403 protein-coding genes, 5 tRNA genes, 2 other RNA genes and 4 pseudogenes (2 of these 414 running past the window's edge) are annotated in these 460,382 nt (G+C 67.8%); 177 read left to right on the top strand and 237 right to left on the bottom strand.

Going from position 1 to position 460,382, the window contains the following annotated elements; translation table 11 throughout:
• The 10 genes in view from LZK98_RS11610 to LZK98_RS11565 are tightly spaced (at most 26 nt apart) and all read right to left on the bottom strand, a layout consistent with a single transcriptional unit that may run on beyond the window.
• On the bottom strand, positions 1-64 hold the beginning of the coding sequence (locus tag LZK98_RS11610) for a lysozyme (protein ID WP_233782518.1). Its footprint begins 518 nt before the window's first position; only the first 64 of its 582 coding nucleotides appear in the window; it begins with the start codon at positions 62-64; its stop codon lies beyond the left edge, outside the window.
• 26 nt (positions 65-90) lie between these two features.
• Positions 91-516 (bottom strand): hypothetical protein, encoded by a 426-nt coding sequence (locus LZK98_RS11605; protein WP_233782517.1) that lies wholly within the window; start codon positions 514-516, stop codon positions 91-93.
• A complete protein-coding gene (locus tag LZK98_RS11600) occupies positions 513-833 on the bottom strand; it encodes a hypothetical protein (protein ID WP_233782516.1) in 321 nt (106 codons plus the stop codon). The genes LZK98_RS11605 and LZK98_RS11600 overlap by 4 nt, the downstream gene beginning before the upstream one ends.
• A complete protein-coding gene (locus LZK98_RS11595; protein ID WP_233782515.1) occupies positions 826-2,148 on the bottom strand; it encodes a hypothetical protein in 1,323 nt (440 codons plus the stop codon). Before LZK98_RS11595 ends, LZK98_RS11600 begins: the two co-directional genes overlap by 8 nt.
• Positions 2,148-2,567, bottom strand: coding sequence for a hypothetical protein (locus tag LZK98_RS11590; protein WP_233782514.1), 420 nt, complete (start codon positions 2,565-2,567; stop codon positions 2,148-2,150). The genes LZK98_RS11595 and LZK98_RS11590 overlap by 1 nt, the downstream gene beginning before the upstream one ends.
• A gap of 3 nt (positions 2,568-2,570) precedes the next feature.
• On the bottom strand, positions 2,571-6,164 hold the full coding sequence (locus LZK98_RS11585) for a phage tail protein (protein ID WP_233782513.1): 3,594 nt from the start codon (positions 6,162-6,164) through the stop codon (positions 2,571-2,573).
• Positions 6,161-6,592: a DUF6950 family protein gene (locus LZK98_RS11580; RefSeq protein WP_233782511.1), complete on the bottom strand. Its 432-nt coding sequence runs from the start codon at positions 6,590-6,592 to the stop codon at positions 6,161-6,163. Before LZK98_RS11580 ends, LZK98_RS11585 begins: the two co-directional genes overlap by 4 nt.
• Before the next feature lie 9 nt (positions 6,593-6,601).
• On the bottom strand, positions 6,602-7,216 hold the full coding sequence (locus tag LZK98_RS11575; protein WP_233782510.1) for a hypothetical protein: 615 nt from the start codon (positions 7,214-7,216) through the stop codon (positions 6,602-6,604).
• A gap of 8 nt (positions 7,217-7,224) precedes the next feature.
• Positions 7,225-7,818 carry a hypothetical protein gene (locus LZK98_RS11570; protein WP_233782508.1) on the bottom strand — a complete coding sequence of 198 codons (594 nt, stop codon included), beginning with the start codon at positions 7,816-7,818 and terminating at the stop codon, positions 7,225-7,227.
• Positions 7,808-10,150, bottom strand: coding sequence for a hypothetical protein (locus LZK98_RS11565; protein ID WP_233782506.1), 2,343 nt, complete (start codon positions 10,148-10,150; stop codon positions 7,808-7,810). The genes LZK98_RS11570 and LZK98_RS11565 overlap by 11 nt, the downstream gene beginning before the upstream one ends.
• 66 nt (positions 10,151-10,216) lie before the next feature.
• On the opposite strand from LZK98_RS11565, the gene LZK98_RS11560 reads away from it, so the two are divergent.
• Entirely contained in the window at positions 10,217-10,681 is a 465-nt protein-coding gene (locus LZK98_RS11560) for a zinc ribbon domain-containing protein (protein WP_233782505.1), read from the top strand.
• Here the strand turns inward: LZK98_RS11560 and LZK98_RS11555 are convergent.
• From LZK98_RS11555 to LZK98_RS11430, 26 genes are all read right to left on the bottom strand, one after another.
• Entirely contained in the window at positions 10,678-10,887 is a 210-nt protein-coding gene (locus tag LZK98_RS11555; protein ID WP_233782504.1) for a hypothetical protein, read from the bottom strand. The two genes, LZK98_RS11560 and LZK98_RS11555, sit on opposite strands and share 4 nt — an antisense overlap.
• Before the next feature lie 80 nt (positions 10,888-10,967).
• Positions 10,968-11,330, bottom strand: coding sequence for a hypothetical protein (locus LZK98_RS11550; protein ID WP_233782503.1), 363 nt, complete (start codon positions 11,328-11,330; stop codon positions 10,968-10,970).
• Positions 11,330-11,791 (bottom strand): phage tail tube protein, encoded by a 462-nt coding sequence (locus LZK98_RS11545; protein ID WP_233782502.1) that lies wholly within the window; start codon positions 11,789-11,791, stop codon positions 11,330-11,332. The genes LZK98_RS11550 and LZK98_RS11545 overlap by 1 nt, the downstream gene beginning before the upstream one ends.
• Before the next feature lie 11 nt (positions 11,792-11,802).
• Positions 11,803-12,192, bottom strand: a complete 390-nt coding sequence (gp17, locus tag LZK98_RS11540; protein ID WP_233782501.1) for a tail completion protein gp17 — start codon at positions 12,190-12,192, stop codon at positions 11,803-11,805.
• Between the two features lie 3 nt (positions 12,193-12,195).
• A complete protein-coding gene (locus tag LZK98_RS11535) occupies positions 12,196-12,708 on the bottom strand; it encodes an HK97 gp10 family phage protein (RefSeq protein ID WP_233782500.1) in 513 nt (170 codons plus the stop codon).
• Positions 12,708-13,055, bottom strand: coding sequence for a phage head closure protein (locus LZK98_RS11530; protein WP_233782498.1), 348 nt, complete (start codon positions 13,053-13,055; stop codon positions 12,708-12,710). The genes LZK98_RS11535 and LZK98_RS11530 overlap by 1 nt, the downstream gene beginning before the upstream one ends.
• Complete coding sequence (locus tag LZK98_RS11525) at positions 13,055-13,618, bottom strand: head-tail connector protein (RefSeq protein ID WP_233782496.1); 564 nt, start codon at positions 13,616-13,618, stop codon at positions 13,055-13,057. Before LZK98_RS11525 ends, LZK98_RS11530 begins: the two co-directional genes overlap by 1 nt.
• A 2-nt stretch (positions 13,619-13,620) precedes the next feature.
• Positions 13,621-13,887: a hypothetical protein gene (locus LZK98_RS11520; RefSeq protein WP_233782495.1), complete on the bottom strand. Its 267-nt coding sequence runs from the start codon at positions 13,885-13,887 to the stop codon at positions 13,621-13,623.
• An 84-nt stretch (positions 13,888-13,971) separates the two neighbouring features.
• Positions 13,972-15,237: a phage major capsid protein gene (locus LZK98_RS11515; RefSeq protein WP_233782493.1), complete on the bottom strand. Its 1,266-nt coding sequence runs from the start codon at positions 15,235-15,237 to the stop codon at positions 13,972-13,974.
• A gap of 10 nt (positions 15,238-15,247) precedes the next feature.
• Positions 15,248-15,946 carry an HK97 family phage prohead protease gene (locus LZK98_RS11510; protein WP_233782492.1) on the bottom strand — a complete coding sequence of 233 codons (699 nt, stop codon included), beginning with the start codon at positions 15,944-15,946 and terminating at the stop codon, positions 15,248-15,250.
• Entirely contained in the window at positions 15,946-17,253 is a 1,308-nt protein-coding gene (locus tag LZK98_RS11505) for a phage portal protein (RefSeq protein ID WP_233782490.1), read from the bottom strand. The genes LZK98_RS11510 and LZK98_RS11505 overlap by 1 nt, the downstream gene beginning before the upstream one ends.
• Complete coding sequence (locus LZK98_RS11500; RefSeq protein ID WP_233782488.1) at positions 17,250-18,773, bottom strand: terminase large subunit; 1,524 nt, start codon at positions 18,771-18,773, stop codon at positions 17,250-17,252. The genes LZK98_RS11505 and LZK98_RS11500 overlap by 4 nt, the downstream gene beginning before the upstream one ends.
• Before the next feature lie 238 nt (positions 18,774-19,011).
• Positions 19,012-19,401: a hypothetical protein gene (locus tag LZK98_RS11495; protein ID WP_233782487.1), complete on the bottom strand. Its 390-nt coding sequence runs from the start codon at positions 19,399-19,401 to the stop codon at positions 19,012-19,014.
• 169 nt (positions 19,402-19,570) lie between these two features.
• Positions 19,571-19,774 (bottom strand): HNH endonuclease, encoded by a 204-nt coding sequence (locus tag LZK98_RS11490; RefSeq protein WP_233782486.1) that lies wholly within the window; start codon positions 19,772-19,774, stop codon positions 19,571-19,573.
• 378 nt (positions 19,775-20,152) lie between these two features.
• On the bottom strand, positions 20,153-20,740 hold the full coding sequence (locus LZK98_RS11485) for a hypothetical protein (protein WP_233782485.1): 588 nt from the start codon (positions 20,738-20,740) through the stop codon (positions 20,153-20,155).
• A 41-nt stretch (positions 20,741-20,781) separates the two neighbouring features.
• Positions 20,782-21,357 (bottom strand): hypothetical protein, encoded by a 576-nt coding sequence (locus LZK98_RS11480; RefSeq protein ID WP_233782484.1) that lies wholly within the window; start codon positions 21,355-21,357, stop codon positions 20,782-20,784.
• Entirely contained in the window at positions 21,350-22,060 is a 711-nt protein-coding gene (locus LZK98_RS11475) for a DUF5312 domain-containing protein (RefSeq protein WP_233782483.1), read from the bottom strand. The genes LZK98_RS11480 and LZK98_RS11475 overlap by 8 nt, the downstream gene beginning before the upstream one ends.
• Entirely contained in the window at positions 22,057-22,416 is a 360-nt protein-coding gene (locus LZK98_RS11470; RefSeq protein ID WP_233782482.1) for a DUF1064 domain-containing protein, read from the bottom strand. The genes LZK98_RS11475 and LZK98_RS11470 overlap by 4 nt, the downstream gene beginning before the upstream one ends.
• The gene (locus tag LZK98_RS11465) at positions 22,413-24,704 is read right to left on the bottom strand and encodes a DNA cytosine methyltransferase (RefSeq protein WP_233782481.1); all 2,292 of its coding nucleotides are present in this window, start codon (positions 24,702-24,704) and stop codon (positions 22,413-22,415) included. Before LZK98_RS11465 ends, LZK98_RS11470 begins: the two co-directional genes overlap by 4 nt.
• 271 nt (positions 24,705-24,975) lie before the next feature.
• A complete protein-coding gene (gene dnaN / locus LZK98_RS11460) occupies positions 24,976-26,082 on the bottom strand; it encodes a DNA polymerase III subunit beta (RefSeq protein WP_233782479.1) in 1,107 nt (368 codons plus the stop codon).
• A complete protein-coding gene (locus LZK98_RS11455) occupies positions 26,082-26,321 on the bottom strand; it encodes a DUF2312 domain-containing protein (RefSeq protein WP_233782478.1) in 240 nt (79 codons plus the stop codon). Before LZK98_RS11455 ends, dnaN begins: the two co-directional genes overlap by 1 nt.
• Before the next feature lie 2 nt (positions 26,322-26,323).
• Positions 26,324-26,851 carry a hypothetical protein gene (locus tag LZK98_RS11450; protein ID WP_233782476.1) on the bottom strand — a complete coding sequence of 176 codons (528 nt, stop codon included), beginning with the start codon at positions 26,849-26,851 and terminating at the stop codon, positions 26,324-26,326.
• Positions 26,852-26,991: 140 nt separating this feature from the next.
• Positions 26,992-29,568 (bottom strand): DNA methyltransferase, encoded by a 2,577-nt coding sequence (locus LZK98_RS11445; protein WP_233782474.1) that lies wholly within the window; start codon positions 29,566-29,568, stop codon positions 26,992-26,994.
• Complete coding sequence (locus tag LZK98_RS11440; protein WP_233782473.1) at positions 29,568-30,386, bottom strand: GP88 family protein; 819 nt, start codon at positions 30,384-30,386, stop codon at positions 29,568-29,570. Before LZK98_RS11440 ends, LZK98_RS11445 begins: the two co-directional genes overlap by 1 nt.
• Positions 30,387-30,428: 42 nt before the next feature.
• Positions 30,429-30,905 carry a hypothetical protein gene (locus LZK98_RS11435; protein ID WP_233782472.1) on the bottom strand — a complete coding sequence of 159 codons (477 nt, stop codon included), beginning with the start codon at positions 30,903-30,905 and terminating at the stop codon, positions 30,429-30,431.
• Positions 30,902-31,429 (bottom strand): HNH endonuclease signature motif containing protein, encoded by a 528-nt coding sequence (locus LZK98_RS11430; protein WP_233782470.1) that lies wholly within the window; start codon positions 31,427-31,429, stop codon positions 30,902-30,904. Before LZK98_RS11430 ends, LZK98_RS11435 begins: the two co-directional genes overlap by 4 nt.
• Positions 31,430-31,593: 164 nt before the next feature.
• Between LZK98_RS11430 and LZK98_RS11425 the strand changes: the two genes are divergently transcribed.
• The 8 genes from LZK98_RS11425 to LZK98_RS11390 all read left to right on the top strand — a co-directional run bounded on the left by LZK98_RS11425 (position 31,594) and on the right by LZK98_RS11390 (position 35,923).
• Complete coding sequence (locus tag LZK98_RS11425) at positions 31,594-31,845, top strand: hypothetical protein (RefSeq protein WP_233782468.1); 252 nt, start codon at positions 31,594-31,596, stop codon at positions 31,843-31,845.
• Positions 31,846-31,965: 120 nt separating this feature from the next.
• On the top strand, positions 31,966-32,763 hold the full coding sequence (locus LZK98_RS11420; protein WP_233782466.1) for a LexA family protein: 798 nt from the start codon (positions 31,966-31,968) through the stop codon (positions 32,761-32,763).
• 414 nt (positions 32,764-33,177) lie between these two features.
• Positions 33,178-33,441 carry a hypothetical protein gene (locus LZK98_RS11415; RefSeq protein ID WP_233782465.1) on the top strand — a complete coding sequence of 88 codons (264 nt, stop codon included), beginning with the start codon at positions 33,178-33,180 and terminating at the stop codon, positions 33,439-33,441.
• Positions 33,438-34,475 carry a hypothetical protein gene (locus LZK98_RS11410; RefSeq protein WP_233782464.1) on the top strand — a complete coding sequence of 346 codons (1,038 nt, stop codon included), beginning with the start codon at positions 33,438-33,440 and terminating at the stop codon, positions 34,473-34,475. Before LZK98_RS11415 ends, LZK98_RS11410 begins: the two co-directional genes overlap by 4 nt.
• Positions 34,472-34,651 (top strand): hypothetical protein, encoded by a 180-nt coding sequence (locus LZK98_RS11405; RefSeq protein ID WP_233782463.1) that lies wholly within the window; start codon positions 34,472-34,474, stop codon positions 34,649-34,651. Before LZK98_RS11410 ends, LZK98_RS11405 begins: the two co-directional genes overlap by 4 nt.
• Positions 34,651-35,085, top strand: a complete 435-nt coding sequence (locus LZK98_RS11400; RefSeq protein WP_233782462.1) for a hypothetical protein — start codon at positions 34,651-34,653, stop codon at positions 35,083-35,085. Before LZK98_RS11405 ends, LZK98_RS11400 begins: the two co-directional genes overlap by 1 nt.
• A complete protein-coding gene (locus LZK98_RS11395; protein WP_233782461.1) occupies positions 35,082-35,714 on the top strand; it encodes a hypothetical protein in 633 nt (210 codons plus the stop codon). Before LZK98_RS11400 ends, LZK98_RS11395 begins: the two co-directional genes overlap by 4 nt.
• Positions 35,711-35,923 carry a helix-turn-helix transcriptional regulator gene (locus LZK98_RS11390; RefSeq protein ID WP_233782460.1) on the top strand — a complete coding sequence of 71 codons (213 nt, stop codon included), beginning with the start codon at positions 35,711-35,713 and terminating at the stop codon, positions 35,921-35,923. The genes LZK98_RS11395 and LZK98_RS11390 overlap by 4 nt, the downstream gene beginning before the upstream one ends.
• Before the next feature lie 189 nt (positions 35,924-36,112).
• On the opposite strand, the gene LZK98_RS11385 is transcribed toward LZK98_RS11390, so the two are convergent.
• The 4 genes from LZK98_RS11385 to LZK98_RS11370 all read right to left on the bottom strand — a co-directional run bounded on the left by LZK98_RS11385 (position 36,113) and on the right by LZK98_RS11370 (position 40,431).
• Positions 36,113-37,405: a tyrosine-type recombinase/integrase gene (locus tag LZK98_RS11385; RefSeq protein ID WP_233782458.1), complete on the bottom strand. Its 1,293-nt coding sequence runs from the start codon at positions 37,403-37,405 to the stop codon at positions 36,113-36,115.
• Positions 37,406-37,561: 156 nt separating this feature from the next.
• A tRNA-Ile gene (locus LZK98_RS11380) sits at positions 37,562-37,637 on the bottom strand.
• 29 nt (positions 37,638-37,666) lie between these two features.
• Complete coding sequence (locus tag LZK98_RS11375) at positions 37,667-38,683, bottom strand: polysaccharide deacetylase family protein (protein ID WP_233782457.1); 1,017 nt, start codon at positions 38,681-38,683, stop codon at positions 37,667-37,669.
• Positions 38,684-38,685: 2 nt separating this feature from the next.
• Positions 38,686-40,431, bottom strand: coding sequence for a sensor histidine kinase (locus LZK98_RS11370; RefSeq protein ID WP_233782456.1), 1,746 nt, complete (start codon positions 40,429-40,431; stop codon positions 38,686-38,688).
• Between the two features lie 244 nt (positions 40,432-40,675).
• On the opposite strand from LZK98_RS11370, the gene LZK98_RS11365 reads away from it, so the two are divergent.
• Positions 40,676-41,137: an Lrp/AsnC family transcriptional regulator gene (locus LZK98_RS11365; protein ID WP_233782455.1), complete on the top strand. Its 462-nt coding sequence runs from the start codon at positions 40,676-40,678 to the stop codon at positions 41,135-41,137.
• A 36-nt stretch (positions 41,138-41,173) separates the two neighbouring features.
• Here the strand turns inward: LZK98_RS11365 and LZK98_RS11360 are convergent, their stop codons facing one another.
• The gene (locus LZK98_RS11360; RefSeq protein WP_233782454.1) at positions 41,174-42,457 is read right to left on the bottom strand and encodes a hypothetical protein; all 1,284 of its coding nucleotides are present in this window, start codon (positions 42,455-42,457) and stop codon (positions 41,174-41,176) included.
• A 229-nt stretch (positions 42,458-42,686) separates the two neighbouring features.
• Between LZK98_RS11360 and gyrA the strand changes: the two genes are divergently transcribed.
• From gyrA to LZK98_RS11345, 3 genes are read left to right on the top strand one after another with little or no spacing between them, the layout of a single operon-like run.
• Positions 42,687-45,437, top strand: a complete 2,751-nt coding sequence (gene gyrA / locus LZK98_RS11355; protein ID WP_233782453.1) for a DNA gyrase subunit A — start codon at positions 42,687-42,689, stop codon at positions 45,435-45,437.
• 38 nt (positions 45,438-45,475) lie between these two features.
• Positions 45,476-45,781, top strand: coding sequence for a DUF952 domain-containing protein (locus tag LZK98_RS11350; protein ID WP_233786568.1), 306 nt, complete (start codon positions 45,476-45,478; stop codon positions 45,779-45,781).
• Positions 45,747-46,481 (top strand): SGNH/GDSL hydrolase family protein, encoded by a 735-nt coding sequence (locus LZK98_RS11345; RefSeq protein WP_233782452.1) that lies wholly within the window; start codon positions 45,747-45,749, stop codon positions 46,479-46,481. Before LZK98_RS11350 ends, LZK98_RS11345 begins: the two co-directional genes overlap by 35 nt.
• Here the strand turns inward: LZK98_RS11345 and LZK98_RS11340 are convergent.
• Both LZK98_RS11340 and LZK98_RS11335 read right to left on the bottom strand, forming a co-directional pair.
• Complete coding sequence (locus LZK98_RS11340; protein WP_233782451.1) at positions 46,478-46,909, bottom strand: DUF488 domain-containing protein; 432 nt, start codon at positions 46,907-46,909, stop codon at positions 46,478-46,480. The genes LZK98_RS11345 and LZK98_RS11340 overlap by 4 nt on opposite strands.
• Positions 46,884-47,288, bottom strand: a complete 405-nt coding sequence (locus LZK98_RS11335) for a VOC family protein (RefSeq protein ID WP_233782450.1) — start codon at positions 47,286-47,288, stop codon at positions 46,884-46,886. The genes LZK98_RS11340 and LZK98_RS11335 overlap by 26 nt, the downstream gene beginning before the upstream one ends.
• 126 nt (positions 47,289-47,414) lie before the next feature.
• Here LZK98_RS11335 and LZK98_RS11330 point away from each other — a divergent pair, with 126 nt between their 5' ends.
• From LZK98_RS11330 to LZK98_RS11320, 3 genes are all read left to right on the top strand, one after another.
• On the top strand, positions 47,415-47,957 hold the full coding sequence (locus tag LZK98_RS11330) for a GbsR/MarR family transcriptional regulator (RefSeq protein ID WP_233782448.1): 543 nt from the start codon (positions 47,415-47,417) through the stop codon (positions 47,955-47,957).
• A 91-nt stretch (positions 47,958-48,048) separates the two neighbouring features.
• The gene (locus tag LZK98_RS11325) at positions 48,049-48,426 is read left to right on the top strand and encodes a hypothetical protein (RefSeq protein ID WP_233782446.1); all 378 of its coding nucleotides are present in this window, start codon (positions 48,049-48,051) and stop codon (positions 48,424-48,426) included.
• Between the two features lie 51 nt (positions 48,427-48,477).
• A complete protein-coding gene (locus tag LZK98_RS11320; RefSeq protein ID WP_233782444.1) occupies positions 48,478-48,924 on the top strand; it encodes a hypothetical protein in 447 nt (148 codons plus the stop codon).
• On the opposite strand, the gene LZK98_RS11315 is transcribed toward LZK98_RS11320, so the two are convergent.
• Entirely contained in the window at positions 48,858-49,508 is a 651-nt protein-coding gene (locus LZK98_RS11315; RefSeq protein WP_233782442.1) for a lysoplasmalogenase family protein, read from the bottom strand. The genes LZK98_RS11320 and LZK98_RS11315 overlap by 67 nt on opposite strands.
• 42 nt (positions 49,509-49,550) lie before the next feature.
• Between LZK98_RS11315 and trmFO the strand changes: the two genes are divergently transcribed.
• On the top strand, positions 49,551-50,918 hold the full coding sequence (gene trmFO / locus LZK98_RS11310) for a methylenetetrahydrofolate--tRNA-(uracil(54)-C(5))-methyltransferase (FADH(2)-oxidizing) TrmFO (RefSeq protein ID WP_233782439.1): 1,368 nt from the start codon (positions 49,551-49,553) through the stop codon (positions 50,916-50,918).
• Here trmFO and LZK98_RS11305 read toward each other — a convergent pair.
• Together LZK98_RS11305 and LZK98_RS11300 are read right to left on the bottom strand one after the other, a co-directional pair.
• On the bottom strand, positions 50,857-51,321 hold the full coding sequence (locus tag LZK98_RS11305) for an EF-hand domain-containing protein (protein WP_233782438.1): 465 nt from the start codon (positions 51,319-51,321) through the stop codon (positions 50,857-50,859). The two genes, trmFO and LZK98_RS11305, sit on opposite strands and share 62 nt — an antisense overlap.
• 51 nt (positions 51,322-51,372) lie before the next feature.
• The gene (locus tag LZK98_RS11300) at positions 51,373-52,020 is read right to left on the bottom strand and encodes a squalene/phytoene synthase family protein (protein WP_233782437.1); all 648 of its coding nucleotides are present in this window, start codon (positions 52,018-52,020) and stop codon (positions 51,373-51,375) included.
• 41 nt (positions 52,021-52,061) lie between these two features.
• Between LZK98_RS11300 and LZK98_RS11295 the strand changes: the two genes are divergently transcribed.
• The 3 genes from LZK98_RS11295 to LZK98_RS11285 are packed head-to-tail and all read left to right on the top strand — an operon-like array spanning position 52,062 to position 54,510.
• Positions 52,062-52,655 (top strand): TadE/TadG family type IV pilus assembly protein, encoded by a 594-nt coding sequence (locus LZK98_RS11295; RefSeq protein ID WP_233782436.1) that lies wholly within the window; start codon positions 52,062-52,064, stop codon positions 52,653-52,655.
• Positions 52,652-53,173 carry a TadE/TadG family type IV pilus assembly protein gene (locus LZK98_RS11290; protein ID WP_233782435.1) on the top strand — a complete coding sequence of 174 codons (522 nt, stop codon included), beginning with the start codon at positions 52,652-52,654 and terminating at the stop codon, positions 53,171-53,173. The genes LZK98_RS11295 and LZK98_RS11290 overlap by 4 nt, the downstream gene beginning before the upstream one ends.
• Complete coding sequence (locus tag LZK98_RS11285; protein WP_233782433.1) at positions 53,170-54,510, top strand: TadE/TadG family type IV pilus assembly protein; 1,341 nt, start codon at positions 53,170-53,172, stop codon at positions 54,508-54,510. Before LZK98_RS11290 ends, LZK98_RS11285 begins: the two co-directional genes overlap by 4 nt.
• Positions 54,511-54,556: 46 nt before the next feature.
• Here LZK98_RS11285 and LZK98_RS11280 read toward each other — a convergent pair whose 3' ends face one another.
• The 4 genes from LZK98_RS11280 to eno all read right to left on the bottom strand — a co-directional run bounded on the left by LZK98_RS11280 (position 54,557) and on the right by eno (position 58,917).
• A complete protein-coding gene (locus LZK98_RS11280; RefSeq protein ID WP_233782432.1) occupies positions 54,557-55,954 on the bottom strand; it encodes a pyruvate dehydrogenase complex E1 component subunit beta in 1,398 nt (465 codons plus the stop codon).
• Positions 55,954-57,006 (bottom strand): pyruvate dehydrogenase (acetyl-transferring) E1 component subunit alpha, encoded by a 1,053-nt coding sequence (gene pdhA, locus LZK98_RS11275; protein ID WP_233782431.1) that lies wholly within the window; start codon positions 57,004-57,006, stop codon positions 55,954-55,956. Before pdhA ends, LZK98_RS11280 begins: the two co-directional genes overlap by 1 nt.
• Before the next feature lie 114 nt (positions 57,007-57,120).
• Entirely contained in the window at positions 57,121-57,462 is a 342-nt protein-coding gene (locus LZK98_RS11270; RefSeq protein WP_233782430.1) for an FtsB family cell division protein, read from the bottom strand.
• Between the two features lie 177 nt (positions 57,463-57,639).
• Entirely contained in the window at positions 57,640-58,917 is a 1,278-nt protein-coding gene (gene eno / locus LZK98_RS11265; protein ID WP_233782429.1) for a phosphopyruvate hydratase, read from the bottom strand.
• A gap of 130 nt (positions 58,918-59,047) precedes the next feature.
• On the opposite strand from eno, the gene LZK98_RS11260 reads away from it, so the two are divergent.
• The 5 genes from LZK98_RS11260 (at position 59,048) to LZK98_RS11240 (ending at position 60,881) form a co-directional block, all read left to right on the top strand.
• Positions 59,048-59,551, top strand: a complete 504-nt coding sequence (locus LZK98_RS11260) for a hypothetical protein (protein ID WP_233782428.1) — start codon at positions 59,048-59,050, stop codon at positions 59,549-59,551.
• Between the two features lie 21 nt (positions 59,552-59,572).
• On the top strand, positions 59,573-59,917 hold the full coding sequence (locus tag LZK98_RS11255; RefSeq protein WP_233782427.1) for a phage holin family protein: 345 nt from the start codon (positions 59,573-59,575) through the stop codon (positions 59,915-59,917).
• The gene (locus tag LZK98_RS11250; protein WP_233782425.1) at positions 59,914-60,180 is read left to right on the top strand and encodes a hypothetical protein; all 267 of its coding nucleotides are present in this window, start codon (positions 59,914-59,916) and stop codon (positions 60,178-60,180) included. The genes LZK98_RS11255 and LZK98_RS11250 overlap by 4 nt, the downstream gene beginning before the upstream one ends.
• Positions 60,181-60,248: 68 nt before the next feature.
• The gene (locus tag LZK98_RS11245; protein WP_233782415.1) at positions 60,249-60,617 is read left to right on the top strand and encodes a hypothetical protein; all 369 of its coding nucleotides are present in this window, start codon (positions 60,249-60,251) and stop codon (positions 60,615-60,617) included.
• Positions 60,618-60,656: 39 nt separating this feature from the next.
• Positions 60,657-60,881 carry a DUF4170 domain-containing protein gene (locus LZK98_RS11240; RefSeq protein WP_233782413.1) on the top strand — a complete coding sequence of 75 codons (225 nt, stop codon included), beginning with the start codon at positions 60,657-60,659 and terminating at the stop codon, positions 60,879-60,881.
• A gap of 117 nt (positions 60,882-60,998) precedes the next feature.
• Here the strand turns inward: LZK98_RS11240 and aspS are convergent, their stop codons facing one another.
• Positions 60,999-62,825, bottom strand: a complete 1,827-nt coding sequence (aspS, locus tag LZK98_RS11235; protein WP_233782411.1) for an aspartate--tRNA ligase — start codon at positions 62,823-62,825, stop codon at positions 60,999-61,001.
• 176 nt (positions 62,826-63,001) lie between these two features.
• Here aspS and rnd point away from each other — a divergent pair, with 176 nt between their 5' ends.
• A complete protein-coding gene (rnd, locus tag LZK98_RS11230) occupies positions 63,002-64,177 on the top strand; it encodes a ribonuclease D (protein ID WP_233782410.1) in 1,176 nt (391 codons plus the stop codon).
• On the top strand, positions 64,177-64,458 hold the full coding sequence (locus LZK98_RS11225; protein ID WP_233782409.1) for an I78 family peptidase inhibitor: 282 nt from the start codon (positions 64,177-64,179) through the stop codon (positions 64,456-64,458). The genes rnd and LZK98_RS11225 overlap by 1 nt, the downstream gene beginning before the upstream one ends.
• 7 nt (positions 64,459-64,465) lie before the next feature.
• On the opposite strand, the gene LZK98_RS11220 is transcribed toward LZK98_RS11225, so the two are convergent.
• From LZK98_RS11220 to LZK98_RS11205, 4 genes are read right to left on the bottom strand one after another with little or no spacing between them, the layout of a single operon-like run.
• Positions 64,466-65,965, bottom strand: coding sequence for a Ppx/GppA phosphatase family protein (locus LZK98_RS11220; RefSeq protein WP_406694200.1), 1,500 nt, complete (start codon positions 65,963-65,965; stop codon positions 64,466-64,468).
• A gap of 11 nt (positions 65,966-65,976) precedes the next feature.
• The gene (locus LZK98_RS11215; RefSeq protein ID WP_233782407.1) at positions 65,977-68,169 is read right to left on the bottom strand and encodes an RNA degradosome polyphosphate kinase; all 2,193 of its coding nucleotides are present in this window, start codon (positions 68,167-68,169) and stop codon (positions 65,977-65,979) included.
• On the bottom strand, positions 68,166-68,810 hold the full coding sequence (locus LZK98_RS11210) for a P-loop NTPase family protein (RefSeq protein ID WP_233782401.1): 645 nt from the start codon (positions 68,808-68,810) through the stop codon (positions 68,166-68,168). The genes LZK98_RS11215 and LZK98_RS11210 overlap by 4 nt, the downstream gene beginning before the upstream one ends.
• Positions 68,807-70,093 (bottom strand): heavy-metal-associated domain-containing protein, encoded by a 1,287-nt coding sequence (locus tag LZK98_RS11205; protein WP_233782400.1) that lies wholly within the window; start codon positions 70,091-70,093, stop codon positions 68,807-68,809. The genes LZK98_RS11210 and LZK98_RS11205 overlap by 4 nt, the downstream gene beginning before the upstream one ends.
• Before the next feature lie 62 nt (positions 70,094-70,155).
• On the opposite strand from LZK98_RS11205, the gene purM reads away from it, so the two are divergent.
• The 4 genes from purM to LZK98_RS11185 are packed head-to-tail and all read left to right on the top strand — an operon-like array spanning position 70,156 to position 72,797.
• Complete coding sequence (gene purM, locus LZK98_RS11200; protein ID WP_233782398.1) at positions 70,156-71,241, top strand: phosphoribosylformylglycinamidine cyclo-ligase; 1,086 nt, start codon at positions 70,156-70,158, stop codon at positions 71,239-71,241.
• Positions 71,234-71,794 (top strand): phosphoribosylglycinamide formyltransferase, encoded by a 561-nt coding sequence (gene purN, locus LZK98_RS11195; RefSeq protein WP_233782397.1) that lies wholly within the window; start codon positions 71,234-71,236, stop codon positions 71,792-71,794. Before purM ends, purN begins: the two co-directional genes overlap by 8 nt.
• Complete coding sequence (locus tag LZK98_RS11190; protein WP_233782395.1) at positions 71,791-72,168, top strand: MmcQ/YjbR family DNA-binding protein; 378 nt, start codon at positions 71,791-71,793, stop codon at positions 72,166-72,168. The genes purN and LZK98_RS11190 overlap by 4 nt, the downstream gene beginning before the upstream one ends.
• Complete coding sequence (locus LZK98_RS11185) at positions 72,165-72,797, top strand: hypothetical protein (protein WP_233782394.1); 633 nt, start codon at positions 72,165-72,167, stop codon at positions 72,795-72,797. The genes LZK98_RS11190 and LZK98_RS11185 overlap by 4 nt, the downstream gene beginning before the upstream one ends.
• A gap of 89 nt (positions 72,798-72,886) precedes the next feature.
• Here the strand turns inward: LZK98_RS11185 and ndk are convergent, their stop codons facing one another.
• From ndk to LZK98_RS11170, 3 genes are all read right to left on the bottom strand, one after another.
• Positions 72,887-73,309, bottom strand: coding sequence for a nucleoside-diphosphate kinase (gene ndk, locus LZK98_RS11180; RefSeq protein ID WP_233782393.1), 423 nt, complete (start codon positions 73,307-73,309; stop codon positions 72,887-72,889).
• A gap of 214 nt (positions 73,310-73,523) precedes the next feature.
• A complete protein-coding gene (locus LZK98_RS11175) occupies positions 73,524-73,964 on the bottom strand; it encodes a DNA polymerase III subunit chi (RefSeq protein ID WP_233782391.1) in 441 nt (146 codons plus the stop codon).
• Positions 73,964-75,445, bottom strand: coding sequence for a leucyl aminopeptidase (locus LZK98_RS11170; protein ID WP_233782389.1), 1,482 nt, complete (start codon positions 75,443-75,445; stop codon positions 73,964-73,966). Before LZK98_RS11170 ends, LZK98_RS11175 begins: the two co-directional genes overlap by 1 nt.
• Positions 75,446-75,610: 165 nt before the next feature.
• Here LZK98_RS11170 and LZK98_RS11165 point away from each other — a divergent pair, with 165 nt between their 5' ends.
• The 4 genes from LZK98_RS11165 to rsmA are packed head-to-tail and all read left to right on the top strand — an operon-like array spanning position 75,611 to position 81,112.
• Positions 75,611-77,851: an LPS-assembly protein LptD gene (locus tag LZK98_RS11165; protein WP_233782385.1), complete on the top strand. Its 2,241-nt coding sequence runs from the start codon at positions 75,611-75,613 to the stop codon at positions 77,849-77,851.
• Positions 77,852-77,901: 50 nt separating this feature from the next.
• The gene (locus tag LZK98_RS11160; RefSeq protein WP_406693340.1) at positions 77,902-79,272 is read left to right on the top strand and encodes a peptidylprolyl isomerase; all 1,371 of its coding nucleotides are present in this window, start codon (positions 77,902-77,904) and stop codon (positions 79,270-79,272) included.
• 23 nt (positions 79,273-79,295) lie between these two features.
• Positions 79,296-80,300, top strand: coding sequence for a 4-hydroxythreonine-4-phosphate dehydrogenase PdxA (pdxA, locus tag LZK98_RS11155; protein ID WP_233782381.1), 1,005 nt, complete (start codon positions 79,296-79,298; stop codon positions 80,298-80,300).
• The gene (gene rsmA, locus LZK98_RS11150) at positions 80,297-81,112 is read left to right on the top strand and encodes a 16S rRNA (adenine(1518)-N(6)/adenine(1519)-N(6))-dimethyltransferase RsmA (RefSeq protein ID WP_233782380.1); all 816 of its coding nucleotides are present in this window, start codon (positions 80,297-80,299) and stop codon (positions 81,110-81,112) included. The genes pdxA and rsmA overlap by 4 nt, the downstream gene beginning before the upstream one ends.
• A 45-nt stretch (positions 81,113-81,157) precedes the next feature.
• Here the strand turns inward: rsmA and LZK98_RS11145 are convergent, their stop codons facing one another.
• The 4 genes from LZK98_RS11145 to LZK98_RS11130 all read right to left on the bottom strand — a co-directional run bounded on the left by LZK98_RS11145 (position 81,158) and on the right by LZK98_RS11130 (position 85,322).
• On the bottom strand, positions 81,158-81,667 hold the full coding sequence (locus LZK98_RS11145) for a tetratricopeptide repeat protein (protein WP_233782378.1): 510 nt from the start codon (positions 81,665-81,667) through the stop codon (positions 81,158-81,160).
• 32 nt (positions 81,668-81,699) lie between these two features.
• Positions 81,700-82,860, bottom strand: coding sequence for an RsmB/NOP family class I SAM-dependent RNA methyltransferase (locus LZK98_RS11140; RefSeq protein WP_233782377.1), 1,161 nt, complete (start codon positions 82,858-82,860; stop codon positions 81,700-81,702).
• 120 nt (positions 82,861-82,980) lie between these two features.
• On the bottom strand, positions 82,981-84,438 hold the full coding sequence (guaB, locus tag LZK98_RS11135; protein WP_233782373.1) for an IMP dehydrogenase: 1,458 nt from the start codon (positions 84,436-84,438) through the stop codon (positions 82,981-82,983).
• Positions 84,439-84,512: 74 nt separating this feature from the next.
• On the bottom strand, positions 84,513-85,322 hold the full coding sequence (locus tag LZK98_RS11130) for an HpcH/HpaI aldolase/citrate lyase family protein (protein ID WP_233782369.1): 810 nt from the start codon (positions 85,320-85,322) through the stop codon (positions 84,513-84,515).
• A gap of 70 nt (positions 85,323-85,392) precedes the next feature.
• On the opposite strand from LZK98_RS11130, the gene LZK98_RS11125 reads away from it, so the two are divergent.
• Positions 85,393-86,364 (top strand): SPFH domain-containing protein, encoded by a 972-nt coding sequence (locus LZK98_RS11125; RefSeq protein ID WP_233782366.1) that lies wholly within the window; start codon positions 85,393-85,395, stop codon positions 86,362-86,364.
• Between the two features lie 2 nt (positions 86,365-86,366).
• Entirely contained in the window at positions 86,367-86,834 is a 468-nt protein-coding gene (locus LZK98_RS11120; RefSeq protein WP_233782365.1) for an NfeD family protein, read from the top strand.
• 30 nt (positions 86,835-86,864) lie between these two features.
• On the opposite strand, the gene LZK98_RS11115 is transcribed toward LZK98_RS11120, so the two are convergent.
• Positions 86,865-87,272: a hypothetical protein gene (locus tag LZK98_RS11115; protein WP_233782364.1), complete on the bottom strand. Its 408-nt coding sequence runs from the start codon at positions 87,270-87,272 to the stop codon at positions 86,865-86,867.
• Between the two features lie 143 nt (positions 87,273-87,415).
• Here LZK98_RS11115 and LZK98_RS11110 point away from each other — a divergent pair, with 143 nt between their 5' ends.
• Positions 87,416-87,808 (top strand): DUF3597 domain-containing protein, encoded by a 393-nt coding sequence (locus LZK98_RS11110; RefSeq protein ID WP_233782363.1) that lies wholly within the window; start codon positions 87,416-87,418, stop codon positions 87,806-87,808.
• On the opposite strand, the gene LZK98_RS11105 is transcribed toward LZK98_RS11110, so the two are convergent.
• Positions 87,805-88,248, bottom strand: coding sequence for a hypothetical protein (locus tag LZK98_RS11105; RefSeq protein WP_233782362.1), 444 nt, complete (start codon positions 88,246-88,248; stop codon positions 87,805-87,807). The genes LZK98_RS11110 and LZK98_RS11105 overlap by 4 nt on opposite strands.
• Before the next feature lie 49 nt (positions 88,249-88,297).
• Positions 88,298-89,914: a phosphoenolpyruvate carboxykinase gene (locus tag LZK98_RS11100; RefSeq protein WP_233782361.1), complete on the bottom strand. Its 1,617-nt coding sequence runs from the start codon at positions 89,912-89,914 to the stop codon at positions 88,298-88,300.
• A 140-nt stretch (positions 89,915-90,054) separates the two neighbouring features.
• On the opposite strand from LZK98_RS11100, the gene LZK98_RS11095 reads away from it, so the two are divergent.
• The 8 genes from LZK98_RS11095 (at position 90,055) to LZK98_RS11060 (ending at position 96,136) form a co-directional block, all read left to right on the top strand.
• A complete protein-coding gene (locus LZK98_RS11095; RefSeq protein WP_233782360.1) occupies positions 90,055-90,762 on the top strand; it encodes a response regulator transcription factor in 708 nt (235 codons plus the stop codon).
• Positions 90,762-92,339 (top strand): sensor histidine kinase, encoded by a 1,578-nt coding sequence (locus LZK98_RS11090; RefSeq protein ID WP_233782359.1) that lies wholly within the window; start codon positions 90,762-90,764, stop codon positions 92,337-92,339. Before LZK98_RS11095 ends, LZK98_RS11090 begins: the two co-directional genes overlap by 1 nt.
• Entirely contained in the window at positions 92,336-92,773 is a 438-nt protein-coding gene (locus tag LZK98_RS11085; protein WP_233786567.1) for an HPr kinase/phosphorylase, read from the top strand. The genes LZK98_RS11090 and LZK98_RS11085 overlap by 4 nt, the downstream gene beginning before the upstream one ends.
• The gene (rapZ, locus tag LZK98_RS11080) at positions 92,770-93,684 is read left to right on the top strand and encodes an RNase adapter RapZ (protein ID WP_233782358.1); all 915 of its coding nucleotides are present in this window, start codon (positions 92,770-92,772) and stop codon (positions 93,682-93,684) included. Before LZK98_RS11085 ends, rapZ begins: the two co-directional genes overlap by 4 nt.
• A gap of 23 nt (positions 93,685-93,707) precedes the next feature.
• On the top strand, positions 93,708-94,115 hold the full coding sequence (locus tag LZK98_RS11075; RefSeq protein WP_233782357.1) for a PTS sugar transporter subunit IIA: 408 nt from the start codon (positions 93,708-93,710) through the stop codon (positions 94,113-94,115).
• Positions 94,112-94,381, top strand: a complete 270-nt coding sequence (locus LZK98_RS11070) for an HPr family phosphocarrier protein (protein WP_233782356.1) — start codon at positions 94,112-94,114, stop codon at positions 94,379-94,381. The genes LZK98_RS11075 and LZK98_RS11070 overlap by 4 nt, the downstream gene beginning before the upstream one ends.
• A 108-nt stretch (positions 94,382-94,489) precedes the next feature.
• The gene (locus LZK98_RS11065; RefSeq protein WP_233782355.1) at positions 94,490-95,284 is read left to right on the top strand and encodes a TrmH family RNA methyltransferase; all 795 of its coding nucleotides are present in this window, start codon (positions 94,490-94,492) and stop codon (positions 95,282-95,284) included.
• 168 nt (positions 95,285-95,452) lie between these two features.
• Entirely contained in the window at positions 95,453-96,136 is a 684-nt protein-coding gene (locus LZK98_RS11060) for an META domain-containing protein (RefSeq protein WP_233782354.1), read from the top strand.
• Here LZK98_RS11060 and rmuC read toward each other — a convergent pair.
• Positions 96,114-97,532 carry a DNA recombination protein RmuC gene (gene rmuC / locus LZK98_RS11055; protein WP_233782353.1) on the bottom strand — a complete coding sequence of 473 codons (1,419 nt, stop codon included), beginning with the start codon at positions 97,530-97,532 and terminating at the stop codon, positions 96,114-96,116. The genes LZK98_RS11060 and rmuC overlap by 23 nt on opposite strands.
• Positions 97,533-97,627: 95 nt before the next feature.
• Here rmuC and LZK98_RS11050 point away from each other — a divergent pair, with 95 nt between their 5' ends.
• On the top strand, positions 97,628-98,110 hold the full coding sequence (locus LZK98_RS11050) for a hypothetical protein (RefSeq protein ID WP_233782352.1): 483 nt from the start codon (positions 97,628-97,630) through the stop codon (positions 98,108-98,110).
• Positions 98,111-98,215: 105 nt separating this feature from the next.
• On the opposite strand, the gene def is transcribed toward LZK98_RS11050, so the two are convergent.
• Positions 98,216-98,743 carry a peptide deformylase gene (gene def / locus LZK98_RS11045; RefSeq protein WP_233782351.1) on the bottom strand — a complete coding sequence of 176 codons (528 nt, stop codon included), beginning with the start codon at positions 98,741-98,743 and terminating at the stop codon, positions 98,216-98,218.
• Between the two features lie 55 nt (positions 98,744-98,798).
• The gene (recR, locus tag LZK98_RS11040; RefSeq protein WP_233782350.1) at positions 98,799-99,395 is read right to left on the bottom strand and encodes a recombination mediator RecR; all 597 of its coding nucleotides are present in this window, start codon (positions 99,393-99,395) and stop codon (positions 98,799-98,801) included.
• A 53-nt stretch (positions 99,396-99,448) separates the two neighbouring features.
• Between recR and fmt the strand changes: the two genes are divergently transcribed.
• Both fmt and truA read left to right on the top strand, forming a co-directional pair.
• Positions 99,449-100,354, top strand: coding sequence for a methionyl-tRNA formyltransferase (gene fmt, locus LZK98_RS11035; RefSeq protein ID WP_233782349.1), 906 nt, complete (start codon positions 99,449-99,451; stop codon positions 100,352-100,354).
• On the top strand, positions 100,351-101,091 hold the full coding sequence (gene truA, locus LZK98_RS11030; RefSeq protein WP_233782348.1) for a tRNA pseudouridine(38-40) synthase TruA: 741 nt from the start codon (positions 100,351-100,353) through the stop codon (positions 101,089-101,091). Before fmt ends, truA begins: the two co-directional genes overlap by 4 nt.
• On the opposite strand, the gene LZK98_RS11025 is transcribed toward truA, so the two are convergent.
• The 9 genes from LZK98_RS11025 to LZK98_RS10985 form a co-directional block, all read right to left on the bottom strand.
• Positions 101,082-102,278, bottom strand: a complete 1,197-nt coding sequence (locus LZK98_RS11025; RefSeq protein ID WP_406693338.1) for a class I SAM-dependent RNA methyltransferase — start codon at positions 102,276-102,278, stop codon at positions 101,082-101,084. The genes truA and LZK98_RS11025 overlap by 10 nt on opposite strands.
• A complete protein-coding gene (locus LZK98_RS11020; RefSeq protein ID WP_233782346.1) occupies positions 102,269-103,618 on the bottom strand; it encodes an NAD(P)H-hydrate epimerase in 1,350 nt (449 codons plus the stop codon). The genes LZK98_RS11025 and LZK98_RS11020 overlap by 10 nt, the downstream gene beginning before the upstream one ends.
• A complete protein-coding gene (locus LZK98_RS11015) occupies positions 103,615-103,983 on the bottom strand; it encodes a hypothetical protein (RefSeq protein WP_233782345.1) in 369 nt (122 codons plus the stop codon). Before LZK98_RS11015 ends, LZK98_RS11020 begins: the two co-directional genes overlap by 4 nt.
• Positions 103,964-105,685, bottom strand: coding sequence for a dihydroxy-acid dehydratase (gene ilvD, locus LZK98_RS11010; RefSeq protein ID WP_233782344.1), 1,722 nt, complete (start codon positions 105,683-105,685; stop codon positions 103,964-103,966). Before ilvD ends, LZK98_RS11015 begins: the two co-directional genes overlap by 20 nt.
• Before the next feature lie 10 nt (positions 105,686-105,695).
• Positions 105,696-106,424 carry an N-formylglutamate amidohydrolase gene (locus LZK98_RS11005; protein WP_233782343.1) on the bottom strand — a complete coding sequence of 243 codons (729 nt, stop codon included), beginning with the start codon at positions 106,422-106,424 and terminating at the stop codon, positions 105,696-105,698.
• Positions 106,421-107,149: an enoyl-CoA hydratase/isomerase family protein gene (locus LZK98_RS11000; RefSeq protein WP_233782342.1), complete on the bottom strand. Its 729-nt coding sequence runs from the start codon at positions 107,147-107,149 to the stop codon at positions 106,421-106,423. The genes LZK98_RS11005 and LZK98_RS11000 overlap by 4 nt, the downstream gene beginning before the upstream one ends.
• A gap of 178 nt (positions 107,150-107,327) precedes the next feature.
• Positions 107,328-108,152: a 4-(cytidine 5'-diphospho)-2-C-methyl-D-erythritol kinase gene (locus LZK98_RS10995; protein ID WP_233786566.1), complete on the bottom strand. Its 825-nt coding sequence runs from the start codon at positions 108,150-108,152 to the stop codon at positions 107,328-107,330.
• Positions 108,153-108,157: 5 nt separating this feature from the next.
• Positions 108,158-109,705, bottom strand: coding sequence for a tetratricopeptide repeat protein (locus LZK98_RS10990; RefSeq protein ID WP_233782341.1), 1,548 nt, complete (start codon positions 109,703-109,705; stop codon positions 108,158-108,160).
• 37 nt (positions 109,706-109,742) lie between these two features.
• The gene (locus tag LZK98_RS10985) at positions 109,743-111,404 is read right to left on the bottom strand and encodes an electron transfer flavoprotein-ubiquinone oxidoreductase (protein ID WP_233782340.1); all 1,662 of its coding nucleotides are present in this window, start codon (positions 111,402-111,404) and stop codon (positions 109,743-109,745) included.
• A 112-nt stretch (positions 111,405-111,516) separates the two neighbouring features.
• On the opposite strand from LZK98_RS10985, the gene LZK98_RS10980 reads away from it, so the two are divergent.
• The 4 genes from LZK98_RS10980 to LZK98_RS10965 all read left to right on the top strand — a co-directional run bounded on the left by LZK98_RS10980 (position 111,517) and on the right by LZK98_RS10965 (position 115,891).
• Positions 111,517-112,239 (top strand): uracil-DNA glycosylase family protein, encoded by a 723-nt coding sequence (locus LZK98_RS10980; RefSeq protein ID WP_319937486.1) that lies wholly within the window; start codon positions 111,517-111,519, stop codon positions 112,237-112,239.
• Entirely contained in the window at positions 112,239-114,125 is a 1,887-nt protein-coding gene (locus tag LZK98_RS10975; protein WP_233782339.1) for a lytic transglycosylase domain-containing protein, read from the top strand. Before LZK98_RS10980 ends, LZK98_RS10975 begins: the two co-directional genes overlap by 1 nt.
• Entirely contained in the window at positions 114,121-114,657 is a 537-nt protein-coding gene (moaB, locus tag LZK98_RS10970) for a molybdenum cofactor biosynthesis protein B (protein ID WP_233786564.1), read from the top strand. The genes LZK98_RS10975 and moaB overlap by 5 nt, the downstream gene beginning before the upstream one ends.
• Positions 114,658-114,874: 217 nt before the next feature.
• A complete protein-coding gene (locus tag LZK98_RS10965) occupies positions 114,875-115,891 on the top strand; it encodes an LLM class flavin-dependent oxidoreductase (RefSeq protein WP_233782338.1) in 1,017 nt (338 codons plus the stop codon).
• Positions 115,892-116,022: 131 nt separating this feature from the next.
• Here LZK98_RS10965 and LZK98_RS10960 read toward each other — a convergent pair whose 3' ends face one another.
• Entirely contained in the window at positions 116,023-116,523 is a 501-nt protein-coding gene (locus LZK98_RS10960) for a YbjN domain-containing protein (protein WP_233782337.1), read from the bottom strand.
• Positions 116,524-116,698: 175 nt separating this feature from the next.
• Complete coding sequence (locus LZK98_RS10955) at positions 116,699-117,037, bottom strand: VOC family protein (protein WP_233782336.1); 339 nt, start codon at positions 117,035-117,037, stop codon at positions 116,699-116,701.
• A gap of 52 nt (positions 117,038-117,089) precedes the next feature.
• Here LZK98_RS10955 and LZK98_RS10950 point away from each other — a divergent pair, with 52 nt between their 5' ends.
• Both LZK98_RS10950 and LZK98_RS10945 read left to right on the top strand, forming a co-directional pair.
• A complete protein-coding gene (locus LZK98_RS10950; RefSeq protein WP_233782335.1) occupies positions 117,090-118,163 on the top strand; it encodes a PA0069 family radical SAM protein in 1,074 nt (357 codons plus the stop codon).
• A 40-nt stretch (positions 118,164-118,203) separates the two neighbouring features.
• Positions 118,204-119,055 carry an endonuclease/exonuclease/phosphatase family protein gene (locus LZK98_RS10945; RefSeq protein ID WP_233782334.1) on the top strand — a complete coding sequence of 284 codons (852 nt, stop codon included), beginning with the start codon at positions 118,204-118,206 and terminating at the stop codon, positions 119,053-119,055.
• Between the two features lie 130 nt (positions 119,056-119,185).
• Here LZK98_RS10945 and LZK98_RS10940 read toward each other — a convergent pair whose 3' ends face one another.
• Both LZK98_RS10940 and dnaE read right to left on the bottom strand, forming a co-directional pair.
• Positions 119,186-120,778 carry a long-chain fatty acid--CoA ligase gene (locus tag LZK98_RS10940; protein WP_233782333.1) on the bottom strand — a complete coding sequence of 531 codons (1,593 nt, stop codon included), beginning with the start codon at positions 120,776-120,778 and terminating at the stop codon, positions 119,186-119,188.
• Positions 120,779-120,884: 106 nt separating this feature from the next.
• On the bottom strand, positions 120,885-124,352 hold the full coding sequence (gene dnaE / locus LZK98_RS10935; protein ID WP_233786563.1) for a DNA polymerase III subunit alpha: 3,468 nt from the start codon (positions 124,350-124,352) through the stop codon (positions 120,885-120,887).
• Positions 124,353-124,497: 145 nt separating this feature from the next.
• On the opposite strand from dnaE, the gene LZK98_RS10930 reads away from it, so the two are divergent.
• Positions 124,498-125,058, top strand: a complete 561-nt coding sequence (locus LZK98_RS10930; RefSeq protein WP_233782332.1) for an HdeD family acid-resistance protein — start codon at positions 124,498-124,500, stop codon at positions 125,056-125,058.
• On the opposite strand, the gene LZK98_RS10925 is transcribed toward LZK98_RS10930, so the two are convergent.
• The 5 genes from LZK98_RS10925 to LZK98_RS10905 form a co-directional block, all read right to left on the bottom strand.
• Positions 125,055-125,534, bottom strand: a complete 480-nt coding sequence (locus LZK98_RS10925) for a glutathione peroxidase (protein ID WP_233782331.1) — start codon at positions 125,532-125,534, stop codon at positions 125,055-125,057. The genes LZK98_RS10930 and LZK98_RS10925 overlap by 4 nt on opposite strands.
• Positions 125,531-126,136, bottom strand: a complete 606-nt coding sequence (locus LZK98_RS10920) for a GNAT family N-acetyltransferase (protein ID WP_233782330.1) — start codon at positions 126,134-126,136, stop codon at positions 125,531-125,533. Before LZK98_RS10920 ends, LZK98_RS10925 begins: the two co-directional genes overlap by 4 nt.
• Positions 126,133-126,807, bottom strand: coding sequence for an ABC transporter ATP-binding protein (locus LZK98_RS10915; RefSeq protein WP_233782329.1), 675 nt, complete (start codon positions 126,805-126,807; stop codon positions 126,133-126,135). Before LZK98_RS10915 ends, LZK98_RS10920 begins: the two co-directional genes overlap by 4 nt.
• On the bottom strand, positions 126,800-128,050 hold the full coding sequence (locus LZK98_RS10910) for a lipoprotein-releasing ABC transporter permease subunit (protein WP_233782328.1): 1,251 nt from the start codon (positions 128,048-128,050) through the stop codon (positions 126,800-126,802). The genes LZK98_RS10915 and LZK98_RS10910 overlap by 8 nt, the downstream gene beginning before the upstream one ends.
• Before the next feature lie 571 nt (positions 128,051-128,621).
• Complete coding sequence (locus LZK98_RS10905; protein WP_233782327.1) at positions 128,622-131,045, bottom strand: TonB-dependent receptor; 2,424 nt, start codon at positions 131,043-131,045, stop codon at positions 128,622-128,624.
• A gap of 249 nt (positions 131,046-131,294) precedes the next feature.
• Here LZK98_RS10905 and LZK98_RS10900 point away from each other — a divergent pair, with 249 nt between their 5' ends.
• A complete protein-coding gene (locus LZK98_RS10900) occupies positions 131,295-131,771 on the top strand; it encodes an Hsp20 family protein (RefSeq protein ID WP_233782326.1) in 477 nt (158 codons plus the stop codon).
• 208 nt (positions 131,772-131,979) lie between these two features.
• Here the strand turns inward: LZK98_RS10900 and LZK98_RS10895 are convergent, their stop codons facing one another.
• Positions 131,980-133,614 carry a CTP synthase gene (locus tag LZK98_RS10895; protein WP_233782325.1) on the bottom strand — a complete coding sequence of 545 codons (1,635 nt, stop codon included), beginning with the start codon at positions 133,612-133,614 and terminating at the stop codon, positions 131,980-131,982.
• Between the two features lie 87 nt (positions 133,615-133,701).
• On the bottom strand, positions 133,702-134,103 hold the full coding sequence (secG, locus tag LZK98_RS10890; protein WP_233786562.1) for a preprotein translocase subunit SecG: 402 nt from the start codon (positions 134,101-134,103) through the stop codon (positions 133,702-133,704).
• A 216-nt stretch (positions 134,104-134,319) separates the two neighbouring features.
• Here secG and LZK98_RS10885 point away from each other — a divergent pair, with 216 nt between their 5' ends.
• From LZK98_RS10885 to eda, 8 genes are all read left to right on the top strand, one after another.
• Positions 134,320-134,658, top strand: a complete 339-nt coding sequence (locus tag LZK98_RS10885; protein WP_233786561.1) for a MarR family transcriptional regulator — start codon at positions 134,320-134,322, stop codon at positions 134,656-134,658.
• Positions 134,576-135,400: a C40 family peptidase gene (locus tag LZK98_RS10880; RefSeq protein ID WP_233782324.1), complete on the top strand. Its 825-nt coding sequence runs from the start codon at positions 134,576-134,578 to the stop codon at positions 135,398-135,400. The genes LZK98_RS10885 and LZK98_RS10880 overlap by 83 nt, the downstream gene beginning before the upstream one ends.
• Positions 135,397-136,326, top strand: a complete 930-nt coding sequence (argC, locus tag LZK98_RS10875) for an N-acetyl-gamma-glutamyl-phosphate reductase (RefSeq protein ID WP_233782323.1) — start codon at positions 135,397-135,399, stop codon at positions 136,324-136,326. The genes LZK98_RS10880 and argC overlap by 4 nt, the downstream gene beginning before the upstream one ends.
• 66 nt (positions 136,327-136,392) lie before the next feature.
• Positions 136,393-137,850 (top strand): glucose-6-phosphate dehydrogenase, encoded by a 1,458-nt coding sequence (zwf, locus tag LZK98_RS10870; RefSeq protein WP_233782322.1) that lies wholly within the window; start codon positions 136,393-136,395, stop codon positions 137,848-137,850.
• A gap of 70 nt (positions 137,851-137,920) precedes the next feature.
• Positions 137,921-138,631 (top strand): 6-phosphogluconolactonase, encoded by a 711-nt coding sequence (pgl, locus tag LZK98_RS10865; RefSeq protein WP_233782321.1) that lies wholly within the window; start codon positions 137,921-137,923, stop codon positions 138,629-138,631.
• Positions 138,628-140,445: a phosphogluconate dehydratase gene (gene edd, locus LZK98_RS10860; protein ID WP_233782320.1), complete on the top strand. Its 1,818-nt coding sequence runs from the start codon at positions 138,628-138,630 to the stop codon at positions 140,443-140,445. Before pgl ends, edd begins: the two co-directional genes overlap by 4 nt.
• 110 nt (positions 140,446-140,555) lie before the next feature.
• Positions 140,556-141,533 (top strand): glucokinase, encoded by a 978-nt coding sequence (gene glk / locus LZK98_RS10855; protein WP_233782319.1) that lies wholly within the window; start codon positions 140,556-140,558, stop codon positions 141,531-141,533.
• A 17-nt stretch (positions 141,534-141,550) separates the two neighbouring features.
• Complete coding sequence (eda, locus tag LZK98_RS10850; protein ID WP_233786560.1) at positions 141,551-142,135, top strand: bifunctional 4-hydroxy-2-oxoglutarate aldolase/2-dehydro-3-deoxy-phosphogluconate aldolase; 585 nt, start codon at positions 141,551-141,553, stop codon at positions 142,133-142,135.
• A 110-nt stretch (positions 142,136-142,245) separates the two neighbouring features.
• Here eda and LZK98_RS10845 read toward each other — a convergent pair whose 3' ends face one another.
• From LZK98_RS10845 to fabD, 7 genes are all read right to left on the bottom strand, one after another.
• A complete protein-coding gene (locus LZK98_RS10845; protein ID WP_233782318.1) occupies positions 142,246-142,569 on the bottom strand; it encodes a hypothetical protein in 324 nt (107 codons plus the stop codon).
• Between the two features lie 2 nt (positions 142,570-142,571).
• Positions 142,572-143,540 carry an endolytic transglycosylase MltG gene (gene mltG / locus LZK98_RS10840; RefSeq protein WP_233782317.1) on the bottom strand — a complete coding sequence of 323 codons (969 nt, stop codon included), beginning with the start codon at positions 143,538-143,540 and terminating at the stop codon, positions 142,572-142,574.
• Positions 143,541-143,546: 6 nt separating this feature from the next.
• Entirely contained in the window at positions 143,547-144,806 is a 1,260-nt protein-coding gene (gene fabF / locus LZK98_RS10835) for a beta-ketoacyl-ACP synthase II (RefSeq protein ID WP_233782316.1), read from the bottom strand.
• 119 nt (positions 144,807-144,925) lie between these two features.
• On the bottom strand, positions 144,926-145,162 hold the full coding sequence (locus tag LZK98_RS10830; RefSeq protein ID WP_233782315.1) for an acyl carrier protein: 237 nt from the start codon (positions 145,160-145,162) through the stop codon (positions 144,926-144,928).
• Positions 145,163-145,246: 84 nt separating this feature from the next.
• Positions 145,247-145,987 carry a 3-oxoacyl-[acyl-carrier-protein] reductase gene (fabG, locus tag LZK98_RS10825; protein WP_233782314.1) on the bottom strand — a complete coding sequence of 247 codons (741 nt, stop codon included), beginning with the start codon at positions 145,985-145,987 and terminating at the stop codon, positions 145,247-145,249.
• 2 nt (positions 145,988-145,989) lie between these two features.
• Complete coding sequence (locus LZK98_RS10820) at positions 145,990-146,418, bottom strand: GxxExxY protein (protein WP_233782313.1); 429 nt, start codon at positions 146,416-146,418, stop codon at positions 145,990-145,992.
• Between the two features lie 45 nt (positions 146,419-146,463).
• Positions 146,464-147,399 carry an ACP S-malonyltransferase gene (fabD, locus tag LZK98_RS10815; protein WP_233782312.1) on the bottom strand — a complete coding sequence of 312 codons (936 nt, stop codon included), beginning with the start codon at positions 147,397-147,399 and terminating at the stop codon, positions 146,464-146,466.
• Positions 147,400-147,600: 201 nt separating this feature from the next.
• Between fabD and LZK98_RS10810 the strand changes: the two genes are divergently transcribed.
• The 4 genes from LZK98_RS10810 (at position 147,601) to rplI (ending at position 149,375) form a co-directional block, all read left to right on the top strand.
• Entirely contained in the window at positions 147,601-147,954 is a 354-nt protein-coding gene (locus LZK98_RS10810) for an RcnB family protein (RefSeq protein ID WP_233782311.1), read from the top strand.
• Between the two features lie 159 nt (positions 147,955-148,113).
• A complete protein-coding gene (rpsF, locus tag LZK98_RS10805; protein ID WP_233782310.1) occupies positions 148,114-148,536 on the top strand; it encodes a 30S ribosomal protein S6 in 423 nt (140 codons plus the stop codon).
• Complete coding sequence (gene rpsR / locus LZK98_RS10800; protein ID WP_233782309.1) at positions 148,536-148,760, top strand: 30S ribosomal protein S18; 225 nt, start codon at positions 148,536-148,538, stop codon at positions 148,758-148,760. Before rpsF ends, rpsR begins: the two co-directional genes overlap by 1 nt.
• Positions 148,761-148,772: 12 nt before the next feature.
• Positions 148,773-149,375 (top strand): 50S ribosomal protein L9, encoded by a 603-nt coding sequence (gene rplI / locus LZK98_RS10795; protein ID WP_233782308.1) that lies wholly within the window; start codon positions 148,773-148,775, stop codon positions 149,373-149,375.
• Between the two features lie 219 nt (positions 149,376-149,594).
• Here the strand turns inward: rplI and rnpB are convergent.
• The 10 genes from rnpB to LZK98_RS10745 all read right to left on the bottom strand — a co-directional run bounded on the left by rnpB (position 149,595) and on the right by LZK98_RS10745 (position 157,577).
• An RNA gene (rnpB, locus tag LZK98_RS10790) (RNase P RNA component class A) lies at positions 149,595-149,955 on the bottom strand.
• Between the two features lie 46 nt (positions 149,956-150,001).
• On the bottom strand, positions 150,002-150,352 hold the full coding sequence (locus LZK98_RS10785; RefSeq protein ID WP_233786559.1) for a DUF3147 family protein: 351 nt from the start codon (positions 150,350-150,352) through the stop codon (positions 150,002-150,004).
• Positions 150,353-150,356: 4 nt separating this feature from the next.
• The gene (locus LZK98_RS10780; protein ID WP_233782307.1) at positions 150,357-151,046 is read right to left on the bottom strand and encodes an N-acetylmuramoyl-L-alanine amidase; all 690 of its coding nucleotides are present in this window, start codon (positions 151,044-151,046) and stop codon (positions 150,357-150,359) included.
• 39 nt (positions 151,047-151,085) lie between these two features.
• The gene (locus tag LZK98_RS10775) at positions 151,086-151,916 is read right to left on the bottom strand and encodes a CheR family methyltransferase (protein WP_233782306.1); all 831 of its coding nucleotides are present in this window, start codon (positions 151,914-151,916) and stop codon (positions 151,086-151,088) included.
• Positions 151,916-152,884, bottom strand: a complete 969-nt coding sequence (locus LZK98_RS10770) for a chemotaxis protein CheB (protein WP_406694196.1) — start codon at positions 152,882-152,884, stop codon at positions 151,916-151,918. Before LZK98_RS10770 ends, LZK98_RS10775 begins: the two co-directional genes overlap by 1 nt.
• A gap of 118 nt (positions 152,885-153,002) precedes the next feature.
• Complete coding sequence (locus LZK98_RS10765; protein ID WP_233782304.1) at positions 153,003-153,368, bottom strand: response regulator; 366 nt, start codon at positions 153,366-153,368, stop codon at positions 153,003-153,005.
• Positions 153,369-153,468: 100 nt separating this feature from the next.
• Positions 153,469-153,885: a chemotaxis protein CheW gene (locus LZK98_RS10760; protein WP_233782303.1), complete on the bottom strand. Its 417-nt coding sequence runs from the start codon at positions 153,883-153,885 to the stop codon at positions 153,469-153,471.
• Positions 153,882-156,188 carry a chemotaxis protein CheA gene (locus tag LZK98_RS10755; RefSeq protein WP_233782302.1) on the bottom strand — a complete coding sequence of 769 codons (2,307 nt, stop codon included), beginning with the start codon at positions 156,186-156,188 and terminating at the stop codon, positions 153,882-153,884. Before LZK98_RS10755 ends, LZK98_RS10760 begins: the two co-directional genes overlap by 4 nt.
• A gap of 295 nt (positions 156,189-156,483) precedes the next feature.
• A complete protein-coding gene (locus tag LZK98_RS10750) occupies positions 156,484-157,134 on the bottom strand; it encodes a histidine phosphotransferase family protein (protein WP_233782301.1) in 651 nt (216 codons plus the stop codon).
• Between the two features lie 41 nt (positions 157,135-157,175).
• Positions 157,176-157,577, bottom strand: a complete 402-nt coding sequence (locus LZK98_RS10745) for a M67 family metallopeptidase (RefSeq protein WP_233782300.1) — start codon at positions 157,575-157,577, stop codon at positions 157,176-157,178.
• Between the two features lie 19 nt (positions 157,578-157,596).
• Between LZK98_RS10745 and LZK98_RS10740 the strand changes: the two genes are divergently transcribed.
• The 3 genes from LZK98_RS10740 to mtgA all read left to right on the top strand — a co-directional run bounded on the left by LZK98_RS10740 (position 157,597) and on the right by mtgA (position 160,414).
• Entirely contained in the window at positions 157,597-158,547 is a 951-nt protein-coding gene (locus tag LZK98_RS10740) for an RluA family pseudouridine synthase (protein ID WP_233782299.1), read from the top strand.
• Between the two features lie 61 nt (positions 158,548-158,608).
• Positions 158,609-159,511, top strand: a complete 903-nt coding sequence (gene rpoH, locus LZK98_RS10735; protein WP_233782298.1) for an RNA polymerase sigma factor RpoH — start codon at positions 158,609-158,611, stop codon at positions 159,509-159,511.
• Between the two features lie 165 nt (positions 159,512-159,676).
• On the top strand, positions 159,677-160,414 hold the full coding sequence (gene mtgA / locus LZK98_RS10730; RefSeq protein WP_233782297.1) for a monofunctional biosynthetic peptidoglycan transglycosylase: 738 nt from the start codon (positions 159,677-159,679) through the stop codon (positions 160,412-160,414).
• Between the two features lie 9 nt (positions 160,415-160,423).
• Here mtgA and LZK98_RS10725 read toward each other — a convergent pair whose 3' ends face one another.
• The 3 genes from LZK98_RS10725 to LZK98_RS10715 form a co-directional block, all read right to left on the bottom strand.
• On the bottom strand, positions 160,424-160,696 hold the full coding sequence (locus LZK98_RS10725) for a hypothetical protein (protein WP_233782296.1): 273 nt from the start codon (positions 160,694-160,696) through the stop codon (positions 160,424-160,426).
• A gap of 72 nt (positions 160,697-160,768) precedes the next feature.
• Positions 160,769-161,092, bottom strand: a complete 324-nt coding sequence (locus tag LZK98_RS10720; RefSeq protein ID WP_233782295.1) for a YbaB/EbfC family nucleoid-associated protein — start codon at positions 161,090-161,092, stop codon at positions 160,769-160,771.
• Positions 161,089-162,714: a DNA polymerase III subunit gamma/tau gene (locus LZK98_RS10715; protein ID WP_233782294.1), complete on the bottom strand. Its 1,626-nt coding sequence runs from the start codon at positions 162,712-162,714 to the stop codon at positions 161,089-161,091. Before LZK98_RS10715 ends, LZK98_RS10720 begins: the two co-directional genes overlap by 4 nt.
• 64 nt (positions 162,715-162,778) lie before the next feature.
• Here LZK98_RS10715 and LZK98_RS10710 point away from each other — a divergent pair, with 64 nt between their 5' ends.
• The gene (locus LZK98_RS10710) at positions 162,779-163,177 is read left to right on the top strand and encodes an NIPSNAP family protein (RefSeq protein WP_233786558.1); all 399 of its coding nucleotides are present in this window, start codon (positions 162,779-162,781) and stop codon (positions 163,175-163,177) included.
• Between the two features lie 4 nt (positions 163,178-163,181).
• Here LZK98_RS10710 and LZK98_RS10705 read toward each other — a convergent pair whose 3' ends face one another.
• The 7 genes from LZK98_RS10705 to LZK98_RS10675 all read right to left on the bottom strand — a co-directional run bounded on the left by LZK98_RS10705 (position 163,182) and on the right by LZK98_RS10675 (position 168,095).
• The gene (locus LZK98_RS10705; RefSeq protein WP_233782293.1) at positions 163,182-164,054 is read right to left on the bottom strand and encodes a sigma-70 family RNA polymerase sigma factor; all 873 of its coding nucleotides are present in this window, start codon (positions 164,052-164,054) and stop codon (positions 163,182-163,184) included.
• Positions 164,051-164,521 carry a carboxymuconolactone decarboxylase family protein gene (locus tag LZK98_RS10700; protein ID WP_233782292.1) on the bottom strand — a complete coding sequence of 157 codons (471 nt, stop codon included), beginning with the start codon at positions 164,519-164,521 and terminating at the stop codon, positions 164,051-164,053. The genes LZK98_RS10705 and LZK98_RS10700 overlap by 4 nt, the downstream gene beginning before the upstream one ends.
• Positions 164,522-164,713: 192 nt before the next feature.
• Positions 164,714-164,812: signal recognition particle sRNA small type (ffs, locus tag LZK98_RS10695), an RNA gene on the bottom strand.
• Positions 164,813-164,855: 43 nt separating this feature from the next.
• Positions 164,856-165,152 (bottom strand): hypothetical protein, encoded by a 297-nt coding sequence (locus LZK98_RS10690; protein ID WP_233782291.1) that lies wholly within the window; start codon positions 165,150-165,152, stop codon positions 164,856-164,858.
• 422 nt (positions 165,153-165,574) lie between these two features.
• A complete protein-coding gene (locus tag LZK98_RS10685; protein WP_233782290.1) occupies positions 165,575-165,910 on the bottom strand; it encodes a 2Fe-2S iron-sulfur cluster-binding protein in 336 nt (111 codons plus the stop codon).
• A complete protein-coding gene (locus LZK98_RS10680; protein ID WP_233782289.1) occupies positions 165,907-166,995 on the bottom strand; it encodes a cysteine desulfurase family protein in 1,089 nt (362 codons plus the stop codon). Before LZK98_RS10680 ends, LZK98_RS10685 begins: the two co-directional genes overlap by 4 nt.
• Positions 166,992-168,095, bottom strand: coding sequence for a cysteine desulfurase family protein (locus tag LZK98_RS10675; RefSeq protein WP_233782288.1), 1,104 nt, complete (start codon positions 168,093-168,095; stop codon positions 166,992-166,994). Before LZK98_RS10675 ends, LZK98_RS10680 begins: the two co-directional genes overlap by 4 nt.
• Positions 168,096-168,198: 103 nt before the next feature.
• On the opposite strand from LZK98_RS10675, the gene LZK98_RS10670 reads away from it, so the two are divergent.
• Positions 168,199-168,855 carry an alpha/beta hydrolase gene (locus LZK98_RS10670; protein WP_233782287.1) on the top strand — a complete coding sequence of 219 codons (657 nt, stop codon included), beginning with the start codon at positions 168,199-168,201 and terminating at the stop codon, positions 168,853-168,855.
• Between the two features lie 31 nt (positions 168,856-168,886).
• Here the strand turns inward: LZK98_RS10670 and LZK98_RS10665 are convergent, their stop codons facing one another.
• Complete coding sequence (locus LZK98_RS10665) at positions 168,887-169,045, bottom strand: hypothetical protein (RefSeq protein ID WP_233782286.1); 159 nt, start codon at positions 169,043-169,045, stop codon at positions 168,887-168,889.
• Between the two features lie 116 nt (positions 169,046-169,161).
• Between LZK98_RS10665 and LZK98_RS10660 the strand changes: the two genes are divergently transcribed.
• Together LZK98_RS10660 and LZK98_RS10655 are read left to right on the top strand one after the other, a co-directional pair.
• A complete protein-coding gene (locus LZK98_RS10660; protein WP_233782285.1) occupies positions 169,162-169,620 on the top strand; it encodes a hypothetical protein in 459 nt (152 codons plus the stop codon).
• Complete coding sequence (locus tag LZK98_RS10655; protein WP_233782284.1) at positions 169,613-170,428, top strand: ferredoxin--NADP reductase; 816 nt, start codon at positions 169,613-169,615, stop codon at positions 170,426-170,428. The genes LZK98_RS10660 and LZK98_RS10655 overlap by 8 nt, the downstream gene beginning before the upstream one ends.
• A gap of 140 nt (positions 170,429-170,568) precedes the next feature.
• Here the strand turns inward: LZK98_RS10655 and LZK98_RS10650 are convergent, their stop codons facing one another.
• The gene (locus LZK98_RS10650) at positions 170,569-171,579 is read right to left on the bottom strand and encodes a threonine ammonia-lyase (protein WP_233782283.1); all 1,011 of its coding nucleotides are present in this window, start codon (positions 171,577-171,579) and stop codon (positions 170,569-170,571) included.
• Between the two features lie 140 nt (positions 171,580-171,719).
• Between LZK98_RS10650 and LZK98_RS10645 the strand changes: the two genes are divergently transcribed.
• The 3 genes from LZK98_RS10645 (at position 171,720) to LZK98_RS10635 (ending at position 174,582) form a co-directional block, all read left to right on the top strand.
• A complete protein-coding gene (locus LZK98_RS10645) occupies positions 171,720-172,904 on the top strand; it encodes a type III PLP-dependent enzyme (protein ID WP_233782282.1) in 1,185 nt (394 codons plus the stop codon).
• Between the two features lie 110 nt (positions 172,905-173,014).
• The gene (locus LZK98_RS10640) at positions 173,015-174,094 is read left to right on the top strand and encodes a 1,9-bis(guanidino)-5-aza-nonane synthase (protein WP_233782281.1); all 1,080 of its coding nucleotides are present in this window, start codon (positions 173,015-173,017) and stop codon (positions 174,092-174,094) included.
• A 62-nt stretch (positions 174,095-174,156) separates the two neighbouring features.
• Positions 174,157-174,582 (top strand): MAPEG family protein, encoded by a 426-nt coding sequence (locus LZK98_RS10635; RefSeq protein ID WP_233782280.1) that lies wholly within the window; start codon positions 174,157-174,159, stop codon positions 174,580-174,582.
• Between the two features lie 191 nt (positions 174,583-174,773).
• On the opposite strand, the gene LZK98_RS10630 is transcribed toward LZK98_RS10635, so the two are convergent.
• The 12 genes and pseudogenes from LZK98_RS10630 to LZK98_RS10575 form a co-directional block, all read right to left on the bottom strand.
• Entirely contained in the window at positions 174,774-176,657 is a 1,884-nt protein-coding gene (locus LZK98_RS10630; protein ID WP_233782279.1) for an XrtA/PEP-CTERM system amidotransferase, read from the bottom strand.
• 3 nt (positions 176,658-176,660) lie between these two features.
• A complete protein-coding gene (gene xrtA / locus LZK98_RS10625; protein ID WP_319937485.1) occupies positions 176,661-178,187 on the bottom strand; it encodes an exosortase A in 1,527 nt (508 codons plus the stop codon).
• Positions 178,184-179,398, bottom strand: coding sequence for a TIGR03087 family PEP-CTERM/XrtA system glycosyltransferase (locus LZK98_RS10620; RefSeq protein WP_233782278.1), 1,215 nt, complete (start codon positions 179,396-179,398; stop codon positions 178,184-178,186). Before LZK98_RS10620 ends, xrtA begins: the two co-directional genes overlap by 4 nt.
• A gap of 1 nt (position 179,399) precedes the next feature.
• Complete coding sequence (locus tag LZK98_RS10615; protein ID WP_233782277.1) at positions 179,400-180,473, bottom strand: FemAB family XrtA/PEP-CTERM system-associated protein; 1,074 nt, start codon at positions 180,471-180,473, stop codon at positions 179,400-179,402.
• The gene (locus LZK98_RS10610) at positions 180,470-181,312 is read right to left on the bottom strand and encodes an XrtA system polysaccharide deacetylase (protein ID WP_233782276.1); all 843 of its coding nucleotides are present in this window, start codon (positions 181,310-181,312) and stop codon (positions 180,470-180,472) included. Before LZK98_RS10610 ends, LZK98_RS10615 begins: the two co-directional genes overlap by 4 nt.
• A 7-nt stretch (positions 181,313-181,319) precedes the next feature.
• Positions 181,320-182,357, bottom strand: coding sequence for an XrtA/PEP-CTERM system-associated ATPase (locus LZK98_RS10605; protein WP_233782275.1), 1,038 nt, complete (start codon positions 182,355-182,357; stop codon positions 181,320-181,322).
• 35 nt (positions 182,358-182,392) lie between these two features.
• Complete coding sequence (locus LZK98_RS10600; RefSeq protein WP_233782274.1) at positions 182,393-184,003, bottom strand: porin family protein; 1,611 nt, start codon at positions 184,001-184,003, stop codon at positions 182,393-182,395.
• Entirely contained in the window at positions 184,000-184,917 is a 918-nt protein-coding gene (locus tag LZK98_RS10595; protein WP_233782273.1) for an AAA family ATPase, read from the bottom strand. Before LZK98_RS10595 ends, LZK98_RS10600 begins: the two co-directional genes overlap by 4 nt.
• Complete coding sequence (locus tag LZK98_RS10590; protein ID WP_233782272.1) at positions 184,917-186,449, bottom strand: XrtA system polysaccharide chain length determinant; 1,533 nt, start codon at positions 186,447-186,449, stop codon at positions 184,917-184,919. The genes LZK98_RS10595 and LZK98_RS10590 overlap by 1 nt, the downstream gene beginning before the upstream one ends.
• Positions 186,450-186,452: 3 nt before the next feature.
• Positions 186,453-187,097 (bottom strand): XrtA/PEP-CTERM system exopolysaccharide export protein, encoded by a 645-nt coding sequence (locus LZK98_RS10585; protein ID WP_233782271.1) that lies wholly within the window; start codon positions 187,095-187,097, stop codon positions 186,453-186,455.
• Positions 187,098-187,198: 101 nt separating this feature from the next.
• Positions 187,199-188,461, bottom strand: coding sequence for a pyridoxal-dependent decarboxylase, exosortase A system-associated (locus tag LZK98_RS10580; RefSeq protein ID WP_406694193.1), 1,263 nt, complete (start codon positions 188,459-188,461; stop codon positions 187,199-187,201).
• Between the two features lie 63 nt (positions 188,462-188,524).
• Positions 188,525-190,009, bottom strand: a pseudogene (locus tag LZK98_RS10575) (acyl-CoA ligase (AMP-forming), exosortase A system-associated); the annotation flags it as partial.
• Positions 190,010-190,094: 85 nt separating this feature from the next.
• Between LZK98_RS10575 and LZK98_RS10570 the strand changes: the two are divergent.
• Genes LZK98_RS10570 through LZK98_RS10560 form a run of 3 tightly spaced genes read left to right on the top strand, consistent with a single transcriptional unit; the run spans position 190,095 to position 191,772 of the window.
• Positions 190,095-190,367, top strand: a complete 273-nt coding sequence (locus LZK98_RS10570; protein WP_233782270.1) for an acyl carrier protein — start codon at positions 190,095-190,097, stop codon at positions 190,365-190,367.
• Positions 190,364-190,993 carry an alpha/beta hydrolase family protein gene (locus LZK98_RS10565; protein ID WP_233782269.1) on the top strand — a complete coding sequence of 210 codons (630 nt, stop codon included), beginning with the start codon at positions 190,364-190,366 and terminating at the stop codon, positions 190,991-190,993. Before LZK98_RS10570 ends, LZK98_RS10565 begins: the two co-directional genes overlap by 4 nt.
• On the top strand, positions 190,981-191,772 hold the full coding sequence (locus tag LZK98_RS10560; protein WP_233782268.1) for a hydrolase 1, exosortase A system-associated: 792 nt from the start codon (positions 190,981-190,983) through the stop codon (positions 191,770-191,772). Before LZK98_RS10565 ends, LZK98_RS10560 begins: the two co-directional genes overlap by 13 nt.
• Here the strand turns inward: LZK98_RS10560 and trxB are convergent.
• From trxB to LZK98_RS10545, 3 genes are all read right to left on the bottom strand, one after another.
• A complete protein-coding gene (gene trxB, locus LZK98_RS10555; RefSeq protein WP_233782267.1) occupies positions 191,757-192,722 on the bottom strand; it encodes a thioredoxin-disulfide reductase in 966 nt (321 codons plus the stop codon). The genes LZK98_RS10560 and trxB overlap by 16 nt on opposite strands.
• A gap of 22 nt (positions 192,723-192,744) precedes the next feature.
• Positions 192,745-193,527 carry an enoyl-CoA hydratase-related protein gene (locus LZK98_RS10550; RefSeq protein ID WP_233782266.1) on the bottom strand — a complete coding sequence of 261 codons (783 nt, stop codon included), beginning with the start codon at positions 193,525-193,527 and terminating at the stop codon, positions 192,745-192,747.
• An 81-nt stretch (positions 193,528-193,608) separates the two neighbouring features.
• Positions 193,609-194,991 carry a leucyl aminopeptidase family protein gene (locus LZK98_RS10545; protein ID WP_233782265.1) on the bottom strand — a complete coding sequence of 461 codons (1,383 nt, stop codon included), beginning with the start codon at positions 194,989-194,991 and terminating at the stop codon, positions 193,609-193,611.
• Between the two features lie 902 nt (positions 194,992-195,893).
• Here LZK98_RS10545 and LZK98_RS10540 point away from each other — a divergent pair.
• Together LZK98_RS10540 and lexA are read left to right on the top strand one after the other, a co-directional pair.
• A complete protein-coding gene (locus LZK98_RS10540) occupies positions 195,894-197,075 on the top strand; it encodes a molybdopterin molybdotransferase MoeA (RefSeq protein ID WP_233786555.1) in 1,182 nt (393 codons plus the stop codon).
• 55 nt (positions 197,076-197,130) lie between these two features.
• The gene (gene lexA / locus LZK98_RS10535; RefSeq protein WP_233782264.1) at positions 197,131-197,796 is read left to right on the top strand and encodes a transcriptional repressor LexA; all 666 of its coding nucleotides are present in this window, start codon (positions 197,131-197,133) and stop codon (positions 197,794-197,796) included.
• On the opposite strand, the gene LZK98_RS10530 is transcribed toward lexA, so the two are convergent.
• The gene (locus LZK98_RS10530) at positions 197,790-199,961 is read right to left on the bottom strand and encodes a ComEC/Rec2 family competence protein (protein ID WP_233782263.1); all 2,172 of its coding nucleotides are present in this window, start codon (positions 199,959-199,961) and stop codon (positions 197,790-197,792) included. The two genes, lexA and LZK98_RS10530, sit on opposite strands and share 7 nt — an antisense overlap.
• A gap of 28 nt (positions 199,962-199,989) precedes the next feature.
• Here LZK98_RS10530 and gltX point away from each other — a divergent pair, with 28 nt between their 5' ends.
• Both gltX and LZK98_RS10520 read left to right on the top strand, forming a co-directional pair.
• The gene (gltX, locus tag LZK98_RS10525) at positions 199,990-201,417 is read left to right on the top strand and encodes a glutamate--tRNA ligase (protein ID WP_233782262.1); all 1,428 of its coding nucleotides are present in this window, start codon (positions 199,990-199,992) and stop codon (positions 201,415-201,417) included.
• 34 nt (positions 201,418-201,451) lie between these two features.
• A complete protein-coding gene (locus tag LZK98_RS10520; RefSeq protein WP_233782261.1) occupies positions 201,452-202,738 on the top strand; it encodes a citrate synthase in 1,287 nt (428 codons plus the stop codon).
• Between the two features lie 150 nt (positions 202,739-202,888).
• Here the strand turns inward: LZK98_RS10520 and LZK98_RS10515 are convergent, their stop codons facing one another.
• The 6 genes from LZK98_RS10515 to LZK98_RS10490 all read right to left on the bottom strand — a co-directional run bounded on the left by LZK98_RS10515 (position 202,889) and on the right by LZK98_RS10490 (position 209,272).
• Complete coding sequence (locus LZK98_RS10515; RefSeq protein ID WP_319937484.1) at positions 202,889-204,253, bottom strand: sensor histidine kinase; 1,365 nt, start codon at positions 204,251-204,253, stop codon at positions 202,889-202,891.
• Positions 204,250-205,362: a DUF2336 domain-containing protein gene (locus tag LZK98_RS10510; protein WP_233782260.1), complete on the bottom strand. Its 1,113-nt coding sequence runs from the start codon at positions 205,360-205,362 to the stop codon at positions 204,250-204,252. Before LZK98_RS10510 ends, LZK98_RS10515 begins: the two co-directional genes overlap by 4 nt.
• Positions 205,363-205,397: 35 nt before the next feature.
• A complete protein-coding gene (locus LZK98_RS10505; protein ID WP_233782259.1) occupies positions 205,398-206,576 on the bottom strand; it encodes a hypothetical protein in 1,179 nt (392 codons plus the stop codon).
• 46 nt (positions 206,577-206,622) lie between these two features.
• Complete coding sequence (locus LZK98_RS10500) at positions 206,623-207,819, bottom strand: exo-beta-N-acetylmuramidase NamZ family protein (protein ID WP_233782258.1); 1,197 nt, start codon at positions 207,817-207,819, stop codon at positions 206,623-206,625.
• Positions 207,816-208,328: a DOMON-like domain-containing protein gene (locus LZK98_RS10495; protein ID WP_233782257.1), complete on the bottom strand. Its 513-nt coding sequence runs from the start codon at positions 208,326-208,328 to the stop codon at positions 207,816-207,818. The genes LZK98_RS10500 and LZK98_RS10495 overlap by 4 nt, the downstream gene beginning before the upstream one ends.
• A 197-nt stretch (positions 208,329-208,525) precedes the next feature.
• A complete protein-coding gene (locus LZK98_RS10490) occupies positions 208,526-209,272 on the bottom strand; it encodes a glucose 1-dehydrogenase (RefSeq protein WP_233782256.1) in 747 nt (248 codons plus the stop codon).
• Positions 209,273-209,378: 106 nt separating this feature from the next.
• On the opposite strand from LZK98_RS10490, the gene LZK98_RS10485 reads away from it, so the two are divergent.
• The 3 genes from LZK98_RS10485 to LZK98_RS10475 all read left to right on the top strand — a co-directional run bounded on the left by LZK98_RS10485 (position 209,379) and on the right by LZK98_RS10475 (position 211,426).
• The gene (locus LZK98_RS10485) at positions 209,379-209,741 is read left to right on the top strand and encodes an ArsR/SmtB family transcription factor (protein ID WP_233782255.1); all 363 of its coding nucleotides are present in this window, start codon (positions 209,379-209,381) and stop codon (positions 209,739-209,741) included.
• A gap of 34 nt (positions 209,742-209,775) precedes the next feature.
• Positions 209,776-211,020 (top strand): tyrosine--tRNA ligase, encoded by a 1,245-nt coding sequence (tyrS, locus tag LZK98_RS10480; RefSeq protein ID WP_233782254.1) that lies wholly within the window; start codon positions 209,776-209,778, stop codon positions 211,018-211,020.
• Between the two features lie 88 nt (positions 211,021-211,108).
• Positions 211,109-211,426 (top strand): PilZ domain-containing protein, encoded by a 318-nt coding sequence (locus LZK98_RS10475; RefSeq protein WP_233782253.1) that lies wholly within the window; start codon positions 211,109-211,111, stop codon positions 211,424-211,426.
• 142 nt (positions 211,427-211,568) lie between these two features.
• Here the strand turns inward: LZK98_RS10475 and recG are convergent, their stop codons facing one another.
• Complete coding sequence (recG, locus tag LZK98_RS10470; RefSeq protein ID WP_233782252.1) at positions 211,569-213,635, bottom strand: ATP-dependent DNA helicase RecG; 2,067 nt, start codon at positions 213,633-213,635, stop codon at positions 211,569-211,571.
• A gap of 72 nt (positions 213,636-213,707) precedes the next feature.
• On the opposite strand from recG, the gene LZK98_RS10465 reads away from it, so the two are divergent.
• A complete protein-coding gene (locus LZK98_RS10465; protein WP_233782251.1) occupies positions 213,708-213,974 on the top strand; it encodes an FAD assembly factor SdhE in 267 nt (88 codons plus the stop codon).
• 116 nt (positions 213,975-214,090) lie between these two features.
• Complete coding sequence (gene mfd / locus LZK98_RS10460; RefSeq protein ID WP_233782250.1) at positions 214,091-217,546, top strand: transcription-repair coupling factor; 3,456 nt, start codon at positions 214,091-214,093, stop codon at positions 217,544-217,546.
• Positions 217,547-218,308: 762 nt separating this feature from the next.
• Here the strand turns inward: mfd and LZK98_RS10455 are convergent.
• A complete protein-coding gene (locus LZK98_RS10455) occupies positions 218,309-219,817 on the bottom strand; it encodes an EAL domain-containing protein (protein WP_233782249.1) in 1,509 nt (502 codons plus the stop codon).
• 132 nt (positions 219,818-219,949) lie between these two features.
• On the opposite strand from LZK98_RS10455, the gene moaA reads away from it, so the two are divergent.
• The 3 genes from moaA to LZK98_RS10440 all read left to right on the top strand — a co-directional run bounded on the left by moaA (position 219,950) and on the right by LZK98_RS10440 (position 221,857).
• The gene (gene moaA / locus LZK98_RS10450; RefSeq protein WP_233782248.1) at positions 219,950-220,945 is read left to right on the top strand and encodes a GTP 3',8-cyclase MoaA; all 996 of its coding nucleotides are present in this window, start codon (positions 219,950-219,952) and stop codon (positions 220,943-220,945) included.
• Complete coding sequence (locus LZK98_RS10445; RefSeq protein WP_233782247.1) at positions 220,942-221,715, top strand: NAD kinase; 774 nt, start codon at positions 220,942-220,944, stop codon at positions 221,713-221,715. Before moaA ends, LZK98_RS10445 begins: the two co-directional genes overlap by 4 nt.
• A gap of 67 nt (positions 221,716-221,782) precedes the next feature.
• Positions 221,783-221,857 (top strand) — tRNA-Asn (locus tag LZK98_RS10440).
• Positions 221,858-221,911: 54 nt separating this feature from the next.
• On the opposite strand, the gene LZK98_RS10435 is transcribed toward LZK98_RS10440, so the two are convergent.
• Positions 221,912-222,874, bottom strand: a complete 963-nt coding sequence (locus LZK98_RS10435) for a patatin-like phospholipase family protein (RefSeq protein WP_233782246.1) — start codon at positions 222,872-222,874, stop codon at positions 221,912-221,914.
• Between the two features lie 32 nt (positions 222,875-222,906).
• Here LZK98_RS10435 and LZK98_RS10430 point away from each other — a divergent pair, with 32 nt between their 5' ends.
• The 4 genes from LZK98_RS10430 to LZK98_RS10415 all read left to right on the top strand — a co-directional run bounded on the left by LZK98_RS10430 (position 222,907) and on the right by LZK98_RS10415 (position 229,115).
• Positions 222,907-223,536 carry an RNA polymerase sigma factor gene (locus LZK98_RS10430; RefSeq protein WP_233782245.1) on the top strand — a complete coding sequence of 210 codons (630 nt, stop codon included), beginning with the start codon at positions 222,907-222,909 and terminating at the stop codon, positions 223,534-223,536.
• The gene (locus tag LZK98_RS10425; protein WP_233782244.1) at positions 223,520-224,461 is read left to right on the top strand and encodes a FecR family protein; all 942 of its coding nucleotides are present in this window, start codon (positions 223,520-223,522) and stop codon (positions 224,459-224,461) included. Before LZK98_RS10430 ends, LZK98_RS10425 begins: the two co-directional genes overlap by 17 nt.
• A 77-nt stretch (positions 224,462-224,538) precedes the next feature.
• Entirely contained in the window at positions 224,539-227,493 is a 2,955-nt protein-coding gene (locus LZK98_RS10420; protein WP_233782243.1) for a TonB-dependent receptor, read from the top strand.
• Positions 227,493-229,115 (top strand): FAD-dependent oxidoreductase, encoded by a 1,623-nt coding sequence (locus tag LZK98_RS10415; RefSeq protein ID WP_233782242.1) that lies wholly within the window; start codon positions 227,493-227,495, stop codon positions 229,113-229,115. Before LZK98_RS10420 ends, LZK98_RS10415 begins: the two co-directional genes overlap by 1 nt.
• A 10-nt stretch (positions 229,116-229,125) precedes the next feature.
• On the opposite strand, the gene LZK98_RS10410 is transcribed toward LZK98_RS10415, so the two are convergent.
• From LZK98_RS10410 to LZK98_RS10340, 16 genes and pseudogenes are all read right to left on the bottom strand, one after another.
• The gene (locus tag LZK98_RS10410) at positions 229,126-232,326 is read right to left on the bottom strand and encodes an efflux RND transporter permease subunit (protein ID WP_233782241.1); all 3,201 of its coding nucleotides are present in this window, start codon (positions 232,324-232,326) and stop codon (positions 229,126-229,128) included.
• A gap of 3 nt (positions 232,327-232,329) precedes the next feature.
• A complete protein-coding gene (locus tag LZK98_RS10405) occupies positions 232,330-233,478 on the bottom strand; it encodes an efflux RND transporter periplasmic adaptor subunit (protein ID WP_233782240.1) in 1,149 nt (382 codons plus the stop codon).
• Complete coding sequence (locus tag LZK98_RS10400) at positions 233,475-234,746, bottom strand: TolC family protein (RefSeq protein WP_233782239.1); 1,272 nt, start codon at positions 234,744-234,746, stop codon at positions 233,475-233,477. Before LZK98_RS10400 ends, LZK98_RS10405 begins: the two co-directional genes overlap by 4 nt.
• Positions 234,747-234,802: 56 nt before the next feature.
• On the bottom strand, positions 234,803-235,135 hold the full coding sequence (locus LZK98_RS10395) for a hypothetical protein (RefSeq protein ID WP_233782238.1): 333 nt from the start codon (positions 235,133-235,135) through the stop codon (positions 234,803-234,805).
• Between the two features lie 237 nt (positions 235,136-235,372).
• Complete coding sequence (locus LZK98_RS10390; RefSeq protein WP_233782237.1) at positions 235,373-236,116, bottom strand: SGNH/GDSL hydrolase family protein; 744 nt, start codon at positions 236,114-236,116, stop codon at positions 235,373-235,375.
• Positions 236,117-236,234: 118 nt separating this feature from the next.
• Positions 236,235-237,743, bottom strand: a complete 1,509-nt coding sequence (locus tag LZK98_RS10385; protein WP_233782236.1) for a tryptophan halogenase family protein — start codon at positions 237,741-237,743, stop codon at positions 236,235-236,237.
• A gap of 87 nt (positions 237,744-237,830) precedes the next feature.
• Positions 237,831-240,914: a TonB-dependent receptor gene (locus LZK98_RS10380; protein WP_233782235.1), complete on the bottom strand. Its 3,084-nt coding sequence runs from the start codon at positions 240,912-240,914 to the stop codon at positions 237,831-237,833.
• Positions 240,915-241,256: 342 nt separating this feature from the next.
• A pseudogene (locus LZK98_RS20705) lies at positions 241,257-241,535 on the bottom strand (hypothetical protein); the annotation flags it as partial.
• Positions 241,477-242,940: an amidohydrolase family protein gene (locus LZK98_RS10375; protein WP_233782234.1), complete on the bottom strand. Its 1,464-nt coding sequence runs from the start codon at positions 242,938-242,940 to the stop codon at positions 241,477-241,479. The pseudogene LZK98_RS20705 and the gene LZK98_RS10375, both read right to left, overlap by 59 nt.
• 41 nt (positions 242,941-242,981) lie before the next feature.
• Entirely contained in the window at positions 242,982-245,492 is a 2,511-nt protein-coding gene (locus tag LZK98_RS10370; protein WP_233782233.1) for a TonB-dependent receptor domain-containing protein, read from the bottom strand.
• A 75-nt stretch (positions 245,493-245,567) separates the two neighbouring features.
• Positions 245,568-246,551, bottom strand: coding sequence for a FecR family protein (locus LZK98_RS10365; RefSeq protein ID WP_233782232.1), 984 nt, complete (start codon positions 246,549-246,551; stop codon positions 245,568-245,570).
• A complete protein-coding gene (locus LZK98_RS10360) occupies positions 246,548-247,117 on the bottom strand; it encodes an RNA polymerase sigma factor (RefSeq protein ID WP_233782231.1) in 570 nt (189 codons plus the stop codon). The genes LZK98_RS10365 and LZK98_RS10360 overlap by 4 nt, the downstream gene beginning before the upstream one ends.
• A gap of 283 nt (positions 247,118-247,400) precedes the next feature.
• Positions 247,401-247,745, bottom strand: coding sequence for a hypothetical protein (locus LZK98_RS10355; protein WP_233782230.1), 345 nt, complete (start codon positions 247,743-247,745; stop codon positions 247,401-247,403).
• An 85-nt stretch (positions 247,746-247,830) separates the two neighbouring features.
• Complete coding sequence (locus tag LZK98_RS10350; RefSeq protein WP_406693335.1) at positions 247,831-249,486, bottom strand: DUF5597 domain-containing protein; 1,656 nt, start codon at positions 249,484-249,486, stop codon at positions 247,831-247,833.
• Positions 249,487-249,531: 45 nt separating this feature from the next.
• Positions 249,532-252,063 (bottom strand): glycosyl hydrolase 115 family protein, encoded by a 2,532-nt coding sequence (locus LZK98_RS10345; RefSeq protein WP_233782228.1) that lies wholly within the window; start codon positions 252,061-252,063, stop codon positions 249,532-249,534.
• A 13-nt stretch (positions 252,064-252,076) separates the two neighbouring features.
• Complete coding sequence (locus tag LZK98_RS10340) at positions 252,077-254,794, bottom strand: TonB-dependent receptor (RefSeq protein WP_233786472.1); 2,718 nt, start codon at positions 254,792-254,794, stop codon at positions 252,077-252,079.
• Positions 254,795-254,935: 141 nt separating this feature from the next.
• On the opposite strand from LZK98_RS10340, the gene LZK98_RS10335 reads away from it, so the two are divergent.
• Positions 254,936-255,682: a FadR/GntR family transcriptional regulator gene (locus tag LZK98_RS10335; protein ID WP_233786471.1), complete on the top strand. Its 747-nt coding sequence runs from the start codon at positions 254,936-254,938 to the stop codon at positions 255,680-255,682.
• A 112-nt stretch (positions 255,683-255,794) separates the two neighbouring features.
• Here LZK98_RS10335 and LZK98_RS10330 read toward each other — a convergent pair whose 3' ends face one another.
• The 6 genes from LZK98_RS10330 to LZK98_RS10305 all read right to left on the bottom strand — a co-directional run bounded on the left by LZK98_RS10330 (position 255,795) and on the right by LZK98_RS10305 (position 267,298).
• Positions 255,795-256,757, bottom strand: coding sequence for an alpha/beta fold hydrolase (locus tag LZK98_RS10330; protein WP_233786470.1), 963 nt, complete (start codon positions 256,755-256,757; stop codon positions 255,795-255,797).
• A 39-nt stretch (positions 256,758-256,796) separates the two neighbouring features.
• On the bottom strand, positions 256,797-258,431 hold the full coding sequence (locus LZK98_RS10325) for a DUF5597 domain-containing protein (RefSeq protein WP_233786469.1): 1,635 nt from the start codon (positions 258,429-258,431) through the stop codon (positions 256,797-256,799).
• Positions 258,428-259,969, bottom strand: coding sequence for a tryptophan halogenase family protein (locus LZK98_RS10320; protein ID WP_233786468.1), 1,542 nt, complete (start codon positions 259,967-259,969; stop codon positions 258,428-258,430). The genes LZK98_RS10325 and LZK98_RS10320 overlap by 4 nt, the downstream gene beginning before the upstream one ends.
• Positions 259,966-261,519 (bottom strand): tryptophan halogenase family protein, encoded by a 1,554-nt coding sequence (locus LZK98_RS10315; protein ID WP_233786467.1) that lies wholly within the window; start codon positions 261,517-261,519, stop codon positions 259,966-259,968. Before LZK98_RS10315 ends, LZK98_RS10320 begins: the two co-directional genes overlap by 4 nt.
• A 66-nt stretch (positions 261,520-261,585) precedes the next feature.
• Positions 261,586-264,729 carry a TonB-dependent receptor gene (locus tag LZK98_RS10310; protein WP_233786466.1) on the bottom strand — a complete coding sequence of 1,048 codons (3,144 nt, stop codon included), beginning with the start codon at positions 264,727-264,729 and terminating at the stop codon, positions 261,586-261,588.
• 238 nt (positions 264,730-264,967) lie between these two features.
• On the bottom strand, positions 264,968-267,298 hold the full coding sequence (locus LZK98_RS10305) for a glycoside hydrolase family 31 protein (protein WP_233786465.1): 2,331 nt from the start codon (positions 267,296-267,298) through the stop codon (positions 264,968-264,970).
• A gap of 132 nt (positions 267,299-267,430) precedes the next feature.
• Between LZK98_RS10305 and LZK98_RS10300 the strand changes: the two genes are divergently transcribed.
• The 3 genes from LZK98_RS10300 to LZK98_RS10290 all read left to right on the top strand — a co-directional run bounded on the left by LZK98_RS10300 (position 267,431) and on the right by LZK98_RS10290 (position 272,581).
• Positions 267,431-269,668 carry a beta propeller repeat protein gene (locus LZK98_RS10300; protein WP_233786464.1) on the top strand — a complete coding sequence of 746 codons (2,238 nt, stop codon included), beginning with the start codon at positions 267,431-267,433 and terminating at the stop codon, positions 269,666-269,668.
• The gene (locus LZK98_RS10295; protein WP_233786463.1) at positions 269,665-271,299 is read left to right on the top strand and encodes a DUF5597 domain-containing protein; all 1,635 of its coding nucleotides are present in this window, start codon (positions 269,665-269,667) and stop codon (positions 271,297-271,299) included. The genes LZK98_RS10300 and LZK98_RS10295 overlap by 4 nt, the downstream gene beginning before the upstream one ends.
• A 118-nt stretch (positions 271,300-271,417) precedes the next feature.
• A complete protein-coding gene (locus LZK98_RS10290; protein WP_233786462.1) occupies positions 271,418-272,581 on the top strand; it encodes a serine hydrolase domain-containing protein in 1,164 nt (387 codons plus the stop codon).
• Here LZK98_RS10290 and LZK98_RS10285 read toward each other — a convergent pair whose 3' ends face one another.
• Both LZK98_RS10285 and LZK98_RS10280 read right to left on the bottom strand, forming a co-directional pair.
• A complete protein-coding gene (locus LZK98_RS10285; RefSeq protein WP_233786461.1) occupies positions 272,582-274,120 on the bottom strand; it encodes an N-acyl-D-amino-acid deacylase family protein in 1,539 nt (512 codons plus the stop codon).
• 25 nt (positions 274,121-274,145) lie between these two features.
• On the bottom strand, positions 274,146-276,542 hold the full coding sequence (locus LZK98_RS10280) for a penicillin acylase family protein (protein ID WP_233786460.1): 2,397 nt from the start codon (positions 276,540-276,542) through the stop codon (positions 274,146-274,148).
• Between the two features lie 475 nt (positions 276,543-277,017).
• Here LZK98_RS10280 and LZK98_RS10275 point away from each other — a divergent pair, with 475 nt between their 5' ends.
• The gene (locus tag LZK98_RS10275; RefSeq protein WP_233786459.1) at positions 277,018-280,041 is read left to right on the top strand and encodes a TonB-dependent receptor plug domain-containing protein; all 3,024 of its coding nucleotides are present in this window, start codon (positions 277,018-277,020) and stop codon (positions 280,039-280,041) included.
• A gap of 108 nt (positions 280,042-280,149) precedes the next feature.
• Positions 280,150-281,034: a LysR family transcriptional regulator gene (locus LZK98_RS10270; RefSeq protein ID WP_233786458.1), complete on the top strand. Its 885-nt coding sequence runs from the start codon at positions 280,150-280,152 to the stop codon at positions 281,032-281,034.
• Between the two features lie 7 nt (positions 281,035-281,041).
• Here LZK98_RS10270 and dgcA read toward each other — a convergent pair whose 3' ends face one another.
• The 3 genes from dgcA to LZK98_RS10255 all read right to left on the bottom strand — a co-directional run bounded on the left by dgcA (position 281,042) and on the right by LZK98_RS10255 (position 283,785).
• Positions 281,042-282,031, bottom strand: coding sequence for an N-acetyl-D-Glu racemase DgcA (gene dgcA, locus LZK98_RS10265; RefSeq protein ID WP_233786457.1), 990 nt, complete (start codon positions 282,029-282,031; stop codon positions 281,042-281,044).
• Positions 281,989-283,026, bottom strand: a complete 1,038-nt coding sequence (gene dgcN, locus LZK98_RS10260; RefSeq protein ID WP_233786456.1) for an N-acetyltransferase DgcN — start codon at positions 283,024-283,026, stop codon at positions 281,989-281,991. Before dgcN ends, dgcA begins: the two co-directional genes overlap by 43 nt.
• A 327-nt stretch (positions 283,027-283,353) precedes the next feature.
• Complete coding sequence (locus LZK98_RS10255) at positions 283,354-283,785, bottom strand: response regulator (protein WP_233786455.1); 432 nt, start codon at positions 283,783-283,785, stop codon at positions 283,354-283,356.
• Between the two features lie 89 nt (positions 283,786-283,874).
• Between LZK98_RS10255 and LZK98_RS10250 the strand changes: the two genes are divergently transcribed.
• Positions 283,875-284,939, top strand: a complete 1,065-nt coding sequence (locus LZK98_RS10250) for a pseudouridine synthase (protein WP_233786454.1) — start codon at positions 283,875-283,877, stop codon at positions 284,937-284,939.
• On the top strand, positions 284,936-285,481 hold the full coding sequence (gene rsmD, locus LZK98_RS10245) for a 16S rRNA (guanine(966)-N(2))-methyltransferase RsmD (RefSeq protein ID WP_233786453.1): 546 nt from the start codon (positions 284,936-284,938) through the stop codon (positions 285,479-285,481). The genes LZK98_RS10250 and rsmD overlap by 4 nt, the downstream gene beginning before the upstream one ends.
• A gap of 178 nt (positions 285,482-285,659) precedes the next feature.
• On the opposite strand, the gene LZK98_RS10240 is transcribed toward rsmD, so the two are convergent.
• Positions 285,660-286,949, bottom strand: a complete 1,290-nt coding sequence (locus LZK98_RS10240) for an MFS transporter (RefSeq protein ID WP_233786452.1) — start codon at positions 286,947-286,949, stop codon at positions 285,660-285,662.
• A gap of 105 nt (positions 286,950-287,054) precedes the next feature.
• Between LZK98_RS10240 and LZK98_RS10235 the strand changes: the two genes are divergently transcribed.
• Positions 287,055-287,264: a hypothetical protein gene (locus tag LZK98_RS10235; protein WP_233786450.1), complete on the top strand. Its 210-nt coding sequence runs from the start codon at positions 287,055-287,057 to the stop codon at positions 287,262-287,264.
• Here the strand turns inward: LZK98_RS10235 and LZK98_RS10230 are convergent.
• Positions 287,222-288,871: an inorganic phosphate transporter gene (locus tag LZK98_RS10230; protein WP_233786448.1), complete on the bottom strand. Its 1,650-nt coding sequence runs from the start codon at positions 288,869-288,871 to the stop codon at positions 287,222-287,224. The genes LZK98_RS10235 and LZK98_RS10230 overlap by 43 nt on opposite strands.
• 245 nt (positions 288,872-289,116) lie before the next feature.
• On the opposite strand from LZK98_RS10230, the gene LZK98_RS10225 reads away from it, so the two are divergent.
• Entirely contained in the window at positions 289,117-291,426 is a 2,310-nt protein-coding gene (locus LZK98_RS10225; protein ID WP_233786447.1) for an ATP-dependent helicase, read from the top strand.
• Positions 291,427-291,704: 278 nt separating this feature from the next.
• Here LZK98_RS10225 and LZK98_RS10220 read toward each other — a convergent pair whose 3' ends face one another.
• The gene (locus tag LZK98_RS10220) at positions 291,705-291,950 is read right to left on the bottom strand and encodes a hypothetical protein (protein ID WP_233786446.1); all 246 of its coding nucleotides are present in this window, start codon (positions 291,948-291,950) and stop codon (positions 291,705-291,707) included.
• A 173-nt stretch (positions 291,951-292,123) separates the two neighbouring features.
• Positions 292,124-292,549: a WYL domain-containing protein gene (locus LZK98_RS10215; RefSeq protein WP_319937556.1), complete on the bottom strand. Its 426-nt coding sequence runs from the start codon at positions 292,547-292,549 to the stop codon at positions 292,124-292,126.
• A 139-nt stretch (positions 292,550-292,688) separates the two neighbouring features.
• Here LZK98_RS10215 and LZK98_RS10210 point away from each other — a divergent pair, with 139 nt between their 5' ends.
• Complete coding sequence (locus LZK98_RS10210) at positions 292,689-293,213, top strand: glycine zipper 2TM domain-containing protein (protein ID WP_233786552.1); 525 nt, start codon at positions 292,689-292,691, stop codon at positions 293,211-293,213.
• A 162-nt stretch (positions 293,214-293,375) separates the two neighbouring features.
• On the opposite strand, the gene LZK98_RS10205 is transcribed toward LZK98_RS10210, so the two are convergent.
• A complete protein-coding gene (locus LZK98_RS10205; protein ID WP_233786445.1) occupies positions 293,376-294,050 on the bottom strand; it encodes a hypothetical protein in 675 nt (224 codons plus the stop codon).
• A 159-nt stretch (positions 294,051-294,209) separates the two neighbouring features.
• On the opposite strand from LZK98_RS10205, the gene LZK98_RS10200 reads away from it, so the two are divergent.
• The 4 genes from LZK98_RS10200 to LZK98_RS10185 all read left to right on the top strand — a co-directional run bounded on the left by LZK98_RS10200 (position 294,210) and on the right by LZK98_RS10185 (position 299,770).
• A complete protein-coding gene (locus LZK98_RS10200; RefSeq protein WP_233786443.1) occupies positions 294,210-295,031 on the top strand; it encodes an alpha/beta fold hydrolase in 822 nt (273 codons plus the stop codon).
• Positions 295,032-295,112: 81 nt separating this feature from the next.
• Positions 295,113-297,665, top strand: a complete 2,553-nt coding sequence (locus LZK98_RS10195; protein ID WP_233786442.1) for a TonB-dependent receptor — start codon at positions 295,113-295,115, stop codon at positions 297,663-297,665.
• A 186-nt stretch (positions 297,666-297,851) separates the two neighbouring features.
• Positions 297,852-298,283: a cupin domain-containing protein gene (locus LZK98_RS10190; protein WP_233786441.1), complete on the top strand. Its 432-nt coding sequence runs from the start codon at positions 297,852-297,854 to the stop codon at positions 298,281-298,283.
• A gap of 131 nt (positions 298,284-298,414) precedes the next feature.
• Positions 298,415-299,770, top strand: coding sequence for an MFS transporter (locus tag LZK98_RS10185; RefSeq protein WP_233786551.1), 1,356 nt, complete (start codon positions 298,415-298,417; stop codon positions 299,768-299,770).
• Here the strand turns inward: LZK98_RS10185 and LZK98_RS10180 are convergent.
• Positions 299,767-301,497, bottom strand: coding sequence for a DUF885 domain-containing protein (locus LZK98_RS10180; protein WP_406694148.1), 1,731 nt, complete (start codon positions 301,495-301,497; stop codon positions 299,767-299,769). The two genes, LZK98_RS10185 and LZK98_RS10180, sit on opposite strands and share 4 nt — an antisense overlap.
• A 72-nt stretch (positions 301,498-301,569) precedes the next feature.
• Between LZK98_RS10180 and LZK98_RS10175 the strand changes: the two genes are divergently transcribed.
• The 4 genes from LZK98_RS10175 (at position 301,570) to LZK98_RS10160 (ending at position 305,859) form a co-directional block, all read left to right on the top strand.
• A complete protein-coding gene (locus LZK98_RS10175) occupies positions 301,570-302,862 on the top strand; it encodes an MFS transporter (protein ID WP_233786440.1) in 1,293 nt (430 codons plus the stop codon).
• Positions 302,859-303,779, top strand: a complete 921-nt coding sequence (gene cysK / locus LZK98_RS10170) for a cysteine synthase A (protein ID WP_233786439.1) — start codon at positions 302,859-302,861, stop codon at positions 303,777-303,779. Before LZK98_RS10175 ends, cysK begins: the two co-directional genes overlap by 4 nt.
• 76 nt (positions 303,780-303,855) lie before the next feature.
• Positions 303,856-304,182, top strand: coding sequence for a hypothetical protein (locus tag LZK98_RS10165; RefSeq protein ID WP_233786438.1), 327 nt, complete (start codon positions 303,856-303,858; stop codon positions 304,180-304,182).
• Positions 304,183-304,455: 273 nt separating this feature from the next.
• Entirely contained in the window at positions 304,456-305,859 is a 1,404-nt protein-coding gene (locus LZK98_RS10160; protein WP_233786437.1) for a cell wall hydrolase, read from the top strand.
• A 142-nt stretch (positions 305,860-306,001) separates the two neighbouring features.
• Here the strand turns inward: LZK98_RS10160 and LZK98_RS10155 are convergent, their stop codons facing one another.
• From LZK98_RS10155 to hisI, 4 genes are read right to left on the bottom strand one after another with little or no spacing between them, the layout of a single operon-like run.
• Entirely contained in the window at positions 306,002-307,804 is a 1,803-nt protein-coding gene (locus LZK98_RS10155; protein WP_233786435.1) for an acyl-CoA dehydrogenase C-terminal domain-containing protein, read from the bottom strand.
• Between the two features lie 9 nt (positions 307,805-307,813).
• Positions 307,814-308,218 carry a MerR family transcriptional regulator gene (locus tag LZK98_RS10150; RefSeq protein ID WP_233786433.1) on the bottom strand — a complete coding sequence of 135 codons (405 nt, stop codon included), beginning with the start codon at positions 308,216-308,218 and terminating at the stop codon, positions 307,814-307,816.
• A gap of 31 nt (positions 308,219-308,249) precedes the next feature.
• Positions 308,250-308,753 carry a hypothetical protein gene (locus LZK98_RS10145; RefSeq protein ID WP_233786431.1) on the bottom strand — a complete coding sequence of 168 codons (504 nt, stop codon included), beginning with the start codon at positions 308,751-308,753 and terminating at the stop codon, positions 308,250-308,252.
• Positions 308,750-309,112 carry a phosphoribosyl-AMP cyclohydrolase gene (hisI, locus tag LZK98_RS10140; protein ID WP_233786429.1) on the bottom strand — a complete coding sequence of 121 codons (363 nt, stop codon included), beginning with the start codon at positions 309,110-309,112 and terminating at the stop codon, positions 308,750-308,752. The genes LZK98_RS10145 and hisI overlap by 4 nt, the downstream gene beginning before the upstream one ends.
• 89 nt (positions 309,113-309,201) lie before the next feature.
• On the opposite strand from hisI, the gene LZK98_RS10135 reads away from it, so the two are divergent.
• A complete protein-coding gene (locus LZK98_RS10135) occupies positions 309,202-310,506 on the top strand; it encodes an MFS transporter (protein ID WP_233786428.1) in 1,305 nt (434 codons plus the stop codon).
• Between the two features lie 84 nt (positions 310,507-310,590).
• Here the strand turns inward: LZK98_RS10135 and LZK98_RS10130 are convergent, their stop codons facing one another.
• A complete protein-coding gene (locus tag LZK98_RS10130; protein ID WP_233786427.1) occupies positions 310,591-310,842 on the bottom strand; it encodes a DUF7218 family protein in 252 nt (83 codons plus the stop codon).
• A gap of 130 nt (positions 310,843-310,972) precedes the next feature.
• On the opposite strand from LZK98_RS10130, the gene purF reads away from it, so the two are divergent.
• On the top strand, positions 310,973-312,430 hold the full coding sequence (gene purF / locus LZK98_RS10125) for an amidophosphoribosyltransferase (protein ID WP_233786426.1): 1,458 nt from the start codon (positions 310,973-310,975) through the stop codon (positions 312,428-312,430).
• 15 nt (positions 312,431-312,445) lie between these two features.
• Entirely contained in the window at positions 312,446-313,156 is a 711-nt protein-coding gene (locus LZK98_RS10120) for an SDR family NAD(P)-dependent oxidoreductase (protein ID WP_233786425.1), read from the top strand.
• 69 nt (positions 313,157-313,225) lie between these two features.
• Here LZK98_RS10120 and LZK98_RS10115 read toward each other — a convergent pair whose 3' ends face one another.
• From LZK98_RS10115 to LZK98_RS10095, 6 genes are all read right to left on the bottom strand, one after another.
• Positions 313,226-314,404 (bottom strand): serine hydrolase domain-containing protein, encoded by a 1,179-nt coding sequence (locus LZK98_RS10115; protein ID WP_233786424.1) that lies wholly within the window; start codon positions 314,402-314,404, stop codon positions 313,226-313,228.
• Entirely contained in the window at positions 314,404-315,666 is a 1,263-nt protein-coding gene (locus LZK98_RS10110; protein WP_233786422.1) for an SAM-dependent methyltransferase, read from the bottom strand. Before LZK98_RS10110 ends, LZK98_RS10115 begins: the two co-directional genes overlap by 1 nt.
• Before the next feature lie 41 nt (positions 315,667-315,707).
• The gene (locus LZK98_RS10105) at positions 315,708-316,736 is read right to left on the bottom strand and encodes a 2-oxoacid:ferredoxin oxidoreductase subunit beta (RefSeq protein ID WP_233786420.1); all 1,029 of its coding nucleotides are present in this window, start codon (positions 316,734-316,736) and stop codon (positions 315,708-315,710) included.
• On the bottom strand, positions 316,733-316,930 hold the full coding sequence (locus LZK98_RS20700) for a CPCC family cysteine-rich protein (RefSeq protein ID WP_406694141.1): 198 nt from the start codon (positions 316,928-316,930) through the stop codon (positions 316,733-316,735). The genes LZK98_RS10105 and LZK98_RS20700 overlap by 4 nt, the downstream gene beginning before the upstream one ends.
• Positions 316,914-318,782, bottom strand: a complete 1,869-nt coding sequence (locus LZK98_RS10100) for a 2-oxoacid:acceptor oxidoreductase subunit alpha (protein WP_233786418.1) — start codon at positions 318,780-318,782, stop codon at positions 316,914-316,916. The genes LZK98_RS20700 and LZK98_RS10100 overlap by 17 nt, the downstream gene beginning before the upstream one ends.
• A 118-nt stretch (positions 318,783-318,900) precedes the next feature.
• Positions 318,901-319,956: a histone deacetylase family protein gene (locus LZK98_RS10095; RefSeq protein ID WP_233786417.1), complete on the bottom strand. Its 1,056-nt coding sequence runs from the start codon at positions 319,954-319,956 to the stop codon at positions 318,901-318,903.
• A 49-nt stretch (positions 319,957-320,005) separates the two neighbouring features.
• On the opposite strand from LZK98_RS10095, the gene LZK98_RS10090 reads away from it, so the two are divergent.
• From LZK98_RS10090 to LZK98_RS10035, 12 genes are all read left to right on the top strand, one after another.
• Entirely contained in the window at positions 320,006-320,977 is a 972-nt protein-coding gene (locus LZK98_RS10090; RefSeq protein WP_233786416.1) for an alpha/beta hydrolase, read from the top strand.
• Between the two features lie 173 nt (positions 320,978-321,150).
• Positions 321,151-321,687: an RNA pyrophosphohydrolase gene (locus LZK98_RS10085; protein ID WP_233786415.1), complete on the top strand. Its 537-nt coding sequence runs from the start codon at positions 321,151-321,153 to the stop codon at positions 321,685-321,687.
• Between the two features lie 16 nt (positions 321,688-321,703).
• Positions 321,704-322,624 carry a DUF481 domain-containing protein gene (locus LZK98_RS10080; RefSeq protein ID WP_233786414.1) on the top strand — a complete coding sequence of 307 codons (921 nt, stop codon included), beginning with the start codon at positions 321,704-321,706 and terminating at the stop codon, positions 322,622-322,624.
• The gene (locus tag LZK98_RS10075; protein WP_264757872.1) at positions 322,621-323,826 is read left to right on the top strand and encodes a hydrolase; all 1,206 of its coding nucleotides are present in this window, start codon (positions 322,621-322,623) and stop codon (positions 323,824-323,826) included. The genes LZK98_RS10080 and LZK98_RS10075 overlap by 4 nt, the downstream gene beginning before the upstream one ends.
• The gene (locus tag LZK98_RS10070) at positions 323,823-324,824 is read left to right on the top strand and encodes an arginine N-succinyltransferase (RefSeq protein WP_233786413.1); all 1,002 of its coding nucleotides are present in this window, start codon (positions 323,823-323,825) and stop codon (positions 324,822-324,824) included. Before LZK98_RS10075 ends, LZK98_RS10070 begins: the two co-directional genes overlap by 4 nt.
• Positions 324,825-324,938: 114 nt before the next feature.
• A complete protein-coding gene (locus LZK98_RS10065) occupies positions 324,939-326,183 on the top strand; it encodes an N-succinylarginine dihydrolase (protein ID WP_233786412.1) in 1,245 nt (414 codons plus the stop codon).
• 41 nt (positions 326,184-326,224) lie between these two features.
• Complete coding sequence (locus tag LZK98_RS10060) at positions 326,225-326,851, top strand: hypothetical protein (RefSeq protein ID WP_233786411.1); 627 nt, start codon at positions 326,225-326,227, stop codon at positions 326,849-326,851.
• A gap of 108 nt (positions 326,852-326,959) precedes the next feature.
• Entirely contained in the window at positions 326,960-327,175 is a 216-nt protein-coding gene (locus LZK98_RS10055) for a hypothetical protein (RefSeq protein ID WP_233786410.1), read from the top strand.
• A 39-nt stretch (positions 327,176-327,214) separates the two neighbouring features.
• On the top strand, positions 327,215-327,484 hold the full coding sequence (locus LZK98_RS10050; protein ID WP_233786409.1) for a DUF6356 family protein: 270 nt from the start codon (positions 327,215-327,217) through the stop codon (positions 327,482-327,484).
• Between the two features lie 15 nt (positions 327,485-327,499).
• Positions 327,500-328,852 carry an FAD/NAD(P)-binding protein gene (locus LZK98_RS10045; protein ID WP_233786408.1) on the top strand — a complete coding sequence of 451 codons (1,353 nt, stop codon included), beginning with the start codon at positions 327,500-327,502 and terminating at the stop codon, positions 328,850-328,852.
• 61 nt (positions 328,853-328,913) lie between these two features.
• Positions 328,914-328,990 (top strand) — tRNA-Arg (locus LZK98_RS10040).
• A 31-nt stretch (positions 328,991-329,021) separates the two neighbouring features.
• Entirely contained in the window at positions 329,022-329,510 is a 489-nt protein-coding gene (locus tag LZK98_RS10035) for a hypothetical protein (protein WP_233786407.1), read from the top strand.
• Positions 329,511-329,604: 94 nt separating this feature from the next.
• Here the strand turns inward: LZK98_RS10035 and LZK98_RS10030 are convergent, their stop codons facing one another.
• From LZK98_RS10030 to LZK98_RS09975, 12 genes are all read right to left on the bottom strand, one after another.
• Positions 329,605-331,848: a spermidine synthase gene (locus tag LZK98_RS10030; protein ID WP_233786406.1), complete on the bottom strand. Its 2,244-nt coding sequence runs from the start codon at positions 331,846-331,848 to the stop codon at positions 329,605-329,607.
• Positions 331,845-332,378 (bottom strand): GNAT family N-acetyltransferase, encoded by a 534-nt coding sequence (locus tag LZK98_RS10025; protein WP_233786405.1) that lies wholly within the window; start codon positions 332,376-332,378, stop codon positions 331,845-331,847. The genes LZK98_RS10030 and LZK98_RS10025 overlap by 4 nt, the downstream gene beginning before the upstream one ends.
• A 90-nt stretch (positions 332,379-332,468) precedes the next feature.
• Positions 332,469-333,455 carry a porphobilinogen synthase gene (hemB, locus tag LZK98_RS10020; RefSeq protein ID WP_233786404.1) on the bottom strand — a complete coding sequence of 329 codons (987 nt, stop codon included), beginning with the start codon at positions 333,453-333,455 and terminating at the stop codon, positions 332,469-332,471.
• A gap of 18 nt (positions 333,456-333,473) precedes the next feature.
• Positions 333,474-334,916: an MATE family efflux transporter gene (locus tag LZK98_RS10015; protein ID WP_233786402.1), complete on the bottom strand. Its 1,443-nt coding sequence runs from the start codon at positions 334,914-334,916 to the stop codon at positions 333,474-333,476.
• Between the two features lie 116 nt (positions 334,917-335,032).
• Complete coding sequence (locus LZK98_RS10010; protein ID WP_233786401.1) at positions 335,033-337,828, bottom strand: valine--tRNA ligase; 2,796 nt, start codon at positions 337,826-337,828, stop codon at positions 335,033-335,035.
• A 47-nt stretch (positions 337,829-337,875) separates the two neighbouring features.
• Positions 337,876-338,811, bottom strand: coding sequence for a D-2-hydroxyacid dehydrogenase (locus LZK98_RS10005; protein WP_233786400.1), 936 nt, complete (start codon positions 338,809-338,811; stop codon positions 337,876-337,878).
• Between the two features lie 148 nt (positions 338,812-338,959).
• Positions 338,960-340,387 carry a cysteine--tRNA ligase gene (gene cysS, locus LZK98_RS10000; RefSeq protein WP_233786399.1) on the bottom strand — a complete coding sequence of 476 codons (1,428 nt, stop codon included), beginning with the start codon at positions 340,385-340,387 and terminating at the stop codon, positions 338,960-338,962.
• Between the two features lie 34 nt (positions 340,388-340,421).
• Entirely contained in the window at positions 340,422-340,721 is a 300-nt protein-coding gene (locus LZK98_RS09995; RefSeq protein ID WP_233786398.1) for a hypothetical protein, read from the bottom strand.
• 50 nt (positions 340,722-340,771) lie between these two features.
• On the bottom strand, positions 340,772-342,382 hold the full coding sequence (locus LZK98_RS09990; RefSeq protein ID WP_233786397.1) for a phytoene desaturase family protein: 1,611 nt from the start codon (positions 342,380-342,382) through the stop codon (positions 340,772-340,774).
• A 13-nt stretch (positions 342,383-342,395) separates the two neighbouring features.
• On the bottom strand, positions 342,396-342,671 hold the full coding sequence (locus tag LZK98_RS09985; protein ID WP_233786396.1) for a PqqD family protein: 276 nt from the start codon (positions 342,669-342,671) through the stop codon (positions 342,396-342,398).
• A 29-nt stretch (positions 342,672-342,700) separates the two neighbouring features.
• Positions 342,701-343,240 carry a hypothetical protein gene (locus LZK98_RS09980; protein WP_233786394.1) on the bottom strand — a complete coding sequence of 180 codons (540 nt, stop codon included), beginning with the start codon at positions 343,238-343,240 and terminating at the stop codon, positions 342,701-342,703.
• Positions 343,207-343,280, bottom strand: a tRNA-Cys gene (locus LZK98_RS09975). The genes LZK98_RS09980 and LZK98_RS09975 overlap by 34 nt, the downstream gene beginning before the upstream one ends.
• A 322-nt stretch (positions 343,281-343,602) precedes the next feature.
• Here LZK98_RS09975 and LZK98_RS09970 point away from each other — a divergent pair.
• From LZK98_RS09970 to purQ, 7 genes are all read left to right on the top strand, one after another.
• Positions 343,603-344,265 (top strand): protein-L-isoaspartate O-methyltransferase family protein, encoded by a 663-nt coding sequence (locus LZK98_RS09970; RefSeq protein ID WP_233786393.1) that lies wholly within the window; start codon positions 343,603-343,605, stop codon positions 344,263-344,265.
• A gap of 2 nt (positions 344,266-344,267) precedes the next feature.
• Positions 344,268-345,779 carry a TolC family outer membrane protein gene (locus LZK98_RS09965; RefSeq protein ID WP_406694134.1) on the top strand — a complete coding sequence of 504 codons (1,512 nt, stop codon included), beginning with the start codon at positions 344,268-344,270 and terminating at the stop codon, positions 345,777-345,779.
• Positions 345,780-345,813: 34 nt separating this feature from the next.
• Complete coding sequence (locus LZK98_RS09960; protein ID WP_233786391.1) at positions 345,814-346,245, top strand: DUF2497 domain-containing protein; 432 nt, start codon at positions 345,814-345,816, stop codon at positions 346,243-346,245.
• Between the two features lie 949 nt (positions 346,246-347,194).
• Entirely contained in the window at positions 347,195-347,974 is a 780-nt protein-coding gene (gene purC / locus LZK98_RS09955) for a phosphoribosylaminoimidazolesuccinocarboxamide synthase (protein ID WP_233786390.1), read from the top strand.
• A 102-nt stretch (positions 347,975-348,076) separates the two neighbouring features.
• A complete protein-coding gene (locus tag LZK98_RS09950) occupies positions 348,077-349,408 on the top strand; it encodes a surface lipoprotein assembly modifier (protein ID WP_233786388.1) in 1,332 nt (443 codons plus the stop codon).
• Positions 349,409-349,591: 183 nt separating this feature from the next.
• Positions 349,592-349,825, top strand: a complete 234-nt coding sequence (purS, locus tag LZK98_RS09945) for a phosphoribosylformylglycinamidine synthase subunit PurS (RefSeq protein ID WP_233786386.1) — start codon at positions 349,592-349,594, stop codon at positions 349,823-349,825.
• The gene (gene purQ, locus LZK98_RS09940; protein ID WP_233786384.1) at positions 349,822-350,487 is read left to right on the top strand and encodes a phosphoribosylformylglycinamidine synthase subunit PurQ; all 666 of its coding nucleotides are present in this window, start codon (positions 349,822-349,824) and stop codon (positions 350,485-350,487) included. The genes purS and purQ overlap by 4 nt, the downstream gene beginning before the upstream one ends.
• A gap of 5 nt (positions 350,488-350,492) precedes the next feature.
• On the opposite strand, the gene LZK98_RS09935 is transcribed toward purQ, so the two are convergent.
• Entirely contained in the window at positions 350,493-350,819 is a 327-nt protein-coding gene (locus LZK98_RS09935; RefSeq protein WP_233786382.1) for a hypothetical protein, read from the bottom strand.
• Positions 350,816-351,538 carry a queuosine precursor transporter gene (locus LZK98_RS09930; protein ID WP_233786380.1) on the bottom strand — a complete coding sequence of 241 codons (723 nt, stop codon included), beginning with the start codon at positions 351,536-351,538 and terminating at the stop codon, positions 350,816-350,818. The genes LZK98_RS09935 and LZK98_RS09930 overlap by 4 nt, the downstream gene beginning before the upstream one ends.
• Positions 351,539-351,597: 59 nt before the next feature.
• On the opposite strand from LZK98_RS09930, the gene LZK98_RS09925 reads away from it, so the two are divergent.
• Positions 351,598-351,674: transfer RNA gene (locus LZK98_RS09925), tRNA-Arg, on the top strand.
• Here the strand turns inward: LZK98_RS09925 and LZK98_RS09920 are convergent.
• The 4 genes from LZK98_RS09920 to LZK98_RS09905 all read right to left on the bottom strand — a co-directional run bounded on the left by LZK98_RS09920 (position 351,633) and on the right by LZK98_RS09905 (position 354,347).
• A complete protein-coding gene (locus tag LZK98_RS09920; protein WP_233786548.1) occupies positions 351,633-353,330 on the bottom strand; it encodes a recombinase family protein in 1,698 nt (565 codons plus the stop codon). The two genes, LZK98_RS09925 and LZK98_RS09920, sit on opposite strands and share 42 nt — an antisense overlap.
• Positions 353,331-353,351: 21 nt before the next feature.
• Positions 353,352-353,597: a hypothetical protein gene (locus LZK98_RS09915; RefSeq protein WP_233786378.1), complete on the bottom strand. Its 246-nt coding sequence runs from the start codon at positions 353,595-353,597 to the stop codon at positions 353,352-353,354.
• A gap of 82 nt (positions 353,598-353,679) precedes the next feature.
• A complete protein-coding gene (locus LZK98_RS09910) occupies positions 353,680-354,102 on the bottom strand; it encodes a type II toxin-antitoxin system VapC family toxin (RefSeq protein ID WP_233786376.1) in 423 nt (140 codons plus the stop codon).
• Positions 354,099-354,347 (bottom strand): FitA-like ribbon-helix-helix domain-containing protein, encoded by a 249-nt coding sequence (locus tag LZK98_RS09905; protein ID WP_233786375.1) that lies wholly within the window; start codon positions 354,345-354,347, stop codon positions 354,099-354,101. Before LZK98_RS09905 ends, LZK98_RS09910 begins: the two co-directional genes overlap by 4 nt.
• A 388-nt stretch (positions 354,348-354,735) precedes the next feature.
• On the opposite strand from LZK98_RS09905, the pseudogene LZK98_RS09900 reads away from it, so the two are divergent.
• The 3 genes and pseudogenes from LZK98_RS09900 to LZK98_RS09890 all read left to right on the top strand — a co-directional run.
• A pseudogene (locus LZK98_RS09900) lies at positions 354,736-355,206 on the top strand (TrbG/VirB9 family P-type conjugative transfer protein); the annotation flags it as partial.
• Positions 355,203-356,417 (top strand): TrbI/VirB10 family protein, encoded by a 1,215-nt coding sequence (locus LZK98_RS09895; protein ID WP_233786373.1) that lies wholly within the window; start codon positions 355,203-355,205, stop codon positions 356,415-356,417. The pseudogene LZK98_RS09900 and the gene LZK98_RS09895, both read left to right, overlap by 4 nt.
• Positions 356,414-356,638 carry a DUF2274 domain-containing protein gene (locus LZK98_RS09890; RefSeq protein WP_233786372.1) on the top strand — a complete coding sequence of 75 codons (225 nt, stop codon included), beginning with the start codon at positions 356,414-356,416 and terminating at the stop codon, positions 356,636-356,638. The genes LZK98_RS09895 and LZK98_RS09890 overlap by 4 nt, the downstream gene beginning before the upstream one ends.
• A gap of 13 nt (positions 356,639-356,651) precedes the next feature.
• Here the strand turns inward: LZK98_RS09890 and LZK98_RS09885 are convergent, their stop codons facing one another.
• Both LZK98_RS09885 and LZK98_RS09880 read right to left on the bottom strand, forming a co-directional pair.
• Entirely contained in the window at positions 356,652-356,960 is a 309-nt protein-coding gene (locus LZK98_RS09885; protein ID WP_233786371.1) for a hypothetical protein, read from the bottom strand.
• Positions 356,961-356,990: 30 nt separating this feature from the next.
• Positions 356,991-357,629: a LysR family substrate-binding domain-containing protein gene (locus tag LZK98_RS09880; RefSeq protein ID WP_233786370.1), complete on the bottom strand. Its 639-nt coding sequence runs from the start codon at positions 357,627-357,629 to the stop codon at positions 356,991-356,993.
• Between the two features lie 62 nt (positions 357,630-357,691).
• Between LZK98_RS09880 and LZK98_RS09875 the strand changes: the two genes are divergently transcribed.
• The 4 genes from LZK98_RS09875 to LZK98_RS09860 all read left to right on the top strand — a co-directional run bounded on the left by LZK98_RS09875 (position 357,692) and on the right by LZK98_RS09860 (position 360,628).
• Complete coding sequence (locus LZK98_RS09875; RefSeq protein WP_233786369.1) at positions 357,692-359,011, top strand: TonB-dependent receptor domain-containing protein; 1,320 nt, start codon at positions 357,692-357,694, stop codon at positions 359,009-359,011.
• A gap of 178 nt (positions 359,012-359,189) precedes the next feature.
• Positions 359,190-359,387, top strand: a complete 198-nt coding sequence (locus LZK98_RS09870) for a hypothetical protein (protein WP_233786368.1) — start codon at positions 359,190-359,192, stop codon at positions 359,385-359,387.
• 276 nt (positions 359,388-359,663) lie between these two features.
• Positions 359,664-360,140, top strand: a complete 477-nt coding sequence (locus LZK98_RS09865; RefSeq protein WP_233786366.1) for an aminoacyl-tRNA deacylase — start codon at positions 359,664-359,666, stop codon at positions 360,138-360,140.
• A 122-nt stretch (positions 360,141-360,262) separates the two neighbouring features.
• Positions 360,263-360,628, top strand: coding sequence for an EF-hand domain-containing protein (locus LZK98_RS09860; RefSeq protein ID WP_233786365.1), 366 nt, complete (start codon positions 360,263-360,265; stop codon positions 360,626-360,628).
• A gap of 257 nt (positions 360,629-360,885) precedes the next feature.
• Here LZK98_RS09860 and kduI read toward each other — a convergent pair whose 3' ends face one another.
• The 4 genes from kduI to LZK98_RS09840 all read right to left on the bottom strand — a co-directional run bounded on the left by kduI (position 360,886) and on the right by LZK98_RS09840 (position 366,873).
• Complete coding sequence (gene kduI, locus LZK98_RS09855; protein WP_233786363.1) at positions 360,886-361,722, bottom strand: 5-dehydro-4-deoxy-D-glucuronate isomerase; 837 nt, start codon at positions 361,720-361,722, stop codon at positions 360,886-360,888.
• Positions 361,723-361,737: 15 nt separating this feature from the next.
• Positions 361,738-362,886 carry a glycoside hydrolase family 88/105 protein gene (locus LZK98_RS09850; RefSeq protein ID WP_233786362.1) on the bottom strand — a complete coding sequence of 383 codons (1,149 nt, stop codon included), beginning with the start codon at positions 362,884-362,886 and terminating at the stop codon, positions 361,738-361,740.
• Positions 362,887-362,946: 60 nt separating this feature from the next.
• Entirely contained in the window at positions 362,947-365,874 is a 2,928-nt protein-coding gene (locus tag LZK98_RS09845) for a TonB-dependent receptor (protein ID WP_233786361.1), read from the bottom strand.
• Positions 365,875-366,081: 207 nt separating this feature from the next.
• Entirely contained in the window at positions 366,082-366,873 is a 792-nt protein-coding gene (locus LZK98_RS09840) for a FadR/GntR family transcriptional regulator (RefSeq protein WP_233786360.1), read from the bottom strand.
• An 81-nt stretch (positions 366,874-366,954) separates the two neighbouring features.
• On the opposite strand from LZK98_RS09840, the gene LZK98_RS09835 reads away from it, so the two are divergent.
• Genes LZK98_RS09835 through LZK98_RS09825 form a run of 3 tightly spaced genes read left to right on the top strand, consistent with a single transcriptional unit; the run spans position 366,955 to position 372,379 of the window.
• Positions 366,955-370,185, top strand: a complete 3,231-nt coding sequence (locus tag LZK98_RS09835; RefSeq protein ID WP_233786359.1) for a glycoside hydrolase family 2 TIM barrel-domain containing protein — start codon at positions 366,955-366,957, stop codon at positions 370,183-370,185.
• Positions 370,182-371,108, top strand: coding sequence for a DUF4861 family protein (locus LZK98_RS09830; RefSeq protein ID WP_233786358.1), 927 nt, complete (start codon positions 370,182-370,184; stop codon positions 371,106-371,108). The genes LZK98_RS09835 and LZK98_RS09830 overlap by 4 nt, the downstream gene beginning before the upstream one ends.
• A gap of 14 nt (positions 371,109-371,122) precedes the next feature.
• Complete coding sequence (locus tag LZK98_RS09825; RefSeq protein WP_233786357.1) at positions 371,123-372,379, top strand: DUF2264 domain-containing protein; 1,257 nt, start codon at positions 371,123-371,125, stop codon at positions 372,377-372,379.
• 40 nt (positions 372,380-372,419) lie between these two features.
• Here LZK98_RS09825 and LZK98_RS09820 read toward each other — a convergent pair whose 3' ends face one another.
• From LZK98_RS09820 to LZK98_RS09805, 4 genes are all read right to left on the bottom strand, one after another.
• Positions 372,420-375,218, bottom strand: coding sequence for a TonB-dependent receptor (locus tag LZK98_RS09820; RefSeq protein ID WP_233786356.1), 2,799 nt, complete (start codon positions 375,216-375,218; stop codon positions 372,420-372,422).
• Positions 375,219-375,700: 482 nt separating this feature from the next.
• Positions 375,701-378,733, bottom strand: coding sequence for a glycosyl hydrolase family 28-related protein (locus LZK98_RS09815; RefSeq protein WP_233786355.1), 3,033 nt, complete (start codon positions 378,731-378,733; stop codon positions 375,701-375,703).
• An 85-nt stretch (positions 378,734-378,818) separates the two neighbouring features.
• Entirely contained in the window at positions 378,819-381,830 is a 3,012-nt protein-coding gene (locus LZK98_RS09810) for a TonB-dependent receptor plug domain-containing protein (protein WP_233786354.1), read from the bottom strand.
• A gap of 40 nt (positions 381,831-381,870) precedes the next feature.
• Positions 381,871-384,903: a glycosyl hydrolase family 28-related protein gene (locus LZK98_RS09805; protein ID WP_233786353.1), complete on the bottom strand. Its 3,033-nt coding sequence runs from the start codon at positions 384,901-384,903 to the stop codon at positions 381,871-381,873.
• Between the two features lie 205 nt (positions 384,904-385,108).
• Here LZK98_RS09805 and LZK98_RS09800 point away from each other — a divergent pair, with 205 nt between their 5' ends.
• Entirely contained in the window at positions 385,109-385,630 is a 522-nt protein-coding gene (locus LZK98_RS09800; RefSeq protein ID WP_233786352.1) for a gluconokinase, read from the top strand.
• Positions 385,631-385,832: 202 nt separating this feature from the next.
• On the opposite strand, the gene LZK98_RS09795 is transcribed toward LZK98_RS09800, so the two are convergent.
• Both LZK98_RS09795 and LZK98_RS09790 read right to left on the bottom strand, forming a co-directional pair.
• A complete protein-coding gene (locus tag LZK98_RS09795) occupies positions 385,833-386,510 on the bottom strand; it encodes a FadR/GntR family transcriptional regulator (protein ID WP_233786351.1) in 678 nt (225 codons plus the stop codon).
• 10 nt (positions 386,511-386,520) lie between these two features.
• Complete coding sequence (locus tag LZK98_RS09790; RefSeq protein ID WP_233786350.1) at positions 386,521-387,867, bottom strand: GntT/GntP/DsdX family permease; 1,347 nt, start codon at positions 387,865-387,867, stop codon at positions 386,521-386,523.
• A gap of 287 nt (positions 387,868-388,154) precedes the next feature.
• Here LZK98_RS09790 and LZK98_RS09785 point away from each other — a divergent pair, with 287 nt between their 5' ends.
• Complete coding sequence (locus LZK98_RS09785) at positions 388,155-388,433, top strand: helix-turn-helix domain-containing protein (protein ID WP_233786349.1); 279 nt, start codon at positions 388,155-388,157, stop codon at positions 388,431-388,433.
• A 195-nt stretch (positions 388,434-388,628) separates the two neighbouring features.
• On the opposite strand, the gene LZK98_RS09780 is transcribed toward LZK98_RS09785, so the two are convergent.
• The 6 genes from LZK98_RS09780 to LZK98_RS09755 form a co-directional block, all read right to left on the bottom strand.
• Positions 388,629-389,396 (bottom strand): FadR/GntR family transcriptional regulator, encoded by a 768-nt coding sequence (locus LZK98_RS09780; RefSeq protein ID WP_233786348.1) that lies wholly within the window; start codon positions 389,394-389,396, stop codon positions 388,629-388,631.
• 129 nt (positions 389,397-389,525) lie between these two features.
• Complete coding sequence (locus LZK98_RS09775) at positions 389,526-392,588, bottom strand: TonB-dependent receptor (protein WP_233786347.1); 3,063 nt, start codon at positions 392,586-392,588, stop codon at positions 389,526-389,528.
• A gap of 1,116 nt (positions 392,589-393,704) precedes the next feature.
• Entirely contained in the window at positions 393,705-394,880 is a 1,176-nt protein-coding gene (locus LZK98_RS09770; RefSeq protein WP_233786346.1) for an endo-1,4-beta-xylanase, read from the bottom strand.
• Positions 394,877-397,252, bottom strand: coding sequence for a glycosyl hydrolase 115 family protein (locus LZK98_RS09765; RefSeq protein WP_233786345.1), 2,376 nt, complete (start codon positions 397,250-397,252; stop codon positions 394,877-394,879). Before LZK98_RS09765 ends, LZK98_RS09770 begins: the two co-directional genes overlap by 4 nt.
• A gap of 448 nt (positions 397,253-397,700) precedes the next feature.
• On the bottom strand, positions 397,701-398,876 hold the full coding sequence (locus tag LZK98_RS09760) for a glycoside hydrolase family 88 protein (RefSeq protein ID WP_233786344.1): 1,176 nt from the start codon (positions 398,874-398,876) through the stop codon (positions 397,701-397,703).
• Positions 398,873-400,165 carry an oligosaccharide MFS transporter gene (locus tag LZK98_RS09755; protein WP_233786343.1) on the bottom strand — a complete coding sequence of 431 codons (1,293 nt, stop codon included), beginning with the start codon at positions 400,163-400,165 and terminating at the stop codon, positions 398,873-398,875. The genes LZK98_RS09760 and LZK98_RS09755 overlap by 4 nt, the downstream gene beginning before the upstream one ends.
• A 220-nt stretch (positions 400,166-400,385) precedes the next feature.
• Between LZK98_RS09755 and LZK98_RS09750 the strand changes: the two genes are divergently transcribed.
• On the top strand, positions 400,386-401,402 hold the full coding sequence (locus LZK98_RS09750; RefSeq protein WP_233786342.1) for a LacI family DNA-binding transcriptional regulator: 1,017 nt from the start codon (positions 400,386-400,388) through the stop codon (positions 401,400-401,402).
• Here the strand turns inward: LZK98_RS09750 and LZK98_RS09745 are convergent.
• Entirely contained in the window at positions 401,399-403,324 is a 1,926-nt protein-coding gene (locus LZK98_RS09745; RefSeq protein WP_233786341.1) for a glycoside hydrolase family 97 protein, read from the bottom strand. The genes LZK98_RS09750 and LZK98_RS09745 overlap by 4 nt on opposite strands.
• A 139-nt stretch (positions 403,325-403,463) precedes the next feature.
• Between LZK98_RS09745 and LZK98_RS09740 the strand changes: the two genes are divergently transcribed.
• From LZK98_RS09740 to LZK98_RS09715, 6 genes are all read left to right on the top strand, one after another.
• Positions 403,464-405,212 carry a glycoside hydrolase family 43 protein gene (locus LZK98_RS09740; protein ID WP_233786340.1) on the top strand — a complete coding sequence of 583 codons (1,749 nt, stop codon included), beginning with the start codon at positions 403,464-403,466 and terminating at the stop codon, positions 405,210-405,212.
• The gene (locus LZK98_RS09735; protein ID WP_233786339.1) at positions 405,209-406,603 is read left to right on the top strand and encodes a glycosyl hydrolase family 28 protein; all 1,395 of its coding nucleotides are present in this window, start codon (positions 405,209-405,211) and stop codon (positions 406,601-406,603) included. The genes LZK98_RS09740 and LZK98_RS09735 overlap by 4 nt, the downstream gene beginning before the upstream one ends.
• Positions 406,604-406,822: 219 nt before the next feature.
• Positions 406,823-409,744: a TonB-dependent receptor gene (locus LZK98_RS09730; RefSeq protein WP_233786338.1), complete on the top strand. Its 2,922-nt coding sequence runs from the start codon at positions 406,823-406,825 to the stop codon at positions 409,742-409,744.
• Between the two features lie 162 nt (positions 409,745-409,906).
• Positions 409,907-410,845 carry a 5-dehydro-4-deoxyglucarate dehydratase gene (gene kdgD, locus LZK98_RS09725; RefSeq protein ID WP_233786337.1) on the top strand — a complete coding sequence of 313 codons (939 nt, stop codon included), beginning with the start codon at positions 409,907-409,909 and terminating at the stop codon, positions 410,843-410,845.
• Between the two features lie 18 nt (positions 410,846-410,863).
• On the top strand, positions 410,864-411,751 hold the full coding sequence (locus tag LZK98_RS09720; RefSeq protein WP_233786336.1) for a LysR substrate-binding domain-containing protein: 888 nt from the start codon (positions 410,864-410,866) through the stop codon (positions 411,749-411,751).
• Positions 411,748-413,292: a carboxylesterase/lipase family protein gene (locus LZK98_RS09715; protein WP_233786335.1), complete on the top strand. Its 1,545-nt coding sequence runs from the start codon at positions 411,748-411,750 to the stop codon at positions 413,290-413,292. Before LZK98_RS09720 ends, LZK98_RS09715 begins: the two co-directional genes overlap by 4 nt.
• A 3-nt stretch (positions 413,293-413,295) precedes the next feature.
• Here LZK98_RS09715 and LZK98_RS09710 read toward each other — a convergent pair whose 3' ends face one another.
• Together LZK98_RS09710 and LZK98_RS09705 are read right to left on the bottom strand one after the other, a co-directional pair.
• Positions 413,296-415,125, bottom strand: a complete 1,830-nt coding sequence (locus LZK98_RS09710) for a hypothetical protein (RefSeq protein WP_233786334.1) — start codon at positions 415,123-415,125, stop codon at positions 413,296-413,298.
• Positions 415,125-416,465: an MFS transporter gene (locus tag LZK98_RS09705; protein WP_319937554.1), complete on the bottom strand. Its 1,341-nt coding sequence runs from the start codon at positions 416,463-416,465 to the stop codon at positions 415,125-415,127. Before LZK98_RS09705 ends, LZK98_RS09710 begins: the two co-directional genes overlap by 1 nt.
• A 293-nt stretch (positions 416,466-416,758) precedes the next feature.
• On the opposite strand from LZK98_RS09705, the gene LZK98_RS09700 reads away from it, so the two are divergent.
• Entirely contained in the window at positions 416,759-419,542 is a 2,784-nt protein-coding gene (locus tag LZK98_RS09700) for a TonB-dependent receptor (protein ID WP_233786333.1), read from the top strand.
• Positions 419,543-419,702: 160 nt separating this feature from the next.
• On the opposite strand, the gene LZK98_RS09695 is transcribed toward LZK98_RS09700, so the two are convergent.
• Together LZK98_RS09695 and LZK98_RS09690 are read right to left on the bottom strand one after the other, a co-directional pair.
• On the bottom strand, positions 419,703-421,499 hold the full coding sequence (locus LZK98_RS09695; RefSeq protein ID WP_233786332.1) for an IlvD/Edd family dehydratase: 1,797 nt from the start codon (positions 421,497-421,499) through the stop codon (positions 419,703-419,705).
• A gap of 24 nt (positions 421,500-421,523) precedes the next feature.
• Entirely contained in the window at positions 421,524-422,681 is a 1,158-nt protein-coding gene (locus LZK98_RS09690) for an aldose epimerase family protein (RefSeq protein ID WP_233786331.1), read from the bottom strand.
• Between the two features lie 100 nt (positions 422,682-422,781).
• Between LZK98_RS09690 and LZK98_RS09685 the strand changes: the two genes are divergently transcribed.
• Complete coding sequence (locus LZK98_RS09685; protein WP_233786330.1) at positions 422,782-424,104, top strand: sugar MFS transporter; 1,323 nt, start codon at positions 422,782-422,784, stop codon at positions 424,102-424,104.
• Between the two features lie 31 nt (positions 424,105-424,135).
• Positions 424,136-425,116 carry an AraD1 family protein gene (gene araD1 / locus LZK98_RS09680; protein WP_233786329.1) on the top strand — a complete coding sequence of 327 codons (981 nt, stop codon included), beginning with the start codon at positions 424,136-424,138 and terminating at the stop codon, positions 425,114-425,116.
• A 196-nt stretch (positions 425,117-425,312) separates the two neighbouring features.
• On the opposite strand, the gene LZK98_RS09675 is transcribed toward araD1, so the two are convergent.
• Entirely contained in the window at positions 425,313-426,074 is a 762-nt protein-coding gene (locus LZK98_RS09675) for a FadR/GntR family transcriptional regulator (protein ID WP_233786328.1), read from the bottom strand.
• A 141-nt stretch (positions 426,075-426,215) separates the two neighbouring features.
• On the opposite strand from LZK98_RS09675, the gene LZK98_RS09670 reads away from it, so the two are divergent.
• From LZK98_RS09670 to LZK98_RS09650, 5 genes and pseudogenes are all read left to right on the top strand, one after another.
• The gene (locus LZK98_RS09670; protein ID WP_233786327.1) at positions 426,216-427,766 is read left to right on the top strand and encodes an alpha-N-arabinofuranosidase; all 1,551 of its coding nucleotides are present in this window, start codon (positions 426,216-426,218) and stop codon (positions 427,764-427,766) included.
• A 19-nt stretch (positions 427,767-427,785) separates the two neighbouring features.
• Positions 427,786-428,802, top strand: coding sequence for an arabinan endo-1,5-alpha-L-arabinosidase (locus tag LZK98_RS09665; RefSeq protein WP_406694118.1), 1,017 nt, complete (start codon positions 427,786-427,788; stop codon positions 428,800-428,802).
• A 5-nt stretch (positions 428,803-428,807) separates the two neighbouring features.
• Positions 428,808-429,839 (top strand): annotated as a pseudogene (locus tag LZK98_RS09660) (glycoside hydrolase family 43 protein); the annotation flags it as partial.
• A 339-nt stretch (positions 429,840-430,178) separates the two neighbouring features.
• Entirely contained in the window at positions 430,179-433,049 is a 2,871-nt protein-coding gene (locus LZK98_RS09655) for a TonB-dependent receptor (RefSeq protein ID WP_233786326.1), read from the top strand.
• A 97-nt stretch (positions 433,050-433,146) separates the two neighbouring features.
• Positions 433,147-435,153, top strand: a complete 2,007-nt coding sequence (locus LZK98_RS09650; RefSeq protein WP_233786325.1) for an MGH1-like glycoside hydrolase domain-containing protein — start codon at positions 433,147-433,149, stop codon at positions 435,151-435,153.
• A gap of 216 nt (positions 435,154-435,369) precedes the next feature.
• Here LZK98_RS09650 and LZK98_RS09645 read toward each other — a convergent pair whose 3' ends face one another.
• Positions 435,370-436,236: a FadR/GntR family transcriptional regulator gene (locus LZK98_RS09645; protein ID WP_233786324.1), complete on the bottom strand. Its 867-nt coding sequence runs from the start codon at positions 436,234-436,236 to the stop codon at positions 435,370-435,372.
• A gap of 239 nt (positions 436,237-436,475) precedes the next feature.
• Here LZK98_RS09645 and LZK98_RS09640 point away from each other — a divergent pair, with 239 nt between their 5' ends.
• On the top strand, positions 436,476-438,788 hold the full coding sequence (locus LZK98_RS09640) for a TonB-dependent siderophore receptor (protein WP_233786323.1): 2,313 nt from the start codon (positions 436,476-436,478) through the stop codon (positions 438,786-438,788).
• Here LZK98_RS09640 and LZK98_RS09635 read toward each other — a convergent pair.
• Entirely contained in the window at positions 438,732-439,679 is a 948-nt protein-coding gene (locus tag LZK98_RS09635) for a LysR family transcriptional regulator (protein WP_233786322.1), read from the bottom strand. The genes LZK98_RS09640 and LZK98_RS09635 overlap by 57 nt on opposite strands.
• Positions 439,680-439,859: 180 nt before the next feature.
• On the opposite strand from LZK98_RS09635, the gene LZK98_RS09630 reads away from it, so the two are divergent.
• The 3 genes from LZK98_RS09630 to LZK98_RS09620 are packed head-to-tail and all read left to right on the top strand — an operon-like array spanning position 439,860 to position 445,606.
• Complete coding sequence (locus LZK98_RS09630; protein ID WP_233786321.1) at positions 439,860-443,054, top strand: efflux RND transporter permease subunit; 3,195 nt, start codon at positions 439,860-439,862, stop codon at positions 443,052-443,054.
• Entirely contained in the window at positions 443,047-444,210 is a 1,164-nt protein-coding gene (locus LZK98_RS09625) for an efflux RND transporter periplasmic adaptor subunit (RefSeq protein ID WP_233786320.1), read from the top strand. Before LZK98_RS09630 ends, LZK98_RS09625 begins: the two co-directional genes overlap by 8 nt.
• Complete coding sequence (locus LZK98_RS09620) at positions 444,197-445,606, top strand: efflux transporter outer membrane subunit (protein WP_233786319.1); 1,410 nt, start codon at positions 444,197-444,199, stop codon at positions 445,604-445,606. The genes LZK98_RS09625 and LZK98_RS09620 overlap by 14 nt, the downstream gene beginning before the upstream one ends.
• Before the next feature lie 345 nt (positions 445,607-445,951).
• Here LZK98_RS09620 and dacB read toward each other — a convergent pair whose 3' ends face one another.
• From dacB to LZK98_RS09595, 5 genes are all read right to left on the bottom strand, one after another.
• Positions 445,952-447,400, bottom strand: a complete 1,449-nt coding sequence (gene dacB / locus LZK98_RS09615; protein WP_233786318.1) for a D-alanyl-D-alanine carboxypeptidase/D-alanyl-D-alanine endopeptidase — start codon at positions 447,398-447,400, stop codon at positions 445,952-445,954.
• Positions 447,381-448,640 carry a dicarboxylate/amino acid:cation symporter gene (locus tag LZK98_RS09610; protein ID WP_319937553.1) on the bottom strand — a complete coding sequence of 420 codons (1,260 nt, stop codon included), beginning with the start codon at positions 448,638-448,640 and terminating at the stop codon, positions 447,381-447,383. Before LZK98_RS09610 ends, dacB begins: the two co-directional genes overlap by 20 nt.
• 109 nt (positions 448,641-448,749) lie before the next feature.
• The gene (locus LZK98_RS09605) at positions 448,750-450,336 is read right to left on the bottom strand and encodes an N-acyl-D-amino-acid deacylase family protein (protein WP_233786317.1); all 1,587 of its coding nucleotides are present in this window, start codon (positions 450,334-450,336) and stop codon (positions 448,750-448,752) included.
• Between the two features lie 50 nt (positions 450,337-450,386).
• A complete protein-coding gene (locus tag LZK98_RS09600; RefSeq protein ID WP_233786316.1) occupies positions 450,387-452,558 on the bottom strand; it encodes a penicillin acylase family protein in 2,172 nt (723 codons plus the stop codon).
• A complete protein-coding gene (locus LZK98_RS09595) occupies positions 452,555-453,718 on the bottom strand; it encodes an aminotransferase (RefSeq protein ID WP_233786315.1) in 1,164 nt (387 codons plus the stop codon). Before LZK98_RS09595 ends, LZK98_RS09600 begins: the two co-directional genes overlap by 4 nt.
• Positions 453,719-453,804: 86 nt before the next feature.
• On the opposite strand from LZK98_RS09595, the gene mtnB reads away from it, so the two are divergent.
• From mtnB to LZK98_RS09570, 5 genes are all read left to right on the top strand, one after another.
• A complete protein-coding gene (gene mtnB, locus LZK98_RS09590) occupies positions 453,805-454,455 on the top strand; it encodes a methylthioribulose 1-phosphate dehydratase (protein ID WP_233786314.1) in 651 nt (216 codons plus the stop codon).
• 3 nt (positions 454,456-454,458) lie between these two features.
• A complete protein-coding gene (locus LZK98_RS09585) occupies positions 454,459-455,010 on the top strand; it encodes a 1,2-dihydroxy-3-keto-5-methylthiopentene dioxygenase (RefSeq protein ID WP_233786313.1) in 552 nt (183 codons plus the stop codon).
• Positions 455,007-455,654, top strand: a complete 648-nt coding sequence (mtnC, locus tag LZK98_RS09580; protein ID WP_233786312.1) for an acireductone synthase — start codon at positions 455,007-455,009, stop codon at positions 455,652-455,654. Before LZK98_RS09585 ends, mtnC begins: the two co-directional genes overlap by 4 nt.
• A complete protein-coding gene (gene mtnA / locus LZK98_RS09575) occupies positions 455,651-456,700 on the top strand; it encodes an S-methyl-5-thioribose-1-phosphate isomerase (RefSeq protein ID WP_233786311.1) in 1,050 nt (349 codons plus the stop codon). The genes mtnC and mtnA overlap by 4 nt, the downstream gene beginning before the upstream one ends.
• A 297-nt stretch (positions 456,701-456,997) precedes the next feature.
• On the top strand, positions 456,998-457,834 hold the full coding sequence (locus LZK98_RS09570; RefSeq protein ID WP_233786310.1) for an MlaA family lipoprotein: 837 nt from the start codon (positions 456,998-457,000) through the stop codon (positions 457,832-457,834).
• Here the strand turns inward: LZK98_RS09570 and LZK98_RS09565 are convergent.
• Positions 457,820-458,710 (bottom strand): N-acetylmuramic acid 6-phosphate etherase, encoded by an 891-nt coding sequence (locus LZK98_RS09565; protein ID WP_233786309.1) that lies wholly within the window; start codon positions 458,708-458,710, stop codon positions 457,820-457,822. The genes LZK98_RS09570 and LZK98_RS09565 overlap by 15 nt on opposite strands.
• Positions 458,711-458,757: 47 nt before the next feature.
• On the opposite strand from LZK98_RS09565, the gene nagA reads away from it, so the two are divergent.
• Positions 458,758-459,921, top strand: a complete 1,164-nt coding sequence (nagA, locus tag LZK98_RS09560) for an N-acetylglucosamine-6-phosphate deacetylase (protein ID WP_233786308.1) — start codon at positions 458,758-458,760, stop codon at positions 459,919-459,921.
• Positions 459,922-459,942: 21 nt separating this feature from the next.
• Here nagA and LZK98_RS09555 read toward each other — a convergent pair whose 3' ends face one another.
• Positions 459,943-460,382 carry the 3' portion of a BadF/BadG/BcrA/BcrD ATPase family protein gene (locus tag LZK98_RS09555; protein ID WP_233786307.1) on the bottom strand. The gene runs 424 nt beyond the window's last position, so the window shows 440 of its 864 coding nt (coding positions 425-864); its start codon lies off the right edge, out of view; its stop codon occupies positions 459,943-459,945.

Raw genomic sequence — 460,382 nt, 5'->3', positions numbered from 1 at the left:
GGCCGGCGATCTCCAGCGCGACGGGCACGGTGATCCGGCCCGCCGCGGCGAGGTGATTGGTCATGGTCGATGTCTCCGATTGTGCGGCGGCTATTCCGCCGGCTTGGCCGCCGCGGCGCGGTCCAGCGCCAGGTCGGCACGCTCCGCCAGCGTGCGCAGGTCGAGCGGGAACGCCACCGACAGGATCTGGTCGGCGATCGTGAGCGCGGGATGGTTCGGATCGGCCGCGACTAGCGCTTTGGCAACATGGTGGAACGCCAGACGATACGCCTCGCTTTCACGCGTCACCTTGTCGACTTGCGCCTCCAGCTTCTCGATCCGGCCTTCCAGGGCCTCGCGGATCGCCTGCCATTCGCGGTCGACTTTCTCCTCCTGGGCCTGGACAAGCGCCTCACGACGATCGACACGACCCGTCAGCCAGTTCAAGGCCCATCGGATTGCATAAAGGGTCAGTGCAAAGCTTCCGCCGCCGGCAGCCGCCTGTACGCCGAGGTCGAGGAGCTTGGGCTCGTTCACGAATGAAACCTTCCGTGGAAGCAGTGCGCGTCTTCATGGCCGCGGTGCTCGGGCGCCCAAGTCACCATGGGGTCCATGACGTGCATCTCGCAGGTGCCGTCGGCCTTGAGGATCGAGAAGCCGAACAGGGTGTCGCGGCCCGGCGTCCCCGGCGGCGCCGCGGCGCGCAGTTCCCTGAGCGACTTGTGCTCGACCAGGGTGATCGTCACCGTCTTTCGGTCAAATTCCTTCCGCTCGAAAGAATAGCCGTCGGCGCCGACCTGATCGCAGCCGAGGAGCGCCAGCAGGGCGCCGACTAGGACAAGCCGCTTACCCATGCTGCACGTCCACCCAGGGCCGGCCGTCGCGGATCGCCCAGACCTTGCCGATCCGGCGCATGTAGAGCGGCAGCGTCATGTCAGCCTCGGCGACGGCGATCGCCTTGATCCCGCCGCCGTTCGCCGCGGCGATCAGATAGACACCGGTGCCGGCCGCTAGCGCTGCCTCGCAGGCGGCGAGCGTATCGGCGTCGACGTTGACTGGCACCTGACCGGAGAAGGCGATGCGGTCGACCCGCTGGCGCGCCGCTTCGAGCGCCGTTTCCCAGTCGGCGAGGTCAGTCTCGTATTGCGCTTGCGCGGTATCGAACGCAGCCTTTGCCTCGACCCAGGCGGTGTGCGCCGCGGGGTAAGCGGCCACCTGCTGCTGATAGGCCGACAGCGCCTGCCAATAGGCGGTCACCTGAGCGCCCCAGGCAGCGACCCGCTGCTGGTAGGTCTCAGAGGCCTCGCCATCCTCGGCTAGCGGCATATCCCCGGGCGCCGGCGGCGGAAAATCCGGCAGCACCGGCTCCTCGCCAATCGGCGCCGGCGCCTCGGGGCGCGTTCCAATTTGCTGAGCCCAGCTGTCTCCGCCGACATAGGCGGGATCGGTCGATTTCACGACGAAGCCGATTGCCTCCGACCAGGTACGGGTCAGCAGGCCCTCTGCCGTGACGCCGCAGACGTCGCCGGGCGCGATAGTGCCGCACCCTTCGGCCTTCGTCATATATTCGGCGTAGTCGGCGCCATTGACGTTGATCGTGCCGCCCGTGCTGATGGATCGACCGGTCACCCCATCCGTCCCGATCTTAACCGCCGCATTCGCGCTCGATCCCTGCCCGCCGGTGATCGCATAGAAGGTGGCGGTCAAGGCGCCTTCTCCCATGACGTTCAGGATTGCGGCGCCCGCATTGCTCGCAACCAGTTTGCGAATACGGTGCTCGGTTCCATTCGCGATGCCAACGAGCAGGTTCCCCCCGGACGGATTGAGGGATAGCGGCCCGCCGACGCCGCCAGTCACAACATTGATGACACCGGTCCATGTGCCCGATTGAAAGACGAGACCCTGACGAATACCATAGTCCGGATTGTCCGTGTCCTCGCCGATCTCGAAAGGTAATCTCCCAACCGGGTCGACCGGGGCGCTGGGCGGCTTCACCGTAAGTTTGGTACGCGGAGAGGGGCTACCGATCCCAATATTGCCGGAGGCGGCAATCACCGGAAGTTGGCCGGTGAAACGGCAATAGATCGCCCCTCGCTTGAGGAGGATCTGGTCGGTCGCCGCCAAAGTATCGGTCGGCGTCAGGCTGTCAAAAGGCGTCGGATCGGCCATCACATGCTCCTTGCGGCGCGTTTCGCGCAAATCCTGATCACCTCGGCGGAAGCGCCCTCGTCCGCTTTGGCGATGATCGTCCTCACCAGGTCGGCGAGATCCTGTCCGGTTTCCCGAGCCTCGCGCGCGACCAGGCCATCGATTGGCACCCCGGCCGTGATCAGCAGCGCTTCGATGAGCTTGCGACTGTGCGCCCGAGCGATCCGATCGCGGCCGTGCTCGAGGTCGATTGCCGCCAGAACTCCGTCGAGATGCGGCACGATCTCGCCTCGCTCCCAATCCCAGCGTTCGGTCGCGAAATCGATCCGACGTGGCAGCTCGGCCGAGCGGACGCCGTTCGGCGTGCCGCGTGTCCCGGGCGCGTCGAGGCTCTGCAGGAGGTCGCCGCCCTCCAGCTCGATGATCCACCATCTGTCCATGGGTCAGCTCGTGACTACGGCGCCGCTGCCGCTTTCGATGAAGAGTGAAGCGTTGCCGGTCGTGGCGTTGATTGACGCGACGACCCTGAAATCGAAGGCCCCTGTCCCCATCGCGTAGGTGCCAGGGACCGAGATCGATCCGATCGTCGAGTCTCCGGTCGAGTTGTTGTAGGTCGCGTTCGATCCGTCGACAGCAGCGGTGACATCGGTCCAGTTGTTCGCCGCAGCGGGGCTGACCTGCCATTTGGCGATCATCCGCCGAACGACATTCGCCGTACCGCCAACGGTATATGACGCATTGAAGCTCAGGTTAGCCTGCGTCTGCCCTGCTGCCTTGGTGATGGCGGGTATGCGCCCGATCTCGAACATCGTGGTCGATCCGACGCCAAGGCCGGTCGGATCGAACGACCCATTGTTCGAATAGCCCTCGGTGCCGGAGCCCCCACCCGTCGGCGGCGCGGCCAGGACCTTCGTGACGATTACCTTGATCGGTGGCGCCGCCTGATTACCGCGATAGGACACGACGATCTCGTATGAGCCGGTGGCATTGAACCCAGTCCCGATCTGCTGGCGACCCTTCGTCCCCGACCCTGCGGTATTGTCGACTGAGACATTTCCGTCGCAACCGCCGGTCGCGTTCTGGATCACATAAGTCGTCTCGTTCGCGGTGGTGACGTCGATATCGCCGCGCATGACCTTGATCTGGTTGTATTTCGGCAGCACGCCGGCGGCGATGGTGCCCTGGTAGTCCGCCGGGACCTCCATTGTCTGTCCCAGCGTCACGGTGATCTGGTTGGCCGCGGTCTCGTCCGCGAAGTCGGTCACGCCGATCGGCACCACCTTGTAAGGTGTCGACCAGCCCGCGCTGATGCGGTTGCCGTCCCGGAAGTCCGCGCTCGACTGCCACAGCGCGGTTACGCCATCATCCGCCGGCGGCGCGTCGCTCCATCCCGCCGGCGGGGTTGTCGTGCTCGTCGGCGTCGCGGGTTGGGTCGCCGCCCGACGGAACACGATGCTCGTGTATTGCCCGTTGGTGCCGCTGGCACCTTCCTCGCCGACCACGCGAATCGCCGGCCCCCAGCTCGCGCCATTGTCGGCGGACTGACGCTGGTAGACATCGCTCGCCGGATTGAACGTGTCGTGCCAGTTGACCCCGTCAGCCGACCATTGGACGATCAGCGTCTGCGCCGTGATCGCGACGTCGAGTACGGCATAAGCCTCATAGAAGTTCGCCCACAGTGATTGCAGCGCCGCCCCGTTGATCGGGCTGTCCTGCGAGGTGTCGTTGTAGGCCGGGCTGATCGACGCGATGGCTGATGCCAGCGCATTCTTCGCGGACGTCAGGTTGGCGCGCGCGGCGGCGACATTGCCGAAGCTGGCGGCCTTGGCGTCGAGGTTGGCGTAACGCGATTGCGCCTCGCCCCATTCCCGGACGAACTGCGGCTTCTCCCCGCGCGACAGGATGTTGTCGCTGCCGATCGCGGCGAGCTGCTCCAGCGCTTCCAGCGTCCGTTCATCTTCGATCGACGCCCATGGCGCGATCAACAGGGGCGCGTCACCGAGAAGCAACTGGCTCGCGCCAAGCCCGAGCGTGCCGTCACCGGCGAGCCGGATGTACGGCTTGTTCCCGTCGTCGGTGTCGATCCAGTAGTCATTCTCCTTGCTCTCGGCCGCCGTCGGCGGCGTCGGCTGAGGGAAGATCGTCGACTTGCCGTTCGCCAGCGTCTGCGCGAACAGCGCGAGTTCGGTGGCGCCGTCGATCCCGGTGACGCACGGACCGAGCACCAGGCGGTCACCGATGACGCCCGTCACCTTGTAGCGGATGCCGACGTCGTAACTCGTCTCGGGGAGAACGCCCGTGATGACCTTGCGCGTCGTATCGGCGCTCTCGATCGACGCGCCGGTCCAAGCATCATCGCCGCTACCGGTCAGCCGATAGTCGAACACGACGCCATCGGCCGCCGAGTTCGCGACGGCGCCGGTGATGATCAGCGCCGGCGTCTCGAAATCACCATCCGCGACGGTGCCGCCCAAGGCGTCCCAATCCGCTGCATCCGGCGCCGGCACGTCGAGCGGATCGTAATGCAGCGTGGGCGTCGGCGGCGGCGTACCGGTCTGGCCGAGCGCGGCGGCGTGCTTGCCCGCGGTCTCCGTCGCGAGCTTGAGCGTGACGACGCCGGTCGCCGGATCGATGCTGCGACCGCGGATGATGCAATCCTGCTCCTCAAGCAGGAGTTCGGGGACGTCGACGGTGACGCAGTCGCCGATCCGGTAGCCGATGAAGCGCGGCCCGACGTCAAGCTGGATGGGCATCAGCTCCCGGCTGTCGAACACCTCATAGGCTGCAAGGCTGGCCGCCTGATCCGGGTTTTGTACCAGGTCATAGTCGCCGCTGCCGGTGACCTCGCGCCCGTCCTCGGCGACATACTGCGGCACCTGGACAATATCGATCGGGACCATCTCCCAACCGTGCGGCTCGCTGCGAAAGCGCGCGCGAAAGCCGTTGATGCGCTCCCGTCGCGGCCGCGTGCCCGGGATGGCCATGCTGTCGCCGATGACGTCCTTGGTCTCGATCCGCCCGATCGATACCCGCGGCATCTTCTGCAGCGTCGACATCATTGCGCCATTGGCGATCGGTTCGGCGCCGCCCGCCTGCTCGATCATCTTCAACGCGTCCCAGCGGTCCATGCCGCTGTTGAGTTCGCCGCCCGCCTTCCAGCCGTTGGTCTCCTGCACGTTGGCGGCTTCGACGATGCGTGGAAGGTCGATCAGGTCGACGGGCGCGCCGACGCCCATGATCCGCTTGCCGTTATGGAAGATGCCGAGGCGCCACTTCAGCGCATGGAGCGCCGGCGTCTCGCTCCACACCCATGTCGAAGGCTGGTCGATACGGCACGGTCCCGATCCGCCGGGATAGGTGCTGTCGAGCCGGGGGTCATAGACGAACGGGCCTTGGACGATCCAGCCGGGCAGAGGTTCGCCGTTGGCGTAGCGGCGCGCCTTGGTGTCGAACAGCATTGTGATCGATGCCGCCGTATAGCCGGACAACTTGTAGGCCGTGCCCCAACCTGGCACCGTCGCTGGAATGCTGCCGAAGGGCGGATTGACCACACCGTGGCCAAGCGCGCGCGCCTCAGGCGTGGCGCCGAGCTGCCGGTCCTGCCAAAGCCAGCGGGCGTAATAGCCTTGGGCGGACGTGCCGCTGAACGGCACCACCGCGCGATCGGCCGTAAACGCTTCGATTGCCCGCGACGGACCCCCGCCCGACAACACGGCGAAATAGGTGTTATAGTGATTGTCGGTGCCGTAGGTTTCGTGGTGGACGATCGTTCCGCCCACAGCCGTTCGCCCGACGACATAGGGGATCGGCGCGCCGGGATCGATCTTGAAGTTGAGTTGGAGCCCTTGCCGCTCGTTTGACGGACGCTTCGCCGTGAGCTGCGCGCCGATGCCGGCCGCGGCGGCGGTCGCGCCGGCGATCGCGGCGACCTGCGCAGCCTTGAGCCCGAGCGCGATCGGCTGCGCGCCCGGCACGAACATCAGAACGACCGATGCGACGCTCGCAATGGCGCCGACGGCACGGAACACCCCGCTCATGCGCGCCAGGCCCTGATCGCACTGAAATCGGCGATGCGGATCGCCTGCAGTCCGGACGCCATCGCTTCCTCGGAAAACCCGAGCATCGCCCCGTTGCCGGCATAGATGCAGATCGCTTCGAGATCGTCGGTCCCCGCCGAGGTCATCAGGTCGCCGGGAAGTGCCGCTGCAGGCGCGATCTCGACGAGCCCATTGGCCTGGATCGCGTCGACCAGACTGGAGAAGCCCGCGCGCGTCAGCGCCCGGCGCGCGCCTTTGGCGGTCTTGTAGGACCCGGCCTTCGCCAGCCCCGTCACCTTCCGCCCCATCTTGCGCAAGTGCCAGGCCGCCACGCGCACGCAGTCGACGGAACCATAGGCGTGCGGCCTCCCCGCGAAACGCGCCTGCGTGGCGCGCGTCACGGCGACGCGCCGTTCGATCTCGGTCATCGTCCCTCGCTAGAAATAGAGCTGCACGCCACGCCGCGGGATTTGCGGCACCTGCGTCGCTGCGGGCGGCTTGTCTCCCGGCCCCCACAGCTTGTTGATCGGCGTGCCGGTCATCCGCGACATGCCAAGTTCTCCGGGCCAGACCCATTGATGGAAGCTGTCGGAGAGCCGGGCGCCCTCCTCCGGCTCCATCAGCCGTTCGAACACGCTCGCGCAGCGAAAGGTCACCCGACGCGTGCCGCGCTCGACCTCGAGCACCGGCTGATCGACCTCACCGGCGAACAACAGCTCAGGATCGGGAATGACGGTGCCGAGGACCGGATCGATGACTGCGAGCCAGACGCGCACCGGAGCACCCTGCATCGCGGGGCTGACCAGATCCTGAGCCGCAGAGAGGGCCGGCGGCAGCATCGAGATATCGAGGCCTGGCATGACGTCGCCGACCTCTTCGTTGATCATTTCGACCTCGCCGATCGTGCCATAGACGCTGTCTTTGCCGGCGAACACGTCCGCCCCCCATTGGATGGCAGCCGATCCGTCGCACAAGCGCAGCGTGTGGTTCGGCAGCTCGATCCGGACCAGACCGGCCAGTAGCTTGCGCGGTGCGTCCAGCGCCGCGGTCATTTGCGGCGTCATGCGTCCTCCGTAATAGTGAAGCTGAACGAGGTGTGCCGGTTGTCGTCGATCACGCCACCGATATCAGGGGAGATCGATCCCTCCAGCTTGGGGGCGGCAAGCTCGACTGTTTCCCCGCCCGCGAGTGGCACGCGAAGCAGGTTGCGCAGCGTCACGGTCGCCGTGCCGCCGGCGGAAGCAGTAACCTGCTCCTCGACCTTGTCTGCATATCGTTGACCGTTGACGATGAGCGACAGCCACTTGCCCTCCGGGATCACGAAACCCGCCGTCAAACCAGAAATCGCGAGCAGCCGCCCGGCAGCTATATTGGTGGCGACGACGGGCGCGCCCGGATTACCGATGACCAGGTCTGGCTCGGGGATCAGGATGAGTCCCGTTGTCTTCTGGGCCTTATGCAGCCGCGCGCGCCAAATGCGGCCGTCCGGCTCCTCGTGCATCGTTGGCGTAACGATCTGCCACGACCAGCGCGAACCGACCCGGTCGATATGCTGGACCGGGCCGCCGAGCGCCGGCGTCAGCGTCCCGCCGAAGTCGACCGGAACGGGTTGCGAGCCGCCTCCGATCTTCAGCCCGGTGAGATCAACGGCCAATGCGACGCCTCCCGATGTTGGACTGAGCCTTGCCGACCTTGTCCAGATGCCGCACCGAAACGTCGCTGCTGATCGCCTCGACGCGCGGCACGAACATCGCGCCTTCGTCCGCGTAGACCTTCAATTCGATCGGTCCGCGGCCGAGATTGTCGTTGGATATGATCGAGCCCGAGCTGGCCGGAGAGAACAGCTCCGGCCCACGTTCGCCGACCATGTAGGTCTTTCCGACGCTGACCGAGCCTCCCCCAGCACGGAACCCGCCGAAGCTCTTGAACGGATCGAACTCGATCAGGCCGCCCAGGTCGAGGCCGCCGTCGAATAGGCTCGACGGTGCCGAGCCGCCTAGCAGACCGGAGAGCGAGCCCCCTCCGCCACCGCCGCCAAACAGGCCACCGAGCGCATTGCCGAGCGCACCGGTAATCGCCTTCTGGAGCGCGATGCGCGCCAGGTCGGCGATGATCTGCTGACTGACATTCTTGAACACGTCACCAAGGGAGCGCGTGCCAGCAGCCGCCTCAGCGAGCCCGTCGATCAGCCCCCTGATGCCGTCCGTCCGGACACCTTCCAATGCCTCGTTGATCTCGTCGGCGGTGCGGGGGATGCTATCGAGATACTGCCCCAGCGGGCCTTGGTTCTGACGCTCAACGGACGCGGCGGCGAGCCCCTGAAGCTGAGCGAGCGTCTTTTTTCGCTCTTTGGCGATCTCAATCTCGACGGCGCTGGAATCCCGCGAGTTGATGATGCGGTCCTGCTCCGCGTTCAGCTGCTGAAACTGAAGGTCGAGCATTTTCAGTTCGAGGTCTCGCCGCTCCTTTGCCGTGCGCGCCAGCTCCGCTCGAGCTCGCAGGAGATCCTGCTCATTCGCGTTCTGCGCGGAGGCGATCTCATATGCCTGCCGAGCGAGCTCCTCGTTCTCGCGCCGATTGATCAGGTCGTCGCGTAGCGCCTGTGTTTCGTTCTCGATCGCGGTCAGCCGCGCCTTCTGCGCCTGCGTCAGGTCCTTGTCGGTATCGATCGACTGGAGGCGCTGCTGGTGCTCCTTCCAACTGATCTCGCGCTCCAGCGCTGCGCGCTCGACCTGATCGACGGTGAGGTCCTGCTGCGCCTGCAGATAGCCCACCTGCGAGCGAGACAACTCCTCCTGATATTGCCGTTCCCGCCGCGCGGCCTCCTCCGCCTGCCGCTCGCGTTCGCGTTGCGCCTGCGCCGCTTTGCGCGAGGCGGCAGCAGCCTCGGCATCAGATGTGCCGGCCCCGGCTCCACCACGCGCCGCCGGCGCGGCAGGCGATGGGTCGAACCCGAGAGCCCGGATTTGATCGTCCGTGGCGCCCCATCTCTTCAACGCGCCGAGCCGCTGGTTGGCCGGGAGCGTGTCCAGTCGATCCCGGATCCTGTTCGTGGCGAGGGTGATCCGCGCCTGCGCGTTGGCGGATCGCGCTTCGATCTTCTTCTGGTTCGGAGCAAAGGGGCTGAACTGTGCTCCGATCGTCTCCGCTTGCACGAGACGCGCCCGAAAATTCTCAAGTGCTCGAATCGCCGCCGGAACCTTCGCTATGAGGGCGGTTAGAGAATCGACGAACTCGTAGATCGAGTTCACGTTGTTCGCGACGGCGCCGGCGATGTTCGCCTCTAACACCATCTTCAGCTCGGTGAGCTTGTCGGCGGTACGGTCGGCGTTCGCGATTTGCTCCTCGCTGAGGACGATTCCGAGGTCCTGTGCCGCATCTCGCAGCTGATTGATGGACGCCGAGCCGCCGGCCAGCAGGGTGTCGAGGCGCTGCCCCGTGCGGCCGAACAGCTCCATTTCCAGTCGAGCACGCTTTGAGGGGTCTTCGACCTTGGCGAGAGCGTCTGCGATCAGCGGGATCGCATCACCAGCCGTCTGCGCGCTGCGGAGGATGTCGCGGCCGAGGATTCCGCTCAGTTCGGTGAACGCCTGCTTGGGACCTTGGGCTCCATCCCGCGCCTTGCCCATCGTCAGCGTCAGTTTCGAAAGCGCCTTGTCCATCTCCTCTTGCGAGATGCCGGCTTGGCTTGCCGCATACCGGTACTCCTGAAGGTCCTTTGTCGTGACGCCTAGCTGTTGCGCCACCTCGCCGAGGGACGAGGCGTAATCGAGCGCCTTCTGAGCGGCGGCGACAATCGCGCCGCCACCAAGAGCTACCAGTGCTCCGCGAAGGGAGACGGCCGCATCAATCGGCGCACGCAGGGACCGGCCGATCCGGTATCCGATTTGCTCCGCCCGTTTCTCGGCGCGAGATGCGCCCGCCTCGAACTGGGCGGAGTCTAGACCGAGGGTGACGCGCAGAGCGCCGATGATCGACGATGGCATCCGTCACCTCCGAATGGACTTGCGTTGTGGTGCTGGCTACCCTCCCCCGTCTTGGGGAGGTGGCCGATGAAGAAGTGCCCGCAGTGTGCCGAGCAGGTTCAGGACGACGCGCAGGTGTGCCGACATTGCGGCTACCGCTTCGGTTTCCCTTGGTCGAAACTCGTTGGTGCCGCCGTGATCGGGGCGATCGCGCTATGGCTCGTCAATGGGATAGGCTCCGGTCCCAACGGGTCGACCGCACGAGTGGTCGAGCCCTATTCGCGGGAGCGCGTTGTGGAATGCCAGCGCTTGATCGAGCAGGCGCAGAATGCGCGCCTGATCCGGTCAATCAGCTCAGACAACACGCGCATGGACGTGGACGAGCGCCTGTGGGCTGATATACCCGCCGATGGCAAGCGAGGCGTGCTCCTGGCGCTCTCTTGCTCCAGCCTCCGCCGACCTTTGCAGACGACGGAGCACGTCAGCGCCTATGGATACCGCAGTGGCAAGAGATTGGCATTAGCCTCCTCTGTGGGCGTTCAGTTCGACTAAGCGGCAAATTTCACGTTCACCGCGGCGGCCCATGCGCGCATCGCGGCGTCGATCTGTTCTCCGGTCATCGGCTTCGGCTTGTTCCCCAGCATCTTGTCGATGCTCGGCTGTTTGCGCGGATCGGCCTGTGCGAGGACGCCGATCCACTGCGCCTGCCATGCCGACTGACGATAGGCCCGGCGTTGGAGCTCGACGGCGCCGCGCATGATCGACTGATGGGTTCGCGGCGTCTGCTGCCAGAACTCGGAAGGGGGAAAGCCTTGCGCGACCCACCCCTTCAGTGCCCTCAGCCAGCGGTCGCCGCCTTCCGAGGGTTTTCTCGCTCCCCTTTCCCCTCCCCGTCATCGTCAGCTTCATCATCTGCGAGTGCCGCGCGAAACGCCTCGGTGGCGGCAGCGACGGCCCGCTTGACGCCAAGCGCGTCGATCACCTCGCCTGCATGGGCGAGCGTCATCTCCTTCTCGCCGAGGCCGGCCCAGAACAGCGCCCGCAGGGTTTTCATGCTCACGCCGCGATCGAGCTCCATGCCGATCCTCATGATGTCGGTGTCGAGATGGTCCTCGAGCACGCACATCCGGTTGATCGTGAACTGGAGCTCGTAGGCTTTGCCGCCGGTTTCGAACGCTACCCTGCCGTCAGGCGTCGCCATTACGGGGCCTCCTCGATTTGCGTCGGATCGGCGAAGGCGGCGACCTCGACAACCGCTCCGGCAATCCCGAGCGTCATCTCACAGGTCATCTTGTCGTCGATCGGAATGGCGGGTGCCTTCCCTGTCACGATGACGGGGTAGGTATATTGCCGGCCACCGGGCGGCACGACCCTGAAGAGGCGGCGCTTGCCATCCGCCTTCGCCGCGCTGAGAAGCGTGTCCGTCGGCTTTCCGGGCACCCAGTTAATCGTCATCGGGGCGTCGCCGGGATCGATCAAGCCAGAGATGTATTCATGCGTCTCCTCGGGGCTCATGTAGTGGGTGGCCTGAACTTTTGCTCGCTGCTCGTTAGGTAGGCCGACGTTTGTCACCTCTCCGAGTTCGGTAAGAACCGTGGCCTCGGGCGTTGCCTGCATGAAGACCCGAGTGCCATAGCCGATCATGGCCTGTGTTTCCGGCATGGCTATTCTCCTCAGTTGGCCGGTGAGTGCCAGACGAGCCCGTCCAGCGAAGAAACGAAGGTTCGAGAGCCGTCGGGGGCGAGGCCCCAGGTGTGGCGCGGGCCCTCGAAGAAGATGCGGTGAAACCTGACGTTGCCGATCGTGACCGCCCCCTCGGCCGTGTTGATCACCTGCTCGGCGAGAGCGTCGGCGTCGCCGCGGGTACTGCCCATGCAGTCGAACTGGACACGCGTTTCCCGCAGATCCTGTCGGCCGTCGTATGTGCTCGGCCGTGGATCGCTGACCACGAACAACACCAATGCCGGCAGCGGCGAACTCTGGAGGCGCTCGTCACGATATACGCGCCCTTCCGCAAGGCCGGCCGAGATGAGCCGATCGCGCAGCGCCGCAGTCATGGACATGGATCAGCCTTTCCGCGCCGCCTTGCGCGCCAGGCGCTTCGCCGCCTTGTCGATCTCGGCACCGAGCCCGTACTTCACGTTCTCAAGCACTTGCCCGCTGGTTTCATCCCATGCCGGACGCCCATGTGGGTGCGGGTCGACATTGCCAGTCTCGCGTCCCGTCGATTTCTGCTCGCGCTCGCCGGTGCCGTATTCGAGTAGAATGCCAAGCGGATCGTCGGTGCCGGCATAGACCTCGACGAAGGATTTGCCCTCTTTGCGCGCCTGCCGCGCCTGGTTCTTGTTCAGCCGAGTGCCGGTGTGCCAGCTGTCACGATACTTTCCGGCCGGCCTGTCCGGCGTCGCGCTCGGCTCGTCCACAGGTGCCAGCCGCTTCACTGCGTCGACGAAGGGCACCAGCGCGGCCAATCCGGTGCGGCGAAGAACATTGCGCGCGGTCGCCTTTGGAAGCTCGCCGAGGGAGGCATCCAGATCCTTGAGGCCATCCACGCGCACGCTGATGATCGGCCGGGCCATCAATCCGCGCTCGCCACCGCCATGATCCGCAACCCGTCGCGCCGGCCAATCTCCTCGACACGCTGGATGTCGTAGGCTCGTCCTTGATCGGTGGACGGGTAGCGGATGCGGTCCTTCGCGTTCAGGTCCGCCACCCTTGACGACCAGCGAATGACGAACACCGCCGGTGCCGTTGCCGTCACCTGAGCATCTGCAAGGCGCTCCGATCCCTGACCCGGGATGACCTGTGCCGAGACCGACGCGAGGGTGGAGAATCCCTCCACCCAGTCGCCATATTCGTTCTTCACCAGCCCAAACCGCTCGATCCGGATGCGCCGGTCGAGCGTCCCTGCATCGAGGCCGGCCATCAGCGCCACACCCGGAACGGCGCGAGCAGGTTGCGAACCGTCGGCGACATATCGACCTTCGACGACCCCGCGCCGATCACCGCCTCACCGCGGTTGCGGTAAAGGTCGCCGACCATCAGGAGGATAGCGGCGCGGATCGGCGCGGGCAGCTGATCGTAGCCGGCGACGAAGCGGATCGTGACCGCCTCCTCCTCAGAACGCGTCTCCGGCCACGCGCCGCCGAATACAGGCACCAGGCGATCCCCAAGCAGGCGATATGCCGAGCTGTCGAGCGTCTGCTCAAGCCCATTGGTGTCGATGTAGCTGACGGTCGTTACGGAAGAGATCGGCGGGAACGGAAGGATGATCCCGCCGGCATCGAAACGGTCGAGACTGACCTCCAATGTCTGGATGCCCAGGGAGCGGCCAAGCCAACCATCCGGACCGTCGATATGCTGCGTCGCCGCCGCGATCATCGCCTCGACCTCGGCCTGCTGCTCGGTATCGCCGTCAAGCTTCAGATGAGCGTCGGCATCTGCCCAGGTGACGACCGGGTCCGGTGGCACGACGACGACCACGCGCATGATCAAGCCTTCGCAGCCTTGGGCTTGGCGACCGCCTTGTTCTGGTGCGTCGGGGCGGCCTTGTTGGCGATCGGCTGCATGGCCTTCTCGCCTTCCTTCGCCTCGGCGTCGTCGGGATGCTCGTCGTCGCCGACGGCCTCGACCAAGCCGACCGCCAGAAGCTCGGCGGCACGCGCGCGGGTGACGACGTGCTCCGAACCGGCGAGGACGTTCTTGTCAACGTCAGTGCCTTCCTGACCGCTATAGTCGCGGAGAACCTTGATTTTCATCGCTCATCTCCTTTCTGGACCGTCGCGGACGGCGGTCGAGAAAGGAGGGCGGCCGAAACCGCCCTCCGAAGGTCCGAGATGACGTCAGGCGACGTTGCCGAAGTCGCCGTAGATCAGCGCCTCGGGGCGGAACACCGCCAGCGCGATGCGCTCCTCGGCGCGGATCGTGACCAGGTTCTTGATGAAGTTGTCACGGTCCTCGGTGCTCAGCTCGACCGTGGCGTCCTCGCGATCGAACACCTGAGCGGCGAGCTTGAACGCGCCGGTCAGGAACTTGTCGACCGTCATCGCCGGGGTCTCGACCACCGGCAGACGCCACAGGCGCGGCGCTGCGCCATCGGCGGCGTTGCCGATGATGTATTCGCCGATGTCGTTCTTGAGCGTCTCGATCCGCGCCCAATCGATCGGATTGAGCACGTGGCCGGTTGCCGGATATTCGGCCAGCACCGCCTGCAGCATGGCATAGCGAAGCTGGTCGATCATCGTCTCGGCGACCAGCCCGCCGGGCGCGGCATAGGGCGTCGCCTGCGGGATCAGCCCGAGCAGGTTGGCGCCGGTGCCGTCCCCCTTGAGCAGCTGGAGCTCCTCGGCGTAGGCGAGACCGTAGCGCAGGCGCCCGTCGATGTAGGACTGGAGCATCGGCGCATCCGACAGGATCTGCTTCGACGCCTGGACCCAGTGCGCGATCGTCGCGACCGGCAGGGTCTTGAGGTCGAACTTCAGGTCCGACTGCGGCTTCTGCGCCGTCTCGGCGGTCGGCGCGGCGGCATTGGTGAAGCCGGTCTCCTGCACGAACTGGATCGAGTTCGAGCTGGTGCGGCCCGGCGTGATCAGGTCGCGCACCGTCATGCGCCGCTCGGGCGGAGCGACGATACCGGCGAGGCGGTCGGGGACGATCAGGTCGCCGGCCGAACCATCGGCATCGGTCGTGGCCGAGGTGATGATCGCCTTCATGGAGAGGCTGACCGCGCCCTTGGACGGCGCACGCTCCATGAACGCCTTCACGTTCTCGTCGGCAAGGAACATGGCGCCGATCGACTTGCGATCCTCGCCGCCTCCTTCGCCGCCGCGGCGAGCGAGCTTCTGCTCGACCTCGGTCATGGTGGCGGAGAGCTCATTGAACTTGACGAGCGCCTGGTCGGCCTTTTCCTTGGCCTCGGTCGACAGCTGCTCGCCCTTCTCGAAGCGCTCCTTCGCCTCCTTGGCGAACTCCTTCACTTCGTCGGTCGCCGCCTTCAGGTCGCGCGAAAGCTGCTTGATGTCCGGATCCGCGCCGCCGTCCTTGCGGCCGAACTCGGGCGAAGCGAGGGTGCCCGCCGCGGCAGCGGCGATCATGGCATTGGTCTTCATGGTACTGCTCCTAGAGCTTGGGCAGGCGGAAGCCTGCGAGGGTGTCGGAGATGGATTTGAGATCGCCGGCGCTCTCGGACTCGCTCCGGAGCAGGTAATCCAGGCCGTGGCTGGCGATCGCCGCGGCCTGAGACTTCGAGAAGGGAAAAGCCTCGCGCAGTGCCTTCTCGAACTCGGGTTTCGTGGGAAGCTGGCCGCGCTCGAGCTTGAACTTCACGGCTTCGACGCGGGCGTCATCCTTCGCGGGGAAGGTGACGAGACTGACCTCGACCAGGTCCAGCTTGATCAGCGTCCGGATGCCGGTCTTCTCGTCGTAGCTCGCCTGCCGCACCCAATAGCCGATCGACAGGCCGGTGACGGCGCCGGCCTTGAGCAGGGCATATGCCTCGCGCGCCTGCGCGACGTCGTCGATCAGAAGCCGGCCGGTGACCTTGAGCCCGTGCTCGTCCTCCTCGATCGAGGTATATACACCGATCGGCTCGGCCGCGCGGTGCTGCCACAGGACCGGGACGATCCGCCCCTTGGCGAGCAACTCCTGCAGGCTCTCGGTGAAAGCGCCCTTGGCGACGACCTCGCCATAACTGTCCGGATCGCCACCGAACACCGAACCGTAGCCGGTAAACGTGCCGTCCTCGGCGATGTCCGCGGCCTTGATCGACAGCGTGAAGTCGCGAACCTTCAGCTGACCGTGCTTGAAGTGCATCAGCATCACGCATCTTCCTTTTCGTAGAGCGCCGACTTCGCCGGCATCCCTTCCGGGAACAGCCAGTCGATGATCGAGCGCCGGGCGGCTTCGCTGCCGGTGCTGGTGATCTCGCCGAGCTTGGACACGGGAATCATGTTCGACTGGATCGTCAGGTCGTCGCCGCCCTCGATCGGCGGCAGGTTTTCGAGGCGACGGACCTCGTTGCGCGTCATGATGCCGTTCTGGACCATCGCGGAATAGAAGGCTGCGCGACCTGCGCTGTCGGCCCGCAGCAGGCCCTCGAAGTTGAACTCGACGGTCACCGTCAGCCGCTCGGCCGCGGTGAGCAGCTGCTTCATCACCGCCTGCTCGATGCGCTTGAGACGCTCGCGGAGGCCGAACACCATCCATCCCAGCGTCTGCTGCTCGATGCTGCTGCCCAGCCGGGTGTTGCCGGCGGTGTGGCCAACCATATGCGGCGGCACGCCGAACCAGCGGCAGCAGTCCTCGACCGAGAACTGCCGGCTCTGGATCATCTGCGCGTCGTCGGCGCTGATCGAAATCGACTGCCAGCTGAGCCCGGCTTCGAGCACCAGCGGCTTGCCGCTGTTGTCCCCTGCGAACGGCTCGACGACATATTTGTAGATGTCCGCACGCTGGTCCGGCTTGAGAGTCTGATTGTCGTTGGTCTTGAGGACGCCGCTCGGACGCAGGCCGTTCTTATAGACGTGGGCCGCCGCCTCGTCGGTGGACATCGCCAGGCCGAACGAGTTGCGACCGAACGACAGCGTCGACAACCCGCCAAGCGGCGCACCGCCGAAGCCGCGGATATGGAACATCTCGTCTTGGCCGACGGTGTGGGCCTTCCCCTGGTCGACATAGGTATACTGGATCGAGCCGTCGGTCAGACGGCGGACCTGCATCACATCCGGCCGGATCGGCGTCAGCGCCACGATGCGCCGGCCCGCGCCACGTTCGATCCGCGCGAAGGCGTTGCCCCAAAGCTCCAGCGAGACGCAGATGAACTGCCAGAAATCGAGCGCACTCTGGTCCGCGTTCGGGCTATCGTGCAGCAGCGCGTAAAGCGGATGATCCTTGGCAACCTTGCGGCTGTCGCCAGCGCCGTCACGATAGACCATCAGCGGCAGCGACGAGATGGTGCCGGCGACGAGACGGGTGCATGCCCACACCGTCGAAATCGTCATCGCGTCGGTGGCGGTGACCGTTTTGCCCGAGGTGCTGACGCCGGTGAAGACGCCTCTCCAGCTCGCCGGATCGAGGAGGGTAAGCGTCCGCCGGATGATCGCTGCGGCCTTCTGCCGGAAGGTCATGCCGCGGCCCGTGCTCGCAGCGCGGCGAGATAATCATCCATGCCGGGGCTCTCGTCTTCCGGAAGAAGGAGTGGAGCAGTCGCGTTGATCATGGCGTCCACTCCGTCGATCTTGTTCTGACTGTTCGGGGTCTCCTTCTTGGGAAGGAGACTGCCGTCGACGCGGCGATCCACGACTGCGTTGCTGACGTGCCAGGTCAGCACCGGATTTCCGTCATGCCGCAATCGTGCGGGTCCCGCCCTGACGCGCGCTTCGATCGCCCTCGCCGGGTCTGTCGCATTCTTCGCGTTCTTCGCCATCTGGACGGCGAAGGGCTCGTCCGGATCGCCGAAGTCCTCGTTAAGACGGGATGCCATGGCGAGGCCGCTGTTCCACTGGTCGAACGTCGCCTTGCGCGCGGCCAGCCTCTCCTTAAGAGAGCGGATTTGCGCCTCGATCACCCGGTGATCGATGAAGTCCCCTTCGGTCGCGGTGAGGTGCCCCTGATCCACCCATCGTTTGTAGAGGTCAGTCACCTGCTTGATCGCATTGTCCTGGCTCTCGAGCCGCGCCTGCGGGACAAAGAACCAGGGCTTCACCAGCAACTGGCCGTTCCTGTCCGCGGCCAACACGATCGCCGACATGTCGTCGACGTTCGACAGATCGGCGCCGATGTAGCAATCCAGCCCCGCGAAATCGTCCAGCGACAGGGACGGATCGCCGCACTTCACCCACTGGGCAACGTTGAGCCATGCGGACAGCGCGCCAGACCAGATGTTCAGGCGCTTGGTCTTGAAGTCGCCTTCCGCCGCCGGGTTTTGCTGGGCCTCCAGTGCCGCTTCGCGCAACCCCTTGAGATCGACCGCCTTTCCAAGCAGCGGATTCGCCTTGATCCAGAAGCGCTGGTCGAAAGGATCATCGCCGTCCTTCCGATCGTCCCCGTACATCTCAGCAGTATCTAGAGTGAAGATGATCCCGAAATAGTGATCAGCCTCGATCGACCGCTCCAGCACCTTGGTGATGAAGGTCCGCTCCTCGTAACAGGGGCCGTGAATATTCGGGCCGGCCGTGGTGATGATCCACATCAGCGGCTGCTTGCGCGCGCCGAACGCCGACCGCATCACGTCGAATAGGCCGCGGTCAGCGTGGGCGTGGAACTCGTCCAGCGTCACGAGATGCGGGTTGTGACCATCCTGCGATTTCGACTTGGCATGCAGGGGCTGCATGTAGCCGCCGTTGTCGTCGCAGGTGATCGACTTCGCCCACGGCGTCAGCCCGAACGCCTCCTGCAATTCGGGGGTCTTCTCCACCATCCGCTTGGCCGGATGGAACACCTTCTTCGCCTGGTCGAAGGTCGTCGCCACCGTCAGGATCTGCGGCCCGACCTCCCCCTCGCAGCACAGGCAGTAGAGCGATATCCCCGCAGTCAGGGTCGACTTCGCGTTCTTGCGAGCCATCTCCTGATAGACCATCGTGAACCGGCGCAGCCCGGTGTCGCGCCGCCGCCATCCGAATACGACGGTCAGGATGAAAATCTGCACCGGCTCCAGGACGATCGTCGGCTTGTCCCAGACGCCTTCGATGTGCGGCAGCTTCTCGATGAAGTCGCAGACATCGTTGGCGTGCCAAGGGTCGAAGTAATATCCCCACCCCCTCCCCTTCGCCCGCTTCAGGTCGTCGAGGTGGCGCTGCGCCGCGAGGCGAACCCATTTGCAGTGCTTGAGCTGCTTCTTGTCGGCCGCCGCGCGCTTCGCATAGTCGAGCGCGACGGCGACATAGTCACGAGCGTGACCGGTGTCCGTTGCGGGCAAACCTATTGCGGCTCTTGCTCGGGTCATCGGTCACCTTGCCGACCCGGCTCTTTCGCCCTGCGATCCCGAGCAGCTCGGCATACTGTCGCAGCACGGTCAGGTATGCGGCGGGCGGCGGATCGCCGTCGGCATCCTTGAACGCGGCGCGGACCAGGGCCTCCGTCGAGCAGTAGCGGGCGAACAGGTCGCTATCGATTTCGGACGTGCCGGCCGCCATCACGCGGCCGATATTCTCCTGCCAGACTTCGATCGCTTCGGGCGTCAGATAGTCCGGCATGATCGGCGGATCGCCGGGAACGATTATCTCTGTTTTGCCCGCGTCCCGCACCGGCTGGATGGTGCCGCGCGCATCCTTCACGCCGGGCGGCTCCGGCTTCCGACCTCGCTGCATTGATCCCTCGCAACATTCGTGCGCGGCGCTGCGCGAAAGTTTTATCGCCCCGAAAGTTTAATTCGCACGCGCGATTTTTTACCCCCACGCGCGGTTCCCAAGGCGAGCGGCCCCAACTTTCGACCCGCCCCTCCCCTCATCGCCGTCTCCTCGCCCGCGCGCTCTCGCGCGCCGTCTTCGCCACATGACAGGGCCGGCAGAGGCCCTGATAGTTGCTGCGCTCGTCGCCACCGCCTTCAGCCTTGGGGATGATGTGGTCAGCGATGGTGGTTGGGGAGATGCGCCCAGCCTCAAGACACAGGCGGCACAGTGGCTCCTCGATCAGGATGCGCGCTCTCATCAGGTCGTGCGCCCTCCCGTAGCCGCGCTCCTGCTTGGTCTTCCGACGGCTCCAATTGCTCTGCTTCTTCGGCGCACGCGCTCGCTGGCGGAGGTGCGGTGGTCTGTTCGGCATTCGGTCGCTTTCCGGCCTATCGTGGCCGCTGTCCGCCACCGGGTTGCGCTGAGAGCGAGCGACCGCTTCGCACCCGCTGCCGATGTCGGGTGTCAAAGGAGGCGGACAGGGAGGCTGTGATTACGACTATCGGGATCCGGGCAGGCTTCGCACTATGGCTAACGCGCCATCGCGCATCAGCCACCTAACGCAGCGGCCGTTCCCACATGGGCGATGCCCCAGGTACTAACCCCGCCAGCCCGCCGATCCCGTCGGCGATCGCGCCTATTCCACTGCGGAACCAAGCGCGACTTGCACCACCCCATTTGCCATATCTTCTCGCAGCACGAAAGTATCTATCTGGATCTCCATCCAGCCGCCGAAGCCGACCAGAGTGTAGCGGCCATCGCTTTTGCGAACGACGCCGCTTATGCCTGCGAATCCCCCTTCCATCATGCGCAACCGCTGCCCCTCCTCGAGGGGGGCTGCCGACCGGTGGCGGGCCTTTGGCTTAGGAGCCAAGCGTCGCTCCACCTCCCGCAACCGTTCGATCTCAGTATCAGCGAGCAATGGAGCGCGGCCATTGTAGCGGAACACCGAGAACGGGGGATGGTCCCTAGTCGGATCGGACATTGCACTGATGATCGCAGGCAGGTGGCGAGCCCGCGCGAACACGAAAGTAGGAAGGATGGGCGCAGGCCGCTCTACAAATTCATTGCCGCGCTGGCGCTTCGTCCGCCTGATCTCGATCGGGGTCCACACCTCCAATCCCGCCCGCTCCAACGAGGAGGCGACTGACAGCGTGCGCGGGCCCGCCATCCGCAACACGCACCACCGATCGCCGTACTCTCCGCCATTCTCGCCCTTGATCACAGTCCCGCTCCATGCCCTTCCCCTCTCAAAGTCATACCGCATCACGCCGCGGCGCAGCCCTCGTCCTCGAACTGTTCGGCCATCGCCCGGTCGACCTCGTCCTGCGTGAAGGCGCCGACCCTCACGCCGATCGCGCGGAACTCCTTCGACAGCCGCCTGATCGCTGCCGGCGAATAGCGGCGTTCCGGCACCTGCGACGGATCGGGCAGCGCTATAGGCGGATTGGCGATGGCCGCCTGCAATGACCGTAAGCGGCTAAGCGCGGTATGGTGCCGAGCCGCGACCAGCACCGCCTGTTCGCGCACAACCCCTTCGACCTGGCTGATGAACTCCATCGGCCGGTGCAAAGCCTGCCGCGCAGCCTCGATCGCAACGCGGCCGGGCAGGTCGGACAGGGCCGCGACCATAACCTTCACCCAAGCGTCCGCCTGCCCCTCGCTCATCGTCGGCGCAATTTTGGTCGCCAACAGCGCGAGCTCGTCACCGAGGCGGGTGGACATCGCGCCGAACTTATCAGGATCCCGACGCGATCGCCCGTTCGGCTCGATCTGCGTGAGCGGCATCGCCGCCACCTCCTCTCGCTCGACGAGCTTTTGGAGGTCGACACCGTCAGCCATACGCGTCGCCACATCCATCGTCCACGTCGTGGAGCGCGCGAAGTCTGCGACGGCTTTCGATCGGGCCGGAAGGTCGGCCATATCCGCCCGTCGCGCCTCCGATACCGCCAATTCGCGTCCTTGTCCCACCATCTCGCCTATCCTGCTCGATCACCCAATTCGCCCACGTCGCCTGCCAATCCCGCTTTCGGGCGTTGGGGCCGTTCGCGCTCCGCCAGTGGTTCCGGAAGCTCTCGAAGGCGCGCCGCGCCCATTCCTGACCACGCTGCTCGATGATCTCGCCCGACACCGTCTCGCCGCCGAGCCGCTCCGGTTGCCAGTCCTCCGGCAAGCGCGTCGCCTCGCGTGCGCGCCCGTTGCCCGTCCGGGGGGTGAGATTAATTTCTTTCAGGGGGGTGTGGGGGGCGCTTTCTTTATCAAGAGCGGGGGGTGAAAGCGTTACCTCACGCTCGTCACGCGTTACTTCCACGGTGTCACGCGTTACGCGCGTTACACCGTGTGACGTAGCGTTACGGGCCCGGAACTCGCGCTGGCGCCGGGCATTGCCTTCGCGCTTGCGCTCCCGGCGCTCCTCATCGGCGGCATTCAGATCGTCAAGCGCCTCACGGTCGGATGCTGCGCGCGCGGCCAGCATCGCTACCTCAGCGACGAGCTCGGCAGGCGTGCCGACCGCGATCAGGCGGGCGATCAGATGGGCACTCACGATTCCACCACTTCGATGTCAGGATAGCAGGCACGGAACAGCGCCTTGCGCAGCGGCCAGTCTCGCACGCGCATTCCCTTGCTGTCCTCGACCACCAGACGGCCGTCGGCGCAGCGGCGGTAGCGGAAGTCCGGCGTGTAGACGGCTCGCCGGCCGTTATCGTGGATCAGCTGCCGGCCGTTGACCTCGAAGAAATACCGAGGCTCCCGCTCCAGGTCGGCGATCTCGCCGGCCCGCTGGAGCAGGTGCAGTTCGTGGCACCGCTTCGCCTCTCGCGCGGAAGCGTGCATGTGGCCGTGCCCGCAATCCGTCGTGCGAGCGCCGTACTTCTGGCGCGGCTTTCGGCCCCAGCTCATGCGCGCGCCGCCTCCCACTGGAACGCAGCCTGATCGGTGTTGACCGCCAGAGCGATGCGAGCCGGTGACACCCAAACGGCGCGCGGGGATAGCGTGAAGGTCTCGCCAAGATCGGCGAGCAGGATCGCTTCCCCAACCACGCCGGCAACTCCCTCCGCGCTCTCCGGCGGCACAAGATTTCCGATCCACTCGCGCTTCTCGGCATCGCTGGTGCTGTCCAGGTCGAACGGCATCCGCGCCTGCCAAGCGCCGGCATCGTCCTGATAGAACACCTCCTCCGGGTCGACGATCGACTGGAGTGCGGCGAGGTCCATCGTCGTGAACGGACGATGCCAGGTGCCGTCGGTGGCGATGATGCGGGCTACCAGCCGGTCGTCGGGCTGCGGAAGTTCGATCGAGAAATTTGCGTCCTGTGCAAATTGCTCGCGCGGGTCAGCCACCGACCAGTTGCCACGATCGTACTTCGCGAAGGCCGGAACTGCGCCGCTATGCTCCTCCCAGCCGACGACGCCGTAGTGACCCTGTGTCGCGTAGCCAGTCCGATGGTCGCCGTTCAGAGCTACCGGCCGCGGATCGGCAACGGCTGACGCGCCGTTCTCTCGGCCGCCTATGACGGCGCGGCTGGGCTTGCCGGCCCACTCCTCGACATGGTGCTTGCCGTGCAGCTTGGAAGCGTCGGGGCCGCCTCGAGGATCGGCAACAGCGAATGCGCCATCGCCCGTCGTCGACGCGCCGATGACCGTTCGGCACTGCCCGTCCCACGGGGTGATCTTGTATTTCGTCGTGGTGTAGTCGCGGTCGCCCATGCGCGGATCGGCGACCGCGGCGCCGCCGCCAGGACCGCCCGGGCCAGCGACGGCCGGAGCGGCGCTGTCGAACGGGACGACACGGAACACATTGTTGAAACGCGGCTTGCCGGTCACGCGGGGATCGCTGACGGCATAAGGGCCGGTGCCGACGCTCACGTCACCTTTGACGCAGGCGGCGGGCTGATCCCATGCTCTGACACCGAGCTGGACCGACTTCGGATGACCGTCGATGCGAGGGTCCGCGACGGAGAATGAGCCGGTCGATGGCTTGGGCGACGCGCTGACGGTCGGCGCCGTGTCGTCCCAGCTGTTGACGCCAAGGACATGCCGATGCGTCGCCTCTCCATATCCGGGCCGCGGATCGGCAACGCTATGCGCACCGTTATGCGGTCGGCTCGCGCCAGCGACGACGCGGGCGGTGTCATCCCAGCTGCGCACTCCGAGCGCTTCGTTGTGCCAATCGCCGCCGCGCGGGTCGGCGACGCTATGCCGGCCGTGCAGCGGCGAACGCTGGTTACCGATGATCGTACCGGCCGTCTCGTCCCAGCCCATTACGCCCAGGACACCGTCCCGCAGCTGCTGGTCGGGCACGATGCCGTAATCACGCAGCACCCCATCGACCACGGCGAGCTCATTGAGCGCGCGCCAGTCGCGGCCGGCCGGCACCAGCGCCAGGCGCATCCACGTCTTCCACTGGAGCATGGGAACGCGGTGCATCGGGCCCGCGACCGGATCGCCGGGCAGCGGCAGTTTGCCGATGACCTCGCCGACGCCGCGCAGCCGGCGCTGCTCCGGCTCATAGACGAAGTTGGGGATGATCTCGAACTGGCGCGCGATCAGCAGGAAGCGCTTGCGGCTCTGTGCAAGCCCCTTCCGGGCGATCTTGCCGCAATCGTGCACGGTCTCCGCGACGTTGTAGCTGTAGCCGCGGAGGATCGCGCAAATCTGGTCGAGGAAGCCGCGCCCGCGCGTCTGGATCCTGGGCACGTTCTCGAACAGGATGATCGGGATCGGCCCGTCCTTGAACGCTTCGCATATCAGCCAGACGCCGCGGAGCGTCAGCGCGTTGAGCGCCTGGTACTTGTCCGTCAGCGATTGCTTCGAGCTGAGCAGCCCCGAGAAGCCCTTGCACGGCGCCGACAGGAAAATGACGTCCGGCCGGATGCCATCGGGCCCGCACAGCGCGCGGCGGGTGTCCGCCGGCGTAGCCTCCCGCCAGCCGCGCGGCGGCTCCTTCCCGTGGAAGGCGATGTATTGCTCCCGCGAGAACAGGTCCATGACGGTGCCGGGCGTGCCGGTGAGCCGCTCGAAATTGCGGATCGCGCCGGCATCTACGTCGATACCGCCCGTGCAGACGAACTTCGCGACGACGTTGCCGACGCGCGCCTTGGCCATGTTGAAGCCCTTGGCGGCGCCACCGATGCCGCAGAAGACATGGGCGTGACGGATGACGCGGGTGACGGTGGGCGACGCGAGCATCAGGCCAACGCCTCTGCGTCCTGCACAATGCGCGGGTCGCCCATCGTGGAACCGACACGGTGCCCCGGCACCGGAAGCGGGAACGGTGCTATGTCAGGAAGGCGAGCTGGCGGATTTGCCAATCGACGGGCATCGACGATTATCCACGACCACCGGCCGCTCAGCGAGAGCTCGGCTAGGGCGGCACGCGCGGCATCCAGGTCACCTGCCAGCACGGCCGCGGCCATCCGGCATTCGGTCTGACGATCACTATGAGCCATTGTCACCTCCTTCAGACGCGCGTGGTCGACAGCGCGAGCGCGGCGTCCGCGCGCATCGGGCTGGTGAGGTTGATCAGCTTGTGGTGGTCGAGAATGCCGAACTCGACGGTGTCGGTGCCGAGCGCGCGGATCGACGCGCTGAGGTTGGCGCCGTTCAGTTCTAACGACACCGGCTCGCCGCGCAGTTCGCAGGGCACCTCCTCCACGAGCTCGTCGGCGGAGGCGATGCTGCTGATCGTCAGCTTTTCCGCCTCGAACGCGAACCGCGCGCGCCGCGACTTGAGCGTGGTGACGAGCATGACCCGCTGCACCGCCCCTTCCAGGGCGTCACGATCGACCAGCACGGAGATGGGCGGGTCGCGGACAAGCGCGACCTGGTAGTTCGGGAACTGTCCCTCGATCTCGCGCCCGATGACCGTCAGGGCGCCGACGGCGCCGCGGACCTTGGACGACGCGAAATCGATCACGGCCGTCGTCTCGTCGGATGCCGACGACGCTGTGAGCGTTGTCAGAAACGGCAGCGTCACGATCGCGCCGCCGAAAGTCTCCAGCCCGGCCGGTGCCGGCACCTGGACGCGCGACAGCATGTCGCCGTCGGTGGTGACGAACGTCAGCATGCCGTCGACGACATGCACATAGACGCCGGTGAGCCAGTATCGCGCCTCGTTGTCGGAGATGCTGTGCTTCACCGTCGCCACCGCCTTGCGCAGCGTGGCGATGTCGATCTCGAACCGAGCCTCCGGCGTCGCGTATGGCATCGGCGGGAAATCCGTCGCCGGCATCGTGCCGATGCTGAACCGCGCCCGGCCGGCCCTGATCTTGGCGGACGATCCGTCGACCTCGAGCGACAGCTGACTGCCGGGCTCGATCGATCCGACGATCTGCGCCAGGCGGTGAGCGGAGACGGTGATCGCACCGGGCGCCGCCAGGTCGACCTCGATAGCGCGGGTCGCCATCAGGTCGGTGTTGTTGGCGGTGAGGCGCAGGATGCCGTCGTCACCTTCGAGCAGGATGTTGCCGGTAATCGGGAGGGTCGGCGCGCGCGGCGCGATGCTGACGATCTCCCGGAGCGCCGCGGCGAGCCGCGCCCCTTCGGCGATGAAGGACAGGCCCGCCATCACGCCAGCCCCAGCGCGGCTTTGCAGGTCTCGAGGATCGCCTCCGCCTCGTCGCGGGCGTGCTTCTCCATCTTGCGCAGCTTCATCACTGCGCGCATCGCCTTCGGATCGAACCCGCGAGATTTGGCCTCGGCGAAGACGCCCTTGATGTCGTCGTTGATGCCGGCCTTCTCCTCCTCCAGGCGCTCGGCGCGCTCAATTAGAAGGCGCAGTTCATCGGCAGCGACTGCATCGCTCATGGTCATAGTCCTTTCGTGGTGGTGAGGGGTGCGGCGCTCGGCTCCGATGCCAGGCGCTTCCAGTCGTCAGGGTCGAAGCCCAACCGTCTCGCTCGCTGGATTACGTCGTCGTCGGTGAGAACATGGCCACCGCGGTTCCAGAACCGGCCGGCGAAGTCGGGCTCGCCATCTTCACGGCAGCGGTAAACAGGGCCGTACCGGCGCAGGTGATCGACGGCGCGACCTGCCAGCGTTTCGTCGCGACGGCCGCGGGTCAGTGCGGTCGACAGACCTGGCCCGCGGAAATGAACCGCGCTGGTCACCGGGAACCGGGGCAGGCCAGCGGCACGCCGCCACCTGGTGACGGTGTCGGCCGACACGGCGTAGTGCTTCGCCAGGTCGCCGCGTGTCTTGTAGTTGGCGAGTCGCGCGAAGTCCTCCGGCAGGGCGCGGACGACCGGGCCCATCCGAACAATGCCGGTCAGCTTGCGCCAACGGGTGATGGTGTTCTCTCCGACGCCGTAGTGGGCCTTGAGCTGGGGCACGGTCATCTTCGCCCCGTGTTCCGCGAAATCGTCCGGCACCGGACGGCGCGGCCCGCACGGATGATACTCGCGAGACGCGCAGGGGCGGCAAAGGCCGGTCTTCGAATATGGCCCGACCGGGCTACCGCACTTGCAGACCCGGCCGCTCATGCCGCCTGCTCCAGTTGCAGGAGCGCGGACAGGCTGGGCACGCCGGCGGAGCGCTCGGCATCGCCTAGATAGGCGCGAGTCGCCTCGAAATAGGTCGGGTTCAGTTCCGATCCTCGACCGCGCCGGCCCATCTCGATCGCGCGCAGCGGCACGGTGCCGAGACCGGCGAAGGGATCGAACACCAACTCACCCTTCATGCTGAACCGGTTGATCAGCCGGTCCACGATATCGAACTGGAGCGGGCAGACGTGCTTCTCCGCCCCCTTGCGCACCTGCTCGGCGTTGAGCGTGCGCATGCGGACGACGTCGTCCCACGTATCCGGCCGATGCGCGCCGGGCGCGAGGCTCATGAACGTGCGCGGCAGGTGCCCGCGGCCGTCGGCATCGCCGCGCGCCTCGATCATCTCGCCGATCGCGACATGCGCCTCATAGTCGTAGATCAGGTCGCGGGTCTGGACTGTGAACGCCTTGACCAGCGGCCCTACCGGCATCGCCGCGAACCGCTCGACGGCATCGCGCAATTCATCGGGGCGCAGCAGCCGGTCGCCGGAACTCCGCCAAAAGCTGTGAGCATCGATCTGCCAGCGGGCGAGGCTGTAGTCGGCAGCGTCTTTCACCACCGGCCGGTCGGCATACCCCCGGGTCTGATCGCTCTGCGGCTTGCGCATCAGCAGGACATATTCGGGCGAGCCGACGCCCATCTTCGTCCCGTCCTTCAGCATCTCGCTGTAGGAGAGCCGGTAGGTCTGGTTATTCTCGCGGACCACGTCGGTGTTGACGTGGATCATCCCGAGGTACTGGAACCCGTGCGCCAGGTAGTGGAACAACGCCTTGGCGTGGAACGGATTGACGGTGGGAACCCCCTCCCCCGTCACCGAGCCGAACAGGATCCTGTCCTTGACGTGGATGCACGCCAGCCGGCCGGGCGCGAGAGCGCGCAGCAGCTTCGGCGTCAGATGGTCCATCTGCGCGAAGAAATGCGCGTCGTCGTCGGTGTGGCCGAAGTCGTCGTAGCTCGGCGTATATTCGTAGTGATTGCTGAACGGGATCGACGTGACGATGAGGTCGACCGACCCCTCCGCTAGCCGTTCCGTCTCGTCGACGCAGTCGTTGAGCGCGATCGTCCAGCCTTCGCCGGAGGCTTCGCGGCGCTCGATCCCGATCGACCGCTTCATCTGGTCGAGCGCGAGTTCGTGATGCAGCCCGTACTTGCGGATCAGCTCGGCCATGCGGGCGCGGAGCTCGTCGTGCTCGACCCACTTGCGCTGAAGCTCGCGCACCACCGGGTGCTCCGCCTCTGCGTGGATGATGTCGATCTCGACGGGCTTCGCCTGGCCGAACCGCTGGATGCGGTGGATCGCCTGGATGAAATCGCGGAACTTGAAGCCGACGCCGGCGAAGATCGCGCGATGGCAGTGATGCTGCAGGTTGACGCCGCCGCCGAGCATTACAGGCTTCGCCGCGATCAGGCGCAGCTGACCTTCGGCGAAGCGCTCCGTGATGTTCTCGCGACGGTCGAGGTCCTGCGTCCCGTAGACGGCCTCGCATCCGGGCAGCGCGGCCTCAAGCGCGCGGCGTTCGTCATCGAGGTCGTGCCAGAGCACGAAATGATCCGCCGGCGCCGCCTCGACGATCTCCGCCGCCTTCGCGATCCGGACGCCAAGCGTCTCGCGCTTCACCCGCGCCGCCTCCGTGACGCCGAGCGCGGCATCGGCGATCAGCTTGCCGTCGGTCGGAGCGCCGGTGCCCGCCACGGGGTGCCAGCGCACGGTGATCGGCGGCAGGTCATATCCCTCGTCGCTGAAGCCGAGATCGCTCGGGCGCTGAAGGAACACCGCCCAGCTGTTGAGCCAGAGCCAGAACTCCTCCTCCTTGTGCGGATAGAGGGTGAGGTCGTTGGCCTTCTGCGGGTTGCGCTGGAAGAAGCGGGTCAGCGCCTGCCCGGTATCCATGATCCCGAGGAAGCCGGCGTAGTGGATCAGCTCCTTGTAGCGGTTCGGCGATGGCGTGGCGGTCGCGACGAACCGGTACGGCACGCTCTCGAACAGCGGCAGGAACGTCTGGAACGTCTTCGACCCGTAGGACCGGAGCACGTCCGCCTCGTCCAGGCTGACGACCCCGAACGGGGTCAGGTCGAGCTTGCCCTCGCGGATCGTCTCGTAGTTCGTCAGGTAGATCGGCGGCGTCGATCCGGGCACGCGCGCCGCCTCCGCCGCCTCGAACTCCGCGGTGGACTGCACGAATGCTGTTTCGATGCCGAGCAGGGCGGCGTCCTTGCGGAACTCGCGCCGCACGGCGAGCGGATGCACGATCAGCGCGTGGACGCCATCCGCCTTCTCGGCGATCAGGCGGCATATTTCGAGCTGCGTCATGGTCTTGTGCAGCCCGAAGTCGGCGAACACCGCGCGCCGACCGCCGCGCACCGCCCACGCGACGATCGCGCGGACGTGCGGCGCCATCGGCCGGCCGTCCGTCAGGAACGCCGCGACCTCGTCCTCCGTGCAGGGAAAGCCGTCAGCCTGCGCGACCGGCATCTTCGCCTCGAGGAAGGCGCGATATTCCAGCGCCCCCATCAGTGCCTCCAGAACGCGATGGTGCGGCGCGACTGCCAGCATAGGCCGCAGGTCGCGCAGCAGTCGGTGCCGCCGGTCTGCGCCGGGCAGACGATGTGCGCCGTGTCCTCGCCGCGCTCGATGACGACGCTGCCGCCCTCCGGGTCGGCGACGCCGCTGAACCTGATGCAGAAGCGATCGGGGAGCCGCTGGACGACCGCGGCGATAGCGTCCCCCTCGGCGGTGCCGTGCTGGCGGGCCGTGTAACCGAAGACGTTGAGCGCCGGGAACGCGTCGAGCGCGTTCTCCCACAGCTCGATATAGTCGGTGGAATAGAAGTCGCCGAGGATGTGGAGGCGGACGACGAAGCCGCGCGGATGTGCAGCCTGCTTTTCCGCCAGCTCCTTCCAGAGGACGCGCTCCAGTTCCGGCCCATGCGCGATGCGCCGGGCGAATGGCATGTTGGCGCCGTAGCAGGTCGCCCATTCGGTGCAGGTGCGTGGACAGGTCGCGCGCTCCTCCAGCGTCAGCGTGAAGATGGGGAAGCCGCGCCAGCGGCCCTTGGTCACGACGCGGCCGATCTTGCGGCTGTTGACACCGGAGATCAGCAGGCGCGGCACCTGGTGCGGCTCGAACACGCGTGCTGGCATGATGGTGCGGCCCTCGACCAGCGCGGGGTGTGTGTCCGCGAGGCGCAGGCGGCTTCCGCGAGCCTCGATGCTCTCGAACCGCCGTTGCGAGCCGCCATGGCCGTAGCCCTTGCGAGGACCCGGCGCAGACAAGCCGATACCGTCCGCGGAAACGGCCCTCGCCGCCTCCACGCTCTTCAGCGCGACCATGAAATTCAACCCTCCCCGCCGGCTCCGGCCGGCGATCCGTCGTTAATCCAGGCGTCCGTGGCTGCTCAGCGGCAGCACCGTCGCGATGATATGGTCAGCAGCGTCCCGGCACTTCGGGCGCTCGATATGGTCGATACGGCCGTCCGCCGCGGCGCTCGCGATCACGGCGAACTCCGCGAGGCCGTCGGCGACGATCCGCGCCGGCTCCAGGTCATCGGGCTCATCGACCGGACGGGCGACGTATCCGATGAGCGAGAGGACCGCGCTGACCGCCCGTTCCCCAAGCACGGACGCGATCGACAGCGCATCGGCGAGCGCGACGCGACGCTGCTTGGCCGGATCGCGCGAGAGGATCGCGTCTATCGTGTAGACGTTGACGCCGCTTTCCAGCGCGAGCTGGGCGCGGGTGAAGGTGCGCTCGATGTTGATGGCGCGGTCCAGCTCGCGACGAAGCGCGTCACGTACTTTCGTGTCCGAAACGATCGGCTCACTTTGGACAGAATTTTCGCGCGGCGTCATACAGAAGCCTTCTCATGAAGAGGGAAATCCAGATCGGTCGCCGGGCCCGAGGGGTGAGACCCGGCGACCGACTTCGCCGCCGGCAGCGGACGAAGCTCAACTTTCTGACGAGCTGCCGCACGCGCCGCAGAGCGGGCGGCGGTCCTGGCAGTTTGGCAAAGCCGGCAGTGGCGGCTCCCATTGCGCACGACCGTGTTCTCCGGCGAGTAGGCGTGCCCTTGCGGGCAGCGTGTCTTGGTGCCGTTGCGTCGACCGATGAGATCCGGGAGAGCGCCGCGACGGACGTTTTCCCCATTGGTGACCGGCTCGAGGTGGTCCGGGTTCACGCAGCTGGTGTTCCGGCAGAGATGATCGACGACCGCCCCATCGGGAATTGTCTTGCCAAACAGGACGAGCGCGATGCGGTGCGCGAACCTCACTGCGCCGCGATATCCGAAGCGGCCATATCCTTCGCGTTGGCGAGCACCTGTCCATTCCCAGCAACCCGACGGCGACATCCGAACGAACCGGAGAAAGCGCTCCATGATAAGCGCGCAGTCGTGATGAGGACACACCCGAGCAGCCGGATCGCGGCTGCTCAATCCGCAGCGCGAGCACAGTCCGGTCACGCGGCACCTCCGCCGAGGGCGCTTGCCGCGCCCCCGGCATCGGCTACTGTCGTGGTGCGAGCATCGACAGGAGGAAGTCTATGGGTGCGGGTCCGGACGCCATCCCACAGGAGTGCTACCAGTGCGGCTTCCCCACCCTCCCGCTCGTCTTCACAGACGACACAACCAAAAGCGGTTGGTTCAGCTGCGACAACTGCGGGGAGCACATCATATCGGTATCCGACGTGGCCGCGCTCGCTCGCGACGATCAGGAACGGGCCATCCGCGACAAACTCGGGGTTGAGGAGTTCCTTAATTCGCGCCGGATCAACAATCGCGTCGCGGACGAGTAGTTTCGAGGCCATCTATGCGGCCTCCTGCGGGACCGGCGATGGTCTATCGATTGGAACGATCTGCGCGCTGAGCGCCTCGACATCCACTTCCGGCCTGCGCTCCTTGGCGGCGAGCTTGAGATGATCGAGACGAGAGGACGTAATCCCGTTCTTCCGCCAACTATGGACGGTGGACGGTGGCGACTTGGTCATCGCCGAGACGGCGGTGGTGCCCCCAAGAGCGTCGATCAGGTTGCAGACTTGGATGTCCATGCGGAGAACTATGCGATTATCGCACCAATCGCGCAAGCGGAAATTTGCGATAATCGCGATTGCGCTAATCTGAGCACACCGCTTCATGGCAAAATGGACCTGGATCAGATTAGGGCGTGGGCCGACGCAAAGCGTGGGCGGCGGCAGCAAATCGCCGACGCTCTTGGGATCACTCACGACAAGGTGTCGAAGTCGCTCTCGCCTAGCGGTCCCCGCAGGTTCACCGCGCAAGAGATGGACGTGGTTAGAGCGCTGGTCAGCGCAGACCTTGGCCTCGACGGCGAGGCGGTCGCGTCGATCCCGCTTCTCGGCTCGGTTCCGGCCGGCAATTGGCGCGAAGCAGTGCGACGCTCAACTGGAAGAATACCAGTGCCTGACGCAACCACCCCGCCGAATGCGTTCGCCCTCACAATAGAGGGCGACTCGATGGATCTTTTGGCCCCTGACGGTTCAACGATCGTTCTCGATCCTGACGATCTCGACCTATTTCCAGGTCGTTATTACGTCGTCCGGAACAGCTCCGGTGAGACCACCTTCAAGCAGTTCAAGACCGACCCCGCGCGCCTCGTCCCCTGCTCAACCAACAAGTCGCACGCCGAAATCTTTCCAGGGCGAGAGCAGTTCGAGATCGTCGCTAGAGTGATCGCGGTATACAGCAGACTGTAGCTCAAGCGGCCCTTTGCCGCATCCTCTCCGCTGCGACTTCGATCAGGCGCTGCGGTAGCTGGAGGCGCTGGATAGCGCCCGGGACGATGCTGAAATATTGGCCAAATTCATCGTACTCACCCAGCCCCGCCTCGATCGCATCTCTGCGCGCCTGCTCCCGATCGATTCTCCATGGACCCTTCGGTTGCCCAAAGGAGACCACCCTATAGAAGGACACCGTTGCAAACATTTTTCCTCCGCCACAACGGAGCAAGGCTGGAACAATACGGGAACACAGGTCAAGTGATTCGCTAAATGGTGCGATTATCGCACACTTTTGGCTTGACGCGCTTGTTGCGATAATCGCATATTTATCCCGCCACCTGATCAGCGCGCCATCCCGGCCGCTCGCAAGACGGTGGCGGGAGACCTGTCTTGGGCTTCGACCCAACACCGAGGGAATGGGCGCGCGAGAGCGAGGTAGCCGATGGCACCGAGCTCATCGCCGATGCTGGCTTCACCTGCATCACTCCAGGCGCCATCGTCGCGGTTCGCGTCGACGATGAGGGCGGCTGCTGGGTGCCGTGCAGCCACGGCCGCCACTACCTCGACGGTCAGCTGAGCACCGCAGGCCGCTTTATCGGCTTCATGCTCGCCAACCGGGCTCCCGAAGCATCAGCCGAAGGAGCCATTGCATGACCGTATATTCCGGCGTCGTCCGCCACCCCGTCTACCTGACCGATCACGACACGATCGAGCCGGGCACGGCCTTCGCGTCGTCGGTCGCGGTCAGGAACTGCTCCGCGTTCACCGGCTTCCCCGAGGGCACGGCCTTCGCGTCGTGGGTCGAGGTCAGGAACTGCTCCGCGTTCACCGGCTTCCCCGAGGGCACGGCCTTCGCGTCGTGGGTCGAGGTCAGCGACTGCTCCGCGTTCACCGGCTTCCCCGAGGGCACGGCCTTCGCGTCGTGGGTCGCGGTCAGCGACTGCTCCGCGTTCACCGGCTTCCCCGAGGGCACGGCCTTCGCGTCGTCGGTCGCGGTCAGGAACTGCTCCGCGTTCACCGGCTTCCCCGAGGGCACGGCCTTCGCGTCGTGGGTCGAGGTCAGCGACTGCTCCGCGTTCACCGGCTTCCCCGAGGGCACGGCCTTCGCGTCGTGGGTCGCGGTCAGCGACTGCTCCGCGTTCACCGGCTTCCCCGAGGGCACGGCCTTCGCGTCGTGGGTCGAGGTCAGGAACTGCTCCGCGTTCACCGGCTTCCCCGAGGGCACGGCCTTCGCGTCGTCGGTCGCGGTCAGCGACTGCTCCGCGTTCACCGGCTTCCCCGAGGGCACGGCCTTCGCGTCGTCGGTCGCGGTCAGGAACTGCTCCGCGTTCACCGGCTCGCCAGGCTGTACGCTGCTGGGTCACCCCATCGCCTACGGTGACGAAGCGGAGGGTCGCGTCCGCGAAATCGCCAAGATCGTGCTCGCCGATCCCGACAAGCTCGATATGTCTACCTGGCACCGGGAAGGCTGCAACACCGTCCATTGTGTCGCCGGCTGGGGAGTCCACAAGCAGGGCGCCGACGGATACGCGCTCGAGCGCGAGCTTTCAGAGCATTTCGGAGACAACAGCGCGGGCTCGCGAGCCGCCGGCACGATCCTGCTCGGGATGGAGGCGGCCGGCCACTTCTACGACACGCATGATATCGCGCTCGCCTGGCTCAAGTCGAAAGTGGAGGCGGCGCAATGACCGCCAATCGCGATTGGTTCGCCCAGCCGCGCCAGAGCGATCGGCTCTCGCGCGACTACGGCCGCACCGTGCTCGACCACAGCGATGATCGGCTTGAGGTCCGCCGCATTTGGATCGCGGCCGCCCTAGTGGGGCTGATGGTCTACGTCGCGATCGTTGCGATGGCGGCGATCTGATGCCGCTACCCTACGCGACGCCAGAGGAGCTCGCCGGCTGGGCCCGATACGAGATGTCGCGCAATCCGGATTTCGTGGTCGGCCCTGCCGACAACCCCTACCTGCGGCGCTGGTGGATCGTGCCACGAAACGCGTCCGCGAACGTCTATCTGCACGAGATCCTGCGCAGCGACGACGATCGCGCGCTCCACGATCATCCGTGGCCGAACACGTCGATCGTGATCGAGGGCCGCTACGTCGAGCACACGCCGGAGGGCCGCTTCATGCGCGGACCCGGCGATGTCGTCAGCCGCGATGCCACAGACGCGCACCGCCTCGAAATCCTCCCCGGCGAGCGGGCGATCTCGCTTTTCCTGTTTTGCCTCGGCTCTACCTACGCGATGCAGCTTTGCCGCCGTTTTGGTTTCAATCCCGACGAACAGGTGCTCCCATGACCAACCAGCAAGCACCCGAACAGCCCGCAGCGGTGGATGGGGAGATCGTCGAGACGATTTACCGCACGCTCCGCAACTGGAGGCTTTCGACAATCGCGCAGGAGGACGAGCCAAGCGAGGGCTATCCTCTCGTCGATGCCGTTTCGGAAATGGGTGGCACGATCTCCAGCGGAGAGGGGGAACTTGGGGAGATTGCAGCGGAAATCGCTCGCGCCCTCTCCCGCCTCTCCCCACCACAGGGGACCGAACAGGGGAAATGGGATCACCGCTTCCGCCGCCTGGACCAGGGCGAGATCATCGCGGCAACCGATGAGTGCCAGCGCGATGACGGATCGTGGGCGCCAGCTGTATGCGTCGGCGAGCCAGCGCCCGACCCGAACTACACGTCGCATCGGGTGTATCGCCGGGCAGTAGACGCCGCCCGCCCGTCACCCGCTGCCGGCGTAGGGCGGGAGGCTAGTAACTTTGTGTGTCCGCACGGTTGCCCGGGGTTCTGGCTTACTGCGTGGGAACGCGACGAACATGTCCGCGACCAGCATCGGCGGCGGTTTACGCCCGCTCAGATGGAAATCGCGGTCAGGCACGTCATCGCCCTCCTCCACCCAACCGAAGGGAGCGTAGAGGGATGACGGATCGCAGCCGCGACAGCCTGCTGCGCATCGCCGCCGTGCGCGGCCGCACCGGCCTGTCGACCGCCACAATCTATCGGCGGGAAGCCGAGGGCACGTTTCCGCGGCGCGTGAAGCTTGGTCCGCGCTGCGTCGCCTGGTACGATTCGGACGTGAGCGCCTTCGTTGCCGATCCGATGGGGTATCGCGCGCCGCCGGCCGGCGCATGACGGAGCTCGGGCCCAGCCTGGACAAGCTGCGACGCGACTGGCGCGATGCCGGCGACGTCGAGACGCCGGACGGTATGATTTCGCGACGTGTGCTCGCGGCCATGGTGCGGCGTCTCAAGATTGGCGATGCGCTCACCGTCGAGCGAGTGGGGCCGAACCGTATCAGGATCCGTCGCCAGACAGCTGCCCCTACCGAACCTGCCCCTTGAGCAGCGCCATCGGCTCGTCGAGCCCCTCCATGATCATGTCGGCCCACACCTGCGCGAGCTCGCGGCGCCGATCGGAGAACAGCGCCCGATTGTAGGCGAACTCCGACGACGACATGCCCTTTGGCTTGTGCGCAAGCATCAGGTCGATCACCAGGCGATCGTGGTCCCGGCCGTGCTTCGCCGCCCATTCGTTCATTATGGTCGAGAAGGCGGTGCGCCAGCCATGGGGCACATGCTTCCCCCGGTAGCCCAGCTCAAGGTAGAGCGAGCTGATCGCGGAATCCGTCATCGGCTTCGCGGTGGTGCGGCTGTTCGGGAACGGATAGCGGCAGCGCCCGGTCAAAAGCCTGAGCGCGCGGAGCGTCGCGACCGCCTGCGGCACCAGCGGCGCCCGGTGATCATAGGCGGTATCACCCTTCTCCTCGACCTCCAGCTTCATCCGCTCCGCCGACACATACCATTCCGGCTCGGGCGCATCGTTGGCGGGCTCCTCCCAATCGATGCCGAGAAACTCCGGCCATTCGGCCGCGCGGAGCACGCCGATACGAACGACCGTGAGGGCGAGGAGGCGATTCGCGAGCTTCGTCGCCGGGCCCGAGGTCGATCGGTCGACGCGGTCGATCAGCTTGCGCAGTTCGCTCAGCTTCGTCAGCGCCGGCTGCTTGCTCCCTTTCGGGGTCGGGAGCAGCGCGTCGCCAAGGTCCAGGGCCGGATTGACCTTGATCAGGTGCTCCGACTTCGCGCGCTGGAATATGCGGTAGATGTAGCCGTTCACGCGCTTGGCCGTCTCGATCGCGCCGCGGCGCTCGATCTTGCGCAGCACCGCCAGGACCTCCGTCGGCTCGATCTCCGACACGGGGCGCTTGCCGAGGGCGGGGTACACATCGCGCTTCAGCGCGCTGTAGACGCGGGCGGCGTTGCCGGGGGACCAGCCGGGTTTCTCGGCTGCATGCCAGGCGTCGCCGACCGCCTTGAATTGCGCGCCGGCCGCCGCGACCGCCGCTTGGCGCTGGCGCTCCGCCTCCGCCATCGGGTCCTTGCCGAGACGCAGCAGCGCCCGCGAAGCGTCGCGCTGGTCGCGCGCCTCCTTCAATCCGACCTCGGGAAACAGGCCGTAGCTGGCGAGCTTCTCCCTGCCGGCGAACCGATACTTGTGACGCCAAGCCTTGGTGCCGTTCGGCCGGACGAGCAGATAGAGCCCCTTCTCGTCGCGGAGCTTGTAGTCCTTCTCACCAGGCGCGGCGTTGCGCGCTTCGACGACCGTCAGCGGCACGATACCCCCACTTGCTCAACCGATACCCCCACTCATACCCCCGAACCGGCCGCGCTGAAGCGCCAAGCCATGAGAACGTATGAGAAACAAGTGGCGGTATCCACCCCGCCGTTCTAAGGTGGGGTGAGAACAAATGGAAGACATGAGATTTTGCGCTGGTGGGCCCGGCAGGACTCGAACCCGCAACCTAGCCGTTATGAGCGGCCAGCTCTAACCATTGAGCTACAGGCCCGCCAGCGAGACGCTGCGATAAGGGCCGCGTCAGGCGCGCGCAAGCGCTGCCGCATCGGCCGCGGCAACGATCTCGTCGAGACTGGCGGAGGCGATCCCCAGTCGGTCGAGCAGCGTCAGCATCGCATCCCACCAGCGCCAGAACGCAGCCAGGTCCTGCGCATCACGGACATAGGGCGTGTGCCCCGGTTCCAGCGACGGCGAGTGAAAGCTGAAGTTGAGCAGCGTCACCCCCTCCCCAGCCGCAACCCGCACGGCCTCGAGGGCGTCCGAAAGCGGCATGCCTTCGGGCGTCAACGCCACCCGCGCCAGCAGACCGGTTCGCGCGAGCAAGCCGCGTCCCTTGGGGACGACTCCGGCGATGCGGTATAGCGCCGCTCCGCCTCTGCGGGCCCGGCCGGTATAGACGGTGGTGAGCGGCAGTTCGATCACACCTTCCGGCGTACGAAAGGCATGATTGCCGTGATCGAGAAAAATAGGGCCGCCCTCGCCCGAATAGTCATAGCCGGGACGGATCGAGCTGTCGAAACGATAGCCCCGCTCCGCCAGCAGGGCGAGTGTCGCAGGACCGATCCCGTAGCGACCGGCTCGATAGACTTTGGGTTGCCCGAACGCGTCCGTGATCGCGTCGGTCAGCAGGTCGAGCTTGGCCGCCTCCAGCGCTCGCGGCAGGTTGCCGGCGAAGCTGTTCCGCGGGTTGATCGCCTCGTCGAACGGCGGATTGACCCAGGGGTGGAGCTGGGTGCCCACCGCATGGGCACCTTCAGCGAGCGCAGTCCGTAGATGTTCGATCGATGCCGGATCGGTCACGATCGGATGATCGACGAGGAAGGTCAATGCCGCCCCCGTCTCCGAAAAACGTCGCGCTGCGGCCGGGATCGCCCCCGTGGCACGCACCGAGCACGCATCGCGGGCGAGCGGCGCGCTCCAGTCGAATTCTTCCTCGGTATCGACGAAAATGGTGAAACGCTGCCCGAAATCGGCGGGCCACCGGACGCGATCGCCCAGCGCGGGCAGCGGCGGGTGATGGGTGTCCCCCGCGTCCACCGTCAGCTCTGCCGCACCTGCTCCATCGTCTGGCGTCCTGCCGCAGGCAGGCGCAGAGTCAAGGCATCACCCTCGACCACTAGTCCACCACCCAGCTGGCGGGCGAGATTGCGCACCAGCCGCAGCGCAAAGCCGCTGCCGAGGAGCGACGCCGGATTGTCCTCGTCGTCGATCGAGAACAGCGCATCGCCCTCGAACACCGCCAGCGCGCGCGGCCGCGAGATCGACAGCAAGCCGGGCTCCTCGGCACGAACGACCACGCTCTCGCCGGGCTCGGTGACGCCGAGCAGCGTCGCCAGCAGACGCTCCAGCAGGCGCCGCAGTGCATAGATGTCACCGAACGCCTCGCCGGGCTTGCCGTCGATCACGATCCGGGCGGCGCGCACCTGGGCGAGCGGGGCGAGGTCGGCGATGATCTGGATCAGCAGCGGTTCGAGCGCCACCGTCTCGGGTCGGAGGTCGAGCGCGCCCGACTGGATGCGCGCCGCGGTGTCGAGGTCGTCGATCGCCGCGAGCAGATCCTGCGCATCCGAGCGGATCGTCTCGGCATGGTGCCGATAGGGCTCGGGGACCGGGCCCAGCATGGCGTGCTCGATCATCTCGGAAAAGCCGACGATCGCATTGGTCGGCGTGCGCAGCTCGTGGACGAGCTGGCGCATCGCGTCCGGCCGGGGCGCCCGGCCCGGCCGTTGATCGGTGCGGGGGCGGCGCGCTTCGCCGCGATAGCCGGTGAAGCGGCCCGTGCGCCCGTCGAAGGACGGCGTGCCGGAGATGCGCCACTCGCCCGATGCGTCGGTCTCGCCGCCAACGTGCAGATGCGCGTCGACGAAACGCGTGCGGCGTCGAAATGCACCTGCGGCCACGCCATCGACGCCTGCGGCTCGCGGCAAGGCCGGAACGGCGAGCGACAGCCCGACGAGCGGCCCGCGCGCCACACCCTCGACCCAGCGGATCGCACCGGTCTCGTCGGTTTCGAACACGAAGCGATCGGCGAGCGCGACGTGCTCGGCGGCGGGCACGATGGTTTCGTGATCGCGCTGATAAGCTTCGATCCGTGCGACGACGTCGGCGATGCGGAAGGTTTCGCCGGGCTCGTCGTGCTCCTGCTGCCGTGCCTTCGCAACGACCGGCAGATCCTGCGCGACCTCGCCGACCGAACGAAATGGGTCGGATGCTGGAGGGGCAACGGTCTCCGGCGCATCGATCCCGGATCGGGATTCACTGCCGGGCGCGTCGCCGGGAATATCGAGGATCGGCCCGTCCCCGTCAGGCCCTTTGGTTTGCGTTTCAAAACGGAACGCCGATTCCGACGGCGTTCCCGCCGACGGCAGCACGAAATCGGTCGGTCCGAAGCTCTCCAGTGCACGCACCACCTTGGGATCGAGATCGCGGCGATGGCGCAGCACCGCACGCCCCTGCGGCGACAGTTCAGGCAGCAGTGCGATCCACGACTCGGGGGGCAGAGTCGCGAAACGGAGCACGGGCGCCGATACCGCGATCTCGTCGAGCGCTAGCAGGCGGACCAGCGCTGCGGGCGGACGGGCACCGGCTGTCGCTCGCGCGCTCGCCGCCCGCACCGTCAACGGCACTTGATCCTTCAACTCCATCAACGCCGTCATAGCACGCGCATCCGCCGCAATCCGTCCCCGCGCGACCAGGTCGACGAGCTGGCGCCATCCTGCCTGCGCCGCGGTCGGCGTATCAAGCCCTGCTGCCAGCACCGTGTCGAGAGTATCGTCGAAGCGCACTCGGTCCCCTGCGCACGCCGGTTGGTGAAGCGTGCGTCGTCACGAATCCTTAACGAGCGGCGGGGGAGGTCGAAACGGCGCATTTTGGGACGTCGCAATGTGGCACAGACTGGCCGTTCGGCAATCTTCGACAAGTCGCAGACGTTAAGTTGTGTATCGTCAGAGTCGAACAATTGCGTTCGCGTGAAATTTTCTTATTGCTGGTCGCGCCGATTCGGCAACAATCATCGGGGGATAATCGCGAATGGCGTTCGACCGGATCGACCGGCAGATCATGTCGCTGCTCCAGGAGGACGGGCGGATGACCAATGTGGAGCTCGCCGAACGGGTCGGCCTCACCGCCCCGCCGTGCCTCCGCCGCGTCCGCGCACTCGAGGAGGAGGGCGCGATCCGCGGCTATCACGCCGCCCTGGACCCCGCCAGTCTGGGCTATACCATCACGGTCTTCGCGATGGTGAGCCTCAAGAGCCAGGCCGAGGCCGATCTCGCGGCGTTCGAGGCGCATGTCGCCCAGATTCCCGAAGTCAGGGAATGCCACATGCTGAACGGCGAGATCGACTTCATCCTGAAGATCGTCGCCACCGATCTTCGCGCCTTCCAGGAGCTGCTGACGACGCAGCTCACGCCCGCGCCCAACGTCAGCCACGTAAAGACGTCGCTGACGATTCGCACCTCGAAGGCTCAGCCGGGAATCCCGGTGCTGTAAATCACGGGGCGGCCGCGCCGGCCGCCCCGTCAGCGATCAGGCGCCGGTCGCCGTGGCGGTCGGCGACATATCCATCCAGTTGGTCCAGAAACCGGCGATCTCGCTGCGCGGCGCCGTTGTCACACCCTGGAACGCGGTGCGCGCGCCGGCCTTGTCGCCCGCTTGCGTCAGCGCCTGGCCCAGGCGAAGGTTGGCTTCCGACGTGTCGACGCCGCCCTTCGACAGCGCGAGCCTGTAGAACTCCGCCGCCTTGGCATAATTGCCCAATGCCAGGTTGACGTCGCCGGCGCCCATCGCGGCCTTGCCGCTGGTGCTCGCCTGCTTCTCGATCGTGGCGAGCGGAGCATCCGACTTAATCGCGGCCTGCGAGTCCCGGAGGAGCTGAGTGGCTGTGGCGTTGGTGGCCGGGATCTTGCCGGTCGCCTTGCCTTCGTCGAGCACTGCCTTGGTCTCATAGGGTAGACCCGCCTGATAGGCGAGGTTGGCATATTCCAGATAGTCGCTCTGGTCGGCGAGCGCCTTGGTCGCGCGCATCAGGCGGAACAGGTCGAGCCGCTGGTTGCGGTCGAGCGGCTGACCGCCCTTGGCCTCACGTCCGTCGCGATAGACCAGGATCACCTTCCGCCAGTTCTCCGCAGTCGGATAGGCCTTGACCGAACGCTGCAGCCAAGCCGCGGTCTCTGCCTTCTGGCCAGAGGCGAAGAGCTTGGCGATCGCATAATTGTACCAATCCTGCGGCGCCTTGCGGCCGGCGGCCTCCTCGGCCTTGATCGCCTTGTCGATCTCGGCAACGCCGCCCTGGACGTTGCCGGTCTCGATCATCGATTGCGCGACCTGCAGCGCGAGGTTCTGGTCCTGATAGCCGAGGTCGCGCGCCTTGGTGAGGTACGGCAGCGCATCGGCGTACTTCTTGTTCTGGAAGGGGATCGCGCCGCGGAAGTAGTTGTAGCGCGGTAGATCGGTCTGCGGCGTCTTGGGGTTGCTGATCAGCGCGTCGAGCACCGGCAGCAACGCGTTCTGGTCCTGCCCCTGCGCGACGATCGGCAGTTTGAGCGCATTGACGACATAGCGGTCGTCGTCGGTCTTGGCGATGGCCTCGGCCTCCGCGATCTTGGCCATCGCAGTCGTATTATCCTTGGCGGCGATCGCAGCCTGCGCCTCGGACACCGGCTTACGGATCGCCTCGGACAGATTGAGCTGCGGCGCGCCGGCGTCCTTGTCCTTCTTCTTCTGCGCGACGGCGGGCGTGGCCACCGCCGTCACCGTCACGCCGGCGGCAAGGACCGCAACCAGCGCGGCGTGCGAAATCAGCTTCATCATCAGGTCTCCTCTGCGGGCCTCTGTCGGGAAAAATCGTCCCGCTCTAGGCAAGGCCCCCGCGCCGTTCAAGCATTTGACCGACCGGACTTGCCCCGCGCGCGCTGAACCGCTTTTGAACGGATTCGGTTCCTCGCGCGCACGCGCGTACATACGCGCGCGGGGGTTGCTGGCGCCTTCGCGGGCCGCTAGAGCCGACACGACATTGCAACATTCCTGAAAGCATCAGAACTTGACCGACGAGACGCTGCTCGCCGACCCCTCCGACATTACCCCCATCTCGATCGTCGACGAGATGAAGTCGAGCTATCTCGACTATGCCATGTCCGTGATCGTCGCGCGCGCGCTGCCCGACGTGCGCGACGGGCTGAAGCCGGTCCACCGCCGCATCCTGTGGTCGTGCCAGGAAAGCGGCTACGTCTGGAACCGTTCCTATCGCAAGTGCGCCCGCATCACCGGCGACACGATGGGTAAGTACCACCCGCACGGCAACCAGGCGATCTACGACGCGCTCGCGCGTCTCGCCCAGGACTGGGCGATGCGGGTGCCGCTGATCGACGGCCAGGGCAATTTCGGGTCGATGGACCCTGATCCGCCCGCGGCCGAGCGTTACACCGAAGCGCGTCTGGCCAAGGTCGCGGGTTCGCTGCTCGAGGACATCGAAAAGGACACGGTCGACTTCGTCCCCAATTACGACGGGTCGGAACGCGAGCCTTCGGTCCTCCCTGCGCGCTTCCCCAATCTCCTCGTCAACGGCGCCGGCGGCATCGCGGTCGGCATGGCGACCAACATCCCGCCGCACAATCTGGGCGAGGTGATCGACGCGTGCCTTGCGTACATGGACAACGGCGCGATCACGACCGAAGAACTGATGGAGATCGTACCGGGACCGGACTTCCCGACCGGCGCGCTGATCCTCGGCCGTTCGGGCTGCCGCGCGGCCTATGAGGGCGGGCGCGGCTCGATCATCGTGCGCTCGCGCCACAGCTTCGAGCAGCGCGGCGACCGCCGCTCGATCGTGCTCACCGAAATCCCCTACCAGCAGGGCAAGAACGCGCTGGTCGAGAAGATCGCCGAGGCTGCCAAGGACAAGCGCGTCGAAGGCGTCAGCGACATCCGGGACGAATCGAACCGCGAGGGCGTGCGCATCGTCATCGACCTGCGCCGCGACGCGACGCCCGAGGTGGTGCTGAACCAGCTGTGGCGCCACACGCCGGCGCAGGGCAGCTTCCCGGCCAACATGCTCGCGATCCGCGGCGGCCGGCCCGAGCTGCTCAACCTGCGCGACATCATCGAGGCGTTCGTCCGCTTCCGCGAGGAGGTGATCACCCGCCGCTCGAAGTTCGAGCTCGCCAAGGCCCGCGAGCGCGCTCACCTGTTGCTCGGCCTCGTCATCGCGGTCACCAACCTCGACGAGGTGGTGCGCATCATCCGCGGATCGCCGAATCCGGCGACGGCGCGTGAGACCCTGCTCGCCCGCGAATGGCCGGTCGCCGAGATCGCGCCCTATATCCGCCTGGTCGAGGCGGTCGAGGCCGAGGTGGAAGGCGACAGCTACCGCCTGTCCGAGCTCCAGGTCCGCGCGATCCTCGACCTGCGCCTCCACCGCCTGACCGCGCTCGGCCGCGACGAGATCGGCGACGAGCTGGCGGAGCTGGCCAGCTCGATCGCCGAATTCCTCGAGATCCTCGCCAACCGCGCCAAGCTCTACGAGATCATGCGCGCCGAGCTGATCGAGGTGCGCGACCAGTTCGCCACGCCGCGCCGGACCGAGATCGCCGCCGCCGCCGACGGCATCGAGGACGAGGACCTGATCGAGCGCGAGGACATGGTCGTCACCGTGACCATGGAAGGCTATATCAAGCGCACCCCGCTCGACACCTTCCGCGCCCAGAACCGCGGCGGCAAGGGCCGCGCCGGCATGGCGACCAAGGACGAGGACGTCGTCACCGAGCTGTTCGTGACCTCCACGCACACGCCGGTGCTGTTCTTCTCCACGCTCGGCCGCGTCTATCGCATGAAGGTGTGGCGCCTGCCGGAAGGCGGCGCCAACACGCGCGGGCGGCCGATGATCAACCTGCTGCCGCTCGCCAATGGCGAGACGATCTCGACCGTGCTGCCGCTGCCCGAGGACGAGAACGAGTGGGGCAAGCTCCACGTCATGTTCGCGACCGCCAGGGGCTCGGTGCGCCGCAACTCGATGGACGCGTTCACCAACGTGCCGTCGAACGGTAAGATCGCGATGAAGTTCGAGGGCGAGGATGAGGACGACCGACTGATCGGCGTCGCGCTGCTCGACGAGAACGACGACGTCCTGCTGGCGACGCGCCAGGGCAAGGCGATCCGCTTCCCCGGCAGCGACGTGCGCGAGTTCCAGAGCCGCAACTCGACCGGCGTTCGCGGCATGACGCTGAAGGATGGCGACGAGGTGATCTCGCTGTCGATCCTCCATCGTTCGGGCGCGACCTCGGAGGAGCGCGAGGACTATCTCCGCTACGCGCCGTGGAAGGCGGAACGCGACGGCGAGCCCAGCATGCCGCTCGACCGGTTCGAGCATCTGCGCGCGCACGAGCAGTTCATCCTGACCATCTGCGCCAACGGCTATGGCAAGCTGTCCTCCGCCTATGAGTATCGCCGCACCGGCCGCGGCGGCCAGGGCATCACCAACATCGACAACATCGCCCGCAACGGCCCCGTCGTCGCTAGCTTTCCGGCGACCAAGGCGCAGCAGCTCATGCTGGTCACCGACCAGGCCAAGCTGATCCGCATCCCGCTCGGCGATCTCCGCGTCATCGGCAGGGGCTCGGCGGGCGTGCGGCTGTTCAACGTCGCCGACGACGAGCATGTCGTCTCCGCCGCGCGCATCGAGGAGAGCGAGGAGGCCGCCGAAGCGAACCTCGGCGACGGTCCGAGCGTTGGGGCACCGACACCCGATGCCGAACCGGGCGAGGACCTGGCGGCAGGTCCGGAGGACGGCGAGTGAAGGCAACGACCGCCTACAAGGTCCTGACCGCCGAGCAGATGGCGGCACTGGAGCATGACGGCAGCTTTGCCGGCGCGCCGGTCGATCTCGCCGACGGATATATCCACCTTTCGACCTCCGGGCAGCTCACCGAGACCGTCGACAAGCATTTCGCGGGACAGGAGCACCTCCACGTCGTCGCGGTCGACCTCGAGGCACTGGGCGACGCGATCCGCTGGGAGGAATCGCGCGGCGGTCAGCTCTTCCCGCATCTCTATGGGTCTTTGCCGCTCGACGCGGTGATCGCCTACTCTCCGCTGGAGCGTGACGATGACGGTTCGGTTCGCCTTCCTGTTACCGGCTAGCGCCGCGCTGCTTTCCCTCCAGGCCGCCGCGCCTGCGCAGACGGCGGCGGCGACCTGCCCGGCCGACGGCAAATGGTCGCGTGAGGCCGACTTCGGCTGGCTCTGCCGCTATCGTGCGGACAACCAGGCACTGTCTGCCGCCAGGACCAAGGTCCGCATCGTTTTCATGGGCGATTCGATCACCGAAGGCTGGATCAGGACCGATCCCGGTTTCTTCAGGTCGGACCGGGTCGACCGCGGCATCAGCGGCCAGACCACGCCGCAGATGAGCCTGCGCTTCGCCCAGGACGTGGTCGCGCTCAAGCCGGCGGTCGTCCATATCATGGCCGGCACCAACGATATCGCCGGCAACACCGGACCGATGACCCAGGCCGACACCGAACGCGAGATCCGCAAGATGGTGCGGCAGGCGCGCGCGGCCGGCATTCGCGTCGTGATCGGCTCGGTGCTTCCGGCCGGCGCGTTCCGCTGGCGGCCGGGCATCCAGCCAGCGCAGCGGATCATCGCGCTCAACCGCTGGCTGCGCAGCTATGCCCGCGCCAACGGCCTCGTCTATGCCGATTATCATTCGGCGATGGCCGCTCCGGACGGATCGATGAAGCCGGGCCTGGCCGCGGACGGGGTCCATCCCAATGCTGACGGCTATGCCATCATGCGTCCCATCGCCGAGGCCGCGATCGCCAAGGCGCTGAAGCGCTAGGCGAACAGATCGACGACCTCCATCCCCCGTCCCTCCGCGGCGAGGAGCAGGGTGCGGTGGCACACCGCCGGATCACGCTCGAAGCAGAGCAAGGCGGAAGGTTTCTCCGCCGCCAGCGCGCGCATCCGCGCCGCCTCCGCCTGCGCCTCGGGCAGTTCGAGCTGGCCAGCGTAGACCGCCTCCAGCGTCGCACGGTCGCCCTTCTTCGCGGCGTCGCGGCCCGGCTTGGGCGTGCCGAGTGCCTTCAGATGAACATAGCCGATGCCGTGTTCGGCCAAGCCGGCGGCGAGCGTCGATTTGGAGAAGCCGGGCCGGCGCGACAGCGGCAGCGCGCGGATGTCGATCACCTGCTCGACCCCTGCCCGCTCCAACGCAGCGACGACCTCGTCGAAGGTCGCCCCTTCATAGCCGATGGTGTAGATCGTCACCGGTCTGCTCCAGATGGCATACCGCCTCGATGTTCATTCCGTCGGGGTCGAGAGCAAAGGCGGCATAGTAGCGACCTTCATACTGCGGACGGATGCCGGGCGCACCATTATCGCGTCCGCCAGCGGCGAGCGCGGCCTTGTGAAAATTATCGACTTCCTCGATCGTCTCGGCCCGGAAGGCGACGTGCAGGGCATCGCTGACCGTCTCCCCGTCGGCGATCACGAAGAATATCTCGTCGTCGCCCATCAGCACGGCATTGTTGCCGAGCGTGTTGGTCTCCGTACGGATCGTCCGGATCCCGAGCGGGGCCAGAGCCGCCTCGTAGAAGGCACGCGAGCGCTCGATGTCGCTGACGGCAAGGCCGATGTGATCGAGCATGACCGGTCCCTCCTCTCTCCGCGCCCAACGCGCCGGGCCGAAGAAGGTTACACCGGATCGCGCCCACGAACGAGGTTGACGACAGACTCGCCTTCGGTTATTTCTGTTTTTACAGAAAGAGACGATATGACCCTGCTCGATCACCCCGATGCCCGCGCTTTCATCCTCCATTGGGGGGAGATGGGCACGCATTGGGGCGTCAACCGCTCGGTGAGCCAGGTCCATGCGATGCTCTATCTCGCCGACCGCCCGCTCACCGCCGATGCCTTGGTCGAAGGACTGACGCTCGCCCGATCCAACGTCTCGACCGCGCTCAAGGAACTGCAGGGCTATGGCATCATCCGGCGCGTCCATGTCGAAGGCGACCGCCGCGACCATTTCGTCGCCGAGACCGACCTGTGGGAGATGCTGACCCGCATCGTCGCCGAGCGCAAGCGGCGTGAGATCGATCCCACCATCGCCCATCTCGCCGCGCTCGCCGAGCGGCTCAAGGCCGACGCGAATGCCCCGCCGGTGCTGCGCGAGCGGATCACGCGGATGCACGAGTTCACGAGCACGCTCAGCACCTGGTACGATCAAGTGCGCGTGCTGCCCAAGCCCACCCTCGTCGCGCTGATGAAGCTCGGCGGCAAGGTGGCGCGATTCATTCCCGGCCGGAAAGCCGTCTGAGGGGAGATCGGCCATGCCCTACCCGCCCTGACGTTTACCTTAAAATTTCAGAAATTACAGAAGATACGAAATACCATGAAGGAGACCTTCCATGGTCGAGACCGTCTATGCCCTGTACCTCGCGATCACCATCGCCATCACCATCTGGGTCGCGCATACGCTGAGCCGCAACGGCATCGTCTTCCTGATCCAGTGCTTCGGGCAGAACATTGAACTGGCGCGGTCGACCAATCATTTGCTGGTGGTCGGCTTCTATCTGATCAACATCGGCTTCATCACCCTGACGCTGAGCCTCGGCAAGGAGCCGGCGACAATCACCGACGCGATCCGCTTCCTGAGCAGCAAGGTCGGACTCGCGGTGGTGGTGCTCGGCGCGATGCACTTCTTCAACATGGGCGCGATCGCCCAGTTTGGACGCAAGGTGAACGGCTGGCTCGCCGAAAGCGGGAAAGCCGAAGCGGTCGCGTGAACTGGTCGGGCGGGCACCGTTGCCCGCCCTTCCATATCAAGGAGCTCGATCATGGCTTTCCGAAACTTCACGGGATGCGCCATCGCCACCATCGCGGCAGGTCCGGTGTTCGTTGCCAGCGTGGGTGTGGCGGTGTTGGCCCTGTCACCCGGACCGATCGCAATCACTTCCGAGCTGACATTCGCTTTGATGATCCTTCTGCCGGCCATCGTGATCGGAGCGATCATTGCTGCCATCCCGGTCACTGTCGGTGCGATGGCCATGGGATGGCTCGGGGACCGCAACCCTGCATTCCAGCTGCCCATCATGTGGGCGCTCGCGGGAGCCGCCACGGCTGGCGGCTGGACCCCGTTCGTATCGCTCGGCCCGGACGAGGAACCTTTCAAACTCGCCCTCGCCATGACCGGCGCGATCTCGGCATTGATCTGCCGTCACTGGCTAGTATGGGCACCCTCGCCTGCGAGGAAGCCGATCAGGCCACCAGTAATCATCGCCTGACCCGCGAAATAGAGCGGCCAGATGAGCAGCCCCGGCAGCGGTGATCCGGCGAGCGCCCCCGTCTCCGCGAAGATCAGCCAGTCGGAGAGGACAAACAGCATCGCCCCGATGCCGACGATGCGCGGGAAACGGCCGATCAGCGCAGCACCCGCCATCGCGCCGAGCCCGGTCGCGTAGAGCGCGATTCCGGCATCGGGCGTAGGTGCGATCACGACCGCAACCAGAGGCACCAGCACCACCGCGGGCAGCATCATCCACCACGAGCGCGCCCGGTTGCGGAAATAGAGCATGGCGGCGACGACATGCCCGGCTAGGAATGCCAGCGCTCCTACCGTAAGCCCCGCCGCCGCCAGCAGCACGTCGCCGAGCGCGCCCAGCGCCAGCACCGCCGCGATCAGCCAGCCGTCGCGGCTCCGCGCGTTGAGCGCCGCCCATAGCGCGAGCAGCCCGACACCGGCGCCTTTCCAGGCGATCAGCGCCGCGCCGTCGACGCCGGTCCGGGTCACCGCGAAATAGCTCGCTCCCGCCACCAGCGCAGCGGCGAAGATCCAGCGGAATCGGGTCTGTCCTGCGCCGATGCTCATGCCTATGGTGTCCGGCTTCCTCTCCACAACGTATCAGGTAACGTGTTCGAGCATCAGGTCCATATCATCGGCGGCGGCCTCGCTGGGTCGGAAGCGGCGTGGCAGCTCGCTCAGGCGGGCGTGCGGGTACGCCTCAGCGAGATGCGCGGCGGCGGCGGAATGACGCCGGCCCATCAAGGCGCGGGTCTGGCCGAACTGGTCTGCTCAAATAGCTTCCGTTCCGATGATGCCGAGAACAATGCGGTCGGCCTGCTGCATCAGGAGATGCGGACGCTGGGCTCGCTGATCATGGCCGAGGGCGACCGGCACCGCGTCCCCGCCGGATCGGCGCTCGCAGTCGATCGCGACGGCTTTTCGGAGGGCGTCACTGCGGCGCTCGCGGCACATCCCAATATCGAGGTTGTCCGCGAGAAGGTCGAGCGCCTGCCTGATACGGGCCCGACCATCGTCGCCACCGGGCCGCTTACCGATCCCGCGCTCGCGGAGAGCATCGCCGGCGCGACCGGCAGCGATGCCCTCGCCTTCTTCGACGCGATTGCGCCGATCGTGCACCGCGATTCGATCGACATGGGCCTCGCCTGGTTTCAATCGCGCTGGAACAAGGGGGACGGGACCGACTACATCAACTGCCCGCTGACCAAGGACGAGTACCTCGCCTTCCACGCCGCGCTGCTCGCCGCCGAGAAGACCGAGTTCCGCGAATGGGAGGGCGTGCCCTATTTCGAAGGCTGCATGCCGATCGAGGTGATGGCCGAGCGCGGTGTCGACACGCTGCGCTACGGCCCGATGAAGGGCGTCGGGCTCGACGATCCGCGCACCGGCCGCTGGCCCTATGCCGTGGTCCAGCTCCGGCAGGACAACGCATCGGGTACGCTGTGGAACATGGTCGGCTTCCAGACCAAGCTGCGCCATGCCGAGCAGGTGCGCGTGTTCCGTACCATTCCAGGCCTGGAGAATGCCGAGTTCGCCCGGCTGGGCGGCCTGCATCGCAATACCTTCATCCGCTCGCCCGAGCTGCTCGATCCGACCCTCAGGCTCAAGGCGCGCCCGCATATCCGCTTCGCCGGGCAGATCACCGGATGCGAGGGCTATGTCGAGAGCGCCGCGATCGGCTTGCTGGCGGGACGCTTCGCCGCCGCGGAGATACTCGGCCGACCACTCGCTCCGCCGCCGCCCGAGACCGCGCTCGGCGCGTTGCTCAGCCACATCACCGGGGCGGCGGTGGCCGAGACCTATCAGCCGATGAACGTCAATTTCGGCCTGTTCCCGCCGATCGAAGGTCGCGCACGGAAGGCCGATCGCAAGCGGCTCTATACCGATCGTGCCCGTGCGGCGCTGGCGGAGTGGCTCAATCCGCTTCGTCCCGCGATTGAGGCGGACAGGGCACGCGCCGCTGCGGCGAACGCTTGACGGCGGTGGACGCGAACTCGGCGGGCGTAAGTGCCCCCGATCCGTCCTTGTCCGCCTTGGCGAACTTGTCGGTGGTCTTCGCCGCCCATTCGTCGAACGAGAGCCGGCCGTCGCCGTCGCGGTCGAGCTTGGCGAAGGCCTTGCGCCGCGATGCGAGATATTCCTCGCGCGCGACCTGGCCGTTCCTGTCCTTGTCGTAACGCGCGAACCGCTTCTCCTCGCGCGTCTTGGCGGAGGCGGCGGGCAGTTCGACGTCATCGGCGGAATCATCCTGTGCGGCCGTGCTGGCGACCAGCGCTCGCGGGACCGGCGGCGCCTCCGGGCTGGCATTCGACCGGAACAGGAATACTCCCGCCCCCACCAGCAACAACGCCGAGACCACGCCTGCCAGATATCTGAGCATCGCCCTCTCCCCCTCGAAGGACCAATAGGGCAAGGCTATCGAAGTTGGGAGTTACAAGCCAGTCATGCGATGCCAAAGCGCGCGGCCCACTCGCCGCGGTGGTGCGGCGTCATGCAAACGCGCGAGGTGCGCCAGCGCCCCCCAGCCACGGTTCGCGCGGTTCCAACGCGCCGCAAGCGCCTTTTCGAAATAGGGGGCGGCGAGCGTTCCAGCGCGCTGGGCGAGCTCGACGTCACGCGCATGGCGGGCAAGGTCGACAAGCGCCCAACCCGTTCCGGCGGCCTGGAGCGGATCGTCCGCCCCCGCGCCGCCTGCGACAAACAACGTGCCGCCCCGCAGCCGGGCGAAAGCCTCCAACGCCGTGTCGGATAGTGGATCGGCTTCCAGCAGTTCCTCCCACCCCTCGACCATCGCCGCAAGCGTCCCGCCGGTCACACCCAGCGGCAGCACATCGCGCGCGAGCCCTTGCAACACCGGCTCGGCCGGCGGGGGCGCGCCGTCGAGGTTGGTCAGCGCATCATGCCACCAGGTCAGCCGCATCTGCCCTACCATTGGCTCACGGGTGGTCCTCAGCACCGATGCGAGCGCGTCGTCGAGCGTGAACAGCGCCGCCATCGCTGCTCGTTGGTTCGGAGGGGCATAGGCCAAGGCAAGCCGCCGCTCCGCTTCGTCCTGAGAGGTGACCGTTTCCTGCGTCATTCGCCGTCTCCGGCCTCCTTGGGAATTTCTTAAGCAAGCCCATGCGATATCGCCGTGCGATGGGCAAACCGGGGCAGCAGGCGATTACCTTCCGGCAAAGGCTGCGCATGGGTCGCGCGGCCGACACGATTGCGCACGACCGCCGCGGCGCGGGTACGATCGAGTTCGCGCTGGTCGCCGCCCCCTTTGCCGCGCTGATCGTCGCCACACTGCAGATCAGCCTCACCTTCTTCGCCCAGCAGACGCTGGAAACCACGGCGGAAAAGACGGTTCGCCAGATGGTCACCGGCGAGGTGCAGCGCAGCAACCAGACTGCGGCGCAATTCAAGACCAATGTCTGCGCCAAGCTCCCGTCCTTCATGGAATGCGGGAAGCTGATGATCGACGTGCGGCAGGCGCTCACTTTCGACAGCGTCGACACATCGTCACCGACGATCGCCTACAATCCCGACGGGACGGTCAAGAACAGCTGGGAGTTCAAGCCGGGCGGACCGGGCACGATCAACGTGGTCAAGATCATGTACCTCTGGCCGGAGGTCACCGCGCCGCTGGGCTTCAACCTGGCAAACACCGCAAACGGAAAGCGGCTGCTGGTCGCGGTCTCCGTGTTCAAGACGGAGCCTTACGTCCAATGATCCGGCTCGCCAAAGATCGCCGCGGCGTCGCGTTGACCGAATTCGCGCTCGCGCTGCCGTTTCTCATCCTGCTGCTCGTCGGTGCCTATCAGTTCAGCGATGCCGTGTCCGCCTATCGCAAGGTGACCACCACGACCAAGACCGTGGCCGACCTCACCAGCCAGTTCACCTCGGTGAGCCAGAGCGACGTCAACACGATCCTCAACGCCAGCGCCCAGGTGCTGACACCCTACAGCGCCGCGGCCAGCAAGATCACCGTCTCCCAGATCCACATCGACGACAAGCTCGTCGCCACGGTCGACTGGAGCCAGGGCAAGAACATCATCGGCCTGACGAAGGGCGCCGCGTTTGAGCTGCCCGCCGAGGTCAAGCAGCCGGACACCTATGTGATCGTCGCCGCCGTCGACTACCGCTACGACCCGATCGTGGCGGCGAACCTGATCGGCACGATCAACATGCACGACCAGATCATCATGGGGCCGCGCGCCTCCAATCTCGTGAAGATGAGAACATCATGACCCGCACGCGCTTCTCCGCGATCGCCGCGCTGTGGCGGCGGCTGCTGTCCGATCGCCGCGGCAACGTGCTGATGATCATGGGCTTCGCGACGATCCCGCTGGCCCTGTCGACGGGCATGGTCGTGGACTATTCGCGCGCCGCCAGGCTCCAGACCAAGATGAACGCCGCCGCCGACGCCGCCGCGCTGATGGCCGTCAGCAAGCCGATGATGGAAAAGACCAACGAGGACATCAAGGTCATCGCCAAATCCTTCTTCACCTCGCAGGTCTCGGGTTTACCGGGGCTGACCTATGATCCGGCCAACGTCACAGTGACGATCACCGGCACGGTCGGCGCCAGCAATACCCGCACCGCGGTGGTGTCCTATACCGCGCAGTCGCAGAACGCCTTCGGTGGGCTGCTCAAGATGGCGACGACCCCGATCGGCGGCACGTCGAGCGCCAATTCATCACAGGCGCCGAACATCGACTTCTACCTGTTGCTGGACGTATCGCAATCAATGCTGCTGCCGGCGACGACTGCCGGTTACAATCTGATGACGAGCAAAGCGCCTAAGAGTTGCGCCTTCGCTTGTCACATTACTGGCGCCACTAATGACAATTATGCTATCGCGCGAGCGAACAATATTACGCTTCGTACCGACCTGGTGAACAAAGCGGTGAGTGACGTGACTGCAGTTGCTAAGAGCACTGCCGCCGAAAACGGCGCAAAGTACCGGATGGGTATCTCAAGCTTCTTTGATCAGTACCAGCGAGTCTATCCGACCACTCCGATCGCCGGAAGCTACGTCGTTTCGGACCTGGACAGCATCAAGGCGCATGCATCTGACGCAGTCGTTCCGTCCTATTGCAAGCAGAGCGAACGAATTTGTGGCCAGAATGACAACGACACAAACACGAGCTTTACGAACGCGTTCAATGGGGCGCTGTCTACCATGCCGCTCTCGCCCGGCGATGGCACCAACGTGCAGGGTGACACGCCTCAAGCAATCCTGTTCCTGATCACGGACGGAATGCGTGATGAAGCGTTCAACGGCAACGTCAACAATCGCAAGATTGGGCCGCTACCGACGGAGCTGTGCGATTCGGTGAAGGCGCGGGGCATCCGGATCGCGGTGCTCTATACCGAGTATCTGCCGGGTGCCCTCGACAAGGATCCGTGGTCGGTCACTAATGTTCGTGACCCGCTCCTGAAGCCGGTCGATAAAATCAGTCCTCCGCTTATCGCCTGTGCCTCGCCAGGGCTCTATTACGAAGTCACCACCGACAGCGACATCTCGGCTGCGCTCGCTGCGCTGTTCCAGAAGGCGGTCGCGACCGCGCATCTCACCCAGTAGCCGTAAGGAGGCCCGCGCCGCTCAACAGCGCGGGCCTTGATCCGCGTCAGCCTTTGTACGTCACCTTCTTCACCGCCGCGACCACCTTGTCGGCGGTGATCAGCGCCAGCTTCTCGAGGTTGGCGGCATAGGGCAGCGGCACGTCCTCGTTGGTGACGCGCAGCACCGGGGCGTCAAGGTCATCGAAGCCCTCCTCCATCGCGATCGCCATGATCTCCGACGAGATCGAGCAGGTCGGCCAGCCCTCCTCGACCACCACCAGGCGGTTGGTCTTGGCGAGCGACTTCAGCACCGTCGCCTTGTCGAGCGGGCGCAGCGTCCTGAGGTCGACCACCTCGGCCTCGATGCCTTCCTTCTCCAGCATCTCGGCGGCTTCCAGGCTCACGCCCACCCCGATCGAGTAGCTGACGATGGTGACGTCCTTGCCCGGCCGCATGATGCGCGCCTTGCCGATCGGCAGCACCCAGTCGTCGAGCTTCGGCACCTCGAAGGTGCGGCCGTAGAGCAGCTCGTTCTCGAGGAACACGACGGGGTCGTCGGTCTGGATCGCGGCGCGCAGCAGGCCCTTGGCGTCCGCCGCGTCATAGGGCGCGATCACGATCAGGCCGGGGACGCTGGCGTACCAGGGCCCGTAGTTCTGCGAGTGCTGCGCGGCGACGCGGCTGGCGGCGCCATTGGGGCCGCGGAACACGATCGGGCAGCGCATCTGGCCGCCGGACATGTAGTTGGTCTTGGCCGCCGAGTTCACGATGTGGTCGATCGCCTGCATCGCGAAGTTGAAGGTCATGAACTCGACGATCGGCTTCAACCCGCCCATCGCCGCGCCGGTGCCGAGGCCGGCGAAGCCGTACTCGGTGATCGGCGTGTCGATCACGCGCTTCGGCCCGAACTCGTCGAGCAGCCCCTGGGTGACCTTGTAGGCGCCCTGATACTCGGCGACCTCCTCGCCCATCACGAACACGCGCGGATCCGCACGCATCTCTTCGGCCATGGCGTCGCGCAGAGCCTCGCGGATGGTCTGCTTGACCATCTCGGTGCCCTCGGGGACCTCGGGGTCGCTGGCCGCGTCGCGCTTCGCCGCCTCGAACATGGCGCGGGCGCCGGTCTCGACCGGCTTCTGCTCGCCGCCCTCGGGCGCCGGCACCGGCGCTGCCTTCTCGGCCGGAGCCGGAGTCGGCGCGGGGGTCGCAGAGGCATCCTCGCCCTCGCCCGCGATCGTCGCGATCACGGTGCCGACCTTCACCCCATCGGTGCCCTCAGGCACGAGAATCTTGGCGACGGTGCCTTCGTCGACCGCCTCGAACTCCATCGTCGCCTTGTCGGTCTCGATCTCGGCGAGAATGTCGCCCGACTTCACCGTGTCGCCTTCCTTCACCAGCCATTTGGCGATGGTGCCCTCCTCCATCGTCGGGGAGAGCGCCGGCATCTTGAGCTCGATCGCCATCAGTAGCTCTCCACCAGGACGTCGGTGTAGAGCTCGGCGGGCTCCGGCTCGGGCGTGCTTTCGGCGAAATCGGCCGCTTCGTTGATCACCTTGCGAATATCCTGTTCGACCTTCTTGAGCTCGTCCTCGCTGACGCCCATCGTCTCGAGCTCGCGCTTGGCATGCTCGATCGGATCGGACTTGTCGCGGACCGACTGGACCTCCTCGCGGCTGCGGTACTTGGCCGGATCCGACATCGAGTGGCCGCGATAGCGGTAGGTCTTCATCTCCAGGATCAGCGGCCCCTTGCCGGCGCGCACCCACTGGAGCGCCTCCTCGATCGCGCCGCGGCAGGCGAGCACGTCCATGCCGTCGACCTGGATGCCGGGGATGCGGAAGCTCTCGCCGCGGCGATAGAGCTGGTCCTCCGCCGACGAGCGGTTGACCGAGGTACCCATGGCGTACTGGTTGTTCTCGATCACGTAGATGACCGGGAGCTTCCACAGCTCGGCCATGTTGAAAGCCTCGTAGACCTGGCCCTGGTTGGCCGCGCCGTCGCCGAAATAGGCGAGGCAGACGCCGCCGTCCTCATTGTACTTGTGGCTGAAGGCGAGCCCGGTGCCGAGCGGCACCTGCGCGCCGACGATGCCGTGGCCGCCGTAGAACTTATGCTCGACGCTGAACATGTGCATCGAGCCGCCCTTGCCCTTCGAGATGCCGGCGGCGCGGCCGGTGAGCTCGGCCATCACGTCCTTGGGCGGGATCCCGCACAGCAGCATATGGCCGTGGTCGCGATAGCCGGTGATCACCGAATCCTTATCGCTGAGTCCCGACTGCAGGCCGACCGCGACCGCTTCCTGGCCGATGTAGAGGTGGCAGAAGCCGCCGATCAGGCCGAGGCCGTAGAGCTGGCCCGCCTTCTCCTCGAAGCGGCGGATAAGGAGCATGTCCTTGTAGAACTTGAGCATTTCCTCCTTGGAAGCTTCATATCGCTTCGGCTCGGCGGGACGCTCGCGATTGGGAATCGGCGGAGAGGAGGGAGCGGCGGATTTGCGCGCAGGGGCTTTGGCCACGGTCGGGAAACCTCGTTTCCGGTTGGGGAGGATGGCGGGCGTATAGGCGCGTTCGCGCGCCTCCTGCAACGGTTGCGGGCTACGAATGTTGCGCGCCCGCGATCGTTACTTTCGTTACTTCTTGTCGAGCGGGATGATGATCTCGTCCGGATGGACGACGTTGAGCTCCTTGCGCACCATCTCGTCGACCATGTCGGGGTTGGCTCGCTTGGGATCGAGCTGTCGGACGCGATTCTTGAGCTCGGCGCGCTGCTTGTCGAGCGCGGCATATTCCTGCTGCCGCTTCTCGAGCTGACGAGAATATTCCGGATAGGACAAGACGCCGTTGGGGCCGAGCACCGCATAATAGGCGAACAGCCCCATCACGATCAGCGCCGCCGCCGGCAGCCCCGCCCGCCTGAGCAGGGCGTTGACCGGCGATTTGGTGCGCGGGCGATGACGAACGGCAACGGGCATGGTTAATTCTCACCTAATCAACGTGCCGAATCAAGCATTTCCGGCGGGAGTCGTGCGGGGATTCACACTTAAGCCCTTCCCCTTCAGGGGAGGGGTTGGGGTGGGGCCTATCCACGAGCGCCACACCTGCCGCACTGCCCCACCCCCGACCCCTCCCGTGAAGGAGAGGACTTAGGTTTAGGCGCGAATCACGCTGCGGCCCGCATAACGGGCGACGTCGCCCAGCTCCTCCTCGATGCGGATGAGCTGGTTGTACTTGGCGAGCCGGTCCGAGCGGGCCAGGGAGCCGGTCTTGATTTGCCCGCAGTTGGTGGCGACGGCGAGGTCGGCGATCGTGGCGTCCTCGGTCTCGCCCGAACGGTGCGACATCACCGCGGTGTAGGACGAGCGCTGCGCCAGGCTCACCGCCTCCAGCGTCTCCGTCAGAGTACCGATCTGGTTGACTTTGACCAGCAGCGAGTTGGCGAGGCCGCGCTGAATACCGTCGGCGAGACGCTTCGGATTGGTCACGAACAGGTCGTCGCCGACGAGTTGGGTCTTGCCGCCGATCGCGTCGGTGAGTGCCTTCCACCCCTCGAAATCGTCCTCGGCCATGCCGTCCTCGATCGAGAAGATCGGATAGCGGGCGGTAAGGTCGGAGAGGTAGCCAGCCATCTCCGCCGGCGACAGCACCTTGCCCTCACCCGAGATGTGATAGGCGCCGTCCTTGAAGAACTCGGTCGCCGCGCAGTCGAGCGCGAGCATCACGTCGCCGCCGGGGGTGTAGCCGGCCGCCTCGATGCTGGCGACGATGAAGTCGAGCGCCTCGCTGGTCGAGGCGATGTTCGGCGCGAAGCCGCCCTCGTCGCCGACGCCGGTCGCGAGCCCCTTGTCGTGGAGCTTCTTCTTGAGCGTGTGGAAAATCTCTGACCCGCAACGTACCGCCTCGACGATGCTGTCGGCGCCGACGGGGACGATCATGAACTCCTGGAAATCGATCGGGTTGTCGGCATGCTCGCCGCCGTTGATGATGTTCATCATCGGCACCGGCAGCACATGCGCATTGACCCCGCCGATGTAGCGATAGAGCGGCAGCCCGCGCGCGTCCGCGGCGGCCTTGGCGGCGGCGAGGCTGACGCCCAGGATCGCGTTGGCGCCGAGACGGCCCTTGTTCTCCGTACCGTCCAGTTCGATCATCGCCTGGTCGAGCTCGGCCTGGTCCTCGGCCTCGAGGCCCAGCACTTCCTCCGCGATCTCGCCGTTGACCGCGGCGACCGCCTTGTCGACCCCCTTGCCCAGCCAGCGCGCCTTGTCGCCGTCGCGCAGCTCGACCGCCTCGTGCGCGCCGGTCGAGGCGCCCGAGGGAACCGCGGCGCGGCCGAAGCTGCCGTCCTCCAGCATCACGTCGACCTCGACGGTAGGATTGCCGCGGCTGTCGAGGATGGCGCGGGCATGGATGTCGATGATTGCGGTCACGTAACGAGCTCCCTACATGGACGGCTGTGGTGCGTGCGGGCGCCTCTATCGGCTCTTCCCGCCCGCAGCAATGGAACCGGCTCGCGGCACTGCTTGTTCTCGCTCTGAAACGACGAAAGGGTCCGAAACCATGGCTGAAGACACCGGCGCCAAGGGTACTCCCGGCGGCAACGGCGAGCGTGACATCGAGTTCGAGGCCGATCCCGCGGTGCAGGCGCGGATCGACGCGGCCGACCGCGCCAAGGGCACTAAGCGCGGAGCTACCCAGGCGATTCGCGACGAGGCGGGCAAGATCAGCGGCCAGGCGGGCGAGAAGCTCAAGACCCTCGCCGGCGAGGGCAAGGCGCGCGCCACCGACGCGCTCGACGAGTTTGCCAAGCTGCTCGACAAGGCGGCCGGCGACGTCGACGAGAAGCTGGGCGAGCAGTTCGGCGGCTATGCGCGGCAGGCGTCCGGCGCCGTCTCCAAATTCTCCGAGCAGGTGCGCGAGCGCGACGTCGACGACATCTTCGACGATATCAGTGCGTTTGTGCGCAAGTCGCCCGGCGTCGCGATCGGCACGGCCGCCGCGCTCGGCTTCGTCGTCGCGCGCGTGCTCCAGGCCAGCCTCGACGCCGGCCGCGACAAGGCCTGACCTGCGAACGGGGGCACCGGCATGGACGAGGAGGAGCGCGGCGGAAACGAGCCGATCGGCACGGTGTTCGCCGAGCTCACGGAGGATGCCAAGGCCTATGCGGCGGCCGAGCTCGGTTATTTCCGGGAGCTCGCCTTGGCGAAGGCCAAGGAGGTGCGCGACATCGCCCTGCTCGGTTCCTTCGCGATGCTGTTCGCCTTCACCGCACTGATCGCGATCGCGGTGGGCGCGGTGATGATGCTGGCGCCGGAGATCGGTGCGCTGGCCGCGACGGCGATTGTCGGCGTGGTGACGCTGGGGCTCGCCGGCGTTCTCGGCTGGCTCGCCTGGACGCGGCTCACCGCGCTGCTGGAGCCGGATTCGTGAAGGAGGCGAAGCCCTCCCCGCGCCTTTTGCTCGCCGAGGCGAAGCGGACGGAAGCACGCGAGCGGCTGCTCGGCCGGGCCGACGAGCTGAAGACGCGGCTCTCGCCCGGCGCGTTGGCGGACGAGATGATGAATGGCCTGGCCGACCGCGCGACCGAGCTCGCCGGGAAGCGCCCGATGACCTTCCTCGCCGCAGCGGGCGCGCTGGGGCTGGTGGTATTGCGGCGGCCGGTGGCACGCTGGCTGTCGCGCCGCCGCAGGTGATGCAACCGCCGGCGCGGACACGAGTTGAGATCGAGCATGGGCGCGAGCCCGCAACGAAGGACCTGACGATGGCCAAGACGACGACCGAGACCAAAGCCGGTTCCACCCGCCGTTCGGCGACATCACGCCTCAGCGACAGCGCGCGCGGAGCGGTCGAGGCGATCGAGGCGAATCCGGTCGCGGCGGTCGCCGGCGGGCTGGCGATCGGCCTCGTCATCGGCGCGCTGATCCCGCGCGGCACGCGCGAGAAGGAGGCGCTGCGGCCTGTCGGTAAACGCATCGCCGAGGGCGCCAAGGCCGCCGTCGCCGCGGCGCGCGAGACCGGCAAGGAGCAGCTCGACACCGCGACGGCGAGCCGCGACGCCGCCAAGGAAGGCATCCGCAAGGTGCTGGAGAGCGCCGTGGGCGCGGCGCGCGGACGCAAGGAAAACGTCTGAGCGGTTGCATGGCGGGCACGGCTCGCTAAGGAGCCCGCCATGAGCAAGCTTCACCTCGTCTTCGGCGGGCGGGTCAAGGATCCGCAGACGCTCGAGTTCGCCGATCTCAATGCGATCGATGTCGTCGGCATCTTCCCCGACTATGCCAGCGCCGAGAAAGCCTGGCGCGCCGCTGCACAACGCACGGTGGACGACGCCGAGATGAAATACGTGCTGGTGCACCTGCACCGGCTGCTGGAGCCGGAGCTGCCGAAGGAAGGCTGACCCCGCCTCCTCCACCACGTCACCCCGGCCTTGTGCCGGGGTCCACTTCTCCCCAAGCGATACCGCCTGCGGCCCCGTGGATGCCGGAACAAATCCGGCATCACGAATGATCAGAGGCTACTCCGGCCGCACCAGCTCTGCCGTGGTCGCCGCCTTCGCGCCCGGCTGTTCGACCACGCGGATGTTGAGTTCGCGCAGCTGCTTCGCAGTGACGAAGCTCGGCGCGCCCATCATCAAATCCTCGGCCTTCTGGGTCATCGGGAAGACGATGACCTCGCGGATGTTGGGCTCGTCGGCAAGCAGCATGACGATGCGATCGATGCCCGGCGCCGATCCGCCGTGCGGCGGCGCGCCGTATTTGAACGCGTTGATCATGCCCGCGAAGTTGGTGTCGACGTCCTCGCGGGTGTAGCCGGCGATCTCGAACGCCTTGTACATGATCTCCGGCCGGTGGTTCCGGATCGCGCCCGACGACAGCTCCACGCCGTTGCAGACGATGTCGTACTGGTACGCCAGGATATCGAGCGGGTCCTTGGTCTCCAGCGCCTCCAGCTCGCCCTGCGGCATCGAGAAGGGGTTGTGGCTGAAGTCGACCTTCTTCGCGTCCTCGTCATATTCGAACATCGGGAAGTCGACGATCCAGCAGAACTCGAAGCGGCTCTGGTCGATCAGTTCGAGTTGCTCGCCGACGCGCGTGCGGGCGAGGCCGGCGAGCTTGGCGGCCTGCGCTTCCTTGCCGGCAGCGAAGAAGATGCCGTCGTTGGGACCGAGCCCGAGCGCCTCGGCGATCGCCTTCATGCCTTCCTGGCCGTGGTTGTTGGCGATCGGGCCGCCGAACACACCGTCCTTCTGCGTGGCGTAGCCGAGGCCGGGGAAGCCTTCGGACTGCGCCCAGGCATTCATGTCGTCGAAGAACTTGCGGCTCTTTTCCGCGGTGTTCGGCGCGGGGATGGCGCGAACGACGTCGCCCGCCTCGACCATCGAGGCGAAGCGGCTGAAGCCTGAGCCCTTGAAGAACGCCGAGACGTCGGTGATCAGGATCGGGTTGCGGAGGTCCGGCTTGTCGTTGCCGTACTTCAGCATCGATTCGCGGTACGGAATCCGCCGGAACGGCAGCGGCGAGACGGTGCGGCCCCTGCCCTGCCAGTCGGCGAACTCCTCGAACACGCCGTGCAGCACCGGTTCGATCGCGGCGAACACGTCGTCCTGCGTCACGTAGCTCATCTCGAAGTCGAGCTGGTAGAACTCGCCCGGGCTGCGGTCGGCGCGGGCATCCTCGTCGCGGAAGCAGGGCGCGATCTGGAAATAGCGGTCGAAGCCCGCGACCATCAGCAGCTGCTTGAACATCTGCGGCGCCTGCGGGAGCGCGTAGAACTTGCCCGGATGGACCCGGCTCGGAACGAGATAGTCGCGCGCGCCCTCGGGGCTCGACGCGGTCAGGATCGGCGTCTGGAACTCGGTGAAGCCCTGCTCGATCATGCGGCGGCGGATCGACGCGATCACCGCCGAACGCAGCATGATGTTGGCGTGCAGCCGCTCGCGGCGCAGGTCAAGGAAGCGATAGCGGAGGCGGATATCCTCGGGATACTCCTGATCGCCCGCCACCGGCATCGGCAGCTCATGGGCGAATGACTGAACGACCGCCTCGGCCGCCCGCACCTCGACCGTTCCGGTCGGCAGGTTCGGATTCACCACCTCAGGCGCCCGCGCGGTCACCTTGCCGGTGATCGTCACCACCGATTCGCTCCTGAGCGATTCGATCACTTGGAACGCGGGACCATCCACCTCGGTGACGATCTGCGTGATGCCGTAATGATCTCGCAGGTCGACGAAGACGAGATCGCCGTGATCGCGCTTCTTGTGGACCCAGCCCGAAAGGCGGACCTCCTGTCCCACATGGCTCTCGCGGAGTTCGCCGCAGGTGTGCGTGCGGTAGGCGTGCATGGCTTCTCTCTATCGTCATCCCGGCACAGGCCGGGATCTCCCAGTTGTTTGACGGCACCCTTGCGGCACGAGATCCCGGCTATCGCCGGGATGACGGACGGAGGGCGAAACAGGCGCCCGCGCTTTCCCGTCCCTCCCCTCTTTGTCAACCCGCGCGGAGGGTCTATGGGCCGGCGATGCACATTCACGGCCTGATTACCGACTCGGCTACCCTCGCCAATCTCTGCACCCGCCTCGCGCAAAAGCCGTTCATCACGGTCGACACCGAGTTCATGCGCGAGAACAGCTATTGGCCCGAACTCTGCCTCATCCAGATCGCCGACACCGAGGAAGCCGCCGCGATCGATCCCAAGGCGCCTGGCCTCGACCTCAAGCCCCTGCTCGACCTGCTGGTCGACAACGAGGATGTGCTCAAGGTCTTCCATGCCGGCGGACAGGACCTGGAGATCGTCTACAACCTCACCGGCAAAACCCCGCATCCGCTGTTCGACACCCAGATCGCGGCGATGGCGCTGGGGCAAGGCGAGCAGATCGGCTATTCGAACCTCGTCGACAGCTACCTCGGCATCACCATCGACAAGGGCGCGCGCTTTACCGACTGGAGCCGCCGCCCGCTCGACACGCGGCAGATCGACTATGCCATCGCCGACGTGACCCATCTCTCGCGCATCTTCCCCAAGATGCTGGAACGGCTGAGGAAGACCGGCCGCGGCGGCTGGCTCGACGAGGAGATGGAGCGGCTCGCCGACCCCGAGAACTACCGCAACGACCCCGACAAGGCCTGGCAGCGCGTCCGCATCTCCAGCCGCAAGGCCGAGGTGCTGGGGCGGCTGAAGGCGATCGCGCGCTGGCGCGAGCTCGAGGCACAGGGCAAGAACCTGCCCCGCGGCCGCATCGCCAAGGATGAGACGATCGCCGACCTCGCCTCCAACCCGCCGAAGAAGCAGGCCGATCTCGCTAAGGTGCGCGGGCTCTCGGGCTCCTGGGCGACCAACGACATCGGCGGCCGCCTGATGGACGCCATCGCCGCCGCCGAGCCGATGAGCGCCGCCGAGCTGCCGCCGCGCGACGAGCGCGGGCCGGCGCTGGGCAAGGAAGGCGCATTGGTCGCCGATCTCCTCAAGCTGCTGCTCAAGATCCGCGCCCGCGACATCAACGTCGCCGCCCGCCTGCTCGCCCGCACCGACGACCTCGAGGCGCTCGCGGCCGGCCAGCGTGACAAGCTCCCCATCCTCGAAGGATGGCGCTATGACCAGTTCGGGCATGACGCGCTCGATCTGGTCGAGGGCCGGCTCGGCTTCACCGTCCGAAACGGGAAGCTCAAGATGACGCGAACGGAGGAGGAGGCATGATGCGCAAGGTGGGAATGGTTGCGGTCGCGCTGCTGGCGTCGGGGTGCATGGAGCATATGCCGGGGCCGGTCCGCCCGCAGGAGTGCCGGGGCGGCGCGGTTCAGAACTTCGTCGGACGACAGATGACTCCGCGGGTCCAGTCGCGGTTGCGCCAGCGCAGCGGCGCGGCGACGGTGCGCGTCGTGCGGCCGGGCCAGGCGGTGACGATGGACTTCCGCCAGGACCGGCTAACCGTCGACATCGATCAGCGGGGCGTGATCAGGTCGCTGCGCTGCGGCTGACCCGAGCCTATTCGACCACCAGCAGCTCGGGCCGGTCGAACGCCGCGGCGAGCGCCTTGTGTCGGCGCTCGACCGCTTCGCCGTAGACGCCACCGTCTCGCTCGCGGATGAGCAAGCGGACGGCGTCGTCCGACAGCGCCAGCCGGGTACGCTCCAGCGGCGCGGCGACGCCGCCCGACAGCCGCTGGCCGAGCCGCATCGCCAGGCCCCAACGCACCGCCAGCGCCAGCTCGTCGTGCGGCGCGAGGCGGCCGATCGGATCGGGCGATTCGGTGCCGCCGCCGAGGCAGGTGAATAGCGCCTGCGCCACCATCGCCCGCCCGCGCGCGTCGATCGCGACCCAGTTGCCATGCAGCGCCACCTCGACACCGCGCTCGGCGCGGAATTCCGGGTTCGCCCGCCAACCGACGTCGGCGAGCAGGCAGGCCATATGGCGCAGCCGGGCGAGCTCGGCATCCTCGTCCGCAAACAGCGGCGCGATCCAGGCGTCGAGCAGGTCGCCATGCTCGGCGAACCGGCCCAGCCGCCGTCCCTCGTCGCGCGCCGCGGCGATCAGCGGATCCTCGCGCCGTACCGATTGCGGCAGGCGCGCGAACAATAGGCCCTCACGTAGTCCGAACGCCGAAGCGACGGTGGTTGCAGAGCCGAGCTGGCGGAGCAGCGTCGCCAGCAACGCGGCGGCGTCGCCCAGCGTCGGTATGCGCGCGCTGGACAGATTGGTGATCGCCTTGAGCTTGCCCTTCTCGATGTGGCTCAAGGTGCGAGTGAGCCGGGCGATCTCCTCGACGGTCATCGTATAGCCGTGGATCACCGGCAGCGAATAGCCGGTCAAGTGCATGTCGAGTCGGGTCAGCGCCCGCCACGAACCGCCGACGAGGTAGAGCGGCAGGTCCTTGCCCCTGCCCTTCCACCCCGCTTCGCGCACCAGCTTCTCGACACGACGTTCCAGCGCGCCCTTACCCTTGGCGCGGATCGCCGACAGCCGCAGCACGCCGAGCGGGAAGGACACGCGATCGGTAATCGCCCCCGCCACCACGCGGACCAGCTCCAGGCTGCCGCCGCCAAGGTCGCCGACGATGCCGTCCGCATCGGGAAAGGCCGAGAGCACTCCCATGCCCGAGGCGAAGGCTTCCTCCTCCCCCGACAGCAATTCGACGGTGAGCCCAAGCGCCTCCGCCTCCTCGACCAGATCGGGGCCGTTGGAGGCATCGCGGACCGCAGCGGTCGCGACGGTGCGCAGCTCCGTCACCTCCATCTCGCGCGCCAGCCAGGCGAAGCGCTTGAGCGCGAGGCGGGCAGCGGCGAGTGCCTCCGCGTCGATGGTGCCGGTCTCCGACAGCGAGCGGCCGAGGCCCGCCATCACCTTCTCGTTGAACAGCACGGCCGGCAGCCGCTGCGGCCCCTCGTAGACGACGAGACGGATCGAGTTCGAACCGATGTCGATGATTCCAGTTCGCACGGCCCGGGATGCGACCGCCTCCCTCTCCGCGCGGCCGCGGCGGAACATCAGCGTCGCCATCAGGCGCCGGCCACCGGCTCCGGCGCGCGCTCGGGGTGCGTCCGGCGGCGGCGCAGCGACAATTTGGGCACGGCATCCGAATCGAGCGCCGCGCCACGGCCCGAAAGCGAGGGATTGGTCATGAAATAGCGGTGGAGGTTGAACGGCCGGCTGTGACCATGATGGACGCGGATATAGCGGCCATCGGGCTGGAGCTCCCAGCTCTGCTCGTTGTCGATCAGGTTGGCGACCATCACCTGGTCGAGGATCTGGTCGTGCACCGTCGGGTTGAGGATCGGCAGCATGAACTCGACCCGGCGGTCGAAGTTGCGCGGCATCCAGTCCGCAGAGGAAATGAACAGCTTCGCCCCATCGTTCGGCAGCGCCTTGCCGTTGCCAAACGCCCAGATGCGGCTGTGCTCGAGGAAGCGGCCGACCACCGACTTGACGCGGATGTTCTCGGACATGCCTGGCACGCCCGGCTTGAGGCAGCAGATGCCACGCACCACCAGGTCGATCTCGACCCCGGCATTCGACGCTTCGTAGAGCTTCTCGATCACCGCGGGATCGACCACCGAGTTCATCTTCGCCCAGATCGCGGCGGGCTTGCCGACATGGGCATTGGCGATCTCGCCGTCGATCAGCTCCACCAGCCGGTTGCGCAGGTCGCGCGGCGAGTTGGCGAGCAACTCCAGATGCGTCGGCTCGACGTAACCGGTGACGTAGTTGAAGATTGCAGCAGCATCGCGTCCGATGCGAGCATCGGCGGTGAAGAAGCTGAGATCCGTGTAGATTCGCGCGGTGATCGGATGATAGTTGCCGGTGCCGAAGTGGCAGTAGGTCCGGAAGCCCCCGCCTTCCCTCCGCACGACCATCGAGATCTTGGCGTGCGTCTTCCAATCGATGAAGCCGTAGACGACCTGCACGCCGGCTCGCTCCAGCGCCGAGGCCCAGAGCAGGTTCTGCTCCTCGTCGAAGCGCGCCTTCAGCTCGACCACGGCCGTTACCGACTTGCCCGCCTCGGCCGCCGCGATCAGCGCGTTGATGACAGCGGACTGCTTGCCGGCCCGGTAGAGCGTCTGCTTGATCGCCACCACGTCCGGGTCCGACGCCGCCTGGCGCAGGAAGGACAGCACCACGTCGAAGGTCTCGTACGGGTGGTGGACGACAATATCCTTGGCCTTGATCGCCGCGAAGCAGTCGCCGCCATATTCGCGGATGCGCTCAGGGAAGCGCGGGCTGAACGGCGGAAACTTGAGTTCGGGCCGGTCCTCGTCGACCAGCATCGCGAGATCGCCGATGCCCAGGAAGCCACCGGTTTCGGTCAGGATCGCGTCGCTGCCGCCGAGCTCGTCCTTGAGCACGCTTTCCAGCTCCGCGCTGACTCCCGTCTCCATCTCGAGCCGGATCACGCGGCCACGGCGGCGGCGCTTGATGGCGCTACGGAAGTAGAGGACGAGGTCCTCGGCCTCCTCCTCCAGCTCGATGTCGCTGTCGCGCAGGATGCGGAATGACGCGGCGCCTTTGACTTCATAGCCTGGAAAAAGTTGATCAGAGAAACGCTTGAGCAGTGTTTCTACAGTCACGTAGCAGGCCCGCTCGCCGGGCAGGCGCACGAAGCGCGGCGTGCTCGCCGGCAGCAGCACCAGCTCGCGGATCGGTTCGCCGTCCGACAGGCGGACAAGGTCGAACACCACGCTCGACCCCTTGTTGGGGATGAACGGGAACGGGTGTGCCGGATCGAGCGCCTGCGGAGTCAGGATCGGGAACACCTGCTCGCGGAAATGCGCCTCCAGCCATTCGCCGGTCTTGCCGTCGATCTCCTCGGCATCGAGCACGTCGATGCCGGCCTCTTCGAGCTCGCGCTGTAGGTCACGCCACACCGCCTGCTGGCTGTCGACCAGCGCATCCGCCTCGGCAACGATCGCGGCGAGCTGCTGGCCAGGGGTGAGGCCGTCGGGCGAGCGCTGCTCGACGTTCTGGAGCTGCTGGCCCTTGAGGCCGGCGACGCGAACCATGAAGAACTCGTCGAGGTTCGAGCCCGAGATCGACAGGAAGCGCAGCCGCTCCAGCAGCGGATGTGCCGGATTGGTCGCCTCCTCGAGCACGCGGCGGTTGAAGGCGAGCCAGGACAGCTCGCGGTTGAAGTACCGGCTGCCGTCGCCGGCAAGACTGTCCTCGATCTCGTGAATGGTGGCGGCGGCGTGAGTCACAGAAGCTCCGTCGGCTGCGAGGCGGCCTTCTCTGGCACAAGTCCGGCCTCAGACAAGGCGGCACGTACCATCGGAATCGATAATTTTCGCGTACGTCGATGATCGGCCGTTTCCTCGATGCGGTCGACAACGCGCAGGACGGCGAGGTGGCTGCGCTCGACGCGTCTCACCAGCCAGGCGATCAGGTCCGGCCGCGCGTCGAGCTCGCGGCGATCGAACAGATAACGGAGCAACTCCGGCATCAGATCATCGTCGGGCGGCCCGAGCCGCAGCACCGGACTGGCCGCGAGTCGCGACCTGAGATCGGGCAACCGCACCGCCCATTCGGGCGGCGCCGCGTCGGCGACGATCAGCAGCGGCCGGCGCTCGGCCTGGGCACGGTTCCAGGCGTGGAAGATCTCGGTCTCGCTAACCCGCTCGGCATCGTCGATCATCGTGCCGCCGGTCTTGGCGACGAACATGCGTGCGAGCAGGCTGCGGCCCGACTTGCGCGGGCCGACCAGCAGCGCCGCCATCACCGGCCAGGTACCCCAATGCTCGATCGCATGGACCGCGCGTGCGTTCGATTCGCTGACCAGAAACTCGTCCTCGCGGTTGACCGCGGGCTTGGGGAGCGGGAGGTCGAACTGGTCCGGCGTCATCCGCCGCGAGGACTTGAGGTTGCGGTAGGCGTCGGGGTGGGCGCAGGCGTGGAAGTCGGCGACGCGGGCGCCGCCGCGCCCCGGCGGATGCGCAGCGTCGCGCCCGATCCCTGCACGCTCCAGCCGCGGCTCTCGAGCGAGGTCCGGAGCACGGCGACGTCGCCGCTATAGGTCACGCGCATCACCGAGACACCGCCGAGCGCCAGGCTGATCGTCGTCGCGGAGCTGACGCCCGGCACGCTGCGGATCGCCGCTTCGCCGGAGGTGACGGAGGCGGCCGACGGCGTGTCGAACTGGATCGCGACCGCGGTGCCGCCACTGGCGTCGGTGGCGGACGCGACCGGCAGGTCCTCGATCGGCATCGCCGGCTCGACGGTCGGCGTCGCTTCGGGCGTCGGCGGCGGCGACAGCAGCGCGTCGGTACGCAACAACCCGCCCTGGAGGGCATCCTGATAGGCGCGGTCAAGCCGCGCCACGCCCTCATCGAGCAGCGCCGGCAGGCCATCGCTGTTCTCGACGCGCAGCGTGAAGCTGGTCAGCAGCTGCCGATCGGGCCCGTGATAGGCGAAGAACGCCGCCTGGATCGGCCCGTTCGGCCACAGGCGGTTGAGTCGGACCTCCGGCATCAGTACGTCATTGGCGCCGTACTGGTTGAGGATCGTCCGCCACCAGCCGCGCCCGCGCCGTTCGGTCTGGCCGACGTTGAGCAGCAGCGGATCGGCGCCGGTGCCGACCGGACGCACGTAATCGATCAGACTGTTGCCGGTGCGATAGCGCGCCCATGCCTGCTGCCACGGCGTCGCGCGCTCGAATACCTGGCCAGCGCCGCCCGACCACATCACCGGAATCACCAGCATCGGCGCCGACCGGGTGAACTGGGTCGCGACGCCCAGAATCTCGCCGGCCCGCGCACGGTTGAACAGCACGCCGAGCTTGGCGATGTAGCGGGTCGGGCCGATCTGTTCGTTCTCGATGACCACGCCGGTCACGATCGAATCGAGCGTGCCGTCGGCGAGCTGGCTCGGCCGGCCGGTCAGCCGCTGCGACAGCAGCGTCCAGCCTTTGCGCTGGGCGAGGCGCCAGCCGTTGATTCGCGCGGTGTCGGCGTCCTTGGCGGCGACGTCGACGCTGATGCCGCCGACCTCGAAATCTCCCGAGCTGTCGACCGGCGCTGCACCCCGGTCTCCACCCTCGATCTGCGCATAAAGCGCTGCGCCGCCCGCCAGCAGCGCCATCGCAAGGATCAGTCCGGACGTGCGAAGGGAAGGGATACGCGCTGCCATGCGCCGCCCTTTTGGCGAAGCGGGCGTGGAAATCCAAGCGGCTTGTCGATAGGGCGCACGATATGACGAGCTATACCTATGCCGATGCCGGCGTTTCGATCGCCGCCGGAAACGCGCTGGTGCGGGCGATCGCCCCGCTGGCCAAGGCCACCCGCCGCCCCGGCGCCGACGCCGAGCTGGGCGGATTCGGCGGCGTATTCGATCCGAAGGCAGCCGGCTTCAAGGATCCGCTGCTGGTCGCCGCCAACGATGGAGTCGGCACCAAGCTCAAGCTCGCGATCGAGCATGACGCACACGACGGCGTCGGCGTCGACCTGGTCGCGATGTGCGCCAACGACCTGATCGTGCAGGGTGCCGAGCCCCTGTTCTTCCTCGACTATTACGCCAGCGGAAAGCTCGACGCCGCCGTTGCCGAGCGGGTGATCGCCGGGATTGCCGAGGGCTGCCGCCAGGCCGGCTGCGCGCTGATCGGCGGCGAGACCGCGGAGATGCCGGGCATGTACGCCGACGGCGACTATGACCTCGCCGGCTTCTGCGTCGGCGCGGTCGAGCGCGACGCGCTGCTGACCGGCGACAAGGTCGTGGCCGGTGACGTGATCCTCGGCCTCGCCTCCTCGGGCGTCCATTCCAACGGCTTCTCGCTGGTGCGCCGGCTTGCCGCGGACAAGGGTTGGAAGCTCGACCGCCCTGCCTTGTTCGACCACGACGTCCGCCTGATCGACGCCCTGATGGCGCCGACGCGCATCTACGTCGCCAGCCTGCTCCCGCACCTGCGCGAGAAGCGCATCCACGGCCTCGCCCACATCACCGGCGGCGGCCTGCTCGAGAACATCCCGCGCGTGCTCCCCGCCGGCTGCCATGCCCGCATCGACGCCGATGCCTGGGAGCAGCCCCGGCTGATGGCCTTCCTCCAGGCGCAGGGCGCGATCGAGCCCGAGGAGATGGCACGCACCTTCAACTGCGGCATCGGCATGGCGGTAGTGGTGGCGCCGACCGAGGCCGATTCGATCCGGGCAGCGCTCGAAGCCGCCGGCGAAACCGTCTTCCCCATCGGTGCGGTCGAGGCGGGCGAGCGCGGCTGCACCGTCCGCGGCTCCGCCGGCACCTGGAGCGCCCGCGCCGACTGGTCCGCGACTCACCATGGCTAGACGCAAGGTCGGCGTCCTCATCTCCGGGCGCGGATCGAACATGCAGGCGCTGGCCGAGGCGTCCCGCGATCCCACCTGCCCCTATGAGGTCGCGCTGGTCGCCTCCGACAAGGCGGACGCGCCGGGCCTCGCCTGGGCGCACGCGCAGGGCATCGCCACGTTCGCCACCCCAAAGGGCAAGGCCGAGCGCGAGGCCGCGATCGATGCCGCACTCCGGTCCGCCGGCGTCGAAGCGATCGCGCTCGCCGGCTACATGCGCCTGTTGTCGGATGATTTCGTCGCACGCTGGCGCGGCCGGATCGTCAACATCCACCCCTCGCTGCTGCCGCTCTACAAGGGGCTCGACACCCACGCCCGCGCCATCGCCGCCGGGGACGCGGAGGCCGGCTGCTCGGTCCATATCGTCACCGAGGAACTCGACGGCGGCGAGGTGCTGGGCCAGGCGCGCGTGCCGATCCTGCCGGGCGACACGCCGGAATCGCTTGCGGAACGCGTGCTGAGGGAAGAACATCGGCTCTACCCCAAGGTGCTGGCCGAGTTCGTGATGCGATGAGCCCCGACTATCCCGCCGACCTGGAGCGCCTCCGCGCGATCGCGCTGGCGCTGCCCGAGACCGCCGAGCGGCTGTCGCACGGCTCGCCCGGCTTCCACATCATCGGCGGCAAGTTCTTCGCCTATATCTGGCACAATCACCACAACGACGGCGAGACCGCGGTGATGGTCAAGACCACCGGCCGCGACGAGCAGGCGATGCTGATCGAGGCTGCTCCCGATTTCTACTATACCCCGCCCTATCTCGGCCCCTCGGGCTGGGTGGCGATGCGGGTCGGGCGGCCCGACACCGACTGGGACCGGATCGGCGACCGCGTCGCGATCAGCTGGGAGCTGGTGGCGCCGCGCCGGCTGCTGGAGGCGGGCGGACGATGAACGAGACCAAGACCGCGGCCGAAAAGGCCGAGGACCGCGCGATCCGCCGCCGCTGGATCACCATTGGCGAGGGCGTGGCAGTCGCCGGCGTTCTGATCGCCGCCGGATCGCTGTATCTGAGCTGGTCGGAGAAGCGCGAGACCACGGCGGAACGCCAGGCGGAAAAGGCGGAGGAGGCGCGCAAGGCCACCACCGTCACCTTCGTCGGCAAGCCGGACGGCGACGACCTGACGCTCGCCGATCCCGCGCATCCGGGCGTCGCCAGCATCGACGTGAGCTTCCCGCGCGCGCTGGGCGTGCCGGTACAGACCGCGGTGCTGGAGCCGCGGATCGAAGCCGGATGGGTCCACAAGCCGCTGCTGGATGCGACCGACGGCGGCCCCGATCGGGTGCAGGGACGCCTGCCGGTGTTGATCGCGGCCACGGTGAGCGGCGATAACGGCCAGAGCGTCGACCGGGCGATCTATGATGTCGTGTTCGAGACCGAAGGGCGGACCTTCGGCGGCCGCGGCCTCAAGCTGAAGGGCGTGCTGCTGCGCCAGCATGTCGCGGCCGGCGACGCCACCGCTCGCCTCGATCAGCTCTGGGCGATCGAGGCGAGACGATTGGCAGGACTCAGGAAAAACTAGCCGTCATCCCGGCGAAAGCCGGGATCTCAGGCGGAAGGCGCGATACGGCACGAGATCCCGGCTTTCGCCGGGAGCTGGCTGACGACAGATCAGCCGACGATCTCTTCCGGCTTGAAGAAGAACGCGATCTCGATCGCCGCATTCTCGTCCGAATCCGAACCATGGACCGAGTTCGCCTCGATCGACTCGGCAAGCTCCTTGCGGATCGTGCCGGGCTCGGCGTTCGCCGGGTTGGTCGCACCCATGATGTCGCGGTTGCGCTGCACGGCGTTCTCGCCCTCGAGCACCTGCACCACCACCGGGCCGGAGGTCATGAAGGCGACGAGATCGTTGAAGAACGGCCGCTCCTTGTGGACCGCGTAGAAGCCCTCGGCTTGCTCCTTGGTCAGGCGCAGACGCTTGGACGCGACGACGCGCAGGCCTGCCTCCTCCAGCATCTTGGTGACCGCGCCAGTCAGGTTGCGGCGGGTGGCATCGGGCTTGATGATCGAGAACGTCCGGGTCGCGGCCATGGCCGTGCGGCTCCTGTTGTCTGGTGATGGTGGAAAACTGGCGTCGCCCCTAGTCGGGCGATGGGGCGAATGCAACCGTTAGCCCCGGTTTGCTTCCCCCCTAACCCATTCGCCCTGAGCTTGTCGAAGGGCCGTTCATTCTTCGTACCGCTGGCCTGTGGGCAGAGAAGAAGGACCGCGCTCCGACAAGCTCAGCACGAACGGGTGAGTAGCCTCACGCCGCCTGCTGCCAGCGGCCGTTCTCGTCCTGCTTCCAGTAGCGCCGCTCAACCCCTTCGCGGCCGGCAAGCTCCTTCCACGCCAGCCGCGCCGCCGCGACGCTGTCGGCATCGAAGAAATGGAAGGCGCGGTCGAAGCTGAGCGCCTCCTCGCGCCACACCCCGTCCGCCAGCGCGACGTTGCGCGCGCCGTTGCCGGCTTCCAGGCTGCCCGCGATCAGGATCGGCTGCGCACCGTCATCCCCGCTCCCGGCCTGAGCATGGGGCAGGAAGCTCTCTGGCGCGTAGGTCCACAGCAGCCGGTCGAGCCCGGCGCGCTGCGCCTCGCCGTCTGCCACGATCAGCAACCGCCCACCGCCCTCCACCACTCGCTCGGCGATGCGCGGGAGCACCCGCTCCAGCGGCGCGGCGGTCAGATGGTAGAAATCGACCTGCATCAGCCCTCGAAATTGTCGCGCACGAACCGGTCGAGCAGCCGGACGCCGAAGCCGGTCGCGCCCTTGTCGAAGGTGGTGCCGGCCTTGTCCGCCCACACCATGCCGGCGATGTCGAGATGCGCCCATTTGACGCCATCGTCGACGAAGCGCTGGATGAACTGCGCCGCGGTGATCGACCCGGCGCCGCGCGGGCCGACGTTCTTCATGTCGGCGATCGGGCTGTCGATCAGCTTGTTGTACGCCTCGCCCAGCGGGAAGCGCCACAACAGGTCGCCGCTCGCCTTGCCTGCGGCGAGCAGCTGGTCGGCCAGCGCATCGTCATTGGCGAACAGCCCGGCATGCTCGTTGCCCAGGCTGATGATCATCGCGCCGGTCAGCGTGGCGAGGTCGACGATCGTCTTGGGCTTGTGCACCTTCTGCACCCAGGTGATCACGTCGCACAACACCAGCCGCCCCTCGGCGTCGGTGTTGATCACCTCGATCGTCTGGCCCGACATCGAGGTGACGACGTCGCCCGGACGCTGGGCATTGCCGTCGGGCATGTTCTCGACCAGGCCGCACACGCCGATGACGTTGGCCTCGGCCTTGCGCAGCGCCAGCGCCTTCATCGTACCGACGACGGCGCCCGCGCCGCCCATGTCCCACTTCATGTCCTCCATGCCGGCGCCAGGCTTCAGCGAGATACCGCCGGTGTCGAAGGTCACGCCCTTGCCAACTAGCGCCAGCGCCGGATCGCCCGCGCCGGCGCCGCTCCACTTGAGCGCCAGCACCCGCGCCTCGCGCACCGATCCCTGGCTGACGCCGAGCAGCGCGCCCATGCCAAGCTCGGTCATCTCGGCCTCGCCGAGCACGCTGATCTCCAGCCCCAGCCCCTCGATCGAGGCGAGCACGCGGGCGACGAAGCTTTCGGGATAGACGATGTTGGCCGGCTCGGTGACCAGCGCGCGGGTCAGGGCGAGGCCCTCGGTCACGGCATCCTGCGCGGTCCAGGCGGCATCGGTGCCGTCGGGTGCGTGGACCAGCGCGACCTCGGTCAGCGTCGGGCGCTGCTTGTCGGAAAGTTTGGTGCGATAGACGTCGTGACGCCACCCGCGCTGCGCCGCCGCCGCCGCGAAACGAGCCGCGGCCTTGGCGCTCGGCGCCGATTCGAGGCTGGCGAAATCGACCGCGACCCGAGTGACGCCGCCGACCAGGAACCGCGCGGTGAGCGCGCCGCCCGCCTTCTCCCAGTCGGGCTCGTTGCCGGCGCCGATGCCGATCAGGGCGACACGGCGGACGCCGCCGCCGGTGTCGGGCACGAAGAACTCGCCGATCGCTCCCGCCTCGCCGTCGAAGCGCGCCGCGCCCGCCGCTTCGGTCACTAACCGGCGGGCTGCCTCGTCGAGCATGTCGAGCTTCGCCTGCCCCAGCCCGTCCTTGGCGACCGGCAGCGCCAGTACCGAAACGTCGACGGGCAGCGAATTGAGCAGGCGAATCTTCATTTGAGGTCCCATTGAGCAGCTGGAGCCATATACGGCGGGGAAAGCTTGTGCTCTCTTAGGCCGATGCGCCAAGAGGGCAAGCCGGACCGACGTTGCGATGGCCCACGGCCTGCGATAGGGCCGGCCGCCGGCCGTTTGCCGGCCGTTGTGGAGACGCCCCGTCACGTGAAGCGAACCGCCCTGTTGTTGTCCGGCGCTTTCGGCCTGTCGCTTCTCGCCTTGCCCGCGGCCGCGCAGGAGCTGCAGGATCGCGCCACGCAGCCGGCGCCTCCACCCGAGACGCCGGCGTCGACCGATCCCGAGCAGATCCAGTTCAGCGCCGACACGCTCGAATACGACAACAATACCGACACGGTGACGGCCACCGGCGACGTCCGCCTCTACCGCGAGGGCAACCGGCTGCGCGCGGACAAGGTGGTGTGGAACCGCAAGTCCGGCCAGGTCGTCGCCACCGGCAACATCGCCGCGACCAATCCCGAAGGCGACATCGCCTACGGTGACCATATCGAGCTGACCGACACGCTGAAGGACGGCGTGATCGAGAACATGCTCGTCGTGCTCGACCAGGGCGGCCGCATCGCCGCCCGCCACGGCGTGCGCAGCGATAACGGCGTCATCACCGTCGATCAGGCCGCCTACAGCCCCTGCGACGTCACCGCCTCCAACGGCTGCCCCAAGGAGCCGACGTGGAAGATCAGCGCGGTGCGCGTCGTCTATGACCCCGCGCTCGGCCGCATCAAATATAAGGGCGCCAAGCTCTCGATGTTCGGCCTGCCGGTGATACCGCTGCCGACCTTCTCGCATCCGATCGGCGGCAAGAGCGACGACGGCTTCCTGACGCCCGACATCCGGCTCGATCGGGTGAACGGGCTCGAGATCGCGATCCCCTATTATTTCAACTTCAGCGACAGCCGTGATCTCACGATCACGCCGCACATCTTCAGCGATGCGCTGCCGCTGATGCAGGCCGAATATCGCCAGCTCGATTCGCTCGGCGCCTTCCGCATCGGCGGCTATGCCACCTACAGCCGGCGCAGCGATGATCTCACCACGGGCAACACGACGCTCAGCAGCGAGAATGCCTTCCGCGGCTATATCGACAGCGCTGGCCGTTATCAGCTCTCGCCTGAGTGGAGCATCAGCGAATCGATCCGGCGCGCCACCGACCGCACTTTCCTCCGCCGTTACGACATCTCACGCGAGGATCGGCTGCGCAGCACCGTGCGGCTCGAGCGGATCGATGCGGACAGCTATTTCGCGATCACCGGCTGGTCGGTGCAGACGCTGCGGCTGACCGGCGACCAGGGAATGCAGCCGGTCGCGCTGCCGGAGATCGACTATCGCCGCCGCTTCGACGACGGCCTGATCGGCGGCCGCTTCGAGCTCCAGCTCAACAGCCTGGCGCTCACTCGCAGCGAGGGGCAGGACACCCAGCGCGCCTTCGCCTCGATGCGCTGGGACCTGAGACGCGTGACCGACTGGGGTCAACAGGTGACCTTCACCGCCTATGCCCGCGGCGATGTCTACAACACGCGCGACGTGCTTTCGACCGCGGTGGCGAGCTACCGCGGCGACGAGGGTTTCTCGACCCGCGCGATCGGCGCGCTGGCAATCGACGTGCAATGGCCGTTCATCGGAAGCGCGTTCGGGGGCACCCAGCGGATCGCGCCGCGCATCCAGATGGTGGTCGCGCCCAAGCTCGCCAACCTCTCGATCCCCAACGAGGATGCCCGCGCGGTCGACCTCGAGGATTCGAACCTGTTCGCACTGAACCGCTTCCCCGGCTACGACCGGTTCGAGGATTCGACGCGCTTCACCTATGGGCTCGACTACGCCCTCGACCTCCCCGGCTTCGCGCTGGAGGCCAATGTCGGCCAGAGCTACCGCCTGAGCCAGCGGCCCTCGATCCTGCCCGACGGCACCGGCCTGTCCGACCGTTTCTCCGACATCGTCGGCCGCACGACGATCCGCTATCGCGATTTCATCAGCTTCACCCACCGCTACCGTCTCGACAAGGACAGTTTCGCGGTGCGCCGCAACGAGATCGACGCGACGATCGGCAGCCGCAAGACCTATGTGCTGCTCGGTTACCTGCGTCTCAACCGCAACATCGACACGCTCGAGGACCTGCAGGATCGCGAGGAAGCGCGGGTCGGCGGCCGGGTGCAGTTCCAGAAATTCTGGTCGGTGTTCGGTTCGGCGACGATCGACCTGACCGACAAGGCCGAGGACCCGACATCTCTCTCCGACGGTTTCCAGCCGGTTCGCCACCGGCTCGGCTTCGCCTATGAGGACGATTGTCTCAAACTTGGCCTGACCTGGAAGCGCGATTATCAGAACACCGGCGACGCGCGCCGCGGCAACAGCTATCTGTTGACCCTATCGTTCAAGAACCTGGGCCGCTAAGCCTCGGTTCAGCCTCAATCTGATTTTAGGCAGCATCGCGACGTGCGCCTATGGGACTTACGGGAAAGCAGCAGTTGGTGAAGAGCATTGTTCTGAAGACGGCGGCGATCGCCGCGACCCTCGCCGTGGCGGGGGCGCTTGCGGCGCAGACGGTGCCGGACGACACTCAGGAGACGCCGAGCACCGGGCTCGACCTGCCGTCGAACCTCCAGATCTTCGGCAAGGTGGACCCGAACGTCCGCAAGCCGACCGCGATTGTCAACGATACGGTGATCACCGGCACCGACGTCGATCAGCGCGTGGCGATGATCCTGGCGCTCAACCAGTACAAGCCGAACCCTGAGGAACTCGACCGGCTGAAGCTCCAGGTGCTGCGCGGCCTCATCGACGAGACGCTCCAGATCCAGGAGGCCAAGACGCGCGAGATCACCGTCACGCCGGCCGAGATCGATCAGAGCTTTTCCCGCGTCGCGCGCAATTTCCAGAAGAGCCCGACCGAATTCTCGGCCTTCCTCAAGTCGGTCGGATCGTCGGACCGCTCGCTCCGACGCCAGATCGAGGGCGAGCTTGCCTGGAACCGCCTGCTGCGCAGCCGCGTCGCGCCGTTCATCAACGTCGGCGACGAGGAGGTGAAGTCGATCATCGACCGCCTCAAGGCCTCGCAGGGCGTCGAGGAATATCATCTCAAGGAAATCTACCTCTCCACCACGCCCGAGCGGCAGCAGGAGGTCTTCGCCAACGGGCAGAAGATGATCCAGCAGATGCGCCAGGGTGCGCCGTTCGAGTATTTCGCGGCCAATTTCTCGGAGGCCTCCACGCGCGCCAAGCAGGGCGATCTCGGCTGGATCCGGCTCGGGACGCTGCCGGATTCGCTGCAAGCGGCCGCTACTCAGCTCGAGATCGGCCAGATCGCCGGGCCGGTCGAGGTGCCGGGCGGCTTTTCGATCCTCTACCTCGTTGACAAGCGGAAGATCGGCATGCCCGACCCCCGCGATGCGCGGCTGAGTCTGCGTCAGCTGTCGATCAAGTTCCCGCCCGGTACGACCGAGGCGCAGGCGACCCAGCGCACCTCCGCCTTCGCCACCGCCATCCAGGGGATTCGCGGTTGCGGCGACGTTTCCAAGGTGGCGACCGACATCGGCGCCGAGGTGGTCGACAATGATTCGGTCACGATCCGCCAGCTTCCGCCGCAGCTCCAGGATATCATGCTGAAGCTTCAGGTCGGCCAGGCCACGCCAGCGTTCGGCTCGCCGCAGGAAGGCGTGCGCACGCTGGTACTGTGCGGCCGCGACGATCCGCAGACCGCCGCCATGCCCGACCCCGAGCAGGTTCAGGCGCAGCTCGAGGAGCAACGCGTCAACCTGCGCGCCCAGCGCATGCTGCGCGACCTGAGGCGCGACGCCGTCGTCGAGTATCGGTGACGGCGATGAACGCGGAGCCCCCGATGCACGTCGCTCCGCTCGCCGTCTCAATGGGCGATCCAGCCGGCGTCGGGCCGGAGATCATCGCCAAAGCCTGGGCTGCGCGCGAGCTGCATCGGCTGCCCCCCTTCTTTGCCGTCGGTGACGCGCGCGCGATCGAGGCGGTGTGGTCGGGACCGCTGCAGCGGATCGATTCGCCTGCCGACGCCGCCCGGGTGTTCGCCGAAGCCCTTCCCGTGATCTCGGTCGCCGACGCCGGCGAGATCACGCCGGGGCAGCCAGATGTCGAGGACGCCCGATGCGCGCTCGAATCGCTGGAGCTGGCGGTCGGCCTCACCCGTTCCGGCGCGGCGAGCGGACTGGTGACGGGGCCGGTCTCCAAGGCGCAGCTCTATCGCATCGGCTTCACCCATCCCGGCCAGACCGAATTCGTCGCCGAACGCTGCGGCATCGCCAAGCAGAATGCGGTGATGATGCTCGCCGGACCGACGCTGCGCGTTGTGCCGATCACCACCCACATCCCGCTCGCTGAGGTGGCGGACCATCTCTCGATCGAGCTGATCGTCGCCAAGGCGCAGGCGACCGCGCGCGGCCTCACCCGCAATTTCGGGATCGAACGCCCCCGCCTCGCCTTCGCCGGTTTCAATCCGCACGCGGGCGAAAGCGGCGCGATCGGCCGCGAGGAGATCGAGCTGATCGAGCCCGCGATCGCACGGCTGGTCGAGGAAGGGATCGACGCGGTCGGCCCGTTCGCCGCCGACAGCATGTTCCATGCCCGCGCGCGCGCCGGCTATGACGCGGCGATCTGCTGCTATCACGACCAGGCGCTGATCCCGCTGAAGGCGCTGCATTTCGACGAGGGCGTCAACATGACGCTGGGCCTGCCGATCGTGCGCACCTCGCCCGATCATGGCACCGCGTTCGGCATCGCCGGCCAGGACGTCGCCGAGCCGGGCGCGATGATCGCCGCGATCGCCCTCGCCGCCGAGGCCGCCGCCCGCCGCGCCGCCCAGCACCAGCCGGCTTGAGCGACCTCCCTCCCCTTCGCGAGGTCGTGGCGCGCTACGGCCTCAGCGCCAGCAAGGCGCTCGGACAGAATTTCCTGTTCGACGGTCAGCTCCTCGCGCGCATCGCCGCGGTGCCGGGCGACCTCGATGGACAGGAGGTGCTGGAGATCGGTCCCGGTCCGGGCGGCCTCACCCGGGCGCTGCTCGCCGCGGGCGCGCGCGTGACGGCCATCGAACGCGACCGCCGCTGCATCCCGGCACTCGCCGAGCTTTCCGAAGCCTATCCCGGCAAGCTTGAGGTGATCGAAGGCGACGCGCTGGAGATCGACGCGCCTACGCTATTCACGGACAAACCCCACATCGTCGCCAACCTGCCCTACAATGTCGGCACCGCGCTACTGGTCGATTGGTTGTCGGCCGACTGGCTGCCGTGGTGGCAGAGCTTGACGCTGATGTTCCAGAAGGAGGTCGCCGACCGCATCGTCGCCAAGGCCGGCGACGACGCCTACGGCCGGCTCGCTGTGCTTGCCCAGTGGCGCTCGGCCGCGCGGATCGCGATGCCGGTCCATCGCTCCGCCTTCACGCCGCCACCTAAGGTGATGTCGGCGGTCGTCCATATCGTGCCACGCGAGGCACCGGAGGCAGTTGCGCTCGGCAAGCTGGAAGCGCTCACCGGCGCCGCCTTCGGCCAGCGGCGCAAGATGCTCCGCCAGAGCCTGCGCGGCGTGCCGGGGGCGTTGGAAGCGCTGGAAAGGCTCGGCATCGATCCGACGCGGCGAGCCGAGACGGTCAGCGTCGACGAGTTCGTTTCACTGGCCCGTGCGCTGAGCTGACTCCGTTCGTCATCCCTGCGGAAGCCGGGATGACGGAATGGGGCGTCAGTTCTTCGCGACCGCGTCCGGCTTGACCGGCGTCGCCTGCGCTGCCGTCACGGGCGGGCCCTTGGCGATCGAGGCGGCCAGCGTCGTCGCATCCGGGCAAGCGCTCTTGGCGCACAGCTTGCGGATCTTGGCGAGGTTCTCCTTCGCCCGCTCGACCGCGCCCCGGGCGACCAGCGCCTCACCCTGGCCACGCAGCGCCGCGACATCGTTGGGCTCGAGCAGCAACGCCTCGCGGTAGAGGCGGATCGCCTTGCCGTCGAGCTTCTGCGCCCGCGCGATCTCGGCGAGAACGATGAAGCCCTGGCGGTTGCGCGGATCGACCGCGAGCGCGGTCTCGATCAGGTCGGTCGCGCCCTGCAGGTTGCCCGCCGCACGCGCCGCCTTGCCCTTTTCGAGCAGCGCCACCGAGCGCGGATCGATCTGATCGTCGGGCCGCTGGCCATGCAGCGCAGTCGAGACAGTGAGCAGGGTGAGGCCCAGCGCGGCCGCAACCGAGGTGTAACGCATGACGGACTCCCAGAGGGGCATTTGCCGAAAGGCTAGCACGGGCGAATCAGCCGCGCGACAAAAAAGCCGTCGGTTCCATCGTGGTGCGGGGTGAGTCGGAGACCGGCGCCGTGCTGCCGGCCGGCCGGAAGTGACGGCGGTTCTGCGGTCCAACCGGGATGGCGAGCGAGGAAGGCGTCGACTTGGCCTGCACCTTCTGCGTCGAGCAGCGAGCAGACGACATAGGTTAGCGCGCCGCCCGGCCGCACCAGCGCCGCACCGATATCGAGCACATGCGCCTGCGTTGTGGCGAACCGCTCGAGCCGGGCCGGAGACAGCCGCCAGCGCGCCTCCGGGTTGCGCCGCCACGTGCCCGTGCCCGAGCAGGGCGCATCCACCAGTACCACATCGGCGCCATCGACGAGATCGGCAAGTATCGCAACCTCCCGTCCTGGATCGAGCAGGCGGATCTCCGCGATGGTCACGCCGGCCCTCTCCGCCCGCGGCGGCAGCTTGGAGAGGCGCGCGCGATCGACGTCGCAGGCAACGATCCGCCCCTCGTTTCCCATTGCCGAAGCGAGCGCCAGCGTCTTGCCCCCGCCGCCTGCGCAAAGGTCCACCACGGTCATGCCGGGCTGGGCGTTCATGGCCAGCGTGACGAACTGACTACCGGCATCCTGGACCTCGATCCTGCCGGCGAAATCGTCCATGTTCGTACCCGCAGGCAGCCGGAGCCCATCGGGCAGCCCGGCAATGGCTTCACCGTCGGGAAGGTCGCCAGCGGGCCGCAGGCGATTGATCCGCACGTCGAGCGGCGCCCGCCCGACCTGCGCGGCTTGCTCTTCCTCGGCAATATCCGATGCTTCCAGCGCATCGCGTAGCCAAGCCGGTGCGATGCCGGCCTCCGCTAGCGGCTCGCCGGGCGTAATGGTCGGCGGGCCGTGCCTGGTTCCATCGAAGGTTGCAGCCACCTCCGGATCGCGGTCAGCCAGCAGCAGCATCGCCGCCCGCCCGCTCTCCGGCCGTTCGCCGCAGAGGCGGATCGCATTGTAGACGAGTGTCCGCACCGCGCGCCGATCCTTCGAGCCGGCATAGCGCCGCTCGGCGAAATAGCGCGCAATCAGCACGTCCGCCGCCGCCCCCGCGTCGCGCGCGGCGGCGATGATGAGGTCGAGCAGCTCGATCGCCGCCTGGGTGCGCGCGGCGGGAGTCATGCCGAAAAGCCCCTCCCCTTCAGGGGAGGGGTTGGGGTGGGGCTTATCCGCAGGCGACCCGGCTTGCCGCACTGCCCCACCCCCAACCCCTCCCCTGAAGGGGAGGGGCTTACGGATGCCTCAGCGCGTCGGATAATTGGGCGCCTCGCGCGTGATGGTGACATCGTGGACGTGGCTCTCGCGCAGGCCGGCGTTGGTGATGCGGACGAACTTCGCCCGCTGTTGCAGCTCAGCAATGGTCCGTGAGCCCGTGTAGCCCATCGCCGCCTTCACGCCGCCGACGAGCTGGTGGATGACATCACGTGCCGGGCCTTTGAACGGGACTTGGCCCTCGATACCCTCGGGCACGAGCTTGAGCTGGTCCTTGATGTCCTGCTGGAAATAACGGTCGGCCGATCCGCGCGCCATCGCACCGACCGAACCCATGCCGCGGTACGATTTATAGGCGCGACCCTGATAGAGGAAGGTCTCACCCGGCGCCTCCTCGGTGCCGGCGAGCAGCGATCCGATCATCACGCTGGACGCGCCCGCCGCCAGCGCCTTGGCGATGTCGCCCGAGGTGCGGATGCCGCCGTCGGCGATCACCGGAACGTCCGACTTGGCCGCTTCCTCGGCGGCGCTCATCACCGCCGTGAGCTGCGGCACACCCACGCCCGCGACCACGCGCGTCGTGCAGATCGAGCCCGGGCCGATGCCGACCTTCACCCCGTCCGCGCCCGCGTCGATCAGCGCGCGCGTCGCCTCGGCGGTGGCAACGTTGCCTGCCACCACCTGCACCCGGTTCGAGCGCGCCTTCACCCGCTCGACCGCGCGCGCGACGTCGCGGTTGTGGCCGTGCGCTGTGTCGATCACGATCAGGTCGACCTCGGCGTCGATCAGCGCCTCCGTGCGCTCGAAACCCTTGTCTCCGACCGTCGTCGCCGCAGCGACGCACAGGCGGCCGGCATCGTCCTTGGTCGCCTCGGGATAGAGCACCGCCTTCTCGATGTCCTTGACGGTGATCAGGCCGATACAGCGATAGTCGTCGTCGACCACCAGCAGCTTCTCGATGCGGCGCTGGTGGAGCAGGCGACGCGCCTCGTCCTGACTGACGCCCTCGCGCACCGTCGCAAGGTTGTCGCGCGTCATCAGCTCGCGCACCGGCTGGTTCCCGTCGCCGGCAAAGCGCACGTCGCGGTTGGTGAGGATGCCGACCAGCTTCCCGCCGGGTTCGGTCACCGGGATGCCGCTGATCCTGTGGCGCTCCATGATCGCCTGCGCTTCGCTGAGCGGCGCGTCGGGACGGATCGTGATCGGATTGACCACCATGCCGCTCTCGAACCGCTTGACCGCGGTCACGGCGGCGACCTGGTCCTCGATCGAGAGGTTGCGGTGGAGCACGCCGATACCGCCCAGCTGCGCCATCACGATCGCCATCGCGCCTTCGGTCACCGTGTCCATCGCCGAGGACAGGACCGGAATGTTGAGGCTCAGGTTGCGGCTGACGCGGGTGCGCGGGTCCGCCTGGCTCGGCAGCACCTCGGATTCGGCGGGCAGCAGCAGGACATCGTCGAAGGTGAGACCGAGGGGGATGTCCATAGGGCGCCAAATCCTGTCGAATCGAAGGTTGGCGGCCCATGTAAACGCAGCCACCCGGAAGCGCTAGGGGTGGGTCAGCGCTCCGCCCGCTCGATCAGCGCCCGCGCCTGTTCGACATGCATCGCCTCGATCATCCGGTCGCGGAAGCGTTCGGCTCCGCCGGTGGCCGCTTCGATCAGTGCACGAGCGTCGGCCAGCTCCTCGGCGGTGGGACCGAACGCCTCGACCGCGGTTGCGATCTGGTTAGGGTGGATCAGGCTCTTGCCGTCGAAGCCCATTGCCCTCCCCTCTCGGCATTCGGCGGCGAGCCCCTCAGGGTCGTCGAGCGCGTTGAACACGCCGTCGATCGCCCAGCCGGCGCTCGCCCGCGCGGCGAGGACGATGGTCTGGAGCGCCAGTGCAAGCCCCGCCCGCCCGCTCGGAATGCCGAGCGCGGCGCGCAGGTCGTTGACCCCGGCGATCAGCCCCGCCACGCCAGGCACCGCCGCGATCTCGGCGGCGGCGAGCACGCCGAGCGGCGTCTCGGTCATCGCCAGCAGCGGCTTGGCTGCGGCGGCGGCGATCCGGGCGGCGTCCTCCGCCGTCTCCACTTTGGGCGCCACCACGAAATCGGCGAGCGATCCTGCCACCGCCGCGAGATCGTCCTCATGCTCGGCCGTCTCGCCTCCGTTCACCCGAATAGCCGTGAGACGGGGGCCGAAACCCTCGGCCACCGCGGTAACGGCGGCCATGCGTGCGGCCGCCTTGTCCTCCGCCTTCACCGCGTCCTCGAGGTCGAGGATCACCATGTCGGCGGCGAGCCCGCGCGCCTTCGCGATCGCGCGCGGATTGGAGGCGGGCAGGAACAGCGCAGTGCGCGGCGCGAGGCGTCGGGATGTGCTCATGCCGGCGCTTATGCTACCGCTGGAGCGACGCCGCCAGCGGGAGTCGCCGGCGGCATGGGGGAGCGATCGCATGGAACTCACCGCCGCCGCCTTCATCCTGGCGCTGGTCGTCTTCTACCTCGCAGCGAGCATCAAGATCGTCCGGCAAGGCTATCAATACACGATCGAGCATTTCGGCCGCTTCACCAGCGTCGCGCCGCCGGGGTTCAACTTCTTCCCCGCCTTCTTCTACCGCGTCGGCCGCCGCGTGAACATGATGGAGCAGGTGATCGACATCCCGGGGCAGGAGATCATCACCAAGGACAATGCGATGATCTCGACCGACGGCGTCGTGTTTTTCCAGGTGCTCGACGCCGCCAAGGCCGCTTATGAGGTGTCGGACCTCTATGTCGCGCTGCTCCAGCTCACCACCACCAACCTGCGCACGGTGATGGGGTCGATGGACCTCGACGAGACGCTGTCGAAGCGCGACGAGATCAACGCTCGGCTGCTCTCGGTGGTCGATCACGCGACGACGCCGTGGGGCGTCAAGATCACCCGCGTTGAAATCAAGGACATCCGCCCACCCGCCGATATCGTCAACGCGATGGGCCGGCAGATGAAGGCCGAGCGCGAGAAGCGCGCCAACATCCTCGACGCCGAGGGCGCACGCGCTGCCGAAATCCTGCGCGCCGAGGGCCAGAAGCAGTCGCAGATCCTCGAGGCGGAGGGCCGCCGCGAGGCCGCGTTCCGCGACGCCGAAGCCCGCGAGCGCGCTGCCGAGGCCGAGGCCAAGGCTACCCAGCTCGTGTCCGAGGCGATCGAGGCGGGAAGCAGCCAGTCGCTCAACTATTTCATCGCGCAGAAATATGTCGAGGCGGTCAGCCAGTTCGCAACGTCGCCCAATGCCAAGACCATCTTGTTCCCGGTCGAGGCGACCCAGCTGATCGGCACGCTCGGCGGCATCGGCGAACTCGCCAAGGACGCGCTGGGCCAACTTCCCGCCAGGCCCCCCACCCCGCCCTCCTCGCGCAAGGGCCCGTTCGAGGAGCGGCAGGGCTGATCATGGCGGACTGGTTCGACCATCTCGGCGCCTGGTGGCTGATCCTGGCGGTGGTGCTCGGCATCGCGGAGATCGTCGCGCCGGGCGTGTTCCTGATCTTCTTCGCCGCCGCCGCGGCGATCATGGGCGTGCTCGCGATCATCTTTCCTGACATGCCGGTCGCAGTGCAGCTCGTCGGCTTCGCCGCCTGGGCATCGGTGGCGGTGCTGCTCGGGCGGCGCTTCTATCGCGAATACCCGGTCGAGACGGCCGATCCGCTGCTCAACGACCGCATGGCGCGGTTGATCGGCGAGACGGTGATCGTGACCGAGGCGATCGAGCATGGCCGCGGACGGGTGAGAGTCGCCGATGGCGAATGGCCCGCGCGGGGCCCTGATGCGCCGACCGGCACGCGCGTGCGCATCACCGGCGCCGACGGCACGTCATTGCGCGTCGAGCCGGTTCCCGCGATCGAAGGAAAGGCGGGATAGCGGCAGTCGCCGTCCCGCCCCTTTTCCGTCCTACTGCTTGTTGCCAAGCAGTCCGCCGAGCTGGCCCAGGATGTTGCCGATCCCGCCCTGCTCCTGCGCTTGCGCCGCCGCACCCTGCTCCCCCTCGCCCTGCTGGCCCAGGAGTCCGCCGAGCCCGCCGGCCAGCGAGCCGAGCACGCCGCTCTGCGTCAGGATGGTGGCATAATTGGCGAGTGATCCCTCGCCGCCGATATGGCCGATGATCTGGTTGAGGATGTCCGGCGACAGTCCGGTGGTGCCCTGCGCGACCTCGACGGTATCGCCCGGATCGGTATGCGCCTGCGCGAGCGCGCCAATCGCGGCGGCCGCGGCGTCCTGCGGAATGCCGACCTTCTGCGCCAGATCGGCGACATCGACATGCTGGCTGATTTGGGAAAGCAGTCCGTCAAGCATTGCCATTGCAGTCACTCCATGAACCCCCGGGATCATTACAATAGCATCATGACGCTTTGCGGACGAGCACCGGATGTCATCGATTCGTCGTGCAATCGAAATGAAATGCAGCCATCATTTTCCGTGCGCGGGGAAAACGGAGGAAGCTCATGGGCATTTTCTCGACAATCAAGAATGCGATCTGGGGACACAAGGCAGCGGCTCCCGCGCCGGCACCGCAGCCTCAGGCTGCACCGGCTGCCACCGCAGCAGCTCCGCAGCCCCAGCCAGCGCCCCAGCCAGTCGCAGTCGACATCGAGGCCGTGCTGACGCAGATGCAGGCCGAGAAAGGCACCCATTTCAACTGGCAGAGCTCGATCGTCGACCTGATGAAGCTGGTCGGCATGGATTCGAGCCTTGCCGAGCGCAAGGAGCTCGCGCAGGAGCTCGGCTACACCGGCGCGCTCGACGGCAGCGCCGAGATGAACATCTGGCTCCACAAGCGCGTGCTCAAGGAACTGGCCGCGAATGGCGGCAAAGTCCCTGCCGCGCTGCTCGACTAGGGCAGCGGCGCCAAGTCCGGCGCGACGAATCCGCGTCGCGCCGGCACCGAGAACAGCAGCTCGCGCGAATAGAAGCGGAGCGGCCAGTCGCGCCGCCCCATCGGGCTCGCCAGCAGCGCATTGACCCTGGCGGCGAGCGCCCGCTCGCCCGTCTCGCGCAAGAACAGCCGCACGCCCGCGACGAACGCGCGGGTGATGCTGTCGTGATAGCCCTGGCTGTCGTCGTTCACTCCGCCGACGCTTTCGTTGTAGCGGCGGATGACCCCCGCGATCTCGGCGTCGACGTCGATGTCGGGACGTTCGGTCAGCAGCCACAGGCAGGCGCCAAGATGCGCCTCGTGCGTCCACTCCCCACGCGGCAACTTACATGCCAGCAGCCCCTCGCCAACGTGGCGGACGGCAGCATCGTCGGCGAAGGGGCGGAAGGGAAGCTCGGTCATCGTCTCGGGTCTCTCTTGGCAGGGAGGCCCGATCGGATGACCGGGCCGGTCAGGCGGCGACGGCCGCCCGGCTGATTTGGGGCGCCGCTTGCAGCACCCCCTCGTCGACATGGTCCGCGAACTGGGCGAAGTTCTCGACGAACTGCTCGACCAGCCGCGCGGCGGTGGTATCGTAGTCGGCCTTGTCGGCCCAGGTCTCGCGCGGGTCGAGGATCGTCGGATCGACGCCCGGCACCGCCACCGGCACCGCAAAGCCGAAGTTCTGGTCCTGGCGGAATGCTGCGTCCTTGAGCGACCCATCCAGCGCGGCGTTGAGCAGCGCGCGCGTTACCTTGATCGGCATCCGCCGGCCAGTGCCATACTTGCCGCCGGTCCAGCCGGTGTTGACCAGCCAGCAATCGACCCCGCCCTTGGCGATCCGCTCCTTGAGGAGATTGCCGTAGACTGACGGATGCCGGGGCATGAACGGCGCACCGAAACAGGTCGAGAAGGTTGCCTCCGGCTCGGTCACCCCGATCTCGGTGCCGGCGACGCGTGCGGTGTAGCCCGACAGGAAGTGATACATCGCCTGGTCGGGCGTCAGCTTGGCGATCGGCGGCAGCACGCCATAGGCATCCGCGGTCAGGAACACGATGTTGCGCGGCACCGGTCCCAGGTTCTTCGCGCTGGCATTGGGGATGAAGTCGATCGGATAAGCGGCACGGCTATTCTCGGCGAGCGTGTTGTCGTCGAGGTCGAGCGCACGCGTCTCCGCGTCCATCACCACATTCTCGAGCACCGTGCCGAAGCGCCGGGTGGTCGCGTAGATTTCGGGTTCCGCCTCGGGCGAGAGGCGGATCATCTTGGCGTAGCAACCGCCTTCGAAGTTGAAGACCGCCTCGTCCGACCAGCCGTGCTCGTCATCGCCGATCAGCGTGCGCGAGGCGTCAGCCGACAGCGTGGTCTTGCCGGTGCCCGACAGGCCGAAGAACACCGCGGTATCGCCATCCGGCCCGATATTGGCCGAACAGTGCATCGGCATGACGCCCTGGGTCGGCAGCAGATAGTTGAGCAGCCCGAATACCGACTTCTTCATCTCGCCGGCATAGGCGGTGCCGCCGATCAGGATCAGCTTCTCGGTGAAGCTCACTGCAATCACCGTTTCGCTTCGGCAGCCATGCCGCGCGGGATCGGCGCGGAAGCTCGGCAGATCGATGATCGTGTATTCGGGCTCGAAGCTGGCGAGCTCCTCCGCCTCCGGCCGCACCAGCATCGTGCGGATGAACAGATTGTGCCAGGCGAGCTCGTTGATCACGCGGACGTGGACGCGATACCCGGGCTGCGAACCGCCGTAGAGATCCTGGACGAACAACGTGTCCTTGCCCTTCAGCACCGCGAAGAAATCCGCCTTCAGATTGGCGAATGCGGCCGGGTCCATCGGCTGGTTGGTCTTGCCCCACCAGATCGTGTCCTGGGTCATGGCGTCGCGGACGGTGAACTTGTCCCGCGCCGAGCGCCCGGTGTGGCGGCCGGTGGCGACCACCAGCGGGCCGTCCTTGGCGAGCCGGCCTTCGCCACGGCAGAGCGCGTGCTCGACGAGCGGAGCGGTGACGAGATTCCAATGGATGGTGGCGCCGGTCTCGATTCCAAGCCGATCGAGCCCGATACGCGGCGTGCGCTCGGTCAATTTCAGTCTCCTCAACGGCGCTTTCTCGCGGAAAGCGCCTTCCTGTGTTCTTTTATGTCTCGGCGCATATCGGGCACGCCGCGCCGGGTCAAACCGCTGCCGGTTGAGACGTGCACGACTTTGGACTAGCCCTGACGGCCATGACGGCAACCATCGCGCTGGTCGACGACGATCGCAACATCCTCACCTCGGTCTCGATTGCGCTTCAGGCCGAGGGCTTCCTCACCCGCGTCTATTCGGACGGCGAAACGGCGTTGAAAGCGCTGGTGGACAATCCCCCGGATCTCGCGGTGCTCGACATCAAGATGCCGCGGATGGACGGACTCGAGCTGCTGCGGCGCCTGCGCGAGAAGAGCGCGGTGCCGGTGATCTTCCTCACCAGCAAGGACGACGAGCTCGACGAAGCGCTCGGCCTGGCGATGGGCGCGGACGATTATATCGCCAAGCCGTTCAGCCAGCGGCTGCTCATCGCCCGCATCCGCGCGATCCTGCGTCGGACCGAGGCAGCCGGTGGTGGCGGGAGCGAGGGAGAGGCAGAGCTGCCGCCGGCGATCGAACGCGGGCGGCTGACGATGGACCCGGCGCGCCACCGCGTCCTTTGGGACGGCAAGCCCGTCACCCTCACCGTCACCGAGTTCATGATCCTGGAGACTCTGGCGCAGCGCCCCGGCATCGTGAAGACCCGTAACCAGCTGATGGATGCCGCCTATCACGACGACATCTACGTCGACGACCGCACCATCGACAGCCACATCAAACGCGTCCGCCGCAAGTTCCGTGAGGTCGATCCCGATTTCGACTCGATCGAGACGCTCTACGGCGCGGGCTATCGTTTCGCCGAGGAGTGATGGCGGCCGACAGGGCCCACTCCGGCGCCCATCCCGGTGAACGCGATCTCGCCCTGTCGTGGTCGGCGCGGGTCTCGCTCACGCCGCGCATCCTGGCGGTCAACATCTTCGCGCTGGCGCTGCTGGCAGGCGGGTTCTTCTACCTCGATTCCTACCGCAGCCGCATTCTCGACAGCCGCCTGGCCCAGGCGAGCCGCGAGGCGCGGCTGATGGCTGACGCGCTCGCCGCCGCTCCACCGCAGCATCGCGACAAGCTGGTGCTCACCTTCGCGCGCGACACCGGCACGCGGGTCCGCCTCTATGATTCGCGGGGCAAGGTCATCGCCGACACCCGCGAGATGGGATCGCGCAATGCCATCCTCGTCGATCCCGACAAGGAAGGATGGCAGCAGGACGCGGCCCGATTCCTCGATGCAGTGATCGACACCGTCGTCGGCGCCCAGCGCGCGCCCTTGTTCCGCGAGCGGCGGGGCGACCGTGGCCTCGAATGGCCCGACGTCCAGGCGGCACGCGATCCTGCGATCACCCACGCCAGCGTCTGGCGTGCGCCCGATCGCACGCCGGTGATCACCGCCGCGGCCAGCTATGGCGACGGCACCGTCTTCACCGTCAACAACGCCCGCGACGTGACGCAGACGGTCCGCGTCGAGCGATTCCGCCTCAGCGTCGTGCTGGCGATCGTCTCCGCGGTCTCGATCCTGCTTTCGCTGTTCCTCGCCCGTACGATCGTACGGCCTCTGCGCCGGCTCGCCCGCGCGGCGGTCCGCGTGCGGCTGGGACGCGCACGCGAGGTGGTGGTGCCCCGCCTTCCCTCCCGCCGTGACGAGATCGGCCTGCTCGCCCGCGCGCTGTCGGACATGAGCGGGGCGTTGCGCCATCGCATCGACGCCACCGAAGCCTTCGCCGCCGACGTGACCCACGAGCTCAAGAACCCGCTCGCCTCGCTGCGTTCGGCGGTCGACAGCATCGCCAACGTCCGCGATCCCGAGCTCCAGGGCCAGCTGATCGCGGTGATCCGCGACGACGTCCACCGTCTCGATCGCCTGATCACCGACATTTCCGAGGCCTCACGCCTCGATGCCCAGCTCAGCCGCGCCAAGTTCGAGCCGGTCGACGCCGGCACGATGATCGACGCCCTGCTGGTCCAGCGCCGCGAGCGCGGGGTCGAGCGGCGCGTGCGCATCCGCTTCGACCGGCCCTCGGCCGAGCCACTCCTTGTGCTCGGCGAGGGCTCGCGGCTGGAGCGGGTGTTCGAGAATCTGATCGACAACGCCCTGTCCTTCTCCCCCGACGGCGGCCTGATCACCATCGCCGCGCGCAAGGACGGCGGCGAGCTCGAGGTTCGCGTCGAAGACGAAGGGCCGGGCGTTCCCGAGAACGAGCGCGAATCGATCTTCCGTCGCTTCCATTCGGTCCGGCCGCATGACGAGGCGTTCGGCAAGCATTCCGGACTGGGCCTCGCGATTGCGCGGACCATCGTCGAAGGGCATGGAGGCCAGATCATGGTCGAATCGCGCGAGGATCGATTGAGCGGCGCCCGTTTCGTCGTCCGTCTGCCGCTGGCGGGCGAGGTCTGATGACCGAGCTTTCGTCGGAAACCATCCACGCGAGCTGCGTCGCGATCGGCGACGTCGCCGTGCTGATCGAAGGCAAGTCGGGCGCCGGCAAGTCCGACCTCGCGCTTCGCCTGATCGACCGCGGTGCGCGGCTGGTGAGTGATGACTATACGATCCTCGTGCGGCGGAGGGGCACGCTTTTCGCCCACCCTCCCGCCAATCTTGCCGGCAAGATGGAGGTACGGGGGATCGGCATCGTCGAGATGGATCATGTCGAGGACGTGCCGGTCAGCCTGATCGTCGCGATCGAGGAGGAGCCGCCGCGGATGCCGCCGGACGAACGCAAGCGCCGCTTCGCCGGCGTCGAGCTGCGCGAGATTGCCCTGCCCTCGCTCGAACCGTCCTCGGCAATCAAGGTCGAGCTGGCGCTGAAGCAACGGCTCGATCCGCGATGAACCATACGCCCAAGGCCATCCTGCTCGTCACCGGCATGTCCGGCGCCGGTAAGTCGACCGTGCTGCGCACGCTCGAGGATCTCGGCTGGGAAACGGTCGACAACCTGCCGCTGCGTCTGCTCGACAGGCTATTGGCCACCGCCCTGCCTGCCGGCGAGCACGACAACCGCCCGCTCGCGGTCGGCTTCGGCGCGCAGACGCGGGGATTCGACGGCGAGCGCATCGTCCAGAACATCAAACGGCTGCAGGATACCGGCGACTACGAGATCGGCACGCTGTTCCTCGATTGCGCAGGGGCCGAGCTCGAACGTCGCTACTCGGAAACGCGGCGCCGCCATCCGCTCGCGACCGATCGCCCGGCAAGCGACGGCATCGCCCGCGAGCGCGAGCTGCTCACGCCACTCCGCCGCTGGGCCAACCGCGTGATCGACACCACCAACGTCGGCACCAACGAGCTCCAGCAGATGATCCGCCGCGACTTCGGCGGCCGCGGTCTCGGCGAGCCGGTGCTGTCGGTAATGTCGTTCGGCTATGCCCGCGGGCTGCCGCGCAACGCCGACCTCGTCTTCGACATGCGCTTCCTGCGCAATCCGCACTGGGTTGAGGAGCTGCGCCCGGGCACCGGGCTCGATCAGGCGGTCGCGGATTATATCGCCGGCGATCCGGCCTATGCGGACGCCGTTCCGGCGATCGAGGACTTGCTGCTGCTCCTCCTCCCGCGCTATCGGGCCGAGGGGAAATCCTATGTCACCATCGGGATCGGCTGTACCGGGGGGAGACATCGCTCGGTCCATGTCGCCGAGCGGATCGCGGCAAGGTTGCGCGAGGCGGGTTTTTCGCCCACGGTGACCCACCGCGATCTCGGAACCGCGCCGCAGGACTCGCTTGAAGATCGACCCGTACCTAGATGACACCGAACGGAGACAATGACCGCATGATCGGCCTCGTTCTGGTGACTCACGGGCGACTCGCCGTGGAGTTCGTGACGGCGATGGAGCATGTCATCGGCAAGCAGGCGGCTGTCGCCTCGATCTGCATCGGGCCCGAGGACGACATGGAAGCGCGCCGCGCCGACATCGCCAAGGCGATCGCCAAGGTCGACGACGGCAGCGGCGTGATCGTGCTGACCGACCTGTTCGGCGGCACACCCTCCAACCTCGCTATCTCGCTGATGGTGCCGGGCCGGGTCGAGGTGATCGCCGGCATCAACCTGCCGATGCTGATCCGCCTGGGCGGCGCGCGCAAGGCGATGAAGGTGGCCGAGGCCGTCGCCGCCGCGCGGGATGCCGGGCGCAAATATATTTCCGTCGCATCGGAAGTGTTGGGAGAGGCCGCAGCTTGAAGGTCAGCCGGACCGTCCGCATCGTCAACCGCCGCGGCCTCCATGCGCGCGCCAGCGCCAAGTTCGTCACCCTAGCATCCTCGCAGCCGATCGAGATCCTGGTCCAGAAGGATGGATCGAGCGTCACCGGCACCTCGATTATGGGGCTGATGATGCTGGGCGCGGCGATGGGCGACGAGATCACCATCAGCGCCACCGGCGACAACGCCGAAGCCGCCGTCACCGCGCTCGCCGAGCTGGTGGAGCAGCGGTTCGGGGAGGATTGAGACGATACCGTCATCCCGGCGAAAGCCGGAATCTCCCGCCACATGCTGTTCGCTTACCGCACGAGACCCCGGCTTCCGCCGGGGTGACGGGTCGGCTAACGCTCGGCCATGCCCCGCGAGATCACCGCTTTCTCCAATCCCCTCGTCAAGCGCGTCCGCAACCTGCGCGACAAGCGGCATCGGCGCGAAGAAGGCCGTTTCCTCGCCGAGGGGCTGCGTATCCTCACCGAGGCGCGTGAGGCGGGGCGGCTGCCCGAGCATCTCTTCTTCGCCGACGACGGCCATTCGCTCGTCCAGGCACTGATCGCCGCCACCGAAGCCGCCGGCGGCGAGGCGATCGCGACCACGCCCGACATCCTCTCCAAGCTCTCGGGCAAGGACAATCCCGGCGCGGTGATCGGCGTCTATCCCGAATTCGCGACATCGCTCGATGCGCTCGACCGCACCGCCGCCCCGATCTGGCTGGTCGCCGAGCGGCTCCGCGATCCCGGCAATCTCGGTACGATCCTGCGCACCGGCGACGCGGTCGCGGCGGGCGGGCTGATCCTGCTCGACGAATGCGTCGATCCCTTCTCGGTCGAGGCGGTGCGCGCCAGCATGGGCGCGCTCTTCACGGTGCCCGTCGCCCGTGCCTCGTGGGACGAGTTCCGCGCCTGGCTCCGCTCGGGCCCCGGCCAGCTCGTCGGCCTGAGCCTCGACACCAGCAACGACTATCGCAGAGCGCGCTACCGGGCGCCGACCTTCCTCCTCACCGGCAACGAGGCGCAGGGCATGCCTGACCACATGGCGGCCGAGTGCGACCTGCTGGTCAAGATCCCGATGCTCGGCAAGGCCGACAGCCTTAACGCCGCGGTCGCGACCGCGGTGATGGCTTATGAGGTGCTGGCGCGGGTGCGCGGCTAGAAATTCTGTGCTCCTGCGAAAGCAGGCCGCCAGCGCGATACCCGTGGCCAGGGCTCCTGCCTTCGCAGGAGCACGAGATGGACGGTTTCGTGGCTGCCCGAGATGAACGAGGGAGCCAGCGCAGGTTCACGATCGTTACGCCAGCGAGACGGGTGAAGGAGCGACGCCATGAAGACCCTGCTGCTGCTTGCCGGAACCACGCTGTTCGTCACCCCCGCGCTCGCCGAAGATCGCGCCGCCGCCTATCGTGCGGCCGGCACCGAGCCGTTCTGGTCGCTGACCATCGACCGGACCACGATCACCTACCGACCGATCGAGGGCCGTCCCGTCACCGTCCGCAAACCGCGCCCGATCGTGGGCATCAACGGCGAACTCTACCGCACGCGCACGCTGACGGTCGACATCACCCATGTCCAATGCAGCGACGGCATGAGCGATCGGCGCTATGCCGACACGGTCCGCGTGACGATCGGCCGCCGCACGCTGAACGGCTGCGGCGGCGAGATCGTGAGCGAAAACAGCAACCTCGCCGGCACGCGCTGGTCGATCGCCGCGATCGACGGACGGCCGGTCCGGCTGGAGCCTCGCGTCAACCAGATCCGCTTCACCACCGACCGCATCGAAGGCCGCGCCGGCTGCAACAGCCTCGGCGGCACCTACCGCCTCACGCGCGACGGACTATTGAGACCCGGCCCGATCATGGCGACGCAGATGGCCTGCCCTAGCCCCGTGATGAAGGTCGAATCCCACGTCCTCGCGGTGCTGGCCTCGCCCGCGCGGCTGCGCTGGGGCCGCGACACGCTGACGCTCGCCAACAAGGCGGGCAGCGTCACTCTGCGGCGCGCACGCTAGGTTCCTCGTCCCCTTCCTCATCGGCGGCCGGCAACAGCGCGACGTCGCCGACGGTAGGCTTGGCGAGCGCGTCGACCGTCTCGACATTCTCGATCTCGCGCGCACCGGTGCCGACGCTGAGATCGCGGAAGCGCCGCGCCGAGACGAGCACGCGCCCCTCGAAGCTGGCGACGAACTTGTTGTAGTTGTCGACCGCCGAATTGAGCCCGCCGCCGACGCGCCTGAGGTGCGTCGCCGCCACCGCCAGCCGCTCGTGCAGCTCCTTGCCGAGCGCGTCGACCGCCCGCGCCTCCTCGACCAGCTTCTCCTGCCGCCAGATATTGGCGACGGTGCGCGCGATCGCGACGAGGTTGGTCGGCGTCGCCAGCAGCACCTTGCGCTCGATCGCCCATTCCCACAGCTGCGGGTCCTGCTCGAGCGCGGCGAACAGGAAATGCTCGCCGGGGATGTACATCACGACATAGTCGGCCGTGTCGCCGAACTTGTCCCAATAGCTTTTGGAGCCGAGCTGCTGGGCATGGTTGCGCACCGAGGCGGCATGAGCGCGGAGCGCCGCATTCCGCGTCTCGTCGTCGATCGCGTCGCTCGCGTCGAGGAAGGCGTTGAGCGAGCATTTGGCGTCGACCACCAGCCGCCGCCCGCCCGGCATCCGTACGACCACGTCGGGCCGGAGCACGCCGTCGTCGCTGTTGACCACCACTTCCTGCTCGAAATCGGCGAAGGGCGAGAGGCCCGCCTGCTCCAGTACGTTCCGCAGCGACTGCTCGCCCCAGCGGCCCCGCGCCTTGGGGCTGGTACGCAATGCATTGACGAGGCGCGCCGTTTCCTCACGCACCTGGCCCTGTCCCGCGCGCACTTGCTCCACCGCCTCGCGCAGGCCGGCATAGCTGTCGATCCGATCGCGTTCGACCTTGGCGAGCCCCTCCTCGTAACGCTTCAACGTGGTCTCAACAGGTGCCAGCAAAGCTTTGATCTTGGCCTCATTTGCTTCACCAGCCTGGCCAAACCGCTCGTCCGCGCGCTTGAGAAAGTTCGCCTGCGCCTCGCTCAACATCGTCTGCGCGGTCTCGCGGAACTGGCCGACCATCGCCTCGCGCGCCGCCTTGAACTCGGCGAGCCGGTCCTCGAAGGCGCTCGCCTTGGTCTTGAGCTCCATCAGCTCGAGCCGGGCGATGTCGCGCTCGCGCGTCGTGATCTCCAGCGCCTCGCGCAGCTCGGGCATCTCGCGCACCCGCTCGGAGGCGACAGCGAGGTCGGCGATCGCCGCCTTGAAGTCGGCTTCGCGCATGTCGCGCTCCGCCCGCGCCTGGGCGGCGCCGCGATTGCCGAGGAACCAACCGAGCGCCACGCCGACGGCCAGGGCAACCAGGATCAACAGGACGGCGGTGGTGCTCATCATATCTCGCGCAAATCGGAACAGAGGGCGAACCTATCCGCCCACCGCCGGATCGACAAGCGGAACGTCATGTCGCCGGCGGAGTTTGCGACGGCATGAGATCGGTCGTCGCCCTGCCGCTATCCTGCCTGGCCATCGCGTGTTCGCCTTCCGCAAGCGACAATGCGGCCGACGCAGCCACCAATGCGGTAGTCGCGACGGTGCCCCCTCTCTCGCCAGCAAGCCCGGCGCCACAATCCAACGCGACACCCGCTATTTCTCCGGCGAAACCCGGTACCAGCCTCCCGCCGGCGAGCACGGAGTTCCGCTATGTCGGAACCTGGGCGGCGAAGCCCGAGCTTTGCCGCTCGGGTGCATGGACATTCGCCCAGCGTCATCTCGCCACCGCAGGCGAGGTCTCCTGCGACTTCGACGACGTCGAAACCGTTCCCGGCGGCTACGACATCGCGGCGACCTGCTATGCCGAGGCACCGGCCGCCAAGGACCGGATCACGCTCCGCTTCGCCGAATCCGCCAAGGCGATGATGGTCGAAGCGAAAAGCTTCCAGCCGATCGGCCTGATCTACTGCGGCACCTGACCCGTCGAAAGGACCTGCTCCTGCGAAGGCAAGAGCGCCGGCCCCAAACGATGTAGCCATGATCCAAAGCTCCTGTCTCCGCAGGAGCTCAGGCGGGGACCGGCTCTACGCCGCCGCCTTGCGTGCCTTCGCCAACTTCTTGACGATCATGTCGCGCTTGAGCCGCGAGATGTGATCGATGAACAGCACGCCGTTCAGATGGTCGATCTCGTGCTGGATGCAGGTCGCCATCAACCCGTCGAACTCCTCCTCATGGGAGGCCCCGTCGCGATCGAGCCACTTCACCCTGCAACGCGCGGGACGCTCGACCTCGGCATATTGCTCGGGAATTGAAAGACAGCCTTCGTTGTAGGTCGCGGTTTCCTCGCTGGTCCAGGTGAGCTCCGGGTTCACGAACACCTTGGGATCGCGCACCGGCTCGCCCTCGGGCTCCTCCGGCTCCTGCAGGTCGATCACCACCACGCGCTGGAGCACGCCGACCTGCGTCGCGGCGAGGCCGATGCCGCGCGCGTCGTACATCGTCTCGAACATATCGTCGATCAGGGCGCGCGTCTCGTCGGTGATCGCCGCGACCGGCGCGGCCATTTCGCGCAGGCCCGGATGGGGAATCTCGAGGATCGTCATTACCGTCATGCGGCCGAGCTAAGCCTCCCGCCCATGAGCGTCAAGCGAGCGCCGAAAGACGTGGCTACGCCACCGGCCGGCGCGCGCGCAATGCCTGCGCCAGCGTGCCCTCGTCGAGATAGTCGAGCTCGCCGCCGACCGGCAGTCCGTGCGCGAGCTGGGTCACGCGCACCGGATAGGTCTCGATCCGCTCGGCGATGTAATGGGCGGTGGTCTGCCCCTCCAGCGTCGCGTTCATCGCCAGCACCACCTCGTCGATCCCGCCCGCGGCGATGCGGCGGATGAGGCTGTCGATCGCAAGGTCCTCCGGCCGCACGCCCTCCAGCGCCGACAGCCGCCCGCCGAGCACATGGAACCGCCCCGGGAACAGCCGCGAGCGCTCCAGCGCCCAGAGATCGGCGACCTCCTCGACCACGCAGAGCGACCGCGCGTCCCGGCGCGGATCGGCGCAGACGGCGCAGGGGTCGGTGGTGTCGACGTTGCCGCAGGTCGAACAGGTCGACAGCCGCTCGTTCACCGCGCTCAAGGCCGACAGCAGCGGCCCCAGCGCCGCCTCGCGCCGCTTGATGAGATGGAGCACCGCGCGCCGCGCCGAACGGGGGCCGAGCCCGGGCAGCTTGGCCAGCGCATTGGTCAGCGCCTCGATTTCGGGAGAAGCCATGTGGGAACAGATAGGGGGTTGCGCGCGCGGACGCCACGGTGTCCTGAGGCGCGATGCGGATCATCTTCATGGGAACGCCCGACTTCGCCGTGCCGACGCTCGATGCGCTGGTGGCGGCCGGGCATGACGTCATCGCCGTCTACAGCCAGCCTCCGCGCCCGGGCGGGCGCCGCGGCCAGGCACTGGTGCCCTCGCCGGTGCACGCGCGCGCCGAAGTGCTGGGCATCGGGGTACGGACGCCCACGAGTCTGCGCGATGCCGCGACGCAGGCCGATTTCGCGGCGCTGGAGGCGGACGTGGCAGTCGTCGCCGCCTACGGCCTGATCCTGCCGCGCCCCGTGCTGGATGCGCCGCGGCACGGCTGCCTCAACGTCCATGCCTCGTTGCTGCCGCGCTGGCGGGGGGCCGCGCCGATCCAGCGCGCGATCCTGGCGGGCGATGCCGAAACCGGCGTGGGGATCATGCAGATGGAAACCGGCCTCGACACCGGTCCGGTCCGCGCCGAGGCCCGCACGCCGATCGATGCCAAGACCGCCGGCGAGCTCACCGCCGAGCTCGCGGCAAAGGGCGCGGCGCTGATGGTCGAGGTGCTGGCCAGCCTCGACCGGTATCCGCCAGTGCCGCAGCCGGAGGACGGCGTCACCTACGCCGCCAAGATCGACAAGGCGGAGTGGCGGCTCGACTTCACCCAACCGGCCGAGGCGGTCGAGCGGCAGGTGCGCGCATTCAATCCGCCAGGCGCCTTCTTCGAGGTCAGGAGAGAGCGGGTCCGGGTGCTCGCTGCGGAGCTGGTGGAGGCGAGCGGGCCGGCAGCGACCGTGCTCGACGACAGGCTGACGATCGCCTGCGGAACGGGCGCGATCCGGCCGACATCGGTCCAGCGGGCCGGCCGCGGCGTCATGACGTCGGACGAGCTGCTCCGGGGCTTTGCCGTGCCGCAGGGGGCGAAGCTCGCATGACCCGTTTCGCGCTCACCATCGAATATGACGGCCGCCCCTTCATGGGCTGGCAGGTGCAGGATCATGGCCCCAGCGTACAGGAGGCGATCGAGCGGGCGGCCTATGAGGTCACCGGCGAGGAGGTGCTGGTCCAGGCCGCCGGCCGCACCGACACGGGCGTCCACGCGACGGGGATGCGCGCCCATTGCGACATCGCCAAGCCGCTTACGCCTTTCCGCCTGATGGAGGCACTCAACGCCCGCCTGCGCCCTGCCCCGATCGCGATCCTCGGCTGCGAGGTGGTGCCCGACGACTGGCACGCCCGCTTCTCCTGCATCGCGCGGCACTACGAGTACCGCATCGCCGTGCGCCGCGCGCCGCTCACCTTCGAGAAGGGGCTGGCCTGGCGTATTCACGCCCCGCTCGACGCCGCGGCGATGGCCGAGGGCGCCGCACATCTCGTCGGACGCCATGACTTCACCACCTTCCGCTCGGCGCACTGCCAGGCCGACAATCCGGTGCGCACGCTGGACCGGCTCGAGGTGGAGGCGAAGGGCGACCGCATCACCGTCCACGCCTCGGCACGCTCGTTCCTGCATCACCAGGTGCGCTCGATGGTCGGCTGCCTCGCGCTGGTCGGCCAAGGCAAGTGGCGGCCCGACGACATGCGCCGCGCGCTCGAGGCGCGCGACCGCGCCGCGCTCGGCCTCAACGCGCCGCCCGACGGGCTCTACTTCATCCGCGCCGATTATCCCTGACGGCTGAACGCCGCGGCCAGCTCGACATGGGTCGACCAGGTGAACTGGCCGACCGGCTGGACCCAGTCGAGGCGATAGCCGCCTTCGCATATGATCTTCGCATCACGCGCGAAGCTACTGGGATTACATGAAACATAGGCAATCCGTGCGGCTCGCGAGGCGGCGAGCTGCACCGCCTGCTCGCGCGCGCCGGCCCGCGGCGGATCGAGCACGATCGCGTCGAAGCGATCGAGCTCGGCCGGCACCAGCGGCCGCCTGAACAGGTCGCGGTGCTCGGCCAACACCGGTCGTCCCGCCCGCCCCGCGGCGGCCTTGAGCGCCAGCACCGCGTCACGCGCTGCCTCGGCCGCATAGAGTTTTCCAGAAAGGGCAAAGGTGAAGGTACCGAGCCCAGCGAACAGGTCGGCCGTGGCCATCGCGCCATCCACTGCTTCGCGCACCGCCGCGACCAGCGCCGCCTCGCCATGCACGGTCGCCTGGAGGAAGCTCGCCGGCGGGAACGGCACCGGCACGCCGCCGAGGGCGATCGTCACCGGCTCGGGCTCCCAGCGGACCTCCGGCCCCATCCCCTCGTCCACCGCGAACCGCGCCAGCCCGTTTCGACCGGCAAAGGCGATGATCTCCTCCGCGACCGTGAGGCTCTCGGTAATCCGCGCTTCGATCAGCACGTCCGGCCCGCGATCGGTCGACGCGAGATGCACGTTCGCCCGCCCGCGCTCCGGCATCAGCGCCGCGAGCAGCTTCCTGAGCGGTGCCAGCAGGGCGAACAACTCGGGCGCGAGCACCCAGCATTCGGCCATGTCGACGATGCGATGGCTGGCGCCCTCGGTGAAGCCGAGCAGCACCTGCCGCCCCCGCCGTTCGGCGTGAAGCGTCGCCCGGCGACGCGTGCGCGGCGGCGACAGCGCCGGCGGACGGATCGCGGCGCTCAGGCCCTGGGCCGTCAGCGCGCTCGCGATCCGGTCAAAAACGAAGGAGGAATAACTTTCTTCATCAAGATGTTGAAGCTGGCATCCGCCACACACTGGGAAATGCCGGCATGGCGGCGCCTGATGATGGGCGCCCGGCTCGACGCTGCCGTCCGGACGGATCACATCGCCGGGCGCCGCAAGCGCGACGTGGCGCCCGTCCGCGGTCACCCCGTCGCCGCGCGCTGCGACGCGCACGATCGTGTCCGTCACAGGCATTCCGCGATCGCCCGGGGAAGCGCGTCGATCAGCTCGTCCGCGATCAGCGCCGGGCCCACGATCTCGGCTGCCCGCGCGTGCAGCCACACCGCCTCCTCCGCCGATCCGCCGGCAGCGATCCGCCCGGCGACCAGCCCGGCGAGGACGTCACCCGTCCCCGCGCTCGCCAGCCATGACGGCGCGGCCGCCTCGACGACGACGCTCCCCCCGGGCGAGGCGATCACCGTGTCCGCGCCCTTGTGGACGATGGTGCAGCCGCTTGCCCCGGCCGCCGCGAGCGTACGCTCGATCTTGCCGCCCTCGCCTTCGCCGAACATGCGCGTGAACTCGCCCGAATGCGGGGTCAGCACGGTCGGCGCCTGCCGCGCCCGCAACCGGTCGACCGCGTCATTCCCGAGGATCGACAGCGCATCGCCATCCAGCACCAGCGCCCGGTCGCTCGCGATGGCCTTGTCGAGCAGGCCCGAGCCGCCGCCGCCCAGTCCCGGCCCGATGACCAGCGCGCCGATCCGCTCGTCGTCGAACAGATCTTCGACCTCGCGATGGACGAGCGCATCCGGCCCGCCCTCGGCGCCGGCGAGCACCACGTAACCCGCGCAGCGCATTGCCGCCCGCGCCGCCAGACGCGCGGCGCCCGGCATCGCGCCGGCGATCACGCCGACCATGCCGCGGCTGTATTTGTGCGCCCCCGGCTCCGGCGCGGCGAGCCTGGGGCGGGCGATCGTCCGCCAATCCGTCGCTACCGGCACGTCGATGTCGGCGAGCAGCACATGCCCGCTGCGGGCGATCCCCCGCCCCAGCACATGCTCCGGCTTCAGCGCGCCTAGCGCGACGGTGACATCGACATCGAGCCCATCCCCTTCCGTGGTGACGCCGGAGGGAATGTCGATCGCGACGACGAGCTCCGCCGCTCGCGTCAGCCGCGCCAGCGACGCTGCCACCTCGGGCACGAGGGGGCGGGTGATCCCGGTGCCGAACAGCCCGTCGACCAGCACCGGCCGGGCCGCCGCTTCGCCGAGCGGGGTCACCGCACCCGTCCACCGCGCTCGCATCCGTCCCGCCGAGCCTTCGCCCTTTCCGGGAAGCTCCGCCACGTTGACGTCATGGCCCCGCCCCGCCAGCCAGCGCGCCGCCACCCAGGCATCGCCGCCGTTGTTGCCGGGCCCGGCCAGCACCAGAATCCGCCGCCCGCCCGCCAGCCGCGCCACCTCAAGCGCGACCGACGCGCCGGCCCGCTCCATCAATTCGTCCTGCGAAACGCCGCGCGCGAAAGCCCCTTCCTCCGCAGCGCGCATCGCCGCGGCGGTGACGATCGGCGCGCCTTCCGGAATCCGCCTCATCGTTTCGGGATCGGCCCCACCGTCGCCGGCAGCCGATAGCGCGCTCCCCCGATCGCGATCTCGATCGTGCGGGGATCGACCACGCTCACCGCCGCCTGCTCCGCCCCGTCGGCCGCGACGACCCCGCGCCCGTCCCGGGTGGTGCGCAGCCGATGGAAGCCACCGCCGGGCTGATGCACCGTCAGGATCAGCCCGTCATCCGACCGCATGCGATCGATCGTGCACACGCGCGAAAATCCCTGCGCTCCCGGCGGGGCGCAATCGATGCGATCGCCCGCCGCCTGCTCGGCATTGCCGGTATCGGACGCCTGCCCGCACGCGGCGAGCAAGAGCAGGACGGCGAGGCTAGATATCCGCGTAGACATGGCGTTCGGCAGCGGCTCCCGGGTGCGTGACCGCGCCCTTGTACGCCGGACCGACCGTCTCCGAATAGCGCCACAATGCGCCCGACTGATAATCGTTGACCCGCGGCCGCCAGCGCGCCTTGCGCTCGGCGAGCACGGCCTCGTCGACCAGCAGGTCGATCGTGCCCGCCTCGGCATCGATACGGATCGGATCGCCGTCCTCGACCAGCGCGATCGGACCGCCCTCCGCCGCCTCCGGGCCGACATGGCCAATGCAGAAGCCCCGCGTCGCGCCCGAGAAGCGGCCGTCGGTGATCAGCGCGACGCTCTCGCCCATGCCGAGCCCGTAGAGCGCAGCGGTGGTCGCCAGCATCTCGCGCATCCCCGGGCCGCCCTTCGGCCCTTCGTAGCGGATCACGATCACGCAGCCCTCTGCGATGTCGCGCGCCTCGACCGCGGCAAAGGCATCCTCCTCGCAATCGAACACCCGCGCCGGCCCTTCGAACTGAAGGTGATGCAGCCCCGCGACCTTCACGATCGCGCCATCGGGCGCCAGCGAGCCGCGCAGGCCGACCACACCCCCGGTGGGCGTGATCGGGGTGCGGGCGTCGTAGATCACCTTCTGGTCGGGATTCCACGTCACCTGCTCGATATTCTCACCCAGCGTCCGGCCGGTGACGGTGATGCAGTCGCCGTGAAGCAGCCCCTCGGCAAGCAGCGTCTTCATCAGCATGTAGACCCCGCCAGCCTCGTACATATCCTTCGCGACATACTGCCCGCCCGGTTGCAGGTCTGCGCAGTAAGGCGTTGACTTGAATATCTCCGCCACGTCGAACAGGTCGAAATCGATCCCCGCCTCGTTCGCCATCGCCGGAAGGTGCAGTGCCCCGTTTGTCGAGCCGCCGGTCGCCGCGACGATACGCGCGGCATTCTCGAACGCCTCGCGCGTGCAGATGTCACGCGGACGGATGTTGGCGGCAAGCAGTTCCATCACTTGAACGCCCGCGGCATGGGCAACCTGCTCACGCGAGCTATAAGGTGCCGGCAACATATTACTGTTCGGCAAAGATAATCCGATCGCCTCACCGACGCAGGCCATCGTATTGGCGGTATATTGTCCGCCGCACGCGCCATGCCCCGGGCAGGCGACCTTCTCGAGCGCATGGACGTCCTCGATCGGGCAAGTGCCAGCGGCGTAGCGCCCTACCACCTCGAATACGTCCTTGACTGTGACGTCACGCCCCTCGAACCGGCCGGGCAGGATCGAGCCGCCATAGACGAAGATCGACGGCACATTGAGCCGCAGCATCGCCATCATCATGCCGGGCAGCGACTTGTCGCACCCCGCGAAGCCGACCAGCGCGTCGTAGCAATGGCCGCGCACGCTGAGTTCGATCGAATCGGCGATCACCTCGCGGCTGACGAGCGACGCCTTCATCCCCTGATGGCCCATCGCGATGCCGTCGGTGACGGTGATGGTGTTGAACCGGCGCGGCAGGCCCCCGCCAGCCTCCACCCCGCCGCGGCAGGCGTCCGCCTGCGGATCGAGCGCCGTATTGCACGGCGCGCTGTCGTTGCCGGCGCTGGCGATCGCGACGAACGGGCGCGCGATCTGCTCCTCGGTGAGCCCCATCGCATAATAATAGCTGCGGTGCGGAGCGCGTTCGGGCCCGACCGAGACGTGACGGCTGGGCAGGCGGGATTTGTCGAATTGATGAGCCATGACGCGGCGCCTATGTCGCGGGAAGGGCCTTCGACGCAAGGTCATTGCGCACCGCAGCGATCATTCGCGTCAAAATTTCCGTCCAGCGCGTCACGCCGGCCTCGTCGCGGATCAGGTCGTTGCGCACTTCGATGCCGACCGAAGGGGTGCCATGCCCCTCCGCATGGCGGTTGAGCGTCGCGTTGAGGATACGGCCCGAATAGGGTTCATTGTCCCCGACGATCAGCCCCTCGCTCTCCAGGAAGGCGATCGCCGGCGTGGCGGCGCGGCGGTCACGGTTGGAGAGGATGCCGATCTCCCAGCGCCGCTCGGGCGCATTGCCGCTCTCGAGCCTCGGCGTGAAGCTGTGGATGCCTAGGATCAGCCGCGGCCGCCTTGCCCGCACCTCGGCCGCGACGGCGCGGTGATAGGGCGCGTGGAAGCGGGCGATGCGCTCGAAACGGTCGACGGCGCCGTTGCCCAGGATGGCATGGCCGTCGCTGGCGGCCGGGATGAGGGTCGGATGATCGACTTCGCGATTGAGGTCGATCACCAGGCGCGAGACGGTGGCGAGTACCGCCGGGGCGCCGATGGCGGCCGCAAGCGCGCGTGTGAGCGGCCCCGCGCCGATGTCGATCGCGATGTGGCGGTCGAGCAGGTCGGACGCGACGCCGAGGTCGATGCCGGACGGAATGGCGTTGGAGGCATGGTCACAGAGCAGCAGCACGTCGCCGCTGCCGGGCAGGATCTCGGGGTTCATCGCTTGCGCTCACGAAAGGCGGTCAGCCGCTCGGCGAACTCGGCGCCGCCGAATGCGGCATCGAAATCGCGGGCAACTGCAGGGGAATGCGGATCGGCGAGCGTCCGCTTCAGCATCCGCACCGCATCGGGCGCGAGCGTCGCGATGCGCTCGGCGAAGGAGTCCGCGGCGATCAAAGCGTCGGGCGCGCGCAGCTCGGCCAGGCCGATACGATATGCTTCGTCGGCGTCGATCGGATCGGCGACGAGCAGCATCCGCGCCGCCTGCCCGCGCCCGACCCTGCCGATCAGCCGGGCGACGTCCTCGCCCGGATAGCCGATTCCCAGTTTGGCCGGCGTGGTCGCGAACACCGCGCCGTCCCCGGCGATCCTGAAGTCCGCGGCAAGCGCCAATGCGACCGCGGCGCCATAGCACCCGCCATCCACCGCCGCGACCACCGGCATCGGCAGCGCCGCCACCGCTTCGATCCCGGCGCGCATCGCTTCGCGGAAGGCGGTCCTGGCCGGCGGATCGGAGGCGAGCGCCCCCAGATCGGCAAGATCGGCACCGGCGGAAAAGCTCCCCGGCACTGCCGAGGAGAGGATCACGGCGCGGACGTCGGATCGACCGACCTCGGCGACGACATCGCGCAGCATCAGCCAGCCGGCAGTCGGAATCGCGTTACGCTGCGCCGGCCGATCGAGCGTGATCCGGGCAATGGCGCCGTCGCGCGACCAGGTGATCATGCGGCGCCCCGGAGGGCGGGAGATGGCGCGCGGACAGACCGTAGGCCATCGGCGGACGGCTCGCTCCCGGCGTCTGATCCGCTGTCGATGATTACAGCAAGCGCCATGCCAATCACCTCCGCCCTCTGCGGGAGGTCGATGAGCACGCCGATACGTACCGAAGAGAGACAGAGAAGTGTCACGAGAGGATCGTTTCGAGACACCACCAGCCCGGCCGCGCGGCCCGAATGGCGGCGGCGGCGTGGCTGCGCGCGGCGGCATCGGCGCACAGCGCAAAACAGGTCGCGCCAGAACCCGACATGCGGACGAGGAGCATCCCCGGCTGCGCGGCGAGCAGTTCCAGCACCTCGCCGATCGCGGGCGCCACCGCGCGGGCTGGCGACTCCAGGTCGTTGCGCCCCTCGCTCGCGATCACAGACGCATCGCCGACCGGCAGCGCCCCCCGGTCTACACCGTCCCAGCGCGCGAACACCTCGCGCGTCGCGACTGCCACACCGGGGTTGACCAGCAGCACCGGCGCGCCCTGCAGTCCGCCAACCGGCTCCAGCCGTTCGCCCCTGCCCCGTCCGATCGCGGTGCGGCCCAACAGGCAGGCAGGGACATCCGACCCCAGCTCGGCCGCAATATCCGCGAGCATCGCCGGATCGATGCCCGTCCGCTGCGCCAGCGCCCGCAGCATCGCGGCGGCATCGGCCGAGCCGCCGCCGAGTCCCGAGGCGACTGGCAGGCGCTTGACCAACTCGGTGCGAAGCGGCGGCAACGGCCCGAACGCAGCGGAGAAGGCCTCGGCGGCCCGCGTGACGAGGTTGTCGTCCTCCCGCGCCAACGCCTCGGCAAACGGCCCCGTGACGGTGAACGACGGCGCCTCGGCATCGCTCAGGCGCAGCTCGTCGCCAAATTCGGTGAAGGCGAACAGCGTCTCCAGTTCATGATAACCGTCCTCGCGCCGGGCGCGGACGTGGAGGGCGAGGTTGAGCTTGGCCCGCGCAGGCTCGACGATCATCGCCGTCACTTGAGTCCGGCAGAGAGCTTGCCCGACAGCCGCGCCGCATCCTCGCTCCCGGCGTGGACCGACGCTGCCCGCCACGCGTAGCGCGCCTCGTAGCGGCGGCCGAGCCGCCAATAGGCATCGCCGAGATGCTCCTGGATGGTGACGTCCGCCGGCTCGGCCCGCGCCGCACGTTCAAGCAGCGGCATCGCCCTGGTGAGATCGCCGGTCTGGACATAGGCCCAGCCGAGCGAATCGGCGATCGCGGCGTCGTTGGGCTCGAGCTTGACCGCGCGCTCCAGCATGGCGCGGGCGCCGGCGACATTCTCGCCCCGAACGAGCTGCGCATAACCCAGATAATTGAGCGCCACCGCCTGGTCGGGCGCCAGTGCCACCGCCTTCTCGAGCAACGGCCTGGCCTCGGCCCAACGGCCCGCCTGCTCCAGCGCGCCGCCGCGCTGGAGATAGAGAATCCAGCCGGGACTGCCTTCCACCCGCGTCATCGCCTGGGCATAGGCATCGGCGGCCTCGCCGTAACGCCCGGCTGCCACCAGCATGTCGCCGTAACGCTGCATGTCCTCGGCGTCGGCGCCTTTGGCATGCGCGACCGCAGCGGCGGTCTCCAGCGCCCGGCGGTCCTCGCCCGCGCGATCAAGCACCGTCACCTTGGCCGTCAGCGCTGGGGCGGCATAGATCGATTCGGGTCCCACCTCGTCGAGCAGGGTGATCGCCCGCCGCTCCGCACCGTCGGCGGAGAGGGCGTCGGCGAGGATCAGCCGGGCGCGATCATCCTGCGGATCGAGCAGCATCGCCGCGCGGCCCAGCACGATCGCCAGCGGCCGCGCCTCGCCCCGGACCAGATCGGCGGCGAGACGTGTGAAGAGCCGCGACACCCCGAACGCCGCGCTCGGCTCCACGCCGTCGCCCAGCCGCTCCCGCAGCGCCGTCAACACGCGATCGTCGCCGGCGATCACCGCCCGGGCCAGATCATCACGGCCGCCATGGGCGAGGAGCTCGGCGGCATTGACGCGAAGATCGAGGTTGCCAGCGCTGGCGCCGAGCAGGATACGCAGCTCGGTCACACCATCATCGATCTTGCCGCCCGCGATCAGCAGCAAGATGCGATTCTCGGCATTGAAGCGCCGGGCAAGGCCGCTGTCGCCCTTGTCCAGCAGCTTGGCGGCCCCGGCATCGCCGCGGTCGAACGCGACCCAGGCCTTGATCACCGGTCCCAGGAACTCGAGCGGTCCATTGGCCATCCGGTCGGCGGCGGCATTGGCCGCTTCCCAGTCGCGCGCGGCGACCGCGTCGGCGGCAGCGAGCACGGCGGTGTCGGCCGGCGCCACGCCCGCCGACTGCAGCACCGCGACCGCCTGCCGCGCCAGCGCCAGGTCGCCCGCCGCCAGCGCCTCGCGATAGGCGCGGATCGCCACCACCGGATTGCTGGGCGATCCCGCCAACGCCGCGCCATAGGCGGCCGAGGCGGCCTCCACCGCGCCGTCGGCGTCGGCGGCGCGCGCCTTGACGTAGGCCGCGAGCGACTGCGGCACGTCGGCATGGGCCGGCACCGCGATGAACGCCGCGGCGATACCGGAAAGAAGGACGCTACATGTTCGGATAATTCGGCCCTCCGCCGCCTTCGGGGACCACCCAGTTGATGTTCTGGGTCGGGTCCTTGATGTCACACGTCTTGCAGTGGACGCAGTTCTGCGCGTTGATCACGAACCGCGGCTCGCCCACGTCCTCGCCCACCACCTCGTAAACGCCTGCCGGGCAATAGCGCTGCGCCGGCTCGTCGAACAGCGGCAGATCATAGGCGATCGGAATATCCGGATCGCGCAGCGTCAGATGGACCGGCTGGTCCTCCTCGTGGTTGGTGTTCGACAGGAACACCGAGGAGAGCCGATCGAACGTCAGCACGCCGTCCGGCTTGGGATAGACGATCGGCTTGACCAGGTCCTTGCGCCACAGCGTCTCGTTGTCGGGATGGTGGTGCATCGTGAACGGCACCTTGATGCCCCAATGCTCCAGCCACATGGTGATGCCCGACAGGCCGGAGCCGATGAAGTCCCCGAACTTCTTGACCAGAGGCGCCACGTTGCGGACGACCGACAGCTCCTTCTTGACCCAGCTGGTCTCGAACGCCTCCGGATAGGCCATCAGCTCGTCGTGCGCCCGCCCCGCCTGGATCGCCGCAAAGGCCGCCTCCGCCGCCATCATCGCCGACTTGATCGCGGTATGGCTGCCCTTGATCCGCGGCACGTTGAGGAAGCCCGCGCTGTCGCCGATCAGCGCGCCGCCCGGGAACACCAGCTTCGGGATCGACTGCAGCCCCCCGTCGCTGATCGCCCGCGCGCCGTAGGAGACACGCTTGCCGCCCGCCAATATCTCCGCGATCGCCGGATGCGTCTTCCAGCGCTGCATCTCCTGGAACGGCGAGAGATAGGGATTGGTGTAGTTGAGCCAAGTGACGAACCCGAGCGCGACCTGCCCATTCGCCTGATGGTAGAGGAACCCGCCGCCGTTCGAGCCCTTGACCTCGCTGAGCGGCCAGCCCTGGGTGTGGATCACCCGCCCCGGCACGTGCTTGCCCGGATCGATGTCCCACAGCTCCTTGACGCCGAGGCCGTAGATCTGCGGGTCGCTGTCCTTCGCAAGGTCGAAGGTACGGATCAGCTCCTTGGTCAGATGCCCGCGGCACCCCTCGCCGAGGAACGTGTATTTGGCATGAAGCTCCAGCCCCGGCTGGTAATCCGGCTTGTGCGTGCCGTCGCGCGCGACGCCCATGTCGCCGGTGGCGACGCCCTTCACCGATCCGTCGTCGTTGAACAGCACCTCCGCGGCCGCGAAGCCGGGGAATATCTCGACGCCGAGCTCCCCCGCTTGTTCCGCCAGCCAGCGGCAGAGGTTGCCGAGGCTGCCGGTATAGGTCCCCTTGTTGTGCATGAACGGCGGCGTCAGCAGGTGCGGCAGCGCGAACTTGCCCTTCCTGCCAAGGATCCAGTGCTGGTTGTCCGTCACCGGTACCTCGGCGAGCGGGCAGCCCTTGTCGCGCCAGTCGGGGATCAGCTCGTCGAGCCCGCGCGGATCGACCACCGCGCCCGACAGGATGTGCGCACCGACCTCCGATCCCTTCTCCAGCACGCACACGCTGAGCTCGGCGCCGGCCTCGTTGGCGAGCTGCTTGAGCCGGATCGCCGCCGACAGCCCCGCCGGCCCGGCGCCGACGATCACCACGTCGTAAGGCATCGACTCGCGTTCAGCCATCATCGTCTCCCGCCGGGACTTGGGACGACCCCTGTCGTCGCGTCGCGGCAACGTCTTGTCCTCGCTCCGGTTTGGGCAGATTGACGGCTGCGTCAAGCTAGGATTCTAATGGATGGCGATGGGGGCGGACCAGCATCACGATTGGCAGGAGCTCGCGCAGAGCGCGCTCGATTGGTGGCGAGAGGCGGGCGTCGACACGCTCGTCGCCGACCAGCCGCGCGACTGGCGCGTCCAGGCGACGGCGATTGCCGCTACGGCCGCCGCGCCTCTGCCGGCGGAAGCGGAAGCGACGGCCGCGCCGCTTCCCGCTACGCTCGAAAGCTTCGTCGCCTGGCGCACCGGCCCCGATGCGCCCGAGGCCGGCTGGGGAATGCCCCTGCTCGCACCCGAAGGCGATCCGGCGGCCGATCTGATGATCGTCGTCGACTGCCCGGAGGGCGAAGCGCTGCTCGACGGCGCTCCCGGTCGCCTGTTCGACCGGATGCTCGCCGCGATCGGCCGCGACCGCGCGAGCATCCATCTCGCCGCGCTCGCCCTCGCCCGCCCGGTCGGCGGCCGCCTGCCGCCCGAGATGCTGCCCGAGCTCACGACGCTCCTGCGCCACCACATCGCCCTCGCCGCCCCGAAACGGCTGCTCGTGGCCGGTTCAGCGGCGAGCCGTGCCTTGATCGGGACGGACAGTGCGCGGGCCCGTGGAAGTTTAAGATCGGTTAACCTTGAAGTCGGCACGGTGGACGCGGTCGTGAGCTGGCACCCGCGTTTCCTCCTGGAGCGGCCAGCAGCCAAGGCGGAAGCCTGGAGGGACTTGCAGTTGCTTATGGGGGGATTGCGCTGATGCGCTCCGCGTTCCTGATTGCCATTGCCGCGATGACCCTGCCGGCGGTCGCCCATGCCGGCGCAGAGCCGGCGATCACTGCTGCCGGCGCAGAGCCGGCGGCCGCTTCCGATGCGGCGCCAGAGCAGCGCTACGCCACCACTTCCGCCGCGCCGCAGGGCGACGGCATTCCCGACCAGCTCGATGCCGGCCAGCGCTCCGCCTATCGCGCGGTGTTCGCCGCGATCCGCGAAAGCCGCTGGACCGACGCCCAGATTCAGCTCGACGCGATGAAGCCGGGCCCGCTCCACGCCTTCGCCCGTGCCCAGCTCTACACCGCCAAGGGCTCGCCCAAGGTCGACGTCTCGCAGCTCACCCAGCTCCTCGCCGACGCGCCCGAGCTGCCGCAGGCGCCGCAGATCGCGCGACTTGCCCAGGCCCGCGGCGCGATCGACCTGCCCGCGCTCCCGACTGCGCAGCAGCTCATCTGGTATGACGGCGCCCCCAATCGCCGGCGCGTGAAGTCGACTGCCCGTAGCGATGCCGCCGCCGCCGAGCTCGCCCGCACGATGCAGCCGCTGATCAAGGCCGATCGCGGCGCCGAGGCCGAAGCGCTGGTCGAGGCCAAGGCGAACGAGCTCACGCCCGAGGCGCTGACCGAGTGGCGTCAGAAGGTTGCCTGGATCTACTACGTCTCGAACGACGACGCGTCCGCTCGCCGGGTTGCCGCGCTCGCGCAGACGGGGAGCGGCGACTGGGCCGCGCCGGCCGACTGGGTCGCCGGCCTCGCCGCCTGGCGCAGCCGCGACTATCCTGCCGCCGCGATCGCCTTCGCCAGCGTCGCCCAGCGCGCCGCCGATACCGACCTGCGCGCCGCCGGCCTCTATTGGGCTTCGCGCGCCGACATGGCCTCGGGCCGTCCGGACCTCGTCCAGGGCCGACTCCAGAACGCCGCGCAATATGTCGAGACCTTCTACGGCCAGCTCGCCCGCGAATCGCTCGGCATCGACGCCCGCACCGCTGCGCCCGGCGAGAAGACCACCGCCGAGGACTGGCAGCTGCTCGAGCGCCGCCCCAACGTCCGCGTCGCCGCGGCACTGGCCGAGATCGGCGAGACGGACCTCGCCGACGACGTGATCCGCCAGCAGGCCCGTATCGGCAACCCGGCCGAATATGCCGCGCTGACCCGCCTCGCCGGCCGCCTCAACCTGCCCGCGACCCAGCTCTGGATGTCGCACAACGGTCCCGTCGGCGCGCATCCGGCGATCGCCGCCCGCTATCCGATGCCGAACTGGACGCCGGATGGCGGCTGGCGCGTCGACAAGGCGCTGGTCTACGCCCACACTCTCCAGGAATCGCGCTTCCGCATCGGCGTGGTGAGCCCTGCCGGCGCCTATGGCCTGATGCAGATCATGCCGGCGGCCGCGACCGACATTGCCCGCGCCAAGGGTCTCGCCGGGCTCGACCGCGCGTCGCTCACCCGGCCCTCGACCAACATGGAAGTGGGGCAGAGCTATCTCGAGCAGCTCCGCGACCAGCCCTGCACCCAGGGCCTGCTCCCTAAGGTGATCGCCGCCTACAACGCCGGCCCGCTGCCGGTCGCGATGTGGAACACGCAGATGCGCGACGGCGGCGATCCGCTGCTCTACATCGAATCGATCCCCTATTGGGAAACGCGCGGCTACGTGCTGACGGTGCTGCGCAACTACTGGATGTACGAAGCGCAGGCCGGCAAGCACTCCGCCAGCCGGGCGGCGCTGGCGCAGGGGCTGTGGCCCAAGTTCCCCGGCATGAGCGGCGCAAGCGCGGTGCGCGTGGCCGCGCGTCCAGGCGGCGTCCTGCCGGCGAAGCCCGTCGCGCCGGTCACCTATTCCGAGGCTATCTCCGCGCTCACCCGTGCCGATTGACGAGACGTCGATTGACGAGACGGGGGCGTTCCGGCCGGTCCGGATCGCGGTGCTCACCGTATCGGATACCCGTACGCCTGACACCGACCGCTCAGGCGACGCGCTGGTCGAACGGCTGACCGCTGCCGGCCACGAGCTCGCCGACCGCCTGATCGTGCCCGACGACGTCGCCGCGATCACCGCCAGGCTCGCCGCCTGGATCGACGACCCCGAGGTCGACTGCGTGATCACCACCGGCGGCACCGGCGTCACCGGCCGCGACGTCACGCCCGAAGCGCTGGAGCGGGTGCAGGACAAGCCGATCCCCGGCTTCGGCGAGCTGTTCCGCCTGCTGAGCTATCAGAAGATCGGCACCTCGACGGTACAGTCGCGCGCCTGCGCCTGCGTCGCGCGTGGCACCTACATCTTCGCCCTCCCCGGCTCGACCGGCGCTGTCCGCGACGGCTGGGACGGCATCCTCGCCAGCCAGCTCGACATCCGCCACAAGCCCTGCAATTTCGTCGAGCTGATGCCGCGGCTGAAGGAGCGGTAGAAGCGGCTGGATCGTGCTCCTGCGAAAGCAGGAGCCCTGGCCGCATCCATAACCGTAGTCATGCCGGGCCCGACCCAGCATGACGACGACTTCTGGGGCATCGAATCCGCCAATCTCAAGCATCAAATCATAAACGGTGACATTCCGAGGAATGGCTTGCGGCGGGAACGGGGCGACGCCAGCTCCCTTCCACGAAGTTCAGGCTCGGATGAATCGCATGAAGAAGATCGGCTTCCTCTCGTTCGGACACTGGTCCCCATCCCCTCAGTCGGCGACGCGGACCGCCGCCGACGTGCTGCTGCAGTCGATCGACCTCGCGGTGGCGGCGGAGGAATTGGGCGCGGACGGCGCTTACTTCCGGGTCCATCACTTCGCGCGGCAGCTCGCCTCGCCCTTCCCCCTGCTGGCGGCGATCGGCGCGCGCACCAGACGCATCGAGATCGGCACCGGCGTGATCGACATGCGCTACGAGAACCCCTTCTACATGGCGGAGGATGCCGGCGCGGCGGACCTGATCAGCGGCGGGCGGCTCCAGCTCGGCATCAGCCGCGGCTCGCCCGAGCAGGTGATCGATGGCTGGCGCCATTTCGGCTACGCGCCGGCGGAAGGGCAGAGCGACGCCGACATGGGCCGCCGCCATGCCGAGGTCTTCCTCGATCTGCTGAAGGGCGAAGGCTTCGCGCAGCCCAATCCGCGCCCGATGTTCCCCAATCCGCCAGGCCTGCTGCGCCTCGAGCCCCATTCGGAGGGATTGCGCGAGCGCATCTGGTGGGGTTCCGCATCCAACGCGACCGCGGTCTGGGCCGCCCAAATGGGCATGAACCTGCAGAGCTCGACGCTGAAGGCTGACGAGACCGGCGAGCCGTTCCACGTCCAGCAGGCGAAGCAGATCCGCGCCTATCGCGAGGCCTGGAAGGACGCCGGCCATGCCCGCGAGCCGCGCGTCTCCGTCTCACGGTCGATCTTCGCGCTCGTCGACGATCGCGACCGCGCCTATTTCGGACGCGACGACAGCAGCGACCAGATCGGCATCATCGACAACATGCGCGCCGTGTTCGGGCGATCCTACGCCGCCGAGCCCGACCGGCTGGTGGAGCAGCTGAAGGCGGACGAGGCGATCGCCGAGGCGGACACGCTGCTGCTCACCGTCCCCAACCAGCTCGGCGTCGAGTATAACGCCCACGTCATCGAGGCCATATTGAAGCACGTGGCGCCCGCTCTCGGATGGCGGTGATCCATCCCGTCGAGGGGGAATGGAATGTGAATCGTGCTCCTGCGAAAGCAGGAGCACTGGATTGACGCTGTCTCGCTTGCGGCCCGGGCTCCTGCTTTCGCAGGAGCACGATTCAACCGGTGCCGGAGGCTCTATGACGCCGGCTTCGCCGCCGCCGCGCGCTTCTCGCTCAGGAACTTGCTGAGATCGGCATCCATCACCGTATACCAGTCGAGCATGTCGGCGAACGCCTTCTGGCTGCTCTGCCCCACCGCGGTGAAATCCATGTACTGCGCGAGGTCGCCATCGCCATCGATCGCGATCTTCATGAAGCGCTTCTTCGCGTTCCACTCATTGACCAGCTCGAGCGTGTAGAACGGGTCCTTCTTGTACCAGCTGTAGAACTGGAAGGAGCCGCAGTTCTTCACGCCTTCGCAGCCGTAGAACTCGACGGTGAAATCGGAGCCGTTGGTCGAGCTGGAGATATAAGGCTCGCCCTTGCTGTTGGTCTTGAGCTCGGCCTTGTAGCCGGCGTCACGCACTGCCGCGGCGACCACCTCCGGGTTGGAGAGGTCGAGCATCTTGTCGGCCTTGTCCTCGGCCATAGCCGGTGCAGCGGTGAGCATCGCCGCCGCCAACATCCAAGATTTCATTCGCCATTTCCCCTTTTTTCTGAACGGCCCCATATCCCCAAACGTCATCCCGGCGAAAGCCGGGATCTCCCGCGAAGGCGCGAAACGGCATGAGATTCCGACATTGGCCTCGCCGCCCTTCGGGTCGCCGGAATGACGGTAAAGCTCGTTCGAGCTACAGCAGTTTGCCCCGCAGCTATTTGTCCGGCGCCATCGCCGCCAGCTCGTGCCCCTGCGGATCGCGAAAGTGAAAGCGCCGTCCGCCTGGGAAGGCGAAGATCGGCCGCGTCACCACGCCACCCGCCGCCCTCACCTTCGCCAGCGCATCCTCCAGATCCTCGACCTGGATCACCGGCAGCAGCTGCGCGGTCCATTCGCCCGAGTCGCCCTGCAGCCCCATGTCGACGTCACCGCTCACGGTCGCGGCATAGCTCGGCCCGAACTCGGCGAAGCGCCATCCGAACGCCGTTTCGTAAAAGTCTCTCACGCCGGCGATATCCCGCACCGGCAGCTCGACATAGTTCAACCTCGCCATATCCGCCTCCTTTGTTCTTGATATGTTCTAGATCACCGCCTAGTCTCGCGCAATGGCCAAGACGCGACCCGTCCGCGGTGCCACCGTCAACCGCGAGAGCACCCGCTTCAGCCTGCCCGAACGGCAGGCCGACGGCGACTGGCTCGACGATCGCGAAGGGATCGACGGCGCGCCGCCACCGCTGCGCACCACCGTCACCGTCGAGCGGCCGAAGACGATCATCACCCGCAACCAGTCGCCCGACGTGCCGTTCGACCGCTCGATCAACCCCTATCGCGGCTGCGAGCACGGCTGCATCTACTGTTTCGCGCGGCCGACCCATGCCTATCACGACCTGTCGCCCGGGCTCGACTTCGAATCGAAGCTGTTCGCCAAGCCTGAGGCCGCAACCTTGCTCCGCGCCGAGCTGGCGAAGCGCGGCTATGTCTGCCGTCCGATCGCGTTCGGCACCAACACCGATCCCTATCAACCGATCGAGAGCGACTGGCGCATCACGCGGAGCTGCATCGAGCTGCTCGCCGAGTGCAACCATCCGATCACCATCACCACCAAGTCCGACCGCGTGACGCGCGACCTCGACCTGCTGGCGCCGATGGCAGCGAAGGGGCTGGCCGCAGTGATGGTGTCGGTGACCTCGCTCAATCCCAAGGTAGCGCGTACCGTGGAACCGCGCGCGCCTCACCCGGAGCGCCGGCTGGCGGCGGTGGCGAAGCTCGCCGCGGCGGGCGTGCCGACCGTCGTCTCGATCGCGCCCGTCATCCCCGCGATCACCGACCATGAGATGGAGCATCTGATCGAACGCGCCGCCGAGGCGGGTGCCTATGGCGCCGGCTTCATCCCCGTGCGCCTGCCCTTCGAGGTCGCGCCGCTGTTCGAAGCCTGGCTCGATGCCCATTTTCCCGACCGCAAGGCCAAGGTGATGGCGACGATCGGCTCGCTTCGCGACGGCCGGCGCAACGATCCCGAGTTCTTCACGCGGATGCGCGGCAGCGGCCCCTGGGCCGAGCTGCTGCGCACCCGCTTCCAGATCGCCTGCCGCAAGCATGGCCTCAACCGCGAGCGCAGGCCGCTGCGCACCGATCTGTTCCGCCCGCCGCAAGGTCCGCAAGGGGAGCTGTTCGGATGACCGCCCCACGGCTAGAGCGCACCCGAGGAGGGATCTTCTTATGCGCATAAGCACGATCTTCATGAAATTCGTGATGTTCGCGGCCCTGCTGGCGTCGCAGACGGCTATGGCGAGGCCCGCGCCGGACACGCTCCGCGTGATGAGCTTCAACGTCCGCTACGGCACCGCCGACGACGGTCCGGACGATTGGGCCCATCGGCGCGACATCCTCGTCGAGACGGTCCGGAACGAGCATCCCGACGTGATCGGGACGCAGGAACTGCTCAAGGACCAGGCCGACTATATCGTCGCGCAGCTGCCGGGCTACACCTGGTTCGGCATCGACCGCCGCGGCGGCCATGGCGACGAGCATATGGGCGTCTTCTACCGCCGCGATCGGCTCAAGCTCGTCGAGCAGGGGAATTTCTGGCTGTCGGACACGCCGTCGGTGCCGGGCAGCATCAGCTGGGGCCACCCGCTGCCGCGCATGGTGACCTGGGGCGTGTTCGAGACCCCGAACGGCAAGCGCTTCCGCCTGCTCAACACCCATTTCCCTTATCGTGCCGAGGACGATCTCGCCCGCGAGAAGGCGGCGACGCTGATCGCCGATTATCTGCGGCAGCCGGACCACGCCGGGCCGGTGATCGTGACCGGCGACTTCAACACCGACATCAGCAGCAAGGCGCATGCGATCCTGACCAAGGCCGTGGCCGACGCCTGGCAGACGACGGCGCACACGGGGCCGGTCGGCACCTTCCACGGCTTCAAGGGCGTGCCCGGGGCGGACCGCATCGACTGGATCCTGTCGCGCGGCTTCACCGTCAAGCGGGTGGCGACGCTGACCGCCAACCGGGATGGACGCTATCCGTCCGACCATTTCCCGGTCGTGGCGGATATAAGCTTCGAACCCTGACAACCCACCGTCACCCCGGCGAAGGCCGGGGTCCACTGCGCCTCAAGTGTCGTCCCTTGAGCTTTCTTATTCTATGCTTGCCTCCCGGTGGACCCCGGCCATCGCCGGGGTGACGAGGACGAAGGCGAAGTTACGCCGCCGCCAGCTTGAAATCCTTGTACTGCGCCCGGATCGCCGTCTTAAGCAGCTTGCCGGTCGCAGTGTGAGGCAGCGCCTCCACGAAATGGATCTCGTCGGGAAGCCACCATTTCGCGACGCATTCGGCAAGGTGCGCCTGGATCTCCTCCGCCGTCACCGCGCTGCCGGGCTTGCGCACCACCAGCAGGATCGGGCGCTCGTCCCACTTGGGGTGGAACACGCCGATCGCCGCCGCCTCGGCCACGCCGGCGCAGCCGACCGCGGCATTCTCGAGCTCGACCGAACTGATCCACTCGCCGCCCGACTTGATCACGTCCTTGGCGCGGTCGGTGATCTGCATGACGTTGTCGGGATGGATCACCGCGACGTCGCCGGTGTCGAACCAGCCGTCCGCGGTCAGCGCGTCCTCGTCCGCGCCATAATAGCGCTGGATGATCCACGGCCCCCGCACCTGCAGCCGGCCGGAGCTCACCCCGTCGCGCGGCAGGATGTTGCCGTCATCGTCGACCACGCGCATCTCGACGCCGAACGGTACCTTGCCCTGCTTGCTGACCTGATCGACCTGCTGGTCGAAGCTGAGGTCGTCCCAATCCCACGACGGCGCCCCCATCGTCCCGATCGGCGAGGTCTCGGTCATGCCCCAGGCGTGATTGACGCGGATGCCCATCCGCATGATCCGCTCGACCATCGCCCGCGGCGCCGCCGATCCGCCGATGGTGACGATCTTGAGGTATCTGGGCACCTCCCCGGTCTCGTCGATGTGCTGGAACATCGCGAACCACACCGTCGGCACGCCGGCGGAATGCGTCACCTTCTCGCGGTTCATCAGCTCGCACAGCACCTTGGCCTCGTTGACCGCGGAGAAGACGAACTTGCCGCCGACCGCCGCCAGCGCGAACGGCAGGCCCCAGCCGACCGCATGGAACATCGGCACCACCGGCAGCGCCACCGCCTGGGTCGACAGGTCGAACTCGGCCGGCTGCAACTCGGTGATCGCATGGATCACGGTCGAGCGGTGCGAGTAGATCACGCCCTTGGGATGGCCGGTGGTCCCGCTCGTGTAGCACATCAGGCACGCCTCGCGCTCGTCCCCCTCGTGCCAGGCATACTCGCCGTCCTCGGCATCGAGCAGTGCACGGAAGCCCTCCGGCCCGTCGCCGTCCATCACCACATAATGCTCGATCGTCGTCCACTGCGGCTTCATCCGGTCGACGATCGGCTGGAAGGCGCGATCGTAGAGCAGCACCCGATCACCGGCATGAGTGGCGATATAGGCGAGCTGGTCGTCGAACAGCCGCGGATTGATCGTGTGAATCACTCCGCCCATGCCGATCACGCCGTACCAGGCGATCAGGTGGTGCGCGTGGTTCATCGCCATCGTCGCGATGCGGTCGCCAGGCTTCATCCCCAGCCGCTCGAGCGCCTGCGCCAGCCGCCGCGCGTCGTGCGCCACGCCGGACCAGTCGGTGCGCGTCTCGCTGCCGTCGGCCCAGCGCGTGACGATCTCGCGGCTCCCATGCTCGCGCGCGGCATGGTCGAGCAGGCGCATCACGCGCAGCTCGTAGTCCTGCATCTGTCCCAGCATTCCTCGCCCATTTCGTCTGTTCTGGTCGGGCGATTGTATCCGTACGCGGCCGCACGTCCAGAGGGACTAGCCTTCTGGAAACATACCAGACACACGAAACACGCGATCAGCCGGCGACGAGACGGAGTTCCGCACTTTCTAGCGCAGCCTGCGCGACGCCGGGGATCGACTGGATGCGCGCCACCAGCTCCTGATCGACGAGGAAGTCGCGACCGAGCCGCAGCTGCGCCTCCCCGCCGGGCGCATCGCACGTCAGCATCACCTCGCAGCGGCCGGCACGCACGCTGAGCAGATCGGCGAGCGGGGCCAGCGCCTCGGCGGTATCCACGCGCACCCGCAGGAGCATCCGCGCCTGTCCCGCAACAGCGTCGAACGGCCGGATCGACCGCACGGTGACCCGCGCGCTGTCCTCACCCGGCCGGCGGTCGAGCTCCACCCCGATCAACCCGCACCCGCCATCACGCGCGGTGTCCTCCAGCGCCTTGCTGACATCGTCGTCGAAGCAGGTCACCGGCACCTGGCCCGTGGCGTCCGAGATCGTCGCCATCAGATAGCGCCGCCCCCGCGCGGAGGTGCGCCAGCGCGCATCCTCGACCAGAGCGCCGACCGTGGCGCTGGTCCGCGCCCCTTCGGCGATCTCAATCTCGCCCAGCCCGACGATCGTCCGCGCGCCCTGCGCGGCGGCAAGATGCTGATAGCGATCGAGCGGATGCGCGGAAAAGAAGAAGCCGAACGCGTCCTTCTCGGCATTGATCCGCTCGGCCAGCGTCCAGCGCGCACTCAAGGGCAGCTGGATCGACGCCGATCCATGGTCCGCTTCGCCGAACAGTCCGCCTTGCCCGCTGGTCCGGCTCTCGTGCGTATGCGCAGCGACGGCGAGGATGGTCTCGGCCACCGCGAAGATGCCGGCCCGGTTCTCATCGATCGCATCGAACGCCCCCGCCGCCGCCAGCGTCTCGACCTGCCGCTTGTTGAGCAGCCGCGGATCGACGCGCCGGGCGAAATCGTCGAGCGAGGCGAAATCGCCGCGCCGCATCCGCTCCTCGACCAGCAGCTCCATCGCCCGCTCGCCCACGCCCTTGAGCGCGGCGAGGCCGTAGCGGACGGCAAGCCCCTCCCCTACTTCCTCGACGCTGAACTCGGCCTCGCTCGCATTCACGTCCGGCGGCCGGCGATCGATCCCCAGCCGCTTCATGTCGTCGACGAAGATCGCGAGCTTGTCGGTCTGCGCCATGTCGAAGCACATAGAGGCGGCGAAGAACTCGTGCGGATAATGCGCCTTGAGCCACGCGGTCTGATAGGCGAGCAGCGCATAGGCCGCCGCGTGGCTCTTGTTGAAGCCATAGCCGGCGAACTTGTCGATCAAGTCGAACAGCTCGTTCGCCTTGGCCTCGGGGATGGCATTCACCTTGGCGCAGCCCTCGACGAAGATCGCCCGCTGCGCGTCCATCTCCGCCTTGATCTTCTTGCCCATCGCGCGGCGCAGCATGTCCGCGCCGCCGAGCGTGTAGCCGGCGAGCACCTGCGCGGCCTGCATCACCTGCTCCTGATAGACGAAGATGCCGTAGGTCTCGGCGAGGATGCCCTCGAGCAGCGGGTGCGGATAGACGATCGGCTCGCGCCCGTTCTTGCGCGCGCCGAAGGTCGGGATGTTGTCCATCGGCCCCGGCCGATAGAGCGACACGAGCGCGATGATGTCGCCGAAGTTCGACGGCCGCACCGCCGCCAGCGTGCGCCGCATCCCCTCCGATTCCAGCTGGAACACGCCGACCGTGTCGCCGCGCTGTAGCAGCTCGTAGACGCCCGGATCGTCCCAACCGAGACCGTCGAGATCGACGACGATCCCGCGCGCTTTCAGAAGTTCGACCGCCTTCTTGAGCACCGACAGCGTCTTGAGGCCGAGGAAATCGAACTTCACCAGCCCCGCGCCTTCGACGTACTTCATGTCGAACTGCGTGACCGGCATGTCCGAGCGCGGATCGCGGTAGAGCGGCACCAGCTCGGCGAGCGGGCGGTCGCCGATCACCACGCCCGCGGCATGGGTCGACGAGTGGCGCGGCAGACCCTCCAGCTTCATCGCCAGGTCGAGCAGGTGGCGGACATCGCTGTGGTTCTTGTATTCGGCCGCAAGCTCGCTCACGCCGTTCAGCGCGCGATCCAACGTCCAGGGATCGGTCGGATGGTTGGGCACCAGCTTGGCGAGCCGGTCGACCTGGCCGTAGCTCATCTGCAGCACGCGGCCGGTGTCCTTCAGCACCGCGCGTGCCTTGAGCTTACCGAAGGTGATGATCTGCGCGACCTGATCGCGGCCGTATTTCTGCTGGACGTAGCGGATCACCTCGCCGCGCCGGGTTTCGCAGAAGTCGATGTCGAAGTCCGGCATCGACACGCGCTCGGGGTTGAGGAAGCGCTCGAACAGCAGCCCCAGCTTGATCGGATCGAGATCGGTGATGGTGAGCGCCCAGGCGACCGCCGAGCCGGCACCCGAACCGCGCCCCGGTCCCACCGGGATGTCGTGCGACTTCGCCCATTGGATGAAGTCGGCGACGATCAGAAAATAGCCGGCGAACCCCATCTGGATGATGACGTCGAGCTCGAACTCGAGCCGGTCGCGATAGGTCTTCACCGTCTCCTCGTCGGTGATCGACCATTGCCGGAGCCGCGCCTCGAGGCCCGCCAACGAACGCTCGCGCAGCATCGCCGCCTCGCCCTCGCGGTCGCCGGCCAGGCTCGGCAGGATCGGCTTGCGCTTGGGCGCCGCCACCGCGCAGCGCTGCGCCACCACCAGCGTGTTTGCCAGCGCCTCGGGCAGATCGGCGAACATCAGCTTCATCTCGCTCGCCGGTTTCATCCAGGCGTCGGGCGAGCTTTTCGGGCGGTCCTCGCTGGTGACGTAGCTCGAATTGGCGATGCACAGCATCGCGTCATGCGCTTCGTGGAACTCGGCCTCGGCGAAGCAGCAGGGGTTGGTCGCGACCAGCGGCAGGTCGCGCGCATAGGCGAGGTCGAGAAGGCCCGGCTCGGCGCGGGCTTCCTGGGCATCGAGCCGCCGGACGACCTCGACGTAGAGCCGGCCTGGGAACAGCGCCTCCAGTCGCGCGGCATAGGCATTGGCGGCATCCAGCTGCCCGTCGGCAAGCAGCCGGACCAGCGCCCCTTCCCCGCCGGCGGTCAGCGCGATCAGGCCGTCGGTCAGCCCTTCCAGCGCATCGAGCGACACATGCGCGTCGATCTCGATCGGCCGGTCGAGGTGCGCCATCGACACCAGCTTGCAGAGATTGTCGTAGCCGGTCTTGTCCTGCGCATAGAGCGCCAGCCAGTCGATCGGCGCCTCGATGCCGTCCGGCACCGGCCGTGCCACCGCCAGCAGCGTACCGATGATCGGCTGCACGCCCGCATCGCGGCACGCGTCGGAAAAGGCCATCGCCGCATAGAGGCCGTTGCGGTCGGTCAGCGCGACCGCGGGAAAGCCCAGCTCCTTCGCACGCTTGGCGATCGCCTTGGGCTCGATCGCCCCTTCCAGCATCGTGTACGACGAAAGGACGCGGAGCGGAACGAAACCCGAATGCGGCATGGCGGCACTATGCCAGTCGAGTGCCGCCAAGGGAACCGCCGGTCGGCCGGCGGAGGAATGTATCCACAGCTTTCGCCGCTCGGTCGGTCGGGAGCCGAATCCGCTCAGCCGCGTTTGTTCCGGTATCGCAACAGGAGAAGATGCGATGGCGGACAGCACAAGCGATATCGGAAGCGGCAAGGGCTGGGGCTGGATCCTCATCTACGGGATCGTGTCGCTGATCCTGGGCGTGCTGGCGTTCCTCTGGCCCTTCGGTGCGACGCTGGCCGCGACCTTCGTCGTCGCCTGCTTCCTGATCGCCGCCGGCATAACGGCCATCGCCGCCGGCGCCTTCGGTCGCGGCCATGAAGGGCGGCTCTATTCCATCCTGTTCGGCGTCCTGTCGCTGGCGGTGGGCGTGATGATGGCGTTCCGTCCGCTCGCCGGCGCCTTTTCGCTGACCTTGCTCGTTGCGGCTTGGCTGGTCGCGCGCGGCGTGATGGAGCTCGGCTTCGGCGCCCGCTACCGCCGCCATCGCGGGCTGATGATCGCGCTCGGCGTGATCGACGTGCTGCTCGGGCTCTACGTTGTCTTCATGCTGCCGCTGGCGGCACTGGCGGTGCCGGGCTTCATCCTCGGGCTCAGCTTCGCCTTCTCCGGCGTGGTCGCGATCATGCAGGCGCTGTCGCACCGCAAGGGCGCCGATGCCTTCGCGGCTCCCGGCTAGAGCAGCTTTTCGATATCGGCCGCGATGTCCGCCGGTTTGGTCGTCGGCGCATAGCGCTCAACCACTCTGCCCTCACGGTCGACGAGGAACTTGGTGAAGTTCCATTTGATCGCCTCGGACCCAAGGATGCCCGGCGCCGCCTTCTTGAGGTGGCGCCACAGCGGCGCGGCATCGTCACCGTTGACGTCGATCTTGCCGAACAGCGGAAAGGTCACCTCGTAGGTGAGCGAACAGAAGTTCGCGATCTCCTCGGCCGTTCCCGGCTCCTGCCCGCCGAACTGGTTGCAAGGAAACCCCAGCACCGCGAAGCCGCGGTCCCGATAGCGACGGTAAAGCGCCTCCAATCCCTCATATTGCGGCGTGAACCCGCATTTCGAGGCGACGTTGACGATCAGCAGCACCTGGCCCGCAAAAGGCTCGAGCGTCGCCGCACCGCCGTCCGCGATCGTAATGGGAATGCTGGTCGGGTCGCTCATCGCCGCTCCCGGTGGCGCGCCATCAGCAGATCGAGATTGCGGCGCACGCCGTCCCATTCACTGGCGATGATCGAATAGACCGCGCTGTCGCGACGGTGTCCGCTCGGCAGGATCAGGTGATTGCGCAGGACACCGTCGAGCTTCGCGCCGAGCCGCTCGATCGCCGTGCGGGAGGCGCGATTGAGCCAATCGGTCCTGATCTGGACCACCAGGCACCCGAGCGTCTCGAAGGCATATTCGAGCAGCATCCGCTTCGCCTCGGTATTGAGGCCGGTACGCTGGACGCTGGCGGCGTAGAGCGTGCCGCCGATCTCGACCCGGCGATGTGCCTCGCTCATCCGCATCAATCGCGTGGTTCCGACGACCCGTCCGCCAGCATCGAGCACGGTGAAGACCAGATTGCGCCCTGCCGCCTGCTCGCCCAGAATCTTGTCGAACCAGCCGTCGATCGTCGCCTCGGTCGGCACGGTCGTATGGAAGATCTCGATCAGATCGCCGTCGGCGAACGCCGCCAGCAGGTCGGACCGGTCCTCGCGTACCAGCGGCCGCAGCGTGACATGGCGTCCGGTCAGCGTCGGAACTTCCCGCCACGGGTTGCTCATTCGAGCACGCCCTCATGCAGCCGCACCACCCGGTCCATCCGCGCCGCCAGCCGCTCGTTGTGGGTGGCGACCAGTGCGGCGGAGCCCTGCCCCCGCACGAGCCGGAGGAATTCCTCCAGCACCACGTTGGCCGTCGCCTCGTCGAGGTTGCCGGTGGGCTCGTCCGCCAGCACCAGCGCCGGCCGGTTGGCCAGCGCGCGCGCCACCGCGACGCGCTGCTGCTCGCCGCCCGAGAGCTGGCTCGGCCGGTGGGTGAGCCGCCCCGCCAATCCGAGCGCGGTGAGCAGCTCGGTCGCGCGCGCCTCCGCCTCCGGGCGCGTGGCGCCGTGGATGAGCTGGGGCAGGATGACGTTCTCGACTGCGCTGAAATCGGGCAGCAGGTGATGGAACTGGTAGACGAAGCCGAGCCGGTCGCGCCGGGTGGCGGTGCGTTCCGGACTGGAGAGCTTCGCCGCCTCGGCACCGACGATGCGGATCGATCCCTCGAAACCGCCCTCGAGCAGTCCTACCGCCTGCAGCAGCGTCGACTTGCCCGAGCCCGACGGCCCCAGCAGCGCGACGATCTCGCCCGCGCCGACGGTCAGGTCGACGCCGCGCAACACCTCGATCACCTGCCCGCCCTGCTCGAAGCTGCGCTTGAGCCCGGTGGTCTGGAGGACTGCATCACTCATAGCGCAGCACCTGCACGGGATCGGTGCTCGCCGCCTTGTAGGCTGGGTAGAGCGTGGCGAGGAAGCTGAACAGCAGCGCCATCGCGGCGATGCCGAGCACCTCGAACGGGTCGGTCTTGGACGGCAGGTCGGTGAGGTAGCGCATCGACGGATCCCAGATCTGCCGCCCGGTGACGAACCCCAGGAAGCTCACGATGTCCTGCCGGAAGATCAGCGCGATGAAGCCGAGTATCAAGCCGGCGCCGATCCCGACTGCGCCGATCGCCGTGCCCACGGTCATGAAGATGCGCGTCAGCCCCATCCGCGTCGCGCCCATGGTGCGCAGGATCGCGATGTCGCGGGTCTTGGCACGGACCAGCATGATTAGCGACGACAGGATGTTGAACACAGCGACCAGGATCAGGATCGACAGCACGGTGAAGGTCACCAGCCGATCGACCGCCAGCGCCTCGAACAGCTGCGAGTTCATCTGCCGCCAGTCGGTGATCTGGCCCGACCGTCCGACCTTGTCGGCGAGCGGCGCCAGGATGCGCTCGACATGGTCGGGATCATTGGTGTCGAGCTCGACCATGCCGACGCTGTCGCCCATCAGCAGCAGCGTCTGCGCGTCCTCCATCGGCATCACCACGAAGGCCTTGTCATAATCGTAGACGCCGACCTCGAAGATCGCGCCGATGGTGTAGCTCACGATCCGCGGTACCGTACCGAAGGGCGAGGTCGGCCCCTGCGGGCTGATCAGCTGGATCTCGCTGCCCTCGGTCGCGCCGAGTGCGTCGGCGAGGCGGCTGCCGATCGCGATCCGCCCGCTGCCCGGCGTCAGGCTCTTGAGCGAGCCGACCACGACCTTTCCGTTGAGCGACGGGTTGTTAAGGATGTCGGGCACGTTCATGCCGCGCACCAGCACCGCTTCGACCCGGCCCGAATAGCCGGCCATCAGCGGCTGCTCGATCAGCGGGGTGGCGCTGACCACGCCGGGTGTCGCCTTGGCTTCGGCCACGACCTGCCGCCAATCGCGCAGCTGTCCATTATAGCCTTGGATCACGGCGTGACCGTTAAGCCCGACGATCTTGTCGAACAGCTCTGCGCGGAAGCCGTTCATCACGCTCATCACGATGACGAGCGCGGCGACGCCCAGCATCACCGCGACCAGGCTGATTCCGGCGACCAGCGCGATGAAGGCCTCACCCCGCCCGGGCAGCAGATAGCGGCGCGCGATCATCCGCTCGTAGCGCGAGAGCAACATTCAGTGTCCTCCCCCGCGGAAACGTGCGGGCTCGGCGCCGGTCCTAGGGAGAGTGGGCCTTGCGCGCAATCGCGCTGTTGCATGATTCCCACATCCCGCGCGCAATCGTGATGCTGCGGCGCGAAGGACAATGACAACGCCCGTCATCCGGCTTAGGCCAGACCTCACTGAAGCGCAGGCAACAACGGCCGTGGTTCGGGGAGGCTTTGGTCCCGCTCATCAGGGAGGATGAGCGCGCGGGCCGAAGCAAAAAGTCAAGGGGGCTGACGAGCTTTCGTCACGCGGACGCCCGGGCTGGAAACAGCCCGGGCGTTTGCGTTGAGGCGAAGGCGCCGTCACACGGCGCCGGTGCGCGCAGCGCATCGCCTCGACCGGACGGCGGGCGAAGCAGCCAAAGGTTCCGGCGATGCGCAGCATCGCTGGAAAGGCTGCGGAGGGCGGCAAAGCCGAACCTGACCGACGGCGGCTTTGCCGCCGGCGCTGCCCTAAATCACCCCTTCACCAATCCCGTAAACCGGAGCGGCACCGAAGAGCTTCCGAACCACCGGTGCCGCTCCGCCCCCTTTTACCTTCAGAACGACTTGCTGAGCGTCACGCCATACGTCCGCGGATCACCCGGCTGGCCGACGATCAGCCCGGTGCTGCCCGACTGCACGGACAGCATCTCGAAATAATCCTGGTCGAACGCATTGCGCACCCAGGCGAAAGCATTGAACCCGCCATCCGCGCGTATGCCCAGCCGGAAGTTCGACAGCGAATAGCCGCCGATCCAGGTGTAGGCCGAAGGCGACGGATTGGATGAGAAGTTGGAACGATAGCTGCCGTCGTAACCGAAATAGATCTGCGCCCCGTCGCCGAGGGACGGCACCGGCACATTGTATTCGGCGCCATAGGACAGCGACCATTTCGACACGCCCGGCAGCCGCTGGCCCGAGATGTCGCAGAAGGCCGGGCTCGGCCCGCCCGGCGTTCCTGGAGGCGCCGCAGGGTTGGCCGCGGTCGCCGCAGAGCCGCCCGAGAGCTCGGGCGGGCACGGAGCATCGGGGAAGCGTTCATATTTGGCGTCGGTGTAAGCGCCGCTGGCATAGGCGGTGAGGCGCTCGCTCGGGCGGAAGCTGGCGTCGAACTCGACGCCGCGCACCCGCACCTTCTCAGCATTGGCGAGATAGCCGCGGATCACGCCCAGCTGACCATTGGTCACGGTCGCCTGATAGTCGTCGATCTCGGTCCAGAAGCCGGCGAGGTTCAGGGTCACGCGCCGATTGGCGAACTGGGTCTTCAGGCCCACCTCATAATGGTTGACCTTCTCGGGCTTCACCGTCGCGACGCTCAGGATCGGATTGTTCGAGGCATCGAGCGGCAGGCCCGACAGGTTGATGCCGCCCGACTTGAAGCTGCGCGCATAGGTCGCATAGCCATGCACGTCCGGCGCGAAATCATAGGACAGGGTGACGTCGCCCGACAGGTTCCAATCGCTGAACCGCGGATCGTAGCTCTGCGGCGCGAGCACGCCGCGCTGGTCGGAGTTGAGGTTGGTGCTGCCGCTCCCGGTCGTCACCACCGAGACATAGGAACCGCTCTTCCGATCATAGTTGAGCCGCAGGCCCGGCTGGATGTGCAGCCCCGGCAGCACCTCCCAGTTGAGCTTGCCGAACACGGCGAAGCTGGTGTTCTTGAAGCCGATCTCGTTGGTGGAGGTCAGCCCGTCGAGCACAGCGGGGTTGTTCGCATTGGCGCTGCTCGGGTTGAGCAGCCAGCGGCTCGCCGCCGGACCCTGCACCTGCGATCCGTGGGTATCGATCGTCTGGCGGAAGAAGAAGGCGCCCAACGTATATTGCAGACGATTGTCGCCATTGGAGGCGATGCGCAGCTCCTGCGAGAACTGCTTCTGGTGCGACGGGTTCTGCGACACGGTGGTAATCGGCAGGCCGATGAAGTCGCGGTCGTTCGCCGGCTGCCAGTCCCAATAGCGCCAGGCGGTCACGGAGGTGATCGTCGCCGGCCCCACGTCCCAGTTGGCGACCAGCGAGGCACCGCCCACTTCCTGCCGCGAGTTGAGCTCGGCATCGAGATCGGTCACGCGGTCGAACGGATCGGTGCTCGGCGGCGCATAGCCGAAGGCGGCGGCGAGCGCGGCATATTGGCGGTTGACCGGCCGCTGGGTCGCGCCGACGCGGGCGTAATATTGCACGCAGCACATCGGGTTCTGCAGGCTGAAGTCGCCCATCAGCGTGATGTCGAGGTCCGGCGTCGCCTTCCATAAGAGCTGGCCGCGGAACCCGTAATTGTCGAGCCGATGCAGATACTCGTCTGTGCGTACATTGTAGATCGTGCCGCGCCGGCTGGTGATCGAGGTCGACACGCGCACTGCCAGCTTGTCATCGGCGATCGGCGCGGAGGCCGAGGCCTTGAGCTGGAAGTAATCGTAGTTGCCGTAGCTGACCTCCGCCCGCGCCTCGGGCGTGAAGCTCGGCGCGCGGGTGGTGACGTTGATCGCGCCGGCGGTGGTGTTCTTGCCGTAGAGCGTCCCCTGCGGCCCGCGCAGCACCTCGACGCGGTCGACATCGACGAAATCGAAGGTCGAGGCGCCGATGCGGCCGATATAGACCTGATCGATATAGAGCCCGACGCCCTGCTCGATGCCGTCGTTGGTCAGGCCGAACGGCGCACCGAGCCCGCGGATGTTGATCGCGGAATTGCGCGGATTGCTCGAATAGAATTGCAGCGCCGGCTGGAGCTGCTGGAGCCGGTTGACGTTGAACGCCCCCGTTGACGAAATCGTGTTCCCGCCGAGCACGGACATCGCGATCGGCACGTCCTGCACATTCTCCTCGCGGCGGCGCGCGGTGACAAGGATGTCGCCGCCCTGGCTCGCGGCGGGCTCGGCGGAAGGCTCGACCCGCTGCTGCGCCACCGGCTCGGCCGGCGGATCGTCGGGCAGCGCTGCGGATGGCCCCGCCTGAAGGGTCGCGAAGAGCGCAAGCGCAAGGGTCATCAACAACCTCCCTGATGTTTATACCCTAATCCGATCAATTTAGTAGATTATACGCCAGCAACTTGTAGTTGAGCGCGCGCAAGCGTCGCTTTTCCGCCAAGGATTTCCGCCACTTCCGCCTCTTGAAACCTCGCCGAGGCGTTCCGATTTCACGTCCGTGCGGTGCCGTCACGGGCCGCACCGACCGCCGGAGTGCCGTTTTCGGGCTCCGGGATCGACGTTCAAACTGCTCCTCAAGGAGGCTTTGACATGCGTCAGTTCGACTTTACCCCCTACCGCCGCTCGACGATCGGCTTCGACCGGCTGTTCGACCTGCTCGAGGCGAGCGCCCGCAGCAGCTCGGGCGACAATTACCCGCCCTTCAACCTCGAGCGCGTCGGTGAGGACCATTACAGGATCACCATCGCCGTCGCCGGCTTCAAGCCCGGCGAGATCGACATCACGGCACAGCAGAACCTGCTGCTCGTCACCGGCCGGAAGGGCGAGACCAGCAACGACAATCACGCCGCGCAGATGCTGCACCTCGGCATCGCCAACCGCGGCTTCGAGCGTCGTTTCGAGCTCGCCGACTTCGTCCGCGTCGAATCGGCCGACCTCGCCGACGGCCTGCTCACCATCGAGCTGGTCCGCGAGGTGCCCGAGGCGATGAAGCCCAAGAAGATCGCGATCGGCACCGCCACCGCGCAGGAGCCAGCGATCGAGCACAAGGCCGCCGATGCGGCCTGAGCCCTAGCGGCGCTTTGCTCCCTTTGGCGCCGCAGCAGAGGCGTCCGGACCACCGGTCCGGGCGCCTTTTGTTTTTTTAACTCCCTCTCCCTTTGGGAGAGGGAGGGAGCCGCGAAGCGGCGGAAGGGTGAGGGTGACTACGGCCAGCGAGGGCACCCTTCCCACGCCTTCGGCGCGGGCCCCTTCCCTCTCCCAACGGGAGAGGGAATCAGACCAGCCGGCTCTGCTTCACCGCCGCTTCGATGAAGCTGGCGAACAGCGGATGCGGGTCGAAGGGCTTGGACTTGAGTTCCGGGTGGAACTGCACGCCGACGAACCACGGATGGTCCGGCCGCTCGACGATCTCGGGCAGCTGACCGTCGGGCGACATGCCCGAGAATACCAGACCGCCCTGCTCCAGCGCCTCGCGATAGGTTGTGTTGACTTCGTAGCGGTGGCGGTGGCGCTCCGAAATCTCGGCGCTGCCGTAGATCGACGCGACCACGCTGTTGCCTGCGAGCTTCGCCGGATAGGCGCCGAGCCGCATCGTGCCACCGAGGTCGCCGCCCTCTTCGCGCTTCTCGAGCCCGCCTTCGCTCATCCATTCGGTAATGAGGCCGACCACCGGTTCGTCGGTCGGGCCGAATTCGGTCGACGACGCCTTATCGATACCGGCGAGGTTCCGCGCCCCCTCGATGCACGCCATCTGCATCCCGAAGCAGATGCCGAAATAGGGAATTTCCCGCTCGCGCGCGAAGCGGACCGACGCGATCTTGCCCTCCGCGCCGCGCTCGCCGAACGCGCCGGGGACGAGGATCGCATGGCAGGGCTCGAGATGCGCCGGAATCTCCGTCTCGTCGCCCTCGAACAGCTCGGCGTCGATCCAGCGGATGTTGACCTTGACCCGATTGGCGATGCCGCCATGGACCAGCGCCTCGTTCAGCGACTTATAGGCATCCTGCAGCCCGACATATTTGCCGACGACGCCGACCGTCACTTCCCCTTCCGGGTTGAGCTGGCGATCCATGATATCATGCCAGCGCCGAAGGTCCGGTTCGCCCTCGGACGGCAGGCCGAACGCGTCGAGCACCGCCCGGTCCAGCCCCTCGGCATGATATTGCAGCGGCACGCCATAGATCGACGGCGCGTCGAGCGCCGGGATGACCGCGCTCGGCGGCACGTTGCAGAACAGCGCGATCTTGGCGCGCTCGCTCTCCGGCAGCGGCCGCTCGCAGCGACACACCAGCACGTCGGGCTGGATGCCGAGCGCGGTCAGGTCGCGCACGCTGTGCTGCGTCGGCTTGGTCTTCAGTTCGCCGGCTGCAGCGATGTAGGGCACCAAGGTCAGGTGAACGAAGCAGGCGTTCTGCCGGCCGACATCGTTCCGCAGCTGGCGGATCGCCTCCATGAACGGCAGCGACTCGATGTCGCCGACGGTGCCGCCGATCTCGCACAGCACGAAATCGAGCCCGTCGGTATCAGCGCGCGCGAATTCCTTGATAGCGTCGGTGACGTGCGGGATCACCTGCACGGTGGCGCCGAGATAGTCGCCGCGCCGTTCCTTGGCGATGATCGTCTGATAGATGCGGCCCGAGGTGACGTTGTCGGACTGCCGCGCCGACACACCGGTGAAACGCTCGTAGTGGCCGAGGTCGAGATCGGTCTCGGCGCCGTCGTCGGTCACATAGACCTCGCCGTGCTGATACGGGCTCATCGTGCCCGGATCGACGTTGAGGTAGGGATCGAACTTGCGGATGCGGACCTTGTAGCCGCGCGCCTGCAGCAATGCTGCGAGGCTTGCCGCCATCAGACCCTTGCCAAGCGAGCTGACCACGCCGCCGGTGATAAAAATAAACCGCGCCATGGGAATCACCGCATAGGGGCGAACGCCGCAACGGGGCAAGCGCCCGAATCGGCGCTGCCCGATTTTTACGACGTCAATCGCCGATGGTTACTGGACGAGCGGAACCGCGCCGTTGCCGGCAGCCGCATTGGCCTGCGTCGCCGCGGCGGCGTTGGCGGCGGCACCGGCGAGCGCGTCGTCGCCGGCGGGCGTCTGGAGCGGCGCGGTGGCGGCGGGCGGGGTATTGCCCGCCTTGCGCGCCAAGCTCGTGTCGATCGTGCTCGACTGGCGGGTCGCCGCGATGAAGGCCAGCCCGATGCTGAGCAACACGAAGATCGTCGCCAGGACCGCGGTCGAGCGGGTCAGGAAGTCCGCCGCGCCACGCGCCGACATCAGGCCGGAGGGGCTGCCCGACGAGGTGAGCCCGCCGCCCTCCGACTTCTGCATCAGAATGACGGTGACGAGCAGCGCGGCGACAATCGCCTGGACGACGAGCAGAAAGGTGAACAGCATGAACCCGGCCAATGATTTCAAGAAAGTGCGGCGGACATAGGCGAGCAAGCCGTCCCGATCAACCGCACGGTCCGTCGCGCCCGACAAACATTTCGCGAACGCACTGAAACCAGGCGGCTCCAATAGCGTTAATCCTTGTTGAACCCGCTGCCCGAGAGTGAATTGGACACCAGTGCCGTGAATGCCGTGTCGGATCAGTCGCTGTTCACCTGGATGCATACGCTGGTCGATTACGTCCGCTCGGGCGAGCCGGATCTCACCAATCGGCAGATGGCGCTGCTGCTGCTTGTCTATCTCGATCCCGGCCCCCATACAGTGCGCGGATTGGCGCGCGCGCTGAACGTCTCGAAACCGGTCGTCACGCGCGCCTTGAATCGTCTGGGCGCGCTCGGCTATCTGCGCCGCCAACGCGACGATGCCGACAAGCGCAACATCTTCGTCGCGCGCACGACCAAGGGGGCAGACTTTCTTGCAGAATTCGGGCAATTCCTCGCCGGCGACGCCCCGGCCGACGCCCCACACCGACACGTTTCCGACCACGCCCACGCGTAAGCGTTTCGCGCTTGCCGGGCGCAGCCATGCCTTCGATCCGCGCGTCGATGCCGCCCGCGGCGACCTTGCCGATCTGCGCCTCGCCGACCGGCTGTTCGCGCCGCATTACGCCGCTGCGATGACGCGGGGCGTGACGCAGCGCACGCCGGTCTATGCAGTGATCGGCGGGGAGCAGCGCTCCGAGGTGCTGATGGGCGAGACCTTCGACGTGCTGGAGCTCTCCCGCGGCTATGCCTGGGGTGTCAGCCCTATCGACGGCGCCGTCGGCTTCGTCGCGATCGACGCGCTCGGCCCGGTCGTCGCGCCGAGCCACATCGTGATCGGCCAAGGCATTCCCGACCTGCCGATGGGCAGTCGCATCGTGGGCGACCAGAGCTTCACGGAAGCCGACGTCCGCCCGCTCGACGCGCCGGTGGAGGATTTCGTCCATATCGCCGAGCGGTTGGTCGGCGTGCCCTCGGTTCCCGGCGGACGGTCGGGCGCCGGCGTCGACGCCGGCGGCCTCGTCTTCCTCTCGCTCTCGCTGGCGGGCATCCGCGTGCCTCGATTCGTCGATCTCCAGGCGACAATCGGTCGTGCTATAGGTGAGGACGCACCGATGCTCCGCGGCGACCTTCTCTTCTTCGATGGCGAGGTGGCGATCGCCACCGACGAGACCCACGCGATTCGTGTCGCCGACCGGGTCGTACAGGTCCCGATCGCCGATCTCGGCGCCATTTCCGTGCGGCGGAGGCTCCCGTGAAGCACAGCGTGTTCATCGACGGCGCCGCCGGCACCACCGGCCTCGAAATCCGCGAACGGCTCGCCGGGCGCGACGAGATCGCACTGATCGCGCTCGACGACGCCCAGCGCAAGGACCCGGAAGCGCGGCGCCAGGCGCTCAACGACGCCGCCTTCGTCATCCTATGCCTGCCCGACGACGCCGCGCGCGAGAGCGTCGCGCTGATCGATAACCCGCGCACCCGCGTGATCGACGCCTCGACCGCGCATCGCGTGGCGGAGGGCTGGGCTTATGGCTTCGCTGAACTCGAACCAAGCCAGGCCGCTGCGATCGCCGAGGCTCCGCGGGTCACCAATCCAGGCTGCTACCCTACCGGTTTCCTTGCGCTCGTCCGCCCGCTGGTCCGCGCCGGGCTGATCCCGGCCGACTGGGCGCTCAGCGTCAACGCCGTCTCCGGCTATTCGGGCGGCGGCCGCTCGATGATCGAGGAGTTCGAGAAGGGCACGGAGCAGACCGCCTGGCGCGGCTACGGCCTCACCCTCGCCCACAAGCATGTGCCCGAGATGCAGCGCCACGCCCGGCTCGAGCATCCGCCGATCTTCATGCCCTCGGTCGCCAACACCTATCGCGGCATGGTGGTCGAGGTGCCGCTGCCGCTCCACGCCCTGCCGCGCCGCCCGAGCATCGAGGCGGTGACCGAGGTGCTGGAGGCGGCCTATCAGGCGAGCCCGATCGTCCGCGTCGCCACCGACGCCCCGCCACTGATCCGCATCGAGGAGGATGCGGGCACCGACCGGCTCACCCTGCGCGTATTCGGCAATGCCGAGCGCGGCCAGGCACGGCTCGTCGCGACGCTCGACAACCTCGGCAAGGGCGCGGCGGGCGCGGCGGTGCAGAACCTCAACATCATGGCGGGCCTCGATCCGACTGCGGGCCTCGTTCTCTAAAACCATACGTATCCGCCTTGCCCGAAAGGCGTGGATCGCTACATCGCGCCGGCAGGAGGGCCGTGAATGACCGAAGCCGTTGGCAAGCTGCTTTTGTTCGGCGCGACGGGCGATCTCGCCCAGCGCATGTTGCTGCCGTCGCTCTACGGCCTCCATGCCGACGGGCTGCTGCCCGAGAAGCTCACCATCACCGGCACCGCGCGGTCGGATCATGACGACGCCGGCTATCGCGATTTCGCCAGCAAGGCGCTCGACGAGTTCCTGCCCGCCGACCGCAAGGACAAGGCGGCGATCGCCTCCTTCCTCGACCGGCTTGGCTACCAGCCGCTCGACGCCTCGAAGCTGGACGGCTTCCCCGCCCTCGCCGAGAAGATCGGCGACGTCTCTGGGGGGCTCGCCATTTTCCTGTCGACAGCGCCTTTCCTGTTCGAGCCGACGATCAAGGGCCTCGATTCGGTCGGCCTCGCCGGCGAGACGGTGCGGATCGGCCTGGAGAAGCCGCTCGGCCACGATCTCGCCTCCAGCCGCGAGATCAACGATGCGGTCGCCCATGCCTTCCCCGAGGAGCGCACCTTCCGCATCGACCATTATCTCGGCAAGGAGACGGTGCAGAACATCCTGGCGCTGCGCTTCGGCAACTCGCTGTTCGAGCCGATCTGGAACGCGCGCGGGATCGACCATGTCCAGATCACCATCGCCGAGACGGTGGGGCTGGAGGATCGGGCCGGCTATTACGATACCGCCGGGGCGCTGCGCGACATGGTGCAGAACCACATGCTCCAGCTGCTCGCGTTGATCGCGATGGAGCCGCCTGCCCGCTTCGACGGCACCTCGATCCGTGACGAGAAGGTCAAGGTGCTGCGCTCGCTCCGCCGCATCGCGCCGGCCGAGGTCGGCCACCTCACCGTCACCGGCCAGTACGGCGCCGGCGCGGTCAAGGGCGAGATCGTCAAGGGCTATGACGAGGAGCTCGGGAAGGATTCGAGCACCGAGACCTTCGTCGCGATCAAGGCGCACGTCGACAATTGGCGCTGGCAGGGCGTGCCCTTCTACCTGCGCACCGGCAAGCGCCTGCCCCAGCGCCAGAGCGAGATCTCGATCCAGTTCAAGGGCGTGCCCCACTCGATCTTCGCCGAGCGCGGCGGGCAGCTCCAGCCCAACACGCTGGTGATCCGCCTCCAGCCCGAGGAATATGTCCGCCTGCTGGTGATGGCGAAGCAGCCCGGGCTCGACCGCGAGGGCATCAGGCTGCGCGAGGTGCCGCTCAACCTCAGCCTTGAGCACGAGTTCGCCGGCACCCGCCGCCGCATCGCCTATGAGCGGTTGCTGCTCGATCTGATCGAGGGCGACCCCACCCTCTTCGTCCGCCGCGACGAGGTGGAGGCGCAATGGCAGTGGATCGACGCGATCCGCGCCGGCTGGATCGCCAACGACATCAAGCCCAAGCCCTATCCCTCGGGAAGCTGGGGCCCGTCCGCCAGCATCGCGCTCACCGAACGGGACGGCGTGACGTGGACGGAGTAGTACGCCCCAATCCTTCGTCATTCCCGCCTTCGCGGGAATGACGGCGTAGAAGCAAAAAGAGAAAGCGCGCATGACCGACGAAATCGAATGGTGGGACTATGACGACGCGGCCGAGATGGCGGAGGCGGTCGCCGGTGACCTCGCCTTCGTGATCGAGAGTGCGATCGACGCGCGCGGGACGGCGGTGATCGCGCTCGCCGGCGGCAAGACCCCGCTTCCCATCTACGAGCGGCTCGCCGAGACCAAGCTCGACTGGTCGCGCGTCACCATCATCCCCGGCGACGAGCGCATCGTGCCGCTCGGCGACCCGCTGTCGAACGTGACCGCGATCGGCAAGGTCTTCATCCCCAAGCGCGCCCGCGTCATCCCGCTGCTCAGCGCCACCGCGCCCGACTACAAGGCGGCCGGCCGCGCCGCCGACGCGCTGCTCCAGGACCTCCACTGGCCGCTCGACCTCTGCCTGCTCGGCGTCGGCGGCGACGGGCATTGCGCCTCGATCTTCCCCGGTCCCGACTACGACGAGGCGCTGAACGGCCCCAAGGAGCGCCGCGCGCTCGGTGTGATGCCCGATCCGCTGCCGCCCGAAGCCCCCGTCCCGCGCGTCACGCTGAGCCGCGCCGCCATCGTCTCCGCCCGCGCGCTCACCATCGCCATCACCGGCGACGCCAAGCGCCAGGTGGTCGAGGATGCTGTGAAAGGCGGTGCCTCCTCCCCCTATCCGATCGGCCGCATCCTTGCCGACGTGGAACTGCCGGTCGACATCCACTGGAGCCCCGCATGACCCTCCACCCCGAAGTCGCCGCGGTCACCGACCGCATCATCGAACGCTCGAAGCCGGGCCGCGCCGCCTATCTCGGGCTGATGGAAGGCCAGCGTGCCACCGGCGTCGACCGGCCGATGCTCGGCTGCGCCAACCTCGCCCACGGCTATGCCGGTACCGACGAGGACCGCGACGCGATGCGGCCGGCCAACCGGATGAACATCGGGATTGTAACGGCTTACAACGACATGTTGTCAGCCCATGCGACCTATTACCGCTACCCGGAGCAGATGAAAATCTGGGCGCGCGAGGCCGGCGTCACCGCCCAGGTCGCCGGCGGCGTGCCGGCGATGTGCGACGGCGTGACGCAGGGCTATGCCGGCATGGAGCTGTCGCTGTTCAGCCGCGACACCATCGCCCTCTCCACCGCCATCGCGCTCAGCCACGGCATGTTCGAGGGTGCGGCGCTGCTCGGCATCTGCGACAAGATCGTGCCGGGCCTGCTGATCGGCGCGCTGCGCTTCGGCCATCTGCCGATGGTGCTGATCCCCGGCGGCCCGATGCGGTCCGGCCTCGCCAACAAGGACAAGGCCCGCATCCGCGAGCTCTACGCCGAGGGCAAGGCGAGCCGCGAGGAACTGCTCGACGCCGAGATCGCCGCCTATCATTCGAAGGGTACCTGCACCTTCTACGGCACCGCCAATTCCAACCAGATGATGATGGAGGCGATGGGCCTCCACATGCCCGGCGCCGCCTTCCCCAACCCCGGCACCAAGCTCCGCCAGGAATTGACCCGCGCCGCGGTGCACCGGCTGGCGAAGATCGGCTGGGACGGCAACGACTATCGCCCGCTCGCCGAATGCGTCGACGAGCGCGCGATCGTCAACGCGATGGTAGCGCTGCTCGCGACCGGCGGCTCGACCAATCATCTCATCCACCTGCCGGCGATCGCCCGCGCGGCGGGGATCACGATCGACTGGGAGGATTTCGACCGCCTGTCGAAGGTCGTTCCCCTCCTCACCCGCGTCTATCCCAACGGCAGCGCGGACGTGAACATGTTCGAGGACGCCGGCGGTCCGCCGCTGGTGATCCGCGAGCTGCTGAAGGGTGGCCTGCTCCACGACGACATCGTCACCATCGCCGGCGAAATGAAGGACTACGCCCGCAAACCTCATATCGAGAATGAGGAGCTGGTCTGGCGCGACCTGCCCGAGGAAAGCGGCGACGACAGCATCGTCCGGCTGATCGACAACCCCTTCCAGCCCGAGGGTGGCTTCCGCATCCTCGCCGGCAATCTCGGCCGCGCCTGCATCAAGGTATCGGCGGTCGATCCCGATCGCTGGACGATCGAGGCGCCCTGCCGCGTCTTCACCGACCAGTCGGAGGTCCAGGCCGCGTTCAAGGCGGGCGAGCTCGACCGAGACGTGGTGGTGGTGGTCCGCTTCCAGGGCCCGCAGGCGAACGGCATGCCCGAGCTCCACAAGCTCACCCCGCCGCTCGGCGTGCTCCAGAACCGCGGCTTCCGCGTCGCGCTGGTCACCGACGGCCGCATGTCGGGCGCGAGCGGCAAGGTGCCCTGCGCAATTCACGTCTCGCCCGAGGCGAAGGGCGGCGGCCCGATTGCCAAGCTGCGCGACGGCGACATCGTCCGCCTCGATAGCGAGGCCGGCGTGCTGACCGCGCTGGTCGACGAGGCCGAATGGGCCGCCCGCCCGCTCGCCGAGCCGCCCGCCCCCGCGCTCGGCACCGGCCGCGAGCTGTTCGCGCTGATGCGCCGCGGCGTCTCGACCGCCGAGGAAGGCGCCTCGGCGATGCTGGCGGAGATGGCAGCGTGATCTTGCTTGCCCGCCATGCTGGACTTGGTCCGGCATCCAGGGCCAAACGCGGAGTCGCCCGAAACTCTGGATGCCGGATCAGGTCCGGCATGGCGAATTTGGAGGCTTGATTGGAAGTCGTAGCAGTCGACATCGGCGGGACCCACGCCCGCTTCGCCATCGCCGAGGTCGAGGGCGGCCGCGTCGTCCGTCTCGGCGAGCCCGACACGCTCAAGACCGCCGAGCACGCGAGCCTGCAGACCGCCTGGCAGCATTTCGCCAAGGATTACGGCAAGCCCCTCCCCCGCGCCGCCGCGATCGCGGTCGCCTCGCCGGTGAACGACGAACTGATCAAACTCACCAACAATCCGTGGATCATCCGTCCGCGGCTCGTTCCGGAACGGCTCGACGTCGACGATTACGTCCTCATCAACGATTTCGGCGCGGTCGGCCACGCCGTCGCCCAGGTGCCGCACGACCAGTTCGTCCACATATGCGGTCCCGACACCGAGCTCCCCGAGCGCGGCTCGATCACCGTGTGCGGTCCCGGCACCGGGCTCGGCGTCGCCCAGGTATTCCGCGGCGCCGAGCGCTATCACGTGATCGAGACCGAGGGCGGCCACATGGACTTCGCCCCGCTCGACCGCATCGAGGACGCGATGCTCCAGCGGCTGCGCAGGACCTACACCCGCGTCTCCGCCGAGCGCATCGCCGCCGGCCCCGGCATCGTCGCCATCTACGAGACGCTGGCCGAGATCGAGGGCCGTCCGATCCAGCGGCTCGACGACAAGGCGATCTGGGCGCTGGCGTTCGAGGGCAAGGACAGCCTCGCCCTCGCCGCGCTCGACCGCTTCTGCCTGAGCCTCGGCGCGATCGCGGGCGACCTCGCGCTTGCCCATGGCCCCAAGGGTGTGGTGATCGCCGGCGGCCTCGGCCTCAAGCTCAAGGACAAGCTGCTCGCATCGGGCTTCGGCCAGCGCTTCGTCGCCAAGGGGCGGTTCCAGTCGCTGATGGCGTCGATCCCGGTCAAGCTCATCACCCATCCCCAGCCCGGCCTGTTCGGCGCCGCCGCGGCCTACGCCCAGAAACTCGAAGGATTCCACTCGTGAGCGACATCGAAACGATCATGCGCACCAGCGCGGTCATCCCCGTGCTGGTGATCGAGGACGCCGCCACCGCCCGTCCGCTCGCCGAGGCGCTCGTCGAGGGCGGGCTCAAGGTGCTTGAGGTGACGATGCGCACCGGCGCCGCGATCGAGGCGATCCGTGAGATGAAGCAGGTTCCGGGCGCGATCGTCGGCGCCGGCACCGTGGTCTCGACCGCGCAGTTCGAAGCGGTGATGGACGCCGGCGCCGAGTTCATCGTCTCCCCCGGCCTCACCGAGACGCTCGGCCGCCCGATCGTCGAGAGCGGCGTGCCCTTCCTCCCCGGCGTGGCGAGCGCAGGCGACATCATGCGCGGCTATGACCTGGGCCTCAGGCACTTCAAGTTCTTCCCCGCCGAGACCTCCGGCGGCCTCAAGGCGCTCAAGGCGCTCGCCGCACCCTTCTACGAAGCGAAGTTCTGCCCCACCGGCGGCGTCACCCAGGCGAGCGCGCCCGACTGGCTGGCGTTCGACCCTGTGCTCTGCGTCGGCGGCAGCTGGATCGCGAGCGGCAGCATGGCCGAAGTGGAGGCCAAGGCACGCGAGGCGGCGGGGCTGCGCCGATAAGCGCAACCGTCACCCCGGCCTTGTGCCGGGGTCCACGGTGCCGCGAGCCAATCGGTCGAAGTAATGGTGGCCCGGTGGATGCCGGACCAAGTCCGGCATGACGATGATGGCTAGTTTGAACTGCCGCGTCGGCCGACCAGCAACAGCGTGAACAGCCACGCCAGCACCAGATAGACGATAAGCGGCGGATTGATCCGCCCATCCTCGATCACGTAGCGCGAGGTCGCCACCGTGAACACACCGGCCGCGAAGCCGTTGGCGGCCAGCAACGCACGCGGTGCGATCCCCGCCGGCATCAGCGCGGCGACGATCAGTCCCAGCGACAGGATGAGATCAGGCGCGATGAACACCCGGATGCTCATCCCCCCGGTCAGCACCATGTAGGCGAGCGTCACACCCATCAACGCGCTCACCACCCGGATCGCGCGCAGCATCGTCACATCTCGCCCCGCGCCCGGCGGATCGCGTACCACTTCTGCACATTGGCGTTGTGCTGCTCCAGCGTGTCCGCGAACACATGCCCGCCGGTGCCGTCGGCGACGAAGTAGAGCGCGTTCGACTGCGCCGGATCGAGCACCGCGTCGATCGAGGCACGTCCCGGATTGGCGATCGGCCCCTCCGGCAACCCGGCCATCGTGTAGGTGTTGTACCCGTTCTTCGCCTCCAGCTCCGAGCGCAGGATACGCCGCCCGAGCGGCTTGCCCTTGGTGATCGGATAGATCACCGTCGGATCCGCCTGCAGCGGCATCCCCCGCTTCAGCCGGTTGGAATAGACTGCCGCCACCATCCGCCGCTCTTCGGGCTTGCCGGTCTCCTTCTCGACGATTGAGGCGAGGATCAGCGCCTCGCGCGGTGTCTTCACCGCGATGCCCGGCTTCCGCTTCGCCCAGGCGGCGGCGAGATAGCGGTCCATCGCCCGCCGCATCCGCCCGAGCACTGCCTGCCGCGCATCGCCGCGCGAATAGCTGTAGCTGTCGGGGAGCACCGATCCCTCGGGCGGCACCGGCACGTTTCCGGTGAGCTGCGGCGCCTTCATCAGCGCCTCCTGCACCAGCACCGACGGCCATCCCTCCGGCACCGTCACGAAACGCTGGAGCGTCTTGCCACCCTGCAGCAGCTTCAGGATATCGGACTGGCTGATATGCGCCGGCAGCCGGTATTCGCCGGCCCGGATCGGCGCTGAACCGCCGAACAGCTTGGCGAACAGCGTGAACCGCCGCGCCGACGGGATCGCCCCCGCCTTCTCGAGCTCGACTGCCGCCCGCGACAGGCTGGCGCCCTCGGGCACCAGCACGCTGGCGTTGCGCTGGAGCGGCCCCTGACCGCCCCAGCTCTGCATGACGAGAAACAGGCCCGCGATCGCGAGCAGGCCAACCACCAGTCCCAGGCAGCCGAGCCTGCGCATGATCGGCTAGATCGCCTTCATCACCAGCGACGCGTTGGTGCCGCCGAAGCCGAAGCTGTTGTTGAGCACCGCCCGCACCTTGCGCTCCTTTGCAACGTGCGGGACGAGGTCGACGCCCGCGCAATTCTCGCTCGGGTTGTCGAGGTTGAGCGTCGGCGGCACCACCTGGTCGCGCAGCGCCAGGATGCAGAAGATGCTCTCCACCGCGCCCGCGCCGCCGAGCAGATGCCCGATCGCCGACTTGGTCGAGCTCATCGACAGATGGCCGATGTTATTGCCGAACAGCCGCCGCACCGCGCCCAGCTCGAGCTCGTCGCCGAGCGGCGTCGAGGTGCCGTGCGCGTTGATATAGTCGATGTCGGCGAGGTCGAGTCCCGACTTGCGCATCGCCATCTCCATCGACCGATAGGCACCGGAGCCCTCGGGATGCGGCGCGGTGACGTGATAGGCGTCGCCCGACAGGCCATAGCCGACCACCTCGGCATAGATCTTGGCGCCGCGCTTCTTGGCGCGCTCATATTCCTCGAGCACGACCACGCCCGCGCCCTCGCCCATCACGAAGCCGTCGCGGGCCTCGTCCCACGGCCGGCTGGCGCGCCACGGCTCGTCGCGGAAGCCGGTCGACAGCGCGCGCGCCTGGCCGAAGCCGGCGATGCCGATCGGGCAGATCGCGCCCTCCGCGCCGCCCGCGAGCATGACGTCGGCATCGTCGCGCGCGATCATCGCGGCGGCGTCGCCGATCGAATGCGCGCCGGTCGAGCAGGCGGTCACCACGGCGTGATTCGGACCCATCAGGCCGTATTTGATCTGCACCTGGCCGGTGATGAGGTTGATGAGCCGGCCGTGGACGAAATGCGGGGACACGCGCTTCGGCCCCTTGTGCTCCAGCACCAGCGATTCGCTCTCGATGCCCGGCAGGCCGCCGATGCCCGATCCGATCGAGCAGCCCGCGCGGAACCGTTCCTCCTCGGTCATGTCGGTGAGGCCGGCGTCCTCGATCGCCTGGCCGGCGGCGTCGATGCCGTAGACGATGAACGGATCGACCTGGCGCTGCACCTTGTGGTCGACGCGCTTGTTGGGGTCGAAGCCATATTCATGGTCGGCCGGCTTCACTTCGCAGGCATAATTGCTGTGGTAATCGGACGCGTCGAAGCGCGTGATCGTCCCGGCGCCGGACTTGGCGGCGATGATGTTCTTCCAGGCAGTCTCGACATCGGCACCCAGCGGGGTGACGAGCCCGAGGCCGGTCACGACGACGCGACGCATGGCTCTCTCCGTGTTCCCATCTTCAAAAACGCCAACGGCTCCCAGCCCCATGAGATGCCCGGGACGGGGAGCCGCTGCAGATCATTCGCTCGCCCGCTCGGGGAGCGGTCGGGCGAAACTCAGCCCTTGTGCTCGTCGATGTACGCGATCGCGTCCTTGACGGTCGTGATCTTCTCGGCGGCGTCGTCCGGGATCTCGACCCCGAACTCTTCCTCGAACGCCATCACCAGCTCGACGATGTCGAGGCTGTCCGCGCCCAGATCGTCGATGAAGCTCGCGTCCTCGGTCACCTTGTCCGCCTCGACGCCGAGGTGCTCGACGACGATCTTCTTCACGCGGTCGGCGGTTTCGCTCATGCCCTGTTCCTTCTTACGGGTGTTCGTGTGTGTTGCCGAACGCAACTAGAGTGCGGCCGGGGCCCTTGCAAGGGGCGCGGTGGTTCACGGCATCGCCATGCCGCCGTTCACATGCAACGTCTGGCCGGTGACATAGCCCGCCTCGCGGCTCGCCAGATAGACCACGGCAGCGCCGATATCCGCGCCCGAGCCCAGGTCCCCGGTCGGGATTCGGCCGAGCAACGCCTCCTTCTGCGCGTCGGGCAGCACGTCGGTCATCGCAGACCGGATGAAGCCGGGCGCGACGCAGTTGACGGTGATGCCGCGGCTGGCGAGCTCCTGCGCCAGCGCCTTGGACATGCCGATCAGCCCCGCCTTGGACGCGGCATAATTGGCCTGCCCCGGGTTGCCGGTCACGCCCACCACCGAGGTGATCGACACGATCCGCCCGAATCGCGCCTTCATCATCGGCTTGGCCGCGGCGCGGGCGAGGCGGAAGGCCGCCTCCAGGTTGACGCGGATCACCTGATCCCATTCCTCGTCCTTCATCCGCATCGCGAGATTGTCGCGGGTGACGCCGGCATTGTTGACGAGGATGTCGAGCTTCCCGCCCAGCGCCTCGACCGCCCGCGGCACCAACTGGTCGACCGCTGCGCCATCGGAGAGATCGCACTGTAATGCGACATGATCGCCGCCGAGCTTCGCCCGATAAGCCTCCAGCTTCTCCGCATTGGACCCGGACACCGCCAGCCGAGCCCCCTGCCCCGCCAGCGCCTCGGCAATCGCCGAACCGATGCCACCCGAAGCGCCGGTCACCAAAGCGGTCATGCCTGTGAGGTCGAACAAGTTCATTCTCCTGTGTTTTGTTCACGCAGAGACGCAGAGAGCGCAGAGGGCGTGTAGCTGTTGACTACGCGCTTCACTCCTTCCTTCAGCGTCGCGCCACCAAAATTGATAAGCAGCCCAACGGGCTGCTTGAGCAATCGAAGGTAGGTCAGCAATTGCTTCCCGTGGACCGGCGCAAGCCGGTCGATCGACTTGATTTCAACGATCAGGCGCTCTTCGACCAGAAGATCGATGCGAAAGGCGTTATCAATCCGCACGCCATCAAATTCAATGTTCACCGCATGTTGCCGTACAACGCGGTAACCCGCGGCCGCAAGCCGCGCAGCCATCAATGCCTCATAAGCGGATTCAAGTAACCCCGGACCCAGTTCGCGATGCAGCCTCAGCGCCACATCCAGAACGTCTCCGCTGATCACATCGATATCCTTCAAGCGCGCCCTCTCTGCGCTCTCCGCGTCTCTGCGTGAACCAAAACACTACAACGCCTTAGCCAGCCCCTCGATATCGTCCATCCCGATCACGCTCGTCGCCACGGCATCCGGCGCGATGCGTTTGACCATCGCACCCAGCACCTTGCCGCCGAGCTCCACGAAGTCATGCACCCCGGCATCCCACATCGCCGCCACCGATTCGCGCCAGCGCACCATGCCGGTGACCTGCTCGACCAGCAGCGCCTTGATCACGACGGGATCGGCCACCGGTGCCGCGGTGACATTGGCATAGACCGGCACCAGCGGCGCACGCAGCTCGACGTCGGCCAGCGCCTTCTCCATCGCCTCGGCGGCCGGCTGCATCAGCGGGCAGTGGAACGGCGCCGATACCGGCAGCAGCACCGCGCGCTTCGCTCCCATGTCCTTGGCGATCGCGACGGCGCGTTCGATCGCGCCGGCCGCGCCGGAGATCACCACCTGCGAGGGATCGTTGTCGTTGGCGACGGTGCACACTTCACCCTCGGCCGCGGCGTCGGCGATCGCCTGCGCCTTCTCCCGGTCCGCGCCGAGCAGCGCCGCCATCGCCCCCATGCCGACCGGCACCGCCGCCTGCATCGCCTGCCCGCGCAGCTTCAGCAGCCGGGCCGTCGTGGCGAGGTCGAGCGCGCCGGCCGCGCACAATGCCGTATATTCGCCGAGCGAATGGCCGGCGACATAGTCCGCCTTGTCGGCAAGCCGGATCCCGCCCTCGCGCTCCAGCACGCGCAGCACCGCGATCGCATTGGCCATGATCGCCGGCTGGGCATTCTCGGTCAGCATGAGCTGGTCCTCGGGCCCTTCCGCCATCAGCCGCGACAGATTCTGCCCCAGCGCGTCGTCGACCTCCTGAAACACTTCGCGCGCATGGCTGCTCGCCGCCGCGAGCGCCGCACCCATGCCGACCGACTGGCTCCCCTGTCCTGGAAAGATGAAGGCGCGCATGATCCCCTCCTCGCGGCCCGAATGAACGAAGCCGCCCGGTTAGGAGCACCGCCCGCGCGAGGCAAGCGGGCGAAGATGAACAAAGCTTTCCGCACCGCGACACTCTGCGACCATTTCGCGACCGGATCGACACAGGCGCGGGACAGTCGCCCCCTACTTCTCTCCATGTCGCCGACGAGGTGACTGAAAGAGGAGGATTTTATGAAGAAGATGATCCTGGCGGCCGTCGCCGCTTCGCTGGTCGCCGCGCCCACCATGGCCGCGCCGTACGACCAGCACCGCTCATCGACCGTGGTGCGCCACACCCCGGGCAAGACCGTCGTCGTGAAGCGCGACGTCCGCAAGACCAACTACCGCGCATGGCGCAAGGGCCAGCGGTTCGATCATCGCTATGCCCGCAACTACCGGGTGGTGAACAACTGGCAGGCCTATCGCGGCCGTCACCTCTATGCGCCGCCGCGCGGCTACCATTGGGTGCGCTCGGGCAACGACGCGGTGCTCGTCGCGCTAGCCGGCAGCCTGATCGGCGCGGTCGTCGCAGGCGCCTTCAACTAAGCGAGGGGCTTGCCTTTCGGTCAAAAATCCGTAGAGGCAGCGCCACAGCCGGGGCGGAGAGCCAGTCTCTCCGCCCCTGTGCTGTTTGAGTACGGAAGACAGCCGGAGGGGCGTCCGCATGGGGCGGCGTCAGCGATCGGCCAAGACGGGAAAGACCACATGGCTCTGTACGAGCATGTGTTCCTTGCGCGCCAGGACCTGGCACAGGCGCAAGTGGACGCACTGGCGGAAGCCGCCACCAAGATCGTCGAGGACCACAAGGGCAAGGTCGTGAAGACCGAGACCTGGGGCCTCCGCAGCCTCGCCTATCGCATCGCGAAGAACCGCAAGGCGCACTATGTGATGCTCGAGATCGACGCCCCCGGCGACACCGTCGCCGAGCTGGAGCGCCAGATCCAGATCAACGAGGACGTCATCCGCTACATGACCGTCAAGGTCGACGCGCATGAGAACGGCCCGAGCGTGATGATGCGCAAGTCGGACCGTGACCGCGAGCGCCGCGGCGACCGTGGCGAAGGCCGCCCGGGCGGTGACCGCCCGCGCCGCGACCGTGACGACAACTTCGCCGGGGAGCAGAACTGATGGCCCGCGCTTTCTTCCGCCGCCGCAAGAGCTGCCCCTTCTCCGCGAAGGACGCGCCGCGGATCGATTACAAGGACGTCCGCCTGCTTCAGGGCTTCGTGTCGGAGCGTGGCAAGATCGTCCCGTCGCGCATCACCTCGGTGAGCGCCAAGAAGCAGCGCGAGCTCGCCCAGGCGATCAAGCGCGCCCGTCACCTGGGCCTTCTGCCCTACGTCGTTAAGTAAGGAGCGGCACAGATGGAAGTCATCCTGCTTGAGCGCGTCGAGAAGCTCGGCGCCATCGGCGACGTGGTGAAGGTGAAGGACGGGTTCGCCCGCAACTTCCTCCTGCCGCGCAAGAAGGCGCTGCGCGCCAACGAAGCCAACCGCAAGGTCTTCGAGGCCAACCGCGAGCGGATCGAGGCGGAGAACGCCGCCCGCCGCACCGAGGCCGAGAAGGAGTCCAAGACGCTCGAGGGCGCCAGCGTCACGCTGATCCGCCAGGCGTCGAACACCGGCCAGCTCTACGGCTCGGTCGCGGTGCGCGACCTGGTCGAGGCGCTCGGTGCCGACGGCCACAAGGTCGCCAAGTCGGCGATCGTGCTCGACCGCCCGATCAAGGCGATCGGCGTCTACGAGGTGAAGGTCGCCCTCCACGCCGAAGTGGCCGTGACGATCAAGGTCAACGTCGCCCGCTCGCCGGAAGAGGCCGACATGCAGGCACAGGGCGTCGACGTGATGGCGGCGATGTTCGAGAAGGACGAAGCCGGCTTCACCGAGGACTATGACCCCAACGCCGAGCCGGGCGCGACCGCCGAGGTCCAGCCCGAAGCCCCGGCCGAGGAGACGACCGAGGGCTGAGCCTGCGCGTCGACCGGAGTTTGAAAGGCCGTCCGCAGCGATGCGGGCGGCCTTTTCTTTCGGTTCACGCCAGTAGGTGGAATCCCCACCTCTCCCTCGTCACCCCGGCGAAGGCCGGGGTCCACTGCGCGGCAGGCCGATGCGCTGGAGCCTCTTGCCCTATGCTTGCTGCATGGTGGACCCCGGCCTTCGCCGGAGTGACGAGAGCGTATCGAATGAAACGCCAGAGGGTCTGTAAGCCGGGTTCTGTCCACTCCCCGAGGGGAGATGGGCGACCATTCCTCTAGGACGGCGCTCGCGCGCCGCCTCCAGCAACCAACCCGGGCGACGGGCCGGAACCAGGCCCATGTGCCGCCCCTATTCGGTCTTGCTCCCGGTGGGGTTTGCCGTGCCGCTTCCGTTACCGGTCGCGCGGTGCGCTCTTACCGCACCCTTTCACCCTTGCCCTGCCGAAGCGGGGCGGTCTGCTCTCTGTGGCACTGTCCCTGGGGTCGCCCCCGGCGGGCGTTACCCGCCACCGTGGTTTCCGTGGAGCCCGGACTTTCCTCGTGCCGAAACACGCGGCCGCCCGACCCTCTGGCACCATCCATGTAGCGAGGATGACGCCCGTCCGCCACCCTTCGTCGCTAAAGCCGCAATCCGATGCGCGGAGCAAGCCAGGTCGTCGCCACATACAGCAGCACGGTCACTGCGCATCCCAATGCCAGCGCCAACCAGAACGGCACGCCATGACGCAGCATCGCCGGGATCAATAGAAACATCGGCAGCGAAGGCAGCACGTACCAGAAGGTCGCCTCCGCATGGGCTGCCATGTTCGCGGCATCCGGCTTGTCACGCCACAGCCACATCATCCCGAGCACCGATACCAGCGGCAAGGAGGCGATGAGCGCTCCGAAACCCGGATAGCGTTTCGCCACTTCCGAGGCCGCCGCGATCAGGATGCCGGAGATCGCCGCCTTGATCGCGAGGTATAGCATCGCCTCAATCATCCCCCTGCGGCTTGGGCAGCAGCAGCGCGAGCAGGATCATGCGGCATTCGGCATCGATCTCGCCGTCGATCAGCTCGGGCCGGAAGCGGCGCTGGAAGGCCATGATCGCCGCCATCGGATCGGTCACCTCATAGCCGAACCGCTCGAGCGCAAGCAGGAAGCCCGCCTCGGTCCAGTGCGGGTCCATCAGGTTCCTCGTCGGCCGCGGCAGGGCAAGGCGCAGGCGCGCGAGCTTGCCCCAGGGGAACAGCTCGCCCGGATCGCGCTTGCGTGCCGGGGCGACGTCGGAATGACCGACGATATTGCCGCGCGTCAGCCCGTGCCGTTCCTTGATGTCGGCGACGAGCCGGATCACCGCCTCGATCTGCTCGTCCGGGAAGGGCCGATAGCCGAACTCATGCCCCGGATTGACGATCTCGATCCCGATCGAGGCCGAGTTGACGTCGGTGATCCCGCGCCAATGCGACTTGCCCGCGTGCCAGGCGCGCTTGCCTTCCTCGACCAGGCGCAGCACCGCGCCGTCCTCGGCGACGACATAATGGGCGGAGACCTTCGCCTCCGGGTCGCGCAGCCGTGCGATCGCCGCCTCGGCGCTTTCCATGCCGGTGTAGTGGAGCACCAACATCGAGACCGGCAGCGTGCGTTCGTCGAAATTGGGTGAGGGCGCGTCGATAACGTCCATGGGCCGCGCGAGATTGGGGCGGCGCGCGGCGAAACGCAACTAGGCGAGCTTGTAAAATCCCCGCCAGCGCTCGCTGGGCACGAACTTGTCGGTCTGCCCGATCACCGTCTCGCTCGCGCCGAGCACGAGCAGGCTGCCCGGCCGCATCGCCTTCGCCAGCCGCTCGAACACCCGCGCGCGTACGTCCGGCGCGAAATAGAGCATGATGTTGCGGCAGAGCACCAGGTCGAACGCCCCCGGCGGCGGCGGATCGCTGACGAGGTTGTGCTGGCGGAACTGTACGCGGCCGACCAGCTCGCGCTTGGCGGTCCACTCGGCCCCTTCCCCCTCGAACCAGGCGATCATGCGATGAATCGAAAGCCCGCGCTGCACCTCGAACTGCGAATAGCGCGCGGCACGGGCGCGACCGATCGCACCCGACGAGACGTCGGTCGCGACGATCTCCGGTGCGATGCCGTCCTCGATCAGCCGACGCTCGTGGAGCAGCATCGCGACGCTCAGCGGCTCCTGCCCCGTCGAGCAGCCCGCCGACCAGATGCGCAACCGCCGCCCTCGCGCCTCGCGCTTCATCGCGACCAGCGCGTCCCCCGCCATCTCCAGCACCGGAGCATCGCGGAAGAACGACGTCTCCTGATTGAGCAGCGCGTCGACCACGCGGTCGGACAGCGCACCGTCGCGCGAGGCGACGAGACCGTTCACCAGATCGTCCAAGCTCGTCATCCTCAGTTCGCGAAGGATCGGCTTCAGCGCCGCCTCCAGCCGCCACGACCGGCTGGCGGCGATCTGCTGTCCCGTGCGCTGCTCGAGCAGCGCGGCGATCGTATCCATGGCTCCGCCCAGCATCGGCCCCCGCACGATGGTCTGCTGCATCACGGCCGCGCGCTCCGTCCCGCGATCACCTGCCCGATCTCGTCGGGCGGCAGCACCGCCGTCGCCCCCGCCCCGTTGGCGACCGCGCCCGGCATTCCCCACACCACCGAGCTCGCGCGGTCCTGCACCAGCATCGATCCTCCCGCGGCGAGCACGTCCTGCGCGCCGATACTGCCGTCGCGCCCCATGCCCGACAGCACCACCCCGACCGCGCGCGGCCCGAACATCTCGGCGATCGAGGCGAACATTGGATCGACCGAGGGCATGCACCCGCTCACGCTTGCCTCTCGGGTGAGCCGGACCATGATCCCGCCGTCCAGTGCACGTGCGCAGCGCAAATGCGCATCGCCCGGCGCGACCACGATCCGGCCCGGCCGGATCGGCATCCGCTCCTCGGCGACATCGCATGGCCGCCCCGCCAGCAAGGCGAGCTGCGCCGCGAAATAGGGCATGAACGACCCCGGCAAATGCTGGGTGATCAGGATGGGCGTGTGGAAGCTCGACGGAATCGCCCGCAGCAGCCGTGAAAGCGCATGAATGCCGCCTGTCGAGGCACCGATCGCCACGACGTCGAACGCCGGCAGCATCGGCAGCGTGCGCCGGGGCGGGCCGACCGGCAGGATCACCGTCTCCGGTGCGGACTCGATCAACCGGCCGAGCCGCTCCTCCAGCACCTCGGCGAAGCGGCGGGCGAAGCCGGTGACCGGCTTCTCCAGCGTATCAGCGGCTCCGAGCGCGAGCGCATGCACAGTCGCCGCGGCGCCGTCGACGGCGGTTGAGGAGACGACGAGGATCCGCGCCCCCTGCCCCGCCGCGACCAGATCGGGCAGTGCGGTCAGGCCGTCGACACCGGGCATCTCCAGGTCGAGCAGGATGATCTCGACCCGATGCACCGCCAGGAAGGCGAGCGCCTCGCGCGCGGTGCCGACCGCACCCGCCACCACGAACCGGCTGGTCGCGTCGATCATCCGGCCGATCGCCGCGCGCGCGACCACCGAATCGTCGACGATCAGGACGGAAGCTGGTGCCACCTCTCCCGCCTCGGCGAGATCGGCGAGGATGGACGAGAACGCCACGGCGCCGCGCTCAGGCGACGCCGACGATCTGGAGCTTGCTCTCGAGCGTCTCGCGGTCGAACGGCTTCATGACATATTCGTCGGCGCCCGCCTCGATCGCGGCGCGGATATAGGCCATGCCGTTCTCGGTGGTGCAGAACACCACCTTGGGCTTCTCGGCGAGCTCGCTCTCGCGCAGCGCACGGAGGAAATCCATCCCGCTCATCACCGGCATGTTCCAGTCGAGCAGGATCACGTCGGGCGGCGTCGCCATGCAGCTGTCGAGCGCCTCGCGGCCGTCACCGGCCTCGCGCACCTCGAAATCGAGGGTCTCGAGGATGTGCCGCGCGACCTTGCGGATCACCTTGGAGTCGTCGACGACGAGGCAGGATTTCATCTTCAGCCACTCTGTTACTGCACCGGATGACGCCTTGTGCCCGACAAGAGTAAGCGTCGCGTTAATCGAGGCAGGTGATCGATACCATTCGATTGCTTCGTCAGGCGCCGACCGGGATCAGCGCAGCCAGATCGATCGCCAGCACCGGCTCCCCGTCCCGCTCGATCAGCCCGCGCGCGATCGCGCTCCAGGCGGGGTCGAGCGCCACGCCGTTGGCGAGCGGCTGCAGCGTGAACTGCGCGACGTCCTCCAGCGCGTCGACCAGCAGCGCATAATGATGCCCGTCGGCGCGCACGATCACCGCCCGGCCCGGCCCGTCCTCGGCCGGCAGCCCCAGTGCCACGCGGGTGTCGATCACAGTGACCACCCGGCTGCGCAGCGCCGCCAGTCCGCGTACGATCGCGGCGGCGCGCGGCACTGCGGTCACGTCGCCGATATCGACCACCGATTCGACCTGGTCCGACTCGATCGCGACGGTACGCCCGGCGATCTGGGCGACGAGATAGAGCGCGGTCACTGCCCCCCTCCCGCAAGCTGGCGCTGCACCGCCGCCAGGATGCCGGCGCGGTCATAGCGATAGATGCTGTCGGTCTCGGCGCCGGCGACACGCTCGCGCCGCAGCCGCACGACCGGTGCGGAGTGGCCGGGCGCGATCGCGGCATCGTCGAAGGCGAGCGTGGCGAGCGCCCCTTCCCCCGGCTCTTCGGACGCGACCACGCGATAGCCCGCCTGCTCCAGGATTGGGCGGAGGAAGGTGCTCATCCAGCCGTCGGCGCTGTCGACGATCCGGACGGCATTGGCGCCGGCGTCGGCACGCTCGGCATGGGCAGCAAACAGCCAGTGCACGTCGAGCAGCTCGACCGGCTCGCCGCCGACCAGCGCCACGCCGGCAACCGGCCCCGGCGCGCGCGGCGGAGCGATCTCGTCGGGCAGCGCGACGATGTCGAGCGCCTCGCCCATCGCATAGCCGATCTCGCTGGCGCCATCGCGCAGGCGCAGCACGCCCAGCCGCTCGCGCCCGGCGACCTCGCCCAGCGCCGCCAGCGGAATGATATGCCCCTCGATCGCGAGCCGCAGCGTGCCCGCCGCGAACGACGCCGCGCCGCCATCGACTTCCTCGACGCGATCGACCACCGCCAGCGGTACCGCACGGACCATGTCGTCGAGATCGCGGAACAGCAGCGCCGGCGTGCCGGCCGCTTCCACCTCGATCTCCACCTCGTCATCGGCGCCGATCCGCCGCTCGAAGCGCAGCCCGGCGTCGGCGGCGATGCCAGCGCAATCGATCATCAGCATCGGCCGTCCGCTGTCGGGCAACGTCTGCCCGGCGTAGAGCCCCGACGCCATCACCGCCGGCGCCGCCGGCTTGATTACCAGCTCCTCCGCATCGAGCACAGAATCGACCGCCAGCGCGAAGCTGCCGACGCCGAGCCCGACGATCGCCAGCATCCGCCCGGCCGCGGCATCGGCGCGGGCGATGCCCAGCCGTTCGCCGAGGTCGACCAGCGGCAGCCGCCGCTCGCGCACCGTCGCGACGAAGCTGTTGCCGACTTGGTCGACGCGGATCGCCTCGCCATGCTCGTTGACGATCTCCTCGATCGCCTGGCGCGGGATAGCGAAACGCTGGTCTCCGACGCGCACCACGATGGTGGGGATGATGGAGAGCGTCAGCGGCACATGGATGGCGATGCGCAAGCCCTTGCCCGGCGCGCTGTCCAACTCCACCCGACCGCCGATCTGCTCGATCGAGGTGCGGACCACGTCCATCCCGACGCCGCGGCCGGAAATATCGGTCACCTCGTCCTTGGTCGACAGGCCCGGCTCGAACACCAGGTCGAGCCTGGCCCGCTCGGACAGGCTGCGCAGCTCGCGCTCGCTGCGGCCGTTCGCGACCAGCTTGGCGATGACGCGTTCGACGTCGATGCCGGCGCCGTCGTCGGCGATCTCGACGATGATCTGGTTGCCCGACTGGCGGGCGGAGACGCTGAGCCGCCCGTTCTCACGCTTGCCGAGCGCGCGGCGGCGAGCGGGTTCCTCGATGCCGTGGTCGATCGAGTTGCGGATGATGTGGCCGAGCGGATCGCGCAGCGCCTCGATCATCTCGCGGTCGAGCTCGACGTCGGCGCCCTCGATCGACAGCGTCACCGACTTGCCGAGGCTCGCCGCGGTATCGCGCACCATCCGAGGCAGCGCGGAGAAGAGCTGGTCGATCTTCTGCATCCGCGTCCGCGTCACGGTCTCGCGCATGTCGGCGACGGTGGCGGACAGGCGTTCGAGCGCCGCTTCCAGCGCCGGATCGGGATCGTCGTCGCGCAGGCGCCGCGCCAGTTCGTTCCTCGCCAGCACCATGTCGGACATACCGCTCATCATGCGATCGAGCAGGTCGACGCTGAGGCGGACGCTGCGCGACGGCGCGCGCAGCGTGGAGGCGGCGGCTTGTGCGACCTCCTGCGATCCTTCCGAGAGCGCGGCGATCAGCAGATCCTCGCCGGTATCGGCGATGGCGCTGCCGGCGTCGATCGCTTCGACCAGCTCGCCGATACGGTCGACCACCGCGAGCACGGCATTGACCAACGCACGATCGGGCGTGCGCTCGCCCGCGCGGACGGCGGCGAGCACGTCCTCGGCGGCATGGCTGAGCCGGGCGAGCCGCGGCAGGTCGAGGAAGCCGCAGCTTCCCTTCACCGTATGGACGAAGCGAAAGATGGCATCGAGCCGGGCGCGATCTCCCGGATCGGCCTCCCACGCCACGATCTCGCCCGAGAGCGCCTCCAGCGTCTCGCGCGTCTCCGCAATGAATTCCTGGAGAAGGTCGTCCATCGTCCCCCGCACGTCTCGCGCGGAGTTCTTGCCCGTGACAGGGTTAAAACGGCGTTTAGAACGCGCGCGTGTCGTGGGTCGAAAAAGTTGTTCACGCGGAGACGCGGAGGACGCGGAGATACGTCGCCTGCCGGCGTCTCAGCCGCGCCAGCGGCCTTCGTGCTTATCGCTTGCTACAGGCAGAAAGGTCTCGCTGACGCGAGACAGCGGCTACAGGCGAGACACCTCCGCGTCCTCCGCGCCTCCGCGTGAACCAAATCTTCCTTCTTCTTCGTGTCTTCACGAGAACAAGACACTACGCGGCAACGCTCGCGAACGCCGCCCCGAACAGCAGCACCGGCGCCCCCGGCTCCGACACCTGCAGCTCGCCCCCCTGCTCGCTCACCAGCGCACGGGCGAGGTGCGCCGCGGCGGAGCGCGGCGTCACCGGCGCGTCGCCACCGTTGCCGGTCAGGGCATCGCGCAGCTCGTCGTCGAGCACGATGCGCGGCCCTTCCGCCCGCACCACGATCTCGATCTGTCCCGACGCCACTTCGGCGCCGATATCGAGCTGCCCGCCGCGCACCAGCGCGTCTCCGGCGATCAGCGCGAGGTTGAGCAGCACCTTGACCGCCCCCTTGGGCAGTTGCGCCTCATCGATCAGCCAGCCCAGCTTCACGCGATGGTTATCGCCGAACAGTCCGGTGATCGCCGCCTGCGCCTCCCGCGTGTCGATGCTGTCGCCGAAGCCGCCCGCGGCACCGAAGGCGAGTCGGAAGAACTTGAGCTTGTTGGCCGAGGCGCGCGCGCTTTCGGACAAGAGCTCCAGGCAGCGCTCGCGCATCGCCGGATCGGTCTCGTCCGCCAGCAATTCGAGCCCGTTGTTGAGCGCGCCGACGGGGGACAGCAGGTCATGGCAGAGCCGTGAGCAGAGCAGGCTCGCGAAATCGGTGGCGGAAAGGTTCAAATCATCGCTCCGGTCGACAGGTAGGTCTTTTGGCCGAAGCCTCAGGCCGCTGCAACCGGCGTCAGCACGAGCTCGACCGGGCGGAAGCCCGCCGCCGCCGCGCGCCACAGCGTCGCCTGGTCATCCGCAACGATCATCCACAGCCTGTCGTCGGGCTGGGCGGCCTCGGCGTCGGTCGGCGACGGTTCGGCGCGGCCGCCCGGATGCGAATGGACATAGCCGATCAGGCGCGGCCCGCCGGCACGCTCGGCCCGCATCGCCGCGAACAGCGCCGCCGGGTCGATCTCGAAATAGCGCGCGGGATCGGGATGCACGTTTGCCGTCTGCCGCCAGCCGGTGATCGCCGTCTCGTCGCCGAACAGAAGGCCGCAGATCTCATGTCGCTCGGCGGCCGCGGCGGCGAGGATCGCGTCGAGCAGGGACCTTGAAATTTCGCACCGCATCACCATCTCTCGTAGCGTAATGGACCGGGGGGTTTCCATCATCGAAGCGCGGATTGCTGGCTCGGCCGACGGCTGGAGGCTCGATCGTGCGCTGGCGGATGCGGTGCCCACCCTCTCCCGCGAACGATTGAAGGCGCTGATCTCGTCCGGCCAGGTCGTCGGCCCCGATGGCCCTGCCCGTGATCCGGCACGCAAGGCGCTGGCCGGCGCGGAGTTTCGCATCACCGTGCCGGTGCCCAGGCCGGCGCACAACGAGGCGCAGGACATCGCGCTCGACGTGGTGTTCGAGGACGAGCATCTCATCGTCGTCGACAAGCAGGCCGGGCTGGTCGTGCATCCCGCCGCGGGCAACCTCGACGGCACGCTGGTCAACGCGCTGCTCCACCATTGCGGCGGCTCGCTCTCCGGCATCGGCGGGGTTGCGCGGCCGGGGATCGTCCACCGCATCGACAAGGACACGTCCGGGCTGATGGTCGCCGCCAAGACCGACCGCGCCCACGAAGGTCTCGCGCGTCAATTCAGGGCGCACAGCGTCCAGCGCCGCTACAAGGCGATCGTGTCCGGCGTGCCGTCTCCCCAGGGGAAAGTGGACGCGCCGATCGCGCGAAGTGTCAACAACCGAAAGAAGATGTCCCTCGTTGCCGAGGGGAAAGGGAAACATGCGGTCACCCATTGGCGCCTCCTGAAACCCCTGTTCCACGCCGCTCTCGTCGAATGCCGACTGGAGACCGGCCGCACCCATCAGGTGCGCGTCCACATGGCCTCGATCGGCCATCCGCTGCTCGGCGATCCCGTCTATGGACGAACCAAAACCGAGCATCGCGCGTTATTGGAAACGCTGAATTTCCGACGTCAGGCGTTGCATGCGGCTCATCTCGGGTTCATTCATCCCGTGACAAGCACCGCTTTGGCGTTCGATAGCGAAATGCCTGCAGACATGCAGGAACTGTTCACCGAACTTGTCGTATAGCATTTTGAAACGCGGCACCGCCCGCCACGTGGGCGTTCCTCCGCAGAAGGGAGACTTCACCATGGCAAGCGCAACCAACGTCCCCGCGACGATCCCCGCGCTCGGCGGAGAGGCGAGCCTCAACCGCTATCTCGCCGAGATCAAGAAGTTCCCGATCCTCGCGCCCGAGCAGGAATATATGCTCGCCAAGCGCTTCCAGGAGCATGGCGATCCCGAGGCCGCGGCGCAGCTCGTGACCTCGCACCTGCGCCTCGTCGCGAAGATCGCGATGGGTTATCGCGGCTACGGCCTGCCCGTCTCGGAGCTCATCTCCGAAGGCAACATCGGCCTGATGCAGGGCGTCAAGAAGTTCGAGCCCGATCGGGGCTTCCGCCTCGCTACCTATGCGATGTGGTGGATCCGCGCCTCGATCCAGGAATTCATCCTGCGTTCCTGGTCGCTGGTGAAGATGGGCACCACCGCCGCGCAGAAGAAGTTGTTCTTCAACCTCCGGCGGATGAAGTCGAAGCTCGACGCCTTCGAGGAGGGCGACCTTTCCCCCGAACACGTCGCCAAGATCGCCAAGGATCTGGGCGTGACCGAGGAGGAGGTCAACTCGATGAACCGCCGCATGGCGATGGGCGGCGACACGTCGCTCAACGTGCCTATGCGCGAGGACGGCGAAGGCCAGTGGCAGGATTGGCTCGCCGACGATTCGCCCTTGCAGGACTCGGTAGTCGCCGAGGCGCAGGAAGCGGATGTCCGTCACGACATGCTGGTCGAGGCGATGGACGACCTCAACGACCGCGAGAAGCACATCCTCACCGAGCGTCGCCTGACCGACGATCCCAAGACGCTCGAGGAGCTGAGCCAGGTCTACGGCGTCAGCCGCGAGCGCGTCCGCCAGATCGAGGTGCGCGCGTTCGAGAAGCTGCAGAAGGCGATGATGCGCCTCGCCGGCGAAAAGCGGCTGTTGGCGGCGTAAGCCGTCACCTTCCCCCGTTCGTCCCCGGACTAGATCCGGGGTTGTCGAACCACCGTCCTTCTTCTCGAGTAGGTCGAAAGTGAAGAACGGCCCTTCGACAAGCTCAGGGCGAACGGGATTGGGGATGGTTCACCCTATCGAGAAACTGCGCTAGGCGTCGCTCGCATGGGGGGCGCCATCGCCAACGCGACGAACAGGCGCGGCCGAGCCAAGCGGCCGCGCTCCTTCGTTCGCCGTGTCTTCGGCTGGCTGTTCCGGCTGGTTCTCGCCTTCCTGATCCTGTCGGTGGCGATGACGGTGATCTATAAATTCGTGCCACCGCCGATCACCTGGACGATGATCGGCGACGTGTTCGCCGGCCACGGCGTCACCAAGAAGTGGATGCCGCTGAGCCGCATCGATCCCGACATGCCGCGCGCGGCGATTGCGGCGGAGGATGCGCGCTTCTGCTCGCACAATGGCTTCGACTTCCGGGCGATCGCCGGCGCCGCCGTCCGCAACGCCAAGGGCGGCCGCATCCGCGGCGGCTCGACAATCAGCCAGCAGACCGCCAAGAATGTCTTCCTGTTCCAGGGCGGCGGCTATGCCCGCAAGGCGTTCGAGGCCTATTTCACCGTCCTTATCGAGGCGATCTGGGGCAAGCGGCGGATCATGGAGGTCTACCTCAACGTCGCCGAGACCGGCATCGGCACCTACGGCGTCAACGCCGGCGCGATGCGCTACTTCAAGCACGACGCCTCGCGCCTGACCTCGCACGAAGCCGCCCAGATCGCGGCGGTGCTGCCCCTCCCGAAGAAGCGTCCCGGCATCGCGCCCAGGGGCTTCACCCGTCGCTACGGCAATGCGATCAACCGCCGCATCGCCACAGTGCGCGACGGGGGGCTCGATGCCTGTCTGCGCTGAGTCTGCAGGCTAATCGATCTTGTTGGCCGCGGTCTGCGCGGCGTCGCCCACCTTACCCGCCGCGTCGCCGATATCCTTGGCAGCCTCGGTGGTCGCCTGTGTCTTGAGCGTCTCGTTCTTGCCTTGATTGATCAGGAACACCGCGGCCACGATCACCGCGACCAGCAATACCAGCCCGATCACCAGGCCGCCGCCACCGCCGCGGCGTTCGACAACGGTCACGTTGGGGGCGCCCGCGTTACCAGGCTGCGTGGTGGTCGTTTCGACCCGATCGTCGCTCATGATCCACTCCCTTCGTCATGACTGGCGCCACAACGAAGGGAAGTGAACCGCCGTTCCCTCGGCGCAACGATCTCAGAAGGGCAGCTTGAAGCCCGGCGGCAGCGGCAGGCCGCTGGTGAGCTTGCCCATCTCGGCCTGCGACGCGGCGTCGGCCTTGGCACGGGCGTCGTTGAAGGCGGCGGCGACCAAGTCCTCCACCATTCCCTTCTCGCTCGGCTGCAGCAGCGATTCATCGATGTCGACCGCGATGATCCGGCCCTTGGCCGATGCGCGCACCTTGACCAGTCCGCCGCCCGAGACGCCCTCCACCTCGATCGTATCGAGATTCTCCTGCGCCTTGGTCAGCTCGGCCTGGACGTTCTGCGCCATGGCCATGATGTCTTCGAGGTTCTTCACTGTCGTTTGCTCCGATTGGTCCAGTCGAGTTCAGCGCCCGGAAAGGCCGCCATTGCCGCAGCAACGATCGGCGAGGCGAGCACCGCCTGGCGCTCCGCCTCCTCCGCCGCCGCTTCCTCCTCGGCCAGCGTGGCGGCGCCCGGTGCGGCATCGGTCTCGATACGCCACTTGCGACCCGTGATCCGCCGCAAGGCCTCGCCAAGCTCCCGTGTGAAATCCGCCGGCAGCGGCGTCGCCGAGCTGGCGACGATCTCCGGCGGCTCGAACCGCACCGGCCGCAGCGAATTGCGTACGCGCCGGCCGAGCATCTGTTCCTGATTATCTTCCAACAGCACCGCAAGCTCCGCGACGGTGGTCGGCAACGGCCGCTCGGCGGGCGATGGTGGCGGCGGTGCGGAGGTGGCTGCGGCGAGAGGCGCCCCCTCCCCGCTCGCCAGCCGCCGCGCGAGCTCGCCCGGATCGGGCAGGCTCGCGGCGTGGACTAGGCGAAGCAACGCCATCTCGGCAGTCTCGATCGGCAGGGCTGCCCGCGCGACCTCGTCATGCCCCTTGAGCAGCAGCTGCCACAGGCGATGCAGCGCCGGAAAACCCAGCTCGCCAGCCCAGCCTTCGAACGCCTCGCGCTCCTCCGCGGCCTGGGTCGCCGACATGTCGGCGCCGAGCTTGGCGAGGGTAATGCCGTGCACCGTCTCCAGCAGCGTCTTGAGCACCGCCGCCGGATCGACGCCGAGATCATATTGCTGGCGCAGCGCCGCAAGCGCCGCCGATGCATCGCCGGCAATCAGATGTCCGAACAATGCCCGGATCGCGCCGCGATCCGACAGGCCGAGCATGTCGCGCACCGCCGCCGCGGTCACTCTGCCGCCCTCCTCGCCGGCATGGGCGATCGCCTGGTCGAGGATCGAGAGGCCGTCGCGCGCCGATCCTTCCGCCGCCCGCGCGACCAGCGCCAGCGCCTCGGGCTCCGCCTCGACACCCTCCGCCTTGGCCACCTCGGCGAAATGCCCGGCGAGCAGCTCGGCCGGGATGCGCTTCAGGTCGAAGCGCTGGCAGCGCGACAGCACCGTCACCGGCACCTTGTTGACCTCGGTGGTCGCGAACAGGAACTTCACATGCGCCGGCGGCTCCTCCAGCGTCTTGAGCAGGCCGTTGAAGGCCGCCTTCGACAGCATGTGGACCTCGTCGATGATGTAGATCTTGTAGCGCGCCGAGACCGCGGCATAGCGCGACGCCTCGATGATCTCGCGGATGTCGTCGATGCCGGTGTGACTGGCGGCGTCCATCTCGATGACGTCGATGTGGCGCCCCTCGGCGATCGCGCGGCACGGCTCGCACACGCCGCACGGGTCGATCGTCGGCCCGCCCTGGCCGTCCGGTCCGATGCAGTTGAGCGCCTTGGCGATCAGCCGCGCGGTCGAGGTCTTGCCGACCCCGCGCACGCCGGTGAGCAGGAAGGCATGAGCAAGGCGGTCGCGCCGGATCGCATTGCCCAGCGTGGTGACCATCGCATCCTGGCCGATCAGCGCGCCGAACGTCTGCGGCCGGTATTTGCGGGCCAGCACGCGATAGGCGTCGTCGCGCCTGGGCTGCGGCGGCTCGCCGAGATCGAGGGAATCGGACATTGTCTGCCAATCTAGGGCGAGGCATCACCGATGTCGAAGCCTGAAGGAGATACGCGTGCCCCTGATGACCAGCCTTCTCGCCGTCATACTGGCCGGCGCTACCCCGGCCGCCGAGGCCCCGCCCCCGTCCCCTCCGCTGTATCAGTTGCGCATCTATCAGCTCAACGAGCCCAGCAAGGCCCGTTTCCACGCGCGCTTCCGCGACCATGCGCTGCGCATCATGAAGCGCCACGGCTTCGACGTCGCCGCCACCTGGGAAGCGACGCACGATGGCCGGCCGGAGTTCGTCTACCTGCTGCGCTGGCGCGACGAGGCGGCGTTGAAGGCAGGATGGGCCGCTTTCCGTGCCGATGAGGAATGGAGCCGGATCAAGCGCGAGACGGTCTCGCCCGAGGCCCCGATCATGGGGGAGATCGAGGAGCGGACGATGGTGCTGACCGACTATTCGCCGGGCAGGCCATGAGCGGTCAGTGCCGGGTCGGCTCGAGATGGCCGAGCTTGTCGGGATTGCGCATCACGTAGATCGCCCTGATCTGACCGTCTTCGACCAGCAGCGCGGTGGTCTGAAGCATGCCGTCATTCTCGCGCGTGACGAAACCCGGCAGACCGTTGACGAAGCCGTAGCGCACTACCTGTGACGTACCCTTGCGGAAGAAGCGCGCGAGGCTCTCCCACAGCTTCATCACATCGTCGAAGCCCACGATCGGCCGCAACCCGGCCGGGCGCTTGCCGCCGCCGTCCGAATAGACCGCAACATCGCTCGCCAGCATCGTCCGAAGCGAGGTCATGTCGCCCTCGCGCGAGGCTGCGAAGAAGGCAGCGGCGATCTCCAGCCCGTGGCCCTTTTCGACCGGGAAACGCGGACGCTCGGCGCGAACGTGGTCGCGGGCGCGCGAGGCGAGCTGGCGGCAGGCGGCGGGATCGCGGCCGATCGCCTCGGCGACCTCGTCGAAGCCGAGCCCGAACACGTCGTGGAGCAGGAACGCCGCCCGCTCCAGCGGTGAGAGACGTTCGAGCGCGAGCATCAGCGGCAAGGTCACGTCCTCGACCGGCTCCGGCTCGACCACCGGATCGGGCAGCCACGGACCGACATAGTCCTCGCGCCGGTGGCGAGCCGACTTGAGCTGGTCGAGGCACAGCCGGGTCACGACGCGACGCAGGAACGCCTCAGGCTCCCGCACCGCGCCACGATCGGTGCCGAGCCAGCGCAGGAAGGCATCCTGCACCACATCCTCGGCGTCGGCGATCGAGCCCAGCATACGGTAGGCGACGCGAACCAGCCGCGGTCGCAGCGGATCGAAGCTCGATGCGGCGTCCGCGGCCGGTTCGCCCGCAGTCATGCCGCCTCCTTCGCCTCGACCGGCGGATGGCCGGCATGGACGGCACGGAAGCCGGCGCCGAAGCGGTTCCAGGCGTTGATGATGCCGATCAGCATGGTCAGCTTCACCTGTTCCTCCGGTGTGAACTCGAAGGCAAGCTCGGCATAGTCCTCATCGGGCGCATGCGTCTCCGACAGACGGGTCAGCGACTCAGTCCAGGCCAGCGCGGCCCGCTCGCGCGCGGTGAACAGCGGCGATTCACGCCAGGCGGGGAGCATCAGCAGCCGCAATTCGCTCTCGCCGGCCTTGCGCGCCTCCAGCGTGTGCATGTGGAGGCAGAAGGCGCAGCCGTTGAGCTGCGACGCGCGGATCTTCACCAGCTCCTGCAGCGAATGCTCGAGGCCATCCTTGGCCTGCGCGACGGAGAAGTCGGCGAACGCCTGCATCATCTCGGGCGCGACTTCCCAAACTTTGAGACGGGGGGTCATGATATTCGCTCCTTTCGTCATAGGGTCCGATGGCATGACGAGGCAGCGAGCCCATGTGTGACATGGGGGCGAAAATTTTTTGGAGGGTTAGAAGAGCGCCGCGGCAAAGCCGCGTCGTCGGACGGCGCTTCTGGCGCCGCCGGCCGCGCGCATCGCGGATTCTCGCCGTAGCTTCGCTACGTCTTGGCGATGCGCGGTGGGAGCCGGAACGACCCGTGGCGAAATCGTTACGGCTGCTTCCTTCCGGACCTGACCGGGTTGGCGACGGCACACGTCCGCCCGACTCCCGCGCGGGCATATGGGGGAGTCGGGCGGTGCGATCAAGCGCTATGACTTAGCGCCACACCCGGAAGCAGCGGCGGTGCGGCCCGTAATAGCCGCGCACCCAGCGGCAGGTGACGTAACTGCGGCGGTGATGCCAGCCGCCGCGATAGCGGTAGCGCGGCCCGCGATGCCAATAGCGGCGATCGTCCCAGTGGCGCCGGCGATCCCAGCGGCGGCCGTCCCAGCCGCGATCATGCCAGCTGCGATGATAGCCGTCCCAACTGCGGTGATATTGCGCGGCAGCCGGAACCGGCGTGAGCGCTGCGGCGGCGAGAAGACCAGCCGCAGTCAATGCGATCAGTTTCATCTCTGTTACTCCCAACAGGCCCGATTCGTCGGGCTATCGGAGCATAGGTCAGTGAAAACGCACAGTTCCTGAACGAAAACGCCGCGCGGCGCCAGGACGGCGCGCGCGGCGATCACTCAAGCTTTTATCGACGAATGCGGACGCGGTGGCACTGACGCACTCTGCGATGATGTACCCAGCGGGTCTTGCAGACCGTCTTCCAGCGGTAGCCGTGATAGCTGTTGTGGTGCCGTCGCGCATCAACCGGGGTAGCGCTGAACGCTACGGTGGTGACCAACGCAGCTGCGGCCAAGCCGAGAAGCTTCTTCGTCATGGGCATCACTCCGTCTTGATCCGGCGGTTCCCTCCCGCCGGCGGCGGAAACCGCAAGCTGATCGAATTGTTCCGCGGCGACAACGATCCGCAGCAAATAAATTAGGAGGCTAGCGACCTCGCATGTCGCGCGCCTCGGCGGGAACGCGCACCGTAAGCCCCTCGAGGTCGGACGTGAGCGTGATCTGGCAGGACAGCCGGCTGGTGCGGGTGGCGCCGGCGGCGAGGTCGAGCATGTCCTCCTCCTCCTCGCTGGCAGGCGGCAGCCGGCCGAAATCCTCCGGCGCGACGATGACATGGCAGGTCGAGCAGGCCATCGCCCCTTCGCAGGTCCCTTCGAGCGGCTGGCCATGCGCCTGCGCCAGGCGCAGCAGGCTGTCGCCGTCCGCCCCCTCGACCTCCTCGACCGCAAGCCCGTCGGCGCTGACGAAACGGACGCGGATCATGCTGCGCTCCGCTGCGCACGCGCCGCATCGTCGATGCGATCCAGCGCCGTCATCAGTTCCTCCTCGCTCGTATAGCGGCCGAAGCCGAGCCGGATGCTCGCCCGCGCTTCCGCGTCGCCGAGTCCGATCGCGCGCAGGACATGGCTTGGCCGCCCGGATCCGCTCGCACAGGCCGAGCCGGCGGAGAAGGCGATGTCGCGAAGCTCGCTCATCAGCCGCGCGACATCGAGTCCGGGTAGGCACAGGTTGAGATTGCCGCGATAGCGGCGCGCCCGACTCCCGTTGAGCGTCCAACCCGCCATGCGGTCGAGCGCACGGGCAAACAGCCGGTCGACGTGGGCATGATCCTCCTCAAACCGCTCGCGCGCGAGCTTCGCGGCAGCGCCGAACCCGGCGCAAAGTGCGGGCGAGAGCGTCCCGGAGCGGCCACCGACTTCCTGTCCGCCGCCGTGGAGCAACGGCTCCGGCGTCACCCCGTCGCGGAGCCAGAGCGCGCCGATCCCCTTCGGCCCATGGATCTTGTGGGCAGAGATGGCGATCATGTCGCAGCCGCCGGGGATGGCGAGGCGGCCATAGCCCTGCACGGCATCGCACAGGAACTGCGCACCCGCGCCGTGCGCGAGGCGCGCGAGTTCGGCGATCGGCTGGATCACGCCGATCTCGTTGTTGACCAGCATCGCCGCGACCAACCCGGTCCCCGGCATGATCGCCTCTCGTGCGCGATCGAGATCGACCAGCCCGTCGCTGCCCACCGGCAGGATCGTGACCTGCCGCCCCTCACGTGCCAGCGCCTCGACGGTGTCCAGTACCGCGGCATGTTCGGTCGCGATCGTGACGATGCCGCCGCGCGTACCCTTGATCGCCCAGTTGAGCGCCTCGGTGGCGCCGCTGGTGAAGGTCACGCGCCCGCCCGACGGCAGCAGCGCCGCCACTTGGTCCCGCGCCACCTCGACCGCCGCTTTCGCCGCGCGGCCCGGCGCATGGGCGGAATGCGGATTGGCGTGCTGCGATTCGAGCCAGGGCAGCATTGCCGCCAGCGCTTCGGGCGCGAGCGGCGTGGTCGCCTGATAGTCGAGGTAGATCATGCCGGTTCGACCGTCTCCCCGGCCCGGGCACGGACATCGCGGGCGATCTCCGCCCAGGCCGAGATGAAGCGTTCGACGTCGGCCGGCGTGGTCGAGCGGCCGAAGCTGACCCGGATCACCTCGCCCGCCTTGGCGCCCTCCCAGCCCATCGCACCCAACACATGACTCGGCCGCATGCTCCCCGAGGAGCAGGCCGAGCCGGCCGACACCGAGATTCCCGACAGGTCGAACCGGATGAGCTGCGCCGCCGCTGGCATGCCCGGAAGGCGATAGGATGCGATGTGCGGGGCACGCGGGCTGTCGCCGGCAACCACCTCGCCGCCGAGCGCCCGGATGGCGCCGTCGAGGCGTTCACGCATTGCCGTCATCGCCTCCAGGTTTTCCGGCACCGTTATCGCCGCCGCGAAGCCGAGCGTTGCCGGCACATTCTCCGTCCCGCCGCGATAGCCGCGCTCCTGCCCGCCCGTCGGCAGCAGCAATCCCAGGTCGCGCACCAGCAGCGCACCGATTCCCGGCGGTCCGCCGCGCTTGTGGGCGGAGATCGCGATCAGGTCGGCGGTATCCTGGGGCAGATCGCCGCCCTTCCAGTTGACCGGCATCTGCGCAGCGTCGACGAAGAGCTTGGCACCGGCGGCGGCGACGCGTTCGCCTATCGCACGGAGCGGCTGGATCACCCCTGTCTCGCTGTTCCCCCACTGAACCGCGACCAGCGCCGGCGTCGGTGCCACCGCCAGCTCGGCGTCGAGCACGTCGAGGTCGATCCGCCCATCTTCCTTCACCGGCAGGCGCACCGCATCGGGCGCGGCGCGCAGCACCGAATCATGCTCGGTCGCCGCGATCAGCCGCGATTCGACCTGCGCGCGGCCCAGCGCGAGCAGGATCGCCTCGGTCGCACCGCTGGTGAAGATCAGCTCATGCTGCCAATCATAGGCGGCGCGGATCACGCTGCGCGCGCTTTCCAGCGCCGCACGGGCGGACCGCCCCTCGGCATGGGGCGACGAGGGATTGGCCCAATGGGCGAGCCCACGCGCCACCGCCTCCGCCGCCTGCGGCAGCATCGGCGTCGTGGCGGCGTGATCGAGATAGAGACGGCTGGTCACGGCAACGCAAACCCCAGAATGATTGCGCGCACGCAACCCTTGCCTATATAGCGCGCCTGCTCTCGCGCGCTATGTCAACGCGCCATCCTAATCTGCAGGTTCCATGCCCGAAGTCATCTTTCCAGGACCCGAAGGCCGTCTCGAAGGCCGTTTCGCCCCCGCTCCCAAGCCGCGCGCGCCGGTGGCGATGATCCTCCATCCGCACCCGCAATCGGGCGGCACGATGAACAACCACATCGTGCAGGAGCTCTACAAGACCTTCCAGCGCCGCGGCTTCGCGACGCTCCGCTTCAACTTCCGCGGAGTCGGCAAGAGCCAGGGGACGTTCGACAACGGCGTCGGCGAGCTCTCCGACGCGGCGAGCGCGCTCGACTGGGTGCAGAGCTTCCATCCGGAAGCGTCGACCACCTGGATCGCGGGCGTCAGCTTCGGCGCGTGGATCGGCATGCAACTGCTGATGCGCCGCCCGGAGATCCGCGGCTTCATCTCGATCGCACCGCCGGCGAACATGTACGACTTCACCTTCCTGGCACCCTGCCCCAGCTCGGGCATCATCATCCAGGGCGAGGCGGACGAGGTGGTGACGCCGGGCGCGGTGCAGAAGCTGGTCGACAAGCTGCGCACCCAGAAGCACATCACCATCCATCACGACGTGATCCCGGGCGCCAACCACTTCTTCCAGAACGAGATGCCGGAGCTGATGGGCAGCGTGGACAAATATCTGGACATGCGGCTCGACCCGAATTCGCCGATCCGGTGATCGCTCATCCCTCTCCCGACGGGAGAGGGAATTAGAGCGTCCAGATCAGTATGTTCCCGAGGATCACCGCCGCGCAGGCGAGCATCAGCGCGCCCTTGGTGCGCTCGCGCCGTTTGGCGATCAGGTGGAGCCCGCCCACGGCGAGTGCGAACACGGCGATCATCGCCATCGCGGCAGTCAGATTGGCCATGCCGTTCATCTAACGCAGCCCGGCTGCCTTAGCCACCGCTCGAGTATTTGCGATTGACTTGCAATAGCAGACGGCGATATCGCCCCGATCAGCTTCCAGAGTCGGGGACGTATCCCATGTACCGCTATCTCGATCGGCCGGTCGGCGAGCTCGGAACGAGCGAGGCCTTTCTGCTGTGGGCCGCCCGTGCCGCCGTCGCCGCGATGGGCCAGAGGATCTGCCTCGGGGCGGAACTCGGGCCCGCATTCGGCCGGCACGATCTTGCGGTGGGCCTGCCGCATTTCGCGATGGCGATGGCGCTGCTCTCGCGCGATTCGGAACAGCCGCTCGAAGTGATGACGCCCGGAACCCCGCGCGTCTCCGAGGGCGAGGCATTGTTGCTGGAGCTGTTCGGCGCTAGCGATCCGCAGGCCGACGCGCGCGTCCATGCGACGCTTGCGCTGGTGTTGCCGAATCCCGAACTCGTCACCGCCGCCCACCGGGCGGTGCGCAGATTCACTGCCGTACTGGTCGCCGCCGGCATGGCACCACCCATTCCCGATTCCCTGACGGAGAAGAACCCAGATCATGAGTGACCGCATCGCCGCCGCCCCCGGACTGGCGCCGTCCGGCGTCCTGACCGTCGAGCGCGTGTGCTCCGTACGGCATTGGAACGAACATCTCTTCAGCTTCACCATCACCCGCCCGCAAAGCTTCCGCTTCCGCTCGGGCGAGTTCGTGATGCTCGGCCTCCCCAGCGAGGGCAAGCCGCTGCTGCGCGCCTATTCGATCGCCAGCCCGGCCTGGGCGGAGGAGCTGGAGTTCCTGTCGATCAAGGTGCCCGACGGCCCCCTCACCTCGCGGCTCCAGACGATCGAGCCCGGCGACGAGCTGTTCCTCGGCCGCAAGCCCACCGGCACGCTGGTGACCGACGCCCTCAAGCCCGGGCGCCGGCTGTTCCTGTTCTCGACCGGCACCGGCCTCGCGCCCTTCCTCAGCCTGGCGCGCGATCCCGACGTCTACGAGCAGTTCGCGCAGATCGTGCTGGTGCATTCGGTACGCCGCGTCAGCGACCTCGCCTATCGCACCGAGCTGGAGGCACAGCTCGCCGGCGACCCGCTGGTGCAGGACCAGGCGCTGCTCCAGTTCGCCTATGTGCCGACGGTGACGCGCGAGCCCTTCCCGCTCACCGATCGCATCGGCACGCTGATCCGCAGCGGCGCGCTGTTCGGGCCGGGCGTCACCGGCCCGCGCGAACTCGATCCCGAGCAGGACCGGGTGATGCTGTGCGGCAGCATGGCGATGATCCGCGACCTGTCTGCCGACCTCGACGCGCTCGGTTTCGTCGAGGGGTCGAACGCGGCGCCGGGCGATTATGTGATCGAGCGGGCGTTCGTGGGTTAAGGCTCCTCCCCGGCACGGGGAGGGGGACCGCGCGACGAAGTCGCGTGGTGGAGGGGGCTCGCCTCATGCGATGTCGCTTGCCGCGCTCCCCCTCCACCAGCTTCGCTGGTCCCCCTCCCCGTGCCGGGGAGGATTTGGGATCACGACGGGCTATCGCTGAGCGCCGGAAATGCCGGCGCCGGCGCGGTCTCGCCCGCCAGCACCCGGGCATAGGCGTCGATGTCGACGTTGCCGCCCGAGGCGAGCACCAGCGTGCCCTCCTCCGGCTCCACCTTGCCCGTCAGCAACGCCGCAAGCGCCACCGCGCCGCCCGGCTCGACCACCAGCCGGAGCTTCGCCGCCGCCCAGCGCTGCGCCTCGCGCACCTCCTCCTCGCTGACCGCGACACCGGTCGCCGAACGGCGCGCGAGCACCTCGAACGTCAGCGGCGACACGCGGAGCGTCTGGAGCGCGTCGCAGGTCGTAGGGGGCGGGTTCGGCCCGACCTCCTCGATCCAGCCCGCCTCGAGACTGCGGCGCATGTCGTCCCAACCCTCGGGCTCCGCGACCCGGATCGCGGCATCCGGCAATGCCAGCGTAAGCCCTGCCGCCAGCCCGCCGCCGCCGCAGGGCGTCACCACTCGCGCGATGTCGCCAAGTCCCGCCTCATGGAACTGGGTCGTCGCCTCGATCGCGGCGCTGCCCTGCCCCTCGATCACCCAGGGATCATCGAAGCTCGGCACCAGAGTCGCACCGCGCGCATGGGCGAGATGCGCGGCGATCTTCTCGCGATTCTCGGTCATCCGATCATAGGGAACGACCTCCGCACCGAGCGCGAGCGTCGCGTCGCGCTTCGCCGCCGGCGCGTCGGCGGGCATCACGATCACCGCCGGAATGCCGAGCCGCTTCGCCGCCCAGGCCACGCCCTGCGCGTGATTGCCCGAGGAAAAGGCGACGACGCCGCGCCCCCGAGTCGCGTCGTCGAGCGCGGTCAGCCGGTGCCAGGCGCCACGGATCTTGAAGGCGCCGATCGGCTGCAGGCACTCGGCCTTGATCCCCACCCGGACCCCGCGGATTTCCGCGACGAACAGCGGCGTCATCGGCAGGATCGCCGCGATCTTGGCGGCCGCGTCGCGCACCCCGGCGCGGGTCGGTTGTCGTACGATCGTCACATCTCACCTTTCATCGCATTTCACCGCTTTACATCGGGGGACCCCGATCCTATGTGCGCCGTCCGCTGCCCCATGGGACTTCCAACCGCAAGGCAGCTTTTCGTCACACTATGCCGCAAGGCAATTGGAGGTCCCTTGAATTGTCCAAGCATCATAACGCGCTGGGGCTAGCGACTGCCCTTCGACCGGTGGCTCCGGTCACGCTCATTCGTCCCCACGCAGCGTCGCGTGCCGCCCGATTCTTCGTCGAGAAGTTTCCGGGCCGCTCGATGTATGCGGTGAAGGCGAATCCGTCTCCAGACCTGCTCGAGGTGCTCTGGGACAGCGGAATCACGCATTACGACGTCGCCTCGATCGGCGAGGTCCGGCTGGTGGCGCGCACGCTGCCGGGCGCGACGCTGTGCTTCATGCATCCGGTCAAGGCCGAGGAAGCGATCGAGGAGGCCTATTTCGACCATGGCGTCCGCGTGTTCAGCCTCGATTCGGTCGAGGAGCTGGACAAGATCGTCCGCGCCACCCGCGGCGCCGAGGACCTGACCTTGTGCGTGCGCCTGCGCGTCTCGTCGGAGCATTCGAAGCTCAGCCTCGCCTCCAAGTTCGGCGTCGCGCCGGGTGAGGCGAAGGAGCTGCTGATCCGCGCCCGCCAGGTCGCGGACGCGCTCGGCATCTGCTTCCACGTCGGCAGCCAGGCGATGACGCCCCAGGCATACGCCGACGCGATGGAGCGCGTGCGCCAGGCGATCGTCGAGGCGGCGGTGACCGTCGACGTGATCGACGTCGGCGGCGGCTTCCCCTCGACCTATCCGGGCATGGAGCCCCCACCGCTCGAGCTCTACTTCGAGACGATCCATCGCGCGTTCGAGAGCCTGCCAGTCTCCTATTCGGCCGAGCTGTGGGCGGAGCCGGGCCGGGCGCTGTGCGCCGAGTACAGCTCGCTGATCGTGCGCGTCGAGCGGCGCCGCGGCGACGAACTCTACATCAACGACGGCGCCTATGGCGCGCTGTTCGACGCCGCGCACATCGGCTGGCGCTTCCCGGTCACCTTGCTGCGCGAGCCCGACAGCCGCGCCAAGGAGATGGCGTTCAGCTTCTACGGGCCGACCTGCGACGACCTCGATCACATGACCGGGCCGTTCATGCTGCCGGCGGACGTCCAGGCGGGCGACTATCTCGAGATCGGGATGCTCGGCGCCTATGGCGCGGCGATGCGCACCGCGTTCAACGGCTTCGGCTCGGACGAGACGGTGATCGTCGAGGACGAGCCGATGGCTTCGCTCTACACCAGCGAGGATCGCCGGGTCGCGTCGAACGTCGTCACGCTGTAACGACGGCTTCATAACTGAACAGAATCGGGCGGGGCATTGCGATGCCCCGCTCCTTTACGGGTTTCCGCGTCCCCATGAACGACTGCGGTGTTTGTAACAGGAGAAACCTTGTGACCGACACCCTCACCAAGACCGCGGCCGCGCAGGGCCCGATCAACGATACCCGCAAGGCCGAGCTCTTGTCGAAGCAGGTCAAGCATATCGACATCAAGAGCTTCGACGCGCGCCCGATCGTCGACGCGATGGCCGACATGAGCTTCACCAGCCGCGACCTCGGTCGCGCGACCAAGATCTACAACCAGATGCTGGCCGACAAGGACTGCACCATCTTCCTGGTGATCGCAGGTTCGACCTCGGCCGGCGGCTGCATGGACCTCTATGCCGAGCTGGTGCGCAACAACATGGTCGACGGCATCGTCGCGACCGGCGCGACCATCGTCGACATGGATTTCTTCGAGGGGCTGGGCCACAAGCACTATCAGGCGCTCGAGGTGCCGGACGACGACACGCTGCGCTCGCTCTACATCGATCGCATCTACGACACCTATATCGACGAGGAGCAGCTCCAGGACTGCGACTTCACGATCAACAAGATCGCGAACGAGCTGGAGCCCAGGGCCTATTCGAGCCGCGCCTTCATCCGCGAGATGGGCCGTTACCTGTCGGAGCACGGCAAGAAGGAGAACAGCCTGGTCAAGCTCGCCTATGAGCATGACGTGCCGATCTTCTGCCCGGCGTTCGTGGACTCGTCGGCCGGTTTCGGCCTGGTCAAGCACCAGGTCGACCAGATGAAGGCGGGCAAGCCCTATCTCATGATCGATGCGGTCGCCGACTTCCGCGAGCTCACGCAGATCAAGATCGAGGCGGGCACCACCGGCCTCCTCATGATCGGCGGCGGCGTGCCCAAGAACTTCATTCAGGACACGGTCGTTTGCGCCGAGATCCTCGGCCACGAGGACGTCGAGGTGCACAAATACGCCGTCCAGATCACCGTCGCCGACGTCCGCGACGGCGCCTGCTCGTCCTCGACCCTCCAGGAGGCGGCGAGCTGGGGCAAGGTCAACACGGGCATCGAGCAGATGGTGTTCGCCGAGGCGGGCAGCGTGATGCCGCTGCTCGCCAGCGACGCCTATCACCGCGGCCTGTGGAAGGACCGCGAGAAGCGCCGCTGGGCGAAGCTCTTCGCCTGAGGTTGCACATCGCAACTGACTGAGGCAGCCTCCCCCGGAGACAATCTGGGGGAGGCTTTTTCATGCACGCTGAAATCCTGAAGCCGGTCGTCGTCCTGATCGCCTGGACACTCGTGATGTGGCTATGGATGATGGCCGTCCGGATGCCGGCGATGCGCGCGGCCGGCATCGATATCACCAAGCTGGTCGGCGGCAAGGGATCGGACGCCGATCGCGTGCTGCCGCCCAAGGCGCAATGGCCGTCGCACAACTACAACCATCTGATGGAGCAGCCGACGATCTTCTACGCCGTCGCGCTGACGCTGGCGGTGACGGGGGGCGGCAACGGCGTCAATGCGTGGATCGCCTGGGGCTATGTCGGCCTGCGCATCGTCCACAGCCTCATCCAGGCGACCGTCAACCGCGTCGCGCCGAGGTTCGCGGTGTTCATGCTCTCGACGCTGCTGCTGGTGGCGCTGACGCTGCATGCGGCAATCGCGGTATTCTGACCCTCGTTCGTGTCGAGCGAAGTCGAGACACTGTGTCCCTCGACCTCGCTCGGGACGAACGGGGTATGAAAGTCAGGTTCAGCTAGTTTGAATCTGTTCCCCGGCGAAGGCCGGGGCCCAGTCTCGAACGGCTCGCAACTGGGCCCCGGCCTTCGCCGGGAACAGCTGCTTCAAGCCCGATGGAGCAAATTCTAGACTCCAAGCACGCGCGACAGGCTGCGATCCAGCATCATCAGCTGCCACAGCGTCCGGCCGTGCTCCGCACGGCCGGCGCGATGGTCCTCGGCGAGCCGCTCCAACGCGGCTCGCTCGAACCACGGCGCCAGCACCCGCGAACGCGCGAGCATCGCCGCCTCCTCGGCCAGGTCCTTGCGGAACCAGGCGCTGACCGGGGTCACGAACCCCATCTTCGGCCGGTAGAGGATGTCCTTCGGCAGATAGGGTTCCAGCGCCTTCTTCATCAGCCACTTCCCCTGCCCCGCGCGGATGCGGAGCGGGGGCGGCAACGTCGCCGCGAACTCGATTAGTCGATGGTCGAGCAGCGGCTCGCGCGCCTCCAGGCTCACCGCCATGCTGGTGCGGTCGACCTTGGCGAGGATGTCGCCGGGGAGCCAGTGATGGATGTCGGCATATTGGGCGGCATCGAGTCCGGTCCGCGCCGGTGCCCCGCGCATCGTCCCGATCATCGCATCCTCGCCGCGATGGCCGGCGAGCGTGCGGCGGAACGCATCGGTGTAGAGGCGGTCACGCGTCTCGGGCGTGGTGACGCCGACGGCGCGGGCATAGGCGGCAGCACCATCCTCCGCGAGCGCGAGCAGGGTCGTCTTCGCCCTGAGCGGCCGCGGCGCCCAGTCGGCCTTGGGATAGAGCCGGCCGAGCGTGCCGAACAACCCGGCACGCGTGCCCGCGGGGAGCAGCCCCCTCACCCGCTCCTCGGCGGCATGGAAACGATAGCGGCGATAGCCGGCGAACGCCTCGTCGGCCCCGTCGCCGGACAGCGCCACCGTCACCGTCTCGCGCGCCAGCTCGGAAACGCGATAGGTGGCGAGCGCCGAGGCATCGGCAAAGGGTTCGTCAAACGCCTCGACCAGCCGGTCGATCAGCGCGAAATCGTCCGACGCGACGACACGGGTGCGATGCTCGGTCTTGAAACGCTCGGCGACCAAGCGAGCATAGCGGGTCTCGTCATGGTCGGCCTCGTCGAAGCCGATCGAGCAGGTCTTGACCGCCTTCGGGCTCGCCTCGGCCATCAGCGCGACCACGGCCGAGCTGTCGACCCCGCCCGACAGGAAGGCGCCGAGCGGCACGTCGGCGACCATGCGCGATGTCACCGCATGGCGCATCCGTTCCAGCAACTCGGCCTCAAGGTCTCGGGCTGACCCTTTGGCACGTTTGGAGAAATCGACGTCCCAATAGCGCTGCGGCGCACCCACCGGCCTGCCGCGTTCGAGCCGCAGGAAGCTACCTACGGGGAGCTTGCGCACGCCGGCGACGAAGCTCGCATGATCGGGGATATAGCCGAGCGCCATGAAATCCTCGACCGCGCGCGGATCGACCTCGCGCCGAAGCAGAGGATGGGCAAGCAACCCCTTGAGTTCAGAAGCGAAAGCGACCCCACCGTCCGACAGCTCGACATAGTGGAGCGGCTTCACGCCCAACCGGTCGCGGGCGAGCACCAGCGTCTGCGCCTCGGCATCGTGGATGGCGAAGGCGAACATGCCGACGAGCCGGTCGAGCAGCCCCGGCCCCCAGGCGCGCCAGCCGTGGAGAATCACCTCGGTATCGCCATGCGTGGCGAAGCGGACACCTTTCGCCTCCAGCTCGGCGCGCAGCTCGGCGAAATTGTAGATCTCGCCGTTGTAAGTGATCGAGAGCGGCCCGGCGTGCATCGGCTGCGGCGATCCGCCGACGTCGATGATCGCGAGGATGCGATGGCCGAGCCCCACCCCCGGCGCGGTCCACACGCCGCGGCCGTCGGGCCCGCGGTGCGCCTGCGCGTCGGTCATCGCGGCGATGCGCGCAGGATCGACCGGCTTGGCGACGGCGGGGTAGAAAATCCCCGCGATCCCGCACATGGCTCAGCGTCCCGCAGCGATGCGGTCGGCGAGCCGGTCGACCGGTCCCGCCGCGGCGAGGAAGGCGGCCATCGCCGCCCGCGCATCGCCGTCGGCGCGTTCGGCCGAGAGATGGATCGCCACGGCGCACTGGGGTCCGCCCAGCAGCTTCGCCTTGAGGGTCGCCAGCTTCACCTGGCCGGGATCGGAGGTCGTCATGCCGGCGACCCGGTACCAAGTCGCGACCTCGCGTTCCACTGGTCCCGGCGCGGTGATGCGCTGGACCGAGCCGCCGGCCAGCGCGGGCAGGTCCTCGATCCGCACCCAGCGATCGTTCTCGCGCAGCACGCCCTGACCGAAGCTCACCAGCTCATGCCCCTCGCGCTGGCCGGCATAGACCACGACGGCAAGGTCGACGCGGTGCCCGGCGGCATCCTGATAACGGCCGATCAGGCCATGGTCGGCGGTCGGATAATAGGGCGTCCAGGGCGCCGCCGTGCTGAGCGGCACGCGATGCCAGCCCGGCACTTCCGGTAGCGCGAGCTGCGCCGGCAGCGCATCGCTGCGGCCGACTACGACGGCGCCGCCGGCATAGGCGAGCGTCGCCAGCGCGATCGCGGCACCGGCCGCCGTCCAGGGATCCGACTGCCCGCGCGCCGGCCCGGCCAGCTTGGCGGGATCGAACCAGGACGCATCCGGATCGCGGTCGAACCAGCGCCAGCCGATCGCCAGCACCGCCGCCATCACCAACCCGAAGAACACCCAACCGTAGACGATATGGTCGAACCCGGTCGCCGCCTCCATCGAGGTGAGATGCGCGGCATAGATGGTGCCGAATGCACGCAGACCATTGGCGATCACCGGGACGACCAACGCCATCGCAAAGAAGGCGATGCGCCGGCGCCACGAGACGTAGCAGACGTTCGCCACCAGCGCGCCGTAGGCCACCATCGCGATCACGAACTTGGCGCCCGAGCAGGCCTCGGCCACCTCGAAATAGCCGTTGGGGATGGTGATCAGCACTCCGTCGACGCTCGCCGGCACGGCGAAGAGGTGGAGCAAGGGCATGGTGATCGCGACGGTGACGGTCTGGAGCGGGCTTTCCAGCGCCTCGCCGAAGGGGACGAGGAACATCATATATGCGAGCGGGAACAACAGCCCTCGCGCGATGCCCCATCCGAGGATCGCAACGACCGCGCCCTGCATCATCACTATGAGACCGAGGTGCCGTGCGAAGGCGACGCCCGCCGCATCTCCCAGGAACCAGGCGACGGCACCCGCCACGACGATCGCCTGCCCGCCCCACCACGCCTCGGGCTTGAGCAGCGCGAGCTCGCGCCGGCGCTGCCATACCAGCCAGGCGATCACCGGCGGAACGAACAGGCAATGGCCGAAGGTGGTGCTGTTCCAATAGATGCCGGCAAGGTCCGCGACATCGCTGTGGAACAATATGAGCAGTGCCGCCCATGCGCCCGCAAGCAAGACGAGTGGCGTCCGCCAGGCGGCGGGCATAGCCGCCGCGAACGCGCTCCTGGGGTAAACCAGCGTCACGCCGCCGCCGACCGTCGCTGCCTGCGCGGCGTGAGGCCGAGCAGCTCGTCGAGCACCGCCAGCCGCGCCTCCCAGCCATAGCGCCGCTTCACCTGCTCGCGGGCGGAGCGGCCCAGCTCCTCCGCCTGGTCGGGATCGTCGAGCAGCGCGACCACTGCATCCGCGATACCCGCTACGTCATCGGCGACGCAGATCGTGCCGTCATGATCGATCCCTTCGGCGGCCGCGCCCGAGACGACCACCGGCCGCGCCATCGCCATCGCCTCCAGCACCTTGTTCTGCACCCCCCGCGCGAGCTTGAGCGGCGCCACCACCACCGCCGCCGCGGCCAGCCAGCCGCGGACGTCGGGCACTTCGCCGGTGACGATAACGCCTTCGCCGCGCGCGAATGCCTCCACCTCCGCGGTCGGGTTGCGGCCGACGATCGCGAAGCGCGCATCGGGGTGGCGCAGGCGGATGTGCGGCAGCACCGAGCGGGCGAACCAGGTCACCGCCTCGACATTGGGCGGATAATCCATCTGCCCAGTGAAGACGATGAGTTGGCCCTGGGATTCGATCCGACGGAAATCCGCATCGGGAGCGAACCGGTCGGCATCGATGCCGTTCTCGACCGCATGGACGCGCTCGGCACCGGTACGGGCGCGGAACAGCGCCGCTTCCGCCTCGCTCACGAACAGGCTGAGATCGGCGCGCGTAGCGACGGCGCGGTCGTGGGCGAGCAGCGCCGACGCCTCGCGCCGATAGAGCCAGCTCATCGGCCAACGCGCGCCCTTGGCATAATCGGCGAACTTGGCCGAATCGACGTCGACGAAGTCCATCACCACGCGGCGGCGCGGGCTCGGCGGCGGCAGATACTGCGCCATCTGGCTCGAGAAGACGTAGATGGTGTCGATCGCATGACGCGCGAGCAGCGCCCGCACCGCGCCCGGCACCATCGGATGGCGGAAAGCGGTGACCGACGCAGCCTGGCCGGAGACCAGCGCCTCCAGCACGGCTCGCGCCCGCGTCTTGGAGCGCCAGAAGATCGAGCGGTTGGCGGTCAACCGATCCAGCCCGCCCTTGGCCTTCATGTCGTGCGAGCTTTCGGCGAAGGTGACCAGATGCACCCGCCTGTGCGCCGCGAGGTGCTTCAGGATGTGATAGGCGCGGATCTTGTCGCCGCGGTCGGGCGGGAACGGCACGCGGTGGGCGAGGAACAATATGTCGCCCATCTCAACCGAGCCCGCGCGCGATGAACGGCCCGATCAGATTGGCGACGGGCAGCGGCAGCTTCTTCCACAGCACGATGCGCCGCGCATATCTGGGATCGAGCGGATTGACCGATCGCGGCGCCGCGCCGTCCGCGGTACGGACGTGATAGGCGAGCGGCACGCCCTCGAAACCCCAGTTGCGCTTGAACGCCGCCGCGCCGGTGCCCGCCTTGGAGCGGCCGAAGTCGAACCTCCGGCAGCCACGGCGGCGGGCGTGGTTCATCAGCGCATAGTACATGGCATCGTTGGCGCGCAGCGCACGTGCGGCCTCGGTGCCGCCGCCCCAATAGGGATAGACGGTGCCGTTCCAGTAGAGGCTGAGCACGCTTGCCACCGGCTTGCCCTCTCGACGGACGGTGAGGATATCCGCCGCGTCGCCGAAGTGGCGCAGGACAGCCGCGAAAAGCGCCTTCGGGAACACCGGCGTGCCGAGATTGCGGACCGATGCCGCATAGACGCGATAATGGGCATCGCGATCGGCCTTGCCTGAGCCGGTGGTGATCTCCAGCCCCTTGTCGAACGACTTGCGCACCTCCGCGCGCTGCTTGCGCGGGATGGCGGCAAGCTGCGCCTCGTCGTCGGCCGCGAGATCTGTGACGAAGCCGAGATAGGTATCGGTATCGGTGTGGAAGGCATCGCTCGGCGCCTCGCCGCCGCGCAGCTCGAGGCTGGAGGCGCCCGCCTCCCCCGCGATCGCCCAGGCCTGCTCGGCCAGCGCCCGCGTCGCCGCGCGATCGATGGACAGCACGCCTCCGCTCACCCCGAAGCCGGCCGAAACCAGCGCCGTCCCGAACAGCCGCGACCGGACCAACGTCAGCGGAAGCACGCCGAGCAGGGCCCCGTCGGCTCCCTCGGCGACGAGATAGCGAGCCGCCTGCCCGCATCCATCCGCCACCGCGACACTCCACTCGGCGAGATGGAACGGCGTTCCCGGCGGATGCGTCTCCACGAAGGCCGCGATCCGCGCCCGTTCCTCGCCATCGCCGAGGTCGGCGAGACGGCAGGCGACCGGCCGGTCTAGCAGCGGTAGCGTCACGCGATCCGCTCCGCCTCGCGCGCGACGACGCCGTCGACCCGACCCCATTCATGGCGGCGCAGCAGGTGGCGCAGCTTGCCCGCCATGCCGCCCAGCCGCGCATAATGGCGCAGCCGCGACTTGAGCGGCGCGCCTCTGACACGTGGCTGATCGGGATCGATCTCCCAGGGATGGAAATAGAAGACGCCGGGCCGCCCGGCACGACGGTTGACGCTCTCCACCGCGCGATCGGTCAGGACGCGCGGCAGCAGGCGGAAGAAGCCGCCGCCGGTGGTCACGCTTCGCCCGCCGAAGCGTATCATCGTGATCGGTAGCTCGATGAAGTCCGAGCCCGCGACCGGCCGGTGCGCACCGATCGGCGATTCGCCCCAGCCATAATGGTCGTGCCGGATCGGCGCGACGCTAGACGAATAGGTGTAGCCCTCCTCGGCAAGGATCGGGTGTGCCCAGGGCGTGCGTGCGTCGATCGAGAAGCTCGGCGCGCGATAGCCTTTGACGGCCTGCCCGCCCGCATCCTCCAGCGCCGCCCTGGCGCGGGCGAGGTCGGCCCGGAACTGCTCGGGCGTGAAGGTGAAGACGCGGTCATGGCCCCAGCCATGGCTCGCGATCTCATGCCCGCGTGCGACGATGTCGCGGATCAGCCGGGGATGTCGCTCCGCCACCCAGCCCAATGTGAAGAAAGTCGCCTTGGCCCCGCTTTCGTCGAACAGGTCGAGCACGCGGGTCGTGTTCGCCACCACGCGCGATTCGAGACGCTCCCAATCGGCGCGATCGATCGTGCGCTCGAAAGCGCCGACCTGGAACCATTCCTCGACGTCGACCGAGAGCGCGTTGCGCATGGTGGGATCACCCCGCCCGCTGGAACAATGGGCTCACGTCCGGCCGCCGCTCGTCGCTTTCGACCCAGTCGACCAGCAGCGTCAGCACGCGGCGCAGCGCGGCGTCCTGCGCTTCCAGCCGCTTCTCCAGCTCTACGAGCCGGCGCTCGATCGCGGCATCGGCCAGCTGCACCGGCTGCGGCTCGGCGCGGATCGACTCCGCGACGATCGGGTCCGGCCGGACGGCGCGCGAGGCGGCGTCCTGATCGAAATCGGCGATCACGTCGGCGACGTCTTCGGCCGAGAAGCTGTCGAGACTCTCGATCGCGCCGAACAGCAACATACGGCTGGCGAGCTGGTTCAGCCGGCGCGGGACGCCGTCCGACCAGCGGTACATCGCCGCCACCGCCTCGGGCTCGAAGCGCGGGCGGCCGTTCCAGCCGACCACCGACAGGCGGTGGCTGAGGTAGGGCTCGACCTCTTCCGCTTCCATCGGGCCGAGGTGATGCATCGCGATCACCCGCTGGCGCAGCTGCTCCAGCCGCGGGTCCTGCAGCCGGTCGCGGAACTCGGGCTGGCCGAGCAGGAAGATCTGCAGCAGCGGATGCCCGCCCGCCTGGAAGTTGGAGAGCATCCTGAGCTCCTCCAGGCTGTCGACCGGCAGCGCCTGCGCCTCGTCGACGATCAGCAGCGTGCGCCGGCCGGCGCGGGCGGCCGCGTGCAGCCCCTTCTCGATCGCCGAGAGCAACTCCGCCTTGCTCTTGCCGGCGCCGTCGACGCGCAGCCCCGCGGCGACGGTGCGCAGCAGGTCGTCGGCCGCGATCTGGGTCGAGACGATGGTGATGATGTTGAGCCGCTCGCGGTCGACCGTCGCCATAAGGTGGCCGACCAGCGTGGTCTTGCCCGCACCGATGTCGCCGGTGATGACGATGAAGCCTTCGCCCTGGCTGAGGCCATAGCCGAGATAGGCCATCGCCTTGCGGTGCGTGGCCGTGTCGAACCAGAAGCGCGGATCGGGCGTCAGCTGGAACGGTCGCCCGCTCAATCCGTAATGATCGTCATACATCGTTCACGCTCCGCGGGGCCGCGGCCCCGATCCCGTCAGAATGAGTAGCGCATCCCCAGCATGGCCTGCGCCGAGAGGTCGGTGTCGGTGCCGGGGATGTCCTGGTCGAACGCGTAGAGGCCGAGCGACGCGATCGCGCTCAGATGGCCGAAGCTGTAGTTGTAGCTGGCGGTCGCCCCGCCGCCCCACACGTCGGGCGCGCCGGCCAGGCCGCTGTCGAAATAGTTGAAATACCCATCGACATCGATCGACGAGCGCCGGCTGAGCTGCCGTCCCGCGGAAACCTGCGCATACCAGGTCTCGTCGGTCACGCCGTCGAGCGACACGCCCGGAATGATCCCCGGCGGCAGCAGGTAACGGCGGTTGTCGTAGCCGAGCCCCACGCCGAAGCGGTTGCGGCCGAAGTTGCGCGAATAGACCGCGACCACCCCGCGCGAGCGGAAGTTGGCGGTGGTGACCGATCCGAGCAGCGGGTTGAGGCAGCCACCGGCATTGCTGCCCTGCCGCCCGAACACGCAGCGGTTGAACTGGCTGCCGAACGGGTCGGAGCCGGTGTCGAAGCTGGTCGGCAGGTCCGCCAGCGCCCGGCCGAGCCCCCGGCCGAAGCTCTGGACGCTGTCGTAGACGCCGACCTGGACGCCGCTGGTCGCGCTGATCTGATGCGAGAAGGAGCCGGTGTAGCTCATCGTGCCGTAGCGGCGGCCGACCCGCGCCTCCAGCATGGTCCGGCGGCTCGGCCGCCAGACGACCCCCGCATCCCAGAACAGCCCGTCGGTGTCATAGGCGATCCGCCGCGGCGAGGCGGGATCGGTGACGAAGCGGCCGTTGTTGTCCTGCACCGGCCGGCCCGTCGCAGGATCGACCAGCGGATCGCGCTGGCTGATCTCGATCTTCTCGTAGCCGGCACCGGCGACCGCGGCGAGCTCGTTCGTCACCGGCACCACGATGTCGCCGCGCGCGTACTTGCCGTCGTAACGCTGGTCGAGCTGGCTCACGTCCTCGCGCGCCCAGGCGCCCGAGACGCTGAGCCCCACCGGCAGCACCGCGCCCGCGCGCACCCCGGCACTGACGGTGGCGAGATGGTTGGTCGCGTCGTCGTAATTGTCCAGCGCGGGCTGGCCGGGGATCACCGCCGGCAGGCTCGGCGCCTCGACCTTGGTGTAGCCAAAGCGATAGGCGGCATTGATGTCGACATCGCCGGCCTTGGTCGCGACGGTCGGGCCGGCATAGGCCGAATAGACCTGGCTGACGTTGCGGACATTGCCGGCGAGATTGCCCGGCGCATCGCCGCGGATGTCCGACCGCGCCCGGGCGGCGAGCGCCCCGCCCTCCAGCGTCACGCCGCGCGCCACTTGCACCGCCGCACGGGCGAGGCCGGAATGGACGTTCTCGTCGGCGAGATCCTTGTCCCAGGCGATGCGATGCTCGTACTTGTAGCTGAGCTGCACCTCGACGCGCCGCGTCTGGATCGACGCGTCCACGCCGGCCGCGATGCTGCTGTAGGTGAGCACGTCGCCCGACTGGAGATCGGCGGTCAGCACCTGCCCGACCTCGATATAGGGCGTGACGTCACGCTGCTGCTGGGCCCCCGCCGGGGCGGCAATCAGCGCGGCCGCCAATGCTGCCGGGAGAGCTGAACGGATCACGCCGCGCTCTCCTGCCCGTAATAGCCGCCGAAACGGCGCCCGCCCGGCTGGAAGGCGACCGAGTTGATGACGAGCTGGAGATGCTCGCACCCGTCGAGCAGCGCTACCGCGTCGCGCAGCTCGCTCTCGCCGGTACGGTCGGCGCGGACGACCAGCATCACCTGCCCGACATGGCCGGCGAGCACCGACGCCGACGAGGCGGACAGCGCCGGCGGCGAATCGAAGATCACGATACGGCGCGGACTGGCCGAGGCGAGCCGCTCCAGCACCACCCGCGCATGGGCGCTGGCGAGCAGCTCGGTGTCGCTGTTCGTCCGCGCGCCGGCGGGCAGCACCGACAGGCGCGGCACGTCGGTGTCGATGATGCACTCCTCGACGTCGAGCTCCGCGTCGGCAAGCGCATCGAGCAGTCCGGGGCCGGCCGCATCGATGCCGAGCCGGTTCAGGATGCCCGGCTTGGCGAAGTCGGCGTCGGCCAGCACGACCTCGAGATCCTTCTCCGCCGCCAGCGACAGCGCGAGGTTGACCGCGCAGAAGGTCTTGCCGTCGTCGGGCCGCGCCGAGCAGACCAGGATCGTGCGCGACTTCTGCGCGTCGCTGCCGGCGATCTGGCGCGCGGTGAGCAGCAGATGGCGCTTCACCAGCCGGAATTCCTCGGCAAGCGCCGTCACCGACGCGCCCGGCACCAGCATCCCGCCCGCGGCAAGCACTTCGCGGTCGATCGAGGCGACGCGGCGCACGACCGGCCCCTCCGCGGCAAAGCCGGTACGGATCACCGGTTCGGGATCGGGCACCGGCACGGCGGCCGGCTGCGGCTCGCCGATAGCAGGAATCGCGGCCGGCATGAGATCGTAGATCGCCGCCGCCCGTTCGAGCAGCGACCCCGACAGACGACGAGGCGTGGCGTCATTCATCAGGCGACCATCCCCCGCTGGAAGAATTCGAGACCGACCAGCAGCACCCAAGCCGCGCCGAGCGCGCCGACGCCTCCCGCGAACAGCTTCAGCCGCCTGGCGCGCAGTGCCCGCTGTGCCTCGGTCACCACCTCGCCGATCGAGCCGATCACCGGCAGCCCGCTCGCGCGCTCCAGCCGGCTCGCGGTCGAATAGGTCGGCTGGAGCTGACCGAGCGCGAAGGCGGCACCGACGCCGCCGCACAGGCCCGCGATCAGCACCGCGGTGATGAACAGCGGCCGATTGGGCGCGCTCGGCGCACGCGGGCTGGTCGGCGGATCGATCACGCTGAACTTGATCGCGTCGGTCTGCGTCTGGATCTGGCTCTGCAGCTTCACCTGCTCGCGGTCGGCGAGCAGCTTGGCGTACTGGTCCTTCAGCACCTGGTAATCGCGGTCGATCGCCCCCTGCTCGCTGGCGACGCCGGGTTGCTGCCCCATCTTCGCCTCGAAGGTGGAGAGATCGCCCATGATCTGCGCCTTGCGCTGCTGGAGCGCGGCGACCTGCGCCGCCTTGTCCGCCTGCATCGACCTGAGCGACAAATAGAGCGGGTTCTGCGACGCCCCTGCCCCGCCCGCGCTCAGCGGCTCGTTCTTCGCCGCCGCCTGGGCGACCGCAAGCTGGTTCTTGAGCGCGATCACGTCCGGATGGCTGTCGGTCCAGCCGCGGCCCCGCGCCTCGGCGAGCTGGCCCTGGATCGCCGCGACCCGCGCCCGCGCCGGTCCCGCCGTCGCCGCACCGCCGGGACCTGCCACCGTGGCCGAGGTGCCGGTCATCTGCCCGTTGACCGCCGCCAGGCTCGACTGCGCGGCCGCCAGGTCACCCTCGATCTGCGCAAGCTGGCTGCGCGCGGCGGCGATGCGCTCGTCGAGCGATCCGGTGCCGGGCAGCGAGCCCAGGAACTTCGCCTGGAAGTCGGCGCGCTTGGCCTCCGCCTCCTGGAGCTGGCGCTGGCGCTGCTGGAGCTGCTGGTCGAGGAACTGCAGCGACTGGCTGGTCTCGTCGCGGTTGTTGGCGAGATTGTCCTCGACGAAGATGTCGATCAGTTTCTGCACCACCGCGCGCGCCAGCTTGGCGTTGGCCGCGTCGGAGGCGCCGCCGCTGCCGATCGTCGCAGACAGCTCGAACAGATTGTCCTGCGTCGAGGTGATCTTGATCGCCTTCTGCAGCCAGCCGATGCGGTCGGCCATGTCGCGGTCGTTGGCGACGGTGTTGCCGATGTCGGTGCCGCGCACGACCTTCTCGAGGTTGACCGCGCTGGTCAGCGTCTGGCGGAGGCGGTCGATGTCCTTGGCCTGCTCGGCCGAATTCTGCGTCGGCAGCACCTGGCGCAGCTGCACCGACACGCGCGCCCGCGATTCATACTGGTTGGGGATCTGCGAGACCACCAGCCAGCCCATGAGGCACAATGTCCAGGCCACCGCCAGCGCGATCCAGCGCCGGATCCAGACCGCGTGGAGCGCCGCGCGGAATTCTTCGTAGAGCCCGCCCACGGCTTAGAACATGCTTTCCGGGATGATGACGACATCGCCCGGCTCCAGCCGGACGTTCGCCTTGACGTCACCGTTCCTCAGCAGGTTCTTGAGCTTGACGTTGTATTCGGTCTGCTTGCCGGTGTTGCGGTCGAACCGCACCAGCCGTGCGCCGTTGCCGTTGGCGAACTCGCTGAGCCCCCCGACCGCGATCATCGCGTCGAGCAGGGTCATGTTGGCGCGGTAGGGGATCGACGCCGGTTTCTCGGCCGCGCCGACCACGCGGATCTGCTGGCTGTAGGTGCCCGAGAAATTCTCGACGATCACCGAGACGATCGGGTCCTTGATATATTCGCCGAGCGCGATCTTGAGGTCGTCGGCCAGCATCGCCGGGGTCTTGCCGACCGCGGGCATGTCGCTGATCAGCGGCGTGGTGATGCGGCCGTCGGGGCGCACCTGCACCTTCGCGCTCAGCTCCGGATTGCGCCAGACGAACACCTGGAGCTGGTCCATCGGCCCGATGACATACTCCTCGCCCGGCCCCTCCTGCTTGGCGACGAACTGGGCGGAGGGAAGCTGCGGGTGGGCACCGCCGCCCGCGCAGCCCGACGCCGCCAGCGGCACGATCATCACGCCCAGCAATTTCCGGGACTTGGCACCAAGACGCATCGCATCACCCTTTTGGCGCGGGGGGCGGCCGGTGCGACGTCTCGCACCTGCACCTCACGCAGATTGCGGGCTGCTATGCGGGCGAGGAGGTAAAGATAGCGTTAGGCTTGGCCGCCGATCACTTCCCGCGCCGGCGGATGGCCGAGGAAGGCGGCGGGACTGGCCGTGGCGCCATAGGCCCCGGCAAGGAAGACCGCGACCAGATCGCCCGGTTCCGCCCTTGGGAAAGCGATGCGGTCGGCGAGTCGGTCGAGCGGCGTACAGAGCGGCCCGACGATCGAGACGGTCTCCGCGGCCGACCCCATGACGTCGCGGGCGAGCGCGATCGGATAGTTGCGGCGCACCACCGTCCCGAAATTGCCGGTGGCGGCGAGCTGGTGATTGAGCCCGCCGTCGACGACGAGGAAGGTTTCGCCGCCGCTCTCCTTCCGATCGACGACGCGGGTAAGATAGACGCCCGCCTCCCCCACCAGCCAGCGGCCGAGCTCGATGGCGAAGCGGCTGCCGCCGAGGATCGCCGGCCGCGCCGCCAGCCGTTCGCCGAGCGCGGCGCCGATCGCCTCGACGTCGAGCGCGACGTCGCCGGCGAAATAGGGAATCCCGAAACCTCCCCCCAGATTGACCAAGGGCGGCGCGGTGCCAGCATCATCGGCGAGCCGAGCCGCCAGCGCGAGCGTCGCAGCCTGGGTCTCGATGATCGCCTGGACATCGAGCGACTGCGAACCGGCGAAGATATGGAAGCCACGCCAGTCGACGCCCGCGCCGACCAGTCGCCGGACCAGCGACGGCACGCGCACGGCATCGATTCCGAACGGCGAGGCCCGCCCGCCCATCTTCATGCCGGAACCGCGCAGCTCGAAATCCGGATTCACCCGCACCGCCAGGCGCGGCGTGACGCCAAGGCGGTCGGCAAGCGCCAGCGCCCGCTCCGCCTCGCCCTCCGATTCGAGGTTGATCGTGACGCCTGCGGAGATCGCGGCGTCCAATTCCTCATCCCGCTTGCCCGGCCCCGCGAAGCTGATCGTCGCCGCCGGCTTGACCGCGAGCGCCTTCGTCAACTCGCCAGAAGAGGCGACGTCGAGGCCATCGACGAGTTCAGAAACGTTCTGAAGAAACGGAACGAATGGATTGGCCTTTATGGCATAATGGATGTCGATCTTGGCCGGCAGCGCGGCGCGGAGCCTCGCGATCCGGTTCGCGACCACCGCCATGTCGTAGACGAACACCGGCGTTCCGTCGGCGGCCCACTCTGTGGCGTCACGCCCGCCGATCGCCAGCCGCGCCTGCCCCGCGAATTCGGGCGGAATTGGCCCTATCGGCTTAAAGCCCTCTCCCCCCCGGGGAGAGGGTTGGGAGAGGGGCAGTGCGGCAGGCGCTGGTCTCGGTGAGACACCGCCCCCTCTCCCCGGCCCTCTCCCCAGTGGGGAGAGGGAGTTTCGCAGCACCGTCCGGTCGAGCTTGCCGTTGGCGTTACGCGGCAAGGCCTCACGCCACTCATAGCGCGCCGGCTGCATGAAGCTCGGCAGATCGCGCCGCAAACGAGCACGCAGCTCCTCCTCCCGCATCCCGTCACCCCGCGCGACCACCACGATCGCCTGGCCCAGCCGCTCGTCGGGCACGCCGAACGCCGCCGCCTCACCAGTCTCGCCGCCGGCGAGCACCGCCTCCTCCACCTCGGTCGGACTGATACGGTTGCCGGCAGACTTGATCATCTCGTCGTCGCGCCCGACGAAGCGAAGCAGCCCCTGCTCGTCCTCCACAACCGTATCGCCCGACCATGCCGCCGTGCCGCCATAACGCGACCATGCGGGCGCCGGCCGGAAGCGCGACGCCGTCCGCTCGGGATCGCGCCAATAGCCCTGCGCGACCAGCGGACCGGCATGGACCAGTTCCCCCGGCTCGCCCGGCGCAGCGCGCGCGCCGTCGGGGCGCACCACCATCACCTCGGCGAACGGAATGGCGCGGCCGATCGAATCCGGATGGGCATCAACCAGCCGGGGATCGAGATAGGTCGAACGGAACGCCTCGGTGAGCCCGTACATCGGGTAGAGATCGGCCGCCGGGAACCGTTCGCGCAGGCTCCGCACCAGCCGTGGCGTCAAAGCGCCGCCGGAATTGGTGAGCCGCCGGAGCTTCGCCGCCGTCTCCTCCGGCCAGTCGGCCTCCAGCAGCTGCACCCACAGCGGCGGCACGCCGGCGAGCGTGGTGGCGTCATGGCGGCCGACCGCCTTCACCACGTCCCGCGCCGTGAGATAGTCGAGCGGGACCACTCGCGCCCCCGCCGCCCAGGTCGAGAGCAGCTGGTTCTGCCCATAATCGAAGCTCAGCGGCAACACGCCGAGCACGCGATCCTCGGCCGAAAGCCCGAGATAATGTGCCACGCTGATCGCGCCGAGCCAGAGATTGGCATGGCTCAGCATCACGCCCTTGGGCCGCCCGGTCGAGCCCGAGGTGTAGAGGATCGCCGCCAGCCCGTCCGGATCGGCGGAGGACGGCGGCAGCGGATCGGCGCCGGTCAGCTCCTCCTCGACGACGATTGGGCAGGCGGCGTCGTCCGGCTTGAGCGCGGCGATGCGTGCCGGCTGCGTCACCAGCAGCGCGGCCCCGCTGTCGGCGAGGATATGCGCCACCTGCGCCCGCTTCAGCACCGGGTTGATCGGCACATGCACGAGGCCGGCACGCGGGGCGGCCAGCGGAAGCAGACAGGCGGTGCGCGTCTTGGGGAGCCAGCTCGCGATACGCTCGCCCGGCGCGAGCCCCCGCCCCGCCAGCCAGCCGGCAAGCTCCGCCACAGCCCGCTCCAGCTCGACGAAGCTCAGCGTGCCCGCGCGATCCTCCAGCGCCACGTCCTCGGGCCGGCCGCGCGACGGCAGCGAGTCGATCGGGCGGGGCGTGGGGTCGAGCGGCACCATCGTCCCTTCTTCGCACAGCCCCCGCCCTTGGCAAGCTCGACCACACCAATTAACGCCGCACCAGTTCTCTGGTGGGGGTCTGGACGTGCGTCCCGAAGGCACGAGCGAAGTGATCGAAACCGTGCGCGCGGTGCTCAGCGACGTGCTCGGCATCAGCGCCGAGCGCGCGGCGGCGTTCGACGAGACGACGCCGCTGTTCGGCGCGCTGCCCGAGCTTGATTCGATGGCGGTGGCCGGCGTGCTGACCGAGCTCGAGGATCGGCTCGGCATCATCATCGACGACGAAGACATCGACGCCGACACGCTGGAAAGCTTCGGCGCCCTCACCCGCTTCGCGGTGGCGAAAGCGCTCAAGTGATCGGCCATTACGACTGGGCCGGCGGGCGGGAGGCGATGCTGCGCTTCGGCCCCGCCGAAGGCCCCGTCGTGGTTTTCGCCCAGCCGCTGTTCGAGGAAGCCAACAGGACCCGCGCGCTGATCGTGACGATGGCGCGGGGTCTGGCCCGGCGCGGGATCGCGTCCGTGCTGCCCGACCTGCCGGGGACAGGCGAGAGCCTGACACCTGTCAACGCGGTCCGGCTCGAGCACTGGCGTGCCGCTTTCGAGACGTTCAGGCGCGTTCATGCAGTGAGCCTGCGCGGCGGCGCACTCGTGCCCGGGACCGCGGCAGCGAGCCATTGGCAGTTGGCCCCGCTCGACGGCCCGGCTCAGCTCCGCGAACTCGAACGCCTGCGTACGGCGGGGGATGGCGCGACCATCGCCGGAAACGACGTTTCCGACGCGTTCCTTACCGAACTGGCCGAAGTGCATCCGACGCCGCATGTCGCCACCCGCGTCGTCCGCCTGGAAAGCGATCCCAAGCCGGCCGATCTCAAGCTGCCGGGCACGCCCTTGTGGCGCAGGGCAGAACCGGACAATGATCCCGTTCTTGCCGAAGCACTTGCTGACGATATCGTCCATTGGGTGCGAAATTGCGAAGGCTGATCTCCTTCCCCTGCGCGGGCGAGACGCTGATCGGCACGCTCGACGAGGCGCCAGGCAGAACCGGGCTGCTGATCGTCTCCGGCGGCAATGAGATCCGCATCGGCGCCCATCGGGGCATGGCCGAGCTCGCCGGAGCGGTCGCGGCCGAGGGCATCCCTGTGTTCCGCTTCGATCGCCGCGGGATCGGCGATTCGAGCGGCCTTAATGCCGGCTATGAAAGCTCGGCGCCCGACATCGCCGCCGCCGCCGCGACCTTCATCGCGGAAACGGGCATCACGCGCCTCATCGGCTTCGGCAATTGCGACGCGGCGACAGCGCTCGCGCTGTTCCACACCGTCGCCGGCATCGACTCGTTGATCCTCGCCAATCCCTGGACCGGCGGCGCGGCGGATGCCCTCCCCGCTGCCGCGGCGATCCGCGCGCGCTATGCCGAGAAGCTCCGCGATCCGCGCGAATGGCTGCGGCTGATACGCGGCGGAGTCGATCTCGGCAGGCTTACCAAGGGGTTGCGAAGGATTGCCGCTTCTCCATCAAAGGAATCGGACGACCTCACCGCGCGCATCGCGTCCGGCCTCGCCGGCTGCGCCACGACCATCCTGCTCGCCGAGCGCGACAATACCGCCATCGCCTTCCGCGACGCCTGGCGCCGGCTCCCCTCACCCCCGCCGGTGACGATCGAGTCGCTCGATTCCGCCAGCCACAGCTTCGCCTCCCCCGCCGACAAGGCGTGGCTGTACGATCGCGTGCTGGCGGCGGTGCGCGCCTATTCGGCGGCCTGAGCGACCTCGAACTCGGCCTCGGCCAGGAAGCGCTCGGCGTCGAGCGCGGCCATGCACCCGGTGCCGGCGGCGGTGACCGCCTGGCGATAGACCTTGTCCATCACGTCGCCGCAGGCGAACACGCCCGGCACGCTGGTCCGCGTCGAGCCGGGTTCGACCTTGATGTAATGATCCTCGTCGAGCTCGAGATGCCCGCGGAACAGCTCGGTCGCCGGATGATGCCCGATCGCGACGAAGCCGCCCTCGACGTCGAGCCGCGACAGCTCGCCGGTGACGGTATCGCGCAGCTCCAGCGCGACTAGCCCCTCCGGTTCGCCGGCACCCAGGAAACGCGCGACCTCCTTGTTCCACACCACCTTGATGCGGTCGTTGGCGAACAGCCGCTGCTGCAGGATCTTCTCCGCGCGCAATGAATCACGGCGGTGGATCAGCGTCACGTCGGGCGAATGGTTGGTGAGGTACAGCGCCTCCTCGACCGCGGTGTTGCCGCCGCCGATCACCGCCACTTTCTTGCCGCGATAGAAGAAGCCATCGCAGGTCGCACAGGCACTTACGCCTTTTCCTTTAAGCGATTCCTCGGAATCGAGCCCGAGCCACTTCGCCTGCGCACCGGTCGCGATCACCAGCACGTCGCCCAGGTAGACGTCACCGCCGTCGCCGACGAGCCGGAACGGCCGCCGCGACAGGTCGACCTCGACGATCGTGTCCCACATCATCCGCGTGCCGACATGCTCGGCCTGCGCCTGCATCTCCTGCATCAGCCAGGGCCCCTGGATGACCTCGCGGAAGCCGGGATAATTCTCGACGTCGGTGGTGGTGGTGAGCTGGCCGCCGGGCTGGATGCCCTGGACCACGATCGGCTCCAGCCCCGCGCGCGCGCCGTAGATCGCGGCGCTGAGCCCCGCAGGGCCCGAGCCGAGGATGAGCATCTTGGTGGAATGAGTCGCCATGGGAAGCAGGATGTAGAGATTTTCAGGCGCCGCGAAAGGCGGGTTTGCGCTTCTCAAGAAAAGCCATGCCCCCTTCCATCGAATCCGCCGAGCGGCGCGCGGCACGCTGGTTCTCGGCCTCGCGCTGCATCGCCTCGGCGTAGGTGGAGTCCAGCGCATGGGCGAGCCCCCGCCGCATCAGCCCCAGCGCCACGGTCGGCCCCGCGGCAAGCCGCTCGGCAAGGGCAAGCGCCTCCGCCTCCAACGTCTCGTCCGCGACCACCTTGTGGATCATCCCCCATTCGAACGCCTTCGCAGCAGGCACCCGCTCGCCCAGCATCATCATCTCCGCCGCCCGCGCGCGCCCGACCAGCCGGGCCAGCATCCAGCTTGCGCCGCCGTCGGGCACCAGCCCGATGTTGACGAACGCCTGGAGGAAGTAACCACTCTCACCCGCAACACAGAAATCCGCCGCCAGCGCTAGACTGCACCCGATGCCCGCAGCCGGCCCCCGCACCGCGCTGACCACCGGCACGCCGAGATCCGCAATCGCCTGCAGCGCCGGATTGTAATGCTCGGTCAGCGCACGATAGGTCGCCTCCGCCGGATCACCCGCGCTGAGCGCACCACCAGCGACATCCGCGCCCGAGCAGAACGCACGCCCCGCCCCGCCGATCAGCACCGCCCGCGCACCGTCGAGCCGTTCGAGCGCCGCGCCGATCTCGTCGAACATCGCCGGCGGCGCCGCGTTGAGCCGTTCCGGCCGGTTCAGCGTGATGGCGAGCACGTCGCCGCGCCGCTCGCTCAGGATATGCTGGTAGGTCATCGGGGCTCGTCATGCGACAAATAGCCGGGACTGCAAAGACCTCGGCATCGTCGCATCGGAACCGGCACGAGCGCCGTAGCGTCAACCCCGCGGATAGCGCGTCTTCAGCACCTTCCACGCCGCCCTGAGGCCGAACGCATCGCCCCCTTTCGGCCGACCCGCCTTGGCCGCCGGCCGCCAGGCGAACACGTCCATATGCGCCCAGGCGATCTCCTTCGGCACGAAGCGCCGCAGGAACAGCGCCGCCGTCACCGCCCCCGCGAAGCCGCCGTCGGGCGCGTTGACCAAGTCGGCGATGTCGGACTTCAGCATCTCGTCATACCCGTCCCACAGCGGCAGCCGCCACAAGGGGTCGCCTTCGTCGCGCCCGGCGGCGAGCAGTTCCTCGGCCAGCGTGTCGTCGTTGGCGAACAGCGGCGGCAGGTCGGGCCCGAGCGCGACGCGGGCCGCACCGGTCAGCGTGGCATAATCGAGGATCAGCTCCGGCTCGGCTTCGACCGCCCTGGCGAGCGCATCGGCCAGGATCAGCCGCCCCTCGGCATCGGTATTGGTGTTCTCGACCGTCAGTCCCTTGCGGGACCTCAGCACGTCGCCCGGACGAAAGCTCGCCCCCGACACCGCATTCTCCACCGCCGGGACCAACAGATGCAGCCGCACCGGCAGATGCGCCTGCATCACCAGCTCGGCGAGCGCGAGGACATGTGCCGCGCCGCCCATATCCTTCTTCATCAGCCGCATCCCCGCCGACGGCTTGATGTCGAGCCCGCCCGAATCGAACACCACGCCCTTGCCGACCAGCGCCACGCGCGGGTGATCGGGCCGGCCCCATTCGATCTCGATCAGCCGCGGCTCGCGCCCCTTGGCGGCGGCCTGGCCGACCGCGTGGACCATAGGATAGCCGGCCTCCAGCTCGCGTCCCCGCGTGACGGTGAGGGTCGCCCCATGCGTCTTGGCGAGCGCGGCGGCCTCCGCCTCCAGCTCCTCGGGCCCCAGATCGGCGGCCGCGGTGTTGACGAGGTCGCGCACCCGCGCGGTGGCGGCGGCGAGCCGCTCGGTTTCCTCGATCGCCGCCGGATCGCCGGTCAGCAGGATACGGGGCCCGACGCCATTCTCCTCCTTGCGGTAGCGATCGAACCGATGCTGCGCGAGCACCCAGCCGAGCCCGGCCGCCCCGACCTCGCCTTCGGCCAGCCGATAGGTGCCTTCGGGAAGCTGCTCGCCGAGCGAGGCGATGCGCCAGGGCGAGCCCGGCGCCTCGTCGCAGACCAGCAGCATCGACCAGTCCTCCGCGCCTTCGCCGGGCAGGACCGCGCGATTGCCGGCCTTGCCGGTGAGCCGATGCGCGGCAACGGTAGCGCGAACCCGCGGCGGCTGGGCGGCAAGCCATTCGGCCCAATTGTCGGGATGGACGACGATGATGGAACGCGCGGCCTGGCCGCGATCGGGCTGGAGCAGGGCAGTCATGCGGCGGACCCTAGCGGGACGATGGCGAAAGGCCACAGCGTTCGTGCGGTCGGTGCGCCGATGGTGGCTCGGCTTCGATCCTCCCCTGCCAGGGGGGATGGCAGCCGAGGCTGGCGGAAGGGAGGATGCCGATCGACATGGCTGCGTCGCCAACCGAATCGGATAGGCTCCCGCTCGTCATCACCACTTGCAACCTAGGGTGTGTTGACGTTCAGCAATCCGCCGGCAGCTCATGCACTCCTCCCCTGGAGGGGAGGGGTGAAGGTCGACAGCCCCTGAGGCGCCCGCCCTTGCAATGTAGGATTTCGCCTGCTTGGCTCGCCCGCTCCGAGCCGCGCGAGCGCCGGGCCGTTCTTTGATTATGTAGATCTCGCCCATGTCGCGTCGGTGTCGCGTTAGCGTCGCCTTGGTGTTCCTCGGTGTCACCCTGATGTCGCGTCCCCGATGCGTCGCTGTCGCGATGCCGTCGCCTCCGCGCCGTGTCCGGGGCGACGGCGCGCAAACACGTGACCTGAGTCAATTTGGTCAACTTTTCGGCGGCCCCGGCACCGGAAAGCCTCGTCCGGACGGGGGGGCCGTTCTACCTATGACTTTCGTGACCTTCGACGGATTTCCGCGGGTTTCCGGCGCCCTCCCAAAGCCGTGCGGCCAGCCGCCTGCCAGTCGGCCACCGACTCGAATGGCTCGTCCGTTGTCAACAGAATGGATGCCATACCAGGCCGACAAATCGCTTTCCTAATAGGATTTGCTTTGCTTGTGTCCCGCCCGGCTACCGCGACGCAGCTGCGGAATTAAGTGGAGCAAAGTGAAAGAATGAAGCGCGTCTCCCTTCACTTTGGAGCTGGTCGCACGACGCATCTGGATGTCGATCGGTCCCAACCCCTGCCACGGATCGGCCGATGATTCCCCTCCTCCCCGTCGCCGAGGCGCAGGCGCGGCTGCTGGCCCTCGCATCGCCGGTCGCGAGCGAACGCGTATCGCTCCATGCTGCCGCCGGCCGCTGGGCGGCCGAGAACGTCCGCGCCCGCCGCACCCAACCTGCGGCCGATCTCTCCGCGATGGACGGCTACGCCATCCGCTTCGCCGACCTCCCCGGTCCATTCCGGCTAATCGGCGAGAGCGGCGCCGGCCACCCCCATGCCGGCAGCATCGACGCGGGCGAGACGGTGCGCATCTTCACCGGCGCGGTCATGCCCGCAGGCGCCGACGCCGTGCTCGTGCAGGAGGAAGCAGAGGACCGCGCCGGCACGATCCACCTCATCGGGGAGGGCCCGCCGCGCCCCGGCAGCAGCGTCCGGCGACGCGGGCTGGATTTCACCGAGGGCGATGTCCTCATTGCGAATGGCGAACGCATCACGCCCGCCCGCGCCGCGCTGGCGGGGCTGGGCGGCCATGCCGAGCTGGCCGTCCGCCGCACGGTCCGCGTCGCGATCGCCGCCACCGGCGACGAGCTGGTGCCGCACGGCGCACCGCTTCGCGACGGCCAGGTCTACGAAGTCAACGCGCTGATGCTGGCGACGATGCTCGCCGATCTGCCGGTAGCGGTCGTCCCGCTCGGCATCCTCCCCGATCGCCTGGACGTGCTTACGGCTGCCTTCGCCGCGGTCGACGCCGACGTCCTCGTCACCACCGGCGGCGCATCGGTCGGCGACCACGACCTCGTCCGCCCCGCGCTGGAGGCCGCCGGCGCCGATATCGACTTCTGGAAGGTCGCGGTGCGTCCCGGCCGGCCGATGATGGCCGGGCGATTGAAGGATGCGGTGGTGCTCGGCCTACCGGGCAATCCCGTCTCCGCCTTCGTCACCGCCACGCTGTTCCTGAAGCCGCTGGTCGCCGCCCTGTCCGGCGCCGCCGATCCCTTGCCGCGCACCCGCACGGTCCCGCTCGGCGAGCCGCTCCCCGCCAACGATTCCCGCGCCGACTATCTCCGCGCCGAGCTGCGCGGCGGCCGCGCCCATGCGTCGAGCATCCAGGACAGCTCGATGCTCCGCACCCTCGCCCGCGCGACCTGCCTGATCGTCCGCCCGCCCCATGCGCCGGCAGCGGTCGAAGGCGACTCGGTGGAAATCCTCGACCTCGCTTGACAGGACGGGGAACAATCCATAAACGTTCCGTGTCTGTTCTGGACGGAGGGACCGAATGCTCACGCGCAAGCAGCACGAGCTCATCTGCTTCATCGCCGATCGCCTGGCGGAAACGGGCGTGTCGCCCTCGTTCGAGGAGATGAAGGAGGCGCTCGACCTCAAGTCCAAGTCGGGCGTCCACCGCCTGATCAGCGCATTGGAGGAGCGCGGCTTCCTCCGCCGCCTGCCCAACCGCGCCCGCGCGCTCGAGGTCATCAAGATGCCCGAGCGCCCCGAAGCGAAGAAGGCGGCCAAAACCGTCCAGCCCACGGCGCCTTCGCGCCTGCCGCAGCCGGCGAACGACGTGATCGAGATCCCGCTGCACGGCCGCATCGCCGCCGGCGTGCCGATCGAGGCGCTGGAGGGTGCGACGATGCTGCCGGTCCCCGCCGCGCTGCTCGGCGCAGGCGAGCATTATGCATTGGAGGTCGCCGGCGACTCGATGGTCGAGAAGGGTATTCTCGACGGCGACTATGCGCTGATCCGCCGCACCGACGTCGCCCGCGACGGCGACATCATCGTCGCGCTGATCGACGACAATGAGGCGACGCTCAAGACCTTCTACCGTGAAGGCGCGATGGTCCGGCTCGATCCCGCCAACCGCGCCTATGATCCGCAGCGCTACGCCGCGGACCAGGTACGCGTGCAGGGCAAGCTCGCCGGCCTGCTCCGCCGCTACTGACCCGCACCCGAGGCCTGCCGATCGCGAGGCGGCAGGACGGTGGCGGGTCGGATCCAGGGATGGCGGCCGGCGGATGCGGCGACCGTCCTCACCCTGGGCGGATCGAAGGTCAGCGTCACCCCGCCCGACCGCGCCAGGAAGCTGCGGTCGAGCTTCAGCCAGCGTGGCGTACAGCCCTGCGGCAACCGGCGATCGCTGACGACGACGTCCACCGTCCGGCAGGCGGCGATCAGCGGCCGTGGATCGACGAGATACGCCGACCGGGTCGCCAGCACCCGCCACCGCCGCCCGCCCCGTTCCAGCTCCGTCAGGCACAGGTCGATATTGCAGCGCGTACCCGCGACATCGTCGAGCACCGGCAACTCGCCGTCGACGCCTCCGCCTTCGCTCAACACGTCGCGGACATAGTCCCCCGCGCGCTCGCGCAGCAGCGCCAGCCCGCCGCCCTGCGTGCGGATGGCAAGATGCCGCCCATCACCGGTGACGATCAGGTCCGGTGCCGGCGTCGCCAGCGCCCAAGCGGCTCCGAATACGAGTGGCGCCAATCCACACCACCGCCAACGGGTTTTCCACAACATTATCCACAGCCCGCCCGCCACCATTAGCGCGAAGGCGCCCCGCGGCATGGCGGGCAGCGCCGCGACCGCGCCCGGCGCATGGGCAGTGGTCCGGGCGATCCACAGCAGCAGGTCGAGCGCCCGCCCGCACAGCCACCACAGCGGCGCCCCCAGACCGCCGAGATCGAGCAGCAACGCCAACGCCTCGAGCGGCATGACCACGAAGGTGGTGAGCGGGATCGCCACGATATTGGCGAGCGCGCCGTAGAAGCCGGCCTTGTGGAAGTGGAACAGCCCGATCGGCATCAATGCCAGCTCGACGACGATGCCGGTCAGCAGCAGCGAGGCGGATCCTCGCCCGATCCTGCGCCACCGCGCCTCCTCGCGCGGGGCGAACCAGCCGCGCACCCGCCCGCCTTCATGCAGCGCGACGATCGCGGTCACCGCTGCGAACGAAAGCTGGAAGCTGGCGCCCGCCACCGCCTCCGGCCACAGCAGCATCACCGCCAGCGCCCCGGCGGCCACCAGCCGCAGCGTCACCGCCTCGCGCCCCATCGCGAGCGCCGCCAGCACCAGCAGCGCCGCGACGCAGCTTCGGATCGTCGGCACCTCCGCGCCGGTGAGCAGCGTATAGCCGATCGCCGCCACCGCGCCCGCGCCGGCCGCGATCAACGGTAAGCGGAAACGCAACGCCAGCCAGGGACTCAACGCCAGGAGCCGCAGCACCAGCAGCATCGTCGCACCGACGACCGCCGTGATGTGCAGCCCGCTCACCGACAGGAGATGGGCAAGTCCGGACCGGCGCATCGCCTCGGCATCCTCCTCGGGAATGCCGCCCTGATCGCCGGTAGCGAGCGACGCCGCGATGCCTCCGCCCGCCCCCTCGATGCGACTCCGGATATGCGCCGACAGCCGCGCGCGCAGGTCTGTCCCCGGCACGTCACCGGCCTTCACGACCTCCACCGGCGCGAATCCGCGGCCGGTCGCGCCGATGCGATCGAACCACGCAACGCGTGTATAGTCATAAGCCCCAGGCACGGCCGGCCCCGGCGGCGGCATCAGCCGCGCGCGCAGCCGGATCACTGCGCCCCGCGTCAGGCCCTGCGGCACATCGGCCTCGGCCAGGTTCACCCGCACATGCGTCGGCAGCCCGACCGCATCGACCGGCGCTAACCGCAACCGCACCAGCTCACGCGCCGGCAGCGGCTCGACCCGCTCGACACGCGCGGTGAAGCGCGTAATCGCCGGCCGCGCCAGTACCGGCGCCGCAACGCGTTCCGCCCGCCACCACGCCAGGCCGCACCCCAGTGCAACCGCGATCCCGCCGACCAGCAGCGCTCGTCCGGCACGCGCGCCGACCGGCAGCACTACCCCCGCCGCTGCAATGCCGAGCCCGGCCAGCACCACCGCGGTCCACTGTCCGGCATCAGGCAGCGCGAACCAGGCGGCGATCCCCGCCCCCACCGCCACCGGCAGCCACAGGACAAGCTGATCACGCTCCGCCTCCAGCCAGCGCTCGACGGCCGTACCCGCCCCGCCCAGCCAATCGGACACGATTTGGCGCCGCGGAGGGTGCGTGCTAGGGGGCGCGGCGGCTGAGCTGGCCATTGAATTCACAGTCTGGGAGCATGCGCGCTTGGGCGCAACATCGACTTCGGGCGCGGGCGCGTCCGGTTCCGCAATCGTCACCCGCTTCGCCCCGTCGCCGACGGGGTTCCTCCACATCGGCAATGCCCGCACCGGCATGTTCTCGTGGCTCTATGCGCGCCATCACGGCGGCAAGGCGCTGCTCCGCATCGAGGATACCGATAAGGCGCGTTCGACCAAAGAAGCCATCGACGTCATCTTCGACGGTCTCAGCTGGCTCGGCCTCGACTGGGACGACGAGCCGGTGTTCCAGTCGACTCGCGTCGAGCGTCACGCCGAGATCGCGAACGAGCTGGTCGAGAAAGGCGCCGCCTACCGCTGCTACATGACCCAGGAGGAGCTCGCCGAGGCGCGCGCCGCCGCCGAGCGCGAGCGCCGACCGTTCCGCCTCCAGTCCCCCTGGCGCGATGCCGACCCATCCACCGCGCCCGACCGCCCGTTCGTAGTGCGGATCAAGGCCCCGCGCGAGGGCGAGACGGTGATCGAGGACCTGGTGCAGGGCCGAGTCGCGGTCGCCAACGCCGAGCTCGACGACATGATCCTGCTCCGTTCGGACGGCACGCCGACCTATATGCTCGCGGTGGTGGTCGACGATCACGACATGGGCGTGACCCACATCATCCGCGGCGACGATCACCTCAACAACGCCTTCCGCCAGCTCACCATCATTCACGCCATGGGTTGGCCGGAGCCGACCTATGCGCACATCCCGCTGATCCACGGCGGCGACGGCGCCAAGCTGTCGAAGCGCCACGGCGCGCTCGGCGTCGATGCCTATCGCGACGAGCTCGGCGTGCTGCCCGAGGCGCTGTTCAACTATCTGCTCCGCCTCGGCTGGGGCCATGGCGACGACGAGATCATCTCGAAGGAGCAGGCGGTCGCTTGGTTCGACCTCGATGGCGTCGGAAAATCACCGTCGCGGTTCGATCTGAAGAAGCTCGAGAACCTGAACGGTCATTACATCCGCGCCGCAGACGATAGCAGGCTAGCCGATCTGGTTGCCGGACGTCTCGACTTCGAAGTCACGGATTCGCATCGTGAATTGCTGCGCCGCGCCATGCCCGCATTGAAGCCGCGCGCGGCCAATCTCCTCGAATTGGCGGACGGCGCCGCCTTTCTATTTCGCACCCGCCCACTAGGGATTGAGCCCGACGCCGCACCGCTGCTCGAAGGCGAGGCACGCACCGTCCTCGCCCGGGTCCATGCAGCACTTGACGCCGTCGAGAGTTGGAATACGGAGGCGCTCGAAGCGGCGGTCCGCGAGGTCGCCGAGGCCGCGAGCATCAAGCTCGGCGCGGTCGCGCAACCCTTGCGCGCCGCGCTCACCGGTCGACGCACCTCGCCCGGGATCTTCGACGTGCTCGAGCTGCTCGGGCGCGAGGAGAGCCTGGCCCGGATCGCCGATCACATGGCCTGAACACCTGGGCCGGACAGAGAAAAGGACAGCGCGCATGAGCGAAGTCGCCGACAAACCCGCGATCGCGATCGGCAACCACGACTACCCCGTCCGCAAGGGCAGCGTGGGTCCGGATGTGATCGACATCCGCAAGTTCTACGGCGAGTCGGGGATGTTCACCTACGATCCCGGCTTCACCTCGACGGCGAGCTGCGAATCGGCGCTGACCTACATCGACGGCGACGCCGGCGTGCTGCTCCACCGCGGCTATCCGATCGGCCAGCTCGCCGAGCATTCGAGCTTCATGGAGGTCAGCTACCTCCTGCTCAACGGCGAGCTGCCGAGCAAGGACGAGCTCGACAAGTTCACCCACACCATCACCCGTCACACGATGCTGCACGAGCAGCTCGCGACCTTCTACCGCGGCTTCCGCCGCGACGCGCATCCGATGGCGGTGATGTGCGGCGTGGTCGGCGCGCTGTCGGCCTTCTACCACGACTCGACCGACATCACCGATCCGACCCAGCGGATGATCGCCAGCCACCGGCTGATCGCAAAGATGCCGACGATCGCGGCGATGGCGTACAAGTACACGATCGGCCAGCCGTTCCTCTATCCGCAGAACGACCTCTCCTACACCGGCAACTTCCTGCGCATGACCTTCGGCGTGCCGGCAGAGGATTATGTCGTCGATCCGGTGATCGAAAAGGCGATGGACCGGATCTTCATCCTCCATGCCGACCATGAGCAGAACGCCTCGACCTCGACCGTGCGCCTCGCCGGCTCGTCGGGCGCCAATCCCTTCGCCTGCATCGCAGCGGGCATCGCCTGCCTGTGGGGCCCCGCGCACGGCGGCGCCAACGAGGCGGCGCTCAACATGCTGCGCGAGATCGGCAAGCCCGAGCGCATCCCGGAATATATCGCCCGCGCCAAGGACAAGAACGACCCGTTCCGCCTGATGGGCTTCGGCCACCGCGTCTACAAGAACTACGATCCACGCGCGACCGTGATGCAGAAGACGGTGCGCGAGGTGTTCAAGGCGATGAACGTCTCCGACCCGGTATTCGACGTCGCGCTCCAGCTCGAGGAGATCGCGCTCAAGGACGATTACTTCATCGAGAAGAAGCTGTTCCCGAACGTCGATTTCTACTCGGGCGTGATCCTGTCGGCGATCGGTTTCCCGACGACGATGTTCACAGCCCTGTTCGCCCTCGCCCGCACCGTCGGCTGGGTCGCGCAGTGGAACGAGATGATCTCCGATCCCGACCAGAAGATCGGCCGCCCGCGCCAGCTCTATACCGGGCCGACCGAGCGCGATTACGTTCCGATCGACAAGCGCTGATTCCCGTTCCTCTCCGAGCTTGTCTCGGGGAGGGGGACCGCGCGACGCAGTCGCGTGGTGGAGGGGTGGCGCGCAGCGCCGGCTTCGCCGTCGTCCCCTCCACCGCCTTCGGCGGTCCCCCTCCCCAAGCAAGCTTGGGGAGGAATGGAATCACCGCCCCGGCAGCGAAAAAACGAACCGCGCTCCCTGCCCCGGCGCACTGTCGACCAGGATATCGCCACCCATCGCCCGCGCCAGCCGCCGCGAGATATAGAGGCCGAGCCCGCTGCCGCCCGGCTCACTCCCGTCGACCCGCTCAAACTTCTCGAAGATACGCGCCTGGTCCTCGGGGGCGATGCCCTTGCCCTGGTCCGCGACGATCACGCACGCCGCGCTGTCCTGAAGGCCCGACCGCACCCAGACGGTGCCGCCTGCCGGCGAATAGCGCACGGCATTGCCGATCAGGTTGACCATCACCTGCAACGCGCGCCGGAAATCGCCGGTCGCCGGCAGCGCCTCGTCCGCCTCCGGCTTGTCGATATGGACGCGCTGCTCGGCCGCTCGCACGGCGAGCAGCCCCGCCGCACGCCGCGCGACATCGGCCAGGTCGATCGGCTCAGGCTGGATCGTGAAGTCCTCGCGCTCCACCGCCTCCAGATCGACCAGATCGTCGACGAGCCCCAGCAGGTGCCGCCCGGCCGCGGCGATGTCGCCCGCATAATCGGTGTAGCTTGCCGCGAGCGGCCCCTCGATCTCCGCGCTCATGCTGTCGGCATTGGCGATGATCCGCTCGAGAGGCGCTCTCAGCGCACGGCCCAGCTCCGTACCGAAACCCTCCGGAAATGCCGCAGCCGGAGCATCATCATCGGCGGTCACGTCCTCGAGCATATGCGCGACGCCGACGAAACCCGCGAACCGCCCCTGCTGGTCGATCCGCGGCGCCGCCGACAGCCGCACGCGACGCCCGGTGCCGCGCAGCTCCGCCTGCTGACCGTCGAAACGCATCTGCGCCGCGACCGCATTCAGGATCGGAAGGGCACCCTGCTCGTCCTCCGCCAGCACGAACAGGCGATTGAGCGGCTCGCCGAGCGCCGCCGCCGCATCGAAGCCATAGCGCCGCCCCGCATCGGGCTGGAGATAGGTGATCCTGAGAGCCGCATCGGCATCCCACCGCCAGTCGTCTTCGCCCACCACCGGATCGGCGACGGGCAGGACGGCCGGCGCCGGCGCGCGCCACGCCGGCCGCGCATACCATCCGCTTGCGGCGAGCGTGACGCCCTCGGCATCGGGCTCGGCGCGGACCAGCAGGTCGAGATCGTCCGATCCGTCCGCCACCGTCACCTCGCGCGCGATGGCGATGCCGAGCCGCACCGCCAGCCGCGCCAGCGCGGCCAGCTCGGGGATAGGCAGCGGTGCGCCCAGATCGCCACCGGCGCGGCGGACGAGATCGATCAGCCGCGGCTCCGCGCTCGCCAGCCGCCCGTCCGCGTCGATCCGCGCCATCACCGGGACCAGCGTGGTGTCGACCGCGTTCACGGCCGCCCCCCATCGAACGCCGCCAGCGCGGTCCGGAACTCCGGATGCAGCGTCAGCGGCGCGATCGCCCGGCGCGCGCTACGCGGATCGAGGCCGGCGACGACGTCGAGCATGTCGGCAAAACCGTCGAGATCCCGCCGCCCATCGGCCTCGCACAACCGATAGCCGACCCGCGCGATCGCCGGCCGCGGCAGCTCCAGCGCACGCAGCGACAGCCACAGCCGTTCCCCGGTCGGATCAAGCACGATCTCGCGCGCCATCTCATAGTCGACGCCCAGCGCATGGGCGAGAAACGCGGTCATCAGGCTGACGCGTCGATCGCGCAAGGCTTCGTCGAGCAAAGTCGGCAACTCGTCGGCCTGCGCGTCGATCGCCTCGGCAAGCCGCATCGCCGCGGCTTCCAGCCGATCCTGCCCTTCATTGGCCGCGATGTTGCGCAACGCCGCCTCGATCACCGCGCGATCGAGCATCGAGGGCGCATCGCCGGCCGCCGCTGCGGCGGCTTCGCGCAGCGCGGCGGCGACCCACCAGGTCAATCGCCGATGGATCGCCGGCGGCAGGCCGGAGGCGTTCACCACGCCGCCCTCCGCAATCGCGCGACGCTGGCTCTCGCCCGCCAAGACCGCCGTCGCAGCCTCGGCCACGACAGGATCGGTGCTGCCGGTAAGGCGCACGACCAGGCTCGGCGTATCGGGATCGGCCGGCGCTTCGGCGGGCAGCGCCGCGGCGATCAGCTCGCACCGCACCCGCGCCAGGCATTCGCCTACCAGCTCGGGATCGCGCAGCACGCCTGCTCCGGCCAGCCGATCGGCAAGCGCGACGGAGCCGGCCGCCAACGCCTCGGCAAGCCCCGCCTCGCCGCGCCCTATCAGCACCCGCGCCGCATGATCGCGGACGTCCTGCCCGATCGCGGTCGCCAGCGCGTCGACAAGGCCGATCAGCGCGATCCGCGCGCGATCGTCGAGTCGGGTTTCAGGCGCGAGAAAGGCGTCGTCGATGGCCGCACGCAGCGCCCGCCGCCCGCGCGCCTCCGCGCCGGCAGCCCGCGCAAGCAATGCCTGCGCATCGGGGCCGATCGTTCCCGCAATGCCTTCGGAAATCTCCGACATGGCTCTCTGCTATGCCGACTGTCGTTAATGGGGGCCTAAGCCTTTTGCCGGCTGTCCTCAATTGCCCGGGCGAGCGAGGCGAACGCGTAGACGACGGCCGCTACCAATCCCAGCGTCGGATAACCGACGACCACGAACGGCAGCAGCAGCAACGGATAAGCGCCAGGCGTTCCCCACCAGCGCCGCCGCTCGACCTGCACCCGTTCGATGAGCGCGACCAGTCCGATCAGCGTCACCGCCAGCGCGATCCCCGCCGTATCGCCTGACCCGCGCCACGCCGCGAACCCGAGCAGCAACGCGCCAAGCGCCGCCACCGCCCCGATCGCCCGCTCCTGGAGTCGTGCACGGGCATCCTCGCCGCGCAGCCAGCTCAGCATCGACCCGGTCGAGAAGGCCGCGGTCGCAACCACGATCAGCGCCAGCCCCGGCCACGCCATCAGACGGTAGAGCAACACAAGCCCGCCGAGCGTCAGCACGCCCCCCGCCGCCAGCAGCGCCCACCCGGGCACGCTGCGCGCGACGAGCTGCGGCAGCGTCCAGCCGGTGATCGGCGTGAAGACGAAGCGGTCGACCCACGCCGTCCGCCGATCGCCGAGCGCGGCCAGCACCGACTTCGAGCGGCGGAGCAGCGCGGCCGCATTGCGCTCGACACCGTGACGGGTGCGTCCGGTCGCCGGCGGCAGCAACAGCTGCACCGCGCCCGCCTGCGCGGAATGGCGGAGCAGGGTCGACTGGAAATCATAATCCTCCGGCATCACGGCGACGTCCGTGAGCCGCACCGCCGGCACGCGCGCCAGCCCCGCCCAGCTGTGCGAGCTGTCGACCCGCTCCACCCCCGCCGCGCCGTCGTCGCCGTCGCGCGCGACCAGCAGCGCCTCATGAGCCTCGGACGCGATCCATTCGACCACCGCGTCGGTCGTCACCAGCCCGTCGGCAAAGACGATGAGCTGCGAAAGCGGATGCGCCTTGGCCGCCGCCTCGCGCGCGGTGCGCACGACGTCCACCGTCATGCCCTTGCCACCGATGCGGTTGGTCGCGCCGAGCAGCGCCGGCGTCACCCGCGAGACCACGACCAACAGATGCCGGACGCCCACCGCCGCCAGCAGCCGCGCCTGATACTCGATCAGCGTCGATCCGCCGAACGGCAGCGTGGCTGCCAGCGTGCCGGGCTGGTCCTCCGCATCTTCGGTCGCAAAAATCAGGCCGGCGAGCATGGCTGAGCCGATAGGGAAGCGTTGCGTCCGACGCAATTCGCCAGCGTCAGTACCGCAAATGGGCGCGCCGTTCCGCGCTCCATGCTTCCTCGTCAGGCACCGTCAGCGCATCAAGATCGCCCGGCGCCGCCGCGGCATCGTCCACCCATTCGCGCAACGCCGGACCGCCGTTGATCACGTCGATCGCCAGCTTGTCGAACACATATTCATAGGGAAAGTCACGCCACAGATCGTAGTCCGGATAGAGCCGCCGGATCGCCTTGAACCCCAAGGCCTGCACCCGCCACGGCCGGAAGCTCGGATGATCATAGTCCGGCCCCTCGGCATGGATGAACACGCCCGAGCAGAGCTGCCCGACATGCTTGTGAAAGGTCGGCTGGAACCAGATATCCCGCAACGTGCAGCCGTTCAGCCAGTCGGGCGCGAGGCGGCGCATCTCGGCGATCACCGCGCGCGCATCGATGTCCGGCGCACCGAACAGCTCCAGCGGCCGGGTGGTGCCGCGCCCCTCGGACAGCGTCGCGCCCTCCACCATTACCGTACCGGCATAGGCACGCGCCATGTTGACGTTGGCGGCATTGGGGCTCGGGTTGATCCAGGGCCGCTCGGGCGGCCAGCCGAAGCCGGGCGCCGCATCGGGCTGCCAGCCTTCCATCTCGATCACGCGATAGTCGACGTCCAGGCCGAAGTGCCGGATGAACCAGTCGCCCATCTCGCCGAGCGTCAGCCCGTGCCGCATCGGCATCGGCCCCGCCCCGACGAAGCTCTCCCACCCTGGCCGCAGCATCAGCCCCTCGACCGGGCGCCCCACGGGATTGGGCCGATCGAGCACCCATACCGACTTGCCGTGCTCGGCCGCCGCCTCGAGCACATAGAGCAGCGTCGTGACGAAGGTGTAGATGCGGCAGCCGACATCCTGCAGGTCGACCAGCATCACGTCGAAGGTGTGCATCGACTGCCCGGTCGGCCGCCGCACCTCGCCATAGAGGCTGAACACCGGCATCCCGTAAGTGGGATCGGTGAAGTCGGGCGACTCCATCATATTGTCCTGGAGGTCGCCCCGCACCCCATGCTGCGGCCCGAACACCGCCGAGACGTTCAGCCCCGCCGCCACCAGCGCGTCGAGCGAATGGGTGAGGTCCGCCGTCACCGAGGCGGGATGCGCGAGCAGCGCGACGCGCCTGCCCTCCAGCGGCTTGCGCAGCTCGGGGTCGGCGAGCAGGCGATCGATACCGAATTTCATGGCTCGTCTGCTGCCGAGAGTTCGAGGGCGAAGCAAGCGTCGTCGTGGAAATCGGGCTTTTCCGGCGGATGCGCGAGCGCCCAATAGGATTTGGTGCCGTTCTGCTCCTCGACGACGGCGGTCAGGGCGACGCGCCAGTCGCCCGCCGGCAGGCCACCGAGATCGACGGTCACGCGGATGCCATCCTCGATCGGTTCGATGGTCGGCGCCGCCAGCGGCTGGTCGCGCATCCCATCGCGATACCCGTCGAAGCGATACGCCGCCCATTGCGTGGAGGGCGAGAAGTTGAGCTCGAAATATTCCTCTCCATCCTCCGGCTTCACGAACAGCTCGAAACAGGTGAACCGCCACAACCCGTCGGTGCGGACCGGCTCCGCGGCGGACGGAACCCGGATCGAACCACCGACGACTCGATAGGCAAGCGCACTGATCCCGCGCCGGATGTCCGCCTCCACCTGGACAGTATCCACCCGGTCAGGCGGTGATGCGGGATGGGGGATCAACTTCATGGACATAGCGCTAGACCGGGAGCGCCGTGGTGCCAATGCGTGCCTCCTTTTCAATCCTCCCCCGCCAGGGGGAGGTGGCACGCGGAGCGTGACGGAGGGGGAGGAAGCACGCCGATAATGGCTCGCCGTCCTCCCCCTCCGTCAGCCTACGGCTGACACCTCCCCCTGGCGGGGGAGGATTTGCATAGCCGTTCGTCCTATCGCAGCCCGCCGCTCGCGACGAGCTTCTCGCCCGTCAGCCAACGCGCGTCGTCCGAGGCCAGGAAGACCGCGATATCCGCGATATCGTCGGGCTGGCCGATCCGGCCGAGTGGAGTCTGCGCGACGAAGCCGCTCTCCAGCTCCGATCCGATGACGCCCGCGGTATGCGTGCCCTCGGTCTCCACCACGCCCGGGTTGATCGCGTTGACGCGGATCTTGCGGGGGCCGAGCTCGTTGGCCAGTACGCCGGTGATCGCGTCCACCGCGCCCTTGGTGCCGGTATAGACGGCGGAGTTCGGCATCAGCACGCTGGTGACCGCCGAAGAGATGTTGATCACGCTGCCGCGCTCGCCGAGATGCTTTGCGGCCGCGCCCGTGGTCAGCAGCAGGCCGAGCACATTGACGTCGAACATTTTGCGATAATGGTCCTCGGTCACCTCCTCGATCGCCGCGAAGTCGTAGACGCCCGAATTGTTGACCAGCACGTCCAGCCGGCCGAAGCTGCTCACCGCAGCATCGATCAGGCCCTGGGCCTGGTCCGCCTTCGACACGTCGGCCTGTACCGCGATCGCCTTCCCGCCCGCTGCGGTGATGTCCGCGACCAGCGCATCCGCTCCGGCCTTGCTCGATGCATAGTTCACCACGACTGCGGCGCCCGCGGCGGCCAGCGCCCGGGCGATGCCGGCGCCGATACCCTTGGATGCTCCGGTGACGACCGCGACCTTGCCTGCAAGTTTCGACATGACTTCAATTCCTCATGGGCCGGTCGCCGGAATGGCGCCTTACTCCCATAGTTCGGAAATCTGGAACTGTTGAACTCACCTTCAAGACCCCCTAACTAAAAAAACCATGCGGCCGCTGTTTCACCCTTCGATCGACGACGTGCCGGTGGAGGCGATCCTCCACGCGCTCTCCGATCCGGAGCGCGTAGCCATTTTTGCCCGGATCGCCGGGAACGGCTGCGCTCCGACCTGCTCGGCCTTCGCCAACATCGGTGACCGCGTGATCCCGAAGTCGTCGCTCTCCCACCATTTCAAGCTGCTGCGCGAGGCCGGGCTGATCCGGTCCGAGCGGCAGGGTGTCGAGGTACGCAACACCTCGCGCTGCACGGAGGTGGATGCGCGCTTTCCCGGCCTGATCTCCGCCATTCTCGCCGCTTATGCGAAGAATGATCCAATGGCGCAGGCGGGGTCCGAACCGACACGGGGCTGACGCACGCGCGCGCATTGGCTATGCGGCGCGCATCATGACCGATTTCCAGTCCGACCTGCTCCGCCTGCTCTCGACGCGCGGCTACATCCACCAGCTCACCGATGCCGAGGGCCTCGACGCCCTCGCCGCCAAGCAGGTGGTGCCGGGCTATATCGGCTTCGATCCCACCGCGCCGTCGCTGCATGTCGGCAGCCTCGTCCAGATCATGCTGCTGCGTCGTCTCCAGCAGACCGGGCACAAGCCGATCGTGCTGATGGGCGGCGGCACCGGCAAGATCGGCGACCCGAGCTTCAAGGACGAAGCGCGCAAGCTGATGACGGAGGAGGTGATCGCCGGAAACGTCGCCTCGATCCGCCGCATCTTCGAGCGATTCCTGACCTTCGCGCCTGAAGGGGAATCGGGGGGCCCGACCGACGCGATCATGGTCGACAATGCCGAATGGCTCGACCGGCTCGAATATATCCCCTTCCTGCGCGAGGTCGGGCAGCATTTCTCGATCAACCGGATGCTGAGCTTCGATTCGGTCAAGCTCCGGCTCGATCGCGAGCAATCGCTGAGCTTCCTCGAGTTCAACTACATGATCCTGCAGGCCTATGACTTCATGGAGCTGTCGCGGCGTGCCAGCTGCCGGCTGCAGATGGGCGGGTCGGACCAGTGGGGCAACATCGTCAACGGCATCGAGCTCGCCCGCCGCATGGACGGGACCGATGTCTATGGCGTCACCACGCCGCTCATCACCACCGCGGACGGCGGCAAGATGGGCAAGACCATGGCCGGCGCGGTGTGGCTGCACGAGGACCAGCTGCCGCACTTCGATTACTGGCAGTTCTGGCGCAACACCGACGACCGCGACGTCGGCCGTTTCCTTCGCCTGTTCACCGACCTGCCGCTCGACGAGATCGCCCGGCTGGAGGCGTTGGAAGGCGCCGAGATCAACGAGGCCAAGAAGATCCTCGCTACCGAAGCCACCGCCATGTGCCGCGGCCGCGCCGCCGCCGAGGAGGCGGCCGAGACGGCGCGCAAGACCTTCGAGGAAGGCGCTGCCGGCGACGCGCTGCCGAGTCTCACGGTTTCGGGCGACGGCATCGGCATCGTCGACGCGCTGGTGGGCCTCGGCTTCTGCGCGTCCAAGGGCGAGGCGCGGCGGCTGATCGCCGGCGGCGGCGCCCGGGTCGAGGGCGAGAAGGTCGCGGACGAAACATTCGTCGTCAGCGTCGGCAATGGCCAGGTCCGCATCTCGGCGGGCAAGAAGCACCACGGGCTGCTCGTCGCCGGCTAAAGGGGGGCGCAACACCTCGTTAAGTAGCTTTATTGCAGAGCTTTTCATGTCTGCCGGGCTAGATGGGCCCGCCAGCGGGGAAGCGGATATGACGATCGGGAACCTGGCCTATGCCGACGAACGGATGGTGGCCCGCGACGAGGTCCATCACCGCGCCCGCGCCGGCACCGCCGACGGCCGCTCGCTCCCGCTGCTGATCGTCAACATCTCGCCCCACGGCATGATGGCGCGCTGCGAGACCGAGATCGCCGTCGGTGAGCGGCTGCGGCTGGTGCTGCCGATGGTGGGGTCTGTGGTGAGCGAGGTCCGCTGGTCGCTCGGCGGCCGCATCGGCTGCCTGTTCGAGAGGCCGATCAGGGCCGCCGCCTATTACGAGCTGATCGCGGTGCTGGTGAAACAGAGCTGACCAAATCCTCCCCGGCACGGGGAGGGGGACCATGCGAAGCATGGTGGAGGGGGCTCGCCGCAAGCGAGTCCGGCGCCGAGGCCCCCCTCCACCACCGCCTTCGGCGGCGGTCCCCCTCCCCGTGCCGGGGAGGATTTGGTAGCTACCCTGCCCGCAGCAATCCCACCGCCGCGTCGCGCTCGAACAGATAGAGCGCGATCCGCGCCGCCTGGCCACGTTCGCCCTCGAGCCCGCCGTCGCGGTCGACCAGCAGGCGCGCGTCGCCGTTGGCCATGCCGATCAGCTCGGCGAACGTCTCCGGCGGGGCAAGGCGGAACTGCTGCTCGCCCGACTGGCGCGTTCCCAGCATCTCGCCGGCGCCGCGCAGCCTGAGGTCCTCCTCGGCAATCCGGAAACCGTCGTTGGTCTCCCGCATCAGCGCCAGCCGCGCCCGGGAAGTCTCGCCGAGCGGCCCCGCCGTCCGCAGCAGCAGGCACACCGACCGTCCGCCGCCCCGCCCCACGCGCCCGCGCAGCTGGTGGAGCTGCGCGAGTCCGAACCGGTCGGCATGCTCGATCACGATCAGTGTCGCGTTGGGCACGTCGACGCCGACCTCGATCACCGTCGTCGCCACCAGCACCGCGACCTGGCCCGCGGCGAAGCGCGCCATCACCGCGTCCTTCTCCGGCCCCTTCATCCGGCCGTGGACCAGCCCGACGCGATCGCCGAACCGCGCCTGCAAAGCCGCCGCCCGCGCTTCGGCGGCAGCGAGATCGCTCTTCTCGCTCTCCTCGACCAACGGACAAACCCAATAAGCCTGCCCTTCATTCGACAAGTGCCGCGCCAGCGCATCCACCACCTCGTCGAGCCGATCGTCCGAGATCACCCGCGTCTCGATCGGCTGGCGTCCCGGCGGCATCTCGTCGAGCCGGCTCACGTCCATCTCGCCGTACTGCGCCAGCGTCAGCGTGCGCGGGATCGGCGTCGCGGTCATCACCAGCAGGTGCGGCGGCCGCTCGGCCTTGGCCTGGAGCATCATCCGCTGGGCGACGCCGAAGCGATGCTGCTCGTCGACCACCACCAGCCCCAGCTTCCGGTAGCTCACCCCTTCCTGGAAGATCGCATGCGTGCCCACCAGGATGTCGATCGATCCGTCGGCGAGCCCCATCAGCGTCGCCTCCCGAGCCCGCCCCTTGTCGCGCCCGGTGAGGATCGCGACCGACACCGGCAGCCCGGCAAGCATCCGCTGCAACGTCTCGAAATGCTGCCGCGCGAGGATCTCGGTCGGCGCCAGCAACGCCCCCTGCGCCCCCGCCTCGGCCGCGATCAGCAGCGCCATCAGCGCCACCAGCGTCTTGCCCGATCCGACGTCGCCCTGCAGCAGCCGCAGCATCGGCTGCGCCTGCGCCATGTCCCCCTCGATCTCGGCGATCGTGCGGGCCTGTGCGCCGGTCGGGGCATAAGGCAGACGCAGCTGCTGCCTGAGACGCCCCTCGCCTACCAGCGGCACGCCGCGTTTCGAGCGCGCCTCGCCCCGCACCAGCAGCAGCGCAAGCTGGTTGGCGAACACCTCGTCATAGGCGAGCCGCTCGCGCGCCTTCGCATCGGCGGGATCGGCATGGATGCGCGCCAGCGCCTCCTTCCACCCGGGCCAGCCGCGCGTCGCCTTGAGGCTCGGCTCGATCCATTCGGGCAGATCCGGCGCCCGCTCCACCGCCTGTGCCGCCAGCGCCGCGAGCCGGCGCGAGGTCATGCCTTCGGTCAGCGGATAGATCGCCTCGCGCTCCCCCGCCGCCGGTGCTTCCTCGAGCGGCACGACATAGTCGGGATGGACGATCTGCAGCTCCTGGCCATAAGTCTCGAGCTTGCCCGACACCCGCCGGGGTTCATTGAGGGGCAGCAGCTTCTTCACCCACGCCGAGCTGCCGCCGAAATAGACGAGGCTCACGTAATTGCCCCCGGCGTCCACCGCCTGCACCCGCGCCGGGCTGCGCGCGCTGCCGCCCATGCGGTAGGAGACCGGGGTCAGCGTGATCGCGATCACCCGTCCGGCATCTGCGACATCCAGCTCCTCGCGCGGCAGCCGGTCGATCCACCCTGTCGGCAGGTGGAAGGCGACATCGACCACCCGCGCGATCCCCAGCCGTTCCAAGGGCTTGGCAAGCCCGGCCCCCACGCCCTTGAGGACGGTCACTTCGGCGAACAGCGGGTTGAGGATGGCGGGACGCATGGCTATCTCGCCATCTCTACCCATCGCCGACCGCTCCGACCAGCGCTGCCGGCCATTCGTCGTTGGAGTCTCATGGACCGCGAACACCGCCTCAAGCGCCTGCGCTTCCGCGCCTGGCACCGCGGCACCAAGGAAGCCGACCTGATGATCGGCGGCTTCTTCGACGCCCACGCCACCGGCTGGAGCGACGCCGACATCGCCTGGTTCGAGGCGTTCCTGGAGGAGCAGGACGTTGACATCATGGCCTGGGCGATGGGCACGCAGCCGGTCCCCGAGCGCTGGCAGGGGGAGATGATGACCGCACTCAAGACCCTCAGTTACGTTCCGATCGCGAGATAGCCAAAGCCCCTCCCCTTCAGGGGAGGGGTTGGGGTGGGGCCTGGCCGCAAGCCAATCGCCAGTTGCACCGCCCCACCTCTAACCCCTCCCCTGAAGGGAGGGGCGAAAGAAGTGAAATGTCCGACCTCAATAAAATCCTCTCCGCCAGATCCCCCCTCACCCTCGCCGGCGTGGCGACCGGGTTCCAGCCGGTGCTGCTCGCCGATCTCGCCCGCGCGGCCAAGGGCGGTGCGGTGTTCATCGTCCCCGACGAAGCGGCGATGCGCGAGGTCGCGGCAACCGCGCCCTTCTTCGCGCCGGAGCTGGAGATACTGACCTTCCCGGCCTGGGACTGCCTGCCCTACGACCGCGCCTCGCCGACGCTGAGGATGATGTCGGAGCGGCTGGCGACGCTCCACGCGCTCCAGCAGCCGGCGAAGGCGCCCCGCCTCCTCGTCACCACCGCCAACGCCGCCGCCCAGCGCACCCTCACCCCGTTCCGCATCCGCCAGCTCGTCGCCAGGCTTGCCCCAGGCGAACGCATCTCGCTCGACCGCCTGACCGCCCTCCTCCAGGCTAACGGCTATGTCCGCACCGAAACCGTCGCGGACGCGGGCGAGTTCGCCGTCCGCGGCGGCCTGGTCGACCTCTTCCCCTCGGGCGCCGAGCAGGGCCTGCGCCTCGATTTCTTCGGCGACGAGATCGAGACGGTGCGCACCTTCGATCCCGCCACGCAGCGCACCACCGGCACCGTCCCGGGCTTCACCCTCCTCCCCGCCTCCGAAGCGCTGCTCGACGAGGACTCGATCAAGCGCTTCCGCACCCGCTACCGCGAGAAGTTCGGCGCCACCGCCACCGGCGACCCGCTCTACGAGGCGGTGAGCGACGGCCGCCGCCTCGCCGGCATGGAGCATTGGCTGCCGCTGTTCGAGGAGCGGCTGGAGACGCTGTTCGATCATCTGCCGGACGGCGCCGTCGTGGTCCGCGACACCGGCGTTTCCGGCGCCGCCGAAGCGCGATTCGAGGCGATCGCCGATTATCATGCCAATCGTATGCGCGCCGCCGGCGCCGAGCCAGGCAGCTACCGCCCGCTCGCTCCCGACGCGCTGTACCTGACGTCGGAGGAATGGGCCGAGGCGCTGAAAGCCACGCCCGCGCATGTCGCCACCCCCTTCCACGAGCCCGAGAGCGCGACCGTCCTCGAATTCAACGTCGACGGCCCCCGCGACTTCGCGCCCGAGCGGTCGGGCGGCAAGAATGTCTACGAGGCGGTCGTCGCCCACCTCGCCAATGTGAAAGCGGCGGGCCGCAAGACGGTCCTCGCCAGCTATTCCCAGGGTTCGCGCGAGCGCCTCAAGGGGCTGCTTGAAGACCATGATCTCAAGGGCCTCCGCCTCGTCGACAGCTGGCAGGAAGCGCAGGCGGCGGGCGACAAGGGCACCGCCCTGATCGTCCTCCCGCTCGACCACGGCTTCACCGCGCCCGATGTCGCGCTACTCACCGAACAGGACATGCTCGGCGACCGCCTCGTCCGCCGGCAGAAGCGCCGCAAGTCGGCCGACGCCTTCCTCGCCGAGCTCGCCACGCTGTCGCCCGGCGACCTCGTCGTCCACGTCGACCATGGCATCGGCCGTTACGAAGGGCTGACGCAGATCCCGGTGCAACGGGCGCCGCACGATTGCGTCGCGCTCACCTATGCCGGCGGCGACAAGCTCTACGTGCCGGTCGAGAACCTCGAGGTGCTGAGCCGCTACGGCTCCAGCGAAGAAGGCGCCGCCCTCGACCGCCTCGGCGGCGAGGCGTGGCAGCGCCGCAAGGCGCGGATGAAGGAGCGCATCCGCGAGATCGCGGGCGAGCTCATCAAGACCGCCGCCGAACGCGCGCTGCGCCCCGCCGAGGTCGCCGAGCCCGACGCCACCGGCTTCGCGACCTTCGTCGACCGCTTCCCCTATCAGGAGACGGACGACCAGGACCGCGCCATCGCCGATGCGCTGGAAGACCTGTCCGCCGGCAAGCCGATGGACCGGCTGATCGTCGGCGACGTCGGCTTCGGCAAGACCGAGGTCGCGCTGCGCGCCGCCTTCGTCGCGGCGATGGCGGGAATGCAGGTGGCGGTGGTGTGCCCGACCACTTTGCTCGCCCGCCAGCACTACAACAACTTCCGCGAACGCTTCGAAGGCTTCCCGATCGAGATCGGCCGCCTCTCCCGCCTCGTCCCCGCCAATGAGGCCAAGGCGGTCAAGGAAGGACTCACCTCGGGCAAGATCGACATCGTCGTCGGCACCCATGCGCTCCTCGCCAAGGGCATCGAGTTCAAGCGGCTCGGTCTCGTCATCGTCGACGAGGAGCAGCGCTTCGGCGTCACCCACAAGGAACGGCTGAAGGCGCTCAAGACCGACGTCCACGTCCTGACCCTCACCGCCACCCCGATCCCGCGCACCCTGCAGATGGCGATGTCCGGCCTGCGTGAGCTGTCGGTGATCCAGACCCCGCCGGTCGATCGCCTCGCGGTGCGCACCTATGTCATGCCCTGGGACCCGGTCGTGCTGCGCGAGGCGCTGCTGCGCGAACATTATCGCGGCGGCCAGAGCTTCGTCGTCACCCCGCGCATCGCCGACCTGCCCGACATCGAGGAGTTCCTGCGCGAGGCGGTGCCTGAGGTCCGCTACGTCGTCGCCCATGGCCAGATGTCCCCGACCGAGGTCGAGGAGCGGATGTCGGCCTTCTACGACAAGAAGTTCGAGGTGCTGGTCTCGACCACCATCATCGAGAGCGGGATCGACATCCCCTCCGCCAACACGATGATCGTCAACCGTGCCGACCGCTTCGGCCTCGCCCAGCTCTATCAGCTCCGCGGCCGCGTCGGCCGGGCGAAAACGCGCGCCTACGCCTATCTCACCACGCCGCCCGAACGGCTGATGACCGAGGCGGCGGAAAAGCGGCTCAAGGTGCTCTCCGACCTCGAATCGCTCGGCGCCGGTTTCCAGCTCGCCAGCCACGATCTCGACATCCGCGGCGCCGGCAACCTGCTCGGCGACGAGCAGTCCGGCCATATCAAGGAGGTCGGCTACGAACTCTACCAGTCGATGCTGGAGGAGGCGATCCTCGAAGCCCGCGCCGGCGGAGCGCTCCAGCGCCCCACCGATTTCAGCCCCCAGATCACCATCGACGCGCCGATCCTGATTCCGGACGTCTACGTCCCCGATCTCGACCTGCGCATGGGCCTCTACCGCCGCCTCAACGAGATCGACGAGGTCGCCGGGCTGGAGGCGTTCGCCGCCGAGATGATCGACCGCTTCGGCAAACTCCCCGACGAGACCGAGAACCTGCTGCGCCTCATGGAGATCAAGCTCAACGCCAAGCACGCCTGCGTCGCCAAGATCGACGTCGGCCCCAAGGGCGCGCTGGTGAGCTTCCACGAGGACAGGTTCCCCAACATCGACGGCCTGCTCGCCTATGTCGCGCGCCTCGGCGACACCGCAAAGCTGCGCCCCGATCATCGCCTCGTTATCAACCGTGCCTGGGCCGACCCGAAGGCGCGGCTCAACGGCGCGCTCCAGCTCTCGCGCGGGCTGGCGAAGGCGGCGGGTTAGGCGGGGGGATTCAGAACCGCGGGGAAGGTGGCCTTCTTCAATCCTCCCCCGCCAGGGGGAGGTGGCACGCGAAGCGTGACGGAGGGGGAGGAAGCACATCGATAGCGGATCGCCGTCCTCCCCCTCCGTCAGCCTGTGGCTGACACCTCCCCCTGGCGGGGGAGGATTGACTGGCAGCACGGCCCTGGAACGGGCGGCCACGAACTCTTCGCCCTGGCTTGCAATGTAGGATTTCGCCTGCTTGGCTTACCGAGCCCGGTGCCGCTGCGGCACTGGCCTGCTCTTTGAGTTCGTAGATCCTGTCCAAGTCGCGTCGGCGCCGCGTCCCTGTCGCGTCCCTGTCGCGTCCCTGTCGCGTCCCTGTCGCGTCCCTGTCGCGTCCCTGTCGCGTCCCTGTCGCGTCCCTGTCGCGTCCCTGTCGCGTCCCTGTCGCGTCCCTGTCGCGTCCCTGTCGCGTCCCTGTCGCGTCCCTGTCGCGTCCCTGTCGCGTCCCTGTCGCGTCCCTGTCGCCTTCACACCGCATCTCCAGCGGAGTGGCTCGCACACACATGCGGCAAGTCAAGTTAGTCAACATTTTTGGTAGTGACGTAGTTTGGCGTGATATCCCAATCTTCGTCATTCCCGCGAAGGCGGGAATCCATTCTGGCTGGCGGTAGTGGCTCTCATCCGCTTCAGCGACAATGGATTCCCGCCTTCGCGAGAATGACGAAGGAGAGACGGATCACCGAAAGCGGTGGAGGGCTCCCGCGACAATATCGCCGCTCAGGCCCCGACCAGTTCCGCCAACCGCGCGCTGTCCACCGCGGGCGCACACAGATACCCCTGGTAGAGGTCGCACCCTTCCGCGATCACGCGGTCGAGCTGCTCCCGCGTCTCGACCCCCTCGGCCACCACCGACAGCCCCAGCGACCGCGCCATGCCGATCACCCCGCGCACCACGATCCGCTCGCGCGGCGAGCTCACCATCTGCTGCGTCATCCGCTTGTCGAGCTTCAACACGTCGAGCGGCAGCGCGTTGAGATAGGCGAGGCTCGAATAGCCCGTCCCGAAATCGTCGATCGCGATCAGGCATCCGGCGCCGCGCAGCATCTCCAGCGCCTCCGTGGCCGATTCGAGCGATTCGATCAGTCCGCTCTCCGTCACCTCGACCGTCACCCGCTCCGGCGCGATGCCGTGCGCGGCAATCCGCTCCAGCATCGTCGCCCCGAATCCCGGCGCTGCCAGATCCTCCGCCGTGACGTTGATCGACAGCTTGAGCCGCGCCAGCGCCCCCGCCCACCCGGCAGCGGCGCCGAGCGCGCGATTCTGGAGATAGCCCGACAGCACCGGCCCCTGCCCCGCCCGCGCCGCCGCCGCGATCAGCGCCTCCGCTCCGATCTCGCCCAGCCGGGGATGGTGCCAGCGCGCCAGCGCCTCCACCCCGACGATCTGCCCGGTCGCGCACACCACCTGCGGCTGGAACAGCACGTCGATCTCGTGCTCGGCAAAGGCACGCGGCAGTTCCTCCGCCAGCGTCGCCAGCGACCGCGAGCGGCGCGGGAACACGTCGCGCATCTCCGCGCTGGCATCGGGCGTCTCGCCCAACGGCTCGATCAGCGCATGGAGCCGTCCGGTACGCGGGTCGCGCTGGATGTGCTCGACCACCCGCCCCACGCCCGGCAAGTCGTGGGCGAAGGTCGCGCTCTCCCGCTGCTCCAGCCGCCGCAATGCTGCCGCGAGCAGCGGCCGATCCTCGCGCACCCGCCGCAGCATCTGGCTGACGCTCGCATCCGCCGGCGCCTCCAGGCTCGCCGCCAGCGCGGGCGAAAGCTGGAGCGAGCGGCGCGCATGATCGTAGCGCCAGGCCAGCGGCTCGCTCGGCTGCGTTTCCGTGATCCAGCCGCCGGAAGCGCGTTGGGCGTGGCGCTCGGCGAAGCGGATCGCTTCCTGCAGCTCGACCTCGCGCATCGGGCTCACCAGGAAATGCGTCGCCCCCGCCGCCCGGAACTCCGGCAATGCCGCCGCATCATTGTGCGACACGAGCACCAGCAGCGCCCGCCCGTCCGCGGCAACCGCCTCGCCCAGCATCCGCGTCGCGGCGAGCCCTTCGTCGAGGGCACCGCGCGCATCGATCACCGCCACCGCCGCGCCGCTCGCCACCAGCCGCCGCGCCGCACCTTCGCTCCGCCGCGCCGCCACCGGCCGCCAGCCGCCGCGCGTCGTCGCCGCCGCCAGCTCGTCGCGTTGGCGAAAGGACAGGATGAACAACGGCTTGCCGTGCGATTCGACCAAGAATACCCCCTCACGCGTCCTCCCCTGCGGAGAGGCGCAACGCTTCTCGCCGAAAGGAATGAAGAAAAACAGGGGTTCGTAAGAAATCTGCTGAGGCTTGTGACCGCGCCAACAAAGTCCTAGCTGCTGGGTATGGCCGCGTCCGCGCCCCTGATCGACCGCCACGGCCGCGCGATCTCTTATCTGCGCGTTTCCGTCACCGATCGCTGCGACCTGCGCTGCCGCTACTGCATGGCGGAGCAGATGACCTTCCTGCCGAAGGCGGCGATGATGGAGCTCGACGAGATCGCGACGATCGCCGAGCGCTTCATCGCCCGCGGCGTCCGCAAGGTCCGCCTGTCGGGCGGCGAGCCGCTCGTCCGCCGCGGCATCGCCGGTCTCGCCCGCCGGCTCGGCACGCATATCGGCGCCGGCCTCGATGAGCTCACCCTCACCACCAACGGCACCCGCCTCGCCGATCACGCGGCGACGCTGTTCGAGGCGGGCATCCGCCGCGTCAACGTCAGCCTCGACAGCCGCGATCCCGAGGCCTTCCGCTACATCACCCGCCACGGCGAGCTCGACCGCGTGCTCGCCGGCATCTTCGCCGCGCGCGACGCGGGGCTCGCGGTCAAGATCAACATGGTCGCGCTCGCCGGCCTCAACGAACATGAGATCGCGCCGATGCTCGCCTGGTGCGGCGAGCATGGCTTCGACCTCAGCCTGATCGAGACGATGCCGCTCGGCCATATCGACGAGGACCGCGCCGACCGCTTCGTCCCCCTCACCCGCGTGTTCGAGGCGCTGGCGGCCGAGATCGAGCTGGTCCGCGACGTCCACCGCAGCGGCGGCCCGGCGCGCTACTGGCGCACGCCCTGGGGCACGCGGCTGGGATTGATCTCCCCGCTCACCGCCAATTTCTGCGACGGCTGCAACCGCGTCCGCCTCACCACCGAGGGCAAGCTCTACATGTGCCTAGGCCATGACGATCAGGTCGACCTCAAGGCCGCGCTCCGGACCGGCGGCCTACCGGCGCTCGACGCGGCGATCGACGCCGCCCTCGCCGCCAAGCCGGCACGCCACGACTTCGCGATCCGCGCCGGCGCCGCGCCGGCCGTCGAGCGCCACATGAACGCCACCGGCGGATGACGCTCGCCAAGCGTGCCCTGCTCGCGTCGCCGACGCCGCCGGCCCAGGCCGCGGTGCAGGACCTGTCGCGCGCCTACGACTGGGTGCCGTTCGAGGAAGCCGACCTGGTGATCGCGCTCGGCGGCGACGGCTTCATGCTCCAGGTGCTCCACCAAATGCTGGAGGCGCATCGCAGCGTGCCGGTATTCGGGATGAACCTCGGCACCGTCGGTTTCCTGATGAACGACTGGCGCATCGCCGACCTCGAGCGCCGGCTCGAGCGCGCACGCCCTTTCAAGGTCTCTCCACTGACCATGACCGCCCGCACGATCGAGGGCGAGCTGCGCGAGCTTCCTGCCATCAACGAGGTATCGCTGCTGCGCGAAACCCGCCAGACCGCCAAGCTCGAAGTGACGGTGAACGACCGCGTCGTGCTGCCCGAGCTGGTGTGCGACGGCATTCTCGCAGCGACGCCGGCCGGTTCCACGGCCTATAACCTCTCCGCCAACGGTCCGATCCTGCCGCTGGGATCGGCGCTGATCGCGCTCACCCCGATCAGCGCCTTCCGCCCCCGCCGCTGGCGCGGCGCGATCCTGCCGGAGAAGGCGCGAATCAGCATCCGCGTGCTGGAGCCGGAGAAGCGCCCGGTGAGCGCCGTCGCCGACCAACGCGAGGTACGCGACGTCGCACAGGTCGACATCGCGATCGATCCGCTGCGCGACCTGACGCTGCTGTTCGACCCCGAGCACGCCCTCGACGACCGCATCACGATGGAGCAGTTCATCGCCTGAGACAGGTTGTGCGCGAGGGGCTTGCAAAGCCCGAAAGCACTGCTATTAGCCGCGCCTCCAAGCGCGTTCCCCGATAGCTCAGCGGTAGAGCTCTCGACTGTTAATCGAGCGGCCGTTGGTTCGAATCCAACTCGGGGAGCCAGCTACCTTCACGATTTCGATTTTTATCGGCTAGGGCACTCTGCGCGCATTCCGCTCAGCTCAGCAGCGGCTCAAGCGCTTCCCATTCACGTTCGACCGCCGCCCGCCCGGCGTCAATGGCCTTACGGATTTTCTTGGGATCGAACTCGAGCGTTTCGGAATATTCCTGCTCGGGCTCGATGATGCGGATCGGCGCGAACCGATAGCGGGCGATCTGGAGGTCGAGCGGGCGCAGGATAGTCGCCGCCGCCGCACCGGTTACGCCCGCCGACCGCAGTGCCCGCGCCTGCGCCTCGCGTGCGGCGATGATGTCGTTGATCAGTGTCGCATTGGCGGTGTCGTTCGCCGACACCTCCGACTGGAGGATATCGACGGCGCGCAGGCCGATCTTGATGAGGTTGGAATAGGTGCGCACCCTGCCCGGATGCGGCGGCGGCGAGGCACGCACGACGATCACGCCGCGCGGGTTGAGCTCCAGCGCTGCGTCCAAGGGCGTGACGTTGCGCACGCCCCCATCCACCCATTGCTCCTCGGTGCCGTCGCCGGCACGCGTCTTCAGCGGGTCGAAGAACACCGGCATCGCCGAGCTGGCATAGACCCAGTTGTGGATGCCGGGCACCGTCTCGTCGATGCTGCGATATTCGCCGGTGCCGAGATTGACCACGCCGATCCGGAGCTTGCGCCCGCTCGCCCTCAGCCTCGCGTCGTCGGCGAAATCCTTGAGCAGCCGGCGCAGCGGCGCGGCGTCGTAGAGTGCGTCCTCCCCCAGAATGCCGCCCACGATCCCCAGCAGCCGCTCCTCGTAGATGTCGCCGTTGCCCTTGATGTCGAGCCATCGCTGCAGCATCTCCGGCACATCGTCCTGCGCCACCCCCAGGGCCTGGATCGAGCCGGTCGAGACGCCGGCGACGATGTCGATCCTGACGCCGCGGTTGACGACGAGCTCATGCACGACGCCGACCTGAAAGGCGCCCTTGGCGCCTCCTCCGCTCAGCACGATCGCAAGGTCACCAGCCATATCGCTCTCCGCCGTCCGGAGTATATCACCGCTTGCTCGAATTGGTTGACGGAAACATCGCCGACGGGCCTCTTAGGATTCGAGGGAGAGAGGCGACGGAACGCGAGGCACTGGCCGAATGGGTGGGACGGGAGATCCTGCCGCACGAACGCGACCTGCGCAGGTGGCTGCAGCGTCGGCTCGTCGACGCGGGCGATGTGGAGGATGTCGTGCAGGAATGCTATTGCCGCCTCGCCCAGCTTCGCGACGTCAGCCATGTCACGATGCCGCGCGCCTATCTCTTCACGATGGCGCGCAATCTGGTGCAGCGGCAGCGCAAGCGTGCGCGGGTGGTCCGGCTCGAGGCGATGGCAGACCCGGTCGACGAGCAATGGGAGATCGAGCTGCTCTCCCCCGAGCGGATCGCCGCTGCCCGCCAGGAACTCGGCCGCGTGCAGGCGGCGCTCGCCACGGTCTCGGAGCGCGCCCGCCGGATCTTCCTCATGCGCAAGGTCGAAGGCCTGAGCCAGAAGGAGATCGCGCAGACGCTGGGAGTCACAGAGGCCGTCGTCGAGAATGAAGCGAGCCGCAGCCTGCGCGCGATCCTGAAGCTGTTGACCGAGCCCGAAGCCGGGCAGGACCTGTCGTCGACGGGAGGCGTTTCTCGTGCACGATCCCGCTGAGGAAGCCGCCGCCTGGGCACTTCGCCATCCGCTCGATGCAAGCGGCCATGCCGAGCTCGAGGCGTGGCTGGCCCAGGACTCTCGCCACGCCGGTGCGCTGCTGCGGGCGCAGGCCGGCCTCAGCGCGATCGGTGAGGCGTTGACGCATCAGGGCGCGGTCGATGCCTCCCCACGCCCGCTGCCGACCCGGCGATGGCTGCTGACCGGACTGGGCGGCGCCGCGGCAGCGGCGGCGGTCGCCGGCGTCGTCGGCTGGCCGTGGCTGATGGGCGAGCGCGTCACGACCGCGCGCGGCGAGATCCGGCGGCTGCCGCTCGCCGACGGATCGGTGGCGACGATCGATACCGGCAGCGAGCTGCGCGTCGTGATGGCGAGCGACAGCCGCCGCATCGCGCTCGGCAAGGGGCAGGCGTGGTTCCAGGTCGCCAAGGACCGCAAGCGGCCCTTCATCGTCGACGCCGGCATCGCCCAGGCGCGCGCTGTCGGCACCGCCTTCTCGGTGAGCCGTGCCGACGACGGCGTCCAGGTCGCCGTCACGGAGGGGATCGTCGCCGTCTGGGCCAGCGACGGCGGCGGAACGATGACGATCCTCAACGCCGGCCAGTACGCGACCTTTCGGCCGGGAGCGATGACGCCGGAGACGGGCACGGCCCCGGCCCGGATAGAGCGCGCGCTGGCCTGGCGCGCTGGCGAGATCTCGCTGGAGAACGAGACGCTAGGCAGCGCCGTCACCCAATTCAACCGCTACAACCAGCAGCAGCTCGTGGTTGCCGATCCGGAGCTCGCTCGAGAGCGGCTGGTGGGACTGTTCCAGATCGACCGCCCGGGCGACTTCGCCGCGACCGTGGCGGCCACGCTCGACGTCGAGGTCACCTCGACACCCTCCGAAATTCGTCTGTCGAGAAAAAAGTCCCCGCACCCCTGACGGAAATGCACCGTCACGGACTCGTGATGTCGAGAGCGCGCCCACGATAGGGCGCCCGATGATGCGGGGAGGATGGAATGACATACGCACGCCTTCACTTGCTCGGCACCGCCGCCGCGGTCGTCTGCGGCATGGCCGCGCCTGCCGGCGCGACCGCCCAGGTGCGGCGTTTCGACGTCCCAGCCCAGCCGGCGCGAACCGGCATTCCGTTGTTTGCGCATCAGGCCGGCATCCAGGTCCTTGCGTCCGGCCCCATCACTGACGGGGTGAGAGTCAACCGCGTCAAGGGATCGCTGGATGTCGCCACGGCGCTGCGGCTGCTGCTGGCGGGCACCGATCTCGTGCCCGTCACGATCGGCCGCGCGATCGTGCTGAAACGCCAGGAAACGGCGGCAGCACCGCGTCCGGTCGCCCTTGCGCAGGTCGGTCCCGCAATGCCGCCGCAGGGCCAAGCCAATGATGCAGTTCAGGAAGGCGCTGCGCCCCCGGCAGGTGACGAGGACATCGTCGTCACCGGCATCCGCGCCTCGCTCCAGGAATCGATCAACGTCAAGCGTGCCGCCGGCAACATTGTCGACGTCATCACCGCGCAAGACATCGGCAAGCTCCCCGACCAGAACGTCGCCGAGTCAATGAGCCGCATCACCGGCGTCCAGATCACACGGCGCGAGGGCGACGGATCGAACTTCACCGTGCGCGGCATCTCGCAGAACCGGCTCGAGATCAACGGCCGCACCTTCCTCGGCCCCGGCCCGGGCGGCAGCGCGTCGCTCGAATCGATCAGCCCGGAGATCATCTCGAGCATCGTCGTCGCCAAGTCGCCCTCGGCCGACATGCCCGAGGGCGCGCTGGGCGCCACCGTCAACCTCAAGACCAAGCGTCCGCTGGAGCTCGACGATTTCGTCGTCAGCGGCCGGTTGCAAGGCGCCTATACCGACCAGGCCGACCACCTCGGCTATCGCGGCTCGGCCCTGGTGTCGAAGAGCTTCAACGACAGCTTCGGCATCCTCGCCAGCGCCGCCTATTCGAACATCCACACACGCGGCTACTCCTTCGACTCTGGCGGCTGGACGCGGACCAACAATATCGACGGCAACGGCGACGGGGTGAACGATCCCGGGCTGTTCCGCCCCAACCGCTTCATGGCCCGCATCTACGACCGGCGGGAGGAGCGGCTGACCCTCAACAGCTCGGTCCAATATCGCCCCGCCGAGAATTGGGAGATCATTCTCGACGGCACCTACACGCGGCTGAAGCGCGAGCGGAACAGCGTCAACTATCAGGTGCTGTTCAACGACAACGACGTGAACGCGGTCGCCGACGAGAACGGCACCGTGCTCAGCGGCACCTTCAACGGCGTGACCCTGCGCCCGCTGATCTACGACGAGCCGACCGAGTTCAGGTCGACCAACCTTGGTCTCTCGACCAAATATGACGGCGACATCGTCAAGGTGTCGGCGGATGCCTCGTACAGCAAAGGCAAGGGCACTGACGGCGGTCCAGGCGCCTCCTTCACCTATGTCGTCGTCCCGCGCGCCGGCAACACGACCAACGCGAGCTACGACTTCTCCGCCGGCAACCCGGTGCCCGACCTCGCGCTCAGCACAAACTTCGACCGCGACGATCCCGGACAATATCAGCTCGCCTCGATCTTCGAGAACGACTTCCGGACCGACAACACCGGCTACGACGCCCGCCTCGACTTCGAGATCCGCACCGATTGGGGTCCGGTGAAGTCGGTCCAGCTCGGCTCGCGCTACGAGCGGATCGAATTTTATTCCGAAGCGCCCCAGAACATTCCCTCGGCGGCCAGCCTGCTCGGGGTCGGGGACAAGAACGGCGACGGCATCCTGACCGTCGACGAGCTGCCGGGTCTCAATTACGACAACAGCGTCGGCAGCTTCTTCCCCGGCGTGAACGGCAATTTTCCGCGCGATTTCCTGACCGGCACCACCGACAAGCAGGCGGCACGCGACGCCTTCGGCCTCCCGGTCCCGCGCGCCGACACCATTCCGTTCGGGCGCGTGTCGATCAAGGACGTCGATCAGGACACGATCGCTTTCTACGCCAAGGCCAATTTCGCCGGCCGCGTCGGATCGATGCCGCTCTCGGGCAATGCCGGCGTGCGCTACGTCACCATGGACCGCATCTCCTCCGGCTTCCTGTCGGATACCGAGCCGACGGCGTCGAAATCGCGCTTCGACTATTGGCTGCCCAGCGCCAACCTGGCGCTCGACCTGACTTCCAATCTGACCTTTCGCGCCGCCGCGGCAAAGGTGGTCGCGCGGCCGAGCCTCAGCGACGTCGGCGTCAGCTTCGTGCCGCTGATCGTGTCGCGGACCGGCTCGCGCGGCAACCCCAGGCTGCGCCCGTTCGAGGCTACTCAGTTCGATGCCACGCTCGAATGGTATTTCGCCCCGTCGAGCGCGCTCACCTTCGCCGCCTTCTACAAGAACGTCGATTCCTTCACGATCAACGTGACGCAGGCGGAATATGTCCCCGGCTTCTCCACCAGCCCCACCGATCTCTTTCAGATCACCCAGCCGATCAACGGCAGATCGGGCAAGATCAAGGGCTTCGAGGTCGCCTACCAGCACGCGCTGCGCTTCCTGCCGGCGCCGTTCGACAACCTCGGTATCCAGGCGAACTACACCTATGTCGACAGCGAGACGCCGCTGATCGACGAGGCGACCGGCGCCAGCCTGCCGCTGCCGGGCCTGTCGAAGCACAGCTACAACCTGATCGGCTATTACGAGGACGACGACTTCTCGCTGCGCGCCGCCTACATCTATCGCAGCGACTATCTCCAGGGGCAGGGCAGCGCGGCGAGCGGCGGCAGCTCTTATGCCGACGGGCGCGGGCAGCTCGACGTCTCGGCCCAGCTCAACCTCACCAAGAACGTGCGGCTGACGGTCGAGGCGATAAACCTGACGCGCGAGATCGATCGCCAGTATCTGCAGGACGAGCTGCGCCTGCTGAACACCACGCGCGAGGACCGGCGCGTCTTCTTCGGCGTGGCCGCCACCTTCTGATGAGGCATCGGTACCGCATTGCATTGGCGCTTGCCGCCGCGGCTTGCACCGCCGCAGCGAAGACGCCCCATCGCGCCGACATCGTCATCTACGGCTGCACCTCCGGCGGGGTCATCGCAGCCGTGGAGGCGCGCCGCCTCGGCCGGTCCGTGCTGCTCGTCTGCCGCGAGGACTATCTCGGCGGCATGTCGACCAACGGTCTCGGCTGGTCCGATACCGGCAACCATCGCGCGATCGGCGGCCTGTCGCTCGAATTCTACCGCAGGGTGAAGCGGTACTACGACGATCCGTCGGTGTGGACCCATGCGCCGCGACCGGCGCGGGGCGAGAACTTCGTCGACGGCGACGCGATGTGGCAGTTCGAGCCCAAGGTGGCCGAGCGCATCCTCGAGGACTGGGTGCGCGAGGCCGGCGTCACGGTGGTGCGCAACCAGCCGCTCGACCGATCGGAGGACGGCGTGGAGAAGGCAGGCGGCCGCGTCGTCGCCTTCCGCTCGACGGCCGGCGAACGGTTCGAAGGCCGCATGTTCATCGACGCCACCTATGAAGGCGACCTGATGGCCGGCGCCGGCGTCAGCTTCACTGTGGGGCGGGAGGCGAACGCGGCCTACGGCGAGACGCTGAACGGCGTCCAGCTCGCCAACACGACCAACCATCAGTTCACGCTGGACGTCGATCCCTATCGCACCCCCGGCGATCCCTCGAGCGGGCTGGTGCCGCGCATCAGCGCCGAGCGCCCCGCTCCCGACGGCACCGGCGACCGCAAGATCCAGGCCTATACCTATCGCATGTGCCTGACCGACGTGCCCGCCAACCGCGTGCCCTTCCCCAAGCCCGAGGGATATGACGCGAGCCAGTATACGCTGCTCAAGCGCTACATGGACGCCGGCTATCGCGACTTCTTCCGGAAGTTCGACCGCATCCCGAACGGCAAGACCGATACCAACAATTTCGGCGCCTTCTCGTTCGACAACATCGGGATGAACTATCGCTATCCCGAAGGCAGCGACGCCGAGCGGGCCGCGATCGCGCGCGAGCACACGACCTATCAGCAGGGCCTCCTCTGGTTCATGGCGAACGATCCCGGCGTGCCGGCGGAGACGCGCGCCGAGATGGCGAAATGGGGCCTCTGCAAGGACGAGTTCACCGGCAACGGCCACTGGCCGCGCGAGATGTACGTGCGCGAGGCGCGCCGCATGGTGTCCGACTTCGTGATGGCCGAACCGCACTTGCGCGGTACGAAACCCACGCCTCGACCGATCGGCATGGGCTCCTACAACATGGACTCCCACAACGTGCAGCGCATCGTCGACGCCCGCGGCTTCGCGCGCAACGAGGGCAATATAGAGGTCAGCCCCGGCCGCGCCTATCCGATCAGCTACGACGCGATCGTGCCGAGGAAGCGCGAAGCGGCCAACCTGCTGGTGCCCGTAGCCCTGTCGGCTTCGCACATCGCCTATGGCTCGATCAGGATGGAGCCGGTGTTCATGATCCTCGGCCAGTCCGCCGCAGCCGCGGCGTCGATCGCCATCGCGGAGGATGTCGCGGTCCAGGATGTCGACTATGCCAAGCTGCGGACGAAGCTGATGTCGGAACGGCAGATCCTGGAGCTCCCGCGCTGATCTGACGGCATCATTGGCCGACACCCGCCGCCTGGCTCGGCGACCGCCCGCCGCCGAACCGAGCATAGAGCGTCGGCAGCACGAACAACGTCAATAAGGTCGCCGAGAACAATCCGCCGATCACCACGGTCGCGAGCGGCTTCTGCACCTCCGCACCCGCGCCATGTCCGAGCGCCATCGGCAGAAAGCCGAGGCTCGCCACCAGCGCGGTCATCGCGACCGGGCGGAGGCGTGCCAACGCTCCCTCCCGGGCAGCGGATGCCGGATCACGGCCCTCCTCGACCAGCTTCTGGATCGAGGTGAGCATCACCAGCCCATTGAGCACCGCGATACCCGACAGCGCGATGAATCCGACCGCGGCCGAGATCGAGAAGGGCATGCCCCGCAGGAGCAGCGCGAGCGCACCGCCCACCAACGCCAGCGGCACGCCGGTGAACACGATCGCGGCATCCCGAATGTTTCGCAGCGCCCCGTAGAGCAGCAGCATGATCAGCGCGAAGCACGCCGGCACCACCACCGCGAGCCGGCCGCGTGCCGAGGCCAGATTCTCGAACTGGCCACCCCAGATCAGCCAGATGCCGGCGGGAAGCGGCACGTCGCGCGCGATCGCGGCGCGCGCCTCGGACACGACACTCGCGACGTCGCGCCCACGGACATTAACCTGGACGACGACGCGGCGCTTGCCGTTCTCGCGGCTGATCTGGTTGGGACCATCCACAATCCGGATGTCGGCGACGCTGGCCAGGGGCACGAACGCGCCGGCCGGGGTCGGCACCGGCGTCTGGCCGAGCGCCTCGAGATCGGCGCGTGTAGCATCGGCAAGGCGGATCACGATGGGAAAGCTGCGGTCGCCCTCGAAGATGCGGCCCGCCTCGCGCCCGCCGATCGCGGCGGCAACCGTATCTGCGACGTCCTGCGCCGCCACGCCGACCCGGCTCGCCCGATCCTGACTATAGGCGATGTCGAGCATGGGGAGGCCCTCGGTCTGCTCGACCTTGACGTCCTCTGCGCCCGGCACGCGGCGCAGCGCGGCGGCGATGCGGTTGGCGACCGCGTTCATCTCGGCGAAGTCTTCGCCGAACACCTTCACCGCGACGTCGGATCGCACGCCGGCGATGAGCTCGTTGAAGCGCATCTGGATCGGCTGCGTGACCTCATAGGCGTGGCCGGGCACCGTCGCCAGCCGCGCCTCGATCCGCTCGATGATCGCGGCCTTCGCCTCGGACGGGTTCGGCCATTGCTTGCGGTCCTTCAGCATGATGAAGGTGTCGGTCGCATTGGGCGGCATCGGGTCCGCCGCGATCTCCGCGGTGCCGGTGCGTGAGAAGACCGTGCGGATCTCGGGCATGCCCTGCAGCGCGCGCTCGATCTGCGCCTGCATCTTCTGGCTCTGCTCGACCGAAGTGCCCGGCACGCGAAAGGCCGAGACGAGGACGTCGCCCTCGTCGAGCTGCGGCAGGAATTCCTGGCCCAGGCTGGAGAAGGCGGCGGCGCCCAGCGCGACTGCGCCGATCGCCACGCCGATCATCGTCCGGGGCCGTGCGAGCGCGCGATCCAGGCCGGGTTCGTAGCGGCGGCGCAGCCAGCCGATAATGCGGCTCTCCTTCTCCCGGACCGGCCGCGACAGCCATATCGCGATCGCAGCGGGAACGAAGGTCAGCGACAGCACGAAGGCGAAGGCAAGCGCGATGATGACCGTGACCGCCATCGGCTCGAAGGTGCGGCCCTCGACGCCAGAGAGCGTCAGCAGCGGTACATAGACGAGCATGACGATCGCCTGACCGTACACCGACGGCCGGATCATCTCGCGCGCCGCCGCCGCGACCGTTTCCATCCGCTCGCCGAGGCCAAGCGACCGACCTTCGAGATACTGGCGATCGGCGATGCGGCGCAGCGCATTCTCGACGATGATCACCGCCCCGTCGACGATCAGGCCGAAATCGAGTGCGCCGAGGCTCATCAGATTGGCCGACACACCGACGCGCAGCATCCCAAAACCGGTGAGCAGCATGGTGATCGGGATGACCAGCGCTGCGATCAGCGCCGCGCGGAAGTTGCCGAGCAGCACGAACAGCACCGCGATCACCAGCAGCGCGCCTTCGGTGAGGTTGCGCGCCACGGTGCCGATCGTCGCGTCGACCAGTCGCGTGCGGTCGAGCACCGGCTCGATGACGACGTCGCGGGGCAGCGACGGCGCGATCGCCTTGAGCTTGGCATCGACACCGGAGGAAACGGTGCGGCTGTTCTCGCCGATCCGCATGATCGCGGTGCCGGTGATCACCTCACGGCCGTTCTCCGACGCCGCCCCCATGCGGATGCCCTGGCCCAGCCGCATCTCGGCGACTTGGCCGAGCGTGATCGGCACGCCCTCGCGCGATGCGATCACGCGGTCGCGCAATTGCGCGAGGCTGAGGATGCGCGCATCGGCGCGGACCGCGAGACCCTCGCCGTTGCGGTCCACCGTGCCGCCGCCGGTGGCGACGTTGTTGCGCTCGAGCGCGGCGGCGAGATCGGCGAGGCTCAGCTTGAGCGCCGCCAGCTTCTGCAGGTCGGGAACGACCAGATATTCCTTCTCAAATCCGCCCAGTGAATCGATGCCGGCCACGCCGTCGACCGCCTTGACCTGCGGCGCGACGATCCAGTCCTGCACGGTGTGGAGATAGGTCGCCTTGTCGGCCTCGTTCGCAAGCCGATCGCCTTCCGGGGTGATGTAGCTGCCGTCGGGCTGCAACCCCGGCTCGCCCGGCCGATGCTGTTCATGCGCGTGTTCGGCATAGCGCAGCGTCCAGATATAGACCTCGCCCAGGCCGGTCGCGATCGGCCCCATTGCGGGCGTGATGCCAGCCGGCAACGTTTCCTTCGCCGCCGTCAGCCGCTCCTGCACCTGCTGCCGGGCGAAATAGATATCGGTGGAGTCGCTGAATACCGCGGTGATCTGCGCGAAGCCGTTGCGGCTGAGCGAGCGGGTGCTTTCCAGCCCCTTGATGCCGGCGAGCGCGGTTTCGATCGGAAAGGCGACCTGCTTCTCGATCAGCTCGGGAGAGAGCGCAGGTGCGAGGACGTTCACCTGCACCTGGTTGTTGGTGATGTCGGGCACCGCGTCGATCGGCAGGCGCGCGAGGCTGATGCCGCCGACGACGGCGGCGACGACGGTGAGGAGCAGGACGAGCCAGCGCCGCTCGACCGCCCAGGTGACGATGCGATCGATCATGGCTCAGTCCTCATGTCCGGCTTCGGCGGTGCCGAGCGCCGATTTGAGCGTGAAGCTGTTCTGCGCGGCGATCCGCTCGCGCCCGGTCAGCCCCTTGGTCACGACGACCATATCACCGTCCTGCCGCCCCAGCGCGACGGGAGCCGCGCGGAAGCCTTGCCCGGTCCGCACGAACACGACGGTTCGCCCCTCGATCGTCTGCACCGCGGTGGTCGGCACCCGGATGGTGCCGTCGCCGCCCCCGCCGAGCTGGATCGATGCGGTGACCGGCTCCCCCACGCGCCACTGGCCCGCGCGATTGTCGAGCTGCGCAAGCGCCGTCACGAGGCGGGTGTCGGGATCGAGTGCGGGCGACACGAAGGTGATGCGCGCACTCGCCTGACGTCCCGGCGCGATGACGATCACGGCAGTACCCGGGCGCAGGCGGCCCGCGTCCGCGGGCTGGAGCGCGAGGCTGAGCGAGACATTGTCGAGATCGGCAATGCGGTACAGCTCCGCGTCGGCGGCCACCGTCTGGCCGAGCGTCGCCGAGCGGGCGATCACCTGTCCGGCGATCGGCGCCGGAATGCCGATACGGTTGAGACCGCCGCCGCCGGCGCCCGCCGCGGAAAGCTGCTGACGCGCCAGCCGCAGCGCGATCCGCGCCTCGGTCGCTGCGGTGCGCGCGGCGATCAGGTCCTGCTCGGGCGACACGCGCTCGGCAAACAGGCGGCGCTCGCGCGCGTAATTCGATTCCGCAAGGGCAAGCCGCGCCTCGGTCGCCTCGATCTCGCCCTTGAGCTGCGCCGCCTCACGGCTCTCGATCACCGCGAGCGTCTCGCCGCGACCGACCGATTGCCCGAGATTGCGGGTGAGCGAGACCACGCGCCCACCGATCGACGCCGATACGACCTGCGTCGCCTGCGGATCGCCTTCGATCGTCGCCGGCAGCTCGATCGCGCCGGCGCTGCCGCCGATGGTCGGCGACACGAGCTCGATCCCTGCGGCGGCGATCTGCTGCGGCGTGAGGGTAACGACGCCTTCCTCGCCGTGGTCCGCGCCCTTCGGCGCGGCCTCGTTCGAGGTGGGGGTCCTCGGAGCACCGCAGCCAGCGAGCGACAAGGCGAGCGCGATCGGCAGCGCCGCGCCGGGCTTCAAAGGGATTCCGATCATCGATTGTCTCCCCTGGGCGCGCGAGCGGTCAGCCGTTCCAGCCGCGCCTTGGCGATGTGATAGGCAGTGAAGGCGTCGATCGCAGCGCTGCGCGTCTGGGCGAGCGTGCGCTCGGCATCGAGCAGGTCGAGCTGGCCGAACTTGCCTTCGCGATAGCCGATGCGGGCGATCCGAGCAGCTTCCTCCGCGGCAGCTAATGCGGGGCCCGCCGCACGGGCGCTGGTTGCCGCATTGTCGACGGCGGCCGATGCATCGGTGATCGTCTGCTCGACGTCGAGCTGAGTCACGCGCCGCTGCGCTTCGGCCCGCGCGCGTTCCGCCCGCGCCTGATCCACCGCCGCGGTACCGCGATTGAACAGCGGCATCGGGATCGAGATGCTGAAGATCGCCGCCATGTCGCTGGTCTGCTCGAGCCGGCGCAATCCCGGGCCGACGGTCAGGTCGGGCACCCGGTTGGCCCGCGCCAGTCGCACGCCCGCGTCGGCAAAGGCGAGGTCGGCATCCGCCGCCGCCTGAGCGAGCGTGCCCGCCGCGTTCGGTGGGACGACGGGGCCCTGCGTCGCCGGCGGAATGCGGTCGAGCAGCCCCAGATCGAGCGGCCCCGCCGGGATCGATCCGACCCGGCGCGCCAGATTCTCGCGCGCCGCCCGCGCGAGGCGCAGGTTGCGCTCGAGGTCGGCTTCCGCTTGAATGCGCGCCACGTCGGCGCGCTGCTCCTCGATCGGCGATGCACGCCCCGACTGCACCCGGACGCGCGCGGCGCGGAGCGCCTCGCCGGCGATCCGCAGCTGATCGCGGCCCAGCATGACGCGCTCCTCCGCGGCGATGGTCTCGACGTAGAGGCTGGTCACCTGCAGCCGGATGTCGGCCTGCGCGATCGCCGCCTGCAGCTCCGCCCGCGACAGCTGCGCGTCGGCAACGGCGATCCGGGCGCCGCGCTTGCCGCCCAGCTCGACGGGGATCGCCACGCCAACCGTCGTCTCCGCGCTGTCGAATCCGGAATATTGTCCCGAGCCGAGGACGTTCTCGACCTGGACTTGCACCTGCGGATTGGGGTGCAGGCCGGCGGCGGTGCGGCCGGCGCGCGCCGCCGCGACGCCCGCGGACGCCGCATCGGCGGCGGGAGAGGATGCGCCCGCGGCGCGCAAGGCGTCCTCCAACGTATAAACCGGCGTGGCGGACGTCCGGTCCGCTTGCGGCACGGTTGGTGCCTGCGCCACTGCCGCGCCCGACACCGCGACCATCACGGCCGCGCAATGAATCTTCATGGATTGCTCCCGACCGAGAGTTGCCGAGACCGGCGGACGCCGGTCCTGCGACCCGGTCAGGCGTTGGGCGGCCTCAGCGCAGGGTCGACCGGATGCGAGACCAAGGCCCTGCTTGCCGCGGCTGTCGGTCGTGCGCTTGCGACGAGCAGCACGCCCGGAGCGTCGTCCTTGGACGGAAGCGCCAGTGCGGGACCCTGGCATGTACCATGATGGTGCGGGAGCCCGTTGTCGGCGTCGCCGGTCGATTGATCGCGATCGTCCGCACTGTGCACCTCGCCGGTGCATTCGAGGGTCACCGGCACCTGAAGCTCGCGCGCGTGCACGACCGCCGTCGTCACGAGCGACGTCGCAAGCAGCAACAGAACCAGCATCCACGCACGGCGAACCATGAGCGCGATCCTATCGACCGAGCGCCGATCTGTCATTGCTCTATCTCGACGACGCCGGTTTGGCTCCGGCCATGCCGTGCCGTCGCGCCGACAGGCGCTCCCGGCTATCGCGTGGCCAGCCGCACCCAGTCTGCGGAGCCGAGACCCAGCCGTTTATAGCTTCCGTTAGGCGCGCCCGCGCATGAGGCGAGACATAAGCGGCAAGCAGCGGCGTCGCATATCGTTGCTTTCGCCGCCTCAGCTGCTGCCGTCCTGCAGCACGGGCTCCAGCACGGCCTCCATCGCGGCATAGCCTGCCTCGGTCGGGTGCACGCCGTCATTGGCCATGCCGGGCTTCATCGCACCCGAGGCGTCGGCAAGCGCCGGATGATAATCGACCCAGGTCGCGCCGATCTCGGCCGCATAACCCTTGAGCCAGCGGTTGAGCGAGGCGATCGGCGTCCTCACCTCCAGGCCGGGGCGCCAGGGAAAGGCACCGGCCGGCGGAATCGAGGCGAGGATCACATGGATGCCGTTCGCCTTCGCCAGCGTCGCCATCGCCCGGAAATTGTCGCGTGTCGCCTCCTCGGTCATCGGCCCGGTATTGCCGGCGATGTCGTTGGTCCCCGCCATAATGTGAACGCGCCGGGGCTTGAGGTCGATCACGTCGGGCTGGAAGCGCACCAGCATCTGCGGCGTCGTCTGGCCGCTGATGCCGCGGCCGACGCGCCCCGGGGTGAAGAAGCCGGGACGCTTGTCGCGCCAGCCCTCGGTGATCGAATCGCCCATGAACACGATGTCGACCGGCCTGCCCGAGGCGCGCACCGTCGCATCGTCGTCGCGATAGCGGAAGAGATGGCCGAAATCCTCGCGCAGCAGCCGCTGCCAGCGCTGGTCCCAGCTTTCCTCCTTCGGCGGCGCGGCGGTCTGGGCGCGCGCCGCATTCGCGACGAAGGGCAGCGCCAGGCCGCCCAGCAGCAGGTTTCTGCGATCGATGCTCATGGTCCCTCCGTCAGCTCATAAATTGGGTCCGGCCACGGCGACCTTCGCCTCCGTGGGGTTCCAGCCGCGCAGCGCGAGCCCGGGTCCGGCGCACCGCATCGGCCCCTCTCCGATCCGTTCACGCCTGCGCCGTGCGCGCAAGGAAATCGCCATGCGGCTCCGCATGCGCCAGCGTCGCGCCGATCGCAGCCTTCATCCGCGCGAGGCTGTCGGTGAGCTCGGCGACGGAGAACTGGTCGGCCAGCGGCGAATAGCGCGCGGGCAGGTCGTCGAAGCCCGCATACATGCTGAGCCAGCTCGGGTCCTGGAACGTGTCCCATTCGTTGCGCACGAACTCGCCGCCCGCGCGCCATGCGTCGAGCTTCACCTGCAGCCCGTCGGTCGGAACGATCGCGCGCATATAGTCCCAGAAGGGCTCGCCGTGGCGGCGGTTCGACCAATAATGGAGCAGCAGGAAATCGCGGATGCGCTCGAACTCGAGCACCGACTGGCGATTGTAGGTCGCGGCCAGCCGCGGGTCGAAGCCGCGGTCGGGGAACAGCGCGACGAAGCGTTCGAGCCCCGACTGGATCAGCGTGATGCTGGTCGATTCGAGCGGCTCGAGGAAACCGGAGGAAAGCCCCAGCCCCACCACATTCCTTTCCCAAAAACGTGCACGATGCCCGGTGGTGAAGCGCAGCCGATTGGGCGGCGCCAGCGGCTCGCCCTCGATCGAGGCGAGCAGCAGCGCCTCCGCCGCCTCATCGCTGGTGAAATCGGAGCAATAGACATGCCCGTTGCCGATGCGATGGCGCAGCGGGATATGCCACTGCCACCCGGCGGGCCGCGCGGTGGCCGTGGTCATCGGCCGGTGCGCCGGGACCGCCGCGCGGCACGGCACGGCGATGGCACGGTCGCACGGCAGCCAGCGGCGCCAGTCGACGAACGGCACCTCGAGCGCCTCGCCGAGCAGCAGGCTGCGGAAGCCCGAGCAGTCGATCCACAGATCGCCGGCGATGCGACGCCCGTCCGCCAGTTCCACCGCGGCGACATGGCCGCTCTCCGCCGCCAGCTCGACTTGGTCGATCCGCGCGTCGATGTGCGCGACGCCGTTGGCGAGCGCGAGCCGGCGCAGCAGCGCGGCGAATTTCGAGGCGTCGAAATGAACCGCGAAGTTGAAGACCCCGAGGTCATTCGCCGGCCGGTCGCCCGGCGGCAGGAACAGCCCGCGCTCGGCGAGCTGCGCGCACAGGCAATAGTCGGACAGCGGCCCGGTCGCCGCGCCGCTCGCGCGCAGCTTGAGCCAATAATGGTGGAAGGCGACGCCGCGCGCCGGCACGCCGTAGAGGCCGAACGGATGGAAGAAGCTGTACCCCGGCTCCGCCCAGTCGACGAAGCGGATGCCGTATTTGATCGTGCCCTCGGTCTCGCGCAGCACCTCGGGCTCGCCGAGCTCGACCGCGGCGAAGAAGTCGCGGATCGCGGGCACGGTCGCCTCGCCGACGCCGACGGTGCCGATCGCGCTGCTGTCGATCACGGTGATCGCGATCGGCAGGTGCCGCAGCCGCCGCGCGAGATAGGTTGCCGCCATCCAGCCGGCGGTGCCGCCGCCGACGATGACGATCGACCGGATCGGATCAGCCTGCATGACCTCGCCCTGCCGGAGCCTTCCCTTGCACGTTCCTAAAAGGCCCCGCCGCCCGCGCCAAGCGCGAGCGGCGGCAGTTCGGGGGTATCAGAATTTGGCGCGCACGCCCGCAATGAAGCGCCGTTCGTAGATGTTCTCGTTGAACACCTGATCCGGGAAGGTCAGGTAATAGCGCTCGGTCTCGCCGGTCAGGTTGGAGGCCTGGCCGTAGATGGTGAAGTTCGGCGTGATGTCGTAGGAGATCGACGCGTCGAGATACTGGGTCGGCTTCTGATATTGAGCGAGCCCGGTGATGCCGGCGTAATCGGACGCGACGAGGCGCTTCGAGCGGTAGTTATAGGCGATGCGTGCCTGCAGGCCGTACTGCTCGTACCATAGCGCGGCGTTGATCTGGTGCTTGGAATTGTCCTGGAACGGCTGATCGTTGCCGGCCAGGTCGACGCGCCCGGTATCGCCGAGCGAAAGCGTGTAGTTGGCGTCGACGCCGAAGCCGCGCAGGAAGCCGCCGACTCCATAATCCGCCAGCGATTGCCGCGCCGAGACCTCGATCCCTTTCAGCGTGCCGCCCTCGCCCTGCACCACCGTGTTCACCGGCACCACTCGGCGGATCACCCCGTCGTTGTCGGGGATGTCGTCGCGGTTGACCGTCGCGTTCTCGATGAAGCTGGCGACGTCGATGTAGAAGGCACCGACCGCGATCAGGCTCGACCGGCCGGTGTAATATTCCAGGCTCGCCTCGAGGTTGTCGGCGCGCCACGGCTCGAGCTGCGGGTTGCCACGCGCATTGGCCCCCGTCGCCGCGAAGATTGGCGGGTTGGTGGTGGTGTCGATCGCATAGTTGACGTTGAGGCCGCCGCCCCATTGCAGGAAATCGAGCAGCGTCATCGTCTTGGCGAAGGCCGCGCGCAGGCGCAGCTTGCCGGTGATGTCGAGCGCGACGTTGAACGCCGGCAGGAAATCGGTGAAATTGCGATGCGTGACGACGTCGCCGGCGTCGACGCCCGAAACGCCATAGGGCTGCGGCGCGCCGACGATGTTCTGCCGCACGTCGAAGCGCGTGTTGACGATGCGCACGCCGCCGTTGGCGCGGATCGGCATCCCCCACAGCTCGCTCTCGCCGCTCACCTCGACATAGCCCGAGATCTGCTGGAGATTCATGCTGAACGAGTCGGCCGGGTTCACATTGTTGATGCTGCCCGGATAGAAGCTGTTCTGGAACGCCTCCGAATTGTCGAGCGCCTTGGGATTGAGGACATAGAGGTCCGGCGTCCCTGCCGCCGGCAGCGCATATTGCTTCAATAGCCCCTGGAACCGCGGATCGGTGGCGAGGCGGGTATAGCCGGCGGTATAGGCGTTGCCCTGCGCGTCGCGAACCTGGCAGTTGGAATCGTTCAGGTTGACGTCGAACGCCTTCCATTTGACCAGACATCCCGCCGCCGGATTCTGCGGATTGTCGGTGTTGCCGGCATAGAAGGGAGAGATGCGCTCAAAGGTGAACTGGTCGACGCTGCGCTCGCCGTAGCGGGCGCCGAACCTCACCTTGACGCTCTCGCTTGGCGACCATTCGGCATCGCCGCGCAGCGCCCACAGGTCGCCGTCGCGATAGACGTTGTTCTCCGACGAGATCGTCTTCAGGCCATAGCGCGACGGGTCCTTGGTCTGCTCGAGAAAGGCCTGCGGGAAGGTGAAGACCGGCGCGCCGCTCGAATAATCGACGGTCGCCTGCTGGCTATAGACGCGGTAGCCGTTCGGATTGAAGCGCACGTCGCCGCCGAGCGACACGGGATAATTGCCCACGCCCTGATAGGCCCATTGATAGCCGTCGGTCAGGCTGAACTGGAGATAGGCCTGGTCGAGCTTGCGGCTGGCCTTGCCGTAGATGCCGCGGACCGTCGCCTTGAACGCGTCGCTGGGATTCCAGTCGAGCTGGAGGTTGTAGTTCTGCGACTTCGACCGGATGCGGAAGGTTTCCGCATAGCTGTCGAAGTTCGGCATGTCGTAGGCATAGGTCTGGACGGTGTTGAGGTGATAGCCGCCGACGATCGCGCCGGTATCGCGCGAGCTGGTGGGAAGGAACGGCGCGGACTGCCAGTCCACCGCCTGGAACTGGAACCCGGCGGTGCGGTCGTACTGCGTCTGCTTGGTGTAGAAACCGTCGGCGGTCAGGCGCAGCGTATCGTTGATCTCGAACTGCAGCGAGGCGTTGGCGCCGAAGCGCTCGCGGCTGGTGATGCGGTTCCAGGCGGTGTGCGACTGCGGCGTGATGAAGGCGTCGTTGGCATCGCCGTCGCCGTTGACGTCATAGCCAATGATCGTGCCCGCCCCGTCGCGCACCGGTGTACCCCGGCTGACGCCGTTGTTGCCGACCGCGAAGTCGCCGGGATTGGTCGCGCTGCCGCCTTCGTTGCGCAGCGCGACGCCGTAATCCTGGATGCCGCGGAAGCTGTTGGAGAGGTCGAGATCGCTGTAGGCGGCGGACACGAGGATGCCGAAGCGGCCCGAGTTGTACGAGACCAGCCCGTTGACCGACGGATTCCACTTCTTGGTCTTGTCGCCATATTGCGCCTCGGCCGCTGCCGAGACGGTCAGCCCCTGCTTGAGATCGAACGGACGGCGCGTCAGCAGGTCGACCGTGCCGGACAGGCCCGCCTGCTGGAGCGAGGCGGTCGGCGACTTGAACACGGTCGCGCCCGAGAAGAGCTGCGACGGGATGTCGGTGAAGTTCGGCTGGACGGTCGTGACCGAATTGGCGCCGAGGAACTCCTCACCGTTGAGCAGCGTGGTCACCTGCGGCAGGCCGCGGATATTGATCGCGCCGCCCTCACCCGCCTCGCGGCGGATCTGGACGCCCGGGATGCGTTGCAGCGAATCCGAGATGGTGACGTCGGGCAGCTTGCCGATGTCCTGCGCGCTGATCGCCTCGACCACGCTGTCGGCATTGCGCTTGATCTCGACCGAACGGGCCTGAGATGCGCGGATGCCCGTGACGACGATATCCTGCTCCGGCTGGTCGGCCTGCCCCGAAGCGGCGGAATCCTGCCCCGGAGCGGATGCGTCCGGCGAAGCGACCTGCGCTCCCGCCACGACCGGCGTGAAGGCGAATGCAACGAGCGCAAATGGCGCTGCCGTCGTCAGCAGCGAACGCGTCAACAGCGGATGCGAAGTGCCCATCGATCCCCTCTTTTCATTTCGAAGCGAATTCTTCCGCCTTTTATAACTAAATTACTTTATTGAACCTTTGTCATCGATGTCAAGAGTATAATGTGGTAGACTATCGCACAATGCGAACGTTGGGGCCTTGAGCATAGGCGTGGTGCGAGGTCTGAGATCGCCGTCTGACCGCACCGGCTCGCATCAGCCATGCCCGCAGAATCTCAGCGAGCTCGGCGGAGCATCGTATCGGCGAGAAGCTCGGTGTCCGGGTCTACCAGGATCTCGGCCGGCTACCTGGCGAGAGGCAAGGTGAAGGTCTGCGCCTTGCGGATCATCTCGACCTTGAGGGCATCTCCGCCTTCCCGAGGCGGGGATGGCCGTCGCCAGCTCGGCATAAGCCATTGCCGCGCAGGCACATACGACGCCGGCCATCAGGAAGCCCAGGATCACGGCTGGACCGGCACGTTCGGCGCCGACCCCCAGGGCAACGAGCTGAGGCCATCCCAGGCCGCAGGCCGGACGCCGCGGCGGTCCCGCGCGAGGTAGCGATCGGCTTGCGCCGGTTCCAGAACGACATGGCTCAGTGACTTGGTTTGGGTGCTGTGGCCGGCGCCTTGAGGGCCGCTTCGCGCCGAGCATCCTGGCGCAACACCCCGAGGCCTTCCTCGAAGATCGACTTGGTCGGGAGCGCTTGCCGATCGACGATGCGGCCGCCGAGCACGACCGTGTCGATATCCTCATAGTTCCTCGCATCTGCCAGCGGGTCCGCATTGAGGATCAGCAGGTCGGCGAGCTTGCCGGCTTCCAATGTACCGAGGTCTTTCCGGCCATAGCCCTCGGCGACGTTCCTGGTCGCCGCCATCAGCGCCTGCATCGGCGTCATGCCGTGTGCGACGGCCGAGCTCAGATACCAGGTCATGCCGTGGCGCCAGTCGGCGAAGAATTCGGGAGGCGCGCCGCCTTGCAGCGACGGCGTCGGCGGCTGGCCGTCGGTCGCCGCCATCATCTTCACGCCATGCGCGATGAGATTGGTGTTGTTCCGGTCCGCCACGTCGAAATCCAGCGTGGAGGCCCCTTTGAAGGCAGCCAGCCCCGCCCTCGTCTGGATCATGGCGGAGCAATCGCGCCGCGCGGTGGCGATCCTGGCCGCCAGGTCCTCGGGGATCGGATGGTCGGACGTGTGATTGCAATGGGTCAGGATATCGACCCCCGCATCGAACGCCATGCGCAGCGATTCGACCGTCGTGCTGTGCGCCTGAACGGTGAGCCCCGCCTTGTGCCCTGCCGCGACGATCGCCGCCTGCGCGGCCGGGGAGAAGACGATGAAGCGGGTATCGCGCTGCCCCGACGAGGCATATTTGATGAAATCGACCTTGCCGGCCGCGATGTATCTGCCGACGGCGGCGCCGACCTCGTCCGCAGTTCGGGTCATCAACTCGTCACCGCTGACGCCCTGCGTCCAGATCGCATTGATCCGGTCGATCGTCGCCTTGTCGAGCGGCGGGACCCGCCTGCTCCAGCCGGAAGGGGCGAAATCCTCCGAGAAGGGACCGTCGAAGCCGATGATATTGCCGCCGACGAAGATCCGGCTGCCGACCGCCTGCCCGGACCGGATGCGGTCGCGGACATTGACCAGCGGTCCGCGCGGCCCCCAGGTATCGAATACCGAGGTGATGCCGTACTTCAGCTTGAGCTGGGCGGCCTCCAATATGCCCTCTTCATACCTCCCCTCGAAGTGCAGCAGCAACGGCGCCTGGATCCAGGACCAGAGGTGGACATTGGCATCCATCAGGCCGGGCAGAATGTATTTGCCTTGCTTGCGGATGATCTTCGCGCCGGCGGGAATGCGCGTCGTCCGCCTGTTGCCGACCGCGACGATGCGGCCGTCTTCGACGACGAGGACGCCGTCCTCGATCGGCGCGCGCCCGGTCGCGTCGATGATCGTCGCGCCGGTGAAGGCGATGGGCTCGGCGGATGCCGTTGCGGCAGCGATACCGGCGGCCGCAGCCGCCACGACTGAGAAGAGCTTGGCCAGAACGTGCATCACGGGTCTTCCAACAAGAGCTGCTTGGCGGGGCCGGGCGATCAGAAGGCTTTGGCGAGGCTCATCCCGAAGATCCGCGGGCGGATGTAGGTCGCCGTCACCACCGGCGTCGTTCCGTTGCGATTGGCGAGGTTCAGCAACCCGCGCTCATCGGTGAGATTGCGGACGAAGAGGTTTACCGTCCAACCGGCCGTCTCGACCCCCAGGTTCAGATCGACCGTATCGTAGGCGGGCAGCACCAGGCGCGACTGCAGGGCGGGCGGCGCCGCGGTCGATGCGAACTGGCCTCGGCGCGAGCCGACATGGCTGTAGTTGACCGAGGCGGTCGCCTCCAGGCCCGGCGCCAGCGGCCACCGCTGCTCCGCGAAGAGATTGCCGGAGAACTTGGCGGCATAGGGAAGATCCTCACCGGGCCGCCCGACCGCCGACGTCCCGCCGGCGGGAGGGGGAGCGAACGCGCTGATCAGCTCCGCATCGGTCCAGGTCGAATTCGCCGCGATCGTCATTCCGCGCCACGGCGTGAGCTGGACCGACGCCTCCAGGCCCCGGCTGCGCGCGCTGCCGCCGTTGGTGTTGAAGCCGATGCCGGAGGCCTGGGTCGCCAGGATCTGGATATCGTCCCAGTCGATCTGGAACAGGGCGAGATCGAATGTCAGCCGCCGATCGAGAACGGTGCCCTTTGCGCCGAGCTCGTAGCTTATCACCGAATCCGATCCATAGGTGCGGGGAACACCGAGCGCGACGGGATTGGGGCCGCCCGGCCGATAGCCGCTCGCGACCCGGACATAGGCCATGAGGTCGCGGTCGAACTTGTATCGCGCGGAGACGAGCCAGGTTCCGACCGATTCCTTTGACTTGGAGCTGACGGTCGTGGAGGGGCCGAACAGAAACTGGGCGGCAGGATCGATGAGGGATTCCTGAGTGAAGGTCTGCCGGTTCTCGCTCCAGCGCCCGCCGACCTGGACGTCGAATTTGTCGGTCAGGCGATAGGTGAGATCGCCGAATACCGCCCATTCCTTGTAGCTTGAGGGGCTGAGGAACACGGCGACATCGGCGATCGCTCCGCCGGACGGGTCGTTGGCGATGAGGCCCTGTTCGGGGGCATTGCGTTCGTTGGTGTAGAAACCGCCGAAAATCCACTCCAGCGTACCCGTTCCCTTCGAGCTCCAACGAACCTCCTGCGAGAATTTGTCGGTGCGGTCGCGGCCGACGAGGCTGACGGTCGAACCGGTCGGGGAGTCCGGATAGAGGCCCAGCAGAAAGTCGAACGAGCTCGTCACGTCCTGCGTCACCGGCCGGTCGGATCGCGACCAGGCGCTGATCACGTTGATCTCGCTGCTGTCGAGATCATAGTTCGCCTTGGCCTGGAACATCCGGAATTCGGATTTCGCCGAGTCCAGCAGCGAGTTGATCGTGTTGTCGCCGTACCGCGGCCGATAGTCGGTGAGCGGTGCGGACGGCAGCGGGTTCAGCTCGATCGCTGCGGTCCCGGTTGTCCTGGTCCGCTGGTAGAGCGCGCTGAGGTCGATGGTCAGGCGGTCCGTCGCCGCGGCATAGAGGGCGGCGCGCCCGGTCAGCGTCCTGGATTGGTTGACATTCCTGCGGTTCACCGCCGGGTGGATGTCGTCGACATAGGCGGGGTCCTCGCGGTATCCCACGCTGGCCCTGACGGCGACGCGGTCGTCGATCACCGGCACGTTCACCGATCCGCGCACCGCATAGCCTTCGTCACCACCGCTCGCCTTGTTGCCGAGAATCTCGACCCTGCCCGAGAACCGGTTTGGATCCGGGCGTCTGGTGATCAGCTTGATCAACCCGCCCGTGCTCGAGGCGCCGTAGAGCGTACCCTGCGGCCCGCGCAGCACTTCGATCCGCTCCAGCTCGGCGGGATCGAGATCGGGAAACGGCGGCGAAGCGAGATAGCTGGTCGCGCCGAAGGGCGCGTCATCGATCATCACCGCCACGGTGGGGCTGGTGCCGTTGCCGCCGGTGGTGACGCCGCGCAGCGAGATGCCGCTGGTCGAGCTGCTCGATACCGACAGGCCGGGAATGCGTGAATAATAGTCCGCCAGGCCGACCGAATTCTGGCGGGCGAGCGCCTGACCGCTCGTCGACGAAACCGCGACCGGAACGTCGATCAGGCGTTCGCTGCGCTTCTGCGCCACGACCACGATATCGTCCGTGGGCGGGGTCTCGGCATCGCCCGGCTCCGCGCCGGCTTGCGGCGTAGCTGCGGAGGTCGTCCTGCCGGCGCGCACGATGGCGACCGCGCCGGAGCCATCGGCGTGGGCGGCGAAGCCGGTGTCGGCGAGGATCGCCTCCAGTACCCGCTCGGGCGAGGCCGCGCCGCGATAGCCTGGCGACCGGGCCGTCCGTACTTCGTCGGCCTTGTAGAGGATCGGCCGGCCTGCCTGACGGCCATAGGCGTCGAGTGCGGCCTTGAGCGGCCCGGCCGGAATGTTGAACTCGCGTACCTGCGCCTGGGCCGGCGCTACCAGTGCAACGGCGAAGACGCCGCTCCCCATGACGGCGACAAGATTCCCGAGCCCCATCCGTCCCTCCCGCTGGCCGCTCTTTTGCTGGCCTTCAAAGGTTGGAGACAATCGGGCGTCGCGGAACTGTAATGCTCAATTCGAGATTCTGATTTCCGATGCCGTCTCCTCGACCCTCAAGCCATAGGCCTCGCGCAGCAGCCGGGCGAAGGCCGCCGGCTTGGAGGCGGGAAAGATGCCGCCGATCCGTATGCCCGCGACCTCGGCATCGGTCACGACGAGCCGCTTCTGGTTATAGCGGTTGAACTCGGCCGCGATGCTGGCGAGCGGCTCCCGGTCGAAGCTCAGCATGCCCTGCCGCCATGCCAGCGTATCCTCCACCCGCTCTTCCGAACGGGCGGTGATCAGCGTTGCGGCGCCCTGGGCAAGCGCGATATCGCCGCCGGTGATATCGGTCGAGCGGACCGCCCGCGGGTCTTCGGCGTCGTCCACCCTGACCCGGCCTTCGAGCACCGATATGACGACCTTGCCGCCGTCGCGGCGGACCGCGAATTTGGTGCCCAGCACCGTGACCTGACGGCTGCCGGCATGAACGACGAATGGCCGCTCCTTGTTGTGGGCCACTTCGAAATAGGCCTCGCCCCGCTCGAGCCAGACCTCGCGTCGCGCGTCCGAGACCGCCGCCCGGACGCGCGACGCCGTATTCAGCTCGATCCTGCTGCCGTCGGCCAGATTCACCATCTTGCGGCCGCCGACCGGCGTTTGAAAGCTGGCCTGCACGGTGACCGGCTCCTCATGCGCCGACGGGACGAGCGTCATGAATCCAATGCCGATGACTACCGCGAGCGACGCGGCAATCGATGCGGGCACCCACCATTTCGGTCCCCGATAGCTGGTGGCGGTGGCGGTTGTGGCCTCGTTCTCGACTCCCGGGCCAAGGGCGCCGATCCGATCGGCCTCTTTCCAGCTGTGCTTCAGCCGCCAGTAGGCGGCCTTGTTGCCGTCGGACTCGGCGAGCCAGGCATCGAGCTCCGCCTGCTGCGCATCGCTCCAGGGACCATCCTCGCACGCGATGATGAACGCGGCCGCCTGGTCGTTCGCTTGGCGGGCGCGGCTCATTGCCCGGCCTCCCTGCGACGTCGGTCGAATTTCGGCCGCACGATCTTCCCCGACCCGCCCAGCATGTGATCGGCGAGCGCCTTCATTCCCATCATCACCTGGTGATTCACCGCGTCCTTGCCGATCCCCAGCCGCTCGGCGGTTTCGTCGACGCTGAGGCCGTCGACCTTGCGCAGCCTCACGATCTCCCGCACGCGCGGCGACAGCTTCTCGAGACCTTCATACACCCGGCGAAGCGCCTCGCGCGCACTCAAATGCCGCTCGGTCGCAAGCAGATCCACCTCCGGCTCGACGGCCTCCAGATCCGCAATCAGCTCAAATGAAACGATCCGCGCCCGTTTGGCACGGTTGATAAGGTGATTGCGCGCCACGGTGAACACATATGGCCCCGTGTTCAGCGGCAGCCCGCTCCGCGCACCGGCAATCGCGAGTTCGTAGATATCATGTCTGAGGTCGACTAGATCATCCGTGACCCTCCAGTTGCGCCGGATGAAGTGCGTCAAGGATCGTTCGAGAGGGAGCACCTCGCGGCAGAACCAATCCTCGATGGCTTTATCCTCGACCATGCGTACGTTGAGGTCTCGTTGTGCTTGAATCGGTTATACGTGCAAGACAAACGAGTTGCCGAATGATGTAATGTAAATCGTCGCTGCCGTTGGTGAAAAGCGATCGTACCGCCCGATCGGGACCCGAAATCGTGGAAATACAGGACGCAGCGCTCGAGGAATTGAGCATATCCGTCGAAGCTGTAATCGAAGCCATCGGGCGTCGCCCCTGAGATTCGACCGCGGTTAGAGGGTGCCGCCGGCACGAAACGGCCGCGGCCATCACAGATAGACCCCCTCAGGATCAGGACGATCGTTCAACTGGCGGCCAGTTCGACCAGCCAATCCCCCAGCTGCCGAGCAGCAGCGAGCCGTGGATGCGCGCGACTGTCTCGGTGATCCTGGTTTCCGGGTCGCGCCCGCCAAGCACCTTGCCCCGCGGCGAGACATAGATGTCGCGCTTGACGCCGCCCCGCGAGGCCGACGAGGCGTCGGTAGTCCGTGCGATCGCCGCAGTCGAGGTAGAGTGCTTGTCGGTAAAATTGCGACCCTCGACATTGAGCGACCAATGCCGGCCGGCATCGACCCGGCCGTGTTGGCATCGTCCGAAATAATGACACGGGGTTCCATTCGATGTTCGGGCCGACATAGACGCCGCTCGGATCTGGAGGCACCGCAGCCCGACTCGCATCTTGGCAGCTTCATTTCCCCGATGACCTTCTCCGGCGAATTCGTCAGCGATAGGTGTCGAGCCGAACCCTGAGCATGACGGGCTCGACGAAATTCAACCCGAAGTCGATCTGATCGCCATTCCACCGCCGGCGCATCGCCCATTTTCCGTCGATGAAACTGCCTTCCTCGACGCTGAGGAACTGCATGGTCCCGTCGGCAGCTGGTGCAAAGCGTATCCGTATCGAGGTGCCGGCCACGATGAACTCGTTCGGGCCCAGCTGCGCGACCACAGCGCCTCCTACGGGGCGTGCCGCATTCGGGTGAGGCTCGAGGCGCGGATCGGTACGGTCCTTCATCTGCCACAGGCCAAATTGTGCCGTGATCTTCCAGCGTCCCATGACGGTGGATTGGTCGCCTCCGTCCGAACCCTTGGCAACTCCCCAGGTCGGGTGCTCGAACGCGATGCGCGCCCAGTCGCGCGCCATCGGCGCGAACAGGCGGTATGGCGCGGCGAACGCGTCGATCGTCTCCCGGTCGAGCGTCTTCGCGCCGAGCGGGTAGTTCGAATAGCTGGTGCCGTCCATTCCGAACGGCGCGAAACCGATCGCGCCCTTGCCCAGCACCGGCCAGAAGTAGCGGGCGAAATCCATCGCATTGCCCGTCTCCGGCACCATCAGGGCGTTATCCGGACGAGCGTAGCGATCGAGGAAGGCGATATAATTCTCATGCTTGCGGTCATAGATGTCGGGCGCGACCAGATCGATGTGCGGCGCCGCCGCCTTCCAGATTGCGATGACGTTCCAGTTCGGCCCACCGACGGCCCCCTTGTCGGCATTCGCCTCGTCGAAGGGATTGGTCAGCGCCGCGTTACAGTACATCGGCAGGTCGAGCACCGCCTTGCCGGCCGCGGCGATCTCGTCGATGTAACGGGCCGTGTACCATGCGTTGAACGCCTGGTCGGCATGGGCGCCGAAGACCTGCGACCAGCTTCCCGACTGCCGCCCCAGCGCGCGCAGAAGCTGGGCGGGGACCGGGCCTTCGAACAGGCGTTGTGCCTCCGGGGCGAAGTCGCGCGGCTGGCCGCCGCTTCCCACTTCATTCTCGGGCTGCACCATGATGACGGTATGCTGCGGATCGATCTCGCGAATGTGCTGCATGAGCCGGACGAAAGCCCGACGATCCGCCTCGAGCGTGTTCCGGCCGTGCGGCGACAGGACGTAATGCGAGCTGCCGTCGCGCCTCTTCATGCGCGGGAAGCGCCTGGTGTCGGTCTTCACCCATTCCGGCGTGTAGGTCGGACCCGTGTTCTTCCAGGTCCCGAACCAGAGCAGCACCACCCGGACACCGTTCTCGCGCGCCTGTCGCACGAGCGCGTCGAGGAAGCTGAAATCGAATTGCCCCTCGACCGGCTCGACCTGCTCCCAGGCGACGGGAACCTCCACCGTATTGGCGTGGAGGGCCTTGATGGTGGGCCACACCAGCGGCAGCATTGCCTCATAGTTGCTGCTGTTATGCACCTGCGCGCCGAGCATGAGGAACGGCCGCCCATCGACGAGGAGCGCATGGCGCCCCTTCTCACTGACCAGACGGGGAAGCGGGGCGGCCTGCTGGGCTGACGCTGCCGGCGCCGAGCCCAGGATCAGCAGGAGGCCGAGAATAGCCCCGCGCAGGCCGGCAACGGACGGCAAGCGGCGGTCTTGAAAGAGCTTTATCACCATCCCTCCCGTTCGATCGATCGTGACCGTTATCGGCGTTCGCACACGCTAGTGCGTCGTTCCTTCCGAGGGCTCGCGCGACAGCATCACCCCGTCGAGGACCAGGCCGCTCTGCCTGGTCCGAAGCCGAACGCGATGTTCCCCAGGCGCAAGGTCCGCCGGCAACGGAACGAGGATCAGATTGTCGAGGACGCCTCGCGTCCACGTCTTGTCACCGGCCTGACGCGGCACGGTGATCGTGGAGGACGCCCCGCCGTCGACGGCGATGTCGAGCGCGAACCCCTCCTGCCCCTCGGTCGGGAAGGTCGGGACCAGGCCAAGCGCGGCGCGGCAGCCAGAGGGCAGGTCGAAGCCGATGTCCAACGCAGCACCGCTAGTCCTCGCCAAAAGCGCGCGGCCGCTTCTCCCCAGCCCCTGTTCGACCTGCCATCCCGCTGCGCCGGGCGGTCCCGCGATCATCCGGCTCGGACAGGTGTCGGCGGGCGGGGAAGGCTGCGGCGCATCCCGGAGAGCCGCGCGCAGCCCAGGGGCAGCGATCACCTGAGCGACCTGGCGATATTGCTGCCACTGGTTGTCCGCCGGCTCCTCCGCCATGATGAAGCGCCATTTGCCGCCCGCGACGTCGTTGTTGAACCGGCTGGTCAGCTGCTTGATGCGTTCGTCCGCACTAGCCGCGACGGCGGCTGCAGCACGGGCCTCTGCCGGATCGGAATCGATCAGGCCCGCATAACGCTCGTTGGCGAAGAAGCGGCGGTTGGCCTCGGCGGCGGCGCGGATGGGGTATTCGACCAGCTCGAAGAAGGCGTCGGCCTGTTCGCGCGGAACGTCGCTGCCGATCCGGTCGAGCGTGGCGGTGAGGGCGTCGAAACGCGCCAGCCGCGCCGCGACCTCCGCCGGCGACAGCGGCGAACGGCGCGGCTTCTCACCCGGCAGCCACCATTGCAGATGCTCGGTCCGCCGCTCGAAATTGAGCGCGTAATATTCGTCCAGCACCGCCCCGATCCGCGAGCCGAGGGTGCTGTCGAACGTACGCCCGGCCCAATCGTCGAGGAACGCGCGCTGGCCCTTGCCGCGCCAGCGCTCGATGTCCCATCCCATCTCCAGGAATTGGGTCATGCCGATCTCCGCCGGCTTGATGTCGCCGACATTGGCCACCCAGAGCGTGCGGATCCCGGCGTCCCAGGCGCGTGTCATCTCCTCCCTCACCAGCGCGGGCGAAGTCGAGGGAAGCCACAGATAGGACAGGGGCGCGCCGAGATAGGAGAGATGGTAGTAGATGCCTGCCCCGCCTGCGCGCTTGCGCTCATCGGCATTCGGGAACTGGCGGATGTAGCCGAAATTGTCGTCCGGCCAGACGATCGTCACGTCGTCGGGAACGCGCAGCCCGCCGCGATAGATGTCGAGCACCTCCTTGTAGGGCATGAAGAGCTGCGGAACGCGCGTGAGGTCGCGGTCGACATGCCTGGCGAGCATGGCGCGCTGGTCCGCGATCACGCGGTCGAGCAGCGCGACCTTGTCCTGGAGGGTGGCCGCGCCCAGCATCCCGCTATCGTGGATGCCGCGCATGCCGATCGTCCAGAGGCTCTCGTAGCGGGCGTTGGTCTCGGCCCGTTTCTCCCAATAGGCCTGCACGGCATCCCGGTTGACGGCGTAGTTGAACTCGCCCGGCCCATGCCATTCGCCGACATTGTTGCGCAGCATCGGCTCGGCATGGGACGAGCCCATCACGATCGCATATTCGTCGGCCAGCTTGGCATTCAGCGGATTATCGTTGAACGGGCGCGAGACGCGATGCATCGCGGGCCATAAGGTGTTGGCCTTGAGCCGCAGCAGCAGCTCGAAGACGCGGGTATAGGTCTTGGGGCCGATCCCGCCGGCTTCCGGCTCATAGGTGTTTGCGGCCCAGGGGTGGAGGCCCCAGTCCTCGTCGTTGATGAAGATGCCGCGGTATTTGACGGAGGGCGGACCGAAGCGGCGCGTTCCGGCCTTGATCCACAGGGCGTCGTGGCGCCTCGCCGGCACATCGGCCCACCACGTCCATGGCGAGACGCCGATCGCCTCGCTCAGCTCATAGACGCCAAACGCCGTGCCGCGCCGGTCGCTGCCGGCGATCACCAGCGCCGCCTCTAACCCCGGGGCGGGATTGCGCACGGTGGCGATGACGAAGCTCTCCCATGCGCCGCGCAGGCGGCTCACATCGATCCGCCCCTTCGCGGCCAGAGCATCGATCAGCCGGCTCTTGCCGAGGGTTCCGACGATGATCGCCCGACGCCCAGCCGGCGGTGCAGCGCTCGCCGTCAGCGTCGGCCTCACGCCCGTCACCGCGGCGATATCGCCGGCCAGGTCGGTCGCCGCATGGGCGACGACCGGCGCATCCTGCGGATCGTAGAGGATCGGCGTAGTCCGCCCGTCGGCGAAGACGGCAAACCCTCCCCGCGATGGCCTCTCCGACACCAGGGGCGAGGCGAACGCCGGCGACAGCGGCAGGATCAGGCCGATGATGATGGCCAGCACCAGCTTCGACAGGGCAGCCGCTCCACGAGACGAGCCTGCGGAGCGGCGACCGATGATGTCAGCCACGAACACCCCCCGATTACAGACGGAACCTGACTCCGACCTGGATGCGGCGATCTTGGATCAGGACCGCCTTGGGCCGGTACATATAGCCGTAATAGTCGATCCGGTCCGGCCTTGTCAGATTCTGACCCTCGAGCGTGAGCGTCACATTGGGCGTGACATCATAGTTCAACGACGCATCGAGCTGCGGCTGGGCATTGCTGTAGATCGGCAGGTTGCCCGCACCGCCGCCGCCGGTGGTGTTCACGAAGGCGGAGCGCCAGTTGTAAGCGACGCGCAGGCTGACGCCGTACTTCTCGTAGATGCCGACGAGATTGTAGCTGTTCTTCGACAGATTCTCGAGCGGGACGGTCTGGCCGACCACGGACGAGGGCGCCTTGCTGTCGACATAGGTATAGTTCGCCTGCACCCCCAGCCCGTCGAACGGCGCGGGCAGGAAATCGAAGAACTGCTGATAGCCGAGCTCGAAGCCCTTGATCTTGCCGTTGTCGCCGTTGCGCGGCCGGCTGATCAGGAAGGTCAGGCCTTCATGGACCTCATTCTCGTTCGAATTCTGGATGAAGCCGTCGACGTTCTTGATGAATCCGGCAGCATAGGCGAGCCCGCCGCCGGGCATGTACCATTCGAGCGACGCATCATATTGGTCCGCCCGCAGCGGTCGCAGCGACGGATTGCCTGCCGAGCCCGAGAGGAAGAGATAATCGAGCCTCAGTGCCGGATTGAGCTGCGAGAAGCCGGGCCGAGTGAGCGACTTGGACGCGGCCAGCCGCAGGAAGAGATTGTCGCGCAGCTTGGCGCGTACGTTGACGCTCGGCAACGCATCGACGTAGCGGTTCGACTGCGTCAGCGGGGCATAGCCGCCGCCCGGCAACGTGACGGCGCTGTTGCCGGTGGTGGTCGTCGCGATCACACGCATGCCGAGGTTGCCGTCCATCGGGATGGAGAACAGAGACCAGGCGAAGTCGGCCTTGACGTAGCCGGCGACGGTCTCCTCGTCGAAATCATAGGCATTGGTGGGAATGAGCGAAGGCAGGGCCGTCGTCCGGTAGCCGATCCGTTCGCGCAGCCCGACATAATCGCGCAGCAGATCGGAGCGTGCGGTCAGCCATTGCCGGATGGCGATGTCGCGGCCGGAGAACAGGTCATTGTCCGTCAGCCTCTGCGTATCGAGGAAAGGACCCGCGTCGATCGCATCGGCGCCCGTCGGATAGGTGTAATTATCCTCGATCCGTTCCGAGCCCGCCTTGCGCTTTGCATAGCGGAAGCCGAGCTTGAACGCGGTCATGCCGCGGTCGGCGATCTCGAAGCGGCTGTCGAGGCGCGCGGCGAACTGGTCACCCGTCGTCCGCGTCCGGAAGAAGGTGAGGCGATTGAGCGTGAAGCCGGCAATCTTCGTCGGGTCGAGGCCCGTCACCGCGATGACGGGCAGCGTCTGTGAGAGATCGAGATCATAGGTCGCCGCCTGACCGCGAATCACGAACTCGTTATAGGTATTCCAGGAAATACTGCGGCTGTAGCTGACATCGCCCGTGACCTGCACACCGTCCCGCTCATATTTGCCGCCCAGCGCGAATTGATATGTATCGGTCGTATCGTCCTGGGTGTAGGTGCTGGTGGTCAGGCCGGCATTGTTCCAGCGTCCCCGCTGGATAGTGAGCCCATCCTCCGCGAACTCGAAGGGCGGCACCGCCACCGCCGGTGAGGTGCGGATGCCGCTCGTGCCGGTGAGCGCATAAATGAGCTGGTTTTCCTCGTCGGAACGATAGCGCGTGTAGAGCCCGTCGAGGTGGAATTCGAGGCTGTCGCTCGGCGCCCATTGCAGCGAGCCGTTGATGCCGAGCTGCTTGCGGTTGCCATAGGTGTAGCGCTGGCCGACGTCGGTCGGCGACACGATCAGGTCGTCCGGATCGTTGGGGAACACGCCGTCGCCGTCGCGGTCGTAGAGGTCGCGGCGCTCGCTGAAGGTGCCCACCGCGTTGCGGTCGATGCGATAGGCGAAATTCTGGTAGCTTGCGCTCAGCAGAGCGCCGATGTCGCCGATGCCGGTCGACCAGCGGTTGCTGACCAGCGCGGACGCATAGGGCTTCACCTTGCCGAGCAGGTCGGTGTACTCGCCCTTGACGCTGGCGCCGATCTCCAGGCCCTTGAAGTCGAACGGCCGGCGCGTCCGGAGGTCCACCGTGCCGCCGAGGCCGCCCTCGATCTGGTCGGCCTGCGCCGTCTTGTAGACGTCGATGCCTCCGACCAACTCGGCCGGAACGTCCGATACCGTCAGCGAGCGGGACGCCGCGGAGAATATCTCGCGTCCGTCGAGCAGCGTCTGCACCTGACTCAGGCCGCGGATGGCGATGCCCCGCCCCTGCCCTTGGCTGCGCGTGACCTGAACACCGGTCACGCGCTGCAGCGCTTCGGCGACATTGTTGTCGGGCAGCTTGCCGATGTCCTGCGCGACGATCGAGTCGACGATCGCGCCTGCGTTGCGCTTGATGCCGACTGCGGAGCGAAGGCTCGCCCGCACCCCGGTGACGACGATGTCATCGGGCGCAGGTGCGTTACCGGTCTCCTGCTGCGGAGAGGCACCCGCATCGTCGCGGCGCGGATCGCCAGCACCGTTATCGCGAGCATCGGCACCAGTTTGCGCGGCTGCCTGCGGTGCCTGCTGCGCCCATGCCGGCTGCGTCGCCACGCTGAGCGCCACCAGGCTCACGCCCATCAGATGACCGGGAACCATCATCCGCCTCTCCCCTTTTGTATGATCAGTCATACATCCATATGTCTGCCATATTTGTCTGTCAACATGGCGGGCTACAGGTAGACACATTTTCGGGTATGATCGACTTGCAAGTCAGTGGAGAGCGGGGCACGCGGATCGGGCATGAAGGAACATCGCAACGACAAGCTATATCGGGCCGTATGCGACTCGGTCCTTTCGTGGATCCGCCAGGGACGTCATCCGAAGGGCGATCGCCTGCCAACGGAGCGCGAGCTGGCCGAACTGCACGGCGTGAGCCGGACGACGGTCCGCGAGGCGATGGTCGCGCTTGAAATGGCAGGGGTCGTCGAGATCAGGAAAGGCTCCGGCATCTATGTCGTCGGACTGGACCGCGTCTGGGCGCCGCTTCCGGAACTCGACATCGGCGCGTTCGAGCTGATCGAGGCGAGGAGGTTGTTCGAAGGCGAGGCCGCCGCCCTGGCTGCGGTGTCGATCAGCGACACGTTCCTGGCCGAGCTGGAAAGGCTGCTGGAAGCCATGCACGATCCGGACAGCTTGAAAGCCGAAGCTGCCGACCGGGAATTCCACCTGACGATCGCCCGGGCCACCGGGAACAGCGTGATCCAGCGCACTGTCGAGAGCCTGTGGGACATGCGCGACCGATCCCCGCTCGCACGGAACATCCTGACACGGGCCCGACATTGCGGCTTCAATTCCCGGATTTCGGAGCACGAGGAGATACTTGCCGCGCTTCGCCGGCGTGATTCCCGCGCCGCCCGCAAGACCATGCGTTCTCATCTCGAGCGCGTCATCGACCATCTTCTGCAGGTGACCGAAAATGATGCGGTGGAAGCCGCGCGCGAGCAAAGCGCCGAGTTGCGCAACCGCCTCCTTCAGCAGGATGCATGACATCGGCATAAATTTGTCCGACACATTTTGGGTCTGCCGAACGGGACGAGATTGAGGCCAGGTGCCGGTAGGCTGCGATGAATCGCCACGCCCGCCAGCCTGCCCGTGCCAGTCATCCGCTCGTCTGGAGTCGCCCGAGGAACTCCGTCAGCAGCTCCACCGTGCGAGCGCGCTTGTCGTGGTGCAGATTGTGTCCGGAGCCGTCGACATGCACCAGCTTGCCGTTCCTCATCACGCTCGCGGCTCTCAGATTGGCCTCGCGGACCTCAGGCGGCGCATCGGCCTTGAGGATGAGGGCCGGCGCGGTGATCCTCGCCAGAGCATCCTCGATCGCCATCGTTCCTCGCATGGCTTGCATCTGGGCCGCCGAATAGGGCCCGTGATACTGTTTCTTGGACAGTGCCCAATATTGGCAGTCCGTCGGGTCCCACATCCTGTTCTGCCGGCCGCACGCCGCGAGCAGATCCTCGAACGAGTCATTGTTCTGCGCGACCAGTGTTTCCGGCGTGCCGAACATGCTCACCGAGCCGGGGCGCCGTGCAGGCGCCGCGCCTCCGGCACTCGCGCCTGCCGGCCGTCCGGGAACGCCTGCCGGGAGACGGCCGAGCAAGGGATCGAGCATGATCACCGCGCGCGGCAGGTCCGGATACTCCGCGCCCAGCCGCATCACGGTGGCTGCGCCCATCGAATGGCCCATCAGGATAGGCTTGTCGAAGCTCATGGCACGCATGAAGCCCACCACGTCCTTGACGAGCGTATCGCCGGTGTCGGCGTCGGTGAACGGATCGGACAGCCCGTGCCCGCGCGCGTCCAGCATATAGATGTCGTAGGAGGCCTGAAGCTCTTCGGTCAGCGTGGTCCACGAAAGTCCGTTATCCGTGACTCCGTGAACCATGACGATGACCGGCTTTCCCGGTCGCGGAACCGCGCGATAGTAATGAATGCGGATTCCGTTCGCATACACGAACCCGTCCGACCATCCCTCCGGCACGCCCGGAGCCGAGGCCGCCAGCGCAGCGGATGCCAGCCAGGCACAAGCCACCGCAATCAAAAGTCTGATCACTCGCAAGTTCATGGTGCCACCCTCCGAATGCCCTTCAGATCCCGATCCCGGCTATCGCGTGGCTAGCCTCACCCGAAGGACCTGTGGAGCCGAGACGAAGTTGAGGCCCCAATCGGTCTCGTCCCCGTTCCAGATGCGGACGGGCTGGAAGCGTCCGTCGGCGAACTGCCCCTCCTCCACCCTCAGGAACTCCCAAGGGCGGCCGGCATCCTTGCCGGCGGGTTCGAACTCCAGCTTGGCGTAGAAGCCGGTGACGACGAACTCGTCCGGCCCGAGCTGCGCCACCAGCACGCGGCCGATCGGCGTATCGTTCCCCTTCGGATCGCCGCGCGGAGAGACCCCGAACCGGACCTTCGCCTTCCAGCGGCCCAGGGCGATTTCCGCAGGCGCCTTGTCTTCGGTCTCGATGGCAGCATGGACCCTGCCTTCGAACGCCCATTGCGCCATCTCGCGCATCATCGGTCCGATGGCGCGGTAGCTCATCGCCAGCTGCTGCAGGTCGGCCTCGCCGAGCCGCGACGCGCCGGGCGGATCGGCGGCGAGCACGGTATAGTCGACGCCGAAGGGGGCATAGCCGATCGCCCCCCTGGCGATCGCCGCATAGAAGAAGCGCGCATAAGGGGCGGCGGAGATCGTTTCCGGGATGAACAGCGGATTGTCCGGCCGGCGATACTGGTCCATCACCGGAAGCACCTTCGCCGGCGGCTGGTAGATGTCGGGTGCGAGCACGTCGAGCGACGGCGCCGCGGCCTTCCAGATGTGCAGCATGTTATGGGTCGGCCCGCCGAACTCGTAGCCGGGCGTGCGGCCGGTCTGCAGCGGATCCTTGAGCGCGGCGTTGGCATAGAGCGGCAGCGGGTAGATCGCCTTCCCCGCCGCGGCGACCTGCTCGATGTAGTGCGCCACGGACCAGGCGTGGAAGGTCTCGTCCGCGTCGTCGCCGAACACGGCCTGCCAGCTCTTTCCGCGGTCGGCGGTGCGGCCGATGGCGCGGAGCAGCGGCTCCGGCACCGCGGCCTGGAACAGCCGCTCCGCGGCCGGCGAGAAGTCGCGCACCGACCCCCAGCTGCCGGGCTCGTTCTGGACCTGAACCATGATCACGGTGCGTTGCGGGTCCGCCTGGCGCAGATGCCGCATGAAGGCGGAGAAAGCCTTGGTGTCGGCCTCCAGCGCTTCCTTCGAGTGAGGCGAAGGGGAATCGACCGCCTTGCCGTCGCGGCCGACGATGTTGGGAAAGCGCCGGGGCTCGCGCTTCATCCATTCGGGCCGGTAATGTGCGCTGCCGTTCTTCCACGTGCCGAACCACAGCAGCACCAGCCGGACGTCGTTCCGCCGCGCCTCGGCGATCAGCGTGTCGACCACGCCGAAATCGAACCGGCCGGGCTGCGGCTCGATCTGCTCCCAATAGACCGGCAGCTCGACCGTGTTGACGCCGAGATACTTCATCGCCGGCCACACCTTCGGCAGCATCCCCGGCCAGGCGCTCGAGTTGTGCGCCTGGGCGCCGATGATGAGGAACGGCTTGCCGTCGACGAGGAGGGCGTGACCGCCGTCCTGGGACACGATCTTCGGGATCGGCTGCACCTGCTGCGTCTGCGCCGGAGCCGGCGGTGCCGTCAGCGCGAGCAGCGACAGGATCAGGCACAGGATGGGATGCGGCCCCGTCGGCCGATGTCGAGCTTTCATGCGGCTTCCTGCTTTACGGCGGCACAATGGCGGGCGATGAAATCCTCGTGCGTCGGCATCGCCGCGGCGGTCCGGGCGATGACGTGGCGCAGGTGCTGCAGGAAACGCGCACTCTCCGCGACCGGCAGCGCGTGGACCAGCGGGTCGAAAGACTGGGGGATCACATTCTGCCCCATCAGCACCGCGATCCAGCTGTCCTCGGTGAACAGGTCGCCCTGCTCGCGGAAGATGCGCGCCTTGCCGCGCCACAGCTCGATCCGCTCCGCCAGGCTGTCGGGGATCGGCATCGTCCGGCAGTGGTTCCAGAAATCGGAATCGTCGCGCTCGGTGGCGTGATAGTGGAGGACGACGAAGTCGCGGACCTGCTCATATTCGCGGACCAGCCAGCGGTTGTATTCGTCGATCTCGCGCTGCGCGAAGCCGCTGTCGGGGAACAGCGCCATCAGGCGGGTGATGCCCGACTGGATGAGATGGATGCTGGTCGATTCCAGCGGCTCGATGAAGCCGGCGGCCAGCCCGATCGCGACGCAGTTCCGGTCCCACAGGCGCTCGCGCCGCCCAGCGACGAAGCGCAGCCGGCGCGGCTCGGCCATCGGCGCACCGTCCAGCCCTTCGAGCAACACCTGCTCCGCCTCAGCGTCGCTCAGATGCGCGCTCGAATAGACATGCCCGTTGCCCACGCGATGCTGCAGCGGAATGCGCCAGCGCCATCCGGCCTTGCCCGCCGTGGCCCGGGTATAGGGAGGAGCCGCGCCCGCACGCGCGCTCGGCACGGCGATGGCGCGGTCGCACGGCAGCCAGTGCTGCCAGCTGCGGTAGGGTACGCCCAGCGTTCCGCCGAGCAGCATCGACCGGAAGCCGCTGCAATCGACGAAGAGCTCGCCGCCGATCGCGCGGCCGTCCTCCAGCTTCACGGCGGTGATGAAGCCGCTGGCCGGGTCCTGCTCGACGGCGACGATCTTCCCTTCGATCCGCGTGACGCCGCCGTCCTCGGCGAAGCCGCGCAGGAAACGGGCATAAAGGCCGGCGTCGAAATGGAAGGCATAGCTGAGCGACGACAGCACCGCTGCGGGATCGGACGACGGGCGGGCGAACCTCCCCATCCGCGCCGCGACCGTCGCCAGCGAATAATCGCCGATCGGCCCGACGTCGCCGGCCGCGCCGGGCAAGCGCGACTGGCGCAGCCAGATCTGGTGGAACTCCACCCCCTCCGCATCGCGGCCGATCGTGCCGAACGGATGGATGTAGCGATCGCTCTCCCTGCCCCAGCCGACGAGCTCGATGCCCAGCTTGAACGTCGCCTGCGTCGCGCGGACGAACGCGTCCTCGTCGATCCCCAGGGAACGGTTGAAATCGAGCAGCGGCGGGATAGTGGCCTCGCCGACGCCGACCGTGCCGATCTCGTCGGATTCGACCAAAGTCACCGACACGCCGGCCGCAGTCAGCCGCGACAGCGCCGCCGCCGTCATCCAGCCGGCCGTGCCGCCGCCGACGATGACGACCCGGGTGATTGGCGGCGCCGGACTCTCGCCGGTCATGCCGCAGCGGCCCGCGGCCCGAAACCGCGCGTCCGGGCATAGTCGACGAGCTCGCGGTTCGACGGCAGGTTGGCGATCGCGAACTGCGCCTGGCGAGCGACTTCTGCGAAGGCGGCGCGCGCCTCGTCATGATAGCGGTAGAGTCCGGCGCGGTCGCTGAGGTCGGTCTTCCAGCCCATGCCGTAGAGCACATATTGCCAGCTCGGCTCGGTGAAGATGTCGATGTTGGTATCGACGTCGATCTCGGTCGGCGGACGGAAGCGCCAGCGGTCGAGCAGGTCGAGCAGGCTGTCGGGGATCGTCGCGGGATCGACATTGTCGCGCCAGAAGGCGGTGTCGCGGCGCTCGGAGATGCAATAGTGCAGCTTGATGAAGTCGAGCGCGCGCTCGTAGCGGCGACGCATGATCGCGTTGAACTGCCGCGCCGAGGTCTCATAGTCGCCGCCCCAGGGGAAGAGATTGGCGACCATCGCCGCCGCCACCTCGGACAGGATGATGCCCGTCGACTCGAGCGGCTCGAAGAAGCCGCTGGAGAGGCCGATCGCGACGCAGTTCCTGTGCCAGCTGGTCTCGCGATAGCCGGCGTCGAAACGGAACTTGCGGACCTCCAGCCCCTCCGCCGCGGGGCCGTTGTAGGCGCGCAGCAATGCTTCCGCCTGCGCGTCGTCGGTATGATCGGAGGAATAGACGTGGCCGGTGCCGCGGCGCTTGTCGAGGCCGATGTCCCAGGTCCAGCCGGCCTCCTGCGCGGTCGAAATGGTGTAGGAGGCGATCGGGTGATCCGGCCGCGGATAGGGCACCTGCATCGCGACCGCGCTGTCGCAGAACAGCACCTTGCGGCACGAGCGGTAGGGCATGCCGAGCGCCTTGCCGATCAGCTCGGCGCGAAAGCCCGTGCAGTCGATGTAGAGGTCGGCATCGAGCAGGCCGTTCGCCTCGGTCCGCACGCCGGCGATGCTCCCCTCCCCGTCCACCAGCACCTCGGTGACGGTGTCGACGAGATGCTGCACCCCGTTCGCGATCCCCTGGTCGCGCAACAGCTCCGCGAGCGTGACCGCGTCGAAGTGGAAGGCATAGTTGAGCGGCCCGACGAAATCGGGGTGCGACGGCAGCTTGGGCGCGCGATGCGCATCCGCCGCCTTCTTCTGCGGCGTGTTGACCTCGTCCCAGTTCTGGTCGCCCGCGACGCCGAGCAGCCAATAGGGAAGCAGGTCAAGCCCGTTATGGTTCTCCGTCACCTGGAAGGAATGAAGATAATGGTCCGGACCGCCCGCGCCGGGCGGACGGCGCCAGTGGACGAACTTGGCGCCCTGCTTGAAGGTCGCGCCGCACCGCCGCACCATCTCGGCCTCGTCGACGCCGATCGTAGCCAGCGTCCGGCGGATGGTCGGGAAGGTCCCCTCCCCGACCCCGAGGATGCCGATCGCCTGCGATTCGACCAGCCGGATCGAGACGCCGCCGGGCAGGTCGGCGCTCAGGCGCTTCGCCAGATAGCCGGCGGTCAGCCAGCCCGCGGTGCCGCCGCCTACGATCAGAACGCGTTTCGCCATCGCACCCGTGCCTCAGCGATATCCGGCCACCGGCAGGGGGACCTTCCGGTGGCCGGCCCCCTTTTCCTAGAACGCCAGGCTGATCCCGGTGCTGATGCGCCGATCGGCCTGGAACCAGCTGCGTCCCTTCAGCGCGCCGCCGGGATAGCCGCCCATCAAGGTGCGCTGCATCGAATTGGTCAGGTTGGTGCCCTGGACGTTGAACGAGAAGTTCTCCGTCACCCTGAACCTGACGCCGGCCTCCAGCTGCCCGTAGTTGGCGCCATAGATCGGCAACGCGATCTGGGTCGGCGTGGAAACGCCGGGCGCGGAATAATATTGATAGGTCGGGTTGGTGCCGTTGCTGTTGGTCGTCTGCAGGTAGCGCGAGCGCCAGGAGTAAGCGATACGGGCAGAGACGGCCTTGCGCTCGTACAACAGTACGGCATTGAAGTTGTGCTTCGATAGCCCCACCAGCGGCGCGTCGCTGTGGGTCACGCCGTTGATGTCGCGATACGTGTCTCCAGGATTCTTGCTGTCGACGTAGGTGTAGTTGCCCTCGAAGCCGAGCCCGCTGAGCAATCCCGGCAACATATCGAAGAAGATGCGCCCGCCGACCTCGACGCCCTTGACCGTCGCGGCCTTGGACGAATTGCTATAATCGGTGGCGGCGACGCTCGCGTTTTCGGTGGTTCCGTCCGCAAAGATGAATGTCACGTCACGCTGCGTCAGCGAATAGATCGGCAGGTTGGTCAGACGCTTGTAGAACGGCGCCAGATGGAACGACGTGCCGGCGCTGGGATAATATTCGAACGACAGGTCGAAATTGTTCGACAGGGCCGGCTTGAGGAGCGGGTTCCCCGTGTCGGCCGTGAAATTGGTGAAGATATTCGGCAGATTGCTTCCACCGGGATTGCCGATCGTCGCCGCGCCGATCGAGCCTGACGCGCGCAACGCCTGGAACGTCGGCAGGTCGAGCGTGATGTTGTAGCCGAAGCGAATCTTGGCGTTGTCGGCCAGCGCATAGTCGAAGTTGATCGACGGCAGGACGCGGGTGAACGACGCCTTGCCGCCGCGCGGGACCGCCACGTTGAGGAGCGTCTGCGTCTGGCCGTTGCGGATGAACGTTGCGGCATTCTGCTGGACGAAGCCGCTCCCCTCGTTCCTGATGTGAACGACGCGCGCGCCGACATTGCCCGAGAGGCGGATGGCATCGGATCCGAACCGCACGAGCGCATAGCCCGCGTAAGTCTTGGTCTCGTTGTCCACCCGATCGATCGGCAGCACGAAACCGATGGGGCGGATGCCTGCAAAACCGCCATAGCCGGTCTGTGGCAGCGGACCGGCTGCCGAACAGTCGTTCCATAGAGGATTCGGCGCCGTGTCGGTCGGCGGCGAACCGCAGAAACCCGCGGGCGGCGAGGCCGTCAGCTCCGCACGGTCGAAGCGGCGGACGAGCGCGTCGGTCGGGAACATCAGGTTCGCCGGCAGCGCCGCCTGGCCATGGAAGAAGTTCTTGAAGACGTGGAGCTCGACGTCGCCTGGTGCGGCGTTCGCATAGGTCAGCTGCGGATCGCCATTCCAGCCGCGGCCCAGCGCCGCCCAGTTATAGCCATTGTTGAAATCGCGCTCGGTCCGCTTGGCCGCGCGGCCGCCGACCTTGATCGATTTGAAGAAGCTGTCCTCGAACTTGTACTCGAGATCGAGGTTGGCCGAATCCAGCCGGCCGCTATTATCTTCCTGGTGCGGCATCGACGCCGCCCAGAAATAGCTGGCGGGATTGTCGAATCTCGCCTGTGAACCCGCGGGCATGGTGACGACCGGCAGATCGCCGCTCAGGTCGAACCCGAAGCCCGCCGGGAACTGGACGTCACGGAACACGTCCATGCGGTCGGAAATCTGGCTCGAATCGACGCGCTGAATGGCGCCCTTGATCGAAAGCGGGCTATCCGTCGGCGACCAGTCGAAGCTCAGCGAATAATCCTTGGTGGTCGTCTTACTGGCATAGGCGCCCTTGTTGCCGCCGGTCGTGATCAGGCCGGCCGGCAGGAACGTCGATTGATCGCGATTGAACAGCAGCGGGGTCGAGACCAACATGTTGTTCTCGTCGAACTCGCTGGTCGCCGGATCGACCGCCAGCGTCTGCGACGATACGAACGCCCCCCAGTCGCCCGACCGGTTCTTGTAGCGCGACTGGAAGAAGGTGCCAGTGAAGGTCAGCGCATCCGATGGCGCCCACTGCACGGCGCCGTAGATGCCTGTGCGGGTGCGCTGGAACTGCTCCTCGCCATAGGTATAGCCGCCCGGAATATAATAGTCGGCGCCCGAGATGCGCTGCCGGAAATAGGGCTCCACGCGGAAAAAGTGCGAATTGGAGCTGAGACGGCTGTACGCCAGATCGCCGAGGAAGCCGATGTCGCCGATCGGGGTCGACCAGCGCTTCGAGACCAGGATGGAGCCCGACGGATCGGCCTTGCGCGCGAGGTCGCCCATGCTGAGGTCACCGGTCGCGGCAACGTGGAAGCCCTCGTCGCGGTAATCGAAGGGCACCTTGGTGCGCAGGTCGATCTGGCCACCCGTGCCGCCCTCGATCAGGTCCGCGGTCGATGCCTTGTAGACGTCGACCGCCGCCATCAGCTCCGGCGTGACGTCGGCGAACTGCAGCGAGCGCCCGTTGTTCGCGCTGAAGATCTCGCGGCCGTTGAGCCGTGAGGCGACGCCGGTCAGACCGCGCACCTGGATGCCCGTTCCCTCGACCGAATAGTGATCGGGGTCGTTGAGCGCGGCGAAGCGCACGATGGTGACGCCGGAAACGCGCTGCAGCACCTCGGTGATCGAATTGTCCGGGAGCTTGCCGGCGTCGTCGGCGACGACCGAGTCGATGATGGTCTCGCTCCGGCGCTTGCGCTCGTCGGCGGCCTCCAGCGCCGCGCGGCGTCCCGTGACAACGATGTCATCACGAGGCGCGCTTTGGTCGCTCTGCGCCGAATCACCCGAATCACTCTGCGGTGGTGTCTGAGCCTGGCTCGCCGCGGCCGCTTCGTCCGAGACGGCGGCCCAGGCCGGCAATGCGATCCCCATTGCGGCCAAAGCGGCGAGTGAAACACCGCGCCTAACCGTCTGACGCGCCTTCTGCCGATGCGTAGATGTCATCTTTCGATCCCCTCTCCCGAATATGCGGACATGGCCTGTCCGCGTGGCCTCACACCTTCTACGTGTGTGAGCGCTCACACTGATCTTATTATTCCTACCGCCCGCGCCTGGCAATAGCGATATTGTCATGCAATTCCAGGCGTGGGCTGAGGAAGTCGTTGACTTATCGACTACATTTGTAGCCGAACTTTTGCCCACCGCACCCGGTGAACTGGTGGCCTCGTCGAGGTTATTAGCAACGCATGTGTTTACGCTAACCTATGGTCCGGACTCTGGCTTGGAATTTTCCGGCCAAGGCCGCAGGCCTGCCGAGCAACTACCGGCCGGGGCCCGCTCCCATGACCCGTACCAGCGAATCGACGCCCTGACCGGTCGGCAGCTTGCCGGAGCCGGTCAGCCGCTTCGCGCGCTCGTCCCACCTGAGGTCGGCGGACCGGCCGGCGCCCTTCCGATAGTCGTTCGTCACGCCGTCATCGTCGTAGATTGTGAAGGTCGCGTCCGCCCCCGGATAGACCCGGATCTCGCTGAGCGGCTGGCGCGCCGCGGTGTTCGGCACGTCGGCGCCGAGCGGCACGATCGATCCGGCGCGGACGAACAGCGGGATACGGTCGATCGGCGCCGCCGCATCGATCCACTGCCCGCCCGGATGCCGCTCGTTGGTCCACCAGTCGTACCAGTCGGTTCCGGCGGGCAGGTAGACGCGGCGGCTGGTCGCGCCCTGATCGAGCACCGGCGCGACCAGGAAGGCCGGGCCGAACATATATTGATCGGATATCGCCGCGACATTGGGATCGCCGGGGAAATCCATGAACAGCGCCCGCATGAACGGCGCGCCGGTGCGGTAGGTCCCGTATCCGAGCGAATAGAGATAGGGCATGAGCCGGTAGCGCAGCTTGAGGAAATCGGCGAGGATCGGCTCCGCCGCCTTGCCATATTCCCAGATCGCGGTCGCGGGGCGCTGCCCGTGGATGCGCAGCGTCGGCGTGAAGCTGTTGAGCTGGAACCAGCGGACGAACAGCTCGGGATAGTCGCGATAGGAAGGGGACATCGCCGTCGCCCCCGCCGGATCGACCAGCACCGGCCGCTGCGCCTCGGGTCCGTTCGGCCACTGCCACCCGCCCGTGTCGCTGCTGGTATAGGCGATGCCGCTCGCCGCCATGTTGAGGTTGGCGGGCACCTGCCGCCGCAATGCCTCCCAGGTGGACTGGACGTCGGAGGTCCAGAAGATCGCGCCCGACGCCTGCGCCCCGAGATAGGCCGCGCGGGCGAGGATCAGGTTGCGGAAGCCCGGCCGATCCTTCGCCGACCCTTCCGCCACGCCCGCGGTGTGGACCAGCGGATAGAGGTTGTAATAGCGGTCGCCCGAGCCGACCGAATAGAAATAGCCGGACGGGACAAGGTCGGGCTCGGTCTCGTCGAGCCAGAACCAGTCGAAGCCCTGGCTCGCCAGATTGTCGCGGATCTTCCCCCAGAACCAGCCGCGCGCCTCCGGGTTGGTGCTGTCGAGCAGCGCACCGGCGCGGTCGGAGCGTACCGCCAGGCCGTCGACCGGATCGCCGTCCTTGTCCTTGAGGAACCACCCGCGCGCGGCGAGCATGTTGTAATAGCGGCTCTCGCGCTCGAACCGGGGCCACACCGACAGGATCGAGTGCATCCCGGCATCGTGCAATTGCCGGTTCATCGCCGCGGGATCGGGGAAGGCATTGCGGTCGATGTCGAGCTGCCCCATCCGCGTCCAGGAGAACCAGTCGAGCACCATCACGTCGAGCGGATAGCCGCGCTTGCGATATCCCTCGGCAATGCCGAGCAGCTCGGCCTGGGTCTCGTAGCGCGCCTTCGACTGGATGAGCCCGAACGCCGCCTTGGGCGGCAGCGGCGTCGCGCCGGTCAGCTTGGCGTAGCCGGCATAGAGATCGTCGGCGGACTTGCCGGTGATGACGAAGAAGGAGACGCGCTCTCCCACCTCCGACTGGAAATGCGTGCGGTTGTGCAGGCCGGGGAAAACGGTGGTCACCGACGGGTTGTCCCACACGATCCCATAGCCCTTGTCCGTCACCAGGAACGGGACGCACACGGTCTCGCCGGCCGGGGCGTCGTAATAGTGGCGACAATCGATCGTGCGGCCGCGCAGGTCGAGGATGCCCTCCTGGTTCTGGCCGAGGCCGTAGTAATGCGTGCCGGGGGTATCGCCGAAGCTCGCGCCGACGCGGAACGTCGCCTCGCCGTTCACCTTGTGGGGCGCCATCTCCCAGCCCCCCATGCGGGTGACCTCGCGCCCGTCGGCGCCGCGGATCACGATCGAGACGGGCGGGAGCGACGGCGCGAAATAGCGCTCCATCTGCGTGGGCGGCTTGGGCCAGGGCTGCGCCGCGACCGTGACCGACAATGCCGGCGAGCTGTAGGTGTCGCCCTCGGCATCGGCGCGATGGGTCCACCCGCCCGCGTCTGGCTTCGCGCTGATGCCATAGCCCGCGCCCGCCGCGACCTCCTTGGGATCGAGCGCGATCGTCACATGCACGATGTTGGGCGCATAAGGCTCGACCGCGACGATGCTGCCGTTGCGATCGACCGTGCCCAGCGACTGCGCTGCGGCAGGGCTGGCAATCGCCAGGATCGTGCTGGCGACAAGAATGCGGCGCAACGTCATGACATCTCCCCTAGTCGGATCGCCGGAGCGCGACTTTGGTCGCAACGCCCCTTTCCTCTTTCGATGTGTTAGCGCTATCCTACCTGTCCGCGCACCGTCAAGGCGCGGCGGGCACCGGGAGAGGGAGAGGCGATGAAGGGGCGGTTTGCCTTCGCGGTTGGGGCGGGAATCCTGCTGGCCGTCACGGCCGTCCAAGCCTCGTCCGAGCCGGTCGAATCGGTGCCCTACAACTGGCGCAATGCGGTGGTCGGCGGCGGCGGCTTCGCGCCCGGGATCGTCTTCAGCCCCGTCGAAAGAGGATTGGCTTACCTCCGCACCGACATGGGCGGCGCCTATCGCTGGGATACCAGGGCCGGGCGCTGGATCCCCCTCCAGGACGATCAGGCAATCTCGAGCTACATGGGGATCGAGAGCATCGCCCCCGATCCCGTCGATCCCGACATCGTCTATCTCGCAGCGGGAATGAGCAAGCGCGGCGAGGCGGCAATCTTCCGCTCCGCAGATCGCGGCGCGCATTGGCGGATCGTGCCCGTGCCCTTCGCGATGGGCGGCAACGAGGACGGCCGCGGCCTCGGCGAGCGGCTCGCGATCGACCCGCATCGGCACGAGACCTTGCTCTTCGGATCGCGGCACGATGGATTGTGGCGCAGCGACGATTCGGGAGCGCGCTGGGAGCGAGTGGCGAGCTTCCCGCGACCGGGCCTCGGCAAGCCGGCCGAGCGCCGCGCGACCAATGGCGGACTCTCGTTCGTGCTGTTCGACCCCGCGCATCGCGGACGCCTGTTCGTCGCGAGCGCCGATCGCGGCGGCCCGCACCTGTTCCGCTCCGACGACGGCGGCGTCCGCTGGGCAGCGGTCGCGGGCGGCCCGACCGAGGACCTGCTGCCGGTCAAGGGCGCCATCGGCCGCGACGGCGTCCTCACCATCACCTATTCGAATGGCATCGGGCCGACCGGCATCACGCGCGGCGCCGTCTGGCGCTACGACCCCGCCGCCGATCGCTGGGCCAACGTGACGCCGGAGCGCGGCGCCGGTGCACCGCCGGGCGGCTACATGGGGGTAGCAGTATCGGCGCAGGACCCGAAGGTGATCGCGGTCAGCACGGTCAACCGCTACAAGCCGATCGATACCGTTTGGCGTTCGACCGACGCGGGGAAGCATTGGAACGAGCTGTGGCGCCGCAGCGAGCGCGACGTCCGGGCGACGCCGTTCCTCGATCTCGACGGCAAGGCCGATTTCGGACACTGGATCGCGGGGCTGGCGATCGATCCGTTCGACGACAGTCATGCCGCCTATGTCACCGGCGCGACGCTCTATGCGACGCACGGCTTCGGCGGCCGCGGGACAATGCTGTGGCGGCCGTGGACGAGGGGTATCGAGCAGACCGCGATCATCACGCTGACGAGTCCGACCGGCGGCGCGCCGCTCGTCTCGGGCTTCGGCGACATCGCGGGATTCCGCCACGACGACCTCACGGTCTCGCCGCCCCATGTGCACCGCAATCCCTATCTCACCAACACCAACACGCTCGATTATGCCGGGCTCGCGCCAGCGGTCATGGTGCGCAGCGGCAGCACGCACTCGCCGATCGTACCGGGCCCGTCGCTGGCCTGGTCCGCCGATGGCGGTACGAGCTGGACGCCGCTGGCCACGCCGCCCTCGCAGCCTCGCGCCGACGGCAGCCCCAGCCCCGAGCAGACCGGCGATGCGGCGATCACCGTCTCGGCCGACGGCGCGACCTTCGTCGTGGAAACCGACCGGCCGATGCTGACCGCCGATCGCGGCCGCACCTGGCAGGCGATCGAGGGTCTGCCGAGCCGCACCCGCGTCACCGCAGACAAGGCCGATGCGCGGCGCTTCTACGCGATCGATTTCGCCGCCAACCGGATGCTGCGCAGCGACGACGGCGGCCGCAGTTTCCACGCCGTCCGGGGCGAGGGACTGCCCGCCGACCTCTCGGGCGCGCGCGTCACCTGGCGCGAGGCGCAGAACCCGCTGGTCGCGACACCGGGCGCTGCGGGCAGGCTCTGGCTGCGGGTCGGCGGCGACCTCTACCGCTCGGTCGATGCGGGCGAGCATTGGACGCGGACGGGGATCGGCCTCGACTGCGCCTATTATGGGCTCGGCCATCCTGCGCCCGGCAGCGACCTGCCGGCGATCTACGCGATCGGCCGGCGAGGTGGGCTCTACGCGATCTGGCGCTCGCTCGACGGCGGCACCCGCTGGCAGCGGATCAACGACGACCGCCACCAATGGGGCCTGCGCTTTCGCGTGATCTCCGGCGACCCGCGCCGGTTCGGGCGGGTCTACATCGGCACCGACGGGCGCGGGATCATCTACGGCGATCCGATCGGGAGGAAAGGACAATGACGATCAACAAGCTGCTAACCCTTTCGCTGGCGCTGGGCCTCGCCCTCGCCGAGCCCGCAGCCGCGCAGTCTGCGGAGGCCACCCCGATCCCCCAGCTCGTCACACGGGGCGGCCGTCATGCGCTGCTCGTCGACGGGGCGCCGTTCCTGATCCTCGGCGCGCAGGTCAACAACTCCAGCAACTATCCCGAGCCGCTGAGCACCGCTTGGCCGCTGCTCGACCGCATCCACGCCAACACGGTGGAGGTCCCGATCGCCTGGCAGCAGGTCGAGCCGGAGGAGGGGCGGTTCGACCTCTCCTTCCTGCAGAATTTGCTCGACCAGGCGCGCGCCCACGACAAGCGCGTCGTGCTGCTCTGGTTCGGCACCTGGAAGAACACCGCGCCAGGCTACATGCCGGCCTGGGCCAAGCTCGACAACAAGCGCTTCCCCCGCATGAAGGACCGCGCCGGCAAGGACCATTATGTCCACACGCCGCTCGCCCGCACGACCCTGGAGGCGGACAAGCGCGCCTTCGTCAAGGTCATGGAGTATCTGCGCGACCATGATCCGCAGAACACGGTGATCATGGTGCAGCCGGAGAACGAGGTCGGCAGCTATCGCCTGCCGCGCGACTACAGCGCCGCCGCAAACCGCCTGTTCGCACAGCCGATCCCGCCGGCGCTGGCGAAACGGATCGGCAAGGCCGGGACTTGGACACAGGCGTTCGGCGCGCAGGCCGACCGCGCGTTCAACACCTGGCATGTCGCCGCCTACGTCAACGAGATCGCGGCGGCCGGCAAGGCGGTGAAGCCGCTGCCGATGTACGTCAACGCGGCGCTGGCCGGGCCGTCCAACGTGCCCGACCCGGCCGGTGTCGCCAGCGGCGGGCCGCAGCAGGACGTGCTCGACATCTGGAAGGCGGCGGCGCCCGCGATCGACTTCGGCGCGCCCGACATCTACGACCGCGCGAGCGGCAACGTCGTCCAGTATCTCGACAAATATGCGCGGCCCGACAATGCCCTGATGGTCCCCGAGATCGGCAACGCGCGGGAGTTCGCGCGCTTCTTCTACGGCGCGATCGGCCGCGGTGCGATCGGCTTCGCGCCGTTCGGCATCGACGGCACCGGCTATTACAACTACCCGCTCGGCGCGAAGCAGCTCGACGAGGCGACGCTGGACGCCTTCGCGCTGCCCTATGCCGCGCTGTCCTCGATCATGCGCGACTGGGCGCGGATCGCGGCGGAGCGGCCGACCTGGGGCACATTCAAGCCCGACGACAGCGCGCCGCAGTCGGCCACCATGGGCGCCTGGACCGTCACCGCGACCTGGGGCGAATGGCAGTTCGGACAGAAGGACTGGACCTGGCTCAAGTCCGAGCCGCCCTCGTGGGCGACCGAGCCGGTCGGCGGCGTCGCGGTCGCGCAGCTGTCCGATGACGAGTTCCTGGTGGTGGGCGATCATGTGCGGGTCAGCTTCGCCGCCGCGCCGGGCACCGCGCCGAATGGCATGGTGGTCAGCGTCGAGGAAGGGCGCTTCGACCGGGGACGCTGGGTCGCGAGCCGGGTCTGGAACGGCGACCAGACCGATTACGGGATCAACCTGCTCGACCGGCCCCAGGTGCTCAAGGTGACGATGGGGCGCTACCGCTGAACGCCCACCGCCATTGCGTCTTCGAAAAGTCTCAGCATGATCGGTGAAGGTTCCATGGGAGAATAGGGTAACCATGTCCGCTCGGCTCGCCGCTTGGCTCTTGCTCGTCTTGGCGCCGATGAGCACTCCGGCCGCGGCCGGCGAGCGCGCCTTCGAAAAGGCGCTGGCCGACTTCCGCGCCCTGCACCGCGACGAAATGCGGCGCGCGGGCATCGTCGGAAGCAGCTTCTATCTCGTGCGCGACGGTCGTGTCGTCGTCGCCGACCCTCTCGGCCTGCAGGACCTGGATTCCAAAATTCCCGTGGATGCGCAGACGATCTTCCACTGGGCGTCCATCACCAAGACGATGACGGGAATCGCGATCATGCAACTGCGCGATCGCGGATTGTTGCAGCTGGATGATCCGATCGTCCGCTACGTACCAGAGCTTGCTCAGGTGCATAACCCCTTCGGTGATACGGGCGCGATCACGATCCGTCAGCTGATGAGCCACAGCGCCGGCTTCGGCGGCGCGACCTGGCGGTGGCGGGACCGCGACTGGCAGCCGTTCGAGCCGCCGAGCTGGGCACAGCTGGCGGCGATGCTTCCCTATACCGAGGTGAAGTTCCGGCCCGGCACGCGGTTCAGCTATTCCAATCCGGGCATCGTCTATCTCGGCCAGGTGATCGAACGGCTCTCTGGCGAGGATTTCGAGGTCTATGTCGACAAGAACATCCTGAGACCGCTCGGCATGAACTCGAGCTATTTCGATCGTACGCCCCCCTATCTTCTGCCGCACCGCTCGCACAGCTATCACATCCGCGACGGCAAGCGGATCGAGGCGCCGTTCGACGTCGATACCGGCGTGACGGTGTCCAACGGCGGGCTCAACGCGCCGCTGCCCGACATGGCGAGATATGTGGCCTTCCTGCTCGGCGATCCGAAACGCCAGGCCGACTATGACCTGGTTCTCAAGCGATCCTCGCTCGAGGAGATGTGGCGGCCGCAGATCGCTGCGGGCGAGGACTTCACCCAGGGCCGGATGGCGCCGACCACCTGGAGCGGCCTGTCCTTCTTCCTGGACCGGACCGACGGCATCCGCATCATCGGCCATAATGGCGACCAGAACGGCTTCCGCGCCTATCTGAGCCTATGCCCCGATCAGCACATGGGCACCCTGCTCGCCTTCAACACCGAGACGCGCGGTGTCGAGAACGATGCGTCGAACCGGGACACGGCGGAATCGCGCATCGCGCTCGCGACCGACAACCTGTGCAAGGCGGTGAGTACGCCAGGCGGGTGACTAGCGGGCGCGGAGCAACCGTCCGGACCTGCCGATCCGCTTGCCGCCCTCGAACGCAGGCCGGCCGTTCACCATCACCAGGTCGAACCCCTCGGCCATCGCGAAGGGATCGACATAGGTCGAGCGCGCCCGGACCTTGGCGGGATCGAAGAGGACGAGATCGGCCCTCGCACCGGCGCGGATCACGCCGCGGTCGGCAAGGCGCAGGATCTGCGCGGGATAGCCGGTCGACTTGCGCACCATCTCCTCGATCGAGAGCTTCCTGTCCCGCACGACATACTCCTCGATCAGCTTGGCATAGGTGCCGGTCGCGCGGGGATGGCGCATGCCCGGGCGGCCATCGGTCGAGAACGCGACATGCGGATCGAGCAGCAGCGTGTCCTGCAGCGCCTTGTCCATGGTGAAATGCGCGCCCGAGGCGCCTTCCGGCCCCAGCTTGATCAGGAAGTCGGCGAAGTGAAGCCCGGCCTCCCCGGCCGCCTGAGCGACGGTCTTGCCCGCATAGGGCTTGGTTCCCAACAGCAGCGCCTCCGGGCCGCCGCGGCGGATCATGCGCTTCTCCAGATAGTCGCGCAGCTCCTGCCGCCGCCCGGCGACGACCGCGGCATAATCGGTCGGCGGCAGCGCCCATTGCGGGAACAGCAGCTCGATCCCGGTATAACCGGCCTCATAGGGATATTCGTCGGCGGTGAGGTCGATCCCCTGTCGGCGCTTCTCGGCGAGGAAATCGAGCAGGGCGCGCGCCCGCTGCTCGCCTTTCCCGAACACGACCTTGAGATGCGAGATGTGCGGGCGCGCGGGCAGCGAGGAGGTGATCAGCTCGTCGATCGAGGCCTCGATCTCGTCGTCGTTCTCCGAGCGCATGTGGCTCATGACGACGCCGCCGTAGCGGCTCACCACGCGGCCGAGGTTGGTGAGCTCGGGCGTCTCGGAATAGATGCCGGGCACATATTCCAGGCCATAGGACAGGCCGAACGCGCCGGCACGCAGCTCGGTGTCGAGCTGCGCCGCCATGCGCGCGAGCCCCGCGGCATCGGGACGGCGCACCGAGTCCGGCACGCCGGCCGCGCGCCTCAATGTGCCGTGGGCCGCAAGCAGCGCGACGTTCACGTCGACGGGCGCGCGATCGATCGCCTGCATCCAGCGCCTGGGGTCGAGGTCCTTCCCGATCCTGGGACCGCTGCCGTCCACCCCGAGCGTGATCGTGGTGACACCCATCGCGAGGAAGGATTCGTACGATTCCTTCAGCGGATCGCCGTGGCTGTGCAGGTCGATGAAGCCCGGCGCGAGGATGCGCCCTTCGCCCGCGACGATCCGCGCACCCGATCCGGCTTCTCCGGCGGCCGGCGAGGTGATCCCGACGATCCGATCCCCCGCGACGAGCACGTCCGCCAACCGCGGCGGGACGCCCGTCCCGTCGACCAGCCTGACCTCACGGAACAGGGTCGCGCGTTCGGCTGCGCGACCCGGCAGGCTAGCCAGCCCTCCGGCCGCGATCGCACCGCCTACGAGCTGCCGTCGTGTCAGCTGCTGAGACATCCCCCTCTCCTACCTGGCCGCCGACTCAATCTGCGGGCGCCAATACGGTCCGCGACACGGCATTCGCGTCGACCGCCGTCTTGCTGAACCACAAGGGCTGCATGTTTCCGGCGAGCCAGTCCGGATAGAAGTCGCGATAATGGGGAGACCGCGGGTCCGCGGACTGCCCCGGCAACAGCAGCACCCGCGAATTGTCCCAGGCCCCCACATCGGCGACGAGCAGATAGCTCGCCCCATGCGTGACGTTATAGCCGCGCGCCGGATTGACACCGCGGGCCATCACCGTGGTGCCGTCGCCGCCGGAGCGACCGCCATCGATCCTGGGAAAGGCGGCCGCGATCGCCGGCAGCTTCGACAGCGGGTGCGCGATCACCACCTGATGGAGATCGCCCCAGCGCCACCCGGCCGGATCGGGCCCACGCAGCTCGACCGCCTTGGCCCATCCCGCCGCCAGCGCCTTGTCGACCAGGGCATCGCGCGCAGCCACGGGATCGGCGCCCAGGCGCTTGTCGGGCGCGGCGAGCAGCCGCAGCATCTCCGACAGGTTCACCGAGGGGATGAGATCGCGGGCGGCGGGCGGGATGACCAGCTCGCGGAAGCCGGACGACAGTTCCGGCATCACCAGCTCGTAGAGCAGCGCGGCGGCGCTGTCGGCCTCGATCGCGCAATTCCAGCGCCGCAGCAGTTGGGCGGCCGGCGCCGCCGCGGGCGACGGTTTCGCGGGGAGCAGCTTCATCAGCGCGCGGGCCGGCAGCGACTGCACGTCGTGTTGCAGCGCGATGCTGTCCTCGATCCGGTGCCTGGGTTGCGCGCTCAGCACCTCGGCGACGCGATCGTGGCGGAAGGGATCGCTCCAGCTGAAGCTGATCTTGCGCTCCTTGTACGGATAGTCCGCCGGCAGGTTCATCTCATTCGCGGACGCGAACCAGCCCTGCTTCGGATTGTAGATGTTGGGCATCTCCTCGACCTTGAGGATGCCCGTCCAGTCGTAGCTGCCGTCGCCCGGCGCGGGGAACAGGCCGTCGTGCCGCGGCCGCTTGGGCACGAACCCTACCGTGTGCCAGCCGGTGTTACCGTCGACATCGGCGTAATGGATATTGGTGGGAGAGACGTGAATCTTGAACGCCTCGCGCAGCGATGCCCAGTCGCGCGCCAGATTGATCGCGATCATCGCGAACCGCATGTTCGCGCCTGACAGCAGCGACACGCTGGCGAAGGCGACCGCGCGGTGGCGCGCCGGGTCCTCCGACACGATCGGGCGCCCCTCCGCATAACGCAGCACGACGCGCTGCGGCGGCGCGCCCTTGACCGCGATCTCCTCCTCGACCGTCTCGAACCGCTTCCACTTGCCGTCGTGCCAATATTGCTGCGGATCGTCGTCGCGCGTCCGCAGGATGAATAGGTCCGTCTGATCGATGTGGAAGTTGGTGCGGCCGAAGGCGAAGCGGTCGGTATGTCCCTGCATGATGCCCGGCAGGCCCGGCTGGCCGCCGCCGATCACGTCGAGCCCCGGCGCGGTCAGATGCGAGATATGACGCGGGCTCGCGCCGCCGATCCCGAGGTGCGGATCATTGGCGAGGATCGGCCGCCCGGTCGCGGTGCGGGAGCCGGCCACGGTCCAGGCATTGCTGCCCTGCCCCGCCAGGTCGATCCGGTCCAGCTCGCGGTCATAGGAGGAGAAGGCAAGCTGACCGTCGTCGAACGGCAGCGGCCTCGCCGCGTCGAGCAGCACGCCGAGGTCGGCTTCGCTGACCGCGGCGCAATCCAGCCCCTCGGGTACGGTGAACTGCCACGCCGGCCGCAGCGGATCCATGAACTGGTCGAGATGAAGCAGGCCGCGCGCCTGGAGCTGTGCGCGCCGCACCTCGTCGTCGACATTGCCCATGCCGTCGCTGCGGACGCGGACGAGGTCGCGCACGTCCCAATGCAGTGGGGTGATGCCGAGGATGCGATATTCGAGCGGCAGCAGGGTGGGATCGGCCTCCAGCTCGGCGATGCGCGCGTTGACGCCGGCGACATAGCCCCGCGCACATTCGAGCACCTCCGCCGGCAATGCGCGAAGCTCGGCATCGATATCGCCGTGATACTGAAAGAGGCGCGCGGCACGATCCGCGGCGACGAAACGGGGCCCGAATACCTCCGCCATGCGGCCCAGCTCGCGGCGATAGGCGAAGTCGATCTGGAACAGCCGGTCGCGCGCGACCATGTAACCCTGGCCGAAGAAGGCGTCATGCTTGGACTTGGCGCGGATGTGCGGGATGCCCATCCGATCCTCGAGGATCTCGATCGGCGCGCGCGCGCCGGCGATGCGGAGCTTGCGTCCGGGGCCGATGTTGGCCTTGCCGATTGGCCGCGCGAGGCCGGTGCTTTCGAGGGTCAATATCGCTGCCGATGCCAGAAGGAACGCGCGGCGCTGGATCATCAAGCCTCCCCTCACGATGTCAATCCGACGGACATGAAGCCTATTGCACCGCGCCGAACGCAGTCGCATAGCAAGCCAACGGTTGCATATAACCATGAGCTATCGGCCATGACGAGGCCGCACCTGCCGACGCCCTGCGATTTCAGGCTGGACTATTCCGTCAGGTTATACCCAGGCAAAACCTAAGCATATCGGCCGTATTGACCGCTTTCCCCCACCCTGTAACCTCCTGTCTCGGAACTGACATGTTCCCGTATGGCGGAGGTAATTCTCCAAAGAAAACAGGGATGGCGGGAGGATGAAGCCCCAACGGCTCGCCCGGACAATCCCGATGAAGACGCAGGTGGGACGCATGTGCCGCTCAGCAGGCACATCGGTGAAGCTGGGGTTGTCAGGTCGCGCGGAAAGAGCGCGCAGCAAACGTCGGAAGTCGCCTTCCGCGCCGGCCTGATCCCAAGCCAAAGGGGATCTTCGAATGTCTATTCTCGGGCACATTCATCCGCGGATCGGCCGCCGCGGCGCGACGGGCATCGCCATGACCGCCCTCGCCCTCATCCACGCCGCGCCGGCAATGGCGCAGGATGCGCCGGCCGCGCAGCAGGACGCGCAGACGCCTCCCGGGGAGGATCGGAGCGACATCGTCGTCACCGGCTCGCGCATCCGACGCGACGGGTTCCAGGCCCCGACGCCGCTCATCGTGCTGACCCAGCAAGACATCCAGAACACCTCGCCAACGAACAACATCGCCGATTTCGTCAACCAGCTGCCCCAGCTCGCCGGCTCGACCAAGCCGGCCAATTCGCGCCTCAACCTGTCGAACGGATCGGCCGGTATCAACGCGCTCAACATGCGCAACCTCGGCGAAGGCCGCGTGCTGGTCCTGCTCGACGGCCGCCGCTCGGTCGGCTCGACGATCTATGGCTGGGTCGACATCAATACGCTCCCGCAGGCGCTGGTCGAGCGCGTCGAGGTCGTCACCGGCGGCGCCTCGTCCGCCTATGGCTCGGACGCGGTCTCGGGCGTGGTGAACTTCATCCTCAACAAGAAGTTCGAAGGGCTGAAGATCGAGGCCGATTCGGGCATCACCACCTATGGCGACGGCGGCAATTATTCGGGCAGCATCGCGGGCGGCAAATCGTTCGCCGGCGGCCGCGGCCATATCCTGCTCAGCGCCAACATCGCGCATCAGGACGGCATCTATGAAGTCGGTAACGAGCGCGAATGGAACCACACCGGCTATGTGCGGGTCGAGGATCCCAACTGGGTGGCCAATGTCAGCACGACGCCGCGCTACATCACCACCAAACGCCAGGTCGGCGCGTCCAACTCGACGCCGGGCGGCCTCATCACCGGCTCGGCGGGCGGCAGCGCGAATGCCCTGCGCGGGCTGTATTTCGGCCAAGGCGGAGCGGTGAACGTCTTCGACTATGGCACGTTCACCTTTCCGACATTCACGCGGGCACCCGGGTCCTCCGCACCGAGCGTCACCCAGGGCGGATCGTGGCAAGTCAACGATTCCGGCACCCGTATCGGCCTGATGCCGAAAGATGATCGCTGGGGCGTCTTCGGCCGGCTGAGCTACGAGGTCGTCGACGGAGTCGAACTCTTCGCCGAGGGATCGTACAACCGCCAGAAAGTCTTCTTCAACGCGGGTCCGAACCTTTCGACCGGCATCGCGATCAACACCACGGGCTGCACGACCGTTCCCGTTCCGGTGACCTGCAACGCCTTCGCGCTGCAGTCGCTCGGTGCGGCACGGCTTGCCAATGTCACCGGCATTACGCTGGCGACCACAGCGGCCGACCTGCCGTTCCGGGGGATCGACAACGAACGCAAGGTGCAGCGCTACGTCGTCGGCGCCGATGGCGATTTCGACGCGTTCGGCAAGCCCGGACATTGGGAAGTCTACGCCCAATATGGCCGTTCCGATCTGCGCGAGCAGCTTCGCGACATCATGAACCTGGCCAACATGACCAACGCGACCGCCGCGGCGTTCGCGCCGGCAGGCAATGCGCGCGGCTATGCGGTTGGCTCGATCCAGTGCTTGATCAACGTGAACGCCAGCACCACCGACGACGACCCGGCCTGCGTGCCGCTGAACCGGATGGGCGTGGGCGTCGCCAGCCAGGCAGCGATCGACTATGTGCTGGGGGACCCGTATCGCGACCAGGTGATGGAGCAGTACGTCGCCGGCACCAACTGGGCGATCACCCCGTTCGCCACCTGGGCGGGCGATGTCAGCATCTCCTTCGGCGGCGAGTACCGCAAGGAAAAGATCCGCGGCAGCGTGCCGGCGGAATTTCAGCCGATCGTGACGACCACCGGCACGACCAACCGATGGTCGGTGGGCAACTATCTGCCCTTCACCGGGGAGTATAGCGTCAAGGAAGCCTATCTCGAGACGGTGATCCCGCTCGGCCTCGGCCTCGAGTTCAACGGCGCTGTCCGCGCCACCGACTATTCGAACTCCGGCTATGTCACCACCTGGAAGCTGGGCGCGACCTGGGCACCGATCGAGGACATCCGCTTCCGCGTGACACGTTCGCGAGACATCCGCGCACCCAATCTCAACGAGCTCTATCAAGCCGGCACCGCCAACAGCGACTCGGTGCGCAATCCCAAATATACCTCGGATGGCGCGAATGGTCCGCAGACCTTCGGCTATTCGGGCCTCACCACCGGCAATCCGAACCTCAAGCCGGAAGTCGCCAATTCGTGGAACGTCGGCGCGGTGCTGTCGCCGCGCTTCCTGCCGGGCTTCACGGCATCGGTCGACTATTTCCGCATCAATCTTTCGGACGCGATCGACACGATCACCGCCCAGGAGATCGTCAATCGCTGTGCCGACGGCGTGGAGGAATATTGCGCTGCGATCACCGAGGATCCGATCCGCTCCACGCCGACCGCGCCGTATCTGCTGATCCGCAATCAGCCGTTCAACTTCGTGCGCAGGCTGGTGCGCGGCGTCGACTTCGAGGCAGCCTATCGCATTCCGCTGGGCACGGACAGCTTCACCTTGAGGGGCGTCGCGACGCGCTACATCGAGAACCTATCCGATACCGGCATCGCCGGAACCATTCCTGTGAACACGGTCGGCGCGAACGGCGGACAGTATAGCACGCCGACCTGGGTCTTCCGCGCCAACGCGATCTATGAGACGCCGACCTTCTCGGCGACGGTCACAGGCCGTGGCGTCAGCTCGGGCAAATATGTCGCCAACGGCATCGAGTGCACGACCGGCTGTCCAACCACGACCACGACATCGCCGTTCCAGACCTATGACAACAACCACGTCTCGGGGCTGTTCTACGTCGACGTCAACCTGACCCAGAAGATCGCGGTCAGCGACAAATCAGATGCGCAGTTCTTCATCAACGTCACGAACGTGTTCAACCGCTGGCCGCTGCTGGTGCCCGAGACCGGCCTTGCCGCCAACAGCACCTATTCGGACATGCTCGGCCGCACCTTCCGCGCGGGCGTGCGTTTCCAGCTGCGCTGAGAAGACGCTCACCCAAAGGCCGTAAAGCAGGTGTCGCACGGTTCCGCCAGCGCGGAAACACGGCGACACCCGCTTGGTAGGCGCCCCGCGCTCGGCTAGCCTCGTCCCATGAACCTCCGGCACATCGAGATCTTCCACGCGGTCTACACGAGCGGGTCGATCACCGGCGCGGCGCGCGCGCTCAACGTGTCGCAGCCCTCCGTGACCAAGACGCTGCGCCATGCCGAGCAGCTGCTCGGCTTCCCGCTCTTCCACCGCAGCGCCGGCGGGCTGATCCCGACCGAGGAGGCCCATGCGCTGTTCGCCGACGTCTCCGACATCCAGTCGCGCGTGGCCTCGCTGCGCCAGGCGAGCCGCAACATGCGGCGCGGCATGGGCGGCAGCCTGCGCATCTCGGCGCTGCCCTCGCTCGCCCTATCGGTGCTGCCGCGCACCGTCGCGCGCTTCCTCGGCCGGGCGCCAGGCGTGTTCTTCGACCTGCAGACCGTCCACCACGACGAGATCGCCCGCAGGCTCTACGAGCGCGAGACCGACATCGTCATCGCCTATCAGGTGCCGAGCGGCCTGCCGGCGAACGCGCGCTGGCTGGGCGAGGGCGAGCTCGGCCTGCTCTACCGCGAGGCGGACCTGCCCGACGCACCGGCGCGGATCGAGCTGGAGCGCGTCGCCGACCGCGACTTCATCAGCCTGGTGCAGAGCGGCCCGATCGGCGACCTGCTGCGCGGCGAGCTGACCCGCCTGAGCCTCGACTTCGCCGAGGTTGCGTCGGCGCGGACCTTCTACATCGCCTCGGCCCTGGTCCGCGAGGGCGTGGGCATGGCCGTGCTCGACAATTTCACCGCGCAGGCGGCGGTCGGCGACGGCGTCTCCTTCCGCCCGCTGCGGCCGTCGCTGACCTTCGACGTCTATGCGATGGCGCTGGAAAGCCGGCCGCTGTCGCGCCTGGCGAGCGACTTCCTCGACCTACTGGCCGAGACGATCGACACGCCATAAACCAGCGTTATGCGTCGCCCCAGAAACCCGACTCCGGCGGCGCTAGCACCCCTCGCTCGGCACGCACGCCGCCCGGCCGATCCTGCGAGAGCCACAGCGGCCCGTCGAGATCGACGAATCGCGATCGTGCGGCGATCACCAGCGCCGGCGCTATCGACAGCGAGCTCGAGATCATAGAGCCGGTCATCAGCCCCAACCCCGCCGCCTCCGCCGCGTCGGCCAGCGCCAGCGCACCGGTGAGCCCGCCGGTCTTGTCGAGCTTGATGTTCACCACCTGATAGCGCCCGGCAAGCAGCCCGACATCGCCCGCGACATGCGCCGATTCGTCGGCGGCCAAAGGCACCAGCGGCTCGAACCCTTCCAGTGCGCTGTCGGTGCCGGCCGGCAGCGGCTGCTCGAGCAGGTCGACGCTGAGCTCGGCCAGCTCGGCCTGCAACCCTGCGACCTGATCCATCGTCCAGCTCTCGTTGGGATCGACGATCATCCGCGGACGCGGCGCCGCCGCGCGCACCGCGCGGACCAGAGTGATCGGGTCGACGCTTCCCACCTTCACCTTGATCAACGACACGTCGGCGAGCCTGCCGGCAGCGGCAGCCATCGCCTCGGGCGCATCGAGGCTCACCGTGACCGCCGTCGCGGTGGCGCCGATCGGAGGACGGCCGAGCAGTGCCGTCACCGACGTGCCGAAGCGCTTCGCCTCCAGGTCCCAAAGTGCGCAATCGACGGCATTGCGCGCGGCCCCCGGCCGCATCAGCCGCTGGAGCTCCCCGCGATCGGCACCGTTCTCCACCGCGAGGCGCACCGCAGCGATCTCGTCGAGCGCGCCGGCGACACTCTCCCCATAGCGCGGATAGGGCACCCCCTCCCCGCGCCCGACATGGCCGCCTTCCGCGATCTCGACCGTCACCACCTCCGCGACGGTCTTGACCCCGCGCGAGATGCGGAACGGCGACGCTAGCGGGAAAGCGTCGCTGCGGGCTCGGAGGGTTCGAAGCATTCGATGATCCGATCGACGATGGAATCGACCCCCATCGCAAAGGGATCGGTACAGGGCAGGCCGAACCTGTCGGAGGTTTCGGCACATAGCCGCTCGGCCTCCTCGCGCGCGAGCTTCGAGGTGTTGAGGGCGATGCCGACGGCGCGAACATCGGCATTGGTCAGCCGCGCGGTCCTGAGGTTCGCCTCCAGCGTCTCGGCGAGATCGGGCAGGCCATAATGCGGTAGCCCGCGCATATGTTCGCGCGACGGGTCGTGGCAGAGCACCAGCGCATCGGGCTGCGCGCCGTGCAGCAGGCCGGTCGACACGCCGGCGAAGGATGGATGGAACAGCGATCCCTGCCCTTCGATCAGATCCCAGCCGCCGTCGTGACGCGCGGGCGACAATTGCTCGATCGCACCTGAGATGAAGTCGGCGACCACCGCATCGAGCGGCACGCCACTGCCGGCGATCAGGATGCCGGTCTGACCCGTCGCGCGGAAGTCGGCGGCGATCCCGCGCGCGCGCATCCCGCGCTCGAGGCACAGGGTCGCGTACATCTTGCCGACCGAACAGTCGGTGCCCACCGTCAGCAGCCGCCTGCCGGCGCGCGGCAGGCCGTTGCCGACCGGGATACCCGGTGCCGGATCGCGCACGTCGTGCAGCGTGCGGCCATGGCGGTGGGCGGCTTCCACCAGCGCCGGCTCGTCGCGGAGCCGGTGATGCAGGCCGGAGGCGACGTCGAGGCCGGCCTCGATCGCGGCGATCGCATCCTGCACCAGCTCCGGCGCCATTCGCCCGCCTGCGTTGGCGATGCCGAGCACCAGCGTCCGCGCGCCTGCAGCCACCGCCTCGGCGAAGGTCAGGCGCGGCAGCCCAAGCGTCAGCGGACAGGCATCGTGGCGAAACTCGCCGACGCAATCGTCACGCCGGAAGACGGCCAGCCCCCGCGACGTCTTGATGCCGACCTCGTCATCGGATCGTCCGAGATAGAGGAGATAAGGACTGGCGATCATGAAGCATCCCGCACCGATAGCTATGCCCCGATATGCGAAGGAATGAACGGCCGCGCCCATATTGAGCAGGGCCCCAGGCATAACTGTGAGTTATGACCGCGCAGGATTTACGGCCAATCGACATTTGAGGTTGCAGGTCTTCCGTAGCCCGGTTCCCAATCGTCACCCCGGACTTGTTCCGGGGTCCACTGAGCCTCGCATACCGCGCTCAAGCCTCTTGCCCGGTCCTTGCCTCCCGGTGGCCCCCGGAACAAGTCCGGGGTGACGCTGAGGAGGGGTGAGATGTCAGTCCTCAAATGCCGATCCGTCCTAACGGCGACAATGCTCTCAAGCCGGCGTGGCGAACAGGCTGAAACTCGCCGGCAGGCGCTTCGGCGTCGCGCCCTCCAGCACTCGCTCGATCGCATCGATCGCCGCGATGAGATCGCGGGGCGCATAGGGCTTGGCCAGACATCCCGCCGCCAGCGCGCGCGCCGCGCTCGGGCAATCGCCCGTCACGAACAGCACCGGCACGCCGCGCTCGCTCGCCACCCGCGCCACCTCGATCCCGCTGCCGTCCGCCAGCGTAAGGTCGGCCAGCACCAGGTCGATCGGCACGCCCTGATCGATCAGCGCGACCGCCTCCGTCACCCGATCGACGGTGGCGACGATCTCGAAACCTCCCTCCCTCAGGTGGTGCTCGGTATCGAACGCGACGAGAGGCTCGTCCTCGGCGATCAGGATGCGGGTGATCCGGCGCGGTTTCCTGGCGAACAACATGACTGCCTCCCGCCCTGCTTAACGTAGCCGCCGACGGCGTGCCGCAAAGAATTTTTGTCCTCTGCCGTATCTCCGCGCTAAGGCGCCTCATGGCCAGGACCACCGGCAAGGACACCCAACGCATCGCCAAGCTGCTCGCCCGCGCGGGCGTGGCGTCGCGGCGCGAGATCGAACGGATGATCGGCGAGGGCCGAATCGCCCTGAACGGCGTGGCCGTGGAGACCCCGGCGACGCTGCTCCCGTCGCTGCGCGGCGTCACCGTCGACGGCCAGCCGGTGAAGGAACCCACGCCCGCCCGCCTGTTCCTGTTCCACAAGCCCGTCGGCCTTCTCACCGCCGCCCGCGATCCGCGGGGCCGCCCGACCATCTATGACCGGCTGCCCAAGGGCCTGCCGCGCCTGATGCCGGTCGGCCGGCTCGACCTCAACACGGAAGGGCTGCTGCTCCTCACCACCGACGGCGAGCTGAAGCGGCAGCTCGAGCTCCCCTCGACCGGCGTCGAGCGCAGCTACCGCGCCCGCGCCTACGGCCAGGTCAGCCAGGAACAGCTCGAGGAGCTGATCGAAGGTGTCGAGATCGACGGCATCCGCTATGGCGCGATCGATGCCAATCTCGAGCGCCGCACCGGCGCCAACGTCTGGATCGAGCTGACGCTGACGGAGGGCAAGAACCGCGAGGTCCGCCGCGTGCTCGAGCATCTGGGGCTCAAGGTCGGCCGCCTGATCCGCACCCGCTATGGGCCATTCGTGCTCGGCGACCTCCCCGCGGGTGCGGTCGGCGAGGTGCGTCAGCACGACCTCGTAGCCTTCCGGCAGTCACTGACGAAGGGCAAGGGCAAGGATCAGGCAGCCGTCATGGTCGAGCCGATCATACCGGCCGCTCCTGAGACGGCCGGAAACGACGCCAAGCCCGATGCCGGACGAAAGCCTACGGCAAGGCCCCGCCCGCGCCCAACTCCCGACCGTAATCCCTCGCCCAAACCGCGAAGGACCGCGAAGCCAGCCAAAATGGAGTCCCGCCCGCACGGGAATGACGAGAGCAAGGACGCGCAGGTCGAACACTCCACGCGCTCCCCTCGCCCGCCCAGGCGCAAGGCCGGCTGGGCCAAGCCCAAGCCCAAGTCCGGGCCCAAAGCCGGTCCGCGCCGCAAATGAGGATCATCGCCGGCCAGTGGCGCGGCCGCCCGCTGGCGGCGCCCCCGGGCGACGCCACCCGCCCCACCGCCGACCGCACGCGCGAGGCGCTGTTCTCGATGCTGGCGAGCCGCCTCGGCAGCTTCGACGGGCTCGCGGTCGCCGACCTGTTCGCCGGCTCGGGCGCGCTGGGACTGGAAGCGCTGTCGCGCGGCGCCGCGACCTGCCTGTTCGTGGAGCAGGACCGCAAAGCGCTCGACACGCTCAAGGCAAACATCGCCAAGCTCGGCGCCAAGGGGGCCGACGTCCGCGCCACCTCGGTCCTGTCGCTCGGCCCCGCCCCTGCGCCGCTCGACCTGATCCTGATGGACCCGCCCTATGCGAGCGGCGCCGGCAACGTCGCGCTCGATAAGCTCGCCCGCCTCGGCTGGACCGGCCCCGCCACTTGGATCAGCATCGAGACGGCACGCGAGGAGACGGTCTCCGTCGCCGGGTTCGCGGTCGATGCCGAGCGGGTGCATGGCAAGGCGAAGCTGACGTTGTTGAAGGCAGAAGAAGTATGACCGGTCGCAGGCCTGCATTGTGAAGCGCCCGCTTCCAGGTACAGGCTGTATCGCCGGTTTGGCTGTCATGCTGGCGTTGCTTACGCTGGCTATGTGCAATGGCATCTTCATGCACGGCGATCCGATCGCGAACACTGCCGCAAAGGATCGCTGATCGTCCGTCCCGCGCAGCGCCCCCTCAGATCTCCAGCACCACCGCTTCCGCGTCGCGCCGCGTGCGCAACACCAGCAGCGCCCCGAGGCTCAGCAGCGATGCCGCCGCCAGATACAGCCCGACCAACGTCAGCCCGCCGTGCTCGGCCAGCGCCTGCGCCACCACCGGCGTCAGCCCGCCGCCGATGATGCCGGCCAGGTTGAAGGCCAGGCTCACCCCCGTATAGCGTACCCGCGCCGGATAGAGGCTCGGCAGCCACGCCCCCAGCGGCCCGTAGACGAACCCCATCACGAACAGCGAGAAGGCGAGCGCGGCGAAGATCAGCCCCAGCGACCCCGATCCCAGTCCCGGCGCGAGCAGCAATCCCGCGACCACCGCGCCGACGCAGCCCCAGGTCAGCACATTGTTGGGGCTGGTACGATCCGCCCAGATCCCCGACAGCACAATACCGACGCCCATGAACAGGATAGCGCCGAGCTGCAGTCCCAGGAACACCTGCCGGTCGATGTGCAGCGTGGTGGTCGCGTATCCGAGCGCGAAGGCGGTCGCGAGATAATAGACGGCGAAGCAGGCGACCGCGCCGAGCGTCCCGCCGACCGCCTTCCCCCAATGGTCGCGCAGCAGCTCGCCGATCGGCACGGCGGGGGGCGGTCCCTGCTCGAGCACCTTGGCGAAGGCCGGCGTCTCGGCGATCTTGAGCCGCACCCACAGGCCGAGTCCCACCAGCACCACCGAGAGCAGGAACGGCACGCGCCAGCCCCAGGCCATGAAGTCCTCGGGCGTCATCCACAGCCCCAGCAGCAGGAACAGCCCGTTGGCAGCGATGAAGCCGATCGGCGCCCCGATCTGCGGCACCATGCCGTAGCGCCCGCGCCAGCCCGGCGGCGCATATTCGACCGCGAGCAGCGCCGCCCCGCCCCATTCGCCGCCGAGCCCGAAGCCCTGGCCGAACCGCAGGACGCACAGCAGCACCGGCGCCAGCCATCCCGCGGTCTGATAGGTCGGCAGGAAGGCGATCGCCAGCGTCGACCCGCCCATCAGCATCAGGCTGGCGACCAAGGTCGACTTGCGCCCGATGCGGTCGCCGTAGTGGCCGAACGCCCACGCCCCCACCGGCCGCGCGAGGAAGGCGACCGCCAGGCTCGCATAGGACGAGAGGAGCTGGATCGAGGGATCGCCGGCCGGGAAGAACAGCGGCCCGAACACCAGCGCCGCCGCGGTGGCGTAGATGTAGAAGTCGTAGAACTCGACCGACGTGCCGACCAGGCTCGCCAGCAGCACCCGGCGGTGCGCACCCATCCCCCGCAGACTCATGCCCGCACCGTTCGTCGCATCCGGGCGGGCCGTCAAGGCGTCCGTTCATTCGCCGGTCAGGCGCGATGCGTCACCACCTCCGCAGCGCCGCAAAGGGAGGACGACATGCGCGATCGCAACCGCATCCTGCTCGCCACCGCGGCGGCGCTCGTCGCGGGCGCGCTTGCCTATGCCAATCCGGCGCGCAGCCTCGAACACCGCGTCGCCAGGAACGAGAAGGCGGCGAAGAAGGACATCCGCGCCCTCTTCGCCGATTGCCCGATCGACTGGGATCAGGCGCCGGTCGCCCGGGCGATGCTCAGCATCAGCCAGTAGAGGAAGCCCGACAGCGCCATCGCCGCCGGCAGGGTGAGCAGCCAGGCCAGCGCCAGGTTGCGGATCGTCCGCGCCTGCAGCCCCGCGCCGCTCGCCACCGACGCACCCGCCACGCCCGAGGAGAGGATGTGCGTGGTCGACACCGGCAGCCCGAACCGGTCGGCGGCCAGGATCGTCCCCGCCGCAACCATCTCGGCGGCCGCGCCCATGCCATAGGTCATGTGCTGCTTGCCGATCTTCTCGCCGACGGTGACCACGATCCGCTTCCAGCCGACCATCGTCCCGAGCCCGAGCGCGATCGCCACCGTGATCTTCACCCACAGCGGGATGAAGCGCGTGCCGTTCTCCAACGACGTCTGATAATCCTTGACCGCCTTGAGCTGCGGCTCGCCGCCGAAGCCGGCCGCGTCGCCGCTCTTGGTCGCGAGCTTGCTGGTGTCGAGCACCAGGTACATGTCGTTCCGAAGGTTCGGCGTCGCGCTCGCCGGCACCGCGCGGATCGAGCCATAGCCCTGGACCCGCTCGGCGATGTCGCGCGTCGTCGCCGCCAGCGCGGCGAAGGTCTCCGGCGAATCGACCTTCCGCTGCTGCAGCGCATGGGTCATCACCGCCCGCGCCTGCTCGACCGGCACGTGCACGCCGTTCGCGCGCGCGTCGAACACGGCGGCGGCGCGGTTCGCAGTCGCGACGAAGGCCGGCGTCGCGCTCGTCGGCAGCGTGCGGTTGAGCGCATAGGCGGTGGGCGCACAGCCGATCAGGATCAGCATGATCAGCCCCATGCCCTTCTGCCCGTCGTTCGATCCATGCGCGAAGCTGACCGCGGTGCAGGTGAAGATCAGCAGCCCGCGGATGCCCTTCGGCGGCGGCGTGTTGGGCATCGGCGCCTTGTAGAGCCTCGGGTTGCGCAGCACCGCGCGCATCACCAGCAGGAGGAGCAGCGCCGCGCCGAAGCCGATCAGCGGCGCCATCCACAAGCCGGTGAGCACCTTGTACGCCTGGCTCCAGTCGACCCCGGCGGTGCCGCCCTTGGATCCGGCGGCGAGCAGCTGGTTGGCGACGCCCACGCCCAGCACCGACCCGATCAGCGTATGGCTCGACGAATTGGGCAGGCCGACATACCAGGTCGCGAGGTTCCAGATCACCGCCGCCAGCAGCAGCGCGAAGATCATCGCGAAGCCGGAGCTCGATCCCACGTTGAGGATCAGATCGACCGGCAGCAGCGTGATGATCGAATAGGCGACCGCGCCCGACGACACCATCACGCCCAGGAAGTTGAAGAAGCCCGACCACACCACCGCCAGATGCGCCGGCATCGAATTGGTGTAGATGACCGTCGCGACCGCGTTGGCGGTGTCGTGGAAGCCGTTCACGAACTCGAAGCCGAGCGCGATCAGCAGCGCCAGCGCCAGGAAGGCGAACACGCCGATCGCCAGCGTCTCGCCGACGCCCGCGGTGTCGGTCATCACGCTCCAGCCGGCATAGACGAAGCCGCCGACGAGCATGAGGGCGAAGATCCACTTCGCCGCCGGATGCGACGGACTGTCGAGCCGCGGCCGTGGCGGCGCGACTTCACCCGACTCATCGGGCGCGAGAGCGATGCTGGTCATGATCGATCCCGCCATTCGCCGACTTGTGTGACAGTAGGATGACAAGTGACACTGCCCCCCACTGTCCCTCTCCTTTTGGGAGAGGGAAGGAGCAGCGAAGCTGCGGGAGGGTGAGGGTGACTACCGCCGGCGTTGGTCACCCTCACCCTCCCACTCGGCTGCGCCGAGCGGGCCCCTCCCTCTCCCAGAGGGAGAGGGGTCTATTCGGCTTGCCCGCACGCGCGCCGTTCCCTAACTGTTCACCGATGTCCGTCTCCGCCCCTTCGCCCCAGGACCCGCCCTATCTCCAGGGCCTCAACGCCCCTCAGCGCGAGGCGGTGCTGACCACCGACGGCCCCGTACTCGTCCTCGCTGGCGCCGGCACGGGCAAGACCGCCGCGCTCACCGCCCGGCTCGCGCACCTGCTCTACACGCGCAAGGCCTACCCATCCGAGATCCTCGCCGTCACCTTCACCAACAAGGCGGCGCGTGAGATGCGCGAGCGCGTCCGCAACCTGGTCGGCGACGCGGTCGAGGGGATGCCGTGGCTCGGCACCTTCCACGCGATCGGCGCGAAGATGCTCCGCCGCCACGCCGAGCTGGTCGGCCTGCAATCCAACTTCACCATCCTCGATACCGACGACCAGCTCCGCCTGCTCAAGGCGCTGATCACCGCCGCCGGCATTGACGAGAAGCGCTGGCCCGCCCGCGCGCTCGCCGGCCACATCGACGCCTGGAAGAACAAAGGGCTGCTGCCGAAGGACGTCGACGCCGGCGAATCCGAGCTCTACGCCAACGGCAAGGGCGCCCAGATGTACGCCGCCTATCAGGAGCGGCTGCGCGCACTCAATGCCTGCGACTTCGGCGACCTGCTGCTCCACATGCTGACGATCCTCAAGACCGACCGCGAGGTGCTGACCCATTACCAGCAGCGCTTCCGCTACATCATGGTCGACGAGTATCAGGACACCAATTCCAGCCAGTATCTCTGGCTCCGCCTGCTCGCGCAGGAGCGCAAGAACATCTGCTGCGTCGGCGACGACGACCAGTCGATCTATTCGTGGCGCGGCGCGCAGGTCGAGAACATCCTGAAGTTCGAGCGCGACTTCCCAGGCGCCAAGGTGATCCGGCTCGAGCAGAACTACCGCTCGACCCCGCACATCCTCGCCGCGGCGAGCGGAGTGATCGCCAACAACGGCGGCCGCCTCGGCAAGACGCTGTGGACCGAGGCGAGCGAAGGCGAGCAGGTCCGCGTGATAGGCGTGTGGGACGGCCCCGAGGAGGCCCGCCGCGTCGGCGACGAGATCGAGGCGGCGGCGCGCGCCGGCACCTCGCTCAACGACATCGCCATCCTGGTCCGCGCCCAGCACCAGACCCGCGAGTTCGAGGACCGCTTCATCGCGATCGGCATGGGCTACCGCATCGTCGGCGGCTTCCGCTTCTACGAGCGCGCCGAGATCCGCGACGCGCTCGCCTACCTCCGCGTCGTCGCCCAGCCGGCGGACGACCTCGCCTTCGAGCGCATCGTCAACGTCCCCAAGCGCGGCCTCGGCGACAAGGCGGTCGCCCGCCTCCACCAGCTCGCCCGCGCCGAACGCGTTCCGCTCTCCATCGCCGCCGCGCGCATCCTGGACACCGACGAGATGACGGGCGCCGCCCGCAAGTCGCTCGGCAACCTGGTCGGCGATTTCGCCCGCTGGCGCGAGAAGGTGGAGCAGCTCCCCCACCCCGAGCTCGCCCGCCAGATCCTCGACGAGAGCGGTTACACCGCGATGTGGCAGGCCGACCGCTCGGCCGAGGCCGCCGGCCGCCTGGAGAACCTCAACGAGCTCATCCGTGCGATGGAGGAGTATGAGAGCCTCGGCGCCTTCCTCGAACACGTCAGCCTGGTGATGGACAACGATGCCGCCGACGAGGGGGCAAAGGTCACGATCATGACCATCCACGCCGCCAAGGGTCTGGAGTTCGACACCGTCTTCCTCGCCGGCTGGGAGGAGGGGCTGTTCCCCTCGCAGCGCGCGCTCGACGAGGGCGGGCTCGCATCGCTGGAGGAGGAGCGCCGCCTCGCCTATGTCGCGATCACCCGCGCGCGCCGCCGCGCGGTGATCCTCCACGCCGCCAACCGCCGCATCTACGGCCAGTGGACCAGCTCGATCCCGAGCCGCTTCATTGGCGAGCTGCCCAAGGCGCATGTCGCCGAGGAGACCACCATGTCCGGCGGCGAGAGCCTGTGGCGCGCCAACTGGAGCGAGCGCGGCGATCCCTTTGCCGACGTGGGCCGGGGCACCGGCCGCGGCCCCGGCTGGCAGCGCGCCGCGGGTACGCTCGGCAGCAAGCCCGGCGGCGACTGGACCAGCCGCACCTTCACCCGCGAGCCGGTCCGCGTCCGCGAGGCTACATCGAGCGCGGTCAGCCTCGGCAACAAGGGGCGCGACGACCTGTCATTGGGCCAGCGCGTGTTCCACCAGAAGTTCGGCTACGGCACCATTGCCGAGATCGAGGGCAACAAGCTGGAGATCGATTTCGAGATGGCCGGGCGGAAGCGGGTGATGGACAGCTTCGTGACGGCGAGCTGACGACGAGCGCTCACCGCGAACCGCCTGCTCGATCTGGGGTGACTGACATCTCAACCCTCTTCACCGTCACCCCGGACTTGTTCCGGGGTCCACCGGGAGGCAAGGACCGGACAAAGGTTTGAGCGCGGCCTGCGAGGCCCTGTGGACCCCGGAACAAGTCCGGGGTGACGGCTGGGAACCGGACTAAGGAAGACCTCAGCCCAAATGTCGACCCGCCCCAGACCATAGAAAGGGGCCGCCGGAAACCGACGGCCCCCGAATTCTACGACGCTAACCGATCAGTTGCTGTCGGAATCGTCGTCGTCGGTGGTGAGTGCAAGCACAACCGCGCCGGCACCGACCGCGAGCGCGGCGACCACACCGATCCAGGCGCTGCCGGTGAGACGGCTCTTGCCGTCGACGTTCGACGACGCACGCACCTGCGGCGAATTGGCAACCGACAGACGCGCCGCCGGATTGGCAAGCACGGGCGTGGCAACGAGGGACAGCGCAATCGCTGCAGAAGTCAAAAGTCTAATACGCATAAAGACCCCTTCGACAGTTGAACCTCAGCAATGTGTAACGCGCTCCACTGCCTTGGTTACCCGGCGGTCCCATCCGGAAACAGATATTTGCACGCTACAATTCAGACATAACCCGAACAGGACCTGACCACAAGCATGTCGGCGGCTCCCTCCGACAAGCACCTTGGCGATCGTCAACTCGCCGATTGCGCGATCGGTTCCACCTTCATCAAGGTCACGCCGGCATATTTCTCCAGCTCGGAATCGAACAGGCCGCTGAGCTCGAACGGCCGCTCCGTCACCCGCAGCCCGCCCAGACCGGTCAGCTTGAACGTGGCGAGCTTGGGCTCACGCACCATCACCATGTTGCGGGAGATGGTCACCGCATCGACATAGAGCTCGCCGTGCCGCGTATAGAGAACGTGCGGCGCGACGACGATGTCCGCACGATTATAGGTCGCCGCCAGGCAGCGCTGGCGGACGATCGCTTCCAGGATCGGCGCAGTCGGATTGACGGGCGCGGTCGCAGCAGGAGAGGCGTCGGTCAGGTACATAGCCAATATGTAACCGCTATGCTGCGTTGCAGCAATAGTTTGTACGATTATTTCCTCGATCGCCAAGCCGCCCGATCGCCGCGACAGCCGCCGATTGCATCGTGCTTGCCGCCAAGATCGTTCAGCAATCATCTTGGTTTCGGCTATTATCCTCACCGCCGTACCCGGGCGTCCGGGCACCGAAGAGGATATGAGACCCATGCGCATGATCCACGCCGCCCTGCTCGCCGCCACTGCCGCCGCGGGCACGGCTCTCGCCACTCCAGCCGCCGCGCAGACCGCCGCCGAGCAACAGCGCTTCGATCAGGCGCAGGAGCGGTTCGACCGCGAATATCAGGCCTATCGCGATGCGGTGGACCGCTATGTCGCCGCGCGTCAGCGCGACGGCGGCTACCCGCCTCCGAGCGATGGCTATCGCCGCGCACCCGATCCCTATGCCGACGACCGCGACGAAGGCGGCTATGATCCCGCCCGCTACTATCGCCCCGGCACCGAGGAACGCGTGCTGCGTCCCGAGGACCGCGTCTACGCCGGCGAGGACGGCCGCTATTACTGCAAGCGCTCCGACGGCACGACCGGCCTGATCGTCGGCGGCGCGGCCGGCGGCATCCTCGGCAACGTCATCGACGGCGGCCATTCGCGCACCGTCGGCACGCTGCTCGGCGGCGCGATCGGCGCGCTCGCCGGCCGCTCGATCGACCAGCAGCAGAGCCAGGTCCGCTGCCGCTGATTCGCCTCCTTTCAATCCTCCCCTGCCAGGGGGAGGTGGCACGCGAAGCGTGACGGAGGGGGACCGATAGTTTGTCGCTGTCCTCCCCCTCCGTCAGTCCCCGCCTTCGCGGGGACTGACACCTCCCCCTGGCGGGGAGGATTGAATGTCGATCTGCTCCGTTCAGAAGAACAGCCGCCCGAGGATCACGAAGATCACCGCGCTCTGGATCATCCCGACGGTCGCCATCCCGAAGCCGCGCACGATCGACACGTCCAGCTTCGCCGCGAACCAGCGCGCCTGGACGGTGCCGTACCACAGGAAATCGAGCACGATCAGCAACCATCCCAGCATCACGACCTCGGCCCAGGCTGACGGCAACCGGGTCAGGATCGACGCGATCCCCATCGTCAGCGCAAACGGCGCGGCGAGGTAGCACTGGCTGTAGAAGGGCTGCCGCAACGTGTCGCGGGTCAGGCCGGTCTTCTGCGCCCGCACCAGCCGCACTGCCATGATAAGCGGTGGCAGGCTGAACAGCAGTAGGCGGAGGATCAGCAGGCTGGTGTCGTCATGCACCAGCTCGGACAATCCCTTGGTATCCTCGATGAGCGGATTCTGCCCGACCAGCGCCAGCTCGATCGCATGCGAGAGGAGCAAGGTCAGCAGCAGGAACAAGGGCGGCGGCAGCGTGTCGGCATATTGCTGCTCCGACCGGTCCCCGAGCTCGGCGTTGGCATAGTTCATCATCCGCAGCGGACCTGCGACCGTCCGCCACAACGTGATCACATAGAAGACCAGCCACGACATCACCTCGTAGAGGATTTCGTCGAGTGTCCTCAGCAACTGCATGAAATGCATGGGGCGCCCCCGTCATCACGCCGATGCTGCGATTGTGCCTGCAATCCCGCCGCCTGACCAGAAGGATGAAACCCATCGTTGCCGCATTTGCACGCGCAAGGGTCGTTGCCGTCGCGTAATAGAGCCGCGGGATTCACCCCTGCGAACCGGAGACCTGCCATGCCCTACATCACCACCAGCGACGGCACCGAGATCTTCTACAAGGACTGGGGGACCGGCCCGGTCATCACCTTCAGCCACGGCTGGCCGCTCACCGCCGACGACTGGGACACGCAGATGCTGTTCTTCTACCGGAAGGGCTATCGCGTCATCGCCCATGACCGCCGCGGCCACGGCCGTTCGTCGCAACCGGCGCAGGGCAACGACATGGACACCTATGCCGACGACCTGGCGGCACTGTTCGACAAGCTCGACGTCCGAGACGCGGTGATGGTCGGCCACTCGACCGGCGGCGGCGAGGTCGCCCATTACATCGGCCGCCACGGCACCTCGCGGGTCAAGAAGGCGGTGCTGATCGGCGCCGTCCCGCCGCTGATGCTCAAGACCCCCTCGAACCCGGAGGGCACGCCGCTCGAGGTGTTCGACGGCTTCCGCGCCCAGCTCGCCGCCAACCGCGCGCAGCAGTACAAGGACATCCCCTATCCCTTCTACGGCTACAACCGCGATGGCGCCGAAGTCAGCCAAGGGGTCATGGACCATTGGTGGCGCCAGGGGATGCAGGGCTCGATCCTGGCCCATTACGAGTGCATCAAGCAGTTCTCCGAGGTCGACTATACCGAGGACCTCAAGAAGATCGACGTGCCCTGCCTGATCATGCACGGCGACGACGACCAGATCGTCCCCATCGCCGCGGCGGCCGAGAAGGCGATCAAGCTGGTGCCCAACGGCACACTCAAGGTCTATCCAGGCTTCCCGCACGGCATGGCGACCACCCATGCCGACGTGATCAACGCCGACCTGCTCGCCTTCATCGAGAGCTGAAGGCGGCGGCTCGTACGCCGCACCGCAACACAATCGTCATCCGGTCCCCCTAGGGCGCTCCCACGTCAAAGGGGGACCGACATGCGAATCACTGCCCTGCTTCTCACCGCGAGCACGCTCGCCCTCGCCGCACCGGCCTTCGCGCAGGAAGCGCCGGCGGCGGCGGATGATATCGTCGTCACCGCCCAGCTCGTCGAGCAGCGCCCGATCGAGGTGCCGTTCGCGCTCACCGCCTACACCGGCGGCTTCCTCGACGATCAGGGCATCGAGGATTTCGAGCGGCTCGCGCAGTACGTCCCCGGCTTCAACGTCCAGAACCAGTCGCCCAACAACCCGGCGCTGTCGATCCGCGGCATCACCTCGGATTCGGGCGAGAGCTTCACCGAGCCGCGCGTGTCGGTGTTTCAGGACGGCGTGTCGATCTCGCGCTCGCGCGGCGCCTATGTCGAGCTGTTCGACCTCGAGCGAGTCGAGGTGTCGAAGGGCCCGCAGTCGACGCTCTACGGCCGCGGCGCGCTGATCGGCGCGGTCAACATCGTCCAGGCCAAGGCCGATCCGGATGCCGCCTACGGCTATGGCTATGGGCAATATACCAACTTGGGCGGCTACCGCCTCGATGGAACAATGAACGTACCGCTCAGCGATACGTTGGCGGTGCGCATCGCCGGCCGCGTCAAGAAACGCGACGGTTATGTCGACAATCTCCTCGGCGCCCGCGACTTCAACTCGCAGGACACCGAAGCCGTCCGCGGCTCGATCCGCTTCGCGCCGGAGAGGCTGACGATCGACGTCATCGCCAATTACCAGCACGACGCGCCGGCCGGCACCGCGTTCAAGTCGATCGCCTACAACCCGACCGATCCGGTCACCGGCCAGGTGATCGGCGACCGCGGCCGCAACTCGGGCGCCGCGCTGATGGCACCTGCCAGCTTCGTCGCCCGCGAGGGCCAGGATCTGGGGCTGGAGCGCGACGTCGGCGGCATCACCGGCCTGGTCAACTACGAGCTGACCGATGCCCTGTCGCTGAACGGCGTGGTCGGCTGGCGCCGCTTCCACTCGAAGGAGGTGTTCGACGCCGACGGCATCTCGCTGCCGATCCTCACCGCCGCCGAGGATGCCGAGGGCAAGCAGACCCAGGCGACGCTGCGCCTAACCTACGACAATGACGGCGCCTTCACCGGCTTCGTCGGCGCGACCTGGTTCAAGGAAAGCGGCCAGACCCGCGTGCCGCTCCAGTTCGACGAGCGCGTCGCGTTGGCGCGGCTGGCGGGCGTGCTGAACGGCCCGATCCCCGGCCGGGCGACGACCGACCCGGCGCCGCTGGCGGCATTCGCCAACACCCAGTTCACCGGCGCGCTGCTCCAGGGCGTCCTCGCCAACCTCGCCGGCATTACTCCGGCCCAGGCCGCTGCCCTGCTGCCAACCGCGCAGGCCCGGGCGATCGCCGCCAATCTCGGTACCGGCTTCGTCGAGAGCACGACCAACTACAACGAGACCGAGAGCTTCGACGTCTTCGCGGACGGCAAGCTCAAGCTCGGCGACAGGTTCGAGATCGGTGGCGGCATCCGCTACACCCACGACAGCAAGACCACGGGGATCGCCAGCGCTGTCCTCAACGGCCGCTCGATCCTCGGCGGCTTTATCGGCGCGCTGAGCCAGCCGGCGGCGGTGCGCACGCAGCTCCTCCAGGCGCTGGCGGTGCCCGGCGCAGCCAATATCCCGCAGTCCGCGCAGTACCCGGTGCCGATGTTCGCCATCTCCGGCCAGCCGACCGCCGGCAACGGCGCGATCGTCAGCCAGGATCTCAAGACCGACGGCCTCACCTGGCGCGCCACCGCCCGCTATATGCCGAGCGAGGACGCCAGCCTCTACTTCACCTACGCCCGCGGCCGCCGGCCCGAGCTGCTGAGCCCACGGCCGCCCTCGGCCCCGTTCGCCGCACCGGTGTTCACCAAGGTCGACGCCGAGACCGTCGACAGCTTCGAGGGCGGCGTGAAGACCGCGCTGCTCGACCGCAAGCTGTCGCTCGACGCGGCGGTATTCTACTACAAGTACAACAACTTCCAGACCACCGAGCAGGTCGGCACCGCCTTCGTCGTCACCAACGCGGGCAAGGCCGAGAGCTACGGCTTCGAGGGACAGTTCCGCTGGGCGGCGGCCGGCTGGGTCGACCTGTTCGGCACCTACGCCTACAACCACGGCCGCCTGAAATCCGGCATCTACGACGGCAACCACTTCCGCCTGTCGCCCGACCACGCCGCCTCGTTCGGCATCGAGGTCAAGGCGCCGGTCGGCCCGGTCCGCGTCGATTTCAGCCCGAGCGTGACCTATCAGAGCAAGGTCTTCTTCGACGACAACAACGACATCCCCGCGCTCCAGCAGCCGCCCCGCGCGCTGGTCGCCGACAATATCCAGGACGAGTTCCAGGACGGCTACGCCCTCGTCAACGCCCGCATCGGCATCGAGCGGCCGGAAGCCGGCTGGCGGATCGAGGCGTTCGCGACCAACCTGTTCGGCAAGGACTACATCAAGGACGCCGGCAACTCCGGCGACAACCTTGGCCTGCCGACCTTCATCGCCGGCGAGCCGCGCATCTACGGCGTCGCGCTCAGCATCAAGACCGGCCGGCGCTGATTGGACGGAGAGAGACGCCCGAGCTAGGCCGAAGATCCTCCCCGGCACGGGGAGGGGGACCATTTGCGGAGCAAATGGTGGAGGGGGCCCGCCGCAGGCGACTCGCTCGTGGCCTGCCCCCCTCCACCACGACGCTTCGCGTCGCGGTCCCCCTCCCCGTGCCGGGGAGGATTTTTGGAGAAAGCCATGCCGACCGCCCCGGACCTCATCGCCACCCTCGACCTCACGCCGCATCCCGAAGGCGGCTGGTACCGGGAGACCATCCGCGAGCCTTCGCCCGACGGCGGCCGCGATCGGGTGACGGCGATCTACTTCCTGCTCGACGCCGGCCAGCGCTCGCACTGGCATCGCGTCGACGCGGCTGAGATCTGGCTGTGGCACGCCGGTGCGCCGCTGACGCTCAAGATTGACGAAACCGAGTACCGCCTCGGCCCCGACGTCCTCGCCGGAGAGGCACCGCAGCTGCTGGTCCCGCCGCACGCCTGGCAGTCTGCCGAGGCAGGCGACGGCTGGACGCTGGTGAGCTGCATCGTCGCGCCGGGATTCGACTTCGCCGGCTTCGAGCTCGCGCCGGAAGGCTGGACGCCGGACTTGCCGACTCGGGAGCCGCGTTCCTAAAGCATCCGGCGATGGTCGATCGCTTCCCTCCTCCGACCGGCACCGACGCCGACGATCCGGAGGAGAGGCAAACCGCCCTGCCCCTTCCCCTGCCCCACGACGGCCTTCCCAAGCCGCGCCGCTATGTCGCGATGGTGGCGGTATCGTTCGGCACCGCGCTGGTGGTGATCGACGGCGCGATCGCCGCGGTCGCGCTGCCGACGATCGCCCGTTCGCTCCACGTCGACAATTCCGCGGTGGTCGCGGTCGTCACCGTCTACCAGCTCATGCTGGTGATGCTGCTGCTGCCCTTCGCCGGCCTCGCCGAGCGGATCGGCATCAAGCGCGTCTATCAGGGCGGCCAGCTCGTCTTCACCATCGCCACCATCCTCTGCTTCTTCGCCAAGAGCCTGCCGTTCCTGCTGATCGTGCGCGCGGTGCAGGCGATCGGCGCGGCGGGCGCGCTCAGCGTCACCTCGGCGATGGTGCGCGCCATCTATCCGCGTTCGATGCTCGGCCGCGGCCTCGGCCTCAACGCGGTGATCGTGTCGAGCTCGGCCGCGGCGGCGCCGACGGTCGGCGGCCTGATCCTCGGCATTGCGCCCTGGCCCTGGGTGTTCGCGAGCGCCGTGCCCTTCGCCATCGTCTCGCTGCTGCTCGGCCGCGCGCTGCCCGACCTTCCCCGGCGCAGCGAGCCGTTCGACGTGATCGGCGGCATCATGTGCGCCGCCACCTTCGGGCTGGTGATCGGCGGCCTCGAGACCGCCGTCCACGGCGACAGCCCGGTGGTGTCGGGAGCGATCGTCGCAGTCGGACTGATCATCGGCTGGTTTTTCGTCCGGCGCGAGATGCACGACACCAAGCCGATCCTGCCGATCGACCTGCTCGCGCGGCCGGTGATCGCGCTGTCGGCGATAGGCGCCTTCACCGCCTTCCTCGCCAGCCAGACCCTGCTGCTGTCGGTCCCGTTCCGCCTCCAGCACGCCTATGGCTTCGCCCCCTCGGAGGTCGGCGCGATGATCGCGCCCTGGCCGCTCACCACCTTGTTCGTCGCGCCCGCCGCCGGCGCCCTCTCCGACAAGATCCCCGCCGGCCTGCTCGGCGGGGTCGGCATGACGCTGGCGGTGACGGCGCTGCTGCTGCTCGCCAACCTGCCGCCGCATCCGGACTATTTCGACGTCGCCTGGCGGATGTCGCTGTGCGGCGCCGGCTTCGGCATGTTCCTGTCGCCCAACGCCCGACTGGTGGTGGGCTCCGCCCCGCGCGACCGCGCGACGGCTGCGGGCGGTCTGGTCTCGACGATCCGCATGGTCGGCCAGACCTCCGGCGCGACGATGGTCGCGGCGCTGCTGGCAATCGGCGTCGGCGCGGGCGCGGTACCGCCATATACCGCCGCCGCGCTCGCGCTGATCGCGGGCCTGTGCAGCATCGCGCGGCTGCGCCCCTCGATCCGCAATCCCCAATTCGGGGAGTCCGGAGGGACGCAGCCGGCGAGCCAGATCCGCTAGAAGACCGCCTTCGCCTCCCCGCCCATCATCGCCTTGCGCACCAGCGGGATCGGCGGGCCGCCGTAGCTCAGGAACTGGTCGTGGAACGCCTTCCACGCCCCACGTCCGCCGCGCGTTGCGGTCCAATCGTCGCGAAGCTTGCGGATCAGGAGCTTGCCCATCGTGTAGTTGAGGTACGACGGGTCATAGGTCCCCCGCGCCGCCTGCTGCCGGGCGGTGCCCTCGTCCTGGTAGCATTGCTCCTGGAACAGCTTCTGGCTGTCCGCCTGCGTCATCCCGCGCGCGTGGAGCCCGATCGCCGACAGATAGCGGCAGTCGCGCAGCAGCGCGTTGGAGATCTGGCCGATGTGCGTCTCCGGTGTGCCGCGCAGGCCCGCGTCCCACATCATCTCCTCGGCATAATGCGCCCAGCCCTCGGCGAAGGCATAGCCGACATAGGCGCGTCCGAAGACCGACTTCGACCGGTTGCTGTGCAGGAACTGGAGGAAATGTCCCGGCATGATCTCATGCACCGTGGTGAACAAGAGGTCCGCCTCGCCCGGCACGAACGCCGCCTGCACCGCCGGCGACCATGAAGGGTCCGGCGGCGAGATATAGTAGACCGAGGCGACGCCCTTCTCGAACGGCCCCGCGGGATCGATGTAGGCCGAGTTCTGCCGGTTGTAGGGCGGACTCTCGCGCACCAGCGCCTGTTCGGTGCCGGGGATGGTGACGATGTCGTGCTTGATCACGAACTCGCGCAGCTCCGGGATCTGCGCGGTGGCGGCGGCGACCGGGCCGCCCTTGGGCTTGTCCGCGTTCATTTTGGCGATGCACGCGGGAATGGTCGCGCCCGGCGCGAACTCCGCGCAAGCAGCCTTGAGCGCGTCCTGGTTGCGCTTGAGGTCGGCGCGCCCGACCGCTTCCAGCTCATCGAGGCTGACGTCGACGCCCTCCGTGTCCCTGACCATCTTGGCGAACTTTTCGGGCCCGAGCGCGAAATCCTGCGTCGCAGTCTTGCCATTGTCGTCGAACCATTTCGCCAGGTCGCGCATCGCCTGGCTGGCGGCCGCCGCCGCGGTGTCGAACTCCTTCTGGAGCACCGGGTCGTTGACGCCGGCGAACGCCTTCTTGGCATCGCCGCCATAATAGTCGGCGAACCCGCCGAACCCGGCCTTGCCGTAATAGACGAAACTCGCCGGCATCGGCATCCTGAGGTTGGCGCGGATGTTCGCCGCCGCGGCCGGCACGCCTTTCAGGAAGGCGATCATCGCCTTCATCCGCGTCGGCGCATCGGCATAGTCGCGCGCGATATAGACGTTGGGATCGAGCCCGCCGCCCACATAGAAGGCCGGATTGCGATGCGGCTGGTCGGCGTCGGCGAGCCAGAACAGCTTGCCCTTCATCACCTGCACCACATAGTCGCGCTCGAACGCCTGATCGGCGTCGAGGCCCTGGAACGCCTGCGCCTTCTCGATCGTGCGGCGATAGAAGTCGGCCGTCGCTTTCAGCCCAGCCTCGCTCCAGTCGGGCAGCTTGCCGTCGAAATCGTGCCGCCCCTGATAGACCGCAAAGGCGGGATCGAGCCGGAAATGCTCCTCCATCGTCGCGTCGACGAACGCCTTCCAGTCCTTCGCCTGCGGCGCACCGCCGTTCGAGGGCGTGCAGCCCATCAGCGCCGCGGCGGCAACCGCCGCGAACCAGAGTCCCTTCAAATCCTGCCTCCCTGAACAATCGTCCGAGCTCATGCTGGCATTGTGCCGGGAAGAGCACCAGAGCCGTTGCAACGAACGGCAACCCACGCCTATGAGCGGCCACGCATGGCCGCCGCTGCCCCTTCCCCTCCCCATCCCTTCACGATCCCTAATTTCCGCGCCTATTGGCTGTCGCGCTTCGCCGGCACGATCGCCATGACCGCGATGGCGATCGTCATCGGCTGGCAGGTCTACAGCATCGCGCGCGAGACGATGGGCATCAAGGAAGCCGCGTTCATGCTCGGCATGATCGGCGCGGCCCAGTTCGTGCCGCTGTTCCTGCTGACCCCCATCGTCGGCCTGGTCGCCGACACCATCGACCGGCGTTGGATCGTGCGCGGCACCGTGACGCTGATGGTGTGCGTCACCGCGGGGCTGGGCCTCCTCACCTATTTCGACGCGCTCAGCCTGCCGGCGCTGTTCGGCGCGGCGGTGCTGACCGGCATCAACCGCGCCTTCTCCGGCCCCGCCTATTCAGCGCTCGCGCCCAACCTGGTTCCCCGCGAGAGCCTGCCGACGGCGATCGCGGTCAGCTCGATTGCCTGGCAGGTCGGCTCGATCGCCGGCCCCAGCGTCGGCGGGCTGCTGTTCGCGATCCATCCCGACGTCGCCTATGCCACCATCACCGCCCTGATGCTGGTCGCGCTGGCGATGATCTTCCTGATCGGCAAGGTCCCGCAGCCGCCGGTCCAGCCCGACCACCGTCCGCTCGCGCGCATCGCCGAGGGTTTCGCCTATGTCCGCCACAACCGGCTGGTGCTGGCGACGATCACGCTCGACCTGTTCGCGGTGCTGCTCGCCGGCGCGACCGCGCTGCTGCCGGTGTTCGCGCGCGACATCCTCCACGTCGGCTCGCAGGGGCTGGGCCTGCTCGCCGCCGGCATGGGTATCGGCGCGGCGAGCACCGCCGTCTTCTTCTCGATCCGGCCGATGAAGGCGAACGTCGGGCTCAAGATGCTGATCGCGGTCGTCGTGTTCGGCCTGGCGATCCTGACCTTCGGCCTGTCGCGCTGGTTCTGGCTGAGCCTGGGCGCGCTGATCGTTGCCGGCGGTGCCGACATGGTCTCGGTCTACGTCCGCCAGTCGCTGATCCAGCTCCACACGCCGGATGCCATGCGCGGCCGGGTGAGCGCGGTGTCGCAGCTCACCATCTCCGCATCGAACGAGCTGGGCGAGGCCGAGAGCGGTCTGCTCGCCTCGCTGCTGGGGCCGGTCGGCGCGGTTGTGTTCGGCGGCGTCGGCGCGATCGTGGTAACCCTGATTTGGTCGCGCTTGTTTCCCGAGCTCAGGCTTGCGAAGAGCTTCGATCCGCCCGAAATGCTTTCCGTCCCCCCTGACCATGGAGTTGCCCAGCCATGAAGGCCAACACCATCCTCGAGACGATCGGCAATACGCCTCACATCCGCATCCAGCGCCTGTTCCCGGGCGCGGAGGTGTGGATCAAGTCCGAACGCTCCAACCCCGGCGGCTCGATCAAGGACCGCATCGCATTGTCGATGGTCGAGGCGGCCGAGGCGTCGGGCGACCTCAAGCCAGGCGGCACGATCGTCGAGCCGACCAGCGGCAACACCGGCGTCGGCTTGGCGATGGTCGCGGCGGTGAAGGGCTACAAGCTGATCCTGGTGATGCCGGAGAGCATGTCGGTCGAACGCCGCCGCCTGATGCTCGCCTATGGCGCGACCTTCGACCTCACCCCGCGCGAGAAGGGCATGAAGGGCTCGATCGAGCGTGCCATGCAGATCGTCGAGGAAACGCCCGGCGCCTGGATGCCGCAGCAGTTTGAAAACCCTGCGAACGTCGACGTCCATGTCCGTACGACAGCGAAGGAAATCCTCGACGATTTCCGCGACAGCCCGATCGACGTGATCATCACCGGCGTCGGCACCGGCGGCCACATCACCGGTGTGGCCGAGACGCTCAAGAAGGAGTGGCCCAACCTCAAGGTGTTCGCGGTCGAGCCCGAGCTGTCGCCGGTGATCTCGGGCGGCCAGCCCGGCCCGCACCCGATCCAGGGCATCGGCGCCGGCTTCATCCCGCGCAACCTCCACACCCAGGCGATCGACGGCGTGATCAAGGTCGACGCCGCCGTCGCCAAGGACATGGCCCGCCGCGCCGCCAGCGAGGAAGGGATGCTGGTCGGCATCAGCTCGGGCGCGACGCTGGCCGCGATCCTGCAGAAGCTGCCCGACCTGCCGGACGGCGTGCGCGTGCTCGGTTTCAACTACGATACCGGCGAGCGTTACCTGTCGGTTCCGGATTTCCTGCCGGAAAGCTGAAAGCGACTCGCAAAATTCATTGATTCACCATAGGAAACCCCCGGAACCCGAATCGCGATCGTTTCCGGGGGGAACCGTGCGTAACGCGATGATCTGTGCCGGCGCGATGCTGGCGACTGTCCTGGTCTGGCCGATGGCCTTCGGCGGCGGCGCGAATCCCGCTGTCGCCGCGGCACCGGCGGCGCATCATGCCGGCGGCGAGACGATGCTGGTTCCGCCGTCGGCCAAGCCGACTCCGCAGCCGGTCAGCTACGACACCAGGCCGGCCTCCCGCCCAGGCGCGCCGGAAACCTGCTCTCAACGCTACGCCCGCGTCGCCCCCATCTGCACCAGCGAAGGCTGCCGCAACCGCGCGCTCGACGCGCTCGACATCTGCCAAGGCACCGGCTTCTGGCCGGATTAGGGCTTAAGTTTTCGTCCCAATCAGATTGGATCGTGCTCCTGCGAAGGCAGGAGCCCAGGCCGCAGCGGCACATCTATGATCCAGGGCTCCTGCCTTCGCAGGAGCACTGCGCTGCTTCGATCCGGCCGCATCCCCCTCACCACCCACCGTCCTGCTCTTCCGCCAACGAAACGATTGCGCTATGGCCGCGCGTCCCGTTGAACCGGAGGTGCAGCCCAGATGTTGGCGCGCCCATATCAGCTCCACAGAGACAGCGTCCTCATCCACGATCGCATGACGTTATCTGCCACCAATCCCCTGCCGCGCTGGCTGCTCGGCGTGCTGGCGCTGCTTGCGGTCGCGGCGATCGCCGTGCCCGTCTGGCTGGTGACCCACGCCCCGAAACTTCCGCCCGCCGCGGCCAAGGTCGTGCGCCCGCGGCATGTCGTCCCTCAGGCCGAGCTGCCGCCGGTCGAACCGATCGAGTTCCAGAATCTCGCGCCCGAGGATGCCCGCGAGTATAACGCCACCATCCCCTTCTCCACCGCGCCCAATCCGGCTGCGCGGCCGTTCCGCATCTTCGGCGCGCCGGAGGATCAGGCGCGCGCGATCGACTGTCTCGCCGCCGCGGTGATCTATGAAGCGGGCGACGATGCCTCCGGCGAGAAGGCGGTGGCGCAGGTCGTGCTGAACCGCGTCCGCCACCCCGCCTTCCCGCACAGTGTGTGCGGCGTGGTGTTCCAGGGCGCCGAGCGGCGCACCGGCTGCCAGTTCACCTTCACCTGCGACGGCGCGATCCTGCGCACCATACGCCCCGCCGCCTGGGAGCGCGCGCGAGAGATCGCCAGGGCCGCGCTCAACGGCACGGTCGACAGGCGCGTCGGCCACGCGACCCACTATCATACCGACTGGGTGGTGCCGTACTGGAGCGCGAGCCTCGACAAGATCACCGAGGTGCACACCCATCTCTTCTTCCGCTGGACCGGCTGGTGGGGCACGCCGCCGGCCTTTGCCAGCCGCTACACCGGGGCCGAGCCGAACATCCCGCAGCTCGCGCGGCTCTCGACCGCCCATCACCTGCCGGGGGATGACGTCGCCACGCTTGCGGCAGACGCCGCGAACGTGCTGCTGCCGGAGGGTCTCGCCGTGCCCCAGAGCCTGGCGCAGGACGCGAACACCTTCCTCGTCACGCTCGACCCCAAGCTCGGCCCGGAGATGTACCCGGTGCTCGCGCTGAAGGCATGCGGCGACCGGCCCTTCTGCAAGTTCATGGCCTGGACCGACAAGGCCGCCACGCCGGCCGCGCTGCCGATCACGCCGGTGCAGCAGCGGATGATGTCGTTCAGCTACCTCCGCGATCGCGCCTTCAATTTCGAGAAGACGCTGTGGAACTGCGCCGAGTTCAAGAACACCCAGCCGACTCAGTGCATGAAGGCGCAGGTCTCGATGACGATGGTCCCGCCGGCCGCGGCGGCGGCCGCCTCCGGCGCGAACCCGAACTTCGACCTGCGCGGCGTCGGCGGCGGGGTCTCGGGGACCATCGCGCCTCCGCCGGTGGTGCCGACGAGACCCGTCGGCCTCGACCCGCTTGCCGGCATCCGCCGCAAGGCAGCGCCCGCAGCGGTTCCAGCCGCCCCCCGCCCCCAGTCCGACATCGGCGAAACCGGCCCCGAAAGCCGGCGAGGATTAAGCAGTTAAGCCCCTCCCCTTCAGGGGAGGGGTTGGGGTGGTGGCTCGCCCCAAGCGACAAAGCCTGCCGCACTTCCCCACCCCCAACCCCTCCCCTGAAGGGGAGGGGCTTAAGAGATAGCCGTGCGATCTGCTTGAATGTCGCTCAGCCTCAGGCCGCGACGAACAGTTCCGGATCGAGCGCCATAACGCTCTCCGCCCCGCCTTCGATCTTCCGCCTCAGCGCACCCGCATCGGGCATGATCCGCTCGGCGAAGAAGCGAGCGGTGACGAGCTTCGCCTCGAGGAAACCGGCATCGCCTCCACCCGCCGCCAGCCCGGCCGCCGCCGCGCGCGCCATGCGCAGCCACATCAGGCCGGTCGCGACGATGCCCATCAGCTGCATATAGCTATAGGCGCCCGCGCCGACCTGGTTGGGATTCTGCATCCCGTTCGCCATGAACCACATCGTCGCCGCCTGGAGCTCGCCCAGCGCCTTCTCCAGCCGTCCGGCGAAATCGGCGACCTTCTCGTCGCCCTTCGCCGCCGCGCATTCCTCGCCGACCAGCTTGAAGAACGCCTGCACCGCCCGACCGCCGTTCTGCGCGAGCTTGCGGCCGACGAGGTCCATCGCCTGCACGCCGTTGGTGCCCTCGTAGATCATCGAGATGCGGGCATCGCGGACATATTGCTCCATCCCCCATTCGGCGATGTAGCCATGCCCGCCATAGACCTGCTGGCTGTCGGTCGCGATGCGATAGCCGGCGTCGGTGCCGCAACCCTTGATCACCGGCGTCAACAGCCCGATCAGGTCGGCGGCGAGCTGCCGCTCCTCCTCCCCCTGCGCCGCGTGCTCGAGATCGACCTGGAGCGCGCCCCACAGGCACAGCGCACGCAGCCCCTCGTTCCACGCCTTGGCCTCCATCAGCATCCGCCGCACGTCGGGATGGACGAACAGCGGATCGGCCTTCTCCTCCGGGTCCTTGGGCCCGGTCAGCGCGCGGCCCTGGCGGCGGTCCTTGGCGTATTGCACCGCGTTCTGGAACGCGACCTCGCCCACCGCGAGGCCTTGCAGCCCCACGCCGAGCCGCGCCGCGTTCATCATGATGAACATCGCGGCGAGCCCCTTCATCTCCTCGCCGACCAGCCAGCCCTTCGCTCCGTCATAGTTCATCACGCAGGTCGAGTTGGCATGGATACCCATCTTGTGCTCGATCGACCCGCAGGTGACCGCATTGCGCTCACCCAGCGATCCGTCGTCATTGACCAGAAACTTCGGCACCACGAACAGCGAGATGCCCTTGGTGCTGTCCGGCGCCCCCGGCGTCTTGGCGAGGACGAGGTGGATGATGTTCTCGGTCAGGTCATGCTCGCCCGACGAGATGAAGATCTTGGTCCCCGTGATCGCATAGCTCCCGTCCGCCTGCGGCTCGGCGCGGGTGCGGATCAGGCCCAGGTCGGTGCCGCACTGGGGCTCGGTCAGGTTCATCGTCCCGCCCCACTCGCCCGACACCATCTTCGGGACGTATTTCTCCTGCTGCTCGGGCGATCCCTTGGCGAGCAGCGCCGCGATCGCGCCGTGTGTCAGCCCCGGATACATGGCGAAGGCCATGTTCGCGGAGATCATATATTCCTGGAACGCCGTGGCGACGACGTGCGGCATCCCCTGCCCGCCGAACTGCTCGGGCGCGGACAGCGTCGCCCAGCCGCTCTCGACGAACTGGCGATAGGCCTCCTTGAAGCCCTTGGGCGTGGTGACGCTGCCGTCCGGATGGCGGGTGCAGCCCTCCGCATCGCCGGTCTGGTTGAGCGGGAACAGCACCTCGGCGACGAACCTGCCGCCCTCTTCCAGCACCGCCTCGACCACGTCGGGCGACGCGGCGGCGAAACCCGGCAGGTTGGCATAGCGGTCGAGCGCGATCACCTGATCCAGGATGAATCGGGTATCGCGGACGGGCGGCTGATATTGCGGCATGGTCTCTCCTCAGTATTCCTTGAGCAGCGCCACGAAATCCTCCAGCTCGGCGATCGCGGCGTCGATATCCACTTTCTGGCGCTTCAGGAGCGCGATCCGGTCCAGGCAACGCTCGAGCGTCACCTGGCGCTGCACCTTGCGTCCGTCGCCGATGTCGTAGAGATCGATCATCTCGCGGATCTCGGCCAGGCTGAAGCCGACGCGCTTGCCGCGCAGGATCCAGGCGAGCCGGGCGCGGTCGCGGTGCGAATAGATGCGCTGCAACCCGCGCCGCTCGGGCGAGATCAGCCCCTCGTCCTCATAGAAGCGCAGCGCGCGGGCAGTGACGCCGAACTCGGCCGACAGGTCCGAGATCGAGAAGCTCTCCCGATCGGTCCGTGTCTCGATCGGGGCCAAGGCGGGCGAAAGCGACATGGCTCGTTTATGCCTTCCCTTTACGTGAACGTCAACGTGTCGTGCAGGGCAATCGTCCGCGCGCATCGCGCATCGCCGCCGCCTCGGACAATGATTCGCTGAGCCGCGTCACCTCTAGCCCCGCCAGCGACGCGCGCTGCGTGCACAGCGCCGCGCAGGCGTCGGGCAATCGTCCCGGGAAGGTGATGCGGTCGCCGTCGAAGCGCGCGTCGAAGCTGCACTTGCCGTCCCCGAGCCGCACCCGCAGCGTCTCTCCCGAACGGGTGACGCTGCCCGCGGCATTGCAGGTGATCCCCTCGCCATAGTCGACGAACGCGCCGATGCGGTAATCGAGCCCCTTGGGCACGATGCAGACGCGGTCGGTGTCGCGCGCATAGAGGCCGGTCGGCTCGGTATCGCGCGGATCGCGGACGATGCCGCGCGCGATGGCCGCGGTCTCCAGGTCGGGGGCCCCGCTCGTCTCCGCGGCGTCATGCGGCCGCGGCGGGCAGCTCGCGAGCAGCAGCACCGGCAGCAGCGCCGCCCAACGGATCATTCGACGCGAACCAGCCCGCCGCCCTCGATCCGGCGGTAGAAGCAGCTCCTCTCGCCGGTGTGGCAGGCCGGCCCCGCCGGCTCGACGCGCAGCCACACCGCGTCCTGGTCACAGTCGATCCGCGCCTCGACGACACGCAGCACATGGCCGGACGTCTCGCCCTTCTTCCACAGCCTGCCGCGGCTGCGCGACCAGAAATGCGCCTCGCCGGTCGCGACCGTCTTCTCCAGCGCCTCGGCGTTCATGTGCGCGACCATCAGCACCTCGCCGGTGGCGGCGTCGGTGGCGACGGCGGTCACCAGTCCGGCGGCGTCGTACTTGGGGTCGAGAGAGAGGCCGGTTTCGCGAGGGTCAGTCATGACGGCGATGTAGCGCGTTTCGGGGAAGCGGGAATAGCGGAAGTGCCAAGCCATGGACCTCAACCCTGCCCGCCTATATCAAGCCCTTCATGACGAAGCGGCAAGCTGCAGAGGACACCGCAGACGCCGCCGTCCGTATCATCTCCTGGCGGCTGCTCCCGCTCCTCGGCCTCGTCTACCTGATCGCCTATATCGATCGCCAGAACGTCTCGTTCGCGAAGCTCCAGATGGCGCAGGATCTGGGCCTCAGCGAAGCGGCGTTCGGACTTGGCGCCTCACTGTTCTTCATCGGCTATTTCCTGTTCGAGGTACCGAGCAACCTCATACTCGCCCGGGTCGGCGCAGGGGCATGGTTCGCCCGCATCATGGCGAGTTGGGGCGCCGTCACGGTTCTCCTCGCCTTCACGTCCAGCGGCTGGGTCTTCTACCTGCTGCGCTTTCTGCTCGGAGCAGCCGAGGCCGGGCTGTTTCCCGGCGTGCTCTATGCCCTCACGCTCTGGTTTCCCGCTCGCTATCGCGGGCGAGCGATCGGCATGTTCATGATCGCCAGCGCGGTCGCCAACGCGGTGGGGGCGGCACTCGGAGGAGTCCTTCTCGATCTCGACGGCGTCGCGGGCCTGCGGGGATGGCAATGGGTCTTCATCGTGACCGGCCTGCCGGCGATCGCCTTGGCCCCGGCCGTCTATTTGATCCTGCCCAGCCACCCCGAACGGGCACGGTGGCTGAGCGGACGACACAAGGCCTGGCTGGCCGCGGAACTGGCGGCGGAACACGCCAAGGTGCCGACCGGCAAGCACGCCCATGGACTTGCCTCGCTCGCCGACCGCCGCGTGGCGATGCTCTGCATCACCTTCTTCGGCCTTCCGCTCGCGGCCTATGGGCTGAGCTACTGGTTGCCGACGATCGTCCGCGATTTCGGGGTCTCCAATACGGCGAACGGCCTTCTCAACGCGCTGCTGTGGATCGTGGTCGGCGCAGCGCTCTGGCTGGTTCCCCGACATGCCGCCCGGCACTCGGATCAGCGCTGGCACATCATCGTGCCGCCGCTGATCGGCGCGCTCGCGCTCGTCCTGTGCGTCCTGCTCCCCGGCTTCGTACTCAAGTTCGCAATGCTCTGCGTCGCCGCGGCGGCGATCTTCGCCGGCCAGCCGATCTTCTGGACCCTCCCGCCACGCTTCCTCACGGGAGCCGGGGCAGCCGCAGGTTTCGCCGCGATCAACTCGGTCGGAAATCTGGGCGGTTTCGCCGCACAGGCATTGGTTCCGGCCATTGCGACCGCAAGCGATAGCAAGCTGGTACCGATGCTGTTCCTAGCCGGCGCATTGGTGGCGGTCGCGGGCGGCGTGATGTTCGTCGAGCGACGACTGCCCGCCGCGCATGGCGATCCATCATGAGAATGCGGCTACGCCGTCGACAAGCGATTCGCTGCTGCCGGGAGGCGACGATCCGCTCGCCCGCGTCCCGCCTTCGTCCGCCGGTCAGTGGTTGCGGATCGCGTCGATCAGCTCCTTCTTGTCCATCTTCGACCGGCCTTCGATGCCGATCTCCTTGGCCTCGTCGTAGAGGTCCTCCTTGCTGCGGTCCTCGAGGTGGGTCGACCGGTGGTCGAGCGAATGGCCGGCCTTCGCATTGGCGATGCGCGCCGCCTTCTCCTTCGATTCGCCCTCGCTGCGCAGCTTCTCGTAAAGCTTGTCGTCCTTGATCTGCGATCCGTGGTCCTTGCCTGGCATGTCCGATCTCCTTCGATGCCCAGCAAAAACGCCCGTGCGCCGGCCCTGGTTCAGCAAATGATGACAAACAGGCGACAAACCGCAACGGCCACCCTATATGGCGTTCCGAACACAGCCCGCGCGGGAAATGATGCTCACCACGCACCCATTCGATGACGACCACCTCCGTGAGGAGTGTGGGATTTTTGGCGTTTCCGGAGCCGACGGCGCAGCCGCGCTGGTCGCGCTCGGCCTCCATGCGCTCCAGCACCGCGGCCAGGAGGCCGCCGGCATCACCAGCTTTGACGGTCACGGCTTCCATACCCATCGCGCGATGGGGCATGTCGCCGGCAACTTCGACCGTGACGAGGTGATGCGGGCGCTGCCGGGCGGCGTCGCCTGCGGCCATGTCCGCTACTCGACCACCGGCGAAACGGCGCTAAGGAACGTCCAGCCGCTCTATGCCGAGCTCCAGAGCGGCGGCTTCGCGGTGGCGCACAACGGCAACATCTCCAACGCGATGCGCCTGAGGCGCGATCTCGTCCGCAGCGGATCGATCTTCCAGTCGACCTCGGATACCGAGGTGATCATCCACCTCGTCGCCACCTCCAGCTACCGCACGCTGATCGACCGGTTCATCGACGCGCTGAAGCAGCTCGAGGGCGCCTATTCGCTGATCTGCATGACCGCCGAGGGCATGATCGCCTGCCGCGATCCGCTCGGCATCCGCCCGCTGGTGATGGGCAAGCTCGGCGACACCGTGATCTTCGCGTCGGAGACGGTCGCGCTCGACGTGGTCGGCGCCGAGTTCGTCCGCGCCGTGGAGCCGGGCGAGCTGGTGATCGTCAAGGGCAGCGAGATCGCCTCGCATCGTCCCTTCGCCCCGCTCGCGGCGCGGCCGTGCATCTTCGAATGGGTCTATTTCTCGCGGCCCGATTCGATCGCCGAGGACCGTTCGGTCTACGACGTGCGCAAGGCGATCGGCGCGCAGCTCGCGATCGAGAATCCGGTCGATGCCGACCTCGTCATCCCGGTGCCCGATTCGGGCGTGCCCGCGGCGATCGGCTATGCCCAGCAGTCGGGCATCCCTTTCGAGCTCGGCATCATCCGCTCGCACTATGTCGGCCGCACGTTCATCCAGCCGGGCGACCAGATCCGCCACCTCGGCGTCAAGCTCAAGCACAATGCCAACCGCGCGCTGATCCAGGGCAAGCGCATCGTCCTCATCGACGATTCGATCGTGCGGGGCACGACCAGCCTCAAGATCGTGCAGATGATGCGCGATGCCGGCGCCGCCGAGGTGCACATGCGCATCGCCTCGCCGCCGACCCGGCACAGCTGCTTCTACGGGGTCGACACGCCGGAACGCTCGAAGCTGCTCGCCGCGACCCACGATCTCGAGGCGATGCGGACCTACATCCACGCCGACAGCCTCGCCTTCGTCAGCATCGACGGGCTCTACAAGGCGCTGGGGCAAGACGGCCGGCCGCGGGTCCATCCCGGCTATTGCGACGCCTGCTTCACGGGCGACTATCCCACCACCCTCACCGACCAAGACGAAAGCGCCCCGATCGACCAGTTCGCGCTGCTCGAGGAGCGGGTGGGCTAGTCCCACTATCACGCCATGACCAACACACCGCTTCAGGAGCGCGTCGCGCTCGTCACTGGCGCGAGCCGCGGCATCGGCGCCGCCACCGCGATCGCGCTCGCCCGGGCCGGCGCCCATGTCATCCTCACCGCCCGCACCGCCGGCGGGCTGGAGGAAGTCGAGGAGGCGATCGACGCCGCAGGCGGCACCGCCACCATCGCGCCGCTCGACCTCACCGAAAGCGACGGCATCCCCCGCCTCGCCGCCGCGATCCGCGAGCGCTGGCCGGCGCTCAACATCCTCGTGCTGAATGCGGCGGCGCTGGGGACGCTGGGCCCCGTCCCCGCCTTCGATCCCAAGGAATTCGCCAAGGTGATGACGCTCAACGTCAGCGCCCAGGCGGCGCTGCTCGGCGCGTTCGACCCGCTGCTCAAGGCGTCGAAGCAGGGCCGCGTGATCGGCCTCACCTCCACCGTCGGCCGCGAGCCGCGCGCCTATTGGGGCCTGTACGGCGCCTCCAAGGCCGCGTTCGAAAACCTGCTGCTGAGCTACGGCGAGGAGGTCCGCCACCTCTCGTCGACCCGTGTCGCACTGGTCAATCCCGGCGCCACCCGCACCAAGATGCGCGCCCGCGCCTATCCCGGCGAGGACCCGGCGAGCGTGAAGGAGCCCGAGGTGGTGGCGAACCGGATCGTCGCCCTGCTGGTCGCGGACTTCGAGACCGGCGCGTTCATTCGAGTCGACTAACCCCTTCCGTTCGTTCCGAGCGAAGTCGAGGGACAATGTGTCTCGACTTCGCTCGACACGAACGGAGGCTTACCGGCTGGCCACCGCGATCAGCCTGGCCTGGAACGCCGCCCGCGCCGCCGACAGATCCTTGCCGGTCGCCTGCGGCCAGGCGGAAAGCTGGACGATCACCAGCTTCTTCGCCGGATCGATCGTGATCGACTGCCCGAAGATGCCGACCGCCCCGAACCGCCCCTCGGGATAGGTCCACCATTGATATCCATAGCCATAGCCAGGGCCGCGCCCGATGTCGGCATGGCTGGCAGTCGCGTCGGCGAACCAGGCGGGAGGCACCGCCCCGTGCCCGCCCTCCAGCACGAACTGCCCCATCCGCGCATAGTCGCGCAGCGACACCGACAGGCAGCAGCCGCTCACCTCGTGCCCGCTCTGGTCGACCATCCAGAAGGCGTCGCGCTCCATCCCGTAGCGCCGCCACACCTTCTCCGAGAGATAGGCGGCGAGCGGCTTGCCCACGGCGCGGGCGACGACCACGCCGATCAGGTTGGTCTCTCCGGTCTTGTAGATCCATTTCGTCCCCGGCGGATCGGCGCGCGGCAGCGTGCGCATATAGGCGACGGTCGGATCGGTGCCCGCCGGCACGTCGAGCGTGAACATGCGGGCGACGTCGGACTTGGGGTCGGTGTAATCCTCGTTCCAGCGCACGCCGGAGGTCATCGTCAGCAGCTGCTTGACCGTGACCCCATCATAGCCGCTGCCGGCAAGTTCGGGGACATAGCGGGTCACCGGATCGTCGAGCGACCTGATCTTGCCGTCCTTGAGCGCCGCACCGACCAGGGTCGAGGTGAAGGACTTGGCGACCGAGAAACTGGTCCAGCGCCCCTCGGGCGTGAGCCCACGGGCATAGCGCTCCAGGCGCACCTTGCCGTCCTGGAGCACGATCAGACCGGCGACGTTCTGCGCGGCGATATAGGCGTCGACCTCGGCGGCCGGGATCGCCAGCGGCGTGCCGGCGGGGAGCGGATGGACCTTGCGCCCGGCTTTCACGACATGGCCGGGGAACAGCTTCTCCATCGCCGGGAAATTGGCGTCGCGCTCGGCCTGGCTCCAGAACAGCACCGCGGCGCCGACCTTGCGCAGGCCGGCGGCATTGCCCGCGGTGACGGCGGGGCCGGCGCTCTCGACCTGCGCCGCCTGCGTGGTCGCGCAGCCGGCCAACGCCAGCAGCGCTGCGGCAATTATCCGGCGCATCATCCCCCCTCCTTCACCAATGTCACCTGCGCGACGTCGATCCCGCCCCCCCGGAAGCCGCCTTCGCAATACATGAGGTAATAGCGCCACAGGTCGAGGAAGCGGTCGTCGAACTCGGCCGGCAGCCGCCCCTCCGCCGCCGCGCGGTCGAACCGCTCGCGCCACAGCCGCAGCGTCTCGGCATAGCTCAGACCGAAACCCTGGCGGTCGCGCCACGCCAAGCCGACGCTCTCGGCGATGCCGCGGAACTCGGGCTCGCAGATCAGCAGGCCGCCGGGGAAGATATAGGTCTGGATGAAATCGACGTTGCGGGCGTAGTTCTCGAAGATCGCCTCATCCATCGAGATGAGCTGGATCGCGGCGCGCCCACCCGGCTTCAGCGCACGGGCGATGGCGGCGAGATAGTCACGCCAATATTCGCGCCCGACCGCCTCGACCATCTCGATGCTGGCCACCGCGTCATAGGTGCCGGCGACGTCGCGATAGTCGGTGAGGGTGAAGCGGGTGTCCGGGAAGCCCGCCAGCCGCGCCTCGGCATAGTCGCGCTGCTCGGTCGAGAGGGTGATGCCGTGCACCTTGACACCATGCCGCGCCGCAAGCTCGGCGAAGGAACCCCAGCCCGAGCCGATCTCGAGGATCGTATCGCCGGGCCTGGTGCCCGTGCGGGCAAAGACCGACTCCAGCTTCGCCGCCTGCGCCTCTTCCAACGTCATGCCGGGGGAGGTGAACAGCGCGCTCGAATAGGTCATGCTCGCGTCGAGCCAGGGCGTATAGAAGTCGTTTCCCAGGTCGTAGTGGTAGGCGATATTGCGGCGCGATCCGGCGCGGTCGTTGCGGCGGAGGCGGTGGGCCATCCGGCGGAGCCATTTGCTCCAGCCCGACGCGCGCCCCGCCTCCCCCAGCGTGTGCCGGTTGAGCATGAACAGCGTGAACAGCGGCACCGGATCGGGGCTCGACCATTCGGCGGCAGCCCAGGCCTCGTACCAGCCTGCCGAGCCGCCGGTGGCGAGGCGCGACAAGGCGTTCCAGCTGGCGATCGCAACCACAGCCACCGGCCCCGCGCCGCGTCCGCCGAGCAGGCGGCGGCTGCCGTCGGGCAGGGTCGCCTCGATCGCGCCCTGCGTCAGGCCGGCGTCGATGCGGTCGAGCAGCTTGTGGAACAGCGGCGTGAACGGCGCGAGCCATCCGCCGCCGGCGCCGCCCACGGCCGTCCGGCGTGGTCCGCCGGGCCGTCGGCCCCTGTTCCGCACCGGCGCGTCCATCATGCCTTCAATGCACGTCGGCGGCCGTTACGCAAGCGTTCTCAGAGCGGATGCGGTTCCTTCTCGACCATCCATGTCTGGCCTTGCGAGAGCAGCTTCTGGAGATCGGCGGTCTTGCCTTCGCTGGCCTGGCGGTTCTGGGCGACCACCGCGCTCTCGAAGGTCGGCGCGGGATCGTCGTAGAGCACGCCGAGCGCCATCGGGAACGGCCCGAACGGCATCTCGACCAGCAGATGCGCGATCATGCGGCTGGTCTGGTCGTGGACCAGCACCTCCGACACGTCGCCATCCACCACGTCGACCACCTTGAGCGCCAGCCGCTCGCGGTCGAGCGCCAGCCCCTTGGTGCCGCCGGCGAACAGCAAAGGCTTGCCGTGTTCGACCCACAGCTGGCTGCCGGCCGCATTGGCCTTCTCGGTGAAGGGCGCGAAGACGTCGTCGTTGTAGACGATGCAGTTCTGGAAGATCTCGACGAACGCCGCGCCCTTGTGGGCATGGGCGGCCTTCAGCACCGCCGGCAGGTTCTTGTGGACGTCGATGCCGCGCGCGATGAACCGCGCACCCGATCCGAGCGCGAAGGCGCAGGGGCTCGCCGGACGGTCGACCGAGCCGAACGGGGTCGAGGGGCTGCGGGTGCCGACCCGCGACGTCGGCGAATATTGACCCTTGGTCAGACCGTAGATCTCGTTGTTGAACAGCAGCAGCTGGCAGTCGAGGTTGCGGCGCAGCAGGTGCATCGTGTGGTTGCCGCCGATCGATAGCGCGTCGCCATCGCCGGTGATGATCCACACGTCGAGGTCCGGGTTCGCCAGCTTCACTCCCGTCGCCACGGCGCAGGCGCGGCCGTGGATGGTGTGGAAGCCGTAAGTCTCCATGTAATAGGGAAAGCGGCTGGAGCAGCCGATGCCGGAGACGAACACGGTGTTCTCGGGCTTCACGCCCAGCTCCGGCATGGTGCGCTGGACCGCCTTCAGGATCGCATAGTCGCCACAGCCGGGGCACCAGCGGACCTCCTGGTCGCTCTCCCAGTCCTTGGGGGAGCTCTTCGCGATCGGGGTCATGTCGTTCATCGGACTTGCTTTCCTGTTGCGCGCCAATGGACGCGCGCATCGGTCAAGGACATCTGGTTCGCACCCGACATCCGCGGATGTTCGATCTGCGAAGGGTCATTTTCCCAACCGCAGACATCGCAGATGGCGTAGTCGCCGTCCTCCAACGCGGTCTTTCCGCAAACCGGGCAGCTGATTTCAGCCAAGAGCAGCATCGATCGCGGCCTCGATCTCGGCGATGCGGAAGGGCTGGCCGGAGACCTTGTTGAGCGGACGGGCATCGACGAGATACTGGTCGCGGAGCACGGTCTTGAGCTGGCCGGTGTTCATTTCCGGCACCAGGACCTTCTCGTAACCCTTCAGCAGATCGCCGAGATTCTTCGGCATCGGCCAGATGTGGCGCAGATGGACGTGGCTGACGTCGAGCCCCTTCTTCCGCGCCCGCCGCACCGCCTGGTGGATCGGGCCGAAGGTCGAGCCCCAGCCGACCACGGCAAGCTTGCCGCCCGCCTCGCCGAGCGTCACCTCCTGGTCGGGCACGCGGATGCCGGCGACCTTGTCGCGGCGGAGCTCGGTCATCTGCTGATGGTTGGCGGGCGAGTAATCGATGTTGCCGGTGCCCGCCTTCTTCTCGATGCCGCCGATGCGGTGGAGCAGACCCGGCGTGCCGGGCTTGACCCACGGCCGCGCGAGCTTGTCGTCGCGGGCGTAGGGCTGGAAGCCTTCCGCCGGCGCCTCTTCCAAGAAGGTTACCGGAAATGCCTCGAACGCGCTGATATCGGGGACTTTCCACGGCTCGGCGGCATTGGCGATATAGCCGTCGGTGAGCAGCATCACCGGCGTCATATACTGCGTCGCGATGCGGCACGCCTCGATCGCGCACTCGAAGGCGTCGGCGGGCGAGCGCGCCGCGATCACCGGCATCGGCGCGTCGCCGTTGCGGCCATAGACCGCCTGGTAGAGGTCCGACTGCTCGGTCTTGGTCGGCAGGCCGGTCGAAGGGCCGCCGCGCTGCGAGTTGACGATCACCAGCGGCAGCTCGGTCATGATCGCGAGGCCGATCGCCTCGCCTTTGAGCGCGATGCCCGGCCCCGAGGAGGAGGTGACGCCAAGCTGGCCGGCATAGGACGCGCCTAGCGACGCGGCGACCGCGGCGATCTCGTCCTCGGCCTGGAAGGTGGTGACGCCATATTCCTTGAGGCGCGACAGGTGATGCAGGATCGCCGAGGCCGGGGTGATCGGATAGCCGCCGAAGAACATCGGCAGTCCCGCGAGCTGCGTCCCCGCCACCAGGCCGAGCGAGATCGCCTCGGCGCCGGTCACGGTGCGGTAGAGGCCGGGCTCGGCCGGTGCCGCCGGGACGTGGAGCTGGCCCATCTGCCCGCCGAGCTCGGCGGTCTCGCCATAGGCGTGGCCGGCGTTGAGCGCGGCGATGTTCGCCTCGGCGAGCTCCGGCGCCTTGGCGAACTTGGCCTTGAGCCAATCGACGATCGGCTGACGGTCGCGGTCGAACATCCACAGCGCCAGGCCGAGCGTCCACATGTTCTTGCAGCGCAGCGCCTCCTTGTTGCCGAGGCCGAACGGCTTCACGGCGTCGAGGGTGAGCTGCGAGATGTTGAGCTTCAGCAGCTGCCACTTGGCGAGGCTGTCGTCCTCGAGCGGATTGGCGTCGTACTTGGCCTTGGCGAGGTTGCGCTCGTTGAACTCGCCCTCGTCCGCGATGATCAGCCCGCCGGGCTTGAGGTCGTTGACGTTCACGTGCAGCGCCGCCGGGTTCATCGCCACCAGCACGTCGGGGGCGTCGCCCGCGGTCTCGATCGAGGCCGAGCCGAAGTTGATCTGGAATGCCGACACGCCGAACAGCGTGCCCTGCGGCGCGCGAATCTCGGCGGGGAAATCCGGGAAGGTGGCAAGATCGTTGCCGGCGAGCGCGGTCGACAGGGTGAACTGCCCGCCGGTGAGCTGCATCCCGTCACCGCTGTCGCCGGCGAAACGGACGACGATCGCCTCGGGCGGCGGGTTCGCCGACGCCTCCTCGGGCGTCAGCAGATGGGCGGCTGTGGCCATGTAAACGAATGTCCTGCGGTAACTGCCTTGCGCGGGCCTTCTATGCTCCTGCGTTCCGACCATCCAAGGTAGAATGATGGGTAGCGGTTGCAACCAGTTCTTTTGGCTGGGGGAAGAGTCATCGCTCCATGGCGGGGCTTGGTTCCTCCCCGGCACGGGGAGGGGGACCGCCGGCCGCAAGCCGGTGGTGGAGGGGGCCCTCAACTCGGTGCATCGCTCGTGGCGGAGCCCCCTCCACCATTCGCTGACGCGAATGGTCCCCCTCCCCGTGCCGGGGAGGAGCTTTTCCGTACTCCCCACCCAACGCCAGGATCGACGCGACGTGGCGTTCGGCGACTTCCATCGCGTCCTCGCCGTAGCCGCCGCCGAGCGCGCTCGCGAGGGGCAGGCGGCGGTCGCGGAACAGGCGGGCGATCCAGCGGTCGCGGCGGACCAGGCCCTCGCGCGTCAGGCCGAGGCGGCCGAGGCGGTCGCCTTCCCACGGATCGACGCCGGCCTGGTAGAGCACGATATCCGGTCCGAATGCGTCGACCAGCGGCGGCAGCGTCTCGGCGAGGGCATCCAGATAAGCCTCGTCACCCGTCCCGTCCGGCAATCCCACGTCGAGCGTCGAACGCGCCTTGCGCACCGGGAAATTCTTCTCGGCGTGGATCGAATAGGTGGCGACGTCGTGCCGCCCCGCCATCAGCGCGGCGGTGCCGTCGCCCTGGTGGACGTCGCAGTCGACGATCAGGACGCGATGCCCCTCCTCCGCCAACCGGGCCGCGGCGATGGCGAGATCGTTGAAGATACAGAAGCCGGCCCCGGTATTGGCGAGCGCATGATGGCTGCCGCCGGCGCTGTTGGCGGCATAGCCCCGCTCCATCGCCAGCCGGGCCGCGAGATAGGTGCCCCCCGGCACCACCACCGCCCGCCGCGCCACCTCCGGCGTGACCTGGAAGCCGATGCGGCGTTCCTTGTCGCGGGGCACGCGCGCTTCGACCACCTCGGCGACGTAATCGGGATCGTGCACCGCCTCGATCCAGGCGCGCGGCATCGGATCGGGAGCGAACCACTCGATCGCGTCGCCCTCGGCACGAAGCAGGTCGCGGACCAGGCCGTTCTTGTTCCACTGATAGGTGGAGCGCGGCGGCGCGGGCGCGACATAGCGCGGGTGATGGACGATCGCGATCATCCGGCATAACCTAGTTTCGAAAAGCCGCCGATCCAAGGAGAGCCGCATCGTGACCGAAATCTTTACCCGCCCGGACGTCGCGCAGTTCCTGACCTATCTCAACAACCTGCCGGGCCCGAAGATGCACGAGGTCGGCGCGCCGGCGGCGCGGCAGCTGTTCGTCGCGATGAAGGACGTCACCGATCCGCCGGTGGGCGAGCTCGCCGTGATCAAGGACCTCGGCATCCCGGGACCGGCTGGCGACATTCCCGCCCGCCTGTTCGATGCGCGCGCGAGCCGAGAGCCTGGGCCGGCGGTAGTGTTCTTCCACGGCGGCGGGTTCACCATCGGCGACCTCGACACCCACGCCAGCTTCTGCGCAGAGATCGCGCGCACGCTCGACCTGCCGGTGGTGGCGGTCGACTATCGGCTGGGGCCCGAGCATCCCTGGCCGGCGGCACCCGACGATGCCGAGGCGGCGGCGCGCTGGGTGGCGGGGAGCCCGGCCGAGCTCGGCCGCGCCGTCACCGGGCTGGTGCTGTGCGGCGACAGCGCCGGCGGCAACCTCACCATCGTCGTCGCGCTCGATCTGCGCGATAGGCCCGCGGCGGTGCCGGTGATCGCGCAGCTGCCGATCTATCCGGCGACGGATTATACGCGCGACTATCCCTCCTATGCGGCGTTCAGCGAAGGCCGGCTGCTGACGCATGAGTCGATGACCTGGTTCACCGAGAGCTACGCGCCCGATGCGGGGCATCATCGCGCCTCGCCGCTCAACGCCGAGCTCGCCGGCCTGCCGCCGGCGGTGGTGATGACTGCCGGCCTCGATCCGATCCGCGACCAGGGCCGTGCTTATGCCGCCAGGCTGGTCGAGGCGGGGGTGCCCGTGGTGTTTCGCGAGGCTGCAGGAAATATCCATGGCTTCGTGACGCTCAGGAAGGTGATTCCGTCGAGCCAGGGGGACGTGGCGGGGTTCCTGGCGGCGGCGAAGGCGGTGATCGTCGAAGCCGAGGGACAGCGGGTGATGGCGGAGGCGGCTTAATCGCCACCGTCACCCCGGCCTTGTGCCGGGGTCCACCATGCCGCAACTACCGGTCAAGAGGTTTTAGCATTGCCATTGAGGAGCAGTGGACCCCGGCACAAGGCGGGGGTGACGGTGGTGCGTGTCGACGTGATGCGTTCACTTGGATGCCGGATCATCCTAAGGCGGCGACCATGACCGATCCCAAATCCCTCCCTTACCGTCCATGCGCGGGCGTGATGCTGGTCAACCGCGACGGCAAGGTGTTCGTCGGACAGCGGCTCGATTCGACGCTCGAGGCCTGGCAGATGCCTCAGGGCGGAATCGACCCCGGCGAGGACGCGCTGGCCGCGGCGATCCGCGAGGTCGGCGAGGAAACGGGAATCGCACCCGAGCATCTCCAGCTGATCGCCGAGGCGCCCGAGGAGTTGCAGTACGACCTGCCCGACGACCTGATCGGCAAGATCTGGAAGGGCAAATGGCGCGGCCAGCGGCAGCGCTGGTTCCTGTTCGCCTTCACCGGCGAGGATGCGGACGTGAACATCGCCACCGCCCATCCCGAATTCCGCGCCTGGAAATGGGCCGATCCCGCCGACCTGCCCGCGATGATCGTGCCGTTCAAGAAGGCGCTCTACGAGTCCGTGCTCGAGGCCTTCGCCGATCCGCTGACGCGGCACGGCGGCCGTGTGGACGGCTCATCGCACCAGGGGGTGACGTCGAGCGCCCGCTGACGCTATGGGCGGGACGATGCGAAGCGTGCTCCTCCCCCTCGCGGCGCTGCTGATGCTCGGCAATGCGCCTGATGCGCCGGCACCTGGCGTCCTCGACAGCGACGATATCCCGCCGGTGATCCGCGCGATGCTCCAGGCCGCGATGGAATCGGGCAATGAGAGCGAGGTCGCGACGGTCGAGAAATATGCACGCAACGCCTCTCCGGAGAATGCGCGCGAAATCGCGGAGATCACCTCGAAATGGCGCACGGCGCGGCGCGAGGCGGCGACCGAGAAGCTGCGCACGTCCGATTTCCTGACGCTGCTCAAGGGGCGGATCGAGGTCGGCGGCTTCTATTCCACCGGCAATTCCAACAACGGCGGCGTCACCGTGAACGCCAACCTGACGCGTGAGGGCTATCGCTGGCGCCACCGGCTCGCGCTGCTCGCCGAGTATCAGGAGAGCAACGGCGTCAAGAGCCGCGAACATTACCTCGCGGCGTTCGAGCCCAACTATAAGATCGACGACCGCGCCTACATCTACGGCGCGGCGCAGTTCGAGAGCGACCGCTACCTCGGCTATTTCGAGCGCTATTCGGCCTCGGTCGGTGCCGGCTACAGCGCGATCAAGTCGTCCAGCGTCAGCCTCGATCTCGAGCTCGGCCCCGCCTATCGCTACACGCGCTTCACCGACGAGACGCTGGAGAGCAACCTCGCCGCGCGCGGGACGGCGCGGTTCGGCTGGACGTTTGCGCCCGGGGTACGGCTGACGCAGGACGCGGCCGCCTATCTCCAGAGCGCGAACAGCACGTTCACCGGCCGCACCGCGCTGTCGGCGCGGCTGTTCGGACCGGTGTCGGCGCAGCTGTCCTATGACATCGCGTACGAAAGCAAGCCGCCGGAGGGACAAGCCAGCACCGGCACCACCAGCCGCGCCTCGCTGGTCTATTCGTTTTGAGCGCGCCGGGCGCCCGCGAGCGTGACGCGATCGCGCATGTTCGCGAGGCACCGATGCTGGCGAACACGCTCGCCTGGGCGGGAGTGAACAGCGGGACGGGCAACCTTGCGGGGCTCGCCGAGATGGCGGAGCGGCTTGTCGGCGCTTTTGGCGCACTGCCGGGGACGTGCCGGTTGATCGATCCGGCGCCGGCCGAGCGGGTGACCGCAGGCGGCCGCGTCGAGCCGATCGCGCACGGGCGGCACCTCCATCTCATCGTGCGGCCCGAGGCGCCGGTGCAGATGCTGTTCACCGGTCACATGGATACGGTCTATCCGATCGATCATCCGTTCCAGGCGGTGACCGAGCTTCCCGACGGGCGGATCAACGGGCCGGGCGTCGCCGACATGAAGGGCGGGCTGGCGCTGTTGCTCGCCGCGCTCGAGGCGGTCGAAGCAGTGGGAACGCCACGGCTCGGCTATGAGGTGGTGATCAATTCGGACGAGGAAACTGGGAGCTTCTCCTCCGCCGCCCTCATCACCGCGGCGGCGCAGGGGAAGGTGGCGGCGCTCACCTATGAGCCGGCGCTGGCCGACGGGACGCTGGCCGGCGCGCGCGGCGGGACCGGCAATTTCTCGATCGTGGTGCGTGGGCGGAGCGCCCATGCCGGGCGCAATCCCGAGGACGGGCGCAATGCGATCGTCGCGGCCTCCGACCTGGCGGTCAGGCTGGCAGCGGCGAAGGGGCCGGGGTTGGCGGTCAATCCGGCGCGGATCGACGGCGGCGGGCCGAACAACGTCGTGCCGGAGCTGGCCGTGCTGCGGGTCAATTTCCGCCCTGCCTCGCGCGAGGAGATCGCGCGGGCGCAGGCGGTGATCGATGCCGCGGTGTCCGCGGTGGCGCGCGAGCACGACGTGCGGATCGAGGTGCACGGCAGCTTCAACCGACCGCCGAAGCCGGTCGATGCGGGCGCGGAGCGACTGTTCGCGCTGGTGCGGGAGGTCGGCGCCGATCTGGGGCTCGCCATCGGCTGGAAGGCGACCGGCGGCGTGTGCGACGGCAACAACATCGCCGCCTGCGGGGTGCCGGTGGTCGATACGATGGGCGTGCGCGGCGGCGCGATCCATTCCGCCGACGAGTTCCTGATTCCCGAGAGCCTGGCCGAGCGGGCGGCGCTGTCGGCGTTGACCATTTTGCGGATCGCCGACAAAGGTCGTCCATGACCTTCCGCATCCGCGCGGCCCGCGACGAGGATATCGAGCCGCTCTACGAAATGGCGAAGCTGACCGGGGGCGGCTTCACCAACCTGCCGCCGGACCGCGGTGCGCTCACCGCCAAGCTGGAGCGCAGCCATGCCGCCTTCGCGCGCGAGGACGACGGCCTCGCCGACGAGCTGTTCGTGCTCGTGCTCGAGAACGTCGCGACCGGCGAGGTGCGCGGGACGTGCCAGATCTTCACCCAGGTCGGGCAGCGCTGGCCCTTCTACAGCTATCGCATCGGCACGCTGACCAAGCACAGCGAAGAGCTGGGACGCACCTTCCGCTCGGAGATATTGAACCTCGTCAACGACCTCGAAGGCGCGAGCGAGGTGGGCGGGCTGTTCCTTCACCCGAGCGAGCGCGCGGGCGGGCTCGGGCTGCTGCTGGCGCGCAGCCGCTACCTGTTCATCCGCGCGCACCGTGCCCGCTTCGCCGACCGGCTGCTGGCGGAGTTGCGCGGCATCATCGACGAGGCGGGCGGTTCGCCGTTCTGGGACGGGGTGGCGGGGCGCTTCTTCGGGATGAACTTCCAGGACGCCGATGCCTTCAATGCGGTGCACGGCAACCAGTTCATCGCCGATCTGATGCCGCGCCACCCGATCTACACCGCAATGCTGTCCGAGAGCGCACGCGGCGTGATCGGCCTCCCCCACCCCTCCGGCCGCGCGGCGATGCGGATGCTGGAGAACGAGGGATTCGCGTTCGAGAACTATATCGACATCTTCGACGGCGGACCGACGATGACCGTGCGGACGGACAATGTGCGCACGATCCGCGAAGCGGTGGACATGGAGGTGCGGGAGGTCGCGGCCGGCGGAAAGGCATCGCTGATCGCGACCGGACGACTGGCGGGATTCCGCGCGTGCCTGGGCCATGCCGGCGACGGGACGATCGACGCGGAGAGCGCGGAGGCGCTGGAGGTCGGGCCGGGCGCGGTGGTGAGCCATGTCGGGCGGGTTTGACCACACCCGTCATGCCGGACTTGTTCCGGCATCCACCGAGCCGCACTTGCATCGGCCGATTGGCTCGCTGAACCGTGGATGCCGGAACAAGTCCGGCATGACGGAGGAAGACTGATGGCGATCGTCGAGATCAACTTCGACGGGATCGTCGGGCCCAGCCACAACTACGCCGGCCTCAGCCCCGGCAATCTCGCGGCGACCAGGAATGCAGGCGCGACCTCCCACCCGCGTGCCGCAGCGCTCCAGGGTATCGCCAAGATGCGCGCCAATCTCGCGCTCGGGCTGGCGCAGGGCATCCTGCTGCCGCACGCACGGCCGGACCATCGCTGGCTGGAGAACCTCGCCACCGACTATGCCCGCGCCGCGCCGCACCTTCAGGCGCAGGCGCTGTCGGCTTCGGCGATGTGGGCGGCCAATGCGGCGACCGTCTCGCCCGCGCCTGATACCGCCGACGGGCGCTGCCATCTGACCGTCGCCAACCTCACGACGATGCCGCATCGCAGCCATGAATGGCCGGACACGCTGGCGCAGCTCCGGCTCGCCTTCGCCGATCCTGCCTTCGCGGTGCATCCGCCGGTGCCACCGCCGTTCGGCGACGAAGGTGCGGCCAATCACATGCGGCTCACCCGCGGCCATGCCGAGACGGGGGTCGAGGTATTCGTCTACGGCCTGTCGGGCGGCCCCTTCCCTGCCCGCCAGCACCGCGAGGCGAGCGAGGCGGTGGCGCGGCGGCATGGGGTCGAGGCGCTGTTCGTGCAACAGAGCGAGGAAGCGATCGCCGCCGGCGCCTTCCACAACGACGTCGTCGCGGTCGCCAACGAGACGGTGCTGTTCGCGCACGAGCTGGCCTTCGCCGACAAGGAACGCTTCTACGCGGAGCTGCGCGCGCGCCTGCCGGAGGTCGAGATCGTCGAGGTGCCGGCGAGCCGGGTGAGCCTGGCCGATGCGATCGCCTCCTATCTGTTCAACGCACAGCTGGTGACGCTGCCCGCGGGCGGCATGGCGCTGATCCTGCCCTCGGAAGCCCGCGAGACGCCGAGCGTCTGGGCGTGGCTGCAGGAGATGATCGCCGGCAATGGGCCGATTCGCCGCCTGGAGGTGGTGGACGTCCGCGAATCGATGGCGAACGGCGGCGGACCGGCGTGCCTGCGCCTGCGCGTCGTGGCCGATCCGGCGACGGTCGACCAGCGGTTCCTGGTCGACCCGGCGAAGCTCGACCGCATCGCCGCCGTGGTGGAAACGCATTGGCCCGAGGCGATTCCCTACGACCGGATCGGCGATCCGGGGCTGATTCGTGAGATCGAGAGCGCGCGGACGGCATTGTTGGACGCGTTGGGGCTCGCCGGCGAACTGCCCTAGCTCCGGCGACGGCTCGCCGCATGATGATCGGGAGGATGTGGATGAACGACACCTACCAAGCCATCGCGGTGAACGAGGCCGATAAGCGAGTGAAGATACGGCTGACGCGCGCAGGTCTCGCGCTGGCCTTGGCTGCCTTTCTTCTTGCCCCTCTCGACCCAGGGACCGGACAGACAGCCCCATCCGCCACGACGCAGGCGCGCGACGGGAGCCATGATTTCGATTGGGAGATCGGAAGCTGGACAACCCAGTTACGATATTTGCCGGAACCGCTGACCGGATCGACCCGATGGATCGAGTATCGCGGCACGAGCGAGGTCCGGGCGGTCCTGGGTGGCCGCGCCAACCTTGTCGAGCTTTCGGTGGAAGGCGCCGCCGGAAAGATCGAGGGCACGTCGCTTCGGCTCTACAACCCGAAGGCGCGTCAATGGACGCTCAACTTCGCGAACGTCCGCAGCGGCATCCTCACGCCGCCGGTTACCGGCTCGTTCGACGCAAAGGGGCGAGGAATCTTCTATGGCGTGGATACCGTCGACGACCGCACGGTCCTCGTCCGTTTCGTGATCTCCGACGTCACGCCGAACTCCGCGCGCTTCGAACAGGCCTATTCGGCCGACGGCGGGGCGACCTGGGAAACCAACTGGATCGCCGTCGACAGCCGGCGCTGATCCCGTGCGCCCCCAGCAGCCTGTCGGATGAATTGACAGGTAACCATAAGCCTTAACCCGCAATCGCGCATTTCCGCCGCTGGCCCGGAGCTTGCTTAACCATCGCTCATGTGGCGCCGGATCAAGAACCTGTTCACGATCAAGACCAAGTTCGAGGCGTTCCTGGTGATCTACGGCCTCGGCACCGGCGCAGTGGAGCGCGGCATCCACTATCTCCACCAATATCCGGGGCCCGGCGGATGGCTGTTGTTCGCCGTCTGTCCCATCGCTGTGTTCATGGCGGGCGCGCGCATCCTCGATTCGCTCGAACATTCGCGGCGCTGACGGTTTCAAAACGCCCCCTTGCGCGTTAGGATCGCCGCCATGGCCAATCCTCTCCACCGCTGGTTCGTCGAGCACCCGCAAAGTGTCGGCGAGACTTACACCGAGCATTTCGGCGTCGCGTCGCGCTTCGGGCTGACGATGGTCGCAGGCGGGCTCGCCTGCTTCGTCCATGCGCTGGTACCGGCGCTGTTCACGCGCACGGGCAGCGGCGCGATCAAGCGGCTCTATTCGGAGATGGTGTCGCGTCAGCCGGGGGTGCGCCGCCCGGCCTATGAAGAGCCGACCTGGCGCCCCGAATACGAAATCTGACCGTATCGCCACCCAGTGATCGAGCATGTCGTCATCATCGGCGCGGGCTTTTCCGGCTCGCTGCAGGCGATCAACCTGTTGCGCCATGACGGGCCGCGCGCGACGCTGATCGAGCGGGGGCCGAGCGCGGGCAAGGGATTGGCCTATGGCGCCGCCCATCCCAGCCATGTGCTGAACGTACGCGCCGGTAACATGAGCGCGCTGCCCGACGATCCCCAACATTTCGTGCGCTGGCTCGCGGGGCGCGGCGTGGAGAATCCCGAGACCGCCTTCATCTCGCGCGTCACCTACGGCGAATATTTGAGCGAGCAGCTCGCCGCCGCCCGAGCCGCCGCGCCCGACCGGCTCACCATCATCCATGGCGACGTCACCGACCTGCGCCACAACGGCCGCGCGACGGCGGTGATGGCCGACGGCCGGCGGATCGAGGCCCATGCCGCGGTGCTCGCGGTCGGCAACCTGCCGCCGCACCATCCGCCAGGGCTCGATCCCGACGCGCTGCCGGGCAACCGCTATATCGGCGATCCATGGGACCCGCGCGTGCCGGGCGGGCTCACCAAGGACGATACGGTGCTGATCGTCGGCACCGGCCTGACCATGGTCGACGTCGCGCTGCTGCTGGAGGCGAACGGCTTCGAGGGGAAGATCGTCGCCATCTCGCGCCGCGGGCTGCTGCCGCGGCCGCACGAGGGGCCGGGCGCCAGCTGGAAGCGGATCGACGAGCGGCCCAAGCTCGCCGCCTCCGCGCTGCTGCACGAGGTGCGCGCGCGGGGCGAGGCGATCGGCTGGCGCAACGCGGTCGACGAGCTCAGGCCCTTCACCCAGGACATGTGGGCCAATGCCAGCGTCGAGGAGCGCGGACGGTTCCTGCGGCACCTGAGGCCCTGGTGGGACGTCCATCGCCATCGGCTCGCGCCCGAAGTCCATGCCCGTCTCCAGGCGATGATCGCGCGAGGACAGCTCACCGTCCATGCCGGCAAACCGAGCGCCTTCGCCGCGAGCGAGGGCGGCGTCGACGTCACCTGGCGCCCGCGCGGCGGCGACCGGCAGGAGGTGCTGCACGTCCGCCGCATCGTCAATGCGATCGGGCCGCAGGGCGACCTCACCCGCACTGGGGAGCCGCTGCTGCGCAAGCTGCTCCAGCGCGGGCTGATCCGGCCCGACGCGGCAAAGCTCGGCATCGACGTCGACGCGACCGCCGCGGTGATCGGCGCGGACGGACAGCCGAGCGAATGGCTCCATGCGCTGGGGCCGATGACGCGCGGCGCCTTCTGGGAGATCGTCGCGGTGCCCGATATCCGCACCCAGACCTGGGCGCTGGCACGCCGCCTGTCCAACGCGCATTGGGTGGGCGGTGAAGGTTTGTGATGTCTTTGGCCGGTTTGGGGTTGCGCTCCGGCAACGACCCCTCTATCTGGCCGCTTCCCAGGCGCCCGTAGCTCAGCTGGATAGAGCATCAGACTACGAATCTGAGGGTCGGACGTTCGAATCGTTCCGGGCGCGCCATTTTCTCCAGGGTCGAGCGGGAGGCCGCCCGATGCGCCGTCTCGCTCCCCTGTTTCTTCTTCTCGTCTCCGGATGCAGCGGCCTCACCAATCAGGGGCCGTCACTGCAGCCGCGCCCGATCGAGAGCCGCAGCAATGCCGAGCCCGAAGTCGTGCCGGTGCCGATCGCGCCCGATCCAGCGCTCGACGGCAAGATCGCCGAGCGCGTCAAGGCGATAGACGCGGCGGTGGAGGCTTTCACCGAGGTAGAGCGCCGCGCCGGGACGCTTGCCAATCGTGCCGCCAAGGCGCCGGCGGGGAGCGACGCTTGGCTCGATGCGCAGACAGCGGTCAGCGAGTTAGGTACTGCGCGGGGAACGACCGAAGCCGCCGTCGCGGACCTCGAGGCGCTGGCGATCGCCCATGCCGAAGGTGGTGCGCCCGCTTATCCCGCGCTCGATGCGGCGCTGGCCAAGGCCAGTGCTGAGGCTGAGCGCGAGAACGAGGTGGCGGCGCGGCTGTCGGCGTTGCTGGAGCGGTAAACCACCCGTCATCCCGGCGGAAGCCGGGATCTCATGCCGCAAACCGTTCGCCTGCCGATGGAGATCCCGGCTTTCGCCGGGATGACGGTCTGGCTTAATCCGCCCCCGCCGTGCGGAAACCGCGCAGCAGCGGCAGGATCGTCGCATAATCATCCGTCCATGGCCGGAAGCTCTTGCGCGGCCGTACCGGTTCCCATTGGCCGCCCTGCTCCAGCAGGCGCGCCAGCGTCGTGGGGTCGCGGGTGAGCGCGATCCAGTCGGAGATGGTGGCCTGCTCGCCCTCGCTCGGATCGGGATGATAGTTGAGCCGCGCCGCGAACCAATGGCCGCTCGCCCCGGCCGCCGCGACCACGGGCTCGAGATCGAGGAAACGGTTCGAGATGTGGACGAGCAGCAACCCCTTGGGGCTGAGGACCCGGCCATAGGTGGCGAAGGCCTCCTCGGTCATCAGGTGCATCGGGATCGCGTCCGACGAGAAGGCATCCAGCGCGAGCAGGTCGAGGCTGCCGGGCGGCTGCTCGGCAAGCCGCATGCGCGCATCGCCGATCTCGATCGTCGGGTGCGGCAAACAATTGGCGAGGAAGCGGAAGTGGCCGCGCGCGATGCGGACGACAGTCGGGTCGATCTCGAAGAAGCGCCATTGCTGGCCGGGCTGTGCGTAACAAGCGAGCGTGCCTGTGCCGAGCCCGACTACGCCGATCCGCGCATTCGGCCCATAGAGCACCGGCGCCGCCTGCATCGCCTGTCCGACGCCCGAGCCGGGGATATAGTAGCTGGTCGGCCAGCGCTCACGCTCGGATGAGCCGGTGAGCTCGATGCCGTGGAGCGTCGTGCCGTGCGCGAGCGTACGCCACTCGGGATAATCGCGGACGGTATAGACGCCGAAGTAGCTGCGCGTGCGCGCGTCGCCCTCGAGCGTCGTCAGGATCGCGCGATAGCCGCCGTAGAGGAAGATCGCGCCGAACAGCACGACGACATAGGGAATGCGCATCCCGATCACGAACAGGCCGAGCGCGGCGAGAGCCAGGAACATGATGTTCTCGCCCATCCCGCCGAAGATGTGCCCTGGATCGGTGAGACCGAGCCCCACCAGCACCGCGACGAGTACGGCGACCGCGATCGTGCGGATCGTCAGGCCGCGCCGGTCGGTATTCCACAGCCAGCCGAACACCGGCAGCAGGAACTGCTGCGGCGCGAGCATCCCCGCGGCAAGGATCAACAGCGGATATTCATAGGTCCAGTCGAACATCACCGGCGCGAGCAGGCCCGCGAAGACGCCGCCGAGCGCCCCTCCCACCGCCATCGCCAGATAGAAGCCGGTGAGCCGGTCTGGTGCCGGCCGCAACGCATAGAGGCGGCTGTGCAGCGCCACGGAAGCCATGAACAGCAGCACCAGTGCCATCAGCGTGTTGAGATAGGGATATTGCTGCGCGCCCCCGATCATCACGCCGCCGAACATCAGGATGGTGATCGGGGCGAAGCGGGTGATCACGTCGGCGAGCGTACGCCTGACGGCGAAGGCGACGGTGAAGCTGAGGAGATAGAGGCCGAGCGGCAGCACCCAGAGCAGCGGCACCGCGACGATATCGGTGGTGATGAAGGTCGAGGTCGCGAGCATCAGCCCCGACGGCACGAAAGCGAGCGCTATCCACATCACGACCCGGCGTGCGTCCGGCGGTGTGCTGGTGAAGGCGTGATGCGCTTCCCCTTCCCCACTCCGGCGCGGCAACAGCAGCGCACAGGCGGCGACGAGGACGAACAGCAGCGCATAGCCGGCGCTCCAGATCAGGCTCTGCTCGCGCAGGGCCAGCATCGGCTCGACGAGGAGCGGATAGGCGATGAGGCCACCGAAGCTGCCGACGTTGGACGCGGCGTAGAGCGCATAGGGGTCGCGGCCCGGCTCGGCGGTGGCATACCAGCGCTGCATCAGCGGCGCCTGGGCAGAGACGGCCAGGAACAAGGGGCCGATCGAGGCACCGAGCAGCCAGGGCACCCATAGCGCGGGCTCGGCATCGGCGGGCATCGCGAAGGCGAACAGGCCGATCGGCAGCCATAGCGCGGCGAGCGCGAGCAGGCCCAGGTGGACGATGGCGCCGGTGCGGAGCCTGAGGCGTCCCAACCAATGCGCATAGGCATAGCCGCCGAGCAGCAGCGCCTGATAGACCAGCATCGCCGAGTTCCACACGGCCGGCGCGCCGCCGAGCCTCGGCAGCGCCATGCGGGCGACCATCGGCTGGACGAGGAACAGCAGGAACGAGCCGACCAGGATCGTCGCGACAAACAGCGCGCGGGGGCCACGTCCTGCGGCAGCCGCCCCGCTTGCGATCGTATCGCTCACGCCGGCCGGGCGATCGAATAGGTGATGTGGCGCTTGAGCGGGCTGCCGTCGGGCACCGCTGGATGATCGAAATCGCCGTCCGCCACGCGTTGCATCCCCAGCCGCTCCATCAGGCCCCAGCTCCGCACATTGGCGGGCACGGTGATCGCGAGGATATGGTCGAAACCGCCGCTCGCCCAGCCCCAATAGAGGCTCGCCTCCGCCGCCTCGCGCGCATAGCCCTGCCCCCAGGCATCGCGCCGCAGCCGCCACCCGATTTCCGGCCTGCCGGCGATCGGGGTGCCGTCGGGGCCTGGCTTGATGCCGCAGAAGCCGAGGAAGGCGCCGTCGGCGCGGCGCTCCATCGCCCAGAAGCAATAGCCGACGCGATCAAAATATCCGTTGTGCCGCGCGATCGCCGCCTCGACATCGGCGGCGGTCAACGGCGGGCCGAGGTAGCGCATCACCTCGGGATCGTTGCCCATCGCCAGGAACGGCGCATGGTCGCGCGGCTCCCAGCGGCGGAGCAGGAGGCGGTCTGTCTCGATCAAGACAATTGTTCCCCGGCGAAGGCCGGGGCCCAGTTGCGAGCGGTTCGATCCTGGGCCCCGGCCTTCGCCGGGGAACAGATGAAATGCAGCTCAATCATTGAGCAGCCGAGCGGCATGCGGCGCGTGGTAGGTGAGCACGCCCGAACAGCCGGCGCGCTTGAACGCCATCAGCGTCTCCAGCACGAGCGCGTCGCGCTCCCCTGCCCCGGCGGCGACGGCGGCCTCGATCATCGCGTATTCGCCCGAGACCTGATAGGCGAACACCGGCACGCCGAACTCGGCCTTCACCCGCGCGATGATGTCGAGATAGGGCAGCCCCGGCTTCACCATCACGCTGTCGGCGCCCTCGTCGAGGTCGAGCGCGACCTCGCGGATCGCCTCCTCGGCATTGGCCGGGTCCATCTGGTAGGTCTTCTTGTCGCCCTTCAAGAGCCCGCGCGAGCCGACCGCGTCGCGGAACGGGCCGTAGAAGCCGCTGGCGTATTTGGCGGCGTAGGACATGATCTGGACGTTGACGTGGCCCCCGCCCTCCAGCGCCTGGCGGATCAGGCCGACACGGCCGTCCATCATGTCCGACGGCGCGATGATGTCGGCGCCCGCCTCCGCCTGGACCAGTGCCTGGCGGACCAGCACCTCGGCGGTGGCGTCGTTGAGGACGTAGCCGGCATCGTCGAGCAGGCCATCGTGGCCGTGGCTGGTGTAGGGATCGAGCGCGACGTCGGTCAGCACGCCGACCTCCGGCACCGCGTCCTTGAGCGCACGGATCGCGCGGCACATCAGGTTGTCGGGGTTGAATGCCTCCTCGCCCTTGTCGGTCCTCAGATGCGCGGGCGTGTTGGGGAACAGCGCGAGGCATGGGATGCCGAGGTCGCGCGCCTCCTTCGCCCGCTCGACCAGCCTGGCGACCGACCAGCGCGAGACGCCGGGCAGGCTGGCGATCGGCTCCTCGTCGGCGCCTTCGGTGACGAACAGCGGCCAGATGAGGTCGGCGGGAGTCAGCACCGTCTCGGCATGGAGACGGCGGCTCCAGGCGGAGGCGCGGGTACGGCGAAGGCGGAGAGCGGGGTAGACGGACATGGCGTTCCACATGAGCCTTCAGCCGGTCGGTTGCAATCGTCCGGCGGGTTCGGTGGCGGCGTGGGCGTGCTCCGCCGTTTCCTCGGGGTCGGGCGGCACCACCAGCAGCTGCGTGCGCCACTTGCCGTAGCGGTAATAGGCGATCGCCAGCGCCAGCGACACCGCCGAGCCGATCGGGAAGGCCCACCAAAGGGCATCCGTGCCGATCAGCGGCTTGGCGCCCAGCGCGATGCCGATCCGCACCGGATAGAGCGCGACGAACAGGATGATGAGCGGAGGGATCGTCGCGCCATTGGCGCGGACGGTCGAGAACAACACCATGGTCGCGCCGAACAGGACGAAGGTCCAGCTCGCGATCAGCTGGATGTGGCGTGCGATCGGGATCGCCGGGCTGTCGCCGCCGACGAACAGCGCCATCACCGGCCGGTCGAACAGGATGATCAGGACGATCACCGCCAGCGTGATGACCGTATTCATGACGATGCCGGAGCGGGTGATCTCCCCCACCCGATCCCAGCGGCCGGCGCCGATGTTCTGCGCTGCCATCGCGCTCACCGCCGCGCCGATCGCCATCGCCGGCATCTGGATATAGGTCCACAGCTGCTGCGAGACGGCATAGGCAGCCGCGGTGTCGACGCCGAGCCGGTTGACCAGGCCGACCATGGTGAGACCGGCGGTCGACATCACCAGCATCTGCGCGCCGATCGGCAGCCCCTTGGCGACGATGGTGCGGACCAGCGCGCGTTCGGGAATCAGGTAGCGCAGCTCGTGCCCGCGCAGGCGGATCGGCAGGTCGCGGATATAGACATAGGCGATCAGGCCGAGCGCGGAGACGGCGTTCGCCAGCAGCGTCGCCGTCGCCGATCCGGCGATGCCCATCTCCGGAAAGGGGCCGAGGCCGCGGATCAGCACCGGGTTCATCGAGCTGTCGATGATCACGCTCAGCACCATGAACCACAAAGGCGTGATCGCATCGCCGGTGCCGCGCAGGCTCATCTGGATCAGCACGCCGAGCATCGACAGCGGCAGGCCGAGGAAGATCACGCGCAGATAGTCGCGCGCCAGCGCCTGCGCCTCGCCGGGCGTGGCGAGCAGGTGGAGGATCTCCGGCGCGAAGATCCAGCCGAGCGCGGAGATCAGGATCGCGCCGCCGACCACCATTCCTACCGCCGACCCGAACGCCCGCCGCGCCGCCTCGACATCGCGGCGGCCGATCGACTGGCCGATCAGGATGGTCGCTGCCATGCCGAAACCGAACACCGCGCCGAACGTCAGGAACATGATGATGTTGGCGTTGGACGTCGCCGCCAGCGCGCCCTCACCCAGGAAGCGCCCGACCCAGATCGAGTTGATCGAGCCGTTGAGCGACTGGAGGATGTTCGAGCCGAGCGTCGGCAGCGCGAACATGAGCAATGTGCGGCCGATCGGGCCTTGGGTGAGGTCGTGGGTGGGGCGCGCCATGGCTTACTTCCTACCCGTCATGCCGGACTTGTTCCGGCATCCACGGAGCCGCGAAGTCTGCGCTCGCGGATAGGTGGACCCCGGCACAAGGCCGGGGTGACGGTTGGGGCGGAGTTTCACCCGAGGCGTGCCAGCGCAGCCGTCAGGCGCTCTGCCTCGGCCGCCTTCTCGGCGTGGTCGGCACGGGCCTTCTCCACCGCCTCGGGCTTGGCGCGCTCGACGAAGCTCGGGTTGCCGAGGCGCCCGGCCAGGCCGTCGCGCTCCTTCTCCGCCGCCGCGATCGCCTTGGCGAGGCGAGCGCGCTCGGCATCGAGGTCGATGACGCCTTCGAGCGGGATCACGAAAGTCGCTTCATCCACCACGATCTGGAGCGCGCCACCGGCCGGCACCTCGCCATCCATCTGATCGACCCGCGCGAGGCGGGCGATGGCGGCCGTCTGATTGGCGAGGCGCGCCTGCGTTGCCGGAGCGGCGTCTCGGACATGCAGCGGCAGGCGCGCGCCCGGCGGCACGTTGAGTTCGGTGCGGGCGGCACGGACTTCGCTCACCAGCCGGATCAGCCAGTCGATCTCCCGGCCCGCTTCCGGATCGAGCGCACGGGCATCCGCCATCGGCCATTTGGCGACGATCAGCTCATAGCTGCGCTCGCCCATCTTGGACCACAGCTCTTCGGTGATGAAGGGCATGAACGGGTGGAGCAGCACCAGGATCTGGTCGAGCACCCAGCCGGCGACCGCGCGCGTCTCCGCCGCCGGGCCCTGGGCGCCGAGCGCCTCGCGCATCTCGTCGCCGGAGAAGCTGCCCGGCTCGCCGCCCTGCAGCACCGGCTTGATCAGCTCGAGATACCAGTCGCAGAAGCGGCTCCACACGAAATGATAGATCGCGTCCGCCGCGCCATCGAACCGCAGATCCGCGAGCGCGAGATCGACCGCCTGCACCGTCCGGACCGTCTCGCCCACGATCCAGCGGTTGACGGCAAGGCTCGCCGCGGGCGGCTCCAGGTGTTGCGAGGCGCCGATGCCGTTGGCCTGGCAGAAGCGCGCCGCATTCCACAGCTTGGTCGCGAAGTTGCGATAGCCCTCGACCCGCTTCTCATCCATCTTGATGTCGCGGCCCTGGCTCTCCATCGCCGCCATGAAGAAGCGCAGCGCGTCGGCGCCGTATTTGTCGATCAGGCCGAGCGGGTCGACGGTATTGCCCTTGGATTTGGACATCTTGGCGCCGTCCGCGGCGCGGACCAGCCCGTGCAGGTAGAGCTTGCGGAACGGTACGTCGCCCATGAAGTGCAGGCCCTGCATCATCATCCGCGCATCCCAGAAGAACAGGATGTCGAAGCCGGAAATGAGGACGTCGTTGGGATAGCGGCCATGAAGCTTCGGGTCCGCATCCTCCGGCCAGCCCATCGTCGCGAACGGCCACAGCGCAGAGGAGAACCAGGTGTCGAGGACGTCGGGATCGCGCCAAATCGCCACCGCGTCGGGATTTGTCTCCCGCAACTCGCGTGCCGCCTGCTCATTCTCGACGATCAGGACCGAAGCGCCGGTAAGGTCCGGGCCCAGCTCCGAGGCCCGACCATGATTGGCCGCGGCCAACGCCGCCTCCTCCTCGGTTTCGGCAACGAACACGGTGCCGTCCTCGGCGAACCACGCCGGAATCCGGTGCCCCCACCACAGCTGCCGCGACACGCACCAGGGCTGGATGTTCTCCATCCAGTTGAAGAAGGTCTTCTCCCAGCTCTTCGGTACGATCTCGATCGCGCCCGATCGCACCGCCGCGATTGCGGGCTTGGCGAGCGTCGCGGCGTCGACGTACCATTGGTCGGTCAGCCACGGCTCGATCACCACGCCCGAGCGGTCGCCGTAGGGCGTCTGGATCACGCGATCCTCGACGCGTTCGAGCGCCCCCTCGCCCTCCAGCAGCTTGACGATGCGGTCGCGCGCCTCGAAGCGGTCGAGGCCGACCAGGTCGGCGGGGATCAGCCCGTCGGCGGTCTGGGCGACCTGACCCTTGGCATCGAGCATGTTGAGCATGTCGCGCGGCTCGATGCCGGCTCGCTTGCCGACCTCGAAGTCGTTGAAGTCGTGTCCTGGCGTGATCTTGACCGCACCCGAGCCGAGCTCCGGATCGGCATGCTCGTCGGCGACGATCGGGACCAGGCGGCCGGTGATCGGCAGCCGCACCTTCCTGCCGACCAGCGCCTTGTAGCGCTCGTCCTCGGGGTTCACCGCCACCGCCATGTCGGCGAGCATCGTCTCCGGCCGCGTGGTCGCGACCGAGATGAAGCCGCTGCCGTCCTCCAGCGGATAGCGCAGGTGCCAGAAGCTGCCGTTGACCTCGCGCGTCTCGACCTCGAGATCGCTGATCGCGGTGCCAAGGCCGGGATCCCAGTTCACCAGCCGCTTGTCGCGGTAGAGCAGGCCCTGCCGGTAGAGGTCGACGAACACCTTGAGGACCACCTTGGAGAAGCCCTCGTCCATGGTGAAGCGCTCGTTGGCCCAGTCCATCGAGCAGCCGAGCCGGCGGAGCTGGCGGGTGATCTCGCCGCCGCTCTCGGCCTTCCACTCCCAGACCTTGGCGACGAACTCCTCGCGGGTGAAGTCGGTGCGCTTCTGCTGGTGGAGGGCCATCTGCCGCTCGACCACCATCTGCGTCGCGATGCCGGCATGATCGGTGCCGACCACCCACAGCGCGTCCTTGCCGGTGAGGCGGGCGTGGCGGACGAGGATGTCCTGCAGCGTGTTGTCGAGCGCATGGCCGATGTGGAGGCTGCCGGTGACGTTGGGCGGCGGGTTGACGATCGTCCAGGGCTCGGCGCCGGGGCGGTCAGGTCGGAACAGCCCGTTGGTCTCCCAATGCTGGTACCAGCGCGATTCGATCTCGGCGGGGTCGAAGGTCTTCGGCAGGTCGGTCATGCGGCCGTCCATAGCCGCCCCGTGCGGCGATACAACCGGGGCGGCGCTCAATAGCCGCGGTCGAGATCGACGACGTTGCGCATCGGCCGTCCGTCGAGGAAGGCGGAGAGATTGTCGAGGAACAGCTCGGCGGCGCGGAGGAACATCTTCGTCTGGCTGCGGCCGGACAGATGCATGGTCAGGATCGCGTTGGGCGCGGACCAGAGCGGATGGTCGGACGGCAACGGCTCCGGCGTGACGGTGTCGAGGAAGGCGCCGGCGATGCGGCGCTTCTCCAGCGCCTCGGTCAGCGCGTCCTGATCGACCATGTCGCCGCGAGCGACGTTGATGAGCCAGGCCGACGGCTTCATCGTACGGAGCTCGTCGGCGCCGAGCAGCGCGTGGGTCTCTCCGGTCGAAGGCGCGGCGAGGATTACCCAGTCGAACTCGCCGAGGCGTGGTTTCCACTCGCCGGGAGTGAGCGTGCCGTCGTGGCCCGAGCGGGTGACGCCGGTGACCGTGCCCCCGAACGCCGCGAGCCGCTCACCGATCAGCCGGCCGATCGTGCCGTAGCCGACGATCAGCGCGGCGGTCCCGTCGAGCTCGACCTTGCCCGGCGCGTCGGTCGACCACTCGCGGCGGTCGGACATGCGCACCACCTCGTCGAAACGCTTGGCGGCGGCGAGCACGCCCATCACCGCATATTCGGCGACCGCGATCGCGTTGATGCCGACGCCGTTGGTGAGGATCGTGCCGTTGGCCTTCAGCCTGGCGAGATCGAACGGGTCGACGCCGGCGTAGATGGTGTTGACCCACTTGAGCTGGCCGCCGGTCGCGACCGCCTCGGCGGTATCGGCTGAACGCTGCATGTCGACCCAGGCGATATCGGCGTCGACGATCATCTCCCGCGCGTCTTCGCGGGAGGCGAACCAGGCGACATCGAGGCCGCCCGGCAGGCGCGGTTCCAGCAGCGGGCGGGCGAGCGCGGGGAGGACGGCTTTCATAGAGACGGCCTACCAAATCCTCCCCGGCACGGGGAGGGGGACCGCCGCCGAAGGCGGTGGTGGAGGGGGCTCACCGCGAGCGAGTCGTCTGCCGCGCTCCCCCTCCACCAGCCTGCGGCTGGTCCCTCTCCCCGTGCCGGGGAGGAGCTTAGAGGGCGAGCTTCCAATCCCACCCCAGCGGATCGCCGTCCATCACCTCGACACCGGCCGCCGTCAGCTCATCCCGAATCGCGTCAGACCGGGCGAAGTCCTTGGCAGCGCGCGCTTCCTTGCGCTCGGCGAGCTGGGCTTCGATCGTCGCCTCGTCGATCACGGCATCGGCGGGACGCACGCGCAGTTCGGTGCGGTGGAGGGTGGCGAGCCTGAGCCCGAGCACGCGGTCGATCTTGCGCACGGCAGTGAAGCGATCGCCGGCGTGGCCCTTTCCGGCCACCACGCTCTCGAGCAGCACCAGCGCACGCGCGGTGTTGAGATCGTCGCTCATCGCTTCCTCGACCTCGCGCACCTCGACGACGTCCAGCGACCCGCGCGGCTCGGCGTCGAACCGCGCGGCCAGCTTCTCGATCCCCTGTACAAGCCGCTTCAGCCGCGTCAGCGCCGCGGACAGATTGTCCCAGGTGAACTCCAGTTCACTGCGGTAATGCGCCTGGAGGCACATCAGGCGATAGGCGAGCGGATGCACGCCCGCGTCGATCAGGGTCTGCAGGGTGAGGAAGCCGCCCGCCGACTTCGACATCTTGCCACCGCGATCCACGAGGAAATTGTTGTGCATCCAGATATTTGCGCCTGGATTCGGGCACGCGCAATGAGCCTGGTTCTGCGCAATCTCATTGGGATGGTGGATTTCGCGATGATCGATCCCGCCGGTATGGATATCGAACGGATGCCCGAGATGTTTGAGGCTCATCACCGAGCATTCGAGGTGCCAACCCGGTGCGCCCCGTCCCCAGGGCGAATCCCATTCCATCTGCCGATGCTCGTCCGGTGCCGAGGTGCGCCAGATCGCGAAGTCCTGCGGGTGGCGCTTGCCCTCGACCGGATCGATCCGGCTTTCGCCCTCGTCGGTGCCGGCGCGCGCGAGGCTGCCGTAGTTCGGCACGGTGCTGACGTCGAAATAGAGACCGGATTCAAGCTGATAGCAGCTCTTTTCGATCTTCTGTGCGAAGTCGATCATCTCCGGAATGTGATCGGTCGCGACCGACCACAGCATCGGCGGGGTGATGTTGAGCCGGGCGACGTCGCGCTTGAACGCCTCGGTATAATGCGCGGCGACCTCCCAGATCGACTTGGCCTGCGCGGCGGCCGCCTTCTCCATCTTGTCCTCGCCGGCATCGGCGTCGGAGGTCAGGTGGCCGACATCGGTGATGTTGATGACATGGCGCAGGTCATAGCCTTTCCAGCGCAGCGTGCGGCCGAGCGTGTCGGCGAAGATATACGCCCGCATGTTGCCGATATGCTGGTAGTTGTAGACCGTCGGCCCGCATGAATAGACGCGGGCCTCGCCGGGATGGATCGGGCGGAACTCTTCGATCGAGCGGGTGAGGCTGTTGTAGAGCCTGAGCGGTGTGCCGGACATGACCGGCGCCTTAGCGCGGCTCCGCCCGCCGAGGCTAGAGCGCGATTCCCTCGGCGCTTTCCTCCTCCTCGATCGCGGCGCGGACCATCGCGCTCCACACCTCGGCGGCGTCGCCGCGCGCGGCGTTGCCGGCGGCAACCATCGTGCGGGTCGGCTCGCGCAGGGTGCGCAGGATCGCACGGGCGCGGTCGACCTCGAGCCGCCAGGCATCGTCCACCGCGTCGGACACCGGCCGTTCGGAGCCCTGAGGTCCCTCGGCATTGGGGCTCAGCGCCGCGGCGGCGATCACGCGGGCGATGCGCACGGCGGGCGGCGTCTCGGCGATGTCGGTCATCCTCTCTCTCCTCCTGCCGCCGAACGCGCCGACGGGCCCGCCGTTCCGGCTCAGCGACGGCGGCGCCAGCGGCCGAGCAGCGAGCGATCGCGCAGGATCGCGTGCGCGGCATTGTGTCCCGGCGCGCCGGTGACGCCGCCGCCGGGATGCGTGCCCGCGCCGCACATCCACAGGCCGGGGATCGGCGCGCGATAGCTGCCGTGCCCCAGCACCGGCCGCGCCGCCCAGAGCTGGTCGAGCGACATGCGGCCGTGGAAGATGTCGCCGCCGGCGAGACCGAACTTGCGCTCCAGGTCTAGCGGCGAATGGATCTGGCGGGCGGTCACCGATGCCTTGAAGCCGGGGGCATAGCCCTCGACCACGTCCAGGATCGCATCGGCGGCTGCCTCGCGCTCCTCGTCCCAGCTCCGGCCGTCCGGGAGCGTCGGCGAGAAGCCCTGACAGAACAGGCTCGCGACATGCGCGCCGGGCGGGGTGAGGCTGTCGTCGAGCGTCGAGGGGATCAGCATCTCCACCACCGGACGGCGCGTCCATCCCCGCTTCCGCGCCTCCTCGAAAGCGACATCCATATAGGCGAGCGACGGCGCGAGGATGATGCCGGCGCTGAGATGCGGCCCCGGCTCCGGCCAGGCAGTGAAGCGCGGCAGTTCGGACAGCGCGACATTCATGCGGAAGCTGCCCGAGCCCACCTGATAGGCAGCGATACGGGTGCGGAAGTCGGCGGGCAGGTCGACGGGATCGACGAGCGTCTCATAGAGCGGCTTCGGCCCGATATTGGCAACCAAGATCGGCGCCGCGATCAGTTCCCCGCTCGCGAGCTGCACGCCGGTCGCCCTGCCTCGTTCCGTCACCACGCGCGCGACCGGGGCCTCGGTACGGATCGTCACGCCCGCATCGCGGCACGCCGCCGCCATCGCCTGGGTGACCGCGCCCATGCCGCCGATCACGTGGCCCCAGGCCCCCTTCTCCCCGTTCACCTCGCCGAAGACATGGTGGAGCAGCACATACGCCGATCCCGGCGTGCTCGGCCCGGCATGGTTGCCGACCACCGAATCGAAGCCGAGCACCGCTTTCACCGGATCGCTCTCGAACCAGCGGTCGAGGAACTCGCGCGCGCTGCGGGTGAAGAGTTCGAGAAGATCGCGTTGTCCTTCGACGTCGAGTCGCCCCAATCGCCGCCCCTGCCGCGCCGCGTCGAGCAGCGTCGCGAGTCCTTCGCCGACATTGGGCGGGATGCTTAGGGCAAGATCGCGCAGCACATCGGCGATGCGGTCGAGCGCGGCGTGATAGGCCGGCAGCGCCTCGGCATCGGCGGAGGAGAATTTCGCGACTTCCGCCCGAGTCGACGCCATGCCGCCACCCATCGCCAGCGACCGCCCGTCGGGCAGCGGCAGGAAATTGGCGAGCGGGCGCAGCACGACCCGATAGCCATGCTCGCGGAGCCGCATATCGCGGATCACCTTGGGCTGGAGCAGGCTGACGGTGTAGCTCGCGGTCGAATTGCGAAAGCCCGGGGCGAACTCCTCGGTCACGGCCGCGCCGCCGACGACGGAGCGCGCCTCCAGCACGCAGACCTTCAGTCCTGCGCGCGCGAGGTAGAAGGCGCAGACCAGCCCATTGTGCCCGCCGCCGATGACAACCGCGTCGTAGCGCTGCGTCATCGGCAGTCCCGGCTCATGCCGGCGTCAGTTCGACCAGCCCCTCGCGCTTCAACTCCTCCAGCAGCGCCACTACGTCCGGACGCGCCGCCTCCGCCGCCACCTCGAATTCCTCGCTCAACGTCTCGCACAGCCGGGTGACGCTCTGTGGCGTCTCGATCAGCGCCCAGATGCGCGTCGCGGTGGGATTGAAGCCGTAGCAATAGCCCCGCTCGACATGCAGCCCGAGCAGCTCGCCGTCGACCTCCGCCTCGATCAGCCCCTCGCGCCGTGCCGCGATCATCTCGTCCATGACCCGCTCCTCGCCTGTTGCGGGCCGGATCATCTCGCGGCGGCGCGTGGCCGGTCAATCCGTTGCGTCCGGGCAAAGGCGGGAGTTGCATCCGAGTTCGATCTTTCCGTCGCCGCATCCCCGGCGGCCGCCCCCTCTTGGGCCGCCAGCCGCACCGCGCCGATCCGCACGAGCAGGATGATCGTCACCGGCCAGAACAGCGTGGCGGCGATGTCCTTCAGCGTCTCGGGCACCATCCAGGATCCGACGGCGAGCCGATCCATGACCTCGTTGGCGCCTTCCAGCAGCATCAGCGGGATCAGCGCACGCCAGTCCGTCAGCGGCCGGCGCATGACGATCAAAGTGGCGAGCCAGATCGCCAGCCCGATATAGGTATGTGCGAACTTGTCGCTGCCGCCGCAGAGTTCGGTGATATGCGCGATGATCCGAGCGTAGGCGTTTACCAGTTCCATGCCGCTCCCCTGCCCGCCTCGGGCGCAGAAAGCCAGCCCGGGGCGACAAACCGTGCCCGCGGCGGAGTCGTTTCGATCGAGAATGGAGGCCCGAGCCGGAATCGAACCGGCGTGCACGGATTTGCAGTCCGCTGCGTCACCACTCCGCCATCGGGCCCCGATCAGGTGGTGGTCGGCGCCAATGCCCGCGCCCGGGGCGGCGTGTCAACCGGATAGAGTCGTTTTCAGCTTCGCTGGATCGGCACCGGCCCGCTCCCCCACCCGGCCACCCAACGGCAGTATCTTATGGGTGGCCGGGTGGGGGAGCGGGCCGGTGCCGTAACCGTTTCAGCTCCGCTGAAACCAACTCTAGCGCCGAAACCACAGGCGGGCAGGAAGTTCTTACACCGGCTTGGCTGGGCTCCGCGAGCAGGATATGCAGCCTCGCGACAACAACTGTATTGCATGACTAAAACAGTTGTGCGACATCGAGGACGATGATGACCACGACCTTCCCCGACACCGACGCCGCCCGTCACGCCATGGTCGCCAGCCAGCTCAGGACGAGCGGCGTCAGCGATGCGCGTGTCGTCGAGGCGATGGCGGCCGTCCCGCGCGAGGCGTTCGTGCCGGGCCATGATGCGCTCGCCTATCGCGACACGCCGCTGCCGCTGCCGGGCGGGCGCAAGCAGAACCCGCCGCTCGCCACCGGACGACTGCTGACCGAGGTCGGGATCGGCGCCGGGGACAAGGTGCTGCTGATCGGCGCGACCGCCGGCTATACCGCCGCCGTGCTGGCGCGGCTGGCGCGGGAGGTGGTCGCGGTCGAGAGCGATTCGCAGCTCGTCGGAATGGCACGCGAGGCGCTGGCGGGGACCGGCAACGTCACCGTCGTCGAGGGCGATCTCGCCGCCGGCCACCCGGAGGGCGCGCCTTATGACGTGCTGCTGATCGACGGCGCGGTCGAGGTGCTGCCGGCGAGTCTTGTCGACCAGCTCCGGCCCGGCGGCCGGATCGGCACGGGCATCGTCGACCGCGGGGTGACGCGCCTCGCCTCTGGGGTTCGTACCGAAGGGGGCCATGGCCTGGCCGATTTCGCCGACATCGATTGCGCACTGCTGCCCGGCTTCGCCCGGCCGCGCGGGTTCCAATTTCCGGGATGACGATGCGACGCTTTCTTCTGACGGCCGCCGGGGGGGCGGCGATCTCGGCCCTGCTCGCGACGCCCGCGTCCGCGGACACGCTGCGCGAGGCGCTGGTGCGCGCCTATAACACCAACCCGACGCTCAGCGCGGCGCGGGCAGACCTGCGCGCGCAGGACGAGAATGTGCCGATCGCCCGGGCGGACGGCCTGCCCTCGCTGCAGACGCAGGCGGACTTCACCGAGACGATGAAGAACGCGCAGAACAATTTCCTGGCGCCGGAGCGGGCGCTCAACGCCAGCGCGAGCGTCAGCTATCCGGTCCTGAGCTTCGGCGCGGTGCGCAACTCGGTGAATGCGGCCCGCACGCGTGTGGAGGCCGGCCGCGCCAGCCTGCGCGGGACGGAGGCGGATCTCTTCACCAACGTGGTCGCCTCCTACATGGACGTGATCCGCGATGAGGCGATCGTCGCGCTCAACCAGCAGAATGTCCGCGCGCTGCAGGTCAACCTTCAGGCGACGCGCGACCGGTTCGAAGTGGGCGACCTCACCCGCACCGACGTCGCCCAGTCCGAGGCGCGACTCGCGGTGGCGGAGGGCCAGCTGCGCTCGGCCGAGGCGCAGCTCATCGCCAGCCGCGAAACCTATGTCCGCGTCGTCGGCACGCCTCCGAATGCGCTGGAGGAGCCGCCGGCGCTGCCGAACCTGCCGAGCAATCCCGACGGAGCGGTCGGCATCGCGCTCGACAACAACCCGCTGCTGCTCGCCGCGGCGAAGGCCCGCGACGCCACGCGCTATGACGTCAGTGTCGCCAAGACGGCCCGGCTGCCGCGCGTCAACGTGATCGTCGGCAGCACCTACTACAACTATCTCGGCACCCTCCCCAACGGGAGCGGTACGCCCGGCAACGGCGTCGGTGCCACCGCAGGTCTGTCGATGACCCTGCCGCTGTTCCAGGGCGGCCGCCCATCGGCGCAGGTCCGCCAGGCGCAGGCGCGGCGTTCGCAGGCGATCGAGCAGGTGACCGAGACCGAGCGCGGTGTCATCGCCCAGACCCGCTCCGCCTTTGCGAGCTGGCAGTCGGCGCAGCAGGTGATCCACAGCAGCGAGATCGCGGTCCAGGCCAACAAGCTGTCGCTGGAGGGCGTGCGCGCCGAGAACAGCGTCGGCACCCGTACCATCCTCGACATCCTCAACGCGGAGCAGGAGCTGCTCAACTCGCAGGTGACGCTGGTGACCGCGCGGCGCGACGCCTATGTCGCGGGCTTCGCGCTGCTCGCGGCGATGGGGCAGGCGGAGGCGAAGGACCTCGGCCTCGACGGCGGTCCGCTCTACGATCCGGTCGCCAATTACAACCGCGTCAAGGGCAACATCAACGATTGGGACGACGATCCCGACCCGCAACCGATCGCGACCCGCACCGTCGGAACGCCGGCGCAGACGCCTGCGATCGGCTCCAATCCTGAGCTCGACGACCCCGCGCTGCGCCGCGGAGTTGACAGCACCCCCGCGAATCCCGCAGTTACGCCCAATTAATCACGCCGCTTTCGCGTTTTAGAGGGCCCAGTTGATGGGGGACGTCGGCGCCGAGCCGAGCATGGAGGAAATCCTCTCTTCGATCAAACGCGTGATCGAGGAGAGCGAGGCCGCGCCCGCCGCGCGCAAGAACCGTCCCGTCCGCCCGATGCCTCCCCCGCCGGCCGCCGAGCGCGAGGAGGTGCTCGAACTCTCCGACCGCGCGACCACGCCGCCGGCGACGGAAGAACCGGCGAAGCCGGAGCCGATCATCTCTCCCGATGTTGCCGAAGCGACTCGCGGACCGCTCGAGACGTTGTCGCGCATGATCGTGAAGCCCGAGGTGACCGGCAGCGACACGCTGGAGGGCTTGGTGCGCGAGATGCTGCGCCCGATGCTCCGCGAATGGCTCGACACCCACCTGCCCGAGATCGTCGAAGCGATGGTCGCGCGGGAGATCGCGCGGATTTCGGGGCGTTCGCTCTAGGCTGTCCGAATGAAGCGGAATCGTGCTCCTGCGAAGGCAGGAGCCCTGAATCATGTGCGCCGCACTGCGGCCTGGGCTCCTGCCTTCGCAGGAGCGCTGACACTGCTTCAATCTGAATGAGACAGACTCCAGACTGGATCGACATTCCTAATCCTCCCCCGCCAGGGGGAGGTGGCGCCGAAGGCGACGGAGGAGGAGGAAGGCGACTCATTATCGGCTCGCTTCCTCCCCCTCCGTCACGCTCCGCGTGCCACCTCCCCCTGGCGGGGGAGGATTGAAAGCAGGCATTCCTCATCGATCTGGATGTCGATCGGCCCCATTCCGCCGCCGACCGAGCCGGATAGCCGGCAGCCCGTTACCACCGCTTGCAATGTAGGATTTCGCCTGCTTGGCTCGTCCGGTCCGAGCTGCGCATCCGAGCCGCGCAAGCGTCGGCCCGTTCTTTGATCTCGTCGATCTTGTTCATGCCGCGTCGCCGTCGCGTAGGCGTCGCGCCAGTGTCGCGCGACCGTCGCGCCGGTGTCGCATGGGTGTCGCATGGGTGTCGCATGGGTGTCGCGTCGTCGTTGCGCCCGCGTCGCCTATCTGTCGCCTTCGTGTAGCGTTCCGAGCGGACCGGTTCGTACACACGTGCCCGAGTCAATTTAGTCAACATTTCCGGGCGCCCTGATACCGCAGACGCCATCCGGAACGGGGTCGTTCTACCCGTGACTTTCGTGACCTTCGACGGATTTCCACGGTTTTCCGGCGCCTGCCCCAGGCCCTGCGACCAGCGCCTGCCGGTCGGCCACCGCCCCTCGCATGCGGCGGAACGGGCAAGTCGAGCCTCAGGCGTCCACGCCTGATTGATTGACGGCGCCCCATACCGTATAGGCGCGCCCTTCCCGCCCCGGCCCGGGTTACGTCCCGTGCGGCCGGGGCTGCTCTTTTTCCAAGGGGACCGTCGCCGATGGCTCGCCGCCGCCAGATCTACGAGGGCAAGGCCAAGATCCTGTACGAGGGTCCGGAGCCGGGCACGCTGATCCAGTACTTCAAGGACGACGCGACCGCCTTCAACGCGCAGAAGAAGGGGACGATCAGCGGCAAGGGCGTCCTCAACAACCGCATCTCCGAGCATATCTTCACGCTGCTCGCCAACATCGGCGTGCCGACGCACTTCATCCGCCGGCTCAACATGCGCGAGCAGCTGATCCGCCAGGTCGAGATCGTGCCGATCGAGGTGGTGGTGCGCAACGTCGCCGCCGGCTCGCTGTCCAAGCGTCTCGGGATCGAGGAAGGCACCCAGCTCCCCCGCACGATCATCGAATATTGCCTGAAGGACGACGCGCTCGGCGACCCGATCGTCAGCGACGAGCATATCCTCTGCTTCGGCTGGGCGAGCCAGGACGAGCTCCACGACATCGCCGACCTGGCGATCCGGGTGAACGACTTCCTCTCGGGCCTGTTCGCCGGGATCGGCATCCGCCTGGTCGACTTCAAGCTCGAGTTCGGGCGGATCTGGGACAACGACTACGGCCGCATCATCCTGGCCGACGAGATCAGCCCGGACAATTGCCGGCTGTGGGACATGACCACCAACGAGAAGCTCGACAAGGACCGCTTTCGTCGCGACCTCGGCGGGGAGGTCGAAGCCTATCAGGAGGTCGCGCGCCGGCTGGGCCTGCTGCCCGAAGGCGCCGATTCGGCGGTGCTCGACCTCGAAACGCACCGGAAGCGCCGCGGCAAGTAAGCCCGTTTTCGGCGCCGTTCCGGAGGCAATCTTCAACGGCGCTTAGCCCCGTCCGCCTCATCCTCCGCCCGATCCGACGGGCAGGACAGGAGAGGTTCGGACATGCGCTGCCTGGCCTTGATCGCGGCGATGCCGTTGATCCTGTCCACGCCTCCCGCGGCGGCGCAGGAGGCGGTCGCCACGGCCCCGGCATCTCTGCAGCTTCTCGCCCAGGCCGAGGCGCTCGTCCAAGCGAAGCGCTTCGCCGATGCCGAACCGCTGATCGCCGCCCTCTCCCGATCGCCGGAGATGCGGCTCCAGGCCCGCTTCCTCGCCGGCTATGCCGCTGCCGAACAGGGCGACTACAAGCGCGCGTCCGAGCTGTTCAAGGCGATCCTGGCCGACAATCCGGGCCAGACCCGCGTCCGGCTCGAGCTGGCCCGCGCGCTGATCGGGCTCGGCAAGACCGCGAGCGCCGACCGGCAGCTGAGGATCGCGCAGCAGGACGACGATCTGCCGCCCGACCTCGCCCGCATCATCCGCGGCGTGCGCGAAGTGATCCGATCGCAGCGGCCGTGGCGGCTCGACATGGACTTCGGCATCGCGCCCGACAGCAACATCAACGGCGCCACCTCGGCCGACCGGATCACCATCCAGCTCGGCGAGATCACCCTGCCCGTCGCGCTCGACGACTCGATCAGGGCACGCTCGGGCACCGGGCAGGTCGCCAGCCTCAATGCCGGCGTACGGCTGCCGGTGTCGGGCAAGACGGCGATGCTGGTCGACCTCAACGGCAGCGGCAGCAACTACAGGGGCTCGGAGTTCGACGACTATCTCGTCCAGCTCGCCGCCGGCCCGCAGCTCAACCTCTCCGACGACGCGAGCCTGTTCGGCCAGCTCGTCGGCGCGCAGCGCTGGTACGGCGGACGAAGCGTCACCCGTCAGATCGGCACCCGTCTCGGCGGCCAGCTTGCGGTGGCGGACAAGACCCGCCTCGGCATCCAGTTCGACGCACGGCGCACAACGGCGCTGTTCGACCGCGCCTTCAGCGGCTGGCAATTGGGACTCTATGCCAATGCCGAGCGGTCGGTCTCGCAGTCGCTGGTCGTCACCGGCGGCCTGTTCGCCCGCCGAGACCTGCTGCGAACGCCGATCTACTCCAACGCCGAGCTCGGCGGCTCGCTCGGCCTGGGCGGCTCTTTGCCGCTCGGGATCAGCTTCGTGCTGAACGGCGTCGTATCGCACGCGAGTTACGACGCGCCCCTGACGATCTTCTCGCCCGATCCGCGCAAGGACTGGCGGCTCAGCGGCGGTCTGTCGCTCGGCGCCCGTAAGTTCAATTATATGGGCTTCTCCCCCTCGGTGCAGCTCAGCTATTCGCGGACGGAGTCCACCCTCCCCTTCTTCGCCAGCGACCGCCTGCGCCTCCGCCTCGCCCTCGCGCGCTATTTCTGACCGGAATCGTCACCCCGGACTTGTTCCGGGGTCCACCGGGCAGCAAATACAGGCTTCCCGGTTCCAGCCGGAGCCTCGGTGCCTGTCTTCGCGGAGGAGTGGATGCCGGAACAAGTCCGGCATGACGATTGAGGTCTGTTCCAGCCTTGCCCTCGCCGCGCCGAGGCGCCATAGGCGCGTGCCATGAAACTCCGCATCGTGGTGACGCTCAAGAACGGCGTGCTCGACCCGCAGGGCAAGGCGATCGAGCATGCCCTCGCCGGCCTCGGCTTCTCCGGCGTGGATCAGGTCCGCGCCGGCAAGGTCTTCGAGCTCGACGTCGCCGACGGCACGTCCGACGCCCAGATCGACGAGATGTGCCGCAAGCTGCTCGCCAACACGGTGATCGAGAATTATCGCGTGGAGAAGGCGGCATGAAGACAGCGGTGATCGTCTTCCCGGGCTCCAATTGCGACCGGGATCTGGCGGTCGCGCTGGAGGAGGTGACGGGCAAGCGGCCGGACATGGTCTGGCATGGCGAGACCGAGCTTCCCGACCGCCTCGGCCTGATCGCGCTGCCGGGCGGCTTTTCCTACGGCGATTACCTGCGCAGCGGCGCGATGGCGGCGCGCTCGCCGGTGATGCGCGCGGTGGTCGAGGCGGCCGGGCGCGGCGTGCCGGTGCTGGGCGTATGCAACGGCTTCCAGGTACTGACCGAGGCGGGGCTGCTGCCCGGCGCGCTGATGCGCAATGCCGGGCTCGATTTCGTGTGCCGCGACGTCACGCTGACGGTCGAGAACAGCCAGAGCCTGTTCACCAGTCGCTACCGCTCGGGCGAGACGCTGAGCGTGCCGGTGGCGCACCACGACGGCAATTTCTTCGCCGACGACGAGACGCTCGACCGGCTTGAGGGCGAAGGCCGCGTCGCCTTCCGCTATGGCGAGGCCGTCAACGGCTCGGCACGGTCGATCGCTGGCATCCTCAATGCCGAGGGCAATGTGCTCGGCATGATGCCTCACCCCGAGCGCAAGATCGAGGCGGCGCACGGCGGCACCGACGGGCGGCGGCTGTTCGAGGGGCTGCTCGAAGCGGTTGGCTGACCGTCCTAGCTGCGAGCCTTTCTACCGAACACGCTCGTCCATCGCGCCAGCAGCGTGATCGCGGCCGGCCAGAACAGCGTGTTCCAGATGTCGTGCCAGTTGCCCCAGAAATCGATTCGCGTGCGGAAGACGACGCTGTCGCGAACGTCCCAGATCTCTCCCGCCAGCGCGACGACCGCCACCGCGATCAGCGGCTTCCAGCTGCCGATCCGCCAGCGCAGCACCAGCAGCGTCGCGAGGAACACCGTCAGCCCGACATAGATATGCAGCGCGTCCTTCGCGAGATGGACGTGGCTGATCAGCCAGACCTTGGCCGCCTGGAGATCGCTCATACCCGCGCCGAGAAAGGGGTGAAGTCGGTGCCGCGGTCGAACACGTCGACGCCCTCGCGGCGCTTGAGGAAGCCGACCACCGCATAGGTGACGGGGGTCAGCACGATCTCCCAACCGACCTTCAGCGCCCAGTTGGTGACCAGCACCGTCACCACCTGGCTCGTCGGCCAGACGCCGAGGAAGGCGAGCGGATAGAAGATCAGGCTGTCGGCCGCCTGGCCGAACACGGTCGATCCGATCGTGCGGCTCCACAGCATCCGGCCGCCGGTCACCAGCTTCATCTTGGCGAGCACGAAGCTGTTGACGAACTCGCCGACCCAGAAGGCGACGACCGAGGAGAACACGATCCGCGGCACCTGACCGAACACCGCCTCATAGGCTGCCTGGCCGGTCCAGCCCTCGGCAGGCGGCAGACTCACCACCACCCAGCTCATCAGCGCCATGAACACCACCGCGACGAAGCCCGCCCAGATGCACCGGCGCGCGCGGGCATAGCCGTAGACTTCGGTCAGGACGTCGCCGATCACGTAGGAGATCGGAAAGAACAGGATGCCGGCGCCGAACACGAATCCGCCGATGGTGGCGACCTTGCCCGCGCCGATCACGTTCGACAGCAGCAGGATCGCGACGAACGCCGCCATCACGAAATCGAAATAGCGGAAATGCCCGCCCGAAACCTCGCGCGCGTCGACCGCGGCCGGTGCTGCCCCTTCGCTCATGCGGAACATCTATGAAGGTGGTTCCGCGGCCGCGCAATCCACGCTAATCGCCGCGGCGGGCGCCCGTAGCTCAGCTGGATAGAGCACGTGCCTTCTAAGCTCGTGGTCGCAGGTTCGAATCCTGCCGGGCGCGCCATTTCGGTTCAAAGCTACGAACGCCTAGCACCGCCGCCTCTACGCCCGAGGCGGCGGTTAGCGTTCGGAGCAGCTCGCTTCTCAGCCCGCGGATGCGGACCTCCTTCTTGCTCACCACTTCCACCCGCTGCGCGACGGCTCGCACCTGATCGCGGGCGAACGTCCCATCGCCGTTCCGCAGCTTCTTGCGCAGAGCGGCCGCAAAGGCGCGCAAGCTCTCCGGCGTGATCGCCGGGCCGATTTTCACGACATGCGCCAGCGCGCGCTCGGCATCGCCCCTGGCCTGATCTCGCGTGGCGGTCAGCTCGGCGATGCGATCCTTGAGTGAGGAGTCGGTCACGTCGATGACGCCGTTCTCAATCGCATCATAGAGCCGCTTGAGCTTCGCTTCCGCCTCGGTCGCACGCCGTTCAAGGTCGGCGACGTGCTCGCGACGCTGGTTCACCCACTCGTCGCGCCGTTCGAGGATCTGATCCATCAGAGCTTCGAGACGCTCCGGGTCGAGCAGCCGGCCTTCAATATGATCGACTACGGCCTCGTTGAGCCGATCCATCGGTACAGTGATGCCAGGGCAACCCTCCGCTCCCTGCCGCGCCTTGGTCGAGCAAGTATAGTAGCGATATTCACGCCCCACTCGGCTGGTGCCGGTTCGCAACGTCATCGCGCCGCCGCAGCACGCACAGAAGCAGATGCCGGTGAGCAGCGTCGGGCCGCCGACCGCCATCGGCGGCATCATCTTCGGGCTACGCGCCTTAAGCGAGCGCTGGACAGCCTCGAACTCCGCTTCCGAGACGATCGCGGGCACTTCCATAACGGCGTGCTCGCTCTCGGGCTTCGGCGTTCTCGTCTTATGATCGCGGGTGTTGAAGCGGTGCTGGCCGATATAGGTCGTGCGGGTGAGAACCTGATGCACCGCACCCAAGCCCCAGCGCCCGCCGTCGCGGGTGCGGATGTTGTTCTCGTTGAGCCAAGCGGCAATCGACTTTAGGCCCATAGGCCCGCAGTTATCGACGCCGTTCAGCGCCATACGGTAGATGCGCCGCACCGTCTCGGCCTGGATCGGATCGACCTCCAGCTTCTTCTTGATCTTCGCGCCACGCTCTCCGGCCGCGACTACGCGATAGCCGATCGGCGCACGAGCCCCGTTCCAGAAGCCCTGCCGTGCGTTCTCCTTCATCGCCCGCAGCGTGTGCTTGCCATTCTCCTTCGACTGATATTCGTCGAACAGCGTCATGATCTGGCGCATCATCACGCTCATCGGATCGTCGCCGAGGTCCTGCGTGATTGAAACCAGCTTCACCCCGTTCTTCGCCAGCTTGCGGACGTAGAACTCAAACTGAAACTGATCGCGGAAGAATCGCGAGAAGCTGTGGACGACGATGACGGTGAACGTCGGCGGCTTGGCCATCGCCGCGTCAATCATTGCCTGAAATGCCGGCCGACGATCGTCGGTCGCGGTGTTGCCCGGCTCCACGAACTCGGCGGCAATCTCCCAGCCGCGTGACAAGCAATAGCCTTCGATCTGGCGGCGCTGGTCGGGGATCGACAGGTCGCTTTCGGCCTGCCTGCCAGTGGAGACGCGAAGATAGAGCGCGGCACGGGCCGTCACCGCGACCGGCGCCTCATCCTCATCTCGTCGCAGGGCGGCGCTGGTCATGACACTTCACTCCTCAATCCTTCACGACAGCGGTCCGAACAACATATCCAGCTCTTGGCGCATATGGCCTTCGATCGCGCGCAGCTCCGCGTCACCGATCGGAACTTGCGCTGGCCAATCATCGGTGACGATGATCGGCCCGTCATCCTCGCGCGACCGGCGCGAAGCCCGGCGCGGCGCCACGCGATTGGTGTAATCGTGTAGGTCATCCGGGCATTCAGCCCAGCGACGAGGCGTGCGGCGGCGGAGCTTGCGAGGAAGGGCCATAGCAGCAGGCTGCCGCGCGCCGGCATCCCGCGCAAAGCCTCCCGCGCGGCGAAGCGCAGATAGGGGCGCGCTGCGGCGGGTGTCATGCTTCGCCCCACGGATCGACAACCGTGATTCCGCAATCGGCGAAATCACGGACGTTGCGAGTCGCCAACCGCGCGCCGCGCGAGCGCACGATCGCCGCAATCTGTGCATCGATCTGGCTGATCGGCTTGCCACCCTGTTTCCGCCCGGCGGCGATGTCCGGGTACGCAAGGGCTGCATCGCTATCGAACGGCAGGACACGCCCGGCCAGATCGACATCGAACATCGGGCGCGCAGCCGCCAGCAGGTCGTCCCGGCGACGTCCCTCGGGAAGCAGCGCCAGACCGTAGAAGATTTCGGCCTGCGTCAGCGTGGTCGTGAACACGCCCGCCATTGGTTGCTCTGCCATCCACGCCAAGACCCTCCGCTCGGGTTCGCGTCGCATCAGCTCGGAAATGACGTTGGTGTCGAGGACGATCATTCGCCAAAGTCCACCGGCGGCCGGATGGCCTGGCGCGGCACGTCAGGCAGATCGACGCCGCCTAGCGCACGAAAGCGCTCATGGATGGCCTGACCCAGATTGCGAGGCCGCGGGATTTCGGTTGAGAGCGCCGAACGCAGGATATCGCGGGCCTCGTCTTCCATCGAGCGGCCGTGCATCGCCGCGCGCAGGCGCAGGCGATTCTTGATCGCATCATCGATGTTTCGGATCGTCATGACCGCCATGTTCGCCTCCGTAAGTCATTGACTGCATATTAGTCGATGAGGCCGAAAACACAAGGAGGGCTCGGAGCGTTACCTTGGAACGCTTACGCCAGCCGAGGTGCCGGATTTGAAACTGGGGAGGTCAATGACTGCATCATTCGGGCCTCCAGGCCTGGCGGTGATACGTGCACTAAAGAATGCGACCGAATTGGCAGATTGGGCTCGCAGTGAAGGGTTTCGCCACCTGCGCCCGACATTTTGGCATGCGACGGTGATCTTCACAGACAGCAATTCACCGACGTTCGAGCTCGACCCGCATGAGCTCCACATCGAACCCGGTCATGACCGCCAGGTGCGACGTATGGGCGGGCTGATCGCTCTGAGCTTTCAGTCGCCTGCACTAATGGCTCAACATGTCATCAACACCGACCGGCGCACCTATCATCTGGAGCTGCGCGCCACGGTCGCGACCTATATGGCGTCGGTGAGCTGGACCTACCCGCAGGACCAGCTCATCGCCTTGCAGGCGAGCAACGCCGCCGCCACGAGCGCCGCGCCGGCGGCGACGGGCGTCGACGTGTCCGCGCTTAATTTCCGCTATCGCATCGAAGGCGACCGCGCGCCGTGGCGTCCGGTTCGCGCGTTCGATGACGGACGGCAGGTGTTCATCGAATTTCCAGCCGGGATCTCGCAGGGCGAGATGCCGCCGCTGTTCGTGACGGGTGCGGCAGGCGACGCCCAGTTGGTCAATTACCGCGTGCAGGGCCGCTATATGGTGGTCGATCACCTGTTCGCCGCCGCCGAGCTGCGCCTGGGCGACCGGCGCAGCGAACAGCGCGTCCGCATCGTGCGCGACGATGGACGGCGGGGGCGGCCGTGAGCGATCCGATCTACACTCCGTCTGCTGCGCCCGCCGCGCCGCGCTCCGATAGCCAAGCCTTTCAGCTTCGCGGCGACCCGCCGCGCGTCATGCGTCTGTCACGCAAAGCGCTCGCCGTCGTCGGCGTCGCCGCTGGCCTCGGCATCGGCGGCTCGCTGATCTACGCACTCAAGCCTGCCGGCGAGCGGCAGGCCGAGGAACTCTACAACACCGAGAGCCGACCCACGGCCGAGACCATCACGTCCGGGCCGCGCGATTATGCGCAGGCGCCCCGGCTGGGTCCGCCGCTTCCCGGCGATCTCGGTGGCCCGATCGTTTCCGCCCAGCAGCGCGGCGAGAATGTGCCGGTGCCGCCGGTCGGCGCACAGCCGGGGCAGCCCGATCCGCGTGCTCAGGCGGCTGAGGCCGCGCGCCAGCGCACGCAACAGGAGCGCGACGCCGCCCGCACGAGCGGCGTGTTCCTCGGCGGCAGCTCGGCCAATGCTGGCGGAACTGCCGCAGCGCCGACGCTGGCGCTGCCCGATCCGGCCGCCCAGCAGCCACAGCAGGCCGCAGCGCAGGGCGACCAGGCCGCCAAGCGCGCCTTCATGGCCCAAGCGTCCAATCAGCGCACGGTGAGCGTCGAGCGGCTCGTGGCGCCAGCGTCACCCAACATCGTGCAGGCCGGCGCCGTCATTCCGGCCGCGCTCATCACCGGCATCCGTTCCGACCTGCCCGGCCAGATCACCGCGCAGGTCACGGCCAACGTCTACGACAGCCCCACAGGCCGCATCCTGCTCATTCCGCAGGGTGCGCGGCTCATCGGCGAATATGACAGCGAGGTCGCCGCCGGGCAGACCCGCGTGCTGCTTGCCTGGGATCGCCTCATCATGCCGGATGGGCGCTCGATCGTTCTCGAGCGCCAGCCCGGCGCGGATGGTGCAGGGTTCGCAGGACTACAGGACCGCGTGAACCAGCATTGGGGCAATCTGCTCCGGGCGGCCGCCGTCTCGACGCTGCTCGGCGTCGGCGCTGAGCTGGGCGCGGACAGCGAAGACGACCTGACCCGCGCCCTGCGCCGCGGATCGCAGGATACCATCAATCAAACTGGCCAACAGATCGTGCGACGGCAGCTCAACGTGCAGCCGACGCTCACCATCCGGCCGGGCCACCCGTTGCGCGTGGTCATCACCCGCGACCTGGTGCTCGAACCCATCGGAGCGACGCGATGACGAAATTGAAGCTGGGGCCACTCGCCGACGACCGGCCGGTGAAGCTCACCGTGGAACTTCCCGCCGCCGTCCACCGCGATCTCGCAGCCTATGCCAGCGCGCTGGCGGCGGAGACCGGGGGCGAGGCCGTGACGCCGGAGAAGCTGGTTGCGCCGATGCTCGCGCGGTTCATGGCGAGTGACCGCGGATTTGTGCGCCGACGGCGTGACGCAAAAGGCTGATCGCCGCGGAGGATCAGTTGCCGAGGAAGCGCCTGCGGCGTTCAGCCGCATCGACCTTGATGATCGCTTCTTCGGCCGTGGCGCATTCGCCGCCACGGACCGAGCCGTCGCGGCATCCTGCAGCGACCTGACGGGCCTCGTCGATATTCGCCATGAAATACTGCGTCCCACGCGCCTCGCTCGATACAGGGGCCGCAGGCGGAGCGGTAGCGGCTATCGCGGCTTGCTGCGCTGGCGCGATCACTGGCCGCAAGAAAAATCCGCCCGAGAAACCTAAAACCAAGGTGACGAGCACGATAATGATAATCTTTCCCTGCAACATCTCGAAAACTCCCGGAACTGACTATGTAATTTACTGTGTTTTCAGAGATGAATCAAAAGACAGCGCATATCTCGTCTTGATGAATCCGAGAAATCGCCGCATTGCGGGATTGCTGTTGTCATCGCGCCAATAGCCTGAACAGCCCGCCAGCGCTGGCCCCTGTTCGCCGTGTATTGGTCGATAGATAACCTCAGGATAATGCGCGCCCGTCGACCCCTCGCAGACGATGCTCACACCGGAACTGCCGCCGAGGATGCTCAGGATCGTCTCGCGGCTCGACCGATGCATCCTGATGTCAGGCTTGGCGCCGGACACCGACAGCCGTCCAAGCAGCATGTCGCGCATCTCCGGACCGGGATCGCCGACAGGCAACAGGAAGCGCTCGCCTCTGAGATCGGTCCAGTGAACCACGTCTCGTTCCGCGAGCGGATGAGATACCGGTAGCGCGACCAGCATTCGTTCGCTCCACAACGGCTCGCATCGGAATCCGTTATGACTGGCTGCACCCATCAGGATCGCAACGTCGATTTCGCCGGTGTCGAGACCGGCGAGTAAAACGCTGCGATTGGCCTCGATGCATTCTACCTCGACGTCGGGATGCGCCTCATGCCAACTCATCAGCGTCGCACGAAGGTTGCCCGCTGCAACCGAGCTGTTGTGCCCAAGCATCAGGCCGCCAGCGCGGCCTGCGCTGGCGTCCTACGACGGAGTGGACGATCGACGCGGGCTTCATGCTGCAGGATATCGACACGCGCGACAGTCAATATGTCCTGGCGAACGAAGAGGCACTGACCCGCGACAACACTGTCGCCGAGCCCACCGACAACGACTTCAGGATGGCCCAGCTCTCCGTCGAGGGGAAGCTCGGCAGCCTGCGGCTCGTCTCTGCCACCAGCTTCGTGGACCAGGGATTCGATTATGCCCTGGATGCCAGTGATGCTGCTACGAGCTTCGGACTGGCCGGCACCGCTCGGTTCGAGGACAACCGCGCCTACTCGATCTTCAATCAGGAGCTTCGCCTGTCGCCGGCCGGCAAGAGCCGGTGGCTGGTCGGGGCCTCCTACCTGCGAGCGACAACCAAAGGCGCCTCCGTCATTAGCGGAGACACGGGAGCATCACAGACCGTCGAGACACTGGATCGGAGGACGACGGAATATGCTCTTTTCGGGGAGGCGACATGGCGCCTCTTCACGAGGATCGATGCGACCGTCGGCGCGCGCCTCTCCCGATCCGTTTCCCGGGATTTCGCCACCCGGCAATCCGGACAACAATCGCTCAGGCGCGACAGGACGCTGGTGTCGCCCAATGTTTCGCTCTCCCTGCCGTTGGACGACGGTCAGGGCATCGTTTATCTGCGTTATGCGCGCGCGAAGCGCCCGGGCGGATTGGCTCCATCCAGCGAGAATGCGACGGGCGTGTACAAAGCCGACAAGCTGGGCACGATCGATCTGGGCATTCGACGGACGGTGGCCGAGGAGCGCCTATCCTTTTCGTCTAGCGCCTATTACACCCGCTGGGACAGGATCCAGTCGGACTATCTGCTGCCTAATGGCCTCGTCTCCACACGCAACGCCGGACGGGCCTCCATTTTCGGGTTCGAAGCCAGTCTGGACTGGCAACCGGGCGAGGGAATCCGCATCGCAGCCGGAGGTGCCGTACAGCATGCGCGTCTGACCCGCGCACCGGACGGAACCGAACTGGACGACCGTCGCGTACCGGTCGTGCCGGCCCTCACCGGAAGACTGTCGGTTGCCAAGACGATCTCGCTGTCAGCTTGGCACGGACAGGCAGCCGTGCAGGCCAATTACATCGGCAACGCGCGCCTGAGTTTCGACAGCGACCTGGATCGGCCGATGGGGAACTACACCGACCTTTCGGCGCACGCGGAGCTTTCGAGAGGAGCCTGGACCATCGGCGCCAGGCTCAACAATCTCCTCGACATACAGGGAGACAGCTTTGCTTTCGGCAATCCCTTTTCAATCAGGAAGAGGCAGCAGTTCACCCCCGTGCGTCCACGGACTGTCATTCTGTCCGTGACGCATAGTTTCTAGGCTTCGTCGCAGCCATGTCGCTGGGCAGTGGGCAGCACTCTCTGCTCAACTCATATCGCGCCGATGATCGCGTCCGCATGACCGCCGCACCAAGTCGCCAGATCGGGGAGCGAGAAAGGCGAAGAAGACGTCTCGGCGGTCGAGGATCTGATGCGCGAGCGTGGTGCTTCGCCGGATATTGATCGTCTATGCCGAAACCTCCCCTCGCCTTGTGCGTGAAGCCGCCGGCATCGATACCGGTGCGCTCCGGGAGGCCGCCGCTCTCTTCCGAGCGTTCGGTGAGGACTATCACGAACGCAATCTCGAGGAGGGCTTCCTCTTTCCCGAGCTGCGGCGCTCGGCGGCGATGCCGGCGATCCGGTCGACGCCCTGCTGATGCAGCACCGGCGCGGACGCGAGCTCACCGGCTATATCCACGAGACCGCGCGCATCGGGTCGATCGAGCGGCGGCTCGGCATCGGCGGTCTTTCGAGCTTCACCGCCGCCCGGTGACGGCACGCCCACGGCGTACGTGCGGCGTTCGGCGCCGCGAACGAAACCGCGCCAACGGCCCGCGAACCGGCGAACGATCCGCCGCATCGGCGGGAACCGGCGCGCTTGCGCAGCGTAGCCTTCATGCGGACGAAACATCTTCGACCCGGAGGACCGCGCCATGACCATTGCCCCCAAGCTTCGCCAATTCCTCGACCTCAGGGACGTGACCTACGATCTGGTCGAGCACCCGCCGACCCAATCCGCCATGCAGAGTGCGGCCGAGGCGCATATCCCGCCGAACCGGATGGCCAAGGCTGTACTGCTCGAGACCAGGGATGGACCGCTGCTCGCGGTGCTGTCCGCCGACCGGCGGATCGAACTCGCCGACCTCAGGGACGATATCGGGGAGAAGCCGCAACTCGCCGACGAGGACGAGGTCTCCGCAATCTTCACCGGCTGCGAGCCGGGCGCAGTGCCGCCGATGGGATTCGGCGTGCCGCTGATCGTCGACATGCATCTCTCGGACGAGCCGGAGGTCTATTTCGAGGCCGGCGATCACCGGTCGCTGATACGGCTCGATCACGGCGAGTTCATGCGGCTGACCCGCCGCGCGCGTCATGCGAGCTTCGGCACGCCCTGGTCGCTGATCGAATAGCGTCGAGCATCGGCGACACGTCGGGAAATTTGACGGTTCGCGGGAAATATCCCGCGCGCGCGTGCGTTCATGCGGCACCGGTGCCGCGCGCTTTGACGCGGCGCCAATCATAGGAGGATGTCATGAGGCGGACCTTGGTCATGGCGGCCGCCGGTCTCGTGCTCGCCGCCCCCGCGGCGGCAGGCCAGAAGCACGACCTCGATGCCGACAAGAATGGTCAGATCACCCGCGCCGAGTTCGACGGGCATGTCGCGGCGCAATGGGCGGACAAGGACAAGAACGGCGACGGTCAGCTGACGCGCGACGAAGCCGGCGCGAAGGATGCTGCCGATTGGACTGCCGCGGATACGGACGGCAACGGCACGCTCTCGCAGGCGGAATTCACCGCGAAGAAGTCGGCTTGGTTCACTCGGGCCGATACCGACGGCAACGGTACGCTTTCCACCGCGGAGGCAACGGCAGCAAAGGCCGCAAAGCCGCGTCGTTGAGGACGAGCGCATAGCTAGGCGGCCGCGTCCGCATCGGTTTCGCCGCGCTATTCGCCCCGGCAAGGGGATTCGTGATCGCGCTGTCGCGAATGGCGGCGATGGCCGCGTCGCGCTCGACGTCTCGATCCAGGGCTATATCCGCGCCTGGTCGCGCTGCTCGACAGCGACGACGAGAAGGAAACGAGGGCCGATCGCTATGCTCAGAGTGACGCGGTAGCCGAGGGCAGTCGGCTCCGGTTCCGCCGACGCCAGCGGCGTCACCGCAGCTGGCAGATATCGATCACGTCCATGTCATTGTAATCGAGATTCTCGCCGGCCATCGCCCAGATGAAGCTGTAATTGCGCGTGCCGGAACCCATGTGCACCGACCAGGGCGGAGAGATCACGACCTCCTCGTTGCGCATCACGATATGCCGCAGGTCGTCCGGCTGCCCCATGTAGTGGAAGACCCGATCGTCCTCCTCCAGATCGAAATAGAGGTAGATCTCCGACCGCCGCTCATGGACGTGCGGCGGCATCGTGTTCCAGACGCTGCCGGGATCGAGCCGGGTCAGGCCAAGGCATAGCGCGGCGCTCCCGCAGACATGCGGCAGGATCAGCTGATAGATCGTGCGCCGATTGGAGGTCTCAAGATCGCCGCGCTGGAGCGGGCTGGTGTCGGCAGCGGTGATCCTGCGCAGGGGAAAGCGCGCGTGCGCCGGCACCGACAGCAGGTAGAAACGCGCGCCCTCCCCGGCGAAGGTCACGCTGCGGGACCCCATGGGCACGTACAGCGCCTCATATTTCGCCAGCTGGATCGCTTCGCCGTCGACGGTGACGAGCCCCTCGCCGGCGCCGATGTTGACGACCCCCAGTTCCCGCCGTTCGAGCAGAGGATGACCCGCCGCGCTCTCGGGCTCGGTCTGGTCGGGCAGCGCGAGCGGCTTACCGGCCGGCACCGCACCCCCGATCACGAAGCGCTCGCCGTGCGAATAGGTCAGCACGACCTCGCCAAGCCGGAACAGTCCCGAGACGAGGTGCCGGTCGCGCAGCGCCTCGTTCGACGCCCCCGCCATCATGTCCGGATGCGTCGCGTAATAGGTTTTTTCGTACAAAATCGTCCTCGCCGGTCAGCGCGTGCGTTTGTCGAGCGCCGCGACCTGGGTCGCCGCGAGCAGGAAGGCGCCGACGCCGTAATATTGGGTGTCGGCCGCCTCGACCTTGTCCGGGCGGTCGCCCACCTGCTGCACATATCCCAGCCGCCCGTCGGGCTGGATAGCGCGAAGCAGAGCGGCCCATCCGCGCCGGACCGTCGGCTCATAATCGCTGCGCGGCAGCAGCCCCGCGTTGATCCCCCAGGCCAGCCCATAGGTGTAGAAGGCGGTGCCGCTCGTCTCGGGCGGCGAGCCCTCCGGCGCGAGCAGCGACGGCGCCCAATAGCCGTCCGGCTTCTGCAGCTGCCTGATGCGGGCCGCCATCTGCAGGAACAGCGCCTCCATCTTGCGCCGTTCGGGACTGGCCTTGGGAAGCTGCGGGATGATGCGCGCCAGGCCGCCGAAGACCCAGCCGTTCCCGCGGCTCCAGAACATCTTCCGACCCTGGGCGTCGCGGCGCTCGAAGAAGCGGCTGTCGCGATAGTAGAGGTGCTCGACAGGATCGTAGAGGAAGTCGGTGGTCGCCCAGAACTCGCGCAGCGCGAAGTCGCGATAGCGGCGGTCTCCCGTCTGGCGCGAAAGCTCGAAGAAGGCGGGCGGCGCCATGAACAGCGCATCGCACCAGCACCAGCGCGTCAGGCATTCGGTGGAGGAATAGCCGTCCTTGGGTACATAGAAGGCCAGTGTCGTGACCGCCGGCTTGGTCACGACCAGGTCGAAGGTGCGGCGCGTCGGCGCCCGCGCAGCTGGACCGGCGCCGTTCGCGGCGGCCCAGAGGTAGGCCTGGGTGATGGCATGGTCGTCGGCGAAATAGGGCTTCTCGCCGGGGAGCCACTGGTTCGCGCGTCCCATGTCGAGGATGGCTTGCCGTATCCGCGGCGGGCCACCCGCGTCGGCGAGCGCGGTCATGCCGACCCAGAACACCGCCTGCTCCCAGGCGCGCGGCTTGCGGGTCTCGCTCGTCGCCTGGGAGATGCCATGACCGTTCATCCGGTCGAGCTGCCAGTCGGCAAGACGGATCGCTGCGTCGAGGGCAGACGCGGGCGCCTCTGCCGGCGCAGCTTGCGCGAAGGCGGCGGCGGGCGCGGCGAGCAGCAGGGCCGCCGCGAGAGCGGATAGCTTCATTCCCTTCTCCGGAAATCAAACAAGGGGGCGCCCAGCGGACCGGGCGCCCCAGGGAGGAGCCTAGAATTTCCCACGGACGCCGAACGAGATCGTCGTGCCGTTGAAGAATGAATTGTCGCGGCGCGTCGAGCCATTGCCCTTCGGCTGGTTGGGGTTGGTGTAGTAGGTGTAGAGATTCTCGTTGGTGATGTTCAACGCATCGATGCGCAGCTCGACCAGATCGTTGACCTTGTAGCTGATCGTGCCGTCGAGGAACGCCTGCGGGGCGACATAGGGGATCTGGTCGTTGCCGTTGTTCTGCGACGTGATGCCCGTCTTCGCGCGGTAATTGTAGGAGCCGCGGATCGAGAACGGCCCCTTCTCGTAGAAAGCCGTCACGCTGTACGTATAATCCGGGACGAACTGGATCGAGATACGATCTCCGTTCGTCAGCACGAATTCGTCGCCGGACTGGTCGATCAGCGTGAAGCTGCTGGTGATGCCGAGGCCGTCGAACGGCTTGGGCAGGAAGGTGAAGTTCTGCTGATAGGCCAGCTCCAGCCCCTTCAGCTTCAGCCTGCCCTGGTTAACCCAGATCGTGCGGCGGAACAGGTAATTGGGATCGATGACGCCGTTTACGCAGGCCGGGGAGCCGAGCGAGGCGCAGTTGAAGGCGCTCGAAGGCAGGCCGACCTCGCTGAACGGGACATAGTCGAACACCTGGGTCGCGCGATCGACGATGTTCTTCTGGAACACGCCCGCGCTGAGCAGCCCACCCGGCGCGAAATACCATTCGAGGCCCGCATCGTACTGCGTGGCAATCTGCGGACGCAGGTTCGGATTGCCGACGGTGTATTCGGCGTTGAAGATGTTCGGCACGTTGGTGCCGGTCGCGATATAGGACAGCGCCGCGCGGGTGATCGTCTGGCCTCCGGACGCGCGCAGGACGAGCTTCGGCGTGATGTCGAACGCCAGGCTCGCCGAGGGGAGAAGGTTCTGATACCCACCCTTGCGCTGCACCGGAGCGAAGTTGCCGCCGCCGATGCTCTGATAATTGTCGATGATCGTGCGGGTATCGGAAAAGCGCATGCCGAAGTTGCCGCGCAGCGCATGGCTGCCGACCGGGATCTTGAAGCTGGTCTCGAAGAACGCCGACTTGACGATCTCCTCCGCGTTGAAGGCGGCGTTGAGACGGACCGGCGCCTGCCGGTTCGCACCGTTCGCATCCAGCACGTCCATCACGAACGAACGCGGGAAAGTCGCGAACTGCGACGGATAGCCGGAATTCCCGCCGTTGGTCAGCTCGCCGAACTGGATATACGGGTCCATGTACGAAAAGACGCCGGCCGGGTTGCTGGCGAAGGTGCCGCCGTTCGGCAGCGGAGTAGCGGTGGCGATGCTGGTGCCGTCCTGCCGCGAGATCCTCTTGGTGGTCGAGACATAGCTGCCGCCGAGCTTGAGCGACAGCAGCTGGTCGCCGGTGTCGACCGGGGTCCAGTCCAGCACGGCCCGGGCGGTCTTCTCCCGGTCCAGCTCGTCGTTGATCGCGAAGCCGAGCGACGGCGACGAATATCTGCTCGTATCGGTGAAATCGACCGGCGAGCTGATCGTCGGATAGCTCACGTTGCCGCTGGGATCGAAGGTGGTGGTGATGCCGAAGATGTTCGAGATGATGCGGTTCTCGGAATAGACCGCCTTGCTCTCGCTGATATTGCCCTGGGCCGAGAGCGTCATCGTGTCGGTGAGCTTGTAGGACGCTCGCACGATGCCGTATTTGAACCGGGTCTTGGCGTCGCGGAAGAAGCTCTCCGTCAGGATACTCGAGTTCCCGAACGTGCCGTAGAGGTTGTTGTATTCGTCGAGGTGCACGTCGAGCGGGATGAGGCCCGAATGGTTGCCGGTGCCGGGCGGAGCGGTACTGCCGGCGACGGTCCGCGAGTTGCGCACCGGCACGCCGAAGGTGAACTCGTCCGTCTGGTCGGTCAGCCGCGAGAAGATGCCGTCGACGCTCGCCTCGAAACGGTCGCTCTTGTACTGAAGCGATCCGACGAAGCCGAGACGCTCGCGCTCGTTGTTCGAGGCGAAGACGCGATAGAAGCGCGGCAGATAGCCGTTCTCCACCTGGGCACGGGTCAGGCCGCCGAAATTGGCGAGCGGGTTGTCGAGGTCCAGCTCGAACTGGAACGGCCCGCTCGTGTTCGCGGGCGGCGCGGGCGTGTAATAGGGACGGCGACCGAGCGCCGACGAATTATAGCCGCCGGTGGACTGGAAGCCCGACCGCTCGTTGACGTTCTTGGCATAGGCCACGCCGAACAGCGCACCGAAATTGCCCCAGGTATCGCTGAGCAGCAGCGACCCGCGCGGGCGCCATTCCTTTGACTGGGTGTTGTAATTGGCCTGCGCCGTGTAGCGGATCACCCGGCCGCTGTTGTCGAACGGCCGGGGCGTCTGCAGGTCGACGTTGCCGCCGATGCCGCCTTCCTCGAGATTGGCGAGCGGCGTCTTGTAGACGTCGACCCGCCCGAACAGCTCGGACGGGAAGACGTCGTAGTTGAAGTCGCGCGCCGAAGTGCCGACGTTCATCGCCGAGGTCGTGCGCACCGGCGCGCCGTTGATCGTCGTTACGGTGAATTCCGAGCCGAGGCCGCGGATGCTGATCCGCTGCCCTTCGTTGGATGCGCCGTCGCGCGACAGGATGACGCCGGGAATGCGCTGAAGCGAATCGGCGACGTTCGCCTCCGGGAACTTGCCGATATCCTCGGCCACGATCGAATCGCGGAAGCCGATCGCCTCGCGCTTGAGTTCGATCGCCTTGCTGAGGCTGCCGCGGAAGCCGGTGACGATGATGTCGTCCGCCGACGCATCGGCCTGATCGCCGCTCGCGGGCGCATCCTGCGCGGAAGGCTGACCCGGCTCGATGCCCGATTGCTGCGCATAGGCAGGTCCGGCTGCAAGGGTGATGGCAAGCGCGCCCGCCGAAACAGCCGACGCCAGAATCGATTTCCCCATGTCTCTCTCCCGTCACGTTCGCGGTGCAGGCCGCGCGTGCCGCTCTTGTATGATAACTTTTGGCGATCCAGTCAATTGTCAGACTGTTTCGGGGAGATATCAGCGGTTTCCTGCGGAAATCCGCGACGATTCCGCGCTCCCGATCCACCGACTCGGTGTAAGTGGTATGATAGATTCGAGGAATCAGCCCCTGTCGGGCAGTGTGACCTAGCAGGCCTCGTCGGTCCGCCTACGCGCCCGCAAGCTGGCGCTGAGGGTGGAATGGCGCGTGAGGCTCTCGTGCATATGCTGGCGGGCGGCTTCGCGGGCGCGGGCCGAATCCATCCGGATGATCGCGTCGACGATCGCCTCATGCTCCGCGAGTACCTTCGCGGCATAGGCGCGATGCGCCTCGTCGGGCTTGTCGCCCAGATAGAGGCTACGCGAGGGCACTAGGCGAAGGCCGAGGAACTCGACGAAACGCGCATAATATTCGTTCTGCGTGGCCTGTGCGATCGCGAGGTGGAAGGCGGCGTCCGCCTTGGCCGAGGCGACGGGATCCTCACCGACCGCGACCATCTCCTCCAGCGCGTCCTGGATGGCGCCGATATCGGCCGTGGTGCGGCGCGCCGCCGCCAGCCCCGCCATCTCGGTCTCCACCGCCATGCGGATCTCGAGCAGCTTGATGACGTCGGCCAGTTCCTGGACTTCGTCGCGGGTGATCTGGAACGCCCGATATTCGGCGGTTTCCGCAACGAACACCCCGGCGCCCTGTCGCGAGAGCGTCAGCCCCTGAGCAGCGAGCCGCGCGACGGCTTCGCGCACGACGGTGCGGCTGACATTCTCCGACAGCGCAATCTCCTTCTGGGAGGGAAGCCGCGAGCCGGCGGGAAGCTCGCCGGAACGAATCCGTGCCTCTAGCTTGGCGAACAGCTCGTCGGTCAACGATCCGGTGCGGATCGTCTCTTCGGCTCCGCTGGGCGAGACCTCGATCGGCAGGGCCTCAGACCGACTTGTCATACTTATCTCCGATAGCTACCCTCGTTTATCACCAACAATGACAACAGTCGATCCGGCGAAAGGCCGACAATGAGGGGATTTATGCGATCACTGCCCGGTCTGTCCGCCCTGCTCCTCGCGAGCACCGCCTCGACGCTCGCAGCGCAGGAGGTGGCGCTGCCGATCCAGCCGCAGGTCTCGCCCGATCGGCCGGAGTGGGAGAATCCCGCCGTCTACGCGATCGGCAAGGAGCCGGCGCGCGCCACTGGATTCCCGTTCGAATCGCGCGAGAAGGCGCTTGCCGGGCACCGCACCAAGTCGACGCGCTTCCTCCCGCTCAACGGCCAATGGCGCTTCGCCTTCTCGCCCAGTGCCGACACGCTCCCGGCGGGGTTCGAGAAGCCCGGCTATGACGTATCCGGCTGGAAGGAGATCAAGGTCCCGGCCGACTGGCAGACGGAGGGCTATGACCAGCCCAGGTACAACAACATCACCTACCCCTTCCCCGCCAACCGGCCGCTGATCCCGCATGCCACCAACCCGGTGGGCTCGTACCGGCGCGACGTGGAGGTGCCGGCGGACTGGAGCGGATCGGACGTCATCCTCCACATCGGCGCAGCCGGATCGGCCTATTATGTCTGGGTCAACGGCGAGAAGGTCGGCTATTCGGAGGATTCGAAGCTCCCCTCCGAGTTCGACGTGACGCGGTTCGTGCGGCCGGGCCGCAACACCATCGCGATCCAGGTCTATCGCTGGTCCGACGGCAGTTATCTGGAGGATCAGGATTTCTGGCGCGTCTCGGGCATCGAGCGCGAGGTGTTCCTGATGGCGGCGCCCAAGACCCGGGTGCGCGATTTCTTCGTTCACGCCGGCCTCGACGACGCCTACCGGGACGGACGGCTCTCGGTGGACGTGGCAGTGACTGCATCCGATCGCCCGGTCACGGCACGCGCGCTGCTGCTCGACGGCGACCGGCGGGTGCTCGAGCTTTCCCGGCGGATCGAAGCGGGCACGGGCGAACGCACCGTCACGCTGACCGGTGCAGTGCCCGGCGTGAAGCCGTGGACGGCCGAAACGCCCAACCTCTACATGCTGCTCGTCGAGCTCTACGACGCCGAGGGTCGGATTATCCAATCGACCTACAGCCGCATCGGCTTCCGCACCGTGGAGGTTCGCAATGGCCTGGTCACGGTGAACGGCAAGCCGATCACCATCCGCGGCGTCAACCGCCACGAGCACGATCCCGAGACGTTTCACGTCATCTCGCTCGAATCGATGGAACGCGACATCCAGCTGATGAAGCGCAACAACATCAACGCGCTGCGCACGTCGCACTACCCTAACGATCCGCGCCTCTACGAGCTCGCCGACCGATACGGCCTCTACGTGATGGATGAGGCCAATATCGAGAGCCACGGCTATATGGACTGGGCCAACAAGCGCCCGCGGCTCCGCGGCCAATATCAGCTCGGCTTCGATCCCGCCTGGGAGGATGCGCACAAGAGCCGCATCCTCAACATGGTCGAGCGCGACAAGAATCATCCCTCGATCATCTTCTGGTCGCTGGGCAACGAGGCAGGTATCGGCCCCACCTTCAACAAGGCCGCGGCGGCAGTGAAGGCGCGCGATCCGAACCGGCTGGTGAGCTATCTCGGCTGGGGCACCTGGCCCGGGGTGACCGATCATCGGCCCAACGACTATGCCGACATCTATGCACCGATGTACGACAGCGTCGAGAAGATGGTCGACTATGCCGAGAACTGGGCATTCCGCCAGCCGATGATCCAGTGCGAATATGCCCATATGCAGGGCAATTCGGGCGGGAACCTCAAGGAATATTGGGATGCGATCTATGCGCATCCCGGCAAGCTGCAGGGCGGCTTCATCTGGGACTGGGTCGACCAGTCGATGTACCGCTACACCGCCGACGGGCGCCGATATTGGGGCACGGGCGGCGAGTACGGTCCCAATCCGGGCGGCGACATCGAGTTCGGCGACGGGCTGAACCAACCCGACCGCACGCCCAACCCGCACCTGTTCGAAGTCCGGAAAGTGTATTCGCCGATCCAATTCTCGAACTTCGACGCCGCGGCGGGCCGGTTGACGGTGATTAACCGCCACGACTTCGTCGACCTTTCCGGTTACGACTTCGGCTTCGAGGTGCTTGAGGACGGTGTGGCAGTGGCGAAGGGGCAGCTTCCCGCGTTCCATGTTCCGGCGCGGGGCCGCGAGACGATCGCGCTCGCCCTCCCCTCCTTCACCCGCAAACCCGGCGCCGAATATGTGCTGACCGTGAGCGCCCGCGCCAAGGCAGGAGCTATCCCCGCGGCGGAGGCCGGGACGGTGATCGGATGGGAACAATTCGTGCTCGGCCGCGAGCCGGCGAACGCGCCTGTCCCCTCGGGTGATGTCGCGCTCGCGGAGGGCAAGGAGACAATCCGCCTCGCCGCCCACGGTGCCGAACTGGTCCTCGACCGCAAGACGGGGCTCGTCGAGCGCTATGCCATCAACGGCCAGCCTTTCCTCCACGGCGGCACGCCCAATTTCTATCGCGCGCTCACCGACAACGACATCGGCACGGGCCTCGAGAAATCACATGGCCTGTGGAAACAGGCTTCGGCGGAACGCGTGGTCCAGGGCGTCGAGACGCGCCGGCTTGGACCAAGCGCGGCCGAGGTGACGATCCGCTATTCCGTGGGCGATGGTGCGGCCACCTTCGTCTCGCGCTATCGCATGATCAGCGACGGCTCGGTCCGGGTGGAGGGCGATTTCACACCGCTCAAGCCCGACCTGCCTGATCCGCTCCGCGTGGGCCTGTTCTTCTCGATGCCGGCGCGCATCGATACCGTCTCATGGTACGGTCGCGGTCCGCACGAAAGCTATCAGGACCGCAGGACCGGCGCCCCGCTGGGGCTGTGGCGGGGCAGGATCGCCGACCAGAACCACGATTACATGCGTCCGCAGGAGACCGGCAACAAAGTGGACGTCCGCTGGATGGAGCTGCTCCAGCCCAACCATGGCGGGCTGCGCGTCGTCGGCGACGCGCCGCTGTCGATGAACGCGCTGGCCTTCCCCTATGACGATCTCTCCCGCCGCCCGCCCGGCACGCGCCGGAGCACCGACATCGTGCCGCATGGCGAGGCCTCGCTGATGATCGACGCGGTTCAGTCCGGCGTCGGCGGCGACAATGCCTGGGATGCCGGCGGACGCCCGCTGCCGCAATATCGGGTGCCGTTGAAGCCGATCCATTACGGCTTCACGCTCGAGCCCTTCGCGGGCGACGGCACCACGCCCGACCGGGCCAAACCCGCCGCCGCGGGGGAACTCCGGTGAGCGCCCGGTTCTGCGCCGCCGTCGCCGTGTTGCTTGCCGGCGCAGCACCGGCCCAGACCCTTCCCGAGGCTGAGCAATTGCCGCCCGTGGCGAGCCCCCTGCCCCCCGCGCCGGACAAGACGCCGCGCGCGAGGGTGATGCTCGCGGACTATCGCTACGGCGATCTCCTGTGGGAGAACGACAAGACCGCGCACCGCATCTACGGCCACGCGCTGGAGGCGGCCGAGCCGCCCTCTGGGTCGGGAATCGACAGCTGGGGCAAGAACGTCGCCTGGCCCTTCATGGACCGGCAGCTGCGCACCGGCGACCAGCACGCCTATCATGGCGAGGGCCTCGACTTCTATAACGTCGGCACGGGCCGTGGTGCCGGCGGGCTGGGCATCTGGTTCGACAACAAGCTGTGGGTCTCGCGCAACTATCGCAGCTATCGTATCCTGAAGGATGGGCCCGACACGGCCGACTTCGTGGTCGACTATGCCCCCTGGCCGGTCGATGTCGGACGCAAGGTGTGGGAGACGCGCCGGTTCACCCTTCCCCTCGGCACCCATTTCACGCGGCTGGTGTCGACGATCCGGTCGGACAAGCCGGGGCCGCTGCTCGTGGGCATCGGCATCGGCAAGCGCACTACCGGCGACGGCGGCGAGCTGACCGTCGACCGCGCGCGCGGTCTGCTCTCCTGGTGGGGGCCCGCGGACCCGCATCACGGCCGCATGGCGATCGCGCTGCGGGTCGATCCGGCGATGATCGCCGAGATCCGGCAGGACGCCGATAACCATCTGGTGCTGCTCAAGGTCACGCCGGGCAAGCCGTTCGTCTATTATTCCGGCTCGGCCTGGAGCCTGGGCGAAGGCGGCTTCCGCAGCCGAGAGGCCTGGGAGCGCTACGTGGCTGCAGAGCGGCTCGATTTCCTCCCGCCGCGCTGATCATAGGACCACCCATGGAACGCCGCCGCTTCCTCGCCTCCATCCTGGCCACCGGCACGCTTGCCGCGACCGCTCCGGGCTTGGCCACCGCACGGCGCAGGCCCGACGGCGCGAGCGACCGGAGCTATATGCTCGACATCCTCGCCAGGATGGCGGAACCGGTGCTGGGCCCGATGTCCGAAGGCCGGCTCCAGGCGGTGTTCGAGCCGGAGCTCAGCCCCACCTGGGACGGGCGCAATGCCAAGGTCGCCTATCTCGAATGTTTCGGGCGGCTGATCTCCGGCATCGCGCCGTGGCTGGCGCTTCCCGACGACGAGACGGCAGAGGGGCGGCTGCGCACGAAGCTGCGCCAGCAAGCGCTCGCCAGCTATGCCCATGCGGTCGATCCGGCCAGCCCCGACTATCTGCTGTGGCGGAGCGAAGGCCAGCCGCTTGTCGACTCGGCCTATTTCACCAACGCCCTCCTCCGCGCGCCGAAGCAGCTCTGGGACCCGCTCGATGGGGCCACGAAGCGGCGGGTGGTGCAGGAGATCCAGGGCCTGCGCCGCGTGCCGCCGCCCTACACCAACTGGCTGCTCTTCGCGGCGATGAACGAGGCGTTCCTGCTCTCGGTCGGCGAGCAATGGGACCCGATCCGGATCGACCTCGCGGTCCGCAAGATCAACGAATGGTATGTGGGCGACGGCTGGTATGCGGACGGCCCGCGCTTTCACTTCGATCACTATAATTCATATGTGATCCAGCCGATGCTCGTGGAAATCCTCGAGGTGCTCGTCGCGACCGGGGCCAGGTTCAACAAGCTCAACGCGCCGGAACTGCTCGACCAGGCGTACAAGCGGATGCAGCGGTTCGGCGAGCATCTCGAGCGGCTGATCGGGCCGGACGGCAGCTATGCGCCGATCGGGCGGTCGCTCACCTATCGCACCGCCGTCTTCCAGCCGCTGGGGCTGCTCGCCTGGCGCAAGAAGCTCCCCAATTCGCTGCCTGAGGGCCAGGTCCGCGCGGCGACGCTCGCCGCGCAGCGCGCGATCTTTCGCAATCCCACCAATTTCAACGCGAAAGGCTATCTCACGATCGGCTTCGCCGGCCATCAGCCGACGCTCGGCGACGTCTATTCGAACGCCGGCAGCATGTATATCGCGGCGGAGAGCCTCATCGCGCTCGGTCTTCCTGCGAAGGACAGCTACTGGACCGCGCCCGGCCTGTCCTGGACGACCAGAAAAGCCTTCAATGGCGAGCCGTTCCCCAAGGATTATTACGTCGACTACTGAAAGGCGGGGCCCCGCGCGATTGCGGAGCCCCGGGTTCGGGCTACATCCGGAAGGAGATGCTGCCGACGAAGGTCCGCCCGTTCTTGTAGAAGGCCGATGGTCGGTCGCGCGTGCCGCTGTATTGCAGATACTTCTCGTCGAGCAGGTTCTGCGCCTGGACGGTCAGCGTGACGTTGTCGTTCAGCTTGAGCGCGGCCGAGGCGTCGAGCTGATGATAGGGCGCCACCATCTCCTGCGAGCCGAGGCGGCCGATCGTCCGGAAATAGGATGAGCGATAATTGTAGCTCACGCGCGCCTGGAAGGGCCCCTTCTCGAAATAGGGGATGATGTTGACCGTGTGCTTGGAGAGATACGGCAGGTTGAGGATCTCGGTCGTGTCCAGCGTCGTCGAGGTGCTGCTGTCCTGATAGGCATAGTTGGCCTGGATGCCGAACCCGCCCCAGAGCTCCGCCTGCCCGTTGATCAGGATGCCGTTCACCTTCGCCTTGCCGCCGTTGACCGGCCGCGACACGCTATAACGGCTCTCGAGCTGGCCCGTCAGCGAGTTGTAGAGCGTCACGCCCTCCTGGCGCGTGGTGATGATGTAGTTGGAGATTTCGCGCCGATAGAGTTCGAGCGACAGCAGCGCGCCGGGCGCCGGATAATATTCCGCCGTGACCTCGAAGTTGGTCGATTCATAGGGCTTGAGGAAGGGATTGCCGCCGCCGGCATCATAAGTGACATCGTTCTGCGTGATCGAGGCCGCCAGGTCCTGGTAGCGCGGCCGCGAGATCACCTTGGCCACCGCGCCGCGGAAGATCAGCTTCGGATTGACCTCATAGGCGACGTTGAGCGCCGGCAGGAATTTCAGATAGTCGGTCGAGGTGCTGGTCGGCACCGGGCGCGGATTGGGATCGGCCGGCGTCGGCAGCGTCAGGGCATAGTATGACACGTTCTTGGTATAGACGAGCCGTCCGCCGACGTTGCCGCGCAGCCCGCCCTGCTCGAAGTTGAGCTGGACGTAGCTCGCCGCGACCCGCTCCTTCACGCGGGTGGAGGCGCCGATCTTGTCCACCAGCGGCGAGTTGATCGCGTTGGCGAGGACGTCGATGACCGACTGCTCGGGCAGGTTCAGGTATCGCGTCGCATTGCCGCTGCCTCCCGTCCCGCTGAATACGTCGTCGGGGGTGACGAGCGCGTCCACGCCCAGCTCCGAGCCGAGCAGCGATTGCTGGAGATAGGTGTTCACGCCGCGCGCATCGACCCGGTTGACGTGGTCGGTGAAGCGGGCGCCGATAAGCAGCTGGGTGAAGAAGCCGCCGAGGGGCACGGTCCCGTCGAAGCCGGCGAACGCGTCCTTGTCGGTGGTGACGCTGTAGTCGAGACCGCCGATCTGCGCGGCGACGAGCGGCGCGCCGTTGACGATCACCGGGTTGCCCTCGATCGTCGCGGGGTTGTTGTTGGGATTGGTGAAATAGCTGGCCGGATTGGTGATGTCGCCGCCGAAGTTCACCTCGGCCGACGTCGGGCTGATCGAGTAGCTGAACGGCGCCGCGGTCTGGACGTTGAAGAGATATTCGGGGTTCCGCCCGCCCTTCGCCTTGCTCCACCCGGCGGCGAAGGACAGCTTCGAGCCATCATCGCCTTCCCAGTCGGCAAAGAAGTTGACGTTGTCCGTCTTGAGCTTCGTGCGGCGGACGAGCGTGTCGAGCTGCGCGCTCGCCCCGTTGGAGGCCCCGAAGCTGGCGTCCGTCACCACGCCGTTCGAGATGGTCGCCGACTGCAGTACGTCGCCCGTCCAGGCGCCGGGGATCGTGTACATCGACTGGCTGTAGTTGTTGTAGTTGCCGTCGATGTGCAGGCCGCTCAGCGTGAGGGTCAGCTTCTCCGCCGGGCGCAGCTGCACGGTGCCCGCGATGCTGGCGCGCTCACGCTTCTGCTGGAAATAGGCATAGTTGATGCCGAACGGCGACGCGGCCTTGTCGAGATCGGCGAGCGTGCCGCCGGTGATCACCGCATTGGGATTCTTGAGCACGCGCTCGCCCGCGGCGTTGGTCGTCATGAAGGGGCTGCCGGAACCGTCGGCATTGTCGTAGCCGAAGAACTCGACGCCCGAGCGCACGAGATTCTGCTTGTCGTAGGTGGCGGCGACCAGGACGCCGAACGTCTCCGCCTCGTTCTTCCAGCTGTAGAGGCCGGAGCCGCGGAAGCTCCCTTTCTCCGCCCGGTCGTTGTACGAATAGCCGCCGGACGCGAAGATCGAATTGGCCTTGAGCTCGAGCGGCCGGCGAGTGCGGACGATCACCGTGCCGCCGAGGCTGCCTTCCTCGATGCGCGCCTCGGGCGACTTGTAGACCTCCAGCCGGTCGACCAGCTCGGGCGCGAGCAGCGAATAGTTGAAGGTGCGGCTGCTGGGATCGTTGTCGTTGCCGCCCCAATCGGCCGAGGCCAGGCCGTGGCCGTCGAGCAGCATCCGGTTCAGCGCCGGATCGGTGCCGAGAATCGCGACCTTCTCGCCCTCGCCGAAACGGCGGTCGATCGAGACGCCGGGAATGTGCGACAGCGATTCGGCGACGTTGCGATCGGGGAACTTGCCGATGTCCTCCGACGAGATCGCGTCCACCACCGCGTTCGCGTTGCGCTTGATCTCAAGGGCCTCGCGAAGGCTGCCGCGGAGGCCGGTGACGACGATATCCGACTGATCGGCATCGGCACCCTGACCCGCCGGTTGGGGCGCCGTTTCCTGCGTGGGTGTCGTGTCGGATTGCGTGGCAGGCGCCTGCTGCGCCTGGGCGCTGCCGGCAAAGCCGAGGATGCCGGCCAGGGATGTGGACAGCAGGGTCATCTCTCGCAAACGCATGTGGTACTCCCTTTTCAAACACCGGACTGACTTGCGTCGCGTGGACGCCGTTCCCTGCTGACGGTCGCGCCCGGCGGCTTCGCCCGCTCGATTGCGCTACAATCGACATAACCAAAATATTACCATTCATGCGAGCGCAATCAGCGCCGGCATCCGACAACCACCGCCTGGAAGCGGCATTTCGTCGCGGAAAGCCGATCTCACAATGGAGAGGAGGAGAGCCAAATCCCCGCCTGGCACCATGAAAAGTATCGTTCTGGTCCTAACGGGATGGTCGCAAATGGACCCGCGAGTCAGCGGTCGCCGGTCACCACCCGGACCAACAGCTGCTGCTCGCTCAGGGGATCGGCCAGACGCACAGCCGGGCGCGAAGAAGGTCGCTTTCTCGACGGTCCTGGCCTGCAAATCCGACGCCCGATCCGCCCGTCAGGGCCGATCGGCCCAGTTCGGGGCCTCTCCATCATAACCGCCGACGGCGGTGATCAGTCCCTATTCACTCGATAGAGCGCATGATGTGACAGGATGAACAGCGTCCGCCGGTCCTCTCCGCCGAAGAGGAGCTGGAGCGGCCGCTCGGGCACGTCGATCCGGCCCAGCTCCCGCCCGTCGGGCGCGTAGACGAACACCTGACCGTTGGCGACATAGACGCGCCCCTCGGCGTCCGTCGCCACGCTTTCGCCGCCGCGGTTGGCGAAGGGTTTGAGCTCGGTGATCTCCCCACGCCCGCCGACCAGGCCGGAATAGGTCCTGTTCTCCGACGCATTGGTCACGAACGCGCGCGTGCCTGGCCTTGCCGTGGTGAAGCCATAGGCGTCGAGCGCATCGGAGAAGCGCCAGCCGCGGAAATCGGGCGGCCCCTGCTGGAACGTCCGATAGGCCGGCAGCGCCAGGCTGCCATCGGGCGAGACATATTCCTGCGCCTTGGGCAACGCCATGTCGCGGGCGAACATCTCGGCCAGCGTGGTGAACTGGAGCGTCTCAGGATCGAGCTGGTCCTTGAACTCGCCGTTGTTCCACCAGTTGACCGGCAGCACCTTGGCCGCGTCCGGACGCTCGGCGACGGGAGTCGGCGGGATGACGGTGAGCTCAGTCTCGGGGCTTCCCGGCTTGAAGCTGTAGACCGTGCCGTTTCGTCCGTCGGACGAGAGCACGAGCAAATTGCCCGAACGGTCGACGGCCAGGTTGACCGGATCGAGCGTGTTGTCGCGGACGATCGACAGCTTGCGGTCCGCCGACCAGCCGTAGATCCGCTGCGTCTTGCGGTCGACGAAGTAGAGCCCGCCCGCGGCATCGACCGCGCCGCCGCCGATCGCCTCGAAGCCGTCGGCGAGCTTCTCGACCCGGGCGCCGCCGAACGTCGCCGGTTCGACCGGTGCCGGATCGGCCGGCACGTCGAGCACCGCGAACTCACGCTCGCGCACCTCCAGCCCATGCGTCACGTCGCGGATGGCGTTCTCATAGGGATATTTGCTGACGCGCAGGAAGGTCGCGCAGCCGTTCTCGTCGCAGGTGCCGAGCCCGCTTTCGGCATTCACATGGACATTGCGGAAGCGGATGTCCCGCGAGTTGTAGAGCGTGACCGCCGCCGGCGCCGGCTTGCGCGTCCGCGTCACGCGATAAGCATGATGGTTGGCGACCAGGATGTTGCGCGAATCGCGGATCTCGAGCGACACCGCGTCGCCGCTCTCCCCGGCTTCCTCCTCCGTCTGCGGCGCGATCAGCTCCCAGTTTGCGACGCGGTTGAGCGCGAACTCGGCGCGGACGTGGTGCTCGACCGAGGCCTGGATGATCCGTCCCGGCGTCTCGGTGTCGGAGACGTAGATGCCCGGATCGGCATAGGTGCTGGGGCTCCAGACGTTGACGAAGGTACCGCCGCCGCCCTGCGTCACCCACAGGCTGGCATATTGGCCGGCCCAGCGCTTGGCGGGATCGGGATCGCCGGTCTGGTTCGCGTTGTAGGGGATGAAGCGGGTGCCGTCGAACAGGTTGGTGCCGTGGCCGCCCTGGAACTTGACGTCGTTGACGAGCGATTGCGCGCCGGCCCTCCACAGCAGCGCGGTGGCGCGGGGATTGAGCCCGCCGGTCGCGAGGCCGAGGCCGGAGACGATGGCCTCGCCGCCGCGCGCCGATTCCACCAGCGCCTTGGGCGCGCCGACGCCCTGGTATGCCGCGGTGCGGTCGGCGAGCACGATCTGGGTCAGGCTCGGATGAAGGCCGATCAGCACTGTGTCCGGGCGCAGGCGCAGCGTGTCGCTGACGACGTAGAAGCCGGCCGGGAAATAGACCACGCGGTGCCAGTCGATCGCGCGCTGGATCGCGGCGGTGTCGTCGGCCGCATTGTCGCCCTTGGCGCCGAGCGTGCGGACGTTCACCCATTCGCCGACGGCGGGAAGCGGGCGGACCACCGGCGTCGCCGGCGCGGGAAGCGCGGCGAGCGTCTCAGCATCCATCCGCGTCTCGTACCGGCCCATCCGGCCGACGCCGGGAAGTGTCAGGCCGTAGGTGAAGGATTTGACGCGGTAGCGGCTCCCCTTCCCCGCCGTCGTCCGGCCGCTGTCGCGGAAGCGCGCGAACACCGGCGTGCCGGTCGCCACGACATTCCGGAAGCCGACCTGGGTGTAGACATTCTCCTCGTTGGAGATGATCACGCCGGCGCGGCTGACATTCTCGAACCGCACGTCCTGGCCCCACAGCCAGTCGCCATAGCCGCGGTCGATCTCGATGCCGACCGGCGTGTTGCGCATCGCGACGTTGAGCAGCGTTAGGCTCGCCTCGTGCTCGCGGATCGCCGCGTCGCGCTGGCCGTCGAAGGTCGAATCGATGAGCGTGAACTGCCAGGCCGGCGAGGGCTTCTCGGCGAGGATGCCGTAGCGGCCGCCGCGGAAGTGGAGGTCCTCCGCCTCGTTGGCGACATGGTAGAGGCCGGCGAGCCCCGAGCCGATGTCGAAGTCGATATGGCTGAGATAGGCGTGCTGCGCGGCATGGAAGCGGATCGCGGTCGCCGCCGGATTGCCGTCGCCGATCACGAAATCGACGTTGCTGAGCGCGGAGTAAAAGGTGCCGGGATTGGCGTCGGCGATATCCTTGTCGAACGGGACGCTGCCCGGTGGCGGGAACGGAACGCGGCGCGACGGATCACGCTGGGCACCCGCGAAGATCACCATGTTGGCGATACCGCGCTGGAAACCGGGCGTATGGTCGCCCAGCTCGATGACCGGCCGCGATGCGCCCACGCCAAACACGCGCACACCTGGCCAGATGAAGATCGTGCGGCTGATCCGGTAGCGGCCCGACGGCACGAACACGATCCCGCCGCCGGGTTTCGCCGCGGCGGCGTCGATCGCCTGCTGGATGGCGGCCGTGTCGTCCGCGCGGCCGTCACCCTTGCCGTTGACGGTGACTGCGCGCGGCTCGTCCGGCGCTTTCACAAAGGCCGACCGCGATGCCGACGCAGGCGTCGCGGATGCCAGCAGCATCGCGAGCGCTCCGATCAACGCACCTGACCAGCCTTGCATGTCTCGACTCCTGAAAATTGTCCCGGCCGCAAGGGGCCGGGACAAGGCGGAGAGGACCGCCTCCGACGGGGAGGCGGCAGGGGGATCAGAAGTTGAAGCGAACGCCGGCGCGATAGATCCGGCCCAGCGTGTCGTAGAGCGCCGGATTGATATCCAGGCCGGTATTGGTCTGCGGCGAGGCCACCGGGTCCTTGTCGAACAGATTGTCGACCTTTCCGTAGATGGAGAAGCGGTTGCTGATCTTATAGGTGGCGCCGACGTCGACGTAGAACGCGCCCTTCATCTTGTTGTAGTCGATGGTCGGATGGTTCCCGGTCGAAACGGGGCAGGACGTCTGGCAGACCACATATTGGTTGCCGAAGGTGCCGTCGCTGAACCAGCGCTCCTGCACCGTGAGCGTGAGCTTGTCGCTGTCGTAGGTCTGCACGGCCAGCCATTTCCAGTCGGGCGTGTTGCCGTTGTTCGCGCCGGCCTGATCGACCGGGTCCACGCCGGCGATGCCCGCATTGACGATGAACTTGCGGATATGCGTACCCAGCGCGCGGACGGTGAAAGTGCCCGGCAGGCCCAGAGGCCGCTGCCATTGGTAGCTCGCCTCGATATCGAAGCCGCTGGTCGACCAGGAGGCCAGGTTGAACGGCTGGACGTTGATGTAGTTCAGGCTGGGATTGGCATTGTCCAGGCTGAAGCCGCCGCAGAAGGCCTGATTGCCCTCGAAGCAGAATTGCACGATCTGCTGCGCCGACAGGGTGGAGACCACGCCCTTCAGCTTGATGTTGTAATAGTCGAACGACAAGCTGAGGCCCGGCAGCCACGACGGGCGCGCCAGCACGATACCGACCTCGGTGTTGCGGGCGATCTCCGGCTTCAGCTCGGTGTTGCCGATCGTGTTCTGGAACGCCTGCACCGCCACGTTGCGGAACGGGTCGTTGAAGTTCGGCAGCGTCGTGACGGTCGGTGCGGCGAACAGTTCCGACAGGTTCGGCGCGCGCACGTCACGCGAGGTCACGCCGCGCAGGCGGATGCCGTCGAGCGGCGTGTCCCAGGTGCCGCCCACCTTCCACGCCCAGACCGTGCCCGAGGTGCTGTAATGCGTGCCGCGGCCCGCGGCGTTCAGGTTGGCGCGGCCGATCGACTTGCTGTTGAACAGCGGCAGGTCGACTTCCAGGAAGCCTTCATAGACCTCATATTTGCCGCGGCCGTTCTTGTAGTTGCCGGCCGCCCAGTTGCTGCCCTGCGCCGCGTTGAGCAGCGGGTCCGCCGGATAGTCGGCGCTGTTGGGGCTGAGGTCCGAAACGCCGGCGCCGTAGGGATCGGCGTTCACGCGGTAGAACTCGCGGCGGTATTCGCCGCCGAACGCGACCGACAGCGGCCCCGCCCACAATTCGAGCGGCTCGCCGGAGAAGTTCAGGCTGGCGACGTCCTGGGTCAGCTTGGTGTGCTGGAACGGGCCGTTGTCATGCGGCGCGACATAGGCGAGCGCCGCATCCGACGGCGTGAAGCCGCCGAAGATGTTGATCGGCTGGCACCCCAGCGCCCGCGCCGCCGGATCGGCGCAGACGATCGCGCCGTTGAGCGTGATCGCGTTGGTCGCGGCCGCATAGCGGTTCTGCAGGACGATGTCCCTCACCCGGATGTCGGAGATGGTGATGCCGTGCTCGTAATAGGCATCGTAGTTCCAGTTCGTGCCCGCAACGTCGAACTTGCCCTTGGCGCCCCCGACGAAGCGGTACTGGCGCCGGTCGGTATAGACCTGCGGGTCGGGGAAGGAGGCGTTGCTCGACCCGAAGCCGAACTGGGTGATGCCGGCCTGGGCGCAGCGATCGCGGACCAGCTGCGGCAGGAACGGATTGGCGCATTGGACGGTCAGGTTCGACCGGCCGTAGCCGGGGCTCGGCTGGTTATGGGTCTTCACCTGGGCCACATTGACCGTGAGATAGACCTCGTTGTCCGGGGCGAAGTCGAAGCCGATCCGGCCATAGCCGTTGATGCGCTCCAGCGACGATTTGAGCGACGCGCCCGATCCCGGCGCGCCCGACAGGTCGCCGCCCTCGCAGAAGCTGTTGCCGGGATAGCAGCCGGTGACCGCGCCGGTGCCGGTCGGCCGGCCGCCCGACCCATAGTTGAAATTATAGGGTGTGCCGTTCTGGTCGAAGGCGATGCCCTGGAGCGGACCGTTGTTGATCAGGCCGTAGCGGGAAAACTGATAGGGTTGCGCATAGTCGCGATAGTTGAACTGCGGCAGGCCGTTGTTGGTCTGCCCGGTGTTCATCAGCGTCGTCGCGCGATACCAGTCGCGGCTGCCGGCGAGGTCGGTGCCGAAATCGCCCGCGCCGACGCCGCCCTCATGGTCGTATTCGCCGCTCAGCACGAGGTGCAGGCGGTTGTCGAGGAACGCCTTGCCATAGGCCGCCTGGACCAAGGCGGTCTCGTCGTCGCCGTATTTGGTGATGCTGCCGAGGATATTGCCCTTGAACCCCTCGAAATGCGTGTCGGTGATGAAGTTGACGACGCCGCCGACCGCATCGGACCCGTAGGAGGCCGAGGCGCCGCCGGTCACCACGTCGACGCGCTTGATCAGCAGCTGCGGGAACATGCTGATGTCGGGCACGCCGGTCACGTTGGCGGCGACGACGCGCTGGCTGTCGAGCAGGGTCAGCGTGCGGATCGGGCCGAGGCCGCGAAGCGAGAAGGAGCTGAGGCCCTGCTGCCCGCTCGACGTGCTGAAGGTGCCCGTCGCCGCGCCGGTCGATCCCTGGAGCGAGGGCAGCTGGGCGATCGTGTTGAAGACGTTCGGCTGCGCGTTATTGGCGATCTGCGCCTCGCCGAGCACCTGGGTCGGCGTCGGCGCGTTGAAGCCGCTGGTGGTGATGCGCGATCCGGTGACGATGATGTCGGCACCCGTCGCCGATTGCTGAGTCTCCTGCTCGGCGGGGAGCGATTGGGGCGCGTCGGCGGGCGTCGCTTGAGCCGTTGGGGCCTGCGCCGGTGGGCTGGTCTGCGCGGCGGCAGGCATCGCGAGCGTCGCGACGGCAAGCGCAGTCAGACTCGCCGCGGCAAGGCGGCGGCGAGGGTTGTCAGCGTAGATCGTTAGCATGGTCGGTCTCCCCGGTGCTTCTGTTGTGATTGGACCAACCTCACGGCGTCACCGCGTAGAGCGCGTGGTGCGTGAGGATGAACAGCGTGCGCCGGTCGCGCCCGCCGAAGATCAGCTGCAGCGGCCGGTCGGGCACGTCGATGCGGCCCAGCTCCTTGCCGTCGGCGCCGTAGACGAACACCTGCCCGTTCGCGACGAAGACGCGGCCGTCCCCGGCGACGGCGACGCTCTCGCCGCCGCGGTTGGCGAAGGGCTTGAGGTCGGTCAGCGTGCCGCCCGGCCCCACCGTGCCGCTGTAGGTGACGTTCTCCGACCCGTTGGTGACGAACAGCCGGTCGCCTTGTTTGCCGCTCACGAAGCCGTTGGCATTGAGGCTGTCGGACCAGCGCCAGCCGACGTGATCCGTCGGCCCCTGCTGCCACACGCGGAAGGCGGGCAGCGCGATGCTGCCGTCCGGCGAGACATATTCCTGCGCCTTGGGCGTGCCCGCGTCGCGCGCGAACATCTCGGCGAGCGTGGTGAACTCATAGGTCTTGTGGTCGAGCTGGTCGCGGAACTCGCCGTTGTTCCACCAGTTGACCGGCAGCAGCGTCCGCGCGCCCGATGCCGCGCGGACGGGCGTCGGCTTGATCAGCGTGAGCTGGTCCTTGGGACCGGCCGGATCGAGCGAATAGACGGTCGCCTTGGCGCCGAGCGAAGACAGCACCAGCAGGTGCCCCGAGCCGTCGACCGCCAGGTTGACCGGGTCGAGCGGCTGGTCGCGCACGATCTCCAGCCCCTTGGCCTCGGTCCAGCGGTAGATGCGCTGGAACCGCCGGTCGATGAAGTAGAGCGCGCCGTCGGCATCCACCGCCGCGCCGGAGATCGACCAGAAGCCTTCCTCCAGCTTGTCGACCTTGGCCATGCCGGACAGCGCCGCCACGATGCTGCGGTCCGCCGGGCCGACGTCGAGCTTCGCGAACTCGCGCTCGCGCACCACCAGCTTGTGCGACAGGTCCTCGATCGCATTCTCGAACGGATATTTGCTGGCGCGCAGGAACGTCCCGCACCCCTCGTCGTCGCAGGTCGCATAGCCGCTCTCGGCGTTCACATGGACGTTGCGGAAACGGATGTCGCCCGAGTTGAACAGCTTCACCGCGCTGCGCGCCGGGTGGTAGCTGCGCGTCACCCGATAGCCGTGATAGTTGGCGAACAGCAGGTTGCGCGAGTTGCGGATCTCCAGCGAGATCGCGTTCGGCCCGTCGCCCACTTCCTGCTCGGTCTGGGGCGCGAGGAACTCCCAGTTCCGGACGTTGTCGAGCACGATCTCGTTGCGGGCATGATGCTCGACCGACATCTCGTAGACATGGCCGGGCGTGCTGGTGTCGGTGACGTAGAAGCCCGCCTGCGCGAAGGTGTTGGGGCTCCACACGTCGGCGAAGGTGCCGCCGCCGCCGTCGGTGACCCAGATGCTGGGATATTGCGCGTCCCAGCGTCCGTCGGCGACCGGATCGCCGCTGTGCGCGGACTGGGTCCCCAGCGGCTTGTCGTCCGCGGTCGGCGTGCCGCCGCCGCCCATGATCTTCACGTCCTCGACCAGGCTGTTCTCGCCCGACCGCCACAGCAGCGCGGACGCGCGCGGGTTCACCCGCCCGGTGAAGAGGCCGAGGCCGGACAGGATATTGTCGCCGCCGCGCGGGCTCTCGATGATCGGCAGCACGGTGCCGAGCCCGGCATGGCGCGGATTATTGTCGGGGATGTAGAATTGGGTGATCGCCGGGTGCAGCCCGATCAGCACCGTGTCCGGCCGCAGCTTCAGGCTGTCGGTGACCTTGTAGAAGCCGGTCGGGAAATAGAGGACGCGGTGGCCGTCGATCGCGCGCTGGATCGCCGCGGTGTCGTCCGCCTGCCCGTCGCCGACCACGCCGAGCGAGCGCACGTCGGTCCACTCCGCCACAGGGGGTAGGTCGCGAATCGCGGGCGGGCGCGGCGCCGGCATGGCGGGCAGCGGCTGGATGTCGGCCTCGGTCGCATAGTCGCCGGTGCGGCCGAGCTCGGGCACCGCGAGGCCGTAGGAAAAGGACGCGACCTTGTAGGCGCGGCCCTTGCCCTCGACGGTCCGGCCGCTGTCGCGGAAGCGCGCGAACACCGGGCTGTTGCTGGCGAGCGCGTTCTCGAAGCCGATCTGGGTGAAGACGTTCTTCTCGTTGGAGATGATCACCCCCGCCCGCGAGACATTCTCGAAGCGGACGTCCTTGCCCCACAGTGAATCGCCATAGCCGCGGTCGATCTCGATCCCGACCGGCGTGTCGCGGATCGCGACGTTGACCAGGGTGAGGTCGACCTCATGCTCACGGATCGCCGCGTCGCGCTGCCCGTCGAAGCTCGAATCGATCAGGGTGAACTGCCAGGCGGGTGAGGTCTTCTCGGTGACGATGCCGTAGCGGCCGCCATGGAAATGGACGTTCTCCATGACGTTGCCGGCCTGATAGACGCCGGCGAAGGCCGATCCCAGGCGGAAGTCCATGTGGCTGAGGAAGGCGTGCTGGGCCATCCGGAAGCGCACCGCGGCCGCTGCCGGGTTGCCGGGGCCGATCTCGACGTCGACGTTGCTCATCGACGAATAGAAGGTGCCCGAATTGGCGTCGCGGACGATCTTGTCGCGCGGCACCACGGTCGGCACCGGGACGGGTACCTTGCCGACATTGTACTGGTCGCCGCCGGCGAACACGACCATCGTCGACACGCCGCTCTGGAAGCCGGGCGTGTTGGCGCCGAGCACGAGCACGGGCCGGGTCGGGCCCACGCCGAAGATGCGCACGCCCGCCGGCACCACGACGGTGCGGGTGAGGCGGTAGCGGCCGGACGGCAGGAAGACGATGCCGTGGCCGGTCTTGTCGCGGGCCGCGTCGAGCGCGCGCTGGATGGCGTCGGTGTCGTCGGCGCGCCCGTCGCCCTGTCCGCGCACGGTGATCGCCCTGGGATCGTTCGGAGCGACCGGCAGCACGGACTCCGCCGCGGCGGGGCCGCAGCCATAGGTCCACAGGATCGCCGCAGTCGCGAACAGGCGCGCTTTCATGCTGCCCTCGATCATCCTCTCCGAAAGGGGCCGGTGCCCCGATCCCGCGACCGATAGGCGGCTGCGGCGCCGCTGCCATCCGCGACCATGGTCGTAGTTCCCTCCGGCGCGGAGCCGCCGTTAGGACTCAGCCGTGCAACCATCGGAAAGGGCCGTGATCGGGCCCGCTGCCGGCAGCCTTCAGGGACAGCGCTTGCAAGGATCAGACAGTCACAGCGGCATGAAGGCGCCGGCCATCGTCGTGATGGGCGTGAGCGGCTGCGGCAAGTCGACGCTCGGCGCGCTGCTCGCCCGCACGCTGGGCTGCCCGTTCCTCGAGGGCGACCAGTTCCACGACGAGGCCGCGGTCGCCAAGATGCGGGCCGGCCAGCCGCTGTCCGACGAGGATCGCCGGCCGTGGCTCGACCGGGTCGGACAGGCGATCGGCGCGGCGGTGCGGTCGGACGGCGTCGCCGTCGCGGCCTGCTCGGCGCTGCGGCGGCGGTATCGAGACCAGCTCCGGGAAGCGATCGGAGTGCCGGCGCGGTTCGTGCTGCTCGATAGCGGCCGGGACGAGTTGATGCGCCGGCTCCTCAATCGTCCTCACCACTATATGCCGGCGAGCCTGCTCGACAGCCAGCTCGCGACCCTCGAGCGCCCCGATCCCGACGAAGCGGCGATCGCGCTCGACGCCTGCGCCGCGCCCGAGCAGCTCCGCGATACCGCGCTGGCCTGGCTGCGCGGCGAACGGGAGACGCCTTAGGGTCGATCGACAAGTGAGGGGATGACCGACATCTCAACCCTCCTCACCGCCACCCCGGACTTGTTCCGGGGTCCACCGGGAGGCAAGGACCGGGCAAGAGGTTTGAGTGCAGTCCGCTAGGTCCGGTGGACCCGGAACAAGTCCGGGGTGACGGCTGGGAATCGGGCTAGGAAATGCCTGCAACCTTAAATGTCGATCTCCCCTATGGCATCAGCCGCTTGCGCCCTTCGGAGAGGTGCCACCGCATCGCCAGCGCGGCGCCGTCGGCGTCCTGCGCTCGGATCGCGTCGACGATCATCTCATGCTCGCGCATCATCGCGCCGATCACCTCGGGCGGCCGCGAGCGCGAGATGTCCACCCCGGCGCGCATGATGCGATCCGTTTCCTCCGACAGGGCGTCGAAGGCGACCACGAAGGCCGGATTGGCGGTCGCCCGCGCGATCCGGCGATGCAGGTCCATGTCCTCGGCATGGGCCGGCGCGCTCGACAGCAGCGCCTCGCGCAGCCGCACCAGCCCATCCTCGATCTCGGCAAGGTCCTCGGCGGAGCGCCGCATCGCCGCCAGCCGTGCCGCCTCCGCCTCCAGCACGAAGCGGACCTCGTAGCTGCCGAGCGTCGACGACAGCTCGGTGAGCGGCATGAAGGCGACCAGCCGGTCGGACGGCCGGCTCTTCACGAACGACCCTGCGCCGCGCCGCGCTTCGGTGATCCCGTCGGAGGCGAGACGGACCAGCGCCTCGCGGACGATCGTGCGCGACACGCCGAACATCTCGGCGAGCCCCGCCTCCGAGGGCAGCCGGTCGCCGATGCCGAGACCCTCGGCATTGATCATCTCGACGATGCCCGTATAGGCGCGATCCGCCGCCCGTCCCTCGCTCATCGCGGCCTCCCTAGAACACGCTGCTGGCGGCCAGGACCAGCAGCAATCCCGCCACCGAGATGACGGTCTCGAGTACCGACCAGGTCCGGAACGTGCCGGGCATGTCCGTGCCCAGATAACCCTTCACCAGCCAGAATCCCGGATCGTTGACGTGCGAGAAGAAGACCGAGCCGGCGCCGATCGCAAGCACGGTCCATTCGGGCGACACGCCCGACGCCGCCACCAACCCGGGCATGACGCCCGCCGCGGTGATCGTCGCCACTGTCGCCGATCCCGTCGCCAGCCGGATGAACACCGCGATCAGCCAGGCGAGCACCAGCGGCGAGACCGCACCGCCCGCCGCCACGCGCACGAGCATGTCGGACAGGCCGGCACTCACCAGCACCTGCTTGAGCGCGCCGCCCGCGCCGATCGCGAGCAGGATCGTGCCGGCGGGCTTCATCGTCTCGATCCAGATCGCCTCCTGGATCCGCGGCTCGATCAGCCGGCGGCCGAACAGGAGGGGAAGCGCGAGAAGACAGGCGATCAGCAGCGCCGCGATCGGGTTGCTCGCCGCGCCGAGCCAGGCGAAGCGCGGCGCGACGCCGGCGGGCAGCAGCGCCCCGACCTGGCCCACCGCGATCAGCACGACCGGCATCAGCACGACCACGAACGCCCGCCACAACGATGGGCTCTCCATCTCCACTCGCACCGGCTCGAGCGCGGGCGGCCCGAGCGTCACGCCGCGCGCGGTAAGGCGCGCGAGCACCGGTCCGGAGAGCACGGCGACCGGCAACGCGATGATCAGGCCGTAAACGATCGTCCGGCCAAGGCTCGCACCCAGCGCTTCGACCGCGAGCAGCGGCCCCGGGTGCGGCGGCACCAGCGCGTGCACCACCGACAGGCCGGCGAGCGCGGGCAGCATCAGGCGGAGCTTGGCCGCATCGCCGTTCGCGCCCTGCGGCAGCGCCGCCGCGGCGGTGGCGACGATGGGGAGCAGCAGCACCAGCCCGGTCTCGAAGAACAGCGGCAGGCCGATCACCAGCGCGGCGAACAGGCTCGCCCAGGGCGCTCCGGCGACGCCCGACCAGCGCAGCGCCGCGCGGGCGAGCCCGGCGGCACCGTCCGACAGCTGCAGCATCGCGCCGAGCGCCAGCCCCAGCGCGACCACCAGGCCGGTTCCGCCCAGGATGTCGCCGGCGCCCTTCTGCACCGCCTTGGCCGTGTCGCCGATCGGCATCCCGGCGAGCAGACCGACCGCGAAGGCGCCGCACAGCAGCCCGACGAACGGATGGAAGCGGCCCCTTATGATCAGCAGGATCGACAGCGCGATGCCCAGAACAGCGGCAAGGACGAGGCGATAGTCGGCGAAGGTCATCGCCCTCCCCCTTTCCTCGAAGGCCCGCGGAGGATCGTCTCCATGCCCCGCCAGGGTCGGCATCGCCCCATTTGTTATCCGCTCCCTTCCTCGTGCTCCACGGTCGGGAGCTTGGCAATATCTGTAGGACAGATTCCCGGCATTTACCACAGGAATTGCGGCAGAATGCGCGTTACCTGCTTGAATCTGTCCAACAGATAGCGCTAAGTTAGCGCTATCGCGATTCCCCGCCCCAACCGCGGCTCGCGATGCGGCAAACAGAACCGCGCGAAAAAAGGGAGATGATGATGATCGGAACCGAGCAGCATCAGGCAGTGGCCAACGGCGCGGCGCGCGAGGATGGCCGGGCCGTCCTTGCCACGCTCACTCCCACCCAGATCAAGGTGCTTCAGGGCGTCCGTTCCGGCCTGCTCAACAAGCAGATCGCGTTCGATCTCGGTATCGCCGAAGCGACGGTGAAGGCGCACATGACCGCGCTGATGCGCAAGCTCAACGTGCGTAACCGCACCCAGGTCGCGATCGCGGCGCAGACGATGGGCTACGGGCAGCGTTCGCTCGCCCAGTAATCTTTCCAGGCGCGCTCAACGCCGCTGCCGCGCGGCTAACGGACACCCTTCGACACTCCAGTGCGCAGGCGTGGTGAGCCACAGCGTCGCGGCGCGGCAAGGCAACGCGCGTCCGCTGGAGCTGCCGGCCTTGTCCGTGCCGCCCGGACGACGATCAGCCGCGTGAACCTCCCGAGCCTCCCCAATGCCGCCGGATCACCGCTCGGGCAGGTCAACCGCCTCTTCAAGCGAATCCGCATAGCGGCGGCGATCGGCCATGAGGCGCGCCCGCACCTGCTCGATCTCATGAACTTCGGTCGCGTGGAGCAGGTCGCGCAATACCCGGTTGATGTGGCTTCGCATGCATGCCCGCGCCTGGTCCGGGTCGCCCGACGTTATCGCCGCGAGAATCTGACGATGCTCCTCGACCACGGGAGCGACCCCGGCCGCCCGCGCCTTCTCCGTCACCAGCCGATACTGCGCCGATCGGTCGCGCATGTCCCACAATTGCTCGACCACCGCCTCGAACGCGCTGTTGCGCGACGCTCTGGCGATCGCGAGGTGGAAGCGCCGATCCGCGTCTTCGCACGTCGGGAAATCGCCCAGCGTCGAGACCATCTCCTCGAGAAGTGCCTCCAGCGCCCTCACGTCCTCGGCATCCGCGTGCTGGGCCGCGAGGGCGCAGGTTTCCGCCTCGATCGCCCGCCGTGCCTCCAGCAGCTCGAACGGCCCGACATCGGCCTCATTGGCCTTGCCGCCCGCCGGCGAGGCGGAGGTGACGATGATGCCGTAACCGTGACGGACCTCGACCTGGCCGTCCAGCTCGAGCGCGATGAGCGCCTCGCGGATGGTCGGCCGGGACACCGCATAGGCCTGCGAGAGCAATCGCTCGGAGGGGAGTTTCGACCCCACCGGATATTCGTGCGCCGCGATCTTCGCGGCGATTTCCTTCTTCACATGCTCGTAAAGCCGTTCCTGGCGCACGCACCGCTCCCGTCGTTTCGGTACGGTATAGCCGCTCTGACCAGTGCCAGAAACGGATAACGCCAATCTCTCTCGGCTACCTCCCAAAAAAGCGGCGGCGCGCCGCAAAGCGCGCCGCCCGAGGAGGGTTCAGAAATTGAGCCGCGCGCCGATCAGGAAATTGCGGCCGGCATAGGTCGCGCCGTCCGGCTGGGATTCACGGTTCTCGTACCGGTTCAGCTGGACCTGCTGGAGCAGGTTCTGCGCCTGGAGCGTGATCTTGAGGTTCGTGTACCACGGCAGCGGAAAGCTGATCTGCGCATCCATATAGTCCGTCGCGATCGAGTAGAGATCGCCGGGCACGTTGTTGCACGGGCAGACGGTGTTCAGATTCTCGTCGCGGTGCGTGTAGGAAAGCCGCGCGGAGAACCCGCCCTTGGTCTCGTAATAGATCGTGCCGTTGTAGGTCCACGGCGCGAGCCCTGCGATCAGCGACTTGGGATTGAAGTTCTTGGGCACCGTGCCCGACAGCTTCTGCGAGATATGCGTCACGTTCGCATTGAAGCCGACCCCCTTCACCAGGAAATCGAGCGGCTGGATCCACTGGAACTCCTGCCCGAACAGGTTCACCGTGACGTCCGAGTTGAGCTTCTGACGCACGATGATGCGCGCTGCGTTCGGGTCGCCGTTGCCGAGGTTGCTGATGCCGGTCTGCTGACGCTGGCTCAGGCGGCTGAAGACGAGGCCGGTTTCGGCGAACGGCGTCGCGGTGTCGATCGTCGCGGGATAGTCGTGGACGTTCTTCCACCACAGGTTGAACGTCAGCACGGTCCTGGACCGCGGATACCATTCGATGCCGACATCGAAATTGTCGGCATAGAAGGGGCGCAGGCTGGGGTTGCCCCTCGTGAAGACGTCGCCGTCCAGGCTGAGGCCGAAGGTCGGCGCCAGGTCCTGCGGATTGGGCCGCGTCACGGTCCGCGCGGCGGCGCCGCGGAACACCAGCGAGTTGGTCGCCAGATAGGCGAAGTTGGCGCTCGGCAGCCATTTGGAACCGCTGCTCTTGGTAAAGGGCGCGGTCCGCGTGCCGCCGCCCACCAGGAAGTCGTTGACGATGCCGGCGACGGTCTGGGTCGTGCGGGTGTAGCGCACGCCGGCATTGTAGCGCAGCTCTCCCCCGAAGACGTCCTGCCGGCCGTCGACCATCAGATAGTTCGACCAGGTATCCTCGGTCAGCACCCGCGGCGAATAGGTGTTGAGATAGTTGCCCGGCTGGTCGCCCGGATTGGTCTGGTTGATGTAATAATCGAAATCGACCGCATTGCGCATCTTGGCGAAGTCGAGGACCTGCCAGCCGCCGTTGAAGCCCGCGTCGAACGGCGCATTCTTGAACAGGCCGCTCGCCGGCAGGTTGGTCAGGAACTGCGGGATCGCAGAGTTCGGCACCGCGCCGAGCACCGAGGTCTCCTGCGACGTGAACTGCGACGTGCAGTTGTTGCGGAACGCGCAATCGGACACGTTCCAGCTGGTGATGTTCCGCTCGAAGCTCGAGACCATCATGCCCGCCGACACCTGGAAGCGGTTGGCGTCGCCGCCGGCGAAGTCGATGCGGCCGGCCTTCTGCTTCAGGTCCTGCCGGTTCGGCGCGATCTGGATGCTGTTCCAGTACCAGCCGGTGTAGTTCGCCAGGTCGATGTTCGACGAGATCCGGGGCGTGAGGTCGCCCGGGGTGTAGCTGTAATTGACATATTGCCCGGTGTTCAGCGGCGTGAGGTTCGATGCAGGACCGCCGCCGGCCGGCGCGGTCTGCCCGGGCGCGTAGACGACCGGCTGCACCTGCCCCGGCGCCGACTGCAGCGTGTATTGGAGCGAATCGTTCTTGAACTTGCCGGTGTTGACCATGCCGGCGACCGAGACGCGGAAGTCCTTGTTGATCTCCCAATCCAGCTGCGCGGAACGGTAGAACAGCCGCGTATAGGTCTGGGCGTCGGTGCTCTGGTTGAGGAAATAGGCATTGCCGAAGGTGCCCGAGGTGAGGACGTTGTTCTCGTCCGCCTCGAAGTCGATCGGGATGTTGTTGTTGTAGCTGCGCACGACCATCATCACGTCGTGCTGGCCGAAATTATTGTTCGACTCGCTCAGGATCGAATCGACCCTGAGGCTCACACCATCGACCGGCCGCCACTCGAAATTGAGCATACCGGCCTTCCGGTCCCGCGAGCCGACGACCTGCTCCGCACGCACGAGGCGCGGGACGATCACATAGCTCAGGTCCTGGCACGACATGCCCGACGTACCGCCCGGCACGCCGTTCCCGCACTGGACGAGCGGCGACCCCGCGGCGGGCAGGCCGAGCTCGGGCGGCACGTTGCTCGGCACGCGGGTCAGCGTGGCGCCGCCGCCGCCGCCATAGCCCGACGTCCGGTTGTCGACGTTGTTCGCGGGAAGGCTGCTCGGATCGATCGTCAGCGAGTTGCAGCCCGCACGCGTAGTGGGACAGGCCGACCCGAGGCTCATCGTCGTATAGCCGACGGTGTTGAAGATCTCGCTGCGATAGTTGCGCTTGGCATAGGCGCCGGCGACGACGATGCCGAAGTCGCCGATCGGCGTATCCATGAACGTGTTGCTGACGATCCCGGCGATGCGCGGGGTCGTGGTCTTGTCGGCGTCCTGATACGAGCCCTGCGCCTGGATGCTGACGTGGAAGCCCTTGCGGTCGAACGGACCGATCGGCTGCATGTCGACCGATCCGGCGGTGCCGCCCTCGACCGCGCTGGCGATCGGCGACTTGCTGAGCGTCAGGCGGCGGAACAGCTCCGACGGCAGGATGTCGAGGCTCGACCCGCGGCCTTCGTTGGAGCCGTTGGCCGAGGTACTGATCGCGAAGCCGTTGACCGTCAGCACGGTGAAGCCCGCGCTGAGGCCGCGCACGTTGATGTAGGTCCCCTCGCCCGACGTATCGCGATCGATCTGCACGCCCGGCAGGCGCTGCAGCGATTCGGCGAGGTTGAGGTCGGGGAACTTGCCGATGTCCTCGGCGAAGATCGAATCGGTGAAGTTGGTGGCGTTCTTCTTCGCGTTCGCCGAATCCTCGAGCGACCTCGCATAGCCGGTGACGATGATGTCGTCGGCCCGGTTCTCGGAGTCGGACGCATCCCCCGGCACAGCCTGATATTGCGCGGGTGGTGCCGGCGGGGATGCCGGGCTGGCCACGCGTTCCTGGGACGTGCTCCCTGACGGTGCCGCAGATTGCGCATTCGCCCCAATTGGCATGACCACCAGCGCCATCGCCAAAGCCGTCCCGGACAGCCACGCGATGCGCACAGAATTGCCGTCGATCCCTTTCGGCCTCATGTCCCCTCTCCCTATTCGTGAAGCGATTGGGTGCCTCACCTTCTCTTTGTGGTCAGGCTAGTGGCCTGACCTCTTGTGTCAATCAAAAAATGGGAGCGATACCATCGCGTGCGAGCGACGGCCTTCCGGAGGCTTGAGGCTTGAAATGGAGGAAGATTAAGCGGGAGCGCCTTGCCGCATGTCGCGATACAGGCGGGGAATCAGTGATATCGATATCAAACTTCTTATTTGCGGACGGCTTTGGAGTCCGCCCGAATGAACAGGAACGTGCTCCTGCGAAGGCAGGAGCCTTGGATTATGTGCGCCGCACTACGGCCTGGGCTTCTGCCTTCGCAGGAACACTGACTGGATCGACATTCCAAATCCTCCCCCGCCAGGGGGAGGTGGCGCCGAAGGCGACGGAGGGGGAGGACGGCAACCTGCTATTGACCCGCTTCCTCCCCCTCCGTCACGCTCCGCGTGCCACCTCCCCCTGGCGGGGGAGGATTGAGAGAGCCGCGTTTCTCGTCGATCTGGATATCGATCGGCCCATTCCGCCGCCGACCGGGCCGATAGCCTCCCGCCGTCACCGCCGCTTGCAATATAGGATTTCGCCTGCTTGGCTCGCCCGGTCCGAGCCGCACGAGCGTCGGGCCGCTCTTTGATCCCGTCGATCTCATCCACGCCGCGTTGCCGCCGCATCAGTGTCGCATCGCTGTCGCGCCGGTGCCGCGCCGTCGTTGCGTACGCGTCGCATATCTGTCGCATGCGTGTAGCGTTCCGAGCGGACCGGTTCGCGCACACATGCCCTGAGTCAATTTAGTCAACATTTTCGGGTGTCCTGATACCGGAGGCACCATCCGGATCGGGGTCGTTCTACCCGTGACTTTCGTGACCTTCGACGGTTTTCCGCGGGTTTCCGGCGCCTGTCCTGAGCCCCGCGACCAGCGCCTGCCAGCCGCGCCACCGCTCAGCTGATCGTCAACAGGACCAGGGTCAGCCCGCCGGCCTCAGCGGTTCCCGCCGGGGCGCTCCCGCAAGCGCGCGGGCGATGGCGGAGCGGAGCGGCTTGGCGCGGAATTCCCGATCATAGGGCAGGCCGCGCTTGGGCAGCTTGTCGGCGCGCGGATCGAAGCCTTCCAGCCAGCTATAGCGATCGCTCAGGCCCCAGACGAGCATCTCGCGCAGCTGGGGATAGCTGAACATGATGTCGAGATAGGCTTGAGCATAGTCCGCGACCGCGCCGTCCCGCGCGGCGATGTCGGCCGGGGCCTTCCGATCATTGACGTCGAATTCGGTGATGACGAGATCGAAGCCCATCGCGACGACCTCGTCCAGAAAGCGGCGCCACGGCCCCGCCGATTCCTTGACGATGGCTGCAACCGGATCGGATTTGAGCAACCGGATATGCGACTGGACACCCAATGCGTCGACCGGCGTGTTCCGCTTGCGAAACCCCTCGAGCAGCTTGAGCACACCCCGGATATGGCTCTCGTCCTCGGTGCCCCGCTCCCAGCTCATATAGTCGTTGTAGACCAGCTGTGCGTGCGGCGCCTCGGCGCGGGCGCTGTGGAACAGGAGGTCGAGCATCGCCTCGCCGCCGAGCGCTTTGGTCACGACGGTATCGCGGATCGCCCCGGTCTCCGGCTGGATCGCCTCGTTGACCACGTCGTAGGAGAAGATGCGGCTGCCGTAGCGGGCGCAGACCGTCCGCACATGCTCGACCAGCATCGCCTCGACCGCTTGCGCGGGGCGGCTCCCGAAATCATGGTCGCGCAGCCAGTCCGGGTACCACTGCGGCGGCACCCAGAACAGCGTATGGCCGCGAAGGCGCATATGGCGATCCGTCGCATAATCGGCGATCGCATCCATGCGCGCGAAGTCGAAAAGCCGCGGCCCGGGCCGCGTGGCCTGCCACTTCAGCTCGTTCTCGGGCACCAGCACCGCGCAATCGCGCTCGAGCAGGGCGGCATAGCGCGGATTGGCGAAGGAGCCGGTATCGCTCCCCTGCCCTCCCCAGGCGACTGCCGACCCGAACAGGATGCCCCTGCGCGCGGCGACCTCCGCCAGGCCCGGCTCGCCCGCAGCATCCGCCGCGGTGGCGAGCCCCAGCGCGGCACAGCCGGCGATCACGTCACGCCGGCTCAGCAGCGGAGCTATCGGCGCGCTCACTTGCGCACCGAAGCGGCGGTGGGCACCGGCCCCAGATAGGACGGCGGAACGGGACGGGTGGCGATCACCAGCTTCTGGAGGACCACATTGTCGTCCAGGCGCCAGACCCTGACGCGATGCCGTCCGGCCGACAGCGCGGGAAATCTGGCGCTGACGGTGACGGCGTTGTCCTTGACTGCCTCGACCCAGGCTCGCTCCTCCGTCGAACGCGCGCCGCCGGCCGCCGGCACCGGATTGAAGGTCAGCGTCTGCGGCGGACCGTCGTCGACGGAGACGCCGATCCTGAGCCCCTTCCCACCGTGCGTGTCCAGGGTCGGGACCAGATAGAGCAGCACCTGCCCGTCGCCCGCCTGCCGCAGGTCGACATCATATTCGAGCCGCACGCCATCGCCGAAGCCGGTCGCGGGCCGCCCCTGCGGCAAGGCCACCACCGATCCGAGCGTCCGTCCGAGATGCGGAATGACGGTCCAGGTCAGCCCTTTCCCGTTGACGGTCCGGCTGAAGCCCGGGGCCTCGATCGCGACGATCCCCGGATCGGCGCCGGCTTCCGATCGCCCGATCGTCGGAACCTGGACGGGCGCGCCGCCGGGCACGCGGACCACCTCCGGCATCTTCTGTGTATCGGGCTGCTGCCAGTTCGTGTAGCCGATATGGATCTGGGACATCATCCTGTCCCACTTGCCGCCGGCGAGAGCATGATAGTCGTGGGTCAGTTGCCCGTCGCGCCGGTACGCAGCCTCGGCCAGGTCGGCGAAGGCGTTGGCCCTAACGTCCCCGGCCGCAGCCAGCCGCCGGTTCCACGCCACCGCATAATAGAGGCGGTAGAGATTGCCGAGTGCGGCGATCGGATGCTCGACCAGCTGGAAATAGGCGTCGCGCTGCTCGGGCGGCAGCGAGGCCTTCACCGCCAGCATCTCACGCTCCAGCGCATCCCATTCGGCGACCATCGCGCCGAATTCGCCGCCGTCGAGCGTCTTGCCCGACGCCGGCCCGAGATCGAAGCTCGCCGCGTCGATGAGCTCCGGCTTGCGCCGCGCCGCAAGCTGTCCGTAGCGCGTCACCATCCGCCCGATCGCCTGCGCATGGTCGGGGCCGAACGCGGCGGCGGCCCACCGCTCCGGATAGGCCGCGAGCGCCGCGGGCGTCATCGCTTCCGGGTCCCAGGCCATGTCCATGAAGAACTGCAGCGGGAACTCCATCGGCTTGATGTCGCCGACGTTGACGATCCACAGGCTGCGCGCGCCTCGCCGATAGGCGAGGTCCATCTGCTGCCAGGTCTTCTCTATCTGATTGGTGTTGATCCACTTGTAGTTTCGTGGAGCGCCGACATAGTCGAAATGGTAATAGACGCCGTAACCGCCCGCGCGTCGATCCGGCTTCTCCGGCAGCCTTCTGATCTGTCCCCAATTGTCATCGCAGAACAGCAGGATGACGTCGTCCGGGACGGTCATCCCGTCGTCGTAATAGTCCTGCACCTCCTTATACAGCGCCCACACCTGCGGCGTCCGCTCGGCGGGCTTGCCGGTCACGTCGGCGATGATCCTGCGCTGATCGGCGACGATGGTTTCCAGAAGACGCGTCGCGGTGCCCTCGGCCATCGGCTCGTCGCCGTCGCCGCGCATCCCGATCGTCACCAGGCTTTCGTAGGTCCCGCCGCCGGGCTTGGACGCCATCCGCTCGATCGCCCCCCGCCAGAAGGCGCGGAGGTTGGCGCCGTTCTGCGCATAATCCCACTTGCCGCCGGTAACGCCGCTGCCGGTGTCACGGTGCCATTCGGCCTGTGCCCGCATCATCGGCTCGTGATGGGAGGTCCCCATCACCACCCCCATCTGATCGGCGAGCGCCTGGTTCCGCGGATCGTCGACGGCGAATGCCTTCCCCCACATCGCCGGCCAGAGATAATTGCCCTTCATCCTGAGGACGAGCTCGAACACATGCTCGTACATCGCTGAGTTCAGGCCGCCGAACGTCTTCTTCGCCCAGCCGCTGAATGCCGGATCCTCGTCGTTGATGAAAAAGCCGCGGTAGCGGACCTTCGGCTGATCGGTGTGCGAACCGGCCGTAAGAAAGAGATCGTCACGCTTGCGGACCGGGATATCCGCCCACCAGTTCCAGGGATTGACGCCGATCTTCGCGGAAAGGTCATAAGCCCCGAACACGGCGCCGCGACGGTCGGACCCCACGATCACCAGCGCCCGCGGGATGTTCGGCAGCGGCCGCTCCACCACCACCTGGCGATAGGCTTCCCACCGCCCGCGGAGATCGGAGGTCGCCAGCTTCCCTTCCGCGGCAAGGCGGTCGATGACCGGGCTGGTGCCGATCGCGCCGATGATCACGACCTGTCCCTTGGCCAGCCGCAGGTCGTTCAGCACGGCCCCACCGCTCCCACGACCACCGACGCGCTGCAGGTCCCCGGCGAAGCTCCTCGCGACCAGTGTGATCGCCGGGTCCGCGCCGGCATCGACGTAGACCGGCGCCGGCTGCCCATTCCGAATAAGCGCGAAACTGCCGGCCCCGGAAGCACCACAAGGCGTCACCGGCGCGGTACAGGCGAGCGCTGGGGGTCCGAACAAGGCTCCGAAAAGGAACGCAAGCGCCGCCAGCCCTCGCACGGGCAGCCAATCACACAACGGACGCCTGACCTCGGCCACTATCGTTCCCCTCCGGTGATTGCACCATGAGTGGTGCACCATTTAAGGTAGCGCTACCATTTGGGGCGGGCGACGGTCAACTCACACTCGAATCAGGCACATTACTTCCCACTGGATTGACCAGTGAGACTTCTCCGTTCCGTCGGCGTCGGATGAGTCGGCCCGAATGCTAGGACCAGTAGGGAACCCAGACCTGCCGCAAGCGGACCAGCGCCTCCAGATAAAAATAGTCGCCCCAGATGCAGGCCTCGTCGACGCCGGCGCCGTTCGGCATGTGGTAGACCGCATGGAGCAGCAGCGCATTGGAGCCCTCGAGCGGCGCGACATAGGCCGTGCCTAGCCGCTCGACGATTCGCCACGCCCACGCGGCGTAACTGTCGCGACGAGGATCGGAGAGCGGCAGCGCCTTGACCAGCTCGAGCAGCCCGCAGGCCGCGATCGCCGCCGCGGAGCTGTCGCGCGGCGCCTCGCCGTCTCCGGTGAAGATCAGATCCCAGCAGCAGATGCCGTCGCTCGGCAGCCGGGCGAGGAAATAGTCGGCGAGCCGGGCTGCGAGCTCGAAATAGCTGTCGTCGCCAGTGTGCAGCCCGCCGAGCGCGAAACCGTAGATGCCCCAGGCCTGACCCCGCGCCCAGCAGCTTTCGTCCGAATGGCCCTGATGGGTGCTGCCGAAGCGCGGTTGGCCGGTCGCCGTGTCGACATAATAGGTGTGATAGGTCGAGGCATCGGGCCGAACGAGCAGCCGCGCGGCCTGGGCGAGGTGACGGTGCGCGGCCTCGGCGAAGGCCGGATCGAGCGTTTCGCGCCCTGCCCAGAACAGCAGCGGCAGGTTGAGGTTGCAGTCGATGATCATCCGCCCGCGCTGTGCCGGATCGCGCATGTCGCCCCAGGCCTGGATGACACCCGCGACCGGATCGAACCGCGCGAGCAGCAGCCTGGCGGCATCGAGCCCAGCAGTGCGGCCAATCTCGCTTCCCGTCAGCCGGTGCGCCGCACAAGCCGAGAGCGTGTAGAGGAAGCCGAGGTCGTGATGATCGACGTTGATCCGCCGCTCCACGCGATCGGCGAAGGACAGGACGTCCCGTTCCGCCGCCAGCCGATAGCGTACCTCGCCGGTCAGCTCCCAGGCGAGCCACAGCATCCCGGTCCAGAAGCCGTTGGTCCATTCGACATTGTCGATCGGCGCATAGACCCCGCTTTCGCTGGACGGCGCGGGGAAATGGTCGACGAACTGCGGCATCGTGCGGTCGAGCCGCGCAAGCGCAGCCACGATCAACGCATCGACCTGTTCGGGCGTGGGCTGGGTCGGCGGCAGCAGCGCGGCCGACGTGCCGTTCGCCGTCATCGCGCCGACGATCCCAGCGGTGCGACATCGCCGCTGCCGGCCGGATCTAGCCCCGCAGCAGGTATGCCTCGGCCCCTCGCCCTTCCCGCCCGTTCAGGCGGCGTCGGCGACAGCGCGAACCAGGACGCGACCCAGAACAGCAGCGCGAGGCCGGCGATGGCGAAATAGGTGTTCTGGAATCCGATCAGGTCATAGCCCATGCCCGCGATCGGCGACAGGACGGCAAGCCCCAGCGAATGGCCGAAGCTGACGCCCACCATATAGACGGTCGAGGCGTGCCGCGCCTCGAAATGATAGGCGATGTAGCGGAAGAGCGAGACCGCCAGGATCGGCAGTTCGATCGCATGCAGCATCTTGCATGCCGAGATGGCGAGCGGCCCGGCGGCGAGGCCGGAACCGGCGATGCGCACGATCATGATCGCCGTCGCCAGCATCAGCCCCCGCGTCGCACCGATCCGCCGCACGAGAAAGGGCGCGGCGAACATACCCGCGGCCTCGACGAAGATCTGCGCCGAGTTGAGATAGCCGAACATGGCGTTGCCGGCCTCGGGCGTCGGGAACAGCGAGGAGAAATAGAAGGGGAACTGTTGATCGTAGACCAGATAGAGGTTGGTCACGCCGAGGATCAGCACCATGAATCCCCAGAACTTGGGCTGGGTAAGCAGGGCGGCGGACTGGGCAGGCGTGAGCCGGTCCGCCGCCGCCTGCTGCCCGGGATCGGGATCGATCCGAGCAAATGCCAGGATCGGCAGCAGCAGCAGCCCGGCCGCGCTCGCCAGGAAGAAGTTGATGCCGGGATCGAGGTTGTAGAGGCGCCCGGAGAAAGCCGCCGCGGTCGCGAAGCCCAGCGAGCCCCACAGCCGCACCCGGCTATATTCGAACCCGTACCGCCGCCCGACGCGGTCGACATAGCTTTCGAGCGCATAGCTGCCGGCGATGAAGGTGACGCCGAGATAGATGCCGCCAGCGACCGCGCCGACGACGATGTTCCAGCGCAATAGCGGCGCATAGGCGAAGGTGAAGAACAGCCCCGCCATGACGACCAGCAGCGCGATGCCCGCCGGCACCGCCTTGCGGAACCCCATCCGGTCGGAGAGATATCCGTAGAGCGGCTGCGCGCACATCGCGCCGATGAAATTGGCCGAGAAGACCGTCCCCGCCTCGACACCGTTCAGCCCCAGCGTGCGGGTGAGCCAGATCGACAGCAGCGACATCGCCATCGCCTGGGCGAAGAAGAAACAGAAGAGGAAGGCGCTGAGCACCGCGTAATTGCGCCTCGTTTCGGACACGTCCGGGGACCCTCTCGAATCTGTTATCGATATCATATACGCCTGCCGAATCATCGGTGGCAAGGCCCGAGATTGACCCGCCCGGGAAAGCTGTTATCGATATCAGATAGCCGGCTCGCTTCCGCGATCGGTACGACAGGATATCGCGGGGCTCAGCGAAAGCAAGAACATGGCGGCGAGCGACGACCGAGAGCCCAGCGGAACGCCCAGGCGCGCGACCGTGACCATCCACGACGTCGCCCGCCATGCCGGCGTCTCGTCGATGACGGTCTCACGCGTCATCAACGGCGCCAGATACGTCAGCAAGGACATGCGGGAGAAGGTCGAGGCGGCGATCCGCGCCCTCAATTACTCGCCCAACCTCACCGCGCGCAGCCTGAAGCGCGACGTCCGCATCGGCGCGCTCTACAGCAATCCGAGCTCGTCGAACCTCGCCGCCTTTCTGATGGGCGCCTTCCGCCAGAGCGGCACCAGCGGCTGCCAGTTCCTGATCGAGCCGGGCGTGACCGAGGAGGAAGCGCTCGACGGCCTCGAGCGGCTGATCGAGGCGGGGATCGGGGGCGTCATCCTGCCGCCGCCGCTGTGCGATTCGGCGCTGGTCCTGGAACGGGTCGAGCAGGCCGGCGTGCTGCCGCTCGCCTTCGCGACGGCCAAGCCGCGCGAGGGCATCGCGGCGATCGTGGTCGACGACTACAAGGGCGCATTCGACATGACGCGCCACCTGATCGCGGCAGGGCATCGCGCGATCGGCTTCATCCAGGGCGATCCCCGACATTCGCCCTCACAGCGCCGCGAACAGGGCTATCGCGCGGCACTCGCAGGCGCCGGCATCACCATCAAGCCCGAATGGATCGCGCCGGGCCTGTTCACCTACAAGTCCGGACTCGATGCCGCCCGGCTGCTGCTCGCCGCCTCGCCACGCCCGACCGCGATCTTCGCGAGCAACGACGACATGGCGGCGGCGGTCTCCGCGGTCGCGCAGGGCATGGGCCTTACCGTGCCGCGCGACCTCAGCATCGCCGGCTTCGACGACGCGCCGATCGCCTCGACCATCTGGCCCGAGCTCACCACCATCCGCCAGCCGATCGCGGACATGGCGGCGACGGCGGTGGCGATGCTCAGCGATCAGGTCCGCGAGGTCCGTGCCGGCACCTCCCCTTCGCCGCGGCATGTGCGCGAGATGCTGACGCTCGTCGAACGCGATTCGATCGGTCCCGCGCCGGAACGATCCGCCTAGCCGCGCTCGAACAGGATCGCCTGGCCGCCGGACGGGGCAAGCGCGAGATCGAGCCTGTCGCCAGCGGTAACCGTCACCTCGCGGATCACGACCGGCGTCTGTCGGGCCTGCACCGCGGGCGGCCCATCGGCGAAGATCTGCGCGCGCCAACGCCCCGCCCCCAGGAAATCGAGCGGCACCGTCAGCACCCGCGCATCTTCGTTGGTCATCGCGCCCAGGAACCAACGCTGGCCGTGGCGGCGCGCGACCGCGACATATTCGCCGACCGCGCCGGCAAGAGCCCGGGTCTCGTGCCAACTCGTGGGACATTCGTCGAACCAGCGCAGCTCGGGCCAGCCGCCGCCGTCATATTTCGCCGGCTCGTCGTACCAATAGAGGAAGGTGAGCGGGTTATAGTAAACCGCCGCCATCGCGAGCTGATGCGCGTTGGTGGTCTGGTTGCGTTCGTGGGCGTAGCAGATCGTGTAGTCGATCGGCCCGCCCAGCGCGCGGGTGAACGGCAAGGTCACGTTGTGCCGCGCGGTCGGGAACTGCTCGTTCCCCCGCACCCCTTCGAGCGCGACATAGTTGGGCAGCGTCCGCTCGAGCCCCGCCGGCCGCAGATTGTCGTGAAGGTTGACGAGCAGCCGGTGCTCGCCGCAGCGGCGGACGAGGTCGTAGATGAAATCGACGTCCTCCTGCCGCCCTTCCCAGACGAAGCCGAACTTGATCCCCGCCACGCCCCAGTCGCGATAGGTGGCGAGGATCGCATCGAGCTGCCGCATCGCCGGCACGCGATCGACGTAGAGGATCATGCCGATCCCCCTGCCCTTCGCCGCCGCGATGATCCGCGCCATGTCGAGCCCGGCGATCGGCACCGTCGCGTCGCTCGGGTCGGTGCCGTCGCCGTACCAATGGGCGTCGAACTCGACGAAATCGAGCTTGCGGCGCGCGGCGAAGTCGACGCAGGCAAGCGCGCGCTCGGTCGTGTAGGGCTTGCGGATGCGGAAGGCGCGGCCGGGACGGATCCAGGAGACGTCGCCGAGCCGGTTGGGCGTGGCGATCGACGGGATCAGCCCGGCCTTTTCGATCAGCTTGGCGGGTTCCGCCGCGACGAGAACGACTCGCCATGGCGTCTCGAACGGCGTCTCGACGGTGAAGACCGGCGCCGCATGGGTGTCGCCCGGCCCCGAATAGCCGGTCGCACGTCCAGGAAAGCGCATGAGGTGCGTGGCGATCGTGTCGGCGCCGGCGCTCCGCACCATCATCCGCGGATAGTGCAACCGATCGGACTCGCAGACGCAAAGCGCCAGTCCTTCCCGCGTCGCAACGTGGAGCGGCGGATCGGCGAGCGGTCCCTGATCGGTGCTCCGGGTGAGGTCGGGATGCGGCACCGGGGCGATGTCCCCCGGCGCCGAGACCTGATACTCGCCTTCGTCGCGGCTGCTCCACACCCGGGCGCCCGCGGGAAAGCAGAGCTCGGTCGCCTCACCGCCCAGCGCCAGCCGGCCGCCCGGCGCCTCGTGCAGCACATAGCGCACTGCAACGCCGTCATCATGCGCGGCCAGGACGATACTGAAGGCAATGCCGCGCTCCCGATCCTCGAAGCGAGCCTCGAGCAGGTTGCGGCTCGCGTCATAGCTTTCGGCAATGCCATAGGGAGGGCGCCATTGCTCGCTATGGGCGTGTACGCGATGGCTGGTCAGCACCGCTCCCGGTCCCAGCAGCCGTCCATCGGACAGCACCAGCGCCAGGCGGGAGGGCTCGAAGATGGGCTTGCCGCCGAAGCTCGCCGACCAACGGGGAAAGTCGCCGGGGCCGCTCGGCGGATCGAGGCGGACTACGAGGGCGCCGTTGGGGGAGCGCGCCTCCAGCGGTGCCCGCCCCGCGGCATGCGCAGGTGCCAGGCTGCCGACGCCTGCGGCGGCCAGCGCTCCCGACATCAGCTCGCGCCGACGAATGCCGCTTCGCGTTCCTTCCACTCCTCTCCTCCACAATCTTCTTGCGCTCGCCCGGGGCGGGTCGCATACTGGTATCGATAACAGAACCATATCGAAGAGCAAGCACGGTCGGAGGGGGTCGATGGAAAAATCCGCGGAACGAGGCTCGATTCCCGCGTGGCGACGGCGCGGAGCGCATGTCCTGCTGGCGTGTTGCTGCGCGCTGCTGACGGCCTCCGCATCCGACCGGATCGAGGACGGCCGCTGGTTCGCCGACCAGGGCGACGGCACCTATCGCAATCCGGTGCTCATCGGGGACTATTCGGACCCGGACGTGGTCCGCGTCGGCGACGATTATTATCTCACCGCATCGTCCTTCGCGAACGTGCCGGGGCTGCCGATCCTCCACTCGCGCGATCTGGTGAACTGGACGATCATCGGCCACGCCCTGCCCAAGCTGACGCCGGAGGCGCATTTCCGCACGCCACGCCGCGGCGGCGGCGTCTGGGCGCCGGCGATCCGCCATCACGGCGGACGCTTCATGATCTACTACCCCGATCCCGACTTCGGCATCTTCCGCGTGACCGCGACCGATCCGCGCGGCCCGTGGTCCGCGCCCGAGCTGGTCGATGCGACCAGGGGCGCGATCGACCCAGCCCCCTTCTGGGACGAGGACGGCACCGGCTGGCTGGTCCACGCCTTCGCCCGCAGCCGCGCAGGCAAGGCCAATCTGATCGTGCTCAAGCGGCTCGACCCCGACGGCGGCAGGACGGTGGGCGAGGTGCGGACGATCATCGACGGCGACGCGCTGCCCCCGGTCGCGACCAGCGTGGGACTGCGGCCGTGGCAGACGACCGAGGGCCCCAAGCTCTACAAGCGCGACGGCTGGTATTATGTCCTCGTACCCTCCGGCAGCGTGAAGGGCGGCTGGCAGGGCGTGTTCCGCAGCCGGCGGATCGAGGGGCCCTATGAGGGGCGCAACGTGCTCGACCAAGGCACGACCGACGTCAACGGCCCGCACCAGGGCGCCTGGGTGACGACGCCGACGGGCGAGGACTGGTTCCTCCATTTCCAAGACCGCGACAGCTATGGCCGCGTCGTCCATCTCCAGCCGATGGCGTGGCGGAACGGCTGGCCGGTGATCGGCGCTGATCCCGACGGCGACGGCCGCGGCGAACCGGTCGCGCGACACCGCAAACCCATGGGCCCGGCCCAGCCGCGCACGGCGCCGGTCGCCGACGACGAGTTCGCCGGCCCCTTGTCGCTTGCCTGGCAGTGGAACAGCAACCCGGACGCCGACTGGCTGACGCTTGCCGACGGACAGCTCCGCCTCAAGTCGGTCAGCGGATCGGCTAATCTCTATGAAGCAGGCAACCTGTTGTCGCAGAAGCTACCAGGGGAGGCGTTCACCGCCACAACGCTGATGCACTTCCAGCCACTGCGATCCGGGGAGCGCGCCGGGCTGGCCATGCTCGGCCAGCGCTATGCGTGGATCGGAATCGAACGCCAGGGCGATGCGCTCCGCCTCGTCCAGGGCCGGCGCGACGGGATCGAGCCGTCGCCTCCCGAACAGCGGACTTCGGGACCGCTCGCACCAGACGGCCGCGTCTGGTTGCGGCTGGAGGCGGCGCCGGTGACGACCCGCGTCGGACCGCCGGACTTCACCCCCTATTGGCCGTCGATGCTGCGCGAGACGCATATGCGCGTCCGCTTCAGCTACAGCCTCGACGGCATCCGCTTCGTCCCGCTCGGCAAGGCTTTCGAGAGCCGCCCCGGCCGCTGGGTCGGCGCGCAGATCGGGCTGTTCGCCCAGGCGCAGAACGGCACGCCCGCGAGCATCGCCACCACCGTCGGCCATGCCGACTTCGACTGGTTCAGGATCACGCGATGACCCGGCTCCGCCTTGCCCCTGCCCTTCTCCTCGCGCTCGCCGCGCTTCCCGCGTCGGCGCAGAGCCAGACGCTACGCATCCACGCGCCGCCGGCCGGCAAGGCGTTCTGGACCCATCTCAACGACGATTTCACCGTGCGCGTCCGGGTGCCGGGCGGCGAATGGCAGGACCTCTACGAATATGACGTCAAGGTCGATCTCGACCGGCCGCAGGATGCCTCGATGGTGGCGTTCGACATGGCCGGGCCGGTGGAGGTCTCGGTCAAGAAGAACAACGGCGATGTCCGGCGCGTCGAGGTGCGGCCCACATCCGCAGGCGTCAAGGCGCGGCTGGTGGGCAACACCGCCTATTTCCGGCTCGACCGGCCGGCGAAACTGTCGATCGAGTTCGACGGCGACCGGCTCCACAATCTCCACCTCTTCGCCGACGCGCCCGAGCCGGAGCTGCCGCCGCCCGGCCCCGGCGTCGTCTATTTCGGTCCGGGCGTTCACCCGCTGCCGGAGGGGCAGAAGAGCTTCCGTATCCCCTCCAACACCACGGTCGTGGTCGCGGGCGGTGCGCTGGTGCAGGGCAATATCGAGATTCGCGACGCCGAGAACGTCCGCGTGATCGGCCATGGCATCATCGACCGCCCGGAGCAGGGCATCACCATCGCCAATTCGCGCAACGTGACGATCGACGGCCCGATCTTCATCGACCCCAATCACTATACGGTGGCGTGCGGTCAGTCCTCGAACGTCACCGTCCGCGACGTCAAGTCGTTCAGCGCGTCGAGCTGGAGCGACGGGCTCGATTTCATGAGCTGCTCCGACGTGCGGATCGACGGCGTGTTCATGCGCAATTCGGACGACACCATCGCCGTCTATGGATCGCGGTGGGACTATCGCGGCGACGCGCGCAACTATCTCGTCACCAACTCCATTCTGTGGGCGGACATCGCGCATCCGATCAACATCGGCCTCCATGGCAATGCCGAGGCGCCGGAGGTTCTGGAGAACCTCGTCTTCCGCAACATCGACGTGCTCGGCCATGACGAGGACGACCGCAACTATCAGGGCGTGATGGCGATCTCGAACAGCGACAACAATCTCGTCCGCAACGTGCGGTTCGAGGACATCCGCATCGACAGCATCGAGGAAGGGATGCTGTTCAACCTCCGCGTGCTGTTCAATCCCAAGTACAGCCACGCGCCCGGCCGCGGGATCGAGGACGTGACGATCCGCAACGTCGGCTTCAAGGGCGGCGACATCAACCGGCCAGTGATCGCGGGTTATTCCGCCGACCGGATAGTGCGCGGGGTGACGATCGAGAATGTGACGGTCGGCGGTGCCCCGCTGCGCAGGTCCGACATTGACGTCGGCCAGTTCGTCGAGGGCCTGACAGTCAAATAGCGGGCTCATCCGCTGACAGCGACGAGCGCACCACCTCCCCTGCTACCCAAATCGGCGAGCTACAGCAGAATCCCTATTGCACAACGTTTATGTGATCGATAACAGATGCTTCTGCTACCGATAACATATCGGGGCACGATTCGCCCGGTGAGGACGATCGGCGACGGGACGCGGTACCACCTGCGTCATCGCCGGTGCCGCCGAACGAGGGAGGGGATGATGAAGAGTTTCACGAAATTCGCCTCGGTGCTCCTCTGCACCACCGCAGCCGTACCCGCCTGGGGCCAGCAGGCCACGCAGCAGCCGGAAACGGCAGCTCCCGACGCTACCGCCGAGCAGGAGATCATCGTCACCGGCATCCGCGAGAGCCTCCAGTCTTCCGCGCTGCGCAAGAAGAACACGCTGGAGGTGGTGGACTCGATCACCGCCGACGACATCGGCAAGCTGCCCGACAACAATGTCGCCGCGACGCTCTCACGCGTGCCGGGCGTCCAGGCCTATCGCTTCGGCGGCGAATCCGCCTCCCCTGTCGGCCAGGGCAGCGGCCTCACCATCCGCGGCCTCTCGGGCCAGACCGCATCACGGGTCGACGGCCGCGCCTACATCACCGCGGGCGGCCGCGAGTTCAACGTGGAAGGGGCGAGCCCAGGCATGGTCGCCGGGATCGACGTCTACAAGAACCCGTCCGCCGAACATATCGAGGGCGGCATCGGCGGTCTCGTCGACATCCGCACGCGCCGACCGTTCGATTTCAAGGGCACCGCCCTCTCCGCCTCGGTCGGCGGGCGGTACAACGACCTGGGCAAGAAGGTGCAGCCGGAGCTGTTCGCGCTCGGCTCGACCCGCTGGAAGGTCGGCGACGGCGAGATGGGACTGCTGCTCGCCGGCTCCTATTCGCGCAGCTTCAACCGCGGCGACAACAATCCGGCCGGCGGCGGCACCTCGATCCGGCGCGCAATCAGCGGCGACAGCGCCGAATATGCTTCCAACATCGGCACCGGCCTCAACCTGAATCCCGCCTATGTCGGCCGGTCGGACGTCGTCTATCTGGCCGACGTCGCCAATCCGCTCGCCCTACCGGAGGCCCAGCGCGCCAACCTGGTCTCGACCGTCACCGAAGCGCATAATATCTTCCAGGAAGACTATATGCGCACCCGCAAGGGATTGAACGGCGCTTTCCAGTACAAGCCGACGCCGGACCTCGAATTCTACGTCGACGGCAACTACAATTACTACCAGTACCATCAGAACTATCGGTTCCTGAACATCGCCAATTCGCGATACGTCCAGAACCTGACCACCGTCCCTTTCGCCATCGACGAGGCGCTCGCCAACCGCAACGCCAACGGCGGCGCCAACGAGCTGCTGTCCGGCACCCGTCTTGCCACCGGCACCTTCCTGGGATCGGGCGCCACCTCGATCGGCGGCGATGAGAAGAGCGACTATACCACCTGGCTGATCGCCGGCGGCGTGCGGTGGCAGGTGACGCCGCATTTCGATGCCCATTTCGACTATTCCTATGTCAAGGCCGACCGCAGCACCGACAACCGCGCCGTCACTCTTTCGGCGCGCAGCGGCCTGACCTGGGACGTGACCCGCGATCTCACCACCAGCCCGGCGCAGCTCGGCATTTCCGGGCCCGACCTGGCGAGCCCCTCGACCTGGGTGCTCAACAACTACGCCAACGGCACCAACCAGGCGTGGGACGATGTGGCCGGCGCGGCGGCACTCGACCTGCGCTACCGGTTCGACGATTCGCCGATCAAGGCGATCAAGGTCGGCGTGCGCTATTCGGTGCTCGAGGATCGCTACCGCAACTATTCGTTCAGCGGCCGCAACCTGACCACCGACGGCCTTCCGCTCGCCGCCAACCAGTCCAACGCCATTCCCGTCACCGCCGTGCCGGACCTGTTCGAGAACTCGCCGACCAACTTCATGAACGGCAAGATGGGCTATTCGGGCGGCTATCTGGTCTTCTCGCCCGATGCGCTGCTCGGCGACAATGTCCGCGCGCGCTTCCCGAACGCGGGTATCCTGCCCGAGGACAACCTTGCCGAGAACCTGCTCGCCCGGCGCTTCATCCGCGAGCGCACCTATGCCGGCTACGCGGTCGCCGACTATGGCTTCCTCGACGACAAGATTCGCGGCAACATCGGCGTGCGCGCGGTCAGGACCGAGACGTTCGCACGGGCGATGGTGAACTCCCAGAGCGCGCCCGGCGCACCGATCGTCATCGTCCCCAACGAGACGAGCAGCTCCTATTGGGACGTGCTGCCGACCGCCAATCTCGCCTGGTACGTGACGCCGAAGACGATCGTGCGCCTCGGTTACGGCAAGGGGATCACCCGGCCGAGCGTCGACGCGCTCAATCCGACCATCACCGTCGACACCAACACCGGCCTTGGCAGCCGCGGCAATTCCGAGCTCAAGCCGCAGCGTGCCGACAGCTACGACATCTCGCTCGAACATTATTTCTCGTCGGTGAACTATGTCGCCGCCGCTTTCTTCTACAAGCGGATCAAGGGCTTCTTCAGCGGCATCTCCAATTGCGAGACGGTGGCGACCTTCCCGCCCTACACCGGCACCCTGCCCAACGGCTGCACCGGCGGCCAGTATTTCATCACTCAGACCGTCAACGCCGCGACCGGCAACGCCAAGGGCGTCGAAATCTCAGGCCAGACCTTCTTCGACTATCCGTTCCTGCCGGATTTCCTGCACAAGTTCGGCGTGGCCGGATCCTTCACCTACGTCGACACCAAGAACCCGCTGACGCTCAACGGCCAGCTGACCGATACGCCGCAGCCCTTCACCTCCAAATACAACTGGACCGCCTCGGGACTCTACGAGGACAGCTTCCTGTCTGCCCGCATCGTCTACACCTACCGGTCCAAGGCGATCCTGTTCGGCGTCGCTGGGAACCCGATCGACGGCCGCTACATCGACAACTTCGGCCTGCTCGACGCGTCGGTCACCTTCAACCTGCCGGCGAACTTCTCGCTGTCGTTCAGCGCCGAAAACCTCACCAACGCCGCCGCCAACCGCTATGTCGGCGAACCGGCGCTGGCGACCGGCATCGAGCGCCAGCATTTCGTCAACGGCCGCAACTTCAGCGTGACGCTGCGCTACCGCTTCGGAAGCTGAGACATTCTCCGCCGGGCTGGCCTCCACGCCAGCTCGGCTCTATCCAGCCAAGACGCGCATCGATCGATAGCGCCTTTGGCTTGGACGCCCGAACGCCTCCATCCTACCAACCGACCGGAAGACGGGCAGCGGAACGCGCCCTGTTCGGAAGGAACGGCTGGCATGACGACGATGGCTCCCCAGGAAATGGCAAAGCGGCTGGGGAGCGGACTGCTTTCCTTTCCCGTCACCCATTTCGACGCGGAGGGTCGCTTCGTCGAGGACGCCTATCGCGCGCACTGCTCGTGGATGCTCGAACATGACCTGGCCGGCCTGTTCGCGGCGGGCGGCACCGGCGAGTTCTTCTCGCTGACGCCGGACGAGATCGCGGCCGTGGTCTCCGCCGCCGTCGCCGAGGCCAACGGCCGCCTGCCGGTGATCTCGGGCTGCGGCTACGGCACCGCCATCGCCACCGGTATCGCGCGCGACGCCGAGAAGGCGGGCGCCGACGGCCTGCTGCTGCTGCCGCCTTATCTGGTCGGCTCGAAGCAGGAAGGGCTCGCCGCGCATATCGAGGCGGTGTGCAAGGCGACCGGCCTCGGCGTCATCGTCTACAACCGCGACAACGCCGTGGTCGACGATGAGACCCTGGCCCGCCTGTGCGAGCGTAACCCCAATCTCGTCGGGTTCAAGGACGGTGTCGGCGACATCGAGCTGATGACGCGCATCTTCGCCCGCATGGGCGACCGGCTGACCTATATCGGCGGCCTCCCCACCGCCGAGACCTTCGCGACCCCCTATCTCACCATGGGTGTCACGACATATTCGTCGGCGATCTTCAACTTCATGCCGGAGTGGGCCCTCGCCTTCTACAAGGCGGTGCTGGCGAAGGATCAGGCGACGGTCCTCGATCGACTGCGCGAGTTCGTCCTCCCCTACATCGCGCTCCGTAACCAGGGGCGCGGCTATGCCGTGGCGATCGTCAAGGCGGGGATGCGCATCGTCGGCCGCGACGCCGGTCCGGTCCGCCCGCCGCTGACCGATCTCACCGAGGCCGAGCATGAGACATTGCGATCACTGATCCGGCGTGCGGCGCCCCAGGCTCTCGCCGCCGCGGCATGAGGTCACTAGGCTGGCGCGATGTTTGAACTCAGCCAGCTTCGCTGCTTCGTCGCCGCCGCCGAGGAGCTCCACTTCGGCCGCGCGGCGCAGCGGCTCAACATGACCCAGTCGCCGCTCAGCCGGCAGATCCAGCTGCTCGAGCGCATCCTCGACGTGACGCTGCTGGAGCGCACAAGCCGGCAGGTCAGCCTGACCCCCGCCGGCCGCGTGTTCCTGATCGAGGCCAAGCGGATCGTCCGCCTCGCCGAAAGCGCGCAGCTCTCCGCCCGCCGCGTCGCGAAGGGCGATGCGGGCAAGGTCGCGATCGGCTTCACCGCCGTCTCGGGCTACAGCCTGGTGCCGCAGATCGTCGCCCAGGCCCGCGCCACGCTCCCCAACATCGAGCTGGAGCTGAGGGAGATGGTCACGACCGACCAGGTCGAGGCGCTGCTGACCGGCCTCATCGACATCGGCTTCGTCCGCCCTCCCGTCGACCGGCACGAGTTCGACACGCTATGCGTGCTACACGAGCCGCTGGTGGTCGCCCTCCCGGCCGGCGACGCCCGCCAGGCGCGAGCGGAGCTGGAGCTCGCCGATTTCGACGACGAGCCGCTCATCATGTACGCGCGCCAAGGGGCCGGATACTTCCACGCGATGCTTGTCCGCCTGTTCGACGAGGCCGGCGTGTCGCCGCTCTACGTGCAGCACGTGACGCAGATCCATTCGATGCTGGGGCTGGTCCATGCCGGGCTGGCGGCGGCGATCGTGCCGGAATCGGCATCGGGCCTGCATCTGATGGACGTCCAGTTCCGCCAACTCAGGACCACGCCCGCCCAGCCGGTCGAGCTGCACATGGCGTGGCGGCGCGACAACAGCAATCCGGCGCTGGAGGCAATGCGCAACCTTTGTCGCGAGGTCACCGGATGATCGATCGCCGCACCGTCATGGCCGGCCTCGCAGCCACGACGGCAATGGCCTCAATGCCGCCAGCCGGCGACCCCATCGCGGTCACGCGCGCCGGCCGCGTTCGCGGGCTGGTCGAGGACGGCGTGACGGTGTTCCGCGGCATCCGCTACGGCGCCGACACAGGGCCGCGCCGCTTCCGCCGCGCCGTGCCGCCCGCGCCATGGACCGGCATCGCCGACGCCACCCGCTACGGACCCGCCTCACCCCAGACGCGCGCCGACGAGCCGACCAGCGAGGACTGCCTGTTCCTCAACGTCTGGACACCCGCGCTCGACCGCGGCCGGCGGCCGGTGATGGTCTATTTCCATGGCGGCGCGCACAGCCACGGCTCGGGCTCCGACCCGCTCTACGACGGCGGCGCGCTGGTCCGCCGCGGCGACGTGGTGGTGGTGACGGTCAACCACCGGCTGGCGGGGCTCGGCTACGCCTATCTCGCCGCGCTGGGCGGCCCGGCGGAATCGGGGAACGTCGGCAATCTCGACCTCGTCCTCGCGCTGCAATGGGTGCGGGACAACATCGCCGGCTTCGGCGGCGATCCGGGGCGGGTGATGATCTTCGGCCAGTCGGGCGGCGGCGCCAAGGCGGTGACGCTGATGGCGATGCCCGAGGCGCGACCGCTGTTCCACCGCGTGGCGACGATGAGCGGCCAGCACGTCACCGCCGCCGGCCCCAACCACGCCACCGAACGCGCCCGCGCCTGGTTGGCCAAGGCCGGCGCACGGACCGTCGCCGAGCTGGCGGCGATGCCGGTCGAGCGCCTGGTCGAAGCGATGGCGATGACCGACCCGCTCGAGGGCAAGGGCGAGATCAGCTTCGTGTCGACACTCGACCATGGCGTGCTGCCGCGCCACCCCTTCTATCCCGATGCCCCGCGTGAGGCCGCGCACATCCCGCTGATCGTCGGCAACACCCATGACGAGACCGGAATATGGCTCGCCGAGACGCTGAAGCGCGGCGACACGACCTGGGAGAACCTGCCGGCCCGGCTGACGCGCGAGACGGTGAAGGACCTGTCGTCCGACTATGTCGTCCGCCGGTATCGCGAGCTCTATCCGGAGAAGACGCCGGGCCAGATCCTGCTCGCCGCCTCCACCGCCGGCCGGTCATGGCCGGGGCATCTGATCCAGGCCGAGGAGCGGGCGAGGATCGGCGCGCCGACCTGGATGTACCAGCTCGACTTCCCCTCGCCGGATGCGGGCGGCGTGCTCGGGGCATTCCACTCGCTCGACATCGGCCTGGTGTTCGACAACACCCGGCTGCCGACCGCACGCACCGGCGACGGCCCGGACGCGCGCCGGCTGGCGGGGCGCATGGCCGACGCCTTCATCGCCTTCGCGCGCACCGGCGACCCGAACTGCGCGAGCATCCCGACCTGGCCCCGCTTCGACCTGGAGCGGCGACCGACCATGATCTTCGACCGCGAGGTGCGGGTGGAGAATGATCCGCGGCGTGAGGAACGGCTGTTGTTCGCGGTCGCGCCCTACATCAAACCCGGCGGCTAGGCTTCACGCCCGATCCCACGGAAAGGCGAGCGCCGGACGATTGGCATAGCGTCGCATCGCGATCGCCAGCCGCGCGCCGCATCCCGGCTCCAACCGCAGCGTGAAGGCCGATCCACTCACGTCGATCCGCCGCCCGCCGACGATCACCGCTTCGATCCGGTGCTCGGCGTAGGCGCCGCCCTGCACCGTCACCGTCCTTGCCCGATGCCGGTCGAGATTGACCAGCGTCACTTCGGTAGACGCGTCGCCCAGCGCATGGACCAGCGCCGCCACGCCCTCGGGCACGCCCGCCCGCCGCCGCTCCGGGTCGAAATAGCGCAGCCGGCAGTGCAGCGGCACGCCGCCCTGCGGAGGCGAGGTGCGCGACCAGGGCGGGCGCGCGATGTGCAGCCCGCCGGTCATCGTCTGGATAAGGCTGGTGACGCTCGCCGGATTGATGTCGATCGGCCAGTCGGCGAGCCGCGTCGCCGGCGTGGTCCGGTCCTGCTCGCGCCGTTTCACTCGCTCGGCGACGCGGGCGAGGTCCGCATTGAGCGCCTCGATGGGATAGCCGGGATTGCGCCCTTCCAGGAAGGCGACCCAGGGATGATCGCCCGCCGCCTCGCGATCGACGGCGCTCTGCGTCACGTACCAGATCTCGAATCCGTTGGTCCGATAGGGTGCCGGCTTCCAGCCGTACCAGCCGTCTGCGCCGTGCATCGTCGGCACCGATAGCGTGCCTCCGACCATCCGAGCGAGACCGTTGAGTCGTGCGTTCTGCCGCCGCCACACCTCGATATAGGCGCCGTCACCGGTCAGCAGCGTGCCGTTCATGAAGGCGGTGATCGACCGCGGCACCCGATTGCGGTCCTCGCGCGCGCCGGTCTGCGGCACCACCGGTGAGAAGCCCCAGCCGTAGACGCCCTTCCACCAGCCCTCGCCTACCGTGCCGTCGAGCGCGACATGGCTCGGCACGATGTCGTTATTGGCCCGCGCCCGCTCCACCCAGGCGTCGAGATAGTCGAGCGCCCAGCGGCGGTAGTGCTCCCCTCCCCCCAGCGCATAGGCGTTGAGCCCCAGCGTCGTCGCCTGGAGGTTGAGCGGATTGTCGCCGATCACGTCGCCGTACTCGGCATAATGGTCGAGCGTCTGCCGATAGCTCGCCTCGCCATGCTCCATGTGGAAGGGCGCGGGATCGAACGGATCGCCCGCCCAGTCGAGCGGCGTCGCCCGGCGCAGCATCGGCCCGCGGCTGCCGTTCAGCAGGCTGCGGATCAGCCGGCGCTCGGGGTCGTAATTGGGTGCGGACGGATCGCGGCCGGTATAGAAATCGGCGTAGCGTCGCGTCCGCTCGGTCAGCCGGGCGTCGCGCGGCGAACTCAGTCCCATGCAATTGAAGGTGGTGAGCCCTTCGGCATTGTGCTGCCAGTCCATCTGCACCGGGAACTCGCGGAAATACATGCCCTCCCGCGCGATCGGCACGTCGATCGTCCGCGCTGCGGCATATTGCCTGAGGTGTCCCTCCCAGAAGCGGTGCGTGAGCTCCAGGATGCGATCCGATCCGCCAAGCGCGTGGAGGATCGCCCAGTCGTTGGTCGCCTCGGCCGCATCGTCGGGCCCGTCGTTCGCGCCCCAGCGCGCGAAGACGCGCAGCGCATCGTCGGCGTCGACATATTTGGCGTAGAAGGCTTCGCACGCCTCGGCATTCGCATCGAGCAGGCGGCGCTGGAGCACGGCCCAGTCGGGCACCGCCATCGGCGTCGAGACCGTCAGCGCCGGATTGGCCTTCCGCGCCGCCGCCGGCAGCGCCAGCGCCGCCGCGCCGCCCAGGAATGTCCGGCGATCGGTCTTCATCAGGCGAGTTCCAGCCGCCGGATCGGCCCCACGATCACGAGGAAGGCGAAGATGGTGAGCAGGCAATGCGCTCCGACGAACACCAGCGCCAGGTCGAACGACCCGGTCGCGGCGACGATGTAACCGACCACGATCGGCGTGACGATGCCGGCCATGTTGCCGAACATGTTGAACACGCCGCCCGACAGCCCGGCGAGCTGCCGCGGTGCGACGTCGGCCATCACCGCCCAGCCGAGCGAGGCGATCCCCTTGCCGAAGAATGCGACCGCCATCAGCGTCACCACCAGCCACTCGGCCTCGACCCAGACGCAGGCGATGATCAGCGTCGCCAGGATCATGCCGACCACCAGCGGTGCCTTGCGCGCGAGGTCGAGCGAGCCGGTGCGCTTGAGGATCAGATCGGACGCATAGCCGCCCGCCAGCCCGCCGACGAACCCGCACAGCGCCGGCGCCGCCGCGGCGAACCCCGCCTCCATAATGTTCAGCCCCCGCTCCTTGACCAGGTAGATCGGGAACCAGGTGACGAAGAAATAGGTCAGCACGTTGATGCAATATTGGCCGAGGTAGATGCCCAGCATCATCCGGCTGGCGAGCAGCTGGCGGACATTGGCCCATTCGAACGACGGCGCGCGCGTCGCGGCCTCGTCCTCCATCCGCACCAGCCCGCCGCCCGCCTCGATCGCGGCGAACTCGGCGGCGTTGATCGCCGGATGCCGCGCGGGGCTGTGGATGAAGCGGACGAAGACCCAGGCGGCGACCAGCCCCAACGCTCCCATCACCCAGAACACCGCGCGCCAGCCGAACGCATGGACCAGCCAGCCCATCAGCGGCGCGAAGGCGACGAGCGAGAAATATTGCGCCGAGTTGAAGATCGCCGACGCGGTACCGCGCTCGGGTGCCGGGAACCAGGCGGCGACCAGCCGCGCGTTGCCAGGAAAGGACGGCGCCTCCGCCAGCCCCACCAGGAAACGCAGGGCGAACAGCATCGCCACCGCAGAAATGCCGGGGATCAGCCCGGCAAGCCCCTGGCTCGCGGTGAACAGCGACCAGATCGCGATCGCGCCGGCATAGATGCGCTTGGTCCCGAACCGATCGAGCAGCGCCCCGCCAGGGATCTGCGCCAGCGCATAGGCCCAGGCGAAGGCTGACAGGATATAGCCGGTCGCCACGGGCGACAGGCCGAGCTCGGCCGAGGCCGCGCTCCCCGCGATCGAGAAAGTCGCGCGATCGGCATAGTTGATCGAGGTGATGATGAAGATCAGCGCGATGATCCAGTAGCGCACGCGGGTCGGGCGCGCCGTCACGGTCTGATCGGCCTCTATTCCTGCCTCGCTGGTCACGCCGCTCTCCCTGTCGCCGCTGCGCCCGTCTCCCGGGGCGCTGCGTCTGGTTCAGTAGCCCCGATGCTAGGCGTCCGGCGAAGCGCGGTCCAAGTCCAAAACGGGGATGATCGAGCCACGGCTTGGCATGATCGCGGCACCTGCCGTCTCGGTGCCGCCTCGTTCGGTGCGCGTCGTGCATCGATCGATGCCGTAATCAGGTTGGCCATCGCCGCCGCGCCAGGGCTAACCACCCTCGACGCCAAGCGGCTCTGCACGAAGCCGCAATCATACAGAGAGGGGATTCGGCCGCCATGTCAGCCATTCGTCGCATCAAACCCATATTGGCGGCCTCGACCGCGCTGGTCGCATTCGCAGCGCTGCCGGCACAGGCGCAGCAGGCGGAGGATGCCCCACCAGCAGCGATCGATAACGAGCAGCAGGATATCGTCGTCACCGGCTTCCGCGAGAGCCTGAACAGCGCGCTCAGCATCAAGCGCACCTCGACCGGGACGATCGATGCGATCAAGGCCGAGGACGTCGCCGAGTTCCCCGACCTCAACCTGGCGGAATCGCTTCAGCGCATTCCCGGCGTCGCGATCAGCCGCGTCAACGGCGAGGGCCGCAACATCTCCGTCCGCGGCCTCGGACCCGAATACACCCGCGTCCGCATCAACGGGATGGAGGCGATTGGCACGACCGGCGGCACCGACAATTCGGGCGGCGTCAACCGCGGCCGCGGATTCGACTTCAACATCTTCTCGTCCGACCTGTTCAACAGTCTCGCCGTCCGCAAGACCGCGAGCGCGGACGTCGAGGAGGGATCGCTCGGCGCCACGGTCGACCTCCAGACCGCCCGCCCCTTCGACTTCAAGAAGCCGACCGTCTCGCTGTCGGCGCAGGCGAGCTACAACGACCTGCGCGAGAAGGTGACGCCACGCTTCTCCGGACTCGTCTCGACCTCCACCGCCGACGGCCGCTTCGGCGTGCTGCTGTCGGTCGCCTATGAGGAGCGCGCGCTCAAGGAGGAAGGCGCCAACATCACGCGCTGGACCTATGGCGGCTTCAACGGCGGGTTCAACGCCGCCTCGACGCTGCCGGGCTATACGATCGCCCAGATCAACAACAGCGACCCCGCGACCGCGCTCTACCACCCCCGCATCCCGGGCCTGGTCAGCTACGACATCTTCCAGAAGCGCCTCGGCGCTGCGGGATCGATCCAGTTCCAGCCGACCGACCGGACGCTGATCTCGATCGACGCGCTCTATTCGCGCCTCGACGGCACCCGCAAGGAAGCGCAGTTCCAGGCGATCAGCTTCAGCCGCGGCGGCTCCGGCAAACCCCAGACGATCATCCGCGACGGCGTGGTCGAGGGCAACAACATCGTCAGCGGCACCTTCGACAACGTCGATCTGCGCACCCAGTCGCGCTACGACGAGCTCGAGACCGATTTCTACCAGGTCACCGCGACGCTCGACCAGAAGTTCGGCGAGAATTTCAAGGTCGGCGCGGTGGTGGGCTATGCCGATTCGTCGTTCAGCAACCCCATCCAGACCACCGTCACGATGGACGCGGCGAACACGTCAAACTTCTTCTACGATTTCTCCAGCCGCTTCCCGGTGATCAAGCCGGGCGTCGACGTGACCAATCCCGGAACCTTCGCCTTCACCAACGGCACGTCGGAGGTCCGCATTCGGCCGCAGACGGTCGACAACCGCTTCACCAACGCCAAGGCCTTCGCCGAATGGACGGTGAGCCCGCTCGCCAAGCTCAAGGCCGGCGTCGACTGGCGCAAGTTCGAATACAGCTCGACCGAACGCCGCCGCCTCCAGGGCGAGACGGTGGTCCAGACGCTGACCCCGGCACAGCTCGCCGCGGCAACAACGGTGTTCTCGGGCTTCGGCAAAGGGCTCGATGTGCCTGCGGGGACGATCACATCCTGGGCCGTGCCCGATCTCGCCAAGTTCGCCGCGCTCTACGGCATCTATTCCAACCCGCTCTATGCGACCGGCGGCGTCGAGAACGCCTCGGCGCGCGGTTCCTACATTACCGTCGAGGAGAAGGATCTCGGCGTCTGGGGCATGGCGGAATTCAATTTCGCCGATGTCGGCCTGCCTATCCGCGGCGACGTCGGCGTGCGCTACGTCAACACCGATCAGGTCTCGACCGGCTATGCGAGCCAGGGCGGCACCTTCAACTTGGTGACCGCCGACCGCAGCTACCACCGCTGGCTGCCGTCGGTGAATCTGGTCGTGGACGTGACCGACAAGCTGCTCGTCCGCTTCGGCACGGCCAAGACGCTGGCGCGCGCCGGCATCGCGTCGATCACGCCGGGCGGCAACCTCAGCGTGTCGGGCGGCAACCGCACCTTCAGCCGCGGCAACCCGGACCTGATGCCGACCAGTTCGACCAACTACGACGTGTCGATCGAATGGTATCCGATGCGCGGCGCGATCTATGCGGTGTCGGGTTTCCAGAAGGACATCGGCACATTCGTCCAGACGCTGTCGGACGACGTGCCCTTCCGCGACCTCGGCCTCCCGGATTCGCTGCTCGACGGGACGACGGCCAGGCCGACCGACAGCTTCATCGTCAGCCAGCCGGTCAACTCGAATGGCGGCCGCCTGCGTGGCTTCGAGGTCAACGTGCAGCAGCCGCTGAGCTTCCTGCCGGGCATCCTCTCGAACTTCGGCATTCTCGCCAACTATACCTATGTCGACTCGAACATCGAATATCTGACCAATTCGGCCGGCACCGACTCCGTTCGTGCGTCGCTCATCGGCCTGTCGAAGCACGCCGCCAACGGCACGCTCTATTTCGAGACCAAGAAATTCTCGATCCGCGGCTCCGTCGCCTACCGGTCAAAGTATCTGACGGCGGTGCCGGGGACCGAGGGCAACAGCTACAACGGCACCAACTCGACGACCAACGTCGATGCGCAGATGTCGTACAACGTGACCGACCGCCTGAAGCTGAGCCTGGAAGCCATCAACCTCACCGACCAGGTCAACGACCAGTTCGTGGACGCATCCAACCGCCTCAACGTCCTGACGCACAGCGGCCGCCAGTTCTTCCTCGGCGCGCGCTACGCCTTCTGAGTCCCTCCTCCCAGGACGGATGACCTCGGCTGCCTTGCGGTGGCCGGGGTCCTTTTTATGGAATCGTGCTCCTGCGAAGGCAGGAGCCCTGGATCGCCGGGGATCGCTTGCGGTCAAGGCTCCTGCCTTCGCAGGAGCACTTACGCTGCTTCAGACAGACTCAGTGATTGTCGCGCGGCAATCCTCGCGTCTGGGCGATGCGCTGGTATTTTTCCGCGCCTTCCAGGATCGCACCGGAGCTCATCTGCCCGACTAGCGCGCGCTGGATCTCCTGCCAGGGCGTCTGCGACGGCGGATAGGAATAGCCGCCGGCCTCCTCGAGTGCGCGACGCCGCTCCGCCAGTTCTGCATTGGGAATCAGCACGTCGCAGGTGCCGCGGCGCAGGTCGATGCGGACGCGGTCGCCGGTCCTCAGCAGCGCGAGCCCGCCGCCGACGGCGGCCTCCGGGGAAGCGTTGAGGATCGACGGCGATCCTGACGTTCCCGACTGGCGCCCGTCGCCGATGCAGGGGAGCGCATGGATGCCCTCGCGGATCAGATAGGCGGGAGGGCGCATGTTGACGACCTCGGCCGCGCCCGGATAGCCGACCGGCCCCGCGCCGCGCATGAACAGCAGGGTATCGGGGGTGATGTCGAGCGCGGGATCGTCGATCCGCGCGTGATAATCCTCCGGTCCGTCGAAGACGACGGCGGGGCCCTCGAACGCATCGGGATCGTCGGGGTTGGAGAGATAACGTTCGCGAAACTCGGGCCCGATCACGCTGGTCTTCATGACCGCCGCGTCGAAGAGATTGCCCTTGAGCACGATGAAGCCCGCGTCCTCGACCAGCGGCGCCTCGAACGGGCGGATGACCCGTTCGTCCTCGATCGCCGCGCCGCGACAATTGTCGCCCATGGTGCGACCGTTCACCGTCATCGCGCCTTCGTGGATCAACCCGTGGCGGATCAGCTGGCCGACCACCGCGGGCACGCCGCCCGCGCGGTAATAATCCTCGCCCAGATACTCGCCCGCGGGCTGGAGATTGACCAGCAGCGGCACCTTGTGCCCCCGCTCCTGCCAGGTCTCGATCGGCAGGTCGACGCCGACGTGCCGCGCGATCGCAGCGAGATGGATCGGCGCGTTGGTCGAGCCGCCGATCGCCGAATTGACGACGATCGCGTTCTCGAATGCCTCGCGGGTCAGGATGTCGGAGGGTTTCAGATCCTCGTGAACCATCGCGACGATGCGCTTCCCCGTCCGCCACGCGACCTCCTGACGGTCGCGATAGGGCGCCGGGATCGCCGCCGAGCCGGGCAGCATCATGCCCAGCGCCTCGGCGAGGCTGTTCATCGTCGTCGCCGTGCCCATCGTGTTGCAATAGCCGGTCGACGGCGCCGACGAGGCGACGAGCGCGATGAAGCCTTCGTCATCGATCTCACCTGCAGCAAGCATCTGCCGCGCCTTCCACACGATCGTGCCGGAGCCGGTCCGCTCGCCCTTGTGCCAGCCGTTGAGCATCGGCCCGACCGACAGCGCGATGGCGGGAATGTTGACGGTCGCCGCCGCCATCAGCAGCGCCGGCGTCGTCTTGTCGCAGCCGGTGGTCAGCACGACCCCGTCGAGCGGATAACCGTAGAGCGCCTCGACTAGCCCCAGATAGGTAAGATTGCGGTCGAGCCCCGCGGTCGGGCGCTTGCCCGTCTCCTGGATCGGATGGACGGGGAATTCGATCGCGATGCCGCCCGCCTCGCGGATGCCCTCCCGCACCCGCTCGGCCAGGACGAGATGATGGCGGTTGCAGGGCGAGAGGTCGCTGCCGGTCTGGGCAATGCCGATGATGGGCTTGCCCGAGCGCAGCTCCTCCAGGCTGAGGCCATAATTGAGATACCGCTCCAGATAGAGCGACGTCATGTCGATGTTGGCAGGATTGTCGAACCACGCGCGGCTGCGCAGTTTCGGGGTTGGCGTATCGGCCATGATGTCGATCGGTTCTCTCTAAGCTCAGCGTGCGACTGACACGCGGTAGATCATACGGTGGCGATAGGGCTTGCCGGGCGCGACGCGCGCCGAACCGAAGGCGGGCTGGTTGGGCGTGTCTGGAAAGACCTGCGGCTCAAGCGCGATGCCGTCGCCCATACGGTAGAGATGCCCGCCCTTGCCGATGAGCGTGCCGTCCAGGAAATTCCCGGTATAGACCTGGATGCCGGGCTGGTCCGACAGCACCTCCAGCACGCGGCCCGAGGCGGGGTCCTCGATCCGGGCGGCGAGCTTGGGCTCGGCCGTCTTGCCTGCGTCGAGCACGAAATTATGGTCGTAGCCGCGTCCCATCACGATCTGCGGATCGCGGCCATCGCGAATGCCGTCCTCGATGACGCGGCCCTGGGTGAAGTCGAAGACCGTGCCGGCGACGGGCTTCAGCTCGCCGGTCGGGATCAGCGCGGCGTTGACGGGGGTGTAGCGGCTGGCCGGGATCGTCATCCGGTGCTGGAGGATGCCGCCGGGCGCCCCCTCTCCGGCCATGTTGAAGAGTGCGTGATTGGTAAGGTTGACGACGGTCGGCGCATCGCTCTTCGCGTCATAGTCGATCGTCAGGCTGCCCTTGTCGTCGAGCGTGAAGGTGGTCGTCACCTCCAGCTTGCCGGGATAGCCCTGATCGCCCGCCGGGCTGGTCAGCGCCATCGTCACGCTCGCCTCGGGCCCATTTTTCACCGCGACGATCCGCCACACCCGCTTGTCGAAGCCGATCGTGCCGCCGTGAAGCGAGTTGGCCTTGTCGTTCTGGGTCAGCTGATAGCTTTTGCCGTCGAGCGTGAAGCGGCCGCCGGCGATCCGGTTCGCATAGCGCCCGATCGTCTGGCCCCAGTAATTGGGGTGGTCGATATAGCTCTGGAGATCATCATAGCCGAGCGTCACGTCGACGCTCTTGCCGTCGCGGCCGGGCGCGTTCAGCGCCTGCAGCGTCGCGCCATAGGTGATGATGCGCGCCGAAACGCCATTCGTCCCGGTGAGCGTCACCGCCTCGATCACTGTTCCGTCCGCGAGCTTGCCGAAGGCGGAACGCTCGGCGGTGGCGGCATGGGCGCTGGTCGAGGCGAGCAGCGCCGCCGCGAGCGGCACGACGCCGAACAGCCCGACTGTCGCGGTTTTGAACGATGCCATCATCCCCTCCCGATTGACCTGCCCGTTCTCTAGTTTAAACTCAGACAAATTGTAAAGGAGAGTCCGCGCCGTCCGGGCGGACACACGGGAGGGGTATTCCATGCCTGCCGCATTCGGTTCCAACAACGCGCTCCCCGGCGCGGCGTCCACCGGCGCCACCACCTATCGCGGCGCGCTGACGCTGTTGGCAACGCTGTTCTTTATGTGGGGTTTCATCACCGTCATCAACGGAACGTTGTTGCCGCATCTCAAGAGCGTATTCGACCTCAACTACACCCAGACCCTGTTGTTCGAATTCGTGTGGTTCATCGCCTATTTCGTCGCCTCGATTCCCTCGGCCAAGCTGATCGAGCGGATCGGCTACAAGAAGGCGATGGTGATCGGCCTCGCGATCATGGGGGTCGGTGCGTTGGGAATGATCATCGCAGCGCGGATTCCCTCCTACGGCGTCACGATGGGGGCGCTGTTCGTAATCGCAAGCGGCATCACGCTGCTTCAGGTCGCCGCCAATCCCTATGTCGCGGTGGTCGGACCGCCGGAGACCGCGCCATCGCGGCTCAACCTCGTCCAGGCATTCAACTCGCTCGGCACTACGCTGGCGCCGCTGTTCGGCGGCTATCTGATCCTCGGCCGCTCGACCTCGGGCACCACGACCGATCCCAGCAAGCTTACCGCCGTCGAGCGACTCGCCGACGCGCAGTCGGTCCAGCTTCCCTACCTCATCGTCGCGGCGGTGCTGGTGGTGCTGGCAGTGGTGATCGCGCGCTATCGCCTGCCCGATATGGGCGCCGCCACTCGCCGCGTCGCCGCCGAGGAGCGCCGCAAGCATTCGTTGTGGAAGCACCGCAACCTGGTGTTCGGCGTACCGGCGATCTTCATCTACCTGATCGCCGAGATCGGCGTCGGCAATGTGTTCATCAATTTCATCAGCCAGCCCGACATCGGCAACCTCACCCATGAGCAGGCGTCGCACTATCTGTTCCTCTTGTGGGGCGGAATGATGGTTGGCCGGTTCGTCGGCAGCTTCGTGATGCGCTCGGTCGATGCCGGCCTGGTCCTCGCCGTGGCGAGCGCGGCCGCCTTCGCGGTGATGCTGATCGCGACCTTCGCCAGTGGACAACCGGCGATGTGGGCGCTGATCTCGGTCGGGCTGTTCCACTCGATCATGTTCCCGACCATCTTCACGCTCGGCATCCGCGGCCTCGGCCCGCTCACCGAAGAGGGCTCGGGCCTGCTGATCATGGCGATCGCCGGGGGGGCACTGGTGATCGTGCAGGGCTGGCTCGCCGACCGTTACGGGCTCCAGACCTCGTTCCTGCTGACCGCGGCGTGCGAGCTCTATGTCCTGTTCTACGCTGTCTGGGGATCGAAGCCGGTCGTCTCGGGCGGGGAGCAGCCGATCGAAGACCAGCAGCTCAGCTGATACGCCGCGCGTGACCACCAGGAGTTAGTTCATGACGATTTCGTTGATTCAGTACCGCACCACCGACGGCTCGCGCGGCGTGGCGGCGATCCGCGACGGCGGAGCGCCGGCCGTGGTGCCGGGTGCGGGCTCGACGCTCGACCTCGCGCGCCGGGCGCTTGCCGAGGGCACGACGCTCGCCGCGCTGGTCGGGGCCGCGGGCGAAGGACCGGCGCTCGACCTCGCGTCGGTCGAGCTCCTCGCGCCGATCGACCATCAGGACCCCGCCCATCTGCTGCTGACCGGCACCGGGCTCACCCATCTCGGCTCGGCCGAGGGACGCGACAAGATGCACCGGGCGATGACCGACGCCGCGCAGCAGACCGATTCGATGAAGATGTTCCTGATGGGCGTCGAGGGCGGCAAGCCCGCGAGCGGCCCCGGCGTCCAGCCCGAATGGTTCTACAAGGGCGACGGTTCGCAGCTGGTCGCGCCGGACGCGCCGCTGCCCTCCCCCGCCTTCGCGCTCGACGCGGGTGAGGAGCCGGAGATCGCCGGCATCTACCTGATCGCCGACGACGGCACGCCGGTCCGCCTCGGCTATGCGCTCGCCAACGAATTCTCCGACCATGTCACCGAGCGCGGCAATTACCTGTGGCTGGCGCATTCGAAGATCCGGCCCGCGGCGCTGGGCCCCGAACTGCTGCTCGGCGACCTGCCGCCGCATGTCGAGGGGACGAGCCGCATCGTCCGGGGTGGCGAGACGATCTGGGAAAAGCCGTTCGTCTCCGGCGAGGCGAACATGTCGCACAGCCTCGCCAACCTCGAGCACCATCATTTCAAATACGACCTGTTCCGCCGGCCCGGCGACGTCCACGTCCATTTCTTCGGCACGGCGACGCTTTCGTTCAGCGACGAGGTGCGGACGCAGCCGGGCGACGTGTTCGAGATCGCCGCCGCGCCCTTTTCGTTGCCGGTGCGCAATCCGATCGGACAGGCTGCCGCGATGACGGTCGCGGTGCGGGCGCTGTAACGCGTGTCGGCGGCGACAAGTCGGACAATTAGGATCGATCTACGGCCCCCGCTACTTATCTCAGCCCCTCCCCTTCAGGGGAGGGGTTGGGGGTGGGGCAGTGCGGCAGGCCCTATCGCTTGAGGCCAGACCCCACCCCAACCCCTCCCCTGAAGGGGAGGGGCTTGAATCATGGCCGTCGAATGACGCGACGCGGTCAGCGGGCCATCGAGGTCCGCGTATCCTCGAGCGCGAGATCAACCAGCACCCGCATCGCGTCCCGCGCGGCGTCGGCGTCCTGCGCCGCGATCGCGTCGTACACGCGCGCATGATCCGGGATCGGGTTGCGCGGCAGCTCGCGCAGGCGCTGCTTGAACTGCGTCGTCCAGTTGACCGCGGCGCCGATGCTCGCGGACAGGGCAACGAGCGTCTCGTTGTGCGTCGCGCGCAGGATCGCATGGTGGAAGTCGCGGTCGGCGGCACGCCCCTGCTCGGTCGCGAGCGTGTGGCGCCGCATCGCGGCGAGCGCATCCTTCATCGCCTTGAGCTCGGCACGGTCGCGGCGCGTGGCGGCCAGCGCCGCACAGGCGGGCTCGACGATCGCGCGCAGCTCGAACAGCGAGCGGACATAGTGGATGTCGGGCTCGCCGGTGAAGGCCCAGGCGAGGACGTCGGGATCGAGCAGGTTCCAACGCTCGCGCGGGAGCACGCGCGTGCCCGCCTTGGGCCGGCTCTCGACCAGTCCCTTGGCGACCAGCACCCGCACCGCCTCGCGATAGGCGCTGCGCGACACGTCGAGCGCCTCGGAGAAGGCGATCTCACCCGACAGCGTGTCGCCCGGCGCATAGACCCCGGAGACGATGTCGATCCCGAGCTTGTGCGCGATCGCACCGTGCAGCCGCCGCCCCGTCCCGCGCGGCTGGCGTCCGTTGGCGGTTTCGCGCTCCGACGCCCCGTTCGGGCGCGCTTGATCCGTCATCGCCATCCTCCCGAGCTGACTCTTATCAACGTGACCGACGACTTCAAACGACGATTGCGTTTTGGAGAAGAATATGTCTGAGTATAAAGAATGTCCATGGCGGTGGTGCCGCACGGATCACGGCGAAACAGGGAGGATGCGATGAAGCTTCGGGTCATGACGGCGTTCGGCATATTGGCGGCGGCGGTTGCTGTTCCGGGCGCGGCGCCCGCGCAGACGCAGGCCACCGCGGTGGTCCGCGCCGACACGCCCGGGCCCGTCTACGATCGCCGCATCTTCACCCAGTTCGCCGAGCATCTCGGCAAGGGCATCTACGACGGCCTGTGGGTCGGGCCCGATTCACCGATCCCCAACACGCGCGGCTTCCGCAACGACGTGATCGCGGCGCTCAAGCAGCTCGGCGTCCCGGTGATCCGCTGGCCGGGCGGCTGCTTCGCCGACGAATATCATTGGCGCGAAGGCATCGGGCCGAAGACGAAGCGCCCGGTCAAGATCAACACCCATTGGGGCGGCGTCACCGAGCCCAACACGGTCGGCACCCACGAGTTCATGGACCTGGTCGAGCAGGTCGGCGCCGAGCCCTATGTCTCGGGCAACGTCGGCAACGGCAGCCCGCAGGAAATGGCCGAGTGGGTCGAATATATGACCGCACCGGCCGGCAGCCTCGCCGACGAGCGCGCTGCCAACGGCCATAAGGCCCCCTGGGCGCTCCCCTATTTCGGGATCGGCAACGAGCTGTGGGGCTGCGGCGGCAACATGCGCGCCGAATACGCCGCCGACGTGACGCGCCGCTACGCGACCTTCGTCAAGGCGCCGGCGGGTACGCGCATCCTCAAGATCGCCTCGGGCGCGAACGTCGACGACTATAAGTGGACCGAGACGATGATCCGCGAGGCGAAGGGCCAGGTCGATGGCCTCTCGCTCCACTATTATACCGTGCCGGGCAGCTGGCCGCCGCGCGCCAACTCCAGCGACTTTGGCGAGGACGGCTGGGCGGAGACGATGAGCCTGGCGCTGCGGATGGACGAGCTCGTCACCAAACATTCGGCGATCATGGACAAGTACGATCCCGAGAAGCGCATCTTCCTCGCCGTCGACGAATGGGGCACCTGGTACGCGTCCGATCCGGGCACCAATCCGGGCTTCCTGCGCCAGCACAATACATTGCGCGACGCGCTGGTCGCCGCCGTCCACCTCAACATCTTCGCCAAGCACGCCGACCGCGTGAAGATGAGCGCGATCGCGCAGATGGTGAACGTGCTGCAGGCGATGATCCTGACCGACGGGGCGAAGATCGCGCTCACGCCGACCTATCAGGTCTTCATGATGTACAAGCCGTACATGGACGCCACCGTCCTGCCGATCACGGTCGAGGCGCCGGCCTATACGCGAGGCCAATGGTCGATGCCCTCGGTCAGCGCTTCGGCAGTGCGCGACAAGGCGGGTGTCGTCCACGTCGCGCTCGCCAACCTCGATCCCAACAAGACGGCGACGGTCACGACGACGCTCACCGGCCTCTCCGCGCGGACGGTGAGCGGGCAGGTGCTGACCGCGCCGACGATGACCGCGACCAACGGTTATGGCGTCGCTCCCACCGTCGCACCGGTGCGGTTCACCGGCGCCAAGCTGGCCGGGGGCAAGCTGACGGCGACGCTGCCGGCGAAATCGGTCGTCATGCTCGAGCTGCGCTGACGGGCATCGGGGCGTGGCCGTGCAACCGAGGATCGTGGCGGCTACCCTCGCTCTCCTGCTCGCCACGGCGGCAGGGGCGCAGGGTGGCCCGGCCACGCTCAACGATCGGCTGACGGGCGACCTCGTCCCGACGCACGATCCGGTGCTGATCCGCGAAGGCGGCACCTATTACGTGTTCAGCACCGGCGGCGATGGCGGCCGCTTCATCCGCTCGCGCACGTCGACGGACCTCGTGCACTGGACCGCCGGCCGGCCGCTGATCGACCGCATCCCCGATTGGGCGCTGAAGGCGGTTCCGGGCGCGAAGGACATGTGGGCGCCCGATATCTCCCATGTGAACGGCCGCTACCGCCTCTATTATTCGGTCTCCACCTTCGGTTCGAACCGGTCGGCGATCGGGCTGTTCACCAGCCCGACGCTCGATCCCGCCGCACCCGGCTACGGCTGGCGTGACGAGGGGCTGGTGGTGATGTCGACCGAAAAGGACGACTTCAACGCGATCGACCCCAATTTCGTCATCGACCGCGAGGGGCGCCACTGGCTGGCGCTCGGCAGCTTCTGGTCGGGGATCAAGCTCTTCGCGCTCGATCCCAAGACCGGCAAGCTGCTCCATCCCGGCGAAAAGCCCCATTCGCTCGCGCGCCGCCCAGCGCCCGCCGGGGCGCCCGACCCGGTCGAGGCGCCGTTCATCATCGCGCACGGCGGCTATTACTGGCTGATCGCCAGCTACGATTATTGCTGCAAGGGCGTGAACAGCACCTACTACACCGTCATCGGCCGATCGCGGGCGATCACCGGCCCCTATCTGGGCAAGGATGGCAGCGCGATGATGAATGGCGGCGGCACGATCCTGCTGCGCGCCGACCTGCCCGAGAAGCAGCGCTTCCGCGGTCCCGGCCATGCCGGCGTGATGCACGACCGCGGCACCGACTATCTCGTCTATCACGCCTATGATCGCGAGAACAAAGGCGCCCCCACGCTCCGGATCGCCCCGATCCGCTGGGGCGCGGACGGCTGGCCGCAAGCTGAGGACTGATTCCCATGAACCTGCTTTCCCGTCGCACCTTCGTCGCCGGCGTCGCAGCCGCGAGCGCTGCCCCGCTCCTTGCGAAGCAGACGGCGGCACCGACGATCGTCAATCCGGTGGTGCGGCAGCGCGCCGACGCGCAGGTGTTCCGCCACACCGACGGCTGGTATTACATGACCGGCTCGGTCCCCGAGTACGACCGCCTGGTGCTGCGCCGCTCGCGGACGCTCGCGGGGCTCGCCACGGCCAAGGAGGCGGTGCTGTGGCGCCATCTCGACAGCGGGCCGATGTCGGGCTTCATCTGGGCGCCCGAGCTGCACCTCATCGACGGGCGCTGGATCATGTACTTCGCCGCGGGCCCCAGCGGCGGCGGCGAGGACGTGTTCCGCATCCGCACCTATGCGATCGTCTGCGACGGCGCGGACCCGATGACCGGAACATGGTCGGTGCTGGGTCAGCTCCAGACGCCGTGGGACAGCTTCAACCTCGATTCGACCAGCTTCGTCCACCGGGGCACGCGCTACCTCGCCTGGGCGCAGCGCGAGCCGGGGATCGACACCAATTCGAACCTCTACATCGCCCCGCTTGCGACCCCGCTTACGCTGGCGGCGAAGCCGGCGCGCCTGTCGGTGCCGACGCTCGACTGGGAGATCCAGGGCTTCAAGGTCAACGAAGCCCCCGCGCTGCTCGCGCGCAACGGCCGGCTGTTCATGACCTATTCGGCGAGCGCAACCGACGCGCGCTATTGCATGGGGCTGCTCACGGCGCGCGACGACGCCGACATCATGGACCCCGCCGCCTGGACCAAGTCGCAGGTCCCGGTGTTCAAATCGTCGCCGGAACACAAGGTGTTCGGCCCCGGCCACAACAGCTTCACCGTCGACGAGCGCGGCCGCGACATGCTGGTCTACCACGCGCGCGACTATGAGAAGATCGTGGGCGACCCGCTGTTCGATCCCAACCGCCACACGCGGATCCAGCCGATCCGCTACCGCCCGGACGGGACGCCGGATTTCGGCCTGCCGGTCGCCAATGGGCCGCTGCCGCGCGCCTAGCGAAGCGGATTACGGGAATCCGTCACCCCATCGTCACCCCGGACTTGTTCCGGAGTCCACCGGGCAACCGAGTGCAGGTTTCGCGCATCCATCCGAAACCTTGAGCCGCGGTTCCTTGCGGAGGGGTGGATGCCGGAACAAGTCCGGCATGACGATACGGATTGTTGTAATCGTTATAGTCCGACAACCGATCGCTGGTCGTTCGTAGCAAAAGGGGCGTCAAAACGCGCGTTCCCTCTTGCGGCAGCTCCCGACTCGACATAGGATAATGTATGAGTAATGAGCGCCCCGAGAAGCGCTCTGGCAACCATCCAAGGGAGGGGAGAACACATGGCACTCAAGCCTCGCAATCTCGCATCGGTATCCATTCTGGCGCTGCTCGTCGCAGGCCCGGCCTATGCCCAGGCTCAGCCAAGCGACGCCGGAGCGGCACAGGATCAGGCCGCCGGCGGCACCACGGCCGATGACACCGGTGACCCCCAGCAGCAGGATATCGTCGTCACCGGCGTGCGCGCCTCGATCGTCGGCGCACTCAACCGCCGCCGCGACTCCACGCAGATCGTCGATGCGGTGGTGGCTGAGGACGTCGGCAAACTGCCCGACAATAACGTCGTCGAGGCGCTTCAGCGCATCACCGGCGTTCAGGTGACCGACCGCGCGAGCGGCGAGGCGGCGGGCATCCAGATCCGCGGCCTTCCCGATGCGCTGACCACGCTCAACGGCCGCAACATCTTCACCGCGGCCGGCCAGTCCTTCTCGCTCCAGGACGTCTCGGCGAACCTCATCAAGCGCGTCGACGTCTTCAAGACGCGTTCGGCGGACCAGATCGAGACCGGCCTCGCCGGCCAGGTCGACGTGGTGACGCGGCGGCCGTTCGACTTCGATGGTTTCGCCCTCTCCGCCCTGGCGCGCGGCATCTACGACCAGGAAGCCGACAAGGTGAACCCGAATGCCGCGCTGCTCGTCAGCAACCGCTGGGAGACCGGTATCGGCGACATCGGCATCCTGGTGAACGGCAGCTACACGCGCAGCAAATACCGGACGATGTCGACGACGGCGGGCGCGCTGGTGCCGTTCGCGACCGAGACCCCTGCCGCCGGCACCGGGCTGACGCCGCTGCAGCGCATTTTCCCCGCAGGCCGGAACCCGGTCACGGGCGACTATGTCGTGGCGCCGGGGTTGGGCGAATGGGACGTGGGGCTCGACCGCGGATTGCCGACCGAGGCCGGGTCGACAATGGTGGTGAACGGCGTCACCACCCCCTATTATCTCTCGCGCGACGCGGTGTTCAGCTCCGACCTGTACGGCAAGCGCGAGCGCCCATCCGCCAACATCGCGCTGCAATGGGCCCCGAACTCGAGCTCGGTCTATACCGCCGAAGCCTTCTACGCGGGCTTCCGCGGCGAGACGTTCAACAGCCTCCAGTTCAGCTTCGTCGATTTCTGGGCGAACCCGCAGTCGCCGACGCTTTACGACGGCACCAACATCGTCAAGTCGCGCGTCGCGAACAGCGTCTACGGCTTCAACAGCGGCGACTATACCCGGAACAAGACCGACAGCTTCGTCTATGCGCTGAACGGCAAGTGGGACCTCGGCCATCGCGGCAACATCGTCGCCGACGTCGCTTATCAGACCAGCACCTACAACACCTCGTTCATCGCGATGCGCACCGATCGGGTGGCGAACCAGATCACGGCGGACTTCAACGCCGGCGGCGGCATCCCGTCCTATCATTTCGATGACGATTCCCTGCTGACCGATCCCTCGGTCTGGAACGTCGCGCAGCTCTACGACAATGCGTCGCGCGACAAGGGCAGCGCGATCACCTTCACGCTCGACGGCAACTACACCTGGGATTCGGGCTTCCTCCGCCAGATCAAGGCCGGCTTCCGCTTCGACGACCGCAAAGCGTCGAACGCGGTGCGCACGCAGGACGCCGGCGTGCTGGGCCGTCCGCTGTCGAGCCTGCCGGAGGGCGCGACCTTCACCAACTCGGACTTCTTCGACGGCCGGGCCGACGTTCCGAGCAGCTGGGTGCTGGCGAACGGCTATTGGCTCTATGACAATGCCGACCAGGTCCGCGGGCTGTACGGCCTGAAGACATCCGACCAGCTTTCGCTGACCAAGACCTTCGACGTCGACGAGATCACGCTCGCCGCCTACATTCAGGCCGATGCGGAGGTGTCGATCTTCGGCCGCCCGCTGAAGCTCCAGGGGGGCGTGCGCTATGTCACCGTCGATACCGACGCGCACTTCTTCGATCGCTACAACAACGGCGCCGAATCCTCGTCTTCGCCGGGGTCGCAGCGTTTCCTGCCGAGCTTCACGGCACGTTATGAAATCACCGACAACCTGCGCATCCGCGCCAACTATGGCGAAACGCTGCGCCGGCCGAACTTCGGCGACATCAACCCGAATTATGCGCTGACGGGCGACCTCACCAACGTGGGCTACGGCAGCGGCACCGCCGGCACCGCAAACTTGCGGCCCACCCATTCGAAGAACTACGACGTGGCGATGGAATGGTACTTCGACCGCGACAGCGCCATCACCGTGACGGGCTTCCGGCGCGAGATCGACGGGCTGGTGGTTCCGGTCACCCAGCTCGAATATATCCCGAACAACGGCATCGTCGCGGGTGCGACCGATTATTTCGCGATCACCCGGCCGCTCAATGCATCGAACGGCGTGCTGAAGGGCGTGGAAATCGGCGTCACCTACTTCCCGCATTATCTGCCGAGCTTCCTCGACGGACTAGGTGTTCAGGGCAGCGTGACGGTGCTCGATTCGTCGCAAAACATCCCGCGCTACGACAATGGCGGCAACCTGATCGCGCAGGACCGTTCGTCCTTCTTCGGGGTCTCCGACCTCTCGTACAATGCGACGCTCGCCTATGATCACGGGCCGATCGGCGCGCGGCTGTCGTACGTCTACCGCAAGGAGTTCCTGGCCCGGAACGAGGCACGGCTGTTCGCCAATCCGATCGGCGTGTGGCGCCGTCCGGAACGGAGCCTCGATTTCCAGCTGACCGCCAAGCTCACCGACAGGCTGGGTCTGACCTTCGACGCGGTGAACCTGACGCGATCCAAGCAGCAGGAATATTACCGCTTCGCCGACGTCGGCAACGCCGATCAGTTCAACCTGGGCACCGTGCTGATCCCGCGGACCTTCGCGGTCGGGGTGCGCTACAGCTTCAACTGATCTGCCGCTAAGGCACGATAGCCTGCCCGCGCATTTCGGAGGACCGATGATCCCAAGACGTTCCGGTCCTCCGATCGCGACGGGGCTTGGCGCGGCGGTGCGTCGGCACCTCCGAGCCGGCCTGCTGGCCGCGGCATTGCTTACGGCGACAGCGCCGCCAGCAGCGGCGAGCAACGCCGAAGCGACACTGGCCGCCCGGTTCGGCAACGACGCCGAATGGTATCGGAACCGGATCCCGCTGTTCGAGTCCTCGGACCCGACGCTGGATGCGGTCTATTATTATCGCTGGCAGATCGTCCGCGCGCACCAGCGCGACATCGGCGCGCAGGGCTATATCACCACCGAGTTCCTCGACGACGTGTCGTGGCAGCGCGAGCCCTATGCCAGCCTCAATGACGCGACCGGCTTCCACCTCGGCGAGCTCAGGTGGATGCGCGACCGCCGGTTCGCCGCGGACTATGTCGACTATATGTACCGGGGCGGGAACGACCGCCATTTCTCCGACTATATGGCCGACGCGGTCTGGAGCCGCTACCTCGTCGACGGCGACCGCGCCGAGGCGCTGCGTCACCTGAGTGCCATGCGGCTGCTGTTCGGCGCCTGGGATGATCATCTCGATTTCACCAAGGGCCTCTACTGGATCGAGCCGCTGCTCGACGCGACCGAATACACCATATCGTCGATCGACGCCTCGGGCGGCAAGGACGGCTTCCGCGGCGGTGACGCGTTCCGGCCGTCGATCAACGCCTATATGTTCGCCAACGCCCGGGCGCTGTCGCAGCTGTCGATGCTCGCCGGCGACGAGGCCGCCGCGGCCGACTATGCGGCGCGCGCCGAGGCCATCAAGGCCCATGTCCAGCGCGACCTGTGGAACCCGGCGTTCGATCATTTCATCGACCGCTACAAAGTGTCCAACGACCACGTCCGCTACTGGGAGCCGATCCGCGGACGCGAGCTCGTCGGCTATGTGCCATGGGCGTTCGACCTGCCGGACGACGATCCTCGCTATGCCGCGGCGTGGCGCCACCTGCTCGATCCCGATCGGCTGGCGGGCCCGGCGGGGCTGCGCACGGTCGAGCCGAGCTATCCCCATTACATGCGCCAGTTCCGTTACGAGGGCACCGCGCCCGAGTGCCAGTGGAACGGCCCGGTCTGGCCCTTCCAGACGACGCAGGTCCTCGCCGGCATGATCAACCTGCTGGACCATTACAAGCAGTCGACGGTGACGCGGAACGACTTCCTGCGGCTGCTGCGGCAATATGCCAGGCTCCACTATCAGGGCGACCGCCTCGACCTCGAGGAGGATTATGATCCCGCGACCGGCAAGCCGATCGTCGGACTGGCGCGGAGCCATCATTATTTCCATTCGGGCTTCATCGACCTGATGATGACGGGCCTGGTCGGCATCCGCCCACGCGCCGACGACATGCTCGAGGTCAATCCGCTGATCCCCGCATCCGGCACGGATGGGCTGTCATGGTTCCGGGCCGAGGGCATCCCCTATCACGGCCGCACGCTGTCGGTGACCTGGGATGCGGACGGACGCCACTACGGCCGCGGCGCGGGGCTTCGGGTCGAGGCGGACGGCAAGGAAGTCGCGCGACGCGCGGACCTTGGACGGATCGTCGTCCCTCTTGCGCGAGTGGCCCCCTCCCCCATCGCGCGCCCGATCGACCGCGCCGTCCAGCTTGTCCGCGGCACCTTTCCCCGGCCGAGCGCCTCCAGCAATCCCGATCCGGAGGCGCTTCACGACGCGATCGACGGCCGGGTCTGGTTCTTCCCGGAGATGGCGAACGGTTGGACCTCCGCCGCGGACGACAAAAACCCATGGTTCGCGGTGGAGTTCGAACAACCGGTCGCGCTGTCGCGGGCGGAACTCGCCTTCTTCGCCGACGGCCGCAAGATCGCCGCGCCGGCCGTCGTTCGCCTGCAAAGCTGGGACGCGCAGGCCAACCGATGGGTTGACGTCGCCCGAACGACGGCCGTGGCGCCGAACGGCATCACGCACGTCCGATGGCGCGAAGTGCGGACCTCCCGGATTCGGGTGGCCTCCACCTCCGCGAACGGCCACCCGGTGCGCCTGGTCGAGCTGAAGCTGTTCTGAAAGCGACGGCGCCGGGAACGATCGACATTTGAGGAAAAGACTGACCTCTCAACCCTCCTCACCGTCACCCCGGACTCGTTCCGGGGTCCACCGGTAGAAGAACTGAACAAGAGGTTTGAAAGCAGCCCGCGAGGCTCAGTGGACCCCGGAACAAGTCCGGGGTGACGGTTGGAAACCGGGCTACGGAAGACCTGCAACCTCAAATGTCGATCCGTCCTAAGCCTCAGACGCCTCCGCTTGCGGCAGCGGCACCTCTCCCACCGCGGCGCCGAAATTGATCATGTCCGACATGAGCAGGGCAGCGCGTTCGGTCTCGCGCCGCGCGATCGTCTTGAGCAGGTCCTCGTGCCGGTTCACCGCCTCGGTCCGCAGCGAGGCATCCTCCAGCGGCAGCAGGAGCGTGGCGCAGACGAGCGCCGTCTCGATGACGGCGGCGAACGACCCCAGGACGAAATTCCCCGACGCCGCCGCGACCGCGCGGTGGAACCGCAGATCCGCCTGCGCGAACAGATGCCGGTCCCCCACCGCCTCGCGCATCAGCCGCACGCTCTCGGCCATCTCCGCCATGTCCGCGTGCGTCGCCCGCTCGGCAGCCAGCCGCGCGGCGAACGGCTCGACCGCGAGACGCGCTTCCCGCAACGTCTGCAGCAGCGCCGCATCGAGCCCGGTGTCGATCTTCCATGCCAGGACATCGGAATCGAAGAAGTTCCAGCTGTGGCGATCCCGGACGACCGTGCCGATCCGGGTCTTGGACTTCACCATCCCCTTGGCTTCGAGGATCTTCAGCGCCTCGCGCAGGACGGTCCTGGAAACCGAGAAACGGGCGAGAATATCCTCCTCGGCAGGCAGCTTCTGCCCCGGCGCGATCGTGCCCCTCAGGATGTCCATGCCAATCGCCCGGGCGACCTGCCCCGCAGCGGATCCGATGACGCCGCTCGATCCCCGCGCGGCCATGATGTCGGCGGTCGCGATGGCCGTATGCTTCCCCGCAGCGGTATCGTGGCGATCGTCGGCATCCGGCCCGGGCTGCCCCGTTTCGACGCTCCGCCGTTCGCTACTCCTGCCGGGCAGTCGATCGCGCAAAAGAAATCCCCCTTAAACCGAGCTGGCTTGGACGAGAGGTAAGCGGATATTGTCCGACACTCAAGGAGTTGGGCCTAGGTACCGCCACGAGAGATAAAGCCGCTGTTCAAATCCGGTGTTGACCCCGCACCGGCCATAATCGACCTGACGCCCTCCCCTGCTCGCTCATCATGCATTGCCATATGCACCGGCGCCCCTTAACGGCGAATGCGAATCAATCGCAATAAAAGGGGAATCAAATGCGGGTCGGACATCGCGGCTGGGCTTGGCGGGCTTCTCGGGCAGCGCTGATCGCTGCCGGGCTGCTTGCGTCACAGACTGCCCTGGCCGACGACGGCGAGCCAGGCGACGGCTCGGACCCGCAGGAGATCGTGGTCACCGGCCTGCGCGAACAGGGCATCGGATCGGGCACCAAGACCGACACGCCGCTCATCGAGACGCCGCAGACGATCACCGTCATCGATCAAGAGGAGCTGACGCGGCGCAACGCGCTGTCGATCAACCAGGCGCTCGGCTATGTCGCCGGCGTCGCGGCCAACCAGCGCGGCGGCACCGTCACCCGCTACGACCAGCTGCTGCTGCGCGGCTTCGCGCCGGGCATCTTCCTCGACGGGATGCGCCTGCTCGCCGGCCCCTATTCGATGCCGCAGACCGACTTCAACCGCATCGAGCAGATCGATATCGTCAAGGGGCCGGCCTCGGTCCTCTACGGCAACTCGACGCCAGGCGGTCTGGTCAACCTGACGAGCAAGACGCCGGAGGCCACGCCGTTCGGCCGTGTCGAGCTGCAGGCGGGCAACTACGGTTCGCTCCGCGCCGTCGCCGATCTCAACCAGCCGCTCGATGCGGACGGCAAGCTGCTGTTCCGCGTCGTCGGCGGCTGGCAGAAGGCCGACGGCTTCACCCGATACACCGAGAGCGAGCGCTATCACGTCAGCCCGATGCTGACCTTCGCACCGGGGCCGGACACCAGCCTGACCCTGATCGCCGTCTACCAGCACGCGCCGTCGGGCGGCGGCTATTCGGGCGTGCCCGCCTACGGCACGGTGCTGCCGAGCCCTGCGGGTCCGCTCGCGCTGCACATCAACACCGGCGACCCGGACTACGAGCGCTACAACCACAAGCAGAAGGCGATCACCGCGCTGTTCCGGCACGATTTCAGCGACCAGCTGTCGTTCCGGTCGAATTTCCGCTTCCAGAACAACACGCTGAGCTACCGCCAGATCTATGTCGCCGGCTATGCGACCACCGGCACGGGTGCCAACCGCAACACCGATTACTCGACCATCATCCGCGGCGGTGGCGGCGCGGACGAGGATTTCGACACGCTGACGCTCGACAACCACCTGAACGCGAAGTTCGCCACCGGGCCGGTGCGCCACAACGTGCTGGCCGGCATCGACTATCAGTATATCTCGGGCGAGAACTTCCAGCAGTTCAACACCGGGCAGACCTCGAACCCGCTCACCAGCATCCCGAACCTCAATCTCTATGCGCCGATCTATGGCGGTACGATGCCGAGCTTCGACCTGACCGTCCTCTCGCCCAGTTACGTGAACACCTACACCAAGCGCGACCAGGTCGGCCTGTACTTGCAGGACCAGATGGCGATCGGCCGGCTCCAGCTGATCGCGAGCGGGCGCTGGGACTGGTACGACCAGACCACGCTCAACAAGAAGATCGTCACCGGCACTCCCAACGCCGTGACCCGGCTGTCGCAGACCGCCTTCACGATGCGGCTGGGCGCGCTGTACGAGTTCGACTTCGGCCTCTCGCCCTATGTCAGCTATTCGGAATCGTTCGAGCCGCAGGCCGGGGCAGATTATCAGGGAACTCCCTTCGAACCGGTCACCGGCAAGATGTACGAGGCCGGGCTCAAGTTCCAGCCTAGGGGAGCCAAGGCACTCTTCACCCTCTCCGTCTATGATCTCAAGCGGCAGAAGGTGCCGGTCACCGATCCCCGCGCCGGGACCGGCGGCATTCCTTCCAATGCCCAAATCCAGATCGGCGAGGTGCGCGTGCGCGGCGTCGAGCTGGAAGGACGTGGCGAAGTCACCCCGGGCTTCGACGTCGTGCTAGCGGCGACCTACACCGACGCGATCATCACCCGAGGCACGCCGGCCGTCCCGCCGACCGCCACCGACAGCGGCACCCCGACCACCACCGGCACCCGCCAGCTCGGCACGCCCGAATGGCAAGCCTCGACCTTCCTATCCTATGATTTCGGCAAGGGCGGTTCCGCCGGCCCGATCGGCGGCCTCAGCGTCGGCGGCGGCGTGCGCTACGTCGGCGGCTCGGACGGGTCGACCAAATATGCGGTGATCAACGGCGTCACCACCTTCCAGGCCTTCACCACCGACAGCTTCACGCTGGTCGACGGCATGGTCGGCTACGACCTCGGCTACGCCAGCGAGGCCCTGCGCGGATGGAGCGTGGCGATCAACGCCGCCAATCTGCTCGACGAGCGCTATATCTCGGCCTGCCCCTTCTCCAACTCATGCTATTTCGGCGCGTCCCGCACCGTCATCGGATCGCTGAGATTCAAGTGGTGAGCCGTCGCGCCGGATGATGTCCAGGAAGTTCCGGCACTGCAGCGTCAGCGAATGCTCCGGAAGGTGCAGCAGCCACATCGTCGTGATCGCCGCGGGATCGGCGAGCGGACGATAGGCGAGCCGCGCCGACTGGAGCGCGCAGAGGGATTCGGCGAGCACGGTCACGCCGACCCCGGCGGCGGCGAGACCGAACAGCGTCGAGACTTCCCGCACCGTCTGCGCGATCACCGGCTCGACGCCGGCGTGGTCGAGCAGCTCCATGAGCTGGTCGGTGAAGCAGCTGCCGCCCTCGCGCGAGTAGAGCACCATCGGTTCGCCCGCGAGGTCCCGCAAACCCACCTCGTTGCGGCGGGCGAGCGGATGCTCCGGACGCATCGCCACGAACAAGCGCTCCTCGAGCAGCAGCGTGGCGGTGATCCGCGGGGACAGCGCCATCCGGTCCACGTTGCGCACGAAAACGACGTCCAGCGAATGATCCTCGAGCAACGCGGGCTGGGCGGTGCCGTGGACCTCGGTCAGCGCGAGGCGGATGTCCGGATAGCGGTTGCGGAACTCGACGATCGCGTTGGCGACCTTGGGGATGAACGGCGCCGAGGCGTTGAAGCCGACCGCGAGCTCCCCCAGTTCCCCCCGCGAGGCACGGCGCGCCACCTGCGCCGCACGGTCTGCCTGCGCCAGCGTCGCGCGGGCGGGCTCCAGGAACGCCTTGCCGGCGCTGGTCAGCTGGACAGTACGACTGGTCCGGTCGAACAGGCGCACGCCCAGCTCCTGCTCCAGCGCGCCGATCTGCTGGCTGAGCGGCGGCTGCGAGATACCGACGCGCTGCGCCGCGCGCGCAAAGTGCAGCTCCTCCGCGACGGCCAGGAAATAGCGAAGGTGTCTCAGCTCCATGATTAATATGAGTTAGCTATCGATCATGCCGTAAACAATATTGGACGGCGATGTTGCACTGCGCAATGGGCGCTTTTCCAGTCCGGCGCGCGGCCGGAAACCTAGGAGTCCGCTGGTGCAACACCCATCGCGGGTTCGGGCGAGCCTCCGCTGCCCGGCCGGAATTCGGAGTCGGCAGCCTTGATCGGGATCGTCCGCACCGCGCTCGCGCGCCCGCTCACCTTCATCGTGATGGCGATCCTGATCGTGCTGCTGGGCGTGCTCGCCGCGATCCGCACGCCGGTCGACATCTTCCCCGACATTCGCGTGCCGGTGATCGCCACCGCCTGGAACTATGCCGGCCTCTCGCCCGACGAGATGTCGGGCCGCATCATCACGCCGTTCGAGCGCGTGCTCACCACCACCGTCAACGACATCGACCATATCGAGAGCCAGTCGATGCAGGGCATCGGCGTGGTGAAGATCTATTTCCAGCCCGGCGCCGACATCCGCACCGCGACCGCCCAGGTCACCTCGGTGTCGCAGACGGTGCTCAGGCAGCTGCCGCCGGGCGTCACGCCGCCGCTGATCCTCAACTACAACGCCTCGACCGTGCCGATCGTCCAGCTCGCGCTGTCGGGCAAGGGCATGTCGGAGGGGCAGCTCTTCGATCTCGCGCAGAACCAGATCCGCACCAACCTGGTCACCATCCCCGGTGCCGCCGTCCCCTACCCCTCCGGCGGCCGTCAGCGGCAGATCCAGATCGACCTCGACCCGCAGGCGCTGCAGTCCAAGGGCCTGTCGGCGCAGGACGTCGGCCAGGCGATCGCCGCGCAGAACCAGATCAACCCGGCCGGCTTCGCCAAGATCGGCGGCTATCAGTACAGCGTGAAGCTCAACAACGCGCCGGGATCGGTCGAGGAGCTCAACAACCTGCCGGTCAAGGTCGTGAACGGCGCGACCATCTACATGCGCGACGTCGCCCACGTCCGCGACGGATCGGCGCCGCAGACCAACGTCGTCCATGTCGACGGCTCACGGTCGGTGCTGATGACGATCCTCAAGAACGGCGCCACCTCGACGCTGGCGATCGTCCAGGGCGTCAAGGACGCGCTGCCCAAGCTCCAGGAGACTTTGCCCGAGGCGCTGAAGATCGTGCCGATCGGCGACCAGTCGATCTTCGTGAAGGCCGCGGTCGAGGGCGTGATCAAGGAAGGCGCGATCGCCGCCGCACTGACCTCGCTGATGATCCTCATGTTCCTCGGCTCGTGGCGCTCGACGGTGATCATCGCCGTCTCGATCCCGCTCGCGATCCTGGCGGCGATCCTGGCGCTGTCGGGGACCGGCAACACGCTCAACATCATGACGCTCGGCGGGCTCAGCCTCGCGGTCGGCATCCTCGTCGACGACGCCACCGTCACCATCGAGAACATCAACTGGCACCTCGAGCAGGGCAAGCCGGTGCGCCAGGCTATCCTCGACGGCGCGGCGCAGATCGTGACGCCAGCGTTCGTCTCGCTGCTGTGCATCTGCATCGTGTTCGTGCCGATGTTCTTCCTGCCCGGCGTCGCCGGCTTCCTGTTCGTGCCGCTGGCGCTGGCGGTGGTGTTCGCGATGATCGCCTCGTTCATCCTCTCGCGCACGCTGGTGCCGACGATGGCGATGTACCTGCTGAAGCCGCACGCGCCCGGGCACATCCACGAGGCCGGTAGCCCCGGCTCGCGCAATCCGCTGGTGCGCTTCCAGCGCGGCTTCGAGCATCGCTTCGAGCAGGTCCGCACCGGCTATGGCGAGCTGCTCGAAAAGGCGCTGAGGGTGCCCAAGCCCTTCGTGATCGGCTTCCTCGCCGTGGTCGCGGCCTCGTTCCTGCTGGTGCCGTTCCTGGGGCAGAACTTCTTCCCCTCGGTCGACGCCGGATCGATCGCGATCCACGTCCGCGCGCCGGTCGGATCGCGCATCGAGGAGACCTCGGCCCAGTTCGACCGCATCGCCCAGCGCATCCGCACGATCATCCCGCGCGAGGAGCTGGTATCGCTGGTCGACAACATCGGCCTGCCGGTGAGCTCGATCAACACGGTCTACAACAACTCGGGCACGGTCGGCCCGCAGGACGGCGACATCCTGATCCAGCTGTCCGAGGACCACGCCCCGACCGCCGGCTATGTGCAGAAGCTGCGCGAGGAGCTGCCCAAGGCCTTCCCCGGCACCCAATTCGCCTTCCTGCCCGCCGACATCACGAGCCAGATCCTGAACTTCGGCTCCCCTGCCCCGATCGACATCCAGATCGCCGGCCGCGACGTGAACGCGAACGCCGCCTTCGCCCGCAAGATCCTGCGCCGCATTTCGTCGATCCCCGGCGTCGCCGACGCGCGTATCCAGCAGTCGTCGCGCTATCCGCAGCTCGACGTCAACGTCGACCGCAGCCGTATCGGTCAGCTCGGCCTGACCGAGCGCGACGTGACGACCAGCCTCGCGAGCTCGCTCGCCGGCACCCAGCAGACCGCGCCGGTCTTCTTCCTCAACCCGGAGAACGGCGTGTCCTATGCGGTGGTCGCGCAGACGCCCGAGTACAAGGTGGGATCGGTCGGCGATCTCTCCAACATCCCGGTGACCGGGGCCGGCAACGCCAGCGGCCAGGTGCTCGGCGGCATCGGCACGATCCAGCGCAGCAACGCCTCGGCGGTGGTCTCCCACTACAACATCGCGCCGGTGATCGACATCTTCGCGACCCCCAACGGCCGCGACCTCGGCGCCGTCGCCGGCGACATCAACAAGGTGCTCGACGACTTGAAGGCCGAGACGCCGAAGGGCGTCACCGTCACCATGCGCGGCCAGTACGCGACGATGAACAGCGCCTTCTCCGGCCTCGCCTTCGGCCTGATCGGCGCGATCGTGCTCATCTACCTGCTGATCGTCGTCAACTTCCAGAGCTGGCTCGACCCGTTCGTGATCATCACCGCGCTGCCGGGGGCGATCGCCGGGATCATCTGGATGCTGTTCACCACCGGCACCACGCTGTCCGTGCCGGCGCTCACCGGCGCGATCATGTGCATGGGCGTCGCCACCGCCAACTCGATCCTGGTCGTCAGCTTCGCGCGCGAGCGGCTGGCCGAGCTCGGCGACGCCACCAAGGCGGCGCTGGAGGCGGGTCTCGTCCGCTTCCGCCCGGTGCTGATGACCGCGCTGGCGATGATCATCGGCATGCTGCCGATGGCGATGGGTTTCGGCGAGGGCGGCGAGCAGAACGCCCCGCTCGGCCGCGCGGTGATCGGCGGCCTCGTCGTCGCCACCTTCGCCACGCTGATGTTCGTCCCCGTCATCTTCAGCCTCGCGCATCGCCGCAAGGCCGCCGCCCCGGGCGGCGAACCGACCCAATTGGAGGAAGCCCATGCCTGAGCCCGGCAACAACAGCCGGCTGAAGCTCGCCGGCGGCATCGCCGCGCTGGCGGCCGTCGCGGTGGTCGGCGGCGGCATCTACAGCCGCGTCCAGTCGAAGGAGACGCTGGCGAACTGGACCGAGGCGCAGGCGATCCCCAGCGTCACGTTGATCCGGCCCACGCCGATCGCGGCCAGCGACGCGCTGACGCTGCCCGCCAACCTCCAGGCGCTCAACAGCGCGCCGATCTATGCCCGCACCACCGGCTATGTCCGCCGCTGGCTGGTCGACCTCGGCGACCCGGTCCGTCGGGGCCAGCTGCTCGCCATCCTCGACGCGCCCGAGGTCGAGCAGCAGCTCGCCGCCGCGCGCGCCGACCTCCAGACCGCACGCGCCAACCAGCAGCTCGCAAGCACCACCGCGCAGCGCTGGAGCACGATGCTCGCCAAGGACGCGGTATCGAAGCAGGAGACCGACGAGAAGCTCGGCGACCTCGCCGCCAAGACCGCCGTCACCAACGCCGCCCGCGCCAACGTCGCGCGCCTGCAGGCGCTGACCGGCTTCACCCGCCTGGTCGCGCCGTTCGACGGCGTGGTGACAAGCCGCTCGGCGGAGATCGGCGCACTCGTCACCGCGGGCAACGCCTCTGCGGCGCCGCTGTTCACCGTCGCCGACGTCGGCCGGATGCGCGCCTATGTGCGGGTGCCGCAGCTCTATTCGGCGCAGATCCACCCCGGCATGGCGGTGAAGCTCACTCTGCCCGAATATGCCGGCCGCAGCTTCGACGCGACGCTGACCCGCACGGCGGGCGCGGTCGATCCGGCCTCCGGCACGGTACTGGTCGAGCTGCAGGCGCCCAACGGCGACCGCGCACTCAAGCCCGGCGCCTATGCCCAGGCGAGCTTCCCGCTGCGCGGCGCCGGCAATACCGTCACGCTGCCGCCGAGCGCGCTCATCATCGGCGAGAAGGGCACACAGGTCGCCCTGCTCGGCCCCAACGGCCGGGCGGTACTGCGGACCGTGACGCTCGGCCATGATCAGGGCAAGGTGGTGGAGATCACCGCCGGCCTGTCGCCCAACGATCGCGTGATCGACAACCCGCCGGACTCGCTCCAGACCGGCGACCCGGTGCGCCCGATCGCTCCCGAGAAGGGCAAGGCCGATGCCGCGAAATAGGGCGGCGTTATTGCTGGGCGGTGTCCTGTTACTCGCCGGTTGCGCCACGGCGCCGCGCTACGAGCGCCCGGCCGTCACTACTGCCGCCGCCTACAAGGAGCTCGGGCCGTGGCAGCTCGCCGGCAGCAACGTGCCCACGCCGGGGAAATGGTGGGAACTGTTCGGCGATCCGACCCTCAACGGCCTGGAGGAACGGGTCGAGGCCGGCAACCCGGGCCTTGCCGCCGCAGCCGCCCGCTACGAGCAGGCGCGCGCGCTCGTCCGCGGCGCCAAGGCGGATCGTTTCCCCCAGGTCGATGTCGGTGGCGATGCCGGGCGCAGCCGCGTCTCGGCCGGCCGCCCACTGTCGCCGGGAAATGCCGCCACCTACAACGACTTCGAGGTGGGAGCTTCGCTTTCCTATGAGCTCGACCTGTTCGGCCGCGTCCGCAATTCGGTGCGGGCGCGCGAGGCCGATGCGCAGGCCAGTCAGGCGGACATGGCCGCGGTCCGCCTCGGCCTGCAGGCGCAGCTCGCCGCCACCTATTTCGACCTGCGCGGGCTCGACGCGCGCATCGTGCTGCTGCGCGAGACGGTCGCCGCCTTCCAGCGCGCGTTCGAGCTGACCGACACGCGCCATTCCGGCGGCATCGCCTCCGGCCTCGACGTCAGCCGCGCCCAGAGTCAGCTCGCCAGCGCCAAGGCCGAGCTCGACGCGGTCGTCGCCCAGCGCGCCCGCGACGAGCATGCGATCGCCACGCTGATCGGCGAGTCGCCGTCGAGCTTCACGCTCGCCGTCGCCGACGCACAGCCGGCGCCGCCCGCCATCCCCGCCGGCCTGCCCTCGACCCTGCTGGAGCGCCGCCCGGACATCGCCGCCGCCGAGCGCCGCGTCGCCGCCGCCAACGCGGAGATCGGCGTCGCGCGCGCGGCGCTGTTCCCCAGCGTCACGCTGGGCGCCGCCGGCGGGTTCGAGGCGACCGGCGGCAATCTCCTGAGCGCTTCGAACAGCTTCTGGGCACTGGGGCCGCTCTCGGCCGCGCTGGCGATCTTCGACGGCGGCAAGCGCCGCGCGAACGTCCGCCTGACCCGCGCCCAATATGACGAGGCGGCCGCCAACTACCGCGAGACGGTGCTGACCGCCTTCCGCGAGGTCGAGGACGACCTCGCCACCGCCCGCCAGCTGCAGTCGCAGGAACGCAACCAGCGCGACGCGGTCGCCGCCGCCGAGCGCACCCGCGAACTCGCGCTCACCCGCTACCGCGACGGCGCCTCCGACTATCTCGAGGTGGTCACCGCCCAGACCGCCGCGCTCGACGCCGAGCGCGCGCTGCTGCAGCTTCGCACCGAACAGCTGCGGGTCGCGGTCGATACCGTCCGGGCGCTCGGCGGCGGGCCGGCAGCACCTCGTCCATAGGAGCCAATAAGGCGGGCGTCGACTATGCCCCAATTGCCAACGTTCGAGGATACGTTATGCTGCCAACATGCGCATCCCTTGGTTCCGCAAATGGGTGATGTTCAGCTACATTCCGATAAGCTGGCAGGGATGGGCGGTCGTTTTAGGCATGCTCCTCATCGCTGCTCCGTCCGCTGTATTCTCTTTTATACTGGCAGAGCGTGCCCCAGTTGCGAGTTGGGTTTGCGCAGCGCTCTTTATCTGCACAGCTGTCGTCGGGCATGCGATCGTGCTTTCGAAGCTTCAACGGACCTACGATAGCTAAAATTATCCATTTTCGTTATTTCCGATTAAACAGCTCGCGCTCTAATTCTCCGCCGCGATCAGGTTGAGCGCCACATCCATCGCCGTGGTGGCGGACGCATCCCCCGGCATGTCGCCGGCATAGGCGGCGATCACCAGCGTCTGTCCGCTGGCGGCGGTCATGTAGCCCGCAAGCGCATTGGCCTGGTTGAGCGTGCCCGTCTTGGCGAACACCTTCCCCTCCAGCGGCGTGCCCTTGAAGCGCTTCGCCAGCGTGCCGTCGACGCCGCCGATCGGCAGCGTGCTGCGGAATGCCGCGCCCCATGGCTGCGCGGCGATCCAGCGCATCAGCGCGGCGCTCGCGCGCGGGGTCACGCGGTTGTAGGTCGACATCCCCGATCCGTCGGAAAAGTCATAGGCCCAGCGCGGCACGCCTGCGCTTTCCAGCATCGCCTCCACCGCCGCCTGGCCGTCGGCGATCGAGCCGCTGCCCCTGAGCCGCGCGATCCGGCGCAGCAGCAGCTCGGCGTGAAGGTTCTGGCTGACCTTGTTGGTGTGGGTGAGGTCCTCGATCAGCGGCGGCGGGGTGAGCTTGAGCAGCGGCGTCGTCGCCGGGGCCATCGCCGCCGGAGCCCCCGCCCGCACCTTGGGATCGTCGGCGGGCGTGAGCGGGCGGTGACGGACGTCCACCCGCCCCTTCACCTTCACCCCGCGCTCGACCAGCAGCGCCTTCAGCCGCCACGCCGCGAAGTCCGCGGGATCGTCGATGCCGACGGCGAGCTCGACCGGCGTCGCATCCGCGGCAATGGTGCCGCCGATGCGGAGCTCTCGGCTGTTGGGCATGCGGAAGAGCCGCAGCGCGGTCTTGCCGCCCGCCACCGTCGTCACCTGATTGTCGATCGCGTAGTAGGGAAGCGCCTCGACCGTGGCGGCACCCCCCGCCTTCCCCGGCCGCACGGTGATCGCCAGTTCATTGTCGTCGACGGTCAGCGCGGAGATGCCGGTTCCGTAGCGGCTCTGGATGTTGTTCCAGCCCATGCCCGGGCTCCAGCGCTCGTCGGGATAGTCGCTGTCGTCGCCGATCACGTCGTCGACCCTGCGGGTCTTGGCGGCGACGGCGTCCGCCAGCGTCGCCAGGCAGTCGACGGTACAGCCGGCCTTGCTCGACAGGCGCGCGTCGCCATGGCCCTCGAGGATCACGTCGTCGCCGTCCAGCCGCACCGCCGCGCCGCCCACCGTGTCGGGCCGGGTCAGGTCCGGGATGTTCGCGAACACCGCGGCGGTCGTATAGACCTTGGTATTGGACGCGGGCACGAAGCGGTCGTCGGGCGACAGCGCGACGATCTCCCGCCCGTCCAGCGTCGTCACCACCAGCCCGAAGCGTGCGCCTGGCCCCTGGATCTGGCGCAGCGTCGCCGCGACGCGCTCGGCCAGCGGCGCCTTGTCGGCCGCCGGCGCCGGCGCGGCAGCCAGCATCAGCGCCAGGGCGAGGCTAGCGGTCGTTCGGCGCACGATAGACGTCCTCATCCAATTCCCCCTCCCAGCGCGCCACCGTCGTAGCCACGGTGAGGTTGGCGCTGGCGCTCGGCACGGTGCGGGTCATGTCGAGCAGCCGGTCGAACGGCAGCACGAAGCCGACCACCAGCGCGGTCTGCTCCGGCGCGACGCCGACCGCGGACAGCACCGCCGCCAGCATGAACAGCGAGGCGGACGGGACCGGCGCCGTCCCGAACGCCGCCAGCGCGCCGGTCAGCAGCACGGTCGCATAGACGAGCGGCGTCATCGGCACCGCGAAGGCCTGCAGCGCGAACAGGCTGAGCAGGCCGACGTACATCGCCGTCCCGTCCTTGCCGATGCTGGCGCCCAAGGGCAGCACGGTCGAATAGACCGCCCGCCCGACGCCGAGATTGTCGCCGGCGACGCGCATCGCCACCGGTAACGTAGCCCCGCTCGACGCGGTCGAGAAGGCGACCACCAGCGCATCGATGATGCCACGGAAGAACGGCAGCACCGGCAGCCGCGCCAGCAGCCGCAGGATCAGGCTGTGCACCACGATCATCTGGATCAGCGAGCCCAGCACCACCGCCAGCGCCAACCAGCCGATGTTGACGAACACCGCCGCACCATTGGCCGCGACGGCATTGGCGATCAGCGCGAACACGCCGAACGGCGTCGCCTCCATCACCAGCCCGACGATCCGCAGCAGCACCGCCGACAGCGACTGGAGCAGGTTCGCGAACGGCTTCCCCGCCTCCCCCGCCAGCACGGTGCCGACCCCGGTCAGGATCGCGACGAAGATCAGCGCGAGCATGTCGCCCTTGGCGAGCGCCTCGACGATGTTGAGCGGGACGATGCCGATCAGCTGCTCATAGGGGGTGACCGCCGGCCCCAGCGCATGGGCGGTGGCGGTGCCGAGCGGCGCGCCGACGCCCGGCCGGATCACGCTCGCGACCAGCATCCCCACCGACACCGCGACGAAGGTGGTGAGCGCGAACAACCCGACCGTGCGCCCGCCGAGGCTCCCCAGCCGCTTGGGGTCCGCGAGCGTGGTGATGCCCGACGCGATGGTGACGAGCACGATCGGCGCCACCAGCATCCGGATTGCACGGACGAACAGCTCGCCCATGAAGGCAACCGACGGCGCCGCCTCCGGCCAGGCAAAAGCCAGCAGCAGTCCCAGCGCGACGCCGCCAAGCACGCGCTTCCACAAGGCGATGGCGAACCAGGCGCGGATCATGGCAGCTCTGGCCACTGGTCACCCTCACCCTTCCCATCGCTATCGCGATGGGCCCCTTCCCTCTCCCATTGGGAGAGGGAGGGAGGCGCGAAGCGCCGGAAGGGTGAGGGTGACGTATCCGAAATCAGGAGCAACTGCCCTTCGGCGGCACATGCGCCAGCGCCCGCCCGGCGGCAACGCCGGTCGGCCGGCCATTGTCGACGGCGATCCGCCCGTTCACCACCACCGTCCGCACGCCCTCCGCGAACTGCTCGGGCTGCTCATAAGTCGCGCGCTCGCGATAGGTCTTCGGATCGAACACCACGACATCGGCGAACGCACCCGCACGCAGATGCCCCCTGCCCTTCAATCCGAAGGTATCCGCCGTCAGCGCCGAGCTGCGCTCGATGAACGCGCGCAGCGTGATGACATGGTCCTGCTGCACATATTTCGCATATTTCCGCGCGAAGCTGCCGTAGACGCGCGGATGGCCGGTCGAGGCGTCGGAGCCGGTCATCACCCAGGGCTGGCGCATGAAGGCGGCGATGTCGGCCTCGCTCTGATTGAACGAGGCGACGGCCGGGTCCTTCATCCGGATAATCGCGATCGCCGCGGCCACGGGATCGAGCTTCATCCGCGCCGCCACCTGCGACAGGCGGTGTCCCTTCTCCGGCCCGTCGGTGATCAGCAGCATGTCCGCCCCGCCGCGCTTGCGCAGGTTCTCGGCCATGTCCTGCAGCAGCCGGTCCTTGAGCGAAGCATCGTCGAACCGCTGGAGCAGCGCCGGCCGACCGCCGTCCTGCGCCCACAGCGGCACCAGCGAGGCGACCAGGCTCGTGCCCGAGGCGGACCAGGGATATTGGTTGGCGGTCACCTGCTGACCCGCCCGGCGCGCCGCCTCGACCTTGGCGATGATGACCGGCGCCTTGCCCTGCACGTCGACGCCGAGCGCCTTGATGTGGCTGATGTGGACCGGCATCCCGGCCTCGCGGCCGATCGTGATCGCCTCGTCGACCGCGGCTTCCAGCCCGACGGTATAGCTCGATTCGTCGCGGATATGGCTGTCGTAGATGCCGCCCCGCACCGCCGCCTCGCGGGCGAGCTCCACCACCTCCTTGGTCGTGGAGAAGCTCTGCGGCGCATAGAACAGCCCGGTCGAGAAGCCGATCGCCCCCTGGCACATCGCCGAGGCGACCAGGTCCTTCATCTTCTGGAGCTCGGTATCGGTCGGCGCGCGGCGGGCCTCGCCGATCACCGTCTCGCGCACCGCCCCGAAGCCGACGAAGGTAGCGTAATTGATCCCGACCGGCTTGGTCTTCGGCCAGGCGAGCGTCGCCGCCACGTCGGGGCTGCCGCCCCCGTCGTTGCCGATGAAGGCGGTGGTGACGCCCTGCATCAGGAACGGCAGCACCAGCCGCTCCCGGGCGTCGTCGGACGCGAGCGCCTTGGCATGGGTGTGCGGATCGATGAAGCCCGGCGCGACGATCATGCCCTTGGCGTCGATCGTCCGCTTCGCCGCCAGCTTGATATGCGGCCCCACCTCGACGATCCGGTCTCCGGCGATGGCGACGTCGCCGGTGAACGGCGCCGCATCGCCGGTGAAGACGGTGCCGCCACGGATGATCAGATCGGCCTCGACCGGCGCCGGCGCGGCACCGACCATCGTCGCCAGCAGCACGCCCGCCGCCGCGATCCGCGCCATCCCCCGCCTGTCGAACCCCGAGCCCAGCATGGCCGCGATCCTTCCGGACCGCCCCGCGCCGGTCAAGCCGGCGTCACCGATCATTTCGCACCCGGCCGATAACTCCGGGTTATGTGCCCCTTGAGCTCCTCCGGATAGAAATAGACCGGCCGCAGGTCGCCGGCCGCATAGCGCTTCGCCTGGTCGGTGAAATGCGGCGACCCCGGATCGCCGCTTTCCCCGCCCGCCGACACTGCCCAGGCGCGCACCTTCGGCCCGAACTCGACGATCGCGACGAAGCTGTTGCCGCTGGTGCCGTACCAGCGCCGCGTGCCGGGATAGGCGCGCGCTCCGAACGAGGCGAGGCTCCCCCAGCGCGCCGAGGCGAAGGGTACGGGAATGCTGGGCCTGGCGTCGTCGAAGGTCTGGACGATCGCCCCGTCATTGCGCTGGAAGCGATTGATCTCTCCCCACGGCACGCGCCAGCCGCCCCATTCGCGCTGCATCCGCTCGACCGCGCGATCGAGCGCCGCCAGCCGCTCGGCGGGCGTGAGCCGGTCGCGCATCCATTCATAGACATTGGCCCGCACCGGCGTCGCGGCACGGAGCGCGACCGCATAAAGCTCCTCGCCCCAGAAATTGGCGAGCGTCGTCGCCTCGGAGCGCTCCGACCAGCGCGCGTCCCAGTCCTTCAGCAGCGCCACGGGCCCCGCGAGCCGGCCGCGCCCGGGGTCGCCCGCCGGCAGCGCCTCCCACGCCGCCACCAGCTTCGGCACCATTATCGCGAAGCCCGGCATCCACGGGTCATAGGCGATCCGCTCCAGTCCCTCCGGCGTCAGCGCCTTCGCCCGCTCCAGCAGCGCCGTCGCATGGTCGCCGCGGAAATTGATGCCCGCATGGTCCATGTAGCGCGGGAAATCCGCCGCGCGCGGGCTGTCGGCACCGGCCGCACGCCAGGGCGCATCATTGGAGTTGTAGAGCCATCCGCCAGCCGGATCGCGCACCTCCGGCAGCTTCGAGAGCGGGGTCAGACCCCGCCAGTCCGTCGCCGGATCGCTGCCGTCGACCGGTCCGCGATAGTCGAACCGATCGTCGCGCACCGGTACGAACTGCGGGTGCAGCAGCGCGACATGGCCGTCGGCGTCGGCATAGACGGTGTTGTTCGACGAGTTCGCCTGCAGCGCCGCCACCTCGAGATAGCCCGCGAAATCGCGCGCCCTGGTCCTGAGCCAGCTCTGCTCGAGCGCCGGCACCGGCTTGTTCATCATCGCGAACGCGATCCACTTGCCGCCCTCCGCGCGGACGATCGGCCCATGATGGGTGGCATAGGTGGTGAAGCTGCGCCGCGCCATGCCGCCGTCAGGCCGGCGCCAGGCGATCGTCACCGCCTTTTCCGTCACTTGGCGCAGCATCTTGCCATGGTGATAGAGGTAACGATCGCCGTCCTTCTCGATCGCCTCGGCGAACTCGTCGACCGCATCGACGCCGCTCGACGTGTGCATCCAGCCGAGCCGCTCGTTGAAGCCCTGGTAGAGAAAGAACTGCCCCCAGGTCGACGCGCCATAGGCGTGCAGCCCCTCGTCGCTCGCCATCCCGAGCTCGGAGCGGAAGAAGAAGCTGGTGTGCGGGTTGATCAGCAGCAGCGCGTGGCCGTCGCGGGTCAGCTTGGGCGCGATGGCGATGCCGTTGGAGCCGCTCGGCTCGTCGCTGTGCGGGCGCTCCAGCAGCGCGACCTTGGGCGGGGCGCCGTAGAATTCGGCGAGCTTCCTGAGATCCGCCCGCTCGATGTCGCCGCCGATGCTGCCTTCGGTGAAGGACAGCGCCATCCACGGCTCGAACCGGGTGAGCACGCGCGGCTTCGCCTCGGGATGCGTCGCCAGGTAGAAGTTGAGCCCGCCGGCCCATGCATCCATCAGCGCGCGGAGCCAGGCGGGACTCTTCGCGTAATCCGCCTTCAGCGCCTCCGGATCGACATAGAGCCGCTGGCGCAGGTCCTGCCAGATCGCCGCCTCCCCCTCCGCCTCGGCGGTGCGGCCGAGCGCGGTCAGCAGGTTCATCTCGACCCGCGGGAAATCGTCCTCCGCCTGGGCATAGATCGCGCCGAACACCGCATCCGCGTCGCTCCGCCCATGGACATGGGCGATACCCCAATCGTCGCGCGCGATCGTGACCCGCGCGGCCTGGGCACGCCACTCCGCCAGCTCGCCCGGCCGTGTGGCGCTCGTCGCGAGCAGGGCAAGCGCCGCGACGGCGACGCGCCTCGAACGGGTCATCGGCGATCCTCGAGCCTTGGAAGAGCCACGGCGAGCCGCCGCAGCGCCTCGTCGAGCGTCGCATCCTCCTTGGCGAAGCACAGCCGGACGAGATGCGCGACCGGCGCCTCGGCATAGAAGGCGGAGATCGGGATGCCCGCCACGCCGGCCCCCTCCAGCATCCATTCGCAGAAGGCGCGGTCGTCCATCGCGATGCCCGAGGCGGCAAGGTCGATCGACAGGAAATAGGTGGCCGCACTGTGCGTCGTGACGAGCCCCAGCCCGGCCAGCCCCTTCGCCAACCGATCGCGCGAGCGCTGGAAGCCGGCGCTCGCCGCCTCGATCCAGCCGCCATGATGCGCGAGCCCCTCCGCCACCGCCCATTGCAGGTTGGGAGGCGTGGTGAAGGTCAGGAACTGGTGCGCCCGCGACAGCCCCCGCGCCAGCGCCGGTGCCGCGCACATCCAGCCGACCTTCCAGCCGGTCAGCGCGAAGATCTTGCCTGCCGAACCGATCTTGACCGTCCGCTCGCGCATCCCCGGAAAGCCGAGCAGCGGCCGGTGCCGGGCGCCGTCGAACACGACATGCTCCCACACCTCGTCGCACACAGCGATCACGTCGTGCGCGACGCAGAAGCGGGCGATCACCGCCAGCTCCTCCTCGCCCATCGCGGTACCGAGCGGATTGACCGGGTTGTTGAGGATCAGGAGACGCGTGCGCGGGCCCGCCGCCGCTTCCAGCATCGCCTCGCTCACCTGCCACTCGGGCGGCTCCAGCCGGATCAGCCGCGGCACCCCGCCCGCGCGCTCGACCAGCGGCAGATAGGCGTCGTAGAGCGGCTGGATCAGCAGCACTTCGTCGCCCGGCGTCACCAGCGCCAGGATCGCCGCCGCCAGCGCTTCGGTGGCGCCGGAGGTGACGATCACCTCCTCGGGCGCGAGATCGAGGTCCTGATGGCGCCGATAATGATCGGCGACCGCCTGCCGCAGCTCGGCAAGCCCCAGCATCGGCGGATATTGGTTCGACCGCTCGGTCAGCGCCGCCGCAGCCGCGCGCAGCACCGGCTCGGGCCCGGGGCCGTCGGGAAAGCCCTGCCCCAGGTTGACCGCCCCGCTCGCCCGCGCCCGCGCCGACATCTCCTCGAAGATCGTGGTGCCGAGCGCGGCATAGACGGGGTTCATGAAACGCCTTCCCGAAAGAAAATCGAGCCGGATGCCTAGCAACTCGTCATTGCCCGGGAAACCGCCGCCGCGCTATTGGCATGTCCATGCCCGAACCCCTGCCCGCCGACGTGACTCCCCTCGACCAGATGAGCGCCGTGACAGCCCTGATCGCCGTCGGCGAGCGCTTCGACCGGCGCGGCCTCGCCGCCGCCACCTCCGGCAACCATTCGGTGCGGCTGTCGGACGGCAGCATCGCGATCACCCGCTCGGGCCGGCACAAGGGGCGCCTGACGCCCTCCGACTTCATGCGCGTCAACGCCGCCGGCACCGCCATCGACGAGGGCCGCCCCTCGGCCGAGACCGGGCTGCACCTGATGCTCTACCGGCTGTTTCCGGCGACCGGCGCGGTGCTGCACTGGCATTCGCCCAACGCCGTCGGCCTCAGCCGCGCCGAGCCGCGCGCCGGCCGCTGGGCGTTCGAGGGCCAGGAGATGCTGAAGGCCTTCCCCGGCATCACCACGCACGAGACGCGGCGCAGCCTGCCGGTGGTCGACAACAGCCAGGACATGGCAGTGATCGCCGCGGCGGTCGCGCCGGCGCTTACCGAGCGCGACACGCTGCCGGTCTTCATGATCCGCAGCCACGGCCTCTATGCCTGGGGCAAGGATGTCGAAGAGGCCGAGCGCATCGCCGAGGCGATCGAATGGCTGATCGCCGCCGATCTCGCCGAGCGCAGCTTCCGCATGAGGATATAAGCCATGACCCGCCTTCGCCGCTACGACGAGCAGGACGGCGCCTCGCCCGAGCTCGATACCGAGGATCCTGCGGTCATCGCTGACGCGCTGGCGACGATCGGCGCGCGCTTCGAACGCTGGCCGCTGCGCGCGGTCGCCACGGATGCGAGCGACGCCGATGTGCTCGCCACCTATGCGCCGGAGATCGACCGGCTGCGCGCGGAAGGCGGCTATCAGTCGGTCGACATCGTCCGGATGCGGCCCGACCACCCCGACCGCGCGGCGCTCCGCACCAAGTTCCTCGACGAGCACCGCCATTCGGAGGACGAGGTGCGCTTCTTCGTCGAGGGCGAAGGACTGTTCACGCTGCACGAGGGCGGCAAGGTCCATGCGCTGCTGTGCACGGCCGGCGACCTCATCTCGGTGCCGGCGGGGATGCGCCACTGGTTCGACATGGGGCCCGCGCCGCGCTTCGCCGCGATCCGGCTGTTCATCAACTCGGACGGCTGGGTGGCGCAGATGACCGGCGACGACATCGCCAGCCATTTCCCGCGCCACGAGCCGGTCGCGGCGTGACCCATCTTCCCCGCGCCGTGCTCCTCGACGTCGAGGGCACGACCAGCAGCATCGCCTTCGTCGCCGACGTGCTGTTTCCCTATGCCCGCACGCATCTCGCCGATTTCGTCGCGCGGCATCCGGCGGAGACGGCCCCGCTGCTGAACCAGGTGCGCGCCGAAGCGCCGGAAGACGACCCGATCGCCACGCTGCTCCGCTGGATCGACGAGGACCGCAAGGCCACGCCGCTCAAGACGCTGCAGGGAATGATCTGGGCGGAGGGCTATGCCGACGGCACGCTCAAGGGCCATGTCTATCCCGACACGGTCGAGGCGCTGCGGCGCTGGCGCGAGGCCGGCATCGCCGTGCACATCTATTCGTCGGGCTCGGTCGCCGCGCAGAAGCAGCTGTTCGCGCACAGCATCGCCGGCGACCTCACGCCGCTTCTGTCGGGCCATTTCGACACGCACGTCGGCGCCAAGCGCGAGCCGGGGTCCTATCGCGCGATCGCCGACGCGCTGGGTCTGGCGCCGGGGGGCATATTGTTCGTCTCCGACGTCGCGGCCGAGACCGATGCGGCGCGCGAGGCCGGTTTCGCGGCGCTGCTGATCGACCGCGACAGCGACGCAGGGGACGTCGCCAGCCTGGCCGAGGTGCTGCCATGATCCTGGAAGGCCGCCCCACCCGCTCGATCGCGCGCACCGGCGACGGGCGCGGCGTGCGCATCCTCGACCAGCGGCTGCTGCCGTGGGAAATCCGCTGGGTCGAGCTCAACAGCGCCGACGAAGCCGCGCGCGCGATCCGCGAAATGTGGACCCGCGGCGCGCCGATGATCGGCGCCACCGCCGCCTATGGCCTGGCGATGGCGCTGGCCGAGGATGGGAGCGACGCCGCGCTCGATGCCGCCCATGCGATGCTGCTCGCCACGCGCCCGACCGCGGTCAACCTGCGCTGGGCGCTCGACCAGGTGGCGGCGACGGTGCGTCCGCTCCCGCCGGCCGCCCGTGCCGAGGCCGCCTTCGCCCGCGCCGACGCGATCTGCGACGAGGACGCCGCGCTGTGCCGCGCGATCGGCGAGCACGGGCTGGAGCTGCTGAGGACGCTGCACGCCCGCAACCCCGACCGGCCGCTCAACATCCTCACCCATTGCAACGCGGGCTGGCTGGCGACGGTCGACTATGGCACCGCCACCGCGCCGATCTACCTCGCCCACGATGCCGGCATCCCGCTCCACGTCTGGGTCGACGAGACGCGGCCGCGCAACCAGGGTGCGCTGCTCACCGCCTTCGAGCTCGCCAACCACGGCGTGCCGCACAGCGTGATCGCCGACAATGCGGGCGGGCTGCTGATGATGCGCGGCCAGGTCGATGCGGTGATCGTCGGCACCGACCGCGTCACCGCCAACGGCGACGTGTGCAACAAGATCGGCACCTACCTCAAGGCACTGGCGGCGCACGATACCGGCGTACCCTTCTACGTCGCGCTGCCCTACACCACTTTCGATCCCTCGACCCCGAGCGGCGACGCGGTGCCGATCGAGGAGCGCGACGGCGACGAGCTGGCGCTGCTCACCGGCCCCGACGGCGACGGCACGCTCGCAACGGTGCGCGTCACCGCGTCGCCGGCGCGCAACCCGGCGTTCGACATTACGCCGGCCCGGCTCGTCACCGGTTACATCACCGAGCGCGGCGTGCTGGACAGGATCGGCTAAAGCCGGTCAGGATGAAGTCGAATCGCGCGCAATGAAGCGCGAGTGCCGGTCGGCAGCGGGGGATAAGAAATAATGGTTCCTGTATTCGGCGCGGCGGTCCTGTTCGCAAATTTGCCGTCGCCCGCCCTCGAAATGCCGCTCCCGCCGGCCGTGGTCCAAACGGTGAGCGGCCAGCAGGCCCCGGCCACGATACCGGAATCGCCCCCGCCGGTTCCCGCGCCGGCAACGCCGGGCGCCCCGCCGGAGGCTTTGCCCGCAGCTCCAGCCGCCCAAAGCACGGCAACACCCGACACGGCAGTGCCGACAGCGGATGCGCCGGCGCAGGAGGTGCCCGCCGACGAGCTGACCGGTGACGACATCGTCATCTCGGGTCGGCGGCGCTCTCCCGGCGATCCGGCCGAACGGCTCAATGTCGAATCCTACAAGGCGGTGCAGGCGGTGGATCGCGCCATCGTCGCCCCGATCGCTAAGGGCTATAAGAAGGGGCTCCCCAAGCCGATACGCGACGGCATCCACAATCTCCTCGATCATCTCCAGGAACCGATCGTTTTCCTGAACTATCTGCTGCAGCTGAAGCCGGGAAAGGCGGTCGAGACATTGGGCCGCTTCGCGATCAACACCACGGCCGGGCTTGCCGGGACGATCGACATCGCCAAGCGCCGTCCCTTCAAGCTGCCGCACCGCCCGAACAGCTTCGCCAATACCCTCGGCTATTATGGCGTGAAGCCGGGCCCTTACCTGTTCCTGCCGATGATCGGCCCCACGACGGTGCGCGATCTCTTCGGGATAACGATCGACCGGCTCGTCATGCCGGTGGCCGTCGGGAAGCCGTTCAACAAGCCCTACTACACCATTCCGGTCAACACGCTCAGCGCGCTGGATTACCGGGTGGCGTTCGACGACAAGCTGACCGAGCTCCAGGCGGCCAAGGACCCCTATGCCGCGACGCGCGAGGATTACCTCCGGAAGCGCAAGGCCGAAATCGATCGCCTGCACAGCCCGCGCTGGCGCGGACACCGCCCGTCGGAGCAGCCCGCCGCGCCGACCGCTACGCCGGTACCCGCGGCAGAGACCGTGCCCGGCGCGACCCCAGACGCAACCATCGTGCCCGCCACGCCGTCACCGCGCCCCTGAACCGGCTTCGATCGCCGCGCGAAGATCGCCGTGATGCACGTGCAGGGCGTCGGCCGCAACGGCCGGGTCCATGCCGCGCGCGATCAGGATCGCCAGGGCGATGTCGTTGCCCGCCTCGCCGAGCGCCGCCGCCGCCCGTTCCCGCGAGACCTCCGCCGCCTCCCGCACGATGGCATTGGCGCGCGCTTCGAGCTTGGCGTTCGACACGCGCATGTTGACCATCAGCCCGCGATAGACGCGCCCCAGGCGCAGCATGATCGCGGTCGAGAGGAGGTTGAGCGCCACCTTCTGCGCCGTCCCCGCCTTCATCCGCGTCGAACCGGCGACGGCCTCGCTGCCGGTATCGGCCAGGATCGGATGCTCGGCAGCGGCGAGCAGCGGCGCGCCTTCATTGTTGGCGACACCGATCGTGAGCGCGCCGGCACGACGCGCCGCCTCGATCACCGCGACCGTATAGGGTGTCCGCCCGCTGGCCGCGACGCCGACGACCACATCGTCCCGCCCGATCCCCGCCTCATCAACTTCGGCGCAGGCTCGTTCGACATTATCTTCAGCACCTTCGACGCTCCGCGCCAGCGCGGCCATGCCGCCGGCGATCAGGAACACCAGCCGCTCGCCGGGCCAGCTGTAGGTCGGCGTCAGCTCCACCCCGTCCTGCATCGCGACCCGGCCGGACGTGCCCGCGCCGGCATAGACCAGCCTCCCGCCCGCGCGGAGCCGCGCCGCCGCCGCCTCGGCCGCGGCAGCGATGGCGCCGGTCTGCTCCTTGAGCGCGGCGACGGCGGCGATCTGCCCCTCCAGCATCGCCTCCACGGCGTTTTCGGTCGGCCAGCGATCGAGGTCGGTATAGCGCGGGTCTACGGTCTCGGTAGGCATGGCGGCCAGCCTAATGCCGAAACTGGCCAGTGCCCAGCATCGGCCCTATGACGGCGGCGATGGCCACCACCGCGATCCTCGGCGCGCGCGTGCTCTCCCCCCACGGCGAGCCCCATCCGCACGGGCTGCTGATCGAGCGCGGGCGCATCCGCCGCCTGCTCGGCGCGGGCGAGCGGGCCGCGGCGGACCGGACGGTCGAGCTCGACGGCGGCTGGCTCCTCCCCGGCTTCATCGACACGCAGGTCAACGGCGGCGGCGGCGTGCTGTTCAACGACGCGCCGACCGTCGAAGGTGCCGCCGCCATCGCCGCGGCGCATCGCCGGTTCGGCACCACCGGCCTGCTGCCGACGCTGATCAGCGATGACCTGGAGGTGGTCGACCGCGCGATCACGGCGGTTGACCGGGCGATTGCTGCCGGCGTGCCAGGCGTGCTCGGCATCCACGTCGAGGGGCCGTTTCTCAATCCCGAGAAGCACGGCATCCATGATCCGGCCAAGTTCCGCATCCTCGATGACGACGCGCTGGCGCTCCTCACCCGGCCGGGCCGCGGAGCCCGACTGCTGACCCTGGCGCCGGAGCTGGCGCCGCCCGGAGCGATCCGCGCGCTGACGGCGGCGGGCGTGATCGTCTCGGCCGGGCACAGCATGGCGAGCCACGCCGAAGCACGCGCCGCGCTCGACGAGGGGCTGGCGGGCTTCACCCATCTGTTCAACGCCATGACCCAGCTCGGCAGCCGCGAGCCGGGCATGGTCGGCGCCGCGCTCGACGACGGCGCCAGCATGTTCGGCCTGATCGTCGACGGCCACCATGTCGCACCGGCGACGCTGCGCATCGCGCTCGCCGGGCGCGGGCTCGACCGCGCGATGCTGGTCACCGACGCGATGCCGCCCGCCGGCACCGACATGACCCGCTTCACGCTGTTGGAACGAGAAATCACCGTCGGCGACGGCACGCTGCGTGCACTAGACGGCACGCTCGCGGGCGCGGCGCTGACCATGGCAGGTGCGGTCCGCAATGCCATTGTGATGCTAGGCCTCGACATCGGCGAGGCGTCGCGGCTGGCGAGCGCCAATCCGGCGCGCTTCCTCGGCCTCGACCGCGAAGCCGGGACGATCGCGCCGGGAATGCGCGCGGACCTGGCGCACCTCGATAAGGACCTGCGCGTGACCCGCACCTGGATCGCCGGCGAGGTGTCCGAGACGGGTGAATAGACCTCCGTCATCCGGCAGTGGTCAGGCCCTCCGATATCCCGCCAAGTGTAGCGCCCCGTCGAGCGGATCGCCAAGCGGGTCCGACAACCGCGCCACCGTCCGCGAACGCAGCCACGGCTTCATCCGCGGCGCTAGACCACCGACCAGCGCACAGCGCGGCGCGCCGCGTTCGAAGATCGTCTCGATGAACCGCTCGATATGCTGCGCGGCATCCTCGACGATCGAGCGGGCGATCGCATCGTTCGCCTCGGCATAGTCCATTACCAGCGGCGCGAAGGCGGCATAGTCGCGCGGGGTCGCCTGATCCATCCAGGCGATCGCGCGCGCGGTCTCATGGTCGAAGCGAGCGGTGACGGCGCTGCTCAGCGGCGTCGGCTTGGTGCGCCCGTCGAGCGCGCGCAGCGCGTGCCGCATCGCGCTGAGGCCGAGCGCTGCGCCGCTGCCTTCGTCCGAGATCGGGA

Source organism: Sphingomonas cannabina (assembly GCF_021391395.1).
Lineage (GTDB): Bacteria > Pseudomonadota > Alphaproteobacteria > Sphingomonadales > Sphingomonadaceae > Sphingomonas > Sphingomonas cannabina.
The sequence above is the reverse complement of the archived record's forward strand: the minus strand, read 5'-3'. Positions and strand labels throughout refer to the sequence as shown.

Excerpts from the sequence above, each read along its gene's own strand:
- LZK98_RS09985 (WP_233786396.1), bottom strand. The coding sequence starts at position 342,671 with ATGGACGAGATGATCGCGGCACGGCGCGAGGGGCTGATCGAGGCGGAG.
- purN (WP_233782397.1), top strand. The coding sequence starts at position 71,234 with ATGGCTAGACGCAAGGTCGGCGTCCTCATCTCCGGGCGCGGATCGAAC.
- LZK98_RS11005 (WP_233782343.1), bottom strand. The coding sequence starts at position 106,424 with ATGAACCCCGAGATCCTGCCCGGCAGCGGCGACGTGCTGCTGCTCTGT.
- LZK98_RS10745 (WP_233782300.1), bottom strand. The coding sequence starts at position 157,577 with ATGCGGTGCGAAATTTCAAGGTCCCTGCTCGACGCGATCCTCGCCGCC.
- LZK98_RS10585 (WP_233782271.1), bottom strand. The coding sequence starts at position 187,097 with ATGCGTCTTGGTGCCAAGTCCCGGAAATTGCTGGGCGTGATGATCGTG.
- LZK98_RS09620 (WP_233786319.1), top strand. The coding sequence starts at position 444,197 with ATGCCGCGAAATAGGGCGGCGTTATTGCTGGGCGGTGTCCTGTTACTC.
- LZK98_RS11395 (WP_233782461.1), top strand. The coding sequence starts at position 35,082 with ATGACCAACCAGCAAGCACCCGAACAGCCCGCAGCGGTGGATGGGGAG.
- LZK98_RS10900 (WP_233782326.1), top strand. The coding sequence starts at position 131,295 with ATGCGTCAGTTCGACTTTACCCCCTACCGCCGCTCGACGATCGGCTTC.
- hisI (WP_233786429.1), bottom strand. The coding sequence starts at position 309,112 with ATGACTGACCCTCGCGAAACCGGCCTCTCTCTCGACCCCAAGTACGAC.
- LZK98_RS10785 (WP_233786559.1), bottom strand. The coding sequence starts at position 150,352 with ATGCTATACCTCGCGATCAAGGCGGCGATCTCCGGCATCCTGATCGCG.
- LZK98_RS10715 (WP_233782294.1), bottom strand. The coding sequence starts at position 162,714 with ATGTCCGATTCCCTCGATCTCGGCGAGCCGCCGCAGCCCAGGCGCGAC.
- recR (WP_233782350.1), bottom strand. The coding sequence starts at position 99,395 with ATGGCTTCTCCCGAAATCGAGGCGCTGACCAATGCGCTGGCCAAGCTG.
- LZK98_RS11525 (WP_233782496.1), bottom strand. The coding sequence starts at position 13,618 with ATGCGCGTGGTCGTCGTCGTGCCACCGGACCCGGTCGTCACCTGGGCA.
- LZK98_RS10155 (WP_233786435.1), bottom strand. The coding sequence starts at position 307,804 with ATGCCGCAATATCAGCCGCCCGTCCGCGATACCCGATTCATCCTGGAT.
- LZK98_RS10225 (WP_233786447.1), top strand. The coding sequence starts at position 289,117 with ATGTCCGTCTCCGCCCCTTCGCCCCAGGACCCGCCCTATCTCCAGGGC.
- LZK98_RS09800 (WP_233786352.1), top strand. The coding sequence starts at position 385,109 with ATGAAGGCGCCGGCCATCGTCGTGATGGGCGTGAGCGGCTGCGGCAAG.
- LZK98_RS11115 (WP_233782364.1), bottom strand. The coding sequence starts at position 87,272 with ATGGCAATGCTTGACGGACTGCTTTCCCAAATCAGCCAGCATGTCGAT.
- LZK98_RS11600 (WP_233782516.1), bottom strand. The coding sequence starts at position 833 with ATGGGTAAGCGGCTTGTCCTAGTCGGCGCCCTGCTGGCGCTCCTCGGC.
- LZK98_RS11255 (WP_233782427.1), top strand. The coding sequence starts at position 59,573 with ATGGACGAGGAGGAGCGCGGCGGAAACGAGCCGATCGGCACGGTGTTC.
- LZK98_RS11320 (WP_233782444.1), top strand. The coding sequence starts at position 48,478 with ATGGCTTTCCGAAACTTCACGGGATGCGCCATCGCCACCATCGCGGCA.
- LZK98_RS10755 (WP_233782302.1), bottom strand. The coding sequence starts at position 156,188 with ATGGACGACCTTCTCCAGGAATTCATTGCGGAGACGCGCGAGACGCTG.
- rpoH (WP_233782298.1), top strand. The coding sequence starts at position 158,609 with ATGGCAAGCGCAACCAACGTCCCCGCGACGATCCCCGCGCTCGGCGGA.
- LZK98_RS11350 (WP_233786568.1), top strand. The coding sequence starts at position 45,476 with ATGGCGGCACTGGAGCATGACGGCAGCTTTGCCGGCGCGCCGGTCGAT.
- LZK98_RS10340 (WP_233786472.1), bottom strand. The coding sequence starts at position 254,794 with ATGATGGTTCCCGGTCATCTGATGGGCGTGAGCCTGGTGGCGCTCAGC.
- LZK98_RS10690 (WP_233782291.1), bottom strand. The coding sequence starts at position 165,152 with ATGAAACTGATCGCATTGACTGCGGCTGGTCTTCTCGCCGCCGCAGCG.
- LZK98_RS10415 (WP_233782242.1), top strand. The coding sequence starts at position 227,493 with ATGAGGCATCGGTACCGCATTGCATTGGCGCTTGCCGCCGCGGCTTGC.
- araD1 (WP_233786329.1), top strand. The coding sequence starts at position 424,136 with ATGACGATTTCGTTGATTCAGTACCGCACCACCGACGGCTCGCGCGGC.
- LZK98_RS10290 (WP_233786462.1), top strand. The coding sequence starts at position 271,418 with ATGAGCACTCCGGCCGCGGCCGGCGAGCGCGCCTTCGAAAAGGCGCTG.
- LZK98_RS11330 (WP_233782448.1), top strand. The coding sequence starts at position 47,415 with ATGACCCTGCTCGATCACCCCGATGCCCGCGCTTTCATCCTCCATTGG.
- LZK98_RS11025 (WP_406693338.1), bottom strand. The coding sequence starts at position 102,278 with ATGCCTGTGACGGACACGATCGTGCGCGTCGCAGCGCGCGGCGACGGG.
- LZK98_RS09655 (WP_233786326.1), top strand. The coding sequence starts at position 430,179 with ATGGCACTCAAGCCTCGCAATCTCGCATCGGTATCCATTCTGGCGCTG.
- LZK98_RS10500 (WP_233782258.1), bottom strand. The coding sequence starts at position 207,819 with ATGAAATTCGGTATCGATCGCCTGCTCGCCGACCCCGAGCTGCGCAAG.
- LZK98_RS10115 (WP_233786424.1), bottom strand. The coding sequence starts at position 314,404 with ATGCGCCGGATAATTGCCGCAGCGCTGCTGGCGTTGGCCGGCTGCGCG.
- LZK98_RS10595 (WP_233782273.1), bottom strand. The coding sequence starts at position 184,917 with ATGAATGACGCCACGCCTCGTCGTCTGTCGGGGTCGCTGCTCGAACGG.
- kdgD (WP_233786337.1), top strand. The coding sequence starts at position 409,907 with ATGACGACGATGGCTCCCCAGGAAATGGCAAAGCGGCTGGGGAGCGGA.
- LZK98_RS11550 (WP_233782503.1), bottom strand. The coding sequence starts at position 11,330 with ATGGCGACGCCTGACGGCAGGGTAGCGTTCGAAACCGGCGGCAAAGCC.
- LZK98_RS10205 (WP_233786445.1), bottom strand. The coding sequence starts at position 294,050 with ATGCATTTCATGCAGTTGCTGAGGACACTCGACGAAATCCTCTACGAG.
- fabD (WP_233782312.1), bottom strand. The coding sequence starts at position 147,399 with ATGCGCGCCTTCATCTTTCCAGGACAGGGGAGCCAGTCGGTCGGCATG.
- LZK98_RS10475 (WP_233782253.1), top strand. The coding sequence starts at position 211,109 with ATGACGATCGGGAACCTGGCCTATGCCGACGAACGGATGGTGGCCCGC.
- LZK98_RS10100 (WP_233786418.1), bottom strand. The coding sequence starts at position 318,782 with ATGGCCACAGCCGCCCATCTGCTGACGCCCGAGGAGGCGTCGGCGAAC.
- LZK98_RS10235 (WP_233786450.1), top strand. The coding sequence starts at position 287,055 with ATGCGCGATCGCAACCGCATCCTGCTCGCCACCGCGGCGGCGCTCGTC.
- LZK98_RS10305 (WP_233786465.1), bottom strand. The coding sequence starts at position 267,298 with ATGACGTTGCGCCGCATTCTTGTCGCCAGCACGATCCTGGCGATTGCC.
- LZK98_RS09730 (WP_233786338.1), top strand. The coding sequence starts at position 406,823 with ATGAAGAGTTTCACGAAATTCGCCTCGGTGCTCCTCTGCACCACCGCA.
- LZK98_RS10160 (WP_233786437.1), top strand. The coding sequence starts at position 304,456 with ATGACGTTATCTGCCACCAATCCCCTGCCGCGCTGGCTGCTCGGCGTG.
- LZK98_RS11075 (WP_233782357.1), top strand. The coding sequence starts at position 93,708 with ATGATCGGCCTCGTTCTGGTGACTCACGGGCGACTCGCCGTGGAGTTC.
- LZK98_RS10135 (WP_233786428.1), top strand. The coding sequence starts at position 309,202 with ATGACGAAGCGGCAAGCTGCAGAGGACACCGCAGACGCCGCCGTCCGT.
- LZK98_RS11160 (WP_406693340.1), top strand. The coding sequence starts at position 77,902 with ATGGGACTTACGGGAAAGCAGCAGTTGGTGAAGAGCATTGTTCTGAAG.
- LZK98_RS10885 (WP_233786561.1), top strand. The coding sequence starts at position 134,320 with ATGCATACGCTGGTCGATTACGTCCGCTCGGGCGAGCCGGATCTCACC.
- LZK98_RS10150 (WP_233786433.1), bottom strand. The coding sequence starts at position 308,218 with ATGTCGCTTTCGCCCGCCTTGGCCCCGATCGAGACACGGACCGATCGG.
- LZK98_RS10380 (WP_233782235.1), bottom strand. The coding sequence starts at position 240,914 with ATGGGCACTTCGCATCCGCTGTTGACGCGTTCGCTGCTGACGACGGCA.
- lexA (WP_233782264.1), top strand. The coding sequence starts at position 197,131 with ATGCTCACGCGCAAGCAGCACGAGCTCATCTGCTTCATCGCCGATCGC.
- LZK98_RS10770 (WP_406694196.1), bottom strand. The coding sequence starts at position 152,884 with ATGATCGACGCGACCAGCCGGTTCGTGGTGGCGGGTGCGGTCGGCACC.
- LZK98_RS10830 (WP_233782315.1), bottom strand. The coding sequence starts at position 145,162 with ATGAGCGAAACCGCCGACCGCGTGAAGAAGATCGTCGTCGAGCACCTC.
- LZK98_RS10335 (WP_233786471.1), top strand. The coding sequence starts at position 254,936 with ATGAAGGAACATCGCAACGACAAGCTATATCGGGCCGTATGCGACTCG.
- LZK98_RS10490 (WP_233782256.1), bottom strand. The coding sequence starts at position 209,272 with ATGTCGAAACTTGCAGGCAAGGTCGCGGTCGTCACCGGAGCATCCAAG.
- LZK98_RS11280 (WP_233782432.1), bottom strand. The coding sequence starts at position 55,954 with ATGGCGATCGAGCTCAAGATGCCGGCGCTCTCCCCGACGATGGAGGAG.
- LZK98_RS11185 (WP_233782394.1), top strand. The coding sequence starts at position 72,165 with ATGAACGAGACCAAGACCGCGGCCGAAAAGGCCGAGGACCGCGCGATC.
- LZK98_RS10955 (WP_233782336.1), bottom strand. The coding sequence starts at position 117,037 with ATGGCGAGGTTGAACTATGTCGAGCTGCCGGTGCGGGATATCGCCGGC.
- LZK98_RS10320 (WP_233786468.1), bottom strand. The coding sequence starts at position 259,969 with ATGACCGGCGAGAGTCCGGCGCCGCCAATCACCCGGGTCGTCATCGTC.
- LZK98_RS10660 (WP_233782285.1), top strand. The coding sequence starts at position 169,162 with ATGTACCGCTATCTCGATCGGCCGGTCGGCGAGCTCGGAACGAGCGAG.
- LZK98_RS10765 (WP_233782304.1), bottom strand. The coding sequence starts at position 153,368 with ATGAAATCCTGCCTCGTCGTCGACGACTCCAAGGTGATCCGCAAGGTC.
- LZK98_RS11225 (WP_233782409.1), top strand. The coding sequence starts at position 64,177 with ATGCGCAAGGTGGGAATGGTTGCGGTCGCGCTGCTGGCGTCGGGGTGC.
- LZK98_RS10240 (WP_233786452.1), bottom strand. The coding sequence starts at position 286,949 with ATGAGTCTGCGGGGGATGGGTGCGCACCGCCGGGTGCTGCTGGCGAGC.
- LZK98_RS11125 (WP_233782366.1), top strand. The coding sequence starts at position 85,393 with ATGGAACTCACCGCCGCCGCCTTCATCCTGGCGCTGGTCGTCTTCTAC.
- LZK98_RS10035 (WP_233786407.1), top strand. The coding sequence starts at position 329,022 with ATGCGCCGTCTCGCTCCCCTGTTTCTTCTTCTCGTCTCCGGATGCAGC.
- eda (WP_233786560.1), top strand. The coding sequence starts at position 141,551 with ATGCGCACCAGCGCGGTCATCCCCGTGCTGGTGATCGAGGACGCCGCC.
- LZK98_RS11445 (WP_233782474.1), bottom strand. The coding sequence starts at position 29,568 with ATGGGGGCGCTGGAATATCGCGCCTTCCTCGAGGCGAAGATGCCGGTC.
- LZK98_RS10945 (WP_233782334.1), top strand. The coding sequence starts at position 118,204 with ATGCGCATAAGCACGATCTTCATGAAATTCGTGATGTTCGCGGCCCTG.
- LZK98_RS10385 (WP_233782236.1), bottom strand. The coding sequence starts at position 237,743 with ATGCAGGCTGATCCGATCCGGTCGATCGTCATCGTCGGCGGCGGCACC.
- LZK98_RS09595 (WP_233786315.1), bottom strand. The coding sequence starts at position 453,718 with ATGAACCCCGTCTATGCCGCGCTCGGCACCACGATCTTCGAGGAGATG.
- mltG (WP_233782317.1), bottom strand. The coding sequence starts at position 143,540 with ATGCGCAGGCTCGGCTGCCTGGGACTGGTGGTTGGCCTGCTCGCGATC.
- LZK98_RS09625 (WP_233786320.1), top strand. The coding sequence starts at position 443,047 with ATGCCTGAGCCCGGCAACAACAGCCGGCTGAAGCTCGCCGGCGGCATC.
- LZK98_RS11240 (WP_233782413.1), top strand. The coding sequence starts at position 60,657 with ATGAGCAAGCTTCACCTCGTCTTCGGCGGGCGGGTCAAGGATCCGCAG.
- LZK98_RS11545 (WP_233782502.1), bottom strand. The coding sequence starts at position 11,791 with ATGCCGGAAACACAGGCCATGATCGGCTATGGCACTCGGGTCTTCATG.
- LZK98_RS10275 (WP_233786459.1), top strand. The coding sequence starts at position 277,018 with ATGTCTATTCTCGGGCACATTCATCCGCGGATCGGCCGCCGCGGCGCG.
- LZK98_RS09965 (WP_406694134.1), top strand. The coding sequence starts at position 344,268 with ATGCGACGCTTTCTTCTGACGGCCGCCGGGGGGGCGGCGATCTCGGCC.
- LZK98_RS10405 (WP_233782240.1), bottom strand. The coding sequence starts at position 233,478 with ATGATCGGAATCCCTTTGAAGCCCGGCGCGGCGCTGCCGATCGCGCTC.
- LZK98_RS09840 (WP_233786360.1), bottom strand. The coding sequence starts at position 366,873 with ATGACAAGTCGGTCTGAGGCCCTGCCGATCGAGGTCTCGCCCAGCGGA.
- LZK98_RS11530 (WP_233782498.1), bottom strand. The coding sequence starts at position 13,055 with ATGGCCGGCCTCGATGCAGGGACGCTCGACCGGCGCATCCGGATCGAG.
- LZK98_RS10350 (WP_406693335.1), bottom strand. The coding sequence starts at position 249,486 with ATGGTGATAAAGCTCTTTCAAGACCGCCGCTTGCCGTCCGTTGCCGGC.
- LZK98_RS10230 (WP_233786448.1), bottom strand. The coding sequence starts at position 288,871 with ATGACCAGCATCGCTCTCGCGCCCGATGAGTCGGGTGAAGTCGCGCCG.
- LZK98_RS11365 (WP_233782455.1), top strand. The coding sequence starts at position 40,676 with ATGGCGTTCGACCGGATCGACCGGCAGATCATGTCGCTGCTCCAGGAG.
- LZK98_RS09640 (WP_233786323.1), top strand. The coding sequence starts at position 436,476 with ATGCGGGTCGGACATCGCGGCTGGGCTTGGCGGGCTTCTCGGGCAGCG.
- LZK98_RS09715 (WP_233786335.1), top strand. The coding sequence starts at position 411,748 with ATGATCGATCGCCGCACCGTCATGGCCGGCCTCGCAGCCACGACGGCA.
- LZK98_RS11000 (WP_233782342.1), bottom strand. The coding sequence starts at position 107,149 with ATGATCACCTGGTCGCGCGACGGCGCCATTGCCCGGATCACGCTCGAT.
- LZK98_RS10705 (WP_233782293.1), bottom strand. The coding sequence starts at position 164,054 with ATGACTGCGGGCGAACCGGCCGCGGACGCCGCATCGAGCTTCGATCCG.
- LZK98_RS10070 (WP_233786413.1), top strand. The coding sequence starts at position 323,823 with ATGACCTTCCGCATCCGCGCGGCCCGCGACGAGGATATCGAGCCGCTC.
- dgcA (WP_233786457.1), bottom strand. The coding sequence starts at position 282,031 with ATGCTTCGAACCCTCCGAGCCCGCAGCGACGCTTTCCCGCTAGCGTCG.
- LZK98_RS09670 (WP_233786327.1), top strand. The coding sequence starts at position 426,216 with ATGAAGCTTCGGGTCATGACGGCGTTCGGCATATTGGCGGCGGCGGTT.
- LZK98_RS11455 (WP_233782478.1), bottom strand. The coding sequence starts at position 26,321 with ATGAGCGATGCAGTCGCTGCCGATGAACTGCGCCTTCTAATTGAGCGC.
- LZK98_RS11305 (WP_233782438.1), bottom strand. The coding sequence starts at position 51,321 with ATGCTCAGATATCTGGCAGGCGTGGTCTCGGCGTTGTTGCTGGTGGGG.
- LZK98_RS10370 (WP_233782233.1), bottom strand. The coding sequence starts at position 245,492 with ATGGGGCTCGGGAATCTTGTCGCCGTCATGGGGAGCGGCGTCTTCGCC.
- LZK98_RS10250 (WP_233786454.1), top strand. The coding sequence starts at position 283,875 with ATGGCCAGGACCACCGGCAAGGACACCCAACGCATCGCCAAGCTGCTC.
- LZK98_RS10950 (WP_233782335.1), top strand. The coding sequence starts at position 117,090 with ATGGCCAAGACGCGACCCGTCCGCGGTGCCACCGTCAACCGCGAGAGC.
- LZK98_RS09875 (WP_233786369.1), top strand. The coding sequence starts at position 357,692 with ATGCTGCAGGATATCGACACGCGCGACAGTCAATATGTCCTGGCGAAC.
- LZK98_RS10365 (WP_233782232.1), bottom strand. The coding sequence starts at position 246,551 with ATGAGCCGCGCCCGCCAAGCGAACGACCAGGCGGCCGCGTTCATCATC.
- LZK98_RS09990 (WP_233786397.1), bottom strand. The coding sequence starts at position 342,382 with ATGACGCAGCGCTACGACGCGGTTGTCATCGGCGGCGGGCACAATGGG.
- ilvD (WP_233782344.1), bottom strand. The coding sequence starts at position 105,685 with ATGGCTCATCAATTCGACAAATCCCGCCTGCCCAGCCGTCACGTCTCG.
- LZK98_RS11095 (WP_233782360.1), top strand. The coding sequence starts at position 90,055 with ATGACGGCAACCATCGCGCTGGTCGACGACGATCGCAACATCCTCACC.
- LZK98_RS09960 (WP_233786391.1), top strand. The coding sequence starts at position 345,814 with ATGGGGGACGTCGGCGCCGAGCCGAGCATGGAGGAAATCCTCTCTTCG.
- LZK98_RS09920 (WP_233786548.1), bottom strand. The coding sequence starts at position 353,330 with ATGACCAGCGCCGCCCTGCGACGAGATGAGGATGAGGCGCCGGTCGCG.
- LZK98_RS10055 (WP_233786410.1), top strand. The coding sequence starts at position 326,960 with ATGTGGCGCCGGATCAAGAACCTGTTCACGATCAAGACCAAGTTCGAG.
- LZK98_RS10005 (WP_233786400.1), bottom strand. The coding sequence starts at position 338,811 with ATGAAAGCCGTCCTCCCCGCGCTCGCCCGCCCGCTGCTGGAACCGCGC.
- LZK98_RS11065 (WP_233782355.1), top strand. The coding sequence starts at position 94,490 with ATGCCCCGCGAGATCACCGCTTTCTCCAATCCCCTCGTCAAGCGCGTC.
- LZK98_RS10960 (WP_233782337.1), bottom strand. The coding sequence starts at position 116,523 with ATGAAATCTTGGATGTTGGCGGCGGCGATGCTCACCGCTGCACCGGCT.
- moaA (WP_233782248.1), top strand. The coding sequence starts at position 219,950 with ATGGCCGCGTCCGCGCCCCTGATCGACCGCCACGGCCGCGCGATCTCT.
- LZK98_RS11295 (WP_233782436.1), top strand. The coding sequence starts at position 52,062 with ATGCGATATCGCCGTGCGATGGGCAAACCGGGGCAGCAGGCGATTACC.
- LZK98_RS11335 (WP_233782450.1), bottom strand. The coding sequence starts at position 47,288 with ATGCTCGATCACATCGGCCTTGCCGTCAGCGACATCGAGCGCTCGCGT.
- LZK98_RS11405 (WP_233782463.1), top strand. The coding sequence starts at position 34,472 with ATGACCGCCAATCGCGATTGGTTCGCCCAGCCGCGCCAGAGCGATCGG.
- mtnA (WP_233786311.1), top strand. The coding sequence starts at position 455,651 with ATGATCCTGGAAGGCCGCCCCACCCGCTCGATCGCGCGCACCGGCGAC.
- LZK98_RS11050 (WP_233782352.1), top strand. The coding sequence starts at position 97,628 with ATGAGATCGGTCGTCGCCCTGCCGCTATCCTGCCTGGCCATCGCGTGT.
- LZK98_RS20700 (WP_406694141.1), bottom strand. The coding sequence starts at position 316,930 with ATGCTGCTCTTGGCTGAAATCAGCTGCCCGGTTTGCGGAAAGACCGCG.
- LZK98_RS11060 (WP_233782354.1), top strand. The coding sequence starts at position 95,453 with ATGAAGACCCTGCTGCTGCTTGCCGGAACCACGCTGTTCGTCACCCCC.
- LZK98_RS10710 (WP_233786558.1), top strand. The coding sequence starts at position 162,779 with ATGACCAGCCTTCTCGCCGTCATACTGGCCGGCGCTACCCCGGCCGCC.
- truA (WP_233782348.1), top strand. The coding sequence starts at position 100,351 with ATGACCCGTTTCGCGCTCACCATCGAATATGACGGCCGCCCCTTCATG.
- LZK98_RS09710 (WP_233786334.1), bottom strand. The coding sequence starts at position 415,125 with ATGAAGACCGATCGCCGGACATTCCTGGGCGGCGCGGCGGCGCTGGCG.
- LZK98_RS10920 (WP_233782330.1), bottom strand. The coding sequence starts at position 126,136 with ATGAGCAACCCGTGGCGGGAAGTTCCGACGCTGACCGGACGCCATGTC.
- LZK98_RS09785 (WP_233786349.1), top strand. The coding sequence starts at position 388,155 with ATGATCGGAACCGAGCAGCATCAGGCAGTGGCCAACGGCGCGGCGCGC.
- LZK98_RS11315 (WP_233782442.1), bottom strand. The coding sequence starts at position 49,508 with ATGAGCATCGGCGCAGGACAGACCCGATTCCGCTGGATCTTCGCCGCT.
- LZK98_RS10725 (WP_233782296.1), bottom strand. The coding sequence starts at position 160,696 with ATGAGCGACGATCGGGTCGAAACGACCACCACGCAGCCTGGTAACGCG.
- LZK98_RS10355 (WP_233782230.1), bottom strand. The coding sequence starts at position 247,745 with ATGTCGGCCCGAACATCGAATGGAACCCCGTGTCATTATTTCGGACGA.
- LZK98_RS11590 (WP_233782514.1), bottom strand. The coding sequence starts at position 2,567 with ATGGACAGATGGTGGATCATCGAGCTGGAGGGCGGCGACCTCCTGCAG.
- LZK98_RS10780 (WP_233782307.1), bottom strand. The coding sequence starts at position 151,046 with ATGGACGTTATCGACGCGCCCTCACCCAATTTCGACGAACGCACGCTG.
- LZK98_RS11220 (WP_406694200.1), bottom strand. The coding sequence starts at position 65,965 with ATGTTCCGCCGCGGCCGCGCGGAGAGGGAGGCGGTCGCATCCCGGGCC.
- LZK98_RS10465 (WP_233782251.1), top strand. The coding sequence starts at position 213,708 with ATGGACCGCGAACACCGCCTCAAGCGCCTGCGCTTCCGCGCCTGGCAC.
- LZK98_RS10965 (WP_233782338.1), top strand. The coding sequence starts at position 114,875 with ATGAAGAAGATCGGCTTCCTCTCGTTCGGACACTGGTCCCCATCCCCT.
- LZK98_RS11285 (WP_233782433.1), top strand. The coding sequence starts at position 53,170 with ATGACCCGCACGCGCTTCTCCGCGATCGCCGCGCTGTGGCGGCGGCTG.
- LZK98_RS10190 (WP_233786441.1), top strand. The coding sequence starts at position 297,852 with ATGCCGACCGCCCCGGACCTCATCGCCACCCTCGACCTCACGCCGCAT.
- LZK98_RS11360 (WP_233782454.1), bottom strand. The coding sequence starts at position 42,457 with ATGATGAAGCTGATTTCGCACGCCGCGCTGGTTGCGGTCCTTGCCGCC.
- LZK98_RS10175 (WP_233786440.1), top strand. The coding sequence starts at position 301,570 with ATGGCCGCCGCTGCCCCTTCCCCTCCCCATCCCTTCACGATCCCTAAT.
- purF (WP_233786426.1), top strand. The coding sequence starts at position 310,973 with ATGCTCACCACGCACCCATTCGATGACGACCACCTCCGTGAGGAGTGT.
- LZK98_RS10130 (WP_233786427.1), bottom strand. The coding sequence starts at position 310,842 with ATGCCAGGCAAGGACCACGGATCGCAGATCAAGGACGACAAGCTTTAC.
- LZK98_RS10520 (WP_233782261.1), top strand. The coding sequence starts at position 201,452 with ATGAGCGAAGTCGCCGACAAACCCGCGATCGCGATCGGCAACCACGAC.
- LZK98_RS10325 (WP_233786469.1), bottom strand. The coding sequence starts at position 258,431 with ATGAAAGCTCGACATCGGCCGACGGGGCCGCATCCCATCCTGTGCCTG.
- LZK98_RS09740 (WP_233786340.1), top strand. The coding sequence starts at position 403,464 with ATGGAAAAATCCGCGGAACGAGGCTCGATTCCCGCGTGGCGACGGCGC.
- gp17 (WP_233782501.1), bottom strand. The coding sequence starts at position 12,192 with ATGTCCATGACTGCGGCGCTGCGCGATCGGCTCATCTCGGCCGGCCTT.
- LZK98_RS10845 (WP_233782318.1), bottom strand. The coding sequence starts at position 142,569 with ATGCTGCGCGCGATCCGGGTGGTGAGCGCGTTGATGGGTGTGACGCTC.
- LZK98_RS10395 (WP_233782238.1), bottom strand. The coding sequence starts at position 235,135 with ATGGTTCGCCGTGCGTGGATGCTGGTTCTGTTGCTGCTTGCGACGTCG.
- LZK98_RS09565 (WP_233786309.1), bottom strand. The coding sequence starts at position 458,710 with ATGCCTACCGAGACCGTAGACCCGCGCTATACCGACCTCGATCGCTGG.
- LZK98_RS11090 (WP_233782359.1), top strand. The coding sequence starts at position 90,762 with ATGGCGGCCGACAGGGCCCACTCCGGCGCCCATCCCGGTGAACGCGAT.
- purS (WP_233786386.1), top strand. The coding sequence starts at position 349,592 with ATGAAACTCCGCATCGTGGTGACGCTCAAGAACGGCGTGCTCGACCCG.
- LZK98_RS10685 (WP_233782290.1), bottom strand. The coding sequence starts at position 165,910 with ATGATCCGCGTCCGTTTCGTCAGCGCCGACGGGCTTGCGGTCGAGGAG.
- LZK98_RS10995 (WP_233786566.1), bottom strand. The coding sequence starts at position 108,152 with ATGATCGTCGAGCCTGCGCGGGCCAAGCTCAACCTCGCCCTCCACGTC.
- LZK98_RS11450 (WP_233782476.1), bottom strand. The coding sequence starts at position 26,851 with ATGACCGTGCCCCAGCTCAAGGCCCACTACGGCGTCGGAGAGAACACC.
- zwf (WP_233782322.1), top strand. The coding sequence starts at position 136,393 with ATGACCGAAGCCGTTGGCAAGCTGCTTTTGTTCGGCGCGACGGGCGAT.
- LZK98_RS09805 (WP_233786353.1), bottom strand. The coding sequence starts at position 384,903 with ATGATCGAGGGCAGCATGAAAGCGCGCCTGTTCGCGACTGCGGCGATC.
- rpsF (WP_233782310.1), top strand. The coding sequence starts at position 148,114 with ATGGCTCTGTACGAGCATGTGTTCCTTGCGCGCCAGGACCTGGCACAG.
- LZK98_RS09745 (WP_233786341.1), bottom strand. The coding sequence starts at position 403,324 with ATGTCGGGAGCGCTGGCCGCCGCAGGCGTCGGCAGCCTGGCACCTGCG.
- guaB (WP_233782373.1), bottom strand. The coding sequence starts at position 84,438 with ATGGACATCCCCCTCGGTCTCACCTTCGACGATGTCCTGCTGCTGCCC.
- LZK98_RS09815 (WP_233786355.1), bottom strand. The coding sequence starts at position 378,733 with ATGCAAGGCTGGTCAGGTGCGTTGATCGGAGCGCTCGCGATGCTGCTG.
- ndk (WP_233782393.1), bottom strand. The coding sequence starts at position 73,309 with ATGGCCGCGACCCGGACGTTCTCGATCATCAAGCCCGATGCCACCCGC.
- nagA (WP_233786308.1), top strand. The coding sequence starts at position 458,758 with ATGACGGCGGCGATGGCCACCACCGCGATCCTCGGCGCGCGCGTGCTC.
- LZK98_RS11595 (WP_233782515.1), bottom strand. The coding sequence starts at position 2,148 with ATGGCCGATCCGACGCCTTTTGACAGCCTGACGCCGACCGATACTTTG.
- LZK98_RS10010 (WP_233786401.1), bottom strand. The coding sequence starts at position 337,828 with ATGACCGACCTGCCGAAGACCTTCGACCCCGCCGAGATCGAATCGCGC.
- rnd (WP_233782410.1), top strand. The coding sequence starts at position 63,002 with ATGCACATTCACGGCCTGATTACCGACTCGGCTACCCTCGCCAATCTC.
- LZK98_RS11130 (WP_233782369.1), bottom strand. The coding sequence starts at position 85,322 with ATGAGCACATCCCGACGCCTCGCGCCGCGCACTGCGCTGTTCCTGCCC.
- LZK98_RS11170 (WP_233782389.1), bottom strand. The coding sequence starts at position 75,445 with ATGAAGATTCGCCTGCTCAATTCGCTGCCCGTCGACGTTTCGGTACTG.
- rplI (WP_233782308.1), top strand. The coding sequence starts at position 148,773 with ATGGAAGTCATCCTGCTTGAGCGCGTCGAGAAGCTCGGCGCCATCGGC.
- LZK98_RS11575 (WP_233782510.1), bottom strand. The coding sequence starts at position 7,216 with ATGACCGCGGCGCTGGACGCACCGCGCAAGCTACTGGCCGGTCTGGTC.
- LZK98_RS11205 (WP_233782400.1), bottom strand. The coding sequence starts at position 70,093 with ATGGCAGCGCGTATCCCTTCCCTTCGCACGTCCGGACTGATCCTTGCG.
- purQ (WP_233786384.1), top strand. The coding sequence starts at position 349,822 with ATGAAGACAGCGGTGATCGTCTTCCCGGGCTCCAATTGCGACCGGGAT.
- LZK98_RS11325 (WP_233782446.1), top strand. The coding sequence starts at position 48,049 with ATGGTCGAGACCGTCTATGCCCTGTACCTCGCGATCACCATCGCCATC.
- LZK98_RS11210 (WP_233782401.1), bottom strand. The coding sequence starts at position 68,810 with ATGACGCCGGACCAGTTCGACCTCCCGCTCCCCAAGCCCGCGGTCAAC.
- LZK98_RS10505 (WP_233782259.1), bottom strand. The coding sequence starts at position 206,576 with ATGCTCGCCGGCCTGATTTTTGCGACCGAAGATGCGGAGGACCAGCCC.
- LZK98_RS09690 (WP_233786331.1), bottom strand. The coding sequence starts at position 422,681 with ATGGCATCGTTCAAAACCGCGACAGTCGGGCTGTTCGGCGTCGTGCCG.
- LZK98_RS10200 (WP_233786443.1), top strand. The coding sequence starts at position 294,210 with ATGCCCTACATCACCACCAGCGACGGCACCGAGATCTTCTACAAGGAC.
- LZK98_RS11580 (WP_233782511.1), bottom strand. The coding sequence starts at position 6,592 with ATGACCGAGATCGAACGGCGCGTCGCCGTGACGCGCGCCACGCAGGCG.
- LZK98_RS09850 (WP_233786362.1), bottom strand. The coding sequence starts at position 362,886 with ATGAAGCTATCCGCTCTCGCGGCGGCCCTGCTGCTCGCCGCGCCCGCC.
- fmt (WP_233782349.1), top strand. The coding sequence starts at position 99,449 with ATGCGGATCATCTTCATGGGAACGCCCGACTTCGCCGTGCCGACGCTC.
- LZK98_RS09825 (WP_233786357.1), top strand. The coding sequence starts at position 371,123 with ATGGAACGCCGCCGCTTCCTCGCCTCCATCCTGGCCACCGGCACGCTT.
- LZK98_RS10145 (WP_233786431.1), bottom strand. The coding sequence starts at position 308,753 with ATGATCCGTTGGGCGGCGCTGCTGCCGGTGCTGCTGCTCGCGAGCTGC.
- LZK98_RS09795 (WP_233786351.1), bottom strand. The coding sequence starts at position 386,510 with ATGAGCGAGGGACGGGCGGCGGATCGCGCCTATACGGGCATCGTCGAG.
- LZK98_RS10610 (WP_233782276.1), bottom strand. The coding sequence starts at position 181,312 with ATGCGCAACGCGCTCTCGGTCGACGTCGAGGAATGGTTCCAGGTCGGC.
- LZK98_RS09735 (WP_233786339.1), top strand. The coding sequence starts at position 405,209 with ATGACCCGGCTCCGCCTTGCCCCTGCCCTTCTCCTCGCGCTCGCCGCG.
- LZK98_RS11175 (WP_233782391.1), bottom strand. The coding sequence starts at position 73,964 with ATGCAGGTCGATTTCTACCATCTGACCGCCGCGCCGCTGGAGCGGGTG.
- LZK98_RS10220 (WP_233786446.1), bottom strand. The coding sequence starts at position 291,950 with ATGCGTATTAGACTTTTGACTTCTGCAGCGATTGCGCTGTCCCTCGTT.
- LZK98_RS09845 (WP_233786361.1), bottom strand. The coding sequence starts at position 365,874 with ATGGGGAAATCGATTCTGGCGTCGGCTGTTTCGGCGGGCGCGCTTGCC.
- LZK98_RS10435 (WP_233782246.1), bottom strand. The coding sequence starts at position 222,874 with ATGGCTGGTGACCTTGCGATCGTGCTGAGCGGAGGAGGCGCCAAGGGC.
- recG (WP_233782252.1), bottom strand. The coding sequence starts at position 213,635 with ATGCGTCCCGCCATCCTCAACCCGCTGTTCGCCGAAGTGACCGTCCTC.
- LZK98_RS09685 (WP_233786330.1), top strand. The coding sequence starts at position 422,782 with ATGCCTGCCGCATTCGGTTCCAACAACGCGCTCCCCGGCGCGGCGTCC.
- mfd (WP_233782250.1), top strand. The coding sequence starts at position 214,091 with ATGTCCGACCTCAATAAAATCCTCTCCGCCAGATCCCCCCTCACCCTC.
- LZK98_RS10605 (WP_233782275.1), bottom strand. The coding sequence starts at position 182,357 with ATGTATGACGATCATTACGGATTGAGCGGGCGACCGTTCCAGCTGACG.
- LZK98_RS09880 (WP_233786370.1), bottom strand. The coding sequence starts at position 357,629 with ATGCTTGGGCACAACAGCTCGGTTGCAGCGGGCAACCTTCGTGCGACG.
- LZK98_RS10105 (WP_233786420.1), bottom strand. The coding sequence starts at position 316,736 with ATGAACGACATGACCCCGATCGCGAAGAGCTCCCCCAAGGACTGGGAG.
- mtgA (WP_233782297.1), top strand. The coding sequence starts at position 159,677 with ATGGGGGGCGCCATCGCCAACGCGACGAACAGGCGCGGCCGAGCCAAG.
- LZK98_RS11390 (WP_233782460.1), top strand. The coding sequence starts at position 35,711 with ATGACGGATCGCAGCCGCGACAGCCTGCTGCGCATCGCCGCCGTGCGC.
- LZK98_RS11480 (WP_233782484.1), bottom strand. The coding sequence starts at position 21,357 with ATGGCTGACGGTGTCGACCTCCAAAAGCTCGTCGAGCGAGAGGAGGTG.
- LZK98_RS09675 (WP_233786328.1), bottom strand. The coding sequence starts at position 426,074 with ATGACGGATCAAGCGCGCCCGAACGGGGCGTCGGAGCGCGAAACCGCC.
- LZK98_RS10410 (WP_233782241.1), bottom strand. The coding sequence starts at position 232,326 with ATGATCGATCGCATCGTCACCTGGGCGGTCGAGCGGCGCTGGCTCGTC.
- LZK98_RS11440 (WP_233782473.1), bottom strand. The coding sequence starts at position 30,386 with ATGGTCGCGCTGAAGAGCGTGGAGGCGGCGAGGGCCGTTTCCGCGGAC.
- LZK98_RS10895 (WP_233782325.1), bottom strand. The coding sequence starts at position 133,614 with ATGGCGCGGTTTATTTTTATCACCGGCGGCGTGGTCAGCTCGCTTGGC.
- LZK98_RS11145 (WP_233782378.1), bottom strand. The coding sequence starts at position 81,667 with ATGCGTTACACCTCGGTTGCGGCCGCGCTGGGCCTCACCCTGCTCACT.
- LZK98_RS09860 (WP_233786365.1), top strand. The coding sequence starts at position 360,263 with ATGAGGCGGACCTTGGTCATGGCGGCCGCCGGTCTCGTGCTCGCCGCC.
- LZK98_RS09760 (WP_233786344.1), bottom strand. The coding sequence starts at position 398,876 with ATGACGGCGAACGGCACGTCGGCCGCGCTGCTGCCGCCGACCCAGCCC.
- cysK (WP_233786439.1), top strand. The coding sequence starts at position 302,859 with ATGAAGGCCAACACCATCCTCGAGACGATCGGCAATACGCCTCACATC.
- LZK98_RS10680 (WP_233782289.1), bottom strand. The coding sequence starts at position 166,995 with ATGATCTACCTCGACTATCAGGCGACCACGCCGCTCGCGCCCGAAGCG.
- LZK98_RS10065 (WP_233786412.1), top strand. The coding sequence starts at position 324,939 with ATGGCGATCGTCGAGATCAACTTCGACGGGATCGTCGGGCCCAGCCAC.
- LZK98_RS10180 (WP_406694148.1), bottom strand. The coding sequence starts at position 301,497 with ATGAGCTCGGACGATTGTTCAGGGAGGCAGGATTTGAAGGGACTCTGG.
- LZK98_RS10185 (WP_233786551.1), top strand. The coding sequence starts at position 298,415 with ATGGTGGCGGTATCGTTCGGCACCGCGCTGGTGGTGATCGACGGCGCG.
- cysS (WP_233786399.1), bottom strand. The coding sequence starts at position 340,387 with ATGTCCGGCACACCGCTCAGGCTCTACAACAGCCTCACCCGCTCGATC.
- LZK98_RS11245 (WP_233782415.1), top strand. The coding sequence starts at position 60,249 with ATGGCCAAGACGACGACCGAGACCAAAGCCGGTTCCACCCGCCGTTCG.
- LZK98_RS10015 (WP_233786402.1), bottom strand. The coding sequence starts at position 334,916 with ATGGCGCGCCCCACCCACGACCTCACCCAAGGCCCGATCGGCCGCACA.
- tyrS (WP_233782254.1), top strand. The coding sequence starts at position 209,776 with ATGACCGATTTCCAGTCCGACCTGCTCCGCCTGCTCTCGACGCGCGGC.
- LZK98_RS09995 (WP_233786398.1), bottom strand. The coding sequence starts at position 340,721 with ATGACCGACATCGCCGAGACGCCGCCCGCCGTGCGCATCGCCCGCGTG.
- LZK98_RS11435 (WP_233782472.1), bottom strand. The coding sequence starts at position 30,905 with ATGACGCCGCGCGAAAATTCTGTCCAAAGTGAGCCGATCGTTTCGGAC.
- LZK98_RS11510 (WP_233782492.1), bottom strand. The coding sequence starts at position 15,946 with ATGCTGATGCACTTCAAGCACGGTCAGCTGAAGGTTCGCGACTTCACG.
- LZK98_RS10420 (WP_233782243.1), top strand. The coding sequence starts at position 224,539 with ATGACATACGCACGCCTTCACTTGCTCGGCACCGCCGCCGCGGTCGTC.
- LZK98_RS11260 (WP_233782428.1), top strand. The coding sequence starts at position 59,048 with ATGGCTGAAGACACCGGCGCCAAGGGTACTCCCGGCGGCAACGGCGAG.
- LZK98_RS11565 (WP_233782506.1), bottom strand. The coding sequence starts at position 10,150 with ATGCCATCGTCGATCATCGGCGCTCTGCGCGTCACCCTCGGTCTAGAC.
- LZK98_RS11105 (WP_233782362.1), bottom strand. The coding sequence starts at position 88,248 with ATGACCGAGCTTCCCTTCCGCCCCTTCGCCGACGATGCTGCCGTCCGC.
- LZK98_RS11505 (WP_233782490.1), bottom strand. The coding sequence starts at position 17,253 with ATGACCTTCCGGCAGAAGGCCGCAGCGATCATCCGGCGGACGCTTACC.
- LZK98_RS10550 (WP_233782266.1), bottom strand. The coding sequence starts at position 193,527 with ATGACCTACCAGCATATCCTGAGCGAGCGGCGCGGCGACGTGCTCGCC.
- LZK98_RS10940 (WP_233782333.1), bottom strand. The coding sequence starts at position 120,778 with ATGCTGGGACAGATGCAGGACTACGAGCTGCGCGTGATGCGCCTGCTC.
- LZK98_RS10630 (WP_233782279.1), bottom strand. The coding sequence starts at position 176,657 with ATGTGCGGGATCGCGGGGATTTTCTACCCCGCCGTCGCCAAGCCGGTC.
- LZK98_RS10445 (WP_233782247.1), top strand. The coding sequence starts at position 220,942 with ATGACGCTCGCCAAGCGTGCCCTGCTCGCGTCGCCGACGCCGCCGGCC.
- LZK98_RS09600 (WP_233786316.1), bottom strand. The coding sequence starts at position 452,558 with ATGACCCGTTCGAGGCGCGTCGCCGTCGCGGCGCTTGCCCTGCTCGCG.
- LZK98_RS10195 (WP_233786442.1), top strand. The coding sequence starts at position 295,113 with ATGCGAATCACTGCCCTGCTTCTCACCGCGAGCACGCTCGCCCTCGCC.
- LZK98_RS09835 (WP_233786359.1), top strand. The coding sequence starts at position 366,955 with ATGCGATCACTGCCCGGTCTGTCCGCCCTGCTCCTCGCGAGCACCGCC.
- pdxA (WP_233782381.1), top strand. The coding sequence starts at position 79,296 with ATGCACGTCGCTCCGCTCGCCGTCTCAATGGGCGATCCAGCCGGCGTC.
- LZK98_RS11400 (WP_233782462.1), top strand. The coding sequence starts at position 34,651 with ATGCCGCTACCCTACGCGACGCCAGAGGAGCTCGCCGGCTGGGCCCGA.
- LZK98_RS11190 (WP_233782395.1), top strand. The coding sequence starts at position 71,791 with ATGAGCCCCGACTATCCCGCCGACCTGGAGCGCCTCCGCGCGATCGCG.
- LZK98_RS10085 (WP_233786415.1), top strand. The coding sequence starts at position 321,151 with ATGACCGATCCCAAATCCCTCCCTTACCGTCCATGCGCGGGCGTGATG.
- LZK98_RS11410 (WP_233782464.1), top strand. The coding sequence starts at position 33,438 with ATGACCGTATATTCCGGCGTCGTCCGCCACCCCGTCTACCTGACCGAT.
- LZK98_RS10295 (WP_233786463.1), top strand. The coding sequence starts at position 269,665 with ATGACGATCAACAAGCTGCTAACCCTTTCGCTGGCGCTGGGCCTCGCC.
- LZK98_RS09935 (WP_233786382.1), bottom strand. The coding sequence starts at position 350,819 with ATGAGCGATCTCCAGGCGGCCAAGGTCTGGCTGATCAGCCACGTCCAT.
- LZK98_RS10670 (WP_233782287.1), top strand. The coding sequence starts at position 168,199 with ATGCCCGAAGTCATCTTTCCAGGACCCGAAGGCCGTCTCGAAGGCCGT.
- LZK98_RS10775 (WP_233782306.1), bottom strand. The coding sequence starts at position 151,916 with ATGCAGCAGACCATCGTGCGGGGGCCGATGCTGGGCGGAGCCATGGAT.
- LZK98_RS10910 (WP_233782328.1), bottom strand. The coding sequence starts at position 128,050 with ATGTTGCTCTCGCGCTACGAGCGGATGATCGCGCGCCGCTATCTGCTG.
- LZK98_RS10985 (WP_233782340.1), bottom strand. The coding sequence starts at position 111,404 with ATGGCTGAACGCGAGTCGATGCCTTACGACGTGGTGATCGTCGGCGCC.
- LZK98_RS11560 (WP_233782505.1), top strand. The coding sequence starts at position 10,217 with ATGAAGAAGTGCCCGCAGTGTGCCGAGCAGGTTCAGGACGACGCGCAG.
- LZK98_RS11520 (WP_233782495.1), bottom strand. The coding sequence starts at position 13,887 with ATGAAAATCAAGGTTCTCCGCGACTATAGCGGTCAGGAAGGCACTGAC.
- LZK98_RS09950 (WP_233786388.1), top strand. The coding sequence starts at position 348,077 with ATGCGCTGCCTGGCCTTGATCGCGGCGATGCCGTTGATCCTGTCCACG.
- LZK98_RS10080 (WP_233786414.1), top strand. The coding sequence starts at position 321,704 with ATGCGAAGCGTGCTCCTCCCCCTCGCGGCGCTGCTGATGCTCGGCAAT.
- fabF (WP_233782316.1), bottom strand. The coding sequence starts at position 144,806 with ATGCGTCGCGTCGTCGTGACCGGCCTCGGGCTCGTCACCCCGCTGGGT.
- LZK98_RS10375 (WP_233782234.1), bottom strand. The coding sequence starts at position 242,940 with ATGCACGTTCTGGCCAAGCTCTTCTCAGTCGTGGCGGCTGCGGCCGCC.
- LZK98_RS10315 (WP_233786467.1), bottom strand. The coding sequence starts at position 261,519 with ATGGCGAAACGCGTTCTGATCGTAGGCGGCGGCACCGCGGGCTGGCTG.
- LZK98_RS11490 (WP_233782486.1), bottom strand. The coding sequence starts at position 19,774 with ATGAGAGCGCGCATCCTGATCGAGGAGCCACTGTGCCGCCTGTGTCTT.
- LZK98_RS09885 (WP_233786371.1), bottom strand. The coding sequence starts at position 356,960 with ATGTTGCAGGGAAAGATTATCATTATCGTGCTCGTCACCTTGGTTTTA.
- LZK98_RS10915 (WP_233782329.1), bottom strand. The coding sequence starts at position 126,807 with ATGAGTGATGCAGTCCTCCAGACCACCGGGCTCAAGCGCAGCTTCGAG.
- def (WP_233782351.1), bottom strand. The coding sequence starts at position 98,743 with ATGACGGTAATGACGATCCTCGAGATTCCCCATCCGGGCCTGCGCGAA.
- LZK98_RS10300 (WP_233786464.1), top strand. The coding sequence starts at position 267,431 with ATGAAGGGGCGGTTTGCCTTCGCGGTTGGGGCGGGAATCCTGCTGGCC.
- LZK98_RS11345 (WP_233782452.1), top strand. The coding sequence starts at position 45,747 with ATGACGGTTCGGTTCGCCTTCCTGTTACCGGCTAGCGCCGCGCTGCTT.
- LZK98_RS10360 (WP_233782231.1), bottom strand. The coding sequence starts at position 247,117 with ATGGTCGAGGATAAAGCCATCGAGGATTGGTTCTGCCGCGAGGTGCTC.
- LZK98_RS09915 (WP_233786378.1), bottom strand. The coding sequence starts at position 353,597 with ATGGCCCTTCCTCGCAAGCTCCGCCGCCGCACGCCTCGTCGCTGGGCT.
- LZK98_RS10620 (WP_233782278.1), bottom strand. The coding sequence starts at position 179,398 with ATGGGCGACATATTGTTCCTCGCCCACCGCGTGCCGTTCCCGCCCGAC.
- LZK98_RS11420 (WP_233782466.1), top strand. The coding sequence starts at position 31,966 with ATGATCGAGACGAGAGGACGTAATCCCGTTCTTCCGCCAACTATGGAC.
- trxB (WP_233782267.1), bottom strand. The coding sequence starts at position 192,722 with ATGGCGACTCATTCCACCAAGATGCTCATCCTCGGCTCGGGCCCTGCG.
- LZK98_RS10280 (WP_233786460.1), bottom strand. The coding sequence starts at position 276,542 with ATGATCCAGCGCCGCGCGTTCCTTCTGGCATCGGCAGCGATATTGACC.
- dgcN (WP_233786456.1), bottom strand. The coding sequence starts at position 283,026 with ATGATCGCCAGTCCTTATCTCCTCTATCTCGGACGATCCGATGACGAG.
- LZK98_RS10400 (WP_233782239.1), bottom strand. The coding sequence starts at position 234,746 with ATGAAGATTCATTGCGCGGCCGTGATGGTCGCGGTGTCGGGCGCGGCA.
- LZK98_RS09910 (WP_233786376.1), bottom strand. The coding sequence starts at position 354,102 with ATGATCGTCCTCGACACCAACGTCATTTCCGAGCTGATGCGACGCGAA.
- LZK98_RS09820 (WP_233786356.1), bottom strand. The coding sequence starts at position 375,218 with ATGCGTTTGCGAGAGATGACCCTGCTGTCCACATCCCTGGCCGGCATC.
- pgl (WP_233782321.1), top strand. The coding sequence starts at position 137,921 with ATGACCGACGAAATCGAATGGTGGGACTATGACGACGCGGCCGAGATG.
- LZK98_RS10810 (WP_233782311.1), top strand. The coding sequence starts at position 147,601 with ATGAAGAAGATGATCCTGGCGGCCGTCGCCGCTTCGCTGGTCGCCGCG.
- rsmD (WP_233786453.1), top strand. The coding sequence starts at position 284,936 with ATGAGGATCATCGCCGGCCAGTGGCGCGGCCGCCCGCTGGCGGCGCCC.
- LZK98_RS10050 (WP_233786409.1), top strand. The coding sequence starts at position 327,215 with ATGGCCAATCCTCTCCACCGCTGGTTCGTCGAGCACCCGCAAAGTGTC.
- LZK98_RS11300 (WP_233782437.1), bottom strand. The coding sequence starts at position 52,020 with ATGACGCAGGAAACGGTCACCTCTCAGGACGAAGCGGAGCGGCGGCTT.
- LZK98_RS09810 (WP_233786354.1), bottom strand. The coding sequence starts at position 381,830 with ATGCTAACGATCTACGCTGACAACCCTCGCCGCCGCCTTGCCGCGGCG.
- LZK98_RS10980 (WP_319937486.1), top strand. The coding sequence starts at position 111,517 with ATGGCGATGGGGGCGGACCAGCATCACGATTGGCAGGAGCTCGCGCAG.
- LZK98_RS10330 (WP_233786470.1), bottom strand. The coding sequence starts at position 256,757 with ATGAACTTGCGAGTGATCAGACTTTTGATTGCGGTGGCTTGTGCCTGG.
- LZK98_RS10700 (WP_233782292.1), bottom strand. The coding sequence starts at position 164,521 with ATGACCCCCCGTCTCAAAGTTTGGGAAGTCGCGCCCGAGATGATGCAG.
- LZK98_RS10060 (WP_233786411.1), top strand. The coding sequence starts at position 326,225 with ATGAACGACACCTACCAAGCCATCGCGGTGAACGAGGCCGATAAGCGA.
- LZK98_RS10635 (WP_233782280.1), top strand. The coding sequence starts at position 174,157 with ATGCACGCTGAAATCCTGAAGCCGGTCGTCGTCCTGATCGCCTGGACA.
- LZK98_RS10390 (WP_233782237.1), bottom strand. The coding sequence starts at position 236,116 with ATGAGCATCGATCGCAGAAACCTGCTGCTGGGCGGCCTGGCGCTGCCC.
- LZK98_RS11020 (WP_233782346.1), bottom strand. The coding sequence starts at position 103,618 with ATGAGGCGGATTCCGGAAGGCGCGCCGATCGTCACCGCCGCGGCGATG.
- LZK98_RS10120 (WP_233786425.1), top strand. The coding sequence starts at position 312,446 with ATGACCAACACACCGCTTCAGGAGCGCGTCGCGCTCGTCACTGGCGCG.
- LZK98_RS10270 (WP_233786458.1), top strand. The coding sequence starts at position 280,150 with ATGAACCTCCGGCACATCGAGATCTTCCACGCGGTCTACACGAGCGGG.
- purM (WP_233782398.1), top strand. The coding sequence starts at position 70,156 with ATGACGAGCTATACCTATGCCGATGCCGGCGTTTCGATCGCCGCCGGA.
- LZK98_RS10930 (WP_233782332.1), top strand. The coding sequence starts at position 124,498 with ATGGCGGACAGCACAAGCGATATCGGAAGCGGCAAGGGCTGGGGCTGG.
- LZK98_RS11015 (WP_233782345.1), bottom strand. The coding sequence starts at position 103,983 with ATGTCTACGCGGATATCTAGCCTCGCCGTCCTGCTCTTGCTCGCCGCG.
- LZK98_RS10285 (WP_233786461.1), bottom strand. The coding sequence starts at position 274,120 with ATGTCTCAGCAGCTGACACGACGGCAGCTCGTAGGCGGTGCGATCGCG.
- LZK98_RS11140 (WP_233782377.1), bottom strand. The coding sequence starts at position 82,860 with ATGACTCCCGCCGCGCGCACCCAGGCGGCGATCGAGCTGCTCGACCTC.
- LZK98_RS10905 (WP_233782327.1), bottom strand. The coding sequence starts at position 131,045 with ATGACCCTTGCGCTTGCGCTCTTCGCGACCCTTCAGGCGGGGCCATCC.
- purC (WP_233786390.1), top strand. The coding sequence starts at position 347,195 with ATGGCTCGCCGCCGCCAGATCTACGAGGGCAAGGCCAAGATCCTGTAC.
- LZK98_RS10925 (WP_233782331.1), bottom strand. The coding sequence starts at position 125,534 with ATGAGCGACCCGACCAGCATTCCCATTACGATCGCGGACGGCGGTGCG.
- rmuC (WP_233782353.1), bottom strand. The coding sequence starts at position 97,532 with ATGAGCACCACCGCCGTCCTGTTGATCCTGGTTGCCCTGGCCGTCGGC.
- LZK98_RS10510 (WP_233782260.1), bottom strand. The coding sequence starts at position 205,362 with ATGTCGGAGATTTCCGAAGGCATTGCGGGAACGATCGGCCCCGATGCG.
- LZK98_RS09700 (WP_233786333.1), top strand. The coding sequence starts at position 416,759 with ATGTCAGCCATTCGTCGCATCAAACCCATATTGGCGGCCTCGACCGCG.
- edd (WP_233782320.1), top strand. The coding sequence starts at position 138,628 with ATGACCCTCCACCCCGAAGTCGCCGCGGTCACCGACCGCATCATCGAA.
- LZK98_RS09865 (WP_233786366.1), top strand. The coding sequence starts at position 359,664 with ATGACCATTGCCCCCAAGCTTCGCCAATTCCTCGACCTCAGGGACGTG.
- LZK98_RS10530 (WP_233782263.1), bottom strand. The coding sequence starts at position 199,961 with ATGGCCAGCTCAGCCGCCGCGCCCCCTAGCACGCACCCTCCGCGGCGC.
- LZK98_RS09605 (WP_233786317.1), bottom strand. The coding sequence starts at position 450,336 with ATGCTGGGCTCGGGGTTCGACAGGCGGGGGATGGCGCGGATCGCGGCG.
- LZK98_RS10545 (WP_233782265.1), bottom strand. The coding sequence starts at position 194,991 with ATGACTGCCCTGCTCCAGCCCGATCGCGGCCAGGCCGCGCGTTCCATC.
- LZK98_RS09970 (WP_233786393.1), top strand. The coding sequence starts at position 343,603 with ATGACCACGACCTTCCCCGACACCGACGCCGCCCGTCACGCCATGGTC.
- LZK98_RS11270 (WP_233782430.1), bottom strand. The coding sequence starts at position 57,462 with ATGCCCGTTGCCGTTCGTCATCGCCCGCGCACCAAATCGCCGGTCAAC.
- LZK98_RS10665 (WP_233782286.1), bottom strand. The coding sequence starts at position 169,045 with ATGGCCAATCTGACTGCCGCGATGGCGATGATCGCCGTGTTCGCACTC.
- LZK98_RS11515 (WP_233782493.1), bottom strand. The coding sequence starts at position 15,237 with ATGAAGACCAATGCCATGATCGCCGCTGCCGCGGCGGGCACCCTCGCT.
- LZK98_RS11535 (WP_233782500.1), bottom strand. The coding sequence starts at position 12,708 with ATGGCCCGGCCGATCATCAGCGTGCGCGTGGATGGCCTCAAGGATCTG.
- LZK98_RS09890 (WP_233786372.1), top strand. The coding sequence starts at position 356,414 with ATGACGAAATTGAAGCTGGGGCCACTCGCCGACGACCGGCCGGTGAAG.
- LZK98_RS09585 (WP_233786313.1), top strand. The coding sequence starts at position 454,459 with ATGACCCGCCTTCGCCGCTACGACGAGCAGGACGGCGCCTCGCCCGAG.
- LZK98_RS11120 (WP_233782365.1), top strand. The coding sequence starts at position 86,367 with ATGGCGGACTGGTTCGACCATCTCGGCGCCTGGTGGCTGATCCTGGCG.
- LZK98_RS10095 (WP_233786417.1), bottom strand. The coding sequence starts at position 319,956 with ATGATCGCGATCGTCCATCACCCGCGCTATGTCGCGCCCGCGCCGCCG.
- LZK98_RS11425 (WP_233782468.1), top strand. The coding sequence starts at position 31,594 with ATGGGTGCGGGTCCGGACGCCATCCCACAGGAGTGCTACCAGTGCGGC.
- LZK98_RS11465 (WP_233782481.1), bottom strand. The coding sequence starts at position 24,704 with ATGCTCGCGTCGCCCACCGTCACCCGCGTCATCCGTCACGCCCATGTC.
- LZK98_RS11585 (WP_233782513.1), bottom strand. The coding sequence starts at position 6,164 with ATGAGCGGGGTGTTCCGTGCCGTCGGCGCCATTGCGAGCGTCGCATCG.
- LZK98_RS11110 (WP_233782363.1), top strand. The coding sequence starts at position 87,416 with ATGGGCATTTTCTCGACAATCAAGAATGCGATCTGGGGACACAAGGCA.
- LZK98_RS11470 (WP_233782482.1), bottom strand. The coding sequence starts at position 22,416 with ATGAGCTGGGGCCGAAAGCCGCGCCAGAAGTACGGCGCTCGCACGACG.
- LZK98_RS11555 (WP_233782504.1), bottom strand. The coding sequence starts at position 10,887 with ATGCGCGGCGCCGTCGAGCTCCAACGCCGGGCCTATCGTCAGTCGGCA.
- LZK98_RS10655 (WP_233782284.1), top strand. The coding sequence starts at position 169,613 with ATGAGTGACCGCATCGCCGCCGCCCCCGGACTGGCGCCGTCCGGCGTC.
- rpsR (WP_233782309.1), top strand. The coding sequence starts at position 148,536 with ATGGCCCGCGCTTTCTTCCGCCGCCGCAAGAGCTGCCCCTTCTCCGCG.
- LZK98_RS10485 (WP_233782255.1), top strand. The coding sequence starts at position 209,379 with ATGCGGCCGCTGTTTCACCCTTCGATCGACGACGTGCCGGTGGAGGCG.
- LZK98_RS09695 (WP_233786332.1), bottom strand. The coding sequence starts at position 421,499 with ATGGCCGATACGCCAACCCCGAAACTGCGCAGCCGCGCGTGGTTCGAC.
- LZK98_RS10210 (WP_233786552.1), top strand. The coding sequence starts at position 292,689 with ATGATCCACGCCGCCCTGCTCGCCGCCACTGCCGCCGCGGGCACGGCT.
- LZK98_RS11430 (WP_233782470.1), bottom strand. The coding sequence starts at position 31,429 with ATGGAGCGCTTTCTCCGGTTCGTTCGGATGTCGCCGTCGGGTTGCTGG.
- LZK98_RS10495 (WP_233782257.1), bottom strand. The coding sequence starts at position 208,328 with ATGAAGTTGATCCCCCATCCCGCATCACCGCCTGACCGGGTGGATACT.
- LZK98_RS10975 (WP_233782339.1), top strand. The coding sequence starts at position 112,239 with ATGCGCTCCGCGTTCCTGATTGCCATTGCCGCGATGACCCTGCCGGCG.
- LZK98_RS09930 (WP_233786380.1), bottom strand. The coding sequence starts at position 351,538 with ATGAGCGAAGGGGCAGCACCGGCCGCGGTCGACGCGCGCGAGGTTTCG.
- LZK98_RS11290 (WP_233782435.1), top strand. The coding sequence starts at position 52,652 with ATGATCCGGCTCGCCAAAGATCGCCGCGGCGTCGCGTTGACCGAATTC.
- hemB (WP_233786404.1), bottom strand. The coding sequence starts at position 333,455 with ATGTCCGTCTACCCCGCTCTCCGCCTTCGCCGTACCCGCGCCTCCGCC.
- dnaN (WP_233782479.1), bottom strand. The coding sequence starts at position 26,082 with ATGGCGGGCCTGTCCTTCATCGCCGAAGGGGCGCGGCTCGCCGCGGCG.
- LZK98_RS09720 (WP_233786336.1), top strand. The coding sequence starts at position 410,864 with ATGTTTGAACTCAGCCAGCTTCGCTGCTTCGTCGCCGCCGCCGAGGAG.
- LZK98_RS09790 (WP_233786350.1), bottom strand. The coding sequence starts at position 387,867 with ATGACCTTCGCCGACTATCGCCTCGTCCTTGCCGCTGTTCTGGGCATC.
- LZK98_RS09635 (WP_233786322.1), bottom strand. The coding sequence starts at position 439,679 with ATGGAGCTGAGACACCTTCGCTATTTCCTGGCCGTCGCGGAGGAGCTG.
- rapZ (WP_233782358.1), top strand. The coding sequence starts at position 92,770 with ATGAACCATACGCCCAAGGCCATCCTGCTCGTCACCGGCATGTCCGGC.
- LZK98_RS10110 (WP_233786422.1), bottom strand. The coding sequence starts at position 315,666 with ATGGACGCGCCGGTGCGGAACAGGGGCCGACGGCCCGGCGGACCACGC.
- LZK98_RS09905 (WP_233786375.1), bottom strand. The coding sequence starts at position 354,347 with ATGGCGGTCATGACGATCCGAAACATCGATGATGCGATCAAGAATCGC.
- LZK98_RS10255 (WP_233786455.1), bottom strand. The coding sequence starts at position 283,785 with ATGTTGTTCGCCAGGAAACCGCGCCGGATCACCCGCATCCTGATCGCC.
- LZK98_RS10740 (WP_233782299.1), top strand. The coding sequence starts at position 157,597 with ATGGACCGGGGGGTTTCCATCATCGAAGCGCGGATTGCTGGCTCGGCC.
- aspS (WP_233782411.1), bottom strand. The coding sequence starts at position 62,825 with ATGCACGCCTACCGCACGCACACCTGCGGCGAACTCCGCGAGAGCCAT.
- mtnB (WP_233786314.1), top strand. The coding sequence starts at position 453,805 with ATGCCCGAACCCCTGCCCGCCGACGTGACTCCCCTCGACCAGATGAGC.
- dnaE (WP_233786563.1), bottom strand. The coding sequence starts at position 124,352 with ATGCCGCATTCGGGTTTCGTTCCGCTCCGCGTCCTTTCGTCGTACACG.